412 protein-coding genes, 6 pseudogenes, 1 riboswitch and 1 other annotated feature (2 of these 420 running past the window's edge) are annotated in these 461373 nt (G+C 51.5%); of the genes and pseudogenes, 110 read left to right on the top strand and 308 right to left on the bottom strand.

The genetic code is table 11. The features are described from left to right. From R70723_RS15905 to R70723_RS15895, 3 genes are all read right to left on the bottom strand, one after another. Positions 1–386, bottom strand: partial view of a GyrI-like domain-containing protein gene (locus R70723_RS15905; RefSeq protein ID WP_052421333.1) — the 5' portion only. Its footprint begins 196 nt before the window's first position; only the first 386 of its 582 coding nucleotides appear in the window; it begins with the start codon at positions 384–386; its stop codon lies off the left edge, out of view. A gap of 199 nt (positions 387–585) precedes the next feature. After that, positions 586–1674, bottom strand: a complete 1089-nt coding sequence (gene tnpB / locus R70723_RS15900) for an IS200/IS605 family element RNA-guided endonuclease TnpB (RefSeq protein ID WP_197071781.1) — start codon at positions 1672–1674, stop codon at positions 586–588. An 86-nt stretch (positions 1675–1760) separates the two neighbouring features. Next, positions 1761–1991 carry a MerR family DNA-binding transcriptional regulator gene (locus R70723_RS15895; protein WP_231574733.1) on the bottom strand — a complete coding sequence of 77 codons (231 nt, stop codon included), beginning with the start codon at positions 1989–1991 and terminating at the stop codon, positions 1761–1763. 192 nt (positions 1992–2183) lie between these two features. On the opposite strand from R70723_RS15895, the gene R70723_RS15890 reads away from it, so the two are divergent. Next, on the top strand, positions 2184–2702 hold the full coding sequence (locus tag R70723_RS15890) for a GNAT family N-acetyltransferase (RefSeq protein ID WP_039873348.1): 519 nt from the start codon (positions 2184–2186) through the stop codon (positions 2700–2702). Positions 2703–2823: 121 nt separating this feature from the next. Here R70723_RS15890 and R70723_RS33430 read toward each other — a convergent pair whose 3' ends face one another. Both R70723_RS33430 and R70723_RS15885 read right to left on the bottom strand, forming a co-directional pair. Further along, complete coding sequence (locus tag R70723_RS33430) at positions 2824–2970, bottom strand: lmo0937 family membrane protein (RefSeq protein ID WP_144027092.1); 147 nt, start codon at positions 2968–2970, stop codon at positions 2824–2826. A gap of 113 nt (positions 2971–3083) precedes the next feature. Next, positions 3084–4892 carry a methyl-accepting chemotaxis protein gene (locus R70723_RS15885; protein ID WP_039873345.1) on the bottom strand — a complete coding sequence of 603 codons (1809 nt, stop codon included), beginning with the start codon at positions 4890–4892 and terminating at the stop codon, positions 3084–3086. Positions 4893–5089: 197 nt separating this feature from the next. Between R70723_RS15885 and R70723_RS15880 the strand changes: the two genes are divergently transcribed. After that, complete coding sequence (locus R70723_RS15880; protein ID WP_039873344.1) at positions 5090–6808, top strand: glycoside hydrolase family 13 protein; 1719 nt, start codon at positions 5090–5092, stop codon at positions 6806–6808. A gap of 17 nt (positions 6809–6825) precedes the next feature. Here R70723_RS15880 and R70723_RS15875 read toward each other — a convergent pair whose 3' ends face one another. From R70723_RS15875 to R70723_RS15860, 4 genes are all read right to left on the bottom strand, one after another. Further along, positions 6826–7536, bottom strand: a complete 711-nt coding sequence (locus tag R70723_RS15875; RefSeq protein ID WP_039873342.1) for a transglutaminase-like domain-containing protein — start codon at positions 7534–7536, stop codon at positions 6826–6828. 30 nt (positions 7537–7566) lie between these two features. Then, entirely contained in the window at positions 7567–8331 is a 765-nt protein-coding gene (locus R70723_RS32100) for a helix-turn-helix domain-containing protein (protein WP_052421332.1), read from the bottom strand. A 105-nt stretch (positions 8332–8436) separates the two neighbouring features. Continuing rightward, complete coding sequence (locus R70723_RS15865; RefSeq protein WP_039873341.1) at positions 8437–9294, bottom strand: aldo/keto reductase; 858 nt, start codon at positions 9292–9294, stop codon at positions 8437–8439. 12 nt (positions 9295–9306) lie between these two features. Next, positions 9307–10287 carry an aldo/keto reductase gene (locus tag R70723_RS15860; RefSeq protein ID WP_039873338.1) on the bottom strand — a complete coding sequence of 327 codons (981 nt, stop codon included), beginning with the start codon at positions 10285–10287 and terminating at the stop codon, positions 9307–9309. 178 nt (positions 10288–10465) lie between these two features. On the opposite strand from R70723_RS15860, the gene R70723_RS15855 reads away from it, so the two are divergent. The 3 genes from R70723_RS15855 to R70723_RS15845 all read left to right on the top strand — a co-directional run bounded on the left by R70723_RS15855 (position 10466) and on the right by R70723_RS15845 (position 13512). Next, positions 10466–11398 carry an AraC family transcriptional regulator gene (locus R70723_RS15855; protein WP_039873336.1) on the top strand — a complete coding sequence of 311 codons (933 nt, stop codon included), beginning with the start codon at positions 10466–10468 and terminating at the stop codon, positions 11396–11398. Between the two features lie 16 nt (positions 11399–11414). Continuing rightward, a complete protein-coding gene (locus R70723_RS15850; RefSeq protein WP_039873333.1) occupies positions 11415–12311 on the top strand; it encodes a LysR family transcriptional regulator in 897 nt (298 codons plus the stop codon). A gap of 73 nt (positions 12312–12384) precedes the next feature. Then, positions 12385–13512 carry an MFS transporter gene (locus R70723_RS15845; RefSeq protein ID WP_039873330.1) on the top strand — a complete coding sequence of 376 codons (1128 nt, stop codon included), beginning with the start codon at positions 12385–12387 and terminating at the stop codon, positions 13510–13512. A gap of 3 nt (positions 13513–13515) precedes the next feature. Here the strand turns inward: R70723_RS15845 and R70723_RS15840 are convergent, their stop codons facing one another. From R70723_RS15840 to R70723_RS15830, 3 genes are all read right to left on the bottom strand, one after another. Beyond that, positions 13516–14235, bottom strand: coding sequence for a gamma-glutamyl-gamma-aminobutyrate hydrolase family protein (locus R70723_RS15840; RefSeq protein ID WP_039873328.1), 720 nt, complete (start codon positions 14233–14235; stop codon positions 13516–13518). A 294-nt stretch (positions 14236–14529) separates the two neighbouring features. Beyond that, positions 14530–15162, bottom strand: a complete 633-nt coding sequence (locus R70723_RS15835; protein ID WP_039873327.1) for a serine/threonine-protein kinase — start codon at positions 15160–15162, stop codon at positions 14530–14532. 70 nt (positions 15163–15232) lie between these two features. Beyond that, positions 15233–16144, bottom strand: coding sequence for a glycerophosphodiester phosphodiesterase (locus tag R70723_RS15830; protein WP_052421331.1), 912 nt, complete (start codon positions 16142–16144; stop codon positions 15233–15235). Between the two features lie 243 nt (positions 16145–16387). On the opposite strand from R70723_RS15830, the gene R70723_RS15825 reads away from it, so the two are divergent. Both R70723_RS15825 and R70723_RS15820 read left to right on the top strand, forming a co-directional pair. After that, complete coding sequence (locus R70723_RS15825; RefSeq protein ID WP_039873325.1) at positions 16388–17566, top strand: serine hydrolase domain-containing protein; 1179 nt, start codon at positions 16388–16390, stop codon at positions 17564–17566. A gap of 608 nt (positions 17567–18174) precedes the next feature. Next, on the top strand, positions 18175–19350 hold the full coding sequence (locus tag R70723_RS15820) for a serine hydrolase domain-containing protein (RefSeq protein WP_039873323.1): 1176 nt from the start codon (positions 18175–18177) through the stop codon (positions 19348–19350). Positions 19351–19465: 115 nt separating this feature from the next. Here R70723_RS15820 and R70723_RS15815 read toward each other — a convergent pair whose 3' ends face one another. From R70723_RS15815 to zwf, 17 genes are all read right to left on the bottom strand, one after another. Next, positions 19466–19924, bottom strand: a complete 459-nt coding sequence (locus R70723_RS15815; RefSeq protein ID WP_372238248.1) for a MarR family winged helix-turn-helix transcriptional regulator — start codon at positions 19922–19924, stop codon at positions 19466–19468. 188 nt (positions 19925–20112) lie between these two features. Beyond that, complete coding sequence (locus R70723_RS15810; protein ID WP_039873322.1) at positions 20113–20814, bottom strand: SDR family NAD(P)-dependent oxidoreductase; 702 nt, start codon at positions 20812–20814, stop codon at positions 20113–20115. A 191-nt stretch (positions 20815–21005) separates the two neighbouring features. Continuing rightward, on the bottom strand, positions 21006–27335 hold the full coding sequence (locus R70723_RS34260) for an S-layer homology domain-containing protein (protein ID WP_039873320.1): 6330 nt from the start codon (positions 27333–27335) through the stop codon (positions 21006–21008). 18 nt (positions 27336–27353) lie between these two features. Beyond that, the gene (locus R70723_RS15800; protein WP_047171139.1) at positions 27354–28232 is read right to left on the bottom strand and encodes a carbohydrate ABC transporter permease; all 879 of its coding nucleotides are present in this window, start codon (positions 28230–28232) and stop codon (positions 27354–27356) included. Then, positions 28229–29209, bottom strand: a complete 981-nt coding sequence (locus tag R70723_RS15795) for a carbohydrate ABC transporter permease (RefSeq protein ID WP_052421330.1) — start codon at positions 29207–29209, stop codon at positions 28229–28231. Before R70723_RS15795 ends, R70723_RS15800 begins: the two co-directional genes overlap by 4 nt. Before the next feature lie 39 nt (positions 29210–29248). Beyond that, a complete protein-coding gene (locus R70723_RS15790; protein ID WP_039873318.1) occupies positions 29249–30670 on the bottom strand; it encodes an extracellular solute-binding protein in 1422 nt (473 codons plus the stop codon). A gap of 133 nt (positions 30671–30803) precedes the next feature. Beyond that, a complete protein-coding gene (locus tag R70723_RS15785) occupies positions 30804–33224 on the bottom strand; it encodes a hypothetical protein (RefSeq protein ID WP_052421329.1) in 2421 nt (806 codons plus the stop codon). A gap of 171 nt (positions 33225–33395) precedes the next feature. After that, positions 33396–34448, bottom strand: coding sequence for a LacI family DNA-binding transcriptional regulator (locus R70723_RS15780; RefSeq protein WP_039873315.1), 1053 nt, complete (start codon positions 34446–34448; stop codon positions 33396–33398). Between the two features lie 130 nt (positions 34449–34578). Further along, on the bottom strand, positions 34579–35094 hold the full coding sequence (locus R70723_RS15775; RefSeq protein WP_039873311.1) for a spermidine/spermine N(1)-acetyltransferase: 516 nt from the start codon (positions 35092–35094) through the stop codon (positions 34579–34581). A 25-nt stretch (positions 35095–35119) separates the two neighbouring features. Next, the gene (locus tag R70723_RS15770) at positions 35120–35572 is read right to left on the bottom strand and encodes a MarR family winged helix-turn-helix transcriptional regulator (RefSeq protein WP_039873310.1); all 453 of its coding nucleotides are present in this window, start codon (positions 35570–35572) and stop codon (positions 35120–35122) included. A 152-nt stretch (positions 35573–35724) separates the two neighbouring features. Next, complete coding sequence (locus R70723_RS15765) at positions 35725–36336, bottom strand: sugar O-acetyltransferase (protein WP_039873309.1); 612 nt, start codon at positions 36334–36336, stop codon at positions 35725–35727. Between the two features lie 23 nt (positions 36337–36359). Continuing rightward, the gene (locus R70723_RS15760; RefSeq protein ID WP_039873306.1) at positions 36360–37577 is read right to left on the bottom strand and encodes an MFS transporter; all 1218 of its coding nucleotides are present in this window, start codon (positions 37575–37577) and stop codon (positions 36360–36362) included. Between the two features lie 50 nt (positions 37578–37627). Continuing rightward, entirely contained in the window at positions 37628–38008 is a 381-nt protein-coding gene (locus tag R70723_RS15755; RefSeq protein WP_039873305.1) for a VOC family protein, read from the bottom strand. Between the two features lie 85 nt (positions 38009–38093). After that, positions 38094–39095, bottom strand: coding sequence for an ROK family transcriptional regulator (locus R70723_RS15750; protein ID WP_039873303.1), 1002 nt, complete (start codon positions 39093–39095; stop codon positions 38094–38096). Positions 39096–39214: 119 nt separating this feature from the next. Then, on the bottom strand, positions 39215–40633 hold the full coding sequence (gndA, locus tag R70723_RS15745) for an NADP-dependent phosphogluconate dehydrogenase (protein ID WP_039873302.1): 1419 nt from the start codon (positions 40631–40633) through the stop codon (positions 39215–39217). A 33-nt stretch (positions 40634–40666) separates the two neighbouring features. After that, entirely contained in the window at positions 40667–41335 is a 669-nt protein-coding gene (gene fsa / locus R70723_RS15740) for a fructose-6-phosphate aldolase (RefSeq protein WP_039873301.1), read from the bottom strand. A 66-nt stretch (positions 41336–41401) separates the two neighbouring features. After that, positions 41402–42913: a glucose-6-phosphate dehydrogenase gene (gene zwf, locus R70723_RS15735; protein ID WP_039873300.1), complete on the bottom strand. Its 1512-nt coding sequence runs from the start codon at positions 42911–42913 to the stop codon at positions 41402–41404. Positions 42914–43018: 105 nt separating this feature from the next. On the opposite strand from zwf, the gene R70723_RS15730 reads away from it, so the two are divergent. Then, positions 43019–43903 carry a LysR family transcriptional regulator gene (locus R70723_RS15730; RefSeq protein WP_039873298.1) on the top strand — a complete coding sequence of 295 codons (885 nt, stop codon included), beginning with the start codon at positions 43019–43021 and terminating at the stop codon, positions 43901–43903. Between the two features lie 101 nt (positions 43904–44004). Here R70723_RS15730 and R70723_RS15725 read toward each other — a convergent pair whose 3' ends face one another. The 4 genes from R70723_RS15725 to R70723_RS15715 all read right to left on the bottom strand — a co-directional run bounded on the left by R70723_RS15725 (position 44005) and on the right by R70723_RS15715 (position 48233). Next, a complete protein-coding gene (locus R70723_RS15725; RefSeq protein WP_039873297.1) occupies positions 44005–45045 on the bottom strand; it encodes a dienelactone hydrolase family protein in 1041 nt (346 codons plus the stop codon). A 102-nt stretch (positions 45046–45147) separates the two neighbouring features. Next, a complete protein-coding gene (locus R70723_RS33755; protein WP_179088060.1) occupies positions 45148–45315 on the bottom strand; it encodes a hypothetical protein in 168 nt (55 codons plus the stop codon). 77 nt (positions 45316–45392) lie between these two features. Beyond that, entirely contained in the window at positions 45393–47018 is a 1626-nt protein-coding gene (locus R70723_RS15720; protein ID WP_039873295.1) for a glycoside hydrolase family 43 protein, read from the bottom strand. 57 nt (positions 47019–47075) lie between these two features. Next, positions 47076–48233, bottom strand: coding sequence for a glycoside hydrolase family 88 protein (locus tag R70723_RS15715; protein ID WP_039873292.1), 1158 nt, complete (start codon positions 48231–48233; stop codon positions 47076–47078). Between the two features lie 216 nt (positions 48234–48449). On the opposite strand from R70723_RS15715, the gene R70723_RS15710 reads away from it, so the two are divergent. After that, positions 48450–48866 (top strand): GNAT family N-acetyltransferase, encoded by a 417-nt coding sequence (locus tag R70723_RS15710; protein WP_039873290.1) that lies wholly within the window; start codon positions 48450–48452, stop codon positions 48864–48866. Positions 48867–49166: 300 nt separating this feature from the next. Here the strand turns inward: R70723_RS15710 and R70723_RS15705 are convergent. Continuing rightward, positions 49167–50531: pseudogene (locus R70723_RS15705) on the bottom strand (IS1182 family transposase); the annotation flags it as partial. 63 nt (positions 50532–50594) lie between these two features. Between R70723_RS15705 and R70723_RS15700 the strand changes: the two are divergent. After that, positions 50595–50969 carry a hypothetical protein gene (locus R70723_RS15700; protein WP_039873288.1) on the top strand — a complete coding sequence of 125 codons (375 nt, stop codon included), beginning with the start codon at positions 50595–50597 and terminating at the stop codon, positions 50967–50969. Positions 50970–51280: 311 nt separating this feature from the next. On the opposite strand, the gene aldA is transcribed toward R70723_RS15700, so the two are convergent. Further along, complete coding sequence (gene aldA, locus R70723_RS15695) at positions 51281–52726, bottom strand: aldehyde dehydrogenase (RefSeq protein ID WP_256704619.1); 1446 nt, start codon at positions 52724–52726, stop codon at positions 51281–51283. Between the two features lie 166 nt (positions 52727–52892). Here aldA and R70723_RS15690 point away from each other — a divergent pair, with 166 nt between their 5' ends. From R70723_RS15690 to R70723_RS15670, 5 genes are all read left to right on the top strand, one after another. Then, positions 52893–53645: a (Fe-S)-binding protein gene (locus R70723_RS15690; protein WP_039873287.1), complete on the top strand. Its 753-nt coding sequence runs from the start codon at positions 52893–52895 to the stop codon at positions 53643–53645. Next, positions 53642–55069, top strand: coding sequence for a LutB/LldF family L-lactate oxidation iron-sulfur protein (locus R70723_RS15685; RefSeq protein WP_039873285.1), 1428 nt, complete (start codon positions 53642–53644; stop codon positions 55067–55069). The genes R70723_RS15690 and R70723_RS15685 overlap by 4 nt, the downstream gene beginning before the upstream one ends. Next, positions 55066–55749, top strand: a complete 684-nt coding sequence (locus R70723_RS15680) for a LutC/YkgG family protein (RefSeq protein WP_039873283.1) — start codon at positions 55066–55068, stop codon at positions 55747–55749. The genes R70723_RS15685 and R70723_RS15680 overlap by 4 nt, the downstream gene beginning before the upstream one ends. A 428-nt stretch (positions 55750–56177) precedes the next feature. Continuing rightward, complete coding sequence (locus R70723_RS15675; protein ID WP_039873282.1) at positions 56178–57494, top strand: hemolysin family protein; 1317 nt, start codon at positions 56178–56180, stop codon at positions 57492–57494. 52 nt (positions 57495–57546) lie between these two features. Beyond that, positions 57547–58608 carry a hemolysin family protein gene (locus R70723_RS15670; protein ID WP_039873281.1) on the top strand — a complete coding sequence of 354 codons (1062 nt, stop codon included), beginning with the start codon at positions 57547–57549 and terminating at the stop codon, positions 58606–58608. A gap of 54 nt (positions 58609–58662) precedes the next feature. On the opposite strand, the gene R70723_RS32095 is transcribed toward R70723_RS15670, so the two are convergent. From R70723_RS32095 to R70723_RS15645, 5 genes are all read right to left on the bottom strand, one after another. Then, complete coding sequence (locus tag R70723_RS32095) at positions 58663–60945, bottom strand: putative bifunctional diguanylate cyclase/phosphodiesterase (RefSeq protein WP_179088061.1); 2283 nt, start codon at positions 60943–60945, stop codon at positions 58663–58665. A gap of 233 nt (positions 60946–61178) precedes the next feature. Further along, positions 61179–61958, bottom strand: a complete 780-nt coding sequence (locus R70723_RS15660) for a DUF817 domain-containing protein (RefSeq protein ID WP_047171138.1) — start codon at positions 61956–61958, stop codon at positions 61179–61181. Positions 61959–62102: 144 nt separating this feature from the next. Next, positions 62103–63254 (bottom strand): NAD(P)/FAD-dependent oxidoreductase, encoded by a 1152-nt coding sequence (locus R70723_RS15655; protein ID WP_039873279.1) that lies wholly within the window; start codon positions 63252–63254, stop codon positions 62103–62105. After that, positions 63251–63976: a methyltransferase domain-containing protein gene (locus R70723_RS15650; protein WP_039873278.1), complete on the bottom strand. Its 726-nt coding sequence runs from the start codon at positions 63974–63976 to the stop codon at positions 63251–63253. Before R70723_RS15650 ends, R70723_RS15655 begins: the two co-directional genes overlap by 4 nt. Next, the gene (locus R70723_RS15645; RefSeq protein ID WP_039873277.1) at positions 63963–65120 is read right to left on the bottom strand and encodes a type III polyketide synthase; all 1158 of its coding nucleotides are present in this window, start codon (positions 65118–65120) and stop codon (positions 63963–63965) included. Before R70723_RS15645 ends, R70723_RS15650 begins: the two co-directional genes overlap by 14 nt. Positions 65121–65312: 192 nt before the next feature. Here R70723_RS15645 and R70723_RS15640 point away from each other — a divergent pair, with 192 nt between their 5' ends. Continuing rightward, positions 65313–66515, top strand: a complete 1203-nt coding sequence (locus R70723_RS15640; protein WP_039873276.1) for an MFS transporter — start codon at positions 65313–65315, stop codon at positions 66513–66515. Beyond that, positions 66508–67158 carry a TetR/AcrR family transcriptional regulator gene (locus tag R70723_RS15635; protein ID WP_039873275.1) on the top strand — a complete coding sequence of 217 codons (651 nt, stop codon included), beginning with the start codon at positions 66508–66510 and terminating at the stop codon, positions 67156–67158. Before R70723_RS15640 ends, R70723_RS15635 begins: the two co-directional genes overlap by 8 nt. An 88-nt stretch (positions 67159–67246) precedes the next feature. Here R70723_RS15635 and R70723_RS33420 read toward each other — a convergent pair whose 3' ends face one another. Beyond that, complete coding sequence (locus R70723_RS33420) at positions 67247–67414, bottom strand: hypothetical protein (RefSeq protein ID WP_156123820.1); 168 nt, start codon at positions 67412–67414, stop codon at positions 67247–67249. A gap of 143 nt (positions 67415–67557) precedes the next feature. Between R70723_RS33420 and R70723_RS15630 the strand changes: the two genes are divergently transcribed. From R70723_RS15630 to R70723_RS15615, 4 genes are all read left to right on the top strand, one after another. After that, the gene (locus tag R70723_RS15630) at positions 67558–68232 is read left to right on the top strand and encodes a response regulator transcription factor (protein ID WP_039873273.1); all 675 of its coding nucleotides are present in this window, start codon (positions 67558–67560) and stop codon (positions 68230–68232) included. Further along, positions 68229–69290, top strand: coding sequence for a sensor histidine kinase (locus R70723_RS15625; protein WP_231574893.1), 1062 nt, complete (start codon positions 68229–68231; stop codon positions 69288–69290). The genes R70723_RS15630 and R70723_RS15625 overlap by 4 nt, the downstream gene beginning before the upstream one ends. Before the next feature lie 146 nt (positions 69291–69436). Beyond that, positions 69437–71188 carry an ABC transporter ATP-binding protein gene (locus R70723_RS15620; protein WP_039873272.1) on the top strand — a complete coding sequence of 584 codons (1752 nt, stop codon included), beginning with the start codon at positions 69437–69439 and terminating at the stop codon, positions 71186–71188. Next, positions 71188–72948, top strand: coding sequence for an ABC transporter ATP-binding protein (locus R70723_RS15615; protein ID WP_039873271.1), 1761 nt, complete (start codon positions 71188–71190; stop codon positions 72946–72948). Before R70723_RS15620 ends, R70723_RS15615 begins: the two co-directional genes overlap by 1 nt. 58 nt (positions 72949–73006) lie before the next feature. On the opposite strand, the gene cls is transcribed toward R70723_RS15615, so the two are convergent. The 4 genes from cls to R70723_RS15595 form a co-directional block, all read right to left on the bottom strand. Beyond that, positions 73007–74449: a cardiolipin synthase gene (gene cls / locus R70723_RS15610; protein ID WP_039873269.1), complete on the bottom strand. Its 1443-nt coding sequence runs from the start codon at positions 74447–74449 to the stop codon at positions 73007–73009. Positions 74450–74638: 189 nt separating this feature from the next. Further along, positions 74639–75709, bottom strand: a complete 1071-nt coding sequence (locus tag R70723_RS15605) for a glycosyltransferase family 4 protein (RefSeq protein WP_039873268.1) — start codon at positions 75707–75709, stop codon at positions 74639–74641. Then, on the bottom strand, positions 75706–76944 hold the full coding sequence (locus tag R70723_RS15600; protein ID WP_039873266.1) for a glycosyltransferase family 2 protein: 1239 nt from the start codon (positions 76942–76944) through the stop codon (positions 75706–75708). The genes R70723_RS15605 and R70723_RS15600 overlap by 4 nt, the downstream gene beginning before the upstream one ends. Before the next feature lie 149 nt (positions 76945–77093). Beyond that, positions 77094–77474 carry a hypothetical protein gene (locus tag R70723_RS15595; RefSeq protein ID WP_231574892.1) on the bottom strand — a complete coding sequence of 127 codons (381 nt, stop codon included), beginning with the start codon at positions 77472–77474 and terminating at the stop codon, positions 77094–77096. A 171-nt stretch (positions 77475–77645) separates the two neighbouring features. On the opposite strand from R70723_RS15595, the gene R70723_RS15590 reads away from it, so the two are divergent. Then, positions 77646–78890: a sialidase family protein gene (locus R70723_RS15590; protein WP_039873262.1), complete on the top strand. Its 1245-nt coding sequence runs from the start codon at positions 77646–77648 to the stop codon at positions 78888–78890. A 56-nt stretch (positions 78891–78946) separates the two neighbouring features. Here the strand turns inward: R70723_RS15590 and R70723_RS15585 are convergent, their stop codons facing one another. From R70723_RS15585 to R70723_RS15535, 11 genes are all read right to left on the bottom strand, one after another. Beyond that, positions 78947–79873 (bottom strand): metal ABC transporter substrate-binding protein, encoded by a 927-nt coding sequence (locus R70723_RS15585; protein ID WP_039873260.1) that lies wholly within the window; start codon positions 79871–79873, stop codon positions 78947–78949. After that, the gene (locus tag R70723_RS15580) at positions 79870–80712 is read right to left on the bottom strand and encodes a metal ABC transporter permease (RefSeq protein ID WP_039873258.1); all 843 of its coding nucleotides are present in this window, start codon (positions 80710–80712) and stop codon (positions 79870–79872) included. The genes R70723_RS15585 and R70723_RS15580 overlap by 4 nt, the downstream gene beginning before the upstream one ends. Next, positions 80705–81448, bottom strand: coding sequence for a metal ABC transporter ATP-binding protein (locus R70723_RS15575; protein WP_197071811.1), 744 nt, complete (start codon positions 81446–81448; stop codon positions 80705–80707). The genes R70723_RS15580 and R70723_RS15575 overlap by 8 nt, the downstream gene beginning before the upstream one ends. Before the next feature lie 315 nt (positions 81449–81763). Continuing rightward, on the bottom strand, positions 81764–82804 hold the full coding sequence (locus R70723_RS15570; protein WP_039873256.1) for an NAD(P)-dependent alcohol dehydrogenase: 1041 nt from the start codon (positions 82802–82804) through the stop codon (positions 81764–81766). Between the two features lie 28 nt (positions 82805–82832). Further along, a complete protein-coding gene (locus tag R70723_RS15565) occupies positions 82833–83831 on the bottom strand; it encodes a sugar ABC transporter substrate-binding protein (RefSeq protein WP_039873254.1) in 999 nt (332 codons plus the stop codon). Between the two features lie 51 nt (positions 83832–83882). Beyond that, positions 83883–84908 carry an ABC transporter permease gene (locus R70723_RS15560; protein ID WP_039873253.1) on the bottom strand — a complete coding sequence of 342 codons (1026 nt, stop codon included), beginning with the start codon at positions 84906–84908 and terminating at the stop codon, positions 83883–83885. A 14-nt stretch (positions 84909–84922) separates the two neighbouring features. Continuing rightward, complete coding sequence (locus tag R70723_RS15555; RefSeq protein WP_039873251.1) at positions 84923–86422, bottom strand: sugar ABC transporter ATP-binding protein; 1500 nt, start codon at positions 86420–86422, stop codon at positions 84923–84925. Positions 86423–86718: 296 nt separating this feature from the next. Then, positions 86719–87846, bottom strand: a complete 1128-nt coding sequence (locus R70723_RS15550; RefSeq protein WP_039873250.1) for an ROK family transcriptional regulator — start codon at positions 87844–87846, stop codon at positions 86719–86721. 445 nt (positions 87847–88291) lie between these two features. Continuing rightward, a complete protein-coding gene (locus R70723_RS15545) occupies positions 88292–90547 on the bottom strand; it encodes an ATP-binding cassette domain-containing protein (RefSeq protein ID WP_039873247.1) in 2256 nt (751 codons plus the stop codon). Positions 90548–90628: 81 nt separating this feature from the next. Then, positions 90629–91174, bottom strand: a complete 546-nt coding sequence (locus tag R70723_RS15540) for a GNAT family N-acetyltransferase (RefSeq protein ID WP_039873245.1) — start codon at positions 91172–91174, stop codon at positions 90629–90631. A 40-nt stretch (positions 91175–91214) separates the two neighbouring features. Next, a complete protein-coding gene (locus R70723_RS15535) occupies positions 91215–92096 on the bottom strand; it encodes a LysR family transcriptional regulator (RefSeq protein WP_039873243.1) in 882 nt (293 codons plus the stop codon). A 112-nt stretch (positions 92097–92208) separates the two neighbouring features. Here R70723_RS15535 and R70723_RS15530 point away from each other — a divergent pair, with 112 nt between their 5' ends. Continuing rightward, on the top strand, positions 92209–93585 hold the full coding sequence (locus tag R70723_RS15530; RefSeq protein ID WP_039873242.1) for an MFS transporter: 1377 nt from the start codon (positions 92209–92211) through the stop codon (positions 93583–93585). On the opposite strand, the gene R70723_RS15525 is transcribed toward R70723_RS15530, so the two are convergent. Next, positions 93521–94444, bottom strand: a complete 924-nt coding sequence (locus R70723_RS15525) for a LysR family transcriptional regulator (protein WP_039873240.1) — start codon at positions 94442–94444, stop codon at positions 93521–93523. The two genes, R70723_RS15530 and R70723_RS15525, sit on opposite strands and share 65 nt — an antisense overlap. Positions 94445–94577: 133 nt before the next feature. On the opposite strand from R70723_RS15525, the gene R70723_RS15520 reads away from it, so the two are divergent. After that, the gene (locus tag R70723_RS15520; RefSeq protein WP_039873239.1) at positions 94578–95909 is read left to right on the top strand and encodes a uracil/xanthine transporter; all 1332 of its coding nucleotides are present in this window, start codon (positions 94578–94580) and stop codon (positions 95907–95909) included. A 2-nt stretch (positions 95910–95911) separates the two neighbouring features. Here R70723_RS15520 and bshB2 read toward each other — a convergent pair whose 3' ends face one another. The 6 genes from bshB2 to R70723_RS15490 form a co-directional block, all read right to left on the bottom strand. Continuing rightward, positions 95912–96589: a bacillithiol biosynthesis deacetylase BshB2 gene (bshB2, locus tag R70723_RS15515; protein WP_039878822.1), complete on the bottom strand. Its 678-nt coding sequence runs from the start codon at positions 96587–96589 to the stop codon at positions 95912–95914. Positions 96590–96612: 23 nt separating this feature from the next. Continuing rightward, positions 96613–96957: a YojF family protein gene (locus tag R70723_RS15510; RefSeq protein WP_039873238.1), complete on the bottom strand. Its 345-nt coding sequence runs from the start codon at positions 96955–96957 to the stop codon at positions 96613–96615. Positions 96958–97007: 50 nt separating this feature from the next. Next, a complete protein-coding gene (locus R70723_RS15505; protein WP_039873236.1) occupies positions 97008–97316 on the bottom strand; it encodes a hypothetical protein in 309 nt (102 codons plus the stop codon). Between the two features lie 185 nt (positions 97317–97501). Continuing rightward, positions 97502–98245 carry an amino acid ABC transporter ATP-binding protein gene (locus R70723_RS15500; protein ID WP_039873235.1) on the bottom strand — a complete coding sequence of 248 codons (744 nt, stop codon included), beginning with the start codon at positions 98243–98245 and terminating at the stop codon, positions 97502–97504. Between the two features lie 15 nt (positions 98246–98260). After that, on the bottom strand, positions 98261–98920 hold the full coding sequence (locus tag R70723_RS15495; protein WP_039873234.1) for an amino acid ABC transporter permease: 660 nt from the start codon (positions 98918–98920) through the stop codon (positions 98261–98263). A 28-nt stretch (positions 98921–98948) separates the two neighbouring features. Next, positions 98949–99719 carry an amino acid ABC transporter substrate-binding protein gene (locus R70723_RS15490; RefSeq protein ID WP_039873233.1) on the bottom strand — a complete coding sequence of 257 codons (771 nt, stop codon included), beginning with the start codon at positions 99717–99719 and terminating at the stop codon, positions 98949–98951. Positions 99720–99990: 271 nt separating this feature from the next. Here R70723_RS15490 and R70723_RS15485 point away from each other — a divergent pair, with 271 nt between their 5' ends. Further along, a complete protein-coding gene (locus tag R70723_RS15485) occupies positions 99991–100704 on the top strand; it encodes a YwiC-like family protein (protein ID WP_039873232.1) in 714 nt (237 codons plus the stop codon). Between the two features lie 88 nt (positions 100705–100792). On the opposite strand, the gene ilvB is transcribed toward R70723_RS15485, so the two are convergent. Then, positions 100793–102469 (bottom strand): biosynthetic-type acetolactate synthase large subunit, encoded by a 1677-nt coding sequence (ilvB, locus tag R70723_RS15480; RefSeq protein WP_039873228.1) that lies wholly within the window; start codon positions 102467–102469, stop codon positions 100793–100795. 96 nt (positions 102470–102565) lie between these two features. On the opposite strand from ilvB, the gene R70723_RS15475 reads away from it, so the two are divergent. Further along, positions 102566–102805: a hypothetical protein gene (locus R70723_RS15475; RefSeq protein WP_039873226.1), complete on the top strand. Its 240-nt coding sequence runs from the start codon at positions 102566–102568 to the stop codon at positions 102803–102805. A 16-nt stretch (positions 102806–102821) separates the two neighbouring features. Here the strand turns inward: R70723_RS15475 and moaA are convergent, their stop codons facing one another. From moaA to R70723_RS15420, 11 genes are all read right to left on the bottom strand, one after another. Further along, positions 102822–103838 carry a GTP 3',8-cyclase MoaA gene (gene moaA, locus R70723_RS15470; protein ID WP_039878820.1) on the bottom strand — a complete coding sequence of 339 codons (1017 nt, stop codon included), beginning with the start codon at positions 103836–103838 and terminating at the stop codon, positions 102822–102824. 26 nt (positions 103839–103864) lie between these two features. Beyond that, positions 103865–105118, bottom strand: a complete 1254-nt coding sequence (locus tag R70723_RS15465) for a molybdopterin molybdotransferase MoeA (RefSeq protein WP_039873223.1) — start codon at positions 105116–105118, stop codon at positions 103865–103867. 42 nt (positions 105119–105160) lie between these two features. Next, entirely contained in the window at positions 105161–106651 is a 1491-nt protein-coding gene (locus tag R70723_RS15460) for an MFS transporter (RefSeq protein ID WP_039873222.1), read from the bottom strand. Between the two features lie 256 nt (positions 106652–106907). After that, positions 106908–107435, bottom strand: coding sequence for a hemerythrin domain-containing protein (locus R70723_RS15455; protein WP_039873221.1), 528 nt, complete (start codon positions 107433–107435; stop codon positions 106908–106910). Between the two features lie 23 nt (positions 107436–107458). Continuing rightward, on the bottom strand, positions 107459–108106 hold the full coding sequence (locus R70723_RS15450) for a response regulator transcription factor (RefSeq protein WP_039873220.1): 648 nt from the start codon (positions 108104–108106) through the stop codon (positions 107459–107461). Between the two features lie 8 nt (positions 108107–108114). Continuing rightward, positions 108115–109146 carry a sensor histidine kinase gene (locus R70723_RS15445; RefSeq protein ID WP_047171431.1) on the bottom strand — a complete coding sequence of 344 codons (1032 nt, stop codon included), beginning with the start codon at positions 109144–109146 and terminating at the stop codon, positions 108115–108117. Positions 109147–109178: 32 nt separating this feature from the next. Further along, positions 109179–109637 carry a GAF domain-containing protein gene (locus R70723_RS15440; protein ID WP_039873217.1) on the bottom strand — a complete coding sequence of 153 codons (459 nt, stop codon included), beginning with the start codon at positions 109635–109637 and terminating at the stop codon, positions 109179–109181. Between the two features lie 47 nt (positions 109638–109684). After that, positions 109685–110371: a respiratory nitrate reductase subunit gamma gene (gene narI / locus R70723_RS15435; protein WP_039873216.1), complete on the bottom strand. Its 687-nt coding sequence runs from the start codon at positions 110369–110371 to the stop codon at positions 109685–109687. Continuing rightward, positions 110368–110934, bottom strand: a complete 567-nt coding sequence (narJ, locus tag R70723_RS15430; RefSeq protein WP_039873215.1) for a nitrate reductase molybdenum cofactor assembly chaperone — start codon at positions 110932–110934, stop codon at positions 110368–110370. Before narJ ends, narI begins: the two co-directional genes overlap by 4 nt. Beyond that, positions 110927–112498, bottom strand: a complete 1572-nt coding sequence (narH, locus tag R70723_RS15425; protein ID WP_039873214.1) for a nitrate reductase subunit beta — start codon at positions 112496–112498, stop codon at positions 110927–110929. The genes narJ and narH overlap by 8 nt, the downstream gene beginning before the upstream one ends. Then, positions 112488–116162, bottom strand: coding sequence for a nitrate reductase subunit alpha (locus tag R70723_RS15420; RefSeq protein ID WP_039873212.1), 3675 nt, complete (start codon positions 116160–116162; stop codon positions 112488–112490). Before R70723_RS15420 ends, narH begins: the two co-directional genes overlap by 11 nt. A gap of 307 nt (positions 116163–116469) precedes the next feature. On the opposite strand from R70723_RS15420, the gene R70723_RS15415 reads away from it, so the two are divergent. Then, positions 116470–116889, top strand: coding sequence for a hemerythrin domain-containing protein (locus R70723_RS15415; RefSeq protein ID WP_039873210.1), 420 nt, complete (start codon positions 116470–116472; stop codon positions 116887–116889). Here R70723_RS15415 and R70723_RS15410 read toward each other — a convergent pair. After that, entirely contained in the window at positions 116837–117331 is a 495-nt protein-coding gene (locus tag R70723_RS15410; RefSeq protein ID WP_047171137.1) for an RrF2 family transcriptional regulator, read from the bottom strand. The genes R70723_RS15415 and R70723_RS15410 overlap by 53 nt on opposite strands. A 153-nt stretch (positions 117332–117484) precedes the next feature. On the opposite strand from R70723_RS15410, the gene hmpA reads away from it, so the two are divergent. Next, entirely contained in the window at positions 117485–118666 is a 1182-nt protein-coding gene (hmpA, locus tag R70723_RS15405; RefSeq protein ID WP_039878817.1) for an NO-inducible flavohemoprotein, read from the top strand. A gap of 99 nt (positions 118667–118765) precedes the next feature. Then, positions 118766–119302, top strand: a complete 537-nt coding sequence (locus R70723_RS15400) for a flavin reductase family protein (protein WP_039873208.1) — start codon at positions 118766–118768, stop codon at positions 119300–119302. Positions 119303–119371: 69 nt separating this feature from the next. On the opposite strand, the gene R70723_RS15395 is transcribed toward R70723_RS15400, so the two are convergent. The 3 genes from R70723_RS15395 to R70723_RS15385 form a co-directional block, all read right to left on the bottom strand. Next, positions 119372–120994 (bottom strand): glycoside hydrolase family 5 protein, encoded by a 1623-nt coding sequence (locus R70723_RS15395; RefSeq protein ID WP_039873206.1) that lies wholly within the window; start codon positions 120992–120994, stop codon positions 119372–119374. Positions 120995–121054: 60 nt separating this feature from the next. Continuing rightward, complete coding sequence (locus R70723_RS15390; RefSeq protein ID WP_039873204.1) at positions 121055–121708, bottom strand: hypothetical protein; 654 nt, start codon at positions 121706–121708, stop codon at positions 121055–121057. A 193-nt stretch (positions 121709–121901) separates the two neighbouring features. After that, positions 121902–123659 (bottom strand): methyl-accepting chemotaxis protein, encoded by a 1758-nt coding sequence (locus tag R70723_RS15385; protein WP_039873203.1) that lies wholly within the window; start codon positions 123657–123659, stop codon positions 121902–121904. Between the two features lie 228 nt (positions 123660–123887). Here R70723_RS15385 and R70723_RS15380 point away from each other — a divergent pair, with 228 nt between their 5' ends. Further along, the gene (locus R70723_RS15380; protein ID WP_039873202.1) at positions 123888–125078 is read left to right on the top strand and encodes an ROK family protein; all 1191 of its coding nucleotides are present in this window, start codon (positions 123888–123890) and stop codon (positions 125076–125078) included. 98 nt (positions 125079–125176) lie between these two features. On the opposite strand, the gene R70723_RS15375 is transcribed toward R70723_RS15380, so the two are convergent. From R70723_RS15375 to R70723_RS15360, 4 genes are all read right to left on the bottom strand, one after another. Further along, on the bottom strand, positions 125177–126070 hold the full coding sequence (locus R70723_RS15375; protein WP_039873200.1) for a hypothetical protein: 894 nt from the start codon (positions 126068–126070) through the stop codon (positions 125177–125179). A gap of 89 nt (positions 126071–126159) precedes the next feature. Then, entirely contained in the window at positions 126160–128961 is a 2802-nt protein-coding gene (locus tag R70723_RS15370) for a DUF8487 domain-containing protein (RefSeq protein ID WP_231574925.1), read from the bottom strand. 166 nt (positions 128962–129127) lie between these two features. Next, complete coding sequence (locus tag R70723_RS15365; RefSeq protein WP_039873195.1) at positions 129128–130120, bottom strand: Gfo/Idh/MocA family protein; 993 nt, start codon at positions 130118–130120, stop codon at positions 129128–129130. Between the two features lies 1 nt (position 130121). After that, complete coding sequence (locus R70723_RS15360) at positions 130122–131141, bottom strand: Gfo/Idh/MocA family oxidoreductase (protein ID WP_039873194.1); 1020 nt, start codon at positions 131139–131141, stop codon at positions 130122–130124. A 145-nt stretch (positions 131142–131286) separates the two neighbouring features. Between R70723_RS15360 and R70723_RS15355 the strand changes: the two genes are divergently transcribed. Then, positions 131287–132150, top strand: a complete 864-nt coding sequence (locus tag R70723_RS15355) for a MurR/RpiR family transcriptional regulator (RefSeq protein WP_039873192.1) — start codon at positions 131287–131289, stop codon at positions 132148–132150. A gap of 149 nt (positions 132151–132299) precedes the next feature. On the opposite strand, the gene R70723_RS15350 is transcribed toward R70723_RS15355, so the two are convergent. Further along, positions 132300–133442 (bottom strand): PQQ-dependent sugar dehydrogenase, encoded by a 1143-nt coding sequence (locus R70723_RS15350; protein WP_039873190.1) that lies wholly within the window; start codon positions 133440–133442, stop codon positions 132300–132302. Between the two features lie 114 nt (positions 133443–133556). Then, positions 133557–133916 (bottom strand): MmcQ/YjbR family DNA-binding protein, encoded by a 360-nt coding sequence (locus tag R70723_RS15345; RefSeq protein WP_039873186.1) that lies wholly within the window; start codon positions 133914–133916, stop codon positions 133557–133559. A gap of 136 nt (positions 133917–134052) precedes the next feature. Here R70723_RS15345 and R70723_RS15340 point away from each other — a divergent pair, with 136 nt between their 5' ends. Together R70723_RS15340 and R70723_RS15335 are read left to right on the top strand one after the other, a co-directional pair. After that, positions 134053–135714, top strand: a complete 1662-nt coding sequence (locus R70723_RS15340) for a ribonuclease J (RefSeq protein WP_039873184.1) — start codon at positions 134053–134055, stop codon at positions 135712–135714. A 125-nt stretch (positions 135715–135839) separates the two neighbouring features. Continuing rightward, positions 135840–136454, top strand: coding sequence for a LysE family transporter (locus R70723_RS15335; RefSeq protein ID WP_039873182.1), 615 nt, complete (start codon positions 135840–135842; stop codon positions 136452–136454). Here the strand turns inward: R70723_RS15335 and R70723_RS15330 are convergent. The 6 genes from R70723_RS15330 to R70723_RS15310 form a co-directional block, all read right to left on the bottom strand. After that, positions 136451–137896, bottom strand: coding sequence for an amino acid permease (locus R70723_RS15330; protein WP_039873181.1), 1446 nt, complete (start codon positions 137894–137896; stop codon positions 136451–136453). The two genes, R70723_RS15335 and R70723_RS15330, sit on opposite strands and share 4 nt — an antisense overlap. A gap of 85 nt (positions 137897–137981) precedes the next feature. Beyond that, positions 137982–138158 (bottom strand): DUF2188 domain-containing protein, encoded by a 177-nt coding sequence (locus R70723_RS32960; protein ID WP_076418418.1) that lies wholly within the window; start codon positions 138156–138158, stop codon positions 137982–137984. A gap of 486 nt (positions 138159–138644) precedes the next feature. Next, positions 138645–139130: a nitroreductase family protein gene (locus tag R70723_RS15325; RefSeq protein ID WP_039873180.1), complete on the bottom strand. Its 486-nt coding sequence runs from the start codon at positions 139128–139130 to the stop codon at positions 138645–138647. A gap of 28 nt (positions 139131–139158) precedes the next feature. Continuing rightward, positions 139159–140289: an NAD(P)/FAD-dependent oxidoreductase gene (locus R70723_RS15320; RefSeq protein WP_039873178.1), complete on the bottom strand. Its 1131-nt coding sequence runs from the start codon at positions 140287–140289 to the stop codon at positions 139159–139161. Positions 140290–140335: 46 nt separating this feature from the next. Further along, positions 140336–141205 (bottom strand): amidohydrolase family protein, encoded by an 870-nt coding sequence (locus tag R70723_RS15315; RefSeq protein WP_039873177.1) that lies wholly within the window; start codon positions 141203–141205, stop codon positions 140336–140338. Between the two features lie 20 nt (positions 141206–141225). After that, positions 141226–144351, bottom strand: a complete 3126-nt coding sequence (locus tag R70723_RS15310; RefSeq protein WP_039873171.1) for a GNAT family N-acetyltransferase — start codon at positions 144349–144351, stop codon at positions 141226–141228. Positions 144352–144560: 209 nt separating this feature from the next. On the opposite strand from R70723_RS15310, the gene R70723_RS15305 reads away from it, so the two are divergent. Both R70723_RS15305 and R70723_RS15300 read left to right on the top strand, forming a co-directional pair. Beyond that, the gene (locus tag R70723_RS15305) at positions 144561–146522 is read left to right on the top strand and encodes an AraC family transcriptional regulator (protein WP_039873169.1); all 1962 of its coding nucleotides are present in this window, start codon (positions 144561–144563) and stop codon (positions 146520–146522) included. Between the two features lie 198 nt (positions 146523–146720). Further along, positions 146721–146823: riboswitch (purine riboswitch) on the top strand. 108 nt (positions 146824–146931) lie between these two features. Beyond that, positions 146932–147978, top strand: a complete 1047-nt coding sequence (locus R70723_RS15300; protein WP_047171136.1) for an aromatic ring-hydroxylating oxygenase subunit alpha — start codon at positions 146932–146934, stop codon at positions 147976–147978. Between the two features lie 95 nt (positions 147979–148073). On the opposite strand, the gene R70723_RS15295 is transcribed toward R70723_RS15300, so the two are convergent. From R70723_RS15295 to R70723_RS15260, 9 genes and pseudogenes are all read right to left on the bottom strand, one after another. Next, entirely contained in the window at positions 148074–149360 is a 1287-nt protein-coding gene (locus R70723_RS15295) for a cellulase-like family protein (RefSeq protein ID WP_039873168.1), read from the bottom strand. A 143-nt stretch (positions 149361–149503) separates the two neighbouring features. Further along, positions 149504–149995: pseudogene (locus R70723_RS15290) on the bottom strand (HAD hydrolase family protein); the annotation flags it as partial. Positions 149996–150161: 166 nt separating this feature from the next. Further along, positions 150162–151643, bottom strand: coding sequence for an Lsa family ABC-F type ribosomal protection protein (locus R70723_RS15285; RefSeq protein WP_039873167.1), 1482 nt, complete (start codon positions 151641–151643; stop codon positions 150162–150164). A gap of 300 nt (positions 151644–151943) precedes the next feature. Beyond that, positions 151944–152513 carry a hypothetical protein gene (locus tag R70723_RS15280; RefSeq protein WP_144027090.1) on the bottom strand — a complete coding sequence of 190 codons (570 nt, stop codon included), beginning with the start codon at positions 152511–152513 and terminating at the stop codon, positions 151944–151946. A gap of 170 nt (positions 152514–152683) precedes the next feature. Next, positions 152684–152851 carry a hypothetical protein gene (locus R70723_RS33415; protein WP_156123819.1) on the bottom strand — a complete coding sequence of 56 codons (168 nt, stop codon included), beginning with the start codon at positions 152849–152851 and terminating at the stop codon, positions 152684–152686. Positions 152852–153034: 183 nt separating this feature from the next. Then, entirely contained in the window at positions 153035–153754 is a 720-nt protein-coding gene (locus tag R70723_RS15275) for a response regulator (RefSeq protein ID WP_039873163.1), read from the bottom strand. After that, the gene (locus R70723_RS15270; protein ID WP_047171135.1) at positions 153747–156428 is read right to left on the bottom strand and encodes a sensor histidine kinase; all 2682 of its coding nucleotides are present in this window, start codon (positions 156426–156428) and stop codon (positions 153747–153749) included. Before R70723_RS15270 ends, R70723_RS15275 begins: the two co-directional genes overlap by 8 nt. A 170-nt stretch (positions 156429–156598) precedes the next feature. Beyond that, positions 156599–157420 carry a methyl-accepting chemotaxis protein gene (locus tag R70723_RS34255; RefSeq protein ID WP_039873159.1) on the bottom strand — a complete coding sequence of 274 codons (822 nt, stop codon included), beginning with the start codon at positions 157418–157420 and terminating at the stop codon, positions 156599–156601. Between the two features lie 103 nt (positions 157421–157523). Next, positions 157524–158723 (bottom strand): MFS transporter, encoded by a 1200-nt coding sequence (locus tag R70723_RS15260; RefSeq protein WP_039873157.1) that lies wholly within the window; start codon positions 158721–158723, stop codon positions 157524–157526. 261 nt (positions 158724–158984) lie between these two features. On the opposite strand from R70723_RS15260, the gene R70723_RS15255 reads away from it, so the two are divergent. Then, positions 158985–159842: a helix-turn-helix transcriptional regulator gene (locus R70723_RS15255; protein WP_039873155.1), complete on the top strand. Its 858-nt coding sequence runs from the start codon at positions 158985–158987 to the stop codon at positions 159840–159842. A 138-nt stretch (positions 159843–159980) separates the two neighbouring features. On the opposite strand, the gene R70723_RS32955 is transcribed toward R70723_RS15255, so the two are convergent. Continuing rightward, a complete protein-coding gene (locus tag R70723_RS32955; protein WP_052421327.1) occupies positions 159981–161660 on the bottom strand; it encodes a polysaccharide deacetylase family protein in 1680 nt (559 codons plus the stop codon). Positions 161661–161946: 286 nt separating this feature from the next. Here R70723_RS32955 and R70723_RS32950 point away from each other — a divergent pair. Continuing rightward, positions 161947–162465, top strand: a pseudogene (locus R70723_RS32950) (C40 family peptidase); the annotation flags it as partial. A gap of 268 nt (positions 162466–162733) precedes the next feature. Here R70723_RS32950 and R70723_RS15240 read toward each other — a convergent pair. Next, complete coding sequence (locus R70723_RS15240) at positions 162734–164197, bottom strand: DUF4179 domain-containing protein (protein ID WP_039873153.1); 1464 nt, start codon at positions 164195–164197, stop codon at positions 162734–162736. Between the two features lie 13 nt (positions 164198–164210). After that, positions 164211–164723 (bottom strand): sigma-70 family RNA polymerase sigma factor, encoded by a 513-nt coding sequence (locus R70723_RS15235; protein ID WP_372238250.1) that lies wholly within the window; start codon positions 164721–164723, stop codon positions 164211–164213. Between the two features lie 196 nt (positions 164724–164919). Here R70723_RS15235 and R70723_RS15230 point away from each other — a divergent pair, with 196 nt between their 5' ends. After that, positions 164920–165441 carry a hypothetical protein gene (locus R70723_RS15230; RefSeq protein WP_039873151.1) on the top strand — a complete coding sequence of 174 codons (522 nt, stop codon included), beginning with the start codon at positions 164920–164922 and terminating at the stop codon, positions 165439–165441. An 18-nt stretch (positions 165442–165459) separates the two neighbouring features. On the opposite strand, the gene R70723_RS15225 is transcribed toward R70723_RS15230, so the two are convergent. The 13 genes from R70723_RS15225 to R70723_RS15165 all read right to left on the bottom strand — a co-directional run bounded on the left by R70723_RS15225 (position 165460) and on the right by R70723_RS15165 (position 182960). Further along, the gene (locus R70723_RS15225) at positions 165460–165702 is read right to left on the bottom strand and encodes a hypothetical protein (RefSeq protein WP_156123817.1); all 243 of its coding nucleotides are present in this window, start codon (positions 165700–165702) and stop codon (positions 165460–165462) included. Positions 165703–165781: 79 nt separating this feature from the next. Further along, entirely contained in the window at positions 165782–167065 is a 1284-nt protein-coding gene (gene hydF / locus R70723_RS15220) for a [FeFe] hydrogenase H-cluster maturation GTPase HydF (protein ID WP_039873148.1), read from the bottom strand. A gap of 1 nt (position 167066) precedes the next feature. Continuing rightward, complete coding sequence (locus R70723_RS15215; protein ID WP_039873146.1) at positions 167067–168485, bottom strand: aspartate ammonia-lyase; 1419 nt, start codon at positions 168483–168485, stop codon at positions 167067–167069. Between the two features lie 13 nt (positions 168486–168498). Continuing rightward, on the bottom strand, positions 168499–169698 hold the full coding sequence (hydF, locus tag R70723_RS15210; protein WP_039873144.1) for a [FeFe] hydrogenase H-cluster maturation GTPase HydF: 1200 nt from the start codon (positions 169696–169698) through the stop codon (positions 168499–168501). A 24-nt stretch (positions 169699–169722) separates the two neighbouring features. Continuing rightward, complete coding sequence (hydG, locus tag R70723_RS15205; RefSeq protein WP_039873140.1) at positions 169723–171156, bottom strand: [FeFe] hydrogenase H-cluster radical SAM maturase HydG; 1434 nt, start codon at positions 171154–171156, stop codon at positions 169723–169725. A 20-nt stretch (positions 171157–171176) separates the two neighbouring features. Next, positions 171177–172922, bottom strand: coding sequence for an NADH-dependent [FeFe] hydrogenase, group A6 (locus R70723_RS15200; protein ID WP_231574923.1), 1746 nt, complete (start codon positions 172920–172922; stop codon positions 171177–171179). Positions 172923–172930: 8 nt separating this feature from the next. After that, positions 172931–174808: an NADH-quinone oxidoreductase subunit NuoF gene (gene nuoF / locus R70723_RS15195; protein WP_081957389.1), complete on the bottom strand. Its 1878-nt coding sequence runs from the start codon at positions 174806–174808 to the stop codon at positions 172931–172933. 40 nt (positions 174809–174848) lie between these two features. Next, positions 174849–175349 carry an NADH-quinone oxidoreductase subunit NuoE gene (gene nuoE / locus R70723_RS15190; RefSeq protein ID WP_081957388.1) on the bottom strand — a complete coding sequence of 167 codons (501 nt, stop codon included), beginning with the start codon at positions 175347–175349 and terminating at the stop codon, positions 174849–174851. Between the two features lie 25 nt (positions 175350–175374). Next, positions 175375–177675: a thiamine pyrophosphate-dependent enzyme gene (locus R70723_RS15185; RefSeq protein ID WP_039873138.1), complete on the bottom strand. Its 2301-nt coding sequence runs from the start codon at positions 177673–177675 to the stop codon at positions 175375–175377. Between the two features lie 22 nt (positions 177676–177697). Beyond that, positions 177698–178690: a 2-oxoacid:acceptor oxidoreductase family protein gene (locus tag R70723_RS15180; protein WP_039873135.1), complete on the bottom strand. Its 993-nt coding sequence runs from the start codon at positions 178688–178690 to the stop codon at positions 177698–177700. A 313-nt stretch (positions 178691–179003) separates the two neighbouring features. Then, positions 179004–180053 (bottom strand): [FeFe] hydrogenase H-cluster radical SAM maturase HydE, encoded by a 1050-nt coding sequence (gene hydE / locus R70723_RS15175; RefSeq protein WP_039873134.1) that lies wholly within the window; start codon positions 180051–180053, stop codon positions 179004–179006. 344 nt (positions 180054–180397) lie between these two features. Further along, positions 180398–181297 (bottom strand): fumarylacetoacetate hydrolase family protein, encoded by a 900-nt coding sequence (locus R70723_RS15170; protein WP_039873133.1) that lies wholly within the window; start codon positions 181295–181297, stop codon positions 180398–180400. Positions 181298–181370: 73 nt separating this feature from the next. Next, positions 181371–182960, bottom strand: a complete 1590-nt coding sequence (locus R70723_RS15165; RefSeq protein ID WP_047171133.1) for a peptide ABC transporter substrate-binding protein — start codon at positions 182958–182960, stop codon at positions 181371–181373. Positions 182961–183173: 213 nt separating this feature from the next. Between R70723_RS15165 and R70723_RS15160 the strand changes: the two genes are divergently transcribed. Next, positions 183174–184943 (top strand): cache domain-containing sensor histidine kinase, encoded by a 1770-nt coding sequence (locus tag R70723_RS15160; RefSeq protein ID WP_039873131.1) that lies wholly within the window; start codon positions 183174–183176, stop codon positions 184941–184943. Continuing rightward, on the top strand, positions 184933–186783 hold the full coding sequence (locus R70723_RS34250) for a response regulator (protein ID WP_039873129.1): 1851 nt from the start codon (positions 184933–184935) through the stop codon (positions 186781–186783). Before R70723_RS15160 ends, R70723_RS34250 begins: the two co-directional genes overlap by 11 nt. A 633-nt stretch (positions 186784–187416) precedes the next feature. Here the strand turns inward: R70723_RS34250 and R70723_RS15150 are convergent. From R70723_RS15150 to R70723_RS15105, 10 genes are all read right to left on the bottom strand, one after another. Then, positions 187417–188970 carry a hypothetical protein gene (locus R70723_RS15150; protein ID WP_039873128.1) on the bottom strand — a complete coding sequence of 518 codons (1554 nt, stop codon included), beginning with the start codon at positions 188968–188970 and terminating at the stop codon, positions 187417–187419. 78 nt (positions 188971–189048) lie between these two features. After that, the gene (locus tag R70723_RS15145) at positions 189049–191781 is read right to left on the bottom strand and encodes an FAD-dependent oxidoreductase (protein WP_039873127.1); all 2733 of its coding nucleotides are present in this window, start codon (positions 191779–191781) and stop codon (positions 189049–189051) included. 19 nt (positions 191782–191800) lie between these two features. Next, the gene (locus R70723_RS15140) at positions 191801–192637 is read right to left on the bottom strand and encodes a carbohydrate ABC transporter permease (protein WP_039873125.1); all 837 of its coding nucleotides are present in this window, start codon (positions 192635–192637) and stop codon (positions 191801–191803) included. A 4-nt stretch (positions 192638–192641) separates the two neighbouring features. Next, positions 192642–193625 carry a carbohydrate ABC transporter permease gene (locus tag R70723_RS15135; RefSeq protein WP_052421326.1) on the bottom strand — a complete coding sequence of 328 codons (984 nt, stop codon included), beginning with the start codon at positions 193623–193625 and terminating at the stop codon, positions 192642–192644. Positions 193626–193679: 54 nt separating this feature from the next. Beyond that, positions 193680–195200, bottom strand: a complete 1521-nt coding sequence (locus R70723_RS15130) for an ABC transporter substrate-binding protein (protein ID WP_039873124.1) — start codon at positions 195198–195200, stop codon at positions 193680–193682. A gap of 193 nt (positions 195201–195393) precedes the next feature. Further along, positions 195394–198576 (bottom strand): alpha-mannosidase, encoded by a 3183-nt coding sequence (locus R70723_RS15125; protein WP_179088118.1) that lies wholly within the window; start codon positions 198574–198576, stop codon positions 195394–195396. 42 nt (positions 198577–198618) lie between these two features. Further along, complete coding sequence (locus tag R70723_RS15120) at positions 198619–201765, bottom strand: alpha-mannosidase (protein WP_039873120.1); 3147 nt, start codon at positions 201763–201765, stop codon at positions 198619–198621. A 378-nt stretch (positions 201766–202143) separates the two neighbouring features. Next, positions 202144–203250: a LacI family DNA-binding transcriptional regulator gene (locus R70723_RS15115; protein ID WP_039873119.1), complete on the bottom strand. Its 1107-nt coding sequence runs from the start codon at positions 203248–203250 to the stop codon at positions 202144–202146. Positions 203251–203549: 299 nt separating this feature from the next. After that, complete coding sequence (locus tag R70723_RS31600) at positions 203550–205814, bottom strand: amylo-alpha-1,6-glucosidase (protein WP_052421325.1); 2265 nt, start codon at positions 205812–205814, stop codon at positions 203550–203552. Positions 205815–205851: 37 nt separating this feature from the next. Next, the gene (locus tag R70723_RS15105; RefSeq protein ID WP_047171132.1) at positions 205852–207708 is read right to left on the bottom strand and encodes a glycoside hydrolase family 13 protein; all 1857 of its coding nucleotides are present in this window, start codon (positions 207706–207708) and stop codon (positions 205852–205854) included. Positions 207709–207887: 179 nt separating this feature from the next. On the opposite strand from R70723_RS15105, the gene R70723_RS15100 reads away from it, so the two are divergent. Together R70723_RS15100 and R70723_RS15095 are read left to right on the top strand one after the other, a co-directional pair. After that, positions 207888–208940: an ArsR/SmtB family transcription factor gene (locus tag R70723_RS15100; protein ID WP_039873118.1), complete on the top strand. Its 1053-nt coding sequence runs from the start codon at positions 207888–207890 to the stop codon at positions 208938–208940. A 151-nt stretch (positions 208941–209091) separates the two neighbouring features. Continuing rightward, complete coding sequence (locus tag R70723_RS15095; protein WP_039873117.1) at positions 209092–210813, top strand: ABC transporter ATP-binding protein; 1722 nt, start codon at positions 209092–209094, stop codon at positions 210811–210813. Positions 210814–210903: 90 nt separating this feature from the next. On the opposite strand, the gene R70723_RS15090 is transcribed toward R70723_RS15095, so the two are convergent. Genes R70723_RS15090 through R70723_RS15080 form a run of 3 tightly spaced genes read right to left on the bottom strand, consistent with a single transcriptional unit; the run spans position 210904 to position 214122 of the window. Further along, positions 210904–211470, bottom strand: a complete 567-nt coding sequence (locus R70723_RS15090) for a 5' nucleotidase, NT5C type (protein ID WP_039873116.1) — start codon at positions 211468–211470, stop codon at positions 210904–210906. A 21-nt stretch (positions 211471–211491) separates the two neighbouring features. Then, a complete protein-coding gene (locus tag R70723_RS15085) occupies positions 211492–213612 on the bottom strand; it encodes a PEP-utilizing enzyme (protein ID WP_039873114.1) in 2121 nt (706 codons plus the stop codon). Between the two features lie 24 nt (positions 213613–213636). Next, entirely contained in the window at positions 213637–214122 is a 486-nt protein-coding gene (locus tag R70723_RS15080) for a GNAT family N-acetyltransferase (RefSeq protein ID WP_039873113.1), read from the bottom strand. 128 nt (positions 214123–214250) lie between these two features. Between R70723_RS15080 and R70723_RS15075 the strand changes: the two genes are divergently transcribed. The 4 genes from R70723_RS15075 to R70723_RS15060 all read left to right on the top strand — a co-directional run bounded on the left by R70723_RS15075 (position 214251) and on the right by R70723_RS15060 (position 217396). Then, positions 214251–214847 carry a P-loop nucleotide/nucleoside kinase family protein gene (locus tag R70723_RS15075; RefSeq protein ID WP_039873112.1) on the top strand — a complete coding sequence of 199 codons (597 nt, stop codon included), beginning with the start codon at positions 214251–214253 and terminating at the stop codon, positions 214845–214847. A gap of 93 nt (positions 214848–214940) precedes the next feature. Then, on the top strand, positions 214941–216116 hold the full coding sequence (locus tag R70723_RS15070; RefSeq protein ID WP_039873110.1) for a glycosyltransferase family 61 protein: 1176 nt from the start codon (positions 214941–214943) through the stop codon (positions 216114–216116). 124 nt (positions 216117–216240) lie between these two features. Then, positions 216241–216879, top strand: coding sequence for a nitroreductase family protein (locus tag R70723_RS15065; RefSeq protein WP_039873108.1), 639 nt, complete (start codon positions 216241–216243; stop codon positions 216877–216879). A gap of 91 nt (positions 216880–216970) precedes the next feature. Continuing rightward, positions 216971–217396 (top strand): MarR family winged helix-turn-helix transcriptional regulator, encoded by a 426-nt coding sequence (locus R70723_RS15060; protein ID WP_039873106.1) that lies wholly within the window; start codon positions 216971–216973, stop codon positions 217394–217396. Here the strand turns inward: R70723_RS15060 and R70723_RS15055 are convergent, their stop codons facing one another. The 4 genes and pseudogenes from R70723_RS15055 to R70723_RS15040 all read right to left on the bottom strand — a co-directional run bounded on the left by R70723_RS15055 (position 217397) and on the right by R70723_RS15040 (position 222486). Continuing rightward, positions 217397–219064, bottom strand: coding sequence for a DUF6138 family protein (locus R70723_RS15055; protein ID WP_039873103.1), 1668 nt, complete (start codon positions 219062–219064; stop codon positions 217397–217399). A gap of 193 nt (positions 219065–219257) precedes the next feature. Continuing rightward, positions 219258–220345: pseudogene (gene tnpB, locus R70723_RS31595) on the bottom strand (IS200/IS605 family element RNA-guided endonuclease TnpB). Between the two features lie 554 nt (positions 220346–220899). Then, a complete protein-coding gene (locus R70723_RS15045; RefSeq protein WP_039873102.1) occupies positions 220900–221451 on the bottom strand; it encodes a GNAT family N-acetyltransferase in 552 nt (183 codons plus the stop codon). Positions 221452–221562: 111 nt separating this feature from the next. Next, a complete protein-coding gene (locus R70723_RS15040; protein WP_039873100.1) occupies positions 221563–222486 on the bottom strand; it encodes an NAD(P)/FAD-dependent oxidoreductase in 924 nt (307 codons plus the stop codon). A gap of 157 nt (positions 222487–222643) precedes the next feature. Here R70723_RS15040 and R70723_RS15035 point away from each other — a divergent pair, with 157 nt between their 5' ends. Then, positions 222644–222868: a DUF6199 family natural product biosynthesis protein gene (locus tag R70723_RS15035; protein ID WP_039873097.1), complete on the top strand. Its 225-nt coding sequence runs from the start codon at positions 222644–222646 to the stop codon at positions 222866–222868. A gap of 58 nt (positions 222869–222926) precedes the next feature. On the opposite strand, the gene R70723_RS15030 is transcribed toward R70723_RS15035, so the two are convergent. Then, entirely contained in the window at positions 222927–223751 is an 825-nt protein-coding gene (locus R70723_RS15030) for an AraC family transcriptional regulator (protein WP_039873096.1), read from the bottom strand. 108 nt (positions 223752–223859) lie between these two features. Between R70723_RS15030 and R70723_RS15025 the strand changes: the two genes are divergently transcribed. Both R70723_RS15025 and R70723_RS15020 read left to right on the top strand, forming a co-directional pair. Next, entirely contained in the window at positions 223860–226970 is a 3111-nt protein-coding gene (locus R70723_RS15025) for a beta-galactosidase, LacZ type (protein WP_039873094.1), read from the top strand. Positions 226971–227272: 302 nt separating this feature from the next. Next, a complete protein-coding gene (locus R70723_RS15020) occupies positions 227273–227725 on the top strand; it encodes an acetylglutamate kinase (protein WP_231574921.1) in 453 nt (150 codons plus the stop codon). A 54-nt stretch (positions 227726–227779) separates the two neighbouring features. Here R70723_RS15020 and R70723_RS15015 read toward each other — a convergent pair whose 3' ends face one another. Then, positions 227780–229561 (bottom strand): SgrR family transcriptional regulator, encoded by a 1782-nt coding sequence (locus tag R70723_RS15015; RefSeq protein WP_039873090.1) that lies wholly within the window; start codon positions 229559–229561, stop codon positions 227780–227782. 109 nt (positions 229562–229670) lie between these two features. On the opposite strand from R70723_RS15015, the gene R70723_RS15010 reads away from it, so the two are divergent. Then, positions 229671–230918 carry an MFS transporter gene (locus tag R70723_RS15010; RefSeq protein ID WP_039873089.1) on the top strand — a complete coding sequence of 416 codons (1248 nt, stop codon included), beginning with the start codon at positions 229671–229673 and terminating at the stop codon, positions 230916–230918. 104 nt (positions 230919–231022) lie between these two features. On the opposite strand, the gene R70723_RS15005 is transcribed toward R70723_RS15010, so the two are convergent. After that, the gene (locus tag R70723_RS15005; RefSeq protein ID WP_231574920.1) at positions 231023–231436 is read right to left on the bottom strand and encodes a VanZ family protein; all 414 of its coding nucleotides are present in this window, start codon (positions 231434–231436) and stop codon (positions 231023–231025) included. Between the two features lie 156 nt (positions 231437–231592). Between R70723_RS15005 and R70723_RS15000 the strand changes: the two genes are divergently transcribed. The 3 genes from R70723_RS15000 to R70723_RS14990 all read left to right on the top strand — a co-directional run bounded on the left by R70723_RS15000 (position 231593) and on the right by R70723_RS14990 (position 232956). Next, complete coding sequence (locus tag R70723_RS15000) at positions 231593–231841, top strand: P-loop NTPase family protein (protein ID WP_039873088.1); 249 nt, start codon at positions 231593–231595, stop codon at positions 231839–231841. Between the two features lie 102 nt (positions 231842–231943). Then, positions 231944–232390, top strand: coding sequence for a hypothetical protein (locus tag R70723_RS14995; protein ID WP_156123816.1), 447 nt, complete (start codon positions 231944–231946; stop codon positions 232388–232390). Then, positions 232390–232956 (top strand): P-loop nucleotide/nucleoside kinase family protein, encoded by a 567-nt coding sequence (locus R70723_RS14990; protein ID WP_047171131.1) that lies wholly within the window; start codon positions 232390–232392, stop codon positions 232954–232956. Before R70723_RS14995 ends, R70723_RS14990 begins: the two co-directional genes overlap by 1 nt. Before the next feature lie 76 nt (positions 232957–233032). Here R70723_RS14990 and R70723_RS14985 read toward each other — a convergent pair whose 3' ends face one another. The 5 genes from R70723_RS14985 to R70723_RS14960 all read right to left on the bottom strand — a co-directional run bounded on the left by R70723_RS14985 (position 233033) and on the right by R70723_RS14960 (position 236941). Beyond that, positions 233033–233617 carry a hypothetical protein gene (locus R70723_RS14985; protein ID WP_039873085.1) on the bottom strand — a complete coding sequence of 195 codons (585 nt, stop codon included), beginning with the start codon at positions 233615–233617 and terminating at the stop codon, positions 233033–233035. A 740-nt stretch (positions 233618–234357) separates the two neighbouring features. Beyond that, positions 234358–234954, bottom strand: coding sequence for a DUF2441 domain-containing protein (locus R70723_RS14975; RefSeq protein ID WP_039873079.1), 597 nt, complete (start codon positions 234952–234954; stop codon positions 234358–234360). A 46-nt stretch (positions 234955–235000) separates the two neighbouring features. Then, entirely contained in the window at positions 235001–235519 is a 519-nt protein-coding gene (locus R70723_RS14970) for a GNAT family N-acetyltransferase (protein ID WP_039873076.1), read from the bottom strand. A 130-nt stretch (positions 235520–235649) separates the two neighbouring features. Beyond that, a complete protein-coding gene (locus R70723_RS14965) occupies positions 235650–236057 on the bottom strand; it encodes a cupin domain-containing protein (protein WP_039873074.1) in 408 nt (135 codons plus the stop codon). Between the two features lie 14 nt (positions 236058–236071). Beyond that, on the bottom strand, positions 236072–236941 hold the full coding sequence (locus R70723_RS14960; RefSeq protein ID WP_039873071.1) for an aldo/keto reductase: 870 nt from the start codon (positions 236939–236941) through the stop codon (positions 236072–236074). 216 nt (positions 236942–237157) lie between these two features. Between R70723_RS14960 and R70723_RS14955 the strand changes: the two genes are divergently transcribed. Further along, positions 237158–237703, top strand: coding sequence for a TetR/AcrR family transcriptional regulator (locus R70723_RS14955; RefSeq protein ID WP_039873069.1), 546 nt, complete (start codon positions 237158–237160; stop codon positions 237701–237703). A 117-nt stretch (positions 237704–237820) separates the two neighbouring features. Here the strand turns inward: R70723_RS14955 and arsC are convergent, their stop codons facing one another. The 3 genes from arsC to R70723_RS14940 all read right to left on the bottom strand — a co-directional run bounded on the left by arsC (position 237821) and on the right by R70723_RS14940 (position 239993). Next, positions 237821–238240 (bottom strand): arsenate reductase (thioredoxin), encoded by a 420-nt coding sequence (gene arsC / locus R70723_RS14950; RefSeq protein ID WP_039873068.1) that lies wholly within the window; start codon positions 238238–238240, stop codon positions 237821–237823. Positions 238241–238261: 21 nt separating this feature from the next. After that, a complete protein-coding gene (locus tag R70723_RS14945; RefSeq protein WP_039873066.1) occupies positions 238262–239551 on the bottom strand; it encodes an arsenical efflux pump membrane protein ArsB in 1290 nt (429 codons plus the stop codon). Between the two features lie 115 nt (positions 239552–239666). Then, positions 239667–239993, bottom strand: coding sequence for an ArsR/SmtB family transcription factor (locus R70723_RS14940; protein ID WP_039873064.1), 327 nt, complete (start codon positions 239991–239993; stop codon positions 239667–239669). Positions 239994–240128: 135 nt separating this feature from the next. On the opposite strand from R70723_RS14940, the gene R70723_RS14935 reads away from it, so the two are divergent. Together R70723_RS14935 and R70723_RS31590 are read left to right on the top strand one after the other, a co-directional pair. Next, positions 240129–240578, top strand: a complete 450-nt coding sequence (locus R70723_RS14935) for a MarR family winged helix-turn-helix transcriptional regulator (RefSeq protein ID WP_039873063.1) — start codon at positions 240129–240131, stop codon at positions 240576–240578. A gap of 57 nt (positions 240579–240635) precedes the next feature. Then, positions 240636–241440, top strand: a pseudogene (locus R70723_RS31590) (arsenite methyltransferase). A 72-nt stretch (positions 241441–241512) separates the two neighbouring features. Here the strand turns inward: R70723_RS31590 and R70723_RS14925 are convergent. Further along, positions 241513–242673: a cation:proton antiporter gene (locus tag R70723_RS14925; protein WP_039873062.1), complete on the bottom strand. Its 1161-nt coding sequence runs from the start codon at positions 242671–242673 to the stop codon at positions 241513–241515. A gap of 297 nt (positions 242674–242970) precedes the next feature. Next, a complete protein-coding gene (locus tag R70723_RS14920) occupies positions 242971–244977 on the bottom strand; it encodes a sedoheptulokinase (protein ID WP_052421323.1) in 2007 nt (668 codons plus the stop codon). 149 nt (positions 244978–245126) lie between these two features. Here R70723_RS14920 and R70723_RS14915 point away from each other — a divergent pair, with 149 nt between their 5' ends. Then, positions 245127–245885, top strand: a complete 759-nt coding sequence (locus R70723_RS14915; protein WP_039873060.1) for an SDR family oxidoreductase — start codon at positions 245127–245129, stop codon at positions 245883–245885. 94 nt (positions 245886–245979) lie between these two features. Here R70723_RS14915 and R70723_RS14910 read toward each other — a convergent pair whose 3' ends face one another. From R70723_RS14910 to nirB, 5 genes are all read right to left on the bottom strand, one after another. Further along, complete coding sequence (locus R70723_RS14910) at positions 245980–246312, bottom strand: iron-sulfur cluster biosynthesis family protein (protein ID WP_039873059.1); 333 nt, start codon at positions 246310–246312, stop codon at positions 245980–245982. Between the two features lie 129 nt (positions 246313–246441). Next, positions 246442–247212, bottom strand: a complete 771-nt coding sequence (gene cobA, locus R70723_RS14905; RefSeq protein WP_039873057.1) for a uroporphyrinogen-III C-methyltransferase — start codon at positions 247210–247212, stop codon at positions 246442–246444. After that, positions 247209–248084, bottom strand: a complete 876-nt coding sequence (locus R70723_RS14900; protein WP_039873056.1) for a formate/nitrite transporter family protein — start codon at positions 248082–248084, stop codon at positions 247209–247211. The genes cobA and R70723_RS14900 overlap by 4 nt, the downstream gene beginning before the upstream one ends. Before the next feature lie 31 nt (positions 248085–248115). Continuing rightward, on the bottom strand, positions 248116–248427 hold the full coding sequence (gene nirD / locus R70723_RS14895) for a nitrite reductase small subunit NirD (RefSeq protein WP_039878791.1): 312 nt from the start codon (positions 248425–248427) through the stop codon (positions 248116–248118). A gap of 19 nt (positions 248428–248446) precedes the next feature. Further along, entirely contained in the window at positions 248447–250879 is a 2433-nt protein-coding gene (gene nirB / locus R70723_RS14890) for a nitrite reductase large subunit NirB (protein ID WP_039873055.1), read from the bottom strand. Positions 250880–251221: 342 nt separating this feature from the next. Between nirB and R70723_RS14885 the strand changes: the two genes are divergently transcribed. Together R70723_RS14885 and R70723_RS14880 are read left to right on the top strand one after the other, a co-directional pair. Next, a complete protein-coding gene (locus tag R70723_RS14885; RefSeq protein WP_039873053.1) occupies positions 251222–251818 on the top strand; it encodes an ANTAR domain-containing response regulator in 597 nt (198 codons plus the stop codon). A gap of 12 nt (positions 251819–251830) precedes the next feature. Next, on the top strand, positions 251831–252886 hold the full coding sequence (locus R70723_RS14880) for an anthranilate phosphoribosyltransferase (protein WP_039873052.1): 1056 nt from the start codon (positions 251831–251833) through the stop codon (positions 252884–252886). 429 nt (positions 252887–253315) lie between these two features. On the opposite strand, the gene R70723_RS14875 is transcribed toward R70723_RS14880, so the two are convergent. The 4 genes from R70723_RS14875 to R70723_RS14860 form a co-directional block, all read right to left on the bottom strand. After that, on the bottom strand, positions 253316–253819 hold the full coding sequence (locus tag R70723_RS14875; protein WP_039873051.1) for a DMT family transporter: 504 nt from the start codon (positions 253817–253819) through the stop codon (positions 253316–253318). Positions 253820–253844: 25 nt separating this feature from the next. After that, a complete protein-coding gene (locus tag R70723_RS14870; protein WP_039873050.1) occupies positions 253845–254270 on the bottom strand; it encodes a DMT family transporter in 426 nt (141 codons plus the stop codon). 165 nt (positions 254271–254435) lie between these two features. Further along, a complete protein-coding gene (locus R70723_RS14865; RefSeq protein ID WP_039873048.1) occupies positions 254436–254837 on the bottom strand; it encodes an NUDIX hydrolase in 402 nt (133 codons plus the stop codon). Positions 254838–254940: 103 nt separating this feature from the next. Continuing rightward, entirely contained in the window at positions 254941–256905 is a 1965-nt protein-coding gene (locus tag R70723_RS14860; RefSeq protein WP_039873047.1) for an elongation factor G, read from the bottom strand. A 144-nt stretch (positions 256906–257049) separates the two neighbouring features. Here R70723_RS14860 and R70723_RS14855 point away from each other — a divergent pair, with 144 nt between their 5' ends. Beyond that, positions 257050–258084, top strand: coding sequence for a hypothetical protein (locus tag R70723_RS14855; RefSeq protein ID WP_039873046.1), 1035 nt, complete (start codon positions 257050–257052; stop codon positions 258082–258084). Between the two features lie 150 nt (positions 258085–258234). On the opposite strand, the gene R70723_RS14850 is transcribed toward R70723_RS14855, so the two are convergent. From R70723_RS14850 to R70723_RS14815, 8 genes are all read right to left on the bottom strand, one after another. Next, positions 258235–258414 carry a hypothetical protein gene (locus R70723_RS14850; RefSeq protein ID WP_039873045.1) on the bottom strand — a complete coding sequence of 60 codons (180 nt, stop codon included), beginning with the start codon at positions 258412–258414 and terminating at the stop codon, positions 258235–258237. 90 nt (positions 258415–258504) lie between these two features. Beyond that, positions 258505–259314 (bottom strand): GNAT family N-acetyltransferase, encoded by an 810-nt coding sequence (locus R70723_RS14845; RefSeq protein ID WP_039873044.1) that lies wholly within the window; start codon positions 259312–259314, stop codon positions 258505–258507. A gap of 43 nt (positions 259315–259357) precedes the next feature. Continuing rightward, positions 259358–259576 carry a hypothetical protein gene (locus R70723_RS14840; RefSeq protein WP_039873043.1) on the bottom strand — a complete coding sequence of 73 codons (219 nt, stop codon included), beginning with the start codon at positions 259574–259576 and terminating at the stop codon, positions 259358–259360. Between the two features lie 60 nt (positions 259577–259636). Next, positions 259637–260197, bottom strand: coding sequence for a YdcF family protein (locus R70723_RS14835; RefSeq protein WP_039873042.1), 561 nt, complete (start codon positions 260195–260197; stop codon positions 259637–259639). 139 nt (positions 260198–260336) lie between these two features. Next, positions 260337–261617 carry a sensor histidine kinase gene (locus R70723_RS14830; RefSeq protein WP_052421322.1) on the bottom strand — a complete coding sequence of 427 codons (1281 nt, stop codon included), beginning with the start codon at positions 261615–261617 and terminating at the stop codon, positions 260337–260339. Then, a complete protein-coding gene (locus R70723_RS14825; protein ID WP_039873040.1) occupies positions 261604–262290 on the bottom strand; it encodes a response regulator transcription factor in 687 nt (228 codons plus the stop codon). The genes R70723_RS14830 and R70723_RS14825 overlap by 14 nt, the downstream gene beginning before the upstream one ends. 61 nt (positions 262291–262351) lie before the next feature. After that, on the bottom strand, positions 262352–263128 hold the full coding sequence (locus R70723_RS14820) for an ABC transporter ATP-binding protein (RefSeq protein WP_039873039.1): 777 nt from the start codon (positions 263126–263128) through the stop codon (positions 262352–262354). A 16-nt stretch (positions 263129–263144) separates the two neighbouring features. Beyond that, complete coding sequence (locus R70723_RS14815; RefSeq protein WP_039873038.1) at positions 263145–265496, bottom strand: ABC transporter permease; 2352 nt, start codon at positions 265494–265496, stop codon at positions 263145–263147. An 84-nt stretch (positions 265497–265580) separates the two neighbouring features. Here R70723_RS14815 and R70723_RS14810 point away from each other — a divergent pair, with 84 nt between their 5' ends. After that, positions 265581–266105, top strand: coding sequence for a YfiT family bacillithiol transferase (locus tag R70723_RS14810; RefSeq protein WP_039873037.1), 525 nt, complete (start codon positions 265581–265583; stop codon positions 266103–266105). A gap of 84 nt (positions 266106–266189) precedes the next feature. On the opposite strand, the gene R70723_RS14805 is transcribed toward R70723_RS14810, so the two are convergent. The 8 genes from R70723_RS14805 to R70723_RS14770 form a co-directional block, all read right to left on the bottom strand. Beyond that, positions 266190–267359 (bottom strand): alanyl-tRNA editing protein, encoded by a 1170-nt coding sequence (locus R70723_RS14805; RefSeq protein ID WP_039873036.1) that lies wholly within the window; start codon positions 267357–267359, stop codon positions 266190–266192. Beyond that, positions 267352–267810, bottom strand: coding sequence for a GNAT family N-acetyltransferase (locus tag R70723_RS14800; protein ID WP_039873035.1), 459 nt, complete (start codon positions 267808–267810; stop codon positions 267352–267354). The genes R70723_RS14805 and R70723_RS14800 overlap by 8 nt, the downstream gene beginning before the upstream one ends. A gap of 23 nt (positions 267811–267833) precedes the next feature. Further along, the gene (locus R70723_RS14795) at positions 267834–268598 is read right to left on the bottom strand and encodes a TSUP family transporter (RefSeq protein WP_039873033.1); all 765 of its coding nucleotides are present in this window, start codon (positions 268596–268598) and stop codon (positions 267834–267836) included. 32 nt (positions 268599–268630) lie between these two features. Then, the gene (locus R70723_RS14790; RefSeq protein ID WP_039873031.1) at positions 268631–269065 is read right to left on the bottom strand and encodes an NUDIX hydrolase; all 435 of its coding nucleotides are present in this window, start codon (positions 269063–269065) and stop codon (positions 268631–268633) included. An 84-nt stretch (positions 269066–269149) separates the two neighbouring features. Then, positions 269150–269329 (bottom strand): hypothetical protein, encoded by a 180-nt coding sequence (locus tag R70723_RS14785; protein WP_039873030.1) that lies wholly within the window; start codon positions 269327–269329, stop codon positions 269150–269152. A gap of 59 nt (positions 269330–269388) precedes the next feature. Further along, the gene (locus R70723_RS14780; RefSeq protein ID WP_039873029.1) at positions 269389–270105 is read right to left on the bottom strand and encodes a YebC/PmpR family DNA-binding transcriptional regulator; all 717 of its coding nucleotides are present in this window, start codon (positions 270103–270105) and stop codon (positions 269389–269391) included. 92 nt (positions 270106–270197) lie between these two features. Next, a complete protein-coding gene (gene lysS / locus R70723_RS14775) occupies positions 270198–271757 on the bottom strand; it encodes a lysine--tRNA ligase (protein ID WP_039873027.1) in 1560 nt (519 codons plus the stop codon). 61 nt (positions 271758–271818) lie between these two features. Further along, positions 271819–272087: a binding site (T-box leader), on the bottom strand. 70 nt (positions 272088–272157) lie between these two features. After that, the gene (locus tag R70723_RS14770; protein ID WP_039873026.1) at positions 272158–272514 is read right to left on the bottom strand and encodes a hypothetical protein; all 357 of its coding nucleotides are present in this window, start codon (positions 272512–272514) and stop codon (positions 272158–272160) included. Between the two features lie 153 nt (positions 272515–272667). On the opposite strand from R70723_RS14770, the gene R70723_RS14765 reads away from it, so the two are divergent. After that, entirely contained in the window at positions 272668–273405 is a 738-nt protein-coding gene (locus R70723_RS14765) for a thermonuclease family protein (RefSeq protein WP_052421321.1), read from the top strand. A 379-nt stretch (positions 273406–273784) separates the two neighbouring features. Here R70723_RS14765 and R70723_RS14760 read toward each other — a convergent pair whose 3' ends face one another. The 4 genes from R70723_RS14760 to R70723_RS32085 form a co-directional block, all read right to left on the bottom strand. Then, the gene (locus tag R70723_RS14760; protein WP_039873025.1) at positions 273785–274903 is read right to left on the bottom strand and encodes a 5-methyltetrahydropteroyltriglutamate--homocysteine S-methyltransferase; all 1119 of its coding nucleotides are present in this window, start codon (positions 274901–274903) and stop codon (positions 273785–273787) included. Positions 274904–274918: 15 nt separating this feature from the next. Continuing rightward, positions 274919–275851: a LysR family transcriptional regulator gene (locus tag R70723_RS14755; RefSeq protein ID WP_039873024.1), complete on the bottom strand. Its 933-nt coding sequence runs from the start codon at positions 275849–275851 to the stop codon at positions 274919–274921. Positions 275852–275936: 85 nt separating this feature from the next. Further along, positions 275937–277082, bottom strand: coding sequence for a phosphodiester glycosidase family protein (locus R70723_RS14750; protein WP_039873023.1), 1146 nt, complete (start codon positions 277080–277082; stop codon positions 275937–275939). A gap of 178 nt (positions 277083–277260) precedes the next feature. After that, on the bottom strand, positions 277261–278835 hold the full coding sequence (locus R70723_RS32085) for a TPM domain-containing protein (protein WP_052421320.1): 1575 nt from the start codon (positions 278833–278835) through the stop codon (positions 277261–277263). A 206-nt stretch (positions 278836–279041) separates the two neighbouring features. Here R70723_RS32085 and R70723_RS33410 point away from each other — a divergent pair, with 206 nt between their 5' ends. Then, on the top strand, positions 279042–279206 hold the full coding sequence (locus R70723_RS33410; protein ID WP_156123815.1) for a hypothetical protein: 165 nt from the start codon (positions 279042–279044) through the stop codon (positions 279204–279206). Positions 279207–279296: 90 nt separating this feature from the next. Here R70723_RS33410 and R70723_RS14740 read toward each other — a convergent pair whose 3' ends face one another. From R70723_RS14740 to R70723_RS14715, 6 genes are all read right to left on the bottom strand, one after another. After that, entirely contained in the window at positions 279297–283778 is a 4482-nt protein-coding gene (locus R70723_RS14740; protein ID WP_039873022.1) for a coiled-coil domain-containing protein, read from the bottom strand. Next, positions 283765–284523 (bottom strand): DUF6063 family protein, encoded by a 759-nt coding sequence (locus tag R70723_RS14735; RefSeq protein WP_039873021.1) that lies wholly within the window; start codon positions 284521–284523, stop codon positions 283765–283767. The genes R70723_RS14740 and R70723_RS14735 overlap by 14 nt, the downstream gene beginning before the upstream one ends. A gap of 11 nt (positions 284524–284534) precedes the next feature. After that, positions 284535–286043 (bottom strand): hypothetical protein, encoded by a 1509-nt coding sequence (locus tag R70723_RS14730; RefSeq protein WP_039873020.1) that lies wholly within the window; start codon positions 286041–286043, stop codon positions 284535–284537. A gap of 246 nt (positions 286044–286289) precedes the next feature. Next, positions 286290–286886, bottom strand: coding sequence for a GNAT family N-acetyltransferase (locus R70723_RS14725; RefSeq protein WP_144026922.1), 597 nt, complete (start codon positions 286884–286886; stop codon positions 286290–286292). Between the two features lie 186 nt (positions 286887–287072). Continuing rightward, the gene (thrS, locus tag R70723_RS14720; RefSeq protein ID WP_039873019.1) at positions 287073–288986 is read right to left on the bottom strand and encodes a threonine--tRNA ligase; all 1914 of its coding nucleotides are present in this window, start codon (positions 288984–288986) and stop codon (positions 287073–287075) included. Between the two features lie 439 nt (positions 288987–289425). Beyond that, positions 289426–290100: an HAD family hydrolase gene (locus tag R70723_RS14715; protein WP_039873018.1), complete on the bottom strand. Its 675-nt coding sequence runs from the start codon at positions 290098–290100 to the stop codon at positions 289426–289428. Between the two features lie 146 nt (positions 290101–290246). On the opposite strand from R70723_RS14715, the gene R70723_RS14710 reads away from it, so the two are divergent. Continuing rightward, the gene (locus R70723_RS14710) at positions 290247–290732 is read left to right on the top strand and encodes a DUF6803 family protein (RefSeq protein WP_039873017.1); all 486 of its coding nucleotides are present in this window, start codon (positions 290247–290249) and stop codon (positions 290730–290732) included. A 93-nt stretch (positions 290733–290825) separates the two neighbouring features. Here the strand turns inward: R70723_RS14710 and R70723_RS14705 are convergent, their stop codons facing one another. Next, positions 290826–292238: a sensor histidine kinase gene (locus tag R70723_RS14705; protein ID WP_039873016.1), complete on the bottom strand. Its 1413-nt coding sequence runs from the start codon at positions 292236–292238 to the stop codon at positions 290826–290828. Further along, positions 292235–292978 (bottom strand): response regulator transcription factor, encoded by a 744-nt coding sequence (locus tag R70723_RS14700; RefSeq protein ID WP_047171130.1) that lies wholly within the window; start codon positions 292976–292978, stop codon positions 292235–292237. The genes R70723_RS14705 and R70723_RS14700 overlap by 4 nt, the downstream gene beginning before the upstream one ends. A gap of 341 nt (positions 292979–293319) precedes the next feature. Between R70723_RS14700 and R70723_RS14695 the strand changes: the two genes are divergently transcribed. After that, positions 293320–293766, top strand: a complete 447-nt coding sequence (locus tag R70723_RS14695; RefSeq protein ID WP_039873015.1) for a GNAT family N-acetyltransferase — start codon at positions 293320–293322, stop codon at positions 293764–293766. Positions 293767–293839: 73 nt separating this feature from the next. On the opposite strand, the gene R70723_RS14690 is transcribed toward R70723_RS14695, so the two are convergent. From R70723_RS14690 to R70723_RS14660, 7 genes are all read right to left on the bottom strand, one after another. Continuing rightward, entirely contained in the window at positions 293840–294265 is a 426-nt protein-coding gene (locus R70723_RS14690) for a MaoC family dehydratase (protein WP_039873014.1), read from the bottom strand. A 76-nt stretch (positions 294266–294341) separates the two neighbouring features. After that, positions 294342–295700 carry a glycoside hydrolase family 64 protein gene (locus R70723_RS14685; protein ID WP_039873013.1) on the bottom strand — a complete coding sequence of 453 codons (1359 nt, stop codon included), beginning with the start codon at positions 295698–295700 and terminating at the stop codon, positions 294342–294344. Between the two features lie 239 nt (positions 295701–295939). Next, positions 295940–296452 carry a peptide-methionine (S)-S-oxide reductase MsrA gene (gene msrA, locus R70723_RS14680; protein ID WP_039873012.1) on the bottom strand — a complete coding sequence of 171 codons (513 nt, stop codon included), beginning with the start codon at positions 296450–296452 and terminating at the stop codon, positions 295940–295942. An 80-nt stretch (positions 296453–296532) separates the two neighbouring features. Beyond that, a complete protein-coding gene (locus tag R70723_RS14675) occupies positions 296533–297567 on the bottom strand; it encodes a Gfo/Idh/MocA family protein (RefSeq protein ID WP_039873011.1) in 1035 nt (344 codons plus the stop codon). A gap of 43 nt (positions 297568–297610) precedes the next feature. Beyond that, positions 297611–298699 (bottom strand): Gfo/Idh/MocA family protein, encoded by a 1089-nt coding sequence (locus R70723_RS14670; protein WP_039873010.1) that lies wholly within the window; start codon positions 298697–298699, stop codon positions 297611–297613. Positions 298700–298717: 18 nt separating this feature from the next. Continuing rightward, the gene (locus tag R70723_RS14665; protein ID WP_039873009.1) at positions 298718–299482 is read right to left on the bottom strand and encodes a sugar phosphate isomerase/epimerase family protein; all 765 of its coding nucleotides are present in this window, start codon (positions 299480–299482) and stop codon (positions 298718–298720) included. A 26-nt stretch (positions 299483–299508) separates the two neighbouring features. Continuing rightward, positions 299509–300672: a Gfo/Idh/MocA family protein gene (locus tag R70723_RS14660; protein WP_039873007.1), complete on the bottom strand. Its 1164-nt coding sequence runs from the start codon at positions 300670–300672 to the stop codon at positions 299509–299511. 378 nt (positions 300673–301050) lie between these two features. Here R70723_RS14660 and R70723_RS14655 point away from each other — a divergent pair, with 378 nt between their 5' ends. Further along, complete coding sequence (locus tag R70723_RS14655; protein ID WP_231574890.1) at positions 301051–301986, top strand: helix-turn-helix domain-containing protein; 936 nt, start codon at positions 301051–301053, stop codon at positions 301984–301986. 37 nt (positions 301987–302023) lie between these two features. Here the strand turns inward: R70723_RS14655 and R70723_RS14650 are convergent, their stop codons facing one another. Further along, a complete protein-coding gene (locus R70723_RS14650; RefSeq protein WP_081957383.1) occupies positions 302024–303130 on the bottom strand; it encodes a YeiH family protein in 1107 nt (368 codons plus the stop codon). A 174-nt stretch (positions 303131–303304) separates the two neighbouring features. On the opposite strand from R70723_RS14650, the gene R70723_RS14645 reads away from it, so the two are divergent. Beyond that, positions 303305–304192 (top strand): LysR family transcriptional regulator, encoded by an 888-nt coding sequence (locus R70723_RS14645; protein ID WP_039873006.1) that lies wholly within the window; start codon positions 303305–303307, stop codon positions 304190–304192. A 42-nt stretch (positions 304193–304234) separates the two neighbouring features. On the opposite strand, the gene R70723_RS14640 is transcribed toward R70723_RS14645, so the two are convergent. The 14 genes and pseudogenes from R70723_RS14640 to R70723_RS14575 form a co-directional block, all read right to left on the bottom strand. Continuing rightward, complete coding sequence (locus R70723_RS14640; RefSeq protein WP_039873005.1) at positions 304235–304942, bottom strand: ABC transporter ATP-binding protein; 708 nt, start codon at positions 304940–304942, stop codon at positions 304235–304237. Beyond that, complete coding sequence (locus tag R70723_RS14635; protein WP_039873003.1) at positions 304939–306057, bottom strand: ABC transporter permease; 1119 nt, start codon at positions 306055–306057, stop codon at positions 304939–304941. The genes R70723_RS14640 and R70723_RS14635 overlap by 4 nt, the downstream gene beginning before the upstream one ends. A gap of 69 nt (positions 306058–306126) precedes the next feature. After that, positions 306127–307503: a sensor histidine kinase gene (locus tag R70723_RS14630; protein WP_039873002.1), complete on the bottom strand. Its 1377-nt coding sequence runs from the start codon at positions 307501–307503 to the stop codon at positions 306127–306129. Beyond that, positions 307500–308177, bottom strand: a complete 678-nt coding sequence (locus R70723_RS14625) for a response regulator transcription factor (protein ID WP_039873001.1) — start codon at positions 308175–308177, stop codon at positions 307500–307502. The genes R70723_RS14630 and R70723_RS14625 overlap by 4 nt, the downstream gene beginning before the upstream one ends. A gap of 77 nt (positions 308178–308254) precedes the next feature. Further along, on the bottom strand, positions 308255–309070 hold the full coding sequence (locus R70723_RS14620) for an SDR family oxidoreductase (RefSeq protein WP_039873000.1): 816 nt from the start codon (positions 309068–309070) through the stop codon (positions 308255–308257). Between the two features lie 112 nt (positions 309071–309182). Then, positions 309183–309632, bottom strand: a complete 450-nt coding sequence (locus R70723_RS14615) for a MarR family winged helix-turn-helix transcriptional regulator (RefSeq protein WP_039872999.1) — start codon at positions 309630–309632, stop codon at positions 309183–309185. 77 nt (positions 309633–309709) lie between these two features. Continuing rightward, entirely contained in the window at positions 309710–309949 is a 240-nt protein-coding gene (locus R70723_RS14610) for a DUF3977 family protein (RefSeq protein ID WP_039872998.1), read from the bottom strand. 84 nt (positions 309950–310033) lie between these two features. Continuing rightward, complete coding sequence (locus R70723_RS14605; RefSeq protein ID WP_039872997.1) at positions 310034–311224, bottom strand: metallophosphoesterase; 1191 nt, start codon at positions 311222–311224, stop codon at positions 310034–310036. Between the two features lie 172 nt (positions 311225–311396). Continuing rightward, positions 311397–311807 (bottom strand): bacteriohemerythrin, encoded by a 411-nt coding sequence (locus R70723_RS14600; protein ID WP_052421319.1) that lies wholly within the window; start codon positions 311805–311807, stop codon positions 311397–311399. 87 nt (positions 311808–311894) lie between these two features. Further along, positions 311895–312461: pseudogene (locus tag R70723_RS14595) on the bottom strand (TIGR02452 family protein); the annotation flags it as partial. Further along, complete coding sequence (locus R70723_RS14590) at positions 312461–312937, bottom strand: riboflavin biosynthesis intermediates N-glycosidase (RefSeq protein WP_039872996.1); 477 nt, start codon at positions 312935–312937, stop codon at positions 312461–312463. The gene R70723_RS14590 and the pseudogene R70723_RS14595, both read right to left, overlap by 1 nt. A 28-nt stretch (positions 312938–312965) precedes the next feature. Next, entirely contained in the window at positions 312966–313865 is a 900-nt protein-coding gene (locus tag R70723_RS14585) for an NUDIX hydrolase (protein ID WP_039872995.1), read from the bottom strand. A 194-nt stretch (positions 313866–314059) separates the two neighbouring features. Continuing rightward, on the bottom strand, positions 314060–314923 hold the full coding sequence (locus R70723_RS14580) for a cation diffusion facilitator family transporter (protein ID WP_039872994.1): 864 nt from the start codon (positions 314921–314923) through the stop codon (positions 314060–314062). A gap of 347 nt (positions 314924–315270) precedes the next feature. Then, entirely contained in the window at positions 315271–315774 is a 504-nt protein-coding gene (locus R70723_RS14575; protein ID WP_039872993.1) for a ferritin, read from the bottom strand. A 117-nt stretch (positions 315775–315891) separates the two neighbouring features. Here R70723_RS14575 and nagZ point away from each other — a divergent pair, with 117 nt between their 5' ends. Next, a complete protein-coding gene (nagZ, locus tag R70723_RS14570) occupies positions 315892–317190 on the top strand; it encodes a beta-N-acetylhexosaminidase (protein WP_039872992.1) in 1299 nt (432 codons plus the stop codon). 66 nt (positions 317191–317256) lie between these two features. Here the strand turns inward: nagZ and R70723_RS14565 are convergent, their stop codons facing one another. From R70723_RS14565 to R70723_RS14545, 5 genes are all read right to left on the bottom strand, one after another. Further along, entirely contained in the window at positions 317257–318354 is a 1098-nt protein-coding gene (locus R70723_RS14565; protein ID WP_179087986.1) for an efflux RND transporter periplasmic adaptor subunit, read from the bottom strand. A gap of 43 nt (positions 318355–318397) precedes the next feature. Then, positions 318398–319774 carry an ABC transporter permease gene (locus R70723_RS14560; RefSeq protein ID WP_039872990.1) on the bottom strand — a complete coding sequence of 459 codons (1377 nt, stop codon included), beginning with the start codon at positions 319772–319774 and terminating at the stop codon, positions 318398–318400. Continuing rightward, positions 319771–320484, bottom strand: a complete 714-nt coding sequence (locus R70723_RS14555; RefSeq protein ID WP_039872989.1) for an ABC transporter ATP-binding protein — start codon at positions 320482–320484, stop codon at positions 319771–319773. Before R70723_RS14555 ends, R70723_RS14560 begins: the two co-directional genes overlap by 4 nt. 34 nt (positions 320485–320518) lie before the next feature. Next, positions 320519–323095 (bottom strand): hypothetical protein, encoded by a 2577-nt coding sequence (locus R70723_RS14550; RefSeq protein WP_047171129.1) that lies wholly within the window; start codon positions 323093–323095, stop codon positions 320519–320521. 181 nt (positions 323096–323276) lie between these two features. After that, complete coding sequence (locus R70723_RS14545; protein ID WP_039872988.1) at positions 323277–324110, bottom strand: AraC family transcriptional regulator; 834 nt, start codon at positions 324108–324110, stop codon at positions 323277–323279. 144 nt (positions 324111–324254) lie between these two features. Between R70723_RS14545 and R70723_RS14540 the strand changes: the two genes are divergently transcribed. From R70723_RS14540 to R70723_RS14530, 3 genes are all read left to right on the top strand, one after another. Beyond that, complete coding sequence (locus R70723_RS14540) at positions 324255–326309, top strand: beta-galactosidase (RefSeq protein WP_039872987.1); 2055 nt, start codon at positions 324255–324257, stop codon at positions 326307–326309. Positions 326310–326543: 234 nt separating this feature from the next. Further along, complete coding sequence (locus tag R70723_RS14535; RefSeq protein ID WP_039872986.1) at positions 326544–327281, top strand: AzlC family ABC transporter permease; 738 nt, start codon at positions 326544–326546, stop codon at positions 327279–327281. Further along, complete coding sequence (locus R70723_RS14530; RefSeq protein WP_039872985.1) at positions 327272–327598, top strand: AzlD domain-containing protein; 327 nt, start codon at positions 327272–327274, stop codon at positions 327596–327598. Before R70723_RS14535 ends, R70723_RS14530 begins: the two co-directional genes overlap by 10 nt. A 45-nt stretch (positions 327599–327643) precedes the next feature. Here R70723_RS14530 and R70723_RS14525 read toward each other — a convergent pair whose 3' ends face one another. From R70723_RS14525 to R70723_RS14495, 7 genes are all read right to left on the bottom strand, one after another. After that, the gene (locus R70723_RS14525) at positions 327644–328981 is read right to left on the bottom strand and encodes a ZIP family metal transporter (protein WP_039872984.1); all 1338 of its coding nucleotides are present in this window, start codon (positions 328979–328981) and stop codon (positions 327644–327646) included. After that, on the bottom strand, positions 328978–330060 hold the full coding sequence (locus R70723_RS14520; RefSeq protein ID WP_039872983.1) for a DUF58 domain-containing protein: 1083 nt from the start codon (positions 330058–330060) through the stop codon (positions 328978–328980). Before R70723_RS14520 ends, R70723_RS14525 begins: the two co-directional genes overlap by 4 nt. A 3-nt stretch (positions 330061–330063) precedes the next feature. Then, complete coding sequence (locus tag R70723_RS14515; protein ID WP_047171128.1) at positions 330064–331041, bottom strand: AAA family ATPase; 978 nt, start codon at positions 331039–331041, stop codon at positions 330064–330066. Positions 331042–331135: 94 nt separating this feature from the next. After that, a complete protein-coding gene (locus R70723_RS14510; RefSeq protein WP_039872982.1) occupies positions 331136–332227 on the bottom strand; it encodes a GerAB/ArcD/ProY family transporter in 1092 nt (363 codons plus the stop codon). 22 nt (positions 332228–332249) lie between these two features. Continuing rightward, complete coding sequence (locus tag R70723_RS14505) at positions 332250–333410, bottom strand: Ger(x)C family spore germination protein (RefSeq protein WP_039872981.1); 1161 nt, start codon at positions 333408–333410, stop codon at positions 332250–332252. Further along, positions 333407–334855 carry a spore germination protein gene (locus tag R70723_RS14500; RefSeq protein WP_039872980.1) on the bottom strand — a complete coding sequence of 483 codons (1449 nt, stop codon included), beginning with the start codon at positions 334853–334855 and terminating at the stop codon, positions 333407–333409. Before R70723_RS14500 ends, R70723_RS14505 begins: the two co-directional genes overlap by 4 nt. 128 nt (positions 334856–334983) lie before the next feature. Then, positions 334984–335844: a DUF421 domain-containing protein gene (locus tag R70723_RS14495; protein WP_039872979.1), complete on the bottom strand. Its 861-nt coding sequence runs from the start codon at positions 335842–335844 to the stop codon at positions 334984–334986. A 182-nt stretch (positions 335845–336026) separates the two neighbouring features. Between R70723_RS14495 and R70723_RS14490 the strand changes: the two genes are divergently transcribed. Further along, positions 336027–336233, top strand: coding sequence for a DUF1657 domain-containing protein (locus R70723_RS14490; protein ID WP_039872978.1), 207 nt, complete (start codon positions 336027–336029; stop codon positions 336231–336233). 78 nt (positions 336234–336311) lie between these two features. On the opposite strand, the gene R70723_RS14485 is transcribed toward R70723_RS14490, so the two are convergent. Next, complete coding sequence (locus tag R70723_RS14485) at positions 336312–337385, bottom strand: Gfo/Idh/MocA family protein (protein ID WP_039872977.1); 1074 nt, start codon at positions 337383–337385, stop codon at positions 336312–336314. A gap of 16 nt (positions 337386–337401) precedes the next feature. Continuing rightward, positions 337402–338289 (bottom strand): sugar phosphate isomerase/epimerase family protein, encoded by an 888-nt coding sequence (locus R70723_RS14480; RefSeq protein WP_039872976.1) that lies wholly within the window; start codon positions 338287–338289, stop codon positions 337402–337404. Between the two features lie 124 nt (positions 338290–338413). Here R70723_RS14480 and R70723_RS14475 point away from each other — a divergent pair, with 124 nt between their 5' ends. Beyond that, complete coding sequence (locus tag R70723_RS14475; RefSeq protein WP_039872975.1) at positions 338414–339301, top strand: helix-turn-helix domain-containing protein; 888 nt, start codon at positions 338414–338416, stop codon at positions 339299–339301. 64 nt (positions 339302–339365) lie between these two features. Here R70723_RS14475 and R70723_RS14470 read toward each other — a convergent pair whose 3' ends face one another. The 4 genes from R70723_RS14470 to R70723_RS14455 all read right to left on the bottom strand — a co-directional run bounded on the left by R70723_RS14470 (position 339366) and on the right by R70723_RS14455 (position 343940). After that, complete coding sequence (locus R70723_RS14470; protein WP_039872974.1) at positions 339366–340163, bottom strand: DUF3221 domain-containing protein; 798 nt, start codon at positions 340161–340163, stop codon at positions 339366–339368. Positions 340164–340244: 81 nt separating this feature from the next. Further along, positions 340245–341408 carry a Gfo/Idh/MocA family protein gene (locus R70723_RS14465; protein ID WP_179087987.1) on the bottom strand — a complete coding sequence of 388 codons (1164 nt, stop codon included), beginning with the start codon at positions 341406–341408 and terminating at the stop codon, positions 340245–340247. A gap of 114 nt (positions 341409–341522) precedes the next feature. Continuing rightward, complete coding sequence (locus R70723_RS14460; protein WP_039872972.1) at positions 341523–343040, bottom strand: YcdB/YcdC domain-containing protein; 1518 nt, start codon at positions 343038–343040, stop codon at positions 341523–341525. A 33-nt stretch (positions 343041–343073) separates the two neighbouring features. Continuing rightward, positions 343074–343940 carry a LysR family transcriptional regulator gene (locus tag R70723_RS14455; protein ID WP_039878772.1) on the bottom strand — a complete coding sequence of 289 codons (867 nt, stop codon included), beginning with the start codon at positions 343938–343940 and terminating at the stop codon, positions 343074–343076. A gap of 125 nt (positions 343941–344065) precedes the next feature. Here R70723_RS14455 and R70723_RS14450 point away from each other — a divergent pair, with 125 nt between their 5' ends. Then, positions 344066–344968: a DMT family transporter gene (locus R70723_RS14450; protein ID WP_039872971.1), complete on the top strand. Its 903-nt coding sequence runs from the start codon at positions 344066–344068 to the stop codon at positions 344966–344968. Positions 344969–345037: 69 nt separating this feature from the next. On the opposite strand, the gene R70723_RS14445 is transcribed toward R70723_RS14450, so the two are convergent. Next, positions 345038–345805 carry a stalk domain-containing protein gene (locus tag R70723_RS14445; protein ID WP_039872970.1) on the bottom strand — a complete coding sequence of 256 codons (768 nt, stop codon included), beginning with the start codon at positions 345803–345805 and terminating at the stop codon, positions 345038–345040. A gap of 240 nt (positions 345806–346045) precedes the next feature. On the opposite strand from R70723_RS14445, the gene R70723_RS14440 reads away from it, so the two are divergent. Then, positions 346046–347053, top strand: coding sequence for an ABC transporter substrate-binding protein (locus R70723_RS14440; protein ID WP_039872968.1), 1008 nt, complete (start codon positions 346046–346048; stop codon positions 347051–347053). Between the two features lie 31 nt (positions 347054–347084). On the opposite strand, the gene R70723_RS14435 is transcribed toward R70723_RS14440, so the two are convergent. The 5 genes from R70723_RS14435 to R70723_RS14415 form a co-directional block, all read right to left on the bottom strand. Continuing rightward, positions 347085–347855, bottom strand: coding sequence for a M15 family metallopeptidase (locus tag R70723_RS14435; protein WP_197071805.1), 771 nt, complete (start codon positions 347853–347855; stop codon positions 347085–347087). After that, positions 347855–349114 (bottom strand): FtsW/RodA/SpoVE family cell cycle protein, encoded by a 1260-nt coding sequence (locus R70723_RS14430; protein WP_039872967.1) that lies wholly within the window; start codon positions 349112–349114, stop codon positions 347855–347857. Before R70723_RS14430 ends, R70723_RS14435 begins: the two co-directional genes overlap by 1 nt. Before the next feature lie 62 nt (positions 349115–349176). Further along, positions 349177–349515 (bottom strand): PadR family transcriptional regulator, encoded by a 339-nt coding sequence (locus tag R70723_RS14425; protein ID WP_039872965.1) that lies wholly within the window; start codon positions 349513–349515, stop codon positions 349177–349179. A 132-nt stretch (positions 349516–349647) separates the two neighbouring features. Further along, complete coding sequence (locus tag R70723_RS14420) at positions 349648–351102, bottom strand: DHA2 family efflux MFS transporter permease subunit (RefSeq protein ID WP_039878770.1); 1455 nt, start codon at positions 351100–351102, stop codon at positions 349648–349650. Positions 351103–351167: 65 nt separating this feature from the next. Next, positions 351168–351737, bottom strand: coding sequence for a TetR/AcrR family transcriptional regulator (locus R70723_RS14415; RefSeq protein ID WP_039872964.1), 570 nt, complete (start codon positions 351735–351737; stop codon positions 351168–351170). A gap of 206 nt (positions 351738–351943) precedes the next feature. On the opposite strand from R70723_RS14415, the gene R70723_RS14410 reads away from it, so the two are divergent. Beyond that, on the top strand, positions 351944–352387 hold the full coding sequence (locus R70723_RS14410; RefSeq protein ID WP_039872962.1) for a DUF4395 domain-containing protein: 444 nt from the start codon (positions 351944–351946) through the stop codon (positions 352385–352387). A 26-nt stretch (positions 352388–352413) separates the two neighbouring features. On the opposite strand, the gene R70723_RS14405 is transcribed toward R70723_RS14410, so the two are convergent. The 7 genes from R70723_RS14405 to R70723_RS14375 form a co-directional block, all read right to left on the bottom strand. Beyond that, on the bottom strand, positions 352414–352752 hold the full coding sequence (locus R70723_RS14405; RefSeq protein ID WP_039872961.1) for a DUF6054 family protein: 339 nt from the start codon (positions 352750–352752) through the stop codon (positions 352414–352416). A gap of 49 nt (positions 352753–352801) precedes the next feature. Then, a complete protein-coding gene (locus R70723_RS14400) occupies positions 352802–353338 on the bottom strand; it encodes a hypothetical protein (RefSeq protein ID WP_039872959.1) in 537 nt (178 codons plus the stop codon). 101 nt (positions 353339–353439) lie between these two features. Next, positions 353440–354423 carry an ROK family protein gene (locus R70723_RS14395; RefSeq protein ID WP_039872957.1) on the bottom strand — a complete coding sequence of 328 codons (984 nt, stop codon included), beginning with the start codon at positions 354421–354423 and terminating at the stop codon, positions 353440–353442. A 189-nt stretch (positions 354424–354612) separates the two neighbouring features. Further along, positions 354613–355398: an ABC transporter permease gene (locus tag R70723_RS14390; RefSeq protein ID WP_039872956.1), complete on the bottom strand. Its 786-nt coding sequence runs from the start codon at positions 355396–355398 to the stop codon at positions 354613–354615. 4 nt (positions 355399–355402) lie between these two features. Further along, entirely contained in the window at positions 355403–356197 is a 795-nt protein-coding gene (locus R70723_RS14385) for an ABC transporter permease (RefSeq protein ID WP_039878769.1), read from the bottom strand. 43 nt (positions 356198–356240) lie between these two features. Next, positions 356241–357296 carry an ABC transporter ATP-binding protein gene (locus R70723_RS14380; protein WP_039872955.1) on the bottom strand — a complete coding sequence of 352 codons (1056 nt, stop codon included), beginning with the start codon at positions 357294–357296 and terminating at the stop codon, positions 356241–356243. A 75-nt stretch (positions 357297–357371) separates the two neighbouring features. Further along, positions 357372–358154, bottom strand: coding sequence for a GTP cyclohydrolase II (locus R70723_RS14375; protein WP_039872954.1), 783 nt, complete (start codon positions 358152–358154; stop codon positions 357372–357374). Between the two features lie 162 nt (positions 358155–358316). Between R70723_RS14375 and R70723_RS14370 the strand changes: the two genes are divergently transcribed. Continuing rightward, complete coding sequence (locus tag R70723_RS14370) at positions 358317–358643, top strand: catDE operon transcriptional regulator CatR (protein ID WP_039872953.1); 327 nt, start codon at positions 358317–358319, stop codon at positions 358641–358643. Positions 358644–358740: 97 nt separating this feature from the next. Here R70723_RS14370 and R70723_RS14365 read toward each other — a convergent pair whose 3' ends face one another. The 10 genes from R70723_RS14365 to R70723_RS14320 all read right to left on the bottom strand — a co-directional run bounded on the left by R70723_RS14365 (position 358741) and on the right by R70723_RS14320 (position 369342). After that, positions 358741–359625, bottom strand: coding sequence for an ABC transporter permease (locus tag R70723_RS14365; protein ID WP_039872952.1), 885 nt, complete (start codon positions 359623–359625; stop codon positions 358741–358743). Next, complete coding sequence (locus R70723_RS14360) at positions 359622–360602, bottom strand: ABC transporter ATP-binding protein (protein ID WP_039872951.1); 981 nt, start codon at positions 360600–360602, stop codon at positions 359622–359624. The genes R70723_RS14365 and R70723_RS14360 overlap by 4 nt, the downstream gene beginning before the upstream one ends. Next, complete coding sequence (locus R70723_RS14355) at positions 360599–361729, bottom strand: hypothetical protein (RefSeq protein WP_039872949.1); 1131 nt, start codon at positions 361727–361729, stop codon at positions 360599–360601. The genes R70723_RS14360 and R70723_RS14355 overlap by 4 nt, the downstream gene beginning before the upstream one ends. A gap of 39 nt (positions 361730–361768) precedes the next feature. Further along, a complete protein-coding gene (locus R70723_RS14350; protein WP_039872948.1) occupies positions 361769–362290 on the bottom strand; it encodes a sigma-70 family RNA polymerase sigma factor in 522 nt (173 codons plus the stop codon). Between the two features lie 223 nt (positions 362291–362513). Continuing rightward, positions 362514–362828, bottom strand: coding sequence for a hypothetical protein (locus R70723_RS14345; RefSeq protein WP_039872947.1), 315 nt, complete (start codon positions 362826–362828; stop codon positions 362514–362516). Positions 362829–362963: 135 nt separating this feature from the next. Beyond that, the gene (gene nagE, locus R70723_RS14340; protein WP_039872946.1) at positions 362964–364418 is read right to left on the bottom strand and encodes an N-acetylglucosamine-specific PTS transporter subunit IIBC; all 1455 of its coding nucleotides are present in this window, start codon (positions 364416–364418) and stop codon (positions 362964–362966) included. A 47-nt stretch (positions 364419–364465) separates the two neighbouring features. Then, the gene (locus R70723_RS14335) at positions 364466–364972 is read right to left on the bottom strand and encodes a PTS sugar transporter subunit IIA (protein ID WP_047171127.1); all 507 of its coding nucleotides are present in this window, start codon (positions 364970–364972) and stop codon (positions 364466–364468) included. Between the two features lie 22 nt (positions 364973–364994). After that, the gene (locus tag R70723_RS14330; RefSeq protein ID WP_039872945.1) at positions 364995–365861 is read right to left on the bottom strand and encodes a PRD domain-containing protein; all 867 of its coding nucleotides are present in this window, start codon (positions 365859–365861) and stop codon (positions 364995–364997) included. 205 nt (positions 365862–366066) lie between these two features. Further along, positions 366067–368829, bottom strand: a complete 2763-nt coding sequence (locus tag R70723_RS14325; RefSeq protein WP_231574887.1) for a CHASE3 domain-containing protein — start codon at positions 368827–368829, stop codon at positions 366067–366069. Positions 368830–368958: 129 nt separating this feature from the next. After that, the gene (locus R70723_RS14320) at positions 368959–369342 is read right to left on the bottom strand and encodes a DivIVA domain-containing protein (protein WP_039872944.1); all 384 of its coding nucleotides are present in this window, start codon (positions 369340–369342) and stop codon (positions 368959–368961) included. Positions 369343–369530: 188 nt separating this feature from the next. On the opposite strand from R70723_RS14320, the gene R70723_RS14315 reads away from it, so the two are divergent. Further along, positions 369531–370094 carry a TraR/DksA C4-type zinc finger protein gene (locus R70723_RS14315; protein ID WP_039872943.1) on the top strand — a complete coding sequence of 188 codons (564 nt, stop codon included), beginning with the start codon at positions 369531–369533 and terminating at the stop codon, positions 370092–370094. A gap of 28 nt (positions 370095–370122) precedes the next feature. On the opposite strand, the gene R70723_RS14310 is transcribed toward R70723_RS14315, so the two are convergent. The 23 genes from R70723_RS14310 to R70723_RS14205 all read right to left on the bottom strand — a co-directional run bounded on the left by R70723_RS14310 (position 370123) and on the right by R70723_RS14205 (position 394170). Next, complete coding sequence (locus R70723_RS14310) at positions 370123–370482, bottom strand: replication termination protein (RefSeq protein ID WP_039872942.1); 360 nt, start codon at positions 370480–370482, stop codon at positions 370123–370125. 380 nt (positions 370483–370862) lie between these two features. Next, positions 370863–371522, bottom strand: a complete 660-nt coding sequence (locus R70723_RS14305; RefSeq protein WP_076418248.1) for a general stress protein — start codon at positions 371520–371522, stop codon at positions 370863–370865. Between the two features lie 93 nt (positions 371523–371615). After that, a complete protein-coding gene (gene hrpB, locus R70723_RS14300; RefSeq protein ID WP_039872941.1) occupies positions 371616–374111 on the bottom strand; it encodes an ATP-dependent helicase HrpB in 2496 nt (831 codons plus the stop codon). 63 nt (positions 374112–374174) lie between these two features. Then, positions 374175–375017 carry a methyltransferase domain-containing protein gene (locus R70723_RS14295; RefSeq protein WP_047171126.1) on the bottom strand — a complete coding sequence of 281 codons (843 nt, stop codon included), beginning with the start codon at positions 375015–375017 and terminating at the stop codon, positions 374175–374177. 29 nt (positions 375018–375046) lie between these two features. Beyond that, positions 375047–375439, bottom strand: a complete 393-nt coding sequence (locus R70723_RS14290) for a DnaJ family domain-containing protein (RefSeq protein ID WP_039872940.1) — start codon at positions 375437–375439, stop codon at positions 375047–375049. 23 nt (positions 375440–375462) lie between these two features. Then, positions 375463–375807 (bottom strand): DUF1801 domain-containing protein, encoded by a 345-nt coding sequence (locus R70723_RS14285; protein ID WP_039872939.1) that lies wholly within the window; start codon positions 375805–375807, stop codon positions 375463–375465. A 178-nt stretch (positions 375808–375985) separates the two neighbouring features. Continuing rightward, positions 375986–376795, bottom strand: a complete 810-nt coding sequence (locus R70723_RS14280) for an SDR family oxidoreductase (RefSeq protein WP_039872938.1) — start codon at positions 376793–376795, stop codon at positions 375986–375988. A gap of 277 nt (positions 376796–377072) precedes the next feature. Further along, the gene (locus R70723_RS14275; protein WP_039872937.1) at positions 377073–377309 is read right to left on the bottom strand and encodes a hypothetical protein; all 237 of its coding nucleotides are present in this window, start codon (positions 377307–377309) and stop codon (positions 377073–377075) included. Positions 377310–377314: 5 nt separating this feature from the next. Continuing rightward, a complete protein-coding gene (locus R70723_RS14270) occupies positions 377315–378181 on the bottom strand; it encodes a transglutaminase family protein (RefSeq protein ID WP_039872936.1) in 867 nt (288 codons plus the stop codon). Continuing rightward, positions 378178–379131 carry an alpha-E domain-containing protein gene (locus tag R70723_RS14265; protein WP_039872935.1) on the bottom strand — a complete coding sequence of 318 codons (954 nt, stop codon included), beginning with the start codon at positions 379129–379131 and terminating at the stop codon, positions 378178–378180. The genes R70723_RS14270 and R70723_RS14265 overlap by 4 nt, the downstream gene beginning before the upstream one ends. A gap of 71 nt (positions 379132–379202) precedes the next feature. Next, a complete protein-coding gene (locus R70723_RS14260; RefSeq protein WP_039872934.1) occupies positions 379203–380666 on the bottom strand; it encodes a circularly permuted type 2 ATP-grasp protein in 1464 nt (487 codons plus the stop codon). Positions 380667–381084: 418 nt separating this feature from the next. After that, the gene (gene ftsY, locus R70723_RS14255) at positions 381085–382089 is read right to left on the bottom strand and encodes a signal recognition particle-docking protein FtsY (protein ID WP_039872933.1); all 1005 of its coding nucleotides are present in this window, start codon (positions 382087–382089) and stop codon (positions 381085–381087) included. 27 nt (positions 382090–382116) lie between these two features. After that, positions 382117–385686, bottom strand: a complete 3570-nt coding sequence (smc, locus tag R70723_RS14250; protein WP_039872932.1) for a chromosome segregation protein SMC — start codon at positions 385684–385686, stop codon at positions 382117–382119. Positions 385687–385914: 228 nt separating this feature from the next. Next, positions 385915–386619 carry a ribonuclease III gene (gene rnc / locus R70723_RS14245; RefSeq protein ID WP_039872931.1) on the bottom strand — a complete coding sequence of 235 codons (705 nt, stop codon included), beginning with the start codon at positions 386617–386619 and terminating at the stop codon, positions 385915–385917. 15 nt (positions 386620–386634) lie between these two features. Continuing rightward, positions 386635–387873, bottom strand: a complete 1239-nt coding sequence (gene fabF, locus R70723_RS14240) for a beta-ketoacyl-ACP synthase II (protein ID WP_076418250.1) — start codon at positions 387871–387873, stop codon at positions 386635–386637. Between the two features lie 214 nt (positions 387874–388087). Beyond that, positions 388088–388321, bottom strand: a complete 234-nt coding sequence (locus R70723_RS14235; protein WP_019911228.1) for an acyl carrier protein — start codon at positions 388319–388321, stop codon at positions 388088–388090. A 122-nt stretch (positions 388322–388443) separates the two neighbouring features. Then, positions 388444–389193 carry a 3-oxoacyl-[acyl-carrier-protein] reductase gene (fabG, locus tag R70723_RS14230; RefSeq protein ID WP_039872929.1) on the bottom strand — a complete coding sequence of 250 codons (750 nt, stop codon included), beginning with the start codon at positions 389191–389193 and terminating at the stop codon, positions 388444–388446. Positions 389194–389238: 45 nt separating this feature from the next. After that, the gene (fabD, locus tag R70723_RS14225; protein ID WP_039872928.1) at positions 389239–390162 is read right to left on the bottom strand and encodes an ACP S-malonyltransferase; all 924 of its coding nucleotides are present in this window, start codon (positions 390160–390162) and stop codon (positions 389239–389241) included. A gap of 69 nt (positions 390163–390231) precedes the next feature. Next, positions 390232–391221 carry a beta-ketoacyl-ACP synthase III gene (locus tag R70723_RS14220; protein ID WP_039878762.1) on the bottom strand — a complete coding sequence of 330 codons (990 nt, stop codon included), beginning with the start codon at positions 391219–391221 and terminating at the stop codon, positions 390232–390234. A gap of 8 nt (positions 391222–391229) precedes the next feature. Next, positions 391230–392219 (bottom strand): phosphate acyltransferase PlsX, encoded by a 990-nt coding sequence (gene plsX / locus R70723_RS14215; protein ID WP_039872927.1) that lies wholly within the window; start codon positions 392217–392219, stop codon positions 391230–391232. Further along, entirely contained in the window at positions 392203–392799 is a 597-nt protein-coding gene (gene fapR, locus R70723_RS14210) for a transcription factor FapR (protein WP_039872926.1), read from the bottom strand. Before fapR ends, plsX begins: the two co-directional genes overlap by 17 nt. A gap of 622 nt (positions 392800–393421) precedes the next feature. Further along, positions 393422–393595: a 50S ribosomal protein L32 gene (gene rpmF / locus R70723_RS32945; protein WP_026263995.1), complete on the bottom strand. Its 174-nt coding sequence runs from the start codon at positions 393593–393595 to the stop codon at positions 393422–393424. A gap of 53 nt (positions 393596–393648) precedes the next feature. After that, positions 393649–394170, bottom strand: a complete 522-nt coding sequence (locus tag R70723_RS14205) for a YceD family protein (protein WP_039872925.1) — start codon at positions 394168–394170, stop codon at positions 393649–393651. A gap of 150 nt (positions 394171–394320) precedes the next feature. On the opposite strand from R70723_RS14205, the gene R70723_RS14200 reads away from it, so the two are divergent. Then, on the top strand, positions 394321–395559 hold the full coding sequence (locus tag R70723_RS14200) for a nucleotidyltransferase (protein ID WP_039872924.1): 1239 nt from the start codon (positions 394321–394323) through the stop codon (positions 395557–395559). On the opposite strand, the gene R70723_RS14195 is transcribed toward R70723_RS14200, so the two are convergent. Beyond that, positions 395537–396586 carry a SepM family pheromone-processing serine protease gene (locus tag R70723_RS14195; RefSeq protein WP_039872922.1) on the bottom strand — a complete coding sequence of 350 codons (1050 nt, stop codon included), beginning with the start codon at positions 396584–396586 and terminating at the stop codon, positions 395537–395539. The two genes, R70723_RS14200 and R70723_RS14195, sit on opposite strands and share 23 nt — an antisense overlap. Positions 396587–396740: 154 nt before the next feature. Here R70723_RS14195 and R70723_RS14190 point away from each other — a divergent pair, with 154 nt between their 5' ends. After that, positions 396741–397970, top strand: coding sequence for a nucleoside recognition domain-containing protein (locus R70723_RS14190; RefSeq protein WP_047171125.1), 1230 nt, complete (start codon positions 396741–396743; stop codon positions 397968–397970). Here R70723_RS14190 and coaD read toward each other — a convergent pair. Both coaD and rsmD read right to left on the bottom strand, forming a co-directional pair. Continuing rightward, the gene (coaD, locus tag R70723_RS14185; RefSeq protein WP_039872921.1) at positions 397951–398460 is read right to left on the bottom strand and encodes a pantetheine-phosphate adenylyltransferase; all 510 of its coding nucleotides are present in this window, start codon (positions 398458–398460) and stop codon (positions 397951–397953) included. The two genes, R70723_RS14190 and coaD, sit on opposite strands and share 20 nt — an antisense overlap. Then, a complete protein-coding gene (rsmD, locus tag R70723_RS14180) occupies positions 398444–399091 on the bottom strand; it encodes a 16S rRNA (guanine(966)-N(2))-methyltransferase RsmD (RefSeq protein ID WP_076418276.1) in 648 nt (215 codons plus the stop codon). The genes coaD and rsmD overlap by 17 nt, the downstream gene beginning before the upstream one ends. Positions 399092–399486: 395 nt before the next feature. On the opposite strand from rsmD, the gene R70723_RS14175 reads away from it, so the two are divergent. After that, positions 399487–400212 (top strand): DUF2569 domain-containing protein, encoded by a 726-nt coding sequence (locus R70723_RS14175; protein WP_039872919.1) that lies wholly within the window; start codon positions 399487–399489, stop codon positions 400210–400212. Between the two features lie 24 nt (positions 400213–400236). Here R70723_RS14175 and R70723_RS14170 read toward each other — a convergent pair whose 3' ends face one another. The 9 genes from R70723_RS14170 to R70723_RS14140 all read right to left on the bottom strand — a co-directional run bounded on the left by R70723_RS14170 (position 400237) and on the right by R70723_RS14140 (position 405882). Further along, positions 400237–400623 carry a LytTR family transcriptional regulator DNA-binding domain-containing protein gene (locus R70723_RS14170; RefSeq protein ID WP_231574919.1) on the bottom strand — a complete coding sequence of 129 codons (387 nt, stop codon included), beginning with the start codon at positions 400621–400623 and terminating at the stop codon, positions 400237–400239. A 26-nt stretch (positions 400624–400649) separates the two neighbouring features. Beyond that, on the bottom strand, positions 400650–400784 hold the full coding sequence (locus tag R70723_RS32935; RefSeq protein WP_081957381.1) for a cyclic lactone autoinducer peptide: 135 nt from the start codon (positions 400782–400784) through the stop codon (positions 400650–400652). Continuing rightward, positions 400753–401313 (bottom strand): accessory gene regulator B family protein, encoded by a 561-nt coding sequence (locus R70723_RS14165; RefSeq protein ID WP_039872915.1) that lies wholly within the window; start codon positions 401311–401313, stop codon positions 400753–400755. The genes R70723_RS32935 and R70723_RS14165 overlap by 32 nt, the downstream gene beginning before the upstream one ends. Next, entirely contained in the window at positions 401306–401878 is a 573-nt protein-coding gene (locus R70723_RS14160) for a hypothetical protein (RefSeq protein ID WP_156123814.1), read from the bottom strand. The genes R70723_RS14165 and R70723_RS14160 overlap by 8 nt, the downstream gene beginning before the upstream one ends. A gap of 166 nt (positions 401879–402044) precedes the next feature. Beyond that, positions 402045–403751 carry an alpha/beta fold hydrolase gene (locus R70723_RS32930; protein WP_081957379.1) on the bottom strand — a complete coding sequence of 569 codons (1707 nt, stop codon included), beginning with the start codon at positions 403749–403751 and terminating at the stop codon, positions 402045–402047. Positions 403752–403968: 217 nt separating this feature from the next. After that, a complete protein-coding gene (locus R70723_RS33750; RefSeq protein ID WP_197071804.1) occupies positions 403969–404103 on the bottom strand; it encodes a sporulation protein YjcZ in 135 nt (44 codons plus the stop codon). Positions 404104–404249: 146 nt separating this feature from the next. Continuing rightward, positions 404250–404672, bottom strand: coding sequence for a hypothetical protein (locus R70723_RS14150; protein ID WP_039872912.1), 423 nt, complete (start codon positions 404670–404672; stop codon positions 404250–404252). Positions 404673–404797: 125 nt separating this feature from the next. Continuing rightward, on the bottom strand, positions 404798–405079 hold the full coding sequence (locus R70723_RS14145) for a holin (protein ID WP_039878758.1): 282 nt from the start codon (positions 405077–405079) through the stop codon (positions 404798–404800). A gap of 5 nt (positions 405080–405084) precedes the next feature. After that, on the bottom strand, positions 405085–405882 hold the full coding sequence (locus tag R70723_RS14140; protein ID WP_039872910.1) for a glycoside hydrolase family 73 protein: 798 nt from the start codon (positions 405880–405882) through the stop codon (positions 405085–405087). Between the two features lie 218 nt (positions 405883–406100). On the opposite strand from R70723_RS14140, the gene R70723_RS34245 reads away from it, so the two are divergent. Continuing rightward, on the top strand, positions 406101–406226 hold the full coding sequence (locus tag R70723_RS34245; protein WP_256704551.1) for a hypothetical protein: 126 nt from the start codon (positions 406101–406103) through the stop codon (positions 406224–406226). Positions 406227–406329: 103 nt separating this feature from the next. Here the strand turns inward: R70723_RS34245 and R70723_RS14135 are convergent, their stop codons facing one another. Together R70723_RS14135 and R70723_RS14130 are read right to left on the bottom strand one after the other, a co-directional pair. Next, positions 406330–407961, bottom strand: a complete 1632-nt coding sequence (locus R70723_RS14135; RefSeq protein WP_039872909.1) for a sensor domain-containing diguanylate cyclase — start codon at positions 407959–407961, stop codon at positions 406330–406332. 163 nt (positions 407962–408124) lie between these two features. Further along, positions 408125–408730: a pentapeptide repeat-containing protein gene (locus tag R70723_RS14130; RefSeq protein WP_039872908.1), complete on the bottom strand. Its 606-nt coding sequence runs from the start codon at positions 408728–408730 to the stop codon at positions 408125–408127. A gap of 124 nt (positions 408731–408854) precedes the next feature. Here R70723_RS14130 and R70723_RS14125 point away from each other — a divergent pair, with 124 nt between their 5' ends. After that, positions 408855–409232, top strand: coding sequence for a PilZ domain-containing protein (locus R70723_RS14125; protein ID WP_231574886.1), 378 nt, complete (start codon positions 408855–408857; stop codon positions 409230–409232). Between the two features lie 66 nt (positions 409233–409298). Here R70723_RS14125 and R70723_RS14120 read toward each other — a convergent pair whose 3' ends face one another. The 5 genes from R70723_RS14120 to R70723_RS14100 are packed head-to-tail and all read right to left on the bottom strand — an operon-like array spanning position 409299 to position 412820. Continuing rightward, a complete protein-coding gene (locus tag R70723_RS14120) occupies positions 409299–410030 on the bottom strand; it encodes a hypothetical protein (RefSeq protein ID WP_039872905.1) in 732 nt (243 codons plus the stop codon). After that, positions 410024–410725 carry an ABC transporter ATP-binding protein gene (locus R70723_RS14115; protein ID WP_039872904.1) on the bottom strand — a complete coding sequence of 234 codons (702 nt, stop codon included), beginning with the start codon at positions 410723–410725 and terminating at the stop codon, positions 410024–410026. The genes R70723_RS14120 and R70723_RS14115 overlap by 7 nt, the downstream gene beginning before the upstream one ends. Before the next feature lies 1 nt (position 410726). Next, entirely contained in the window at positions 410727–411107 is a 381-nt protein-coding gene (locus R70723_RS14110; RefSeq protein ID WP_039872902.1) for a GntR family transcriptional regulator, read from the bottom strand. Further along, positions 411107–411856 carry an ABC transporter permease gene (locus tag R70723_RS14105; RefSeq protein ID WP_039872901.1) on the bottom strand — a complete coding sequence of 250 codons (750 nt, stop codon included), beginning with the start codon at positions 411854–411856 and terminating at the stop codon, positions 411107–411109. The genes R70723_RS14110 and R70723_RS14105 overlap by 1 nt, the downstream gene beginning before the upstream one ends. Further along, positions 411849–412820, bottom strand: a complete 972-nt coding sequence (locus R70723_RS14100; protein ID WP_039872900.1) for an ABC transporter ATP-binding protein — start codon at positions 412818–412820, stop codon at positions 411849–411851. Before R70723_RS14100 ends, R70723_RS14105 begins: the two co-directional genes overlap by 8 nt. Before the next feature lie 243 nt (positions 412821–413063). Here R70723_RS14100 and R70723_RS14095 point away from each other — a divergent pair, with 243 nt between their 5' ends. Further along, the gene (locus R70723_RS14095; protein WP_039872899.1) at positions 413064–413435 is read left to right on the top strand and encodes a hypothetical protein; all 372 of its coding nucleotides are present in this window, start codon (positions 413064–413066) and stop codon (positions 413433–413435) included. 143 nt (positions 413436–413578) lie between these two features. Further along, positions 413579–414949: a cryptochrome/photolyase family protein gene (locus tag R70723_RS14090; protein WP_039872897.1), complete on the top strand. Its 1371-nt coding sequence runs from the start codon at positions 413579–413581 to the stop codon at positions 414947–414949. A 362-nt stretch (positions 414950–415311) separates the two neighbouring features. On the opposite strand, the gene R70723_RS14085 is transcribed toward R70723_RS14090, so the two are convergent. Further along, positions 415312–416328, bottom strand: a complete 1017-nt coding sequence (locus R70723_RS14085; RefSeq protein ID WP_039872896.1) for a phosphotransferase enzyme family protein — start codon at positions 416326–416328, stop codon at positions 415312–415314. Between the two features lie 238 nt (positions 416329–416566). Between R70723_RS14085 and R70723_RS14080 the strand changes: the two genes are divergently transcribed. The 4 genes from R70723_RS14080 (at position 416567) to R70723_RS32080 (ending at position 419033) form a co-directional block, all read left to right on the top strand. Then, positions 416567–417091 carry a hypothetical protein gene (locus R70723_RS14080; protein ID WP_039872894.1) on the top strand — a complete coding sequence of 175 codons (525 nt, stop codon included), beginning with the start codon at positions 416567–416569 and terminating at the stop codon, positions 417089–417091. A gap of 119 nt (positions 417092–417210) precedes the next feature. Beyond that, the gene (locus R70723_RS14075) at positions 417211–418110 is read left to right on the top strand and encodes a sulfurtransferase (RefSeq protein ID WP_039872893.1); all 900 of its coding nucleotides are present in this window, start codon (positions 417211–417213) and stop codon (positions 418108–418110) included. A 36-nt stretch (positions 418111–418146) separates the two neighbouring features. After that, positions 418147–418314 (top strand): helix-turn-helix transcriptional regulator, encoded by a 168-nt coding sequence (locus R70723_RS34395; RefSeq protein ID WP_144026934.1) that lies wholly within the window; start codon positions 418147–418149, stop codon positions 418312–418314. Positions 418315–418382: 68 nt separating this feature from the next. Then, on the top strand, positions 418383–419033 hold the full coding sequence (locus R70723_RS32080) for a class I SAM-dependent methyltransferase (RefSeq protein WP_052421315.1): 651 nt from the start codon (positions 418383–418385) through the stop codon (positions 419031–419033). A gap of 57 nt (positions 419034–419090) precedes the next feature. Here R70723_RS32080 and R70723_RS14065 read toward each other — a convergent pair whose 3' ends face one another. Beyond that, positions 419091–420239, bottom strand: a complete 1149-nt coding sequence (locus R70723_RS14065) for an alpha/beta hydrolase (RefSeq protein WP_039872892.1) — start codon at positions 420237–420239, stop codon at positions 419091–419093. 265 nt (positions 420240–420504) lie between these two features. Here R70723_RS14065 and R70723_RS14060 point away from each other — a divergent pair, with 265 nt between their 5' ends. Together R70723_RS14060 and R70723_RS14055 are read left to right on the top strand one after the other, a co-directional pair. After that, positions 420505–421791, top strand: a complete 1287-nt coding sequence (locus R70723_RS14060; protein WP_039872891.1) for a hypothetical protein — start codon at positions 420505–420507, stop codon at positions 421789–421791. A gap of 142 nt (positions 421792–421933) precedes the next feature. Beyond that, positions 421934–423994: a methyl-accepting chemotaxis protein gene (locus tag R70723_RS14055; RefSeq protein WP_039872890.1), complete on the top strand. Its 2061-nt coding sequence runs from the start codon at positions 421934–421936 to the stop codon at positions 423992–423994. Between the two features lie 99 nt (positions 423995–424093). On the opposite strand, the gene R70723_RS14050 is transcribed toward R70723_RS14055, so the two are convergent. Beyond that, complete coding sequence (locus R70723_RS14050) at positions 424094–425998, bottom strand: serine hydrolase domain-containing protein (protein WP_052421314.1); 1905 nt, start codon at positions 425996–425998, stop codon at positions 424094–424096. A 267-nt stretch (positions 425999–426265) separates the two neighbouring features. Here R70723_RS14050 and R70723_RS14045 point away from each other — a divergent pair, with 267 nt between their 5' ends. Further along, positions 426266–426478: a hypothetical protein gene (locus R70723_RS14045; protein WP_039872889.1), complete on the top strand. Its 213-nt coding sequence runs from the start codon at positions 426266–426268 to the stop codon at positions 426476–426478. On the opposite strand, the gene R70723_RS14040 is transcribed toward R70723_RS14045, so the two are convergent. Further along, entirely contained in the window at positions 426479–427333 is an 855-nt protein-coding gene (locus tag R70723_RS14040; protein ID WP_039872888.1) for a CPBP family intramembrane glutamic endopeptidase, read from the bottom strand. It abuts the gene before it with no gap. Between the two features lie 200 nt (positions 427334–427533). On the opposite strand from R70723_RS14040, the gene R70723_RS14035 reads away from it, so the two are divergent. Both R70723_RS14035 and secA2 read left to right on the top strand, forming a co-directional pair. Next, the gene (locus R70723_RS14035) at positions 427534–427740 is read left to right on the top strand and encodes a helix-turn-helix transcriptional regulator (RefSeq protein WP_039872887.1); all 207 of its coding nucleotides are present in this window, start codon (positions 427534–427536) and stop codon (positions 427738–427740) included. 57 nt (positions 427741–427797) lie between these two features. Next, the gene (gene secA2, locus R70723_RS14030) at positions 427798–430086 is read left to right on the top strand and encodes an accessory Sec system translocase SecA2 (RefSeq protein WP_039872886.1); all 2289 of its coding nucleotides are present in this window, start codon (positions 427798–427800) and stop codon (positions 430084–430086) included. A gap of 37 nt (positions 430087–430123) precedes the next feature. Here the strand turns inward: secA2 and R70723_RS14025 are convergent, their stop codons facing one another. Beyond that, entirely contained in the window at positions 430124–431260 is a 1137-nt protein-coding gene (locus R70723_RS14025) for an amidohydrolase family protein (RefSeq protein WP_052421313.1), read from the bottom strand. Between the two features lie 228 nt (positions 431261–431488). Between R70723_RS14025 and R70723_RS14020 the strand changes: the two genes are divergently transcribed. From R70723_RS14020 to R70723_RS14005, 5 genes are all read left to right on the top strand, one after another. Beyond that, complete coding sequence (locus tag R70723_RS14020) at positions 431489–433066, top strand: alkaline phosphatase (protein ID WP_305954243.1); 1578 nt, start codon at positions 431489–431491, stop codon at positions 433064–433066. A gap of 193 nt (positions 433067–433259) precedes the next feature. Next, positions 433260–433754 (top strand): hypothetical protein, encoded by a 495-nt coding sequence (locus tag R70723_RS34000; RefSeq protein ID WP_231574885.1) that lies wholly within the window; start codon positions 433260–433262, stop codon positions 433752–433754. Then, entirely contained in the window at positions 433751–434278 is a 528-nt protein-coding gene (locus tag R70723_RS33995; protein WP_231574884.1) for an ABC transporter substrate-binding protein, read from the top strand. The genes R70723_RS34000 and R70723_RS33995 overlap by 4 nt, the downstream gene beginning before the upstream one ends. Further along, positions 434253–435014 carry an ABC transporter permease gene (locus R70723_RS14010; protein ID WP_039872884.1) on the top strand — a complete coding sequence of 254 codons (762 nt, stop codon included), beginning with the start codon at positions 434253–434255 and terminating at the stop codon, positions 435012–435014. The genes R70723_RS33995 and R70723_RS14010 overlap by 26 nt, the downstream gene beginning before the upstream one ends. Before the next feature lie 11 nt (positions 435015–435025). Continuing rightward, complete coding sequence (locus R70723_RS14005; RefSeq protein WP_039872881.1) at positions 435026–435736, top strand: ABC transporter ATP-binding protein; 711 nt, start codon at positions 435026–435028, stop codon at positions 435734–435736. Positions 435737–435813: 77 nt separating this feature from the next. On the opposite strand, the gene R70723_RS14000 is transcribed toward R70723_RS14005, so the two are convergent. After that, complete coding sequence (locus R70723_RS14000; RefSeq protein ID WP_039872879.1) at positions 435814–437790, bottom strand: methyl-accepting chemotaxis protein; 1977 nt, start codon at positions 437788–437790, stop codon at positions 435814–435816. 206 nt (positions 437791–437996) lie between these two features. On the opposite strand from R70723_RS14000, the gene R70723_RS13995 reads away from it, so the two are divergent. Then, on the top strand, positions 437997–438761 hold the full coding sequence (locus R70723_RS13995) for a DUF975 family protein (protein ID WP_039872877.1): 765 nt from the start codon (positions 437997–437999) through the stop codon (positions 438759–438761). Positions 438762–438812: 51 nt separating this feature from the next. Here the strand turns inward: R70723_RS13995 and R70723_RS13990 are convergent, their stop codons facing one another. Then, a complete protein-coding gene (locus R70723_RS13990; RefSeq protein WP_039872875.1) occupies positions 438813–439916 on the bottom strand; it encodes a metallophosphoesterase in 1104 nt (367 codons plus the stop codon). A 181-nt stretch (positions 439917–440097) separates the two neighbouring features. On the opposite strand from R70723_RS13990, the gene R70723_RS13985 reads away from it, so the two are divergent. Next, a complete protein-coding gene (locus R70723_RS13985) occupies positions 440098–441345 on the top strand; it encodes an MFS transporter (RefSeq protein WP_039872874.1) in 1248 nt (415 codons plus the stop codon). Positions 441346–441473: 128 nt separating this feature from the next. On the opposite strand, the gene mnhG is transcribed toward R70723_RS13985, so the two are convergent. The 7 genes from mnhG to R70723_RS13950 all read right to left on the bottom strand — a co-directional run bounded on the left by mnhG (position 441474) and on the right by R70723_RS13950 (position 447968). Continuing rightward, the gene (mnhG, locus tag R70723_RS13980; protein ID WP_039872873.1) at positions 441474–441854 is read right to left on the bottom strand and encodes a monovalent cation/H(+) antiporter subunit G; all 381 of its coding nucleotides are present in this window, start codon (positions 441852–441854) and stop codon (positions 441474–441476) included. Continuing rightward, on the bottom strand, positions 441829–442122 hold the full coding sequence (locus tag R70723_RS13975) for a Na(+)/H(+) antiporter subunit F1 (protein WP_039872871.1): 294 nt from the start codon (positions 442120–442122) through the stop codon (positions 441829–441831). Before R70723_RS13975 ends, mnhG begins: the two co-directional genes overlap by 26 nt. Next, positions 442119–442598, bottom strand: a complete 480-nt coding sequence (locus R70723_RS13970) for a Na+/H+ antiporter subunit E (RefSeq protein WP_039872869.1) — start codon at positions 442596–442598, stop codon at positions 442119–442121. The genes R70723_RS13975 and R70723_RS13970 overlap by 4 nt, the downstream gene beginning before the upstream one ends. Before the next feature lie 6 nt (positions 442599–442604). Next, positions 442605–444089, bottom strand: coding sequence for a Na+/H+ antiporter subunit D (locus tag R70723_RS13965; RefSeq protein ID WP_039872867.1), 1485 nt, complete (start codon positions 444087–444089; stop codon positions 442605–442607). After that, positions 444086–444421 (bottom strand): Na(+)/H(+) antiporter subunit C, encoded by a 336-nt coding sequence (locus R70723_RS13960; RefSeq protein WP_039872865.1) that lies wholly within the window; start codon positions 444419–444421, stop codon positions 444086–444088. The genes R70723_RS13965 and R70723_RS13960 overlap by 4 nt, the downstream gene beginning before the upstream one ends. Further along, the gene (locus tag R70723_RS13955) at positions 444421–447291 is read right to left on the bottom strand and encodes a Na+/H+ antiporter subunit A (RefSeq protein ID WP_039872863.1); all 2871 of its coding nucleotides are present in this window, start codon (positions 447289–447291) and stop codon (positions 444421–444423) included. Before R70723_RS13955 ends, R70723_RS13960 begins: the two co-directional genes overlap by 1 nt. Before the next feature lie 68 nt (positions 447292–447359). Then, on the bottom strand, positions 447360–447968 hold the full coding sequence (locus tag R70723_RS13950; RefSeq protein ID WP_039872862.1) for an adenine nucleotide alpha hydrolase family protein: 609 nt from the start codon (positions 447966–447968) through the stop codon (positions 447360–447362). A gap of 191 nt (positions 447969–448159) precedes the next feature. Here R70723_RS13950 and R70723_RS13945 point away from each other — a divergent pair, with 191 nt between their 5' ends. After that, a complete protein-coding gene (locus R70723_RS13945; protein ID WP_039872861.1) occupies positions 448160–448714 on the top strand; it encodes a DUF1697 domain-containing protein in 555 nt (184 codons plus the stop codon). Positions 448715–448787: 73 nt separating this feature from the next. On the opposite strand, the gene R70723_RS13940 is transcribed toward R70723_RS13945, so the two are convergent. Beyond that, entirely contained in the window at positions 448788–449717 is a 930-nt protein-coding gene (locus tag R70723_RS13940) for a dihydrodipicolinate synthase family protein (protein WP_076418256.1), read from the bottom strand. A gap of 182 nt (positions 449718–449899) precedes the next feature. Between R70723_RS13940 and R70723_RS13935 the strand changes: the two genes are divergently transcribed. Further along, positions 449900–450724, top strand: a complete 825-nt coding sequence (locus R70723_RS13935) for an AraC family transcriptional regulator (protein WP_039872860.1) — start codon at positions 449900–449902, stop codon at positions 450722–450724. A gap of 98 nt (positions 450725–450822) precedes the next feature. Continuing rightward, a complete protein-coding gene (locus R70723_RS13930; protein WP_039872858.1) occupies positions 450823–451191 on the top strand; it encodes a hypothetical protein in 369 nt (122 codons plus the stop codon). Positions 451192–451234: 43 nt separating this feature from the next. Here the strand turns inward: R70723_RS13930 and R70723_RS32075 are convergent, their stop codons facing one another. The 5 genes from R70723_RS32075 to R70723_RS13905 form a co-directional block, all read right to left on the bottom strand. Then, positions 451235–453388 (bottom strand): M56 family metallopeptidase, encoded by a 2154-nt coding sequence (locus tag R70723_RS32075; RefSeq protein WP_052421312.1) that lies wholly within the window; start codon positions 453386–453388, stop codon positions 451235–451237. A gap of 2 nt (positions 453389–453390) precedes the next feature. Continuing rightward, positions 453391–453753, bottom strand: a complete 363-nt coding sequence (locus R70723_RS13920; RefSeq protein WP_039872857.1) for a BlaI/MecI/CopY family transcriptional regulator — start codon at positions 453751–453753, stop codon at positions 453391–453393. Positions 453754–453978: 225 nt separating this feature from the next. Next, on the bottom strand, positions 453979–454620 hold the full coding sequence (locus R70723_RS13915; protein ID WP_039872856.1) for an ABC-2 transporter permease: 642 nt from the start codon (positions 454618–454620) through the stop codon (positions 453979–453981). Then, a complete protein-coding gene (locus R70723_RS13910) occupies positions 454621–455484 on the bottom strand; it encodes an ABC transporter ATP-binding protein (RefSeq protein WP_039872855.1) in 864 nt (287 codons plus the stop codon). It abuts the gene before it with no gap. After that, a complete protein-coding gene (locus R70723_RS13905; RefSeq protein ID WP_039872853.1) occupies positions 455481–455861 on the bottom strand; it encodes a GntR family transcriptional regulator in 381 nt (126 codons plus the stop codon). Before R70723_RS13905 ends, R70723_RS13910 begins: the two co-directional genes overlap by 4 nt. Positions 455862–456101: 240 nt before the next feature. On the opposite strand from R70723_RS13905, the gene nikA reads away from it, so the two are divergent. The 6 genes from nikA to R70723_RS13875 form a co-directional block, all read left to right on the top strand. Further along, positions 456102–457610: a nickel ABC transporter substrate-binding protein gene (nikA, locus tag R70723_RS13900; RefSeq protein WP_039878747.1), complete on the top strand. Its 1509-nt coding sequence runs from the start codon at positions 456102–456104 to the stop codon at positions 457608–457610. Then, positions 457610–458551 carry a nickel ABC transporter permease gene (nikB, locus tag R70723_RS13895; protein WP_039872851.1) on the top strand — a complete coding sequence of 314 codons (942 nt, stop codon included), beginning with the start codon at positions 457610–457612 and terminating at the stop codon, positions 458549–458551. Before nikA ends, nikB begins: the two co-directional genes overlap by 1 nt. Position 458552: 1 nt before the next feature. Further along, on the top strand, positions 458553–459401 hold the full coding sequence (nikC, locus tag R70723_RS13890; protein ID WP_039872850.1) for a nickel transporter permease: 849 nt from the start codon (positions 458553–458555) through the stop codon (positions 459399–459401). Continuing rightward, the gene (locus tag R70723_RS13885; protein WP_039872848.1) at positions 459401–460192 is read left to right on the top strand and encodes an ATP-binding cassette domain-containing protein; all 792 of its coding nucleotides are present in this window, start codon (positions 459401–459403) and stop codon (positions 460190–460192) included. The genes nikC and R70723_RS13885 overlap by 1 nt, the downstream gene beginning before the upstream one ends. Further along, complete coding sequence (locus tag R70723_RS13880; RefSeq protein WP_039872847.1) at positions 460189–460956, top strand: ABC transporter ATP-binding protein; 768 nt, start codon at positions 460189–460191, stop codon at positions 460954–460956. The genes R70723_RS13885 and R70723_RS13880 overlap by 4 nt, the downstream gene beginning before the upstream one ends. 76 nt (positions 460957–461032) lie before the next feature. Continuing rightward, positions 461033–461373, top strand: partial view of an alpha/beta fold hydrolase gene (locus R70723_RS13875; protein ID WP_052421311.1) — the 5' portion only. Its footprint extends 529 nt past the window's final position; 341 of the gene's 870 nt are visible here — the first part of the coding sequence; its start codon is at positions 461033–461035; its stop codon lies off the right edge, out of view.

Genomic DNA, 461373 nt, shown 5'->3' with positions numbered 1-461373 from the left:
TGCCGGGGAATTGTTTTTACAATCTGATCTGGCAGGGATGGCTTATCCGCATCGATGAACAGGAATATGGCATCATACTGATCGAAGCGGTGTTCGGCGAGACCCGTGAGCGATAGCATTAACCCGACTTGTCCCAGGAAAACGCTGGATTTGAGCGCGCTGCTGTTCTCTAGCTGCCTGATCAACATCTCCAGATTATCACTATTATGGATTCGCTGCTTGAGCATGATAATTGTCCGCTCAGGGAACTCAACCGGCCGTATTTTGAAAATATCCTCTTTCTTCGCAGCATCTTCAATCTGGTGAATCCGCTGCTCTAATTTCCGGTGAATCTGCTCAAATTCTCTGATTTTTTCTTCGGTTCGGGTCCTCTGTTCCTTTAACATGGTTAAAATATCATCCAGGTTTCGGTTATGTACAAAATCCCTGATATCCTTTAAAGGAATATTCAGTGCTTTTAATTGAATTCTCCCCCACTTAGCTAACGCTTGAAGTGGCGGATTCTTGCGAACAGAAGAGTAACCTCTTCTTATTTAGCAAGCGATTCCTGCGTTCCCGCAGTTCTATCATTTGGATAGGTGGCGGTTAAACCGCTACTTGTGCAATATTATGAGCGGCGTTTTCATCACGGTCATGAAGCGTACCGCAAACGGTACACGTCCATTCCCGAACCGCAAGATTCTTTACTTCCGGGTGAATCGTGCCACACACGTGACACCGCTGACTGGTCGGTTCGAACGTATCAGCGATCCGAAGGGTTCGTCCATACCAAAGGGCTTTGTACGTCAGTTGCCGTACCCACTCCCCCCAAGACGCATCCGCGATGGATTTTGAAAGCTTGGGATTCTGAATCATATTCGCGACACGCAGATGTTCGATACTAATCGTTTGGTTTTCACGGATCAGTTTCGTTGTCAGTTGGTGGAGAAAATCATTTCGTTTATTCGCAATACGTTCGTGAATGCGAGCGACATGCTGCTTCGCTTTCTTCCAGTTGGAGCCGCCCGGAGTACGCCGAGCCATCCGCCGCTGCCAAAGCGCCAGCTTTTTCTCATATTGGCGGTAAAAGCGGGGGTTGGCATACCGTTCACCATTTGAGCTTACAGCATACTCTTTCAAACCCAGATCGATTCCGATATGTGCGTCCACTTGCGGCAGTGGGTTCTTTTCAACTTCGCAGCCAAGCGAAACGAAAAATTTCCCACTGGCGTTTTGACGCACGGTAGCGGACAATATCCGGCCTTCCAGCTTCCGGGAGTTTGCAAAACGCATCCAGCCGAGTTTTGGGAGCTTCAAGCGACTCCCCTCAATGGCGATATTCCCGTTCGTGAATTTGGTCGTGTAACTTTGAACCGGATGCTTCCGGCTCTTAAAGCGTGGCGCTTGATTTTGCTTTTTGAAAAAGCGATCAAAGCTATCCGCCACATGACGGGCAGCCGACTGCAAAGCGATGCTATCGACTTCTTTCAGCCAGTCGTATTGCGCTTTTAGTACAGGGAGTTTTGTCGCACAAGCGTGATAGGACAAGCCTTTTCCCGTTTCCGCATAGCTTTGATTCCAAGTGTCCAAAAAGGTATTGAACACAAAGCGGCAGCAGCCAAACATACGCCTTATGAGTTGCTGTTGTTCCGGTGTGGGGTAGATCCGGTATTTATAGGCTTGATGTATCAGCATGTGCGACACCTCATTTTTGGTAATATTATTCATATTATAGCACATACGTTCGGGTTTAGGTCAAATACCGCTGATTCATCCCCACCCTATCGAGGGTGGAGTATTCTCAGCTTTTTTAGATAAAGAATCGTATTCAGGCTCTCAAACTGCTCTATAGAGTAGTAACGGTATCCTGTGTGCACATCCACAGATGCCGGTGTGAACAGGCCAATTTCATCATAATAGCGCAGCGTCCGGATATCGATTTGAAAGAGCTTAGCCATTTCCCCGATTAAAAACATGCTGTTCATGGTTGTAAGCAGGTTCTTTCCTTCCATTTATTATAAAAAATTCATATTCCAAACCTTGTTCGTGCCCTTCCAAGTAAGTGTAACAAAAGGTTCATGACCATTTTAATACTATGCATCTTATCATCCTGCCGTTTTAAAAAACAACCTGCGACTAGAACAGCTTAGCTGTATAGTAGAATTTATGATACATTACCAATTAATGTTTAGGAGACCTGCCTTATGAAAATACGGGAAGCGTCTATTAACGATGCCGAAGAAATAGCTGCTGTGCATGTTGAAAGCTGGAAAACAACGTATACAGGCATTATACCGGAATCATACCTGGCTGCTCTCTCCGTCCAAAGCCGTGCTAAGAACTGGGTACAGGTATTTGAAAATCAGCGTGCAGATGAAATTGTATATATCGCGGAGGACTTAAAAGGGAAAATGGTTGGATTTGCCCATGGCGGCCATAATCGTAATGAGGAATATCAGTACGGGGGAGAACTGTATGCATTGTATGTGTTACAGGAACATCAGCAACTGGGTATTGGCAAGCTGCTCTTTAACTCGATGACCAGGCATTTGGAAAGCAACGGCTGCTCATCGATGATGCTTTGGGTGCTAAGGGATAACCCGGCTCTTGCCTTTTACACCCGGCAGGGCGGCCGGCAAATCGGCCAAAAGAATATCGTCATAGGAACAAATGATTTAATTGAATTTGCTATGGGGTGGAATTTTGCAGCAGACACTATCTAGCTGCTTTGATGCTTTGTATCTACCGTACTAACAGTTAATGCTGTCCTTCATTGCATACAAAAAACCACAGCCCCGGCTTACCCGGCGGCTGTGGTTCTATTCGGCAAATAATGTGTACTGGCTAACCCCGTGACCGTCCGCGGAACAGGTTGACGAGGAAAAGGATCACGGCAACAAAGAGCAACAGGTGAATAAGATTACCGACAACATCAAAGATAAAGCCGAACAGCCATGCAATAACTACTAGTGCGATTAAGCCCCATAGCATAAGAGGTACCACCTTTCTCCTGAGGAGGTATTTGTCTCTTTTTTACCCGTATCGAAGGAGACTTAAACGGTGACCAAAAACTGGTATTACACTTTAACTGTGTGCAGGAGGAGCTATAATCTGAAGGAATCCACCGATTTCCGGAGCTCCGTGACGACCTGCTCCAGATTATCCGAGGACTGGACTACGCCTGACAGGATTTTCTTTTGCCCGGCAGCCTCGTCATTAACCGAGCCTACCCTATGTGAAACCGATTCGGCTGCGCCTGTCAGCTCGCCCATGGTCGCCGCAACCTCCTCAGAAGAAGCCGACAGCTGCTCGGTCACAGCGGAAGCTTCATGCAGCTGGCTTGTTATAGAGCCAATCGATAAGATTATCTCCTGAAATACCGTGTGTACCTCTCCTGCCCCGGCGTTTCCTGTTTTAAGCTCTTCAGTGGTCCGGTGCATCAGTTCCGATGCTTGTGTAATATCTTTGACTGTCTTCTGCAAGATCCCGCTTACCTCCTCAGCAGCCTGTCTGGAATGATCGGATAAGCGTCTCATTTCCGTGGCAACCACCAGAAATCCGCGTCCATGCTCTCCTACCCTTGCGGCTTCAATAGAGGCATTAAGCGACAGCAGGTTGGCGTCCCGTGCGAACCCCGTTATGCTTGTCACAATTTGATTCATATGTATGGTCTTGCTGTTTAGTGAGGAGATAACCGCTTCTAATGTTGAAATTACCTTTGCGAGATCAGACATCTGATCCGTCAAAGAAGTGATCGACTCCAGGCCATGTGCGGCGGAAGACTGCATGACAGAGGAATTATCAGCAATATGAGTTGCGGTAGCGGCAATCCGGTTGACCCCCAGCGCCATTTCTTCCACTGCGCGGCTCGTCTCAATAATGCCTGTTAACTGGCTTTTCACATGAAAGGACATCCCCTCCATATTCCCAACCACATTATCCGTTTGTGCAGATGCAGTCTGTGATCCAAGCAGCACCGCCTGCATAGCCTGCTCTGTGACGGATGCACTCGCTGCAATGTTGGAGATCAGCTGTCTTAGATCACTGATGGTTGTATCAACCGAACGGGACAGCCGGCCGAGATCGTCCTTTGGATAGCTGGCAGAAGGCACTGCGGTCAGATCTCCCTGGGTCACGTTCGAAAGCTTGATATTAACGCTTCGCAGTGTGGTGACAATATGCCGGATCGTCAGCCCTGCGAGAATTAATGTGGCAGCCTCAACCAGGAGCAGCATCACGAAGCCGAAGCGTTCTTTACGCAGTGCCTCGTTTTTGGCTGCAGTAATGCTTACCTTAGAGTAGTTTTCTAACGAGGAGGTTATCCTGGCAATCGCAGCGCCTATTTCGGACAACTGGGCATCAAGGACTTCTTCTGCCGGGGCAGCTGCAGCAGGCTGTGTGATATCGGCAGACCAGCTTTGCAGACGGGCGGACAGATCGGCGAACAGCATATTCAGTGTTGTATCAGTATCCCTGTACAGGATGCTGTCCAGCACACCAAGCTGCTTCAGCTCAGATTTGGCAATATCAATTTTATTAATAATTGCCCCTGTTGCCGCAGCCGTTACTTCTGTTCCTGAGGCGCCTCCGGTAAAACTGAATTTTTTGTGCTCGAGCACGATATGCTGCAGATTTTTGTCCGCACCAAACAGTTCGGCAGCTGAACGTATGGTTACACTGTACAGAACAGTAGTTATATTGTTTATATCGCGTTTTCCGGTCTCAACCATGTAAATCATCGCTACGGCAAAGGAGATCAGGCTGATGGAAATCATAAGATACAGCTTGAGCCTGACCGACAGATCCCGCCACAGATTAAATCCGGTTAACACCCACTTTTTTATCAAAGCCTCCTCTTGTCCCCTTTCGGGAAAAGCAGTCTCTCCACCCGCCGCGTTCTCTACGTTACTCATGTGCTACCCTCTTTCTGGTTGTATGATCTTTACAATTGAAGCTGAAACAAACAAATATGTACGGTTTGAAGCAATTTTCATAGATTTATTCTACCTGTGTTCAATGATAAATCGCTGATAGACCTCATAAAATTTGAAGTTTTTAGCCGCTTATTTCGGGTAATGTACTACGAGAAAGATAGTGAAAGGAGCTGCTTATGAACAAGACCTACTGGAAAGAAAGCGTAGTATACGAAGTCTACCTGCGCAGCTTCAAAGACAGCAACGGCGACGGGATTGGAGACTTAAACGGCCTGATCTCACAGGCGGACTACTTCTCCGAGCTTGGAATCGATACCATCTGGCTGTCTCCTGTCTATCTGTCCCCGGATGTGGACAATGGCTATGACATTAAGGATTATCTGGCGATTCAGCCTGAATACGGAACGATGGCGGATTGGGAACGGCTGCTTAAGGAGCTGCACGGCCGGAGCATCCGGCTGATCATGGATCTGGTGCTTAACCATACCTCGGATGAGCATCCCTGGTTCATAGATGCACGGTCCTCCAGGGACAGCAAATACCGGGATTACTATATTTGGCGCCCGGCTGCTGAAGACGGTGGTCCACCCAACAACTGGACGTCCTATCTCGGCAAGCCTGCCTGGACCTTCGACGAAGGCAGCGGTGAATATTATCTGCATTTATACAACGCCAGGCAGCCTGATTTGAACTGGGACAATCCTCAGCTCCGGGCCGAAATGCATAAGATCATGACCTTTTGGCTGAATAAGGGCATTGACGGCTTCCGTATGGATGCAATTAATTCGATCTCTAAGGATCAGCGGTTTCCGGATACGGACAAGACCAAGCTGCAGGCAAACGGTGAGCCCTATACCAAAAATGGTCCGCACATCCATGAATTCCTGCGGGAAATGAATGATAAGGTATTCTCGAAATATAAGATATTCACTGCAGGTGAAACCTCCAAGGTCAATGAAGACGATGTGCTGATGTACACCAGGCCGGAGCGGCGGGAGCTGAGCATGGTCCTATCGGCGGAGGCCTCCAAGCTGGCTGATTGCGAGGAGGATCAGTGGCAGAGCAAGGAGTGGGATCTGGATGACCTGCGTGAGGTAATGATTATGTGGCAAAAGGATGTCGGTGAACCGGGAGGCTGGTTCGGGCTGTATCTCAGTAACCATGATCAGCCCCGGATGGTGGCGACCTTTGGGGATCAGGGCAAATACCGGGTGGAATCGGCCAAGATGCTGGCCATTCTGCTGCATACGTTAAAGGGCACCCCGTTCATTCTTCAGGGTGAAGAGCTTGGCATGACCAATCATCCCGGACTGCGCCGCATAGAGGATTTCAACGACCAGCAGTCACACTCGTATTATGATGTAATGGTTAAAGAACGGGGTGAACCGGAGGAGCTTATTATGGAGCGCATCCGCCGCAAATCACGGGATCACGCCCGTACCCCGATGCAGTGGGACAGCAGCCCGAACGCCGGCTTTACTTCCGGACAGCCATGGCTGCCGGTGCATCCGGATTATGAGGAGGTTAATCTGCTTCAACAGAAAAACGATCCGGATTCGGTATTCCAATTCTACAAAAAGCTGATCCGTCTGCGTAAGGACCATCCGGTAATGGTATATGGTGAGTTCGACCTCATGCTAAAGGAGCATCAGCAGATCTTTGCCTATTCCCGCCATGATGAGGATGAGGAGTGGCTGATTCTGCTCAACTTCACAGCTGAAGAGGCGCATTGGGAGCTTCCGGAGGAAGAAGCCGAGCGGCTGGAAGGCGCAGACTTTCTGTTCGGTAACTATCCGGATGAGGCTGAGCCGAAATGCCACCGGCAAGGCTCCCTTAAGCCTTATGAAGGGCTGGTGTACCGGAGATATCAGGAGAAAAAGCCACTCATCCAATGAGTGGCTTTTTCTGCAATTCATGATTCGGCCTTAGCTTGCCGTATCTTCTGGACATTGCGGTTCATCAGATGACGGACAATATGTACAAATACAGCCTCACGCAGCGGGCCCAGCTCCTGCCGGTGCACCGCGAAGAATTCGTCGGGACTGTCAAATATTCCGAAATCCTGAACGATACCTTCCTTTTGAATATACGTATCGTTTTCATCCCAGTATATTGAGGGGTTGAGCAGGTTATCAGTGGCAGCGCCGTAGCCGCAAAACCCTTCCGGGCAGTCTGCGAATTTTTCCTGAAGCTTGCTTAAATAAGGAACGTCAAGGATAAAGCCCTCGATATTTAGCCACATGTCCTTATACCTGACTTCAACCCAGCTATGGACGATTTCCTGCGGGGAGAGCCGGTAATACCAGCCCTTCATCGCCCCCTTTTGCAGCTCCTTATGAATGGTGAATCCATGCATCCGGCACGGAATTCCAACGGCTCTGAGCAGAGCCATGAATAGAATCCCTTTAGTATTGCATTGCCCGTAGCCGTCTCTTAAAATTTCAGAAGCCGCAATAGCATCTGCACGGTTATAGCCGAACTGAATTTCGTCACGGACGTAGTTATAGATTTGCAGTATTTGCTCCTTGACCGGAAGCTGCAGCCAGCCTTGCTCATGAATCAGCTGCTTAATCTGCGGATGCGAGTAATTCAATAATGCTGTCTCCGACAAGTGTACAGTCATGGTTTAACACCTCCTGTACTTATTGTACGGTTAGTGCAGGCAGGAAACTTTCAAAAAAACGCTATCCCTGCGGATTTCCCTCGCCGACATTCCCAGCATCCGTTTGCTTGTCGCGGCAAAGTGTGAAGGACTGTCAAAGCCTGCTTCCATCGCTGCTTCCGTAATTGGAGCTCCGTTAAAAATCAAATAAACTGCTTTTTGCAGCTTATGCAGCACGATATATCCGCTCAGGGAAGTTCCCGTATTCTCCTTAAACAGATGGGACAGCCTGCTGCCCGAAAGTCCCAGCTGATTGGCGAACTCACCAACAGAATGCTCAGAATCACGGCAATCCCTAATGAGTGTAATCAAATCCTGGATTCTTGTGTCCGATATACCTGTCTGCACATTGTCCAGCCCGAACAGTTTCATTAGCTGCCGGAAAAAGAGGCTGTAGCTGCTGCTGTCTGTGATTCCTGTGCATTGCTCCTGAACAAATCTGCTTATCTTCTCCACCAACTCAGGCGGGAGCAGACAGTAACCGCAGCCGTCAATCTGCTGCCTGAAACCGGCTGCTATATCCGAGGTTCCGTCGATCAGCAGCAGCATTAGCGGTGTCCCCGTTCCATTCAAACGATGTAAGACGTTCGAATCCATCGCAATTCCGTTACAGTGAATCGTCCTTCCGTCCAGAGCAATGTCGAGTTCGCCCCGAAGCGCTATGGTTACCTGTACAAAGGAATGCGCATGTTCATCCGCATCAATGGTGTCCGACAGGACGAGCAGGTGATGTTCTGCCCCGTATATATTCATCATCTTCTGTATCTCCCCAATCCGCTTTCCCCTTATCTGATCCGGTACCATTATAGCAAGAAACACAAAGAGCCTGCACCCGGCAGGCTCTTCTACAATTGTCTGTTCTTATTCCAGACCTTTTTTACCGTAATCCGTCATAAATTCTACCGTTTGCGGATCTGCGTGGGAGAAAAACGCACTTTCCCCTGTATCGAGAGCCGCAATTGTATCCATATCTGAGGCAGTCAGTTCAAAATCGAACACATTGATATTCTGCACCATCCGGTCCTTGCTGACGGTCTTTGGAATAACAACAATGCCGCGCTGGATCAGATAACGAAGAGCAACCTGGGCTACGGATTTGTTATATTGATCACCGACCTCCTGAAGGGTGGCGTTGGTGAAGAAGTTGTTCCTGCCTTCGGCAAACGGACCCCAGGACTCGATCTGTGTGTTGTATTTTTTCATAATCTCATGGGCTGCTGTCTGCTGATGGAAGACATGGGTCTCCACCTGGTTGACGGCCGGAACGACTTCGCTGAATTTCACCAGATCGATGTATCTGTCCGGATAGAAATTACTTACGCCGATGGCTCTGATCTTACCTGCCTTGTAGAGCTCCTCCATCGCCCGGTAGGTTCCGTAATAATCGTTAAACGGCTGATGGATCAGCACCAGATCGAGGTAGTCGAGCTGCAGCTTGCGCATGGATTCCTCAATAGATGCTTTGGCACGTTTATAGCCGGCGTTGGAGATCCAGACCTTGGTGGTGATGAAGAACTCTTCCCTCGCTACTCCGCTTTTCTTGATTGCGTGTCCGACAGCCTCTTCATTGCGGTATGCCTGTGCCGTATCTATCGAGCGGTAACCGGCGCTGATCGCGTCCGATACACATCTTTCGCATTCCTCAGCATCCGGGATCTGATATACCCCGTATCCCAGTACCGGCATTTGAACGCCATTATTAAGTGTTACATATTCCATTCTAATTCCTCCTTATTGGGCTCCGACTACGCGGTGCGGTACATATAATTCCTCGAGAAAAGCAACCTCATCTGCAGTTAATGCTACGGATAGCGCTCCCACAGCATCTTCAAGCTGTGCCAGCTTGGTTGCCCCGATTATCGGAGCAGCTACTGTGTCCTTCTGCAGCAGCCAGGCAAGGGCAATATGAATACGCGGTACGCCGCGTTTTTCGGCAAGTGCAGCTACCCGCTCGATAATCAGCCTGTCAGCCTCAGCAGACGCATCGTATTTGGATTTCTGGATGTGATCTGTTTCTGAGCGCAGCGTGGTTTCGGACCAGTCGCGGATGAGTCTTCCGGATGCCAGCGGACTGTACGGCGTTGAAGCTATTTGCTGATCCTTAAGGAGCGGCAGCATTTCTCTTTCCTCTTCCCGGTAGATCAGATTCAGGTGATTCTGCATGGACACAAAGCGGGTCCAGCCATTCTTCTCTGCGGTATGCTGCGCCTTCTGGAACTGCCAGGCATACATGGCTGACGCACCGATATAGCGGGCTTTGCCGGACTTCACTATATCATGCAGCGCCCCCATGGTCTCTTCGATCGGCGTATCGTAATCCCAGCGGTGAATGATGTACAGATCGACATAATCGGTTCCGAGCCGTTTCAGGCTTTTGTCTATTTCACTCAAAATAGCTTTCCGGGACAAGCCCCCGCCGTTAGGACCCTTGTGCATACGTCCCCAGACCTTGGTAGCCAGCACGATCTCGTCCCGGTCTGCATAATCCTTGAGCGCCCGCCCGGTGAACTCCTCACTGGTGCCGTTCGCATAAATGTTGGCTGTATCAAAAAAGTTAATCCCCAGCTCCAGCGCCCGCTTGATGATTTCACGGCTGCGTTCCTCATTCAGCACCCACTGGTGCCATTCCGGCAGCGCCTCCCCAAAGCTCATGCAGCCCAGACAGATCCGTGAGACATCCAGACCGGTATTCCCGAATTTAACATATTCCATTCTGTGTTCCTCCCATTCTGTTGTCATGTAGCTCATACTCGTCTTACTTATTATGCCGGATTTTCACTAATAACCGTTATCCCGATCGTACTGAATGCTTGCCTATTTCTGTCACGGAGCTTACTATAGGAATTCATAAGGTTTAGAATCGAGTACTACAAAAGGGAGGGATAGCGTTATGCCAGCTGGCAGCATGAAGCAGCAAATAGAGCTCGCAGAGCTCATTCAGCGCTTTACACCGAGGGACGGCGTGTTTGAGACAGCGGTACCCAATTTATTTGTTATCCGGTATTCGGAGGTATCTGAGCCTGCGTACCGGGTGTATAAGCCGTCTTTTTGCATGATTGCCCAAGGGGTTAAGGAGGTATTCCTGGCAGGGGAGCGATTTGAATACGGCTCAGCTGATTATCTGGTCGCTTCCATGAATCTGCCTGTCGTCGGCCAGGTGATCAGAGCAGCAGCGGACAGGCCTTATCTCAGCTTCAAACTGGAGTTTAGCTATGAACAGATTCTGGAGGTCATGAACGGGGCAAATGTACGGATTGTGCCGAACGAGAACGCGAAGCGTGCCTTATTTGTCGGCCAGACTGAGCCTTCCCTGATGAACGCGACCCTAAGACTGATAGAATTACTGGACAGGCCGGATGATATCCACTTTCTTGCGCCTTTATTCATAAAAGAAATCCTGTATACCCTGCTAAAAGGTCCCTATGGTGCCGCACTCGGACAAATTGCCATGGAGGGCAGCCATTCATACCGGATTAGAGAGGCGATTGATCAGCTTACCGAACGTTATGACCAGTCCATTCGCGTGGAACAGCTTGCCGAAGCAGCAAGCATGAGCCTGTCCACCTTCCACCGTAACTTTAAGGAGGTGACCGGCATGAGCCCTATCCAGTTTCAGAAGCAGCTCAGGCTGCAGGAAGCGCGCCGTATTCTATTGTCGGAGTCGGCTGAGGCCGCCGAGGTTGCGTTCCGGGTCGGCTACGAGAGTGCTTCCCAGTTCAGCCGTGAATATGCCCGGATGTTCGGCTCGCCGCCGCGCTCCGATGTCAAGCAATTGAAGGAAATGTATGATCCCGCCAGAAGCATTGTTTTTCTGGGCGATTGAGAGGATGGCGTCGTAGATGGATGAAAAGGATTGGCGCATACTGGACGTTTTGGGCACTGAACGTAATATTACGAGGACCGCGGAGCAGATTTATCTCTCGCAGCCTACTCTGACCCACCGCCTGCAGCAGCTGGAAAAGGAGCTTGGCATCAGCCTGTTCGTCTACCGGGGACGGCGGGGGATCGAGTTCACGGAGCAGGGTGAAACGATGGTAGCCTATGCCCGGGAAATGCTGGAGCGGCTGTCCGATGTCAAAAGCAGGCTGGTCAGCCAGCGCGGTGATCTAAGCGGCACGCTACGGCTTGGCGTCTCCCGGTCCGTGGCGCTGTATCGCCTTCCGGCGGTGCTCCGGCAATTTTCAGAGGCCTATCCGCTGATTGAATATGATATTACTACCGCGATCAGCCAGGATTTGCTTGGTTCAGTAGCTACACAGAAGGAGCAGATCGGGATTATCCGGGGCATACCCCACTGGCTGGAGCAAAAAGAGATGCTTGAACAGGAGCAGGTATGTATTCTGTCAGCGGTGCCGGTAGCTGTGGAGGAGCTTCCGCAGCTGCGCCGGATTACCTTTACAACGGACCCTTCCTTAAGCAGGATCATCGATGGCTGGTGGAAGCAGCAGTTCAGTAAGCCGGCCAATGTACTGATGCATGTGGACAATGCAGAAATTGCCAAACGGATGGTGCAAAACGGACTGGGCTACGCCATTGTTCCGTCCATCGTCCTGACTGAGGATGACAATCAGCTGTACCGGACCGCATTAACCGGAGCAGACAGCGAAGCCGTTACCTGGTCCACCTGGTTATTATACAGGGAGGAGCTGCTGGACATCCCGGCAGTTTCAGCCTTTGTTCAGTTTGTGCAGCAGCATTACCGGGCTTCCATACCCTCTCTCTATGATAATCCATAGAAAAATACGATTTTTCCGCTTCTGCGCCTGCAGCTACAATGAAGAAAAAGCTCAGACAGAAGGGTAGCCGCGTATGTTTATTAATGTCATGATTCTAGGTATCGCTTTTCAGCTCATTCTTAACTTAACCAGACCTGCAGTGCCCTTGTTCGCTTCCTCTCTGGGGGCATCCACGCTCGAGATAGGTGTTTTGACCGCCTGCTATGCTTTCCTCCCCATGTTTTTCTCTATTTCCGCAGGCAAAATGGCCGACCGTTTCGGCGACCGCCTCCCGGTTCTGGCCGGAATGACGGGATTAGGCCTATCCATGGCCCTGCCCTGGTGTTTTCCTTCCCTCTGGGCGCTTTATGCGTCCCAGCTGATTACAGGCTTCTCCAGTATTTTTATTGCTATTTCCCTGCAAAATGTACTCGGGCACGCCGCTCCTGAAGGCAAGCGCAACGATTATTACGGCTGGTTCAGCACCGCTAATTCCCTTGGCGCCCTGCTCGGTCCGGTGACCGCCGGCTATCTTATCAGTCACCTGTCCTATCCGGCGGTTTTTGCCGCAGCCTTCTTTGTTTTTCTGATTACTTTTGTATTTGCATGGAAGCTCTCCTCCGGCAAGCCTACTGCTGCCGCCGTAAAAACCGGACTGGCGGACTCCCTGGGCCTGCTTAAGCTCCCCGCCCTCCGCAGGGCGCTGATCGGCAATGCGCTCGCACTGTACTCCAGAGAAATCTTTGCCGCCTATTTCCCGCTGTATGCGGTAAGTAAAGGCATTTCTGTAACCGGGATCGGCTGGATTCTCTCGATTCAGGGATTGTCCATGGTGCTGGTCCGCCTGTTCATGCCCTGGCTGCAGCGTAAGCATTCAAATGATGCCATCCTGATAGGCTCGATTGCCGCATCCGGGACAGCGTTTTTGCTGGTCTCCTTAACTGTTAATCCTGTGTGGCTTGGAGTCTGGAGTGTACTGATGGGACTCGGCCTGGGCTGCGGGCAGCCTATTTCCATGTCGGTTGCGTATCAGTCTTCCCCTGCTTCGAGAACGGGTGAGGTACTGGGGCTGCGTCTATTAATCAACAGAGTCTCACAGTTCACAGCTCCGCTGCTGTTCGGGATGATTGGGGCGTCGCTGGGACTGATTACCGTCTTTTATGCCAGCAGCTTCTTTTTACTGGGCGGAACCCTGCTGATCAAGCCGCCGAAGAAGGAATGAAGGCTAATGTGCAGGAATACAAGCATTTACAAATGCCGAAAAAAGCTTTCTGCTGTTGCTGTCTGTCCCGTAACTGAATTCCGGATGCCACTGAACAGCGAGAATAAATCTTTTGTCCGGAAGAGATACTGCTTCAACCATGCCGTCCTCCGCTGCTGCCGCAGCAGTCAAGCCCGCAGGCAGTGCTTTGATCCCCTGGTGATGATAGCTGTTAACGTCTATTTGAGCTGTCTGCAATATGTGGTGGAGCAAAGTACCTGTATGGATATGTACAGAATGGGACGGCTCGGCATAAGGCGGCTTCTGCTTATGGCTGACCGTAATGTCTGTATTCATCTGCAATGGAATATCCTGATACAGGGTTCCGCCGCACAGAACGTTAAACAATTGTAATCCGCGGCAGATTCCAAAGGCGGGCTTGTCCAGTTCAATTACTTGGTCAAACAGCAGCTGCTCCATTCTGTCGCGTTCATCACACCATTCCCCGCAGACCGCTTCTGCTTTTTCCCCATATAATTCTGGATTGATATCATGCCCGCCGGTAAACAGAAAGCCATCAAACCTGCCGGCCAGAGCAGGTATAATATCCTCATCCGTTGTAAGAGGCAGCATCACAGGGATTCCGCCTTCGTTCTCGATTGCCTTCATGTAAGCCGGGAGCATCCAGTAGCTCTCTTTACCGGAGTCGTATAATGGCAGGACGCCTATCATTGGTTTGTTCATTGCTGCACCTCCTTCATTGATTGTCGTTTATTATAATCGGAGGCGTCGGATATTACCAGAGTGTAACTATCATCAGATGTGAGGTACGCGAGGCTCTGGACTTTTTCCTGTCATTTTGATGTGATGGAGTGTGATTGTTTGGTGTTCCACTGTAGTTTGCGGGTGCGAATATATATTTTTTTGTACTAATGTGAATTTTTCATATGATGAAATGATCATCGTTGGCCCTTCAGCTTAAACGCAAAAAAAGCACGGAGCCCCTTAAGGTTCCATGCTTCCTGCCTGTTATTTCATTCAGCTCTTCTTTTTGCGCCATTTGTAGGCTTTACGGACGAGCTCTAATAATGCTTTGGGAACCGGAAATACCCATCGTGAGGCAATAGGCTTGTATAGCCGGTAGTACGCTTTTTTGAAATCCTCCCACATGCTGCAGTCTTCCTGCTTCAAAAAATCAGACACGTCGACTATCAGGCCGCGGCCGTCCTTGACCATCACATTTTTGGCATGGACATCATGCGGGTGGAGACCGCGGGAACGGGCATAATCCAGTGCGATGTCAATATCGCGGATGGCCTGCTCAGTAATCAGTATTCCCTGCTTCATTGAGTCGTAAAACGTAACGCCGCGCAGCCGGTCCAGGATAAGAAAGGTATTTCCGATATAATAGCACCGTGCATATGCCGGATGCTGTCCCAGCAGCTTGTAAACCTCTGCTTCCTCCTCCAGGCCGGGTCTGCCCGGGGCATAGATTTTCACCGCATAAGCTTCATAACCGGGATGGCAAAAAACAGCGGCATAATTGCCGCAGCCCAGCAGCCTCCAGGGATACGGTACATTGCTGACTTTTACAGGCTCCTGCGGATCAATACTCTCAATAGCAGCTTTTAACATTAAATCATCGGTAATCAGTTCCGTCAGCTTCTCCATACCCAGCTTCTCCCTGCAGCCCTTCAGGCTTGTGTTACTATCAATATATCATATGTTCAAAAGAATAAGCCTACCATTGCCCGTTTTCCCTGTTGGTATCAATGACCTCCTTGAAACGGTCCGGGTAATTCGTATAGACTCCATCCACGCCCCACAGATAGGCTTTATTCATGTTGACCTGGTAATTAACCGTATACGGCATCACTTTAAGCCCGGCATTCTTAACCTGAGCCACATAAGCCGCTCCGATTCCCTGAAAGTTAGGGCTGATTCCGACGGCATAGGTTTTCACATTCTCCAGATAAGATGCAGGTGCCCCTGTTGCGGTATAGTCATTCCATACAAGCTGGTACAGCGGGATGTCAGGGTTGATCGCATGAAGCTTGCGCAGACTGGCACTGCTGAAGGAATGGACAGACACTGCATCCTCCAGGTTATATTTTAGGACAGCTTCATTTAGCAAGGTCTCGATCTGGCTGTTCGCGGTGGGCTGCTTAATTTCGATCATGTAACGGGTCTTGTCCCCGAATGTCTCGAACACCTCATCCAGCGTGGGGATGGTGACACCCGCATATTGCTCCCTTGCAAACATCGGATAGGCTTCATTAAACCAGGTTCCCGCATCCAGCTGCTTGATCTGCTCCAGGGTCAAATTTCTCACATATCCCCTGCTGTTTGTAGTCCGGTTCACTGTCTCATCATGGATCACGACCGGTATCCCATCCTTGGTTAGATGAATGTCCAGCTCTACATAATCTGCCTTCATCTCTATTGCCAGCTCAATTGCCGGCATGGTGTTCTCCGGGGCATACCCCATAGCACCACGGTGAGCAATCGTAACGACCTTATCCGGAGGATCGATGATCTCCTTGACCTTTACCTGGATCCATGGGAAATAGGCATACAATGCTGAAAACAAAAAAACAAACATTAAAACATGTACGCCAATAAAATAAGCCTTATGCCTAAAAAAGTTTTTCATTCATCTACCCTCTTTTTTCTGATCCTTAACAGCATAAATAATATATTAACATGCCGTACGGGTTTATCGTTATCTTTTCATTGGCGGCAGAGGTATTTTTTATTATATTCCAGGCTGAACCTTATGCGAATCAAAAAATAGGCAGACTCTCTTTGAGGCCCGTCACAGCAAAACTACTATACAAGCTTCATAAAAGCGCTTAATATACTCATAGAAAACGATGATAAAGGAGACAGACAACCCATGCTGGATTCAAGCACTACCGGACTTCTTACAAAAACGCTCAGCGCCAGTATTGCAAACAAAGAAATCGCAGGCGCTAACTTTATGGTGATCAAAAATGGCGAGGAAGTTTTCTATCTTGAGGACGGGCTGGCTGATGTAGAAAATGGACGCTCTATTGCCCGGGATTCCATCTTCAGGCTGTACTCGATGAGCAAGCCGGTAACAGCCGCAGCCGTTATGCTGCTGCTGGAACGTGGAGAAATAGATCTGTTTGATCCTGTAAGCCGTTACATACCTGGATTCCGCAATCAGCTGGTAGAAAAAGACGGCGGTCTGGCGGCTCCGGAACGCGAAGTTAACCTCAATGACCTGCTCAACATGACATCGGGACTTGTGTACGGCGGACCCGGTCCGGCCGGACAATATACAGAAACGCTGATTCAGGAGCTGGGCAGCCGGCTGCACGGAGCCAATCCGATGACCACAATGGAATTTGCAGACAGACTGGGCCAGGGTCCACTCGCCTTTGAGCCGGGATCATCCTGGCAATACGGAACCTCAGGCGATGTACTCGGAGCGGTTGTAGAGGCCGTAAGCGGTAAGCGGTACGGGGAATTTCTGCAGGAGGAAATTTTCGGGCCGCTGGGCATGAAGGATACCGGGTTCTGGCTGACGGAAGAAGAGCAACGAACCCGGCTGGCTAAAACGTATCAGGATGACGAAAATGGCGGATTAAAGCTCTACGCCGACAGCCACCTCGGAATTAATCACCAGTTTGACCGTAAGCCGGCGTTTGAATCCGGCGGAGCCGGACTTGTCTCCACGATCGGCGATTCGGCCAAGTTCACCACCATGCTTCTGAACAACGGAAGCCTCAACGGTGTACAGCTGCTCAAACCAAGAACCGTACAATATATGACCTCGGCGGGATTAACGCCTCCGCAGCAGAAGGGCTTTGCCCTGTGGCAATCCCTCTGCGGGCACAGCTACGGCAACCAGATGCGCATTATGACCGAGCCCGGGCAGGCCGGACATATCGGCAGCAAGGGCGAATACGGCTGGGACGGCTGGCTTGGCGCCTACTTCATGAACAGCCCGCAGGATGGGCTGACGATACTGTTTATGGTCCAGAAAAAAGACGCCGGCACCCTCCCTGTTACCCGAAAGCTGCGGAATATTGTGTTTAGCAGTTTGTAGGGACTGTGATATATGAAAACGGCAGTCATAGACTTTTTTGAAAAGTCTTGTCTGCCGTTTTTTTATAAAATCAATATTAGCGAGACTCCGGTGAATGTCTGAACTTCCTACCGCAAGGCGGACGCTGTCACTCCTACAGTTCCAAACATCTCCTCCGCCCCCTTTCCTTATAAGATATTTTCAAGTTCACTCTATATAGAATGAGCCGAGCCGAAATAACTGTACTTTCTGCAACTAAACCCGACGAATTGGCTCCGCTGCAGGTTTTAACTGCAGTCTGTACACTTATATTTGCTAAAAACGCCCGAAACCGGCTTTTTCGAGGAAAATAGATGTACAGAATACCATTATTTTCTTATAATGATTCATTTCCACTGTTTTAATTGTACAAAGTACACTTAACCTGATATGACCCTGAACCCACTGACTGAGGTTAGCGTTAGGCAGGGGCGCTCAATCCGCTGCCCGCCGCGTGTGACAATGATTTCCTAGTCGTAAAATAGTTATTATTTTCCTTATCTGTCTACAAGCACATGTACCATCACTAAACAAGCTTCATATAGTGCTTAATATACTCATAGAAATCTACTAAAGGGAGACAGACCACTATGCTCGATTCTGGCACAACCGCACTGCTGACCAAAACGCTCAGCACCAGTATTGAAAATAACGAGATTGCCGGTGCTAACTTTATGGTTATTAAAAACGGCAAAGAAGTATTTTATCATGCGGACGGCCTGGCAGATATAGAAATGAGACGTCCTATTGCCCGGGATACCATCTTCAGGCTGTACTCGATGAGCAAGCCGGTAACAGCTGCAGCCGTTATGCTGCTGCTGGAACGTGGAGAAATAGATCTGTTCGATCCTGTAAGCCGTTACATACCCGGATTCCTTCAGCAAAAAGTAGTTAAGGAAGGCGGACTGACATCTCCAGTACGAGAAGCCAACCTCCATGATCTGCTCAACATGACATCAGGACTTGTGTATGGCGGACCCGGTCCAGCCGGACAATATACAGAAACGCTGATTCAGGAGCTGGGCAGCCGGCTGCACGGAGCCAATCCGATGACCACTATGGAATTTACAGACAGACTGGGCCAGGGTCCACTCGCCTTTGAGCCGGGATCGTCCTGGCAATATGGAACCTCTAGCGATGTACTCGGGGCGGTTGTGGAAGCAGTAAGCGGTAAGCGTTACGGGGAATTTCTGCAGACGGAAATATTCGGGCCGCTCGGCATGACCGATACCAGGTTCTGGCTGACTGATGAGCAGCGAAGCCGGCTCGCCAGAACCTATCAAGACAACGGGGAAGGCGGACTCAAGCGATATGCTGACAGTCCCTTGGGAGTTAATCACCACTTTGACCGTGATCCGGCATTTGAATCCGGCGGAGCCGGACTTGCCTCTACGATCGATGACGCGGCCAAATTCACCACCATGCTGTTGAACAACGGGAGTATTGACGGGTACCAGCTGCTCAAACCAAAAACCGTGCAATATATGACTTCTCCTGGCTTAACGCCCCCACAGCAAAAGGGCTTCGCCTTGTGGCACCTTCGCTGCGGTCACAGCTATGGCAATCTGATGCGCATTATGACCGAGCCCGGTCAGGCCGGAAACATCGGCAGCAAAGGTGAATACGGCTGGCAAGGCTGGCTTGGCACTTATTTCGCGAACAGCCCACAGGATGCGCTGACGATACTGTTTATGGTCCAGAAAAAAGACGCCGGCACCCTTCCCATCACCCGTAAGCTGCGGAATATTGTGTTTAGCAGTTTGTAGAGATGGACATATAAAGCATTTGTAGTCTGTAGTAGAAGTTGAGCGGATAAACAAATAAAACCGCTAAAATAGCGGCTCCGCAATGGTTTATTAAGAAATTGTGATTTACCATCACTCAAACATTTTCCTTCATACGTTCAACATTATTGTTCAGTTGTATTAAGATTTTTCTTAAAGCTGTAAGATCTGTATGACTAATATCATTTAACAGCTCCTTGGCAAAATACTCCTTTTCCTTTTGCGAAGATTCAATTAGTTCTTTTCCGTAATCAGTTAATTGTACTAAGATTATACGGTTGTCCCCATCTTTTTTTCTTCGGGCTACGATCTTATTGTCTTCAAGCTGTTTGAGATGTCTGGCGACTGCCGCCTTGTCAAGGGTCACTTTCTTTTGTAAGTCACCCTGGCTGATTTCAATCTCTTGATATATTAATGCGAGTATTTCAAAGCGAGATTGGCTGATGCTGATATAAGCATCAAATGTAGTATTTATGGCGTTGTTTACACGGTACATTTCGTATAACAACTTCGACTCCTGTGACCAATCCTTGCTCAAAACCATCACATCTTTCATATTTATATTTTTCTGCCAAGTGCTTGCAATGTACTAGACAATATACAACTTAATTTCTTTTTTTACAAGTAACATGCACTGTAACACTGCAAGTACTTGCTTACTTTTCGTTTTAACCGTCTCGCTCCCATCTTAAACCTAAAGGCCCTCTCCCCAAGTGGAAAGAGGGCCTTTCTATACATTTTTCGTCAATATACTGACAGTGTACCGTCATAATTTATCACTTGTCCATTGTGGTTCTCACCATCCAAAACAAAGTCAACAATTAATTCCGCTGCTTGAACAGTTGTTTTGACAAAATCCCCTGTCATATGTCCGTTCAAATCCGTTGAAACCGCACCGGGCATTACTGCAAAAATTTCCACCGGTATATTCTCCTTCTCAAAACTCATCCCCCATGATTTAGTCATAACATTTAGTGGAGCCTTTGAGGTTGTATAAGAGAATGCATTAAAGTATGGTAACGGCTCAATAGGTATACTAATATTTATTATAATACCTTTATTCGCAATTAAGGTCGGAAGCAAGCCTTTCGAGAGCGCAAAAGGACCGATAAAATTAACTTCATAAGTACTTTGAAGCTCTTCAACCGTAAATTCCCAACCCACTTTGTGCATATCACCTGGAATACCGGCATTATTCACCAGGAGCGATAATTCTGCAAAATTTCGCGTAATTTCTCCCACTGCATTATTAATACTGTTCAAATCAGCTACGTCTAACAGCAGCAAATGTGCATCACCGAAGGCTCGAAGAGCAGCTACTGCATTATCTCCCCGCTCCTGATCGCGCGCACCTACTAACACACGATACCCTTCCTCTAACAATTTTTTTGCAATTTCATATCCGATCCCTTTGTTCGCACCAGTTACTAATGCTGTTTTGGTCATCAGTGATTCTCCTTTATTTGCGGGCTTTTTTTGCTTCAGCGCTTCGCGCTCCACCTTTTGTTGATATATCAACGTTGATGTATCAACAGTTTATGTTAATATTGTTTTTATGACAAGTCTTTTCTAGTTGATTGCAAAAAAACAGCCTGCTGAGGGATTCTCAACAGGCTGCTTCTCGTTAAAAATCGATGCTACTCTGCTTGCCACAGCAGCCGATAAATCACAGCTGCCGCCTGTGCGCGTGTAGCCTTACCTTGCGGATCAAAGCGGCCGTCCGGCAAGCCGTTGATCAGGCCTGCACTGCGTACGGCTTCCACAGCCTGCAGAGCATCCGCCTGAAGATGCTTCGTATCGGTAAACGAAGCTGAAAGAGCACCTGCATCAGCAGTTAACGGAACCTTCAACAGATTCGCAAGCCGGTAGATCATTACAGCCATTTCCTGGCGGGTGATCTGGTCATTGGCCCCAAAGCTGCCGTCTCCTTTGCCGTTCACGATTCCCAGCTTCTGTGCGCTGGTCACAGCTTCATTGTACCAGGCATCCCTGCTAACATCCCTGAATGTAGAAACTGCCGTCTCATCCAGCAGATCAAACGCATTCATCAGAATCTTAATAAACTCCCCGCGTGTCACATTGGCACCAGGCTTAAAGGTCCCTTCTTCCGTTCCGGAGATAGCCCCTCTCGCTGCAAGAGCTTCAATGCCCTCGGCAGCCCAGCCTGCATTAACCAAATCATTAAATGCAATTTTTGAGCTGTGTACAGTATAGGTTCCATTCTGCTTCATGCTGATTTCCAGCAATCCCGAAGCTGTATTGTATTTGCCTCCGGCAATAGCTTTGGTTGTTCCATCTTCCTGTAAGCTGAAGGCTACTATTTGATGTGCCTTATCCCCCGCTTTTAACGAATATGGCAGTGCCAGGCGGATACCTTGGTCCTGCATCACTTCTGGCGGAACAGCCTTGCCGTCAATACTTAGTGTGATCGTGTTATGTGCGTCTGAGCTGTTTCCGGCTTGAACCAGCAGTGTCAGACTGCTGCCTGCGGATGCCTTCCAGAAGCTCTGCGGAAGGATTACGACAGCTGAACCGGTGTCCACCTTTACTCTAGTAACCGCAGCAGCTTCTGCCAGTGCCTTAACTGGCAGCTCTATAGACACTTGCTTAGCAGCAGCCCCGCCTAAATTCAATAATACAGTCAGCGTACTATCTGTAAGCTCCTTCACGGCAGCTTCGATCTCGCCCGCAGTCACCTTAACAGCAGCCTTGCCATCCGCCGCTGCGGAAGGCTGCAGCCGGATAGTGCCCTTATCCACCGCAGGTGCCGCACTCGGCGACGGTTTAGGACTGGCGGTGTTAGTGCTCGTACCACCAGGGATAGCTACTGCCGGTGTAGCTGTTGGCGCTGGCGTCGGAGATGGTGTTGGTGTTGGAGTCGGCGTAGCTGTCGGCTCAGGCAGCAGCTGCAGTTCGGTAATAGCTGACTTCAGCCTGCCCAAAGCCTCATCTATCTCCGCCTGGACTGCAGTCCCGCTCTCCAGCAGTGTTACGGCATTACTTACAGCTACAGCAAGCAAGCTCCAGCTGGCTTCGGTATACAGCTCCTGCTTCAATGCTTTTACCGCAGTAAGCTGTTCTTCAAGCTGCACGGTGTTGACCGGAGCCTGAACTGCTGTCAGCGCCAGCGTATAAATTGACGTTGTAACCCGATCTGTACCTGTTACTTTTACCTTATAGCCGGTTTTCAGATCCGTTGCCAAGGTACTCAGGTCGCTTTCATAGACCGCAAAGGTAACTCCGGCCCGCACGGTTAATCCCTCTTTCAGCTGATCAAGCGTCGTCGTTTCAGGCACAACAATTTCTTTGGCCACCTGATCCAGTGAGCCTCCTGGAACCGTAATGCCGCTTATAGCTGCGCCGTGATCAGGCACTGGTGTCAGCGCTTCATATGCATTTTTGAGTGCTTTGTATGCCGAGTCAATATCCCCTTCGGTCGAAGCATCATTACCGTATACGGCTTGGGCCGCTGTAAGGGCGGCTACCAGCGCCTCCCACTGCGCTGCAGTCCCGTCGTAATTCTCTTCATTTACCGCCGGATCGGCAGCTGTATCGATTGCAGTCTTGAGACGTGACTTGTCGTATTTAACATAGATCCGGCAGCTTGCCCGCAAATCACTGCTTTCAAGCTTGCCAAAGATAACAAAATCCGTCGCAATTGTCAGCTTGTTCTCCGGGATTTCGTCCCAGACCACATCCACTTGCCCTTTGGTGTTGTCTGCATAAGTTACAGTCACTTTGCCTGGCAGAACCGGCATAACATTGACGGTAGTACTGACAGAGACCGGTTCAATCGCCGTGATGGCTCCATGATCAGCGGGCAATGGCTCCTCTCCGCCTGCTTTTGCGGAAATCGCCCGCCACTCCTTAAGCCCTGTGAACGAGCCGCCCTGCTTATCCATGGTCAGCCGCAGTCTGTCGGTTGTGATTTCATCAAAGGTTACTTCATTAAATGCGTTTTTGGCCATTTTCTTCCCGCTCAGACCGCTCACCGGCTTGAACGCACCAGCCGTACTGTCCCAATATTCGAAGCGGTAGTCGGACGGCACCATTACACCGCCTCCGTCATCGAAGAAGTATAGCGAGCTGCCGGACAGGGTTACCGGACGCTGCCAGGTGTACTGAACCCAATGGCTGTTACCCGGCCCTCCCCAGTTCCCGTACTGGGTTTCAACAGCCTTATCATTAAGGTTATTGGAGTTTCGCGGAATAAAACCGTCATTAACGGCATAGACCGACTCCCAGGCGGAAGTATAGGATGCGCTTGGCACAGCCAGCAGTGCGGCATTTCGATAGCGCAGACTATTAATAGCTGTCCGCAGCCGGCCTGTCATGTCCTGAATTTCCTGCAGGCTGTACTCTGCAGAAGCAAGCAGCGCTTTCGCATCAGTCAGGACCGTTTGCAGCTGCTGCCAGGATTCAGGCGTATAGTCATCCTGATTGCGCACAAGCGGGCCGAGCGGTGTATTTTTGGACGCAAATTGCGAGATCATTGCTGACAGATCTGCTGTCGCCACAAATACCGTGACCGGCACTTCGATTGTAGTCGCCAGTTCCCCGTCACTGACAGTCAGCTCGTATTTGAACTCTCCGGTTGCCTTAAACTTCGCCTTCAGGACGGCCTGATCCAGCACCGGTGCTTCAACTGCGCCTTCACCGGAGATCAGCTTCCACTCATAAGTGAGCTTGCCGCTTGGCATGCCGTCATCCTGAATGACTGGTACAAGGGTCAGCGGCGCATCCTGCTCTACCTTGACCGGTGTCTCCAGAATAACCTTCGGAGCACGGTTGGCCGCAGGCGTTACAGTCAGATTATTGTTGTAAATCTGAATTTCTTTAATACCGGTTGAGTAACCGGAAGCATGAGTGAAGCTTAGCCGGAGGGCTGTTGTTTCCACCGCCTTAAACTCAACATTATTGTAGTTATCGGCAACATAATCCGGATACCGGAACTGTCCCTCTACGGGTCTCCAGGTCGTCCCATCCTTATCCAAGTACTCCACACCGAACGTTTGAGGCGCACTATAGCCGTTAGGACGGCGGTCATTGTAGAAGTAAACCTTTACATTGTCTACCGTCTTACTGCTACCCAGATCAAAGGTTACGGTGTCTGACGGATTCGGGGAGCTGCCGAACAGCGCCGTATTGGAGGTATGCGTGATGGAGGCAATGGTCGAGCCGTCAGCGAGCTTTTTCACATCAGAACCGCTTCTGATATAACTTGCCTCAATCCTGGTGTCTGCTGCAAGCGCGAGGTTATCGCCGTTATGAACGACATCAACGCCCGCTTTATTGAACATGTCTACCGCTTTAGCATTAGCGGCGAGGGTTGTCTCATCAGCTGATGCCAGTGTGACTGCACTGCCTTTTTCAAACAGAATTTTAGTATTCGTGTTATCCCCGACTGCACCCGGAACATCCCCTTCCGGTTTGGTTACTTTGCCGGTAGCTGTATCAAACAGGATATGTGACATCTCATTAGTGGTCAGCACGCGCTCACCGTTAATGAACAGGGAGTAACCAACGGGAATACCTTCGTAGTAAGGCTTGCTGTCACTGTATTTGGCCGGGTCCTGCCAGACAATTGTCAGGTCGGCATCATGGTAGCGCACATTGTCTACTGCAAAGTGATCATAATCCACATTGACCGGCCACAGCTCGATAATATCATCGGTTCGCGGCTGCAGCCCGGCCATGTCCTCCAGCACGGTGTAATTCATCATGCCCAGCGTATCGTGGTGAATCCAGGCACGCACCATTTTGCCGCTCGGGTTCGGAGGGGTTTCCGGGGTCCAAGGGGTGCCGAAGAAATAATCCTCCAGCCAGAAGAATTCATTGGAATCCAGATGGTCTGTATTGCCCGGCTCGACGGTATGCAGCCAAGCGCCCCAGTCAAACAATGTTTTATAAGTGCTGCTGTCAATATTATTAACCGGATAATAGCGCAGGGAGGCGCGGATTGTATTGATATAATTGCCGAAATTGCACCAGGCGAACTGGTCTGTGCCGAAGGCGCTGGTCTCCCCTTTTTTGAACGCTTCCACACGCTTCATGATGCTGTTCTGGTCGGCCGTGAAGAACGGGAAGATCGGATAGTAATCAGGATCGGCATAATCATAGAGCTGGGTCAGATATTTGGGATCATAGCCGCTTTCGCCTGCTTTTGGCACTACACCGAAGTTGAAGACGAACATATTATTGTCACGCCACGGGTTGAATACATCGCTGCTGCCTTCCATTTTTTTGTGTAAAAAGCTGCCCTCTCCGTTCGTATCCGCAATACCGTCGCCGTCAAAATCACTTTCGTCATACCACATCCCCGTCAGCACGGCCTGCTGGATTTTACCGGCAATCTCCTTCATCTGTGCAGCCTTTGCAGTATCTCCGAGCTGCTCGTACATCTGCTGCGCAGCCACTGCGTTGGCATAGGCTGTTGCCGATCCGTCCAGACGGGCATAATTGCCGCTGCCTTTCCAGTGCATGGAGACGGTATCGCCGTCATTGCCGGTAATCGGGCCGTGATTGTAATAGACAAGATTCGGATCATTGCCTTTAAAATGCGCCAGTGTGCCGGTCACATCATTCGCCGAAAAATCAGCAAACTTCTTCAGCACCTTATCGCCGCCGCCGTAGATTTTATAAGCCTCCCAGCCGACCTGCGACGAGTTCTGCATCATATCCCAGGTCCAGATGTTAGGCCGCCCGGGGTTGTTCTTATAGTTGGCGTTCTCGGAATATTCGCCCTGTGCCAGCCAGGTACCATAAGCATAGGACGGATCACGCAGCCACTTCAGATCCTGCATCGCCCAAGGCACGCTGACTGTGATGCCGTTGTTATAGCCAAGCACGCCTTCCATGTTCATCGGAAACTGCCAGTCATTTCCCGGAATGTTGGCCTCGAGCAGATTAAAGCGGTTACACCACCAGCGGTAGTAAAGCACTTTTTTCACATTTTCATCCGGTATGTCGATATAAGGGATGTTCTGGGCCCACCACTCATTGTACTGCGTGACCTGATCGGCAAAAGCCTGGTCATTACTAGCTTCCCTAAACGCGGCATACTGTGTTGTGGAGGCGGGAATCTCTTCGGCCAGCCAGCCCATTACCACCTTCTCATCCACAGAGCCGCCTGCCGGAACAGTAATTTCTTTAACCAGCTCGCTGCCGGCGGCACTCATTCCCTCCCCGCTGAGATGCACATCGACATAAGACATAGCTTCCACATACTGCTCGCCGGCTCGTCCAACCATTAAAGGGGCAGCAACCCGGTTACCGATTAATTCATTGCCTTCCGCTTTGCTGACAAAAGGGGATTTCACCGTCATTTTGACCGTAACCGGCTGGCTGCCCTTATTGGTCAGCTTCAGAAGGGTTACAGCGCTGTTGTACGCGGATATGAATTTACGCTGATTGATCTCCAGTCCGCCGCTGCTGTAGGTCTGATCACCGTGGCTGGGATAATTTTTACGCTTGCTTTTGTCCTCGGATAACCCGCCTGTTGAGAGTGAAATGCTGTACATGGTGTCTTTGTTCAGCGTATCCGCATAATGCACTGTACCGACAAATCCCAGCTTCGAATTATCCTGGGTCTTCATATAGAGCGCACTGCCGCGGCTGTAAAGCGTGTTCGCTCCCCCGTCGTCACCGCCATCGTCCGGAATAACACCTGTATTAACCAGTAAGGAATCCAGCCACGGCAAATCCTTGTTGTCCTGAGCGAACTTGGCAAAATCAAAATCCTCAATCGCCTGCATCATCTGCCCGATCGTCTCCCGGCTGAAATCCACCGGCTGTGCGGTGATCTGGTTGCCTTGCTTCCACTGGGCTTCACCGTAATCCGTTCCTACCCCTTCATGCACAAAATCCGTTGTATAATTCGCCGATGCCGGGACAATTCCCGCGTTCAGGGTAACGGCTGTACATAAAGCTGCTACCCACATTTTGCGTGACCACTTCTTCTTTGCCATAGTTGCTTAGTCTCCTCTCTAACCTTTAATCCCTGTCAACGTAATACCTTCCACAAAATATTTGTTGCCGATCAGGAAAAACACCAGGCAGGGAGCGGTAACGACCAATGCAAGGGCCATGACCTGCTCGTAGTTGGGAATCCGCATACCATTAACAATGTAAAGACCCATAGGCAGCGTATAATCTGCTTCCGTCTTCAGATAAATCATCGTGTAGAAAAACTCGTTCCAGCAGTTGATGAAGCTAAACAGTGCGACCACGATCATCGCCGGACGGATCAGCGGGAGCATAATTCTGGAGTAGATGCGGAAATGGCCGGCACCGTCGATTTTGGCTGCTTCACTTAATTCCACAGGAATTGTCATGAAAAATTGCCGCAGCAGGAATACAAAGTAGGCATTACCGCCGGCACAGAAAAAGGCCGGTATAATCAGTGCGGGCTTGCCGGCCAGCCCAAGCGAGGTGTAGAGCGAAAACTGCGGCAGCAGCGTAACGGCGCTTGGCAGCATCATGCTGCTGATGACCAGCACGAACCACATCCCGCGCAGCGGAAATCTCAGCTTGGCAAAGGCGTAACCGGCAAAGCTGGTTGTCAGCACAGTACCGATGACATAAGGGACAACAATGGATACCGAGTTCCAGAGCTGACGCAGGAATTGAATCCGCTCAAGGCCCAGCCGGAAGTTATCGATTCCGGGCTCCTTGGGGAAGAACACAGGCGGACGGGCCAGAATCTCTGTATGGCTGACAAAAGCGCCGCGCAGCAGCCAATAGAGCGGAAATGCAAAGACTATGCCAAGCAGGCAGGAGAGCGCTATTAAAGCCAGGTGGATGGCTTTGCTCTTGCTTTTGGCCCGCTTGATGCTGGAATATTTCAAGGCTGTAGCCGTTGTCATGGTCTCACCTTCCTCCTTTTGCCCATGGAATCGTCACGCTTCAATGCACCCTGGAAGTAGAACAGTACAATGGTAATCACCAGCGTAATCAGGAAGACGATCCAGGCTTCGGCTGAAGCCAGCCCGCGCATGCCGACCTGCACAAAGGAATGGTCATAGATCATGACGTTAATGAAATAGGTCATCCGGTCAGGTGCTCCGTTTCTGGACAGCACCACACTCTGGGTATAGATCTGAATGGAGGTCATCATGCACATGATCAGCTGGAAGAACAGCACCGGCTTGATCGTCGGATAAGTAACCTTCAGGAACTTGTGCCAGGCATTCCCCCCGTCCATCTCGATTGCCTCCAGCAGCTCGCCGGGAACATCCTGCAGGGTGGCGATGAAGACCACGATGGTCCCGCCGCAGGTCCACAGGCTCATAATGAACAAGGTACTAAAAATCTGTACCGGGTCTGTAAGAAACTCTATGGGTGCTATACCCAGCTGCAGCAGAATCCAGTTGACAAGTCCGCCTTTGGCCTGATTTTGCAGCAGCATCTGCCAGACAATGGTTGTCGCCAGCATCGGCACCACGGATGGCAGAAAGAAAACCGCCCGCAGCATATTCCTGCCAATGAACCTGCGGTTCAGCAGCAGCGCAACGATCAGGCAAAATACAATAACGAGCACCACATTCACAAAAGCGTAAACGAGGGTTACCGTTATGGATTTTTTAAACTCGGAGCTGGGGTTGCTGAAGATATAGATGTAGTTATCCAGTCCGATCCATTCCATGATCTGACTACCGCTCATAATCGTTATTTTATGAAAACTGTAAATGAAGCTGGCCAGCATCGGGTACAAGGTCAATACGAGGAAACCGATGATGGCAGGCGCAGCGAACAAATAACCGGCAACGGCTTCCTTGACGGCACCTTTGGCCTGCTTCGGGACAGGGACGGGTGCCGGACTGGTTTTGCTTTCTGGGTTCATCTGTACAGCCCTCTTTTCAAATAAAGAGAATAATAAGTGCTAGGAGACTTTGCCGCTTTCCCACAGAGACTTGATGACAGGCATGATGGAATCGTAGATTTCCTTTACGCTTTTGCTGCCGGACAGGGCCTGGTCGATTGACTTCTCGTATTCCGTGTTCATCTTGAGATAGGCAGGAACGTAATAAGCAGGCCATTGTACGATAGAATCCTTGGTGGTGCTGTAGCTGAGAATAGTTTCTTTGGCGCTTACCGGAAGCTCAGAGCTCCATTTATCAACCAGTGCAGCATCGGTATACCAGTCTGCCTGATTCGGCAGCCATGCCCCGCTTTGCAGCAGCTCCAGGCTGTTCTCCGGATTAACCATATAAGCGTAGAACTTTTTGGCTTCTTCTATGTTCTTGGAGGTGTTGTATACGACAAGCGGAGCGCCGGCATTCATTGTTACCGCTTTCTTCATTTTCGGCAGTACGCCGACACCGATGTCTTCGTTCCCCTTGATATTGGCCAGGTCCCAGGAGCCGCTGACTGCCATAGCATATCCGCCGCTGAGTGCATCAACCGCCGAACCAATTCCTGTACTCCAGGTGTAAGTGAACGGGGAGGCTACCTTATCCTTATTGACGAGGTCAGCCAGCTTCTGAATGCCTTCTGCACTTTCCGCGGAATCCCACTGAAATTCCTTCCCGTCCGGGGATACGATACCGCCGCCGTTCGCATTTGCCGCCCAGAAATGATGAAATTCTCGCCCGGCGGTGAAGCCCAGCCCGTAATTCTCGGTCAGGTCTGCATTAAACCCTTCCTCAGCAGCTGTTTTGCCTTTGGAATCCTTGGTCAGCTTTTTGGCATTCGCTACAAAAGTATCCCAATCCCACGCCTCCTCCACCTTTGTTGGCGGATAGGCAACTCCTGCTTCATCAAACTTGGACTTGCTGTAAAAAAGCAGCTCCAGCTGATTAGACAGGCCCACACCGATTACCTTTTGCTCAGGAGAATGAATGGTTATGGCAGACAGCTTCTCAGGAATGCTTCCGTCCGTCAAAAGATCTGAAATATCGGCCAGAATGCCCATTTCATTATATTTCTGGATATCCCCTTCCCCCATGTAGCTGATGTCAGGCAGCTCGCCGGATTGCAGCCGGGTCTGGATAAAGGTGTCAAAGGTACCGTCCGCCGGCAGCACCTGCGCGTTAATCTTGATTCCGGTATCGGCTGTATATTTCTCTGTCGCCGCTTCAACCAGCTTTTTCTGTACATCATCCCCCCAATACAGCAGCTCCAGTGTGATGTCCTTTGCGGCGGTCTCGTTGTTATCTCCGGTGTTTGCCGGTGCTTTGGTGCCCTCCGCCGCCTTGTTTGTACCGCCCTGCTGGTTGTCCGAATTGCCTGTGCAGCCTGTCAGCGCTGTAAGTGCCATTGTCACTGCCATGGACAGCATCAGCGTACGCTTGCCAACCTTCATCTTCTATTCCTCCTTTGGATAGAGCTATATAATTTAAGATAAACGAGTTTAATCGTTTAACTTAAAAACTGGATTTATGCAGCAGAGCGTCATAAGCGTGCGCTGCTGCAGTTAGGCAAGCCAAACTCTTCTGCTAAACAGTGAATTGCCCCTGTATAAGCCGGATACTCGGCTGCAGCGTGCCTTCAGGCGCACGGAATTCCAGGTTATCCTCCAGCATCATGTATCTGGAAGGATAGGCCGCATAGCTGGTAATCATAAGATCTTCCTGCTCCCCGGTAATGAACCCATTGATGCATTTCAGCCGGCCGCTGCTGTCCCGGTACAGGTATGCCGTGGTTCCAAAGCCAAGCAGATAGGCTGCCAGCTCTTCTCCCATATCCCAGTCATCGCCTGACACATCTGCGAACAGGGCAGCAAACAGCGGATCACTGGCACCTACAAACACCGACTGTCCGAAACGGTTCCGCGACAGCTCCGGCATATTCAGGTTCGGAGCAGCAACGCTATAGGTTGAGGCGGCTTCGCCGGGTGCCAGGCGGCGCGGAGTTGACCGCACGTTCCAGTCGTAGCAGTTGAACACAGCCATTGTAGCGCGGTAAGCTGCCTCAAGGTAGGCTGGATCTCCCAAATGCTCATAAGTCACCAGCGCAGATGAAGCTACCAGCCCGCCCCACAAGGAATGAATCATAGGAGACAGGGCTTCCCACCAGCGGTCGGGATTCTGCAGCCGGTAATCGTTGCTGAAGCCGATATTGGCAAGAATCAGCTGGCCGTAGCGCGCAGCTTCCGCCGTATTCCCCAGCCGGCATAAAGCCTGGCAGGTCGGGCCAAAACCTGCATTATCATAAAAATGCTCTGTAACCGCCCCGCTGTAATGCCGTACGCCTATGTTCATGGTACGGCCGAAGGACTCCCACAGACGCTGCAGCCGGGAATGCCAGGCTGTCAGGCCAGCTGCCTGCAGAGCGGAGATCAGTTCCTCAATATAGAGGATAAACACACCGTTTAACCGGGATTCATCCTTCTCACGGCTGCCGGGATGAGCTTCCGGATCGAGCCGCATGCACATCACCTCAGCCGCCCACTGCAGATAGGTCTGAGCTGAATGCAGCTCTAGTAGCTCATCGTCCATCTGGGACAGCAAATAGAATACATGTGCGATATAGTCAAAGTCATAGATCCTGTAAAAGTCTCCATACAACGCCCGCGGCCGAGAGAAATCACCCTCCTCGAACCAATGGAAGCGCATGTCCAGAGCGGCAGCTTTTTCAGCAATGGCTACTTGTCCGGGCACCGGGTCCGTCATCATGTTATTCATCAGCAGAAAGGCAAGCTTTCCCAGGGATTCGCCCTGATTGGACAGCGGCCGGAAGGCGTGGGGACGTTCTGCCGCGTCTGCGCCTGCATAGCTGTTCACGCACAGCCACTCCGCCCGTTTCCCCAGCAGCTTGCTTACCGGCTCCAGTACGTTCCATACCAGAATATCGCTGCGGCCGTCTTCAAGCACCAGCTCCAGCTTATGCTCACCCGGAACATAGCGTCTGAAGGCTACCTTATAACGGGTTCCATTACTATCGGCGGCTATCAGCTGCAGCTCTGCTGAGACATCTTCCAGCAAAATATCTTCTGAATGCCCGGGCGCACTGTAAAGGCGGAGCTCCTTAGCAGCAAGGCCATCCGGTATATGTAGTGACGCCTGAAACGCTCCTCCGGCAGGCAGCACGGGCGTGTAGCTCCAGTGCGGATGTCCAAGTCCTTCACCCTGGCGGTAGAAATCCTCCATGTCATTAAACGGCTGGAAGGTATACTTCCATTCCTTCAGCTCTCCCGGAGCGAGACATAGCTGCTTGTATTCATCACCGTAGATCCAGTCTGCTGCCGCTGAACCACTCATGGATGTCCCGTCTTCAACAAGGGACAGCCGGTGGTAGAGCAATCCGTCAAGAGACGGTGAAACCTGCTCAAGAAAGCGGTTACTATAACGGCAGTAAGAACCAGCTGCCACAGTTCTTCCGTCCATACCGTAGATTCCCAGATGCGGACCTTCATTGCTGCGCCTAACTGCGGCGAACTTGGCGAAATCTCCGCCCAAATGCGGATAGACTGCGCACGATTCACGCATGTTACGCAGAACATTATCATCCCGGAACATGACATAAGCCAATGAGAACCAGAGATGGAGCCCTTCAATTTGCGTTGTCGCGGCGGAGGTATTCCTTAGCTGGACCGCCCAGTGCAGCTGTTCATCTTCCAGAGTATATACCATGCTAAGCTTAATGCTTCCAGTATTACATTCTACAACAGCCTGCCCGGAACCTTCTTGACTTACGCTTGGGGTATAGCTGCTGCTGTGCAGCGTCTTCCCGCCCAGCTTCAGCTCCCACTCACCGAACAGCTTATCTTCGTCCTCCTCGTATCCCGCCTGCTGCAGATACTGCGGGTTAATGACCCAGTTCATACCATACGGGTCATCCTGCAGGACAAGAGACTCCACTGCTCCCCGTCTGTTTAGAGATATTTTATATTTTTCATTGCCCAGTACAGCAGTCACGCCATCACCTCTTTCATATCCTGATACCAATTTAAACGTTTAAATTGAGTAGCAAAAGAAATGATGTGAAACCACATCTGTATTCAAAAGATAAGAAATTGCGGAATTCGCATATCACTCATCCTTCGCGCAGAACCGGATACCGTCCTCTTCAGGACGGCGCTGCCGTTTCTAGCTGTGTTTCACATCACTGTGCAGGTCTTTCACGGAGCCGCGCTCAATCAGCTGGCATTCAGGCATCTTCAGCTGCTGAACCGGATCTCCCTTGATCATCTGGTACAGCGATTCCATTGCCTGAAAGCCCATCTCATGCAGCGGCAGTCCCATCGTAGTAATACTCGGCTGGAGATAATCGCTGAATTCGCGGTTGTCGAAGCCGATGACCGAGAGCTCTCCGGGTATACTGACGCCGCGTTCGCCCGCCATCTGCAGTACACCGACGACCATAACATCATTCATCGACAGGATCGCCGTCGGCGGCTCAGGCAGCTCAAGCAGCTCACCGGTCAGCCGGTAGCCTGATTCGCGCTCCCAGTCCCCCATTTTGATTAGCATGGGATCAAACGGCAGTTCAAATTCAGTGACAGCCCGGTAATATCCCTTCAGCCGGTGTCTGGACGGAATAGAGTCCATGAGACCGCTGATTATCGCGATGCGTCTGTGTCCCTTGCTGACCAGATAAGCCATCGCTTCATAGGAAGCCTGTTCATCATTAAACTGGATGGATAAGTTGTCTTGCGTATAGCCGTAGGTATACACAATGGGCTTGCCTTCAACATCAATCAGTCCGGTCAAATCGCGGGTGTGTACCCCGATGTAAATGATTCCGTCCACTTGTTTGCGGAGCAGCTCGGAGACGGCATTCTCGGCATACTTGCGGTAAACCTCCGTATCGCCGAAATTACGGCCAATCCGTTTATCCAGCCGGAGATTGACGAGCAGAATTTGCAGATCGTGCCGGTCTCCGTAATCATTGATACCGTCGATAATCTCCGGGGCATTGAACACCGTGATATCCTCGGCAATGACCCCGATTGTATTCGTCCGGTTGCGTTTCAGGCTCTTGGCAATATCATTGGGCTTATAATTCAGTTCTTCTATGGCCTCCGTTACCCTCCGGTGAGTCTCAGGACGCACATTCCGGGTTCCGTTGAGCACATAGGAGACAGTAGCAATGGAAACATTGGCCTTGAGTGCAATGTCTTTGATGCTGGTTTTCCTCATAGGCTTCTCCTGTCTAAGCATCCGAACCATCGTCCATTAGCAATTTAAACGTTTAGATTTCATATGACTCCTAAAACTTACCATAACATTTGCGTTTCCGCAAGCCTTTTCATTACAGTAATTCCGGCTTTTACAGCATTTTTTCCATAATCAGATCTGTCTGTGCTTCATCGCCCATCTGGAAGATATGCGTTCCGGTCCGGACAAACCCCATTTTCTCATAAAAGCCGATCGCCGGCCCGTTATTCTCCCAAACGCCGAGCCAGACCCGGAATTTATTATGCTGAGCTGCATTAACCAGTGCATGGTTTATCAAGTGCTTGCCCAGCCCTTTTCCATGATACCTGCTGCTGATATAGATCCGCTCAATTTCGAGTGTGTCAGCTCCTGTTTCTTCGGACTGGGCCTCGTTTATATTCAGCTTCAGATAACCAGCCGCCTCGCCGTTTACCAGGACAAAAAAGAATTCCGAACCCGTGCGGGTCAGCTCCTCCTCCAGTTTTCCGTCACTAAAGGCCTTTTCCAGATAGTCCTGCATAACTTCAGGGGAATTCTGATCTTTAAAAGTGTCGTTAAAGGTTTCGATACTAAGGGCTTGAAGTTCCTTTAAATCTGCCAGGCTGCATTGTCTTATCGTTATTTCCATTTCGTTGCTAGCTCCTTTTATACAATCAATATTCGCGTTTATTGCCCTTCTTTACGGATTCCCAGTCCATCTCCACATTTTTTCTGACCCGCTGTAAAAGCTGAAACAAGACATCTGTCTCCGTCTCGGATAATCCCGCCAAAGCAACGTTGTCCGAATGCGAGTGTTCCCTAAGAATAAAAGGAAAAACCTGTTCACCCTTGGCAGTGGGAAACAGCAGGTTGATCTTCCTGTTATGCGGATCATCCCTCTTTTCGACCAGTCCGTTCCGCTCCAGCTTCTGAATTGCCCGGGCTGCCGTTGTACGGTCAACCTTGAGAATTTCTGCTACCTTCTCCTGGATGATACCCGGATGCTCACAGATACGGACAAGGTAAAGGTATTGCCCCTTCGTCAGATCAAATTCTTTAAATTCTATATTGCTGATCGAATCCAGGGCTCTGGCAATCATCCCGATTTCACGCAGAATCTCCTTCATGGCTGTAGCTCCAATCCTTTTTAATACTATTTATAATATCTTTTATTTGTTGTAAATACAACAATTGAGCATACAAAAAAGTGCATCCGCCCGTCAGCCTGCCGCCAACAATACAGATGCACTTCAGTGTAGCCTTAAAATTCGACTTATACTTACCGGTAATCCTCGACATCAAACTCTCTGTCCTTGAAATAATATTTCCGGTCATCCTCTGTAATCTCACGAATGACCCGGCAAGGATTCCCTGCTGCAATTACATTGTCAGGAATATCCTTCGTTACCACACTGCCTGCCCCGATTACTGCATTGCTGCCTATAGTAACACCGGGAGTCACGACCACATTTCCGCCGATCCAGACGTTGTCACCAATTGTGATGGCAATGCCATACTCATAACCGGAGTTCCGTGAATCCGGGTGAATCGGGTGGCCCGCTGTATAGAGAGATACATTAGGCGCAAACATTACATTGTTGCCGATCTTAACCCTACCGACATCCAGAATGGTACAGTTGAAATTGGCATAGAAATGGTCGCCCGCTTCAATATTCAGGCCATAATCGCAATAAAACGGCGGCTCGATGTGTACACTTTTGCCTGCCTTTCCCAGAATGCTGCGGATAAGCTCCTCCTGCTCCACCTGTTCATCCGGCCGGAGTTGATTAAATTTCTGGACCTTCAGTTTGTTCCGGGTCCGTTCTTCCGTCAGACCATCCAGCCATGCTTTATACGGCAGTCCGGCCAGCATACGTTCCTTTTGATTCATAGCTTCTCAGCTTCCTCTCCATATTAAATTCCGGTCCGCTTGGCACGGATTACCCGGTTAACATTTTCGGCACTCATAAACATCAGGCCCAGGAACAGCAGAACCGTAAACGGGAAAATGGCTACGGTAGTCTTAGCGGCAATAAAGCCGAATAACGGCGGCAGCAGCGTCGTTCCTGTATAGGCTACAGCCATCTGATAGCCCATCAGCCGTGTAGAATTTTCCTTGCCAAAGCGTGCGGGTGTCTCATGCAGCAGCCCCGGGTAAATCGGAGCCAGCCCGAGACCGATCAGAATCAGGCCGACCAGCAGAAAGGCATCCGGCAGCGGCAGCAGCAAAATCACTCCTCCCGCCAGGGCAACAAGCTGTCCTGAACGGATCAGCAGCTTGTTGCTCACCTTCAGGGTAATGAAGCCGGAAATCAGCCGCCCGACAGTAATCCCTCCATAATACATGGAGATCCATGCCGCAGCAGTCTGTGCATCCAGCTCATGAGCTCCTACCAGGAAGCTGGCTCCCCATAACCCGACGGTCATCTCCACCCCGCAATAGAACAGAAAAGCGATCAGGGTCGTTTTTACCCCTTTAAATCCAAACACATTGGTCTTGGCGGATGCACCACCGGCACCCGGATCAGCACCGTAAGGCTCCGCTTCCGTATCATCGCCCGCCTTGTTCTGCTCATGGACAGCTGCTATCTTGGACCATAGCGGCAGTGTTACGAGTAAAATAACAACCAGCGCAAACTGGATTACCGCAACCGCTGCATAACCGCCGCGCCAGGAGCCCTGATCCGCCATATAGAAGGACATAATAATAGGCCCCATTGTTGCCCCTACACCCCAGAAGCAGTGCAGCCAGTTCATGTGATGCGCCTTATAGTGGGCTGCTACATAGTTGTTGAGCGCCGCATCAACCGAGCCTGCCCCGAGCCCCAAAGGAATAGCCAGCAGCAGCAGCCACATTAGTGAAGGTGCCGCTGAGAAGCCGAGCAGCGCCGCTGCCGTCATAAAGCAGCTGATTAATGTGACTTTACCGGTGCCCAGCCATTCAATCATCTTCCCGCTGGCCAGACTGGATACTATGGTGCCGGCGGCGATAATCATGGCGATAAGCCCCGCAGAATCTAATGATGCATTCAATTCAGGCTGCATGACCGGCCACGCTGAGCCAAGCAGAGAATCAGGAAGACCCAGGCTGATAAAGGCCAGATAAATAATGACAAGAAACCAGGTTGCCATACCATCCCTCTTTTAACTTATAAATTTAGAATAAAGGCAGCTGCTGCCTGTTATACCGTAATTTCGATCTGATTATCCTCAAATCCGAGAACGCAGCTCTCATAATAGCCATCTCCTGTCGTACGGGGACCGCTCAGAACGGTATAGCCGGCTTCCTTCAGCTCCTCTGTTAAAGCGTCAACCCTGGCTGTGCTCCCAACGCTGAACGCCAGATGGATGAGCCCTGTGCGCTTCAGCCCCTTTGCCTGCTCCATATCAGGCCTGTTCATAATTTCAAGGCGTGCACCGCCCTCGAAGGTTAAAAAGTAGGTCCGTAAGCCGGTGACTGGATTATGATACAATTCCCCGGGTATAGCCTGAAAAAAGGTAACAAAAAACTGCTTCGCTGATTCCAGATTGTGGACATACATGGCCACATGCTCAATTCTCATTTCTCTGCTCCCTCCATTATTACAACTACTTTATAAAGTATCTTTATTTAATATGCGCTACCATCCGGTATTTGTCAATACATTACTAGAATTGAACCGCTTCCGGATCAAGCCTTTGCAAGGTTAGTCTGCGCATCCCGGCTTCGTAATCGGCCTGAAAGGTATTGCTCAGAATCACTTCGGGATCATGAGGCATCGGTTCCCGGGCCTGATAGCTTTTCCAGAAATCAAGCCATTGTTCAGCAGCTGTTATCTCCTGGTAGACCACGATTTGATCCGGGGCAAGAACGGCGTTCACACTCTGGATAATCCGGCTGGCCGCCTCCAGCAGCACTTCCTCTCTCCTTTCAGCATACCAGTCAATCCGGTGAGGCAGGAATTTAATTTCCCCAGCCATGCCGTTTTTGCCTCTGATGATAGTACCGTTCAGATATATGCCCATCCCGGGCGGATACTTCTTCGGGAAGTAGATCCCCGTTATACTTTGCCCGTCTGCTTCTCCCCGGGTAGCCTGGTAGCCGAACACTGCAGCGTTAACATCATTCTCCACTATAACCGGCAGCTGAAACTGTTGCTCCAGCTCTTCAATCAAAGCGGCCCCTTCCAGCTCCTGGTGGCTGGCCACGACAATTCTGCCGTTAACGATCTGCCCTGGAATGCCCATGCCGATTACTTTTACCTGCGGGCAGGCAATAAGAAAGCTGCTGATGATCTCAGCAAAATACTGCTGTTCAAAGGCAGGCAGCACATATTCCTGCTGACTGACAGTCCGGTTCTCCAGATTGATAACTGCTGCAGAAGCGACACGCTGCCCCTGATTCTCCTTCAAATAAATAACCAGCGCCTGGCTGTGATCATAGTTGAACCGGTAGGTGAGGGCCGGCCGGCCTCCGCCGGATGCTATTGTCTGATCCTCAATCATTTCGTCTGATTCCACCAGCTCCTTAACGAGCGAGTTAACCGTTACCACACTAAGCTTCGTCAGCGCGGCCAGCTGCGGCTTGGTTGCAGTCCCTGCACGCTTCATCACCTGGCGCACATTATTCAAATTGATTTCCTTCATCAGATTGGCATTTGCGTTCTTCATAATAACCTCTCTCCTGCCTGTGGTAACACGATCATAGCATAGTTGCATATCTAAAGTCTCGATCCCTTCAAAAGGAAAAAGCCCGGGTTGAGAGACCCGGACTTCTTACAACGATCAGATTATTCGCCCTGGCTCATCCACTGGAAATGGAAGCTGCCCGGCTTGTCAACACGTTCAAAGGTATGTGCACCGAAGTAATCACGCTGTGCCTGCAGCAGGTTGGCCGGGAGTCTTTCGGAACGGTAGCTGTCGTAATAAGCCAGTCCGGACGCAAAGGCCGGAACCGGAATACCCCGTTTTACCGCAAGAGCTACTACGTCTCTCCATGCGTCCTGATAGTTATGGACAACATTGCTGAAATATTCATCCAGGAACAGGTTCTTCAGCTCAGGATCACGGTCATAGGCATCCTTGATATTCTGCAGGAAGCCGGCACGGATGATGCAGCCGCCGCGGAAGATCATAGCGATGCTGCCGTAGTTCAGGCTCCAGTTGTATTCGTCCGAGGCTACGCGCATCTGGGCAAAGCCCTGGGCGTAGGAGGCGATTTTGCTGGCATACAGCGCTTTGCGGACTGCTTCAATAAATTCCTTGGCATCCCCGTCAAAGCTCTTGACTTCAGGTCCCTGCAGACGCTTGCTGGCTGCAACACGCTCTTCCTTCATTGCAGACAGGAAGCGTGCAAAGACGGACTCCGTGATGATGGACAGCGGCACGCCGAGATCCAGTGCGTTCTGGCTGGTCCATTTGCCTGTGCCCTTCTGGCCGGCGGAATCAAGGATCACATCAACCATCGGCTTACCGGTTTCCGGATCTGCCTTAGCAAAAATGTCAGCTGTAATCTCGATCAGGTAGCTGCTCAGCTCGCCGCGGTTCCATTCGGCAAAGATCTCATGCAGCTCTGCAGTATCAAGCCCCAGCACATCCTTCAGCAGCTGGTAAGCTTCGCCGATCAGCTGCATATCGCCATACTCGATGCCGTTGTGGACCATTTTGACATAGTGGCCGGCACCGTCCGGTCCGATGTAGGTCGAGCACGGGTCGCCGTCCACTTTTGCGGAGATAGCTGTCAGAATCGGTTCAACCAGCTCATAGGCATCCTGCTGGCCGCCCGGCATAATCGCCGGCCCTTTCAGTGCACCCTCTTCGCCGCCGGATACACCGGCACCGATGAAGCGGAAGCCCTGAGCCTGCAGCTCCTTGTTGCGGCGCTGTGTGTCCGGGAAGAATGCATTCCCGCCGTCAATCAGAATGTCGCCCGGCGACAGAAACGGAACCAGCTGCTGAATCGTATCATCAGTCGGCTTGCCGGCTTTGACCATAATCATGATTTTTCGCGGCAGCTCCAGCGATTGCACGAACTCCTCAATGCTGTAGGCACCGACGAAGTTTTTGCCTGCTGCTTCAGCCAGCAGCTCATCTGTTTTCTCACTCGAACGGTTATATACGGCTACCGAAAAGCCCTTGCTTTCCATATTCATTGCCAGGTTCTTGCCCATAACGGCTAAACCGACTACTCCGATCTGCTGTTTACCCATCTTTAATAGACCTCCCTTTCGTGTTCCGGATTATTAAACCTGCGGAGCCTTTTTCCAGTCAGCAGCGAACTTCTCCAGACCCTGATCTGTCAGCGGGTGCTTGGAGATTTGCTCAATTACGCTGAACGGAATAGTGGCAATATGCGCACCAGCCATGGCTACACGGGTAACGTGGTCCGGATGACGGACGGAAGCAGCGATAATCTGGGCATCCAGCTTGTGAATGCGGAACAGCTCGGCGACTTTTACGATCAGCTGAACGCCATCCTCAGAGATATCATCAAGACGGCCGAGGAACGGCGATACATAAGTGGCACCGGCACGGGCAGCCAGCAGCGCCTGGTTCACCGTGAAGATCAGGGTTACGTTGGTTTTTACGCCTTTTTGAGTCAGGTAACGGCAGGCTTCAAGTCCTGCAAGGGTCATCGGAAGCTTGATCGTAATATTTTTATCATAATTGTTGATCTTGATCAGCTCATCGGCTTCGGCAATCATCTGCTCTGCAGTTACAGCGTCAGGCGTTACTTCAGCTGATACGGATTCCACTTCAGGTACAGTCTGGAGAATTTCGGCAATGCGGTCTTCAAATTTCACGCCCTCTTTGGCAACGAGCGACGGATTGGTGGTAACCCCGGACAGGACTCCGATTTTGTACGCTTTTTTGATATCTTCTACATTAGCTGTGTCGATGAAAAATTTCATTGTGGTAACCTCCAGTTTTTAGTTGAACTATAAAATACTTCAAGTTCATTTTCATCAATATTTGATTTAAAAATTTGAAGCATCCGGCAGAGCAATCTCGCTTTCTGCGTCAACAGGGGCATCCAGCCACCAGTGATGTCCGTCCTGCGCCAGCAGCTGGTCCGACTCAGCCGGTCCGTGTGAACCTGCGGCATAGGAATATAACGGCACGGAATTGCCGGCAAAAGCGTTCAGGATCGGCTGTACCCATTTCCAGGACAGCTCTACCTCATTCCAGTGGGCAAAGAACGACGGGTCCCCGTTCAGCGCATCATGGATCAGGTTCTCATATGCCTCCGGCACCTCGATGGAGCTGGTATGGAAGTCGATATGCACGGCCTTGAACTTGCCTTTGTTCCGCGGATCTCTGGCCTTGAGCTGCAAAGTAATGCCTTCATTCGGGCTGATCTCGAACACCAGCAGATTAGGAATATCATCCTCTTCTACGGTTGAGCTTTGCTTCAGCGGCTCTTTGAATTCGATGACGATCCGCGTCGACTTCTCCTTCATGCGCTTGCCTGTCCGGATATAGAAGGGAACGCCCTTCCAGAACGGATCATCAATCTGCAGTCTGGCGGCGATAAACGTATCATTCATCGATCCTGCGGAAATCCCCGGTTCAGAACGGTAGCCGGGAACCGGTATGCCTTTAATTGCACCTGCGGTATATTGGCCCCGGATAACACTGGCCTCTATATTGTCTTCATCCAGCGGCTCGAGGGCTTCCATTACCTCTTTTTTCTTGAAGCGTACCTCGTCAGCAGAGCTGTCCTTCGGCAGGCGGATTGCGAGCATCATCAGCAGCTGCAGCATATGGTTCTGGAACATGTCGCGCAGCGCGCCAACGTGGTCATAATACCCGGCTCTCTCCTCAACTCCGACGGTTTCAGCAGCCGTAATCTGTACATTGGCAATATAGCGGTTGTTCCAGAGTGCATGCAGCACCGGGTTGGTCTGCTGGAATACGTCCAGCTCCTGTACCATCGGCTTGCCCAGGTAATGGTCAATCCGGTAAATCTCTTCCTCGGTAAAAGCTTTGCTGAGCGTCAGATTCAGCTCCTGCGCAGACTGCAGATCATGCCCGAAGGGCTTCTCGATGACAAGCCGTTTCCAGCCTTTCGCTGCTCCGAGGCCGCTGGCCTCAATGTTCAGGGCAATCGGCTCAAAAAACTCCGGCCCCACCGACAAGTAAAACATCCGGTTAGGAGTACTGCCCATGCCTGTCTCCAGCTGCTCTACCCGGTTAAGCAGCTTCACATAATCTTCGGTGTGCCCGACATCCAGCACATTATATCGGAAGGCCTGGAGGAAGCTGCGTACGGACGCTGTGTCCTTCACCTCACGCCGGGAGAAATCCCGGAGCGAACGCTCCACCATGGCCTGGTAAGCTTCATCAGCAACTTCTCTTCTGCCGAGTCCAATTACAGCGAAGGAATCATGCAGCTTGCGGTCGAGAAACAGGTTGTAGAGTGCAGGATATATTTTTCTACGGGCCAGATCTCCTGTCGCTCCGAATAAAACAAATGTGGTCGCCTCCATCTCGATTCTCCTTCTGCTATGGTTTATCTTTCCTTGTTACACTATAATACAAATACGAGCTATACAAGTAATTAATATATTGTACAGGAGCTATAGACTGTGTCTATGAACAATTTCGAATTATACAAGGTTTTTTATTGGGCTGCCAAAACCGGAAGCCTCTCTCAGGCTGCCAAAGTGCTGTTTATCACCCAACCGAGCGTCAGCCATGCCATCAAGCAACTCGAGGACAGCTTTGGCCTTACCCTGTTCAACCGCAATTCCAAGGGCGTTACCCTTACACCGGAGGGAGCCGCACTCTACTCCTACATTGAGCAGTCGCATATCCTCATCACCCAGGCGGAGAAGAAGATGACCGAGCTCAAAAATCTCGATAACGGCGAGCTGCGGATCGGCGGCAGTGATTCCCTGTTTAAGCACTACCTGCTGCCCTTTATTGAAACCTTCCACCAGCATTACCCCGGCATCCGGCTGCATCTGATCCACGGAACCACCCCGGAAGTCATCTCTTATCTAAAAGAGGGCCAGGTCGATCTGGGCGTCGTCCGCATTCCGATTGCCGATCCCCAGCTTGAGGTGTGGCAGGGGCTCCAGCTGCAGGACTGCTTTGTCGCCGGCAGCAGCCACTATCCGGAGCTGAATGATAAGGTGCTTACCATTGAAGAGCTGCTGCGCCATCCCATCATTCTCTTTTCCCGCAGAAGCCGTGCCCGTGCGGCGGTAAGCGACCTGTTCCGGGGCTACGGCTATGAGCTGAAGCCGGAAATCGAGGTCGGCAGCGTCGGTCTGCTGATCGAATTTGCCCGCAAAGGGCTCGGTATCTCGTTCGTAACCCGCGAGTTTGTCTCCAAGGAACTGGAGGAAGGCTCGCTGTTCGAGATTAAGCTGGATGTCCAGCTGCCCCCGGCACAGGTCGGCATCATGACCATGCGCAACATGCCGCTGACCACGGCGGCGAGCAAGTTTATTGAGATTACGGGGACGGTGTGAGACGTAAGGGCTGCTTACGGTATTAAAAAAGACTCAGCTCGAATTGGCTGAGTCTTTTTTGTGATTTCATGTGGGATGAAGCTGTGGGGCGACTCCAATAGCTAACCCTGATTTACAGCCTCATTGGTCAGCATCCGGTAAAGCCACGGCACGGAGAGCTTTCCGTAAATCTCATGGCTGCCGGGATGAAGATCATACGACAGCCGGGACGCGGCATCCCGGGCCGAGTATATTTGCTCCAGGCTGGTGATGGCAGAATGCACGTGCTGCACAGGGAAGATCGGATCATGGACGCCCGATTCAATGAACAGGGCTCTGGGGGCGATTAAACCAACCAGCTCCGGCTTCTCGGCAGCCTGTAAGATCCCGGGCAAATAATTATCAATGCAGTGATGCATAGCCAGTATGCTGCCGGCAAAGGTGTTCGTCCAGCCGCACAGCACAGCCGCTTTGATCCGTTCATCCAGCGCGGCGGCATAGGCGGCAATCAGACTGCCTCCGGAGAAGCCGAATATCCCGATCCGGGAAGAATCACTATCCTTCCGCATAGAGAGATAATCAACTGCCCGCATCGCTTCATAGACTCTCATTCCGGCAAGCGTCCTGCCGAATAACATTAGCTGTGAAACCAGGGTGCTGCAGGAGCTTGGACTGGAACCGTTCTTCATCTCCTCTGCGACCCGGCGCACCCCAAAGCCCAGGATCTCAGGGATCACGACGATCATCCCCTGCTTAACCAGCTGGACAGCAAACCGGTTGTGTATACCCGGCTCCTCTAATTCCCTGTAATCCGAATTCAGTCCGGCGGCATCCAGCTGTCCGTTGCCATGTCCGTGGCAGGCCAATACTGCCGGCCACGGCCCGCTGCCAGTCTTGGGAACCAGCACGATAACGGGCACATGAAGAGCTTCCTCAGTAGAATAAGAAATACGCTCCAGAATAAAATCTTTGTATGCAATACGCTCCAGCAGCACAGGATTAAGTGGAGCTGAAGCCTCCGGGAACTCTCCCAGTGCCTGTTTCAGTCTGCCCATCAGCCATTCCCGCTGTTCGTCCCGTGTCAGGCATAAATCCCTGTTGTTTCTCACCGCTTCTGTCCGTTGATACAAGGCCTTTATATAAGCATCCGTCGTAAAATCCATTCACATTCTCATCCTCTATCAGCTGTCCTTATGCTGCCCGGTCACGGTCTTGACGCAGCTAATATTCCATAATATCCTGCTTAAGCGTGTTACTTCCTTCTATTATATAGGATTCCGTGTATCCTCCCGCAGCGCATGGAATCTGATTCCGTCGACGGTAAGCCGCTCCACATTCCGGATATCCATGAAGGTGGTCCGGCTCCAGTCGGGATAGTAATTCTCTGCAGCTGCCTCCGGATGCAGTCCCGCCGCCGGACCCATGGCATTCATCAATGGCCTGCTGGATTGCACGGGTATCCACCGTTACCCCGTCGCCAGCGGCGCCGTACCGCTTCACATCAAAAATATCAGTCATGGCCGTTAGCAGCGCCTGCCTGCACCCTGTTATAGTACTCAAAATAATCAAAATCGGCGGGCTGGCGGAAGCCGGTTAAATCCTGGCAGCAGATGCCGGCAAATGACCCGGTGAACCAGCCCTCCTGGCAGGCTTCGTCAGACAAAGTACTTGCATCAAGCACTGGACCGATAACCTCATATCCGTCTTCACCATCTACAGAATAGGAGAACTGAAGCTTGTCATAATCGACCTCAGCCCGCAGCAGAATCCGCTTTGCGTTATCCGGCAGCGGTACATATCCGGCAGGCTCCAAATAGCTGTTGTTGACGGCGGAGAGAATGCTGATGCACCGTCCCAGGTCCTCATGATGCGTGACATGGAGATAGTAATAGTTCTGGGTATCATAGATCAGGATCAGGCCGGCCATCTGCTTGAAGCTGGAGGGCTCGAATTCAAGCGCTGCCGCTGCCGTGAAACGATGCTCCTCCCAGCGTCTGGCAATCAGGCTCTGCCGGAACTTCGAGCCAAGTCCTTCGCGGCCGTACAGCCGCAGATAACCGGGCCGTTCGCTCAGGGAATAGAAGGTAGCGTCAAGCGGAACCCGCAGGGACTGAAAGCTGATATCCAGCTCAGCACCGTCAAAATGATCCCTTGCCGGCTTCACCGGGAACGGGTGCAGCGGCAGGTCAGGAGCTTCTACCTCGGTATCAGGCAGTACCGAGCCGTTCGCCAGGCGCAGCCAGCCGTCTTCGGTCCACTCTACCTTTTGCAGCGCCGTTTCACGCCCGAGTGTATATTTCCGCTCTCCTTTTTCCGTACGGTTCTCTAAGGGACGGCCGCATAAATGCACCATGTACCACTCCCCGTTCGGGGTTTCGACCAGATCACCGTGGCCCGCCTTCTGCAGCGGAAGATCGGGATTGTCCCTGGAGGTCATCAGGGAATTGCCCTTGTAAGCCTCGTAGGGCCCGAACAGCTCTCTGGCTCTCAGCATGCTCTGGCCGTGGCCTTCCCCTGTTCCGGTATCCGCAGCGAACAGGTAATAATAGCCTCCCCGCTTATAAATATGCGGACCCTCCAGATAGGTATCCTGGCTCGCATAGATTGTTACAACCTCACCAATCATTTTCTGCTCCTCAGCAGAATACTCCTGGATGACAAGATGCCCTCTATAGCGTTTCGTTACCCGGTGATCGGTTACCATGCTTACGATGTACTTACGGCCGTCCTCATCATGAAACAGCGACGGATCGAACCCGTAGCTGTTCAGGTAGACCGGCTCAGACCACTCCCCGCGGATATCCGCCGTGGTAACCAGATAATTGGGTGTGTCGTACATTTTGACATAAAAGGAATTCACTACAGTGTAAATGAGATAGAACGTGCCGTTATCATAAGTCAGGCATGGTGCCCAGATACCCTGGGAAGCGCCGATGCCGCGTAGGTCCAGCTGGGAGACCCGGTTAAGCGGACGGGTAATCAGCTCCCAGTTGACCAGATCCCGGGAATGATGAATCTGCACACCCGGGAACCATTCAAAGGTGGAGGTGGCGATATAATAATCATCCCCGACCCGCAGGATGGACGGATCGGGATTGAAGCCCCGCAGGACCGGATTCTTGATCATGTGGCTCATAGTATAGATATCCTCACTTTGCATTTAGAGTCGGGTCAGCCCGCTTTGTCTGCTTTTCTACCACAAATACAGGTCATTCCCCTTCAGCTTGAACATAGCTTCCATGAAATAATAGTCCCCGTAAATAATCGCATGATGATGCTGGTTGCGCGGCTTGTGATAAGCCTCAGATCCTCTTTGAATGATGCAGTCATTCTCGTCCGACCAGTCGGAACGTTCATCAAGTGCCCGCAGCAGCTTAAGCGCAGCATTCAGGTACAGCTCACGCTCCAGCTCTCCTACAGCCTTGGCAATCTCAATCAATCCGCAGGCGGCAATGGCCGCAGCCGTATCATCCTCAAGCTTAGGCTCGGCCGGCTGGCGGAAATCGAGCGGAATGACACCGTCCTCCGGGATATTAGCCATGAAATAATGGGCAATCCGCTTAGCGGTCTGGAGATATTCCTCTTTGCCGGTATGGATATAGCTCATCATGAAGCCATACAGCGCCCAGGTCTGTCCTCTTGTCCAGGAGGAGCCGTCCGCATAGCCCTGACCGCCAAATGTACGTACTACACCGCCGTTAAAAGGATCGAACTCGACAATATGGTGTACGGAGCCGTCCGGCCGCACGAAGGTAGACATGACCGTGTCGGCATGCCGCATGGCAATTTGTTTAAACCGCGGATCTCCCGTCTCCTCGGTCGCCCAGTACAGCAGCGGAATGTTGAACATGCAGTCGATGATGGCCCAGCCTCTGGTATCGCCCTCGTCCAGGTCATTCCAGGCACGGATGAAGCCCCCTGCCAGATTAAACCGGCCGGCCAGCAGATTGGCGGCATGCAGCGCTCTTTTGCGGGAATCCGGATTCTTGGTCACCTTGTAGCTGGCAACACTGGTAGGCAGCCACATGAAGCCCACATCATGATGCAGACCGTAGAAGTCCTGAAAACACTTATCCAGCAGCTCCTCGGATCTATTTGCGATTTCCTTGTATTTGTCATTGCCGGTCTCATGGTACATCAGCCACAGCATGCCGCCCCAGAAGCCGTTCGTCCACCAGCAGATGCCATCGGCATCGAAGCCGCTTACATTTTGTGTCGCCTTGTCATCATGCGTTCCGTTAACGGTGGTATAAGGAATTTTGTGTTTTGATTTTTCACTGACGGTATCCAGCTTGGCTGTGATTTTCCCGATTACGGAATCCACCCAAATGCGCTCTTTACTTTGTAGCATGTCTCTTTTCCTACTTTCTCTGTTTAGTATGCGGATTTGACTTCATTGTAGGATACCTGTGCCGGGATTGGTATGCGACTTTTTCAGGTTTTCCCGCTTTTTTTTAAGGACTTTTATGGTGGACAGGTGCGAAAGCATATGTACTGTGAGTAGCGAACCGGGTAGCTAACAGAGCGGTTATGATGTGTTATAGTTAGGCAGAAGGAGTGAGCACACTTGAACATTGTAGAATTGGATGCAGTACACAATCAGCGGGAAATAACGAGGTTACTGGAAGAGCACCGCCATGGTGCGGATAGCAGCATTCCAGCCTATGAGCGGACAATGCTCTCCCTTGCGGCTTACGAAAATGATAGCTTTATGGGCGGGGTAACAGGAGATGTGGCCTGGAACATTCTAAATGTGCACCTGCTGGCAGTCGATCCTGCCTGCAGAGGGACTGGTCTAGGGGCTGCCCTGCTCGCAGAAATTGAAAACCGTGCCCGGCAGCTCGGCTGCAAAGTAAGTGAGCTCACCACTATGAGCTGGCAGGCGCCGCATTTCTATCAGAAGCAGGGCTATGAGATTTTCGGCGAGATCAAGGATTGCCCGAATGAGGGGCATACGAAGTATTATCTGAAGAAGCGGCTTTAAGGACCGTTTCTTGGGGGATTTACTGCTGCTCGGAGGAGAGCCGCTGCGGGTCAGACTGGGATTGAGTGAATCAAAGGGAGTTTTCCCCTTTGATTCACTCCGAGCCGCTGCTTTTGGCTTCACCAAAGGGACTTTTCCCTTTGATTTCATCCGAGTAGCCGCTTTTGGCTTCACCAAAGGGATTTTTCAGACTGTTGAGAAAGTCTCCTTTTAAGCTGCAAAAACCGTACATCTACTTGAAACATAGCCAAATGGAGGAATGTGACTGTTAGTTCTGCACCAAAAGAGAGAATTAGCTTGCTTTTGGGCTAAATGCCTGGCTATCTTCTTCAAATTTTGGGCAACTGCAGTCATTAGTGCCTGTTCTTGTACTTTATCTCTGCCCCGCATCCGGCATCGGCGGTATCCATGCAGATTTTTGGCATCAGCAAAGCTACGCTCCACGGTTTGAGCGCGGTATTTGTAGAGCTTTTCGCCTTCGGCGCTGTTCTTATTTCGGCTCACCTGCTCTTTGTAGCTCTCCCACACATGCCGCCGGATGACGCGCTGGCAACTTTGGTTTTCGGTGCAATAGGGCAGTCGTGGACAAGCGCTGCAATACGTTTTAGGGGAGGCATACTCTTCATAACCATTACGGCTGGTGGTCCGGTACGTTAACAACTGTCCTTCAGGACACACATAGACTTCTTTTTCCGAGTCAAAAACAAACTCTTTTTTGGAAATAAAACCGGGTTTAGACGGGCCTTTCCGCTCTGCAATCACGGTCATCCAGGACGACGTTTGTTTACAAATATGCGGCACCATATACCCGGAATCCAGGGCGATTGCCTCCAGCGTGTCTGCAAATCCAAACGTCTCCAGCTGCCGGTTCAAACGCTCCATATAGACGGTCGCATCATTCACATTTCCTGCAGTCACATGGACATCGGTAATCATATTACATTTGTGGTCAACGGTACGGTGGTCCAAGTAGAAAAAGCCCTCCGGTTTGCCTTTACGCTTCAATAAGCCGCACTCCGGGTCCGTCACACTCCGTTTTTGCTTCTTTAATTCCGCCTCCTCAGTCCCCTTCGACTGAGGAGGTAGAGGCTTTTTTCCATGATTCTTCCGGCTCTCTGTGACCGCCTGTTCGAGCTCCTGCAGGTAGGATTGCGGCGACTCTTTTAGAACCTCAAGCGTGTAGCGATTATTACTGGCATTGGCTTGGATATGGGTAGAATCGGTAATCAGCAGACGGCCGGCAATCATGTGGTGGGAGATCGCTAGACGTACGACTTCATCAAAAATATCCTGGAAAACAGAAGTACCCTCAAACCGGTTATTCCGGTTCCAGCTAATGGTAGAGTGGTCGGGAACCCGGTCGGTCAGGGACAGCCCTAAAAACCAGCGGTAGGCCAGGTTTACATGAATCTCTTTTTCTAGCTGGCGTTCCGAGCGAATGCCGAACAAGTAGCCAATTAACATCATTTTAAATAAACGGATGGCTGGAATAGAGGGCCTTCCCATACTGGAACCATAAAATGGACGAACCGTTTCAGTAATAAATGAAAAATCCACGTACTTATCGATTTGACGCAGAAGGTGATCGGAAGGGACCAATTGGTCTAGACAAACCAATTCCATTTGAGAACTGCCGCTATTGCCATGATCTTTTTCGTTGAGCATTAGGACACCGCGCTTTCCACCAGAGTTACCTATATTATACCAAATTAACGCGGTGTCGTGTGAATGTATGGTTTTTCAACAGTCTGGATTTTTCCCTTTGATTTCGCAGATAAGCTTACCGCGAGCGAAATCAAGGGCATTTTTGCCTTTGATTTGGCCAATTCGCCTGCTGCGAGCGAAATCAAGGGCCTTTTTGCCTTTGATTTCGCCGATTCGCCTGCTGCGAGCGAAATCAAGGGCCTTTCTGCCTTTGATTTCGCCAATTCGCCTGCTACAGGCGGAATCAAGAGCCTTTTTGCCTTTGATTTCGCCAATTCGCCTGCTGCGGGCAGAATCAAGGGCCTTTTTCCCTTTGATTTGGCCGATTCGCTCACCGTGAGCGGAATCAAGGGCCTTTTTGCCTTTGATTTGTTTCATCCCTTCGCCTGCTCTGGTTGAAGGGATGATAGTTACTTTTCCATCAATTCTACAAATTATCCACTCCCCACTATTTACCACATGCTATCTACTATTACTATCTTCTATCTTCTATTTACTCCCTACTATCTATTCCCACTATCTACTCTATCCCCTTACCTTTGTCTGAACGAAAATAGGCCCCCGGAAAACCCAGGGACCTGTAGCTAAAATAAGATTAGTGCATACCATTCTGTTGCAGTATCCATCCTGCATAAATCATCCATTACTCACACATCAACGATTGTACATCCCTAACTGTGCATCACTTACTATTCCTCATTCAACGTACATCAGTTAACCGACTTATCATACTGCAGGTACACAACCTGAGTCTGCAGATACTCATTCAGGCCGTGCTTGCCGTCAGCGCCGCCGATACCGGATTTGCGCCAGCCGGCGTGGAAGCCCTGCATCGCTTCAAAGTTCTCGCGGTTGATGTAGGTTTCCCCGTATTTTAGCCGCTTGATCACCTTCATCGCCACGTTCAGGTTCTGCGTATAGAGCGACGAGGTCAAGCCGAATTCGCTGTCATTCGCCAGCTCAATCGCTTCATCCAGTGTCGCGAATGTAACAATCGGAATAACCGGACCAAAAATCTCATCCTGCACAATTTCCATCTTGTTAGTAGCATCAGCAATGACCGTCGGCTCAAAGAAGCTGCCGGTGCCTTCGACCTTTTTGCCGCCGAGCAGAACCTTCGCGCCTTCTTCGACAGCCCGGTCCACCTTCTGCTGCACGGAATCCTGGGCGGCCTTGTTGATCAGCGGCCCCATCTGGATGCCGGTATCAACTAACGGATTGCCGTACTTCACAGCCTTCATGGCCTCAACCAGCCGTGAGGTGAATTCATCTTTGATTGATTCATGCACATACACACGCTCGGCACAGTTACATACCTGGCCTGTATTGATGACGCGGGAATCAACGATCGCTTTTACCGCCAGCTCCAGATCCGCATCAGCCATTACAATCGCCGGCGCTTTGCCGCCTAGCTCAAGGCTGACCTTGATAATATTTTCGGCTGCGGCTTCCATTACCTTTTGCCCGGCCGGAACGCTGCCTGTCAGGCTGACCATGCCCACCTTCGGGTTGCTGGCCAGCTCGTTGCCGACCTCGCCGCCTCTGCCTGTCACCAGGTTATATACACCCTTTGGCAGACCGACTTTATCTACAATTTTGGTAAAAGCTATAGCATTATTAGGTGACTCCACACTCGGCTTAACTACAATCGTATTACCGGTAATCAGCGCCGGTGCCATTTTTCTGGCAATCAGGAAGAAAGGGAAATTCCAGGGCAGAATCCCTGTAGTTACCCCGATGGCCCGTTTGAACACAAAAATATTCTCGTTATCGCGGTCGCTCTGGACAATCTCACCCTCGTAGCGGCGTGCCCATTCAGCCATATAATCCAGATAGTCTGCCGTAAAATTCACTTCCACTGTGGACAATTCCAGCGTCTTGCCTACTTCCTCGGAAATAAGCCTGGCAATGCTGTCCGCCTCAGCCCGGATTCCGTCCGCGATGGCGTGCAGATATCTTCCTCTTTCTACCGCAGGGGTTTCTTCCCAGGCTGACTGTGCTGCATCAGCAGCATCGATAGCACGCACGACGTCATTTTTGGTCGCTTTGGGTACCTGTGAAATAACTTCATCGGTTGACGGGTTGGTAACATCCATCCACTCTTGGGTTTCTGATTCGGTAAATTGGCCGTTGATATACATCAAATGCTTTTCCACTTGTACTCCCCCTCAAGATAAATTATTCCATCACTTCCTCTCCAGTGTAAACGCTAACAACATTTTATGTCAACAACATACACATTTTATATGTGTTTTTATGTTGTTTTTCATTGACTTCTTGAGTTAAGCTATAAATACCAACGTCGTGATTGGAGGAACAGGAATGAAAGTAAGCATCTTTTCGACTTGTTTAGTAGACCTAATGACCCCCGCAGCGGGAAAAGCAATGGTTGAAGTCCTTGAAAGGCTTGGCTGTGAGCTTGATTTTCCGGCTTCGCAGGTCTGCTGCGGCCAGCCCACGTATAACAGCGGGTATCTGGAGGATTCCAAGCTGGCTATGAAAAATATGATGCTCGCCTTTGAGCATTCAGATTATGTCGTCGGCCCCTCCGGCTCCTGCATTGCCATGTTCCATGAGTACCCGAAGATTTTTAAAGGAGATCCGGACTGGGAATTGAAAGCGGTTGCCTTAAAAGAAAAATCGTACGAATTCACCCAATTCATCGTCAGAGTCCTGGGGATTACGGATGTAGGAGCAAGGCTTGAGGGTACGGCAACCTATCACCGTTCCTGCCATATGACCAGACTGCTTGGTGAAAAGGAAACACCGTACCAGCTGCTTGAGCAGGTCCGCGGACTGCAGCTTGAGCCGCTGAAGAACAGCGACAACTGCTGCGGCTTTGGCGGAACCTTTTCGGTGAAAATGCCGGACATCTCCAGCCAGATGGTGGATGAAAAATGCGAAAGTGTAATGGAGACAGGGGCAGATATTCTCATTAGCGCAGACATGGGCTGCCTGCTGAACATCGGCGGCCGGCTGTCCCGCAAAGGGGTCCCTATCAAAATCATGCATATTGCTGAGGTATTGAACCATACCGGCGAACCAGCCGCAGCCAAAGGAGGCCTCTCCTCATGAGCCTGAAGACTGATAAAAGGGAATTCGGCGAACGGACGGCGGACGGGATCGGTAATGCTTTTATGCGCAGTGCCGTAAGCTCCGCACAGGACAGCCTTAAGACCAGACGGCTTACTGCCGCTACCGCTCTCGGGGACTGGGAGGCCTGGAGGCTTGTCGGCAAGACCATCCGCCAGCATACCCTGAAGAACCTGGATTTCTATCTGAACCAGCTGGCAGATAACATTGAGGCCAAAGGCGGTCATATCTATTTTGCCGCAACCAAGGAAGAGGCCAGCAGCTATATCCGGGACGTTGTCGTCTCGAAGCAGGCCCGAAAAATCGTCAAATCAAAGTCTATGGTCACTGAGGAAATTGAAATGAACAAGGTGCTGCTCGAAGCCGGCTGTGACCTGATCGAGACCGATCTTGGCGAATATATATTGCAGATCGATGACTGGGACCCGCCTTCACATATCGTGGCACCCGCCCTTCATAAAGACCGAAACCAGATTAAGCGGGTATTCACAGAAAAGCTTGGTTATACAGGAGATGAAAGCCCGGAGAAGCTGGCCCGTCACGCCCGTACAGTTCTGCGCCAGAAATTTCTGGAGGCGGATGTCGGGATAACCGGCTGCAATTTTGCCGTAGCCAATATGGGGGCAATCAATCTGGTAACCAATGAAGGCAACGGTGATCTGACTGCCGCTATTCCCAAGACCCAGATCGCTGTTATGGGGATGGAGCGGATTGTACCGACCATGGAGGAAATGGAGGTGCTGGACAATCTGCTGTGCCGGAGCGCTGTCGGGCAAAAGCTGACCAGCTATATCACCGTTATGGGGCCCAAGGCAGCGGGAGAAAGCGACGGACCTGATGAATTCCATCTCGTGGTCGTCGATAACGGCCGGTCCGAGATTCTGGGAAGCGAATTCAACGAAGCCTTACAATGCATCCGCTGCGGTGCCTGCCTGAACGTCTGCCCGGTCTACCGGCATATCGGCGGGCATGCTTACGGCTCCATCTATCCCGGCCCGATCGGTGCGGTCATTACACCGCTGCTTGGCGGATATGATGATTATAAGGAGCTGCCCTACGCCTCCAGCCTGTGCGGAGCCTGCACAGATGTCTGTCCGGTCAAAATCCCGCTGCACGAGCAGCTCATTATGCACCGGCAAAATATCGTGAAGGAGAAGCGGACCGGCGCTGCCGACCGCTTCCAGATGAAAGCGGCAAGCCGGCTGCTCTCCTCCCCTTCCATGTTCGGCAAGGTGCTTCGGCTAGCCAATCCGGGCAGCCGGATGATGAGCAAACACGGCAGAATCGTCCGGGGACCTGGCCTGATCCAGGGCTGGGTTGGCGTACGCGATCTGAATCAGCCAGTCAAGCAAGCGGACAGCTTCCGTACTTGGATGAAGGAACGTCAGGGAGGTACAAAACAATGACTGCCATAAATAAAAACAGCAACAGGGAATCCTTTCTGAACCGGGTGGCTTCCAGTCTCGGCCGGGAGCGCGCATACGACGTTAAGCGTCCGGATATTAAGGGTATGATTCCCGACAGCTATGGAACTCTTACCAGTGACGATCTGATAGATATGCTGAAGGAGCAGTGCTTCTTCATCCACACCCAGCTTATTGAATCTACACCGGAGCTTCTGCAGAAGACGCTTGATGATCTGATCGCAGCCAACGGCGGCGGACCGGTAATGACCTCGGGAGACCCGCGGTTTAACCGCTATGAACTCAGCTTTCCGGACTCATCTGTATGGACTGAAGCCTCCGGCCGTGAGGGCAATATCAGCCGCGCCGAAGCAGCCAATACAGCCATTATTTTTGCCGACTATGTACTTGCCGAGTCAGGCACCGTCGTTATTGAGAGCAGGCCTGATCAGGGGCGCTCGCTGCATTTTTTACCTGAGCATTATATTGCCGTTATTGAAAAGGAACGTATTGTACTGCGGTCTACACAGGCTGCCGCTGACCTGAACCGCCGCATTGAGGCAGGCGAGCCGGTCGGCTCATCCATCAACTTTATCTCCGGGCCTTCCAATTCCGCGGATATTGAAATGAAGCTCGTAGTCGGCGTTCACGGTCCGTTAAGAGCTACTTATGTTCTTATTTAGCTTTTTTAATACGTTCGCAGACGATTAGTATGAACTTTCTGTGACGGTCAAATCCAGCTTTTAGATTCCCCGGCCCGGATCCTTCACCTTTCCTGATTTATTGCTGCTTCCGGCGGTTATAAATCAGGAAATCCTCATTATACATGTTATCAATATAGTCTCTCCCGCTTCAGTAAATTTCATAAATACAGTTACTTTACAACCCGAACCATGACGTGCAACTGGATGGTTGGGGTTGAATTATGCTATACTCATTCGTATATCTTATGGAGGGGGGCGAACAATAATGGGAAGGCGATATTGCAAATGGATTGTGCTCCTACATTGATCCGCTTCTACGGCTGTATGAGTAACCCGGCCCTTACGTTTGATTCACAAATACGTCCTTAATTCAACTTGGAGGTGAATCCCTCTTTTGAGGGAAAGGATTGGATTTAATAACCTTAACTAACCTAATTATCCTTGCAATATTAATTGTAATGACGGCTTTTTTTGTAGCTTCGGAATTTGCAGCCGTAAAAATGCGGATGTCACGGATTGAACAGCTGATTGATGAAGGCAACAAAAAAGCAGTTTTAGCTAAAAAAGTGGTCGGCGACCTCGACTACTACCTGTCAGCCTGCCAGCTCGGTATCACTGTAACAGCCCTGGGGCTTGGTGCAATCGGTAAACCGGCGGTTGAGCGCATCCTTTACCCTGTTTTTGATTATTTAGATGTATCCGAAGCTTCGGCTTCTGTAGCGTCTTATGCAATTGCCTTTATATTTGTAACCTTCCTGCATGTGGTTGTCGGAGAGATGGCACCCAAAACACTGGCTATTCAATTTTCTGAAAAGCTTACGCTTCTCCTCTCCCCGCCTCTTTACTGGTTCGGTAAAATCATGCACCCGTTTATCGTGGCGCTGAACGGAACCTCCCGGGTCATTCTGCGCATGTTCGGCGTCAAGCCTGCCGGCCATGAGGAGCATTATTCGGAAGAAGAGCTGCGGATCATTATGGCCCAGAGCTTTGAAGGCGGCGAAATCAATGAACAAAAGCTGGAGTATCTTGAGAATGTATTTTCCTTCGATGAGCGTATAGCCAAGGATATCATGATTCCGAGAACCGGCATGGTAGCGCTGGAATATGACATGTCTACTGAAGATATTATCAGCATTCTCGACACCAATAACTATACCCGTTATCCGGTTATTGAGACCGGGAACAAGGACAGAGTGCTTGGTGTGGTCAATGTGAAAAAGATGCTTCCGCATATTATTGCCGGCCGCGAGCCTCACCTGAAGGAATTCGTCCGCAGCCTCCCTACTGTAGCCTCGGTAACGCCGATCAAGGAAGCGATGCTGAAGATGCAGCAGGAGCAGATGCATATGGCTCTGGTCATTGACGAATACGGCGGTACTGCCGGAATTCTTACGCTGGAGGATATTCTGGAGGAGCTGGTCGGAGAGATCCGCGATGAATTCGATGCTGACGAGGTGTCGGAAATTCAGCGGATTGATGAACAGACCTATGTCATCAGCGGCCGTGTGCTGCTGGAGGATATCGAGGAGCAGTTCGGCTTTACGTTTGAGGACAGCGAGGAAATTGACACCATCGGAGGCTGGATTCAGTTCCGTGAAGGCACATCTGTTGAAGCGGGATATGAATTCAAGGCCGGAGGACAAAGCTGGACGATCATGGAAATGGATAATTTCCAGATCAAGCAGGTCATTCTCCACTACAAACAGCCGCAGGTACAGCATTAAGAATGTCTTATCTATTACTTTGGAGGTGAATCCCTCACGCTGAGGGAAAACTTTGGACGGAGTTATAACGATAAATTTAATTATGGTTGCGATTTTCATCGGTCTTACCGCTTTTTTTGTCGGAGCCGAGTTTGCGATTCTAAAAGTACGTATGTCACGTATCGACCAGTTAATTAGTGAAGGCAACAAAAAAGCAATAACCGCCAAAAAGGTGGCACATGATCTCGACTACTATTTGTCCGCCTGCCAGCTCGGTATAACCATTACCGCACTGGTGCTCGGGGCGCTGGGTGAGCCGACGGTTGAACGGATTCTGCATCCGCTGTTTGACCAGATGGGCGTCCCGGCGGCATTGTCTACCCTGCTGTCTTACCTGATTGCATTGTCGATCATCACCTTTTTGCATGTGGTTATCGGAGAGCTTGCACCTAAAACCCTTGCCATCCAGTATGCCGAGAAAATGACGCTGCTGCTGGCTCCCCCGTTGTTCTGGTTCGGTAAAATCACGTATCCGTTCATTACAGCTCTTAACGGCTCCGCCCGGCTGCTGCTTCGTATCTTCGGAGTGAAGCCTGCCGGCCATGAAACGGTCCATTCCGAGGAAGAGCTGAAATGGATTGTTGATCAGAGCTATGAAAGCGGCGAAATTAACAAAACGGAACTGGTCTACCTGAACAACATCTTTGCCTTCGATGAGCGGACGCTGGGTGAAATTATTGTACCGGTATCCAACGTGGTTACACTGCAGGCTGGCATGTCTGTTGAGCAGCTGATCGAGGTGCTTGGCGTACATGATTATACCCGTTATCCTGTAATTGCTGCCGATGGAAGCGGACGGTACAGCGGATATGTGAACACCAAGGAGATGCTGACCAGCATCGCCGCCGGCAGAGCAACTAACTGGCAATCCTATATCCACGATATTCCGAAGTTCCCAGCCACTAAGAACCTGCGGGATGTGCTGCTGAGAATGCAGCAGACCCGGGTTCATATGGCTGCTGTAACGGACGCAGCCGGCGCCATTACCGGTATTGTGACGATGGAGGATCTGCTGGAGGAAATCGTCGGTGATATCCGGGATGAGAGCCTTAATGTAAGTCCATCTTTGAATTAAACTCTTTGATAAATAACAGTATTACGCGGCCTGCACTTTACGTGCAGGCCTTTTTTATGCCTGAATGAGGTCTTCGCTAAGAGTATCCGTAATCTGCCCGGCAGGCATCGGGCGTCCGCAGAGATAGCCCTGAACCTTATGACAACCCAGCGCCTTCAGCAGTGACAGCTGTTCCGGGGTTTCCACACCTTCGGCAATGACCTGCATATCCAGGCGGCCGGATAATTCGATCATCGTCTGAATCACAGCAGCATCCTTAGGCTGGGTTGTAATATTCTGGACGAGTGAACGGTCGATCTTGATGTAACCGAACGGGAAACGGTTCAGCATATTCAAGGAGGAATAGCCTGTTCCGAAATCATCAATAGCCAGCACAACCCCCAGCTCGACCAGCTCCTCACATATTTCCAGCGATTTCTGCGGATCAAATATGGCTGTGCTTTCGGTTATCTCAAGGCAGATATTGTGCGCAGGAAGCTTATAATGCTTCAGCAGCTTGTCTATATTCGCGGCAAATAGCGGTTCCTTGAGCTGATGCGCAGACAGGTTAACGGACACTTTGATGCCGGTATGCCCCTGATCAATCCACAGCCTCGCCTGCCGGAAGGCATCGTTCAGCACCCAGTCACCGATTGCAGTAATCATCCCCGTCTCTTCCGCTATAGGAATGAATTGTGCCGGTGAAACGGCGCCAAGCTCCGGAGAGCTCCAGCGCAGCAATGCCTCAACGCCCATGATTTTATTTGTACGGATATCAACCTGCGGCTGGTAATGCAGTGAGAACTCATTGTTTGTAAGCGCTGATCCCAGCCCGTTCACCAGTGAGAGGTTGCGTTCGGCCATTGCTTTCAGCTCAGGCGTATATTTGCTGTACTGGTTGCGGCCGGCCTGCTTCGCTGCGTACATGGCAGTATCCGAGTTGCTAAGCAGCAGCCCGCCGGTACTCCCGTCATCAGGTGCGATGCTGATCCCGATTGAAGCGGACAAGGTGTAGGATTTGCCGAGGACATTATTTGGCTGCTGCAGCGCGGACAAAAGCACTTTTGCAAAGCTAAAGGCCTCACCTGTATCAGCAACCGGCATCGTAACCGCAAATTCATCTCCGCCCAGCCGGGCTACAACCGATGTCTGCGGCAAAGCCTCTTCAAGCTGTTTCCCCACATGCTGAAGCAGCATATCTCCGGCGGCATGGCCGAGTGTGTCATTTATCCACTTAAACTGATCAAGATCCAGCAGCAGGACAGCGACCGGCCCGCCCCTGTCTTCCATTTCGCTAAGTACAGCCTCCAATTTCTCCATGAAAAACAGCCGGTTACCTAGGCCTGTCAGATTATCCTGATAGGCTAGCTTCTGGAGCCTGAGCTCCGTATGCTTCTTATCTGTTATTTCACGTGTAACCAGATAGCAGAATAATTGTCCGTTAATTTCCAGATAATCGCTGTCGAACTCAACAAACATCTGCTCTCCGGCGTAATTAATCATCTCCATCTCCGCATGCATGGGGGTCTGCGATGCAAAGGACTTATCGAACACTTCCTTTAATCTCGCCTTGTGCTCCTGCGGAAGAAATCTCATCACGTTTATCCGCTCTTGTGGCTCAAGCAGCATAATGCCGAACATGGTCCGGAACGCGCTATTCATTTCCACCGCGATTCCCTTGTCGTTAATCAGGGCGATCCCCTGTTTAGAAAGCGCAAACAGCAATTCGTACCGCCGTCCGGGGGAAGCAAGAAAATCAAACCGGACAACAGCATACCGGATAAAAAATCCCCAGATCATGATACAGTAAGCCGGAAGTGTATCGTAAGGAAGCTCACCGAGCAGGCTGCCAGGGCTGAATGCGTCACTAATGGCTGAGACAACCGCCCAGAACAGAGCCCAGAGCAGGCTGAACAGCAGCCCTTTTTTGATCCACTCCATACGCTGAAGCTCTTTAGGCTGCCATTTTCTACGCGCCCCCTGCCGGGTTCCGCTCCCGATGAACAGAAGCATCAACATAAAGGTATATCCTGTAATGACAAAGATGGCAGCCAGAAGCTCAGGCGCAAGCTGCTCATGCCGCCAGTATGGACCCGGACTTATCGTTACAAGGCTTTCAGGTGCACTGCTGACCACCGGCAGAATGCCCAGCAGCGGCATTAAGCAGAGCATATGCTTAAGCTTCCTTTGAATTGAAACCTTACTGATTGAATACAGCATATAGATGCTCAGCATCATTGTAATAAAGACACTGATATATTTCACATACACCAATACATAAACAGCATCTTCCAGGTCAACCATGTTGGCAAAGAAGCCTCCAAGAAAAAACATGCTGAACGAGATCATCAGCAGCATACATAGGCGGTTCATCCTGTTCCGGGGGTTTTTCAGATAAATTTCGAATCCGAGGACGAACAGAAACAGAAACGGGACAAATAATAATATAATTTGCAGTGTCATTTCGTTGATATATCCGCTCCATTCTGGCATTAGTCAGAAGTAATCTTGGTTAGGACTATATCGGCATACCACTCAAATCTGGTAATAGGAAGTTATGTATATCTACATAAAGGGACAGCTATCAAAAGTCAGCTGCCCCTTCCTGCCTTCACATGCTTAAGCTGAGCAACGATAATGACACTGATAATAACCAGCAGAAACCAGGAGCTGATTTTGCCGAAGCCGACCATCTGCCACGCCTGATGCTGATCCGGATACTTCCAGGCATTAAAGAACGTTGCGATGTTCTCGGCCAGCCAGATAAAAAAGCCCACGATTACAAACGCCAGTGTCAGCGGCATCCGGTATGTAACATTCCGCACACGGTAGATGATCCAGGTCCGCCAGAACACGAGGAGCACCAGCCCTTTAAGCCACCAGCGGAAATCCGGAATAAAATGATGGGTAAAAAAGTTCAGGTAAATGGCTCCGCCCAAGAGTCCTGCCGGGACGATGCCCGGCCAGCCGGTCATATCCATCTTCAGCCTGCGCCAGATCTGGCACATGAAGCTTGCCACACTGGCATACATAAATCCGCTGTACAGCGGCACACCGAATATTTTACTGAAGCCCGGTTCAGGGTATGCCCAGGAGCCCATACTGACCTTGTAGATCTCCAGAAGCAGGCCGATGATATGAAAGACACAGATAACCTTAATCTCATCCAGTGTTTCCAGTCCGCTGCGGTACATCAGGTATTGGACGGCAAGCAGAATGAGCAGAATGGCATCATAGCGGTGGATGAACGGAAGGTCTATAATACCGGAAAGCGCCAGGGTCCCGAATATAGCCACCGGGAAAATACAGCTCATCGCCTGATGGTACCCGAAGTGCAGCAGCTGTGTAATGGAATTCCTGATTTTAAACACCTCTCTTGAATATGGTTGTCAGTATCTTATCACGATATTTATCGATATTCAATAAATTAGTATTTATTATTAATATATTATTATTGCTAATACATTATGACAGCAAAAAAAGCCGCCTCGAAGGCGGCTTCCGGCAGCAGACTATTAACGGGTCATTCCGGTTTCCGGAAGTCTCGTTGCTTTGACAACATATCTGGCCAGTCCCGGGAAGATCCGGGCCAGTCCGGGGTACAGCCTGTTGGTTCTGGCAAAAGCCAGCCGTTGAATCCTCCGCGCCTGTCTAAGCAGCCGGGTGAAGGTCATTTCCGCTTCCGCCGAATATCCGGTCTGCCACTCCTCATAGCTGATCATTCCCTTGAGGTAACGGTCGGTCCAGCCTGAGCAGATCAGCGCAGAACGCAGGGCAATAGACATCCCGTCCCCGCAGAGCGGCGGGATCATCAGCATGGCATCGCCGATATGCGGGAATTCCGACCAGGGCTCAGGCGTATCCGATAAGCGGACTGGGGCGATGGATACCTGGGTGCCCGGCACTGCAGTTCCCTCTGCGAGCCTCACGGCCAGCCGGGGATTGCCGCCGGCGGCCGTCTGCAGTATCTCCTGCACAGATTTACCGCTGCCCTGGACAGAATCCAGAGTCAGCAGTGCCGCAACATTTACCTTCCCCTCTTCAATCGGCGATATCCCGATATAGCCGCCTTCACAGAAGTACAGCTCCACCTGCCTCGGGATTGTTATACCCCTGTAGTGGGATTTGATCCCGATATATACGGTATCATCTCTTGTATCTTCTGCAGCCGGGGCTATGCCGCGCGGCTTCTTGGTTCCGTAGGCACCGATGACAGCACGGGCCTGGTAGGAGACCTTGCTGTCCCCCTGCCGTGTATCTACTTCGTAATTGTTATTGTCCAGCTTACGGATACCGGTAATTACCGCTTTGGTTACAATTTCAGCTCCGGCCGATTGTGCCTTCTCATGAAGAATCCGGTCAAGCTCATACCGGCTAATTCCTGTAGCATTTCCCGGCAGCGGTGCCCCGATCTCCCCGCCGTGGGGCAGGATTATGCGTGCCCGGTCCATCACTCCCGGAGCCGGCGTACGGCTTGTGAGGTTGATGCCGAGCACCTCCAGCATTTCCTGTGTCTCCGGGGACATGAATTCCCCGCAGGTTTTGTGTCTGGGGAATTCATGCCGGTCCAGCAGGATTGTACGGTGCCCCAGGCGGGCCAGCTGAAGGGCACTGCTGCTCCCGGCTATGCCCGCGCCGGCTACAATTACATCTGCCTGCTTCATCATCGGCTGCTCACCTGCTTAGGGATCACCACTGAATAACGGAACAGCGGCTTCCAGGTATAGGTCATCGCTTCGGCCTGAAGCTTATGCTTCAGCTCCTGCCAATCCTTGTCCGTAAACCCTTTAGCCACGGATAATGGCCCGTCATGCCGGATATACCGGTTACGGGAAATCATCCGGGTCGTTAGCCACACTGCCGTATAGGATACCGGATGACGGTGGATATCATTAATCACCACACCATACCTTGAGGCCCTCCGCATGTGCGCCACCATGTCCACCAGCTGCTGGCCGTCAAAATGATGGACAAACTGCGAGCCTGTCACAATATCGGCTGAGGCATCGGCTAGCTCCTGCAGATCGGCCCGCATTACGCTAACCCTCGGCTCATGTCTGAACAGACGCCTTGCTTCTGCGCAGGCCTCCTCTGTCATATCAACCAGTGTAATAGCAAGCTCAATTCCTCTCCGGTCTGCCCATTCCAGCAGCTTGACATTTACATCACCGGAGCCTGCGCCTACATCAAGAATACTCAGCTTCCGCGGCTGCCCGATGGCCTGCCAGAGCTGTTCTACCCCGTCCCTGGTGGGGCCGGGAGCTGCAAAAATCCGGTTCAGCCGCCGCAGATGCTTTAATGCTTCACTAAGCTCCTCACCGCCCATGGAGAAGTCATCCATCAGCTCATCCTCTTTGGCCCGGACCGACAATGTCCTAAAAAACGGCATGGCCTGCCTCCTGGTAGGACGGTGAGTAAGCCGGGACATAGGTGAAGGACATGAGCTCGGCGGTCAGGCCCGGACCAAAGGCCATTGCAACGCCTTGCTTCGCTGGTTCATTACGGGCTTCCATGTCCCGGCGCATCGATTCAAGCACAAAGAGAATGGTCACCGAGGACAGATTGCCGGCTGTCCGCAGAATTTCCCGGCTGTAGCGCGTCTGTTCATCACTTAGCTTCATTACCTCCTGTACGGAGTCAACGATCCCCCGTCCGCCCGGGTGTATGGCCCACAGCTCCGGAAGCGGGCTGTCTCCCATCAGCAGCCCAAGCTCGGCTTCAAGATGGGTTCCCAGCAGCTTAGGAATCCGCGGGGATAAGTAGAGGTCAAAGCCGGTGTTCCCTACCTCCCAGGTCATATCCTCAGCAGAATCCGGCAGCAGCACCGAATACCCTTTGCCCAGGCTGAGGCAATGCTTGTGGTTGGCCTCTGGCTCACCGATGACACAGGCACCGGAAGCATCTCCGAAAAAGGAGGCTGCAAACAAGGCTTCCCGTTCCTTTACCGGCTGAAAATGCAGCGTACACAGCTCCACGCAAACAACGAGCACTCTGGAGCCGGGAGCACCAAGAACGACATCACGGGCCATTTGAATCGCTTTCAATCCGGCAGCACAGCCCTGGAATATTAACGGAAGCCGGTTCACCCGCGGTGACAGGCCAAGCTCTTTAATCAGCATCACATCCAGGCCGGGCAGGTATTGCCCGGTACAGCTGACAGTAATCAGGTGGGTAATCCCGCCGGGAGCCTGTCCTGCATCCAGCAGTGATCTTTTGGCCGCCTCCAGAGCCAGCGGAGGTGCTTCCTGCTGATATTTTTTCATCCGTTCTTCCGTTGTGGGTATATCCGTCCGGTCTCCGGAAGGCAGATAACGGCAGGTATCCGCTGTCCCGAGATAGCTGTCATCAACGGTATAACGGTTCTCGACTCCGCAGGCTTTAAAGACTCTTCTGGCGAACCGGGCCAGCTCCGGCTTGTCCTGCAGCGACGAGGCAATCAGCTCGGCTACATCAGCCTGTGCTATCGAGTACAGCGGCAGGGCTGTACCCATTCCGAGAATTGCTGCTCCGGTGTTACTGTTCAGTTGTGTCATTATTCAGCCTCCGTTAATGGATTTGGGATTGCGTTAGCGTTTGAATTAACAATGTTTACCCTTATCAGGCGGTTTATAATCCGGAATTGCCCTGCCGGCCAAATTCGGGCTTGTAAGTTCCCGGAATATCGCTTATTATGGTTTACACTGTGTTAATATTATCACCGTGTAAACAATGAAGGAGGCATCAACATGCGCAGTTTATCTAAATCTGCCAATTTCCCGTTATTTATCTTAATGCTGAATCTTTTTATCGCTTTGCTAGGACAGGGGATGGTTATCCCCATACTACCTGAATACCTGAAGCTGTTTAATGCAGCCGGGGCTGCTGCCGGTTATCTCATTGCTGCTTTCGGGGCAGCCCAGTTCATATTCTCGCCGATAGGCGGTCAGCTTGCAGACCGTCTGGGCCGGAAGCCGATGCTGATAGCCGGTCTGCTGCTGACTGTCATATCCGACCTCATGTTCGCAGTCGGAGATAGCTTAGCCGTTCTGTACATTGCCCGGTTCATCGGCGGGATCGGAGTCGGAATCATGGTGCCGGCCAATATGGCTTACGTTGCCGATATTACTACTCCGGATACGCGGGCCAAGGGCATGGGCTATCTGGGGGCAGCGATGAATCTGGGAATGGTGCTTGGTCCCGGGCTGGGCGGTCTAATCGCAGAGCTGGGTATCCGGGTCCCTTATTTTTTTGCCGGAGGACTGGGATTTATCGCAATGCTGCTGTGCTTCTTCATGCCTGAAACACTGCCGAAGGCAGCACGCACAGCCGCTAAGCCGCGCGGCCAGGGAGAATCCTTTTTCAGCATGATCCGCAATTCCTTCCGCACCTCCTATTTCCAGTACCTGCTGCTAATCTTAATCATTACCTTTGGCCTGATGAATTATGAAACCGTGTATGCCCTTTTTGTGGAACAGAAGTATGGCTATGATGCAGCGCAGATCTCAGTGCTGATTACGGTCGGTGCGGTGATCGGGATTATTGTTCAGATATGGCTGCTGGACCGCTTTATTAAAAAGCTCGGTGAAATGAAGCTTATCCGCATCTCTCTACTGATGACCGCTGCCGCCCTCCTGCTTATGCTGTTTAAGGTGAATCTGGGGTATCTGCTTGCAGTCTCAGGTATGTTCTTTGCATTCAATGCCTTTTTACGCCCGACCTTAAGCACGATTATCGCCAACTCTGCCGGTGACCGCCAGGGCTATGCAGCAGGACTGAACACCACTTATACAAGCATAGGCAGCATACTGGGGCCGGTTATTGCGGGTCAGCTGTTTGACTGGCATATCCATATGCCTTATATTTTAGGCGCGGCCATTCTTGCTTCGGCCCTCCTGTTAACTGCTCATGCCCAACATAACAAACCGGAACGGACGGCTGCCCATGACTGAAACCTGGCACAACAATCTCAAAACCAGAAACCGTGAGGACCTAATCGCTGCCGCGAAGGAGCTTTTTATTAAAGAAAGCTTTCTCAGAGTAAATGTCAAAGAAATATGCAGTCTCGCGGGGATAAGCCGGGTCACCTTTTATAAGCATTTTCAGACGATCGACGAGCTGGTCTTTGAGGTGCAGATGGAAATTCTCGGGGACATGACCGGATACATCAAAAAAGCCCCTGAAGCCGGAATGACCGGCAAACAGATGCTTGTCTCCATGCTAACCGCCTGGATTGAATATGCTGCCGCTAATCCGGGCTACATCCGGTTCATTCTGCTGTTTGACCTGCATTATGAGGCTTATGGAACCGGAACCGCACTTAAATCGCAGTATGAAGCGTTTATCGGCCGGGAGAAGGAGCAGCATTTTTTATTAAACGCACTGGAGACCGGAGTTAAGGATCAATCCCTGCTGCCGGACCCGGAGCTGCTGGAGACTGCCCATTTTATCTTTACCTCCATGATGGCCCTGCTGCAGAAGATGTGTATGACTGTGGGAGACGGGAGCCGCACTGCTCCGCAGGATATCCGGGTTGCCAGCCGCTTTGCGGAGCTGCTGGTTGCCCACTTGAGCGCCGGTGCAAAGGCTGAATAGCCAGCCGTACTTCATGAGCGGATAAAAAAACAGCTGCAAGTCCGGATTTGCTTTCCTTTCCGGTCTGCAGCTGTTTTGCTTAATACTCCTAATACATCCGTTCTTCGCCGGTCACCGGATTTTTGAACGCGGATTCAACGTCGCTGTTCGTAAGCTCGTCAGCAAATTCTGTTTCCCGCTTGCCGGTTGGAATGGCCGGATCTACCTTATTGGGATTATCCTTGGTCACCGGTGTTGCCTTCGTCTGTTTACCCATCTTATACACAGCTCCTTTGCATCTTTTGCCCTAATAGGGTACTCGCCTTCAGGATTTTTATGCAGCAGCTTGTTCAACCCAAAATAAAGATGATACGATGGCACTGATGATTCATTAGTTCAACCTGAAAGCGGAGTGAGATTATGATCAGCATACTTGTGGTGGAAGATGATAAGCATGTCAGAAGACTGCTTGAGGCTGTATTAAAGCGCGAGGGCTATAATGTCTGGACCGCTGAGGACGGGTATAAGGCACTTGATATTCTTGAAATGCAGCATATTGACCTGATTATTCTCGATATTATGATGCCCAATATGGACGGCTATGAATTTGCGGCAGAGGTCCGGGCGGCGAACAGCCAGATCCCGATTCTAATGGCGACCGCCAAGCATCTTCCGGAGGACAAGAAGAAGGGCTTCCGGCTGGGAACCGACGATTATATGACCAAGCCGGTCGATACAGAGGAAATGCTGCTGCGGATACAGGCGCTGCTGCGCCGTTCACAGATTGCCACTGCCCGCAAGCTCACGTTCGGCAAGGTGGTGCTGGATTATGAGGCGCTGACGGTGACCCGGGAGGAGGAGCGCCAGACTCTGCCGCAAAAGGAATTCTACCTGCTCTACAAGCTGCTGTCCTATCCCGACCGGATCTTCACACGCATCCAGCTGATGGATGAAATCTGGGGTATGGACAATGAGAGCGCAGATACGACAGTCAATGTGCATATTAACAGGCTGCGGAAGCGGTTTGAAGCGTATCCCGAGTTTGAGCTCATATCGGTGCGCGGTCTCGGCTATAAGGCGGTGAAGAAGGCTTGAGCAGAATTGGCAGTAAAATAGGCACACGTCTGGGCAGCAGGCTCAGTCTGCCGCTTCTCTTCTCCTTTGCAGTCTTTCTGATCTTTCTGGTCACGGTGATTGTCACAGGACTCCTGTTCTATCTTGCCGATGTTTTTGGGCTGATCAATGAGAAGATTATCATGGACGGCACTCTTGTCCCCTTATTGATACTGATTTCCTGCATTATAATCGGCACAGCCATATCCGCGGTGAGCAGCCGCAAAATGGTCAAATCCATCCGTACCTTTATTGATGCTACAGACCGGCTGGCCGGCGGAGACTTTTCCATGCGGCTGCAGCTTACAAGCCCGCCGGAATTCCGCATTCTCTCCGAGAATTTTAACCGGATGGCCGAGGAGCTGGGCGGAATCGAGATTCTGCGGACGGATTTCGTGAACAACTTCTCGCATGAATTCAAAACCCCGATTGTCTCGATCAAGGGCTTTGCCGAAATGCTCAAGTATGACGACTTGTCCAGGCAGGAGCGCGATGAGTATCTGGATATCGTCATTGAGGAGTCAGCCAGGCTTGCTTCCCTGGCGTCGAACGTCCTGGAGCTGTCCAAGATCGAGACCCAGACTATTCTGACCGACAAAAAAAGCTTCAACGCCGGGGAGCAGCTCCGCCAGTGTGTGCTGCTGCTTGCGGCAAAGTTCGAGAAAAAGCAGCTTGCCCTGAACCTGGATCTTCATGATTATCAGCTTGAAGGCAATAAAGAGCTGCTGAACCAGGTCTGGCTGAACCTGCTCGACAATGCCATCAAATTCACACCCGAAGGCGGAGAAATAGCAATAAGCATGAAGAAGACGAATGGCCGTATCGTTTTTGTCATCAGTGACAACGGGCCAGGGATTTCCCCGGAGGCTCTTCCTAGGGTCTTCGATAAATTCTATCAGCAAGATACCTCCCACTCCACTGCAGGCAACGGGCTCGGCTTAACGATCGTCAGCAAGATCGTTCACCTGCACGCCGGAACCATTACCTGCGAGAGCCCTGCATCCCTGGGAACGGTCTTTACTGTAACCTTGCCTGCCTGACCTCACATAAGCCCTGAAACGACCTTTTGGTTGGTTCAGGGCTTTTTGTTGGATCGGGCAGTTTCTGCTTGTTTTCAGAAAAGTTAACGTTCAGTTTATCTTCCTCAGCTATGCTAATAGCAACATCACATAAAGGAGTCACGCTTATGATTAAACTGCTTAAGAACCTTGAAGCAAAGGAATGGGGCCTGTTCGTAATCAGCGTCCTCTTCATTGTCGCCCAGGTATGGCTCGATCTGGAGCTGCCCGATTATATGAGCGACATCACCCGGCTGATTCAGACCCCCGGAAGTGAGATGTCCGAGATTGCCGCCACCGGCGGCTGGATGCTACTCTGTGCGTTGGGCAGTCTTGCCACTTCCATTGTCGTAGCCGGGATTGCGGCAAAAATTGCCGCCAATTTCTCAGCCAGAGTCCGTTCCAAATTGTTCAACAAGGTTCAATCCTTCTCGATGGAGGAAATCAACAGCTTCTCAACCGCAAGTCTGATCACCCGTTCAACCAATGACATTACCCAGGTGCAGATGCTGATTGTTATCGGCCTGCAGCTGCTGATCAAGGCTCCGCTGCTGGCCGTATGGGCGATCCTCAAGATCACCGGCAAGAGCTGGGAGTGGTCGCTGGCCACAGGCGCTGCCGTCGGCGTGTTAATTGTTATTGTCGGTATTTGTGTCGTGCTGGTGCTGCCGAAATTCCAGAAGCTGCAGGTGCTGACAGATAATCTGAACCGGGTGGCCCGGGAGAATCTTACCGGACTGCGTGTCATCCGTGCCTATAATGCCGAGAAATACCAGGAGGACAAATTCGGAGCAGCCAACAATGAGCTGACCCGGACGAACCTGTTCGCCAACAATGTATTATCCGCCATGATGCCGAGCATTACGCTGATTATGAGCGGCCTTAGCCTGGCGATATACTGGATCGGTGCGGTCATGATTCAAAATGCCGGTGCCGGCGCCAAAATGGGCCTTTTCTCTGACATGATTGTCTTCTCCTCCTACGCCATGCAGGTCGTAATGGCCTTCATGATGCTGATCATTATCTTTATTCTCATGCCACGTGCACATGTTTCCGCCAAGCGGATTAACGAGGTGCTGGATACTAAGCCAAGCCTGACTGACGGTTCGCTCACCGCCTCCCCTTCCTGGCATGCAGGTGAAGTGGAATTCCGGAATGTCAGCTTCAAATACCCGGATGCCGAGGAATATGTGCTGAAGAACATCAGCTTTACCGCCAAAAAAGGTGAAACCGTAGCGTTTATCGGATCAACCGGCTGCGGCAAGAGTACCGTCGTTAACCTGATTCCCCGCTTCTATGATGCCTCTTCCGGTGAAATTCTTGTCGGCGGCGTTAATGTAAATCAATATGAGCAGAGCGCCCTGCGTAATAAAATGGGTTATGTCTCACAAAAAGCCGTCCTGTTCGGCGGTACCGTTACTTCAAATATTGCCTTCGGCGATAACGGCCGTGACCTGAATTCCGATGTAGTCGATGCGGTCTATACTTCACAGGCTGCCGATTTCGTCGAGAAAATGGATGGCAGCTACGATGCGCACATTGCCCAGGGCGGAACCAACCTGTCCGGCGGCCAGAAGCAGCGGCTGTCCATAGCGCGGGCCATCGCCCGCCGTCCGGAGATTCTGATCTTTGACGACTCCTTCTCGGCGCTTGACTACAAGACAGACCGCAAGCTGCGCAGTGAGCTGAAGAAGGAATCACGCGGCACCACGATGCTGATTGTCGCACAGCGGATTGGCACCATTAAGGATGCTGACAAGATCATCGTCCTTGAAGCCGGAGAAATCGCCGGTATGGGGACCCATGATGAACTGATGGAATCCTGCAGCATTTATCAGGAAATTGCTTATTCACAGCTGTCGAAGGAGGAGCTTGCCTAATGAAAAAGAAACCAGACCAGCCGAGCACCTGGGGCCGGCTGCTCCAATATTGCCGTTCGCATATTCCTGTCATTCTGATCGCGGTTATCAGCGCTGCCGCGGGTACGATTCTTACCCTGCTCGGGCCGGATCAGCTCTCTGAGCTGACGGATCTGATCACTGCAGGTATCGTAACAGGCATCGATCTGGATGCTGTAGCATCAATCGGGTTTTTCCTGATTTTTATATACGCGCTCAGCGCCGTTCTGTCCCTGGGACAAGGGCTTATCATGTCAATGGTTACCCAAAAGGTATCCAAGAGCCTGAGAAAAGACCTGTCTCACAAAATGAACCGTCTGCCGATCTCCTATTATAACAAGTCTACGACCGGAGATATTCTGTCCCGGGTTACCAATGACGTGGATACAATCGGTCAGGCGCTGAACCAGAGTGTCGGCACACTGGTTACTGCTATCGCCCTGTTCGTCGGCTCGATGGTCATGATGTTCAAAACGAATGTGCTTATGACCCTTACCGCGATTGCCGCTACTGTGATCGGCTTTGGCCTGATGGCGGTCATCATGAAGAAATCACAGAAATATTTCCAGAGCCAGCAGGAATTCCTCGGGAAAATCAACGGGCATGTCGAGGAGGTCTATACCGGCCATACTGTAGTAAAGGCCTACAACGGTGAGGCGCAGATGCGCGGAACCTTTGATTCCCTGAATCAGTCACTGAAGCAGAGCGCCTTCAAAGCGCAGTTCCTTTCCGGCCTGATGATGCCGCTGATGACCTTTATCGGAAATCTCGGGTATGTGGCTGTCTGTGTCGTCGGCGCTGTCCTGGCGATCAACGGCTCGATCTCCTTCGGTGTGATTGTCGCCTTCATTATGTATGTCCGGTTCTTCACCCAGCCGCTGGCGCAAATGGCCCAGGCCGCACAGAATCTGCAGGCAGCCTCTGCTGCCAGCAAACGCGTATTTGAATTTCTGGATGCCAAGGAAATGGATAATGAGGATCACAAGGACACCAGACTCACCGCTGCTGACGGTCATGTAGTGTTTGAGCATGTGCAGTTCGCTTATGAGGAAACGGATAAGCTGGTAATCAAGGACTTCTCCGCCGAGGTGCAGCCGGGCCAGAAGATTGCCATAGTAGGACCGACCGGTGCCGGTAAAACCACGCTTATTAACCTGCTGATCCGCTTCAATGAGCTGAAGGGCGGGGAAATCTACATCGACGGCACTCCGGTCAGCAGCTTGACCAGAGAGAACATTCACGATCTCTTCTGCATGGTGCTGCAGGATACCTGGATGTTTGAAGGCACGGTAAGAGAAAATCTCATCTATAACAAAACAGGCGTGACCGATGCTGAAATGGAAGAGGCCTGCCGCTCTGTCGGCCTGCATCATTTCATTCAGACATTGAGCAAGGGCTATGATACTGTATTGAATGACAAGGTTAATCTCTCCGCAGGCCAGAAGCAGCAGCTGACGATCGCCCGGGCAATGCTTAAGGATGCCCCGATGCTTATTCTCGATGAGGCAACCAGCTCCGTGGATACGCGGACTGAGCTGCTGATCCAGCAGGCGATGGATCAGCTGATGGAAGGCAGAACCTCATTCGTCATTGCCCACAGGCTCTCGACCATTAAGAATGCGGATGTCATTCTTGTACTGAAGGACGGCGATATCCTGGAGAGCGGCAATCATCATGAGCTGCTTGCCAAGAACGGCTTCTATGCCGAGCTGTACAACAGCCAGTTTGAACAGGCCTCTTAAAGGTTAGCTGTACGCAAATTTAAAGGGTGTCCCGTCGCGGGACACCCTTTTGCAATGCTTATAAAATTGGAGACAGCAGCCTGGCAACCGCCTCTTTGAATTTCAGCAGCTTCGGCCGGGCTTCATACCGGTCCAGCGTCAGCTCGGTGCAGGACATGCTGTCGTTAAGAAACAGCTCGTGTAGCTCGCCGGCAATGCCTTCATCGCATACAAGCGCATTCACCTCAAAATTCAGGCGGAAGCTGCGGGTATCGATATTCGTAGTGCCGACTGAGGCGATTTCCTGGTCAACGACAATGGTTTTGGCATGCATGAAGCCCTTCTCATACTGGAGGATTTTGACTCCATAGGGCAGGAGCTCGCCGGCATGCGACAGTGTAGCCGGATAGACGAACATGTGGTCAGGCTTGTTCGGGATCATAATCCGCACATCCACCCCGGAGAGCAGCGCTATTTTGCAGGCATCCATGAAGCTGGCGTCGGGTATAAAGTACGGCGTCTGAATATAGACACTTTTCTTGGCCGATGCGATCAGCTTCAGATACATATTCTTCAGGTGCTCTGTCTGGGAATTGGGCCCGCTGGAGATGATCTGCACCACACTGCTGCCAGTGTGCTTCTCCATCGGGAGAGGGAGCTGCTCGGACTCCTCTTCGCCCCTGGGGGCGGCCTTGTTCCAGTCCAGCAGGAACCTGCCAAGAATCTGATTCACCGCGCTGCCCTTCATCCGGAAATGCGTATCGCGCCAGTAGCCCATTTTTTTGTCCAGACCAAGGTATTCATCACCGACATTAAAGCCGCCGATATAGGCGATTTCTCCGTCAATAATACACAGCTTGCGGTGATTGCGGTTGTTAATCCGCAGATTGATCAGCCGGAACAGGGACGGGAAGAATACCTCGACCTTGCCGCCATGCTCAATCAGGTCCTTGAAAAAGGCGCGTGAGGTCTGCCGTGAGCCGATCTCATCATAGAGCAGCCTTACCTTAACCCCTGCTTTTGCTTTGGCGGTCAGCTCGTCCCGCAGCCTGCGGCCCAGGTTGTCCGGCTGAATAATATAGTACTGTACGTTGATTTCCTTCGTCGCATTACGGATATCCTCGAACATCGCATTGAATTTAGCTTCGCCGTCATCGAAGATTTCAATTTCATTGTCGGACGTAATCAGCGCGTTGGAGGAGCGCAGGTTCATTTTGAGCAGATCCGCATACTTGGCGGTCAGCCCTCCCTGATAATCAACGGTCATCACCTGCTCATCAATGGCGGACTGCAGGTAGATCCGTTCTTCCGCGGTGAGCTCATAAAAGTTCCGCTTCTTAAGCTGTCTTCCGAAAAACACATAGAAGATAAAGCCGCCTACCGGGATAAAAAACAGGACCATGAGCCAGGCCCAGGTGGACCCGATATCCCTGCGCTCGATAAAAACGACCACTCCGGCCAACAGGATATTAAGTAGTGTAATAATAGAAACGATTAGTGTGAAAATGCTGCTCCAGTCCATTGTGTTAAGAGCCCCTTTCTGCTGCATATGATGCCCTGTCTTGTCCGGTATATTAAATTGTAGATATCCTTGCGGCTCCGGTCAATAACATTCTGTGATAGCTATTAATAACCAAACAACCCCCTGCTCTAAGCATCAGCCTGGAGGGGGGCGAAATTTATGTCTTTATATTTAGGATTTCCAGGGAATCTATCTCCTGGACAGCGTGGAATACATCTGCAAAAACCGGGTGACATACAGCTCCGGGTTCAGGTTGCGGCGGATATGCTGCTCGCCATTTCTGCGGATCGATGCCCTCAAGGGCTGGTCAAACATTAGGGAGGCTGCAGCCGTAGCGGCCTCAGAAACCTGGCCAAGCCTGTATATTTTCCCGGTCTGATTATGAATAACCAGCCTGCGGATTCCATCTGAGTCGGTTGACAGCACCGGGCAGCGGCACAGCATGGCTTCCGCAACCGCATAGCCGAAGCCTTCAAGCATCGAAGTCGAGCACAGCAGCCCCCCGGAGTCACCGATGATGCTCATGTAATCAGCCATATGCTCATGCGCAACATTGGAGTACAGGATTAGCCGGGAGGCCAGACCCGTCTCGGCGACAAATTGCTCAAATGCGGCTTTTTCCTCCGGATCGAACAGCGTATCGTCCTGGAACATCCATAGATACAGCAGCGGCTGAACCTTCAGCAGCTGAAGGCCAATCCGCAGAAACTCTCTCCAGTTCTTATTGGCCTGCAATCGTCCTACCCACGCCAGCACGGGGTATTTCCTTGCAGGATAAGCTGTATACTCGAAATTAGCAAGTCCGACAGGATCATCGAAGCAGTAATGCGGCATATCCGGCAGATGCTCCCGCAGCAGCTGGCGCAAATGGGCTGTCTCCGGATACAGCAGGGCATCGGTATACAGCCTGATTCTCCCCGAGAAATCAGCGATAACGGCTCTAGCTTCCTCGATCTGTCCTAGACCCTGCAATTCAAAGACGAGCAGGCCGGTATAACCGTGCCGGCGGATTCTAGCGGCCAGCTCAATATCTGTGCAAACGACAATCAGATCAAAAGCCTGGGCTGCCAGCAGATTCGCAAGCGCTTCATCACTGCGGATGATATGGACGGGAATGTTACGGATGTTCTTCTGTCCTTCACCCGGATGGGTATAGAGCAGATGACATTCTATCCCCCGCGCAGCCAACGCTTCACAGCGTACCCTGTTTAAGGTCTCCATTCCCCCGCTGGGATTGTAGAATGTGAATAAAATCTTCATCGCAATCCCTCATTTCCCGCAGGATTCTGCCGCATAGTCAGCTGATACAGCTCCACCAGCGCTTCCGTCTTGAACAGCTCATTGGTCAGCGACTGCTTCACTGATGGGACCCCCCTGCTGCGGTAACCGATTCTGGAATGATCCGGCGTATAGTAGTTGGAGATGGAGGTTTCCGTATTTTTAATTAGACCTGCCATCAGGTACTCAATATCCATATAAGATATAAACAGCTCCGGGCCGAACAGCAGTACATAGGGCGTACTAACCCCCAGCAGCGTCCGGTATAAGGCATGCTGAACCGAGGCGCCCGGCATCCAGGCAAATTCGGTTATAGGATGGCTTATACCAGCTAATCCTGCCGAGGCCTGATTATCCGGGGACACATCGATAATCCGGAAAATATAATTACTGAACGTCTGCTCATATATATTCTCGAGTGCATAATCATGATGCGGATCAGGCGCCTGTACGGCGTACAGTATGGTAAGGGCAGGAGGAATCCCGCGGCGGCAGCGGGCCTGCAGCCGGGTAAGGTGAAAGGTATATCTCCAATTGCGGTGATTCTCTTTGGTGGTTAACTGGGCAGATACGCTGTGCGAGGACCGAACCCGGTAATCCATCAGCTCCACCGGCAGGAACCGGATGTCGCAGTGCTCCTCCAGCCGCAGCCAGTAATCGTAATCCTCCACGGGCTGCATTCGATAGCCGCCTGCTAGTCGTGCCGGCTCTGCCTTATACATGAATGAAACACCGATGATTGAAGAATCGAGCAGCTTAGCCTTGGGCTGTCCCTGATACTGCCGCAGTGCTGCCAGCTTATGCTCATCGTCCAGCTGGATTCCCTCATTATCAATGCTCCGGAACGAGCTGTAGACAAGCCCGAGCTCAGGCGGGCCCTTAACAAGTGCTGTCCGCAGCACCTCCAGAAAAGCGGGATCATACACATTGTCACTCGAAACCCAGGTCAAATAGCGGATTTCCGGATCTCCGAGCAGAACATCAAACCCGGTATTCAGCGCGTGAGCCACTCCTGCATTAACCGGATAAGAGATAATTAATACCCGCGGGTCGCCGGCATAAATACGGTTAACCAGCGGCTCCATTTCCGGTGCCCCGTCTATGACAATGACCAGCCGGAACCTGCTGAAGGTCTGCTTCAAAACGGATTCCAGCGCCAGCCGCAGGAACTCCGGATTCTGGATATATACCGGCATGACAACTCCAACATCCGCCAAGCCTTCCGCCCCCTTTTTGAACAGCTTTGTTATTAGTTTATTGCGGAATCGGCGGATTGCCTGTGTGAATCGCCCTGGGCATGCCAAAAAAGCGGAACCGTCTGGACTTCAGAACAGTATCCGCTGAAAGTGATCTTTACGAGGCTATGCTAGATCGGCAGCGAGAATGCAGGAATTTCCGTAAACTCCGACTGCAGCACCCGTTGCTCAATAACCAGATTTCCTGATTCGTCGAGACCGTAGGAAGAGAAGGCAACCACCGATAAGGGATCGGTATTGTCAATCTGCACCTCATAAGCAACGTTACCGGCGATAAAAAATTCTCTGATGTCGGCAGAAAATGCAGGCACGGTATAGCTGGAGACATAGATCGGGGTCAATGTAAGGGTTGACATCGGGACCGCAAAGATCTCGACGACAACTGTAGCCGCCGCACTGCTAAGATTACGTGAGCTGACGGCAATAAAGCTGGCCGCTGTTCCAGTTACCCGGGTATTTGTGATAATTCCTGATGAATAAGGCATCTTCATTCACTCCCTTCCTGTTTTCTATCATTCTATTCCTGCTGGCGGCCGCTGATTGAGTCAGAAGACATGAAGGCTTTCGCGGGATTTTATCCGGCTGTTCAAATGCACACTCTAAATCTGCGGATGACCATACTATGTAACAAGAGAATAAAACGCATAGAAAGGAGTGCTCGCTTGACGAACTTTAACTTTGCGGTCACCTCGGGGGTATTTGCAAAATTCGAGCCGGCGATTGCCGTCAATCTGCTGCTTCCCCAGGTAATGGTTGCCGTTGCGGTTGATACGACATCAGGAACTCCCCAGACCGGAGTATACCGTTCACTTGACGGCGGGGCTAACTGGACAGCATCCACTCTGCCGCTGCCCCCGGGGTTCACCGGAGCTGAAGCGCCTTATGTCGCTTACGGTTTCCCCAATACCTTTGTAGTAACAGCCCACGTATTCCCGGGTGCCTCGGACGGTACATCAGTCATCTATACCTCGACCGATAATGGAGTGACCTTCAGCCCCCCTGTCATTGTCAACAGGGGATTTGGAACCTACATTAATAATGATGAGACAAATGTTATCATTGATGTCGGCCAGTCCAGCCCTTATCTGGGCAATATCTATGTCACTTATAATCATCAGTTTAATGTGGCTAACGGAGGGAACTCTACCGCATTCCTCAGCCGCTCCCAGGATGGGGGAACGACCTGGAACCAGCCGATACTATTGTCCAGTGATGCGGATCAGGTGGAACGCCCCGATGTAGCTGTAGATCTTGTCGGCAATGTCTATGCCGCCTGGATTACGGTAAACCCGACTTTCCGGTTTGTCATCAGAGTCTCACGGGATGGAGCGACAACCTTTGCCCCTCCGGTTCTGGTCTCTCCTATTGTTCCGGTGCCGACCGTGCTGCCCGTTCCAGGCTACGCTTTCCGGGTGCTGACTTTCGCCAACGTATCGACAGACCGTTCTGTCGGCCAATTCAGAGGACGTGTCTATGCCGTCTGGCAGGATTTCCGGCAGGGATATTCCGACATCCTGATGTCCTTCTCCGACTCTAATGGAACGAACTGGTCCAGTCCGGTCAGCATCACTGGCGCACCTGCAGGCTCACAGAACTTCTTTCCGGCGATTGATGTTGATCCTCTGCTCGGTGTAGTGAATATTATTTACTACAGTAATCAGGTCAACGGCTTCCTGCTTGATGTATTCGTAGCCCGCTCGATCAACGGCGGCCAGACCTTCACCAATACCAGAATCACCAACACCTCCTTTAATCCGAATGGTGTAAGTCCGACCCCTGTACCGCTCATCGGCGATTACATCGACATTATGTCAGTCCCGCCCGGCGGATATATTGGAATCTGGGCCGATACCAATACAGGATCACTGAACATTACAGCCGGCTATTCGAACATTGTGATCACATGAGACATAACAACAAGACCGCGCATTCCTTCGCGCGGTCTTGAATATTTTAATAGCATTTATTGCCCGGACAAGCCTTCAACCACCTTATCGATATTCCACTTCATCATGCCCAGGTAGGTATCCCCTTCTTCACCCTCCTTGGCAACTGAATCCGTAAAGATCTTGGAGTGAACCGGCACTCCCGTTTCGGCAGAAATGGTCTCCATTGTTTTCGGATTGACACTTGTCTCCAGGAACAGTGCAGGAATGCTGTTATCCTCGATAATTCCGATAATGCGGTTCATTTGCTCAGGGGTTCCCTGGCTGTCGGTATTGATCTCCCAGATAAAAGCCGATTCTAGCCCATAGGCCTGTGAAAAGTACTTAAACGCGCCTTCACTCGTCACCAGTATCCGTTTATCCTGAGGAATCTGCTGCACCGCATCCTTTGCATACTGGTCCAGCTCGTTCAGCTCTTTAACGTAGGCCTCCTGATTGCTGAGATAGTAATCTTCGTTATCCGGGTCGGCTGCTATCAGCTGTTTGGTAATGACATCGGCATAGAGAATGCCGTTCTGGAGATTCAGCCAGGCATGCGGGTCAACCTGCGATTCCTTACCCTTTTCCGTCAGATAAATCGGAGTCACAGCATCGGTCAGAGCAAACGCGGCATCTGTTTTATCCGTTACCTCGAGCAGATCCTGGAACCAGCCCTTGCCTGTCTCCAGATTCAAGCCGTTATAGAAGATCAGATCTGCACCCGAGACCTTGCTGGTGTCAGCAGGCAGCGGATCGTACATATGCGGATCTGTTCCTACGGGTACCAGGCTGTATACCTCGGCTTTATCGCCGGCAATATTCCTTGCCATGTCCGCGATGATAGAATAGGTCGCTACAATCTGCAGCTTATCCCCGTCCCCACCTCCGCTGGTGTTATTAGTATTAGAGCAGGCGGCAAGCAGCAGAAGCAGCAGGGACAGCGGAAGCAGCAGCATTTTTTTCATTGAGTCTTCAATCCTTTCCTCAGGAAATTGTTTTTAGGCGATAAAATAAAGGAAATCACGAACAGTGCCATTCCGGTCAGAACAATCGTGGCGCTTGTCGGCAGGTTATATCGGAAGCTGATGATTACACCGGCAATCCCGGATACCGCCCCGGCAGATGAAGCCAGCAGAATCATGTGAAACAGCGTCTTCGTCCATAAATACGAGGTGGCCGCCGGTATGACCAGCATTGCAATAACCAGCACAATACCGACCTGAGATAAGGAGGATACCGTAACGACAGAGAGCAGCGTCATCAGCAGATAATGATAAAAGCCTGTTTTCAGACCATAGGCCTTGGCGACCACCGGATCAAACGAGCTGATCAGCAGCTCCTTGTACAGCAAGGTAATAATTGCGATAACGGCCAGCATGATGATAAAGGATTGGGTCAGCTCCGATTGCGGAACGGCCAGAATATTGCCGAACAGAATGTGAGTCAGATCCAGGCCGCTTCTTGCAAAGGTAATCAGGACAATGCCGAGTGCAAAAAAGGAGCTGAGAATAATGCCGATGGAGGTATCGCTTTTGATGCTGCTGCGGCTGGTTATAAATTGAATCAGAATGGCTGCCAGCAGTCCGAACAGCGATGCTCCGAGCAGAATATTGATGCCCAGAATATACGATAGCGCTACACCGGGAAGAACAGCATGTGATAAGGCGTCGCCCATCAGCGACATTTTGCGGAGTACGATAAAGCTGCCCAGCACCCCCGACACAACGCCCAGAATCACCGCCGACAAGCCGGCATTAAGCGCATAGACCGGAATATCGAGCCAAGCTGACAAAGCGTTAATCATCTGCGCCACCCCCAGCCCCTCTGATCATCACATTGCCAAGTGAAGAGCCGTATGCACTGCGGATATTTTCAGTGGTAAAGGTATCTTTCACATCACCGAAGGCAATGAGCTTCTTATTAAGAATGATAATTTTGTCAAAATAGTCCTCGACCTCGTGGAGGTCATGATGCACAACGAGCACCGTCTTTCCCTCTTCACGCAGCTGCTTCAGCAGCTTGACGATGATGGTCTCACTGACCAGATCAATGCCGACAAACGGCTCATCCAGAAAAAAGAGCTCCGCCTGCTGGGCGAGTGCCCTGGCAATAAAGACCCGCTGCAGCTGGCCGCCTGACAAATTGCTGATCTGCCTGTTCGCAAGATCACTGATGTCGACCATAGCCATGCACCGCTCAGCCGTCTCCTGCTCCTTTTTACCGGGCCGCCGGAACAGCTTCAGTCCAGGGTAGGTTCCTGTCAAAACCGTATTGCGTACCGTGATCGGGAACGACAGGTCAATGTCATTCTTTTGGGGTACATAGGCAATTCGCCGCTTCCAGCCGGATATGTCCGTTCCATTAATGTTTACAGATCCGCTCCGTTTTTTGACGACCTCCAGCAGCGCCTTGATAAAGGTTGATTTACCAGCGCCGTTCGGCCCGATGATGCCGACAGAATAACCTAGGGGGATATTCAAATCGATGTTCTCCAGCACCGGATTGCCGAAATAATCCACGTTCAAATTGTTGATTTCGATCACACTATCGTCTCCCGTCTCCACAAAGGGCTTGTTTTGAAGTATTTTTATACCAGCCCTGCTCCAGTATGTTCTCTTGGACAACTATTTTTGTAAAGGTTAACTTTCTTTCTTAGTACAATTTTTGTTTCCCTGATGAAACTTTTATTCTTAGGTACAATATATTTAACCCAGAGAAAAATGTCAATATTATTTTATTTTTTTCTAAATAATCTCCATAAAGGGCAAGCACATAATCCTGCCTCAGCACAAAAAGCCCAGACCGTCATTTGGACGGCTGAGCCTTCAGATCATGGAACGGTCAGATGTGCAGGGTTACCCCATTTTGATGACTGCCTTAACAACCTCTTCCTTGTTATCGATGACAAAATCAAACGCCTTTTGAGACTCTTCAAAGCTGAATTCGTGTGTAACGATGCCTTTGACATCGATTTTGCCGCCTGAAATCGCCCCGATTGCGGCCGGATACAGGTTGCGGTAACGGAATACCGACTTAATATCCGCCTCCTTGAACATAATCTGCATAAAATCAAAGTCTATGATATCCTTGGCCGCAAGACCTACAAGTACTATGCTGCCGCCCCGTTTAACCAGATAAGGCGTTTGTTTTACCGTATGCTCACTACCGGCCGTTTCGATCACTTTATCCATACCTGCTCCATCTGTCAGTGCAGCGATTACCTGGAGCACATCCTCCTCTCTTGCATTGATAACCTGTGTGGCACCCAGGCGCTTAGCCGCTTCCAGCCGCTTCTCTATAATGTCCACCACGACGATATCCGTAGCCCCAAAGGCTTTGCAGGCCAGCAGTGTGACAAGCCCGATACAGCCTGCGCCCAGAATTACGACACGGTCACCAAGCCGGATGCCGCCTTGCGCCGCAGCATGCAATCCCACAGAAAGCGGTTCAACCAGTGCTCCTTCTTCCGATGACACGTTGTCCGGCAGCTTGAACGCCATATTTTCCGGGAATGCGATATAATCCATCAGACAGCCATGGTAAGGCGGGGTTGCCAGGAATTTGACATCAGGACAAAGATTATATTTACCGCTCTTGCAGAACTCGCATTGGCCGCAGGTAATTCCCGGCTCCAGCGCTACCCGGTCTCCGACCTTGAGCTGCTTCACCCCGGAGCCAAGCTCAACCACCCTGCCGGCGCATTCATGACCCAGGATAAAATCCCCCCCGACCACAAAATCTCCAATCCGGCCATGCTCCAGATAATGCACATCCGAGCCGCAAATGCCCACATACTCCAGCTTAACGATAACCTCGCCATCAGATGGCACCGGCAGCTCTATTTCTCTCATTTCCATTTTCTTGAGTTCGGTCATATAAAATGCTCTGTTCTTCATTATGGTTTCTCCTCCCGTAATTAGCCTGTTACTTCAGCGCTTCGGCTTTCTCAAGCAATGCGATATATTCGTCTACGTTATCTTTGGTAATAAGCGGGTTGCCGATATCTGTATCCACCTGCTTTTCCGCTCCGGTCAGCAGCTTGCTGCTCGTATCCAGCAGCTTCTCGGCCAGTTCAAAAGCGTTCTGCAGGCAGGTCGAGGTCATTTTGCCTTCCTTAATCAGCTGGAAAGCCTCGAGGGTTCCATCCACCCCATAGGCCAGCATACCATCAAATTTGCTATTGTCCTTCACTGCTTCGATCGCGCCTGCCGCCATGTTGTCGTTCATGGAGATTACCGCATCGATCTTGTCGTTCGCCTGCACCCAGTCCTCCATATATTTCATCGCTTCGTCCTTGTTCCAATTGGCTATCTGCTCACCTACGATCTGTACATCGGGACGTTTGTCAAAAAACTCCTTCTGCCAGCTCTCTCTGCGCTTGTCGGCATGAAAGTTGCCGGAGGGTCCGTTCAGAACGACAACCTTGGCATTTTGCGGGATCTGGTCCAGTGCGGCGCGGGCATTTACGCCTGCTTGCTCGTACGGATCGGCGTCCACAGAGGAAGCGCCTTCAATTCCGGTAATCCTCGCGTTCTTTGTGATTGCGAATTTGCCGTCTTTGATTACTTTTTCAACATAAGGCCGCTGTGCTTCACCGTTGTTCGGCTGCACGATAACCAGGTCAAATTTATTGGTAATAGCATTCTCGATCATGGAATTTTCCTTGTCATCATTAGCCTGGCCGTCGAAGATCTCCAGCTTGATGTCCGGATACTTCTTCGCTTCCTCCTTCACCGCATTGGCCAGCCAGGCAGCGAACGAATCGGACTGGGCACGAGCGATATAAGCAATTTTATAGACCTTATCACCGCTGTTTGCCTTTTCTCCGCCGTTCGCAGAGTTTGCCTTATCCGAATTTCCGCAGCCTGCCAGCATTCCCGTTACAAGCAGCATTGAAACCATAGTTAATAGAGTTTTTTTCATATGTCTTCCCCTTTTATTTATTTTAAACAGCATCGCTGTTTAATCCGGTAATCATTTATGGCTTTCTGTAATGCCCTTCCCCTTCCTGCGGATGCCCTTATCTTCGATCCGGCCCAGTGTGCTTTTGGTTCTGCGGTTTTTGGAATGGATATCATAGATAACCGCCAGGGCGATGATGGCGCCGCGGATAATCTGCTGCATATAGGAGTCAACATTGGTCAGGTTCATGATGTTATCGAGGAAGCCGACGATAAAGGCCCCGGCCAGTGTGCCGCCCGCCGAACCGATGCCCCCGGAGAAGCTGGTGCCCCCGATGATCGCTGCGGTCAGCGCTGTGAACTCATAATTGATTGCGCCGTTGGGAAGCCCTGCGTTGACCCGGGACATAAAGAGAATGCCGGCCATGCCTACAAAAATCCCGTTGATGATAAAGGCGGTATATTTGACCTTGTGCACGTTAATTCCTGAGGCTACTGCGGCTTCTTCATTGCCGCCCACGGCGAAAAGCGAACGCCCGAATTTGGTATGCCGCAGGATATACCAGGTAATAACCGCGAAGATAATCAGGAAGATAACGGGAATCGGGACAAAGCCGATGGAGCCTTGGCCTAGTACAGTGAAATCGCCCAGCTGAAGAATGTTCTGGCCTTTTGTAAAGAGGAGTGCTACCCCGCGGGCCATAGTCAGCATAGCAAGCGTAGCGATAAAGGGAGGTGTCTTGAAGGTGCTGACCATAACGGCATTGAGGATGTTGCAGACGATACCGGTCATTATGCCGGTAATGATAGCAACTGTGAACGAACCGGTAGCTTTATAGGCAGATACTGCAAAAACACCGGAAAGCGCCAGTACGGAGCCCTGTGATAAATCAAGCATCCCGCTGATAATCAGCAGCGTCTGGCCGAAGGCCAGAATGGTTGTAACCGCAAGCTGCGTGGAGATATTGGTCAGATTATTAACCGATAAAAAGTTCGGATTAGCAAAAGAACAGACAATAAACAAGGCCAGCAGCACCAGATAAATGCTGTACGTTTTTTTAAAGGTGCTCCAGAATTGGCTCCAATTGATCTCTTTCAATTTCCTTCACCTCATTAAGATGTAGTTGTTCCGGTGGCATACTTCATAATCTGCTCCTGGGTGAACTCCTGTCTGCTGAGCTCCCCGGTTATCGTCCCTTTGGCCATTACGTAGATCCGGTCGCACATGCCGATTAACTCAGGCAGCTCGGAGGAAACCATGATAACCACTTTGCCTTCCTTCACCAGCTCAGTCATCAGCTTGTAAATTTCGTATTTGGCTCCTACGTCGATGCCGCGTGTGGGTTCATCCAGAATCAGTACGTCGGGATTGAGCAGCATCCATTTGGCGAGCACCACCTTCTGCTGGTTGCCCCCGCTGAGCGATGCAATGACAGTCTCCATGGACGGTGTCTTCACCCGCATTTTGCTGAACATTTCTGACACTAGCGCATGCTCGTTCTTTCGTTGATAGCGGAAGCGGAAGAACACCTTTTGCAGCGAAGATAATGTGGTATTCTCTCTGACCGGCCGCATCGGAATGATCCCGTACCGCCGCCTGTCCTCGGATAACATGACCATGCCGTTTCTGATGCTCTGCTCAACACTGCGGATATTAATCTTTTGACCCTTCATGTACACCTGTCCGGAAAGAATTGGATCAAGCCCGAACAGTGAGCGCATAACCTCGGTCCTGCCTGCTCCGACCAATCCGGCGAAGCCGACCATTTCCCCTTTTCGCACATAGAAGCTGACATCCTTATATCCTCCGGCACCGCACAGCTTCTCGACCTTCAGCAGTGTATCACCGATCTCCACAGCTTCCTTCGGGTATGTATTCGTAAGCTTGCGTCCCACCATGAGCGAAATGACCGTCTCAATGTCCAGCTCATCCTTGGGGTGGCTCTCGACAACGGTTCCGTCGCGAAATACCGTGATTTCATCAGCAATCTGAAAGATTTCGTCCAGCTTGTGAGAGATGTAAATGATGCAGACGCCGCGGGCCTTAAGCTCCCTGATCTTGATGAACAGCTTCTCTACTTCCTCGTGGGTAATCGCGGAGGTCGGCTCATCCATAATAATGATGTCAGACTTATACGAGATCGCTTTCATAATCTCCAGCATCTGAATGTCCGATACGGTCAGGTCCTTGAGTAACGTCGTGGGTGAATACGGCAAATTCTCCGCCTTCAGCAGCTCCGTGGTCCGCCGTCTGACCTCCTTCCAGTCCACGTTACCGAACCTTTTGCCTGGAAGATTTCCCAGAAACAGATTCTCCTCGACCGTCATTTCAGGCACAACATTCAATTCCTGAAAAATCATCGAGATACCCAGGCTGCGCGCCTGAATGGGATTGCCAATCTTGACGGGCTGCCCGTCTATGAAGATCTGCCCGCCGTCCGGCTGGTGAATGCCGTTGATGATTTTCATCAGGGTGGATTTGCCCGCGCCGTTCTCGCCGCAGAGCACATGCACCGATCCTTTTTTCACCGTAAAATCGATCTTGTCTAATGCCTTGACCCCCGGAAAGGACTTTTCAATCTGCGACACCCTAAGCTTAATCTCTTGTTCCATTCCCTTCCCTCCATTGTTGAGATACATGTTGAGATGCATGTTGAGATACGGTCTTCATTTACCTCTATCTTTATTAATACACTTTTATAAAACATCCTAAAGAAGATTATAATCAGAATTGCTTTGAAGTCAACAGAATATCAAAATAATTTGTAAGCGGATTCAAATCATCTTCAAAATAGACACAAAAAAGCCCCAACCGCAGCGGACCGTACCTTTCTTCCGGCACCCTTCCGCTATCGTCAGGACTTCTATCAGTATAACCTGTGTTATAGACAATGCTCATTTACGTCATATCAGATGCTGTCGATAAACCCGGCAACAAGCTCCAGTGCAGCGCCTACCGCTGTAGCCTCCAGCTTGTATTTGCAGACCCGCAGGTAGGAGCCATCTGCTTCAAAGGTGTTCTTAAGCGCAACAAGCTCCTGCAGGCTATCGATGTATTCTTCCATGTACGCACCGGCATAACCGCCCAGAATGACATCGCAATCGTAGAGCATCCGCAGATTGTTGATCGCCACAACCAAATAGACAAGGTATTCCTCCCAAAGCTTTTTCTGCGGCTCATGACCGGTGCGCAGCAGCCGGAAAAATTCAGAGATACTACCCTGTGTGCTGTCTGACAGAATTTTGGCCGAGCAATAGGCATCGACGCAGCCCTTCTGCCCGCAGTAGCAGGTATGCCCGCCTGGAACAATCGTCATATGCCCGAATTCACCGCTGCGGTGATTCTGGCCGGCATAAATCTGGTTATCGACAATGATCGAGCCGCCGACACTGTTGTTCAGCGAGAGGTAGACGACATTATTGAGATCCTGCTCTCCCCATAATTCGGCGAAGCCCGCTGCATTGGCATCGTTGCTCAATACGCATTCGTAAGGAATATGCTCCGCAAACTGACGGACATTTCCGCCTTTGAAGTCTATGACTGTAGCGTAGCTGACCGTCTGGCGGCCAGCCTCAAGTATGGCCGGAAGGGCAATGCCGACACCGAGGATTGTGCCGGGTTCAATGCCGCACTCTGCCACAAATTCCTCCACCAGCCTGCCCACTCCCTGAAAGTACGTTCCGGTATTGGCAAAAGGATACTGGTGACGGACATTCCTCACGATCCTCCCGCTCAGATCAATGGCAACCATTCCGACATGGTTCCGGGTCACATCCAGCCCGATGCTGTATTTAGCCGTGCTGTTGCAGGCCATGGCCTTTGCCTTCCGTCCTCCGGTGGATTCAAACAACCCAGTCTCAATGATCAGCTCACGCTCCTGCAGCTCTTTGAGATTCTGGGTAACCGTCGGAAGACTCAGGTTCACTGCCGAGGCAATTTCCTGAATGGAGGTCGAAGGATTATAATACAGGTAACGGTATATGGCGTTCCGGTTTATTTTTTTTACATCCATGCTATTCAAGCGTTGTGCTGCCATATAACAAATCCTCCGACTTTTATAAATGTATTTCTGTTATGTGCTGTAATTATCATAATACATGTTCATCCGGATTTGCAATGATCTGGAGAGTATTTTGTGAATATTTTCACTATATGTATTGGAAAATTCCTCTTCAATCGGATTAAGTGGAACATCGGCAGCTAATTCTCTGATAATCCCCGCTTTTGCGAAGTTAGTGGTAAAAAGGACACTTAATTCTACCCAAATAAGGTCCAGAGGCGGAAATGGCCAGAAATAGATGTCTTTTTTACACCTAATAGGTGTATCGGCCCGAATTTGCCGAAATTAGATGACGAAAATTCAGCTATTTCTATCAAGAACAGAGCAGATATTAACAATGTTATGCCTCCGCCTGCGCAAAACAGCCCCACCCGAGCCGCCAACAGAAACAGACGGTTCAGGTGGGGCTATCCAGTCTATCTTAATTCAAGTACTTGCCGGTAATAGATTCTGCCGCTTCCCTGATCCGGTCAGGCGTACCTTCGAACACGACCTGCCCGCCCCGGCTGCCGCCGTCCGGTCCCATATCAATGATCCAGTCGGCCTGGCTGATGACCTCCAGATTATGCTCGATGACAATCACGGTGTTGCCTGCGTCTACAAGCCGGTCCATAATCTCCAGCAAATGGCCGATGTCAGACATATGCAGCCCGGTCGTCGGCTCGTCCATTACATAGATGCTGCCCTGCTTGTGCAGCTCGCTGGCCAGCTTGATCCGCTGGCATTCCCCGCCTGACAGGGTGCTGAGCGGCTGGCCGAGTGTAATATAGGACAGTCCGACATCGCTCAGCGCCTGCAGCTTGCGCCGGACCTCCTTGAGCTCGAAGAATTCCAGTGCCTGCTCCACAGTCATCTCAAGCACCTCGGCAATCGATTTGCCGTTCAGCTTGTAAGCAAGCACCTCCTCCTTGAAGCGTCTCCCGCCGCATACCTCACACGGAAGCTTTATCGTATCCAGGATAGCCATATCGGCATAGACCACACCAAGCCCCTGGCAGTTCTCGCAGGCTCCTTTGGAGTTGAAGCTGAATAAGCCGGGGCTGACCTTGTTAGCAGCGGCAAAAGCCTTGCGCACATCATCCATGATGCCAGTGTAGGTAGCCGGATTTGAGCGGGTGGATACGCCGATCGCTGACTGGTCGATTACGATGGCCTCCGGATGGCTGCTGAGAAAGACATCATTAATCAGTGTACTTTTGCCTGAACCGGCTACCCCGGTCACGACGGTCAGAATCCCTGCCGGAATGTCCACGGAGACATTCTGCAAATTATGCAAGGACGCAGCCTTGACCGGCAATTTACCGCCAGCCTGCCTGTGCTTCTGCTTCAATTGCAGCGGACGCTTCAGATGCGTGCCTGTTAACGTGCCTGATTCCAGCAGCCCTTCGTAGCTGCCTTCATAGACAATGCTGCCGCCGCGGCTTCCGGCATGAGGTCCGACATCTACGATATGATCGGCCACCTTGATGACATCGGGATCATGCTCAACGACAATTACCGTATTGCCCTTATCGCGCAGCTTCTGCAGCAGCTCGTTCAGACGGTGCACATCACGGGGATGCAGGCCGACGCTCGGCTCGTCAAAGATATAAGTTACATCCACAAGGCTTCCGCTTAGGTGCTTCACCATCTTAACCCGCTGGGACTCCCCGCCGGAGAGAGTATCCGTCTCACGGTCCAGCGTCAAATAATCAAGCCCGATATCCACCAGATGCTGCAGCCGCTCGGCCAGCGATTTGACGGCCGGCGCTGCGGCCGGATCACTAATCTCCCGGATGGTACGGATCAGCCCGCCAACCTCCATTGAAGACAGCTCGGCGATGTTGTAGCCGTTGATCCGGCAGCCCAGTGCCGCCTGGCTCAGTCTTGCCCCGTGGCAGCTTGGACACGGTCCCTCGGTAATGAACGGGGCTACCATTTTCTGCGTGCGCTCGGATTTCATTTTGACATCCTGCCTGATGTATTTGCCTGCAAACTTTTCTATAACGCCTTCAACGGTGATATTCGTGGCTTTGCCTGCGAAATCCATCTTAACCTTTCTGGCTTTGGCATACAGCAGCTGGTCCAGCTCAGCTTCCGAATAGTCACTCAGCCGCTTGTCGAGATCGAAATCCCCGGCCTGGACGATCATATTCCATTCCCAGCCGCCCACCGAATAATCCGGCAGCAGAATAGCGCCTTCATTAAGTGACTTCCCCAGATCCAGCGCCTTGTCCATATCGACGCCAAGCCGGCGGCCGATGCCGCTGCATTCAGGGCACATCCCCTGCGGATCATTGAAGGAGAACATATTCGACCCTCCGATATGCGGCTGTCCCACCCGCGAGAACAGCAGACGCAGTATCGGAGATATATCAGTAATTGTCCCCATCGTGGAATGAGAGCCTCCGCCCAGCCGCTTCTGGTCAACAATGACGGCCATACTCAGATTCTCGATAGCATCTGTATCCGGCTGCGGAAATTTGGGCAGAAAGGTGCGCACGAACATGCTGAAGTTCTCATTCAGCAGCCGCGAGGATTCAGCAGCAATCGTATCAAATACAATCGAGGACTTGCCTGAGCCGGAGACACCTGTAAAAATAGTAATCTTCCGCTTAGGGATGCGCAATGAAACATTTTTGAGGTTATTTTCCCTCGCACCTGATATAACGATGTACTCCTGGTTTGACCCGCTCATGTTAAGCATCCCTCCGGTTGGTGTTAGTTAAAGCTGACATAGCTATTGTACCATTTACGGCCAACAGAAATCCTGTCAGATTTAATCGGCGGGATTCAGAATAGCGAGCACCTGATGATCCTCCCACGCGCCGTTAATTCTTACATTGCGGATGGCGAGGCCTTCCTTGTGGAAGCCGGCCTTTTCCAGCACACGGATTGAACCGGGGTTTTTGGGCGAGGCCTCGCCTGTAATCCGGTGAAACTTCAGCTCCTCAAAGGCATATTGCACGACTATTTTAACCGCTTCGGTCATGTAGCCCCGGCCGTTATACTCCTGATCCAGACTGTAGCCGATCATACAGCTCTGAAGTGCGCCTCTTACTACAAAAGACAGCCCGACGCTGCCGATAACCCGGCCGTCATTCCGGAGGCATACCACAAAATCATACCTCCGGTCTGTTTCCCGGTCTGACCTGCTGTTTGCAATCAGCTGACGCTGATATTCCTCTGTATAGAACTCATCTATGGCATTAGGTGAATACTGCTCAAAAAATGCCCGGTTACGCTTATAAATGTCAGTTAACACGGCAGCATCCGCCTCCTGGGGAAAACGGACGTAAATTCGCTGATCCGCTGTATTGTCCACAGCCTGCACCACCCTGCTTAATAGTCTATTTGATTGGATCTTATTTCTTCTGTAATCCGGCAAAATATTCAATTACAACCTCACGGAAATCGCAGGCTGCCGGCGAAAGATAACGTCCCTTATGCCACAGCAGAGCAATTTCTCGCACCAGCTTACTGTTATCCACCTGCAGATAGCTGACCGCTCCGCGTGTATCCCTGGCCGTTCCGGGAATAAAGGCAATGCCGATTTCAGCTTCCACCAGCTGGATCAGCCTGGAGGGCTCATCCCCCTCATACACATAATGGGGTGTAAATCCCTCTGAACGGCATATGGAATCAGCCAGATCACGGGTACCGTAACCCTTTTTGACTCCCACAAACCATTCATCCTTCAGCTCCGCCAGGCCAATAACAGACCGCCCTGCCAGCCGGTGCCCTTTCGGTACTGCAACCAGAAGCGGGTCATTATGTACAATCCGCGTCTCAATCTCCTCCGCTTCAAAGGACGGCGAGGACAGACAGAAGTCTGCTTCTCCCCTCAGCAGGCACTCAGTCATCTCTCTGGTTGTCAGCATTTGTACATGAAAATGGATGTCCGGCCGCTTTTGACGGAAGGCCCGCAGAATCTGAGGAAGAGCACTTGCTGCTGTTACTGCGAGTTCAAGTGTAGCGGGCTCCTGGCCCGCAAGGTATTGCAGCTCCTGCCTGCCCTGGGTTAACTCAAATAAGGCGCGCTCCGCACGCAGCAGAAATCTGCTGCCATAATCGTTCAGCTTCAGCCGTCTGCCGTTCCGGTCGAAGAGCGGAACACCCAGATCCTCCTCCAGCCGGGCAATCGTTCTGCTCAATGAGGATTGCGTAACATGCAGAGTCTGCGCAGCCTCTGTTACATGCTCCAGCCGGGCTACCGTTACAAAATATTGCAGTTGCAGAAGCTCCATAGCGCCTCCCTTCATTCCTTATAGTCAATGAAATCATAACATAAAATGCATTGGAGTAAATATCTGATTTCCTTTACGATAGCATTACTTTCATAATAAGGAGGAGGCAGACATGAAAAACCGTAACAGGTGGTTATTAATAGCGGTAGGGTTGGGGGTCCTGCTGAATCCGTTGAATTCATCCATGGTATCTATTGCATTAGCCAGGCTTCAGGTGGTTTACCAGCTTGATTATACCGCTGTATCGTGGGTTGTTTTTGCCTTTTACATTGCCAGCAGTATCGCACAGCCGGTGATGGGTAAAGCCAGCGATCTGTTCGGCCGGCGGCGCATTTTTCTTGCCGGGCTGGCGGTTGCCTTTGCGGCCTCCATGCTTGCTCCCTTCTCGCCGGGGTTTGGCTGGCTGATTGTTGTCCGGATTATCCAGTCCATCGGGACAAGCATGATGATCGCTGTTGGAATGGCCATTGTACGGATTCATATTAAGGAGAATCAGGCTGCTGCCCTGTCTGTATTATCCGTCTTTTTATCTGGGGCAGCGGCATTCGGACCTTTTATCGGGGGCGTTATTATCGGGTGGTGGGATTGGGAAGCAGTCTTCTGGGTCAATATTCCCTTTACAGCCGCCGGCTTTGCACTGGCCTGGAGGTATATTCCTGAGGATCACCCGGATGAGTCAGCGCTCAAAGGCATCCCGCTCACTAAATGGCTGGAGCTCATGGACGCCAAGGGGATCATATTGTTTGCAGCCGGACTGACCTCCCTGCTTCTTGGTGTGCTGTCCTTTAAATCAACCGGAGCCGCCGCGTTATGGCAAATCCTTACGGCGCTGGGCGGACTCGCACTGCTTACCGTATTTGTAATACATGAGCTGAGATCGGCTTCACCTTTCATTCCGATACGCACCTTTGTCCTATATCCGGCAATGACCAGGGTTAATATAGAGTATATGCTGGTCAATGTGCTGTTCTATGCACTGTTCTTCGGCCTGCCCTCGTATCTGCAGACGGTACGTGAGGTGAGTGTCTTTCAGACAGGCCTTCTGATGCTTAGTCTGGGCCTGTGCTCGCTCGCAGCCGCTCCCTTTGCAGGGCGCTGGGTAGACCGCTCCGGGCCGGGACCGGCTCTCATGCTGTCAGCGCTACTGTTGACGTTCGGTTCTCTATGGCTGGTAATGATGAACACAGGCTCACCTGTTGCCAGCGTATGTATAGCACTGGCTGCATTCGGTCTAAGCAATGGGCTAAGCGGTGTCAGCCTGCAGGCCGCCCTGTTTCAAAGCTCTCCCAAGGAAATCATCGGTGTTGCTTCCGGTGTGTTCAATACATCAAGATATTTCGGGACCATCCTCTCCTCTCTGCTGACAGGCGTTATTATGGGGGATCAGCTCAGTACCGGCGGCTTGCGGCGGCTGGCTCTTGCACTTACAGCCATTTCCCTTCTGCTGCTGGCTCTGAACCGGAAGCGCCTGCGCGCAGCGTTGCGATAAAGTTAACAGCTGCCTTGCCCAGGAACGGCTGCTTCAGCCAGATTACGGCTGAGCTGGATACGGCATGCAGATCATCAATCCGCGAATAGCGGATGCTCCGTCCGGTATGTCTGCTTAAAGAGGTTTCCGGCAAAATCGAAGCACCAAACCCGGTGGCTACCAGCCCGATAAGCATTCCGATGTCTGAGCATTCTCCAATAATGCGCGGGGACAGCCCCCGGAGCCGGAAATGCTCCAGGATCAGGTTATAGAGACCAAGGCCTTCTGTACTTGGAAGGAGCAGCGGGTACCCGGCAATGTATTCATAAGATACCCTTTCCTCAGTAACGGTCATCGTACCTGGAACGGCATCACCTGTAACAAAGTAGAGGGGCTCATCACCAAGCATCAGGCAGTCAAAATCCTCCAGGTCAATCGGCAGACGGACAATAGCCAGATCGAGCGTTTTGTCACGAACCAGCTGAATCAGCGTATTCGTTTCATTTTGCTGGATTTTGAACGTTACCTTCGGGTATTTTTCCCGGAACAGGCTAAGCGCACCCGGCAGACGGGAATCGGACAAGGTATTCACTCCAATGGACAGCTTGCCGCGGATTCCCTGCCCGCTTTCACGGGTCTCAGCCTTCGCTTCATCCATCAGCCGGGTTATCGTCAGGGCATGCTCATACAGCGTCCTGCCGGAAGCTGTCAGCTCCAGCTGACGGCCGTTGCGGTGAAACAGCTGCACGCCAAGCTCCGTCTCCATCAGCTTCAGCTGCTGGCTCAGCGGAGGCTGGGACATATGAAGCTTCAGTGCTGCAGAGGTGACCTGCCGTTCCTCCGCAAGGGCAATAAAATACCGCAGCTGTCTGATATCCATAGGCTCAACTCCTTAATATAGGCAAAAGTATATGCATTTCATATACTTTTGCTACATTTATAATATTATTCATATAGCTCACTCCATGATACCATGCTTATGTAACCTTACGCAGAAAGCTGGTAAAGAAATCATGCAATGGAGCAAGTACAAAGACCACTTGAGCTTACTGCCCGCAGGCGTGCAGTGGCTATTCTTTTTGTTCACCAATACAGTGCTTGTCCCTCTGTCAGTGGGCCATGCGCTGGGAATGACTGCCGGCGACATTACCGCTTCCATGCAGCGTTCCTTTATTTTGACCGGACTTTTATGTATCGTTCAAGCCTTGTGGGGGCACCGTTACGCCTTGATGGACGGTCCGGCAGGCATTTGGTGGGGGCTGGTGCTCGGAATCATCTCCTCTGCACCTGCAATGGGCATGAATCCGGCTTCTGTCGCAGCAAGCCTGACCGGGGGATTTCTGCTGGCAGGAATGATCGGAAGTCTGCTGGCTGTACTCGGCTTCCTGAAGCTGCTGCAGCGCCTGTTCACACCGGTCGTAATGGGCATCTATCTGCTGCTGCTTACCTTTCAGCTGGCCAATACGTTTTTTAAAGGCATGATCGGCTACAGCGCCGGCGGCAAATGGGATTTGCAGCTTGCCGGACTGTCGCTCGTCATCATCCTGTTTGTTTCCTTTATCCATTTGAAGGCTAAGGGCAAGCTCAGCCAGTTCTCCCTGCTACTAGGCATCATCGCCGGCTGGATTGCCTACGTCATCTGTTTCGGCAGCTCCGCAAGCATGGGAACGGCTTCAGCAGAAAGCACTGCAGTCTGGCAATGGATGCCCTGGGGCAGGCCGGCCTTTGAGCCGGGCATCGTCATGGTCGGCCTGCTTGCCGGGCTTGTCAACATGACCAATACATTAACCAGCCTGCTGGCCGCAGATAAGCTGTACCAGCAGCAGGCTGCAGAGAAGCAGTATATCCGCTCGCTGCTGTTCACCAATCTGTTTTCGGTTGCCGGTGCCTGCTTCGGACTGATTCCGTTCGGCACATTCGCTTCCTCTATCGGATTTCTGGAGAATACGAAGGTGCTGCGCCGGTCAGCTCTGATTACCGGCGCTGCCCTGCTTATGCTGGTCGGCCTCATTCCTGCCTTGAGCAGCTGGCTGGCGCTACTTCCGATGTCTGTCGGCAGCGCAGTGCTGTTCGTCGCCTACCTGCAGATGTTCGGCACGGCACTGAATACCCTGGGCCGCACTTCACTTAATTCCAAAACCATCTACCGGGTCGCCCTTCCGGTATTGACCGGAATCGGAATTATGAACATACCCGCAGCAGCCTTTGCCGACTTCCCTCCGCTGCTGACTCCGGTCGCCTCCAACGGTCTGGTCGTTGGCGTCATTATGGCAATAGTCATGGAGAACCTTGTTCCATGGAACCAGTTTGAGCCCGCCGCTTCCAGCCTGCCTCTGTCCAAATAGGCTTAACTAAACCGGTAAGTCCAAAACTGCTCAGTGCCGTAACGGCTGATGATTTCTTCCTGGGTCAGAACCCGGCTGCCCACAAGCTCCGCTGCCTGGAATTGAGAACGGTGAGCCTGAATGGAAGCCATCTTAGGAACCAGGAACGCGGTAACGTCTACCGTTACATCTGCTCTCCCGATCATCTGCTCATGATTACTGGAGAATGCGCTGCATAGCACAACCGGCCGTTCTTCCTCCGGAAGCTGCCCGATGGTCCGGACAACAGCTGCCCCGGTTGCATCATGATCGGGATGCACGCTGTAGCCGGGGTAGAAGGTGATCACCAGCTCCGGCTTCAATTCCTGCAGCAGTCCCAGAATAGCTCCATCCAGCAGCTCCTGGTCCTCAAATTCGATCATCTTGTCATGGAAGCCAAGCATTCTAAGATCCTGAATGCCGATCGCCCGGCATGAGGCTTCCAGCTCCAGCTTACGGATGCCCGGCAGAGTAACCCGGTTCGCGAAGGGCGGGATGCCCATATTCCGGCCCATTTCACCCAGAGTCAGGCAGGCAAAGGTAACCTGTGTGCCTTCGGCTATGTATTTGGCCAACGTTCCTGCAGCAACAAAGGACTCATCATCCGGATGCGGGAGCACGGCCAGAATACGCCGGATACCCCCCGTTTGTTTGGTACTCATGATAGTCTGTTCCTCCATTTTCATCAGAATGCCTCCAGACTCAGCTGCAGTGCGACCACCAGCTTGCCCTGGCTGTCATGCCCGGCGAGAATAAGGCGCTGTGTATCCTGCTCATCTATATGGGTAAGCCCTTCGGCATAAATCCAGCCTAGCTCCGTCTTCAATCCGACCCGGTACGGTCCGGTTCCTGAGATGGAACCCTGAGTATAACGGATAACAGCATTGCTGATAAAAGCGGAAGCCGGATGGCGGCTGCTGTCCAGATGATTGGCATAGGCGCCAGAAGTAAGCTCAAGATGAAGAAATAAATCCCGGCCGGATAATTCATTTATCCGTGACTGTATATGTTGTGGTTGTATCAGCTGCATAGTTATACTCCTTCATTAGTAATTAATCGACGGTTACTGTACTTCAATTGCTAACCTTCTATAATATCTGCCTGAAGATCAGTGGCAATCTCAATCATTAAAGGAACGACCGCCTCTGCGGATACTGCCACATAGAGATCTCCGGAATACAGCCGGAAAGGAATTTCTGCTTCGCCGTACTGCCACATGAAGAAGTCTCCCTCAATGGTCATGATGCTCTCCGGCCCTTTAACACTAAAAGTCTGCGAATATGCAAAATCAGCCCTGCGGGCGAAATACGCTTTGCATTCCTCCAGGGTGATTGCCTCTGCTGCAGTATCCTCCTGCATCGAACGGGTAATACGAAAACGCTGATTCATGATTAGCCTCCAAAAAAGCAAAATAGGTGCAGCGGAGCTGTTAGGGTTGCCTGTCTTCCTCCGTGCCCCGAAATCATATTTTCTCACTCTCCGTCTCTGCTGTCAAAACAATGCATGCTCATTCATACAGAAAATAACAAAAAGTGCATAGCATAAGCTACGCACTCTCCTCTATCTGAGCCTTTTCACTCCTGATTCAAAAAGGTCCGGGTCCGCTCAAGCCTCGGGCTGCCGAAAATCTGCTCCGGTGTTCCGGATTCAGCGATCTCCCCGTTATCCATGAAGAATACCCGGTCCGCCACATCGCGGGCAAAGCTCATCTCATGGGTCACGATGATCATCGTCATGTTCTCCTCGGCCAGCTGGCGGATTACCCGCAGCACCTCGCCTGTAAGCTCAGGGTCGAGCGCCGAGGTCGGCTCATCAAACAGCAGAATGTCCGGGCTCAGCATCAGCGCTCTGGCAATCGCCACCCGCTGCTTCTGCCCGCCGGACAGCATGGACGGATATACATCCGCCTTGTCGGCGAGTCCTACCTTGGTCAGCAGCTCCATACTTCTGGCGGCTATGGCCTGGCTGCTCTCCCGCTTCAGCGTTCTGGGAGCCAGCTCCAGATTTCCCCGTACCGTCAGATGCGGGAACAGGTTGAAATGCTGGAACACCATGCCCATTGTCGCGGTGATGTCCCTGATGGCTGCCGTACCGGCGTATTTGCCGTTCTCGGCCAGCGTTTTACCGTGAATAAAGATGCTTCCGCCGGTGATCTCCTCTAGATGCACAAGACTGCGCAGCATGGTGCTTTTACCGGAGCCGGAAGGACCGATTACAGCAACAACCTCGCCGGGATTGACCTCAAAGGTAATCTGCTTCAGCACATCCAGGCTGCCGAAGGATTTCTGTAGTTTTTTCACTTCAATAATACTGCTCATAATCGGACAGCCCTTCTACTCAAATTTGAAACGTTTCTCAAGCAGCTTGAAGAACAGCGTCAGCACGAGAGTCATCAGCAAATAGATGATGCCTGCTACAACAAACGGAGTCACTGTAAAATCGCGGTTTACTGCAGTCTTGGCATAATTCAGCAGCTCCGGTACAGCTACAGCATAGAGCAGTGCCGTGTCCTTTACCAGCGTAATCGACTCATTCGCCACCGCCGGCAGGGCAACCCGGAACATCTGGGCCAGAATAACCTTACGCAGGGTCTGCCATTTGCTGAGTCCGAGCACCTTGGCAGCCTCATGCTGTCCCTTATCGATGGATAACAGGCCGCCGCGGAATATTTCAGCAAAGTAGGCTCCATAGTTCAGAATAAAGCCCAGACAGGCTGCGGCAAAACGGTCCATGACCAGGTATTCTCCGATGACCGGGATCTGCGGCAGTCCAAAGCAGAAGAACAGCAGCTGCAGCAGCAGCGGAGTGCCGCGCATAACGTAAATGTAAGTGTGGGCCAGCCAGGCCAGAGGCTTAACACGGCTTTTGGCCATCAGTGTGACCAGCATCCCCAGCGGGATGGACAGGACGATGACGATCAGGAACAGCAGCACCGTTGTGCGTGCCCCCTCCAGCATCGGCCCGGCAATCTGGATAATGTAATCGATACTCATGTCTGCAACCGACTCCTAAGGAAGCTATCTAGTTCAATACTTTATTTTCGCCAAACCATTTAGTAGAAATTTCGGCAGCCGTGCCGTCACTGCTCAGCTCATCAAGCGCCTTCTGCAGCTCATCCAGCAAAGCCTGATTGTCCTTCTTGATTCCGATACCGTACTGCTCAGGAGCGAGAGACTCGTCAAGCAGCTTGTATGTATTCTGCTCAATGGACATATAGTATCTGGCTACTACTTCATCAATAACTACACCGTCAAGGCGGCCCGATTTCAGGTCAGTCAGCGCAAGGACATTATCCGGGAACTCGGAAACACCGGCAACCTCGGCTTTAACCGGGCTGGCATCGAGTGCGTCAGCTGCGGACGACAGGCTCTGCAGCCCGAGTTCCTTGCCGGCAAGATCCGCAAGTGCTGTCAGCGTGGAATCGGCAAGCACAACTACCACCTGGCTGTTTTCCAGGTAGGGTCTGGTGAACAGCACCTTTTCCTTACGCTCATCAGTAATCGTGTATCCGTTCCAGATCATATCAATACGTCCGCTGTTCAGCTCCGATTCCTTGGCTGACCAGTCGATCGGCTGGAAGGTAACCTCTTTGCCCATTTTTTCGGCAGCAGCCTTGGCATAGTCAATATCGAAGCCGACAATTTCATTGTTCTCATCACGGAAGCCCATCGGCGCGAACTTATCATCAATTCCGATGACCAGCTTGTTATCATCTTTCCCCGAGCCGGAGCAGCCTGCCAGCACCGCTATAATCATTACCGTTAAAAGAATCCATAGTCCCTTGCGTCTCATCTCTCTAATCCCCCTAGTAAAATTAAAATGTCCACACGCGCTTTAGTTCGTTAACACGTTATCAGGGTATCATAATAACATACGATGTGAATTGCGTCGATAAAGGAGTGATCGGCTTCTCTGTCAATGGATAAATTGCAAACAATTATATACTGCAAAATGCAGCTGTGTTTCCGGTCACTATAGCACTGTCATGACAGGAGTTATAATAAATTGAGGCTGATTGTACTCAGCCCTGTCATAACAGCTTCCCTTAGGAGGAGATATTTAAATGAGGAAGTATATCCCTAACCAGCACGGAGCCTGGGCCATGCTGATCCTTCCTTTTCTGTTTGGAGTTGCATCATCTGCAGGAAAAGCCATACATATTCCGTTGTTCATCTGCTGGCTGCTGATTTATCTGTTCAGCTTCCCGCTGCTGCAGGGGGTCAAGACCGGTAAATTCCAGCGTTATGCCAAGCCGCTCAAGCTGTACGGGCTTCTGCTGATCCCGTTTGTTGCCTATCTGGTTATCGCCGAGCCTGAGCTGATCTGGTTTGTACTCCCGCTGCTGCCGCTCTTTGCGGTCAATCTCTATTTTGCCAAAACAAAAAATGAACGCGCCCTCGTTAACGACATCTCAGCGATCATAGCCTTTTCCCTGATCATTTATCCGGTCTTCTATGTCGGTCAGGGAGAGAGCTGGCGGACCGCCACAGAGCTGTTCCTCTTGTCCGCCCTATACTTCACCGGCACTGCCTTGTATGTTAAAACAATCATCCGGGAACGGAACAATGTCCGCTATTATTATGTATCCGTTGCTTATCATCTGCTGGTTGCAGCGGCAGGCCTGCTGCTGTTCCCCTCGCTGTTTGTGCCTCTGCTTGTTCTGCTGCTCCGGGCTGCCATTCTGCCGAAGACAGGGATTACAGCCAAACGTACCGGGATAACCGAGATTGGTTTTTCGGCCATGCTGTACGCAGCCGTGCTGGTTTTTTATTTCTAGAGTCTGCAGGCGAACAATAAAAAGGATGCTTTTCTATCGGCGTTTCGATAGCAAAGCATCCTTTTTTTGTAATGCAGGAGTTTCATGTCTATTCCACAATCATATCCTGATTGCTTGAGCCCGGCGGTACGATCGGATACACATTCGTCTCCTCGGTTATATCGAATTCCATAATCACAAGGCCTTCCGTATGAAGCGCGAGATCGATCATCTGCTCAGCCTCATCCAGTGAACGCGCACTGAAGCCATGAGCCCCGAACGACTTGGCAAGGGCAACGAAGTCCGGTGAGCTGATCCGTACCGAGGAGTAGCGCTTGCCGAGGAACAGCTGCTGCCACTGTCTCACCATGCCGAGATAGCCGTTTTTGAAGATGGCGATTTTGACATTCAGATTCAGATCAACAGCGGTCATCATTTCCTGCATATTCATCTGAATGCTTCCGTCTCCGGTGATACAGATCACCGGACGGTCCGGATAAGCAACCGCAGCACCGATGGCAGCCGGCAGGCCATACCCCATTGTGCCCAGCCCGCCGGAGGTCAGGAACGAACGCGGCCGGGAAAATTGATAATGGGTTGCAGTCCATATCTGATGCTGGCCTACATCTGTAGCGATAATGGCATCTCCGTCAGAGGCATTCTGCAGGCAGGCGATCACTTCCTGCGGGGCCAGCTTCTGCTCCTTCTTGCGTTTCACTTTTGCCGAACGGCTGCGCCAGTCCTGAATCTGCCGCTCCCATTCCTGCCTGTCTGCTGTATGTACATTACCCGTCAGCCGTTCCAGCATTTCACCACAGGAGCCGGTAATGGCAAGGTCGATCTGAATGTTCTTGTTCAGCTCGGAGGTATCGATATCCACCTGGATTTTGTAGGAATCCGGTGAAAAGGCCTTGCGGTTGCCGGTGACACGGTCACTGAACCGGACGCCGAGGCACAGCACCACATCAGCGCTCTGCAAGGCGCGGTTCGCAGCTACACTGCCGTGCATCCCGACCATGCCCAGATGCAGCGGATGCCCTGACGGAAAGGCGCCGAGACCCATCAGGGTACTGGCTACAGGCAAATGGTACTGCTCGGCAAACGCCTTGATTAGCGCAGGCGTATTATCAGTCATGCAGCCCCCGCCGATGAGAATAAGCGGACGCTGTGCGCTGCTTAGCTCCTCCGCCGCCAGCCGGACATCAGCCTGAAGAATGGAATGGTCCGGCTGATAACCGCGGATATAAGGCAGGTTCATCGTTTCCGCAGTATAACAGCTGTCCGGCACCTCCGCATTCATCACATTCTTGGGCAGGTCAATCAGAACCGGGCCGGGCCGTCCTGTTGCCGCTACATAAAAGGCTTCATGTATAATCCTCGGCAGATCTGCGATTTCCCTTACAATATAATTATGTTTGGTGATCGGCATCGTCATCCCGTAAATATCCACTTCCTGAAAGCTGTCCAGGCCGATAAGCTCTGTTGACACCTGCCCGGTAAAGACAATCAGCGGAACAGAATCCATGAACGCCGTAGCAATACCGGTCACGGCATTAGTGGCCCCCGGCCCGCTTGTAACCAGCGCAACACCAGTGAGTCCTGTGGCCCGGGCATAACCATCTGCGGCATGTACAGCCGCCTGCTCGTGCCGGACCAGAACATGCTGTATCCTGTCACAATCATATAACGCATCATACAAGGGCAGTACGGCTCCGCCCGGGTATCCGAATATCGTCTCCACATCTTTTTCGATCAGCATCTGAATCAGCAGCTGGGCTCCGTTCATAGGTACAATTCGTCTCCTGTCTAATGAATATGTTTTACGGATAACAGATTATGGGTAACATGTTGTGATAGATTATACCTGAGAGGATGATCTCCATTGGCAAAAGATACCGAACAGCAGGTCCATCTCACACGTGAAGAACGCGAGCAAATCGGCCGCAGAACAAACGCCGGCTTTGCCAGGGTAGAGCGGGCGGCAGTGGATGAAGGCACAGAAGCCATTCCGACCGGCTCAATCGGCCAGCCGCTCACTGAGGAAGAAATCCGCCGCCGGGTAGGCTCGGGAAATTTCGAGTCAGCCAAAAACGATCTCCAGTCCGGCTCCATTAACAGCTGATTCTCCTGCCTGCAGCCTAGCCTCCGATATAGGACATGCCGATCTTCGTCCGGCTGCGGGCAGTCTGCTCTGTCCGTTCATCGGAGTAACGGTCGCTCCGCTGCTCCCACACCGTCCGGATCGCCTTCAGCAGGCTGTAGTCATCTGCTCCGCTGCGGAGCATAGCTCTAAGGTCCAGACCGGTGGAAGCGAACAGACAGGTGTAGAATTTCCCGTCGGAAGACAATCTGGCCCGCGTACAGGAAGAGCAGAATGATTCTGAGACAGAAGTAATAAAGCCGACCTCTGCCCCGCTGTCCTTGTAACGGTAACGTTCAGCAACTTCACCGAAGTAACTATGTCCAAGCGCCTCCATTTCAAAGCTGCTTTGGAGGCGCTCCAGTATTTCCTTTTTGGTGACCACCTTCTTGAAGCTCCAGCCGTTGTCATTGCCGACATCCATGAATTCAATGAAGCGCAGGGTAATCTGCTTTTCCTTGAAATAACGGGCCATCGGTTCAATCTGCGATTCATTGACACCCCGCTGCACTACCATATTCACCTTAACCTCGAACCCGGTATTTACCGCATGCTCGATGTTCTTCAGAATAACGCCGGATTTCAACCCCCGCCCGTTCATTTGCCCGAACAGTTCAGGATCCAGTGCATCGAGGCTGACATTAAGCCTGCGCAGTCCTGCAGCATATAACGGCTCTGCCTGCTGGCCCAGCAATACTCCGTTAGTGGTTAGACCCATATCCTTCACCCCGTCCATAGCACGCAGCCCTTCAACGAGTACAGGCAGCTCACGCCGCAGGAGCGGTTCGCCGCCGGTCAGGCGGATTTTGGTCACACCCAGGGAGATGAACAGGTTGGTCAGCCGGCTGATTTCATCAAAGGTCAGCAGCTCACCGGCCGGTAGAAACGCATAATCATCGCCGAACAGCTCTTTGGGCATGCAGTAGGAGCACCTGAAATTGCACCGGTCTGTTACGGAAATCCGCAGATCGCGGATCGGACGGCGCAATTGATCCTGTACGGGTAATGTTCTCATCTGTCTGGTTCTCCTTTCCTGCAGGCTTACAGCAGCCATTCCTCTGTTCCTTCTTCAACGCCAAGCAGCAGCACGTCCACAGCAGTGCCCGCAGTATAGCCCCTCGTCCCTCCCGGCAGCACAATCAGGGAATTCCCCCGTGCGATTGAGGATACGGCATTGGATTTATTGAATCCGGCAGGCCGGACCGAAAAGCCGTCATACACCGCCCGGATAAACCGCGTGAACGGATTGGCCTTCGAGAAATCCTCGGCAAGCACCGCCTTGGTATACGGCAGATATACCTTTTCCGCCCCGGTCATTTGCAGCAGAGCAGGCCGCACAAACAGCTCAAAGCCGGTAAAGCAGGCTGAAGGATTGCCGGACAGCCCGAACAGGCATTTGCCGCCCGAGACTGCAACCGTTGTTACGCTGCCCGGACGCATCGCGACCTTGTTGAACAGCACCTCTGCCCCGATACGGGCATAGATTTCAGGCAGGTAATCATAATCACCGACGGAAACCCCGCCTGTAGTAATAAGGCAATCGGTTTCCGAGAGCGCCCGCCCGACTGTCAGCAGGCTTTCCTCCAGCTGATCTGCTGCAGTCTCATACATTCTGAACGGAAGGCCCATCCGGGCCAGCTGGGCGGCGATCATCGGACCGTTGCTGTTGCGGATTTTGCCGGGCTCCAGCGGAGAAGCGACGTCCAGCAGCTCTGTTCCTGTGGACAGGATACCGACAACCGGACGCCTGGCCACCTTAACCTGCGAGTATCCAAACGTGGCCAGCAGCGCAATCGTGCCGGGCTGGATGAAGCTGCCTGCCGGGATAATCTGTTCACCTGCCTGCATATCCTCACCCTGCAGGGACAGATTCTCACCGGCTGCAAAGGCTTTTCGGATCGTAAAGCCCAGCGGACCTGCTTCAGCCGTCTGCTCGAACATGACTACCGCATCCGCACCTGCCGGAAGCGCCGCTCCCGTCATCAGCCGGACCGCCTCATAAGCGCCGACCGTAACACCAGACACCTGGCCTGCACCGATGTGATCCACCACATTGAATTGTACACGGCTGCCGCCGGATGCTTCAGCAGAATCAGCCGACCGGATGGCGTATCCGTCATACGGTGAGCGCGTGAAATGCGGCACATCATGAGTCGCGGTCAGCGGCTCCGCAAGGATGCGGCCATAGCTTTCGGCAAGCGGTACACTTTCCGTGCCGGTGCGGCCGGCTTTTGCAATCACTCTGGCTACTGCTTCTGCTACGCTGACCGGATTTCTTGTCTTCTCCACCTTCATCTGCTCCTAACCTCGCTTATACTGGAACCCGGCTGCCGCCGGTTATTTATTCGTAATATCGCTGAATGTGCCTACGTACCGCACATCCTCACCAGTCTCATCCTTCACCGCGCTGATATTGAGCCATTGCAGATACTCCTGGCCGTTCTTGCGCTTATTCCAGATCTCGCCCTGCCACATGCCCTTCTCCCTGATCTCATTCCACATAAGACTGTAGAAATCCTTGGATTGGCGGCCTGATTTCAGGATGCTTGGCTGCTTGCCGAGCACTTCACCTTCCGCAAAGCCTGTAAGCCTTGTAAAGGCAGGGTTTACTGACTTGATCTGGCCCGAGACATCTGTAACCATTATGCCTTGGCCTGTTGAATTGAACACTTCTGAGGTAAGTGCGAGCTTGTCTTGAAAATACAGCCACACCACCAGCACCAGACTGGCCAGCGCAACCTGGGATAGCAGCATAAAGCCGATTGAATATTGCCCGGTTGCCGCATAAATAATGGACAGCATAATCGGCGGGAAGAAGCCGCCCAGTCCACCCATCATCGACACGATCCCGTTGGCAATCCCGGCCTGCTTGTTAAAGTACAGCGGAACCAGCTTGAAGATGACCCCGTTACCGATCCCTGCACTCACTGCAATCGCCAGACACCCTACGGTGTAGAGCCCCATGGAAGGCATAAAGGCCAAGACAATCGCAGCAACAGTATAAATGCTGAATGTGCCGATAAGCAGGAACAGCGGCTGGAACTTATCGGCCAGCCATCCGCCAACCGGTCGGAAGAAGGTAGCTACAGCAATGAATCCTGCAGTACGCATCCCGGCGTCTACCTTCTCCAGTCCAAAGCTGGATACCAGGAAGCCCGGCAGATAGATGGTAAACGCCACAAAGGAACCAAATGTAATGAAGTAAAACAGTGAGAACAGCCACAGCTTTTCATTCCTGGCTACTCCCTTGATCTGTTCGATAATCGGTGTCTTCATCTTAGGCTCATGCCGGTCCCCGAAGAAGAAGTTCAGGGCGATGAAGATGAGCAGCAGAATTAGATACAGCTTCACTGCAGGTCCCCAGCCGATCTCTGCAGCAATGATCGGAGCAGAAAAAGTCGTGACTGCTGTTCCAAGGTTACCGATCCCGTAGATCCCGTTCACCAGACCGTGCTTATCCTTGGTGTAATATTTGGGCAGTGAGGTTACCCCTACCGAGAATACAGCGCCTCCTATACCAAGGAACGTTCCGCCGATAATCAGATGCGCCATCGTGGTCGCTTCACTGATAAAGTAGACCGGGAACAGCAGCAGAATAAAGCTGCACATAAAGATGATCCGTGCCCCGAAAATGTTGGCATAGTAGCCCAGCGGTATCCGCAGGATTGAGCCGAGCACCACCGGTATAGCGGTGACCATGGCCAGCTTGCCGGACGGGATGCTGATGTCCTCGGAAATAAAGGGCATGAGGGAAGAGATAATTACCCATACCATAAATCCGGTAACCAGGTTTAGTGTTTGAAGCGGCAACTGCATTTTTTTAATCATTCATTTTCACCTTTTTCGCCAATTATTCTCCTGATTGTCTATGTGAATATTTCCTGTACTCATTGTATCTGCCGATCCCCCGGCTCAGATATAGGGGAGTCCCCTGTCCCTGACAGGGTAAACCCTGAAAATATAATAAGGCGGGTTCCCCGTGGCGTCCTGCCGCTAAAACTGCTCACAAATTAAGGGATTACTCGCATCTGAAACTTTAAAAGCAAAATAAAAACAGCTGCTCCGGTCAGGAACAGCTGTCAGCTCATGTGATCATTGTATTCAGTTTACCGGACAGCCGCTCCCGGTCACGGGGGCTCAGCAGGGTCTCGGCCATCGGGAACACTACCGTCTCCTCTTTGACAAAATGGACGGTCAGCACCTCGAATGCCTCACCGGCATCCCTGGCAGCAGCGCGAAGCTCTTCTACTGAGCTCAGCTGTGCCTCACCGCCGGTGTGATGGAGAAAATGCCCTATGTAACCGTCGATCTCCCGGTGCTCCTCCTGAATGCCGACGAGCGGCCCCTGCTCAAAGCCGATGTACTGGCCCAGCAGCGGGAAGAAATGCTCCTCTTCCTTAGCGGTATGCTTGTTAAGCGGAATCATAAAATCCATAATTGCCCTGCGCAGCTCTTGAAGCCTCGCTTTGCCTTCATCCAGACTGATGTCGTCCTGCTCGAACCAGAGCACGGCAGTATGCCATTCTCCCATCAGATATGATAAATAGCGGTGCTCATTCTCAAGAATGCGCATGGCAGGTGTCGAAAACTTTAAGCCTGCACTTTGAGACATGCGGCTCCACCTCCATCCGCCGGTCAGAAATCCAGCATTTTTTTACGCAACGCATATTCAACCAGCTCCGGCCGGCTCTTCAGGTTCAGCTTTTCCATAATCTTCGCCTTATGCGCTTCCACCGTCTTCACGGAAATATACAGCTTCTCGGCAATTTCCTTGTTTCCGTAGCCTTTGGCAATCAGCGGCAGAATCTCCAGCTCCCGCTTGGATAGCAGCTCGAACAGATCCTCCGTTGTCACGGTTTTATCCTTCTTGATGAACTCGCGGACGAGCGAGGTCGCCATCTTGGGGTGAATATAGGTGCCGCCCTCATATATGGTCCGGATGGCCAGCAGCAGCTCCTCGTCCGGAGCGCTTTTGAGCACATAGCCGGATGCCCCGTTCTTCAGCACGTGGAACAGATATTCCTCGTCATCATGCATCGTCAGGATCAGGATTCTGGTATCGGGATAATCCTCCTTAATCTTACCGGTAGCAATCAGTCCGCTCTCGCCCGGAGGCATGCTCAGATCCATAATCAGAATGTCCGGCCGGTGCTTGGCAACCAGCGTATAAGCCTCCCTGCCGTCCGCCGCCGTTCCGATTACTTCAATATCGTCCTGAAAATTAAGAATCATGGCGAACCCGCTGCGGACGATGGCATGGTCGTCAGCAATAACGATCTTCATTCAGCAGCTCATTCCTTCCCTTGTATCTTTCCTGCAGGAACCATCAGCAGAATCCTTGTGCCTCTGCCCTTTTGTGATTCCACACTGAACGTTCCGCCTACCAGCTCTGCGCGTTCCTGCATGCCGAAGAGGCCAAGACCGGTTCCCGCCGGCTCGTCACCCGGATGAAAGCCGATCCCGTGGTCCTCAACCTGGAGCCGGATGAAGCCGTCTCGCTCAGACAGTGTAACCTTAACCGTATCGACCTGGGCATACTTGAGCGCATTCAGCACGGCCTCCTGGCATACCCGGTAGACTACAGTCTCAAGCTCACTGCTGTACCGCTTCTCGCACAGACGGGATTCGAAATCAATGACAAGGCCATAGCTCTGCTCCATCCGCTTGAAGTGGGAACGGAAGGCTGCCTCCAGCCCGAAATCATCGAGCGCCGCCGGCCGCAGCTCTACTGAGAGATTACGGATATCACTAAGCAGCCGGGTCATGGATACCTCGGTCTGCTTCACCTTCCGCAGCAGCTGCTCGTCATCCGTCATATATTTAAGCACCCGCAGGTCAATGACCGCACTCATCAGCTCCTGGGCTACACTGTCATGCAGCTCGCGGGAGATCCGCTTGCGCTCATTCTCCTGGGCCTCGATAACATGCTTCATCATTTTGTTCTGGTAGAACTTCTCCTGGGTTTTGAACTGCCGGGTCAGATCCCGCAGCATGAAGACCCGGATTCCCTGCTCGGCATCAATCGTATGAAAGGTAGCCGCATAGGGGACGATTCCCTTATCCCTTGTCTCCAGATATACCTGATAGGAGGTGAAGTTATCCGTATCCGGCGTATTAAAATAGCAGTTCAGACAGGTGCGCAGCTCCGTCTCACTTGTATAACCCCGGCAGGTTCCGCATAGTGCCAGGGGATTTCCCTGATACAGCTGGGCCAGAATATCCTGGTCAATAATCTGTTCTGCCGCCGGATTCATCGCAAGCATCTTGCCGTCCCGGTCAAAAAAGAACATCGCCTCGGTGCTATTCTCAAACAGCCTGCTCATGAGCCCATTCGTCAGATCTTTTCCGGGTGTAATCAACTCAGCAACAATTCCTTCCCGTTCAAGTCTCCAATGCCCCTGCGCGCGGTAGCTTCCAGAGCCTGCACCATCTCAAGGGTAACCTGCCGCTCCCCTCTGAAGCCCCCTAGCAGCACACCGGCTACTCTGGCATCGCTCCAAATGGGTACAGCAGCAATACTGCTTAAATTCTCCATTTTGGTGATTGGATAAGTAAATAAGGAATCAGGCTGTACGTCTTTCTCTACAGAAGGCAGCAGAAACGGTTTACCGGTCTTGAACACGATTCCGGCAATCCCCCTGCCTGATTGCAGGACAATCCGCTTGTAACGTTCATTCGTGTTCCCGGAGGCGTATTTCCAGCGGATCACATAATCATATTCTGCCGGTTCGGCAAGCGCCAGTGATATGAAGTCATAACCAAGTGCCTTGCGGATCTCGTCAAGCTCCCCCTGGTAATCCACCTTGCTATTCATCGTTTCCACTCCTATTGAACAGGGAAAGAAAATCCGGCTTCTTTCCTTTAATTCGTTTTATTTCTTCTGTATAGAATATAACTTCTGCCTATATAATTCAACGGAACACTCCAGACATGGACCAGCCGGGTAAACGGCCAGAAGGCAAAGATAGCAAAGCCGGACAGGATATGCAGCTTGAACGAGAACGGCACATCTGTCATTAGTGCAGGATCAGGACGGAACATAAACAGCCCGCGGAACCAGACGGAAATGGTATCCCGGTAGTCGAATTCCGGCTGTACAGCATTAGTCACAATAGTGGAGTACATTCCCATGAACACTATAAATAGAAGCAGCGAGTTGACAATCAGATCAGATGCAGAGCTGAGCCTCCGTACATTCTTGATTGTAAAACGCCGGGCTGTAAGAATCAGCATACCGGCCAGTGTAGCAAAACCAAAGATCCCGCCGATATACACAGCTCCGATATGGTACATGTGATCACTCACCCCAACGGCCTCGAGCCATGACTTCGGAACGGCAAGACCGCCGATATGGCCGAGAATAACCGGCATAATCCCGAGGTGGAACAGGATGCTGCCGAACTTCAGCTGCTTTTTCTCAATAAATTCACTGGATTTGGCCGTCCAGTTGAACTGGTCCTTGCGGTACCTGAAGATATGTCCGAATATAAAGACCACCAGACACATATAAGGGAAAATGACCCATAGAAACTGACCGTACATATTCATTGGCTCAGGGCCTCCTGTTCAGCACAAGCTTTAAATGTTACGCGCAGCCCCTTCACCAGATGGAAATAGGGACTGTTGTTTTTCTCAAGCGCCTTGAGCAGATGGAACGTGCCGTCCTCCAGGATCGCTATCAGCATCCGGAAGTTCTCCGGTGCATCCGGATTGTCCAGCCATTCTGCGGCATACAGGAACTCGCACATCAGCGGCAGGAAATCGGGCAGCTCCCCTTCCGGCATCTCCAGTCCGAACATTTCATAGAGCAGCTTCAGCTTAGCCAGCATCTGTCCCCGTTCCTTGGCATCCTCAAACTTGAAATAAGTCATATACAAAGCGCAGTCCTTCTGAAAATCAAAGGTAGCCGCATAGCTCTCCTGAATCTCCTCCAGGCTGTAGTTCTGCATCAGTGTCCAGTACGTATGCACATGGGCATAGCCGGGATGATCCTGGCTGAACGCCTCCTCCAGAAAAGCCGGATGAAAATCCAGCTTCTCTGGATACATGAGCTGCAGGGCGAAATATCCGAAGGATTCCTTATAGCTGTACAATTTGGTCAGATCAATCACGCCAGATCCCCCCGTAGAAATTCTCCTCATACATATCTTTGCCGGTCTTCAGGCTCTCGCCGATGGAGCTGGCAGCGCCGCAGCCGTCGCAGCCGGAGCCTGCGCCCATGTCGCCCATTCCGTTGCCGTAGCCCGCAGAACCCTGGGCACGGTAAGGATTCATATGCTGCTCTTTGTGTGAGGTCGGGATAACAAACCGGTCCTCATATTTGGCAATCGCCAGCAGCCGGTACATTTCCTCTGTCTGCTGTGCAGTCATGCCGACACGGTCCAGACGGCTAAGATCAAATTCCTGGCCTGACGACTGGGCGCGCATGTACGAGCGCATCATCGCCATCCGCTGCAGGGCTTCTTTTACCGTTTCCGTATCGCCTGCAGTCAGCATATTAGCCAGATATTGAATCGGCGTGCGCATTTCTTCAATCGCCGGGAAAATCATATCCGGGTTCTTCAGTGAATCCTTGCCTTCAAAATAGTTCATAATCGGACTAAGCGGCGGTACATACCACACCATCGGCAGCGTCCGGTATTCCGGATGCAGCGGGAAGGCCAGCTTGTGCTCGATCGCCAGCTTGTATACCGGTGAATTCTGGGCAGCTTCCAGCCAGTCCTCGGAAATGCCGTCTTTTCTGGCCTGGGCAATCACTTCCGGATCATGCGGATTCATGAACAGGTCGCATTGCGCCTTGTACAGATCCTGCTCATTAGGCGTTGAAGCCGCATCAAGCACCTTATCAGCGTCATAGAGCAGCACGCCCAGATAGCGGATACGTCCGGTACAGGTCTCGGAGCATACAGTCGGCAGGCCCGCTTCTACACGGGGGAAGCAGAAGGTGCATTTCTCGGCCTTATTAGTCTGCCAGTTGAAGTATACCTTCTTATAAGGGCAGCCGGTCATGCAGTATCTCCAGCCGCGGCAGGCCTCCTGGTCAACGAGCACAATGCCGTCCTCATCCCGTTTGTACATTGCTCCTGAAGGACAGGAAGCGACGCAGCTCGGATTCAGACAATGCTCACAGAGGCGGGGCAGGTAGATCATGAACGACTTCTCGAAATTGAACTTGATCTCTTCCTCAATCTTCTGGATGTTCGGGTCGAGCGGACCGGTGACATGTGCCCCGGCCAGATCGTCCTCCCAGTTCGGGCCCCACTCCAGGTCCATCTTTTCGCCGGTTACAGCCGAATGCGCCCGTGCTACAGGGGAGTGCTTCTGTTCCCCCGCGTTAGTCAGATGCTCGTAGTTATAGGTCCATGGCTCATAGTAATCCTTCATTTCCGGCATATCCGGGTTATAAAAGATTTTACCGAGCGCGATCTTGGACAGCTTGTTGCCGGATTTCAGCTCCAGCTTGCCTTTGCGCAGCTGCCAGCCGCCTTTATAGAGCTCCTGGTCTTCCCAGCGCTTCGGATAGCCGATCCCCGGCTTTGTTTCCACGTTGTTGAACCACATATATTCCGCACCCTTGCGGTTCGTCCAGGTCGTTTTACAGGTGACGCTGCAGGTATGACAGCCGATGCATTTATCCAGATTCATTACCATTGCAACTTGCGCTTTAATTTTCAAGCCAGTTAACCTCCTTCATTTTGCGTACGGCTACGTAGACATCCCGCTGGTTGCCGATCGGACCATAGTAGTTGAAGCCGTAGCTGAGCTGAGCGTATCCGCCGACCATCTGGGTAGGCTTCAGATGAATCCGGGTAGGCGCATTATGGCTTCCGCCTCGGGTATCGGTAATTTCCGACCCCGGCACTTGAATATGCTTGTCCTGGGCGTGGTACATGAACATGGTGCCTCTCGGCATCCGGTGGCTGACTACCGCCCGTGCTGTAACCACACCGTTGCGGTTATATACTTCCAGCCAGGCATTATCCTCAATGTCGTGGGCTGCCGCATCCTCGTTATTAATCCATACCGTCGGTCCTCCGCGGAACAGGGTCAGCATATGCTGGTTATCCTGATAAGTGGAGTGAATGTTCCATTTACCATGCGGTGTCAAATATCTCAGCACCAGTGAATCCTGGCCGCCCTTGATTGCCTTGTCGCGCGGTCCGAAAACCATAGGCGGCAGTGTCGGCTTAAATACAGGCAGGGATTCCCCGTATTGCAGGAAAATCTCATGATCAATGTAGAAATGCTGTCTTCCGGTCAGCGTACGGAACGGCACGAGGCGTTCGATATTCGTGGTGAACGGAGAATACCGGCGGCCCTGCTTGTTCGAGCCGCTGAATACCGGCGTCGGAATGACTTCACGCGGCTGTGCAGTGATGCTCTGGAAGGTAATCTTCTCCGCTGCACGGTCTGCTGAAATATCCTTCAGCGGTACCCCGTGATCCTTCTCAGCCGATTCGTAGGCCTTCTGGGATACACGGCCGTTAGTTGCCGAGGAGAGATGCAGAATCGTATCTGCCGCCTGGCGGGCTGTCTGCAGCTTAGGCAGGCCGTTTTTGATCGATTCATCAAAATAAACGCCGCTAAGCTTCTTTAATTCCTCATATTCCTCGGCAACAGAGAAGCTGACGCCGTGCGCGCCGGCTTTTCCGACTGCCAGATTGGGTCCAAGCGAAATATATTTATCGTGAATTTTGGTATAGTCACGTTCCACAATACTCAGGTTAGGCATCGTTTTGCCCGGAATGGCCTCCACTTCACCCTTAGCCCAGTCTTTGACCAGACCCATCGGCTGGGAGATTTCACTGATTGAGTCATGTCCGAGTGGTGAAGCAACGATGTCTTTGTATACGCCCGGCAGATGGGTTTTCGCCATTTCGGAGAAGACCTCGGACAGCTGGCGGTAAATATCCCAGTCCGAACGCGATTCCCACAGCGGATTGACCGCCGGGTTGAACGGGTGGACGAACGGATGCATGTCAGTGGACGAAAGATCCGTTTTCTCGTACCAAGTAGCCGCCGGCAGCACAATGTCTGCATAAAGCGGAGTTGTGGTCATCCGGAAGTCCATCGCAACCATCAGATCCAGCTTGCCTTCCACATCCTCACGCCAGATGATTTCCTCCGGCTTTTGCTCTTCATTAGGTTCAGCGAGCAGTCCGTCCGAAGCGCCCAGTAGATGCTTCATGAAGTACTCCTGGCCTTTGGCGGAGCTTGAGATCAGATTGGAGCGCCAGATAAAGAGCGAACGCGGGAAGTTCTCCGGTGCGCCCGGGTCCTCCACCGCAAAGCGGGTTTTCCGCGTTTTGATCTCCTCCAGCGCATGTCCGATGATCTCACTGTTGGATTTCTTGCCTTCCCGTGCCGCTTCTTCCGCGAACAGCAGGCTGTTCTTGTTGAACTGCGGGAAGGACGGCAGCCAGCCTAGACGTGCAGCCAGAACGTTGTAATCCGCCGGATGCTGGTAAGCAAGCTCGCCGCCGGTCGGAGATTTCAGCGAATCCGTGCCGCTTTCTTCATACCGCCACTGCTCGGTGGCAAAGTAGAAGAACGAGGTCGCATTCTGCTGGCGTGCCGGACCCTGCCAGTCTTTGGCGAAAGCTACAGTGGACCAGCCTTCGATCGGACGGCATTTCTCCTGGCCGACATAATGCGCCCAGCCGCCGCCGTTAACGCCTTGCGAAGCAGTCAGAACCACCAGGTTCAGGATGGAACGGTAGATCGTATCACTGTTGAACCAGTGGTTAATCCCTGCCCCCATGATAATCATCGAGCGTCCGCCTGTATCTATTGCATTCTGCGCGAACTCGCGGGCGATCTGCACCACGACGCTGGCCTTCACCGTCGTAATCTTCTCCTGCCATGCCGGAGTATAATGCGAAGCTTCGTCGTCATAGCCTTTGGCGTTAAGCGGACTGTCGGTGCGGGCAATCCCGTACTGGCTAAGCATCAGATCGTAGACAGTAGCTACATAACGCTCCGTTCCGTCAGCCAGCTGCAGTTTGCGGGCCGGGATCACACGACGGAACGTGCCGTTGCCGGAGTTGTCAAAGAACGGGAATACAATTTCTGTCCATTCTTCGCCATGGCCTTCAATGCTGAGCGCCGGCTCTACCTTGCTGCCGTCTTCATTCTCAAGAATCAGGTTCCACTTCTTGCCTTCCTCCCAGCGCTGGCCCATCGTGCCGTTAGGGACCATCACATGACCGGCGGCCTCATCGTAGATGACCGGCTTCCAGTCAGAGTGCGGCGTGCTGTCCCCGAGGTCGCTGGCCCGCAGGAAACGTCCGCCCTTCCAGGCATCCTCATGCGGATCAAGCAGAATCAGGAAAGGCATATCTGTATATTGCTTGGCATAGTTCAGGAACATCGGCTCCTGCCGCTCCTGGTAGAATTCACTCAGAATAACATGGGTCATGGCCTGGGCCACCGCAGCATCCGTTCCCGGATTCGGTGCCAGCCAGTTGTCGGCAAATTTCACATTCTCCGCAAGGTCAGGCGCTACAGAGACGACCTTGGTTCCCTTATAGCGGACCTCAGTCATAAAGTGTGCATCCGGTGTCCGTGTCAGCGGGACATTCGAGCCCCACATGATCAGATAGCCGGAATTGTACCAGTCCGAGGATTCCGGTACATCGGTCTGCTCGCCCCAGATTTGCGGGGAAGCCGGAGGCAGATCGGCATACCAGTCATAGAAGCTCAGCATCTGGCCGCCGAGCAGCGAGATAAAGCGGGCGCCGGAAGCATAGCTGACCATCGACATGGCCGGAATCGGCGTAAAGCCGGCAATCCGGTCCGGTCCATACTTGCGGATCGTGTAAATCAGCTGTGCTGAGATCAAATGCAGCACATCGTCCCAATTAACGCGGATATGTCCGCCTTTGCCGCGCGCTTTTTTATACTGGCTGGCTTTCTCCGGATCTTCCACAATGCTGGCCCAGGCATCAATATAGTTGCCGTGCTCCTGCAGAGCCGCCTGCCACAGCCGCCACAGCTTGCCGCGTACATAAGGATATTTCACACGCAGCGGGCTGTACTCATACCACGAGAAGGTCGCTCCGCGCGGACAGCCGCGCGGTTCAAACTCCGGCATGTCCGGTCCGCAGGAAGGATAGTCGATCTGCTGGTTCTCCCAGGTGATGATTCCGTTCTTCACAAATACCTTCCAGCTGCAGGAGCCGGTACAGTTTACGCCGTGTGTAGTGCGGACGACTTTGTCGTGCGACCAGCGCTGACGGTACATATTTTCCCAGTCTCTATTTTTCTCCTCAAGAATGGACCATTTTCCGGAATAGCTCTCGATCGGTTTAAAAAAGTTAAGGCCGAATTTCTTCTTCATCGGTTACGAACACTCCTTTGCGAATGAAGCGAATCTAGTCAATCATTCAATTAATACCATTATGGATCTGTAGGCCGGCAGTTCCCATTAGGGAAACACCTATTGCGCCGCGGGAATTCCCTTGATCTGCCGAAACGGCAAATACGCCTCTCCCAAAACCGGGAAAAGCGCCGCTGCAAGCCTGTTTCTTCACTGCGGGAGGTCCCCATAGGGAGTTCCCTCTTTGTTGTACGGGGAATACCTTACCGGGGATTTCACTACCAGCTGATATGCTATACTGATCAAAAATACTGAAAGGATGAACGACATGGGAGGACCTTCATTACGCCAGCAGCATGCCCATCATGCCATTCATGAGGGCGGCCTGTCCGGTGCTATAAGTAAAACTGAGGAAGTAGAGGAGCTGCTTGAGGCAAAAGAATATGAGGTAGCCCGCCAGGCGGCTGAGCACCTGCTTGAATACTGGGAGACACGGATTCTCAGCCATGCCGATGCGGAGGAGGACGGCTTCTATCAGGAAATGGAAACGAAGCAGCCTGACCTGAAGGATGCTGTTATCCGGCTTGCCCGTGATCATGAATTAATGCGGATTATTGTGAGGGACACCAAAGCCCTGCTGGCCCGGGAAGGGCTCACCCCGGAGGTGCTCCGCCAGCTTCACGCCCTGCTGGTTGTTAATGCTGTTCATAGCCGGGATGAGGAGCGTCTGCTGTTCGGGGAGGCATAAGCTGATCCGGCTGTGCCAGAAGAGCCCGTAAATCATCTTTATTAATAAGTAAATCCTGCAATGTATATTGGTCCAGCACCTGAAGGTAGGCGTTGAGCGCCTTACCCAGCACGCCTTTAAGCCCGCACACCGGGGAGATCGGACAATTTCCGCCTGAAGGCTGGAAGCATTCGACGAGATACAGATCGTCTTCCATCCGCCGGACGACCTCCCCGATGTTAATGCGGCCGGGTGTCTTCGCCAGACGTATACCGCCTCCCCTCCCCCTTACCGTTTCGATATAACCCGCCTTACCCAGCTCATGGGAAACCTTCATCAGATGATTCTTCGAGATTTGATACGCATCCGAAATGCCCTGAACCGTTGACAGCGCCTCCCGCTCCTTCGCTCCAAGATACAAAAGAATCCGCAAAGAGTAATCCGTATATAAAGTCAGTCTCATGTTAAACCTCCGAATCGCATGCTTAGTAAGTGATATTTGTTACAAATAATATTAATAAAATTGTCTATTTTGTTAAAGTGGTATTTAAAATATATCTTTTAATTTAAATTCAGTATATATTAATTCTGGATGAATTGAGAGGGGATGAACATTATTTTATCACAACACACACGTGACATTGTTAAGTCGACAGCGCCGGTACTGGCAGAACACGGAACAACCATCACAACCGTCTTTTACCGGAATTTGTTCGAAGCCCACCCGGAATTGTTAAACGTCTTCAACCACGCTAACCAGGCACAGGGCCGTCAGCAGGCCGCACTTGCGAATGCAGTGTATGCTGCAGCCGTACACATCGACAATCTGGAGAACATTCTGCCTGCGGTAGTCCAGATCGCCCACAAGCATGTCAGTCTCGGCATCAAGCCGGAGCATTATCCGATTGTCGGTGAATTTTTGCTGAAAGCGATCAAGGAAGTGCTTGGCGATGCCGCCACACCTGAGATTCTGCAGGCCTGGGAAGAAGCTTACGGCGTTATCGCCGGCGCTTTTATCGGTGTCGAGGATAACATGTACAAAGAAGCCCGCGAGCAGGAAAACGGCTGGAATTTCTTCAAACCGTTCAAGGTTGCCCGTAAAGTCCAGGAGAGCGGCAATATTACCTCCTTTTATCTGAAGCCAGCGGACGGCTCCAATGTTCCGGATTACAAGCCAGGCCAGTACATTTCTGTGCGTGTGCTAATTCCAGGCGAGAAGTATACGATGATACGTCAGTACAGTCTGTCCCAGGCCCCTAAAGCGGATGAATTCCGCATTTCCGTAAAACGCGAGGAAGCAAACGATCCAAATGGGGTTGTGTCCGTCTATCTGCACAATCAGGTCAACGAAGGCGATACGGTCGAGGTCAGCGCTCCTGCCGGTGAATTCATGCTCGATGTCTCCAAAACCACACCTGTAGCGTTCATCTCCGGCGGCGTAGGCATTACCCCGATGATGAGTATGTTCGAAACGGTTGCCAGTGTAACTCCGGACCGTCCGGTTGTTTTCCTGCACTCTGCGCGCAATGAATCACTCGCCGCCTTCCGCCAGGATGTTGAGAAATACGCAGCCGCCATGAGCAACGCCAAGACCAAAACCTTCCTGTCCGGCGGACCTGACGGTGTAATTACAGGCGAAATCCTGAAAAGCTATGTGGATGTTACCGGCGATGCCTATGTATGCGGACCCGTTCCATTCATGGAAGCCATGATCCGCGGGCTGATTGCGCTTGGAATGAAGGAAGAGCAGATTCATTACGAGTTCTTTGGTCCGGCCCTGCAATTGCAGAACAGCTAGACCTGTGCGTCTGGTCACCCCTGCTCCTTTCCGGCTTGCGCTATCCTTTGATGTAGAAGCCGCTCTATAGCGGTATACATATTCAGGAGGATTGCACAAATGGAAAAGGTAGCTGTTGATTATGAGAAAATGTACTACGGGTTCCCGGTTATCCTGATCAGCTTTTATGATGCGGACGGTAAGCCCAATGTGACGCCTATCTCCTCTTCCTATTCACTTAAGGACATGATGATGCTGGGCTTCAGCAGCAAGGGGTATGCGGTGAACCAGATTAAGGCGGTGCGGGATTTCGTTATCAATATTCCGGGCCGTTCGCTGATGGACGCGATTACCTACTGCGGCGCGCATTCCGGACAGGAGCTCAGCAAATTTGACCACGTGGATCTGACGCATGAGCAGGCACACACGGTCAATGCACCGGTTATCCGGGAATGCCCGGTTGCCATTGAATGCACAATGATTGATGTCATTGAGCATGACCAGTTCAAGGGGATTACCAACATTCTGGCCAAGATTCAGGGCCGTTATGTCGCCGGTAATGTGCTGAATGAGGAAGGCGGACTGCAGGCCTCGGAGCTCGACAACATTCTCTATTTCGGAGACGGCCGTCAAAAAAGCTTCCGTTTCATGCAATAATACAATGTAACATTCCAGCGCACAGCAGCGCTTCCCCTGATGACGGAGAAGCGCTGCTTGTTTATTGTTTCATTTAAAAAGAATCCGGTCCAGCCGCACAGCTCCTGCTCTGACCTCAACCTTTATCTTTGAGCTTCCGGCAGCCGCTAACCCTACCGCCTGTATGGTCTGCTTATTCTCCCCTGGCTGAAGTGTCAATGAAGCTATTTCCCGCTCATCCTGAAAAAAAGCTACAGCCGCAGGCTCCTTACAGCTATAGATAAAGGAGACGCTGCTCTCTTCCCGGGTATCGTTGATTGTATAGACGGCGAATTCTCCGCCTTCAAGCTCAAGAGCGAACCGGTCCCACAATACGTCGAAGAAGAAACGTTTAGTCAAATCCCCCCGCCCTATTTCCTCGACAATCTGCATCCCGGTCCCTGTCCGGTATTTAAAAGGGTTTCCTTCCATTCGCAGCCCGCTGAAAGACTGGCCTTTGCCCGGCAGCTCATCAAAATCGGTTGCCCGGACCGTACACCCCGGCGTTCTGAACACTGCATAGGTCACATCGGCATTATACCGGCAGCTTTCAACCCGGATATGCTCAAGATACCGATCCAGAATGGCTTGGGCTTGCTCATAACCGGGATGGGCACCGCCTCGGGTATAGTCCATCAGCAGATTCCAGTCTTCCGGCAGATGAACGGAATATGGCGAGCTGGTGTTGTCCATCTTTTTCCACGGCCACAGGTTGTAGCCGATATTCAGTTCCGCAGCCAGCGGATAGATGGCGGTATACCACTCGTTCAGATTCTCACCGCTCTCACCCAGCCATAGCGGCGCATTCAATCTCTCAGACACTTCAAGGAATTCTGTGAAAGAGCTGAGATCCGGGTAGCAGGCATAGCGGTGAAAATGAATGATCATATTATCATCATATTTTTTGTGGAAAATACTTGTGTCTGTCGCCCAGTGATGCCCTTCGATAGACAGCATGTGCCTGTCATCCACAGCCCGGATGGCTGCAACCGCCTCTTCGTAAAACTGGACCAGCTTAGGAACCAGATAGTCAAAATCCTGTCCGGCAGACGGCGTCTTAATCGGTTCATTCAGCAGGTCATAGCCGCCGACAATCCAGCGGTCCCTGTACCGCTTCGCCAGCTGTGTCCATAGCGCAATCCCTTTATTCCAGCTGTCTTCATCTGTGAACAGCCTCGGCACATCATCGACTGAGTCGTCGATATTCGCGCCGGTCTGGCCGCCCGGAGCGCCGTGCAGGTCCAGAAAAGCATACAGCTTATATTCCTCACACCAGTCCAGGCAGCGGTCAATAAGCCGGAATCCCTCCTCTTTCCAGGTAATTCCGGGCTCATCCTCCATCAAAATACGCCAGTTGAACGGAATACGCACAGAATTATAACCCTGCTCAGCCATCAGCCGGATATCCTCTCTGGCAATGTAGCTGTTGCGGAAGGCCGCCCAGAACTGCTCAGCGTACTTAGTTCCCGCCAGTTCACGGATAACAGCCTCAATCCGCGCAGGACGGTCAAACCGGCTGTTGCCGTCAGTAGTCCACATATAGCCTTCAGGAAGCAGCCAGTTGCCAAGCCCCCAGCCGGTGAGAAGCACCTCTTCGCCCTTGCCGTTCACGACCGTCCTGCCCTCTGCCCTAAGAAATCCGGTGACTCTGGAGCTGCTCATCTTCTCATTCATCTGTCCGATCGTCCTCCTGCAGCATTATATGAAGCGGTTACAATAAGTCTTACATGTGATTCAGCCTTCTATGTAATAGGCGAATACGGTCTCAACCGGCTTGAAATACAAATAGCCGTCGTCCTCCCAGGGCTGGAAATGCTGATCCATGCGGGAGTCTTCCCATGGTACCGGGGTTCCTTTGGTGTTCAGCCTTCCCGGAACTACAGGCTCTTCCACTACTGACGGAAATTCCTGATAGCCGAACAGCAGATTCTCATGCATCGCGATGATATCGTATTTATTGCCGTGGAACGCCCGCTCCTCCTGCAGCTGGTAATGATAATAGATATAACTGGCAACCTTTTCGCGCTTCAGATGGGCAACTCTGCCCCCGCGCCGCTCAACTGCCGCCTTACGCAGCCAATGCTCATAGCCGGCCGGTTCATTAAAGTGAAAGACATCAATCATTTCAATCCACTTCCGGGGAGACGCTTCCCCCTCCCAGTCAATCAGATAGGATCCGGCGGTGCCAGCCACCAAGGCAGGCTCTATCTCTGTTCCGGTGCATTCATAATAGAGAAACACGTTATTCTCCCAGGAAAATGCCGCAGCCGTCATCAGCCTGCCATCCTCAACCAGCTGTCTGGCTGCTGAATCATTCTGCAAGGCTGCCAGGCCGTCCGCCGCTTGACCCTCTTTCCATATTCCCCGGTACATTTTGCGAGAGATCATAAATGGAATCCACTCCTGTTATTATTATCGGCAATGATAGGTTTGCCGTTTCCCAAACTTTACTATAACATGTTCAGCCTGAAGTGAATACCGGACTGGACGCACACAAACGCGCCGGGCAGGTATATAAAAAACGGCTGCGCCCTCCTGTTACGGAAGGCTGCAGCCGTTCTGCTATAGTTTGATTCCGGCTTTACACCCGGACCTGGCGGATTGCATCCCGCATATCATTTGTATTTGCACTGATCACCATGGAAGCATCATATACCTCTCTGATCTTCTCGAGCTGCAGGTCGGTCAGCTCACGGATCTGCCGGGTCTGCTCCGACACCCCTCCGGCAATCATCGCCATGCTGCCTACTGCAGCGGCAACCTCCTCTGAGCCCGCAGACAGCTGCTCGGCTGTAGCAGAGACGTCAATAATCTGCTCCGCCACTTCGCGGAATGCGGCAGAGGCCTGAAGCAGCGCTTCCTCCGCCCCGGCTGACATATGTACACCTTCCGTCACTTCCCTGGAAGCCCCCTCCATCCTGGTACCGATACCTGAAGAGGCATTGCCTATCTGGGTCAGCAGGTCCGCAACACGCTCCACTGCAGCCGAGGAGCCCTCCGCCAGCTTGCGCACTTCTCCGGCAACAACCGTAAATCCGCGCCCGTGCTCTCCGGCCCTGGCAGCCTCAATGGATGCATTAAGCGCCAGCAGCTTGGTCTGGTCAGCGAACTGCCGGATGGCAAGGAGCGCGCCTTCAATCTCTGCTGCATAGCCCTGAAGCTGTGTGGCCATATCCAGCGTCTCATGCGTCGATTCAGCAATGGACTTCATCTGCCGGTTCATCTCTGATACCGCCGTCTGTGAGACGTTCACCTTATCCAGCGCTTCGACGGCAGAACCGGATACAGAAGCAGCCGAAGAGGATATCCTGGCAATGCCTTGCGCCATTTCATCCATTGCCAGTGCACTGCTCTGTGCACCCTCCGTCTGCGTGCTTGCTCCGGCGAATATATCTCCGATTTTTCCGTTGACCGTCTCACTCATCCGCAGCACATCGTCTGCATTTCTGCTGAAGGTCTCCGAGGTACCGTACAGGTAATCCGAGGCTGTGGACACGTTAAACACCATGCCCTTTACCCGTGTGTTCAGTTCTTCAGACATCTTGAGCATTGCCTGATAGGCCGTACCGATTTCATCCCGGGAGGTAACGGGCCGGCCGTGCAGAATCCGGGAGGCTTCGGCCAGATCACCGGCAGCCATCGATTCTGCGCCTGCCGTTATCGTATGCAGCGGGCGCAGCGACCGGGTCACGAACCAGGCGAGAACGGCCAGCGCAGTCAGGGATACAGCCAGAATAATACCGTATAGCGGAAGACTCTGGAGCAGCACATCCCCGGTTAAAGTGCTGAGGACAGACACATCTGTATCGATCCCCAGTGCGCCGATCAGCTCACCCTGATCATTTTTGACCGGAACAAAGGCTGAGATATAATCCCCGTATTCCGGATTTTTGATCAGCTCTGAGCTGGCATTCTCTCCGGCCTGTACAGCCTCAACCGCAGATGCAGGCATATCGGTCTGCTCATTGATCGGTGAGGCCAGCGGGTCTCCTTCCGGCCTGCCGTCAATCATGAGCAGCGGCTGGCCGGCTTCATCAATCCTGACAAAATATACATAACGGGCCCCGATGGATTCACGGAACTGGTCCAGCTCGTTGCGCAGTGACCAGTAGAGCTCTGTCTCCTGCGGATCTGCCAGAAAGTCACTGTACCTTCCGGTATTGAGCTGAGAAGCATAACTGCCGGCAATGCTCATGTTGTAGCTGCTGATGGTCCCTTGAACGGCAGACCCGGTGTTCGCCCGTTGAATAGCGATATTACCGGCTGTAATACACAGAATAACGGCTGCTGTGACACAGAGAATCCGGGCAATCAGACTTGTACGGATAAAAGCAAGCATGGAGACTTTCCTTTCGCGCAGCGCAAATGCGTATTATATAGTAGGGAATAGCAGTGTTTGCAATGACAAATGTCCCTCTACCGGAAAATTTCGACAACTTTTCTGAAAATCCTTTTTTTCAACAATCAAATTTTGCAGCTTTAGGATGATTGACTAGAAAAAACGGATGTCCCCGGCTATACTTGAAATAACCCGACTATCCGACTTGGAAATGGAGAATGTATACATATGATTACACATGCTGCTCCTTCAATCAAAAAACAGGTATATGAGCGGATCTTCGAGCACGGTACCGTTTCGAAGGCCGATCTGCTGCAGCATTTCGCGGTAGCCAGCAGCAGCCTAACCCGGCTTCTCGAAGACATGATCGCACAGGGGCTGATCATCGTCTCCGGTTTTGGCAGCTCTACCGGCGGAAGAAAGCCGATTCTGTTCCAGACTAATCCTAAGCACCGCTATCTGCTGGGGCTTGAAATATCCAGATTGTACTCCAAGCTTGGGCTGTACGATCTTCATCTGAAGACGCTGTCGCTGACACGCTGGGAGATGGATGCACAAATGACGCCAGGGCGGCTGGTGGAGCTCGTCGGAGAGGCTGCCGGTGAGTTTCTGGACAGGGAGGGGATTACAGCGGATCAGCTTCTGGGTATCGGTGTCGGTGCCGTTGGCCCGCTGGACCAGAAAAACGGCGTTATCCTTGAACCCGAGCTGTTCCCCTCTCCTGCCTGGAAGAACGTTCCGGTATGTGAGCTGCTTACTGCACGCCTGGGCATTCCGGCCAGACTCGACAACGGGGCAAATACAGCTCTGCTCGGTGAGCACTGGGCCTTTCGCGAGCAGAAGGTGGAGCATGCGCTCTATGTCCATGCCGGTGTTAACATCCGTTCCGGCCTGATGTCCGGCGGCCAAATAATCCGCGGTGCTGTTGATACTGAGGGTGCTGTCGGACAAATGATCATCCGTACGGAAGGTCCGCGGCTGCGCGGCAAAGGAAACTACGGTGCGCTGGAGGCGTACGTATCCATTCCCTCACTTGAGGAGCGTATCCGCAGCCAGCTTGCCGGAGGCCGCAGCAGCCTGCTCTCAGACCTGGCTCCTGAACGTCTTACGTTCCCTGCACTGGCTGAGGCGCTCGCGCAGGGCGATATGCTCGTTAAGGAACAGTTCACTGAAACGGCGCACTATCTGGGCATCGGGCTGGCCAATCTGATTAATACCTTCCATCCGGAATATGTCATTCTCGGCGGTCCGCTGGTCAATGCCGATCCGCTGGTATTCAGCACAGCTGTAGAAGTGGCTCAAAAGAATACCTACCGTTATCCGGAATACAGTCCCGTATTTACGCAAGGCGCGCTCAGGGATGAAGCTGTGGCGACCGGAGCAGCAATCATGCTGCTTCACGAATGGCAATTGAATTAACATGCTTATGCTCGCTATACAGAGCAACAGCCAGTACCGGATCTTAGATTCGGCACTGGCTGTTCTTCGTTTATACCGGTTATTCACCGGATTCATCGCTATTTAGTAAGCTTCTGCCGGATGAGCACAGCAAGCTCTTCTGCTGTATCCCATACCAGCGGACGGATGTCCTGCAGCTGGACATCGAGCTGTGCCGCACTGCTGCTGTGCACAGTCCAGATTACCGGAATATCCAGCCCCAGCGCATAGCCGGCGGCAAAATAGACACCGGCAGGCCGTCCGGTCAGGTCCGCAACAATCAGCCTGCTCTCTGCAAGCTGTCCCAGCGTATACTGTCCGCTCTCCGGACGGGCCGGATGCCTGAGAATCTCCGGCAGATAACCATACTGGCCGATTACAGGCAGCAGATTATCCTGCCACAGGCTGTATTGCTCCTCATCTCCGCCAAGCAGCACACAGCAGGGCTTCAGCTTCTTCCCGCCTGCACTTGCAGCGGCTTCATTCCAGCCCTGCTGTGTAAGCTGAAAATTCATCCCCTCGCGGATAAGCAGCTGTTCAGTAGCAAGCTTGTCTATGATATAGACCAATTCCTGCAGATTAGGGGAATAGGTCAGGTTATAGCTGGACGACAGCGGATGAATCATAACCGGATGACCGGGAGCATCCGAGTGCCTGTATAGAAACTGCAGCAGCCGGCTCCCCTTATCCTCGATGGTCACAGGAGTTTTGGGGCTGCCTGCTATTGGCTCCAGGTCACCGGCCGACAGATAAACCGCCTCGCCGCAGTCTGTCTTCTCCCTGATGTAAGCCGATATGATGTGCAGCAAATCCCGCTTGGCGGGATGCGGCAGCGCATTAATTACCTCATAGCTGTCCATATGCAGATCATAATGCCCGCCCGGCGAGCAGGAGCAGCCCAGATAGCGGTCGTATTCCCCTTCCCGTTCGATCGGAACAATCGCATCACAGAACAAGCAGTGTTTTTTACTCATAAAGCCTATCACCTCGTATCCATTGCTGTCCTCTACCATAACATTATTTTTACGGCAGGGGACTGGTAAATGGCACCAGGCCGGACTATCTATTGAATAATCCGCTGCAGCTCCTCTATTGTTGACACATATTCAGGATTAAATTCCTCAGAGCCCATATAGCTGGTCAGGCTGGACAGGAACTGTCTGCCTTCTGGAGTTTCTGCAGCTTTATCGGCATCAAGCGGGCAGATTAACAGCTTCCCTGCACCCGCGCGGCATTCCAGCAGGAAGCCTAGCTTGTGATTGCGTTCGAAATTGTCGATCGTCTGGACAACCGGACTCCAGCTTTGATCCGTGCCGTCCAGTATCAGTGATTTCGAATGCTCGATGATGCTCCACCAAGGGTAGGTGGAATGCTCTTCACTCGGAAAGCTGCGGAGCACGGGATGACTGTTATCAATCAGCAGACCCATCGTGCCGACCGGCACCGGCCGGTTCATGCTCTCAGAGATCGAGCGGAACATCGGGTAGCACCAGAAATCGGTACTATAAAAGCCTTGGATAGCATTATTCAGAGAATCGGGATCAGGCATCAGCAGTACATTTTCGCCCTGCTCCAGCAGCGCCTGCGCATGAGCGCCCAGCTCCTTAAATACATGAACACTGTCCAGCCCGGTACTGTCCAGCTCAGGATAAATCCACAGGTCATAGCTCTTATGGATGTCCGTACCGGCAAGCTGCAGGCTCAGCTTAACGGCTGTCATTGCAGCAACAGCAGGCAGCACGAAATCAACCATACCCATTTGATAATAATTGGCTTCGCCCGCGCTATCCGCTACAATAGTGCCGCTTCCCACAATCCCGTTGTCTCCGCCAAGCTCCCAGTTCAGCTCCAGACTGTCCGGCGCGGCGCCGCGGAACCAGCTCAGTTCAATATCCGCATGGAACAGCTCTCCGCTCATATAGTTGAATTTCGGGAATCTGGCCAGCAGGACTGCATCATTGCAGAAGGTCCGCCATTCCTCCGCCGTGATCATCCCTTTGGAGTCCATAAAAGCATCCAGAATACCGACCAGCGCGGTGCCCTGTCCGCTGAAATCCTGCAGATCCAGCAGCTGGAAGCCGGCAAGCCGTCTGGTCCGGAAGGCTGCCTCCAGCTCTTCCTTGTAGCAGGCTGCAGCAAGCTTCCCTGAGGCTGCAAAGTATTTGGCCGCAAGATGGCCAAGTCCGTTCTTCTCCAGCCGCTCCCGGAAAATTTCAAAGTTCTTGGCCTTAAGCGGCCCGCTGTATTTAGCGATCTCCTCAAAATCCGGGAAGGTCGCATATTGGCCGATCTCATGCGAGATAACCGGAATGTTCGGAATCCATTCACCTGAGGCATCGTCCGCCTGTACAGTTTTGGCTTCGGTGCCGTATTGGATCTGGATCTCGCCGCCGGTTCCTGCGGCTTCGTCAGCGTCCTTCGCCTGTACCGGCGGAACAAACTGGTCGTCGTAATCCTTCATAGTACCCGGAACAGCGGTCTGGACATGACCCAGCGGCGCATCACACATTGCATACGAGCCTCTGAACAACCGGCTTCTGGAGAACCGCACTCCGCAGAAAAAGTCCTCATGCTCCAGAATTTCCGGCACCCACTGGTGATTATTTGAGCCCTGTGTGTAAAGCGGTCTGCTGTCAAAGGTTTTATATTCCTTAAGAATGGAGTCGATCTTGGCTCTGCTGCCCCACAGCTCATTGCCCAGAGACATCATCACAAAGGACGGATGGTTGCCGAACGCCTGCAGTATGGCATAGCCCTCGCTCACCAGATAATCCTGCTCAGCCTGATTGTGGTTATCGTCAGACGGCTCCGTAATGGTACCCCAGAACGGCAGCTCAGGCTCCATGTAGATTCCGAGCAGGTCTGCTGCCGTAAAGGCCGCTTCCGGCGGACAGCAGGTGTGGAACCGGTAATGGTTGATTCCATAGGATTTGGAAATCCCGAGAATTCTCACCCATTCCTCCACATCGGTCGGCGCAAAGCCGGTCAGCGGAAAAATCAGGCCGTCATGCTTGCCGCGCAGAAAGGTCTTCTGTCCGTTGATGGCAAATTTATCGCCAGCCGCCTTGAACTCCCGCAAGCCGAAGATCAGCTCGTTACGGTCCTCCGGAGCGCTATCCCCGCTGTTCAATGTAAGATTCACCTTGTAGAGATTCGGCGCAAACTCACTCCAGAGCAGCGCATCTGCTCCCAGGCTATATTCAAAGCTGAATGCTCCCGGTTCGAAGGTGTAGGACTTGCTGACCGCTGAATGCACGGCTCCCCCAGCTCCGTTAAAGCTTGCAGCAGATACATTCAGCTCAGCTTCAGCGCTTCCATTAAGCATGGCTGTAATCCGGACTGAACGGTTAGCTACATCAGGGGTAAGACGGATATCACTTAAATAAGACTCCCCGAAAAATTGCAGCTCCAGCCGCCCGGTAATGCCATTCCAGTTCGTCTGGGTATCCTCTGAGGTTAAATGCCCGCCTTTGGTGGGATAGCCTGTGTTGCTGACGCAGACAGTCACGGTATGACTGCCAGCCGCCAGCTTGCCCAGATCATAGATATGGGCGGTGTTCAGGCTGTTCCGGCTGCCGATTTCCGTACCGTCCAGATAAAGCGTTGTCATCCGGGTCCGCTCCAAATACAGCCTGCAGCTTTTGCCCGCCAGCTCCTCCGGTATTTCAATTTCCCTGGAGAACCAGGCTTGACCCTCGAACAGATATTCATCCGTCAGGGCGCTGATCAGCGTCTTCTCATTCTTCGGACCCTTACGCGCATATGAGGTCGTTCCCGGTAAATCAATGGTGTCTGAGAACGGCAATACCAGCCCTTGCTTGTCTGCATCCAGCTGCAGCTTCCACTTACCTTCAAGATTGATCATTGTATACAAGAATCCCACTCCTAATCATAAATAGTCCTGCGTATCATTATAGACCCTCATATACATGTTATCAATTTATATAATAATAACAATAACAAATCTAACAATATTCCCAGCCGGAATATGCAGCAAAAAAACCGTACGGATGCCCGCACGGCTTACTTCTCTATTTGTGCTGATCTGATCCAAACACCAGGCCTGCCGACAGCTTCGCCTGCTCCACAACCTGCATCACCCTGCGGCTGTGCTCCAGCATCCGGTTAGCAGAAGCCCTGTCATTACCCTGGATCATCGCTTCAAACGCCATAAATTCATCATACATCCGGTGCTCATGGTTTTTCCGGCTTACCTTGACCGGCTGCTGCCTGTTCGCAGCATATTCAAAGCCGTCCACACTGTTCGCCGAACCCGAAAGGTGGATATACCCGTCTGTACCCTGGATGTTTACTGCATTACGTGCGGTGCTGTCCTTAGCTCCTATACAGACACATTTGAATTCGCCGTAATCTAGCAGCAGGACTCCTGAGGTATCAATCCCGCGGTCCATATTGGCGGAGTATTGAACCTTTTTCGGGCTGCCGAAGCAGCCGACCACGAAGTGTATATTGTAAATATTAATATCCATCAGCGCTCCGCCGGACATGCCCGGGTTAAACGCCGGCAGCACCTCTCCAGCCCGGAAGGCATCGTATCTTGAGGAATATTGGGAGTAATTGCATTCTACTATTTTGACCGTACCCAGCTTGGGCAGATATTCCTTCATTAACAGGTAGCTGCCCAGGTATTGGTTGGAGATCGCTTCAAGCAGAATCAGCCCGCTGCGCAGGGCAAGCTGCTCAAGCTCCAGAAATTCTTCCAGATTGGAGGTAAACGGCTTTTCACAGATCACATGCTTGCCATTCAGCAGTGCTTCTTTAGCATAGGTGTAATGAAGATGGTTCGGGAGTCCAATATAGACAGTGTCCACCCCGTCATCCGCCAGCATACCGCTATAGCTGTGATAGATCCGTGAGATACCGTGTTTCTTTTGCAGCGCTAATAATTTGTCCTCATGCTCCGGCTTCGAGCAAATGGCCTCCAGCCTGATCCCGGGTATATCCTGCACAAAACTGAGCAGATCCAGAACGATATTCCCCGCTCCTGCAATTCCAAGCTTCATCTCAGCTGCACCCCTCAATCCCCTGCTCAAGCAGCTCCATGACGGCAATGGTTTCATCATCAGAGATTGACTTTTCAGCGCCGCCTACAATCGTCTCATAAATATCATCATAGAGCCGGGCGTAATCGCCTTTTGCCGACACTACTTTTTCCTCGTGATAATGGCCCTCATCATCCAGATAGGTCAGCGTTCCATAATGCTCCGGCGTATCTAACCCGAAGTCGTCATGCCCTTTTGGCAGATAAAACTGCTTCAGATGCTCCTCCTGGCGGTCAATCGTCTGCTTGACGAACACTCCCTTCTTACCGTACACAACAAAGCTCGGACGCGGCTTGAGACGGAAAAAGCTCGATTTGACCGAAACCTTAAGCGAGGAGTAGTAGAAATCCAGATCGAAATAATCATTCATTCTGCCTGTGCCGAGCAGCTGCCGTACATCATACTGCACCCGGTCCGGTGTTCCGAAGGCTGAAACGACCTGATCTACCGTGTGAACGCCATGCCCGTATAAGAAGCTGCTGTATTTGGAGAAACTGGTAACCGACTCCGGCGTCTGCGGGCGATAGTAGTCGTAATTCATCTCAACTTCAAGGAGCTCACCCAGCTTGCCGGACTCCATAACCTGCTTCGCAGTAAGAAAATCGGAATCATACCGCCGGTTCTGGTAACACTGGATAACCAGCTTCTTGTCACGGGCATACTCAAAAATAGACCTCGCATCCTCTGCACTCATCATGAACGGCTTCTCGACCAGCACATGCTTGCCGTGGTCCAGCGCCATTTTGGCATATTCGTAGTGCGTATCCAGATGTGTACATACAACGATTAATTGAATGTCCGGATCGTTCATCACTGCAGCCAGATCATCTGTATACAGCACGCCGGGAACCTTGTCCCACTCGGCTTTGTGCGGATTGCGGGCATATATGGTTTTTACCTTCAGGTGATCCCGGTTCAGGGCAAAGGGCAGATGATAGCGGTTGGTGCTTTTTCCGTTGCCAATGTAGCCGATGGTTAGCATGTTGATTCCCCCTGGGTTCTTTTTCGTTTATTATAAAGGAACTTGTACAGGTGTGGAGCTTCTGCGGTCAAAGCGGTACAAACGACCAAAATGGTGCATCCAGCCCGTCCAGAAATGAACAAAATGTTTAATGAGGTGATCTTTGTTGAAGCTGCTGAAGCAATTATCGGACATGCCGGATTTTACACCCAATGAACAGAGCATCGCTGCCTATATCCTGTTGCACAAGGAAAATATGCTGCAGCTAACCATTCAGGAGCTTGCAAAAGCCACCTATACCTCCCACTCGGCGATCACCCGCCTGACACACAAGCTCGGCTTATCCGGATTCAAGGCGTTCAGCCTGAAGCTTGCCCGTGAATTTCAGCAGGAGAATCAGCTTCCGTCCACGGTCGATCCCAATTATCCCTTTGGCCATGAGGAACCGCCGCTCCAGGTAGCCGGGGAAATCGCCGATTTAATGAAGGAGACCATCAGCAAAACCTTTGCGTATATGGAGGATGCCGTGCTGGCGCAGACAGCAGAAATGCTGGATCAGGCGAAGCGGATTTTTATATATGCGCTGGGGGATTCACAGATCCGGGCCAGAAGCCTGCAGAATAAGCTGATCAAAATCAATAAATACGTTGTGATTGCCACCGAGCTGTACGAATGGGCCTATCACACGGTTAACCTGACGGAGGAGGATTGTGCGGTTTTTTTAACCTATCACGGGAATTCACCGATTTATTTAAAAGCAGCCAGGCATCTCGCCGGGCAGAATATTCCCATTATCACCATTACCGCCTCTGATCAAAGTGAGCTGGCGAAGCTCAGCACAGCCTGTATATATGTGCCCGGAGATGAGGTAAAGCATGCGAAGATCGGCACCTTTTCCTCGCAGATGGCCTTTGAATATGTACTAAATGTGATCTACTCCTGCATCTATAAGCTCTCCTATGATCAGCACAAGGCGTCTGCTGACAGGTCACTCAAAGACAGCTATATAAGCGGGATGATGGAGGAATAGGCTCGATGTTCGTTAAAGGAGTGCAGCTTATGTTATATTCAAAAAGAAACCAAGGCCATGAAATGACCTTGGTTTTTCGGGCTATCTGAACAGCCGGGCGGCTGTTATTTAAGTACAGCGCACATACCCCGAGCAGCTCAGCCAGCCACTCACAATGCCGGCAGCGGCACGCGGTACAGCTTATCATCCCCGTCCTGCGGATTGCCCCGCCCGTCGGTATTGTTGCTGACAAAATAGAGCATATCACCGTCAATCATCACGTCGCGGATCCGGCCGTATCCGGTTATGGCCTCACGCTCCTCACCCGTTTCGAGGTCGAACGCCAGAATGGCGGTTCCTCTCAACGCCGCTGTGTACAATACACCCTCTGAGTAAGCCATCCCGGATGGCGCCCATGTATGGTCACTGCCTGAGGTAAATAGCGGAGTGACCATGCCTTCGCGCGCTTCATCGCCCTCTATCACAGGCCAGCCATAATTCAGCCCGGCCTCTATCTCATTCACCTCGTCATGGCTGCTTTGGCCATGCTCACTTGCATACAGCACGCCGTCTCCGGTCCAGACAAGTCCCTGGGCATTTCTGTGCCCATAGCTGTAGACATACGAATCCGTAAATGGATTATCCTCCGGCACCGAACCGTCGGTATTCAGCCGCAGGATTTTGCCGCCTAATGAACCGGTGTCCTGAGCAATATCCCTGTCGCCGGCATCGCCTGCTGTGGCATACAGCTTGCCGTCCGGTCCAAGGGCAAGTCTCCCCCCGTGATGGACTGAGCCGCTTGGAAGCTTATCGAGCAGTAGCTCCTCCTCGTTCCAGATTCCATTATCATGTCTAAGCGTCACAATCCGGTTGAACTGTCCCGAGCTGTCGGTATAGGTGTAATAGGCATACGCCAGTCCCGAGCCGGCAAAATCCGGATCAAGCACCAGTCCAAGCAGCCCCGCCTCAGAGGCGGTCGCGAGCTCCTTAGCCAGCTGCACCTCCTGCCGGTCAACGGTCCCGTCTTCTATTTTCACAATAGTTCCCGGCCGTTCAGTCAAATACAGGATATCACCCGCTTTGGCAATAGACCACGGCACTTGAAGATTTGCGGCTACTACCTCCGGTTCGGCAACTGCTGCGTCAGAAGCTTCCGCCGTTTCAGGTACAGCTGTCTCCACAGGCTGCGCAGAGGGCTGCTGACCGTGACCCGCCGGCTGGGTCTGTGATGATAGCAGCGGCTCGTCTGCTGCAGACGAACATCCGGCTGTCATCAGGACTGCCAGCAAAGATAAAGCATAGCTTTTTTTCATTAGAATGCACCTCGGCTCTCTTGTTGTTGGACCTCCTGTCATCCGCCTTCTGTATATGTACATATACACGAATACGGATAGCCTCACTCAGCACCCGGGCAGAGGCCCCAGCCATTATTGCTGTTCCTGCAGCAGATCCCGCTGGCTTCTTGGAAGCTTGCTGACCACAAGACTATACGAATGGTCGATCATATCATAAATCTCAGCCAGTGACAGGGAGCCGTCCACAATGACGGTATTCCAGTGCTTTTTGTTCATATGATAGCCCGGCTTGACAGATTCAAGCTGCTCCCGCAGATTCCCGGCAATGACCGGGTCGCACTTCAGATTGATCCGGCACGCATCCTCAGCCCCCTCATAAATAAACGCAAACATTTTACCGCCCACCTTATAAACCTCCGGTTCCGGACCGAAGGGATACTCCTTGACCGCCCCGTGCTTGCCCTGGCAATAAGCCATAATGCTCTTTTTCATCTAAACACCTCTTCTGCAGCTGCATTGTAATACTATTCATTATAAGAACTAATGTTCTGAACAGCAATCTTTACGGATAGTTATTCATTCTCTTAAACATAATACTAATAAACAATCATCAGGGAGGTCTAAGTTAATGCCAGAAAACCGGCTATGGATAGGCGCATTGGGCGGTGTAACGGAGATCGGCAAGAATATGTATTTTCTGCAATACGGTGAGGATATCGTTGTAATTGACTGTGGCTCCAAATTTCCGGACGAGAGCCTGCTTGGCATAGACCTGATCATTCCGGACATCTCTTACCTGCTGGCCAATGCTGACAAGGTAAAAGCACTGGTCGTTACCCACGGTCACGAGGATCATATCGGCGGCATTCCTTACCTGCTAAAGCAGCTGAATCTACCGCTCTATGCCACCAGCCTCACGCTGGGGCTGATTGAAAGTAAGCTTAAGGAGCACGGCTTGCTTCGCCAGGCGGACTTACACCGGATTGACTCGGAATCCGTCATCACCTTCGGTTCTATCGTAACCAGCTTTTTCAAGACCAATCACAGCATTCCTGACTGCCTCGGTGTCGTATTTGATACCCCTGAGGGTACGGTCGTGCATACCGGTGACTTCAAATTTGATATGACCCCGGTTAACCGCCAATATCCGGACATACATAGAATGGCTGATATCGGCAAAAAAGGTGTCCGGTTTCTGCTGTCCGAGAGCACCAATGCTGAACGGCCCGGGTTCACTCCGTCTGAGAGGCTGGTCGGGAAGCACCTTGAAGAGGCCTTTCAAAAAGCGGACCGAAGAATCTTCATCTCAACCTTTGCCTCTAATGTCCACCGCCTGCAGCAGATCGTGGATGCCGCTGATCTGACCGGGCGCAAGCTTGCGCTGCTGGGCCGCAGTATGGTTAACGTAGTAGCTGTGTCACAGGAGCTGGGCTATTTGAATATTCCGGAGGGAATGCTGGTTGAAACAGCCGAAGCAGCCAAGCTGCCGCCACACGAGGTTGCTGTTCTGTGCACAGGCAGCCAGGGCGAGCCGATGGCGGCATTATCCCGGCTGGCCAATTCCAGTAACCGGCAGATGGAGATCAGCGCCGGAGACACCGTCCTGCTCGCTGCCAATCCTATCCCCGGCAATGAACGTAATGTATCCAGAATCATTGATAACCTGTACATTCTGGGTGCCAAAGTCATCTACGGATCACGCAGTGAGCTTCATGTATCCGGGCACGGCAGCCAGGAGGAGCTGAAGCTCATGCTGACCCTGATGAAGCCCGAGTACTTCATCCCGATTCACGGGGAATACCGGATGCTGCACCATCACCGGCTGCTGGCTGAGGCTGTAGGCGTAGACGGGGACAAAATCTTCCTGTTGAAAAACGGGGAGCTGGTCGAATCCAAAAACGGCACCGTCAGACAAGCCGGAAGGGTTCCTGCCGGACAGATTTATGTGGACGGGCTCGGTATCGGCGATATCGGTAATGTGGTGCTGCGGGACCGCCGTCAGCTGTCCGCGGATGGGATACTGATTACAGTCATTACGATTAGCCAATCAGAGGGTCGGCTGCTGAATGAGCCGGATACGATTTCCCGCGGGTTCATTTATGTCCGCAATTCAGAAAAGCTTATGGAGGAGATCAATCAGCTTGTCACAGCAACTCTTGATAAATTGAACCTGGCCGACCTTGGCCAGTGGAGCATCATCAAACAAACCCTAAAAGAGGCGCTGGGCAAATTCCTGTATGAGAAAACCAAACGCCGCCCGATGATTCTGCCGATTATTATTGAAGTGTAGTAAAAGATAAGGCCCGCGTAAATACCTGCGCGGGCCTTTAAAATTGATTGTCCTACCTCCTCCACTATCCGAATAGGCTAGTACTAGTAAAGGAGGAGGACAACATTCATTCATTTGTCTCGTATATGCTGCTTGGCTTATCCCTTTCCGCACCCATCGGACCGATAAATGCAGCCCAGCTGGATAAAGGTCTGCGCGGGGGATTTCTGCACGCCTGGACACTCGGGCTCGGCGCTGTCAGTGCAGACATCATTTATATGCTGCTCGTCTATTTCGGCATGATTCATCTGCTGGATGCGCCGTTTGTCAAAGCATTTTTGTGGCTGTTCGGCTTTTTTGTCCTTGTCTACACGGGGATTGACGGCATCAGGAACTCAGGCGATGCGGCAACCGCCGGTTTAAGGGGCAGCAGCGATACTTCGCTGTTCAGATCCTTCCTGTCCGGCTTCCTGATGTCCCTGTTTAATCCGCTCTCCATTCTGTTCTGGCTCGGCATTTACGGTTCTGTGCTGGCCAAAGCAGCCAGCGAATTCCCTATGCAGCAGTTGCTTATATACAGCGGTGGTATCGTACTGGGCATCCTGCTGTGGGATTTTTCGATGGCCGCCGCATCCAGCATGTTCCGCAGACTGCTAACCACCCGTGTACTGCGGGCCATTTCTGTATTATCCGGCCTGTCGCTAATCGGTTTCGGCTTGTATTTCGGAGTACAGGCTGCCCGGCTGCTGTTCTTCCACTAGACCTTGCTTTTACGCAGCCGGATTCCTTTAATCCGGAATTCAGAGCCCGGGAGGCTGTTATGGCCGGCAATTTCAACATCCTGGTGTTCTGTCTCCTCCTTCTCAGAGGAGGCCTCATGCTTGCGCTTCACCCGCTGGACAATGAAGTCACTAAGTGCAATTAACGCTACAATCAGCAGGCTGATGTAAAAACCCGGACGGCTGACTTTATGAAAAAGGGTACCCGCAACCGCAGCAGCGATCAGAACAAGTCCGCTCCAGCGCTTCAGTCCGCTTAGCTTGCCTGCTTTAAGCAGTTTTCCCGAGGACAGCAGAATCCATGACCAGTTATAGAGGATCATGAGCCCGGCGGCCGTTGTGATGTATTCATATACCCTGTCAGGAAGCCACAGCGACATTATAATCGCTCCGGTTAATCCGGCGGCAATCAGGCAAAGGGCGAGAAACGGATATTTATCCTTCCACTTCTTGGCGAACATCCGGGGGGCATCCCCTTCCTGCGACAGTGTAATCATCATTGAAGTAATCGCATACAGCGATGCTGTCATCGTCGAGAAGCCGGCAATGATCAGCACGCCATTGAACAGGTGCGGCACAAAAGCCAGCCGGTCGCTGCTCAGCGCCAGCATAAACGGGCTTTCTTTCGGATTAAAAGCGCTTAAGGGAACCATAATGACGGCAAGGCCGATGGACAGTACATATACCGTCGCAAGCGAGATCAGCATTACCTTACCGGCTTTAGGTGCTTCTTCGGGGTTCTCCAGCCTGTTCGCCATAATGCCCAGCACTTCTATCCCCCCATAAGCATAGAAGGCAAAAATAAAGGCCGACCACAGGCCGATGCCTCCCGCAGGAAGCCAGCCCTTAAAGCCGTTAGGCATATCGGGCGTATACTTGGCGCCGCCGATCCAGCCGGCCAGAAATGCTGCTGCCAGCACGAGAAACATCAGGATCGCTGACACCTTGATTACAGCCAGCACATTTTCCACCCGGTCAAACCCCTTGTTTCCAAAAAAGACGATGATCAAACTGAGCACGGCATAGCCCGCTGCAAAGGTCCACATCGGAACTGCCGGAAACCAGAACCGTGAGAAAATCGACAGCGCTGTAAGCTGGCTGCCCATGATTAACAGCTCGGAAAACCAGTATACCCATCCGCTGCCGAAGCCGGCCCAGTTCCCGAAAGCTTTTTTGGCATAGGACCGGAAGGAGCCCTGTTCTGGATGCTGTGCAGTCATCTGGGCCAGCGCATCAAAAACTACATAAGTACCGGCAGCCGCCAGCAAGTACACAAGCAGTACAGATGGACCTCCAATGGAAATAGCCAGTCCTGAGCCGAGAAAATAACCTGTGCCGATTGTGCCGGCAACGCCCAATAAGCTTAGCTGCCACCATTTCAGCTTCTTTTCCTGTGCATCACTATTACCCGAAGCTTTACTCATGAATACCGTCCTCATCCTCTTTAGAATTTGAGCATTCCTCAATTTCTAGCGTTCCCGCTGAGGCGCATATTCATGAACCCAATTATTATCCTTTACTTTGAATCTTCAGCTCCGTTTGGGCTTTCTTTGCTTCCTGACGGCCGGCCTGCTCGGCCTCCTCCTTGATGCGGTGATGGCTGAGCTTCGCGCCGCCGGTCTGATTATCCCAGCCTCCGTCAGGATTCGGTGTTGTATGGATGTTCCCTTTACGCTGGTCTGCCACTTGAAATCCTCCTCAGCTGTTAAGTCTGCCATTCATTAACCGCAGCATCGGCTCTGAATCAGCCCTAAACCGGTAGTTCGGTCTGTTACTGTATCTTTGAGTATTTTATTGAAAACAACGGGATTTTTACCGTTATTATTGCATTTCTAGCTATTTTCCGGGCTAGTAACGGGATTTATACCGTTGTTTTTGCTTACACGTCTTCTTTTCAGCTCAACAACGGGATTTTTACCGTTATTTTTGTGTTTCTAGTTATTTTACAGTCTAGTAACGGGACTTATACCGTTGTTTCATTGACGAGACTTATCATGATCGTCTCGCATGTTTACAATTTCGATAAGCAGTCTCTTTCTCCCCTTATCTTCTTTATACCCCCTAGTCTCCAATTCGTTCATCCCTCCTATTTTTCTCAAGTTATCCTATGTAACTATTCAGTTTGTATATCTCCGTCAACAAAAAAGCCGCGCATGAGCGCGGCCAATCTTTCTATGGACGTGTGGTAATTTTGGCGGATACAGGCGTTCTCGGCTTGAGCGGCGGTATTTCAGCCGGATAACCGACTCCAAAGACGCCGATCACATCATAATCCTCCGGCACATCAAGAATACTCCGGTTATGAGGAAGTGCGCCTAACGAAGCCCAATATGCGCCTGCTCCGGCTTCATGTGCAGCCAGCAAAAAATTCTGGGCAAAACAGGAAACCGCCATTACGTTCTCATCACGCTCAAACGGGGTTGCCGCACCCTTAGACAACAGCGCAAGAACAACCGGCGCACCGCCGAAGTCTGTCTTATGCTTCAGCTCCGCTCTTGTTTCGGCTCCAACCAACACAATCTCCCACGGCTCATTCATCCGGTGGTTGGGTGCATAGCTTGCAGCCTCAAGCCAGGATAGCAGGTCTGCCTCGCTAACAGGTTCCGGCTTAAACTGCTTCACACTTCTCCGGGTTTTGATGATATCCACGATACTCATTGCTGAATCGCCCTCCTTGTTGTTTATACTAACCCATTTGCTCTATGGCTTTACCCAAATCATAATCCTGCAGCTCTATGTCCGGTTTAAGTCCCAGTGCCAGCTTCGCCAGCTGGCTTCCGATAAACGGCCCCATCGTTAAGCCTGAGGCTCCGAGCCCGTTGGCAGCAAGCAGGCCTTCCCAGCCCGGCACTGCACCGATCACGGGAAGAAAGCCGGGGGTAAACGGCCGAAAGCCCACCCTCACCTCATGAACTGTACTGTCTGCAAGGCCAGGGGCCAGCTCCAGCCCTTTGTTAAGGACCTCCTGCATCCCGCCGGCTGTTACGCGCGGATCATAGCCTTCAATATCGTTCTCGTGTGTAGCTCCGATAACGATTTGGCCTCCGTCAAAGGACAGAAGGTACTGATCCGTAGGCGGAATAACTACAGGCCAGGACCCTGTATCCACTTGGTCCGCTACCCTTACATGCATGATCTGGCCCTTCTGATAGCTTACCTTAAGCCTAATACCGAGCGGCAGCATCAGCGGAGCCGCCCACGCACCGGCACAGACAATTACAGTATCTGCGGCGAAAATCTCCCCGTCAACCACCGCGCCGGTGACCCGGTTTCCGGTAAATTGCAGCGCCGCATCCCCGTTCAGCAGCCGGGCTCCGCTGCGCCGGGCAGACCGCAGGAGCGCATCACGCAGCGCCCGGCCGTCTACCCGCGCAGCTCCGCTGACCTGCAGGGAATGATAGCCTTCAGCCAGCAGCGGAACCTGTGCCTGTGTTTCGCTCCCGGAAAGCTGCTTCAATTCGCCAATCTCCGGCGCATCCTCCAGCCGCTTTCTTGCCCGCTCCTCCTGCTGCTTGAGTTTGTCCGTGTCCATATGGACACTGAGCGCACCGACCCGGGCATATCCGGTCTCGGTTTCCCCCTCCTGCTCAAGCTCTCTGATCAGCCCCGGGTAAAAACGTGCTCCCGCTTTGGCCAGCCGGTACCACGCCTGATTACGCCGCTGCGACAGCCAGGGACAGATGATCCCGGCAGCGGCATCCGTAGCCTGCCCCCTGTCCTTGCGGTCGATAATCAGCACCTCTGCCCCGAGCTTAGCCAGCTGATAGGCGGTTGAAGCACCCAGAATACCTGCTCCGATAATGATGACCTTCTTCATGATGATTTCCTCTCTTAACAGGCATGCATGGCTGCAGATGCCGGAATTATTTCAGATTGCCGATCAGCTGCTCCAGCTTAGGGAACACCCTCAAGGCATTGTTGTAAAAGACATCCTCCCAGTGTGCCTCCGGGATCAGGTGCTTCACAAATTTAATGTACGCCTCCAGCGGCACAAGCGGCCAGTCGGTACCGAACACCAGCCGGTCATACTTCTCGGCGAATACAATCGCCCGCCGGAAATGATCAGTATAGGTCTGCTCGGTCAGCAGCCGGTCTACCTTGGCGGAGTCACCAACAATCCAGCCGGACAGATCGGTATACAGGTTCGGATTTTTTTCCAGCAGCGCTGCAGTATCCATTACCCAGGGATCACCCAGATGACATAACATAAAGGTGATGTCCCGGTGCTTCAGGAACGTCTCTTCCATTGACAGCGGGTGTGAATATTTTAACAGCCCTCTGTCTGAATACGTAAGTCCGCCATGAATGACAACAGGCATCTGATACTCAGCCGCCAGCCTGTATACCGGAGCATAAATCTCATCACCGACATTAAAATGATAGTAGCCGGCATAGAGCTTAATCCCTACCACATGCTCTTCGCGCAGCGACTGCTCCAGCGCTTCCAGCTGTCCCTCCAGCTGCAGCGTCAGCGGATTAATACCGACACAGGTGTAGAGATTAGCGGGAAGCCGGCCGTTCAGATCCAGCAGCATCGGATTGGAAGCCTCATTATCAGGGAAAGCTCCCGGCACCGTCTCCGTAACGCCCATTCCCACACCTGCTATTACGCCGGAGCGCCGGAATTCCTCCAGCAGCCCCTTTTCCGAATAATCAATATGCGCCAGCTCCTGTGCCGTTTCGTGAAAAGACGCAATATTGGAATAATGAACATGCGCATCAATGATTTTCATGGATAAGTCCTTTCTTGAAGCTACAGATTAAATTTGATGTTTAACAGGTCCCGGAAGGCCTCTTCCGGTATATCCAGATCAGAGAGTATATAAAACTGCGGTGTGCTGAATAATGTATCCCCGTCTCTCATGAACAGCTTTTCAGTTATAAAAGAGGAGATAACATGCGTATTAACCAGCAGCTCTGGTGCTGCCTTATCGGGACTGGAAGCCTGGCTCATCCGCTGCTTCCGCTCATCAGAGCTGAATTGAATGAAGCCGCTCGAGCTTTTTGTTTCATTTTGAACTCTCCCGGCCTTGTAAGTGATGGTTTCACCGGCCGCATTCTTCACCGTCCCCCTGCTGCTCTTCAGCAGGTTTCCGGTTTTATAAAAACCTAAGGTGTGCAATGTCAGGGGTTGAAGCGGTGCCCCTGTATTCTGCACGATTTGAACCACAGAAGCAAGCACCGGTACACCCGGGAGCAGCAGAAAATAATGATTTAGTGTAAGCCCTTGGAACTTACGGTTATGAGTAATCTTGATGCTCATCCGGATACCAGACCAGTCATTGCCCTTGCTGTCAGTCAACCCGGCAAAAGCAGCTTCCCTCGGTTCCTCCTGAAGACTGAGCCGTGACAGACCCTCAACTCCGGTAAAAATACCGCCGGTCCAGGGATTCCACCAGGATTTAGGCTGCGGCTGCGGATAAGAGGAATCCAGCCATTCCTCGCCTTGAACCTGCAGGGAATACAGTGCAGGCGCAAAGCTGCTGTTAGCCTGAATCTGTAGGACCCCGTTATCTGCTGTGAGCACCTCACCGTGCTCTGTCTGTCTGCTATTCAGCCTGACTTCCTCACCGTTAACCGGAAATACCAGATAGCTCTCCGAAGACTCAACGGTTTCCATATCAAGGTGCACCTGAAGCAGATCGGCTTGTACATTTGCTGCAGGAGTGAATGTAAGGCCGGCCTCCGCCAGCTGCTGCTCTGCAGTAATCACCAGACTCTGCTTGACAGAGCTGTCAAGCGCAGAAGCAAGAGTGATCTCGCCTTCCAGAAAGCTCATCTTCTGTTCAAGCAGCGTCAGCTCAGATGGTCCGCTAAGGAACGGATTGCCTCCGTTCAGGCTAAGCTCCAGTTGCCGGATCGTACCCTGCTGACCGGAACGGGAACAGCTGCGTAGCTGGGCAAAGGCCCGGAAATCCTGCCAGCTGCTCCATGTCCCCATAGCAACCCGCAGGGGACCGGTCTGAATGCTGCCGCCGGAAGGAAGGCTGCCCAGCTGATGCTCAACCGCATAGAGCCAGTTGTCCCGCAGCAGCCGCCGCTCTTCCGGCCAGGTAATGCCGCGCGTTACTGAACCATCAGCTGCATAGAGCCAGTTTTCGGTCAGGCTCTGGACATCCCAGTAGTCCGGACTTGCAGCATCAGCGCCATGCTTCAGATCAATATATTGTCCGCGGTAAGGAAGCACGGCTCCTTCCAGACTGAATCCGAAGCTTTCCTTAAGATACAGCGGCTCTTCAAGGTCAGCCGGTCCGGCATTCCGGATCTGGTGCCTCCGCTCAACAATGCCGTTCTTATACAGTCTTACCAGCATCGTTAACAGCAGGCCTTCATGCGGCGCATCAAGCCGGTAACGGGCTTCCATAACGATAGCTTCCCCATCCATGTAATGGAGGACCTGCTCAGCAGTTAGCTGCTTGAATTCATTTGTATACGGCTGCCCGAACTTCGGAAACAGCAGGCTGGCTGCCTTACTCTTATCTTCAAAAAGCTCTATCCTATTGCCGTCTTTGTCCAGCCTCACGGAGTACCGGCCGCTGCTGATTATCCATCCTTTTTCCGTCTTGCCGCCAAAGGCGGAATAAACACCGGCCAGAACAGCGCTGAGCTCCTGCTCAATAACCGCAGGCTCCCTGTTGTCTGCAGAGGCAGTGATGTCTACTTTATGATTCCAGATCCCATATTCTTTAAGAACTGCAGGGACCGATATCGTTTTGCGTCCTTTAGCCGGAACTGTGATCTGTACATCAGGCTTGCTGAAGGCCAGAATAGAGTCCTCCGGAAGAGTGAAGGTGAACTGTGTGTCTGCAGCGTACTCATTCTCTGCAGTTATATCCAGCTCAAAGCTTTCACCGGTGTACAGCACAGACCGTTCCGGCAGAGCGATCCTTAGCTTAACCGGATATTTCGGCTCAATTCCCAGCTTGAATACCGCAGGCAAGCCGTTGATCAGCAGCTCCGCCTCGATAACCGGATGTGTCTGGTACGGATTCTGCTCCTCCTCTACCGGATGAAGGAAGAATTGCCCTTCGATCTTTTCCGTTGCTTCAACGCACCGTGTCTCCTCCAGCTCAAAGCTGATTTTCGGATTGCTGATCCCTTTGATCTGCAGGGTAAGCGGCTTGCCGCTTTTGTTCACAGCCTCATAGATTACAGGATAGCTGCTGCCAAAGGGAAGCTGATGCTGTAGCGGAATGGAGGCCTGAATACGGTAATCCGCTGTTTCAATCAGGCGCAAGCCGCGGCCGGTGCGCTCATATTCCATTTTCAGCTTAAGATCAGACCTCTGCCATTTATATGTAAAATAGTCAAACCCGTTCTCATTACGGCCATCCGGCGAAACGGATATTTCACGTACACTGTCCGTATACCAGTCAAGCTGCTCGAAGAACGGCTTTACCGCACCGGTCTGCAGAACAGACGGGATAAAGTTCATCAGATGGGTGGAATCATCCCGTTTCTCCCAGAAAAACCCGCTTTTCTTATACGCAGGCACTGCTTTTGTATTCCCTGGCCAGGTGTAGAGGTCAAGCCGGGGCCAGCCGAGGGAGATCGTCTCCTCAAGTGCACGGAGGACAAGCCGTTTGCCGACTTTGTGCCCGTGATAATCAGGCCGTACATTCAAAAGCGGAATATACAGCGCTCCCGAGTCTTCCTTGTAGTGGGAAAAGCTGCAGTAACCGATAACCTCGCCGCCGGCGACGGCAAGAAAGAGTTTCAGATGGGTCCCGTTCTCGTGCTCTTCAATGACACTTTGTTCTGTCTGGTAGGAGTTGTCGCCTCCCCAGCTTTCATAGCTTCTGTTCCACATCTCGGCGATGGATTTGGCATGTCTCGAGGGTTCATATTCTTCAATTACGACTTCCGGGGCTTGCAGCATGTACAGTTGTACCTCCTTAGATGGCATTGGAATTCTTACTTTTCGGGTAATTCATGGATAATCCTGGTTAATGCCATTCAAGTATAAACCATTTACATAGATTGGACTAAGGATAATTCGATTAAAAAAGATTTTGGCAGCCCCCCGTTGTCACTGATAATCATTATCAGCTATACTCACTATACGAAGCAAGGGGGCTGAACAAATTAATGAATTTGAAGGAGCATATTTTACTCTGGACGCATGCAGCGGTAGAGATTATAGATATCCGGCATAATACATACAGTCACGGGGAGCAAGCTCTCCGGTACCGGCTGCCTTGCAGTGCTTTTATATGTACTGTCCGCGGGAAAGCAGTAATGGTAATGGATGGCATCCGCCATGAACTAAACGAAGGAGCCATGCTCCACGGGGGCAAGGGGACAACCTTTGAGCTGGCCCCGCCCTCGGAGCTGGTCGAATATTATTTAATCCTTTACAGAGCCAGGCTTGCCCTCCCTGCCCGCAAACATCTGCTGTCTGTCATGAACCGGGACAACCCGTTCGAGCTCCAGTACATATGCAGTCCGGACGCTCCGCTCCCTTTAATCGAAAAGCTTAGGCTGATGCATGAGCACTGGCTAAAGGGCGGCAGACTGGAGCAGCTGCATGTAAAATCAACGCTGTATCAATGGGTGTACGAGCTGCTTAGACAGCTGCACGCCCAGCAGATCCAGCCGCTGAAGCCGGATGTGCTGGGGACAGCAATCCGGTATATGGAGAATAACATCAGCCTGCCTCTCAGCCTGGACAAGCTGGCCGAAACCGCAGGCAGCAGTCCGCGCAGCTTGTCCAGACTGTTCCGGATGCGGCTGCACACCAGCCCCAACCAGTATTTAATCAGTATGCGCATGGAAAAGGCCCGTGAGCTGCTGCTCCGCACCGAGGCCAGCCTGCAGGATATTGCCGCTGCCATCGGTCATCCGGATGCCTATTATTTCGGGAGGATGTTCAAAAAGCATTACGGAATATCACCGGTAAGGTACAAAAATTCAATAAAAGCAGCTGCTGACTGGCCGGAAATGACATCGGGCGCGTCCGGTTTTGACATTGTCCGTACGTCTTCACTTGGTTATAGTGTTGATAATCATTATCAATACAAATCAGAAGGAGCGTCGTTCATGTCTAAATCTGCAAGACCGTCATTACTCATCACCTTACTGCTATGCTTTAGCATTGTACTTAGTGCCTGCGCGGCAGGAAACACCAATACAGCTTCCGGCAGTAACACCACGTCCCCGTCACCTTCAGCAAGCGCCGCCCCTGCGGCCACTGATACTCCCTCAGCCGAGGCACAGACCCGCACCATCACTACGGTCAAAGGAGATATTGAGGTTCCTGCTGATCCGCAGCGAGTTGTGGTTCTATATCTTCTGGGCGATGTGCTGGCCCTCGGGGTGAAGCCGGTCGGCGTATCCGATGTATCAGAGGGTGCCGCCTTTGAAGAGGAGCTGAGTGATGTACAGAAGCTCGGAACCTGGTTTGAGGCCAGCCCGGAGGCTATTTTATCGCTTGATCCGGACCTGATCATCGTGCCTTCAGACGAAACCTATGAGGTTCTAAAAGACATCGCCCCTACTGTACTGGTTCCATACGAGACCATGTCTGCTGAAGAGCGGGTTGCCTTTATCGGAGAAGCATTGGGCAAGGAAGAGCAGGCGAAGACCCTGTTCGATGAGTTCCACGCCAAGGTTGAAGAAGGTAAACAGAAGCTGCAGGAAGCCGGAATTCTTGACCGTACCGTATCTATCATGGAGGGCGGCAGCAAACGAAGCATGGCTGTTGTAACAAGCAAGCAGTTCGGGCGCGGTTCGCAGGTTATCTATGAGTATCTGGGCATGAAGGCTCCGGCAATCATCCAGGAGAAGGTTGAGACATCCACGGAGGCCGTAGGTGAGGATGTATCCTTCGAGGTGCTTGCTGACTATAGCGGGGATTATATGTTCCGCTCTTCCTATGAGGGTATGGCTGATCTAACCCAGGACCCGGTCTGGAACAGCATTCCTGCGGTAAAAGCAGGCCGGTTAATCAACATTGACTTCGGCTTATCCTATTACAGTGATATCTATTCGCTGAATGCGCAGCTCGATTATATTGTAGAGAGCCTGCTTGCTGCACCACGGGTTGACTAAACGCATACCCAATGCAAAGTGCCCCGGATTTTTCTGATTAGCTTATCCAGCAGGAAAGCTGACAGTTAAGATCCGCGGGCATTTTTTTCGTTAATAAATCAGTGCCAATTATTAAATAAAGTGAATATCATGTTATTATTTTTAACATTGACAAAATTAACTCTGCTGATTTATTATGATTTATATGATAAATGTCATATTAAATAACATTATTCATCTTGTATAAGCCCATTAATTGGAGTGGGCGTCTCGACCAGGCAACCGTAAATTGCCCCAGGCTACAAGAGGATGCATGAGCTGTTAGAGCTGTATTCTGACTCCCTGAATACGGATCTCTATTGCACTGCGCCTCTTCCGCCTGGGGTTTATTGCATCATCCATACCTTCATTTCAAAGGAGAGAGCCTCACATGACAAAAACCAACGCGCTTGCCGAATTCCAGATGCAGCTTCCCCGTGACTGTACGTTTACCCCAAGTGACTGGCAGGTCCTCTCCCAATACTGGTACCCGGTAGCCATTGCCAATGAAATCAAGGATAAGCCGGTATCCGTGAAGCTGCTTGACGTCAAGCTGGTCTGCTACCGCAGCCACGGCAAGGTTGTTATTGCCCGTGACCTGTGCTTCCACCGCGGAGCTCCGCTCAGTCTGGGCTGGGTCGAAAATGAGGAAATCGTCTGCCCGTATCACGGGTTCCGCTATAACTGCGAAGGTGCCTGCACCTCTGTTCCGGCGCACCCGAATGCCAAGATATCCCCGAAGCTCAAGCTGATCATGTATCCTGCTGTCGAGCGCTACGGGTTAATCTGGACCTCGCTGGCCGGCACAGATGAGCAGCTTCCTGAATTCCCCGGCTGGGATGACCCTGATTTTATTAATATTTTGCCGCCGAGCTTTGACATTGCGGGTTCTTCCGGCCGCCAGATGGAAGGCTTCCTGGATGTTTCCCATTTCGCCTACGTCCATTCCGACTCGTTCGCCGATCCCGACAACACCGAGGTTCCGCAATACAAGGTCAGACGGGAGGGCGATGAGCTGTTTGCCGATTATTGGAGCACTGTCAGCAACTACGGCAAGGGCCAGGAGAATCCGGCGCCGGAAGGCTTCATGTGGCTGCGGGCCTTCCGCGTATTTCCTCCCTTCGCCGCCTCGCTCACGGTACATTTCCCTGAGGACGGGAAGCTGATGATCCTGAACTGTGCCTCACCGGTATCTGCCCGTTATACACGGCTGTTCTGCCCGATCTCACGGAACTTTGACAAGACTGTGCCCGTTGAGGATACGATAAAATTCAATCTGCAGATTTTCTCGGAGGACCGTGAGATGGTTGAAGCACAGACACCGGAGGATCTGCCGCTGGATCTGACCGCAGAAGCCCATATTCCGGCTGACCGGACCTCAATTGCGTACAGACAGCTGTTGACTGAGCTCGGCCTGGGCCGGAACTATACTTCCTAACACACAAATAAGCTTGACGCGATTTAAAAAGGGCGGCTGCACGTGTTCATCCATTCATGAACATGCGCAGCCGCCCTATATTTTTAACGTCTAACTTAGCTTTCCATAATATAGCGGTTCCATTTCTGCTGCCAGGCGATATCGTCCCAGAACGGATGATGCGGCGCACAGTTGGAGCAGAGGGTCATTCCCCAGAAGCCGAGCGCCATCCCTTTGCGGATTGCATATTCGGCGATGAATTTGCCCACAGGCCCTTCCTCGAAGCCGGCCATAAGCGGCGTGTATCCGACATACCCTTCTCCAATCACCAGCGGCAGGCCTGCTTGTCCCGCCCACTCGTGAATCTCATCAAAGGCCTTGTCTGCCTTCTGCAGCATAGCAATCTTGTGCGCTCCGTATCTGTCATACAGGAACAGATCCCATTTGTCCGGATCGGCCCAGTCATGCAGATAGATCAGCCGCATTCCAACCGGATTGCCCTCCATCCGCCATTCCTGTCCTTCAGGCAAGGTCCATTCTTCAAACGGCGGAGCATCCTCGCGTAACAGCGACTGGACAAACGCCCCCGGGAAAGGAATGCTGTGATCATCCAGTCCGGCGGTCAGCATGAGCTCATTCAGCACACCTTTGATATACAGATGATAGTGGCCGACCTGCATATTGCGGGCGACATAAGCCTTAGGATATTCTTCATTTACAGTGTAGCTTGCAGTCATCAGTGTATCAGGGTGACTGTCACGCAGGTACTCTACCGCTTCCTCAATGTATGGCTGCATAATTCTCAGGTTAGCCGGTACATTCTCGAATGCGATGCCCTGGGCAGCTCCAACAGCAGTCAGCTGTCCGAACTCCACCTCGTTATGCAGCTCCGCGTATACAATCTGTTTGCCGTAACCGGCTTCTTTTACATAATGGATCAGCTGGCTCATTGATTTGGCAATCGCCATGAACCGGTCCTCAGGTGCAATTGCCGCCAGCTCATCGCGCAGCTGCGGATGGGCCAGAAAGCTCGGGCTCTGCTGATATTCCCACGAGGACAGCATAATGTAGCAGTCATGCGCTTCCGCCTGCTTAAACAGCTCAAGCAGATGGGCGTGTCCGTCAAGCTCGGCTCCGCCGAGGCAGTTATACCATCTGGTGCGCTGGCCAACCTTGCCCAGACTGCCGAACTTCAGCGGGCCGGGCCGCGGTCCGTCAGCGGTAAACAGCAGGAACGGCATAGCACAGATGCGAATGGTGTTGTAGCCCCGCTCCACCGCTTCCGCGAACCGTGCCGCCAGATCATGATAAGGCTCCCCGGGTAGCGTCATGGTATACCAGGAGAAATCCCACATGGTGATTGTAAGCTTAGCTGGAAGCTGATTATCCGGATTATAGGTCATATACGAATCCTTCCCTACTGCGAAATTGAATCACAGGGATGCCTTCCCGGTGATTATCCAGTAGAAGTCTACAGGATATCTGTAGAGCTGACAATTAAGGATAACCGGATTGTGATGGACAATATTCTTATTCACTCCAGAAATCAAGCGCTAATTAATCCGTATTTTATAAAGCTGTGATACAGTCCATCCTCTTCAACCGTCCCCGTAATATCGTCGGCAATCTGCTTTAGCCCCGGCCTGGCATTGCCCATTGCGTCATTCATTCCATCCCCGATAGCCAGACTGTCCTCTTGTTTAAGCTGGAGATGCTCCAGCAGATCAGCTATGGCAACCGCTTTATGAATACCAGGTATCATCAGCTCACCGCTGCCTTCACCAAAGAGGGGAACGGTACACCGGATAACCTCAAATTTTCCCATAAACCGCTGGCTGATCTGTTCGAAGGGCATGTCACTCTCGAGAAAACACACCTTATTTACGTCATCCTTAACTAAATCAGACTCGCCGTAAGTAAGGCCGGTTATGAACGGATGCGGTGTCAGCTCCATTTTCGCTCTGGCTGCAGGGTCATTTTCAATATCGCCATAAATCCGCCGTTCCAGATGAGCTTTCAGATTCCGGCTTCCATATACCATTATCATCAACTAATGTCCCATCAACATCTATAAAAACAATTTTCCGCTTATTTGGCAGCATCTGCATTCCATCTCCTTGTACTCGTCTAACTGCACTTTAAATGGTGTAACGGGTTACAGGTCAAGTGCTATTTTACAGGAGACGGGTTTTATGCAAAACGAATCAGAGCTCTATAACTTTAGTCGCAATATTCCTGCAGAACTCCCGGTCATGCTCCACAAACAGCAGCGTCGGCGCTGACTCAAGCAGCAGCTCTTCGATCTGCATCCGGGAATAAATATCTATGAAATTTAGCGGCTCATCCCAAACATAAAGGTGCGCCTGCTCACTGAGGCTCCGGGCTATCAGCACTTTTTTCTTCTGGCCTCCGCTGAAGGACGCCATATCCTTCTCAAACTGGACCCTGGAAAAATCAAGCTTGCGCAGAATCGCCTTAAACAAGCTTTCATCGACCTCATGCTTTCGGGCGTATTCAGTTAAGCTGCCTTGCAGATACGAGGTGTCCTGGGAGACATAAGAGATTTTCAGCTGGCTGCCGATGCGGAGTGTACCCGTGTAGTCACTAATTTCACCGGTAAGCAGCTTGAGCACAGTGGATTTGCCAGAGCCGTTTTTGCCGGAGACAGCGATCCGCTCCCCCTGTTCAATCGAAAAGCTGATGCCGCTGCACACCGTCCGCTCCCCGTATGAGACCGAGACCTGATCGAGCTCAGCGAGCTGATTTTTGTGATAGGGAAGCTGTGTGATTTTTAGGCTGTCCGAGGTTTCAATGTTCTTTAGCAGCTTCGATTTATCTTCTATTGCGCCCTGCTGGCGCTGTTCAATCGATTTGGAGCGCTTCATCATTTTGGCTGCCTTATGCCCGACGTAGCCCTTATCCAGCTTGGAGCCGGAGTTACGGGTGCCGTTTTTGCTTTTTTCCACCTCATCCGACCAGCCGCTGGTTCGTCTCGCCGCATCGGATAATCGCCTGATATCTGATTTCAGCTTGTCGTTCTCCGCCAGCTCATAGGCATCCTGACGCTGTTTATTGTCCCACCAGTCGGAGAAGCTGCCCTTTTGAATCTCAATTCCGGTTTTGTTGATGGACAGAATATGATCCACACAGTTATCCAGAAAAGCGCGGTCATGGGATACGAGGATAAAGCCTTTTTTACTTTTGAGATAATGGCTTACCAGCTGTCTTGCCTCCATATCGAGATGGTTGGTAGGCTCATCAATCAGCAGAAACCGGTCTTCCTTCAGAAAAAGCGCGGCCAGCAGCACTTTGGTCTGCTCCCCGTTAGAGAGTGTTTCAAATGGGCGGTACAGCACATCGTCTGCTTCCAGCTGCAGTAAAGAAAGCTCCCGGGCAAACTGCCACTGCTCCGCATCCGGACAGATCTCATCGAATATATCCATCGTCAAATACTCCGGGTGCTCTACAGGAAACGGGAAGTAGTCAAAGCCAACCTTAGCGGAAATGGTTCCGCTGTATTCGTATTTGCCGAGCAGCAGATTCAAAAAGGTCGTCTTCCCTCTTCCGTTTCGGCCGGTGAAGCCAAGCTTCCAGTCCGTATCCAGCTGAAAGCTCACCTGCTCAAAAATATTATCGTAGCTGCCGTCATAGGCAAAAGTCAGATTAGTCACATTAATCAAAGACATATAATAACCTCCTGTACAAATAAAATGAGCTGCAAGAAGGCCAGCTTCTCACAGCTCAAATAAATACAGCTAACCCGTCCTCAAGGAAAAAGGCGGCTCAGGCTATTATTATGAGTGAGAGGATAAAGGACCTTCCTGCATATAAAGCATAAAACACGCAAAGCAAAAGACGCCCCGCGGAACACTGTTTTATCGTTTTATATAAGCGCAAGAAAATCCTACATTATCCTGTCAGCTCCTGTCATAAGTAGAGTCTTCATTATTATACACATTATTTGGGTTTAAAAACAGGTGTGAATCTTAATTAATAAAATTACTGGTGTCTCCACCGGCATTTAAATAAGCGTTAATTACATTCAACATGGCCTGTTTCTGTCGTTTACTTAATTCGATGTCTCCGCTGTAGCTTAAGCCACTTAATCTTACAATTGCTTTTTCAGCTTTTGCCATTGCCATTATCATTTTATAATCATCAAAAAAAACAGATGTATCATAGAATTCTTGTGCATAATAAAGATTGCTGCTGCTTTGAATTACAAGATCAACACGGCTCTCGAATAACTCATCATCAGCCCTTATCTTAAGCCATTTGGGGTTTAACGGTACAGTACCCGTATAATTAATTACAAACCGCAGATTTCTTACGTCGCCATTCCGATTAGAGAAATATACGAAGACATCATTATTATTCTTGTTCTTGTTTTCAATCGTTGTCTGTGCATAATAGAACGAAATACCTTCTACTTCGTCCCGTTCTTCGATTAAACCAGACAGTGCCTTTTCAACTTCTTCCGGTGATTTAGTGGGTTGTGGCTCTGTATTGTTCTCATTGGTAGGCGTACAAGCGGTTAATCCAGCAATAATAACCATTATACATAGCATTTTTTTGAGCATTTTAATTTAACAGGGCTCCAATCTTTGCATTAATCTCTTTAAGTTGCTTGATGAGATCAACCAGTTCAGTTTGTTTTCCCTTATAATACCATACAATAGGAAAGAGAGAAGGTTTGATATATGTCTTAATTCCATAGAACAAAAATCTAATTCCGCTTAAAAGCCCTTACCACTTCCTCAGCTTTACGGACTGCCTCATCATCCTCTGCTATAACCGGCCTTTGCAGTTCACGGAAATCATAGTATTTCTTTGCGGAAGTCAGCAGAACCAGAACCATCGCGGCTCCCCCGGCTGTTTGCAACACATCAATCATCTTAAGCTCCCCTTCAGTGTTTGTTCGGTGAATTTCATACTCTCAGCGTACTACTTCAGCCGTTAGTTCCGGATTAGAGTTTGCGCAGAACAATTTGGATTGCATTAAAAAATGCCTGCGAAAGCATACAGCAAAAAACCATACTCAAAAGAGTATGGCCTGGTTGATCCGCTGTTAGTCCTGTTATTGCGTTAGCTTGCTCTCTTCCCCGCTCTGCAGCATCCGGTAGCCGACCCCGATATGGGTCTGAATGATCTTGGACTGCACGGGAGGCTTTTCAATTTTTTTGCGCAGGGTAGCCATAAATACGCGCAGTGCAGGCACATCGTACGTCAGACTGCCCCAGATTTCCCGTAAAATATAATTATGGGTCAGTACCTTCCCCGCGTTTTTGGCAAGCAGACAGAGCAGCTTGTATTCGATCGGGGTCAGGTGGATTTCTTCCTCGCCCATATACACGCAGCCGGCAGCATAGTCAATCCGGAGATTCCCGTTGATGAAAACGGACGAATCCTTCTGCAGCTTCTCACTGTCATAGCGGATACGGCGCAGGCTGACCCGCAGCCGGGCCAGCAGCTCCTCCACACTGAACGGCTTCGTGAGATAATCATCTGCCCCGGCATCCAGCGCATCAATCTTATCCCGGTCCTCGCTGCGGGCGCTGACCACAATAATCGGGAGATTCGACCAGGCCCGTACCTTGCGGATAATCTCCACTCCATCCATATCAGGCAGTCCTAAATCCAGAATCATCAGGTCCGGCTGGCTGGATACCGCCTCCAGAATCGACGCTTCTCCGGTCTCCGCCGTGTGGTATTTATAGCCCTGTGTCTCAAGGGTCGTTGTGATCAGCTTGCGGATCGGCTTATCATCCTCTACAACCAGAATCAAAGGTTTATTCAAGTACGTTCACCTCTTCAGCCTGCAGGGTGAAGGTAAATACCGCCCCCTGCGGATTATTATCCATAACCTCTATCGTTCCTCCGTGGGCATGCACAATGGATTTGCACAGGGAGAGTCCCAGCCCTAACCCGCGGCGGCCGTCCCCCCGCAGATTATCCGCTGTATAGAACATTTCGAACAGCTTGGCCTTCGCCTCTTCTGAAATGCCCGGACCGTCGTCGGCTACGCTAACCCTTACCGCCTGCTGCTCCCGGCGCGCAGATAGGATGATCCTTGAGCCGGTCTGGGTATATTTGATTGCATTATCCACCAGATTAATCAGCACCTGTATGATTAGCCGTGAATCCATCCGGGCCATCAGCAGCTCATCCTCTAGCCTTACCTGAATGTTATGCTCCACACTGCTGCGGTTCACATGAAGCAGCGCTTCGGTGATCACCTCGTCCAGCAGCTCTGCCTGAAAATTAAGGTTCAGACTGCCGTTGTCGATCCGGGTGATCGAGAGCAGATTCTCGACCAGGTTGATCAGCCACATTGAATCATCATAAATGTCAGTGTACAGCCCCTTTAGCTGCGCCTCACTCAGCACATTGGAGTTAGCCATCAGTATCCCGGCATTTCCGGAGATGCTGGTCAGCGGAGTGCGCAGATCATGCGAGATCCCCCGCAGGAGATTGGCTCGAAGCTGCTCCTGTCTGATCTGGATGGAAATTTCCTTTTGCGTGTTACTTAGCTGCTCTTTTTCGAGGGCAAGTGCACATTCACCAAGCATCGCAATCATCAGGCTTTTCTCAAAAATCCCGAGCGGCTCTTCCTGATCCATAACGACGGCAGCTACAGCGAACACGGTCTCACCGGCCCGTACCGCATGATACAGGCAGCTGGCAGCAGAAAAAGTATCCGTTGTCGCACCGGCGCGCTTATTATTTTTGTATACCCAGTCGGCAACCGCCCATTCGTTCGTACCTGTATACCTGGACGGGTCTACAACAGCTTCCGGCTTTGGGTAAACCAGAGGCCCGGCCAGCCCCTCCGTCCCGGCAGGATAAAAAATCACAGTCCGGTCCACCAGCTTGACCATCTGGACTGCCGTTTCATTAATAATGGCCTCTGCGTCCTCAGCCTGCTGTAAAATCCGGCTCGTTTCCAGCAGCACCTCGGTCCGGTAAGCCTTTTGCGCATTCTGGCGGGCCTGTTCCTTAATACGCGTTGTCAGCGTACTGCTGATGAAAGAGGCTGTCAGCATGACAAGAAACGTTACCGGATAACCGGAGTCAGCCGCCACCAAGGAGTAGTAGGGCTCCGTAAAAAGATAATTAAAGACAAGAACACTGAGAACTGAGTTTACTGCGCTGTACAGCCTTCCGCTGGTAACGATGGCATTAAGCAGAACGCCAAGTATGTACACAATAATCATATTCGCTTCACGAAACCCTAAATATTGAAACCATAATCCGATCAGCGTACATACTGCCAATATCCCAAGCGTCTTGAGCGCATCCGGCAGCGAAAAGCGCTGCGGCCTGACATAGAAGGATGAACGGTTGTAGCGCGCAGGCTGGTTGTCCGGAATGATATGTATGTCGATGTTCGGGGCCAGCTCTGTCAGCTTGTCTATGAGATTGCCTTTGGTGATCCATCTTTTTTTGCCGCTGCGGGAGCGGCCGATTACAATCTTGGTTACCCGGCTGGAAACCGCGTACTCTGCGATTTGTCCCGGAACATCATCTCCGTATACAGTAGCCGGCTGGGCCCCGAGCTGCTCGGCAAGCCGCAGATTGTCACGGAGCTCCGCCTTGCTTTTGGCCGTCAGTTCCTTGCTCTTAGGTGTCTCAACATATAATGCCGTAAAGGGCCCGCGGAATGCCTCTGCCATTCTGGCCGCCGTGCGGATAACCTTTTTGCTGGAGGCGGCAGAGGACAGGCAGACAAGAATGTGATCTGCTGTCGGATACGTATCTTCGCCTGATCTGCTGCCGGACTCACGGGTAATCCGCCCCTGCTGGTCTGCAGTATAACGCAGGGCGATTTCCCGCAGGGCAATCAGCTTTGTTCTGACAAAAACCGGAGGATAACCCGAAGGTTCACCCGGCTCCTGCAGCCCTTCTGCAGCCAGCTTCCCCTTGCTCAGCCGTTCCAGCAGATCGTCAGGCGGAATGTCGACAAGCTCAATCTGGTCCGCTCCGTCAAACACACTGTCCGGAATCCGCTCATGAACGGATATACCGGTAATGGCAGTAACCACATCGTGCAGGCTTTCGATATGCTGCACATTGATAGTTGTATATACATTTATTCCGGCGCGCAGAAGCTCCTCGATATCCTGGTACCGTTTTTTGTGACGGCAGCCTGCAGCGTTAAGATGTGCAAGCTCATCCACCAGAATCAGCTGAGGCTGCCTGCGGAGCGCCTGATCCAGATTGAACTCACGGTCACGGTGACTAGGTGCATTGGAGCGGAGCTCCAGCACTGGCAGCTGTTCAAGCCCGTTCAACAGGACTGCCGTTTCCGGACGTCCGTGCGTCTCAATGAATCCGGCAACGACGTCAGCGCCATCCCTTTGCTCGTCATGCGCGGCATTCAGCATGGCGCTGGTTTTGCCGACGCCTTCGGCATATCCGAAGAAAATTTTCAATTTGCCGCGTTTTTTGGATTGCACGCTATGATGTGCCATGTTACGTCCCTTTCCGCAAATATGGTTGCTGTTAGCTAGTATAGCATGTGCAAAATCAGCATAGTATTACAACTTCGGTCCCCGCATTAAGATTGCATTAAGATTATACGCACAAAAAAAGATGCTCCACAACAGCTGCTTACAGCCCTGGAACATCTTTAGTATTCTTCTTATTGAATAATCGAGGAGATGAACTGCGTCATTTCTCCACTGGTTTCATTCAGCCGTTCGATGACCTCACTGAACTGGGTGACCAGCTCAGCCTGTGCTGCCGACGATGCGGCAATCGCTTCAATCTCCTGCTCCATCTGGCGGATAGAGCGCTGAACTAATGCCAATGAATCCTCGATCGTCTTGGTGGCTTCCTTGGTATTGACCGACAGCTTGCGGACTTCCGAAGCAACGACTCCAAAGCCTGCGCCCTGCTCTCCTACCCTGGCCGCTTCAATCGCTGCATTCAGCCCCAGCAGATTGGTCTGCTCAGAGATTTCCCTGATGAAACCGGCTACCTTGTTGACCTGCTTGGACTCTTCAACCGTTTGCCGTGAATTGTCGAGGATCTGGGCTGTTGTTGCCGATAATTCTTCTGACTGGGCGGCCACATTCTGCACCATGTCCATCAGCTGGCCGCTGATCAGATTGATATTCTCGGTCAGCTGCTCCATTTTGTCCTCATTTTCCAAGGTATAGGCAATTGCAAAGGCGCCGATGATCTCACCTTCCGCACCATAGACCGGAATAGCGGAGGAGATAACCGTTGCACCATAGAGCTCTGGGGATAAGCGGTTAGTCGTAGCACGGCCTGCAAGCGCATTGCCGAGTGACGGATCATCCGGCGGAACAGGGCTGCCCTTCGTCAGGCCAAAGTCCAGCACCTTGCTCGGTGCATAGTAATGAAAAATCTCTCTGTCTGTAATGCCAATCATAATATCCTGGGCATGAATCTGTTTGAACATCGGTGCTGCTAATACAAGTGCGGTAAGGTTATCCATGGTTCGCTCCTAAAAGTGTATATTCTGTGTCTACCTATTATGTTATCGACACTTAGGAGGGTATTTTCAAGAGAACACCCTGTAAACTTGTGAACCATTGTCTCTACGCTGCCGCAGCATGAGCTTTACGCTCGGCTGACCTTTGCTTCAGGCGGTAGCTTACTGCAGTTACCGCAAAAGCGGCAAGCGCAATGCCTGCAGCCGTCCAGGACAAGGCAGCCAGACCGCTCGTACCCACCACCACCCCGCCAAGGGCTGATCCGCCGGCGATGCCGGTGTTGGCCGCGACCGGATTCAGCGAAGCAGCGAAGTCCCGCGAGCCTGGAGAATGCTCAACAGCCAGCTCGATCAGATACAGCTGTGCCGTAACATTCAGGATATTGGATACACATGCACTTAGAATCAGAAAGACAAGTCCGAGAACCGGAACAGGCGCCGCGAAGAAAAAGAGCACATAGATCGCTGCCTGCACCAGAAACACAATTCTTAGTCTGCCGAGTGCATTACCGGAAGCGACAAGCCCTCCCAGCCATGTGCTGAAAATGGTAGCAAGCCCGTAAGCGAGCAGCACCCAGCTTACCGATGCTGCAGATATTTTCATTACCTGATCCATAAGCGGTCTGATATAAGTGTAGATGCTGAAGACAGCTCCGGTCCCGAATACCGGAATCAGAAAGGCCAGAATGATACGTCTGTTAGCCAGCAGACTGAGCTGATCCTTCAGCGAGGCCTTGGTGTTAGTCAGATTCGACGGAATAACAATAAGGTTAAGGACGAAAGCGGCAACGCCCATCACCGCCGTCAGAATAAATGCCGCCTGCCACTCAAAATGCTGGCCTACAAAGGTGCCGATCGGCACGCCCAGCACATTCGCTATACCAAACCCGCCCAGAATATAAGAGACAGATTTCCCCTGCTTGGCCGGAGTAACGACTTCACTGACCGCCGAGAGGGACAATGATATCGCCAGACCGCACAGCACCGCAGTTGCTATCCTTGTAAATAACATCAGTCCATAGGTGCCGGATGCGGCACTGAACAGGTTAAACATAACAATCAGGGCTATTGCGGCCAGAATAGTCTGCTTCTTCGGCAGCCGGCTGACCAGTGTCATTAATACGGGTGTCCCCAGGGCATAGGCGATAGCAAAGCCGGATACCAGGCTCCCGGCAACCGCTAAGGTAATCTGCAGCGAAGCGGCAATTTCAGACAGCAGGCCGACGATGATGTATTCTGTAGTTCCAAGCAGAAAGGCCATAAAGGTAAAAGAGAATACCAGGCCGCGTTCATTTACTTTTTTCATAGTGCCCCCCGGATGCTGTTCAGATTCATTTAATCCTCACGCAAAAATGTTATATATATTGCTCCACGCTTTCAACGCAGACTCCGTCCCATTTGTTTCCGCTTTCACGGTATATGGATGATCCTAGAGCTACCAGCGCTTTTTTATCCCGAGCTTTATTGTACAAACGAACCGTTGCCGGAACAATAAACGTTATTGTTGTCTTTCCCCAAAAGATGATATATCTTGTCATTACAAATACTAATGAAAGCAGGATACGGTATGGACGATAACGCTGGCTTGCTGATGAACATGAACACCGGAGCTTTTAACAGCGAGCTGATCTATGCAGGGAGGATGAGTGCCAATCCGGAATGGAAGTTTGCGCTGCACAAGCATGAGGATTTGCATGAGGTGATATATATCGAGGACGGTGCCGGCTCCTATGTAATTGACGGTAAAGCCTATACAGCGCAAAAAGGCGATGTGCTCATCTATAACCGGGGTACGCTGCACCAAGAGCAGTCCCATCCTGATCAGCCGCTGTCTACCTACTACTTCAATTTCCGGTTTCTTCACCCGGTAGACGGGCTGCGGGATTGGGTAGTTCCGCCCGGCTGGGAGCCGGTAATCCGCGCCAATCATTATACAGGGCAGCTGGCTATGCTGATTCAGGTTCTCTACAGTGAATTTTCACTGCGTAACAAAGGCTATGAGCGGATCTCCCAGCATTTGCTTGAGACCATTCTGCTGTTGCTGGAACGGATGATTCTTTTGCAGAACCGTACTGCCAAGGAAGAGAAGGCTTCGCTCGCCAATCAAATCAAGGTTTATCTGGACACCCATTACCGGCGCAAGCTGACTCTTACCGAGCTGGCTCAGCTTTTTCACATCGACTCCTATTACCTGGTACATATGTACAAAAATAATTTCGGCATCTCTCCCATCAGCTATTTAATTCAGCGCAGAATGGGCGAAGCTATGCGTCTGATGGCTGTGACCGACAAAAAGATCTGGGAAATCGCCAAAATGGTCGGATACGACAATGCCAACTACTTCTCCATCCTGTTCACCCGGGTCATCGGCATCTCTCCCCGTAAGTTCCGGGAAAGCAATCAGCGGGATAGGTTTGAGGACTGATGGAAGTTTGCAGCTGCTTTATTATGTTATGATTTACATTTAATTCTTCAAAACTATGATTGCTTAGGCGCAAGTTAAAAAGTCCGGATTATAATTTATCCGGACTTTCTTTAAATTAGCTATTTAAAAGGTAATATTTCACTCAATCTTTTTAGCAAATTCGCTAATCGATATTTTTCCATAAATACCTATTCGTTTAATTTGGTAATTATCATCAGAATCATCAGTATTTATATATTTACCATCATCAGTAGTAACCGCATATTGATATTGATGCCCACTATTCTTAATGATACTAATTACATTTGAATTATAACCCCCTACCGGAAACGCCATTACATTAACAGGTTTATTCGTTATAGAATAGATTTTTTGTGCTGACGTAATGTATTCAACATTTTGATCAATATCTGTTCTCCGTAAATCAACATGATTATACGTATGATTTTGGAAAGAAATAATCCCACTATCACTCATATTTTTCATTTGACTAACAGTTAAATAGTTGGGGTGCGGATTATCAATATATGAACCGATCATAAAAATAGTTGCTTTTGGGGTGAACGAGCTTGTTTGGAGTTCCTGAAGTACTTGATATGCTTGTATATTGTTCGAATATCCATCATCAAATGTTACAACGATTGGTTTTTCATAGTTTTCATATGAAGCTAATTGATCAAAAGATAACATTGTAAATCCGTTATCTTTAAGATACTTCATTTGTTGTTGAAAGTCTTCCTTTGAAACAGCACCTGTCTGGGGATCAGCAATTTCATGGTACATTAGAACTGGTACTTTTTTTGAATGTACATTAATTTTAGTTTGACCTAAAAATAGATCAGATTCATTTTTTATTTTACCGTAAACATTTACATAATAGACTCCATCACGGTTATTAAAATCTGATAAATTGATTTCGGCATCCCATCTGTTATGTAACTCATCGAATCTCATTCCAAACCATTTAGCAGCGCCAACCCCATCCTCCTCTTTCCAAACAGCCAAATAAGCACTTGTTAAATCTGGATTTAGTTTATACGTATAAACAGGAAATGATTTTTCACTAGTTTCACTGCTAGTGGTTACAGGATTTACGTTGACTTTAACGTTTGAAACCAACGTGCTTGAATCATCTGCATTAGTTTTGAATACATTTATTTGATACTCACCTACTTCATAATCAAAGTTTTGAATATCGATATTACTCACGTACTGTTCGTTTGAATCATGTGTCATTGCATACCATTTTGCTGTGTTAATACCATCTTCACTTCTCCAAACAGCATAAAACATTCCTTTAAAATCATTTGTATTTCGTGCATACAAGTTAAAGTTAGAATTCGCTATATTGGTTTCACTTGTTGTAACATCTAAATAGTTAACCTTTAGTTCACCAAGAAAATGCTCTGACCTAGTACTAGTCTGCCCTTGATAATTTGTGATCCCATTTTGGTAAACAGTGATGTTGTATTCCCCGATTTCATTATTAAAATCATTAAAATATACTTTAGCAGACCAACGATTAATATTATTAAGATCCTTTTGCATCGTGTACCATTTTGCCGATGCGGGTCCCTCTGATGTTTTATAAACAGCAAAATAAGGACCGTTGTCATTAGAACTATCTGCTTTATGCCAACCCATATACCAAAGGTCACTAGCTGATACTTCAAAATAGCTTTTTGTAGTGTTGATACTATCGACAGTCAATTTCCCATTACTTGTAGTAGTATTTACTTGAGCTAAAGCTTGGAATGAAAACAAATTCAGATAAAAAATAAGCAGTATTAGGAATGAGACGAACATTTTTTTAAACATTTTAGCTCCTTTCAAAACTCATATTATTTATCATTTACAGAAATACTTGCTTAAATTCGCTTTGCCCCCTCCTCAGTACACTTGTTGTCATTCGCCTCTCGTTATTAACACACACTAATTCTTATGTCAAGAACAATTAGTTTAAAATTTTGTCATCATTTCTTAATAAAGTCCTGTAAAGCCTTGCGGACACTGGAAAAGCACATTTGCTAGTAAATGCTGTTATTTTTAGATGTGTTAGAGTGGGTTCAGAAGATTACCAGTCAAAATACACAGGAGGTAACTTATGAATACAACTAACCGTACTAAACGTATCCGCAGCCTGGTCATTGGTGTAAGTCTAGGTACTGCCCTGCTTACTGCCGGAACAGGCTTCATTGATACTAATAACAAGGCTTACGCCGCTACCGCTAATAGCAATGTAAGTACAACAAATTCGAGTTCCAGCCTTGCTGAACAGATTATTGCTACCGGCATGAAATATAAAGGCGTCCGCTATGAATACGGTGCAGAGGCAGGGAATACGAGCAGCTTTGACTGTTCCTCGTTCACCCAGTATATCTTTGGACAGCACGGCGTTACCCTGTCCCGCTCCTCCAAGCAGCAATCAACAGACGGGACTTCTATATCCAGAAGCCAGCTGCAGCCGGGGGATTTAGTTTTCTTCTACTCGCCGATTCATCATGTTGCCGTTTATATCGGTGACGGCAAAATCCTGCACACCTATGGAGAAGGCGGTGTAACCGTGACTGATCTGGATAGCGGCTGGTGGGATGAGCATTATACTAGTGCGCGCCGTGTACTGCCTGCTGATGGACAAGACTCCGGTAAAACCGGGTCCGGCTCAACGGACAGCACTGACAGCGGATCTGCTGCAGATACGGCATCTGACACTGCAGCAGACACCTCATCAGATTCAGCTTCTTCCGGCGATTCTTCGCAGGACCAGACGTCAGGCTTTGACTGGAGCTGGTTCAGCAACTTCCGTTAAGCCGTCTGGCTTGACTATTTATGTTAATGTAAACAAGCCGATTCTGTTTTTAGCAGATCGGCTTGTTTTGGGTTTGCTTTTATCAAGTTCCCTTTTGTACGGGAGTAAGCTCCACCGACTGCGTATCCAACACCGGATTCCAGTAGCGCTCTATTTCTACAGTTATCGGCTGCGGATAATCGCTAGCCTGCAAGCCGAAGTTGTAATCATATTCCTCATCAAATTCAGTAGCTCCCCGTGCTACCGATTGTGTAAAGACCCCTTCGCCTCCCGGCCTCGTATACACTTTCCCGTCTGCATCTGTATAATTTTCTGCCAGCCGCATCATAAAGCTGTCCTGTGTCTCAATGTTTTCCCGCTTATTCCGGAAAACAATCACACCCGGTTTTGCTGATTCACCCGCATTTTTTATCGAAAATCCGTCTGGCGCTTCTACAATCTGCTGCTTTTTCAGATCAACAACAAGCTTCATCTGATCTCTTTCAACCGCCGCAATCCCGAAGGTTTTCAGAGACAGGCTGTCCAGAGCTTTATAATCTTTACTGGTGTATACAAGTGTAAAATGGGACGGGTCCTTCCAGAGCTCTGAATTGTCAGCTGTGATAACAGTTGGATAATAGGATTTTATGATCTTATCTCCGCTTTTGCCGATCAATACTGGATTAATTAGTCCATTAACCTGTTTAGCATTACGCTCATCCGCCTCCAAATCCACATAAGTGCTTAGAGGAGTAAACAGCACCTCGTTCACTTTAAGCTTTTGTCCGGCTACGCTCAGATCCTGCTTGGCCGTCCAGGTCTGGTTGCGGTCCTTAAGCATATCCGTATCCAGTTTAAAGGGGACCTCCAGGCTTGTGCGGTATTTGTTGCTGCTGGAGCTTAAAGCTATATCCGAAGTTTGGGTCAGGACGATATTATATTTTACCTCTTCCGCATACTCCATATCAGGTGAAAGATTATTGAAATAGACAAAGTACAGGGTCTGTCCGGCTTGAATCTGGCTGTTTGTACCCAGCATCTCCAGCTTGGCACCGATGTCTGCCGCTTCAATGGTTCCGAACTCCAGCCCAAAATCAGCATGGATTACAGTCTGATCTGTGTTATTCTGCACACTGTAAATAATAAATACCTGCCGCCCGTCACTTACAGTGTTCTTGATTTCCACCTTGAATCCAGCTTTTTCCACTCCTTTATTGACCGGCTGCAGCAGATTTTGATTCAGTGCATTCAGTAGGGTCTTATCTCTGATCATTGAAGCATCGAACGGATAAGAAGCTGTCCCGGGGTTAGCCGGACTTGCAGTGTGGACCGTATACTCCACAGCTTCATCAGGTGTCTTCAAAAAAGTAAACAATAGCACAACAACAGCGGTAGCGGCCATCGTGACCTTTAGACCTGACATCAACCGTTTTCTCCGGGAATGCTGCTTACCTTTACGAATGCCGGTCTGCATCGCCTGATAAATCTTCATCTCCGGCATAGCCTCCGTCTGCTGCTTCACTTCACCCGCATTCTGCTGCAGAAGCTGATCTTCTAATTCTTTCATTGTTTCGCCTCCTTTATTTCTGCAGATAGGCACGCATGTGCTTCAGTCCGTCGCGGAGCCAGGTTTTGACCGTGCCCTCGGGCTTCTTCAGCACCTCTGCGATTTGCGCTACTGTCATGTCCTGGTAATACTTAAGTACGATGGCATGCCGGTATTTCGGCTTGAGCCGGTGTATTGCCCGTTCCAGGTCAATCCGCTCGTTGCTCTGCATCTCCTGTGCCGCCTGCTCCTCAGGCTTCTCTGCCGGAACAACCCGCTTTTTGCGCCTCAGCTCGTCCATACAGCAGTTGATGGTAATCCGGATCAGCCAGGGTGTGAAGGACTGCCCGTCCTTTAGTTTTTTCCGCTTGATCCATGCACGGCACGATGCCTCCTGCACCACTTCCAGCGCGTCCGCTTCATTCCGCATATAACTGTAGGCAATGGCATACAATTTGCGGTGCTCGACATACAGCCTTTTAAAAAAAGCCTCTTCATCTAATAAGGCAATATCCGCCGGACGGATCTCATGCATGGTATGCTCCATCATATTTTTCTCCCCCTCTCTTCCAGGAATAAAGCTTCTATATAGGGCCCCTATATTGTGTATCTATATGTAAGACGCCGTGCGCGTACAAAACGATTGATTTCAGTAAACTTTTTCAGCATATTTATCTATGATAAGCTTACATTGGCGTTATAAGCTATTTAAATACAAGTTCTTTTCTGTAGACGGAGGGATTATGCGTACTAAAAAGATGCTATGGATTACGGCCACCTTACTGATTGCAGTGATTGTTATTAGCTGTTTCCTGATCAGGCCGCAAGTGCTGGCCCGTTCTACTGATCTCTCATCGGAGTCTGTCGGGGGCGTAAAGGTGAGGGATAACATCAATAGCAGTTCTTTTTCAGACAAGTATCAGCAGCCGCTGGACAAACAAAATAATGAATTGTACGACTACTATGAGTGGGCAGGCGGATTAAGGACAGCTTCTATTAATAACGGTTCACAAAAGGGGACCATCCTGCGGCTAATCATCTCCGGGCCAGATAACCCTCTGCAGACTGCCAAAGGCATACATATCGGTGACTCCAAAGAAAAAGTGCTGGCGCTCTACGGGGAAACATACTACAAATCGGGTGAGCAAGGCGCAGATATCATCGGCTACCTTGACCGCGAGCATCAGCTGACCCTGGAGTTCTGGTGTGTGAGCAGCAGCGGCGAGGTGGCGGAAATCCGGCTGGATGATGCTGGAGTCAGGTGAGTTAGATAGCGGGCGTCGTTAAAAAGAGTGCCCGGATATAGGCAGGTTTGGGTGGGGCATCAAGCCGCTCCGGCCGAAATCAAAGGCACTTTTGACTCTCATTTCGCGCATTGAGCCGTTTTCGGCGAAATCAAAGGCATTTTTGACTCTCATTTCGCGCATTGAGCCGTTTTCGGCGAAATCAAAGGCACTTTTGCCTCTCATTTCGCGCATCAAGCCGCTTCGGCCGAAATCAAGGCACTTTTGCCGTGGTCGCCCCACCTTGAGCCTCAACAAACAAGACCAGCCCCGGATTAGGAGGCTGGTCTTACTGTTTAGATAATGAGCGGCGGGGTAGCGATCACTTTTCAGCGGTAAGTGTTCTGGCCGCCGCGCTCTCCTCCTCCCAGGCAAGCCGGGCCAGCGGAAACGGGGAGATCGCCCGTTCCAGTATCCCCTGGACATGGGCAATGGCTACTCCATAATTGACAATCGGCACTCCGCCCGCTGCTGCCTGCTCCATCCGCCACAGCATCTGCCGGCGGTTGATCATACAGCCGCCGCAATGGACAATGAGTGCATAGTCCTGCACATTGTCGGGAAAGCTCATTCCATTCGCATGATGGAACTCAAGCGTCCGGCCGGTCGCCTGCCTGATCCAGCGGGGCAGCTTGACGCTGCCGATGTCATCCGGCTGGGTATGGTGGGTGCACGGCTCGGCAATCAGCACCTTGTCACCGTCCCGTAGCCGGTCAATGGCCCTGGCGCCCCGGACCAGCTCCTCCAGATTGCCCTTATGACGGGCAAACAGGATCGAGAATGAGGTAAGAGGAACATCGGGCGGCGTATCAGCGGCTGCCTTCAGAAACACCTGGGAATCGGTCACAACCATCCGCGGCTTACGCCCGAGGCTTTCCAGTGTGAGCTTCAGCTCATGCTCTTTAGTAACAACAGCTATGGCATCGCTCTCCAGAATGTCGCGGATGGTCTGCTGCTGGGGCAGGATCAGCCGGCCCTTTGGTGCTGCCTTATCAATGGGTGTAACCAGGACAACCAAATCTCCCGGCGAGAGCAGGTCGCCAATGATGCGGAATTTGTCCTCCTCAGCAGGCACGGCTGCAGACAGTACCTGTCTAAGCGGATTTATTCCCTTCTGTGCAGCAGCCGATACAGGCATGAACCGGAATCCGAACTGCTCCCGGTATAGATCAGCCTGCACAGCAGTATCCCGGTCTGCATTTTCAACCACAAGCAAATCCGTTTTATTTATCACCCCGATGACCGGAATATTCCGGCTCTTAAGCAAGCCGGCGATCCGCTCATCATACTCTGTTGCTCCTTCAAGTGCGTCAATCACAAGCAGAGCCACATCGGTTTTGTACAGCACTTCCATCGTTTTCTTCATCCGCTGCTCGCCCAGCTCACCTTCATCGTCCAGCCCGGCGGTATCAATCAGCACCACCGGTCCGAGCGGAAGCAGCTCCATCGATTTGTAGACCGGATCGGTTGTGGTGCCTTGGACCGGCGATACAACAGAGACCTCCTGCCTGGCCAGCACGTTGATGAGGCTGGATTTGCCGGCGTTGCGCCTGCCGAATACGGCAATATGCAGCCGGCTTGCCCGCGGAGATTCGTTCAGGCTCACTTCATTCACTCCTTCTCCCTGGCACACCGGGCATGGTGAGCTGATCCGGATGTAATATTCGATCAATCTGTTCCCCGGAGAGCAACCCGCTGTCCAGCATTGCCTGACGGATGGACTTCCCTCCCTCCCTGGCCTGCATGGCAATCTCTGCACTCCGTTCATAGCCGATATGACCCACAAAAGCAGCGGCAAGTGCAGTGGAATGCTCCAGCAGTTCCCCGCAGCGATCAGCACAGACACGGATTCCGGTTACACAGCGCTCGGTAAACAAGCGGACTGCCTGATCCAGCAGCTCCAGGGAATCCAGCAGCGCATCTGCGATCAGCGGCATGAAAGCATTAAGCTCCAGCTGCCCGCTCCCGGCAGCCAGTGTAACCGCTGAATCGTTAGCAATCACCCGCATCGCCGTTGTACCCAGCATTTCAGCCATCACCGGGTTGACTTTGCCGGGCATAATGGAGGATCCGGCTTGCACCGCCGGCAGCATCAGCTCACCGAAGCCGCCTGCCGGTCCGCTTGCCAGCAGGCGCAGATCGCCTGAGATTTTGAGCAGATTCACTGCAGCTGCCTTGAGCAGCCCGGATACCTCCACGAACACATCCATATTCTGTGTTGGGTCCATCGGATATTCGCTGCGGGCCAGCCCGTATCCGGTCAGCTCCTGCAGTTGTCCCGTGATATAAAAGGTATACCGGAGCGGCGCATTGATCCCGGTGCCGATTGCCGTTCCGCCTATATTAATCTCCCTGAGCCTTTCCTCAGCCTTGTACAGCCGCCAGCGGTCGCGCTGGATCGCTTTGGCATATGCACCGAAGCTCAGTCCCGCAGTCATCGGAACGGCATCCATCAGCTCCGTCCGGCCCAGCTTCAGCACTCCGGCAAACTCCAGCTCCTTGCCCTGCAAGGCTTCCTGTAAAAGAGCGAAAGCTTCACTTACCCTGCGGACCAGACCGACCGCGGCAATCCGCAGCGCTGTCGGATACACATCATTGGTGGACTGGCTGCGGTTGACATGGTCAAGCGGGTGAACCCTGCCATAATCACCGCGACTCCCGCCCAGCAGCTCAATCGCCCGGTTCGCCAATACTTCATTAACATTCATATTGGTGGATGTCCCCGCTCCGCCCTGCAGTGCATCCACTATGAATTGGCCGGCAAGTCCCCCTGCGTGAATCTCATCACAAGCCTGCACAATCGCTATAGCGATCTCAGGCGGATAGCTGCTCAGCTTCAGGTGCGTTAATGCTGCCGCTTTTTTTACCGTTACCAGTGCTTTGATTAGTTGAGGGTTAACCTTCCGGCCGCTCACCGCAAAATTCTCCAGAGCCCGGGCTGTATGGATCCCGTAATAGGCAGACACCGGTACCTCCATTGTTCCAAGCGCATCCTGTTCAAGGCGGAATCCGCTGCCTGTATCCACACCAGATCTCCCCTTATGAATTAACGTGCATAATCTCCAGCACACGCGGCAGGATACCTTTGAAGTAAGCAAAGGCAATGCCGTAATTCGTGATCGGCACCCCCTGGGCCCCGGAGTCCGTCAGCCGGTTCATCAGCTGCTTGCGGTTGAAAATACAGCCGCCGCAATGTACGACCAGCTTATAGCCTGACAGATTTGCCGGGAAATCAGGACCAACGCTTGCTGTGATCTCAAGACCGCCGCCGGCAATCTCCTGCAGCTTTCTTTTTACCAGCTCACGGTCAATTTCACCGTTATGCGGATGATGGATGCAGGCTTCGGACAGCAGTACCTTATCTCCTGGCTGCAGTGTTGCAATAGCCTCTGCCCCTTTTACGAAGGTGGTGAGATCACCCTTAAACCGGGCCATCAGGATCGCGAAGGTGGTCAGCGGCACATTGGCAGGCAGTACCTCGTTCACACTGTCATATACCTGGGAGTCGGTAATGACCAGATCCGGCATTCCCTTCAGATTCATTAGCAACGTAGGCAGCTCAACCTCTGTAACCGACAGGGCCATCACATGATGATCGAGCAAATCCCGCAAAATCTGCTGCTGGGAAGCAACCAGCCTGTATTTGGGTGCCGGAATCGTATCCGGCATGACCATTACGACCACTTCCCCCGGATGGACCAGATCACCAAGAATGGTGGGACGTTCAAATTCGGCAGGGGCATATTCACGGATCGCATGACGCAGACTGCCAAAGTTGATGTTTCTGCGCGAGCTTACTTTGACGAAGGGGATGTTCAGCTCGCTTTTCAACTGATCTAGATCCACATAATGATCATCCACCTTGGCTATAACGCCGATCACCGGAATGTTGCGCTTGGCAAGCTCCCGGTACCATTCCTTCTCCAGCTTGTAATCATCCTCTTCACCGGAGAAAATCAGGAGACTGAGGTCGGTCAGATCCATAACCTCGCGGGTCTTCTGAACCCGGAAGGGGCCTGTATCCTTATCCCCATCGATGCCTGCCGTATCGATAATGATGACGGAGCCGATTTTGGGCAGCTCATAAGCCTGAAACACCGGCTCTGACGTTGTACCCGGCTGATCGCCGACAACCTGATAGGGGATGCCGGTCAGCGCATTGATCAGACTGGACTTCCCGGAGTTGCGCCGGCCGAAGACTGCGATGTGCATCTTGCCCGGCTGCGGTGTGGTTTGCATGGCCAATCTCTCCTTATGCTTCTATTAAAAGCGCAGATCCCGTTCACCGTTCTCCAGCCGCTGCAGCCGTTCACGGGTGATTTTCCGTGCTGCTTCCTTCGGAATGTCATCAAGCCCCTTGCGGATAATTTCTTCTCCCAGCGCCCGTGTCTCTGCATCGGCATAATCAAGCAAATATTCCTTAAAGGTCAAAAGCGAGTTCGGCTGGCAGACATTATGGATCTGCCCCGATTTGGCCAGCCGCATAAACCGGTCGCCCGTCCGCCCCTCCCGGTAGCAGGCTGTACAATAGCTGGGAACATAGCCGTCCCTGCACAGCCCGCGGATAATCTCCTCCGGTGAACGGTGGTCGCCCACCTCGAATTGCGGCTTTTCTTTTGACGCCCCCGCTGTACCCTGCTTCGCCTCCATATATCCGCCGACCCCGGTGCTCGATCCGGCACTGACCTGGGAAATTCCGAGCTGGATAACCTCATCCCGGAACGACGGCTCCTCCCTGGTAGATAAAATCATGCCCGCATAGGGCACCGCCAGCCGCAGAACGGCAACCAGCTGCTTGAACTCCTCATCCTTAACCAGATAAGGATACATTTCCAGACTTACATTGGCTGCTTCCCTCAGACGCGGTACTGAAACGGTATGCGGCCCTACGCCGAACCGTTCTTCCAGGTGCTCGGCATGCATCAGCATAGCGACCGTATCGTATTTGTAGTCATACAGTCCGTACAATACGCCTACACCAACATCATCAATACCGCCGAGCTGTGCCCGGTCCATCGCTGTTGTGTGCCAGTCATAGTCATGCTTCGGCCCGTTCTTGTGCAGCGCAGCATAAGTCGGCCTGTGATAGGTCTCCTGAAAAAGAATATAAGTCCCAATCTCCGCATCCCGCAGCTTCTGGTAATCCTCGACTGTAGTTGCCGCAATATTGATATTAACCCGGCGGATACTGCCGTTGTTGACCTTGACGGAATACACCGTTTTAATGGAATCGGTTACATAATCAATATCACAATGGACGGGATCTTCACCCGCTTCAATGACCAGACGCTTATGCCCCAGCTCCTGCAGCACACGCACCTCAGCTGCAAGCTCATCCCTGTTCAGCTTCCGGCGTACAAAATCCTGGTTGGAGTGCTTATACCCGCAGTATTCGCAGTTATTGACACAGTAGTTGCTAATATACAGCGGCGCAAACAGGACGATGCGGTTGCCGTAGATTTTCTCCTTAATGACCTTCGCTGACTTGTAAATGTCCTGCAAAATTTCCTCATCCCTGACCTCCAGCAGCACTGCCGCTTCCCGGTGGCTTAACCCCTTGCAGGCTCTTGCTTTATCCAAAATAGACTGGACTACGCTCCTGTTCCCGGCCGTCCGCACCGCTTCCTGCAGGCTGGCTGTAATCTCCGCGTCGTCGATGAAGTCCGCCGGTTCCCAATCCTTGCGCAAATGAGCCATCCTCCTTAGCATATAATTGCTCAGTATTTCGTCCGCACCGTATAATGCGTGTGCAGCAGCTCATGGGCCAGATGGCTGTTCGGCTCGCCGAGGAACTCAGCGTACAGCTGCTTGATGAACGGATTGTGATGGGATTTGCGGACAGTCTGGGCTTCATCCTCGGAATAAATCGCTTTGGCGCGCAGCGCTTTGACATCCAGCCGGCTGCTGTCCGCCGCGTTTAGAATCGGCTGGCCTCCGCCTGTAATACAGCCGCCGGCGCAGGCCATGACTTCCATGAAGTCATAACTCTTTTCTCCGCGCTGCATAGCTTCCATTAACTTGCGGGCATTGCCGAGCCCGTGGACAACAGCTGTCCTAATCTTGCGGCCGTCCGGCAGCTCGACCGTATTCTCCTTAATGCCATCCATCCCGCGTACAGCGATGTACTCAATAGAGTCGAGCGTCTGTCCGGAGACCAGCTCAAAGACGGTACGCAATGCCGCTTCGGATACTCCTCCTGTCGCCCCGAAGATGGTACCGGCTCCAGAGCCTACACCGAGCGGGTTATCAAACTCCTCATCCTTCAGATTTACAAAGTCAAGCCCAGCCTCCTTAATCATCGCAGCCAGCTCACGGGTCGTGAGCACCCAGTCCACATCCTGCATTTCATGATTAGACAGCTCCTCACGTGCACCTTCGAACTTCTTGGCCGTACAGGGCATGATCGATACAACGGTGATCTTCTGCGGATTTATTCCAAGCTTGCCGGCAAAATAAGATTTAACCATTGCCCCTTCCATCTCATGCGGCGACTTGCAGGTGGACAGGTTATCCAGCATATCAGGGAAGTTATGCTCCATGAACTTCACCCAGCCAGGACAACAGGAGGTCATCAAAGGGAGATTCTGTCCGCTAGACAGTCGGGAAAGCAGTTCGGTGCCCTCCTCCATAATGGTCAGATCCGCCCCGAAAACGGTGTCAAATACCTTATCGAAGCCGAGCCGGCGCAGCGCGGCAACCATCTTGCCGGTTGTGCGGGTACCGACCGGCAGGCCGAACTCTTCGCCAAGGGCTACCCTGACAGCCGGGGCCGTCTGCACAACGACATACTGGTCCGGGTCAGCGATGGCATCCCATACATCGCGGATACTCTCATGCTCGGTCAAAGCACCGACCGGACAGGCCATAATACACTGGCCGCAGTTGACACAGGTTGACTCTGCCAGCGGACGGCCGAAGGCTGTAGAGATTACGGTGTCAAAGCCCCGCTTGGCAAAACCGATAGCGCCAACGGTCTGCACAGTACCGCAGGCGCCGACACAACGCCCGCAGAGGATGCATTTGGAGGCATCCCGTACAATTGCCGGAGACGAATAATCCTTTTCCCTGCTCGAATGCTCACCGGTATATGTCACTTTGCGGATGTTAAGCGAATTTGATACACTCTGCAGCTCGCAATTGCCGCCCCGTGAGCAGCTCAGACATTCCCGGTCATGATCGGAGAGCAGCAGCTCTACCGAGGTTCTCCTGGCATCGCGGACCTTTTTCGTATTCGTCTGGATCTTCATGCCTTCCTCGGCGATCAGCGTACAGGAGGCGATAAGCCGCGGGCCGACCTCGACCACACAGACACGGCAGCTGGAGGAATGATTAACTCCCTGCAGGTAACAAAGGGAAGGGATATTTATACCTTGATCCCGGGCGGCTTCCAGCACTGTGGTGCCTTTGACGATTTCCGTCTCGATCCCGTCGATCATGATTTTGACCGTGTTCAAGCTGATCACTCCTATCGTCAGACTATCGCTACCGCCTTGAACTTGCATACATCGAAGCAGACGCCGCACTTAATGCAGGCCGCCTTATCGATCACATACGGCTCCTTCATCTTGCCGGAAATCGCGTCGCTCGGGCATTTCCGGGCACATAGGCTGCAGCCGCGGCACAGCCCGGCATCAATCTCATAGGAGATCAGCGCTTTGCAAACACCTGCCGGGCATTTGCTGTCCGTTATATGAGCGAGATATTCCTCACGGAAATATTTTAAAGTCGACAGAACCGGGTTCGGAGCCGTCTGCCCGAGTGCACACAGGGATGCATTCTTGATCTGCAGGGACAGCTGCTCCATATGTTCTAGATCCTCCAGCGTGCCTTTGCCGGAAGTGACCTTATCCAGCATCTCCAGCAGCCGCTTCGTTCCGATCCGGCACGGGGTACATTTGCCGCACGATTCATCTCTGGTGAAATCCAGGTAGAACCTTGCAACATCGACCATGCAGGTATCCTCATCCATGATGATCATCCCGCCTGAGCCCATCATCGAGCCAAGGCTGGTCAGCGTATCAAAATCAATCGTGCAGTCCAGATGCTCCTCAGTCAGACACCCGCCGGACGGGCCGCCGGTCTGGACAGCCTTGAATTTTTTGCCGCCGGGAATGCCGCCGCCAATCTCAAAGATAACCTCCCGCAGCGTAATACCCATCGGGACCTCAACCAGACCGGTATTCACCACCTTGCCTCCAAGCGCGAACACTTTCGTGCCTTTGGACTTCTCTGTTCCGATTGCGGCGTACCACTCTGCCCCGTTCAGAATAATTTGGCCGATGTTGGCCAGCGTCTCCACATTGTTGATAATGGTCGGCTGGCCCCACAGCCCTTCAACAGCCGGAAACGGCGGCTTGGGCGTCGGCATCCCCCGGTGTCCTTCAATCGAGTGAATCAGCGCGGTTTCTTCCCCGCAGACAAATGCGCCTGCACCCAGACGCACCTCAATGTTAAAAGCAAACCCCGTCCCGAAAATATCATCGCCCAGCAGTCCATATTCCCTGGCCTGATCCAGTGCTTTCGAGAACCGCTGAACAGCAATCGGATATTCTGCCCGCACATAGATGAATCCCTGGTTCGCCCCTATGGCATATCCGGCTATCGCCATCGCCTCAATAACGGAATGCGGATTGCCTTCCAGAATCGAACGGTCCATGAACGCCCCCGGATCGCCCTCATCGGCATTGCAGATGACATATTTCTGCGGCTTGTTCTGCCGGGCTGCGAACTCCCACTTTAGTCCGGTCAGGAAGCCGCCGCCGCCCCGGCCGCGAAGGCCGGATCTTTTTACGGTGTCAATGACCTGCTCAGCGCTCATCGTTGTAAGCACTTGGGCAAGCGCACGGTACCCGTCACTGGCAATATACTCATCTATCACTTCAGGGTCGATCACACCGCAGTTGTGCAGCGCGATCCGTACCTGTTTTTTGTAGAAATCCGTTTCTTCAAAATTCAGCAGCTCATCGCCCTGGCGGGTCTTCTCATAAATCTTCTTGTCATACGGCTTGCCGTTGACCAGATGCTGCTCGACCAGCGCCGGAATATCCTTGATCTCCACCCTGCTGTAAAAAATCCCCTCAGGATAGACAATTACAACCGGACCCAGCTCACACAGCCCAAAGCAGCCGGTGCGTACGATCTCTACCTGAGTCTGGATGCCGCGGCCGGCGACTTCATGCTCCAGTGCAGCGATGATTTTATTGGAATCCGACGATGTGCAGCCTGTGCCCCCGCATACCATCACTGACCTGAACGAAACCGATTCTCCTGATGCCCCGCTAATCCTCCGGTTATCCAGCCGTCCCTGGGTAAGCGTGCGGATGGCATCAAGATCCGTTAACAGCTTCATGCCGATACCTCCCGTTAACTATTTGCGTGTACTGCGGGAACTAGTTATATTCCTTAAGCATTTTAGGCACGGCGTTCGGCGTAAGGCGTCCATGCACCTTTTCCCCGATGGTCAGTACAGGGGCCAGCCCGCAGGCTCCCAGGCAGCGCGTCGCTTCCAGCGTAAATTTATCGTCCTCTGTCGTTCCCTGAACCGGAACCTTCAGCTCTGTGCTGAGCCGGTCCAGAATGCCCTGAGCCCCCTTAATGTAGCAGGCGGTGCCCATGCAGACATGGATAACATGCTCCCCCTTTGGGGTAAGCGAAAAGAAATGATAGAACGACGCAACACCGTAAATTTCGCTCATGGGCAAATCAAGCTCTGCCGACACCACCTGTAGCACAGGCTCAGGCAAAAACCCGTATACATCCTGAACCTCATGCAATACAGGGATCAATGCGCCTTTCATTTGCTTAAACTGGTCAATGGCCAGCTTGATCTGCTCCAGCTTCCGGTCGGCTTCGGCAATCGTACTGTTGCTGCAAGGTTGATGTTGTTCCACTCAGACGGCTCCCTTCCATCCCGATTTAGAGCAGCTCATGCTCATGTCTAAGCTTCAGGCGGCTCCAGCGGCGTTCAATTTCCTTCTCAAAATCCTGCAGCAGCTCCGCGTCCTTCACCAGATGCTTCGTTTTGCCCATACGCTTCAGCCAGTCTACCGCAGGAATACGTTTGCCTTTGTCCTCCGGATTATAGGTGATGCGGGTGATGCCCTGTTCAATCTCATACAGCGGGAAAAAGCAGGAATCCACCGCCGCCCTCACCAGCTCATTGCCCTGATCATCCGGCGTTTTCCAGTTGAGCGGACAGGCGCAGAGTATTTTTCCGTATGCGGTTCCGGTGTTGTTGGCGTACCACTGGGCCTTGGCCGCTTTTTGCAGCAGATCCTGGGGATTGCTCTCCGCTCCGGTGAACACATAAGGAATGTTGCAGGCGGCGAGAATTTGGGCGGTATCCTTGTGATGGCCTTTTTTGCCTTTTTGGGCTACGCCGACGCCTGACGTACTGGTCATGTGCCCCACAGGGGTGCTGTAGGACAGCTGCGAGCCGGTATTCATATAGCCTTCGTTGTCATATTCCAGAATGATCATTTTATGATTACGCAGCGCTGCACCTACGGTTGCCCCCATCCCGATATCCATGCCGCCGTCCCCGGAGACCATGACAAAGGTGACATCATCCGCAACCTGGATCTCTCCGCGCCGTTTCAGTTCATAGAACGCATCCACCATACCGGCCAGCGTTGCTGCCCCGTTCTGGAACAGATTGTGCACGAAGGTCTGCTTATGCGAGGAATACGGGTAGCTTGCAGTCACCACATAAGCGCAGCCGGTCTGGAAGAGCACAACCATATCCCCTTCGATGCCTTTAAAAAAGAGCTCCAGCGCCGACAGCGCACCACAGCCGGGACAAGCGCCATGTCCGGGAGCGAGCCGGTGCGGCTTCACGGTCAATTGCCGGAGTGGCGGCAGCTTCACCTTGAGCAGTCCGGTTGCTTCATTCTGTGTGACCTGAATCAGACCTGTTTTGTAAGCATTGCCGTGAAGCGGCTCCATTACGGGGGTGAGAGCATCCTTTTCTTCGCCCGGATAGTAGCCGTAGTAGTCAAAAGGCTTCTCTGCATAGCCCTTTGCGGCCGCATCGATTGCCAGCCCGAAAAAGGCTGCTGCATCATCGGCATAAAAATCCTTGCCGCCCAGACCAAAGATCCGGGAGAGGACAATCGTGCTGTTATCGGGATCAGCCTGCAGCGCCGAACGGATTTCATGGGTGAGATTTCCGCCTTGGGCGCCGTAGGAATCGGCACGTTCACCCACAAGCAGCGCTTTGACGTTCTTAAGTGCGCCGCGCAGCTGTTCTGCCGGGAACGGGCGGATGATGTTCGGCCGGATCAGCCCGGCCTTAATGCCTTGGGCACGCAGCTGGTCCACGGTATCTTTGGCTGTCTCACCGGCGGAGTTAAGCAGAAATAAAGCGTATTCAGCATCCTCCATCCGGTACAGATCGAGCACCTTATATTCCCGGCCGGAGAGCAACGCATAGTCTCTGGCAACCTCACTGTACACCCCGCCCGCTTTCTCCAGGGCTTCAGACAGCTGATAGTGGTTGTTCAGCAGATCATCCCCGCCCATATGGGCACCTATAGTGACTGGACGGGCCGGGTCAGACACATTCGGATAGCTATGATTCCTATGATTCGGGTTCGGCCCGACAAAGCCCTGAACGACACTATTGTTCTTAAAATATTTGACCTTGCGCTTCTGATGCGAGGTGAAAAATCCGTCATACGCGACCATTACCGGCAGCCTCACCTCTGAATGCTCCGCTATTTTCAGCGCCATAATGTTCATGTCATAGACCGCCTGCGGTGTGCTTGCCGTCAGAATAACCCAGCCTGTGTTCAAGCCGTAATAGAGGTCTGAGTGATCGCCGCGGATATCCAGCGGACCGCTAACCGCACGGGTTACAAGGTTCAGCACCATCGGAAACCGGGTTCCCGACTGGGTGGGCAGCTGCTCCAGCATGTACAGGAAGCCTTGGGAGCTGGTTGCGTTTATCACCCGCGCGCCTGCCATTGCAGCCCCATAGCAGATTCCCGCCGAGCCATGCTCACCGTCTGCGGCAACGAGCTGAATATCATGCTGGCCGCGTGCTTTCATCTGGTCAAGATATTGGGCAACCTCGGTCGAGGGGGTAATCGGAAAGTAGCCCATTATATGATAGTTAATTTGCGCAGCAGCGGTTGCCGCCATTTCATTGCCGGATTCGAAGCAGGTGACCTGCTCAGCCGGCAATGCTCCGGATAATTGATTTTCACTAACAGCCATTGGTGAGTTCCTCCCTCTTCAATTAACAGAACACTTGGGCAACACGGTGCTGCTCGGCATATCCCGGCTCTTCACGCAGGCTGGTCAGCGCATCGGTCGGGCAGGCTTCTATACATTTCAGGCAGCCCTTGCAGTACTGGTAGTCGATGCCCTTCAATACCTGCTGCATCCGCCCGCGTTTATCGGCTTCCGCTTCCCACACGAAGCAGTAATCCGGGCAGACATTATCGCAGGCTGCGCAGCTGATGCATGTATCTGCATGGAACTCCGGCAAAAGTCCGGCACGTGAGCCGCTCAGATCCTTTAATATGCTGTTGCCTTGTGCCGTAATTACGCCGCCGGGCACCTGTGTTTTATATCCAAGCAGCGATTGCACCCGCTTAAAGGGCTTGATCTGTGAGCCCTCCGGTACGTCATAGGTCATGAACTGTACCTCATTGTAGCCCCGGTCGAACGTGCGGAGGTTGGGCTCCACGAGCAGCGGATACTTCTTCTCAAACGTCCGCCGGATAACGGTGCGCATCGCTTCAGGATCAAGAAAATCACAGATGCGGAACATCGCACCTAGCATCGCTGTGTTAATCTTGGTCTTCTCCTCTACGGCAATGCCCATCGCATCAATCAGCGCCACGGTACCGGATTCAACGCCAAGACTGGCCCGCACCTCATCGAAGCCGCGGGTGGTATTGACCAGAATGACCCCATCCGGCTGCAGTCCGCTGGCGACATTCACAATCTTGTACAGCGCTTCATGAAAAACGGCGATCAGATGCGGCTGCTCAATCGGACTATGATCCCTGATCTCCATTTCCGGATCACAGAACCGGACAAAGGTTTTGACGGGTGAGCCTTTTTTCTCCGAGCCGTAGGACGAAAAGTTCGCGGCATTGAAGCCCAGCTCCAGCGCTCCGGTCTCGGCCAGCATTTTGCCGGCCAGGTTGGCGCCAAGCCCGCCGATGGACTCCAGGCGGATTTCATAGAAGCCGAGTGCATTTTTCTTGGTCAGGGTAGACAACGGGTTTCCTCCTTCAGTGTGACGGTAAGCTCATATTTCAAATTTAGAATGAAATGGTCATATATTTTGGGATTGACCGTGACTCCAGAGAATGTTTGGACTTCCAGCCGCTGTTGTCTGCAGATTTCTTGATTAGAACCGCTTTACGCGGTAGAAATCCGCAGACAGCATATGCTTCCGTAGCGAGCTTTTCTGCGAAAAGCTTTCAGACGGTCGCTCCCGCTCCTCCAGTTCCAAAATTCCCCTCCGCCACTCTTCCCTTAATATAAGTTTTCAAATTCATTCTATATAGTGAAAATATTCACTTACTGTTTTATAGTTGTGCCTTATAGCTGCAATGATCCCCCCGGCTAAACTCCATCCGGTAGCCGGAGACGGCGATCCGCATTTCAAGGCAGCTGCGGCAATGCTCCGGTTCATCGCCCATGCAGATTTTTTGCTCATACAGGGCGTATTTGCTGCGGATCTGCAGCGGTGACAGGATAGGCATGACGACATTTGCCCCTGCCTGGAGCGCTTTTTCCCGGCCGGACGGGTCCAGTGTTCCCATTGCAGTAGTTGCAGGCATTAGGGCATCCGGCACCATAAGTCTAGCCATCGCGATCATCACCAGCGTATCTTCCACCGTCCCGCCTGCCGCTCCGTTTAGCGGTGTAGCACTATGCGGGATAAACGGGCCTATGCCGATCATCTCGGGCTGGAATGCTTTTAGAAACAACAGATCCTCAGCAAGATGCCGGTGTGTCTGGCCGGGAAGACCGACCATGAAGCCCGCCCCCACCTGATAGCCGATCTCCCGGAGGATGTGCAGGCAGTCCATGCGGTTATCGAACGACATGCCCGGATGCAGGGATTCGTACAGGGTGCGCGATGCAGTCTCGTGGCGCAGCAGATAGCGGTCCGCTCCGGCATTATATAATGCGCGGTAAAAGGTTTCACTCTGTTCACCGACTGACAGGGTGATAGCAGCATCCGGGAAACGCCGCTTCAGCCTTCCGACAATGGAGGTCATTATCTGCTCAGAATAATGGATATCCTCCCCGCTCTGCAGGACAAAAGAACGGTAACCAAGCTCATAGCCTTCCGCAGCACACTCGATAATTTCTTCCTCCGTGAGCCGGTAACGCTCTGCACTGGAATTGGACCTGCGCAGTCCGCAATACAGGCAATCCTGCCTGCAAAAGCTGGAGAACTCAATCAATCCACGCGAGTAAACGCTTACACCATATTGCTGCTTACGGACCTCTGATGCCCGGCAGTACAGCTGCTGTTTCCATTCAGGAGTAAGATTCCCGAGAAACCAGACGATTTCTTCTTCAGTCAGCTCATGCTGCTCTGATAATTTGTTAAGCAAAACTTCCATAGTTCGGTGGCCACCGTCCCTTGCGGCAGGCTAAATCCCTAGCGTTCTCTGCGCCTCAACATTTGCTAAAAAAGTTTACTTCGGTAAGAATACTTTAGACTATGCCGCACCTGAATTTTAAATGCCGGGTTTTGGCTGCCGCTTATGAGCTTTTTGGGAATTGTTGAAAAGTTTATGCATATCGGGTATGCCGACAGGGTTTGTCGGAGAAGTGTCATTCTCAGTCCAATTGAGAATCAAATCCTGTTTCTTCTACTTAAATGTAAGCATCCTCCAATAATCAAATGGAAAAAGACCGTAGCCTCTGCTGTAACACAGAGATCACGGTCTTGTTTGTTATAAACCTAAAGTGCCGTCATTGTATTGGTCAGCCTGCCCAGCTTCTCAATCTCAACCGTCACAACATCACCAGCCTGCAGATACACCTGCTTCTCCGTCGGATAACCGAGGACTACTCCTTCCGGTGTGCCGGTTAATATAATGTCCCCCGGCTCCAGCGTCATATGCTGTGAAGCGAAGCTGATGATTTCATCACAATGGAAAATCATATCCGATGTGTTGGACGCTTGCCGCACCTCACCGTTAACGTAGCAGGAAATGCTCAGCGCATTGGGCTCACGCACCTCATCCGCTGTGACCAGATACGGCCCCACAGGAGCAAACTTGTCACAGGTTTTGCCAAGCAGCCATTGCTGGGTCCGGAACTGCAAATCACGCGCTGACAGATCATTCGCACAGCAATAGCCAAAGACGTAATCCAGAGCCTCCTCTTTGCTGATGTTGCTGGCTGTACGGCCGATAACAATGGCCAGCTCTGCCTCATAATCTACTTGCTGCGACACTGCGGGTAAAGGAACATCCTCCAGATGCCCGGCCAATGCATTGCTGAATTTGCTGAACAAAATCGGAGTCTGCGGGATCGCCGAACCCGTCTCTTCTGCATGCTTGCGGTAGTTGAGGCCGACGCAGAGGATTTTGCCCGGACGGTTCACTGCCGGTCCGAAAGTAAGCCCATTTTCATCAAGCAGCAAATGGCTGTTGTCCGGTTTTCCGGTAACGAAATCTGTAAGAGTAAGCAGCTTATCGAGAACTGTGTCTCCTCCTGAAATGGCCTGGTGGATATCCAGGTCCGCTAATTCCGTCTGACCGCTGGCTGCAGCTGCACCGGCAACGTCTATAATCCCTGCATCCGTATGTATCCCCAGCCGGTAACCGCCGTTCCGTACGTAATTAAGCAGCTTCATCGTAATCTCTCCTTTTTTAGTAGTCGAATACTCTTAATTCTATCAGCATAGCATCACTATTTGGACGGCAGGTCTAATTAAAGTATCCCCTGGTGAAATTTATTGTTCTATCAAAGTTAACGTACACACCGTTAAGATTAGGTTTATGCAGAACATGCGTGAAATTATAAAATAGCGGGAGCAAAACCATTTCATCCATTAGGAGCTTTTCTGCCTTGCCGTACAGTGCCATCCGTTCCTGCACTTTATCCGTATGCCGGGCCTGCTGCACGTAAGCGTCGTATTGTTTATTGTGCCAGCTTGTATTATTTTCCGGACTTGCCGATGTAAGGAACTCCATGAAATTAGCCGGATCGTTAAAATCAGCACTCCATCCGCCCCGGGCCACCGTATAATTACCGCTATAACGGTTCGCCAGCTGGTCCTCCCAGGTCAGCAGCTCGATTTCGGCTTCGACACCAAGATTCTTGATCCAGCTGCTGATGACAATCATAGCCACCTGAGTATGATCATAGCCTTCATTGAGGCTAATCTTGAAGCTTGGGAGCTTCGTAAGCCCCTCTTCTTTAAGTCCTTCCTGCAGCAATCTTTTGGCCTGCGCAATATCCTCGCTGATGTAGCCTTCATCACTAATCTCCGAGCGGTAATCCAGCTTCGCTCCCCGCACACCGTATGGAATTAAACCATAGGCGGGAATGCCGCCGAATAGTTCACGGTCTAACGCCATAGCAAGTGCTTTACGGATTTTCAGATTATGAAATGGGGCTTTATTGGGGTTAAACTGATAATAAAAGGTGCCCCCCAGCGGAAAAGCCTTAAGTGCTTTTGCCGATTCCTGATCAAGCGCACTGTATTGGATGGATTCCGTTCCGCCTGCCCAGTCCACCTCATTATTCAGATAAGCCTCAGTCGTTGATTCGGTTCCAGACTTGGGTGTAAGCAGCTGCACCTCGGTAAGACGGATGTCTTTGGCCAGGTAATATGCTGTATTTTTGCTGAGCGTTATGGCACTGCCGGTCCATTGCTTCAGCTTGAACGGTCCGTTCGTAACCATTGTTTTCATGCTCCGGCCCCACTCGCTATCCTTTTTAACAGTCTGCGCAGGAACAGGCATATACACATCGTCAGCCAGCAGCTGGGTAAAATAAGCAGTTTTTTCCGACAGCGTCACCTGCAGGGTAGAGTCATTCAGCGCTTTTATACCCACCTTTGAAGCGTCCTTAACCTTGCCTTCGTGGTAGGCCTGGGCTCCGGCAATGGAATACATTCTGAAAGCCCGGGAGCTAAAGGTGGCCGGTGCCAGTGCCCGTTTCCACGCATATTCAAAATCTGCTGCCTTTACAGCCTGCCCGTTGCTCCATTTCACACCGGATCGCAGGGTAAAGGTATAGATTTTACCGTCTGCAGATATCTTCCACGACTTAGCCATAGCCGGAACGGCCTGACCTCTCTCATCCAGCCGGACCAGCCCCTCAAACAAGCCTCTAACAATTGATGATGTTCCCCCGTCAATCGTAGTTGCCGGATCCAGCGAAAACGGTATGACACTAAGCCCTACCCGCAGCACCTGCTTCGCCTGAACAGCGGATGCCATCCCCCCGTCAGCACCGGATAATCCGGTAAGTATAGCCAACACCATTATAAACTTCATCAGCCTCTTCATTCATGCTCCCCCAGCGTTACAATATTAATAGACTAATAGATGATACCATGAACTAGAACGGATGCATGTCGTAATTTGTCTAAGTCTGGTAGCATATCCTACACAGCTACAAAAAGGTGGAGAAATCTATCCACTTTCCACCGCACATTGACACCGGCGAAAACGGGTCGTTAAACTGGACCTACAGGTCAAAAATGCGGAGGAACGCCGGCTATGAGAAAGCTGCTGCTTTTTATGCACAAAATCCGCTTCAAAATGTTCGTGATCATCCTCGCCTGCATGCTGACGGTTGCGCTGTCGATCAGCCTGATCGCCTACCGGTATATTACAGACCTGCTGACCGAAAAACAGATGAGCCAGATGAAATCCTATTCTGACCGTCAATCTGAGCAGCTGGAACGGATTCTTTCGGACATCAAAGCTCCGCTCGGCCAGCTGGCCGGTAAGCTGTCGGAAACAGACCAGTCGCGTGAAGGCGTAACCCGTGTTCTGCGCATGTATCAGTATTCCGTGTATCCTTTTTCAAGAGGCATGTATTTCATTGCCCCCGATCATTCGATTTATGAAACGGTGCAGACCACCGTGCTGCCGGAACCCTTTATGGAAAAGCTGTTTAACGGCGCCCGGACCAGCTGGACCTCTCTGCAGACCGCCGGACCTTACCAGTCGGAGAATAAAGGCCTTGTCCTAACCATGGCCGTAACCGTTTACAGGGGGATGGATATTCAGGGTATCCTGGCGGCGGATATTGATCTGTTGGCCCTTAATGAGCTGATTGCCGGCATGAATCCCTCCCCTACTACCTCTATTTTACTGTTCAATCCGGAAATCCAGCCAATTCTCAGCTCTGTTAAGGTACGGCAGGATGAATACAGCGGGCTTTTTCCCCAGATTCAAAATTACCTACAGCAGGATGCCGGGGGCTTCCACCCGCTTTATGCGGAGAACGGCGGAGAATTCGTGGCTCTGTTCGGCAGCCCCAACTCGCAGGATTGGCGTCTGGCCAGCTTTGTCGGCAAGCAGGATATTCTCGCACCGGTCACTCAGCTGAGGGCTTATGCTATCTATCTTGTATTATTTTTTATCCTGCTGTCGCTAGTTATCTCCTTCTTTCTTGCCCGATATATCGACGGTCCGATCTCAGGCCTGATTCTGCAGATGCGCCGCATCCAGAAGGGCAATCTGGGGCTGCGTGTCCAGTTAAAGCGCAAGGATGAATTCCGTACCCTCGCCGATTCCTTTAATGTGATGCTGGACCATATCGGAGAGCTGATCGACGACAAGCTGAGGATTGAAAAGATGAAAAAGCAATACGAGTTCCGTGCGCTGCAGGCCCAGATTAACCCGCATTTTCTCTACAATACGCTCAATTCCATCAATGCCCTGGTCGACCTGAAGCGGACGGATGAAATCGCCAAGGTGCTGCATGCGCTCGTTAATCTGCTGGATTATTCGATGGGCAAAGGTGAGGCGCTGACCAGTCTGCGCAATGAGCTGCAGGGACTGAGGCATTATGTGTTTTTGCAGCAAATCCGCTATCAGAACAAGTTTGAGGTTCATTTTAACGTTGATGATGAGCTTCTGGACTATAGCCTATTAAAGCTGACGCTGCAGCCGATAGTGGAAAACGCGATTTTTCACGGAATAAAAGAGAAACGGCGCGGTGACGGGCAAATCATTGTCGGCGGAAAGCAGATAAACTCCCGGCTCGTGCAGCTGTATGTAGCGGATAATGGTACCGGTATCGCTCCGGACCGTCTTGCCGGCCTGCTGGATCCTTCCAACTCTGATTCTGATTCCGATTCCGATGCTGACGCAGGGCTTCCCCGCTATTCATCGATGGGACTGCGCAATGTCCATGAACGTCTGCAGCTGCAGTTCGGCGATGCTTACGGCCTTAAGATTGAAAGCACGGAGGGAGCCGGCACGACAATCATCATTTCATTCCCGGCAGTGAAAGGAGCACCCGCAGATGGGCACTAATTCGGTGGTACTGGATAAAATACGCTGTATCGTTGTGGATGACGAAGCGCTGATCCGCGAACGGTTCCGTTATGCTTTTCCGCTGGAGGAGCATGGGTTTGAGATCGTTGGCGAGGCTGAGGATGGTGAGGAAGCGCTGGAGCTGTGCAGACAGCTTAGTCCTGACATTGTTATTACGGATGTCGTGATGCCCCGGATGAACGGGCTGGAGCTGACGGAGGAGCTGAAGCGGCTGATGCCGCGGGTTAAGGTGATTATTTTGTCGAGCTTCCAGGAATTTGAATTCGCCCGTAAGGCGGTTATGCTTGGGGCGCTGGGCTATTTGCTGAAGGTAACCTCGGGTTACCAGGAGCTGCTGGAGATTCTCGGCCAGGCCCGCAATGAAATTGAAGCCGACCGGGAGAAAATGCTGCTCTCCATTGAGGAGCGCAAGCATCTGCAGGACAGCCAGCCGCTGCTGCGCAAGCAGCTTATTCTCGATATCCGCTCCGGCGCCGTGCAGTCCCCCTCCAAGCTGAACAGCACCTGTGATTTTGTGAATTGGCACCGGCCGGAGGCGGTATTCATGTTGGGGATGGTCAGCATCGACCGTTATAGCGCATTGTCACAGACGTTTCATCCCAAGGACCTCTCCCTGTTCAAGTACGTGATGATGCGAATTATTGAGGAGCTGGCAGACAGTAAGCTCTGCTGCAATGTTTTTGACTGGGACCGGCAGAGCATCGGGCTGTGGATTCAGCTGTCTGAGGCCTGCTCTGATCAGGAGGAGCTTCTGTTATTCTATGAACATATTTTGCATCACGCGAGAAAATATTTGCCGTTCACTGTTTCCGTGCGCATAAGCTCTGAGCACCGTATGGCTGCCGGTCCGCAGGCCTGGCCGGCATCGTTCGGTTCAGCCTTTGGCGAGCTAGAGGAGCTGAAGGCTGAGTTGTTCTATCACGGGCATGGCGGGTTGCATGTTTATGGTGCGGGTGCTGGGGGTGGGGCTGGCGTTGGATTGGGTGGTGGGGCTGGAACTGGGGCTGGCGTTGGACATGGAGTTGAATCAGGTGGTGGCGCTAGAACCGGGACTGATGCAAGAGCAGGCGTAGGATCAGGTGGTGGTGCTGGGAACGGGGCTGGAGATGGAGAAGAAACGGGTCAGCAGACTTTGCCGGGGGATGCACAAACTGCTGAAGGACATACTCACGGCTCCGCTTTGCCTGAGCTTCCCGACCCTGTAGAGCAGCTTGCCGGCTGGAGTGATCCGTCTCAGCTTCAGCGGCTGGTGCATGATGTATACATCCGGCCGGTTGTGCGGATGAAAGTCCGGCCTAATGAGCTGCTTGGCTGGATTGAGGAGCTGGCTGAACGCTGGACTATGGCGGACGCGTATTCACGCAGCCGTTTTCACTCGGAGCTTGGCGATGTCGAAACTGTCTTTGACACTGAAGAGTTTCTCGTCCGCCTGTTCATGTGGAAGCAGAATTCCAGCCGCCTGTCCTTCGATCAGCCGGTGCAGCGCAGTGAGATCCAGAAAGCGCTGGACTACGTCGCCAGACATTACCGGGAGCCTGTCAGTGTAGCCGATATCAGCGATTACACCGCCATCAGCCCTAACTATTTCAGCCACCTGTTCAAAGCCCAGACCGGCATCAACTTCTCCGATTACGTGACCCGCTTCCGGATTGAGAAGTCCAAACAATTGCTGCGCGAGACGGATAAGCAGGTTGGCGAAATCGCCGAACAGGTCGGCATTCCCGACTACAAATACTTCGCCCGGATCTTCCGCAGGCTGGCCGGCAAAACCCCCAGCCAATACCGGGAGGAAGAAGGCTTCCGCACGGGTAAAGCCTAGGGGTACAGATAAAAAGGAGTACTCCGCTGTGTGTTCGGGAGTACTCCTTTTTGACGTTGCTAAGGTATTTGCCCGTAGCGGCTCATTGGGCCGAATCAAAGGCATTTTTGCCCTTCTTTTTGCTCGCATCAGCCTCATCCGGACAAATCAAGGGCATTTTTCCCCTTCATTTGCTCGCATCATCCACATCTGGCATTTTTGCCTTTCATTTGACCGCGTCAGCCCCATCCGGCCAAATCAAGGGCATTTTTGCCTTTCATTTGCCCGCGTCAGCCACATTGGGCCGAATCAGAGGCATTTTTGCCTTTCATTTGAGCGTGGACGCCACATCTGGCCAAATCAAAGGCATTTTTGCCCTTCTTTTTGCTCGCATCAGCCTCATCCGGACAAATCAAGGGCATTTTTCCCCTTCATTTGCTCGCATCATCCACATCTGGCATTTTTGCCTTTCATTTGACCGCGTCAGCCCCATCCGGCCAAATCAAGGGCATTTTTGCCTTTCATTTGCCCGCGTCAGCCACATTGGGCCGAATCAGAGGCATTTTTACCTTTCATTTGAGCGTGGACGCCACATCCGGCCAAATCAAAGGCATTTTTGCCCTTCATATGCCCGCACTTCGCCCCTATATTCGCCTAAAGTGCATCAGCCGCAACAATCAGCTCGAAGACAGAGCCGGCGGCGAACAGCGTGCCGGCCTTTGGCTTGAAGGTCACCGAAGTTACGGCTGCGCTGCTCTTCCAGCGGCCGCCATACAAGGCAATACGGCTGCCGCATGTGCCGGCGAGCGACAGGATATGCTTATGCCGGTCAGTCTCCGCATGCCGGATAATGGAAAGTGTTCCGAAGCCGTATTGGCCGGCCTCTGCTCCTGCGCCTGTAATGACGCCGATCTCATTGTCTGTCAGCAGAGCGGTCTCATTATCACCCTCGTCTTTAACTTCTCCATAAGCGGATGCCCGGCGGATCGCATAATTGGCGGCCGACGTATCACCGTTCAGCTCAACCAGGAGGCCGTCTTCCTTCGCTCCGGAATTACTTCTCGCCACAACAACCGCACGCAGCCCGACAGCTCCTGCAGGAACCTGAAGAGTGACCGAAGCTTCTCCCGATGCAGAGACTACATGCCGGGCTGCCGGTGACTCTGCTTTATAGGCGCTGATGATAGAGCCGGGCAAATAATAATGTCCGCCCATTCCCGGAAAGTAGTGGAGCCGGGTTAATGCAGCCGTATTCCTTCTCCGCCCGTTTTCCTGGCTGACCGGATAAAAAATATCCTCATACGCAGCATGCTGGCTCATCCACGGCTTATGAAAATCCGTGCTGCGGTATTCCGGATACATCACCACCAGATTGCCAAAAGAATCCGCCGGAGCCGCAGCTGCCGTAGACCAGCCGACCCGTTTCTCTTCAAAGTACTCATCAATAACCTTCGGATTCGCAATCCCTTCCCCCCCTAAACGATGGAGCGGGTAATTGGCAGCCGTAGTATCATTATTGAGCTCCTGATAGACCCGGTCGCCTTGACGGGTAGACAGATCATGGCTGGACCGCAGATACATCAGCAGGATCAGATGATTGGCATCCGTTGGCAAAGTGCCAAAGGTAAATTTCCGGGTCTGCGCATCCGGCAGACGGTCTGCCGCCAGAAGTGCTTCATTGACTGCATACAGGGTGATGATTGAGCCTGCAGCCCACTGGTTAACCCCGCCGGGCACATTTTGCCATGGACGCAGAGTGATAGAGTCTATTGCTGCCGTATTCTCCCAGGCTCCGGCATGACGCTGCAGTCTGGTCTCCAGAGAAGAACCCATACTCTGCCACAGCTTCAGATTGTCTGTACGGAAAGCAAACGGAAACAGCAGATAACCGCCGCCAAACCCTGCCGCTGAAGGGGGAATATCCACACCTTGCGCAACATTCGTATTCGTTGTACTGGTTGTGGTAACCGCAGAACCTGTGGCCGCAAACTCTCTGCGGTTATAGTGAGCAGCAGTATCCCCATTTAGAATGACCTCGCAGAATCTGCGCTCGGTGTATGTCTGAGCAGCGTTAACCTCAACAATCAGATGACGTGTGCCGGCAGGCACAAGAGCGGACAGAGAGCTGAACGTAATATCGGTTCCCGGTGTACCTTCCACCTGGATTTCGGCAATGCGTGTAAGCGGCAGTGAGGATAGAATACTCATAAATAATCGCTCCTTTAGATATGAATTAGATATTCTATGAACTTAAGCCTAATAATCTAGTAATCCAGAAAATCCGGCCTATCCAATTACAGCATCGTCAAGACCCGCAGAAATCTGCCTGGCAATCCAGAAATTCTCTTCCGGTTCTGTGCCAGAAGTTCCCGGAGCAGCACACAATCCTTCCGGCCACGGCTCATCCGCAATATAGGCGAGCGCAGCACTATCAGGTATCACTCCAAGATTCCGAAGCTTCTCTACTGCAGGCAGCACAAGCAGTTCCCCGGTGTCTCCCTCTTCAGCAGCTTCAAGGGGCCAGCGGATATCCAGATAAACCTCGTCCGGATAATAACTAGGCCGTATCCGCAAGGCCAACACGTTACCGTTATGACTCCACTCCATCCACCTGCAGTCTGCCGTTTCTCCCAATGACCCGGAGCCTATCAAAACCGCAGTCAGTGTACCTGGAACGGCCTGCCCCATAACTCCCGCCCGATCAGCCTGCCCAATAATTCTGCCAGCGGCGACCAGTCCTCTGCCGTTCTTATAGGCAATCTCAACTAGACTCCGCCCTTCTGCATTCTGCTCCTCCAGACAACGTGCCTCATACAGAACGCTTACCCCGGCATTCTGCAAAAGCCGGTCTGCCGCCAGCTGCACCAATACAGGCTCCAGCTGCTCTCCGTTCCACGCTCCTTCTTGTCGCAGCAGATCAATCAGCTCGTATGCGCCTCCGCCAGCAGACTCGTCAAGCCCTTTAAAATAGGTCACTCTAGACCTCGTAACCTCAGTCATCAAAGCACTTCCGTCAGCGATCAGCACCACTCTCCTGCCTTGACGGCCCAACGCTGCCGCACAGATAACCTCTGCGGTCCCGGCACCAATCACCGCTATATCAAACTCACCAAGAAATGGAGCAGCCTCTTCTTTATCCGGCATACCCACCTCGCTCCAGGGAAGAAGCCGGGCAGCCGCATTGCGGACATACCCCCGCGGATCAGCCGCCGCAGAAGCCGCCCACCCAGTGACCCCTCCTTGCTCCCCGGTCAAACTTGCCAATAGCGCTGCCGCTCTGAGTTCCAGGCTCCAGCCGAGCGACTCCGGCCGGTCCCCGTGCATCCGGTAATCCATTCCAAGTTCACCGGATGATAACCACATCTGAACAGCACCGGCAGCTTCAGCACGTTCCCCGGCGCTCAGCACCGGACAAACAGCAGACAAGTAATCCAGCAGAAAGGTGCTGTGAACCGCACCCGGCTGCTCTTTAAGTGCAGCCGCGGCCTGACTCACTCCAGCGGTGCTTTTCAGCATACGCAGCAGTACAAATGAGGCAATCCAGAACGGTACGCATTTGGGATGATTGCTGAGTTTATTCTTATCCCTGGTAGCAATGCGTTCCATTAGGTATGGAACGGCTTCTTCTCTTTCCAGCATAGCCAGTGTGATAGCAGCACAGAATCTAGCCTCCGGTGTGCCTTCATAAAGCTTGCTTTCCAGCAAAACAGCGACCTGGCGTTCCTGTTCAGCTTCAGCTGAACTGCCCAGCAGCCAGACTGCCTTCCACCGCTCGTCCGTCCCGAAATAATGGGCAAGCTGTTCGGCATGCGAAGCGGCGTTCTCTTTCCCCAACTCTACACCTGCCAGCCCACCGCGCTTGAAGCGAAGATTCCGGCCATGGGTCCGCTGCAGCTCCTCCCCCTCCAGCACACTCCGTTCCACCAGCCGTTTCTGCAACCCGGAACGGTCCAGCTCACGCGGTGCAGAGCCGGTACGGATACTCATAGCAGCAGCAACGCCGGCTGCCTCGCCTACCTTGTGCATATCCTTTTGCATCCGCACACCCATTCCAACATCCCGGTCTACAGACAGGGCGCGCCCGGCCACCAGCAGATTTCCGATGCCGGCAGGCAAAAGTGCCCCGTATGGAATGTCGCACCACAGGCCTTTGACGAACAAGCCCATGACCGCAATCCACAGCTGGCTGAATTCACTTTCATTCCCTGTATCAAAGCCGTGATTATCCAAATGGGAATAGCTGCGGCAGATCACCTCCGGTGAAGGCCGGTCTTCAATATAATCCTCCAGGGTTATTGTTACGTCTCCCTCAATCAGGCCGCCTTCCCGGACCCCGAGCATGGACGAGACCGCAAAATAATGCGCACCCTCTGCATACCCTTCCCTAACCCATTCACGGCCGCGGATAAAAGCCCGCGACACATCCCATGGATCGTACGGATCTACCCATCCGGCATCCAGATTGTCATACCCGATCTCACCGTCCAGCACTCTGCGCGGAATGAAGGAATAATTGTGATACACGCCGTCCAGCCCGCGGCCATACCTCAGCCTGCCGCCGGCCATACGGACGAGATGGGCATTCCCGGTGCTGTCGATAGTCACCCCGGCACTAATTTCCAATCGGCCTGCCGGAGTCAGAGCCCGGACACCCGCTACTTTTTCCCCCTCTTTAATGACCTCATACACCACAGAGTCCAAATAGAACATAATTCCCTTTTCCCGGCAAAGGGCGGCAAGCACCACCCGCTTGGCATCTGGATGAAAGCCCTTGGTTTTACCTCCGAATTTTGCAGCAGCTTCAGCGGTCCGGCGGTCTATCTCCTCCTGCAGCCCTCCCGGAGAACCATAATAGTATCGGTGGATACCGCCGCGGGTAGCCACTCCGCCCAGTGCAGTATCATTTTCAACCAGGATGACCTTCGCGCCTTCCTCTGCGGCCGCAATAGCTGCCACACAGCCTGCTGTTCCGCCTCCTACAATAAGAACCTCCGTCCGGACGGATTTTGACTGGCCCATGCTTACACCTCCTGTCTGATTAGCCTTTAATGGAACCGGCCAGACCTTCGATGAAATACCGCTGCAGGAACAGGAATACGATGATGATCGGCACCACCGACATAACCGCCCCCGCCGCCAGCCCGGTCCAGTCCACACTGTTCGTTCCAAAGAAGTTGTACATCCCGACTCCCAGCGTCCGCAGTGACGGCTTGCTCAAAGTGAACGTCAGCGGAACAAAAAACGCATTCCACGCTCCGATAAAGCTGAAGATCGTTACCGTGCCGAGAATTGGCTTGGACAGCGGAAGCATAATGCTGAAGAACATCCGGAAATAACCAGCCCCGTCAATCGTTGCGGACTCCTCCATCTCTTTGGGCAGCGAGGCAAAATAGCCGACGAACAGCAGGATGGATACGATTTTGGACGGACCCGATTCAGCCAGGATCACCCCCATCAGCGTATTATTGAAGCCCAGTCCGACGATCAGCTCGAACAACGGAAGAATGGTGAAGCCTTTGGGCAGGAACATCGAGATGACCAGCATGGTCATGATCAGCTTTTTACCGGGCATGCTGCCTCTTCCCAGTGCATAACCCGCCATTGAGGTAATTACAAGCACGAGCAGGACAACCGAAGCGGTAACAATGACCGAATTGAAGAAGTATTGGTAAAAGTTAGCCAGATCCCACGCCCTTACAAAATTGTCGAGCGTCGGCTCCTTGGGGATGATGTTAATGCCGCCCAGGAACATTTCACTCTGCGATTTGAAGGAAGAGGAGATAATCCAGATGAACGGATAACTCCAGATTAGCGTGAAGGCAAGCAGCAGGACCTGGGCCGGCAGCTGTCTCAGAAATCGGTTTAGGCGGTACATGTGCTTAGGCTCCTTTCGTGCCGGATTTGCGGGCAGCTTTACCGGTCAGCGCCTGAATGACGACGACAACTAGAACGGCCAGACTGAACAGGATGCCTGCTGCCGAGGCGAAGCCGTAACGGGATGAGCCGCTTTCGGGCTCGAATGCATAACGGAAAATGTAAGTCTGTACCACATCGGTCGCTTTTACCGGCCCGCCTTCAGTCATTGTTCGGACCAGATCAAACGGATCAAGGTTGTTGATAAAAGTGAGCAGTGTTATGACAAGGCCAATCGGCGCCAGCATCGGAATGGTAATCCGGAAAAAGCTCTGCACTTTGCTTGCCCCGTCGATTTTGGCTGCCTCATAAAGCTCACCCGGAATCGTCTGCAGCCCCGCAAGCCAGTAGATCATGGGCGTACCGAAGCTTTTCCAGACAGAAACGGCCAGCAGTGTCGGCAGCGCAAGTGTAGTAGATCCCAGGAAGTTGATCGGCTCTTTGACCAGCCCTATGCCCAGCAGCATTTCATTAATCGCACCGCCCAGCGGGTTCAGCAGAATCGAGAAAATAACACCGATAACCGCTGTAGTAGAGATAACCGGCACGAACAGCAGCAGCCTGTATACATTTCTCCCCGCAAGAAACTGGTTGTTGAGAATGACCGCAACGATCAGCGCCAGCGGCATCTGGATCAGCACATGCGTCAGGGCGAACAGGAACGTGTTCATAAAAGCGCTCCAGAAGCCCGGGTCGGATGCGACCTCCCTGAAGTTGCCGAGCCCGATAAAGTCTGTCGGCCAGCCGATGCCGTCCCAGTTAAAGAACGAATAATACCAGCTTGCAATCATCGGCCATAAGGTAAAAGCGGCAAAGAACACCAGCATCGGCAGCACGAACAGGTAATGGTAGCGGTGCTTCTTGATCTGTTTGAACAGCTCCGCTCTTTTGGAGAGCGGAGCCTTGCCGGCGGAAGCAGGAATACTCTGCTGCGGTGTGCCGTAACCCATCGTGAATTCACTCCTGTCTGTTTCTGTATGGTTTCCGGGTATACAGATTAGCGTCTACTCGATAATATAATTTTCCATCGGATTCCAATCCGGGTATTTCAGGTCTTCTCTGCTAAAATCAATGCCGCCATCGTTCGCAATCTTGATCTGCTCATCGATGACCTTATTGGCCTTCGCATCATAATCCTCTGCCAGCGCTACCGGATCTTCATTGCTGACCACCGCCTTCAGGAATACCTCCTGAATCTTCGGCTTCGGCATAGCATCGCTGATGCTCTTCGAGAACTGGTCATAGTTCTGGTTATTCGTATTGACAGCCGGAGCCATCCGGATCGTCTCATCCATTACCTTCACTATCTGCTCCATATCCGCTGACATCGCAATGCCTTCCATTGCTGCCGGCATCAGCACGAGTTCTTTTGCATATTCGTAATTGGCCCGCTCAAACTCTACCGACCCGAGGAAATCCAGCACCTTCCAGGCACCTTCCTTCGACTTCGACTGTGAGCTCATCGCATAACGAGGCTCGGCAATCGTCGGCGTATCCCGGTATCCGCTCCGTCCGGCATCCGGTACAGGTGCAGCTGCAATGCCCATGTCCATGCCCTCATTCAGCTTCCGGATTTCCTCGGCCTGCCACGCTGCCCCGATGAACATCGCCACGCGTCCGGCTGCGAACTGCTGGTGCATCTGCGCGGTATCCCAGTTTTCCCAGCCCGGCGCTACAATTTTCTGCGCGTTCAGCTGCCGCAGGATTTCCACAACAGGTGTCGCCGATATCGACGAGAACTGTCCGGTTTTCAGGTTGATGATCGTGTTGCCCTCGTACCCGATTACTCCGCCTTCAAGCCCGGAGCCGAGGCCCGACACACTAAGTCCAAACACCGCCGGCGCTTTACCCATCATGGCGAAGCCGTATACCTGGCCTTTTCCTTCTTTTGTAATCTTGGTCGCTGCTGCGACGAATTCGCTATGCGTCTTAGGCGGCTCGCTGTAGCCGTACTGCTCCAGTATGGTCTTGTTGTAATACAGCGGTCTTACCTTGTCGAAGCGCGGGTCGCGGACCGGAATCCCGACAACCTCCCCGTTCACCCGGGTCTGGCTGGTCCGGCTGAAGGCCCCTTCCGGGAAGCGGGCCACAAACGCATCATCGATATAGCTGTCCAGCGGCTCTACCCATTTATTGTCATACACCGTTCTCGCCTGCGGCTGACCGCCTTCAATGAAGAAGATATCCGGGCCTTCATTGGCCGCAAAAGACAGCTGCAGCGCATTGTTATACTGCTCCGTCGGATTGGCAATAACCGTCACCTTGACCTCTGGATTCGCTTTCATAAAAATGTCCATTTGTTCCTTGTAAAAGGCTTCATCTCCCGGTCTGGCCGAAACAATCGAGAAATTCACCTTCTGCACTTCAGCGGCTGTAGCCGCAGGCGCCGTTGTAGCCGCCGAACCGGAAGGCGGTGTTGTTGCATCGCCGCTTCCGGCATTGTTATTGCCGCCGCAGCCGGCCAAAATTCCGGTAAGGGCAAACACCGCAGTCAGAGATCCGATCAGTGAACGTTTTCTTGTCACTTGCATGCACTCCCCTTTGTTTAGGATCGATCATCGCTGGAACCTGTTCCTCTAGCTTACAGTGTTATTGTAGCAAGCGCTCACAAATTAACGTATCCCATGCATCTACGATCCGGGTGGAAATATCTATCCGCTTTATTCCGGCAAAAGAAAAGACAGTATCCCCTTTTACGGAAATACTGCCTTCTATCTGTTATAAATGCTGTCTACCGGCTGTTACCTTTAGCGTAACCACCTCATAAGGGGTAACCGCACGTGAAAGTGTACCGGTGTTGACCGCCGGCTGCGGCTCACCTGCTTCTTTTTCCATTAAATCCGTTTCCATAATGCTAAACTGTGAACTCAGGCTTAATTCCGCCTGCCCGCGGCCGCCGCCGGATTCATACAGACGAATTATGGCTCCGCTTGCGTCCTCTGAGATTTTAATGGCATCAACTACAGTATGTTGGCCGGTTACGTTGAGCAGTGACGCTGCAGCAGGCAGAATTCCGCCATGTGCAGATGCCCAAGCGGCATGGATTGGCTGATTCAGCAGCTGGCCTTCTTTTACAACCTCAGCTTCTCTCCATCCGCCTGCATGCGGGTACAGGGAATACGTGAATTCGTGCACCCCGATGTCTGCGGTTGTGTCGGGCCAGCGCGGAGAACGGAGCAAGGACAGCCGCATTACATTGCCTTTAATATCATAGCCGTATTTGCAGTCGTTCAGCAGGCTGATCCCGTAACCGCCCTCAGACAGATCCGCCCAGCGGTGTCCGCATACCTCGAATTGCGCCTGCTCCCAGCTTGTATTGTTATGGGTCGGCCGCTCTACACTGCCAAACGGGATTTCATAGACTGCCTTGGTACTGCGGATATCCACCGGAAAAGCAGCCTTCAGCAGCTTATGCTCCTCCCGCCAATCCACCCTGGTCTCGAAGTCTACACGCCGGGAATGGCGGTGAAAAATGATATGCTGCTCAATCAGCGAATCATTCAGCTGCCAGGAGAAGCGCAGAATATCCCGGGTCTGCCCTTGATGCAGCACTTCACTGGTGAGCAGAGCGGCTTCCCCTGCCGGCTGCCCGGCAAAATGCGGATCAATATCCCATGCATCCCAGACTGTCGGGCGATCGTGGAACAGCTGCAGATGATTGGCCGCAGCTCCCGGAGCAACCAGCTCCCTGCCAGCTTCCTTGTCGAACCACGAAACAATCCGGCCTCCTGCATCAAATACAAGACGGTAGTACTCCGTTTCCCAGTGGTCCAATGTTTTCCCTTGCGAGTGCCCCGGTACTGATTCAGCCAGCGGCAGGATAACTGCCGGAGGATTCTTCTCAGCACCGTCTATATCCCGAAGCCAAACAGTGGTGTATCCCAGCGCAGGTACCTCACCTGCCGATATCACAAGCTCCACTTTATCACCGGTCTGCAGCAGATCAAAGGGCAGCGGATTGCCACCGCCGTCATACGGGCGTTTATTCAGAAGCTCCGCATTGCCGGTCAGCACAGCAGTATCCTTGCGGCTCCAGGACAGGCTGTTGAACAGAATCAGCGGTGTTCCCTGCCCCCGCGTATCCATAGCAGCCGCCAGCGTATCCACCGCCTTGGTCCGGCTTAATTCTCCAAGATCAAAAATCTCCCTGTAATGCTCCTCGGATTTAACATACACCTCCGGAATGGAAGTGCCGGGAATAATATCATGGAACTGGTTCAGCAGCAGCAGCTCCCAGCCCTCCTTCAGCTCACCGTGCTGCAGCTCCGCACATGCTTCAAGCTGCGCTGCTCCTGACAGGTAGGACAGGGCATTCCAGATTTCAGCTTCACGGTACAGCGCCTCCGCCTTACGGTTCCAGCGCTTGTTCTTTCCGTGCGTCGTGTACGTTCCCCTGTGCAGCTCCAGATACATATCACCTGACCAGACCGGCAGCCCGGGAGCGGCATCGCGGACACCGTCAAAGAACTCGTGTGCTGTACTGAACCGGCTTGACGGCAGGCCCGGCAATGCTGCGGAACGCTCGATAACCTCCAGCATCTCCCGGGTCACACCGCCTCCGCCGTCCCCGTATCCGTAGAGCAGCATCTGCCCGGAGTGCGCTTTTTTCTGGCGGAAGCTGTCCCAGTGCTCGCCTACATCGGCAGGCAGCGTATTTTCATTAAGCCCGTGATTCAGAAACGACAGTATTTTCGTCCCGTCAATCCCCTCCCAGTAGAACAGGTCATGAGGGAAGACGTTAGTGTCGTTCCAGTTCATTTTACTGGTCATAAAATAATCCACGCCGGATTTTCTGAGAAGCTGCGGCAGTGAAGCACAGTAGCCGAAGGTGTCCGGCAGCCACTCCACCCGCGGGCTTTTGCCAAATTCCTGCTCATAAAAAGCGCGCCCGTACAGCAGCTGGCGGACCAGTGATTCTCCTGAAGGGATATTCAGATCCGGCTCGATCCACATTCCGCCTACCAGCTCCCAGCGCCCGTCCGCTATACGCTTTTTGATCTGCTCATACAGGTCCGGAAAATGCTGCTTGGCATAGGCATACAGCTGCGGCTGGCTCTGCGAATAGCGGTATTCCCCGTAGTGCTCCATTAGCGTGATCACGGTCGAGAAGGTCCGGCCGGTCTTGCGCACCGTCTCCTTCAGCGGCCAGAGCCAGGCGAGATCGATATGCGACTGCCCGACCATGTGCATGATACCAGCGGTTTCGGGCTCCCTATTTCCGGCGGCAGCCTGCAGTCTTTTCCGCAGCTGTCTCTCTGCCTGGACCAGACATTCTTCATCTGCCGCCGCTGTAGCTCCAATGTTCAGAATAGCCTCTTCCAGCGCACGCTCCAGAGCCAGCCGCTCGGTTGACCGCTCCGCCATGCGTTTCATTGCATCAAAACACACTGTTACAGTAAAATACAGCCCTTCTGCCGCTCTGCTGACCGTCACCAGCCTGGCTTCTTCAAAACGGACCGGAGCGGCATCATTATCCTTCTGGCCGTTTAACGGATCTGCCGGTATCGGCGGGACATGGTACAGCTCAATATTCAGCTTAAGCTCGCCACTGGCGGCGAGTGTTCCGGACAGTGGAACAAAGCTCCTGTTTTTGTCGAGCCCGTGGTAAGGCTTACCATGGATGGACAGCAGCCCTTCCCCTCCGGCCTTAAACACGATACCTACCGTTTCCTCAGCCCAGCCAGCAGGCACAGTCACCGTTGTCTCCAGAAACAGTGTTTCCCTCACTTCGCTCTGCAGGCGGCCCGGTGATACTGTCTCCCTCGTCTGGTCAAACTGATACTCGCCTTCTTCAACATAACGGGCCCTTTGCAGCAACCACTCCCTGATTTCAAGGCTCTCCTTATACCGGCGCAGCTGAAGCTCGTTCAGCAGCCGTTCCGTCCTTCTTGCCAGCGGCACAGCCATCCCTCCCCTTCATCCATATGAATGTGACAGATCTATTCAAAAAAAGGTAACCAGCAGGGTATGAATTTCATAAGGCTTGAACTCCAGCTCTATTTCACCGCCGGAAGTCACTTCACCGGCAGGACGTTCCATGAGATCGCATAGCTGCCAGGATAAGACGGAGTAGCTACTGCTCAATCTGACTTTACGCCGTCCGCCGAAGTATTCATGCAGCCGGATTACACAGCTGTCCCCTTGCTCTGACAATTTGACGGCATCGACGGCGATTCCTGCAGCGTCCGTGCGGAACAGCGGCTTGCCGGTTTCTCCGTTGAAGCTTCCCTGTACAGCCCGCAAAGGATTATTAAGCATCCAGGCTTCCTCCGCCGTGTGTCCGCTGATCCAGTCTCCCTGATGCGGCAGCAGGCTGTAGGTGAACCGGTGCTCACCCTGATCGGCCTGCCAGTCCGGAGCCGTTGCCGATTTGATCAGCGACAGGCGCATAACATGATCCTTAATGTCATAGCCGTATTTACAGTCATTGAGCAGGCTCACACCGTAGCCCGTTTCCGACAGATCGGCCCACTGATGTCCCACACTCTCAAAGCGGGCATAATCCCAGCTTGTATTCCAGTGGGTAGGACGCTTAACGTTACCGTACTGGATATCGTAGGTGGCTTCAGTCGAGCGGACGGCAACGGGAAAAGCAACCTTAAGCAGCTGATGCTGCTCGTGCCAGTCAACCAGCGTCTCAAAATCAATCCGGCGGCTTCCGGCATACACCTTAACCTTTTGGATGACAGTGGAATCCATATAACGCCAAGAGAATTGCAGCACTGCAGCCAGCGGACCGGAGCTTAGCAGCTCTGCCGAGACAAGTCCGGTTATTTCACGCTTCTTCTCCTGGTAAAAGAGATCAATGTCCCAGGCATCGTACATCTTCGGCTTATCCTCAAATACCTGCAGCACATTTCCGCACTCCCCTGGCGCAAGCACCTCACGGTCCGCATCGCGGTCAAACAAGCGGCTTAGCTGCCCGTAAGCATTCCATTCCATAATGTAATGCGGGGTGGTGAGCCTGGAGTTTTCCCAGCCAAAAGGCTCCGGTTGTTCAACAGCTTCAGCTGTCCCGGCAGTGCGGGCACTTATGACGGCTGCTGCAAGCATCGGCACCTCCGGGGCTTCAATCAGCCATTCCCCGTCTAATCGCTGGGTACGAAGCAGGGAGCCCTTTTCATCCCGCCATTCTTTAATTTCTGTATCCTGGGCATCAACAGTCAGTAGGCCGGAACGGTCAAAAAATGCTCCGTTAAAGATAGTATAGTGCGCTTCTCCTCCTGCTGCAGCCGGAACCGTTAAGCCTCCCGCCGCCCTCACCGCCGATTCCAGTCCGATCCGCTCTGCTTCCGCATATTCCTCACGTGAGTCCTCATACACCTCACGGATCGATGAGCCAGGGATGATGTCATGGAACTGGTTACGCAGGATAATAATCCAGCCATTGTACAGCTCCTGTGCCGGATACCTGCTGAAGCTGCCGGATTCGGCAGCCAGCAGCACCTGCAGCCACTCGGCCTCCCGGTAGAGCAGCTCCAGCCTGCGGTTCATTTTTTTATTATAAGCCTGACTGGTGTAGGTTCCCCTGTGATACTCAAGGTATAGCTCCCCGTCCCACGTATGGACATACTGGTCACTGCTGCGGATGGTCTCGTTCAGGCGTTCAAAATATTCATCCGCCCGGCCAGGCTGCACATTCGGCACTCCCGGTATGGCATCCAGACGGCGCCGCATTTCCAGATGCTCACGGTTCACTCCCCCACCGCCGTCTCCATATCCATAGGCAAGCAGCAGCTCGCGGTTCAGATTCTTGTCCCGGTATGAATCCCAAATGCCCTGGACGGCGAACGGTTCCATTAATCCGTTATAGGTATAGTACCAGGCGCTTGATTCAGGCCCTTCCGGTGTAGTGATAAAGTGGGCAAGCACCTCGCTGCCGTCGATGCCCCTCCACTGGAACGTGTCGTGCGGCATACGGTTAAACTGGCTCCAGCTGATTTTGGTTGTCATAAAAGTATCTATACCAGACTTCCGCAAAATCTGCGGCAGCGCCCAGCTGTAGCCGAACACATCCGGCAGCCATAGATACTTGCATTCTACGCCGAATTCTTCCCGGAAAAAGGCCGTTCCGTACAAAAGCTGCCGTACCAGCGACTCCCCGCTCGTCAGATTGCAGTCTGCCTCCAGCCACATCGCTCCCCCGGCTTCCCAGCGTCCTTCCTTCACCCGGCTGGAAATTTCAGTATACAGCTCCGGGTAGTCCTGCTTGATGTATGCATACAGCTGGGGCTGTGTCTGCAGAAAAACATACTCCGGAAACTGCTTCATCAGCCTCAGCACAGTTGAAAAGGAACGCGCCGCCTTCTCCCGCGTATGAGTCAGCCGCCACAGCCAGGCTACGTCGATATGGGTATGACCGATCGCGGTTACCGTTACGGGATGCTTTTGTTTCATGGCTGCCAGCGATGCTGCCAGCTGCTCATCGGCCTCCCTGACAGAGTTATAAAAAGCATCACTGCCCGGTCTCGACCAGTCCAGCACGCGGAACGCCCGGTTCAGCGCCATCTGCAGCTCCTGCTTCAGCGGATCGCTGCCGCCCAGCGACTGATAGACCGCCAGCACTGCACGGCCGGTGTAATACAGGCTGTCAGCGGCTTCATCCAGGCAGGCCAGCTCTGCCTTCCTGATCCGGTGCTCCTGCGGCACCGGAAACCCTCCGCCTTCCAGTCCCGACCATAACCGGAAGGACAGGCTTACCGCCGTCCCTGCGGCTTCCGGCTCCAGAAAAACCTCCTGGTGATTGGAATCCACACCCTGATACGGCTTACCGTTCAGGAACAGCAGGGATTCAAACCCGCTGTTGTTCCCGCTGCCCGTGCGGCCAAAATCAAACAGGCCAACAATCCGCCGGCCCTGCCAATGTGCAGGCACCTCTACTATTGTGTGCAGCCACAGGTACATGTCCCGTCCTGTCCAGTAATCACCTACACGGTAAGTTTCCCCTTGTTCAAATTCAGGCGGATACACGCCGTTGGCGCCTTCCTTATCTTCAATTCCCAGCCATTCCGTAAGTTCAAAAGTGTCCCGATAACGGTAACGGTCCAATTCGGCTACACGTGCGCCCAGCTTCTCATCCGTCCAAAACATATTCATCCTCCTCCAGGGTATAACACGTGTTATATGTTAAAAAAGAGATGGCTGTTCCTGTTAAGGTTACGCCATTGTTATAGCGGTCCTGGCCGGGAGGCCGGACTGCGCCTATCCTTCTTTTTGCACAGAACCTTCTATAAGTGCCACTATTCGTTTAATTACAATCCAGCATGCGCTTTCATCAATGCTTGAAACAGAGAGGCTGCAACGCTAGAACCTCCGCTTCGCTTTATGCAGCTTAGTTCCTGTAATGGTTGCAGCTAAATCCCTGTTATTCCCCCCTGCCACTTAAAGGAGGGGTACTGTGACACGTTTTCCGTTTTCCGTTAGTTACTTAAGCCGAGGTAAGTGACCTACACATGCGCGGTTAATGACCTACGCGCTCTCACCCGGCTTCAAAACCGCCGGCAGCCACAGCTTAGCCGGTTCGCCGGCTTCCTGTTCCATTTGCTTCAAGAGGCAGCGCACCGCTTCCTGACCCATGCCGACATAAGGAATTTCCACACAGCTTAAGGTTGGTACGCTCAGGCTGTCTCCCTGAATCGTATTATCAGCAGCCATTATCCGGAGTGAGTCTCCAATCGCCAGCCCCAGTGCATGAGCTGCACGGTAGATGTCCGGTACAGCGCTTGACCAGTTTAGCAGCAGCGGCGGCAGTATGGTCTGATCACCTTCTGTCTGTTCTTTCGACCTGTCCGTACACAGCCCCGTAGCGCCTGAGCTCTGCTGCACCAGCTCTGATAACAAATTCAGCCAGCCCGCGGTGCCTTCCTGTTCATCCAGCCGGTGAACGACCGGCTTCAGCCCGTACGAGCTACACCATTCCTTGTACGCATTGCGGCGGTTCTGCTCCGCCCAGTTGCTCCGTTTACTTGCAGCACCGTGAAACACCTCTAAATATACCGGAGCTGATACTTTCTCCCCCGACATGTTATCACGGCATAAATAGTCCAGCGCGGTCAGTACACTCCCCCGGTAATCTGCCAGTATGGAGTATACGCCTTCCGTTTCGGCATACCCTTCTACAGATACGTAAGGGACGCCGGCTTCTTGCACCTTGGCGGCCCAATTCTCACTACGGTAACTAGTTTCATCCAGAGTAATAATGCCGTCGATCTTCCGCTGATGGTACAGATCCAGCAGCGCCCTTCTGGCATCTCCCGACTTCCTCTCCCCTGGCGAGCAGAGCAGGATGTGATAGCCTCTCGCTTCGCATTCCCGCTGCATCCCTTCAAGCAGCCGCATGAACAGCGGATGCCGGGTGTCCCCGAAGGCGGCGAGCGTCATGCTGCGCCCGGTTTTCATGCTGCGGGCCTGGGCATCCACATGGTAATTCAGCTCTGCTATGGCATGCAGCACAGCCTCCCGGGTCTGGGCACTGACCCCGATTCCCGGCGTATCATTCAGCACAGCGGATACCACACTGCGGGATACGCCCGCTAGCCTGGCAACGTCATGGCTGGTCACTCTTTTTTTACCCATATTCTGCACCTCGGCAAAAGTATAACACGTGTTATTAAATGTGCAAAGACCTTTTTAGGAGGCTGCAGGTATATTCAAGGCGGGCTGCGGCGCCTGTTGGCCGGGTGCGGAGATGGAATGGAAGGGATTTTTCCCTTTCATTCCACTCTCTCGCCCCAAAAAGGGCTCCACCAAAGGGATTTTTCCCTTTGATGGAGCCCTATCACCTCAAGGTGCTAACATCCTGCTTCGTCGGCGCACCACACGGTTACCAGCTCTAATCCCGCCGCACCAGCAGGCGTGCTAAAGCTAATACCATTTTACTCTTCTGACTCTCCGTCCACCGCACCAGTCTCCCGCTCCATCACCGGATGCTCCGATAACGCCAGCGGCTCGGCAAACTGTACCCCGCCAATCATCTGGTCACTTTGCCGCTGCTGCTCAGCTCTGTCAGCAGATTTGCCTGCTGCCCAGTGTCCCATCCGCTCACCGCTTCCATTCTCCAGCAGTTCAGCCGTCAGCCGGTCCCCGCTAATGCGGATGCGCAGCTCAGTACTGTCCGGGACCGGAATTTCAACCGGCTCAAACGCCGGGAAATCAACGATAGCCGACAGCGTTACTCCTGTAAAACGGTAAACATACAGCTGCTCACCGCCGGCGGAGGAATAATCGCCCTCTATCAGTCCCTCTCCCGTTTTTACCCGGAACCGCACATCCGTCAGTTCCTGCGGCATACGCGGGGCGAGCACAATCTTACCCGTAATCATATCCGGGCGGATGCCCAGGAAATACTGATACCAGACCCGCAGCTGCTCAGCATTCGACCAGGCTTGCAGATAAGCGCCGGTCAGCTTGGCCCGGTCAGCTCCTTCATTCGGGTATGCATCCAGATTTTCGCTCAGTCCGCCCACTACGCCAAGCTCCAGTGCCTGCCGGTTCATGTTCCTGAACAGCCCGTAGGCCGTCTCTTCCTGCCCGGCTTCGATCATCCGCTGCATGGCAATTCCGTTCAGCCAGGTCCATACCGTGCCGTTATGGTAAGCCTCGTCCTTGTGATAGTGCTCCGTCAGATGGAACGGGTGAAAGAACGGATGCCGCCTGTCCAGGGATGCAGTGCCCCATGGATAAACCAGCTCCTCCCAGGCTGCGCGGACTGCTTTATTCTTGAATTCCCGGTCATCGAACAGGTCAAAGGCAAACAGCTGGTTCGGACGCAGCGAGAACTCCGGAGCACCGTCCGCAGCAAGCCTGTCTGCCAGATAGGGGTAAGCCGGATCACGGAAATCGGCGTCAAAATGCTCTTTTAAAGCGTCAGCCAGACTGCACCATCGCCCCGCCTTCTCCCGGTCACCCATATACTCGGCAAAATAAACACCCGCCCGCAGCTGGCCATACCATAACGCCTGTATATCATTGGCCCGTGTATCACGCGGGGAATACGACTTAAGCTCTGCATCCCGCGCATCCATCCAGGTCTCATTATCATCATGCGTCAGGTAACCCTTGTCATCCACCCAATGACGGATGGAGCCCTCGATACTGCTGCATACCGCCGGGTACAGCTGCCTGATGATGCCGGTATCCCCGGAGTATTTAACATAATCCTGCAGCTGGATAATGAACCTGGGCGTACCGTCTGTGGTGTGATAATCGATATTTTCAGGAGCCAGTATATTCGGAACCCTGCCGTAATATTTCGACGATTCATCCGTATTCTGGTATTCCGCAAAAGACAGCAGAATCTGCTTCGCCGTCTCAAACTGGCCGCTGACCAGCACCGCTCCCGGCATCGCGATGAACTGGTCCCGTCCCCAATATTCATTGAACCACGGCAGTCCGGCATAGATGCCTTCCCCCTGCTGCCTCGTTACCAGCTGATCCATGGTCAGGCTGATCCAGTTCAGCGCAAGCTTCAGCTCCTCGTTACTGCTGTCCAGATACACATTATTTTGCAGAAAATCGTCCATCCGGCGTATACGATCAGCCTTCAGCGAAGCCGCCTGCCGCTCGGTATCCTCAATCAGCCGCGCAGCTTCTTCAGCCGTTGCGGCGGCAGAAATAAAGAATCCGCCTGCTGCACCGTTGGTCTGGAAGACTCCCTTCTCCATCATTAACGGCCCGTTGCCCATGGCACGCAGAGCAATAATCCAGTCCCCTTCCATCGCCTTGAAGTAAGCCGTATCTTTAGTAAGCTCCAGGAACTCCAGTTCCTTGCCTTTTAAAGAAATGCCGATGCTGGCGCCACCCCCTGTCTGTCCGACCTCAAGTACATTCCGGTAGTCGTACAGCCACAGCTCTTCCGTAATGCTCCCGTGGCTACGAACCAGTGAATAAGGACTGACCTGGACCTCAGCCAGCTCATTATCCAGCTCCTGACAGTTAGCATAAAGCGTATATCCGCCAAAAATCCGGTTCTTCGCCACATTCATCCCTTCAAAATAAGCATGCTCAGGATGATCATTCACATGGGTCTGCGTGTAATAAAAACAGGCCTCTTTATTGGTAAAGGAAACCGCGCGGTTGGCCTCACGACTTACTGAAATCTTCATTTGCTCCAAAGAATCGGATACATACCCGTCTGTCATTTTCTCAAAATCCTCCTGATCCATTAATTTCAGTTCGTTAGCAGCTCTCCGCCAGCAGCAGGAAGGAGTACGGCTGAAGCGTAATCTCCATACCCGTTTCCAGCTCCTGATTATTATACAAATCTATTAATTTCCGGTTACGCAGCTGCTCAGGCAGCGGTACAGCCGCAGCATTAGCAGCGTTATGAAGCAGCACGTATAGTGCTTTATCTGCGCCGGCTTTTTTATAAATCAATGTTTCTTCATGCCCCTCTGCGGACAGCCATTCCAGGTCAATCTCTCTAAACTGCGGATGCTCCCGCCGGAGCGAGATCAGCCTGCGGACCGTCTCATACAGATTCTGATTCTGCTCCTCCGGCTTCCACGGCATACACTGCCGGTTATGATGCTCATCGCCGCCAACGCCTACCTCACCGCCATAATAAATGCTCGGCGAGCCGCCGTAAGTGAGCAGGAAGACATAAGTCAGCTTGACGAGCTCCGGGTTATCTCCGCAAAGATGCAGAATCCGCGCCGTATCGTGGCTGTCGAGCAGATTGAACATGTTCAGGGCCACATGCTTGGGATAGCTGACCAGCAGCTGGTTGATGGCATACCTGAAATCCTCGGCACTGTATTTTTCCTCCTGAAGCATTCTTGTACCGAAGAAGCGGGTAACCGGCCACGTGAACTCATAGTTCATCACCGCATCGAACTGGTCGCCCTGCAGCCAGGGATTCGAATAAAGCCAGTTTTCCCCGAGAATGTAGATGTCACTGCGGATGCTTTTCAGCCTTTTGCGGAACACCCGCCAGAAATCATGGGATACCTCGTTGGCTACATCCAGCCGCCAGCCGTCGATATTATAGCGTTCCGTCCAGTAGACTGCCGCACTAATCAGGTATTCGCGCGCAGCGGGATTTCCCGTGTTCCACTTGGGCATCATTTCGGTGTAGGCAAATGTCCGGTAATTCAGGTGCTCCCCGAAATAATAGCCTTCCCTCGCAGCCAGCTCCGTGTCCGGTATAATCTCCTTGTCCCCATCCAGTATATAAAAATAGTCATAGTATGGCGAGTGACGCCCATGCTTCAGCACATCCTGCCAGAACGGGTGCTCATAGCCGCAATGATTAAAAACCGCATCCAGCATGACCCGGATCCCCCGATTGTGCGCTTCCTCCACCAGCTTGCCCAGGATTTCGTTATCGCCAAAGACAGGATCAATATTAAAATAATCCCTGGTATCGTATTTATGAGAGCTGGGCGAATCAAATATAGGGGTAAAATAAATCCCGGTGCAGCCCAGCCCCTGGATATAATCCAGCTTTTCGGTGACACCCTGCAGGTTGCCGCCGAATATTTTACCGTTACCGTCAAGCTGATCGCTGCCCCATTCCAGAATATGGTCCGAGTGCCCGGCTGAGCTGCTGCGGTTGAACCGGTCCGGGAAAATCTGATACCACACGGTATCCTTTACCCATTCGGGTGCCACATACAGATCCTCTTCAAGGATGTAGGGATAATTATAATAGTTCGTGTAATCCTTAGGCGGTGCCCAGTCCCGGGCAAGCGGAGTAACCCGCTGACAGCCGGCAAAGCAGCAGGCCTCCCCGTCATCCAGCACAAAGCCGTACTTGATTCTTCTCCAGTTAAAGCCGGTCAGCTCGGCAAACCAGCAGTCGTGGTAACGGGTGACATATTCCTTTTTCATCTCTACCCGCTGCATCTGGTCAACAGCAAATTCATAGACATGCGAATCCCGCGATACCGGCTTCCAGTTAAAAGGGTCCATCGCCAGCACAGTGATCGACTTCAGATCATCTCTTTTTGTTTTCACGCGGATATGCAAGGTTTCAGCATCAGAGGCATAGGATAAAGGGCTCTTGGGTTCATGTATAAAACAGGCCAAATCCACAGCAGCACACTCCTCAAGGTTTATTAACTTATACGTTTAAGTGATGTAAGTATATCGTCTCCGCCGAAGCTCTGTCAATTGCCTTTCCCTGAGTAAAAGTGCCGCCGGCTTGCCAATACAATTCTACCAAAATATAATAAATTAGATGATCACCAAACTTTTTAGCTGACGGAGGCCTTATGAATCTGGAGATACATGAACAGCTTGACCCGGTTTTTGAAACGATGGGACTGTTGTACTTAAGCTTTCAACCCGAATCCTATTGGCAAAAGAGTATCGGGGAACTCGATGCATTCGGGCTGGATGGAGAAGCCTTCTACAACAAGCACCTGAAAATCATTGAAAAATACACCAGTGTCTTCAAAGGACACCGGATCATGAATAAGCAGGCAGAATTCTTTTTCAATGACGAGGACAGTGTGTTCTTCTCACTCCTGCATGAGCTGCTGAGTCAAAATCAAGAGTGGCTCACTTCCCTGGAGACGATCTCCGAGAAGGCTTTGCAGGATACCATATTAAAGGCAGTGAATGAGATGGAGACGATGCAAAATCATTCTTTTAGTGAATCCGCACCAGCCTCCTTCCACTCACTTGATGAGATTATTGGCTTTCTTAACGAAAGTCCGCTGAAGGAAGCCGTTAAATGGAAGCTGATGACTCTGCTGCAGCATCCGCACCGGCACCTGCTCACTCTCACAGAAGCAGTATCGGCGAATCTTCCGGCATATGAAAAGGCCTGCCAAGCGGTAGAAAAGCCATTAAGCAAGCTGTTAGCCACTTACACTCAAGCCTTTGGCAGACAACAGGACGAACATTATATTAAAGTTGTTAAGCTGTTAAGTGAAAAAGAAGTCATCGTGTATCCCTCCCTTATTATGCCGCTGGCACTGATTTTGCTGTCTAGAAGATGTTATTACGGCTTGTTAATGCATCTGATGCCTAACGCCAGTAAGAATCAGGAGGATTCCAGGGAGCTGATGCTGCTGCGCATGAAGGCGCTTGCCGACAACAGTAAATTACAGATCCTAGCTTCCCTTAAGGTTAACCCGAAGTATAATCTGGAGATTGCCGATCAGCTGGGACTTACGGCGGCAACCATTTCTCATCATATGAATGTACTGCTTGCGTGCAAGATGGTGCGCGTGGAAAAGAATAACGGCAGAGTCTATTACCATCTGGATTCAGATAATCTTCTGGAGCTGATCACTGATCTGCAGGAATTTCTTTTATAACTTTTTCTTAGCTTCCCGCAAAAAATACTGTGGGGAGCTTTTTTACAGCATTTAGTTTGATGTTCATCTTATTTGTTTGACTTTTATTGAATTTATATGTTATCTTCATCTTACAAATTATATCTCAATCTAATTATGGAGATGATGAAAAGTGAAACATGCCTTAGCCCGGAACAAGCTGCTTCTCTCTGTCACGCTGTTATTCAGTATTGTTGCTGCCGCTGCCGGGGTACTGATTGCTCTTATTCTGCAGAAGGTAATAGATGCTGCGCTTCAGGGGGATATGCAGCTTTTCCAGCGGATTTTGTTTCTGTCGGCTGCCTATCTGCTGGGGCTCTGCCTGGTCAGCTTCGTATATTCCCTGTGCAGCAAGGCTCTGATCCGCAATGTTACCATATCGGTCAGGGAGAGGATTTTCCGCGGTGTACTTCATAAAAGAACAGCTGATTTCCAAGCGGCCAATTCCGCTGATTACCTGTCGGCGCTGACCAATGACGTCAAATTGATTGAAGAAAATGCCCTTCAGCCACTCCTCAGCACGTTCCAAAATGCCATTATTTTTACTGCCTCCCTGCTTGTTCTGCTCTCGATAAGTCCGCTGATTACGCTCGTTCTGGTCATAGGCATGATTCTGATGTTTCTGGTGCCCTCCCTGTTCGGTAAGCTGCTGCAAAGCAGGCTAAATGCCGTATCCGTCCAGATGTCCCGGTTCACCGCATACGCTAAGGATCTCTTGGCAGGCTTTGAAGTGATCCGTTCCTTTGGACTTAAAAAGCAAACCGAGCAGGGCTTTCAGCAGGCCAACCGTACGGCCGCCAATGTCAGGTTTACAGCAGACCGGCTGTTCGCCGCCAACGAGAGTATCTCTGAAGCACTTGCTATGCTCAGCCAGTTTTCGGTAATGTTTGTAGCTGCTTACCTGATCATTACCGGGAACCTCTCTGCGGGAAGTCTGGTTGCACTGGTTCAGCTGAGCGGCGGACTGGTCGGCCCTGTGCTTGTCATTATGCAGAACATTCCAAGGATTACTAGCGTTAAGCCCATTCTTGAACGCTTTGAGGCGCTGGCCGGTGAGAACAATGTACCATCAGACGCCGGGCAGCAGGAGCCAACAATATTCAAACATGCATTGGAGGTGTGCCGGCTTCAGTTTGCTTATCAGCAGGAGCAGCCTGTCCTCCGAGATATCCATTTCACCTTTCGAAAAGGAAAAAAATACGCCCTGCTCGGACCCAGCGGCTGCGGAAAATCAACATTCATCAAGCTGCTTAGCGGATATTATGATGATTACGAAGGCTCCATTTCACTGGATGGAAGGGAGGTCCGCACGCAGGATAACGAAGCCTTACTTCAGCTAACCTCTATGATTCATCAGAATGTATATCTGTTTGATTCAGATATTAAGCACAACATCTGTCTAGGCGAGGATTTCCCGGAACCCGTGCTGGAAGCAGCGCTCCGCGGCAGCAGCCTGTACGCCTATGTGCAGCAGCTGGGAGAAGGACTCTCTACCGCAGTCGGGGAAAATGGCACCCAGCTCTCAGGCGGACAACGCCAGCGGGTGGCGGTTGCCCGGGCGCTGATCCGCAGCAAGCCGGTCCTGATTCTGGATGAAGCTACCTCAGCTGTAGACAATAGAGCCGCCCATGAGATTGAGAGCAGCCTGTTAGCCATGCCTGACCTTACTCTGATCACCATCACTCATAACATTAATGAGGAGCTGCTGGAGCAGTATGATGAAATCCTGTATATGGAGGATGGAAGGATTGCCGAAGCCGGAAGCTTCAGGGAATTACAGGAACGCGGAGGCGCCTTCCGCCGTTTTGCTCAAAGGACAGAAACGGTTTTACAGCCGCAGCTGGTGAACGGCTAATTTACTGGCGATGACCAAAACGCCTCCGTGCACAGCTGCCGTCAAGTGACGGGCAGTGTGCCGGAGGCGTCCTTTTTTTCAAAAGCTTAATTACGATTGATTAGTCTGCAGGATCTCATCAATCCGCTCCTTCGCACCCTTCCAGGAGGTCATCAGCGGAAACGCATATTCCTCACGCGCTCTGAGATTCCACGGATGCGGGATGCACAGCACCTTCTTGCCCTCCTGCACAGCAGGCAGCAGATTATGCGGACCGTCGTCAATCAGCAGATCGAAGTTGATCAGATGCTTCCGCTTGCAGGTGAAGAAGTTCTCGGCGGGGATGTACGGCATATGCTTTTGCAGCCAATTCCATTTTTCGGCCACAGTTTTGGGGACAGCTGCAGTAACGATAATGACATCGTAAGCATTGTGCAGCTTCTCCATCTCTTCCACCACATGCTCATCGAACAGCTCAAGCTCCTCATACAGCCCCGGCCGCCCGAAAAAGATATCCAGCGTGCTGTCCGGATGACGCAGATGGTCTGTGTTCCAGTCGATCATATCCTCATAGTGGAGGAGGTGGGTCGGAAATTCATTGTTATTATGATAAATGGCCCGTTTAACGAGATGGCAGATGGTATCGTCCATATCAACGGCGATGATCGGTTTCTTCATAGTTGTCTCCTATCCTGCTCTCTATTTATTAAGTTTATGGATTACACCCTGGTCAGCATCGACGATGACCTCATCACCGGTATTGAGCCAATCTAATGCCCCTGCTGCCTGGACAATCGCCGGAATTCCCGTTTCCCTGGCAAATATCGCACCATGAGAGAGAAAGCCGCCAACCTCGGTAACTATCGCAGCACACGAGATGATGGAATAAGTAAGATTCGGCGTTAACACGGGAGCTACAATGATTGCATCGTGCGGGATATGCTGATAAGCCTCACGGTCCAGCGGATTCCTTACTTTATACACTTTTCCCTGAATCAGCCCCCGGGAAACTCCCACGCCCCGCAGACAGTTTCCCGCCTCCGCTTCTTCCGCTTTGGCTGAAGCAAAATTCAGTTCCGGCCTGATCTGTCTGGCTGCTTCAAAGGCCTCTCTTCTAATGGCAATGTCTGATTGTAACGTACCGGAAGCTGCTCCGGAGAGCATACTTGCAATTTCTGCGGCATTCAGGAAAAAGATACTGCCTGCCTCTTTAAGAGCTCCATTAGCGACAAAGCGCCTTTCCATTTCTACCAGAGCTTTTCTAACGGCAGCAGCGCCTTTTTGCAGTAAGTAATCATCGTCCTCAGTCCGCAGGATATATAAACGGTACGCCTGCAGCAGCTGCCGGAATGCGCTCTTTTCTGCCGTATCCATTTGCTGTTCAAGCTCTGCTGCTGCAGATTCCCGGCTGAGAGGGCGCTGTACCTTTTCCCGGCCGTTCAGCTTTACAGATTCTGCACGGATTCTTGCCAATAAATCACCGGCACTTTCGGCCAATGTATTCAGATGTAAAGCCAGCGGATGCGGTAGCTCATAACCGTATTTATGTATAAAAGCATTAAATTTCTCTCCCCATGGATGTGGTGCTCCCGTCAGCACTGCAGCGGACAGCTCATTAAAATCGGGATAGCTGCCGGCAGCACAGATCAGCTGGTGGAGCTCAGCATTTTTTTGATAGGTTAATGTATTTAACCCTTCCGTCAGGGATGACAAAACGAGCTGAACATCAGCGTTATCACCGATATACCGGCTGATTATTTCTTTCAGCTTCTCACCGGTAACCCGGCGCTCTTTAAGCCAGCCTCTATCCAGATAGGCAGCTACATAAGCCCTGTTCTGCTTAATCCGTTCCGCTGCCAGCTCCCACAGCTCCTGCAGAGTATAGACTGTCAGATCCTCCTGCAGCTGCCGGTCGAATTCAGGCTCAAAGCGGCTACGGAGTGTCTGCCAATCAGGTGAAGACAACGCAGCTGTATCGGCAGCCGGAGCCTGCTTTAATCTGACATAAGGATAGTGACGGACAAAGCGGGTATCCCAGTAAGGCATCTGAAAAAATCCTCCGGGATCAAGCTCCCTCACCAGCGGGGTTACCGGCTCCGTGCACTGATCCAGCAAAAACCAGCCCTCATCCAGTCCGGCAGAATCATCACAGGAGTCAGGTATTGCAGTTACCGGCCTGACCTGAAGCCAATAGAGTACACCGTCTTTGATGCAAAATTCCATGTCTACATGGTGCTTGAATAATACTGCCGCAGTGGCAGCATCAGACTTAAGCTGATGAAGCAGCTTTTCCGGTACATCCGTTGGCTTGCTCCAGCTTCCATTGCTATAAGTATATAACGGATTCAGGCAGCCGCCTGCAAGCTGTTCGCCTCTGCCTTGGACAAGCTCAATATGTAAGTTTTCTTCTCCTGTCAGCGGATTGCAGGTAAACAAAATTCCGGCATAATCCGGCTCAATAAACCGTTGGAGGATGACCGGAACGCCACCTTCATGAACCTCAACTGCAGCGTCAGGAAGCTCGTCAGGATGAGCAATCCTTCTGGTCCGGTATTTACCGGCCTGTGCTCCGGTTATTCCATCTTCATCGGCTGCCGAAGAGCGGACCGCCCAGCCGTCAGCAGACGGCAACAGCTGCATCAATTGCTGCGTCAGCTCAGTGAGCCTGCGATTTAATTCAGCTTCATCACAAGCAAAATAATCCTTCGGAAGAACCACAGCAGCCGGCACATTAAAGGTATTGGAAATTAACAATGAAAGATTATACGCCTTCATTCCTGCTTCGCGCGGATCAGGAAGTTGAGCATTTAATAATATCATCAATTATCCTCCTAATAATGATTTCTAAGAGAAGCAGAATAAATCCTTGATATACCAGGCATCGCAGGCAAAATGCTCAGAGCCGCCAAACGGCTCTTTCAGCGCTGTGAAGCCGTGCTTGTTATAAAAGCGGTTCGCTGCGCCCATCGTCTGCAGGGTTTCCAGATAACATTGCTTATAGTGCTGTCCGGCAAAAGCAAGCGCAGTCTGCAATAGCTCAGCCGCGATTCCGGTGCCTCTCGTTGCGCTGATAAGATACATTTTTTGCAGCTCACAGACCTGCTCCGACCCGGCAAAGGGAGCGATTCCGCAGCCTCCCAGAACAGTACCGCTTTCTTCTACGATCCAGTATGCCCGGTTATCCGCCTCGTTGTAGTAGCTGTAGAGATCCCGCATGCTCTCGTCAGCCCAGGCCAGCCCCTCCCGGTTGCCTCCGAATTCAATCAGGCATTCCCTGATGACCTGTTCGATCGCACTGTTGTCTGAGGGTTGAATAGGTCTTATGTTCATCTGCACACTGCCTCCAAAGTAATTCTCTATTTTCTTTTGTCTATTATACATGAAATCTGCATAGTGAACTTAACCTGCAAAAAATGCTAGGATATATACAGTCTGACTTACTTAAAGGAGTGTCTTTCTTGAACAAACTTGTGTTTTTCCTCGGACCGGGCGGCGCAGGCAAAACGACCTTAGCTAAGGCAGTAGCTGCCCGCCGCAAAGCAGCAGTTATGGATATGGATATACTATTAAGGCCTGCGGCTACCGCCATCCTGACCATGCACGGACTTGACCCGGATGACCGCGATTCTGATGAGTATAAACGCTTATGCCGCGATTTGGGCTACCGGATTACGATGGATGCCGCGCTTGATAACATCGGCCTGTCCGCTGATATTTATGTGGTTGGTCCCTTTACCAAGGAAGCCGCCGACCCGGAATGGATCGGAGCTGAGCTGCGCCGGATCGGCAGAACACTGCAGGAGGTTGATGTAAAAGTAGTGCTAGTCACACTGGCGGACGAAGCGCTGTTCCGCGAGCGGATTACCGGCCGGAACTCCCCGCTGGACGGCTGGAAATTCCGGAACTGGGAGCAGTTCCGCACCGCCTTCAGCCCCCGTACAGTCGCCTGGCCGCTGCCGGAAGCAAGTGTAACGGTCATTGACAATTCGAGTCCTGAGCTGGAAGTGACTGTGGGCAAAGTAGAGCAGTTTATCTACGGGAATGAGCCTGGATGAACTCAGTGCCGCCTATTTTTTTCGTCTTCGTGCCCGTTAAGCCGAGGCCGCATAAAATAGCTTCAAGATTATAAGGGGATGGCGGGATGAATAATGGAAGAAATGAGCGGAAAGGCTAAACCGGCAGACACAAATCTATGTGCATCCGGTTTTTACCAGGACGCATGGGAATGGGAGGCTTCGGCTTCCTCCGGAGACGAGCTCAGGCTTACCTCTTTCGATTTTGGCGAAACCGCTGAATACGAGGCCCCCAAAACGGTTGAAACGGAATTTCACCCGTACTTAAAATCCTATTCCCTTCAACCTGAAGGCGGTTATATTGCATACATTCCGGATGGGCGTGTCTGGGGACCCTCCGGTTCTATCCTGACACCTGAAGATAAGCTGATCTACGACCTTTCTCAGGAATACGATGGACAACTAAACAGAATGCTGACAGCCGAGGAACACCCGGCTTTGCACCGCCAGAAGGCCCGGGAGCATTACAACCTTCAGGGGACGGCTGCCGCGTTGACTTTTTGCGGGAGTCATAATTATTTTCATTGGTTATATGATGTGCTGCCGCGTCTGGGTATGCTTAGAATTCTAAATTGCCCTTTTCAAACCCTGATTATGAACCCGAATCCTTATGGAACTTTCGTAGAGGAGACGTTAACTATGTTTGGCGTAGCGGAATCGTCCGTAATCCGTACCGGCGGTGACCGGCAAATTCAGGCCGAGCTGCTGGTGGTGCCTTCCCTGATGATGAATTCCCATTACCCGCCCTGGGCCACTGCTACCCTACGGAGGTTCATGCTGCCCGGACGGGACACCACACTCAATTCTCCGGGCCGCATTTTTATCTCCCGGTGTAAGGCCTCTTCCCGCCGGATCACAAATGAGAATGAAGTAATCCGTTATTTAGAGTCATACGGCTTCGTACCAGTTCGTCTGGAGGATTGGACCGTAGCCCAGCAAATTCAGCTGTTTGCTTCTGCCGAAGCAATTGTCTCGCCGCATGGTGCCGGCTTGTCCAATCTTGCTTTCTGCATGAAGGGAACCGTTGTTGTCGAAATTTTTCATAGACAGCATGTAGTGCCTACTTACTGGATGATCAGCAACCACAACAAACTTGATTACTATATGATGTACGGGCAGGCTGACGAGACGGTACAGGACCGTTTTTCGGGCTTTGCGGACTTCTCGGTGGATCTGAATCTGCTGAAGCAAACGCTGGGTTTAGCCGGGATAGACCAGCAACATGTGTCATTCGAAAAAACCATTCAATAGCGCAGATGTAATATCATTCCTGTTGCATTCGCAACGCATCTGAAATATATTGAATGTATAAATAGTTGACCCCTCAATTATTGACGGATCAAATAAAAATATAAACCTCAAGGAGAGAACCAGCATGAAAGAATTCCAGCAAACCAATGATTTCAATGAGATTGTTTATGGACGCCGTTCCATCAAAACCTATGATCCCTCTGTGAAAATCAGCAGAGAAGAAATGTCAGAAATTCTGAAGGAAGCCAGCACAGCTCCTTCGTCTATCAATATGCAGCCATGGCGCTTCCTGGTGATTGACAGTGAAGAAGGCAAGCAAAAGCTCGCTCCCCTCTCGCGTTTCAATAAGGACAAAGTTCTTCAGGCCTCTGCTGTCATTGCAGTCTTTGGAGACATGAACAATTTCGATTACTCAGAAGAAATTTATAGCAAAGCGGTTGAACTCGGCTATATGCCGCAAGATGTTAAAGAATATCAGCTGAATGCCTTTAAGCCGCTGTATTCGCAGATTAGCGATCAGGATATGCGCGATATTATTCTGCTCGATGCCGGCCTGGTGTCCATGCAGCTGATGCTGGTTGCGCGTGCGCACGGGTATGATACGAATCCGATCGGCGGCTATGAGAAGGACCAGATCGCTGAAGCTTTCGGTATGGACAAAGAGCGCTATCTGCCGGTTATGCTGCTGACCATCGGTAAGGCTGCCAGTGAGGGCTTCAATTCTTACCGTCTGCCAGTTGACCAAACAACGGTTTGGGCTTAAGGTAAACATTATCTGCTTACTTGAATAGCTATTGCAGAAGACGGAGAACAGCTCCGTCTTCTTTTAACATTACATCAAGGAGGGAAACATCATGAATTGTTCAATGGAACAAGAAGCTGTATTGTACCTGCTCAAAAAAATGAGTAACGAGCTCAGCCCGAAGTTCGAGCGCTGCACCGGCATCGGCTCTTCCAGGTACGATCTGCTGTATCAGCTATATCTCGCGGATGAAGTAACCCAGAGTGATCTGCAAAAGGCCATTCACATCGACAGCGCTGCAATTACCCGTCACCTAAAGCAGCTCGAGGCGGAAGGCATGGTGACCAGAAGACGCAATCCGGTAGATCAGCGGGTGACTTTTGTGCGGCTGACTGAGGAATGCCGGAGCCTTATTGTAAACTTTAACAAGGAACGGACCCAATTTATCCAGCAGCTGCTTAACGGCTTCAGTGAACAGGAGACGAATCTGCTGACAGACATGCTCACCAGGCTGCATTACAATCTGAAGGATCTTTAGTTAACCGCGTTTGGCGGCTTGCATCAGCTCTTCAAGATTCTGCTTCTTCTCCCCTTCAGCCTTCTCAGCAAGCTTCTTCAGCTTATCCTTACCGCCCCAAATCAGGTATACAAGATGCTCCGCCTGGTAGTACTGGAGGCTGCGGACCTGACTCAGCAGCAGTCTGAGCAGCTGTTCATCCTCAATCTCTTTCATCATCTTTAGCTTTAATGAATCCGTACTATACAGCATACACGTCACGAGTGTAGGAAGAGTCTCCATGTTAATGCCGTAATGCCCATACAATGCTGCTGTGAACCCATTCTGGACCGACTGATGTTCAATGTCTATCTTCTCCATGTACTCTCTGACCAACGGGAAATATGCACTGTCTGTGAGACCAAGCCCAAAGACCGCATAGCTGCCCGGCATGCAGCATTTCTCCCCTTCCGTATCCGAATACCATTCGAAGGTTTCCATGGCAGCCCTGGCGTACTCTTCCAGCAACGGGTGGACCTCCGGATATTCAAGCGCATTCGCAAAAAAACGGTGTGTACCCGATTTGGCCAGTCCCTTGAGCGGCAGCCAGCGCTTAACTGCGGATTTCAGCTTAATCTGATAGCTATTTGGAAAACCCTGTTCAAGCAGCTTGATCAGAAACCGGAGCGCCTGACCGTAGCTCTCCCCTGACTCCTGCTTCATATGGATACTTACCTCAGCAAACACATCATTAACTGTACATTCCACCCGTTCATTCCTCAGTCTGGTAATATCCACAGGCAGCACACCGCTGCCCTCGCGGATCAGCTGTTCAGCCCGGGTGCTGCCGAGGGCAGTCAGGCAATTCAGGAAGGTGAGCCCCGTACTTCTGCTGTAAGAAGGCTCATATCTTAGGATGTTTACTGCACCATAGATCACCAGCTTCACGGCTTCTTGTCCGCTCCCGCTCTCCTCCAGCACGGCACCGCTCTTCTTCTTATATTCTTTCTGCCATTCGCTGCCGGTGAGCTCAAAGTATCTTGGCAGCCACTGCTCCTCAACCCAATTTTTTAGGGCCACGGTCAGTGTATTGCGGTGCTCTGCAAGATGCTTGCTTCCCTTATTCAGCTCTTGTATCCGCTCATACAGACCAATGATTCTGCCGGAATCCAAGACGGGATACAATTCTTCATCCAGCAGATGCCGGGCCAAGAAAAACGTTTCTAACGGTTTGGTCGGATATTTGCCGGCTTCGAGCTTGCTGGAGATATAGGAGCTGATCCGCTCCAGCAGCAGCTGCTTCTTCGCCTCGTCCATATATTTGAGAATAGGCACTTTGACAGTGCCGCCGCTTACTACTTGGAAGTTTCCTTCAAAATCAAACCGGTAGTCCAGTACTGCCGGAGGGAGTGCCTTTAATTTATGCTGCATATAGTGAGCCAGCTCAGGAACGATCTGCTCCCGCACCTGCTCCTCTGTAAGCCCGCCGTTGGTGCTCAGCCTGCTTTTGCCCGGCATAGATAAATCCAGCGGGTAATCCGTCACATCCACTCTGCCACCCTCATATTTAAGGAGCGCGTACCCGTGAACTCCCGCCTGAAGCGTTGTGCGTTTTATAATCTTCTCAGCGTCCTTATCGTTGATATATGCAATCCACTTGTCTATTTCCTGCTTCATTTCTTCAATAACGGGTTCCAGTGAATCATCCATAGCATTTCCTGCTCCTTTACACAGCAATATCGGTAGTGAGTTTTCGAGCCTACTCTATTAATAATTACATTGAATTCTCCTCCACTTAGCTAGCGCTTGAAGTGGCGGATTCTTGCGAACAGAAGAGTAACCTCTTCTTATTTAGCAAGCGATTCCTGCGTTCCCGCAGTTCTATCATTTGGATAGGTGGCGGTTAAACCGCTACTTGTGCAATATTATGAGCGGCGTTTTCATCACGGTCATGAAGCGTACCGCAAGCGTTGCACGTCCATTCCCGAACCGCAAGATTCTTTACTTCCGGGTGGATCGTGCCACACACGTGACACTGCTGACTGGTCGGTTCGAACGTATCGGCGATCCGAAGGGTTCGTCCATACCAAAGGGCTTTGTACGTCAGTTGCCGTACCCACTCCCCCCAAGACGCATCCGCGATGGATTTTGAAAGCTTGGGATTCTGAATCATATTCGCGACACGCAGATGTTCGATACTAATCGTTTGGTTTTCACGGATCAGTTTCGTTGTCAGTTGGTGGAGAAAATCATTTCGTTTATTCGCAATACGTTCGTGAATGCGAGCGACATGCTGCTTCGCTTTCTTCCAGTTGGAGCCGCCCGGAGTACGCCGAGCCATCCGCCGCTGCCAAAGCGCCAGCTTTTTCTCATATTGGCGGTAAAAGCGGGGATTGGCATACCGTTCACCATTCGAGCTTACAGCATACTCTTTCAAACCCAGATCGATTCCGATATGTGCGTCCACTTGCGGCAGTGGGTTCTTTTCAACTTCGCAACCAAGCGAAACGAAAAATTTCCCGCTGGCGTTTTGACGCACGGTAGCAGACAATATCCGGCTCCCAGCTTCCGGGAGTTTGCAAAACGCATCCAGCCGAGTTTTGGGAGCTTCAAGCGACTCCCCTCAATGGCGATATTCCCGTTCGTGAATTTGGTCGTGTAACTTTGAACCGGATGCTTCCGGCTCTTAAAGCGTGGCACTTGATTTTGCTTTTTGAAAAAGCGATCAAAGCTATCCGCCACATGACGGGCAGCCGACTGCAAAGCGATGCTATCGACTTCTTTCAGCCAGTCGTATTGTGCTTTTAGTGCAGGGAGTTTTGTCGCATAAGCGTGATAGGACAAGCCTTTTCCCGTTTCCGCATAGCTTTGATTCCAAGTGTCCAAAAAGGTATTGAACACAAAGCGGCAGCAGCCAAACATACGCCTTATGAGTTGCTGTTGTTCCGGTGTGGGGTAGATCCGGTATTTATAGGCTTGATGTATCAGCATGTGCGACACCTCATTTTTGGTAATATTATTCATATTATAGCACATGTGTTCGGGTTTAGGTCCAAATACCGCAGATTCATCCCCACCCTATCGAGGGTGGAGTATTCTCAGCTTTTTTAGATAAATAGTACAGTAACCTTACATACTGTTCAAATTTGCTCCAAAAAAGGAATGGCCAGCTCTGCTATCCGCTGAAAGCCTATCTGGTTAGCTGGTTACTCTGGCTGATGCAGAGTGAAGCTGTTTATCTATATAGATTAAACTAATAATATTGCTGTTTTGGAATTGCATGTGACTCCAGAGAATGTTTGGACTTCCAGCCGCTGCCCTTCTGCAGATTTCTTGATTTATACCGTTTTTAACGGTTGAAATCCGCAGACTGCCTATGCTTCCGGAGCTAGCTTTTCTACGAAAAGCTTTTAGGCGGTCGCTACCGCTCCTCCAGTTCCAAAATTCCCCTCCGCCACTTTTCCCTTAACGTAAATTCCTAAGTTCAATCTATATAGAGTGAAAAGTCAAAGAGCAGCCCCCGGCTGCTCTTCTTTTAATGACAATCATATAGTTCCTTTTACGATTCCGTAGTAATGCTTATCATCATATTCTCCAGTATCGCTATAATAGTAACTTTCTTTATGTGTACCTTCAAACTGCATGTGAGCTTTCTGCATCACCTTTCCAGATACCTCATTCTGCCCGCGGTGATATGCCTGCAGCCGGTGCAGTGGAGTATGGGAAAAGGTATACTGTATTACTGCTATTAAAGCCTCAGTGGCATACCCTGTATTCTGATACGGCCGGCCGATACAGTATTCGATTTCTGCAAGACGATGGTCCGTGTCAACCTGACAAAAGGCGATTTGTCCAATACATTCCTCATGTTCTTTAAGTATGATTGCCCACCGGTAAAAATCATTTCTATTATAGGACAACACCCATTGGTGCAGTAACTCTTCTACTAAAGCTATACTACTATAAACAGGTTCACCGTAATTGCTTTGGACATCTATGTCATTGATCCAGTTAGCATGCATACTCGGGGCATCTTCCATTTTAAATGGTCTTAGCTTTAACCTTACAGTATCTATGGTTTCAGTTGCCGCCCGCAATGAATTCCCTCCATCAGCACATGATTATTCTGAAGATACCTTCAGTTTACCGGCAGATTATAAAAGCGGCCATACACTAAACTGCACTATATTTAGATTTCCATGTTTGCACTATTCCACAGACACACTCGCATCCCAGGCCTCCCCGTTCAGCTCACCGTTAATCATAATAGCGGTCAGTGCGCCGGAAGCAGCTGCGGCAATGGCCTGATACTTCTCAGAGGCGGCATCACCGGCAGAGAAAACCCCGGGAATGTTTGTTTTTCCATAATCATCTATCACTACACTGCCCACTTCATTCATCTCACAGCCTAAGGCCTGAGGGAGATCCGAGCCCCTTGTCAGCTTGGGAGCGAAGAATATACCCTCGCACGGCAGCCGCGTTCCATCCGCCAAAATAACCTGCCGCACCATTCCCTCTTCCGATTCTATCGTTTCTATTGCTGCTTCATGCACCAGCACTCCATGCTGCGCCAGCTCCCCGCGTTCTTCACCAGACAGCTCCGCCGGCCCGTTGGTACAAATGCTGTAATCCTTCGTCCAGCCGGAGATTACTTTAGCCAAATGTAGCGCATGGGCTCCAGTTACGATAAGGACAAGCTTCTTGTCCCGCAGCTCCCAGCCGTCACAATACGGGCAGACAAAGGCGCTTTTGCCATAGACCTCAGCGAGTCCGTCAACGGACAGCGGAAGATCTTTTTTTCCAACAGCAAAAAGCAGCTTCTTACCAAGATACACAGCTCCTGAAGCCGTTGTAATTTCAAAAGCCCCATCCTTCCCTGTAACGGCAGAAGCAGTATCACTGACACGGCTCACTGACGGATAAGCAGCCAGCTCCTCATGCGCCGCCTTTCGGAACTCACGCGGACTGGCTCCGTCTCTTGTAAGAAAGCCGTGCGTTTCGCGGGTAACGATATTTCTCGGCTGCAGATCGTCAATCACAATAACAGATTTCCGTGCCCTCCCCAGAACCAATGCTGCATTTAGACCCGCCGGACCTCCGCCGATAATTACCACATCTGCTTTTTTGTTCATTTATACCACCCTTTCCGGAGTTATAATGTCCGTTATTATAAAAAGCTATCCCGGACTCTTTATATCTACGATAACCGCAACAGGTATTTAAAGCAAGTCTTTTTCTTGCACCGTAGTGTATAATTTATCCGTATAACCGTTGAAAGGAGCTGATGATATGGCACTTGGAATAATATTGCTTATCCTTGGTATTGGATCGATCGTATTTGGCTTATATATCCGCAAGCACCCTGACTATGCCTGGAAAATGAGTGAAGCCTGGAAGGTACAAGGGGATTCCGAGCCCAGCAGCAGTTATATCAGTCTTATGACCTTCAGGGGGGCTGTAGGCATCTGGATCGGAGCATTTTTCATAATATTTGGCCTGCTTCAGTTTCTCTAACCTGCCAAGGCACGCTCTGCTGTCCACCCCGGACTATGCGGAACGTGCCTTTTTCCTATCACCCTTTATCCAGCCCGTGCAGCTGCTTGAACTGCTCCGGCTGCATCCCCGTCAAACGCTTGAATACTGCGCAGAAGTAACTTGCATTCTCGAAGCCGGTCAGCTGGGCAATCTCATACAGCTTTTTCTCCCGCTGCTGGAACATCAGCTGCTTACTGCGGTTAATGCGCTGCTTGTTAATATAGGTCACCGGCCGGTCATGAACCGTCCGCTGGAACAGCCGGCACAGGTATTGCGGGGAAACTGAAATCACCTCGGCCAGCTCCTTAAGGGGCAATGCCCGGTGCAGCTGCAGCTCAATATGCTCAAGCACCGGCTTGATCCGCACTAGCTCATCCTCCTCGCTGGCAGGCGGAAGATTCCGCTTCAGGTCGAGCAGCATCGCATACAGCAGCTTGGAACGCTCCAGATTGTTGTCCAGATCATTGGCATCCGGCAGCTTAAGCAGCTCATGAAACGGAGCCAGCAGCTCTGCATCCCTTAATTTGCGCACTCCTGTCTCCCGGATACCTGCATAAGAGAGCATACCTCCCGCCTCTCTCCCGTTAAAAGATATCCATGCCAGCTCCCATTCCCGGCTGATTGGCGTGTAGGAATGAGGAACATCCGGGAAAGTGAAGAATATCTCGCCGGGTCCGACCACATACCGCTTATCTCCGACTGCCAGCTCCCCTTTGCCGCTCAGCACCTGATGCAGCTGGTAATCGGGAAATCCGGCAGAACGGGCCGTTTCTTCCTGATGCTCCCAGTATCCAATCGTTGTAGCGTACAGCGGCAGCTGAAGCGTATCATCCACCGCGCAGAACACCATCATGCTCTCCATCGTTATCCACCTGTTTCATATTTTATTATTAGACACTAATATCCTTTTATATCATATAGTCTTTTGGCGTTCTATAATATGAATATAACAATACAAGGAGATGTTAATGTGCGCAAGAAGCTAGACTATCAACCACCAGCCAACGGTTATCCCGAATGGAATAACAATCCCGAAATCTTCCAGCTGAACCGCCTGCCGGCTCATGCCTCTATGATCTCCTATACGACTGTAGAGCAGGCACTTCAAGGCGAATTTGCGGCATCACCTAACTATCATTCCCTTAACGGCAGCTGGAAGTTTGCTTTTGCAGAGACTCCGGAGCAGCGCATTAAGGATTTCTATACCTTGGAATATGATAACAGCAGCTGGGCTGAGATTCCTGTGCCTTCCCACTGGCAGTTCCAGGGCTATGACTACCCTCAATATACCAATGTCCGTTACCCGTGGGCCGTTTCCGAGCCTGACTTGAAGCCGCCGTTTGCACCTACCAAGTACAATCCGGTCGGCTCTTACACTCGTACGTTTACAATGCCTGAAGGCTGGGCAGGACAGCCAGTATTCATCAGCTTCCAAGGGGTGGAAGCCGCTTTCTATGTATGGGTGAACGGTGAGCTGGTCGGCTACGGCGAAGACACCTTTACTCCATCGGAATATGATCTTACCCCTTATCTGCGGGAAGGTGAGAACAAGCTCGCTGTAGAAGTCTACCGCTGGTGTGATGCAAGCTGGCTGGAGGATCAGGATTTCTGGCGGCTGAGCGGGATTTTCCGCGATGTCTACTTGTATACTACTCCTCAGGTTCATCTTACTGACTTTTCTGTAGTAACAGAGCTTGACGCAGCATTCACAGATGCCGAGCTGAAGGTGAAGCTCCAGCTGGAGAATTATTTTAACAGCGAAGCTAGTCCTTATTCGGTTGAAGTACAGCTCTATGACGCACAAAAGCAGCCGCTTTGGGAGCAGCCGCTGTCTGCCGCTGTTACTTTTAACGGATCAGATGTTCAGGAGATCCAGCTAAGCCGGCATATCGTAAGCCCTGAGAAATGGAGTGCCGAGAAGCCTAACCTGTACACTGCAGTCATCAGCGTTATCGACGATCAGCAGCGTGTGCTGGAGCTGGTCAGCAGCAGAGTCGGCTTCCGTACCTTTGAAATTACAGACGGCCTGATGAAAATCAACGGCAAGCGCATCGTCATGAAGGGCACCAACCGCCATGAATTCTCCTGTGACACCGGACGCGCCCTCTCCAAAGAGGATATGATCCGTGATATCCACCTGATGAAATCCCATAATATCAACTCTGTGCGTACCTCCCACTATCCGAACCAGTCCATCTGGTATGAGCTGTGTGATGAATACGGCTTATATGTAATCGATGAGACCAATCTGGAGACCCACGGCTCCTGGAAATACGGGCAGGAAGAGCTGGTAGAAACGAACGTTCCGGCAAGCAGACCGGAATGGCGGGCTAATGTTATCGACCGTTGTAATGCCATGATGCAGCGTGACAAAAATCATCCGTCTGTTATCATCTGGTCACTGGGCAATGAGTCCTTCGGCGGTGACAATTTCATTGCTATGCATGACTACCTGAGAGAAGCAGATCCGACCCGTCCGGTGCATTATGAGGGGATTTTCCACTACAGACCTTCTGAGGCAGCCAGTGACATCGAATCTACGATGTACATCCGTCCGCATGAAGTTGAGCACTATGCCAAAAACAATCCGAAAAAGCCTTACATTCTCTGCGAGTACAGCCATGCAATGGGTAACTCCTGCGGCGGGCTGCACCTTTACACAGAGCTGTTCGATCAATTCGACATCATCCAGGGCGGATTCATCTGGGACTGGGTGGATCAGGCGATCCGGACCAAAACGGCTGACGGAGTCGAGTATCTGGCCTACGGTGGTGATTTCGGCGAAACACCGCATGACGGCAACTTTAGCGGAAACGGACTGCTGTTCGCTGACCGTGCGGTAACCCCGAAATTGCTTGAGGTTAAAAAATGCTATCAGTACATCAAGCTGACTGCCCTTGATCTGCAAAAAGGCAGCTTCCAGATCAAGAACAACTACCTCTTCAGCGATCTGAGTGAATATCAGCTGCAGTGGAATGTATCCCTGAACGGTGAAACGGCTCAGCAAGGCACTCTGCAGGTAGCGGCAGCACCGGGTGAAACCATTGAAGTATCCGTTCCTTATGAAGCCAGCGATCTGCTGAACGATAAGGAAGCTGTATTGACCCTCTCCTTCACACAGGCTGAAGCTACAGCCTGGTCAGAAGCAGGTCATGAAATTGCCTGGGAGCAGTTCGTCCTGGTGCCATGGATTGCCTCCAGCCGGACAAATGCCGGCGGGTCCCTGCAGGTGACTGAGCAGGATGATAACGTTACGGTATCCGGAGAAGCCTTCTCTGTCTCCTTTAATACAACAAGCGGAGAGCTTTACTCCTATGTAACTAACGGCAAGGAGCAGCTTCTGCAGCCGGCCAGAACTAATTTCTGGAGAGCGGTGACCGACAACGATCTGGGTAACGGCCTCGACAAACGCAGTGCTGTCTGGAAAGAAGCTTCAAGCAGTCAAAGCCTGATCAGCTTCAGCTTCGAGGCTCAGGACAACCGCTGCACCATCTCTGCAGACTACGTGCTGTTCACTGGCCCGGATTCCATTCTGCGCGTGAAATACGATGTCCGCAGTGACGGCTCTGTAGAAATCAGCCAGGAGCTGAACCCGGGCAGCAGCAGCCTGCCTGAGCTTCCGGAATTCGGTATGATGTTTGTGCTGGACGGCGGACTTGATACGATTTCCTGGTACGGCCGCGGCCCGCATGAGAACCATTGGGACCGTAACACCAGTGCAGCTGTCGGCAGCTATAGCGGCAAGGTGAGTGACCAGTTCACCCCTTATCTGCGTCCGCAGGAATCCGGCAACAAAACCGATGTCAGATTCGCTTCACTGACTAACGGTGCAGACGGCAAGGGCTTCAAGATTGATGCTCCTTCCCTGTTCGAGCTTAACGCTATGCCTTGGACCCCGGATGAGCTTGAAGCAAGCGATCACGTCTATAAGCTGCCTGCCTCAGATAAAACCGTACTGCGTGTGAACTACAAGCAGATGGGTATCGGCGGCGATGACAGCTGGGGAGCACCGATTCACAAGGAATTCATGCTACCGGCTAACCGGCCATACTTCTTCCGGTTTACGATTGCACCTAAATAAGCTGTATCGTTAGTTAGCGGGGAGCCTGCATTATGCAGGCTCTCCTTTTTGCTGTCCGCGCAGCGCCGCAGCTTAGAACCAAATAGGCGGATGTACCATAGGATAGGGTATTAATGTTCGAGGGGGATTTTTTGATGCATGCTTACGGGGGCTTCAGCCCTTATGCCGCTGCTAATGCTCACGGCAATTCGCACTGTTTTCCGTCTTATTACGGTCCTCAGCTTGTCTGCCTGACCCATGCCCAGGTCGCTTTCAAGAACCTGACACGCACCCTGTGGGAGCAGCATGTCGCCTGGACCCGCATGGCCATAACCAGCCTTGTATTCGGATTACCTGATACAGACTTTGTAGTTGCCAGACTGCTGCAGAATCCGGTGGATATGGGCAATTCGATACGTCCTTTTTACGGGGATGCTGCTGCTAATACGTACAGTGCGCTGATCAAGGAGCATCTGGTAATCGCCGCTGACCTGATCAAAGCAGCCAAAGCAGGAGATTCAGCAGCCGCAGCTGCTGCGGAAAAACGCTGGTATGCAAATGCTGACCACATTATGGATTTCCTCACTCAGCTGAACCCCTATTTTCCCAAAGAGCAATTCCGGAAAATGTTCTATGAGCACCTTGCAATGACCAAAGAGGAAGCTGTGACGATGCTGAATAAAGATTATACTGCCAGCATCCGGCTGTACGACCGGATTGAACAGGAAGCGTTGATGATGGCGGATATCCTCTGGAGATATCTGTACGTGTGCTGATGCACCCTAAGCAAAAACCTCCCGGAATCGTATTCCAGGGAGGTTTTTCCGGTATTATTTTACCCAGACATCCTTATAGTTGATCTTTCCCCAGGCATTTAGGGCTATGCCGTTAAGAGAGCTGTCGTAGCCGACCTCCTGGACACTGTGGTATACAAACAGCACATTCAGCTGCCGCTTCAGCTCCTCCTCAACTGCTCTAAGCACAATCAGCTGCTTGTCTTCGCCGGTTTCAGCCAAAGCATCTGCGAGCATGGCATCCATTGCAGCCCTGAGCGAACTCTGCAGATGATTGCGGATATACCCGTGTTTAGAGCGGTACATTTCTATTAAGGTGATCACTGGCTGATCTCCCAGTACTTCTCCGGCATAGATCATATCCGCCTGGAGGATCACTTCTGCCTGTGACAGCTCCCGGATCGGCAGGACAGTCAGTTCGATATGCACCCCTATTTGGCTGCATGCCTTCATAATCCAGCGGGCATCCTCCTCATTACTATAATATTCATAGGTATAGAGCTGCAGCGCTTCTCCGCTATAGGAGGATTGTTCAATGCATTTTCTTGCTGCTGCTATTGATATACCGCTGCCGTAACCAGCATCATAATAGCTTGGATCAAATCCTGATGAGGGCTTAGTTCTTCTTCCTTTCAGCGCCCGGATCATTTGCTCACGGCTAAGAGCCAGATGTATAGCCTTACGCAGACTATAATCCTGAAGAATGCCTAGCTTAGAGAGGTTGAAGGTAAGCACTGTGCTGCCCGCTTCCAGCTGATTCAATGTTTGTTCGGCTTCCCCCTTATCCATCGCTTCAAAATACAGCAGCTGCGGTTGTCCGGAGGGCTGTGTATGCCGCAGCTCCTCCTCATAATCAGGCCAGACCCACATTTCAACGGCATCCAAAAAAGGCCGGCCGGCAAAATAATGCTCATTGGCGTCCATGATCAGCATTGACTCTGTATTGCTCCGCATACTGAACGGTCCGGTGCCCACCGGCAGCCGGGCAAAGTTACGTCTGGCCTCCAGCTGCTCCAGATCATCCGGCACAATCGAGAATCGTTCTGATGCAATAAAATGGGCAAAAAGCGCATTGCTGTTCCGCAGCTCAAAGCTGACAGTGTACGAACTGGTTACCTCTACAGACTGTAGACTGTTAATCAGCCAATCCTCTCCGTTCCACTGCCGGATCCTGTCAAAGGTATACTGTACATCCTCCGCCTTAAACGCTTTGCCGTGATGAAACAGCACCCCTTTCCGCAGATAAAAGGTCCAGCGTTTGAATGCTTCATCATGCTCCCATTGATGAGCCAGTCCAGGCTTCAGCTCGTTGCCGGACCGATCATATCGTGTCAGGGTATCGAACAGCTGGCTGATTATATGCGCCTCTGTACGCCGCACTACCTTCATTGGGTCCAAATCCGGGACAGGCCTGTAAAACGGATAGCGCAAAATATCCTGCTCACTCCGCTCCTTCTGCACACCGAACCTGTTCCCCAGCCATGTATGAAATTCAGCATGCACCGACTCCCGCCCACTCGCCTGTATACATGCAAAGGCTTCACTTAGCTGCCCTTTTTGACTTAAGCTTTGCGCCCTCGCCAGAATCAGCTCCTCTTTATTGCGCAGCAAGGCCATCTGTGAGGAATTGCCTCTCCCCAGCCCGGATTTCCAGTTAATGAAGTGCTGCTCTTTAAGCTTTTGGATCAGAAGCTGCGCATTACGGCGGGTGCAGTCAAAGACTAATGCAAGCTCATCTATCGTAACCGGAAACCATTCGCCGTCAGCTTGTGCAGGAAAACGGTCTTTCAGCTGCAGATAATATTCCTCTATATCCAAATCTGCTCCTCCTCTAAAAGGCGAAAGGGTGGAATTTATGTTTCTATTTTTGTTCCACTTTTGTAACAGTATAATTTGAGGCAACCCGTTTAGTAAAGAGGAGTGAGTAATGAATATGATCAATCCAACCATTCAGACAGAACCGGTAGCCCCCTCAATCTGGCGTAGCCCGGCCTTTATGATTCTGCTTGGCGCCGGGGCCGTTATGGCCTTGGGAAACAAAATTTACGAGCTTGCGCTCCCCCTGATTCTCTACGACTTCACTAAATCCTCCGTAATTATGTCCGCGATGCGCGGGATTGAGTTTCTGCCGAACCTGCTGCTGGCGATGTTCATCGGTGTAATCGTCGACAGGGTACATAAGAAAAGATGGTCTTTAACCGCCATTCTGCTGCAGATTGTTATTCTTGCTGTGTTGTATCTTGCGATTGAAAACGGGTACCAGGCTGCGCCTATGTTTTATGTGGCCGGCTTTATGCTAATGACGTTCGGCTATGCCTATTCCAATGCCCGGGTAGCTATGGTCAAGCATTCCCTTCCCCAGGCGTTATTAACGCCTGCGAATGCCTCCTATAATTTCGTCACAACCTTTATCAGCATTGCCGGTCCGGTATTGAGCGGATTTCTGCTGATGCTGCCGAAAATGCATGAAGCCCTGCTGCTTACTGCAGTTGCATTCAGTCTGGCGTTCGTAACCTTAAGCTTTATCAGAACCAATGAGCCTGTACGAGCTGCGGCCGGCAGCAGAGAGGGCTTCTGGAAGGAGCTGCGGGCAGGCTGGACCGAGCTGCGCAGCAACCGCCTGCTGCTGTCGATGAGCATTGCCGTGGTATTCCTGAACAGTACATCGGGTATGGTGGATACCACTATTATTTTCTTCGCCAAGGATGAACTAATGCTGAGCAACCTTGAGCTGGGTATTGTATTCTCAGCTGCAGGGCTCGGCGGACTGGCCGGAAGCCTGCTGATTGTTAAATTGCGGACTCTGTTTCCGGTTGGGCGCTTAATCACGCTGTCATGCTTATTTACCGGCCTGACAAGCATCCTGTTCTATATGTCGCATTCCGTATATCTGCTCGCCGGAGGCCTGTTCCTCTACGGCTGCTTCGAGACCATTAGTACAGTCAGCATCTGGACGTTCCGCCAGGAGACAACACCTTACCATCTTATTGGCCGGGTAAGCGGCATTACCGGTTCCATCTTTAAGCTGGGTATGCCGTTTGCGATCGTAGCCTCCGGCTGGATCTCAGAGCTGTCAGGCCCGCGTACCGTGTTCCTGATCACCATTGCAGCTAATCTGCTGATTTTCTGCGGCTGCCTGTTGAGTCCCCTGTGGAGACAGCGCGAATCCAGTTAAAAAGGATGCGTAAAAACGGCGTCCATTCTGCTTCTTAGAATGGACGCCGTCTTATTTTCACAAATTATTCTGCTGTGGGTCGCGGGCCGAAATAAGCTTAATATTCACCTGCGTCTGCCCTCTAATCCGGCGGTCTTGGTCAACCTTTTGAATGCGGCAATAACAATCATTCCGGCGACGATACCCGCGGAGTCATTGACCATATCGTATATTCTCCCGTCCCGCCCGAAATAGAGCTGGAAAATTTCAGTGGATACAGCGAACACTATAGACCAAACAATACTTTTTATGTAGCTTTTATTAATCCGGTAGAGCAGCATTCCGAAGATTGCAAACCCTACAAAGTGGCCAATTTTGCGGGTGATAAAGAGTTTAGTATACCTTATATCCATCTGGAGCAGGTTGTAAAAATCCGGATCCGGGGTCAAGTTAAAATAAGGCATTACCCCTTTACTCCAAAAGCTTGAATCAGCGGCACAGGTGAAAATGAACAGGACAATACCCCAAAGAAACAGCATTACAACTTTCATAGTAATCCTACTTTCTGATGCGTGTTAGAACAGATATAGTAGCTATTATAGCCTTCTGCGGGCAGCAGAAGCAATTTTAAAGGCTTTTTGCATAATCCCAGATAAGCTCTTCGCGTTATCTCAGGCAAGCTGCTCTACATCCATATGAAGTGGCAGGTTTCCGCCGGGGCTTTTGAACATAGAGTTACAGCTTGGCTTAATCAGATCAACGCTGCGGCCGAAACACCACCGCTAATCGTTAATGTTGGGCATGGGTTTTTTGAGCTGAATTGCGATAACCCGTTACTGGAGGCTTTAAACCGTGCTAATGTGCAAAAGCATCTGGTCATTCTCTGGATGACTGAGCTCACCGATTATGACCGGTTCCGGGACGAGTACGCAGCCTATATGTAGCTATGCTGATTTTGACTTAAACCGTTCTTGCCATAGTATTCTGCACCACCCTCCTTTATCATTTCAGATATGAGGCCTTAATTCAAATTGAAAGGTGCGTGTATGATGAATTACGGCAGTACAGCCTGTGCACTGGAATATGCGGGGCGGGGAGCTATTAGTGAATGGGTTCAGCTATTTCTGAGGAATGACGGGAAAAACGTGGTGTTTGCTGACGGATTGCTGCTTGAACCAAGATATTACGCGGGACCCGTCCAGACCGACATTTCGTTGTTCGGAATCGAGGAAGGTGCCCCTTCCTATGTGAAGGGAGCTGATGAGATCGAATATTTTTTCCAGGTGGTTGAAGGGATGAAACGAATTTGGGCAGATTGGGATTTCCCTCCGCTCATTGTCAACTATTGCGGCGGCAGGTTCGAGATCAATGACGGACGACACCGGAATGTAGCTTTACACCAGATGGGCATTAAGCTTGCACCTGATATATTTTGGACCAGCTCTGAGGAAGATCGCGACTATATCTTGGAGTACATAAGGAGATGTTCATAATGGATCATAAACTGCCGTTGTTTATTGTTACCGGAGCAAGCGGAACAGGTAAGACAACCGTGATGCATGAGTTAAGAACATTGATGCCTGAATTCGACGTGCTCAGCACGGACCATGATAATTTCGGGTCCACCGCAGCAAAGCTTGAATATCAGGACAGATATAATTTGCTGCTGCATTTTGCGAATGCGGTAGCCAAATCCGGGAGAGGCACCATTATCTGCGGGACGTTCATGACCTGGGATGCCGAGAAATGTGATACCTATGGCAGCTTCAGTGAGCTCTGCTTCATTAACCTGCATTGTGATGACTGCACCCGCAACGCCCGGCTTCGCAGCCGTGAGGATCATGCCATGTGGACGGATGATATGCTGAGGCAGCATGAGGATTTTGCACGGTGGCTCCTCGACCATGCGGAGACCGATTACAATCCGCCGATGCCGGTTATCGATACCTCCAAGACCCCGCCCAATCAGGTGGCTGAACAAATTAGAGAGTATGTCCTGTCCAGGTGGAATAAGCGGACCCGCAAAACTCCGGATGAGGGCAATATACCGTTTGAATAAAAAAAGAAACAGCGGCAGCCAGGGAGTGAATCTATTCTCCTGGACTGTCGCTGTTTTTATGAGCTAGGGTTCGTTGTTAGGATTGCTGTGCAGCTGTATCAGCCGGATACCACTTCAGTTTAATTGGATCTATAATATTTTGTACTGGATATTTGTATTCGTATAGCAGTTCACCATTATAATTAAATGCCTGTGGAGATAGCCTATCGAGTTGAAAAGCTTCATCCCACGAAAACGTCAGGGGTTCTCCTATTCGAGCTTCTTTCTTTGCTCTATTACCTTCGGGCCCCGCTTCAATATAAGAAACTTCCGGGTCATTTATCAAAACGCTTAAAACTGTTGCCTGTTGTCCTGGATCCCCCTGCGAAACCCCGCCTATTGTTTGTACCGGATCATCTGAATTGTAATGGTAAACAGACAACCTTGAAGACCACATAAGACCGAGTGTCTTTGTACTGATTGCGGATACCGGTTTTTCAGGCGAATCAAAAATATAAACGCTCCCCCAGCTATAATCTACCGTATCTAACAATACTGAGTCTTTTGGTACAAAGGAGTTTGCCCTGGCCGCGCTCAATCCTGTTAACCTGTAACCACCTATATAACTGACGAATAACAATATGATGATTATGAAAATTGAGGTTTGTACTTTGGACTTCATTTTACCGTTACCCCCTTTCTACAATAGTACGTGAGTGGTTTGGTCGTGTTTCCATAAATCACCTATTCGCAGTGAGAGCACTTTGTAAACGGTCAGAACCGTAACGCAGCACCACAACACCGGAGCCGAAAGTTAGTGTCCCTTTCAACTTCAGCTTTAACCGGAACCGGTAACGGTTGTTCCCCAGTAATTGAGAACCATGTCCGGCAACGATCGGCTGTTGTTTAGCTCAAAATGTTTAATAAAAAGTTCATATTGCGCCTTACGTTCGGACTGTAAACCGCAATTACTTTTATAACCTCACGTGGAGACAATCTATCGCCTCTCCTTCTACTCAGTGCTGCACTTGTCCTGTTTCGTAGTTAATGGCACAGCATAATGATGCGCCGGGCTAAAATAACTGCACTTTCTGCAATTAAAGCTGGCTAATTAGCTCCGCTGCAGGTTTTAACTGCACTCTATACATTTATTTTTGCCGAAAACGCCTGAAACCGGCCTTTTTAAGGGAGATAGTTGTACAGAATACAGTTATCTCCTCAAAACGCCTAAATTCCCCTGTTTTAATTGCACAAAGTACACTTAAAACTGATTTGACTGTGAACCGACTGAGCTGCTGCACTTCCTCCAGGACTGGTCCCTTCAGCAAAAAGGAGTTCTGCCATGACACATGCTCCAGCGTCTGCAGGAGAACACGCCCCATGTGCAGCCTCCTCAGGTTTATATTCATGCTTATCAGTTTTCTATTGCGTGTAGAATTCATCAATAATTTCTGCTACTTCAATTCGACCGTTAACCAGCAGCTCAGGAAGCTCGTTGTTTGCATTGCCTTTCCAATATTCTCTGGCCTGTTCAATTTTAAGAGAGAAGGGAGTCCCTTCTTCCTTTGGTAAAAGACCGGCATCACCTTCGAAGCATGTCCCGATTACCCTAAGCTTCACGATCTGCAAAACCCTTCGATGGTACGAATCAAATAATTCCTTCCACTTTAGCGCATCCTGGAAGCTTTTCGCAGCATATAAGCAAGACAAGCGTGAAGGATATCCCGGATACTCTTGAAGTCTTACCATTTCAACGATTACTTCCCTAATCGCTCTGATGGTTTGTCCAACATACTGTATAGCTACATCTGCATCCTCTTTATCCAGCTTTAATCCGTCATTAGTAAGATGACTCTCTAAGATTTGAATAAAGTCTTCACCCTTGGAATTTAGCTGTTCCTTCTCAAAAAAGAAATGATATAGCGTGTTTTTTTGATTTTGGTCAAAGCTGATTACTTGCCCTAAGCTCATCTTCTTCCTGGTTACAAGGTGATAAGCATAGAATTCTCTTTCTTGCATATCCTGCCCCCTCACATCAGCAGCCTAATTTATGACTGAACTACCTTCAAATCGTTTCAGCTCCAATAAGAATTTCCTTCTCCATGACAAAATCATCCATGACGAATCCATTTCCAATATCCGAAACTTGCTCCCGCACGGTCCGGAACCCTTTTTTCTCATAGACCGCAATGCTGGAGCTGTTATGACGATTGACCGTTAGCCAAATATGGCTTAGGCTGTGGTCCTGGCACAGCTGCTCCAGGAATCCCATTGCCTGGCTGGCATAGCCGCGGCCCCTGTATTCCTTTCCAATATAAAACTTGCTTAAGAAGAGCTTCCCCTCCTCTTGTCTGGCCGAAAAATACCCCACTGCCGAGTCACGGTTATGTACCAGGTAATATCCATAGCCCTGCTGATGGATCTGCTCCGTAATCGCTTGAACCGACTGGAATCTCCCGATCATGTAATCAATCTGCTCCATTGTAATAATAGAAACATAATACTCTCGCCATATTTCTGCCGCTAACCGGGCCACCTCGGCGGTTTCTTCCACAGTTTCCACGCGTGTAAACATAAGACTCATAACATATTCCTGCCCTTCCTGGATCTGTCGCTTCGTTCTATTATTTAGAATATCACATCATTAGGTACATCAACAAAGACAGCCGATCATAAGACCGGCTGCCTTTACAATACTCTGGAATTGTTATAGCTTACAGTTTGTTATATTGCTCCTCTGAGACCGGCTCCAGCCATTCAGGTGTACCGGCAGTGATGGCTATGTGCTCAAACCAGCTGTCCTTCGTTGCCCCGTGCCAGTGTTTTACACCATCGCGGGTAACGATAACATCGCCTGATTTTAGCAGCTGTGCCGCTTGCCCTTCCTCCTGATACCAGCCTTCGCCGCCGGTTACAAGCAGCAGCTGATACCCGTTTCTATGAATATGCCAGTTGTTCCGGCAGCCCGGTTCAAAGGTCACGTTCCCTACCCCAACATTTATTTCAGGATCGGCAACCAGCATTTTGAGATAGCTTTGTCCGATAAAATATTTTGCAAATGCCTCATTCTTCTCGCCGACAGGGAAAATCACACCGTTTGCGACCTCTTCATGCTTTGCCATTTTGTACCCTCCGATTAATTCAGTTTATTTTTGTCCCCAAATACCGGGAAGAAGCTGTGCTCACCATAATGCTGGATGGTCTCAACTTTTTTCAGAGTCTCCATGTCTGCATCCCTGATAACAAAATCAAGCTCGGCATTGATTCGCATATGCTCCGGGTTCGCCGTCTTAGGAATGACTGCAAGACCAAGCTGGATATCATACCGCAGGCTGAGCTGGGCTGCAGATACTTCATACTTCTCTGCGATTTGTCTAACCTCTGGATGATCAAGGATAGCCCCGTGTGCAATCGGTGAGTAGGCCTCGACCAGGATGTCATTGTTCTGGCAGAACTCAATCAACTTAAATGGAGTATTGCTCACATGAGCCAGTATTTGATTGACCATCGGTTTGATCTCACAGCTCTCAAGAATATTCTCTATATCATCCTGCAGAAAGTTAGAAAGCCCGATGGCCTTCACCTTGCCTGCCTTATACGTATCTTCCATGGCTCTCCATGCTTCTTTGTTTTCCGTAAAATAACGCTTCTCCCCGCGGAATTCATTCCAGGGCTGCGGACTATGGATAATCAGAAGATCGATGTAATCCAGCCCTATTTTTGCTAAGGATTCATTAATGGATTGCGTAACAGCATCATAGCTTTTGGCTTCTGCCGCAACCTTTGTCGTGATAAAAAGCTCATCCCTGGAGACCCCGCTGGACCTTACTCCTTCGCCTATGCCGGCTTCATTCATATAGGCCTGTGCAGTATCGATATGGCGATAGCCGATGGAGACCGCATCGCGCACGGCCTGAGCGGCCTGCTGATCATCAAGAAGCCAGGTGCCCAAGCCCAGCTTTGGAATTTCTATATCATTTGCTAATTTAAATGCTTCAGTAAACATAGTTATATCCCCTTTATGATATATTTTCCACTCTGTTTAAGGGTTTGCCTCCTTCGGGTGCCCCTTAATAATTAAACGATACTGTTCGTCTATTCGACATATGTATATAATAAAATAATCTCAATTGTATTCAATCGTTAATATCCGCTGATTCGTCGATTACTCGACAGTTCGGGTAAAAGTGTCAATCATTTAAAGGAAGCTGGTGTACCCGCAATGACCAAAGTTGATAGAAGAATCCTGAAATCACAAGAAGCTATAAAAAAAGCAGTCATAGAGCTGATGTCTGAAAAAAGCTTTGATGCCATAACCATCCAGGATATTTCCGATAAGGCGAACGTCCACCGTGCAACGGTTTATCTTCATTATCAGGACAAGTTTGATTTGCTAAACAGGCTCATCCAAGAGCATATTGCTGCTATGCGGGAGATTACTGACTGGGCTTGTGAAATAGATTGGAGAACCGCAACTCAGGCATTTTTCGAATACTTTGAACAGAACTACCTGTTCTTTTCGACGATGCTGGCGAGTAAAGGTGCCCCTTCCTTCCGCACTCAGTTTCTGCAGTTTATTATTGAAGAGTTCAAGGAAGAAATTGATCTTGCCGGGGAGAAGAATCGGGAGCTATCAGAAGCAGCTATCCTGCAATACATGGGAAATGCATATGTAGGTGTGGTTGAGTGGTGGATTACAAACGGAATGCCTATTCCGCCTGCCGAAATGGCTAAGCAAGCGGGGATTTTGCTGGAAAGAACGGTGTAAATGAATGCTGCTCTGAATGGATAGCGGAAATAGAGAGCTATTAATGTAAAACAGCACCTGATTAATGTAGCAAAAAGCAGCCTGTCACACTGGACGGCTGCTTTTGTTATTTTTGAACTATTTTCCGGTTTCAGCGAATTGCTTGATGCGTTCGCCTACCTGATCACGAACCCGCTGGAAGACCGCCCACTTCTCTTCTTCTGTTCCTTGCGTTTTCGCCGGATCATCGAAGCCCCAATGCTCACGTTTCACTTGAGGCGGGGTAACGGGGCATTTATCCGCAGCATCGCCACACAAGGTAATGACCAGATCGGAGCTGTTCAGCAGCTGCGGATCAATAATATCAGACGTTTGACCAGAGATATCTATACCTGCTTCGCTCATTGCCTTAACAGCTTTCGGGTTCAACCCGTGAGCTTCTATACCGGCGCTGTATACGTTCCATTCATCACCTAAGTATTTCTTAGCCCATCCTTCCGCCATCTGGCTCCGGCAGGAGTTTCCTGTGCACAAAAAGTAAATCGTCTTCTTATTCATGAGTCGCATTCTCCTTTGAGTTTAAAATAAGGTCAATGTTATATATAGACCAAGCAGTGTGATGCACAGCGTAGGGAGCGTCAAAATAATACCTGTTTTGAAGTACGTGCCCCAGGATATCTTCACTCCTTTAGCGGAAAGTACATGCAGCCACAGCAAGGTAGCCAGTGAACCAATCGGTGTTATCTTCGGTCCTAAGTCAGAACCTATGACATTCGCGTATATCAAAGCTTCCTTAATCAGTCCCGAGGTCTGTGTGGCATCAATAGCTAGTGCATCAATCATTACGGTAGGCATGTTATTCATAACAGACGAGATGACTGCGGAAATGAAGCCCATCCCCATCGTTGCTGCGAATAGCCCTTGATCCGCAATGGCCTGAATGATGTCAGCTAATGCATTCGTGAGTCCGGCGTTTCTCAGACCGTACACGACAACATACATGCCGATCGAAAAGAAAACAATGGCCCAAGGTGCCCCCTTCACCACTTCCAGTGTGGGTACAGCAGGACTTTTCCTTGCCATGAGCAGGAAAAAGATTGCGATGATACCCGCCACTACAGATACCGGAATGTTCAGGAACTCACTGACAAAGTATCCTGCAAGCAGAACCGCAAGTACAAACCATGACAGCTTGAACATCTGCTTGTCTTTAATAGCCTCTTCAGGTTTTTTCAGCCGGGAGCCATCAAAGCTTCTGGGAATGCTTTTGCGGAAGAATAGATACAACACAAGAATACTTGCCCCTAAGGCAAAAAGGGTGGGGATTAACATCCGTCCGGCATATTCCATAAAAGTAAGTCCGAAAAAATCAGCTGATACGATATTTACCAGATTGCTTACAACCAGCGGCAAAGACGTAGTATCTGCTATAAACCCGCTGGCAATGATGAAAGGAAAAACCTTTTTCTCATCGAATTTCAGCGCTCGAACCATTGCCAGCACGATTGGTGTTAGAATAAGTGCTGCTCCATCGTTAGCAAAAAATGCTGCTACTACAGCGCCAAGAATGATGACATAGATAAACATCCGGGTTCCATTCCCTCTGGCTGCCTTGGCCATATGTAAAGCTGCCCATTCAAAGAAGCCGATTTTATCGAGGATCAGGGAGATCAGGATGATCGCAACAAAGGCTAATGTGGCATTCCATACAATCAGTGTAACATCCAGAACATCATTAAAGCTGACTACGCCGGCAAGTAAAGCAAGTAGTGCTCCGCCGATGGCAGACCAACCAATGGACAGATTTTTAGGCTGCCATATGACAAAAACCAATGTGACTATAAAGATAAGACTTGCCAGAGCTACCAGATAAACTCCCCCATTTTAAGTCAAAATCCAAGCATCAGCACACTCCCCTAAAGAGTTAAGTTAAATCTCAGGCATCATTATATAATTATATGCTTATATATTCAACAACAAAATGTTATTCACAGCAAACAGCATTAGAGGACTTATTCATTTTTAATAAAAGAGTATTTGCCTCTGGAGTCAAATTTAAAATCGCTTTAACATGGGGCTTGTCCTCAATATTTAAAGAATAATACACCCACTGACCCTTTTTCTGCTCCTTTACCAGCCCGCTGCTCTTTAGTTTGCGCAGATGCTGACTAACGGCTGGCTGTGAAATATCAAAGAGATCCACGAATTCACATACACACCATTCCCGCTCTTTTAGCAGTGTAAGAATCGTTAGACGTGTCTTATCTCCAAGGAGCTTTAAATCTTCTGCAAGATCATTTAATGTATCCAAATTTAAAATCTCCTCTCTTCGTATATAAGACTATACTTATATTCTAAAGCCTTGATGACGTATTATCAACCGAGTAAATTAAATATTTGCATTTTGCAATCAATTACAGTATAACTAGTGCAAGAGGTGAACATAATGGAAACTCCACGTGAACTGTTCCAAATCATGACCCGGCGTTTAGGACTACTCAATAAGGACTGCTGCAGTGTGGGGGGGTGTAATCTTTCCGCAGCCCAAAGCCACCTGATATATGAGATAGACCGGAGCCATAATCCTTCCATGCAACAAGTCGCTGAAACACTTGGCACTGATATTACAACCTTCAGCAGACAAATCCAGTCTTTGGTCAAAATGAACCTGGTTAAAAAGACACCTGATCCCACTGACCGGAGAATTTATAACCTCTCACTTACTCCTGAAGGGAAAATGACGGCCACAACTATTGATCAACAAATGAATGAGTACCTGAATGAAGCCTTCACACATATGAGTGAGTTTGAGGTGGAAACATTACTGCGGTCCATAAAGCTTTTTAACGAAGCCATGGGGAAATCCAGCAATTGCTGTGCACCTGTAAAAGGGTGATTTCTCTTCATTTATACTTGCATTTTGCAAATTATTTTAGCTAAGGAGTGCATAATCATGACCAAACTTACTAATGATCAGATCCGTCAAAAAGTACGGGGGCATTACCACAAAGTTGCTGTAAAAAAGACCGAAGCTCCCTTCCTGCTGCACACCAGCTGACAGCGGCTGCTGTGACCCCCCGGCTGATTTCAATGCCATATCTGCTAAGCTGGGTTATTCCAGCAGTGAGCTCGCTGCCGTTCCTGAGGGTGCAAATTTAGGGCTTGGCTGCGGGAATCCTCAGGCTATTGCCGAACTGCAGCCGGGTGAATACGTTCTCGACCTTGGAAGCGGTGGAGGATTCGACTGCTTCCTAGCATCCCGGCAGGTAGGTGATCAAGGCCATGTTATCGGAGTGGATATGACACCTGAGATGATCAGCCGTGCAAGAGATAATGCGGATAAAGGCAGGTTCAACAATACGGAATTCAGACTGGGCGAAATTGAGTATCTCCCCGTCGCTGACAATTCGATAAACGTAATTATCTCTAACTGCGTGATTAACCTCTCATCTGACAAACAGCAAGTATTCCGTGAGACCTATCGTGTCCTTCAGCCCGGCGGCCGTCTGGCTATATCTGATATTGTAACAACAGCAGAGCTGCCCCCTGAAATAAAAAATGATTTGGACGAATTATATTCTGGTTGTATCTCTGGAGCCTCTTCCATTGCTGATGTGGAGCTGATGCTTCGGGAAAGCGGCTTTTATGAAATCAGTATTGAGCCAAAGGACGAATCCAGAACATTCATCAAAGACTGGGTCCCCGGTGCGGACGTTGACCAATACATCGTTTCTGCTGTAATTAAAGCGAGAAAATAATCTTAATAAAACCCGTAACTCCGGCCAGTGAATGCATTGAGCCGGAGTCTTCTATAAATCTGGAGTTTTATGCTATACACCATTTCTGTCAGCAGCAGTACTAAAAACAATCTTTAGTAGAGGCGGAGCAATGAGCGTAGTAAGGATGATCGTTATAATAACAGTCGTAAAATATTCAGGAAGCAGCAATCCCGACTGCATACCCGTTGCAGCAATGATTAATGCAACCTCACCTCTGGATACCATTCCTGAACCTATAGCAATCGAAGAACGGCCGTTGAACCCAGTTAACCTAGCTCCCGCAGCACCACCCAAAAGTTTCGTCAATACAGCCACAATCGTCAGAACAACCAGAAGTCCTATTTGCTTCCCTACTCCATCGAAAGATACGTTTAATCCGATGCTTACAAAGAAAACAGGGACAAAAATGGAGTATGACAAGGCCTCTACTTTATTCTCTATATCATGCTTATAAGTCGTTTGTGAAATCGCCAGCCCCGCTGCAAAAGCTCCGATAATTCCGGCAATCCCCATTTTTTCTCCAAAATAAGCAAAAGCAAAACAAAAAACCAATGCAATACTGATCAACGGTTCAGTAACCTTTAGCCGGGATAATAACTTTAACGTTCTCGGAATCACCAACCAACCAGCAAGGAAGACACCAGCAAAAAACATAAGTTTTTTTCCAAGCAGCAGCCCGATTGATATATCCCCTCCAGTACCTGTCCCATAGAAGCTAGTAAGAACAGCAAGAAGAACAACCACTAGCACATCATCAACTACTGCTGCTCCTAATATAGTGGTGCCTTCCCTTGAATCAAGCCTGTTCATTTCCTTTAACACTTGGACAGTGATGCTCACAGAAGTTGCACTTAGCAGTACTCCCAGGAATAAAGAATGGGATGCAGATAATCCGAACAGTTCACCCGCTCCAAATCCGCCAGCTAACGGTAATATAATACCGCCTACAGCAACAGCAAATGCAGATTTCCAGTTCTTCTTCAGCTGGTCCAGATCCGTTTCAAGCCCGGCCATAAACATTAACAGCAGAACACCGATTTCAGCAAAAATATGGATGAACTCACCATCATGTATCCATCCTAAAATGGCGGGCCCTAAAATAATTCCAATAATCAATTCACCAAGAACAGACGGTTGTCCAAAACGGACTGCGATATGACCGGCTAATTTGGTACCTGACAAAATAAGAACAAGATATAGTACAAACTCCATTAAACAACCTCACTTTATATTAAATGGTGTTTGATTCGAATCAACAAAATAACCTTAACACAGATCACATCGCAATAAAATATCGATTTTAAGAGCTCCCGCAGTCTCTATAACCCACTCAAAACGCCTCATTAATCCCTAGCCACACAAATACCATTCACTTCTCTTAAAACAAAGATCAGGAGGGTATTCCCTCATTGCCTCTTAACGTTATTCTTCATTTACTTTAATTTACCAGCCCGTTACTTTAACAAAAACAGCCAGTCGCAGGACTGGCTGTCTTTGTTATTAATCGCATCATCCATTTTGTATTAATTCTGTATATGGCCGGACAGCCGGAAAAACAGAAAGCGACTCAAAATACAAATACCGTTGCTCATCCTCATAAATATCCGGTGGGAGTGACTGATACTCCTCTGTCAGCAGGTCTGCTTCAGTTAATGTGCCGGATCGCCAGAGCGTAAACCCAAGCTCAGGAACAGTATACAGCGTGTTATCTTCCGTGTTTTTGCGCGCGTACGGCAAGGTCAGATCAAGCCTGGCGGTGAGCTCTGCAGCAGGTGTACGAAACAAATCTTCCGACATATATATGCAATACCCGTGTTCCCATGGATTAGCAATTTCTATAAAGTCAGCAAGTCCATCCCGGCCGTAATCCGCTCTAAAATATACCGGAAAATCTGCCCCGGCCCGCTCCAGCTCACTCTGTGTCATTCCCAGATACAGCGGCCCGATCGACACCCCCGGCTGTAGCATGATCCGGTAAGGGGTAGCTCCCTCTTCGTCCTGTATGTCCTCAGGATCTGCTGAATAATTTACTTTTAACGTGCTGTATTGCTTATTATTTACGGGCTCTTCCGGCTGTACGGAAAGACCGTAGATACCCATAATCCGCTGTCTGTCAGCTTCCGGCACACTTTGCACCGGCTCCTCCGGCTGAGCCAGTCCAATAAATGGACCGGCTTCACGGAAGCTGCCAATGCTGCCGCTGCCTACTGCAGCACATAGTGCCGCCCCGACTGCCGCTTCCTCAAGGGACAGGCTGAATGCAAACGGCAGCCCGAAGGCCAGGCTCACCTTCTCACATAACGTATCGTTAAGCCTGAGCGCATTGCCAGAGCCAATAATGGAGCTGTATGATAAATTGCCCGCCTGGGTTAAAGTCTCATAAAAGGCATACAGCTCATTCACCATTCCCTGAAGGAATCCATGGGCCAGATTAGCCGGAGTGAAATTATCAAGCGTAATCCGGCCGACACTGCCTCGTATTTCGGGATGAACACGGGAGCCAAGAAACTGCGTGTTCACCTTTAAACCTTGTGCAGCAGGGTCACCGCTTTTGAGCAGCAGCTCCATCAGGCTGTACATCTCCCCCGGCTCCTCCCCGGTGTAACTGCGGATCACCTCCCGGTAAAAGCCCTCCAGCAGCGCATACGATCTCCCGCCGCTGAGTGCCGCCCCGACAGCCAGTCTCCCTCCGCCCGGAAACGGCCGGAGCTCTATCCCGGGAATGGTATACTCTCCTTCCGGGAACAGTGCGGACAGCTGGCTGCCGGTGCCGATGTTGACCAGCACCGACCGCTCCGGAAATGGCACGCTCCCCAGGAAGCTGGCCTGATTATCTCCTAGTGAGCTATACACCGGGATCCCGCCCGGAGTATGTCCGGCAAGCGTGCCGGACGGGACGATCCTAGGCAGCATTCCCGGATCTATCCCCGCCCGTTCAATGGCTGCATAATCGAAATCCTCCGTTAAAAAGCTATAGCACCCGATCGCTGCAGCCTGCGTAGCATCCGTAACTGGAGTTGTGCTGTCCGTCAGCCGGAGGGCAACATAATCGGCAATGGTGCAAAAGCTGACAGCTGTGTCAGGAACCAGCCCGTGCTGTAGATTGTAGTAATGAGTAGCAAGCCCGTAGCCGGAGGGAACAGTATAGCCTGTCAGAGCACTAAGCATACCGGCACAGGATAAGCCGTCCGCACCAAGAAGTCCCGCCCTGCCATCCTGCCAGGTATACAGCGGGCTCACATGCCGTCCGCTATTATCTGTATAGACAATGCCGTGCATCTGGCCGGTAAGGCCGATCCCCAGGACATTCTCTTCGGTCTGTATGAGTTCCTCCAGAATACGCCCGGCACATTCGAAGATGACCTCAGCATCCTGCAGCCTTTCCCATTCCTGATGCCGTCCTGGAACCTCCGTATTGCACTCTTCTGTAATACTGCACAGCACCATTTTGTGCTCAAGGGAATACACCAGCCCTGTAATGGACGTAGTTCCGATATCCAGTCCGATAAACTTCATCCGCGTTCCTCTTCTCCTCAAATGTAACTCTAGTATATACAACACATCCGGCACGATTCAATTTTCCCGATTGCTGCTGCATATTTCTGCCGAAATAATCTATACTAAACGATTGATGCGCAGAATAAAAGATATGGAGGCTAATAAGCATGAGACTTCAAGACAAAGTTGCTGTTGTAACCGGAGCAGCCTCAGGAATGGGCAAGGCGATTACTATTCTATATGCAAGTGAAGGCGCAAAGGTCGTAGTATCAGATATTAATGAGGCTGCGGCTCAGGGAACTGCCGGGGAGATTAAGTCCGCAGGCGGCGAAGCCATTGCCGTGAAGACCAATGTTGCTGATGAAGCAGACATCCAAGCCTTAATAGATACCACAGTCAGCACCTATGGTACCGTGGACATTCTGGTGAACAACGCCGGAATTATGGACAATTTCGAGCCCGCAGGTGACATAAAGGATGATCAGTGGGAGCGGATTTTTGCTGTTAATACCACTTCGGTCATGCGTGCCACCCGCAAGGTGCTGCCTGTTTTCCTGGAAAAGAAAGCCGGAGTGATCATCAACATCGCATCAGCAGGCGGGCTATTCGGAGCCCGTGCAGGCGCTTCATATACGGCCACCAAACACGCAGTCGTCGGCTTCACCAAAAACACCGGGTTCATGTATGCCAAGGAAGGCATCCGCTGCAACGCCATCGCGCCAGGAGGAGTTGAAACGAATATCGGCTCGACCATGACGCACATTAACGAATTTGGAATGGGCCGCATCCAAGCAGGTCTGGCGCTTAATCCGCGCAACGGCAAGCCGGAGGAAATCGCAGGGCTGGCCCTGTTCCTGGCATCCGATGAAGCCAGCTTTGTGAATGCTGCAGTCGTTACTGCCGACGGCGGATGGACGGCTTATTGAGCTTTATTAAGTTGCGGCGGTATAAAAGCAAAACTCATTGCAGCAAAAAACAGCAGCTCCTCTTCAATTGAGGGCTGCTGTTTTTATGTTTCTTTTATTGTACCGCTTGCTGACGCGTATCCCGTAATCTGACATTGCTGCCGAACAGTGTGGAATCACTGGTCACCTTGTAAGAAGGATAGTTCTCCTCCGCCTGAATCCGCATAACCTTATCGAATAGCGATTCCTGCTGGCGGTCAACGATAAAGGTGAACGGCTCCTGCTCATAAACAATGTCAGTGGCGTTCGGCCCGTCTACGATCTGGACGACGAGAACACCATTACAGCCGCAATCCTCGGTGTCATAAAATAGCTTAAAGGCGCCGGGCTGTCCGGCAAGACTTGCCTGCAGCCGCTCAGTAGTAAGTGCATCCAGTTGAACCTGCATAGGTGATTACCTCCTTGGTGCTGTGGAAAATGTATATAGAGTATATCACAAAGCACATATACATTCTTTTAAAACAAGTATAGTCCTGCTGCAGCTCCATAACGTGTGACCACACTCACTTCTGTGAGCTCAGCCAGTCCGGTAACGGGCTGCATGCTGCTGCAGACTGAATACCTGTTCCCTTATATTAACCACTTCACCGATGATAATCATCGCCGGATTGCTGATCTTCATCACAGCTGCAAGCTTAGTAATGTTAGCCAGTGTTCCTGTAACGGTCCGTTCGTCGGCCGTTGTACCTTTTTCAATCAGGGCTACCGGAGTCTGCGCATCCTTGCCGTGTCTGATTAGCTGCTCCGTGATTTCAGCCAGCTGGCTCATCCCCATGTAGACGGCCAAGGTATCGGCACTGTGAGCCAGAAGATCCCAGCGGACAGGCTGGGCAGCATCATTGCAGCGGCTTCCGGTGACAACAGCGAACGAAGTAGCTACCCCGCGGTGAGTCAGCGGAATGCCGGCGGAGGCAGCTGCGCCGACCGCTGAGGTGATCCCGGGAATGACCTCAAAGGGAATCCCGGCGTCTGCGGCAGCAAGAAGCTCTTCTCCTCCTCTGCCAAAGACGAAGGGATCTCCGCCCTTCAGGCGGACCACCCGGTTTCCTGCGGCTGCATGCATAATCATCAGCCGCTCGATAGACTCCTGCGGCATGGAATGCTGGCCGGGCGCTTTGCCGCAATAAATGCGCAGCGCTTTTTCCGGTGCATATTCCAGCAGCTCCTCATTCACCAGCCGGTCATACAGAACAACGTCCGCCGCCTGGATACGGCGCATAGCCTTTACAGTGATCAGCTCCGGATCACCAGGACCAGCACCGACAATAGAGATGTGTCCTTGTTTCATAGGCTTTTATCCAGTGTTGCTGTCTTGGCAATCGCGCCTTCACCATGACCGGACGGCACGGTAGCTGCCGGCACGGAGCGGCTGGCACGGAAGCCGTTTTGGGCGAGATAGATCAGCAGGCCGGTGAACAGCACCCCGCCAACCAGATTGCCGAGCAGTACAGGTATACCGTTCCAGATCCACCAGTCGGCGAAGCTGACGTTCGCGCCAAGCATCATTCCGGCCGGAATGACGAACATATTGACCACCGTATGCTCGAAGCCCTGGGCAAAGAAGGTCAGGATCGGCAGCCACATCGCGGTTATTTTGCCGGCAGTGGATTTGGAGGTCATCGCCAGCACTGCACCGAGGGTTACCATCCAGTTACAGAGGATCGCCTTGATGAAGGCCAGGCCCATGCCGTCTGCGCCCATGCTTTTATAAGCCGTCGTCTTAGCTTCACTTGTTGAGATAAGCGTCTGGATCATCGGATTCGACATATCCGTACCCATCTTGGTAATAGTAAGTCCATACAGCGCAGCATAAACTGCGCAGCCGATCAGATGCCCGATGATAACCCAGAAGAAATTGTTAAGCATCCGTGCCGAATTCGTTTTTTTCTCCAGAACCGCCAGAGGGATCAGGGCGAAGCTGCCGGTAACCAGCTCGAAGCCGAGCAGAATAATCATCACAAAGCCTACAGGAAATAAAAGCGCGCCGATCATAGGAAGCTGCGTCTGCGCCGCTGCAGTATAGGCAAGAGTGGTCGCACAGGCAAGGATTGCCCCGCCGAGGCCGCCGCGTACAATCAGCTGCATAATGGACAGCTCTGCTTTTGTTTTTCCGGCTTCAATCATGGAAGACAGCACTTCATTCGGTTTCACATAATCCATAACGGTTCCCCCTGTATAATATCATTCTTTTTCAGATCGTCAGATAAATCTGTCCGCTGTCCGGGTCCACTTCCACTTCATAGGTCCTTACATGTCCAGTATCGGGAGCCATAACAGCTCCGCTATGCAGATCGATCCGGGAATCATGGAGCGGACAATGGACCTTTGAGCCGCACACCATGCCTTCCGATAAGAGACCGCCTTTATGAGGGCATTTATTTTCAACAGCAAGAACTTCCCCGCTTGTTAGACGAAAGAGTGCGATTTCAGTGCCCGCCATATGCAGCTTGCGTGAGCCTTTAATATCGATATCCTTTACATTGCCTACCAGCACTTTGGTCATTGTCATGGATAGGACCTCCTTATACCGTTTCAGGTTCTGTGATCGGGGTGAAGTTTTTGCGCAGCTCCGGCTCATTGACGATCTGCTTCCACGGGTCGGTGGTCAGGGCCAGCGTTGCTTCAATCCGTTCCTTGAGCGCAAGCCGCTCCTCACGGTTTTCCAGCGCCTGCTTGATGCTCTCCAGACCGACACGCTCGACCCATGTTGATGTCCGCTCGTTCCAGACCGCATTCTCGCGGTAATATTGCAGGAAAGCACTTGCCCATTCCAGCACCTCGTCATCGGTTTTCACTACACAGAGCAGATCCGTTGCCCGGACATGCACCCCGCCGTTGCCGCCGACATGCAGCTCCCAGCCTCCGTCAATCGCCACGACGCCAAAATCCTTGATCGTCGCTTCCGCACAGTTCCGCGGGCAGCCGGATACAGCCAGCTTTACCTTGGATGGTGCGTTCAGCCGCTCAAAAGCTTTTTCCAGCCGGATTCCCATCCCGATCGCATCCTGGGTACCAAAGCGGCAGAAGGTCGAGCCGACACAGGTCTTAACTGTACGCAGCGTCTTGCCGTAAGCATGGCCCGAAGGCATATCCAGCTCCTCCCACATCTTCGGCAGATCCTCTTTTTTGACACCCAGCAGGTCCAGTCTCTGGCCTCCGGTAAACTTCACCATCGGAACATCAAATTTAACGGCAACCTCAGCAATCTTGATCAGATCGGCCGGGGTCGTAATCCCTCCATAGATGCGCGGCACAACGGAATAGGTTCCATCCTTCTGGATGTTGGCGTGATAGCGTTCGTTCGTGAACCGGGACTCTTTTTCATCGATATATTCCTCCGGCCACAGCATCCCCAGATAGTAGTTCAGGGAAGGACGGCATTTGGTGCAGCCCTCCTCGTTGTTCCAGTCCAGCACATGCATAACTTCCTTGACGGTCATCAGCTTCATCCGTTTGATCTCGGCCACAATCTCGTCGCGCCCCAGAGTTGTACAGCCGCAGATGCCTTCCTTTACCTTGACGGCCTTATCTCCGGCGTACAGCTGGAGCAGACCTTCGACCATCGGCTTACAGCCGCCGCAGGAGGCAGAAGCCTTCGTACAGGCTTTAATATCACCGACACTGGTGCAGCCGCCGGACTGGATCGCCTCGGCAATCGCTCCTTTGGAGACCCCGTTACAGCCGCAGATAATCTCATCATCGGCCATTGCTTCAAGGCGGTTATTCCCTTTGGTCGAACCCAGTGCATCAGCGGAGATGCCGAGCAGCAGCTCTTTTTCCTTGCCTTTGATATTCTCACCATTCTTGATGATTGAGAACAGCGGCGCACCGTCGCTTGTATCCCCGAACAAAACCGCGCCCACCAGCTTATCTTCCTTAATAACCAGCTTCTTATAGACGCCTTCAATCTCATCCTGATAGCGCAGTGACCGGGTACCAGGCTGTTCAATAAACTGGCCTGCCGAGAACACGTCAACCCCGGATACCTTCAGCTTGGTTGACGTAACGGAACCGGCGTAGCCTTCGGTCTGTGCTCCGGCCAGTCTTTTGGCAAGAACGGCTCCCTGCTCATACAGCGGGGCGACCAGCCCGTAGGCGATTCCGCGGTGCTCTGCACATTCCCCGACTGCATAAATGCCGGGAATATTGGTCTCCATGTAATCATTTACGATGATTCCGCGGTTCACCCCGATGCCGCTTCCCCGGGCCAGCTCCACATTCGGCTTGATGCCGACAGCCATGACGATTAAGTCCGTCTCAGCTGTCTCGCCGTCTGCGAACAGCAGGCCTTTGGCTCTTTTTTTGCCGAGAATGGCCTCAGACTGCTTCTTCAGCAGGAACTTCATGCCTTGCGCTTCGAGCTCCTTCTGCAGCATGACCGAAGCGGCTTCGTCCAATTGGCGTTCCATTATATATTCGTTGATGTGAACAACCGATACTTCCATTCCCAGATGCAGCAGCCCCCGCGCCGCCTCCAGACCCAGCAGTCCGCCGCCGATGACCAACGCTTTGCGATGGGTTTTGGCTGTCTCCTGCATAATCTGCGTGTCCTTGATATCGCGGAAGGCAATGACGCCCTCTTTATCCGCTCCGGGCAGCGGCAGCATAAACGGGTTGGACCCGGTTGCCAGGATTAGCTCGTCGTAGCCGGCTTCCACTCCCTTGTCGGTTTTCACTTTGCGGTTCACCGTATCAATAGAAGTTACCGTATGTCCGGTATAGAGCCGGATGCCGTTACTGCGGTACCATTCAAGGTCGTTGATAATGATATCGTTCAGATCCGCCCCGCCCGCCAGGACAGAGGACAACATGATCCGGTTGTAGTTGGGATGTGGCTCAGCACCGAAAATCGTAATTTCGTAAGCCTCCGGTGCAAGCTTGAGCAAATGCTCGATCGCCCTGACCCCCGCCATTCCGTTTCCGACTAACACCAGTTTTTTGCGTACAGCTGACATATGTCTCTCTCCTCTCTATGTGAACAACAGAAATCAACAGAAATAGCCCGCTTCACTCCGCCCGGAAACATAATATTCCCGTTGCGATAAAAGTGAAAGCAGGCGCCGTTGCCGCTTCAACCGGATACACCGTTGTATCCGTAGATTTGATGAATTTGTTAAACCGACTATACTACAGATCATTCCAAAACGTCAACAATTATGACATATAAATTTTGAATAATTTAATTCATCGACAAAACAGCCATTTCCGTGTTATATATTATTACATATAGTTTAAAGGACAGTATGCAAATTCAGGAAGAATCAGATCATGAAGATCCTATAAAGGAGCGTCTGGCTATGCATTCCCTGCTCTTGATTCAGAACGGCAGAACAGAGAACGACACAGAGGCGCGCTCCGAACACAGTCCAGGGCGTATTCTTGAAGCTTGCGGGTACGTGACCTGGACAGCAGCCAGTGAGGAGCAGGCTTCTATTATGATACAGGATGCCGATGCCACCCTCTTATGTATGCCGATAACCGAAATTGATGGCTGGAGAAAAAAGCTGCTCCGGCACAAAACCGCCCCGCTCCTCTGGTGGTGCACTCAAGCTACCGCTAATCTGTCTGTCTCCGCCTGCGGCGACAATATCATTGTAGACGGTATCCTCTCCCCTTACATGCACGAGCAGGAAATCCACTGGATTCTTCATTTCAGCTCCAGGCAATGCTTCGAGCGCCAGCAATGGCACAAGGAGAAGGAGCAGCTGCTCGCACGGATCGAGGAACGTAAATGGATCGACATGGCCAAGGGCATTCTGTCCAAAGCCAAAAACATCAGTGAATCCGAAGCTTACGACCTTCTGCGCAAGCAGGCTATGAATGAACGCAAACGGATGGTGGATGTAGCCACCTCGATCGTCAAGGTCTACCAGCTGCTCCAGGATCAAACTTAAGGAGAATCCGATATGATCAACCTGTTAAAAGAAGTAGCCAGAGGCAAGCGCGGCGCCCGCGATTTGAGCTATGACGAAGCGCTGGCGGCAGCTGAGGCGATTCTCTGCCAGACAGCCTCCCCTGTGCAGATCGGCGCTTTTCTGATCGCCGAGCGGATTAAGCTGGAGAGTATTGAGGAGCTGGAGGCTTTTGTAGCGGTATGCCGCAAGTATGCACGCCGTGAGCCTGTGCAGCAGGGACTGGACTGCGCCGGACCGTATGACGGCCGGAGGAACTCCTTCATTGCTACCTTCCCGACAGCATTTCTGCTGGCTGCGGCCGGTGTTCCTGTTACATTGCACGGGGCTGCACCGCTTCCGCCGAAATGGGGAATTACGCTGCAGAATATTATTGAGGCATCAGGTGTCCGCATTGCCGGGCTCTCACAGGACGAGGCTGTTGCAGCAGCGAGGGAGAGCGGTGTGCTGTTCGCACAGGCGGATCAGTGGTGTCCGCCGCTTGGAGCATTGCGGGCGTTAAGAGAGGATATCGGGATGCGGACGATTCTGAATACCGCTGAGAAGCTGATCGACTACTCCTGCTCTCCGTATATTGTGTTTGGTATCTACCATAATACCGTCTTCGACCGGATTTCCCGGCTGATCATCAAGCTTGGTTACCAAAAAGGCCTGGTTGTCCAGGGCGTTGAAGGGTCAGAGGATCTGTTCATCGACCGCCCAAACCGTGTGTATACAGTAGCTGACGGGCAGGCGCAGCTCGACATTATTGACCCCGAGCTGCTGGGGCTGGAGACGGAGGTGCCGGAGCTGGACTGGACGCCGGAGCTTCAGCTGCGCACCGCCGAAGCGGTGCTGCAGGGCGGCGGCCATATGGCCTTCTACAACCAGACCCTGCTGAACGGCGGGGCCCGGCTGCACCTGGCCGGTAAAGCCGGTTCGCTGGAGGAAGGTGTATACACCTGCAAGCATCTGCTCGACAACGGCAGAGCCTGGGCGGTGTATGAGCAGTGGCGGAGTGCGCTGCTTGGCAGCAAAGCGCCGTTTGTGGGCCGGGTCGGCCAGGTGTAGGCCGGCTTTTGGCGGGCGGCTGGGGTGGGAAGGGCTGCCGTTCGCACGCCGAAGGCTTAATCAAAGGGATTTTTCCCTTTGACGAGCCGCCGTTCGCACGCCGACGGCCTCTTCAAAGGGATTTTTCCCTTTGACGGGCCTCCTTTCGCGCGCCGACAGCCTAATCAAAGGGATTTTTCCCTTTGACGGGCCCACTTTCGCACGCCGACAGCTTAATCAAAGGGATTTTTCCCTTTGACGGGCCTCCTTTCGCGTGCCGACGGCCTATTCAAAGGGATTTCTCCCTTTACTCAACTGACTCTCCCCCGCCTTCTAGCCAACTTTCCCACCTCGTCCCCCTACATTTCCAGCCTCCCCCTTCCACAGCTTTCCAACTAACAAGCTAACCAAAAGGCCGGAGCTCCCATCCCTGGGAGCTCCGGCCTCTATTTATTTCGTACCCAGCGCAGTCTGACGCGCCTTATCCGCCGCAGCAGTTTCCTGCCCGCCCTTCTCTCCTCTTCCGCCAAGCTTAAAGACGAGAATCCCGCCGACGATAACCAGAACGCCAAGCAGCTGGTTGAAGCTAAACGGAACCTTTTCCAGACCCATCCAGCCCAGGGAATCCCATAACAGCGCGAAGCCAAGCTGTGAGGTCAGCACAATCGAAATTGCAAAGGTTGCTCCCAGCAGCTTCGTGGCCTGCACCAGACAGATTACCACGCCGACGCCGATCACTCCGCTGAACCAGTACCACGGCTGCATATGCTGGAGTGTAAACATCCCTGTCCCCTGAGTAATCAGCCCCATAACCAGTGAAGCGATAAAGCCCATACCGAGTACCAGCGTCGTTGTAGACCAGGAGCCTGTATGCTCATTCACTTTAATGTTAAAAATATTCTGCAGGCCCACAAGCGCCCCGGCCACCAGTGCCAATATAATCCCGATTATCATAAAATGTTATCTCCTTCGCTGTGCATTAAAGTTTAAGAATCAGCACGCCGGCAATCATCATCCCGATGCCGATGAACTGCGGCAGGCGCATTTTTTGCTTCACTACCCCGAACCAGCCGTTGCTGTCGATCATAAAGGTCATGAACAGCTGGGCGATCAGCAGCGCAGATATAGTCAGCGTAACCCCGATATGCTGAATAGCAGTAACCTCACTGAAAATAATAAAAGCTGCCAGTGCGCCTCCGGTCAGGTACAGCGGATTTACTTTTTTGAAGCCCTGCTTCTTACCGTCGCGAACAAACAGCAGAATAGCCAAAGCCATAATAAAACCGGTTAATTGTGTTATAGTTGCTGCCTGCCATGTGCCAATGTCCTGGCTGATCCTTGCGTTGGCAACCCCCTGCAGCGTAATGCACGCCCCGCCTATAAAAGCAAAAATAATCCCCTTCATGTCTTCTCTCTCCTCTATGTGATCTCTGACTTAATTAAATGACATCCGGCGTTATCCGTGAAGGACATATGTCCTAAAATATAATTTCCCCTTAGCATTGCACCAAAAAGCCCGCTTCAACCTCAACCAATGAGGCTAAAACGGGCTAGAAATACACAAACTACATTAGTCTAACAGCTTCAGCTCATGCAGACGGTCAAAAATCAGTTTGCTGACCGCCGACACCCGTTCTCTGTCTGCAAACGTAAGCCAGGCCAGCTCAGCAATTTCCGCTGCCGGTGCAAGTGTGCCGTTATAATCTGCTGTAAGACAGGTCATCTGGACCTGTACACCAGCTTCTTTACCGTGTGCCGCAGCTGCAAATGTGCCAAAATGTCTAATGCTCTCCAGAACAATCTGTACGGTTAATTCCTCTTCAATTTCGCGGATCAGCGTTTCGTTGTCCGTCTCGCCCGCTTCCCTTTTGCCTCCGGGGAAATAATAGGTGTCTTTACCGTGAGAACGTGCTCCCAGCACCTTCCCGTCTACAACATGAATCCAGGCAATCTTGTCTATCACTGTGGTCATCATTATCCTCCTTGAAATTCTGGCCTTCGCTTTTATTTATTAAAAGCGATCTCTGCTGCTCCTTAAAGGACATATGTCCTACACTGTCATCTCCGTAAATGTCTCAGTGCTCCAGCTTGACATGCATATGACCGGCCGCCTCGTTCCAGGGAACCGGATAGGCCTGCCCTTTGGAGCAAAAGATTGAAGCCGACTGATACGCCGGATCGGCATTTTTATCATACTGCTTCATGCTGATGATATGTCCGGTCTGATGGCAGATCTGGTACCCGCCGGCCCGCAGAGACAAGGCTCCTTTGCCTTGGGTCATGGAAGCCAGCCTGATCGGATAATTCATGAAGGTGGCAACCGGCACCGTTCCGGTAAGGATGGCTGTTTCACCATTTATCTCCGGTGCAGCAAAGCTGCCGCTGGCCTGCTGAATATCCGACATTACCTTGCCTACATGATCTGAATGAATTCGGATTTTAAAATCATAAAACGGCTCCAGCAGCACATTCTCCGCCTGCTCCAGACCCTGACGTAATGCGCGTAAGGCCGCCTCCCGGAAATCACCGCCTGAGGTATGCTTGTTATGCGCTCTGCCGCTCAGCAGCGTAATCTGCACATCGGTCAATGGTGAGCCTGTCAGCAGGCCGTGATGCCCTTTTTCCAGAAGCACCTGAACGATATTGTTCTGATAGCCCACAGCCAGATGATCAGGATGGCACTTATTATGTACGGTTACACCGCTCCCGCGTTCACCCGGCTCAAGCTTCAAATGGACCTCGGCATAATGGCCGAGCGGCTCAAAATGCCCGCAGCCATAGACTACGTTACTAATCGTCTCCATATACATAATCTCCGGGTCACCAAAAGTAACCGGAATGCGGAACCGCTCACGGAGCACCTGCTCCAGCACCTCCAGCTGGATCTGCCCCATAACCTGGATCTGCAGCTCCTGTAGCGTTTCATCCCAGCTTACATTCAACGACGGGTCTTCTGCCCCAAGCTGCTGAAACGCCTGCAGCACTTCCTTCAGATGAACCGGCGGTTCGAAGCAGACTTTGGATTTAAGGGCGGGAACGAGTCCGCTGCTTACCGTATCCTTAAGCTCTCCGACACCTTCGCCCGGTCCGGCAGCTGTTAAGCCGGTAACCGCAAATAATTCACCTGCGGCCCCCCAGTCGGCCGATACCGTCTTCGCCCCGTTAATCCGGCGGATTCCGGTGATCCGCTCTGAAATCCGTTTTTGCTCCAGGCCATAGGTCAATTCTTCCCGTGCTTTTAGCACACCCTGCAGCGCTTTAATATAAGTAATTCTTGTACCTTTTTCATCGTAGCGGACTTTATAGACCCTTCCGGCAAAAGGCAGACGGTGATCATACTCCGTTACAGCAAGTGTATCCAGATTGTTCAGGAAGCTGCCGATCCCTTCATCCAGCAGGGCGGAGCCGGCCATACACGGAAAAATCTTTCCCTGCCTCACCAGCTTAACCAGCGCATCCGTCCAGGCAGGCTCGTCCAAGCTTCCATCCAGATAGGCTTCAAACAGTGACTCATCCCGTTCCGCCAAAAAAGCACGCAGCTCCTCACCCACAGCACCAGCAGCAAGCCCAGGCAGCATAACAGCATCACCGCTTAGCAGCTGACGGATCTCACCTAGCACACGCTGCGGATCTGCACCGGTCCGGTCTGTTTTGTTGATAAAAAAGAACGTAGGGACGCAGTGTGAACGCAGCAGCTGCCATACAGTCTCCGTATGACCCTCCACTCCTTCTACTGCGCTAACAATTACAACGGCATAATCCAGAATTTGCAGCACCCGCTCCATCTCCGCTGAAAAATCGACGTGCCCGGGCGTATCCAGCAAAAAGTAGTGTGAACCGCCGTAGCTGAATTCCGCCTGGTCAGCGAATACGGTGATGCCGCGCGCTTTTTCAATCTCATGGGTATCCAGAAAAGTATCCTTATGATCCACCCTTCCCCTGCTGCGGATCGTTTCTGTATGGTAGAGCAGCTGCTCGGCGAAGGTCGTCTTTCCGGCATCGACGTGGGCAAGCAGACCGATTGTTATATTCTTTGTCATTCTTGCTGCTAGTACACCTCCAATTAAAACTTCAAAATAAAAAATTAATTAACCAAAGGATATAAAAATTCACACTTAGCTTAATATATTCTACTTAAACTGTTAAGATTATATAGTAAAAATAATGGTTGGGAGGCTTTTTAAATGTATGAATACGGTCTTATTGTTGCTACAAAAAGTCGTACGTTACCCTCACTAAATAGTTTTTATCTGGAATACGAGAATGAAGATTCAGAAAATATTGAAGGTGGCTATGACACTAAGTCCGAACGCTATTTTTGGATAAATCATAAACAACTAAATGAATTCATATCTAAAATGGGAGAAAGCAACTTCTTTTCTTTACATCGTGTTTTTCTAAGTTATTACGAAGCATTCAATAAGCTAAGAGATTTTTGGAACTTTGGGATTCCCCAGCAAATATTCGACAAAGAGGATACATTGTTAATTAGCGATATAGAAACTATGTTAAAGTCTAATAATATCTATATTAATGATTCAAAGATTTTAAAATATGCAAATTATATATCTAATGATGGAGTCAAAAAATATATCGAGACAAATCCTTTCCAAGAATATTTATGGTCCATACAAATGAGTGAACTCTTAGAATCTTATAATATATCTCCCTTTGATAGAGTGAAAATAGCAGAAAAGAGCATTTTGAAGTCGAGCTATATATTTAAAGGAGCCATCGTCAAGAAGGAAATCAGCGTAGTATTATATGAGTGGGCTAACATAAATAGTTTTGTTCAATCTGATTTTATTAAAAGACTGAGTAATATTTTAGAAGTAATAATTAATGATGTATATAGAAATACAGAAGAATATACTGAAAAATCTAAAAACCAGAAGGTAAATCAACTTGTTTATTCAATTATTCGTCAAGTAGATAAAGGGTCCTGGAGAAAATACTTTTTCGGTATATTCAATGCTTCGGATTTATTAGGTGCCTACTCCCGGCATAGTAGCAATGAAATTGCCGGTATTACAGGTGTAAATACACTAGTAGATATTGATTTAAGAACGACGATTGATAAATGGAAGAACAATCATACACTACCCAATGATGAACAATTTTTAAATATGTTTAAACTTTGGTATTTCACTACCTCGTTCCTAATTATTAATTGGTTACGCCTTCCACATTTTAGTAACGACGAAACTAATCAAATATAGTGTTCGCCCTTTCGTTACGCAGGTTGTGAGCGTTTTCGTTTGAAATAAGTTCTACTATGTACCTCATACAAAAACACACGGCAAACCATCCCTTCTCATTATGGGCGGTTTGCCGTGTATGATCAATCCTATGTGAATGAATCTGCTTAACTATCCCTGTCCGGACCGGTTACGGCCCTCCTGATAGACGGCCAGTGCCCAGACCAGCACAAACAAAGGAATAAAAATAAACCAGGGAAGCGTTACCGTGTCACCGATTACAAACGAAATCAGAAGCAGTACAGCTATGACTATAATGGAATATAGCACACCCCGTCCAAAAGTTCTCATTTTCCCGCCTCCACTTCATTCAGGTTATACCCAATATTACCCATACTGGTGGAAATCACTCTAAAAGATAGAAGTTATGTACTTTTTCTGTTATTTTTGCAATTTGAAAGTATAGACCGGGTACTGCTCTGCCGGGAGAAAACCCAGCTTTAAAGCGAGACGATTCGAGGCCAGATTGTCCTGTGTTGTCTCCCATAAAGGAAGCATGTTCTGATCAAGATAATATCCGATCAAAGCCGCAGCCGCCTGAGTCCCGTGTCCCTTGTTCCGCTCAGCTGTTTCGTATGTATCTGCATCAATAAAATATTCATTGCCTACTGTAAAGCCGTTATTTCTGCAAAACGAAACGGTTTGTCCTCCAACATTCACCGACGCTCCAACCGTTTTCTTATCCATAAAATGATGATCCGCACCCAGCGACAGAATGTCGCTCCCGGCTACAATCGGATACTCAACAATTTCAATCTCAAACTCACCTTGATCCGCCTGAAGGAGCTCCTCTAAGCTTCTAAACGGACCAATCTGCAGCTCATAGACGGTTTCAAAAAGCTTATCCGCTCTTACACCCGGGAGCCCGGAAAGAAACAGCCTATTCCAAGCTTCCGAGTCATCGGCATAAATCTCAAACCAGCCAACCCCCCTTCTGATACAATCCGGTATAACCGTATTTTGCAAAAACAGTCTAATCAGCGCTATGTTCCGTTCAGCACCCGCATCTCCAGCCGCATACATCCATCTGCCAGTGGGCCACACAATTGCCAACTCCGGTTTATCCGGCCAATCTACAAACACACGTCCCGGATAATGTCCCCGCAAGACTGATAACGCAGGAATGTGCTGTTTTTTCCGGTTAAAAAAGGACTCTGCCGCCTTAAACTCCTCAGCAAATATTTCCTCCATTATACACCTCCAAGGTTCCTGCATTGACTATCAATAAAAGCCTTCACAACCTTCTTTTCTGAAACCAGAAATACAACAGAACACCCGCCGCCAATAAAACAATAACTGCAACTGCAGCAATTAATATTGGATGATGGATGGTGAAGCCGAAGTCACCTTGAAACAGATTGTCTTTTGAAGGATCGGGTTCAACAGAAAGACCATATTTATCTATTAACTCTGCTTTTTTGTCCTCCGTCAGATTATTTACTGCATTTCCCACATCCAACTTCCTTTCATAATTTGCACTTGTCAGCTGTTATAAAGACAGTTCATATTATTATTAAACATTTGCCCCGGTACGGTATATTGCGGTTTTAAAATATTTCCCGACCTTCTCCAGCTCATTCATAACGCGGGTTATGTTTTCTTCATTCGTGAACCAGTTGTCTTTTGTGATCCCTGTCTTATCCACTACCGGACTTACATAGAATATAGTCTCCTTAGGAAAAATAAATTGATAGCTTAAAAGCGCCCTTCGCGCATGATAGTTTTTACAGACCAGAACCACTTTTTCAGGGTGAATTCCCCGCCGATGTAGAACCTCCAAAGATAGACGGGCATTTTCAAAGGTATGTGTTGCTTTATCCTCTTTGAGTATTGCTTCTGGAGGAACACCTGACGTCATGCCCACGTTTCGCAGGAATTCCCACTCCGTTGTCTCTACATGGGAAGTGGCACCCCCAGAAGGTAAAATCAATGGGGCAATTCCCTCATGGTATAACAACGCCGCTTGCTTCATTAGCTGAGGATGACTTCCTCCCGGAATTAGTATAACGTCGGATTGTCCCAGCTCTGTTTCAAAAAACATAAAATCTGTAATGCTATCAAAAGGAAAAGGCATGTAAACCTCCTTGGTCCATAGCCAGTTAATTTAATACTTATTCGTTAAAAGTATCCTTATTTCCTTCAATTTAAATAGAGCAGCCCCCGGACATGCAAGCTGCTCCTCATACCATTATGTATCTTAATCATTCACCTACTCAATACCGAAGCACCAGCACAAACCGCATCCCCTCATCATAAGCCTCGCCATAAATGTCCCCGTCCATTTTGCGCATAAGCTGGCGGCAGATGAACAGGCCCAGGCCATTGCCCTGCCTGCCGGCGCTGTTCGAGCCGCGCCAAAAGCTGGCGAAGATATGCGGCAGCTCGGTAGCCGGAACAGGCTTGCCGGTGTTCTCAATGATGATCAGCTGGCGGTAATCCTCTTCCCGGAAGCTGATTCTGATCAGGGAACCGTCGCCGTACTTGATCGCGTTCTCCAGCAGGTTGTCCATAACCTCCAGCAGCTTGTCCGGATCACCTAGCAGCAGCTTGTCTTCAGGTACAGCCACTTCAAATGGAATTTTCAGCAAAGCAAGGCGTTCCTTATAATGCTCCACCACCCGCCTGATCCATTCTTTCAGGTAAAATTCCGCTACGTGCACCTCTGTCTCCTGCAAGGAGGATACGGATGCGGCGATGATGCTGCTGATCATCTCCTCAATCTGTGCAGCCTTTTGGCCGATCAGACCGGCGGATGCCCTGCGCTTATCTTCGTTGTCGTAGAGTCCCTCCGCCAGCGCACTGGAGTATAGCTTAATCGCCGCGACCGGTGTTTTGAGCTCATGAGACAGGGAGGCAATCAGGGTCTGGCGGTCTTTTTCCAGCCGCAGGTTGGTCTGCTTCTGCCGGTCCAGTGTCTCGCGCAGCAGATTAAGGCCCCAAATAAACCTGCCGAAAAACCGGCTTTTGCTCTCCTTCATATCCTGGGTCAGCTTGCCTTTGGACAATGCATAAGGAAGCTCCTCGATCGTATGGAACGGCCTGATGATCTGCCTGCGGATGTACAGCAGCAGGCTGGATATGGCCGCAAGCACTGCACCAAGCAGCATTACCGTCAGCAGCAGCAGCGGCGAACGGCTTGTGCCGGATACATACTCCAGCCTCAAATAACCCGCAGGCTCCTCCCCATGGAAAATAGGCTTAACCGTATACTCAGCATTGTTCTGCACACCTGTACCGTCAAAAAATCTTCGCACGGCCTCCGGCTCCGCATTCCACTCCAGCCAGGCAGCATTGCGCACATGAGTGTATTCCTCCAGCTTAAGTTCATCCGGCTCACGTCCGTCACTGATCTCACGGGTAATCCGGTTAACCTCAATCCGGTATGTTTTATCTCCTAAATCGCCTGCAAGCCTGAAGCCATAGGCGGCAAACAGGGCAATCACTGCAATTCCGATACTTATCGTCCAGAGAATCAGCCGGTCAAACCGCTTCATACTTGTAGCCCACTCCCCACACCGTTACGATCCGTTTCGGCTGCTTCGGATTAAGCTCAATCTTTTCGCGCAGCTTGTTAATATGTACAGTAAGGGTTGACGGCTCACTGAAGCTGTCCGCACCCCACACCTGCTGGAACAGCCACTCCTTGCGCAGCGCCTTGCCCCGGTTATTCAGCAGCAGCACCAGCAGCTCATATTCCTTCATCGTCACGGACACCGGAGCTTCGGAGAGAAACACCTGCATGGACGAGCGGTTGACCAGCAGGTTGCCGTCCGTCAGCAGCTGCCTGTTGTCATTCATCTCATAGCTCCGGCGCATATGCGCTTTTACCTTGGCAATCAGCAGCTGAATGGTAAACGGCTTTTCCAGATAATCGTCCGCCCCCAGCTCCAGCCCGATAATCTTGTTGTCATCCCCGTGCCGGGCACTCATGATCAGAATCGGCAGATTGAATTTTTCCCTGGCCAGCCTGCACACAGCAAAGCCGTCAATCCCGGGCAGCATAATATCGAGCAGCAGCAGCTTTACCGCCTGGCTGTCCAGGAGCTCCAGTCCTTCTTCGGCACTGGAAGCAGAAGCTACAGAGTAGCCCTCCGCCTCCAGAAAATCCCGTATAACCGCAGACAGCTCCAGATTATCCTCAATGACCAAAATATCAGCCAATGCCATCCCTCCTGTATCCTTCACTTTATAGGGCAGGGCGGCAATCAGCCTTTATCACTTCCACCGCCTACCAGCCCTGTTCCATCAGCCACTCATTCAGCCGGCGCTCCCGTTCCCTGATACCCTCCGCCTCAGCGGATTTGCCAAGCTTCAGCTCGCCCTGGATGTTGCCGTCCACCATATAGAGCACCTTATCGGTCTGTGCAGCTACCTTCACATCATGGGTAACGATCATGATCGTCGTACCTTCCCTGTTGATCCGGCACAGCTCCTCCATCACTTCCTTGGCGGCTTTGGAGTTCAGGGCTCCGGTCGGCTCATCGGCGAACAGCATTCTGGGAGCGTTGATCAAGGCCCGGCAGATACAGGCCCGCTGCAGCTGTCCGCCCGACACCTCGGCAATATCATGTCCGGCTATTTCGATGATCCCCAGCTTCCGCATCAGCTTGTCGGCATATTCGTTGATATCACTGCGGCTGCGGGAATCCCCTTTGCCCTTAATCGCCTGATAACCCGATAATATGATATTATCATAGACCGACAGATTCCCTAGCATATACATTTGCTGAAAAATAAAACCCATCTCATGCAGCCTGACCTCTGCCATCTCATTCTGCGAGAGCACGGACAGCTTCTTCCGGTTAAACAGCACCTCTCCCGCCGTGAGACGGTCCATCCCGCTAACCGTATAGAGCAGTGTAGATTTGCCGGAACCCGACGGGCCCATAATAGACACAAACTCCCCTTCATGCAATGTGAAATTGATATTCCGCAGCACGTTATGCTGGCTTTTGTTCACAATATAGGTCTTGCACAGATTCGTAACCTCAAGCACAGTACTCATCCTTCATTCCCCCTGATTATTCTTTATTCATATTCCAGACATGAATTCTTTTGATTTGTCCGCAGCTCGTATATACCGCTATTACAACAACAGCGAGAATGATCAGCGGATACAGCACGTAAACCTGCAGCGGCATAATCTGAAAGTGAAGCTCGGTAAGCCCAAACATCCGGAAGACGAAGCCAAACAGCCGTTCTCCGAGAATATTGGCTCCCAGCACCCCTATAATCAGCGAGCCTGTCAGGAGAATCATAATCCGCAGCACCTGCCACAGCCGGATCAGCCCGTCTGTAAAGCCAAGGCTTTTCATAACCGCAATGCCCTGAATCTCCTTGCTGATAAGCAGTCGCACAAACAAGCTGGTAATAAAAAAGATAATCAGACACACAATGACCGTCAGCAGGCTGATGACGCTTTTCAATTGTCCGACGAAGCCGCCTATAATTTCAGCCAGCATTTCATCGGCAGTCTTTATTTCATACTTACTGAACACCTGCTTCATCTCTGCGGTGATTGCAGCTTTATCCTTGTCTGCTGCATGAATCATGCCGGTTATCATATAGGACATTGTCATTTGCGGATTAAATTGTTCAGCCAGCCGTACCATGTAGCCTTCATTAGAGATAGCCTGAAAAATCCCGGTAATCAGAAACGAATGCTGCTGCCCGTCTATTTCGAATGTAATATAATCCCCAAGCCCTTTATCATAGACCTCAGACATAATGCTGGTAATCGCAATCTCATTGGCCAGCTTAGGAGCAGATCCCTGCAAGAACTCCAGCTCTGACATAGGCTCGTTTTTGGTTCCGGTAATACTTCTGTTACTCTCACCGTCTTCTGAGATGTACTTAGTCAAAATCGTATACTCCAGTGAGAGCTTCACATCAAACTGCCGCTCCTTAAACTCCTGTTCAACCCTCACCAGTTCCCCGCGGATCTCATCCAGCGGCTTTTCAGCAACAACCGATTTGGTATAGAAATCAGCTTCCGTTGTCCCCAGATAGCTAATAAATTTCGGCGTTAGGATCGTATTGGTCAGATTTATTGGAATGATGATAATGGCTGTGCTTAATATAAAGGTAAGGATTAGCGTGGTATAGCTTTTTAGCCGGCTCAGAATATCACTCAGCGCCAGAAAGAGCATCGGATGAAGCCGCTTGCTGCGGTGAAGATGAATGCTGCGGGAAGGCTGGAACCTTTCTCCGGTATGCCCCTGTCTGATCGCGTCGATAGCTGAGGCTTTATTGATTGTACGCATGCACAAGAGGCAGAACAGCAGGGTCAGCAAAATAACGGCAATAGCACTGGTTATAGAAATCACTATGTTGGCTATGCCCCCGGGCAGGATAATATATTCTGAGGTTTTGCGGGACATCAGAGCGGTCAGCGGAAAACTGGCCAATAACCCAAAGGTTCCGCCTGTAACAGCAAGCCCTAAATATTTAGCCAGATAAAGCCTTTTGACCGGCCCGTTCTTGAAGCCAATGGCTTTCATTACGCCTATCTCCCTGTATTCATCCTGCAGCGTGGATACAATCGTAAATCTAAGCGTCATAAAGGCAATGAAGATCAGAAACAGGCTGATCACAAATAGCATGGCGGAAATAATCTGGTCTGTCATGTATGACATCCGCACCACACCTTTGTCAATCTGAACGTTAGCGGCCAGATCTTGTTTAGCAAAAGCTGCCGTAACCGCCGCAGACTCGACTCCTGCAGCAGCCACAAAACTGTACTGCACCATCACCGCCTCTTCTGGCAACGCATCTTTAATGTCTGCAAAATCCTGCTGAGAGATGACCAGCCGCTTCAGCCCCAGCAGATCGGCGCCCATGTAGGCATCCTTAAAGATGTGCGTAAGCTTAAAGATTTTGGAGATGCCGTCAAAATCAATCCTGATGCTGTCACCTAGCTCCATCCCGGTTGCATTTTTGATGCTTACCGGTATGCCGATTTCGCCCTCCTTTAATGTAAAACGCTGGTCCTCATGATCATAAATAAGATTCACCTTGTCAGGAACCGTTGCCAGTGTAAGCACTAGGCTGCTCGAAAAGCCTTTGCGGCCTGCGGGCAGTGAAACCTCCCGGCTGGTCACCCCAATCTGCAGCTCCTCGACTACTTCTGCAATAATAGACTGGCCGGCGGACCAGTCACTGATCTTCTGCCTGTTCTCCGGAGTGTCGGGAATAGTGACATTATGGTCTGCTACCCTGCTCTTGTCGATGAAATACCCGATGGCTGATGTGGTGGTATACGTCAGGTTCGTTCCGCTGGCAATTAGGGCTGTAGCCAGTGTGATTAACACGAGCAGTACGAGGTTCATCGTTTTTTTGCGGCGCAGATCCTTTTTCAGAATGTTCAGAAACACTTTTCGTTCCCCTTTCTCATATCCTCTGAAGTGATTATAATGGGGAAGTTATTAAATAATCCTTAACTGGGGGGGATTTTGACTATGGAGACGAATTTGAGATACCCGATTGGCCCGTTTGAGCATGCCGGTGAGATTACCGCTGGTGTTACCACCGCGTGGATCAAGGAAATTGAAGAATTACCGGGACAATTGCGGGAGGCCGTAAAAGAGTTGAACAATGAACAGCTGGATACCGCCTATCGTCCGGGCGGATGGTCGGTGCGGCAGGTTGTCCACCATATTGCAGATAGTCACATGAATGCTTATGTACGCTTTAAACTGGCGCTTACTGAGAACCAGCCGGTAATTAAGCCCTATGACGAGGCAGAATGGGCCGGGCTGCCGGATTATGCTTTGCCGGTTGAGCCATCCCTTTTGCTCATCGAAAATCTGCATCAGCGCTGGGTTACCGTTTTGCATGAACTGACTCCTGCCGATCTGGAAAAGACCTTTATCCATCCGGAATCCGGCGTAGTTTCATTAGGCAGAAACATCGGCATTTATGCCTGGCACGGCAAGCATCATCTTGCCCATATTACCTCGCTGTACAGCCGCCTGGGCTGGTAAAACAATCCCAATACAACTAAAAAACCTGCCAAGGAAAATGGATAAGCCATTCAGACCATCCCTTCCTAGGACAGGTTTTGTGTATTACTGCTGTTTTACAAATTCATAAAACGCCAGGGCTTGCCCATAGTCCGTAAAGCCGGCCTGGGCCAGCTTGTCGCTGCCGCCGCCTTTGCCGCCGAAGCCGCTGAGGTGCTCCTTAAAGAACGCTCCGCAGGACAGCCCGGCATTTCCGCTCTGGGCGAACACCAGCTTATTCTCAGCCGCTGACAGCAGCAGGACCGGCAGATCGGTCAAGGCAGTCAGCTTAGCAGCGAGGCTCTGCAGATCCTTAAGTGATTTCTGTTCATAAGTCTGCGCGATGATCCGGCTGCCTTCCTCCTGTGCCGCCAGCAGCTCATTTGCTGCATAGCCGTCATTCAGCTCTTTTAGCGCTGTAAGCTCGGCCTGAAGCTGCTTTTGCTCCTGCTCCATTTTTTCAATCCGGTCCATAATCTCGTCCTTGCCGGTATTGAATTTGGCGGACAAGGCGCTCAGAATACGCACATTATCATTGAACTCGGCCAGTGCGCGGCCGCCGCATTTAAACGTCACCCGGATGTTACCCTTCTGCTTGTCCGCTCTCAGCAGCTTGATCATTCCGATCGCTCCGGTTGAAGGGACGTGAGTGCCGCCGCATGCATTATATTCAATGCCCTCGATCTCCACGATCCGGATATTCTCGGTTACTGTAGGCTGCTTCACCAGCGGCAGGCGGGCAAGCTCTTCCCCGCTCACGAAATAGCTGGTGATGCTGCGGTTCAGAACAATCTGCCGGTTAACCTCAGCCTCCACCTCCAGCATCCGGGCCGGTGACAGCTCTGTCAGCTCAACATCGATCGTCGCATAATCGGTTCCGAGGTGGAAGCTTACCGTCACCGCTTCGCACAGCTCACGGAACACTGCTGACAGCAGATGCTGGCCGCTGTGCTGCTGCATGTGATCGAATCTGCGCTCCCAGTCGATTGTACAGCTGACTTCAGCGCCTCCCGGAAGGCTGGCCACTTTGTGGAACACTTCGCCCTCTTCAAGTATGACATCCAGCACCGGAATGCCGCCGATGGTTCCGGTATCGCACGGCTGCCCGCCACCATGCGGATAGAAGGCTGTCTGCTCCAGAACGAGATACAGCCCGTCTTCTTTTTCCTCAATCCGGCTGACCCTTGTCTCCCAATCCTGTATATAAGCTGATTCATAATATAATTTATCAGTCATTAGTCTGCTTCGCTCCATTTCTGTCTACAGCTCCGGCTTCGGCTGGTCCGAAGAACCGCTCCATAATGATATAGTCTTTACCGCCCTTATTGAACGACTTCCCGGTTACAGCAAGTCCAAACTTTTGATAGAAAGCGGCTTTATTGCTCCGTGCATTGCAAAAGATTCTCCGGACTCCGCGCGACTCCGCCTCCTCCAGCACATGCTGCAGCAGCCTGCTGCCGTAGCCTCTGCCCTGCTCTGCTTCCAGAGTGGCGAACTTGCGGAACTGTGCTTCATCGCCTTCAATAAATAAAGACACTGCGGAGATTAGCCGCTCCTGCTCAAGCAGCCCGTAATGCTCTCCCGCATCGTCATCGTCCAGCTTCACATAATCCAGCTCACGCTCCGGCCACATCACCTCATGCCTCAATTGCCATGCCTGTTCCTTAGAAATGAGCCTGATATCCATACTTCCACCTCGATTACGTCTGTTTAATGCATCGTATCCCAGATCTGCTTGCCGATCAAGATTACCGTTACCGCAATGAACAGCGGGCGGATATACCCGGCCCCCTTGCGGATCGCGAATTTGGAACCGATTAATGCCCCGGCAACCATAGGCACGCCCAGCAGCAGGCCGTATGAATAGCTGACCGAGCCCAGTGCAATGAACGTAAGCAGACTTGAGATATTGCTGGCGAAATTCAGCACCTTGGCATTGCCGGCTGCTGTCACGAACTCAAAGCCCAGCATCAGAAAGGCAAAGATCAGGAACGATCCTGTGCCCGGTCCGAAAAAACCGTCATAAAACCCGATGATCAGGGCGACCAGCATGCCGGTCAGCCGTGTTTTGCGGCTGCTGCCGGAGAAGGTGGACACATCGCCCCACGATTTTTTGAACAAGGTGTAGACCGTAATCACCACCAGCATCACGATGACCAGCGGCTTCAGAAACTCCGACGGCACCTGCCGGACAGTAAAAGAGCCAGCGACTGCCCCGGCGATAGAGAAGGGTATTAACAGTCTGATAAGCTGAAAGTTAATTTTACCTGATTTTATAAATGAGACCGTACTGGTAAAAGAGCACATGGTGCCTGCCAGCTTGTTCGTTCCAAGCAGCAGATGCAGCGGTATACCCGCCGACAGCAGCGCCGGAATCGAGATCAGCCCTCCGCCGCCCACTACAGAATCAATAAATCCGGCCAGAAAGCCGCACACCACCAAAACAATGATCATTCCTGTACTAATATGCTCCATCCCCGGCCTCCTGCTATGTATACTGTCAGTATCTAATCCCAGCCATGCTCCATAAACCAATCCCCGCGGCCGAATGTATCCATAGCTTTTTTCATGAATGGAAGGGTATTATCCGGGAGACTGTCCGCGTCAAACCAGCTGAGATCATCACATTTATCCGGCTCCATATTGCTCACTTCTCCCGACCACTCCTCAGCGCGGAAGAAAAAATCAATCCGTTCCCCGCCCGGGGTCCTGATATGCATCGTCCCCAGCATGTGCAGCTGTGCCGGGTCAATCCGGACACCCGTTTCCTCCCGCGCTTCGCGGATCGCTGCCATCTGCAGTGTCTCCCCGCCGTCCAGCTTTCCGCCCGGAAAACCGTAATAACCGTCCATATGTCCTGTATTACAGCGTCTAAGCAGCAGCACCTGGCCGTCCTTGACCAGCATGATATGCACAACACTGAGCAACCGGAAGTCCGGCATTTGAATCTCTCCCTTCTCCTGGAATAAAAAAAGAGCAGCAGGATCATCTCCTGCCGCTCCCTAAAACCCGTCTTGATGCAGACGTCACTTATAAGAATTCTGTTCATTCTTCTTATAAGTTGTCTTGTCATCGCTAAGGGACTCCTTGCGGATGTCGAGCTTCTTCTGCTCCATCTGCTGTGCCTGCTGGCTGGTTACTGCCGCATGGTCCAGCTCATCCACAGTGTTCATCAGGTTCTTATCCGGTTTGGCGTGATCTGTCACTGTTATGCCTCCTAAGGTTACTTATGGTTACACCTTATTATGGCAACCGGCAGCCCTGATTATTCGGAGTCAACGTTGTGATAAACCTGCTGTACATCGTCGAGCTCTTCCAGTGCGTCGATCAGCTTCTCGAACTGTGCTTCTGCATCTTCCGGGATCTCCACATAGTTCTGCGGAAGCATGGTAAGCTCGGCTACGGTGAATTCAGTAATACCGGCCCCGCGAAGCGTCTCCTGTACAGCATGGAACTGGTCAGGCTCAGCGTATACGATGACCGCCTCGTCCTCTTCCAGCACATCGCGTACATCAACATCGGCTTCAATCAGCAGCTCCATTACTTCTTCAGCGGATTTACCCTCCAGGCCGATAACAGCTGTCGGATCAAACATATACGTTACGGACCCGCTGACACCCATGTTGCCGCCGTTTTTGCTGAATGCAGAACGGACAAGCGGAGCCGTGCGGTTCACGTTATTGGTCAATGCATCGATGATAATCATTGAGCCGCTTGGTCCGAAGCCTTCATAACGCAGCTCCACATAGCTTTCGTCGCCGCTGCCTTTAGCTTTTTCCAGGGCGCGGTCGATAATGGCCTTCGGTACATTATAAGTTTTGGCGCGTTCCAGAACGACCTTAAGCGCACGGTTCGATTCCGGGTCCGGCTCGCCTTTCTTCGCTGCTACATAAATCTCAACGCCGAATTTGGCGTAGACCTTACTTGTATTGGCATCCTTGGATGCCTTCTTCTCTTTAATATTATTCCATTTACGGCCCATAGTGTTCGACTCACTTTCCAACATAAGTTATAAACAGTCCGTTATATTATACCTCTCTTGGGACGATCCCGTAAAGGGCATAGGAGCTCTGTTTAGAAGTCCAGCAGCGCCAGCACGCGCTCTTTGCCCAGTGCCTGAACGAGTACAGGAACCCTCGGACCCTCCGGCTGCTGCAGAATCAGCTGATAAAGGATGGAAAACAGTGCCTTTTGATTGCTCCTCATCGTCTTTTTGTCAGCATCGTGACAAATAGCGTAAACCTGCTGCATAAACTCCGTTTCATCGGAAAATCCGGTACGGAGCAAGCTGCAGAATGCTATTACCCGCTCCTGCTCGGCAGGTTCAAGCGATTGATACAACACCCGGTCCGGACTGGTGTTAGCCGTAACCAGCTTATGCGGAGCATAATGTCTGATCCAGTGCTCGGCCCGTTCTGCGGTTTGCCGGAATAATTCGGCTTGACCGGCATGTCCGCCATCCTGATCCAGCAGCCTTTGCAGCAGCCCGCTGTCCCAGTTGATCAGCGGCAGCAGGGCCGCAGCCTGGCTGAAGCCCGGCGCTTTCAGCTCTGCAGGATTTCTCCGGGCCAGCTCGAGAGCCGCACGCAGGTCTTCACTTTCCAGCTGCCCTGCGGCATAAGCTTTACAATAGCGCTCGAATTCCGTGTAATTCCGCAGCACATCCTCATCCAGGCCGATACTGAAGGCAGCATCCGGCTGGTATTTGGCGAACATGAACAGGATCGGCTCCGGCCCGTATACCTTCAGCAGGTCCTCCGGCGTATAGTTATGCCCGGACGAGCTGGACATTTTGGCATGGCTGCCCTTGATGCTGATGAACTCATAGGGAACGTAATACGGCGGCTGGTTTCCGAATATCCGCTCCGCGATGACCTTGGCTACATTATAGCTCCCCGTCTCGGACGAATGATCGCGGCCGCCCGGCTCGAACACAACCTGCTCCATCCCCCAGCGCATCGGCCAGTCTATTTTCCAGTGCAGCTTGATGTTTGAGGCCTGGGGAACGTGCAGCGTGTTGTAGCAGCCGCATTTGCAGCTGTAGATGATGTCCTCCGACTCCCCGTCAAAAGCGTGGACGCTGGTCGAATCTTTTCCGCAGCGCTCGCAATAGACCTGAATCGGGTAAAAGGCTGCCCGGTCCTCCTCTGTGGCTTTGCCTGTTTTGAACATCATCAGGATATCGTAAATTTCCCCTCTGCTGCGCAGGGCATGGAGTATGGCCTGATTATATCTGCCCGACTGATACTCACGGCTCTGATAGATAAATTCAGGCAGGATGCCAAAAGCGCTCAGCGCTTGTTCAAACTCCTGCTCGTAGTGCTCAGCATAAGAAGCATGGCTGCCGCATGGACATGGGACCTTGGTGTAGGGCAATCCGATATACTGCTCATATGAAGCGTCCAGCTGCGCGGGAACCTTGCGGAACCGGTCGAAATCATCCCACGAAAAAATAAAGCGGACCTCCTTCCCGGCTTTCTGCAGCGCCTGAGTGACGAAGGAAGTGGTGACAATTTCGCGGAAATTGCCGATATGAACCGAGCCCGACGGGCTTATGCCCGAGGCGCATACAAAGGTCTGGCGCTCAGGATGACTGCTGATCAGGTCGTTTGCGATTTTTTGTGCCCAATGCATGTTAATAATCTCCTCTGCTCTTTAATAAAAAACAAAAAAGCCCCCGCCTCAAGATTGTCATCTTGAGGACGGGAGCTGTCATAAGCACCGTGGTACCACCTCTGTTCGCGGACATGTTGCCAGGACCGCCTCTTCGGGTACGGCCATCACGCTTATACCCTAGCTCTGTAACGGGAGCTCCCGTCATACCATCCTTGGGCGCTCTAAACACCCAATTCCGTATGCAGCTCAGAGACTTTATTCGTCAGGCACATTGCTGCTCCATTTCACCGGGCTGGAGCTCTCTGGGAGCAACGTTTGCTTAACTACTCTTCTCTTCATCGCTTTTCTTATTCGATTAAACCTATTTAAACATGATTTGCTGTGATTTTTCAAGCTTAAATTTCGGCTGCATATCAAGCTACAACTCAATGAAAAAGATTTTGAATACGCCTAAGTAACGCTTCTTCGCTGTGATATCGCCAATAAAGGTGCTGCTGTCCTGAATGTCCGGCAGACTGAAAACGGAAAAGATTATGTAATTATCCCGCTCTGAAATGTTCTCCACCAGCGGCCGGACTACAGCCTGATTAAGGCTTTCTGGCAGCGACGCGCCAAGTATTTCCTTCAGGTCTTCCACAGCATATTCCGCAAAATCCTCAATGGACGGATTAAGCAGCGCAAGCACCCCTGCCAAAATCACAAGCAAAATAAACAAATTTCTGATTCTTCCCGGCTTGGCCCGGCGCTCAACCTGCTGATCAAAATATGGGTCCATATCATCCCTCCTTCTGTAACCATAATTCATTTGGGTATATATGTAAATGATGTTTGTACTGGGTTCAGCGCAGCTGAATGCTACAGGCAGGTATTCAATGCCGCTATTTTCTGCTACACTGGCTTCACTATTGTTATTGAGGAGCTCTGACGGATGTTATCAAATGAAGCTTTTACAGCAGTATTATTTCTATTACTAACCATACTGGCAGTCATCGTCTGGGTGATCAGCTTCATCAAACCGTCGATGCTTAGCCGCAGAAATGCTTCCTCCGGGAAATCCCGCAAGCGTGTTAAAAAATTCTCTCTGCTTGCAGTGGCTGTAAGTTTAATTCTTACTATTGTTACTGCACCGGGAACCACGCTGCTTGAAAAGGCTACTTCATTACAGAATTTTTTTATATTTAGAGACTTCAAAGTGATTGGCACATTCATATACACTTCAAAAACAATGGACGCTGAAGTTACCTCTGTCATTGACGGCGACACCTTCCGAATCCGGACCAATGAAGGTAGTACTGAAAAAGTACGCATGCTGCTGATTGATACCCCGGAAATTGGAGAACAGCCAGAGCCCTATGCTCTGGAAGCGCGTGAATACACGAAGGAGCTCCTTTCAGGACAAACCGTACAACTTGAATTTGACGAATCGGAGCGTGATCAATACGGCAGATTGCTCGCCTACGTATATGTGGATAATCGGATGGTTAATGAGCTGCTGCTGGAGAAGGGGCTGGCCAGAGTGGCTGTTTTCCCGCCGGACACCAGGTATGTTGATGCTTTCAGGGAAATTGAAACGAAGGCTCGTGAAACCGGGCTCCGGGTTTGGAGCATCGACAACTATGTGACTAACAGGGGATTTAATGCCGATGCGGCGACAACTAAGCAGTAGAATGGTTGACGGGCTGGCCGCTGCTGAGTAACCTCCATTCAACAAATCCATACTCACAGGATAACTGCACATTATACAACTAAAATGCCTGTTTTTCCCCGGATTACGCGTATAAGTGTATTCTGTGCAACTAAAAATCAGCAAAATGCTCATTTTGGTTATTTCCGGCAGGAATAGTTGCACAAACTACAGCTAAACGCTGCAGCCGCAGAGTTTCGTGCTTTTTAAGTGTACAGAGTGCAGCTATTCCTCGCAGCAGAGCTTCCAACAAAAGCGAGCTTAACCCGGTACCGGCAAAATATCAAACAGGGATGTCCCTCCGCCGCTCAGGCAGACCGGAACATCCCTATTTTCCCTGTCCTAATTTACTTCAGCGGTTCTACACCCACACTTCATTCGCGGTCTCAATTACGAGCCGGATTTTGTCCCACTGCTCTTCCTCGGTAAGAATATTTCCTTCCTCCGACGAGGCAAAGCCGCATTGCGGGCTGAGACACAGCTTGTCGATATCCACATATTCGGCAGCTTCGGCGATCCGCAGCTTCAGCTGTTCTTTATTCTCCAGACCGCCATGCTTTGTAGTGACAAGGCCGAGCACCACAAACTGGTCTTTGATGAACCGCAGCGGCGCGAAGTCACCGGAACGCTCGTTATCGTATTCGAGGAAAAAAGCATCCACCCGGGCCCCGCCGAACAGCACCTCCGCAACAGGCTCATAGCCTCCGGCCGCGAACCATGTTGAACGCAGGTTGCCGCGGCACACATGCAGCGCAATCGTCATGTCCCCGGGCTTGTCAGCGATACTTTCGTTAATCAGCCGTACATAGTCACGGGCCAGCTGATCCGGATCAACGCCTCTGCTCCGCAGATGTGCCCGGTGCCTCCCGCTCGACAGGGTCCCCCAGGTCGTATCATCCAGCTGCAGATAACGGCAGCCCGCATCATAAAATGCCTGTATAGCTGAACGGTACACCGCAATAATATCCTGAAACAGCTGATCCCGGTCAGGATAGATCTCATTTCCGTTATAATCCTGCACAAAGTGGAACAGGGACGGGGCAGGAATCGTCATTTTAGCCATAGTATCGCCGGACATCTGTTGCAGCTTCATGTAATCAGCTAACATCGGGTGATTGCCAAAAGATATTTTCCCCGTAATCTTAAAGCTCTCCGCCCGCTGTGTGTTTTCCTTAGCCGAGCCGCTTCCCTGGTTAAGAATAATTTTCTGGGTGCCCGTTATCCCGAGGAAGAAATCCAGATGCCACCAGGAGCGGCGGAATTCGCCGTCGGTAACAGCCTTAAGTCCCAGAGCCTTTTCCTGCCCCAGTAAATCAGCAATCTCTCTGTCCTCAACCTCCTGGAGCTGTGCAGCAGTTATCTCTCCCAGATCATACAGGCTGCGTGCGGTCTTGATCCCCTCAGTGCGCAAAAAGCTGCCAACAATATCATAGCGAAAGGGCGGGGCGTTTCGGGCGGTACCGGTAATTGGACTGATCATAGTGCCCTCCTGCTGTTATAGTAAGAATTGATTCATGTCAAAATAACTGCTGGCCACCAGATCATTCAGCAGATCGATATAGGCGGACATTATCTCACTCGGCCTGCGGTCCTTATGGGCAATCCAGCCGACAGTAAAAACCTCATTGCTCTCAAACGGGATCGTCACCATTCCATCACCGTTCAGGTCGGAAGCCATAATACCGGTCCCGATGGTATAAGAATCACTGCCCAGCAGCAGGTTCGTAAGCGTTGCGCGGTCTGTTACTTTGATATTTTTCTCAATCTGGGTGAAGCTGAGCATCTCCTCAGAGAAATGCAATGAATTGTTGTCCCCCTGCTCAAAGGTAATATACGGGAACGGCAAAATATCCTCCAGCACAATCGTCTCTTTGGCAGCGAGCGGATGGGCAGCTCTTACATAGACATGCGGGTTGGTATTGAACAGCGGCGTAAATTTGAGGTTTCCGTCACTGAACAGCTTGTTCATTACCTTATAATTGCTCTCGTTGATATACAAAATGCCTAACTCGCTGCGCAGCGTGCGCACGTCTTCAATAATGTCGAAGGTTTGTGTTTCCCTCAGACTGAAATTGTACTCGGCCAGCTTCCGTTCCTTTATCAGGTGCGCAAAGGCATCCACAACAAAGGCATAATGCTGGGTGGACACGGAAAAATAAACCGGACTGCGCTTTTTCCCCGTATACCGGTTCTCCATGAACTCGGTCTGCTCGATAATCTGCCGGGCATAGCCCAGAAACTCTACACCTTCGGCTGAAATGCTGATTCCCCGGTTAGTCCGTTCAAAAATAGTAATGCCCAGCTCGTTCTCCAGCTCTTTAATCGCATTGGATAGACTGGGCTGCGACACAAAAAGCCGTTTGGCCGCTTCGTTCATCGAGCCGCTGTTTGCAATTTCAATGGCATAGCGGAGCTGCTGCAATGTCAAACCTGTTCCTCCTCTTACCCAAGGCTGCTGCCCTCTGCGTATCTGGCTTATAACTAGTAGAATACCTTTAATTCAGGTCCGGTGTCTACCGGGGCCGTTTTTTAGCGGCATCGATCTGTGAGGGATCAAGCCCTTCCCAGATATTATCGATCTTCACCTGCTCCGGATGCTCGAACACCAGAAAGGCTGTCGGCAAATAGCGTTCGCCGTATTGCGAGGACGGTTTGTTGACGATCTCATTGTCCTTCACCAGCACTGTGGATGAGCCGCCGTCCAGGTTGGCCGCAATCACTGCGCCATGCTTGAGCATAATCTGCTGGACATCATACAGATTGGCACCGATGCTGTAGCCCGGCTGTCTGCCGTCGATTACCACAAACAGCAGCGCGCCGTCAGCACGCTGGCCCATGGCCGTTCTCGGGGCGATGCCCCAGCCTTCGGCCGCATTTTTGATCAGCCCTTTACCGTTCACGATAATCCGCGGCTGAAACGAAACAGCCTCCTGGACTCCGAGCTTGCCCAGCTCTTCCAGCGAATAGTTTCCGGCAATCATTTTGCCCTGTTTGTCGATCCCCACAATCTGTGTGGACGTCTTTCCGCCAAGCCCGTTATAAAAAAGCTTTCCCTGGGAAATCACCAGCCCGATCGGCTTAAATCCGTTGCCCTTCCATTCCGGATCTGCGAAGCCTCCGCCGTTCACTCCGGCAATGGCTCCCGTACGAGCTACCATACTGGATACCTTTTCACCCGAGCCCGCTTTATCCGGAATGCCCAGACGGACTTTGGTAGGATCGTTGACGGTCATGACATAACCCGAATAGCCCGATCCGCTAACCTGTTCAATCTCCACCAGCGGCTTCTCATCCTTCACCTCTGCAGCTTCAGCAGCAGCTTCAGTCACAGGAGCAGTAATGGTATGGGTATCTACCTCGTCCCCCATATGAATAAAGCGCTGGTTATATTCAGCCACCCTGTTCTTCAGTTCTTCCTCGCCGATAATATATTTAGCCATGTAACGGTGCTGTGTTGTAATTAAAGTATCTGCTATCAGATAGCGGAAGTTTAGGGCTGAGGGTGCAAAATAGAGCCACCCCATTCCGATGGTCAGCAGCAGCAGGCAGAACATAAATCCTCTGGCCAGTTTACGCAGAAAGCTTACTTTCCTGCGTTTCTTTTTGACAGCTTTCTTCTTCTGGGCGCCTTGGCGCCGGGGCGATGCTGAAGTACTCACTTCTGGATTCCTCCTTGGTCTTGCCTATCAAACAAAATGTGGCAGTCTCGTATTCTCCCATGATAGACGATCTTCTGAAAGTAAAGGTTTCAGTATTTTCATATAAAAAACCATAATTTGTAACAAAAAGAAAGCCCCCTTGTTAAGAGAGCTTCCAAAACAGGATTTTATCTTCTGATTAGCCGTGTCTGCCGACTCCGCCTCCGCTGCTCGCATTGCCACCGCCACCGGATGATCCTCTGCTTGAAGAGCTTGAAGAGGAGGTAGAGCTTGATGAGGAGGAGGAGCTGGAAGACCTTCCTTCGTTACCGCTTCGTGAAGAATGCCGTCCGCTTCCGCCACCGCTGCTGTAGCCTCCGCCGCCATGATTACTTGCGCTGCCGGAATTGCGTCCTGTGCCGCCTCCGCTGCTTGACCCGCCGCCTCCGTGATTAGTGTCCCAGAAGCTTTTCCCGCTGTGTGCCGGTTCTGGTCTGCGGGATGAGGCAAAGCTGCGGCGAGGCCGGTGGCGACGGTTGTACCAGCGGCTGCCAAAGCCGTATCCCGGCTGCCCGTGCCATGTCCCGTAGCGGCGGATATTACGCTGGCTGTACGGATTAATCGGCACACCGTAGCGGGCAATATGACTGTTCCGGCGTGAGGCAGCCAGGCTGATCAGGCCAGCAATGCCCAGGAAAATGCCTATTACCGCAAAGCCTTTGCCTCTGGAAATGGGCTCCGTGACCGTTACGGGGGCTTCACCGGACTCTGGAGCTTTAGCTGTATCCGTAACAGCTCCTGAAACTCCGGCGGCTACTGTACCAGATGCTTCCTGAGGTGCTATGGCTGCCGGACTATAATCCGCTCTGGCCAAAAAGAAGCTGAACATTTCATTTGCCGCTGCTGTAACTCCTGCCGCATATTTTTTTGCTGCAAATTGAGGCTCTAACGCATTGTTCAGTATCTCTCCGATCACTTCATTCGTCAGAGTAGTATCTACCTCTTTGCCTTGCAGCACATGATAATTGTCGCCTTCAATATCGAGCACCAGCATGACATCCCTGGGACCTGCACCTACCGAGGCGTACTTGGCGTAGGTATAATCCTGCAGCGTTTTGCTGCCGGAATTTTTAACCGTTACGAAATAAATGCCGCTGCCGGTCGTTGTTTTGTAGCGGTTGCTGGACTGGTTAAGATAAAGTCTGGTAACCTGCGGAAGCACACCGGCATTGTCGGCTACAAAATTCCGCGTGCCGAGCGGCTCCGTCCAGACCCCGCCCAGGCTTTCAATCAATGCACCGTAGGTTTTGCGGGCTCCGGCTGTATATTCCTTCCGGGCAAAATCCGGCTCCAGTGACTCGGCGAGAATCTGCGACAGCGTACTGTCGGGGAGTGAGCTTTTTAAGCCGTCACCCTGCAGCACCCAGTAATCATCGTCCTTAACAGAGAGCAGCAGCAGCACACCGTTATCCTTATCTGCCTCACCGATTCCCCAGCTGTTAAACAGCGTCTTCGCGTACTCCTCCATTGCAGCTCCGCCGGTGGATTCTACCGTAACCAGCACCACCTGCGCTCCCGTCTCCTGATGCAGCTTAACGCCGTAGTTGACCATATAATTCTCTGCTTTCAGGTCAATAACCCCGGCAAAGTCATTCACATAAAAAGCATCCGTATGCTCCGGCACCGCCGGCTTGGCCCAGCTTACCTCCGGCTGCAGCAGCATAACACTGAGCAGCATCGCAACCAGCGTAACTATGATCCCTTTGTGCTTCATATAAATCCCCCTGCTTGTCTGTTCTAGTTTTAATATCGGCTTTGCTAGCGGTCATTGTTAAAATTTTCTATAGGGCTGTTGAATTCTGCGAGACTATCTGCTACTAATTATATGCTGTATTCTATTACTCATTACTAATATTAATCATAATAAGAATAAATATAGTAGGTAATAGCCGGGATACTACTTTAGGCTATTAGGAGGCCGTGAGGGCCAGAATCAAAGGCATTTTTGCCTTTGATTTGCCTCATTCAGCCCCGCGGGCCGGATTCAAAGGCACTTTTGCCTTTGATTTGGCTCATTTAGCGGCGCAGGCCGGAATCAAAGGCACTTTTGCCTTTGATTTCGCACATTCAGCTGCGCGCGCCTGAATCAAAGGCACTTTTGCCTTTGATTTGCCTCACCCTAACTCAAAACAAACCCGCCCGGCATCTGCCAGACGGGTCCTTTTTAAGCTAAAACTAGAATAATGACGCCGGGATCATTTTACGTCCGCCTTTTATCAGCGTTGACTCAAGCATTTCACCTTTGTCTCCGCCGAAATACAGCTGCCAATATACGCCGAACCGCACACTGACATCATTCTTTACCAGCTCCGGCGGCGTCACGATCAGCCACTGGAACCTTAGAGCCTTAGAAATCTCAAAGACGGGATCAAGCACGTTGTTGGACACCATCTCCCCGAACGGGTTGTCATAGAGGAAGACGGTCCAGCCCTTGTTCTCACGGTTAACCCGCTTATGGGTCATGATCATCATCGCCACAAGCAGCTGTACCGACTGGCGCTGACCGCCGCTGCCGACTGCTTCGTCAAGTGCACCGCGGTTGATGACTTCCCAATCGGAATAGTGGAACTCCTCAGGTGCCGCATACAGGAAATAATTCTCCGTTACTGGCTTGTATACCTGAAGCACAGGGAAGCGGTTCTGCATAGCAGCGTACACGAGTTTACCGTCATTGATCAGCTCCTTAACCGCTGCCGCCGGCACCTGCTCGATCTTCGGATATTTCTCCAGCAGACTGCTGATGCAGCGGTTGAAATAGTCGCTGACCAGCGGCTCAATGTCATCTGTCGTCTTGGGCACGGTAATATGCTTATAATTCAGCTTCACCAGCGGAAAAGCATGACCGTTCTCGTTGTGAATAATCATCCGCCGCTCCATGCGCTTGAGTATATCCGTAATCTGTACGACCCGCTTGGCCGCACGTCCGACCCACAGCTTGCGTGAGAGCTCCATGCTCTCCTTATCGCTGCGGATGCTCTCAATCTGATCGCGCGAGCTCTGCAGCATTGAATCCAGCACCTGCCCTGCAATAAAGAAGTCCTCCCAGTGAACGGTGTTCAGCCGCTCCTGGATTTTGGTCTCCAGCTCATTGCTCCAGCCGCACTTGGCCAGCTTGCCGCTCAAGTTGTTTTTCTCTTCTTTTACTTTACGGGTAAGCTCAGCCCTCTGTGCACGGCTTTCTTTACTCTGCAGCAGCCAGTCAGCAACCATATGCTCACAGCTTTCGCGCACCTGAAGCTGTACTTCCTCCGGTATATCACGGAGCTGAACGCGGCCCTCCACATGAGTGTCCAGAATCTGTCTCTGATTGCCCAGCATTTGGAGCCGTTGATCCACAGCAGTGAGCCGTTGTTTACATAGGCTTAACTGCCGCTCATTCTCACGGGCATCCTCCGTAATCTCCTGCTCTTTGACAGAGAGTACGTCAGTCCATAATTCCACAGGCCGTTCATGTTTCTCTTTGATAGACTTTTCGGTTTTGCGCAGATCCTTCTGCAGATTCTCAAGAATCGTCTGGCAGCGGATGTAGGATTCGCGTACGCTCTGGTAATCCTCCTCGAGATATACCGTCTCATTCTTCTGCCGCGCCCGGGCTGCCGTTATTGCTTCAGGTGTATCCTGCGGCTCAGGCGCTTTTTGCCAGTCACGGTCGACCTGATAGACAGCAGCTTCAAGCTCTCTCAGCTGTTCACCTGCACGCTTAATGTTACCCTGCCGTGTGCGGATTTCCAGCTCATTATGAGTCAGAGATTGCTGCAGGCTCTCCACTGTACTAAGCAGCTGCAGCATTGTATTCTGTGCATCAGGGTTCAGCTCTTCCTCTTCCAGAATTTCAATTTGACGGTCATTCGGGAAAACAAGCTCCGGGAACCAGCTCTGCAGCCTTGGGAACAGCGAATAGCGGGTGTCACCGATCCACTGCTCCCGCAGCAGTGCCGCATTCTCCATCTCCGTCTTTAGCTGAACCAGTCCCTGGTCTTTTACTGAGATTTCCTTAACCAGCGCCTGTCTGCGGTCCACCGCTCTCTGCTTATCCTTGTAATCCTGCTCCTGCTTCCGGGTCCGTTCTTCCCACAGCCGCAGGGCCTGGGCTCTTTGCTCCAGTCCGGTCTTCTCCTGCTCGTATTCATTAAGCTCCTTCTGAATAGAAGCAAGCAGCTCTTCATTATCACTGATCTCTGTCTTTAGACCGGCAACCGCTGTATCCAGCTCTTTCACAACCAGCTCCAGCTCAAGAAGCTTGGCTTTCAAGCTTACCGTATGCTCGCCCTGGAACAGCCGCTCAAACTCCTGACGGGCTGTTTTCAGCTTGGACAGATAATTTTCCGCGTCCTGAAGCTCTTCCTCCTGCTCCTTTAGCCGGGAGGCGATTCCCCGCTTCCAGTCGTTGAACTGCTCCGGCTGCAGAACCATCTGCGGCCCCTGATTCGCCAGCAGGAGGAACGGCTCCACGGCTGCTGCTCCTCCCATTTCCTCGCGGATAAAGACCGGCACAGCCGATTTAAGGATCACATTCTTCAATGCATCCTCCGGGATTTTGTCCGCTTCGCGCTGTGTAACAATCAGACCGTATGGGAGCAGCGGATGACGTCCAAGCTCTTCCTCTCGCTGCAGATAACTAAGGTCATTCAGGTAGGAGCTCCCGGACATGGAGCTGATCTTGAGACCATCCAGCCTGTCCTTGACGGTAAGCACATCTGCATTAGGCAGCCAATAGGGTTCCTGCTGCAGCTCTACGTCCAGCTGCTGGTGATAATACTCTCTGCGCAGACGCTTGGTCTGCTGCTCTGTATCATCCAATCTGCGGATGAACCGCTCCTGAATCAGGGCTTTTGCTTCAAACAGCGCGGTTGCCCCCAGCACCTGATGCTCTTCGTACAGCTCAAGCAGCACAACAAGCTGTGACCACAGCTGCGATTCCCGGCCCATTTGCGCTTCCAGCTGATTATGCAGCCCGCCCGTTTGGCGCCGTTCAGCGGCCAGCTTAGCCTGAAGCTCCGCCAGGTTCGTGCGCAGGCTAAGCTTACGCGCTTCCCCCTGACTACGCAGAGCAGTGCGTTCCGCAATTGAATCCGTTATAGTATTGGCGGCCAGCAGTGTCCGCTGCAGCGCAGGCCCAGGCGCACTTGCAGCTTCCTGTCCATGCCGGGAAGCGAACACGCCTGCTTCCTCGGTGAACTGACGAATGGAGCCGGTAAGCTCATTAATCCGGCTTTCCAGTCCGCCCAGCTCCAGAACATAGCTCTCCCGTTCTTTACGCAGCCCTGCTTCTTCAGCTGAAAGTCCCTGCTGGCGTCCTGCGAAGCCGGAAAGCTGCTGCTGCCACAGCCGGTAGACCTGATCCCACTGCAGGCGCAGCTCCTCCTTGGCACTCTGGATAACCTCCTGGCGCTCCTTCATTTCAAGCGAGCCTTCGATCGCTTCAATTTCCTTCTGCCATTGGGCGACTTCACGCTTATGCACCTGGCGTTTGGCCAGATATTGCGCTACTTCCAGGCGTTTCTCCTGCTCTTTGGACTCATCAAGCCGTGAACGCGCCCGCCCCTGATTATCGCTGATGGCCTTGAACTCTTCCTGCTTCTGATCATGCTCCTCTTTGCCGCGCAGATAGCTGAGGTTATCCGCCTCAAAGCGCAGCTGCCGCGCCTCAGACTGCAGCCGGACCAGCTCGTCTGCTTGTCTTCCCCGGTTGTCTTCGGCTGATCTTAGCTCGTCATAAATGACCGTATAAATCTGCCGGCCGAGCAGCTCCGTCTCCTGAAAGCTCCGCTCCGCTTCTGCACCCTGCTTGACCAGCTCATGCAGCGGAGCAGCAAGCGCCGTGAACTCGGCAAAAGCCTTCTCCCGCTGCTCCAGCATCGGAAGCCGCTGGGCAACCGTTGCCGTATCGGTGAACATCCGCTGAAGTGAACCATCCTCCTCGCGTGCCCCGTCATTCAGGCTGGAGCCGATCTCCGGTATAATAAGCTTTTCGAACAGATTGTGGTTCGTAAAGGCATCATTTTTCTGAAAATAGCCCTTGATTCCGCCCTCTTCACCGTTAATCTTCTTCATATTGCGCCATTCGCCGATGTGGATATCCCGTCCGGCCAGGAACGCATAATATTTCTTCAGCTCCGCTTGGCTGCTTCCATAGTATATGATCTCGTTGCGCCGTTCCCGTACAAACTGCTGAATCGCCTCAAAGCTTGCCGGACCGCCCTCCTCAGCATTGTAGAGAGGCAGCGTAGATAACGTAATATCCGCATGCTCATCGTATTCGGTCAGTGTATACAGCAGATAATCGACCTTGATCTCAAGCTGATCCGCCGAGCTATGCGCTGTCATGGCAATCCCGGTGGTAATGTATTCATCACGGTTACCGGAGTCCAGCTTCCATTCAATCGCGACGTGGAAGGTATACGGCTTCAGCTGTTTTTTGTGATTATGGAAAAAAGCCTCAACCTGATTCTCATTGTCCTTCCCCCATGAAGTCTTCGGAATCAGCAGCTGAAAAATCGACTGGAGCAGCACCCCTTTTCCCCCGCCGTTCATCAGGGTAATCAGGGTATTCGCCGGTCCTTCTTCGTTGCACAGGTCAAGCACCATATCATCGTATTTCTTGAGCATTTTCTCATATTTCAGTCCGGCGATCCGGATCCGTTCAATGCGCGGCATGGGCGTCCCCCTCCTTCTCCGCCAGTGTGCTGCCGATGAGCGCCTTCAGCTCTTTGTAGCGTTCTACATCGTGATACAGGTAGCGCATCCGCTCATACAGTTCCTCCCGCGGGAAAATCCGTTTTTCATTCTCCGAAATGAACACCAGATGCTCGTCCTCCAGCAGCTTCATCCCTTCATGGATCAGCCCGATCCGGGAATTGGAGCCTCTGGACAGCGTGTCAGTATCCTCCTGGCTTTTGGTCTGCATATACAGGCTGGCCCACACCTTGTACATCGCCTGAATATCGAGCCGCCACTGCTTGCTGAACCTGCCCTCTTCATCCATTTCATACCAGGCCTTCAAAACAGCCGACACCTGATCAGCCAGCTGAATATAAGACATACTATCCTGCCCGGGTTTAAAATGCTGCTCATCCTGATCCATTTCAGCCAAAAACACAAGGATGATGACGTTGATGATATGTAAATGCGTCTTGCGCTCAATCCGTGAATATTTACTCTTCAGCTGGGTGAAGTTGGACGCAAAGCCCGACCCTAACGGATTAACCAGCAGATGCAGGCGGTGACCGGTGTTCATGATCCGGCAGCCTCCTTCTTTGGCCAGATATTGCAACGCATCATAAGCGCCAGTGTCCTGCAGACACTCTGCAGCAGCCGGATCATCCAGCGAAATGACTTTCCGACGCAGCAGGTCAAAGAACAGCCGTGACGCCTGCTGCAGTTGTTCCAATGTATAACTCATGTTCGGACCACTCATCTTTCCTCTATAATAATAGTGTATGGACTCATCTCAAGCCCCGGCCATCTGACTGCCGGCTGCTGCCCGGTACCGGTAATTTTTGTTCTTAGCACCTTGCCCCGCAAAACCTCAAGTTCAGGGTGACTGTCCAGCAGATATTGAATAAGCCTCTGGCATTCGTCCGTTCCGGCAGGACTCTCTGCACCTGACTCCTGTACCTTCACTTCAGCATGGAAAAACTGCGCCCATAAATCAACCGCATTCGGGTTATTCGTCCAGCCAAGCTTTTCTTCTTCAGTAAAAGCCTCTACAGTAAAGGTGAACCTGCCCTCGGCTGCAAGCCCCGCAAATACGGGGTGCCACAGCCCGGCAATCTCCGGCCAGGGTATCGTTTTTGGAATATAGGTCTCTTCCGGTTCTTCCCCGGCATCCTCCGGCTCCTCCAGCCATTCTTCCGGCAAAAATCCGGTCTCCTGCTCCTCCCATGCCCAGGCAAGCGGATAAATGAAGTCCTGCTGAGGTGCGAACAAGCCGCCTACAAGCAGCTCAAGACTGTCCCCGGAGGGAAGCCCGTCACTTTTTACCCATTCCTCCCATACATTGGTCCGGAAGTTAAAGCCGACCGCCCCCCAGAACAGCTCAGGGAAGTTCAGCCGCAGATTCGTTTCCGCTTCAAAAATGCCCAGCACCACCTCGGCCAGCTCATCATGCACCTTCCGCGACAGCTCCACCCGTTCAGACAGCAGCCGGAGCTCGTTGAAATCGATCAGATCCTTTTCATCATTGGCCAGTCGCGCCAGCGAGCGGTGAATGCTATCAAAGTGCCTGCGTTCCTCGTCAAACTGCTGGTGAATCTCCTCCAGCCGCTGATGGCGCATCACGCCGTATTCGCTGAACATATGCTTCGGATTACGGCGCAGAGCGTTGCGGTATTCCTGCTGCTGCTGGGTCATTTTGCGCACCCGGGAGATCAGCTCGTTCACATCCTGCAGCGCCCGCGTAACCCGGCCATGCTTGATGTGCATCTGAATCTCCAGCAGCTTGATGCTGATCTGGAACTCCTCAATAATCTCATGGCTCATGAAGATCAGCTCCATCGCATGCTCGGAAAGCCGGTAGATTGTGGTTCCACTCTCTTCCCAGCTGCTGCGTGTGGCATCCTCATCCACGGTAAAATATTTATATTTCTGCATGGTCATCTGCTGCGTGTGATCATCGTAATATACCGCCTCAAAATCACCGCCGTTGCCGCTCCACAGCAATCCGTCCACCAGCCGTTCCACCGATTCTGCGGTTCCCAGCCCGGTGATCTTAAAGCGCTCCAGCGAGCTCCAGGCCAGACCGACAATATCCTCCTTGGACCGCTGCTCGTTCGATTCCAGCTCCAGATAATAGACCTGAAGGAGCACACTGAGCGCGATCATCTCCTTGTACGGCTGTAGCTCACCGAGATTCATGCCCGCACCAAGGCTCCACAGCGGATTAAGCCGCTTGTTCCGTTCCCCAAAATCTGACCAGTTCATAATGTATAAGCCAACCCCGCCATCAGTTCGAAATTTAAGACAAAATAACATAACCCATATCAGCCCCTGATAGGGAAATATGGGTTAGCAATCACAGATAACTAACATTTTCCTTACGAATATATGTTTCTATTATAGCAATGAAATAAAGAGTTGGCTATGATCCTTGTGGAGGATTCCGCTATAACGTTAAAAAGGACTCCGCTGGAAGCAGAGCCCGTTGCTATCAACACTGGATTAATAGCTTTAGATATATTTCTCCTGCAAAAGATACCGTAAATTCGCCTTTACCCCCGACCACTCCTCATCAATGATGCTGTACAGCACATTATCGACAACATTGCCATCGGAGCTGATCCGGTGCTTGCGGAGGATACCTTCTTTTGTGGCACCTATGCGTTCGATCGCTCTTTGTGACCTCAGGTTACCGCAGACAATTGTAAAATTCACCCGGATCAGTCCAAGCTCCTCGAAGCAGTGCTGCAGCAGCAGTGCCTTTCCTTCTGTATTTACCGGTGTTCTCCAGTATTCAGGGGCGATCCAGGTACAGCCGATTTCCGCGTTGCGGTGGGCATGGTCAATATGCATAATCCGCGAGGTCCCGGCAATTCGTCCGGTAGAACGGTCCAGCATAACAAACGGCAGATCGTGACCCCTGTCTTTGTTCGTAAGCGCCGTATCGATAAGCTGCTCTATCTGTGCGGCGGAGGTGATTTTTCTCCAGGTAAATTCCCAGATTTGCGGGTTGCTTAGAATTGCTGTAAGCTCCGCCGTATGCGCTGCCTCCATGGGAACCATTTGAATGTACGTACCGTTTAATGGTCTGATGTTCTCCGAGATCACACAATTGCCTCCTAAAATGCGGATGAGTTCAAAGCACGCTGCACAACTAAACGCCGATCTCCTCTTAAAAGATCAGCTACCCCTAGATTGTAAACGATCCGCCTGTCCTCTGTCTGTATGGTTTTGATAAAAAAACAGCCCCGTTTGTGTAAAAACGGAGCTGCTGCATATTAATGAAGAAACTTTTTATTTCCGCCCGGCAATCTCAGCGGCAATCAGCCGGGCCAGCTCATCTATGCTCATCGGACCGGCATCTCCGCCGTCCCGCTTCCGCACAGAGATTGTGCCGGAATTACGCTCATTGTCACCAAGCACGAGCATATAAGGCACCTTTTCCAGCTGGGCTTCCCGGATCTTCAGGCCTAGCTTCTCATTACGCACATCCGCCTCAACCCGGATTCCGGCAGCGGCCAGCGCCTGCTTCACCTCGAAGGCATAGTCCGCATGATTCACCGATACTGGAAGCAGCTTCACCTGGACCGGAGACAGCCATACCGGAAAAGCGCCGCTGAAATGCTCTGTCAGAATCCCGATAAAACGGTCGATCGACCCGTATACCGCGCGGTGAATGACTACCGGACGGTGCTTCTGGCCGTCTTCGCCGACATAAGTCAGGTCGAATTTTTGCGGCATCTGGAAATCCAGCTGCACTGTGCCGCACTGCCAGCTCCGTTTTAGCGCGTCGAGGATGTGGAAGTCAATCTTCGGCCCGTAAAAAGCGCCGTCTCCCGCATTGATCCGGTACGGCAGGCCGCGGTTTTGCAGCACCTTTTCCAGCGCAGCCTCCGCCTGATCCCAGAGTGACTCCTCACCCATATAATCCGCCGGACGAGTGGACAGCTCCACCTTGTATTCAAAGCCAAACACATTATAAATATGGTCGATTAAGTCCAGCACCTGCCCGATTTCTGCTTCGATTTGCTCCGGCAGCACGAACAGGTGGGCATCATCCTGGCAAAAAGTGCGGACACGCATCATCCCGTTCAGCGAGCCGGAGGACTCGTTGCGGTGCACCTGCCCGAATTCAGCCAGTCGGATCGGCAGCTCCCGGTACGAGTGCAGGTTATTTTTGAAGATCAGCATATGCCCGGGACAGTTCATCGGCTTCAGTGCAAACTTTGCTTCGTCCGCCTGAGTGAAATACATATCGTCCTTGTAGTGGTCATAGTGTCCGGATTGCTCCCACAGCCGGTTGTTCATCATCAGCGGTGTACGGACCTCACTGTAATCCCGCTCGCGCTGCAGTCCGCGGCTGAAATCCTCCAGCTCTGTGCGGATAATCATCCCTTTAGGCAGATAGAATGGCATGCCCGGTGATTCCTCGGAGAACATGAACAGCTCCAGTTCCTTGCCGAGCTTGCGGTGATCCCGTTTCTTGGCTTCCTCGAGCATATGCAGATGCTCATCGAGCTGGGCTTTTTTCAGGAAAGCCACACCATAAATCCGCTGCAGCATCTTATTATTCGAATCTCCGCGCCAGTAGGCTCCGGCCACGCTCATGAGCTTGAACACCTTGATTTGGCCAGTTGAAGCCAGATGCGGCCCCCGGCACAGATCGGAGAATTCCCCCTGATCATAAATACTGATGACAGCGTCCTCCGGCAGATCACGGATCAGCTCCAGCTTAAGCGGCTCCTCCAGGTCTGCGAACAGGCTAACCGCCTCATCGCGGCTGACTTCCCGGCGGACAATAGGCAGATTTTCCTTAACAATGGCATTCATTTCCCGCTCAATTGCTGCCAGATCCTCGACCGACAACGGCTGCTCGATATCCACATCGTAGTAGAACCCGTCTTCTATGACCGGACCGATGCCCAGCTTCACCTTTGTGCCGCCGTATATGCGTTTAATGGCCTGTGCCATCAGATGTGCAGTGCTGTGCCGGTGTACGTCATGACCTTCTTTGCTGTCCAGTGTCACAATCTCAACCCGGCAGTCTTTTTCAAGACGATGATGCAGGTCTACCAGCTTGCCGTCTACTTTTCCTGCTACTGCATTTTTCTTCAGGCTGGAACTTATCGATTCCGCTACTGCACTAATATCAGTGTTATACGAATACCCCTTTATTTGTCCATCCGGCAGTGTTACTTTGATCTCCATGATTATAGCCTCCGTCACTTCAAGGTAATTGAACATTTGAACGCAAAAAAACGCATCTCTCCCGAAAAGGGACGAGTGCGCTTAAGCTCGTGGTTCCACCCTAGTTTGACCTGCACTGTAACAACCCCCTGCTGTCAGGCGGAAGCTAAGTCGCATAATCCTCATGGTATCCGGTATCGGGGATAAGTCGGTGGCATTTACAGCCGCCCTGACAGCAGGGAGGGTTCAGTGCCACGGCTGCAAAGGGGTAACATCCGGCCGGTCTCTGTAAGAAGCTCTCACCACTCACTTCTCTCTCTGGTCAGTCCTTGGAGGATATCCTGTCTTTGGTCAATGCCTTGGTTATGATGTTGCTTGATGTTGATGGTTACATATTACTCAATGACAATCTTAAAAGTCAAGAGCCAATGTGAAAAACAATTCAACCGCCCGGTTAAGGTTAACCAGCAGCTGCTACACTGATCCGTGTAACAATCTGTCCGATTTCCTCAACGGTTGCTGCTATATAATCCGCGCCGCTGGCGGACAATTCCGATTCCGAACCATAGCCGATCAGTACGCCGATGGAGGCTACACCACAGGCTTTTGCCCCGATAATATCATGCTCCCGGTCGCCGATCATTACTGCCTCCCCAGGTGTTATTCCACCCTGCTCCAGCACATACCGGATCACCTCGGCCTTTTTGGAGCGGGTACCATCCAGATTGCTGCCGGCTACATGACGGAAATACCTCTCCAGCCCGTAATGCCTGATAATCTGTTCTGCGAACACGGTAGGCTTAGACGTAGCCACATACAAGGTGTATCCCTTGGCTCGCAGAGCCTCCAGCAGCCCGGGAATCCCCGGAATGACAGCATTCTCGAACATCCCCACTGTACTGTAGCGTTCACGGTAATGCACCACGGCCTGTGCTGCATCCTCCGCGGGTAAGCCCTGAATCTGCACAAAAGAATCATAGAGCGGCGGCCCGATATACGGCAGCAGCAGGTCCAGGTGCTCCACCGTTATTCCGAACTTGTTCAGTGCATATTCCACACACCGGGTAATCCCCTCTTTCGGATCAGTCAGTGTACCGTCCAAATCAAATAAAATATGCTTCAGCTCTCCATTCATCTTGCAGCTCCTCCCGCAATATGTATTGTTATTCACCGGTGCCTAACCGCACAGCTTGTTCCATCATACCCCTGTTTCTACATACTTTCCACACACTTATCTATTACTATTTCAGAGTAAGTTATTTTGCTATTGGAGGATGTAACATGACAATGACACACTACATGTCGCTGCTGGCGGACAATCAGCCATGGAACCTGATACTTTTTATGGCGATTCCCGTTATTTTTGCAGAGACGATTACAGTCACCGAGTTCTTTATTCTTTTCACCAAAAAACTTAACGGACCGCTGAGAGCCTTCAACCGGGTATGCAGTATACTCGCCGGCTTCTATTTTACCGGTATCTTTCTGTATTTGTTCCCTACGGCGTTTATACCGCTAACAGTGAACGGTGAATGGCATACCTGGGTCGACGTTGTTGCCGTAGGCTTTTACCTGAGCGGCGTACTGTTCCTGCTGCCGCTGGCGCTGCTCGATCTCGGCCTGATCGCCCGTAAACGTCCGGAAGAAGAGAAGCTGAAGCTGCATTTCCTGCTGGTCAGCGGTTTTCTGGTGGTTGCGCATATTGCGATGATCTTCGGAATGATTAATCCGGAAATAATGGGCGGGATGGCCGGGATGAATCACTAATAACGATAAAGAAGCAGAGCGTCCGTGTACTGGGCAGGCTCTGCTTTTTTATACTGTATATGGATAGGCTAATCAACAACATGTGTATTAAGCTTAAAAGGCTGCGCCGGTATCTGCCTCTTTCGTGCTACTGAATACAAGCTCGCACCTCGTGCCTTCTCCCGGCTTGCTGGTTATTTTAACAGCCCCTCCCAGTAACCCCGCCAGCTTGTGCACAATGGACAAACCAAGTCCGGTTCCCCCGTACTGCCGCGAGCGTGACTTCTCAACCCGGTAGAACCGCTCAAATATAAAAGGCAGCTCCTCCTCAGGAATGCCAATCCCTGTATCCTCCACAGTGAACCTTACTTGAGCCTCAGTGTACTGCAGCAGGACCCGGACTTCTCCCTCATCAGTGTAACGCACAGCATTTTCAAGCAGGTTCATTACAATCTGTTCCAGCCGCTTCGCATCTCCGGGTATAGGAACCGCCTCTCCGCTTATGTTAAAAAGGAGCCTGATTCCTTTATCTCTGGCTGTAAGCTCCAGCTTACGAACCGCTTGTCCGGTTATCCCGGAAAAATCCACCAGCTCGATATGAAGCGGAATCTGACCCTCTTCCATTTTGGCCAGCTCGAACAAATCATCCACCAGATGCTGGATCCGGTGCGCCTCCTGATCAATGATATCCAAATACAGCTTTTGCTCCTCCATAGTCTCGTACAGCCCTTCTTTCAGGACCTTGGCATAGCCCTGCAGATAGGTGACCGGTGTGCGCAATTCATGCGATATGTTGGCAAGAAACTCCTGACGGGTATCCCTGAACCGCTGCAGATCTACAGCCAGATCATTGATTGCTCCAGCCAAAGTCCCGATTTCATCATTACTGCTGATCATCAACCTCGTCTCCAGCTCCCCCGCCGCTATTTTTCGGGTAGCCTTCTGCATTTGGATCAGGGGACGTGATAATATCCTTGCAATAATCAGCGTAATCAGCAGCGCCAGCGCAAAGGCAATGATACCCGAGAGCAGCAAAATATCACGTACATCCGCCAGGGACTGCTCCATACTCTCCGTAGAAGACATGACATAGAGTGCCGAAGCAATGCCGTTTCCTTCTTCAATCGGCTGTGCTGTAATGAAATAACGATGACCGCCGGGATCAGTGTACACAAAGCTCAGGTCCCTGCCGGCAAAAATCTGGTCAAGATCTCCGGCATGAATAAACGAACGGTCAGCAGAGTCATGTACGCCTGAGTGCAGCTTTACAGCGCCGTCTCGGGAAATATTAAAGATACTAACATCTGTAAACTCGGCAAAAGACCCCATCATCGGCTCATTGGCCGTATCACCTGATTCAGCCATGGCTGTGAAATGGGATGCCAGCTCTTCGGCTTCTGTCCGCATTTCCCTGTAATAAAAGCTGCTGAACATCTTGTCGATGATCACACCGAGTGAGAGAAGAACCACCAGAAAGACAGACATAATCGCCATGCCAAGCTTGAAGCCAATCCGGTTGCCGCTCATTCTGTATGCTCCGGAGCCTGAAATTTATAGCCAAGCCCCCATACCGTCTGCACCGGATTATAGCGGAGCCCTGCCTTCTGCAGCTTCTCCCGGATATTCTTGACATGAGTATCCACTACCCGGGTTTCGCCGCCGTATTCATTTCCCCACAGCTGCTCAACAAGCTCTTCTCTGGTGTATACGCGCTGTCCTCCGCGCGCAAGTGTGGCCAGCAGATCGAATTCCTTCAGGGTAAATACAATCTTCTCCCCCATAATCTCCACCTCGCGGGAATCAGGATAAATTCTCAGCCCAGAAAAGGCAAGAATCTCCTTCTGCGGCAGGGCTTGACGTGTAAGCGACGAACGCCGCAGCAGGGATTGAATCCGGGCCAGCAGCTCCTCCGGCTCAAACGGCTTGGACAGATAATCATCTGCACCGATTCCCAGGCCGAGCACTTTATCCCTTGTCTCTGAACGTGCCGTAAGCATAATAATAGGCACATCACTGTGCGCCCGGACCGCCTTGCAGACCTGCCAGCCGTCCATATCAGGCATCATAACATCCAGCAGCACTAAACCGAACGGCTGTTGAGCGATCTTCAACAACGCCTCATGTCCTGTGGCTGCCTCCTCTGTAGCAAAGCCCTCCCTGCGCAAATAAATCCGCAGCAGATTCCGCATATTCCATTCATCGTCAACGATCAGCACCTGTGGCTTCGTCAAGCTAATCACCCTTTGGGATTGTATTAAGCTACACATTTCTTTTAATTATACTTAATAAAAGCACAAGCCGGCAGCGTAACTGCTGCCAGCTTTATAAATGCTTTAAAGGTCGGAGTACAGATTTTCACCGGAAGCGGCGGAGATCTCCAGCATATCGTCAATTTAGCCTATAATTGTGTGGAAAGAATGTGGAGATGAAATAAATTCAAAAGGAGGTTTCAGATAAAAAGCGAATTACCTATACAAGAGGTTTATTTATCGAGAGGAGTGGTGTGGTATGAAAAATATCCGGTTTAAAATTATTGTTTTGAGGAAGATCACACAGTAATCGCAGAGGTAGCATTCCTCTGCGAATTTTAAATTCGGGAGGAAAGTCGATGAACATTGAATTAAAACCGTTAACAGCTGATAACTGGTATGCATGCACCAAGCTTAAAGTTAGACCCGAGCAGATGAACGTCTTTCCCGCACCTGTGGTTTATTGGATCGCAGAATCGAAGTATGCTGAAGATTTTGAACTGCGTGCTATTTATTCGGATGAGATTTTGGTCGGATTCCTCGTGTTTTGTATCACTCCCGATCAGGACGGGAACTGCTGGATTCCCGCTGTCATGATCGGCGAACAACATCAGGGCAAAGGTTTTGGCAAAGCGGCAATGCTCGCTTTGATTCAATTGATGAGCAAGTCCAATTGTACCAGGATCATGATAGGACACCGGCCGGACAATCTGGCTGCAGGCAGGCTGTACGAATCTCTCGGATTTAAAAAAGCCAGTGAAGAAGTGATAGACGGTGAAATCATACGTCTGCTACTGATAGATTAATATGTTTTAGTACAAAAACGGCAGCCCGGATTCTAAAGATCCGGACTGTCGTTTTACGATTTTAGATATTCATCTACTTCCGCACCAGCACCGTCAGCTCACCCTCAAACACCTTTGTCTCCGTCTGATTGAACGTTGACAGCTTTACCGTCACAAGTCCTGTATCATTCTTCTTTTCGGCCAAATCTATTACTTCCACAATGCAATATAATTCATCTCCCGGCAGCACGGGCTTGATAAACCGGATGTTATTCATCGCTGTCCCGGCTACAATATCCTCACCATAGCTGCCGGTTTCGACCCAGAGCTTGAAGGAAACGGCCAGGGTCTGAATGCCCGATGCGATGATTCCGCCGAATCTCCCCTGCTTCGCCCGTTCCTCGTCCAGATGCATATACTGCGGATCAAATTCGGCGGCAAAGCTTTTTACATTCTCAGGAGTTATGCTTAATGATTTCGTTCTAAAGGTCTGGCCGGCACTAAATTCATGAAACTTCATTCTTCCACCTCTTGGTTGTCTGTGTATGTAACTATATTAGATCAAGGTGATAGAATGAATCAAGAGAGTCGCAGGCTTACCAGGCTACGCGGATAATCAGCCCTTTGGGATTGCCGATCTCCAGGTATGCCGCCTGGCCGTTGACATCATCGTACGGGAAGCCGTAAGCCAGGCCGTTAATGCTGTGATCATGCCAGAATTTCGCATAATAGTTGGCTGGAGCCGCATTATAGTAATTCGCTACGTTGTTCCAGTTGCTGGTGGTATAGACATGGCGGTTGATCGCAGCAGCGGTAGCGGCATCAGTGAGGGCACCGTCACAGCGGAGAATGTCCTGGGTGCTGTAGCTGGAATATCCGGCAAAATAATTGGCGTTCGCGCCACCGGCTGCAAAAGACCCGTAAATCGGCGCTACAATCCGGTATGGAGCCTGCAGGGTAGCAAGCGGTTTAAAGGCCGCCGGCACTTCATTTTGATATTTCGTAAAGATTCCAGCCCGTGTCTCCGACTCCAGTTCACCGACAGTCTGGTCGAAGGAGCCGCTCATATTGACCAGCCGGTGCTGGATCGGGAATCCAAAGGCATCCACGCGGGTAGTGTTGCCATGGTAGCCGGTTGCATCAACGGTAAACTCTATGAAATCAAAGTAGATATTGCGGTTCGGATCAGTCGGATTGTTGATATCCGGACCGGCAAAGCCGTCATCATAGGTTTTGATATAGAGCGGGGTGCCGACACTGAGGAACATCCGTCCGGAGGTGATTTTCGGCAGATTGACCCAGGAGGCCTGGCTGACGGTGTGATAAATATTGGCATAATTAACCCCATTTTTGGTCAGGTGCCCGGAAGCATCATTAAGCGCATTAGAAATGGGCAGCAGATTGCCGCTAAGATCGAGATAGCTCCACTTGCCATTGGCCGGATTAATGCCGATGACTCCCCAGTAAATCTGGCTGTCGGGGTAAGCGCCGCCCGTTCCGTTCATCACTTTGAGTGACATGGAACCGTTCGGGGCAGTGGGTATGGAGGATGCAGCTATGGAGTAAATGGAGTTCGAAGAAGCGGGCGGTGTGGTTGGTGTGGTGCCTGAGGCCGTCCAGGTAAACCAGCCTGTATCGTATGCCGGAGTGCCATTGTTGTATGTGAAAAAATAGCTGACTGCGGTACCGGCGGACACACCGGTTACAGCCTGCTCATAGCGGGCGGTGCTGCTGTTATACGTCATCCGGTAATTAAGCTGTGTGCCGTTGTTGACCTTGTAGTGAACATCTGCCCATGAGGTACTGACACTTGATTTGAACCAGATCGTTGCCGTCGTTCCCGAGAGGCTGACCCCTTGGGTGTAGTCGGCTGCAGCAGCTTTGGAACCGAACATCGGCAGGCAGGAAAGCAGGAGCACAAGCGCGAGCGTTAGCATGGACCATTTTTTTCTCATCGCAATTTCCTCCATTTAATGGTTTAAAATCAATCACGCACCAGTTATGGTTGCGTTTTCAACACTGATTATAAGCTTGGTCAGGCCTGTTTTATAGGCGCAGATTTTCGGTTTTAGCACCCAAAATTTGGGGTGAAACGTTTTTGTTCCGCTTGCTGTCTGACGGTTTGCTGCAAAAAAACCAAAAAGCCTTATTTCTCCAGCAGTCAGGAGAAATAAGGCTTCGCAGTATCAGAACATTACCAGTGCTTTGAAATAAACGTATCACGTCCGGACTGCTCGCGGTCCTCTTTATAGTGCTTGGGATTCTTTTTATGATAATCCTGATGATATTCTTCAGCCCGGTAGAAGACCGGCGCCGGCAATATTTCAGTTACGACCGGTCCCTCAAATCTCCCGCTTAACGCAACCTGCTCCTTGGAGGCCTCTGCCGCCTGACGCTGGCTGTCGTTATAGTAGAATACAGCTGTCCGGTACTGGCTTCCCCGGTCCTGAAACTGCCCGCCGTCATCCGTAGGATCAATCTGCGGCCAGAACAGCTCCAGCAGACGCTCGTACGGGAAAAGCTGCGGATCAAAGGTAATCTGTACAACCTCATAATGTCCGGTTATTCCTGTCTTAACCTGCTCGTAGGTCGGATTCTCCACCGTACCTCCGGCATAGCCTGATACGATTCCGTGAATGCCCGGCAGCTCCTCAAACGGAGTAACCATGCACCAGAAGCAGCCCCCTGCAAACATTGCCTGTTCCATTCTTACATTCCCTCTCCCTATCTCTCATCTGCGGATCATAAAAGCGCATGTTATGAAGATAAGGCTATTTTCCCGCAAAGTCAATTTGAGCGAAGAGTACCGGCAGGGACAGGAGCTGTTTCGCCGCCTGATGAACGGTAAATAGCTGCAATAACCTCCAGTGCCTTGATTCCTTCCCGTCCGTCTAGCCAGAACTTGCGCTTATCATTAAGATACCTGTAGAAATCTTGGATCAGCCATTGATGGCCTGTGCCCCAGTAAGATTTGCCGCCGTTCGTAACGGTACCGGGTTCACACAGCAGCTGTTCGCGGCCGTCCTTCCACAGGTATAGACAATCGCGACGCTGCAGCAGTGTCCCCCGTTCGAATACCAGCTCCAGCTCAACAGGCGAGTTCACCGGATAAGCATTTGTACCATAGAAAAGCCCTCTGACCCCATCGGCAAAAGTAATACAGGCATGTGCGCTGTCTTCAACCTCGATCACGTCATCCAGCACATCTGTGCTCACCTTGCCTTTGACGGATGCAATTTCGCCGCCGAACCACTGCAGCAGATCCAGTGTATGAATAGTCTGGTTGATCAGCACCCCGCCGCCTTCGGTAGCCCATTTGCCGCGCCAGCCGCTTTCTGTGTAATACTGCTCACTCCGGTGCCAGGTCACTACCGCCTTCATGCAGACCAGCTGTCCAAGCTCTCCGCTGTCTATAATTCGCCTGATCCTCTGTGAGGGTTCATTATAACGGTTCTGGAATACAACGCCTAACTGTCCTTTACTCCGGTCAGCTGCTTCAATGATCCTACGGGCAGAGGGCACATCTGTTGCGAGCGGTTTTTCGGTCAGGACATGCTTGCCGGCATTCAGACAGTCGATCGCCATCTGCGCATGCAGAAAATGAGGTGTACACAAATGAACGACATCAATATCCTTCCGCTCCAAAAGCTCATGATAGTCCGGCACCGTCCCGCAGCCGTATAATGTGCCAAAGGCTGAAGCCTGCCCGGCATCAGGATCCGCTGCCGCGACCAGCCTTGCCCATTCCATTGAAGCAATTGCATTGGCATGAAGCGGAGCTATTGCCCCGCAGCCTATAATTGCTGCTCCGAATGCAGTCATGATAACACCATCCGTTCTTTTTCACATCTAGTTGATTAGCCGCCTATTTCAGTGTTTCCGGGGTAAGGTTTAGTGCTGAGGCCTGGGCAATCAGGCACAGCTCCGCAGCCTTGAATACATGCTCCTGGGTCATTGCGTGTTCAGTCCGGTGCAGGCAGTCCAGAATCAGCTCACCGAAGAACGGATAGCCTACTTTACCCGATACCTGCTCATAATGCTCTCCCTCGCCGTCGACCCAATACACATGATCTGATCCGGTGGACCGCCCGATATCAATATACTTGCGGAGCTCGATGTACCCTTCCGTGCCAAGAATAACGGTCCGGCCGTCTCCCCAGGTTCCCAGCCCCTCAGGCGTAAACCAGTCTACCCGGAAATATTGGGTAGCCCCGTTATCCCCGGCCAGCGTAACATCGCCGAAATCCTCCAGCTCCGGGTACTCCGGATTGTTATAGTTAGCAACCTTGCTGTGCAGAATCTTCGCATCGCTGCAGCCGGCATAATACAAAAACTGCTCAATCTGATGACTGCCGATATCGCAGATAATGCCGCCGTATTTATCGCGCTGAAAGAACCAGTCCGGCCGGCTCGGTGCATTCAGGCGGTGCGGCCCGGTACCCATGACCTGGATTACACGGCCGATTGCCCCCTGCTTCACCAGCTGTCCGGCGTAGACTGCGCTCTCCACATGCAGACGCTCGCTGAAGTAGGTCATGTATTTACGGTCAGTCTTCCGGACCTGCTCCTTTGCTGCAGCAAGCTGGTCCAGCGAGGTGAACGGCGCTTTATCCGTAAAATAATCTTTGCCGTACTCCATGACCCTGATTCCCAAAGCAGCACGTTCAGAGGGAACCGCCGCTGCTGCAACAAGCCTGACCTCCGGGTCCTCAAGGATTTCTTCTGCACTGCCTGCCGCTTTAACCCCCGGATAGGTATTGATAAAAGCCTTAACCTTAGCTTCATCCGGATCATATACCCACTTGAGCTCAGCACCTGCCTCTATCAGCCCGTTGCACATGCCGTATATATGTCCGTGATCCAGCGCAATAGCGGCAAATGTAAATTCACCTGGCTGTACTACCGGACGCGCTTCGTTTTTTGGTGCGTACATCATTCCGTCCTTGCGGTTCATTCTCTGATCCCCTCCCGGCTACAAGAGCTTTTTCAAATAGTTCAGGCTGATGGCAAGACTTTCGAACGGATCACGGCGGCAGACGTCCTGTTCAACCACATACCATTCCACACTGGTCTCACGGCAGGCTTCGATGATGTCCGGGTAGTTCATGTTCCCTTCGCCGATTTCAGCAAAAGCCGCCTTCCGTTCAACAATTGCCATATCCTTGAGATGGACAACCTGCATTCTTCCCTCTACCTTGCGTACCCAGCTGACCGGACTTCCTCCGCCAGCCTGGACCCAATACAGATCGAGCTCGAAGCCGACAGCATCCGCATCACTTTCACTCAATAGCACCTCCATGCCGGTTGTGCCGTCAAAGCGTTCAAATTCAAAATCATGATTATGGTAAATGAACTGCAGGCCGTGCTTCTCCTTCAGTGTACGGGCAATTTCCGAGGCTTGGCTGACAAAGCTGCGGTAGCCCTCCCGGCTGGTCTGATACTCGGCAGGAAGTGATCCCAGCCCGATGTATTTGCAGTTCCACAGCTTATGTTCTGCAGCAAGCGCTTCCAGATCATTCACCAGCCGGCTCCAGGGAACATGGGTCGCGCAGATGGCTAGCCCTGCTTCGTCGGCATATTCTTTAACCAGCTGCGGATCAATCGGCCCGATGCCTGAGATTTGAACCGCCTTATAGCCGATTTCTTTTAGCTTCTGAAAGGATTCTCTCAAGCCTTCCGGCGTTTTGGTAAATTCACGGAGTGTGTACATTTGTGCGGCAATGGAAGATAAGTTCATATTACAGTATCGCTCCTTATTGTAGTTTAGTGGGTTCCTGATACATCCAGCGCTTTCCCCTGGCTTGTTTCCTTCTTAAAGGTGGAGCTTCTAACTTTCTCCATCAGGTGTTCATGGAACAGCTCCGCATTAATCGGCAGCTCCACCCAGTTGTCTGTCCAGGCGGATAAATACATCGCGTTAGACAGCGTCAAGCCGCGTATGCCCTCTTCACCCGGAGCAATCAAAGGCTCGTCGTCCAGAATTGCATTTGTGAAGTTGCGCAGAATGCCCTGATGGCCGCCCCCGCTACCTTTATCCACCGGGATTTCACATTTCCAGCATTCCGGCTGGCCGAATCCCCCGGTATAGGTCGCATTGAACTCAGGCTCCGGTGTGCGCAGCCGCCAGAAGGTCAGCTTGCCGTCTTCGACAACGATTTTTCCGTTATCCCCGGTAATTTCAAAACGGTTGGTTCCCGGAGCCTCTCCTGTCGTTGTGATGAACAGGCCGGTCGCACCGTTCTCGTATTCTACATAAGCCGTTACGTCGTCCTCTACCTCAATGTCGCGGTACTTGCCGAACTGGCAGAAGGCCCGTACCCGCTTCGGCATCATCCCGGTTGTCCACTGCCACAGGTCCAGCTGATGCGGGTCCTGGTTCAGCAACACGCCTCCGCCTTCACCGGCCCAGGTCGCGCGCCAGCCGCCGGAATTGTAATAGCTCTGCGAACGGTACCAGTCTGTAATAATCCAGTTGGTGCGGCGGATCTCGCCAAGCTCACCGGATGTAATCAGATCTTTTAGCTTCTGGTACAGCGGGTTCGTCCGCTGATTGTACATAATGCCGAATTTACGGTCGCTCTGTGCGGCGGCATCGTTCATTTCCTGCACGGCCTTGGTAAACACGCCTGCCGGCTTTTCAATCAGCACGTGTAAATTATGCTTCAGCGCCTCAATCGCAAGCGGCGGATGGTCATAATGCGGCGTGGAGATCAGTACTGCATCCACACTTCCTGATTTGAAAAGCTCCTCACTTGTGCCAAACCGCAGAACATGCTCAGGCAGCTGCTCCGCCGCCCACTCCAGCCGCTCCGGGCTGATATCGCAGACAGCTGTCAATTCAGCGCCTTTCACCTCATTCAACAGACTGAAGGCATGAGACCTGCCCATATTGCCTACCCCAATAATGCCAAAACGAACCTTATCCATCTGATCGATCACTCCTGTAAATGTTTATGAAATGAGAATAACCCTAATCCCGGTTCAAGAACATGAGCGGAATTAAGGTGTTTTTGTAAATTATTAAGATGTAATGTACAAATGTAAGCGGTATAATGGATTATGAATCAGCTTTGAACAATAGATCCGCTACTTGGCGTTGTCCACAGACTCCAGGGAATGTTTGGACTTCCGGCCGCTGTTGTCTGCAGATTTCTTGATTATAACCGCTGTTCGCGGTGGAAATCCGCAGACAAAGGCGGTCGCTAACGCTCCTACAGTTCCAAACTTCCCCTCCGCTGCTTCCGCCTTCTGCTTATATAATTGTTAAACCCAAATTCAAAATCCATTAAGGAGGGGAAAGCAGAAATGAACGCTTCCGGCATGATGAACGGAAAGCTGAGTGAAAGAATAAAAGATAAGCAAAACAACAACCCTGCCCCTGCATTGAACGGAAATAGGAACAGCCGGCTAAACGGCACGCATACAGGAAATCTGACGGGACGGCTGCTGCAGAACCTGACGGTGAGAGTGACTCACGCCCAGCTAAGCAGCAAATATCCGGGCTGGGACCGCAGCAATGAGACCCCCTCCTTTAACCGGCTGTATTTCATAGACAGCGGAGAAGGTAAAGTGATCATTAACGGGGAGACTCATTATCCGCATGCCGGTCATTTGATGATTATGCCAGCCGGGACAACACAGACCTCCGTAACCTATCCGCATAATTCCTATGTCCGCTATTATTGTCATTTTGACGCGCAGATCGGGGAATGGCCTTTGTTTCACAATGCAGGCAAGCTTTATATTTGTGAGGTTGCTGATCCCGCTGCGGTCCGGGCGATCTTTAATGAGCTGATTGATCTGTTCCAGGATGACAGCTTCCTGTCCACATTGCGCAGGCAGGCCAGTCTGCTGCAGCTGCTCGCTATTTGCCTTGAGGGCGGCGGGTATGCCAACTTTCTGGACGATGTAGCGCATACGGGGGATCACGGCAAGCTGGCCAGCGTCCTCGGATATATCGAAGAGCATCTTCATGAGCCTATGGAGGTGGAGGAGCTGGCCGCGCTTGTGCATCTGCATCCCAATTATTTTATTCCCTATTTCAAAAAGTTCATGGGGATGCCTCCAATGCATTATGTGCAGTACAAACGGATGGAGCTGGCCAAACGGCAGCTGTCCGGCTCCACATTCAGCATCGGCGATATTGCCGAGCAGGTCGGCATGGATCTGGCTCACTTCTCCAAAGTGTTCAAGAAGAATACGGGCGTGTCGCCGTCGGCCTACCGCAGCAGTACAAGGTAGCCTGCAATTGATAAGTTCCATCAGAAGAGCGGGCTAGTTAGGTTAAACCCATAAGCTGAATAAGACCGTATCCAAGCAGGGAAAGCAGCAGGGACCCGGCTAACCCGGCCGCGAAAGGCTTACCGCCTAAACGGCCAAAGGTCTTTAGATCAATGCCAAGACCCAGGCCGGCCATCGCCATTGCAAGCAGCAGATAAGCCAGAACCAGCAAATCAGCAGTGGCCTTCTCCGGAAGAATACCCAAGGTATTCACGCCGCTCATCAGCAGAAAGCCTCCGATAAACCAGGGTACCTGGAGCTTATTTTGCTTGCCGTGTGTTTCTTCTCTATCAAGTATCACTTTTTTGCCTTGGTTTTTTTCGCTTTTAGAGTGCTGACGGCGGTTATCCCATAAGCCTAATCCCAGTGCAACCGGCGCAAGCATGGCTACCCGGGTCAGCTTGACGATAACCGCCAGATCAGCTGCCTGCTGTCCAACCGGTGCAGATGCTGCAATGACATGTGCGACCTCGTGAAGCGTTGCTCCGGCAAAAATGCCATACCCTGATTCGCTCAGCCCGAGGAGCGGATAAGCCGAAATGTAGACGATTGTAAAAATTGTCCCCAATATCGCTACCGTCGCGGCACTCACGGCCGTTTCATTATCGGTAGCTTTAATCTGCGGGGAGACTGCCGCTACGGCGGCTGCTCCGCAGATGGCTGTACCGCAGGCAGTCAGGATACCGAGCCTCCGGTCCATTTTAATGGCTCTGCATATCAGGTATACCGTGATGAGCGTAAATCCTATATTTATGACAGCCAAGGCGAGCACCTTTGGGCCGGCCTGGACGATATCATGCAGATTCAATCTTAGACCCAGCAGGATAATGCCGGCTCTTAGCCCTTTTTTGGAGATAAGCTGAATGCCTGCGTTTGCTTTTTCCGGTACGCCCGCTGCGGCGCGGAAGATGATTCCCAGCAATATGGCCAGTACAAGCTGGCCCATCATATTCAGAACAGGCAGCTGTGCCAGGTATTTGGCCGCTACCGCCAATATTACCACTATCAGCAGACCGCTACTGAAGCTGCGGAATCTCTTTATATACCCTTGAAGTTTCTTTTCCGGTCCAAGCTTAGTCACATGCTGAAAGAACTGGATGTGCATCTCTTTCACTCCCCGTCCGCCGTATCTGTCGCGGCTGCTCTGCCTTAACTATACGGAGGAGCTGATGGAATGTGAAATACCGGTTTGTTATTTCAATCATTACAAATACTTATTATTAACTGAAGCAGTATGCTATTATGAGGGCATATAGCTTATCTAAAATGAGGGATTCTTATGATCGTTGATGCACTGCGGGTATTTGTTACCGTTGCCGAGCAGCGGCATTTCTCCAGGGCCGGAGAGCTGCTGAACCTGTCACAGCCCGGAGTCAGCCTGCACATCCGCAACCTGGAGAATGAGCTGGGCAGCAAGCTGCTGCACCGCTCCCCAAAGGCGGTCCGGCTTACAGAGGCTGGCGCCGTGCTGTTTAAGCATGCGAAGCAAATTCTCGCGCATTATGAGGAAGCCGCACAGGAAATCCGGCTGCTTAGAGATGAGGTCACGGGCAGCCTTAATCTTGGGGCAAGCTTTACAATAGGGGAATACATTTTACCAGGAAGACTGGCCGATTATGCAGGGCAGTATCCGCAGGTCGATCTGCAGGTTACGATTGGCAATACCGAGGAGATTATTGCGGCTGTGAAGTCAAACCGGATAGACATTGGTTTCATAGAAGGTGAAACCAGCGATTCTGAGCTGGATATTATCCCCTATATGAAGGATGAGATGATCGTTGCGGCAGCAAAAGGACACCCGCTCACCGCAGCACTCGCTGTAGATAATGAGATGCTGCAGGATCAAGTCTGGGTGCTGCGGGAGCCCGGTTCTGGTACGCGTGCTTACAGCGATCATTTTCTGCAGGAAGCGCAGCTCTCTGCCAGACGCTCCTATGTGTTTAACAGCAGCCAGGGAGTAAAGGAGGCTGTTGCCGCCGGTCTAGGAATCACACTGCTGTCCCGCTGGATTGTACGTAAAGAGCTTGCCGGCGGAGAGATCAGCGAGCTCAGAATCCGGCAGAGGCTGCCGGAAAGGGAATTTCTGATTATCCGCCGGAAAGAGGAGCAGATAGGAATGGCTAGCCGGGTATTCCTGGAGAAGCTGCTTACAGCCGAAAAAGCCTGATTCCCTTCTATTCAGCGGAATCAGGCTTATCATTATAAAAGCTTATACTCTAACGGTTTCAGCTCCTTTATTCTGGTGCTCCACCAGTTTTCCGGCCTCCAGATGAAGCACCCGGTCACACCATTCCAGCATCCGCTCATCATGGGTTACCATGACTGCGGCCTTGCCTTCGCTGCGCACCTCGTCGGCGATCATCCGGACAACCTCCTTACCGCGCTCGAAATCCAGGCTGGCCGTAGGCTCATCGGCAAACAGAATAGCCGGCTTGTTCATCCAGGCCCGCGCAATAGCCACCCGCTGCTTCTCGCCCCCGGACAGCTTCTCGGGATATTGGCCGCGGCGTTCCCAGATTCCCAGCCGCTTCATCAGGCCGGCAGCCCGTTCCTTGGACTCCTTAGTTCCCAGCTTCGCCAGCCTGGCTACATACAGCAGCTGCTCCTCCACCTTTAGATAAGGCAGCAGCTGAGCACTCTGGAACATGAAGCCGATCTTTTGCAGCCGCAGATCTGTCAGCTCCCGCTTATCTTTGTTAGTCAATGCTTCTCCGTCAATCCAGATTTCACCGCTGGTCGGTGTTAAAAGCGCTCCGGCTGCCGAAAGGAAGGTGCTCTTGCCTGAACCGGACGGCCCCAGCACAGCGACGAACTCCCCGGCGTTCACTGTAAGGTCCAGCTGGTTAAGCACTGACATTGTCCGGCCGCCATCCCCGTACGTCTTGGTAACCTGCTTCATCATCAGCATTGCACTCATGCTCCAGCCCTCCCTATCGCTTCCAAAGCGTCCACTTTAGCCACTTTCACTACAGAGATTAATGCACCCAGCAGCGACATGCCGATAAACAATACACTGGTCAAAAGAATGGTCGAACGCTCCAGCTGAAACGGCATCGTATCCGGCAGTCCCATATTCATGCCAAAGGTCAGCAGCAGACTGACAGCCAGGCTCGCCGCAGAAAGAATCAGCACCTGGCCTACTACACTCCAGGCAAGGTAGGACATTTGGGTGCCCATCGCTTTCAGGATGCCGAACTGGCTCGTCTTCTGGATCGTGATCACGTAGAAGAAGACGGCCAGCACAAACGCTGCGATAACAAATAGGAAAGCGATCATCATGAGCAGGGAGTTCTGTTCAGAAGCGTAGCCCGGAATGCTCGAAATGGCCTGCTTTTGCGTAATCACTTCAACGTGATCCAGCTTGCCCGCGACCTCAGCAGCCTGTGCAGAAGACGCCTTCAGTGCGATTACATTGTAAGGGGCTGGCAGCTGATCTGACCCTTCCTGTACCGTGCCACCTTTCATGACTTGCCAGTCCGATTCCGTAATGTAGATGACCGGCATATGACTGTAGGAGCTTTCTTCAACGGTGCCTGCCACCTTAAAGCTCATCCCTGAGGCCTGGTCAACGATGGTGCTCCCGACCGCAATCCCGGATTTCTCCAGCTTTGAGTCTACAATGACACTTCCCTGAGAAGCATTGGTTAAGGCTTCACCCTGCACCACCTCAGGTGCCAGCATCCCGTCCATATCGACCGCAAAAAAGGTGATATCCGCTTTTACCTCTGCAGCCTCAGCCGTAACCGTGCTTGTCTGTACAGCCAGCGTTGCAGCATTGCCGGTGCCGACAACGGATATAGCTGCAGCCAGCTCCGTTTCATTTAACTGCGAACGTCTAAAGGCATGCTCCGCATCATCCTGGACTGCAAAATAGCCCGCCGGCATATTTTCCACAGCAGAAATATTAGCATAGGCCAGCCCGCGGGCCAGTCCGGTCACGAACAGCACCAGGAACGAAACCAGCAGCATGATCACCATAATAAGGCTGTATCTTGCCTTGGAGTGCCTCATTTCCCTTAATGCCAAAAACATACTACCACTCCTTCATCTCTGTATGGCAACAGTGTAAAGGTTGAAAATGAACGGAGTATGAATAAACGATTACAGATGCGGCAGTGTGACCGTAAAAGAAGTGCCCTCCCCCACGGTGCTGGCAGCCTCAATGGTCCCGTTATGCGCCATGACAATCTTTTGGGCGATGGAAAGACCCAGACCGCTGCTGTTGCTGCCTGCAGTACGCGCTTTATCAACCTTATAGAACCGGTCAAAAATCATCGGCAGCTCATCAGCAGAAATACCTTCACCGGTGTCCGCTACCGTAACGGTACAGCTGCCATCGGCTGCTGAAGCTGACAGGGAGATTGTCCCCCCGGCCGGTGTATATTTGATTGCGTTTGATACGAGATTCATCCACACCTGATGAAGCAGATTCGCGTCTGCCATAACGGTAATCTCCTCAGCATGCAGACGGACCGCCAGTTCCTTTTCGGTTAGCCGCCATTCCATCGTCTGGATGACCTGGCGGAGCTGGGCCCGCAGATCGACCCGTTCCCTCTGCAGCGCGTTCTCATCATAATCCAGCGTAGACAGTGTCAGGAGCTGCTTACTCAGCATGGACAGCCGCCGGCTTTCCTGGTCAATGATGGAGAGATACTCCAGTCGCTGGCTGTCCGGCAATGCGGAATCCTTAAGGGCATGGGCAAAGCCCTGAATGGAGGTGAGGGGTGACTCGATCTCATGCGAGACATTGGCAACGAATTCCTGGCGTGCCCGGTTCGTCCGCTCCAGCTCCCGGCTCATGAGCATGAAATGGGAGGCCAGCTGGCCGAGCTCATCGCGCCGTCTTGTATTCAGCCTGATATCGTATCTGCCCTTGGAGATACGCTGTGTGGCAGCGGTAAGCCTGGTAATGGGTTTAACCACATGCAGCACGGCAACCACCACAAACCATAGACTGAACAGAATGCTGAACCCGATCAGCATGGCAAAAAACAGCCTTAGCTCGCCGAACTGCACCTGCGCATCCGGCCGCATGAACAGCGCATAGGTCTGTCCGTCCAGCTGAACCGGAACGCCGACCGAATTACTGAGCTGATTATCAAAAAATCCGGTAATAAACGCACTGCCCGGAAAATCAGCAACCCCGTGATAGATTGTGCCGTCCAGCACCAGCTGCAGCTTGTCTGCAGGGAGATCATTTTTCCGGAAAGGCAATCCGTAGAACCGCTCCTCCCCGGCCCCGTTAGTGAGATACAGCTTGTAACCGAGCGATGCCGTACTCAGCAGATACTCCCCGGCGCTGTCCGGATGATCCTGGATGAACTGCTGCATCCCAATGGCCATTTTAGTAAGCTTGGCGTCGTTTTGCGGTTTGATGCGGGCCTGATAATACAGATTGGACACCAGGAAGCCAAGCACGCTGCTCATGACAATCATCGAACAGAACAGCAGGCACATTCTTATATACATTGATTTCATGCATTCACCATTTCCACTTTATAGCCTATTCCGCGCACGGTTCTGATCAGAAAATCATTCTGGTAATCCGCGAACCGCTGGCGCAGCCGCTTGATATGCACATCCACCGTCCGCTCATCCCCCTCATAGTCCGCACCCCACACCAGCTCAATCAGCTCACTGCGCGAAAATAATCTTCCCGGATACTGGGCCAGCTGGGCCAGCAGCTCGAATTCTTTTACCGGCAGCAGCAATACATCATTTCCGTCACTGATTTCATAATTCTTGCGGTCAATGACGAGCGAGTTAAGACGAATCCGGTCATCCGATGCCACCGAATACCGGCGGAACAAGGCCTTCATCCTGAATAACAGCTCCTCAGGCTCGAACGGCTTCGTCACATAATCATCCGTCCCGTGCAGATAACCCTGCTCCTTATCGCTTAGCTGCTGGCGCGCTGTTAACAGAATAACCGGTATATCATAGGTCTCCCGTATATGTTGGCACAGCTCCAGCCCGTCCATCTGCGGCATCATCACATCCACCACCGCCAGATCGACCGTATGCTCCTTCAGCAGCCCGAGCGCCTCCCGCCCGTCCCCCGCTTCAACAACAAGATAGCCCTCCCGGGTCAGTACATGCCGCAGCAGGGTACGGATATTCAGATCATCGTCGGCAACCAGGATTTTTTTCATTGTCGTCCACTCCCGTTATCAAATCTAGCTGTTCTATATGGTAGCAACAATACTTGAGGATGACAAATTAACAATATCTAAGCCTGCTGACACCTTATAAAAGGTGCAACACTCTCCTTCAGCGAAGCAGCAGGCCGCCCCATCCCTCTCTCCAGATCAGCCGAGGTTGAAGCGGTGTTAATTGCTGACAGCCAGTTATAAATCCAATGCTGTATCCCGGGCTTTTCCCGGTGAATAACGGGCTTTCCGGATAACTCGGTCAGTGCTTGGGCCAGATCTGCGAATGTCCAGGCGTGCGGGGCAGTTAATTCGTAGCTTGTATTCTCATGTCCGTCATTTGCCGTAATTTCCGCTGCGGCCACAGCCAGATCGCTGCGCGTGACGGCGTTAAACCGCCAATTCCCCGGTGGTGTGTTCAGCACACCGCTGCTGACCGCTTCGTTCAAACCGATGACACTCACAAAATCCATGTAAAGCGCGTTTCTGAGGAAAGTATATTTCATCCCGCTATCCAGAATTGCCTGTTCAGTGAGCGTATGAATATTGTCTGGACTACCCTGGTGTGAAAAGGCAAAGCCAGTATAGAGAATATGCTCCACACCTGCTCTCCCGGCTGCTTCGATAACCCGCTTGTGCTGTAGAAGCCTGACGGCATCCTCCTGATGCGGGCTGGATATGAAGAGCAGGCGTGAAATGCCTGCAAATGACGTTTCCAGCGACTCCGGAAGATCATAATCCGTGTGACGGATCTCGATGTCTGACTGCCGGAGCCTGGCAGCTTTACTTAAATTTCGTACACCGGCAACTAAGCTACCGGCAGGCAGCTTTTGCAGCAAATGATCAATAATCAAACCTCCAAGCTGACCGGTTGCTCCTGTAATCATGATTCGCATAGTGATACTCCCTTTCTTTATATGAGTCAGAGTCATTATAGTTAAGTCCTTAACTATACGGACAGGGAAACACATTTACCTCTTTCGCTTCGATAAGCCTATTTACTGTGAACTAAGGACGGTTCAGCTTCCCAAGCAAACGCATCAGCTGACACAACTCCTCCCCGTCCAGCCGGCTCATCACTTCGGCAACAGCCTGCCGGTTCTCCGGCAAGTGCTTAAGCAGCAGCGTCTGCCCTTGTTCCGTAATGGAAATTACAGTCTTCCGGCCATCCTCGGCGTGACCCGCCCGGGTAATATACTTTTCCTTTTCCAGCGGTGACAGTAGCAGGCTGATATTGGCCTTGCTCACGCCGATCCTTTCAGCCAGCGCCGAAGGCAGAATACTGCCGCCATGCTTGGCTATTTCGACCAGAATCCGGATCCTCGCCCCGTTTAATCCATGCAGCTGCCAATATTTTTCCGATACCGCTACAGCACTTGCAGTAGTCTCCACCAGCGTGAAAAAAGCTTCCGTTGTCAGCGGCTGCTCCAGCACCAGCTTGTGTAAATCATCCTTCATTACAGTTCAGCTCCATTTAGTTAATAGCTTAACTACTATAATGTACCTTTTCCATCTGCCGCTGTCAAAGAATATGATTACAGGTAGCTGCTGAAGCCCAGGATGAGCTTGAAGGCTTTCCGGCTCTTACGGGTTCTTTTGAAGCCCGATCGGATATCAAACACATATACGGTGTGCCCCATCCAGCATCTTATGTATACTGAATGCAGCTTAAGCGGCCTTACGATTCCTCGCTGCTCATACTCGCTGCCATCCGCCAGCTCCGTTTCAGTGCGCACCAGCCAGCGGTTTCCCAGGCCAATCTCAACATATTTCATGAGCTTCCCTCCGAATAGTAAGAGCCCCCTGCTCAGCTGCAGAGAATGCAGGCAGGAGGCGAATAACATCCAATCAAATAGCGCTTAGGCCAGCACAGTCTTCGCAGACAGCGGTTCTCCGTTAAAGCTCCTGCTGCCTTCCGGCAGCACCTCCAGCCTGATCAGCTCAGAGCGGCTGGCCAGCCGGATCGGCGGTCCCCAGGTCCCGTATCCCGAGGAAACGACGACATGCAGCTTCTCTTTGAGCAGGTAGCCCCAGTCCAGCTCGAACAGGCGTCTCGTAATGAAGTGGTTAGGTGCGATCTGGCCGCGGTGAGTGTGCCCTGACAGCAGAACATCCACTCCTGCCTTGGCAGCCATATCAAATCCGGTAGGCTGATGATCCATCATCAGAATAGGCCGGGAATGATCAAGCCCTTCGAGCAGCGCAGCGACACTTTTTCTGCCGCCTTCCATCGACTCAGCCGTTTTGTCCTTACGCCCGGCAATATATACCCCTCCGGTCTCAACAACCTCATCCTGCAGCACCTTGATGCCAATCTCGGCCATTACCCGGGTATATTGCGGGATCGAGCCGCCATAATATTCATGGTTGCCGAGGACGGCATACACGCCGTACCGTGCTTTCAGCTGCTTCAGCTGTTCACTCATCCTGTTGCGGATAAAAGGCTCAATGCTGTCATCCAGCACATCACCAGCCAGCAGGACGATATCCGGGTTCATCCGGTTGATTTCAGCTACCATTTTGCGCAGATGGCGGTTGCCCACGATATTCCCCAGATGCAGGTCGGATGCTACAGCCACCGTAAGCGGGCTGCTCGTTCCGGTTGATTTATCAATCCGGATCGGATGGGAGCGAACAATGGTACTCCACGCATTACGTGAGCCCCAGATCAGGAATACGGCAAGCAGCAGCACCAGCGTCGCCCCTGCCTCAGCCGTAAACAGACTGCGGTTGACACCCGTCAGTCCCAGTATCCAATAGAGTAAATCGGTCAGCGGCAGCATAATAACGGCAAACTCCATACAGGCGAGATAATAAGAGCCGACTACCTTGAACAATCTGGCGGCAGGCTTCAAGCTCTTCGGCCACGGCACCATTCCGATCATATATGCAAAAGCAATGACCATGAACACCGTCCAGTACAAGCCTGCAGAAAGACCCGGCACAAATTCCTCCAGCAGAACCCGCAGATGATACCCGATATAAAAATTAACTAGTCCCAGCACCAGCAGCATTACCGTTCCTGACAGCAGCATGCGCAGGTTTTTCATGATCCCACTCCTTTAGCTTAAAGCCTATCTTAATGCTCTAGTTCAAATCATATCACAAAGTATTTGGCGGGTATAAATTCTGCACAGCACCTTCGCTAAATACCGGTTTAACCAGCAGCCTTATTTTACAAAAAAAGATGCCTTGCGGCATCCTCGCACCATCCTTATGTAGTTACACCGCTCTGCCTTTGTTAGCGATACAGTCGCCGATCAGCTGGTCGCATTTGCTGATATGCTGAAGCAGCCAGTCAGTCAGAGTACGGTTCAGCTTAATGGTCGATAGTACCGATACTCCCTTGGTCTTAACCGTCTCTTCCAGCTCAAGTACTGTCTTAACAAATTCAGCATGCGTCTTCTGGTGCTCCGCCAGCTCAGGAAAATCAATGTCCTTCATCAGCTGCTCTTCACTGCTGAAATGCTCCAGCGTATACTCTTTAAGGAATCTCAGTGTTTCTTCAATTTGTTCCTTGCCCTTCTGATTGGTGCACGCGTCAAAAAACTCGTTCAGCTTCACAAGCAGCTGCCTGTGCTGGCAATCAATTTGCTCCACACCGATGTCATACGATTCCTTCCAGTTGATCATAGCTCACCTTGCCCTTTTCCATTTTTTCCAATAGACAAATACAACCTTTATTTTCACCTTTTCCTCAGACATGTTCTGTGAACAACATCACAACAGTTTCTGCCGGAAGGCATTTAATGTAGCCTGTCCCGGAGAACGGTCTAGAACCGCAAATACGATGCTGTCAAAAAGCGCCTGATAATCTTCCTCCGCCAGCACCTGCCGGAAGAATCCGGCAACCTCAGCCGGATCGTTGCGGAATACACCGCAGCCGAATGCTCCAAGCACAATAGTCCGGTGTCCCTGCTCTGCAGCGACTGCAAGAATATACCGGATCCGCTCCAGCATCACGCCGGCAATCAGAGGTGCCTCCTGGGGGTCCCGTTCCCTGACTACACCCGCATTAACGGCCGGGGCAGTAATCATCGACACTGTATAAGGCTCCTCCAGCAGAAGGTCACGGCTGTCCCGGAATACGGGAACACCCGGAGAGTGGATCATGTAGTGCGAATATAAGCAGGTTCTGCGTCCGCGGTTATAGTCGTACATTTCCTTCATTTGCGAAATACTTGGATATAGGGCAGAAGCACGCGCCAGACTTTCCTCCTGCGCCTGGCTGCCGCCCAGGAAGCCGCCGCCGGGGTTTTTGGCCGAGGCAAAGTTCAGGCATACAATTACCCCTTGATCAGATCCTCGCGCAGTGTGGTCAGAACCTCTCCGAGCCAGTTCGAACCACGCCATGTGCTTCTGCTGCGGATCGCCGGATCATCCTCCGTTAAGCCTACACCCCAGATCCGGTCTGTCGGACTCGCTTCCACAAGCGTAGTCCCTTGAGTATCAAGCAGCTGCTGCAGCAGCTCTTCGTTCTGTATAAATTTCTCTTTATTCCCTTCGTAGACAATGTCTTTACAATGCAGCTCCCATTTACTCTGTTCGAAGCCCTTTACCTGTCTGCCTAATTCCTTTTGCTCTCTGGGGATACGGGCCAGCAGAATCCTCCGGCTCCGCTCCTCGTCCCCGAATAACCGGGCTTTACAATACATCATGTACTGCTCCGCACTATTGAAATGGTTATCACCTACTGTAAATGAGCACGGAAACCACTGTGAGAAGGGCGAATGACTTTTATAAAAATAGGTGAACTGTTCCATCACGCATAGCACCTCTATTCTGTTCTGCTTATTCTTTATTGGTATTATACCGGTACAGCCTGGACGGCCGGTGTCCGGCATCTTTCGTGTATTCATCCGTTTCTGTCACACTGTCGGCGATTTTTCTCCGGAACGCTGCAGCCAACAGCTCCTTGCCGAGTATGATTTCGTACACCCGCTGCAGCTCGGATAGAGTGAATAACGGCGGCATCAGATTAAAAATAATATCTGTATACTCCACCTTGCCGCGCAGGCGTTCAATGGCGTACTGCACCATCAGCAGGTGATCAAAAGCGAGCCCTTCACTCTCCATAATCTCACTGTGAGCTTTACGGACATGCCCGTGTACTGTCTCCGTGTGCTTAACCACACCAGCTAGCCTTGTCTGGCCATTGTGCAGCGTAATACGGAACAGCCTCTGCAGCCTGTAGCCCTGCTCCAGCTCCGTGCGGTTCGTTTCGATTAACTGGTGCGACACCTCGAACCAGGCAGCATCTGCAGCATCATCACCCGCCTGCACATTCAGCGTTGTCCGGTCAACCAGTGCCATATAAGAGCAGCTGATGACACGCATGCGCGGATCGCGGCCTACATCTCCCCAGGTATAGAGCTGTTCCATATAGATATTATCGATATTCGTCTCCGTATAAAGCTCTCTTCTGGCCGCATCCTCAATGCTCTCATCCACTGAAACAAAGCCTCCCGGCAATGCCCACTGTCCCAGGTACGGATGCTGTCCCCGCTTAATCAGCAGAAGCTGCAATGACTTCTCCGGCAGCTTGCGGTAGTTATCCTGCTCCTGCTCCATCACGGTAAAAATTAGCATGTCAACAGTCACGGACGGGCGCTCATATACTCCGGCATCATAGCTTTGCAGAAACTGCTCTTCCGTCAGCCCCTGGGCATCGGTTATCGGTTGCTTGTTCATATAACGCTCCTTATCTGATAATTTATATCAGGCTTTAACTTATTACTACTTTGTTATTAACATATTGATATTATATACATACCGCCTATGTTGAAGTCAAGCACAAATGGGTTAAATATGGATAGACAACAAGAAAAAAGCCTGATTGCTCAGGCTTTCCGCTCATACTGCTCTACCTATATACAATTCACATTTCACACCGGCTCAATATGCACCAGCACATTTGACACCCTATATTGTCCCTTAAGCTGATCCTCGATCTCTTCGGTTATATCATGGCTCTGCACCACGTTCAGGCTGGGTTTGACAAGCACCGTCGTATCGACCAGCACATTGTTGCCGTGCACCCTCGCTTTAATATCCTTGATGGATTCCACACCGGCAATTCCCGCGACCGTCTGCTTCATCAGCTCCAGCTGTCCGGCGTCAAAGCCGTCTGTCAGGTCATGGGTGGCCTTGCTGAAAATGTCCCAGGCTGTTTTACAGATCAGCAGGCCGACAATAACTGCGGTTACCGGATCAAGCCAGGGCAGGCCGAATTGCGATCCAATGATCCCGGTAAAAGCCCCTATGCTGACGAGCGCATCCGACCGGTTATCCTGTGCCACTGCCTGCATAGCATTGCTGTTCAGCCTGCGGGCCAGCCTGATGTTATACCTGTATACGATTAACATTACCGCTGCGCTGCCTGCAGCCGTCCAGGCGGCTATCAGGTCAGGTGTCTCCAGCACCGGCTGAATGAACTTGTTCACACCCTGATACAGAACTTGAAACCCTACAGCAACCATGATGAATGAGGCAATCAGTGCGGCAACCGTCTCTGCCCTGAAATGCCCGTAGCTGTGATTGGAATCCGGAGGCCTTCTCGATATTTTCAGACCGATCAGAATAGCAATGGATGCAATAATGTCGGTGCTGTTGTTAAGTCCGTCGGCAAGCAGCGCCTGGGAGCCGGAGAAGGTCCCGGTCAGCAGCTTGACTGCAGATAACACTATGTACGCCAGCAGGCTGAGCCAGGCTCCTTTTTCACTTTGTTTGATGTCGCTGTAGTTTTCCAAAACAAAAGAACCTCCAAAACAATTAGTATTGTTCCATACTACACGCTGGCATCCGGGTGGGTCTAGAGAAACAGTGTTGCCGGGCGGCGTAATAGTTAACCCTCCTAAATAGAGTTGGGCAGCCGGAAGTGTGTTGCTGTATGCAATATAGTTTGCATCCGTTCAACTTTCATGCCATAACCTGTCAGTGCGAACATAACTTTGACCTGAAATGTAACTTTTTTCATTTTATTGAGTCTATAAAGAGTGAGAATTTTCCAGTGTATACATTCCGCTAGCTTATTCAAAAGAAAAAGACACGGGTATTATCTCCCTAAGGGATAATCTCCGTGTCTGTCTATGCCTGATTATTCAGCCGGCGGTGTAAAGGAGCGGGCTGCAAACTCTGCATCCAGCATATAGAAAGCATTGCTGTCCGTCTCAATCCGTCTGAGCTTGGCGATAATATTGCTGAACAGCGCCTCTTCCTCCACCTGCTCATCAATAAACCATTTAAGGAAATAGATTGTAGCATGCTCCCGCGCATCCAGCGCCAGATCGGCCAGGTGATAGAATTTCTTGGTATTCTGCTGTTCATGGGCATAAGCGTGCTCAAATGCATTCAGCATGGAAGTATACGTGTTATTCGGCTCCGGCAGTGCAGCAAGTGTGGCGCGGTAATCACGGTCATTGAGGAATCTGTAAATCTTCATTGCATGAAACCGTTCCTCCTCAGCCTGTACCAGGAAAAAGTTAGCGAAGCCGTCAAGGCTTTCACCGGAACAATACGCTGCCATTGCCAGATAGACATGAGCGGAATAAAACTCGAAGTTCATCTGTTCATTGAGTGTCTTCATTAAATCTTCCTTCATGAATACGCCACCTCATCCTTATAAAATTAGTAGACCTTTAAATCTATGTACCGCTTAATCTCATACATCTTATCATCATGGCAGGTTAATCTGCAAATGAGAGGAAGGACATCTGAAATGATTCACATCCGACGGAAAGGCATAATCATTACCACTCTATTCTATACGCTGCTTACCATTGGCTGCAGCAACAGCAGCCCTACAGCAGCTGAAACTTCACTGCCTGCAACACCTTCACCGTCTGCACCGCAAGTCACGCCTGACATCACTTTACCGCCGTCAGCCTCACCCACTTCCGGATCAGATACCGGCAATAATGATAGTATAGACAAGCTAATTGCCGGAATGACGCTTGAGCAGAAGATCGGACAAATGCTGCTGGCCGGTATCGACGGCGGGGCACCGGACAGTGAAGCCAAACGGATGATTGCTGAAGATCAGATCGGCGGAATCATTCTGTACAAGGACAATATAAGCAGCCTAAAGAGCATGGTCAGCCTGATTAACGGCCTCAAGGAGAGCAACAGCAGCAATGCAGTGCCGCTGTTCATGAGCGTTGATCAGGAGGGTGGCAAGGTAAGCCGGATGCCGAAGGAATATGCAGCAATACCAGCGAACAGCACGATCGGAGCAGCCGCTGATCCGCAGAATGCGCACAAGCTGGGCAGCCTGCTTGCAAGACAAGTGCTGTCTGCCGGCTTTAATATGAACTTTGCCCCTGTGCTAGACATCAACAGCAACCCTGACAACCCGGTTATCGGGGACCGCTCCTTCGGGAATACCGCTGAGCTTGTAACCCGGCTCGGTATTGCCGAAATGCAGGGAATCGCCGGGGAAGGCGTAATTCCGGTTATCAAGCATTTTCCCGGTCACGGAGACACTTCCGTTGACTCTCATCTTGAGCTGCCTGTCGTGAATAAAAGCGCCGCCCAGCTTGCCCAGCTGGAATGGCTGCCGTTCCAGGCAGCAGTCAAGGAAGGTGCAGATGCTGTAATGATTGCCCATATTCTGTATCCGCAGCTTGATCCGGATAAGCCTGCATCTCTATCTGCAGAGATTATCAGCGGGCTGCTCCGCAAGCAGATGGGCTTCAGCGGAGTAGTTATTACTGACGATATGACAATGGGGGCCATCACTGATCACTATACACTGCCGGCGGCAGCGGTAGATACCGTGCTTGCAGGCAGCGACATATTGCTGATTGCCCATGGCTATGCTAACGAGCAAAAGGTGCGGGCAGCCCTTCTGGACAGTGTGCATAGCGGAGTCATCTCCGAAGCACGGATTGATCAGAGCGTCGGGCGGATTCTGGAGCTGAAGGAAAAGTACCGGCTTAGTGACAAGCCGGTTGCCGTGCCTGACCTGACGGAGCTGAACCAGGATATAAAGTCATGGCGCGGAACACTGGGACAATGAAGTCTGTTCGAAGGTAAAAAGGGAGCCCCGGCATCTGCCGGAGCTCCCTTTTTCTTGGGGTGCATGCTATTGAAGAACGACTGTATCTCCCGCCTTCAGGCCGGTCAGAACCTCAGTTTTATCAGAGGTTTCCAGCCCGATTGTAATTTCCTGGCGCTCATAGACCCCGTCCCCTTTATCCAGCATGACAAAGGCCTGCTCCCCTTCGTGGATAACAGCCATACTGGAAACGACCACCGCATTCTCCCTGCGCAGGGTTTCAATATCCCCGCTCAGGCTAAGTCCGCCGATCAGACGCTCGTCCGGCTGCAGTGAAATTACCACCTCGAATTGCGGGATTTGACTGGCTGAATTTTGCCCGGTAGTGTTGGTCGCAAATTTCGAAACCTCGGTTACTTCACCGCTCAGGATCAGATCCTTCATCGCCGTCATTTTAACGTTAACCTTCATCCCCTGCTTGATTTTGAAGATATCCTGCTCACCGACAGAGGCGATGAATTCCAGCTTGTTAAGGTCGACAATTTTGCCGATATACTGGTTATCAGATACTGTCTGGGGACGTTCAGTACTGCTGTCATACAGGAAAATCCCTGTTGCCGGTGCATGATAGACTGCGGTGTTCAGCTTGGATTTTTTATCTGCAAGATCCTTCTGCTGGATTTGTGCATTCACCTGGTTCAGCTCATCATTCAGCCTTGCCGCCTCTTCGGCTGCCAGCGCCTTCAGACGCTCTGCCTCTGTGCCGATCGGAGCCGCATTCTCATCCTCCTGCTGGCTGACAAAGGCATTAAGCTCAGCTTCCAGCTCAGCCTTGCGGATTGCTGCTTCAGTCTGGGCAATCTCATTCTTAAGCGTAGACTGGTCCAGCGTAAAGAGCACATCCCCCTTCTTCACCTGTCCGCCGTTCTCCACCTTCCAGCCGGTTACCTTAGAAGCAAAGGGTGCATAGACGAGTGTTTCTTCCTGATATTGTGATCTTCCTTTAACCTGGACGGTGCTCGTCATGGTCTCCTCGGTCACGGGAAAGCTGATCACCTGAGGCGGCTCCATCACAATTTCGGGCTCTTTATCCTTAAACATTTTTCCATAGAGCATATACCCTGCGCCTATAATGATTACCGCGATGATAATCCATTTCAGGCTGCACTTTATTATCCTTTTCATTCCCCTGCTTCCTTTCAGCTTGAAATACAAAATCGGTCAGGCGTTAATCCCTTTTAATGGCTGTAAGCGCATCGGTTCTGGAGGCACTGATCGCCGGATAAATACCGGACAGTACACCAGTCATAATCGCAAAAGCCAGTCCGACCGGAATGGTCGTTAACGGGATAACAAAGTTCAGGCTGTCACCTGCTGTACCTACGAGCTTATTCAGCCCCATGATAATCAGATAGGAGAAAAGCACTCCCAGCATTCCCCCAAGCAGGCCCAGCAGAGCTGCCTCCGTAATGAACATATTGCGGATCTGTCCCATGTTGGCGCCAAGCACCTTCATGATGCCGATCTGACGTCTGCGCTGATGCGTGGACATGGTCATGGCCACAATGATTGAGATAGAAGCAATAATCAGGATGAATACCCCTATGCCGAGCGCAGCCATTTTGATCATATCGAACTGCTCTTTGAGCATCTCCTGCTGATACAGATTGTCCATGGCGTTCAGATTCAGCTTCTGGATCATGGCTTCAACCGATTTGATATTATCTGTACTGTCAACCTTGACTGTAACGCTTTTGTAGCTGTTCTCCTCCACGTTCGGAGTCATGCCGTTATTATTACCAAAGGATAATTGCTGTGTCAGCTGCGCCGCCGTCTCAAGCGATACATACATAATCTTCTCGTACGAGGCGCGCAGATCATCGGTTCCTTCCGCTGTAGCCAGAATACCGCCAACCTGCAGTGCTGAGCTGAGCTTGATGTTCCCCTCCGTTGTGGAGTAATCAGTGGCCTGCAGCTGCACCTGCTGCCTGTATATCTCGGAAGGAAGGGTGGACATTTTGTTATATTGATCCATCAGATCAGAGCTGAACGGATCGGCTCCCATCTGCTCATACAGCTTCTGCCGGGTCTCGTTGTCTATCAGTCCGAGGGTGGCACCATAATTCAGCACAACCATTCCCGGCAGATCTGTAACACCGCCCTGCTTGAATTTAAAGCCGAACTCGCCTAACATCCGCAGGTCTGTTGCTTTGACCTGAATATCGGCAATTTTATTATCGACGGTAAGCATCTGCATATAACCGGCATCCTCAAAAGGTGCAGCGGCTACGACATGATTCAGGCTCTTGATAATCTCCAGCTTCTGGGCTGTAAGCTTGCCCGGATCAAGGTTCTCATTAGTTTCTGCTGAGCCGCCGCCTCCTCCGCGTGAGGGAATGCCCCCGCCGGGAGTAACGGTGATCTCGTCCATTTTAAAATTCCGGTTAACCTCATCGGTTACATAGGTCTGGGCGGATTGTCCGATGCTGAGCGCCACGATAATGGCTGCACAGCCGATCGAAATCCCTGTCATACACAGCCCGGTAACGACCTTGCGCCGTTTCACCTGATCCCAGGCCATCCGGGAAATATCCCTGATCTTCATCCGGCGCCTCCTTCCGCAGCTTCCGCATCCGCTGCCGGCTGCTGATTGTTGATCAGATAGCCGTCACGCAGGGAGAAGGTGCGCTGCATCTGCTCCGCCACCTCCAGTTCGTGTGTAACAACAATAAAGGTTGTCTTCAGGGACTGGTTCAGCTTCAGCAGAATTGCAATAATCTCTTCCTCTGTCCGGGTATCCAGATTCCCGGTTGGCTCATCCGCAAAGATAACGGACGGCTCGGTAATCAGTGAACGGGCGATACTGACCCGCTGCTGCTGACCTCCTGACAGCTGTGACGGGAACAGATCCGCCTTGTCGGGAATACCGACCTGCTCCAGCAGCGCCAGCGCTTTTTGCTTGCGGACCGAGGGTGAGACAGACTGGAATACTAGCGGCAGCTCCACATTTTCACGCACCGTAAGGCTTGTAATCAGCTCGTATGCCTGAAAGATAAAGCCGATGTGCTTACGGCGGAATTCCGCCAGCTTATTCTCGCCCATCTGGACGATGTCATGGTCGGCAATGTAGATATGGCCTTCCGTCGGCTTCATCAGTCCGGCCATCAGGTTCAGCATGGTGGATTTACCTGAGCCGGAGCTGCCGAGCAGCGCGACCATCTCTCCTTTGTTAACAGTAAAACTGATGTCGTGCAGAACCGTGGTCCATTCATTGCCGGTTTTGAACGAATGCTTGATATTTTCAACTCGCAACATGGATGCTGCTCCTTTGTGGACTTAGAATAGAACGTTATTTACCGGTATCTTTCTCCTCATTATCAGGCTTCGGCAGCGAAATAAAGCGCATGGTAAAGGTCTGGCCGCCCAGCTCCTGGCGTTCACCCTGGAACTCATCATAGAAGGTCAATCTATAGGTACCGCCGTTTATCTGTTTGTAAAGATTATTTGAGAAGGACAATGTGTAGCTGTGATTGATTCCCTCTGTCAGATCCGTACCGATCGCCAGCACCCTGTCCTGGGATTGGCCGAATGGATCTGTAACCCGCAGCACCAGCTTATGCTCCGACTCTCCGGCGTCATAGAAGTTTTCCCGCTTCAGGTTGTAAGTAATATTCAAAGCTACCGTATCGCTGGCTTCCACATGGCTTGCATCCGAGGTAACCACGTTTAAAGTGTACGGATACAGGGCGATGTTTTGAATATTTGAAGCTGGGACTAGAGCTTTTGGAGTAAGCGGAAGTGAAGCTACATTAATAAATCCCGTGGCTTCCTCGCTGCCCTCACTAAGCTTGCCGCCCGTCACGCCTGATCCCAGATACAAGGAGACATCAGCAGTGCCTGCAGGTTTGGGGAGCTTAGCCCATAAGGTAACCAGCTGCTTGCCGCCCGGTATGGCCAGACTGTCCGGCTGGTTCACCTTGGCTTCATAAAATTGTCCGTCCGATGTTTTAAAGTACGCCTGCAGACGGGCCATCTTACTCTGCCGTTTCTCGGCGCTGGTCATCAGAACTTCGGTGTAGAGGATATTATAATTGCTGCCTTCATAGACGGTCGTTCTGTTCTCCTGTACTGCAGCATTTTTGCCTTTACCTGTAATGGTGTAGCTGTCTCCGCGCTGGAGCTGGCTCACGCTGCTTATAAAGCTGGTTGTGCTGAAGTCGAGGAACGGAATGCTTTCGGTTTCCGACTTGACGCTCAGATTTACCCGCACATCATTAAACTCATCGGTATATGGAATTTTGGTAATCAGCGAGATATCAGCAGATTTGCCGGGAGCAAGCACCGAATCCTCTTTATCCATCAGCAGATCCGTCGTTGCTGACAGATTTCCGCTATCAAGCTTCAGCGCGCCCTTAAGCTCAGGAATCGTCAGATTAACGGATTGGTTATTGGTGATTCTCACCTTGGCCAATACAATGTCATCATCCTTCCAGGGATAACGCTGCAGGGACTGCAGGCTGTAGGCGAAGGATCCGTACTGGTTCGTGGCTCCGTATTCCTGGCCGCTGTACACATCTGCCCGGAGCGTATATGGAATGGTGAAATAAGCAACCGGGAACACCAGCTTTGCCGTGGCTCCGCCTGCATCACCGGCACCTGAAGCTCCAGTATCCGAGCCGGAAGCAGCGGTAACAGCCTCAATCATTTGCAGCTGCAGCGTAGACTGCTCCACCTGCAGCGGGATTTCCACTGTCAGCGGCACGACCTTGTTCTCCATGGGCTTCAGGGTAAGACCGCTTAAGCCTTTGGCATTAACCGGGAATGCAGTACCCTTGGCTGACTTCACAGCCAGTTCATAGGCCGGAAGCGTTACGGCTGTATTGCCTGTGTTTTTGAGCTGCAGCTGAAAAGACCAGACTGCCTTATCATCCTCTGCAAATACAGAGGTGCCGGTGAGCTTTGTGTCGACTGTGTTGTTGTTTACGACGATTTTTTTGACGGCACCGCTGGCTACTACCAGATTAGGAGTGCTTGCCGCCGGAAGCTTAAATGAAGACTTGGGAAGCTCCAGCTTCAGTGCCTCATCCTTTTGTGTAAATTGCAGCTTCATATTGCTTGTATTCAGATAGGACGGGATTTCAGTCAGATAGTAGATGCTCTTCTTTTCCTGCGGCTGAATCTTATAGCCGGTCTGGGAGCTGCTTAGTGCAAGCTCGAACGCTGTTCCGCTGGCTGTTACCAGATAAGCCGTGTACCCCGGATCGCCAAGCACCTTGCCGCCCTTGTTCGTAATGTTAATGCTTGCCTTGGCATATACTTTGCCGCCGTATTTGTACAGCTCCAGCGACCCCGCACTTGCTGTCACCGGGATGTCATTCATCTTCGTAGTCAGACTTTTGCCTGATACCACCGTTGTGCTGTAGGCAGCCGGTATGGCAAAGGAACCGGCATGCTTCAGGTATCCCTTGCTTTTGGCATCCCATACATACATGGCGATCTTGACGCCCGAAAGGGACTTGGTCTGTCCGATATTCACATAATATGTAATACTCATGCTATTCTTGGCAGCAATCTTTTTCTTCGTTGCGTCTGCGGTTACCGGATTGCCTGGGATGACCGAGCCTCCTGGTGTGACGACGCGCGAAAAGTAACGCTGCAGGTTCACTGTCGCGCTGCTGTTGTTGGTAATCTTCAGGGTGTAAGCCAGTATGTTACCGCCGGATTGCGGCCAGATGTTGACGTCTTCAATGGCTGCGGTTACTCCTGCCGCCATTGTAACCGGACTTATTTTGACCGCTGCCGCGGCCGGTGCAGAAGCTTGTACACCTGCAGCCTGAGCAGCAGGTACCGCCAGGCCCCCGGCTGCCTGGACAAGGGCAAGGCTGCTCAAGAGCAAGACGGCCGTTTTTTTTCTGAACTCTCTCATTGATATCCTCCCAGAAATATTTGCTAAGGTTATTATAGTAGCTAACAGGCAGGGATTTGTATCCAATTTGTAACTGTTCCCGCTGTGTTGTAACCTTTTCCCCCTAAATACGCCAAAAACGGCACAATGGTTGCTGTTTTCCGCACAGGCTTTGTTAACTTTATCTTCCCTGCTAACCGGTTTATGAGCGGAAAGAGCGGCGGTACTGGCTTGGAGGCAGGCCTTCTGCCCCTCTAAACACCTTGATAAAATAGCTGGATTGCTGAAAGCCGCTTTGCAGGGCAATCTGCTCTACCGGCAGCTCTGTTGAGACCAGCAGCAGCTTGGCCTTGGCCAGACGGCATTCGCTTAAATAGCGGTTGGGTGTCTTCCCCATGGTGGAGCGGAACAGCCGCAGAAAATGATAGCTGCTGTATCCTGCCAGCCTCGACATGCTCTCAAGCGTCCAGGGCCGCTCACATTCGTTATGGATCAGATCAGCCGTGCGGCGGATCGAATGGCGGATTTCCAGCGGGACCGAGCCGTGCAGCGGTTCGGAATTCTGCAGCAGAGTTACCAGAATTTCATACAAAACAGCTGACAGCCGCGGCTCGCTCCTGGTCTCATAGGCTGCACTGAGGCTGTACACCTCCTCGAACAGCTGATCAAGGCCGGCATTCAGATCAAAGGTGAAGAAATACCCCCGTGACTGGTCTGCCTCCTCCAGCAAAGGCAAAGATACCGAGGTGCTGAAGTGAACCCAGCGGATCTCCCACGGGTGCATGGGGTCCGAGCCATACTGTTGATAGGCTCCCGGGGAATAGAGGAAGCCGCTGCCTTTTCCCATTGGAATCCTTACCCCGTCCTGAAACACGTATCCGGAGCCGTCAAAAACCAGATGCAGATTGTAGCTGCTGAGCATCCCCTCACTCCTGCGGACCGCATGCTGCGGGAACCCGCTGTAATGTCCGATAAAATCCGGATAACAGACATAATGGGCATAGGCCGGAGCCGGGAGCACCCGTTGCTTCATCATTACATTACCTCTTTCCGCCTCTTAACCCCGGGCACGCAATATAATCATATAATAGCAATATTATGTTATATAAGATACCTCACTGCTGCTATTACAATAGATTTATATCTTTTATAAAGCATCTTTTTACATTTGGAGGTTAACATGAAGAAACCCGTTGCTGATCAGAAGTTTGAGCTGGGCGTCTGTTATTACCCGGAGCACTGGCCGGAGGAAATGTGGGCTGATGATTACCGCCGCATGGTGGAGACCGGATTCACAATAGTCCGGATGGGCGAATTTGCCTGGTCCATCTTTGAGCCTGAGGAAGGCCTCTTTCAGTTCGGGCTGTTCGACCGGGCCATTGACCTGGCGCACAGCCATGGGCTTAAGGTCATTCTGGGAACGCCGACGGCCACCCCGCCGGCCTGGCTTACCCATAAATATCCTGAGGTGCTGAACGTAAGCCAGGAGGGCGTAACCCTCCAGCACGGCATGCGGCGGCATTATAATTACAGCAGTCCCAAATACCGTGAGCTGTGTGCACGGATCGTAACTGAAATGGCTGAGCGTTATGCCAATCATCCGGGTGTTGCCGGCTGGCAGATTGATAATGAGTTGAATTGCGAAATAAATGTATTCTACTCTGAGAGCGATCATATCTCCTTCCGTGAATGGCTGAAGCAGAAATACGGTACGCTGGATAAGCTGAATGAAGCCTGGGGGGCCATATTCTGGAATCAGAGCTATTCAGACTGGTCACAGGTCTATCTGCCGCGTCCAACGCCTGTTCCGAAGCAGCCCAACCCGCATCAGGCGCTGGATGAGAAGCGCTTTATATCCGATAATACGATTTCCTTCTCCAAAATACAGGCCGATATTCTCCGCAGTAAGGCTCCGGAGCAATGGGTGACAACCAACGGCCTGTTCGGCCATCTTGACAGCCATGAGCTGCACGATGAGCAGCTGGATTTCTTCAGCTACGATTCTTATCCGCAGTTCTCCAGCATCCATTCCGATCCGGATGAGCAGAATCCGCTTGCTGACCGCAGCTGGAGCCTGTCCCTGTCGGTTATTCGTTCGATCAGCCCGAACTACTGCATTATGGAACAGCAGTCCGGCCCGGGCGGCTGGGTTAACCGTATGGATATGCCTTCACCCAAACCCGGTCAGATGCGTCTCTGGACTTACCAGTCCATTGCCCACGGTGCAGATATGGTGCTCTACTTCCGCTGGCGGACAGCCACCATGGGCAACGAAATTTACTGGCACGGTATTAACGACTATCACAACCTGCCGAACCGCCGGGTCCGTGAAGCCGCTGCTATCGGCAAGGAGCTCTCTGCAGCAGGCAGCACCATCATCGGCACGAAGGCCCAGGCCTCAATAGCCATTGTGCGTGATTACGATAATGAGTGGGACGGCGAATATGATATCTGGCACGGGCCGTTCATGTGGCAGAGCAATAAAGAGTGGTTTAAGGCCTTGCAGCATAAGCATATCCCTACTGATGTAGTGTACATGCGCAGCAAGACCACCGCTAAGGAGCTGTCCCGTTATAAGGTGCTCGTCTATCCGCATCCGGCCATCATGACTGATGAAACGGCAGCTGTGCTGGATGAATATGTACAACAGGGCGGCAAGCTCATCTTCGGCTGCCGGACCGGGTACAAGGATTCCCGTGGGCAGTGTTATATGCGGGCATTCCCGGGAGCTGCCAAGGAGCTGTGCGGAATTACCGTTGAAGAATTCACTATGGTCAAAGGCAGACGTCTCCCGACAACGATCAAATGGGCCCAGGGCAGCGAAGAGCTGACCGGTGCTGATTCGTTCAATGACATTCTGCATGTGGAGGCCGATACTGTAGAGGTCATGGGCACCTACGCCAGTGATTATTATGCCGGTAAGCCTGCGGTTACCCGGAACAAACGCGGACTGGGTGAGGTATGGTACTACGGAGCGGTATTTAATGAGGAATCGGCACTGCGCATCATCGGCAGCCTGGAGCTGGTCTCCCCTGCTGCCGAATGGCTGGAGCTTCCGTCTGAGGTAGAGCTCCAGATCCGCAGCAGCGAGTCTGCCAGTCTGACCTTCCTGCTCAACTACAACGAGCTGCCTGTCGAAATTCTGCTCAAGGAGCCGCGCACCGATCTGCTGACAGGACAAACACTGAGCGGTACATTTATTATGGATGGCTTCGGTGTACTGGTGCTGCAATAGAATCAGATGAAAAAATCCGTAAATCGGCAATTCACTGAAGCAGTCAGGCAGCATCGCATTTAAAAAAGGTCCCGACCGCATGACTATCATGCGGCGGGACCTTTTCTGTTCCGGCTGCCGGCGGAAGGAGCATGAAGATTTCCCTTGCCAAGCTGCAGAAAGTATATGATATTAAGATAATGCGTTTTTCCTGCAATACGTTAAATCAAGTCAGCCCGAAAGGAGGCCGTAATCATGAAATCCGAATCCGTACCGGCGGAGCTTAATGCTCGCGCAGCCGTCAGCGGGGAAAGCTTTCTGCAGGGGGTGAAGGATTGTATCCCGACCCTGCTCGGCTACCTGAGCATCGGCTTTGCGGCCGGTGTTGTCGAGAAAACCGCCGGCCTCTCACTGGCCGAAATCGCCTTGATCTCGACTATACTGTATGCGGGGTCGGCGCAGTTTATAGCCGCCGGGATGATCGCAGCCGGCAGCACGGCGACCAGCATCATTATTACGATTCTGCTGGTGAACCTCCGCCACCTGCTGCTGAGCGCAGCTCTCTCCCCGTATTTCCGCCATCTTACACCGCTGCGCAACCTGCTTATCGGCACACTGCTGACAGATGAGACCTTTGGTGTGGCGATTCAGAGAAGCGCAAACAGGAAGGCCATCAGCGAGAAATGGATGCACGGCCTTAATATTACAGCCTACCTGAACTGGATTATTGCCAATCTGGCCGGTGCTGTACTCGGTCAATGGATAAGCAGTCCGGAAGAATGGGGGCTGGACTTTGCCCTGCCGGCCATGTTCATCGGACTTCTGGTGCTTACACTGATCAGCAGAAGCAAATATGCGCTGGACATTACGGTCGGCCTTATTGCCATGGCTGTTGCTGTGGGCCTGTCCATCCTGTGGTCCCCCAGCATCGGCGTTATTGCTGCTGCGGTAATAGCCTCAACGATAGGAGCTGTAATGGAAAAATGGAAGTAAGGCTGGATATCTTTCTGATTATTCTCGGAGCCGCATTAGTCACCTTTATCCCGCGGGTGCTGCCGCTCATGCTGCTAAGCCGGATTACCATTCCCGAATGGGGAATGCGCTGGCTGAACTACATGCCTATCGCTGTAATGTCCGCACTCATCGCCCAGGAGCTGTTCATTGACGGCGGGCGGTTCTCGGCGCTCTCCACCAATGTAGAGCTGATCGCCGCCCTCCCCACCTTCTGGGTTGCCGTCAAAACCCGCAGCCTGCTGGGGACCGTCATTACCGGTGTGTTGTCTCTAATGCTGCTGCGGCTGTTATTCTGACAGCCAGCAGCAGCCTGCAGCAGTAAGCCAGCTTGGCTTGTCAGCTCATAGCTTCAGCTGTTTCTTCAGCTGCTCCAGCTGCCCAGGCTCCTTGTCTGAACCGGCTGTCTGGCTATATCTCGCTTCATTGTACAGCCGCAGCAGCTCTGCAGGTGAAGCCTCGCTGCCGCTGCGCTCCCCTTTGCGGCTCTGCTTCCTGCCTCCCGACCATTCCGCTATATCTTCGCCGGTCTCCATGGGAGTCAGGTGGGCTTTGACCTCGTATCCCTCAGACGCCTTGGCCGTCAGCCAGTGCCGGTACAGCCAGCGCACCCGCTCACGGCTGCCCTCTGCAGCCTCCCAGCGGTCACTCCTGCTTCCGCTCTTCAGCCGTTTGCGCCAGTACTCACGGAAATTCTGCACTGTCTTCTCCCAGGCAAATATGCTCACCTCTTCGTCCTGATACGCAGTCTGCTCCTGCTTGTTCTCCCTGCGCAGGATAGACAGCAGGGCATCAACCGCCCGGCGGAAAATACCGCTGCTGTTCCTGTACAGCCAGCGCAGCCCGAAGTAGAGTCCTGCGGCTACTGCAACGGCCGCAAGCCCATAAAAGAGCACATCCAGTATCACTGCCAGCAAGCCGGGCTCTTTGATTTCCGTCTGTAAAAACTCCTGTGTTGTCGGCGTCCCCTGCCCTCTGATCGGGGTCTCCTCTGAGCGGGACAGCAGGCTCGAAAGAAAGCCGATAATGGTGTAGACGGCGCCTAAAGCCAGGATTGCTATTGCTTTAGCAGCACCGGAAGCCAGCAGCACTACAGCGATAAGAAATAACAGCATGTACATCCAGTTATACCGCCGCATTCCTGCGGGCAGCCGTCTGGTTCCTGCGGCGAAGGTGTTATAGCGTATAAAGCTGGTATTGGTAAATAGAAGGGCAAGTACAAGGCACAGGCTGCCGCAGCAGGTCAGCAGAGTCAAAGTATGCTGAAGCTCGGGAATCCGTGCAAATATAATAACCGCCGCAAAATATACCATGAGGCCGATCGCATAGGTTTTCAGCCCATGCTCGCGGTTAACCGCATCCATTCCCAGATAGGCGAACAAGGCACCCGCAGCCATAAAGGGAATCACATCAGGCTCCATTCCCCCAATCAGATACCCTGCCGCTGCTCCCAGGGGCAGGGAAGCCAGAATCTGCATCCATCTGCGTCTGATCACATGCCGCAGCAGCACGCCTGCCAGAGATAACACAGGCAGAATAGAATACCATGGCAGTGAAGCCTGCTCAGATTGCAAATACACCTGCAGAAAGACCCAGAGCGGGAGAAACAGCAAACCCTCTATCAGACAGGCTACCCACAATCTTAAGGAAGCATTAAACGTCTCTCCTAACCTGCTGCTCATGCGCCCATCCCCCCTTCACCGGGAATATCCAGCCAGGCAACGCCATTGCCGAGCAGCCGCAGCTCCTCTGCCGCAAGCTCCAGCTCTGCTCCCCGGTGGCAGCTGATAATCAGATAATCATTGTCAGACGGGCTGCTCTCGGCTTCAAGCTCCAGCAGCCGAGACATCGGAAGGGTCCGGTCCAGCTCCAGCCTGGCCAGCAGGCCCAGCATTTCCAGCAGGCTTCCCGTCGGACCGGCATTTACGGGATCATTCTGTCCGTCCAGCCTTCCGTTTGACATCAGCCCGACCTCAAGACCGTGTCCGGCCGCATACTCTGCTACGGTTGCCGCATAGCGGATACCCAGCTCAATGCGTTCCTTATCTGTAATATTGCGCCACATCGCATCGCTGATCTCCACATTCAGGCAGATGATCAGCCTGGCATCGGCGGTATGATCCTTTTGATGCACCTGCATCCGGCCGGTCCGGGCGGTAGCCTTCCAGTTCATCCCGCCGAGCGAGTCTCCCGGCCTGTACTCCCGGGTACCGGCTGTCAGAAACGGATCCTCCACGATCCAGCGCTTGACCGGCAGCTCGCCGAGCCAGCTGTGCACAGGCAAAGGCAGCTCATAGACATCCAGCATCGCCGGATATACCAGCAGCTCCAGCTGCAGCGGAAACATCTTGCTCCGGCGGCTCATACCGAAGAAGTCTCCGGTTGTCATCGTTACCGATTCCAGCCGGAACAGGCCGCGCTGCTCACACCGGATCTGATGCCGGCGCTTAATATGCCGGTAGGACCGCAGATAGAATAGGCTGATATGGTTCTGGTATATTTCACCGCTGCTGACCCCCAGATTCTCCTGGAGGCCGAACTCCAGTCCCCGGGCAATGCTGGATTCAAGGCGCAGCCAGGGGAGCGGCAGCAGCTTGCGGTTGGCAATCTCCTCTACCATCTCTATCTGCTCGCCCTGATAGACAGCGGATGCCGAGAAATAACGGGTATAGCTGAGGTTCTTGAGTGCATTGCGCTGGTAGATTACAGAAACAAGCACCAGCAGCAGCAGCGTGCTCATAATTAGCCAGGGAAGGGACACGGGCTACTCCCCCCTTCCGCCTCTGGTTGCAGAAACAGGCTCAGCCGGAACCTCCACTTCACGCAGGATCTGCTGCACTGCTTCCGCAGCCTGCCCCTCCCGCGAGCCGGCACCGCGGTGAAGGACCAGCCGGTGCGCCAGCACCGGTCCCGCTACAGCCTTGATATCATCAGGAATGACATAATTCCTGCCCTGGATCAGGGCATAGCCCTGTGAGGCGCGCAGCAGCGCAAAGCCTGCCCGCGGACTGGCACCAAGCTTGACCGCAGGGGCCGTACGGGTAGCTTCTACGATCCGCATCAGATAAGCCAGCAGATCATCGCTGATATTGACTTCAGCGGTCAGCCGCTGGGCCTCCTGGATCTGCCGGGCATCCGCCACAGCGCCGGTGTCCTCCAGCGGATTGTTCAGGCGGAACCGCTGCAGAATCTGTACGCCTTCCTCAAAAGCGGGATAACCCGTCGTTATCCGCAGCAGAAACCGGTCCAGCTGAGCCTCCGGCAGCGGGAAGGTTCCCTGGCTGTCGACCGGATTCTGTGTCGCGATAACCAGAAACGGCGCATCCAGGCCATGGGTTACACCGTCAATGGTAATCTGGCGCTCCTCCATACACTCCAGCAGGCTGGATTGCGTCCGCGGAGTCGCACGGTTAATCTCGTCTGCCAGCAGAATGCTGGCAAATACCGGTCCCGGCCGGAATTCAAAATCCCCGGTCTTCTGGTTGTAGTAATTGATGCCGCTCAAATCAGAGGGCAATAAATCCGGGGTGAACTGGATCCGCTTGAACGGGCAGTCCAGGGAACGGGCCAGAGTTTTTGCCAGGAGGGTTTTTCCTGTGCCCGGCACATCCTCCAGCAGCACGTGGCCATTTGCCAGCAGCGCTGTAAGCAGCAGGTCAACACCGGCTTCTTTTCCTACGATAACCTTTGAGAGATTGCTGCGGATTGAGCCGATTAGCCTGCCAGCCTCTTGAATATTCATGAAGCATTCCACCATCCTATCGTCTATAAGGTATGTACTAAAGCTTAATCATACCAGAAAGCGCATCCAATTTATAATACATAAGTCGCAGCTATCAGCTGGCGGGCTTATGTATTCTGGATTTGATGAACGCAGCCATAGTGTAATAGACGGGAATGCACTCCACAACCAGCCAGACGCCTACCGCACTGTATGAGCTGAAATCATTGTAGTATCTGGAGATGTTGAGAGAATAGAGAAAGGCTATGAGCACTGAACACAGGGTAAGGAACGGAATCATAAGCTTCTTCCCCTTCTGTTTTGTCAGATACAGGGCGCATTTGCTGGCCACATAGATCATGAAAGAGCTGTGGATGAACATGGAAGCGGACCAGATGCCGATCAGAATAGGGTCCAGATTCCCCATTATGTCGTCATGCGACGAACTGCGCACCATATCAAGGTAAGGATACTGCAGATCTTTTCCCAGATGCGGCCCGAAATTCATCATAGTGAGCGCCCACCCGGCCAGCACAAGCACAGTTAAGACCAGTTCGGCCAGCAGAAGCTTTTTCAGCATATTGGTATTTATTTTAAGCTCAGGCGCGACAAACAGAAACACAACCCACTCCGAAAACCAGGAGCTGACTGCAAAGGAGCTCTTAATGGTGGTACCCGGGTCAAAGTAGTGGATAAATGCTGGAAGCATCTGAAAATTAGCATTGGGTAAAAACAGATAGAGCGAAAAGAATGTGGTGACGATCAGCAGCAGAAAAACACCGTCAGCCATGTAGACTATCGTAGTTAATCCCTTGGCCGCTGTATATGCAATGACTATGCCGATTACCAGTTGGATAAAGAGCGGAGGAGTGCCGCGCATATAGTTCGATCCGAAGAACAGCACAAAATTTTCTATATCGTAAGAAGCATAGTACACACACCAGCCCAAGAGTAAAAACACCAGGATGCTGTGCATCCACTTGCCCATGTACTGCCCCCCGAATTGAAGCCAGGACTGGCCGGGCTTAAGCTTCCCTACATGAATCATAAAAAACAGAAGCACGAGCGATAAGGCACTGCCAATCAAAACCGATATCCAGCCCTGGTATCCTGCGTCTGTAACGATGATAGGGATCAGAAAAATGGAGGTTTGGGAATTGAAATAGACCAGGCCGAAACGGAACATTTGCCAGTTAGTAGTACGCATAGGTCCTCCTTTACCTGATCCATTATTTGCTTGCCCCAAAATCTACAATGCGTATATCAGTCGTCACGATGATCTCCGCCCTGTCAGCATAATAATCACTCCAGCGTTCTTTTAACTTCTTCCATTCCCTGGGATGGTTCCATTCGAGCAGCATTCCAAGCTGTAGTACATCTGCTCCTGCCTCCCGGGTATGCTCTAATGCTTCCTTCACTTCTGAAGTAATCCGCTCCTCAAGCTTGCGCCGGATCAGGTTGCTGTGATCCACCGCCTCGTCTGTATTATTGTCATCAAATAGAGTGATGCTGGCCTTTCCCTTTAATCTGATATGGAACACAGGCCCGTCTGCTGTAATCCGTACCTTTCTGGATACAGTGTCACTATAGAAAAGAGCGCTGGCCTTTCCTTTGCTTTCCTGCTCGTTCCACATTACAGTGTACATAGGAAGCGTTACGTGCCCGGACAGGTCTCCGGCTGCCCAGGAAAGCGCTCTGCTCTCATCGCTGTTTAGGGTTCCCGTCATTTTCGTGCCGTTGAAGAGCATTACACCCTGTACACCTGCCCATTTTACCGGCTCCCCCTGTTCCTTCTCATCCTTGTTTACGCCAAAGGAAAGATGGTTCATGGCATATCCCATATTATTGGACTCCGCCAGCAGACAATCACGGACGGTAGTAGCGTAAGTCAGGTTCAGCTCGGAAAAGTTCCTCAGCACCTGGGACGGCAGCTGCTCAAAGATTGCGGATAATCCGGCTATCTCCTTAGCCTTGCCCGGAGCCGCCATGATGTAGCTTCCCATTGGAATCTCCGGCTGCCGCTTACACCATTCAAGCAGTTCATGGATACCATTTGCCGCATACTCTTTGCCGATGACAATCGCCTTAATATGTGAAATTTCCAGACGGCGGGACAGATCCTTTTGAATCAGAATAATAGCATCCGTAATGGAGTGAGCCGTTTTGGTTACAGTGGAATAGCTTTTTCCCTGGGCCGTTCCGGGTTGTGTACCGGATGCCAGACGGTTGGGAAGCGGGGTGCTGATGGATAATTCAACCGTTCCCGGCTCAGGTCCGGCGTCAATATACATGCCGAAAATAAACGTCAGCTCATCCAGCTCAAGCTTGGACCAGCAGCCGGTCAGGCTAAACAGCAGCAGCAGGGCCATCCCCAGCCTCAGCAGCTTCATTTCGATCTTTGCCTCCTGTCATTTGTACTGCCTGTAAAAGAGGTGCTCCGCTTAGTCATGAACGGATTAGGCACACGCAGCAGGGTATCCTTCCAGTCCTCCAGAATCAGCGGGGCCAACGGCTGCATGTAAGGGGTGCCGAATGATTTCAGATGAACCAGATGCCCGTAAATGATAAAGACAGCAACGATAACCCCCAGCAGTCCCATAGTGCCTCCAAGCACCAGCAGCACAAACCGCAGCAGCCGGAAGGTCAGCCCCAGCTCCAAATGCGGAATGATGTACGACGCAATCCCGGTAATCGAAACAACAATGACCATCGGTGCAGACACTATTCCTGCCTGCACCGCTGCCTGGCCGATGACGATACCCCCAATAATGGAAACCGTCTGCCCGACAGGCTTTGGAATCCGGGTACCTGCTTCCCTCAGCGCTTCAAAGGTCAGCTCCATAATCAGCGCTTCTGTAAGGGCGGAGAAGGGGATATTTTCGCGCGCGGCCGCAATAGTCAGCAGCAGATCAGACGGAATAATCTGTGAATGAAACGTGGTTACCGCTATGTAAAAGGCCGGAAGCACCAAGGCAATGATTGAGAATAAAAACCGGACCAGCCGGATCCAGCTGCCTGCGTAAAAGCTCTGATAGTAATCCTCAGACGACTGCAGCAGCGACATAAAGGTCACCGGGGTCAACAATGCGGAGGGCGTACCATCCTGCAAAATACCGACACGGCCTTCCATCAGGGAGGCCGCTACAGAATCGGGACGCTCCGTATATTGGAATACTGGAAACGGCGAGAATTTGCCCTGTTTGATATGTTCAGCGATGTAGCTGATGCCTAGTACGCCGTCCATATTCAGATTAACCAGCACCTCCTCTATTTCAGCGAGGATTTCCGGCTTGTAGAGGCCTTCAATATAGACAAGATACACGTCGGTCTTTGTGTATTTTCCGAGGGAGAAATGCTTGGTCTTAAGGTCCGCATGCTTGATCTTGTGGCGCAGGAGCGACAGATTGGTTGCCACATCCTCAATAAAGGCTTCCTGGGGACCGATAACGACCAGCTCATTCTGTGACTCGGAGACCGCTCTTTTCTGATAATGGGCGATTTCAAAATAATACAGGAACGGCATACCTTCTATGCAGAGCACCGCATTGCCGCTTACTGCCAGCTCCACCGCCCGGTCGATTTCATATACCTTGATATAAGGAATGGCAAAGGCTGACCCGTGATCCAGGCGCTTCAGAAAGCCCGGCCAGTCCGGCTCTCCGTTGGCCTCCGATTTCAGCGGGGATGCAACAAACTCCTGCAGGCTCAGGGTGTCCACAATGGACGGGATATAGATCAGCATGCAGGCCTGCCCGTGAATATTGATCGACTGGTATACAGCGTCGCTGCAGCCCTGCAGCTGCTCTTTAATGGCATCCAGCACGCTTGCCGCCATTACTTTCGCCCCCCTCCGGAGTTAATGGTGAATCTGACTTAGTTTGCCAAGGCAGGCTGGAAATATACACCGGACTCTGCTGCGGGCACAGCATAAAGAACCGGCATCACTGCCGGTCCTCTGGTCAATCAGCTTTGTATAAACGGCTTTAGCTCCTTAATCAGCCGCAGCAGCTTTGCCGAGCATTCCTCGTACATCTGCTTCGCCTCCGGATTAACAGTGGAGAGGCTGAACAGCTCCAGATCCGCTTCGCATTTTTTCAGGAGTGCATAGAGCTGGGGCTTTTCCTGCGGCTGTGGCACCTGCATCTTGTCAGCATATAAATCGACCGTCAGCTCCCCGTAGGAATCCACCTGCCCGAGAAAAACATTCTCCACCGTCAGCCCCAGCTTTTCCAGCTGCATATTCAGCCAGCCCCGGGTCAGCTTCAGGTCATCCAGAGGCTCGTCCAGTATTTCGCCGTCCATAATGACTGCCTGCGTCTCCTTCTCCGGAGCTACCTTAATCCCCAGATGCTTGGGGGTCAGCGGCTGATTCTCTCTTGTGAGCAGAACATTAATGGCACCGTCCGACTCCATGATGGCAAACTCCACATCCGCCACCGTAAAAACATCCTTTTTCCGCAGCCCCTCAAGCAGCTCATCCGTCGTTAGCTTCTCCTTACGCAGATTATCCTCCAGAATTTTGCCGTCCTTAATCAGTACGGTTGATTTGAAGTCGATGAAATCACGGGCTTTCTTGCTCTTGATCTGCAGAATTTCAATCCCGAACGAAAAAGCCACCCATACAAACAGGGCCAGGAACCCCAGATGCCATGTGCTATCCGTATCCAGTGAGATGTAAGCTGCCAGATTCCCGATCGTAATTCCGGTTATGTACTCGAAGAAAGAGAGCTGTGAGACCTGTCTTTTTCCAAGCACCTTTATCAAAAAGAACAAGACTACAACAGCGAATACGGTACGTACAATGACCTCCAGCCAGTCCGGCATGCAGATTCCCCCTTGTTGTTTCAAGCTGCTTTCGGTATATCTGTTATTCATTATTTGTCAAAAGAGGGCAGATTTACTCGCCGCCTGCTTGAAATTACCTGAATTCCCCCTGCTTTCCCCGCCTATACTAGCTGATAGCAAGCTGTAAACCAAAGATTGTGAAACGAGGAGGGAACAAGTAAATGACTGTTGCATCACAAGTGAAAACCTGCCTGTCCTCGCTTAAAAGCGCCCAGGCCAGCCTTGAGCAGTTCGCCATGGAGACCCAGAACCAGGAAGCCAAAACCCTGTTTACCAATGCCGCTGAACAGACTCAGCAGATTGTGGATCAGGTTGAAGGCCGGGTAGCCCAGCTGGAGAAGGAAGAGCCGCAGTACAGGGGCTTCTAGCTTTATCGGGGATAAAAAAGAGGCCGTTTCCGCTGCAGGCTTATGCAGCGTACGGCCTCTTTGCTTTTTGGGTACCGCCTAGATTCGTGCTTCCTGAGTTGACCCCAGACCGGAAGTATTCAGCAGACTGGCAATCTCCAGCTTGCGTCCCGTTCTGGCACTCTCCAGTGCACCGAACACCATAGCCATACTATACAGATTATCCCGGCAGTCTGTTTCAGCAGGACGCCGCTCTATGAGCGACTGGAACATTTCGCGGAGGCAGCCGTGATGGAAGGTCTCCTCCATTGGAAACTCAGCCGCTTCTATCCGCTCAAATTCCCGCAGGAACTGTTCCGTATTTCCGCTGCCCCGGACCACCTCGGCATAAGGCATTTCAGTGCCGTCCCAAAGGATTGCTCCCCGCTCACCCTGCACCCGCCAGGAGGACTCCCAGGAGGTAGGTGCCCCTTCGGCACACCAGGAGCCCTGATAGCAGAATACGGAGCCGTCCGACATTTCAAAAATGCATACCGCCGCAGCATTGCCGGCATACCACGAGCCTGGAGGATTGAGCTCCTGGCAGTATACGCTGACCGGATCGGCTCCACTGATAAACCGCGCCTGATCGAAGGTATGAATCGCCATATCCAGCAGCAGCGGGCTGTCCATGGCATCACGGAAGCCGCCGAAATGCGGCGCCAGGAAAAAGCTTGCTCCCACGTATCCAATCCGGCCGATCGCCCCGTCTTCAACCAGCTTACGCAGTGAGCGGATTCGCGGGTCATAGCGGCGGTTCTGCATCACTGCATGTGAGCGGCCGGTCCGTCCTGCTGTCTCGACAATCCTGGTGCACTGCTCAAGCGATTCAGCCAGCGGCTTCTCGCTGAATACGCTGCAGCCGAGCTCAAGCGCAGCAGTAGCAATATTATAATGGCTTGAGGGAATAGTCACGTCGAATACCAGATTTGCCCCGGTCTCCAGAATGGCCTGTTTAATATCCGTAAACGAAGCTGCAGCAAGACTATGCTTGCCAGCCATTGCTTCAGCAGCCTCGATCCGGATATCAACCAGAGCCACAATTTCTGTATCTGCCCGCTTCACGGCATAGCTGATCCATTCATTTGCCATGGCTCCGCAGCCGGCCACAGCCACACGATATTGTGCTGTCACGATGTTGTAACCTCCCTTAGACCGGATTAGGGACAAAGCTGCCGCCCCGGCACGTTTTCAGATAGTTCAGCGCATGAACCTGCCCTGTCATTTCCAGCTGATCGCGATATACAGGATCATGCCAGCCCTCAATATCAATGGTACCTTTATAGCCAGCTTGGCGCAGTATGCTGATTACATCCGTCCAGTTGGTATCCCCGAAGCCCGGCGTCCGGTGCCACACATAGTCTTTAGGACCGTGAATGCCGTACTCCTTCACAATGTCCCAGGCAATCGTCGCATCCTTGCCGTGTACATGAAAAATTTTATCCGTCCATTTACGCAGCTGCGGAATCGGATCAATCAGCTGCACCATCTGATGGCAGGGCTCCCACTCCAGTCCGATATTGTCAGCAGGAACGGCATTGAACATCTTTTCCCAGGCGGTTGGATTATGTGCAATATTCCAGTCGCCGGTCTTCCAGCTGCCGTCCATGGAGCAGTTCTCAAAGGCGATTCTGACACCTTTGTCTGCCGCCCGTTTGGTCAGCTCGCCGAAGACTTCAGCAAATTTCGGCAAAGATTCATCTATGGACAAGCCGGTCAGCCGTCCGGTGAAACCGTTTACGATATCGGTCCCGAATAAATGGGCATGATCGATCAGCCGTTCCCAGCTGGCGAGCGTGTCCGCATTATCCCCGGTGCCGGTTAAGGGATTGCCAAACACCCCGATTGCCGAAATAACAAACCGGTGCTCCTCAGCCAGCTCCCGCACCCTGGCTGCCGTGTCAGCCAGATCCGTCTTGCCTGTAGTCTGCCAGAAGGTCAGGCTATACGATTCAAAGCCATGTCCCGCAATTTGCGGAATCACTCTTACTGCATCTCCGCCTCCGATCAGCGTACCGATTCTCAATGTATCTTCCATCTTGTCTACCACTCCAATATTGGTTTATAGTTAATTGAATAAACCAAGTATAAGGCTCCTTTTAAGCAAAATCTCTCCTTATCTTGTGCTAATATAGCTGAATCTTGTGGGAGTTGATACCGGCGTGTCCTATCCGAAAGAGCTCAAGGAATATCCCCAGCTTGAAGAGAAAACCTATCCCTTCCGCGTATTCTTCAACGAATGCAGGGATGCCAGGCCGGAGCAGAATATTCTGTTTCTGCACTGGCATGAGCATTTTGAAATCATTGTCATGCAAAAGGGCAGCGCTATCTTTCATGTGGACAGCAAACCATACCCTGCTGCACCGGGCGATGTGCTGGTCGTCCCTTCCGGCGGCCTTCATGTCGGCTACAGCCTCACTGGCGGGGATATAGCCTTTGTCTCCGTTGTGTTCCATGCCTCACTATTCAAGGACAGGAACCTGGATTCCCAGCATGAGCAGTTTGTGGCACCCTATTTAGAGAACAGGTACCAGTTCCCTGTTAAGCCGGCGGAGAATCTTTCTGCCTGCGCCGCTTACTATCCCCTGCTAGAATCAGTGATTAATGAAGTGCAGCTTAAGGGTCCTGCTTTTCAGCTTGTGGTGAAGAACCAGCTGCATTTGTTCTTTACGCTGCTGGCCCGCTCCTTTCCCCCGCAGCAGCTTGAAGGAAGACAGCAGAGTGAGCGGTATTCGGTTAACCGGGAGCGCTTTAAGCCGCTGCTGGAGTATCTGGACAGCCATTATGACGAGAAGATCAGCATTGATTTTGCGGCAAAATTCGTTAATCTCAATCCCTACCATTTCTGCAAAACCTTCAAAAAGCTGACCGGACGTACCTTTATCGATTACGTTAACCTGTGCAGGGTCAATGAAGCTGAGCGTCTGCTGCTGGAGACGGATGCAACCATAACTGAAATTGCCGGCAGGGTGGGCTGTGACAATCCCAACTACTTTACAAAGCTGTACAAGCAATATAAAGGGGTCACTCCATCAGCAGCAAGAAAGTAATACCCCTCCCGCGCAAAAAGAGCACTCTTCAGCTTTTGTGAAGGGTGCTCTTGCTTATTTAGTGCTACTCCAGCAATTCAATCCTCCGGACGGTAGCCTGGGCCGGCAGCGATTCCAGAACCGTTCCCGTCCCCCAGATGTGGACCTGCTGTCCTTTCTTCAGTCCTGAAAATTCGATTCTCTGTCCTGCGGCATCATATAGCTCTGAACGGTCATTGAAGGAGAACCAGTAGGTCGGATTCTCTTTTCCCGGCTCCAGGATCAGAATACTGTCTACAGGCCCGGACTTCATTTCAACAATGGTTCCGGTTACACTCGGCTCCCCCAGCTCCTGAACCTCAAAGCGCAGCATGCCGGGATCGATCAGCTGGTTCAGCGTCTCTTCTGCATTTTTCAGGTAATCGTCCGGTACGGTGATGCCAAGCTTGTTCTGCTTGACGTCAATCCAGGAACCGTAAAGATTAAGCTGCTTGTGCATGTCCTTGTCTGCCAGCAGCTGCTGGGCTGCTTCAAGCTCACCGGCAGAATATTTCACATCGTGCAGACTATAGCTGTCCTTAGTGAATTCGCCGGCAAAACGATCCTCAAGCCCGCTATTCAATCCCACGATGTTGACATGCACCTTGTTGTCTTCCAGATAAATATCCCCGTTGAGTATGCTTTCATCTGCCAGGAAGTGCTGAATCTTCTCCGGATCAGCCGCAGTAATTCCGGCAGAAGGAACTACTGCCCCTTGTACCGGCGCAGGAGAAGCGCTTGCTGCGGGTTCAGCCTTACCGGTTACATCCCCGGCATCTCCGCAGCCTGCAAGCAGCAGGCTGAAGAGGCCGAGGCTGATTGCTGCTGTTTTCCATTTGAACATATTCAGCCTCCTTTCCATAAGTTTCTACTTTTCTAAACGCGCAGAAGCAGGGAAAGGTTGCTGGTTATGACAGGCAGAGGTCTACATCTCCGTTATCTGAACCCAGCGCCGCTCCTCAATGGAACGCTCCACCGCTTCCAGTACAGCCTGGCACTTCACACCATCGTTAAAATTAGGCTCAGGCTGACGGTCCTCGGCAATAGCGGAGGACAGCTCCAGCATTTCATGGATGAACGTATGCTCGAAGCCGATTGTATGTCCAGGCGGCCACCAGGCCTCCGCATAATCATGCGCCGGATCTGTAGCAAGCACACGCCGGAAGCCCTGCACATCCTCAGCATCGGAGGTCAGATAGACTTCCAGCTCGTTCATCCGCTCAAAGTCGAATTTTACACTGCCCAGGCTGCCGTTGATTTCAAAAGCATTCGTCGAACGGTGTCCTGCAGCAAACCTTGTTGCCTCAAAGCTCCCGATAGCCCCGCCGGTGAAACGGGCCAGAAACAGCGTCGCATCATCTACAGTGACAGGACCTCTCGGCGCATCCTTGCCTGCTCTTGCGCTAAGTCCGGTCATCTCCGAGGCCAGCGGACGCTCCTTGACGAAGGTTTCGCTCATGCCGATTACCTCCTGGACATTCCCGACCAGGAAATGGGCCAGATCGATCAGATGGGCACCCAGATCACCGTGTGAACCCGAGCCCGCGACCTCCTTCTGCAGCCTCCAGACAAGCGGAAATTCAGGATCCAGAATCCAGTCCTGCAGAAACCAGGCGCGGAAATGATAGATTTGCCCGAGCCTCCCGCTATCAATCAGCCGCTTTGCCAGCCGCACCGCCGGGGAGAAGCGGTAATTGAAGCCGATCATATGCTTAACCCCGGCTGCGTCGGCTGCTTCCAGCATTTCACGCGAATCTGCCAGATTCAGCGCGAGCGGCTTTTCGCAGAAAATATGCTTGCCCGCCTTCGCAGCCGCCAGTGCGATTTCCTTATGGACGTTGCTTGGCGCATTGATATCTATAAGGTCAATATCTTCTCTTGAGACCAGCTCCTGCCAGTCCGTTACACTCTCAGACCAGCCCAGCTGGCCGGCCGCCGCGGATACCGCCTCTTCATTACGGCCGCAGATCACTGCCATCTCCGGCTTCAGCGCCTGCGGAAAAAACATCGGCAGACTGCGGTATGCATTACTGTGTGCCTTACCCATAAACTTGTACCCGATCATTCCAATGCGAAGCTGTTTCATCATACTCCTCCTTGAATGAATTCGCTTTCATGTAAAACTTCTATTATTGTACCATAAACATTCTGATTCTATGGAATTCACCTTGCATCTCCGGAATTCTCCCCCTCCGCTCCATCCCTAAACAAGGGCTCCGGTGAGGGCATCAACATATCGTTGTTTCTGTATACCGGCAGCCTGTGATCCATCTTTATCCTGAAGAGCACTGAGTCCATAAATCAGCCGGTAACAGAACTGATTATTGTCCAGGTCAGTCATCCTTTGCCATTTGAGCTCGAGCTCAAGGGAGTTTTTACAGGCCTCCAGGGCTTCATCCGGACTGAGCTCCGGGTGCAGACTCACTTGCTTCAGCTGCTGTAGCATTAAGCCTGAAGTCCCTTTATAATGACTAACTTGCCCGGTTGATGTGTTTACATTGACCATAACCAGTTCTCCCTGAGCAGGTGTATCTCCCCTGTAAACAGGCAAACAGAATAATTCACTGCTGCGCTCTTCACTGTGATCGGCATCTGCCGGTTCCTCCAGCCGCAGCCAGGCCGCATATTCAGGAAACACACTGCCCAGAAACCGCTCTGCCTTTTGCCAGCATTCCTTGCGGCCCAGGCTTCCGGACTGCGGTTGCCTGCCCGTTTCATAACGGTGAAACCGCAGAAGCATTCCCGTCGTCTTTTCAATCTCCAGCCTGTACGGCGCTTTCCGCTGTTTAACTGTTTCTGCCCATTTATTATTTAAGTAATTGTGCAAAGAGAGCGTTGTAGATTCTGGGCCGGCTGGCTTCATGCTTATTAGATTATAGGTTAAATACAGACACTCATCATCCTCTGTTTTATCAAGCACAAGTTCATTTGGGGCAATTCCAAGCAGATTTTCCCATTCAGAAATATTAAGGAGCGCGTTAGATTCAGATTTAACTCTTGTATTCTCACTGTTACCCGGAATCAGCGGATAGCTTGGCGGTAAGGCGTAATGCTCAGCTCCGTATAGATCCTCGCCGGTCACCGCATCGATCAGCCACATCCCGGACAACAGCTGATAAACGAGCCGGAATTCTGCCTCCATGTCTCCGCTTTGCGCTGGAATGGCAGCGATCTGGAGCTCCATCCGGCTTTGGTCCAGTATCTGATCCATTATTAAATGCTGCTGCAGAATCCTTGACGGCCATTCCGGAAGCGGAGCAACTCTACGGTGGTACCTGTAACGGATATTTTCCATTTGCTGATCCAGAACAATCTCACAGCCGGTATACGGCAGCGGCAGGCCGCCTGCTTCTTCTCTGTAGGCAAACCTGTAGCCTGTGCTATGAAGTGTCTCAATCCAAGAATAATGATCCGCTTCCCGCACATAATGAGCCACGAAGCCGTCTGCCATTTCCCTGGCAAGTTCTGGGCTGCTTACAGCTGCCTGGCTCAGAAACCCCTTGCAGAAAAGGGTCTTTACATCCGCGTTGACAAGAGCACCGGTAGCCAAATCCAGCCCGATTTCAACTGCTGTCTCCGGACTCTCAGGGTCCTCCCAGACAAAAGTCCGGTTCACAGGCTGTCCGGCAGGTGTATCATCCTCCGCAACCAGCCTGTAATGGCCGGGAATAGCGAACATTTCCATAGCTTTTGCACGCAGTATATCTTTATTAATAGTCATTTCAGCCTCCCTATTACGAATTCTGTCCGTACATTATTTCAGCCACTCCTGTACATGCTTCAAAAACCGCCGTGTAGCAGGTGAAGCGTCCTTCAGCGAATGTACAGCTATCCCCAGCGAACGGAAGCTCCGCTCCTCCAGCTCAAGCATGGCTACGTTGTGATTCTGGCGGGTGATAATCATCTCCGGCAAAATGCTGATGCCCAGCCCGTTTTCCACCATCGCAATAATCGCCGAATCATCCCCTGCTGTAAATTTTATATTCGCTTTTATTCCCGCCTTGTCCAGTACACGCCGGGCGTCATAATCTGAGCCGGGCTTCTGGATAATGAAATCCTCATGGGCAATCTGAGCAAGCGGCATATACGGTGCTCCGGATAATGGATGTTCCCTGGAAAGAACTGCAAGCATCCTGTCCTGCTTCAGCGGAAACACCTCGAATTTATCGCGTGTCGGCAGGGAGATAAAGCCGCAGTCAACAATGCCTGCATCAATCCACTGCTCAATTTCGTAATACCCGCCATCCATTAGCTTAAATTCAATATACGGGTACTCCCTGCGGAATTCCTTGATCATCCCGGGCAGCCAGTGTACCGATACACTGGTAAAGGTACCAATAGTTATCGTACCGGTCTCCAGCCCGTGAATATCAGCCACCTGCTGCTTCAGCTGCTCATTCCACTTAAGGATTTCCCGCATCGCCGGCACCACCTGCTCCCCGTTAACCGTCAGCCTGACTCCTGAACGGCTCCTCACCAGCAGAGTAAAACCGAATTCATTCTCCAGACTGCTGATCGTGTGGCTGATTCCCGATTGGGTAAAGCCCAGTGCCTCTGCTGCTCGTGTTAAACTGCCCAGCTCCACGACAGTCAAGAACACCTCATATTTTGTAAGACTCAATTTATCAGCTCCTGCAGTTACATGAATTATCCTCATGTATTCCATGATAAACATTCAGTTACCTTATGTATTTGGCAGTATTATACTATAATCACATGATAAGAAAAAGGATGCTGATGATACGAATGAAGCCGCTTAAGGCCGAGCTGCTGCTCTTAATGGTAACGCTGTTTTGGGGCTCCTCCTACATTTTTATGAAAATGGGTCTTGGTTCCCTGGGAGAATTTAACCTGATCGCCCTGCGCTTCGGTCTCGCCTTTGTACTTGCGGCTGCACTATTCCATAAAAGGCTGCGCAGCATCAATCTCCGTACATTACAATACGGGGCTCTGCTGGGTGCCCTGCTGTTTGGCGTGTTCACCTGCATTACCTTCGGACTGCAAACGACCACAACCTCGAACGCCGGTTTTCTGGTTGCGCTGACCGTTGTGTTTGTGCCGCTGCTTGAGGTCCTGGTCTTCCGCAAAAAGGTCGCCCCGCCGCAGGTTTTCGGCACTGCACTCGCAATCGCAGGCATCGGGCTGCTCACGCTTAATACCTCACTGAGTATACAGCCCGGCGATTTCCTCTGCATTCTGGCAGCCCTCTTCTATGCCGTGCAGATTCTTGTCACGTCTAAAGCGGTCAAAAGCTGCGACTCACTGAATATCGGTATCCTGCAGCTTGGCTTCGCCGGAGGCTATGCGCTGGTTTTCTCAATTATTTTTGAGACACCTGCATTTCCCTCCTCGATGCCCGGCTGGATCGCCATTCTGGCCCTTGGCATTCTCTGCAGCGCCTGCGGTTTCATCCTTCAGCCTGTTGCCCAGAAGTTCACTACTCCGACCCGAACCGGACTGATCTTCTCCCTGGAGCCGGTATTCGCAGCTTTCTTCGGCTACTGGTTCGCGGGGGAGCAGCTGTCGATGCAGGGGTATGCCGGTGCTGCGCTGGTAATGCTGGGTATTGTCGCATCTGAGTTGCTTGGCAAAATGCCCGCAGTTCACCATCCGCTGCGCAGCTTCAGGAAGCGCAGGGCCGATTTATAGACGGATACACAAACAGCCCCGGCATGAAGCCACCGGGGCTGTTTTGTTAGCTATCCAGATAAGAATTAATTAATGCGGATTCGCCTGAGCCTTCTCAGCCGCCGCAGGCGCAAGCTTCAGCGCAGTCAATTTACCGGTATTATCGACAATCAGCGTCAATACTGCTTCTGATGATGAAAATGCCAAGGTGCTCTCAATAATGAAGGCATCGTCCTTCCAGGTGCTCACTGCAGATTTTACTCCCATATAATTTCCCGCGGTGCCCGCCACCTGCTCCCAGCTCTGGCGGATCAGAGGCAGGTCAGCAGTCTGGCTGCCGCCGCTGATATATCTTTTCTGCAGCTCCTCATACTGTCCTGTCGCGAGCAATGTGGTTACCGCTCCCGCCGTTACCTCAGGCGAATAAATCTCTGCCAGATTACTTAACGGATTATAACCGGCAACCAGTCCAAGAGAGGTTAGAAAAGACAGCGGTACATACAGCCTACCCTGTCTAGTCTCAATCGTGCCTTCATATGCTACCTTTTGCTTGTCGGCCAGAATAATTTCCTTGTTGCCCAGCCGGAATTCAATTATTTCTGCTGCACGGCTGAGCTGAACCGTACCCGTACTGCCTTTATAGGTGATTTTGTATTTCAGCGCCTCAGCAACCTCACGCAAGGGTACCAATACATTTGTACCGTTCTTGTAAGTAGACGAATCTGCCAGCTGCACGGCTTGTCCGTTAACAACAACACTCAGGCCTGCGGCTGCTTTTGCCTCATTTACTGTCCATATCCCTGTTCCTGCTGCCAATAACAGAATACTAAGGATAACAGCTGCGACTTTGCTCTTCATCCCGATCACACCTCTCCTGTATTAGAATTATTATGCACGCTGACTGCAGGGAATAGTCTTATAGTTAACAATAACCGATTTGCTGCCAGTAATAACCTGTTTTATGTAAAACAAGCTCTGATTGGCATAAAGATTATATTCTTTAGGGACAAGTGTCTTGTGCAAAGAAAACAGATATGGTAAATTCATATCCAGCAATAGTGATAATGATTATCATTATTAAATAGAGAGGGGTTTAACATGTTCACATTAAAAAGTTACCTATCATTGCTTTGCAGCACGATTCTCCTCGTTCTTGTGCTGGCTGCCTGCGGCAGCAGCGCCAATAACAGTGCCGGGAATGCTGAGGCATCCGCTACTGCAACTCCGGCACAGACTGCTGAACCGGCCGCTGCTGCCACAGCGCAAGCCTCTGCTGCTGGCGATTCCCGGAGCTTTACAGATGCAAAAGGCCGTCAGACTGACATTCCGGTTCATCCGCAGCGGATTGTCTATATCGGCAGTGATCCCGGCGATCTGCTCGCCCTGGGCATAAAGCCCATCGGAGCCAGTCTCAGTGTTATCGGGACACAGGTAGCCTACCCGGACCTGCTCAAAGGCATTGAGGATGTCGGGTATCCCCCGTCACTTGAAAAAATTGTAGCCCTTGATCCTGACCTCATTCTGTTTAATGACTGGGATGAATCAGGAATCGAATCGGCAGCCGCAATTGCCCCTACGGTTGTAATCGGGGAAGGCGGCACCTATGAGCGCCTTAAGATGATTGCTACTGTACTGGGTATGGAGAGCGTAGCAGATCTAAAGATTGCAGAATATGAAGCAAAAGCTGCGGATGTCAAAGATCAGCTCAAGCTGGACCCCGGCTCCGGTGACACGGCTACAATCTATCTGCAGCTCGGTAAGACGCTTTATGTGATGGGTCATCAGGGGATTTCAGTGTCGCTGTACGATATGCTGGGCTTCAAACCCGCCTCTAAAGTTCAGGAGATGATTGACAAGGACGAGCGGTTCGCAGAAATATCCGCCGAGGTTCTGGCTGAATATGCCGGTGACGAGGTGTTTGTGCTCGGTGATGAGACGGCGGAAACCTCCGCCGCCGTGCAGGAATTAATGGAAGGGCCGATCTGGAAGACCATCCCTGCGGTGAAGAATGGCCATGTGTACGTTACTGACAGCAAATGGAACTTTGATGATCTGATAACCCGGACCCGTCTGCTCGAGGAGCTTCCAGTATTAATGTCCAGATAGTATCTCTGCTGCTCTTATATTAAGATAAGTTCTACTCTACATTAAAATCAAAATATTTGGCCGGATAAGGCTCATTGATCAGCGTAAAATGCCACCATTCCTTGGCATACGGCTTAAAGCCCTGCTTGACCATCGCATCCTTCAGGATTTTACGGTTCTGGTGCTGGGCGGTGCTGACCAGGGTAGTATTATAGTAAGAAATTTCACCGAAAAAATCATACGGGCTGCCCATATCGACAAGGGTGCCCGTTTTTTTGTCGGCCAGCGTCAGATCGACCGTACTTCCCCGGGAATGCCCTGATTTCTTCGAAATAAATCCAAGCTGAAACAGGTTCTGCTTATCGAGCTCCGGATAATAGAGCTGCTTATTGATAATATCCGAAGCATCCCGGGACCACGCAACAAACCGGTTAACAGCCTTTTGCGGACGGTAGGCATCGTAGATTCTCAGAATATATCCTTTGGCTGACAAATCCTCACTCACCTTTTTCAGGGCGGTTGCCGCTTTGGAGGTCGCGATTGCCAGGGGTGCCTTATACCCGCTGACGGGTGCACCTGTAAAATTATATTTGCCATAGTATCTGATCTGATACTGAGCTTCCGGGATCACTTCATCGAGGTAGACGAATCCGGATGGCAGTTTATTCTTCTTCATCACGTTGTTGATCGCCGGTTTCCATGCTGTATCCTGGCCGGTTGCGGCCTGTGCGGCAGCTTGGTAGTCCGTATACAGGACTGCACCGCCGCAGATCAGCATGACTGCTGCCAGTAACCAGCCTCGTGCTGGCCTTGTCTCCCTCATTAAGCGGCTGCTCCCCTTTCATTCTCCTGTGCAGGTATAATATCCTTCCGCCGGTAAATGCCCATAAGCAGACCCAGCACGGCAAATTCTATCAGTACATGATTACCGTAATTCAGAAAAGGAAACGGAAGGCTTGTCAGCACCATTTTACCACTTATTATACTCAAACCATAGGCAATCCTTAGCGCCAGCATCAACGATAAAACCAGAATTACGGCCCGTCCATACGGCTCCCTTACTGCCTTGAAGGCGGAGAACAGCCGGATAAAAAACCACACAGCTGCTGCAATTAGCAGTAAGCCTCCACTCCAGCCAAAGCAATTAATCAGATAGGCCGGCAGCATATCGGTATAGAGATACGGAAGACTCTCCAGCCTCGCTCCGAACCCGTGCCCGCGCCAGCCCGCTGCTGCAAACGTTTCATTTAGTACCTTATACACATACCCGCTGCCGTCAGGATCAAGCGTATGATTAAACGCTCCGGTGATCCGCTGCCGGATTTGCTGATTATTCCAGACGTATGCTGTACCGGAGATCAGGATCAGTCCGCCTGCAATAATAGAACGAAGCCAGGCTCCGGTAATCCAGGTGTAAAGCACAAGTGCACAGATTAGATAAGTTAATAGCTCAGGCCATACTCCCGCCCACCAAAAGGCACATACTGGAATGAACAGTACTGTGAGATCAATCCATACTCCTCTTAGCTTATTTATGTTCACAGCTGTTTTAGTTTGTGATAAAATTCCGGCAAGTCCAATCAGCAGTATGTAAGGACTGTAAGATATGAAATCAATTGCGAAGCCTCCCTTGGCCAGAAAATACCTGCTGCCTCCAGCCGAAAAGCCATACAGCACACTATATACTATTCCGGCAATTGCACCTCCATACAGCCACCACACTCCTCTTTGCAGCTTGCGGAAATCAATGAAGTACATTCCACACATAATCAGACAGCCCAGCAGCAGATAGATCATCTGATTCCTGACAAGATTGAAATCAGGTTGCGGTAATGCACCGGCCGCTTCCACAGAACTTAATCCAGTCAGGCTAATTGCGGAAAATATTAGTAAAGCACTAATCAGACTCCACGGCGTTTTGGGCCGGTGAATTTTGTGTAAACCTTTACCGAGCGTTTGGGGATCACCCATTTGGCGGATGGCTTCAGATATAGCCTGTTCTTCGGACATTCCCTTGCTTTGCTTTTCTTCGATCAGATCCTCAAGATGCCCTGCCAATTCCCGGCGGATGTCCGCGTGCATCTCCTTTGCTTTAATTTCTCTGCATACCTCATGCAGAAAATTCTCCCGATTATCCTGCTGCTTCAGCTTACTCCCCCTCCTTCCCCCAACACCCCATCTACTGCTCCTTTAAATAAGTGCCACTCTGCTTTTTTCTCCGCCAGCTTCTGCCTTCCTGCATCAAGAATCCGGTAATACTTGCGGCTGCGCCCCTCTACCTCCTCCCAGTACGCTTCCACCCAGCGCTCGCTCTCCATGGCATGCAGGATCGGATACAGCGTCCCTTCCTTTAGCTCAAATACTCCCTGTGACCGCCGCTCCAATTCTTTAATTAATTCATAGCCGTAATGCGGCTTGTCCTGCAGCAGGGTCAAAACCAATGTTCCTGTGCTGCCCTTCAGCATCTCCTTGCCCACCTTCATTCCTCTCACTCCCTACGCTGGCTATACCTCGTAAATCTATGTATAACATACATGATCCTCCGGTTAAAGTCCAGTATATGTAAAAAAGGCATACCCGCAATGCGGATATGCCTCTCAATGGATAATATTAGATTAGTGCATCGGTGCCTGTGATTTATGCTGTATCACTACACGTTTGATGAAGAAGGCAACGATCAGGCCGATCACAGCCATCACCATTCCGAATACAAAGGCATTCTGTACCCCGTGGGTAAAGGCAGCCAGACCATTCAGCGGGTTGGTAGCGTCGGTTACAGTTTCCATGTAGCTTTTCGTACCGGAAGTCATGATGCTGACAGCAAGTGCAGTACCGATCGCGCCGGCAACCTGCTGCAGTGTGTTCATGATTGCCGTACCGTGGGGATAGTATTCCAGCGGCAGCTGATTGATGCCGTTTGTCTGTGCAGGCATCATGATCATCGAAATCCCGATCATCAGCGCGCTGTGCAGAACAATTACGAAAATCACAGTCGAAGTAGTGGTAATGCTGGAGAAGAACCACAGCGATACTGCTACTACTACCAGACCCGGAATAACAAGCCATTTTGGACCATATTTATCGAACAAACGGCCCATAATCGGTGACATCAGACCATTGATAATACCGCCCGGCAAGAGCAGGAGACCTGCTTTGAACGCCGAGTAGCCCTGACCCTGCTGAAGATACATCGGAAGAATCAGCATGGAGGAGAGAATGATCATCATACAGATAAAGATCATCAATACAGCTACTGTAAACATCGGATATTTAAAAGCACGCAGGTTAATCATCGGCTGCTTCATAGTCAGCTGGCGGATGACGAACAGCACAAGGGCAATCACGCCGACGGCAATCGCAGCAATAACCTTAGTGCTTCCCCAGCCGCCTTCTTCACCGGCGCTGCTGAAGCCAAATACGATACCGCCGAAACCGGCGGAGGACAGAATAATGGACAGTACATCAATCTTCGGCTTGGTAACCTCAGAGACGTTCTGCATGAAGAGAATTCCGCTGATCAGGGACATTACAAGGAACGGAAGCGACAGCCAGAAGATCCAGTGCCAGGTCAGGTTGGAGATCAGCAGACCGGCAATTGTAGGGCCGATCGCAGGTGCAACCATGATGACGAGACCGATGAGTCCCATCGCTCCTCCTCTTTTTTCAGGCGGAATAATGACCAGGATCGTATTGAACATCAGTGGCAGCAGTAGTGCCGTACCCATCGCTTGCACCACACGTGCAAGAAGCAGGATTTCAAAAGACGGTGCCATCGCGGCAATAAAGGTTCCCACGATCGAGAAGCTTACCGCAGCTACAAACAGCTGTCTCGTTGTAAACCATTGCAGCAGCATACCGGAAATTGGAACCAGGATGCCCAGTGTCAGCAGATAGGCGGTTGTCAGCCATTGTGCCGTTGATGCTGTAATCTGCAGAATATTCATTAAGTCTGACAGCGCGACATTCAGCGCCGTTTCACTGAACATGCCGATGAAGCCGGCGAGCAGTAAGGAAACAAGAATCGGGATGGTTTTAAATTTCTTTACCTCTGGTTGTTGCTTGCCTTGCATTGTTGCTTCCACTCTTGTATCCTCCTGATTTGTGTAATTTCTCTTTCTCTCTGTCTTTCTGTTTGTTAACCCAGTATGGCCGGAATAACCTGTACCGCGGCAAGCAGCGGCTGTGTGCTTTTGTAAGTCAGGGCCTGAAGCAGCGCACCTTCGTACAGCGAAACGATAACAGAAGCCTTGTCAGAGGCAAGCTGTGCATCAACGCCTTCTTTCAGCAGACTGTGCATGATAACATCCTGCCAGTCCTTAAAGACTGCCTGACAGGCTGAGCGCAGCTCGTCACTGACACAGGAGGTTTCAACGGCGACCCAGAAGCTGAACGGAACGAAGCCTTCAAATGAGGTTTCCTCCGCCTTTCTGGCCACTTCCAGTATGAAATCCTGTATCATGGCGGTTGTACTCGACTGTGTCTCTGCATAATGACTAAGCAGCTGGGCAACAAATTCACTTGTCCGGCTGATACAGGTCAAAGCCAGCTCCTCTTTGCCGCGGGGAAAGTAATAATAAAGCGATCCCTTGGGTGAGTCACTGTCTTTAATAATCTGATTCAGGCCGGTCGCGTGATAGCCTTGTGTAAAAAACAATTTTGAAGCGGTATCCACAATCGCCTCACGCGTATTGTGCTTGTTCGACAAGCTCAACACTTCCTTTACCTTTTATAACAATCGGTCTATATAATAAAACCACAATATTTAATAATATGTCAACAGTAAAATAATTCAATTTTAAGATTTAACACTGCTTTTACATACCTTCCGCTTGTTCTTGAATGTTTTTTATTGCCAGCCAATAGGAGATCCAGTATAATTTTATTATTCCAATCTGAAAGGTGTGTTATTGAGTGGCAGAACGTCTCAAGCCGAAGAATATTCCCAGACCCTTAGTCAAAACCAATCAGGCCTTTATTGTGGTCACTGTACTGCTCTCCTGGTTAACAGGGGCTCATTGGATTCTGGCATTGCCTTTGGCAGCCGGTATTTCCGGACTTGTGTTCGGCTATAATCCGGTCATCAAGCTGGCTGGACTATTTCTCCGCCAAGAGCGCTCCTCCTATCTTCAGGAAGACTGGGATCAGCAGCAGTTCAATCAGAGCATAGCGGTCTTCTGCCTGGCGGCAGGGCTTATCAGTTACCTTGCTGGCTGGACAATTGCAGCCGTCATCTTTACAACTCTTGTAGCCACTGCCGCAACAGTCGCCCTTTTTGGCTTTTGCATCGGCTGCTTTATCCATTATCAATGGAAAATGTATACGTATAGACGCAAGCAGGCAGCATCGCACGAATGAACCGTGCCCATGCTGCCTGTTTTTTGTTATTCAATTGTATATTCAGACAGAATCTTGGCGACGGATGAAGCGAAGCTTCGACCTGCGCCCCAGTCTACTTTAAAGATCATACTATTCGAGCTTCCTGCTGAGATCAGCCGGATGTTACATACTCCCTGCAGATTATCCGCAATAATCACCATTGCCGCCTGATTACCGGAACGGAGAAAATAACGTTCATATACGAGCGTTCCAATCATCCGGCCTTCACCAACGTTGTTCAGCTCTTCGTGCAGCAGCTCCGCCCCCGTACCCATACCATCCTTTATCAGAGCCATAGCAACAGCCGGGTTTACTTTTACATTAAATTGAAATTTATCCGCCACTTCTGATCACTCTCCCCAAAAGTAATCTGGTTATGGACTGCCCGGCACGCTACTCCTCCCGCACTGCCCCGGTAACATCCCAGCGGTGGCTGTATTTCGCAAGCCGCGGGTGAGCCTGCTGCGGCTCTGCCGACACAATCAGGCGCAGCTTGACAATCCACTCCTCAAAAGAAGAATACGAGGCAAACTGATTGGCTGTTTCAGGTGTCAGATACAAAAAATACGGCGGCGGATACACATCGCTGATATGGCGGAGTGCCGTATCGAGCGGAGTGTATTTTTTCCGTTTGCCTTCTAGCGTCTCGATGGTGATAAATTTTCGGCCCTGGTCTCTTTTCCATTCATGCAGCCGGTCTTCACGCTTGTAGTAGGATTGAACCGGCTCTTTGCTCATCCGTCTCACCGTTTCCTCATGCAGCGGATACAGCACCAGCTTGGCAAATTTACGTTCTAACGCTGTGTGAGCCGCCATTTCAAGCTCCTGGTCTGTAATATGCTCAAACGAATCGTAGAAAATCAAAGTCCCTTTGCGTTCTCTGGCCGGCGGCTCATAGCCGTAAGGCACATGCTGAATGTCCCGTTTCATGGTTACCCTCCTGCATATTCGTTGCCTATAGCATAACATGCCGGGCCCTTGATTCAAAAAAGGACAGTTCCAAAATTCCCCTCCGGCACTTTATCTAAATGCTATCTGTTTGAAACCTGATTACCCATCCGCTGCTGCGCATACGCCGCAGCACCTAAAGTACCCGCCCGGCTGCCCAGCTCTGCCTGTACAATTTCACAGCTGCCGCCGGACAGTTTCAAGGCATGAGTATTCACGGTATTCCTAACAGTGCTAAGCAGCCGGTCCCCGGCCGCAGCCATACCGCCGCCGATGATAATTCGCTCCGGGTTGAGCAGATTAATCACATTAGCCAGCCCGAAGCCCAGCAGCTCGCCCGTCTCATGCATAACCTCTACAGCCAGCGGGTCATGAAGGTCATACGCCTCAGACATCATTTTAGCCGTAATAGCCGTTTCGTCACCGCTCGTCCACTCCTGGATGATACTGTCTCTGCCGGCCGTCAGCTTTTCCTTGAAGGTATTCACCATGCCCACAGCGGAGACGTAGCGCCCCAGACAGCCTGAGCTGCCGCAGCGGCAGGGCCGCCCTTGTCTGTACATGTTCATATGCCCGATTTCACCGGCGCTGAACGTTGTGCCATACAGCACCTTGCCGTCATGGACGATGCCGGAACCAAGGCCTGTCCCCAGCGTCAGCAGCACCAGATTGCTGCAATCCCGTCCGGCTCCATGCAGCCACTCCCCGTACAGGTTCACCCGCACATCATTATCGATAAAGACAGGAAAGCTGTAATGCTGCTTCATTTCATTTACTATATGTACCTGCTCCCAGCCGGGGAAGTTCGGGGAGAAGACGGACAGACCTTCATACGGGTCCAGCAGACCCGGTATCCCCATGCCCATACAGGCAATCTCCTGGAGAGGAATGCCTTTCTCGATGATCAGCATATTCACTGCCAGCCTGATTCTTTCAAGGACATGACCCGGCCCGTTTGCCGCTTCTGTCAGGATAGATACTTCCCTGACCGCTATAAACTCCGCATCGTACAGACCGGCCTTGATATTGGTTCCGCCCAAATCAACACCTATGATATAACTGCTCATCTCTGCTCAACCCGCCTTTTATCAAAAATAATGATCTATCCAGCACACTCTTTATTATGGGCATTAACAGGAGCAGCGGTTAGTATTATTATCGCATCCGGGTAGTATTATTTGATGGTGTTAGCAGACTTGTACACGCAAAAACAGACGGATGATCGCTCACCCGCCTGCTAACTTTACTTGTGTATTTTAGGAGCCGGCGCCTTTATACCGTCTGACCCCATAATTCCAGCTTAAAAGCCCGATAGTGAGGAACACAGCCCCGACAACCGGTGTCAGAATAGCCATCCCTCTCATCTCATCCCGCTGCAGGAACAGGGCTGCCGGATAGATACCCACAAAAGCAAACGGGATAATCCACGTAAGCAGCACCTGAATGGCCCGGTTATAGATCGTTACCGGATAACGCCCGTAGTTCTGGATATTGTACATCAGAGGAAGAATACCGGTCGGTGCATCGGAATAGAACGACAAGGATGTCAGAGCCGTATAAATCCCGGTATATATCGCGACCGCACTAAGCGTAAGCACAAGCAGCGCCGGAATGGTCCACCACTCAAACGGCAGGCCCAGATTTGCCCCGCTGATCGCCATAATGACCAGTCCAATGAAGGAGCCGATCAGGGACGGCGGATCTACATTTTCCAGAAGAATCTGAAACAGGTTATGTGCCGGACGGGTCAGAACACGGTCCATTTCGCCTTTGACGATGTAGCGCTCACTGAAGTTCCACATATTCACGAAGCAGCTGAATACACCGTAAGGGACCATAAAGAAGCCGTAGACAAACACCACTTCATTCTGATTCCATCCGCCCAGACTTTCCGTGTGCATAAAAATAACCATGATAAAGATAAAGTTCGTAGCCTGGAACAGCAGATCCGAGATAACCTCTACCCAGAAATCAGCGCGGTAGGTTAAACGGGTTTTCATGTAATTTTTGAGATATTCCCATAACAAGCCTAAATGATACATCTGTTTAGCCCCCCTGCACGAACAGCCGCTTACGCGCCGCATGATAAAGCCAGACAATCGGAATCAGCAGCACCAGGAACCAGAAGACCTGGATGCCCAGCACATTCCAAATGCCTACCCCTTGAACGCGGCCCGTAAAGACGGAGCCCGGAAGGTATGTAATCGCCTGAAACGGCAATACATTCAGCACAGACGACAGCCAGCCCGGAAACAGGCTGATCGGAACAATCAAGCCGGAGAACAGGTCAACAATAACCCGCTTCATCCGCATAACACCTTCATTATTTTCCACAAAAAAAGCGCTCAGCCCGGTGATTACATTAATCTGCGAACTGATCAGGAAGCTGAAAAAGAGCATAACCAGGAACCCTGCCCACGCGGCCGGCTCTGTTGGAAGCTGCACAGGAAACAGCAGGATTGCAACGATCATCCCCGGAATCATCAGCATCAGGAAGCGGAACAGGCCTTCGCCAAGACCCTGCATCATTTTGACCAGCACATAGTTATACGGTCGGATGAACTGGATCGCAATGCTCCCGTCACGGATGTCTGATGAAATTTCCCGGTCCAGATTGTTAAAATAAAAGGCTCGCGCCATCCAGGAAACGGCAACATAGGTCGTCATCTGCGCGCTGGTAAAGCCGCCTAAGGATTCTCCTCCGCCGTAAATAGCCTTCCAGGTAAAATAATTGACTCCGATATTCAGGGTATAAATAAGGATACCTGAGTAATAGTTAACGCGGTAAGCAAGCATGGTCAAAAACCGGATGCGGATAAAATCGAAATAAGCGCCGAGCAGCAGCAGCCTGCCGTTCTCCTGCGGACCGCCAGCCTGTAGAGATTTAGACATGCGCCGCCTCTTTCTCTTCCTGCAGTGCCGCTATCTTGTCCTCCGGTTTGTCTGCAGAGCCGGACTGATAGATGCTTCGTACAATCTCATCCGTATTGGTCTCGATGATTTTGATGTCGGTAATATCCGCCTGCCCCACCACACGGGCCAGCACATCGGACACATTCAGCTCCAGCGGAATCCACACATTGGCACCCAGCTCGTTCTCGGCGGTCCATGTAACAGGCATTCCATCGGTCCACTGTACAAGCTGGGCCAGTTTAGTAGACGTGCCGAACTGGAACTGCACCTCACGTCCGGTTCCCCAGCGCTGCTTCAGTTCCTCAAGTCCGCCGTCATAAATAATCCGCCCGTCGTCCAGCATGATCACCCGTGAGCAAAGAGCTTCAATGTCCTGCAAATCATGGGTTGTCAGCAGAATCGTTGTGCCGTGCTCGCGGTTCATATCCTTGAGAAAATCGCGGATTTCCGATTTCACGACGATATCCAGACCAATGGTCGGCTCGTCCAGAAACAGGATGGACGGGTTATGCAGCAGCGCCGCTACCAGCTCACAGCGCATCCGCTGGCCGAGACTCAACTTGCGGACCGGACGGTTCAGCAACTCCTGCAGCTCCAGGCGCTCAACGAGCTCGTCCAGCCGCTTTTTGAAATCATGCTCGGAGACTCTGTACACCTTGCGCAGCAGCTGAAAGGACTCGATAACGCCGATGTCCCACCACAGCTGACTGCGCTGGCCGAATACAACCCCGATGTTCTGTACGAACTTTTCCCGCTCCATATAGGGGACGAAGCCACCTACAGAGACATTGCCGGAAGTCGGAACAAGAATTCCCGTAAGCATCTTGATCGTTGTTGATTTGCCCGCCCCGTTCTCCCCGATGTAGCCGCAGATTTCGCCTTCGGGTATGGTGAAGGAAATATCCTTTACCGCAGTAACTTCTGAATACTGCCGTTTAAACAAATCAGCGAAGGCCCCTTTGAGGCCCTCGCGGTTTTTTTGGACTTTGAAGGTTTTGCGCAAGTCCTGCACTTCAATTGCGTTCATAGAGTACCTCGCTAAGCTATAAGTTGGGTTCAGTTCTCCATTATAATGTACAGAGCGGAAAAGAACTACCCCTCATTATTTAGCCACTCTGCCGTCAAAAAAATCAGCGGTCTTCACAGCCTCGAGATGGCCGGAACGGGCAACCTTGGTCCGCAGATATTTTTCGTTAAATACAGACACATCACCCCACAGCGGAATCCGCTTCCCGGTATTCATTCCGGCAGCCTTCAGCGCTTCAAGCTTTTTCGGATTATTTGTAATCAGGGTGACCGGCTTGCTGCGCAGGTGCTGGAGCACGCTGATGGCGTCGCTGTAGTCTCTGGAATCATCTACAAAGCCCAGCTCAAGGTTAGCCTCTACTGTATCATAGCCCTCTTCCTGCAGAATGTAGGCCATCGCCTTGCTGAACAGCCCGATACCTCTGCCTTCATGGTTGGCCAGATAGAACAGCGCCCCTGAACCATGCTGCGATATCATCTTCATCGACTGTCGCAGCTGGAAGCCGCAGTCGCAGCGCTTGCTGCCGAAGATATCTCCGGTATGGCAGATACTGTGCATCCGGATCAGAGCCTCGTCCGATTCTTCAAAATCACCATAGACCAGCACACTGGACTGCTGCGCATCAGCCAGCTTCAGTGAAGACAGCCGGGAAATCAGCAGCTCTGTGGCTTCCTTCGTATCGCCCTGCTGTAAATCTTCGTCAGCCGCATTAAGCCAGCTGTACCACTTAAAGGTAACTGTTTCTCCGTCCAGATTGACGGGAAGGGTAATCGGTCCGACCAGAATGTTTGTATTGTCATTGTTAGTAATCCACTTGATTTTATTCTGCAATATAGAAATGATATCCGGTTTAATCATGAGTGCACCGTCCTAAATTTTAATAATTAAAATTCTCTTTAGTAACTATTTGTAAGTTAGTTTATCATTGTAATATAAGTTCGTCAAGTTATAATATATATTTAAATATTTATAATTACTTATTGTAAGTTTATGATATAATGAATGCAGAGGTGAACAAAAATGAATGACTTTGAGATGTGTCCCCGCTTTGAAAAAGCAGTAGATGTGCTCAGCAAACGCTGGGTTGCACTGATTGTATTTGTACTGATGCAGGGCCCCCGGCGGTTTGGTGAAATCGAAGGCTGCCTGTCGAATCTCAGCGGCAAGGTATTATCCGACCGGCTAAAGGAAATGGAGAACGAAGGCATTATTCAGCGGACTGTATATCCTGAAATGCCGGTGCGTATTGAGTATTCCCTGACCGCCAAAGGCACTGCCCTCGCTCCTATTCTGGGTGAGATCAGCAGCTGGTCCTCCGAATGGATTGAGCTTGGAGTGAAGCAGTGAGCCGCGCCCAGCAAGCAAATAAGCGCCCTTTTTGAACCGGATTCCGGCTCAAAAGGGCGCTTATTTGTATATTCATGCCAGTTAAGGCCGGACATTCTTATAAATCCCTCCGCTGAAAGCGCAAAAGTCCGGCGATCAGTGCGGCAAGGGTGTATCCGACGGTATAGATAATGAAGGTATCCGACGGACCCGTCCCCCCGCTAAGCATACTAAAGCCGCCGCTTGTTAAATCTACCATACCGCTGAGTTCCTTGATGCTAAGCAGTTCTGTTGTCATTCTGCGCTGTAAGCTGTCTGCAGGCATAGCCATAGAGATGAGCCCGGTCAAATTATTAAGCATGGCCAATCCGTCAGGCTCAAGCCTTAGGGACCCGCTGAGCTTATTCAGCATGCCCCCTAGCCAGCCTGCACCATAAAGCATCGTCATGAAGACACCATTGCCAAGTGCAGAAAAAATGCCTGAACCCAGCATTGTAAGGCTGACCAATAACGGAACGACAGACACAAACAGCAGAAAGGCTGCGATCAGCGCCTCAGGGTCCTGCGGAATTGCCGCATGGAACCGTGTAATCAGCAGGATTGCAATGAACAGCATACCTGCATAGATAACCCCAAGCGATACATATCCAAGCCAGCGGCCAACGTACCATTTCCAGCGCGGCAGCGGACGTGGCAGCATCGCCTGCATAATTCCTTGCTCCGCCTCTCCGGATACAGCTGCAAAGGAACTGAATATAGCCAGAAAAGCAATGACAAAGGAACCGAAGAAAAAGCCGAGCATCAGGATAAAAGCCCCGTTTGTAAACCGGGCAATCATGGTGCTGAAGCTGTTCACTCCGTTCCCGGCCAAAACATCGTTTTTACCTATCGTCTGTGCCACAAACCAGAAAGCCAACAGGAATACGACAGTCATGAGCAGGGTTAGCAGCATTACTTTTTTACGGAGCAATTCCTTCCAGGTCATGCCGGCAATGATCCTCATTCCTTCTCCCCCCTGTGACTGAGGCCTGATACCGCATCCATAAACCAGCCTTCAAGACGTTCCCTTTTGCGAGTTGCTTCATATAAAATCATTCCCTGCTCAATAATCAGCGCATTCAGCCAGCCGGCCTGCTCCTCATTATCCAGCTCTGCTTCCAGCCAGACAACACTGTTGTCCTCCGGTAATGCAGCCGAATCTGCAGCCTCCTGCTTCGCCGTTTCATGAAGCTGAAAGCCTGTCTGCTCATTCAGCCAGGATAACAAAAAAGGCGAGCAGCCCCCGACTTTAAAAAGCCATGTGCTTCGCTTACTGAGCAAATCTGATGCTGTACCATGACGCAGGATTACACCATCATTCAGCAGTGCTATCCTGTCACAGAGTGCCTCTACATCTCCTAGAAGATGTGAGTTGAGAAAAATCGTAACCCCCTGCGCCTTCAGCCGCTCCAGAATGCCGCGCACCTCTGCCCGTCCTACCGGATCAAGTGCTGACGAAGGCTCATCCAGAAAAACAAGCTGCGGCTTATTTATCAGCGCACAGGCCAAGCCAAGCCGCTGCTGCATTCCCTTGGAATAATGCTTGACGCGGTCCTTGCCGCGATGTCCAAGCCCGACCTCCTCCAGCAGCTCGGGTATTCTCCGCCTGGCAGCCGCCTTATCCATCCGGCACAATCTTGCATGCAGCTCCAGCACCTCTACGCCTGTCAGCCATTCCTGATACCGGTACAGCTCCGGTAAATAGCCGATGCATGCTTTTGCCTCCATGGACCCGATCCTGTGCCCGAAAATACTCGCTTGTCCGCTTGTAGGAGAAATGAGGCCTACCAGCATTTTCACAAAGGTGCTTTTACCGGCCCCGTTGGGACCGAGGAAGCCGAAGGCTTCCCCTTTTCCCACAGTTATGGTTACATCCCGGCAGCCGCGTCCATTCCCGTACTCTTTGGACAATAACTGCGTGTCAATTGCCGTTTCCCTCATTCAGTAATCAGCTCCTGCAGCTTAGCGATAAATTCATCTTTATCCGGGTATACGCTGCCGCCGGATAGTTCAAACATCTGTCCCTCATGAACCCAGGTTGCATTAAAAACAGGCCCTTGGCTATAATCATGCTGCTGCAGAATTACTGATGTATCAGCTACCGTTATCTCCTTAGCGAAATCCCCTTTAATCAGCGGCATTGGAATTTCACCGGCGAGTACCCGGCTATGCTGCAGGCTCGTCTTCCAGTGATCAGGCAGAACCGGTAAATTCAGTACAGCCTGCAGTGCTTCGTCCACCTCAATCGACGGGTCCACAGCAATACTCGGGGTATTCATCTGGGACAGGCTGGCCCACTTGCCGTCTGCTGTGGACAGATCATAAATTACAGTCTCAGGCAGATGAAGGGTGATAGGCTTGCCGTCAACCGATTCTGGCAGGAGCTGTTCTGCTCCCAGCCGCTTGAGTGCGTCATTGAGCGCATCTACCTTGAGCGTCATTGTTGCATCACGGGATTCCGTCACTTGAACAGAATGAATGCCTTCCTGCATAGCCGAACTTATAGCAGGATACCCGACAACAGACTGCAGCTCATCCACTAAAATCTTATTATGGAAGGTGCCGTAAGAAGTCGTAAAGCTGCCGAACTTGTTCTCAGCTTCACTTACCGTTCCCCCTTCATTAATCTGATAGAACAGTTCGCGAATATCGCTTTCATTTATAACTGTAACCTCCTGCATCCTGAACTGATTGAGGATCGCCGCCATTGCCGTATTTCCGACAGGGGTAGCCAGAACCACAGCAATAAGAGTAGCTGCGGCAGCGGATGCAGCCCATTTACGGCTGCGGGTCATCCGCTTTTTGCGGCGGGAAGAAGCTTTTGACGTCTTGCCAGCTGCTGTAGCCGGAGCCGGACGGTCCGGCAGTCCGCCGGTATCAGCAAAGACAGAGCTGCTTATTCCCCGGCCGGCTTCTACGTCTTCAGCTTTGTATGGCCCGGCCTGGCCCCAGCTGTCCCATACCGGATTCACCGGTTCTTCAGCCAGCAGCTTCTGCATTTTCGACCAGGCTGCATCTGCAGATTCTGATCCGGATTTATTGGAATTCTTGATCTCAGGGTTCGTCATTTTTATTCCTCCTAGATAATAGCTTGTTTGCCCATATCCTTATTCCGTCTGGGGCAGTGCGTCTGCCGCCTGCTGCTTCAGCTTTTGGGTGGCCCGGCTCAAAAGAGTACCGACGACCGGCGGCCTCACTCCCAGCTTCCCGGCAATTTCCGCATAGCTGTAGCCTGAGTAGCGTAGCAGTAGTGCCTGGCGGTCCCGGTCCGGCAGCTCGTCAAGCCACTGGCGGACATCCTCCTGCTCCAGCTTGCTGAGCACCGCTTCCTCGCCTGACGGCGGCGCGGTTTCTGTATCATAGAAAATCTCCTGCCGGGCCTGCAGCAGCCTCTCTCTTGCTTTTTTGTTCAGATAATCGTAGCCGGTCCGGGTAAGCACCCTATGCAGCCATGCACCAAGCGCCTGCGGATCATCCGGCGGGTTACGGTACAGCTTAAGAAAAACCTCCTGCGCCAGATCATCTGCTGCGGTATCATCACGGACCAGAGCAGCCAGCTTACGCCGTACTGCCGGATAATGCTCATAGAACACTTGTTTAAACTTATCTGTTGATTCCGGAATATCCATTGTTGTATTTCCTCCTTATCAGCTGCAGCTATAAGTAAGACGGTAGCCGGGACAATTTTATATCACTAATCACAAAAATATTTTATCAGTATTGATCAGCAACGCAAAAAAGCAGCCTCCTAAACATTAGGAAGCCGCCTCAGAAGAGCCATCAAACTGCACATGATCATGTAAAGTATCCCCATAAATGCAATCTGCAAGGTCTGAATATATATATACAGGTTTATCTGATCTTGATATAACGTCCCTGAATCTGCTTGGCCAGTGTAATCCGCTCCAGCTTCAGCTCCCAGATTTGTTCCTTCAACCGGTAGCTGTCCCCCGCAGTCTCATTCTCCTTAAGCTTGTCAAACAGCTCCAGCAGCTTAAGATTAATATCATCAAACCGGCTCCACAGCTCATGTACATTCTCTTCTGCAGCATCTGACTCACGCACTGTACTAATATTCTTTAAATGCTCTATGATGTCAGCCTGCCACTGTCCATCGTTAATTGCCTTGGCGTAATTTAGCAGATCCAGATAATCATCGACTGACATGGTTACCGACTCCTTAATCCTTTTATACCAAGTATTATACTCGGTATTATAGATATTGCAAGTGCTGAACCAAAAAAACAGGGCCGGATTAAGAATCCGCCCTGCTCTAATGCTTTTTAATGACCGTTTAAGCTCTTACATCAGCTTTTTAATATCATCCTTAATCTGCTCGGATTGCGGACCGAAGACAATTTGTACTGCACCCTGCCCGAGCCGCATAACTCCGGAAGCCCCAAGCTGCTTAAGTGCGGCATCCTTAACTGCCTTGTCATCAGCCACATTCAGCCGCAGCCGGGTGATACAGGCATCAATTGAACGGATGTTGGACGGCCCGCCGATGTTCTCCAGAATTTTCGCGGCTCTGGACGATGCGGATACATTGCCTTTTCCAGCTGCAATGACCTGTCGATCATCTTCTATATCATCTTCGCGCCCCGGTGTCTTAAGGTTGAACTTCACGATAATGAAGCGGAATAACACATAATAGAGTACAAAGAAGGCAAGCCCTACAGGAATCAGAATCCAGGCATTGGTGGACTGCTTCATATTGACCAGATAATCGATCAGACCGGCGGAGAAGCCGAAACCGAGCTTCACATCGAGCACATACATCAGAAGTCCGGCAAGACCGGTCAATACAGCATGCACAACATACAGCACTGGTGCAACGAACATGAACGAGAATTCAAGCGGCTCGGTAATCCCTGTAAGGAAGGATGCGATTGCCGAACCGATAAAGATGGAAGCAACCAATTTACGCTTATCCGGCTTGGCTGTATGAATGAAGGCTAAAGCCGCACCCGGAAGGGCGAACATCATAATCGGGAAAAAGCCTGTCATAAACATTCCGGCTGTTTTATCTCCGGCAAAGAAGCGGGTAAGGTCACCGTGTACGATTTCACCGGCTGCATTGGTAAAGTCACCGATCTGGAACCAGGCAATTGTGTTAATGACATGATGCAATCCGATAGGAATCAGCAGCCGGTTTGCAGTACCGAAGACAAAAGCACCAAGTGCTCCGAGGCTGACTACCCAGTTACCGAAATCACTGATGACATCCTGGACCGGACTCCAGATCATTCCGATGAACACAGCAAGCACCATCATGGAAGCCGCAGTAATAATCGGTACAAACCGCTTGCCTGCGAAGAAGCCGAGCCAGTCAGGCATTTTGACATTATGGTATTTCTTATACAGGAACGCTGCCCAGGCACCGGCAAAAATCCCGCCCAGCACGCCCATGTTCAATACGACATCATCATTAATGAAGGAGAACTGCAGAGGGACAATAGCCAGCACCTTGGTAAGGACCATATAGGCAATCAATGCCGATAGTGCAGCTACAGCATCACCGGCAAAGCCGATTGCAACCCCGATTGCAAAGATGAGCGCCAGATTCCCGAAGATTGCACCCGCACCGGCGTTCAGGAAGGGGGCTACATACTGGTTCAGAAACCCTCCGACCACACTGCCAAACGGCAGATCCTTTTCATAATTTATCAGCCCGAACCCCTGCAGAATCGCAGCCGCCGGCATGGTAGCAACCGGAAGCATCAAAGACTTGCCTAACTTTTGTAGAAAAGCCAACATAATACCATCATCCCCTTAGATCATAGTTGGTACTGCTCTATATACCGTTACTGTACTGCTACTTTCAGGATCAGGTCTTTCCCTGCTGTAACCTGACCGTACAGGCACTCTACTGCCGGCGGTGTCTCCGCCATGCTGGTCACAATCACCGGAGAAATCGTTGCAAGTCCGGCTGCACGTATCGCTTCAAGATCAAACTCGATTAACAATTGTCCGGCTTTTACATTGTCGCCCGCAGCAGTATGGCTCTGAAAGCCGCTGCCCTTCAGGCTGACTGTATCAATGCCGATATGTAGCAGCAACTGCAGCCCGGAAGCGTGTTCAATAATCAGTGCATGGCCGGATTTCACGATATGGGCAATCTTTCCGTCAAAAGGTGCAAACAGCTTGCCTTCTGCAGGCTCAATCGCAATCCCGGTGCCCATATGTCCGCCTGCAAAGGTATCATCCGGCACCTGACCCAGGTCAACTGCCTGCCCGCTTAACGGGGCGTTAATTTCTATGAACTGCACAGTACGCTGCTCTTCTTTTTTGGATTTCCATCTGGAGAACATCCGCACCACTCCTCTCATGCTGCTATTTGTTTTTGTCTATGGTCTGAAACAGCCGGTGCAAATGCATTGCCAGGAAGCACAGCTCCTCTTCCGGAACCTGAACCTCCAGCCTGTTCTGGATTACCTTGCCCAGCTTCTGAGCCAGCTTGTATTCCGCTTTGTATTCCTTCTTGATATGCTTTACAAAGGGATTGTCAATTAGTGAGCCCTGCAGAATACGTTCCAGTGAGAACCGAAGGTGGATCATCAGCCGCACATGATTCATGCTGCCGTGCTCAAAGGTGATTTTCTGCTCCGTCCGGATCTGCTCCAGCAGCTCATTGACCATATTCGATACCTTCACCAGCTGTCCGACCGGTACATTACTTACCGCTGAGTAGACATGATAAGTCAGAAAGCCGACTTCATCCTCCGGAATCTGTACATTGAATTCGGCACTGATTTTATCCGCTGCCCTGAAAGCGATCTCAAATTCCTTGGGGAACGTCATTTTAGTTTCCTGCAAAAAGGGATTGATGATATCCATACCGCTGCGCAGACGGTAGATGGTAAATTGGATGTGGCTCGGGAGCGCCAAATAGATTTTGTCGTTTAACTTGCCGGGAAACTGATTGGTGATATCTCCGATGATCTCATCCGTAATCTTCATTACTTTTGGATCGATATCTTCAAGTAAAATCTGATACTGGCTCCATTCCTCCCTGTCTTCCAGGCGGAACAGCTTTTCAATCCGTTGATCACCCGCATCAATTACTCCGGTGTCCTTCACAGCAAAGCCGATGCCTTTGCCGATAATGACATACTCCTTGCCGTTTTTGCTTCCCTGAACCATCACAACATTGTTTCCGATCACCCGCAGCACTTGAAACTGTTCGATTTCCCGCGACAAGTTCTCCCTCCTTCCCTTAAGCTTCAGAAATTTGGCAACAAAAAAAGCCAAGAACCGTCTCATATAAAAATGAAGACAATCCTTGGCTCATGCCCTTAATAGGTAACACGCCGTTTGTTATAAATGATCATTTATGAGCCTATCATAAATCATAGCTAAATTTTCGTCAATGGTAATTTTAGAAAAGTCAAGTTTTGCCCGGCTGCTACCTGAGCGGCGGTCCGATCAGCCTGCACATCCGTGTAACGACATCCTGAAGCACCACTGGTTTGCTGATAAAATCACTGGCCCCGGCAGCAAGACACTTCTCCCTGTCTTCCTTCATGGTTTTCGCCGATACGGCGATAATCGGGAGCTCCCGCAGCAGCAGCTCCTCACGGATAATGGAAAGGGTGTCATAGCCGTCCAGGTTCGGCATCATGATATCCAGCAGTACGATATCAAGCTCAGGCTGTTCCCGGACAATCTGCAGGCACTCATAGCCGTTCTGGGCTGTAAGAATGTTCATTCCATAAGGGACAAACCCGCTCTCAAGCGCATAGATATTGCGCAGATCATCATCTACGATCAGCACGGTCCGGCCATGCAGCTTTTCATATTCCTTTTGGAACAGCATACTGTCATTGAGAGCCTGCTCCTCCAGATAGTCTGGCGGTTCATTCCGCTCTATTGTGGCCGCCGCCGGATACCATGATCCAAGCGGGATCTGGGCAAGATCCGACTCCTCCTGCAGATACGGGAGATACAAGGTAAAGGTGCTTCCCTTCCCTTCTTGGCTCTCCAGGGTGATATAACCGCCCAGCAGCTTGGCCAGCTGAAGAGAAATCGATAAGCCGAGTCCTGTTCCGCCGAATTTACGCGCCGTAGTGCCATCAGCCTGCCTGAAGGCTTCAAAGATGAGCTCACGGTTAGCTTCTGAGATCCCGATCCCGCTGTCGGTGACGGCAAAGGCCAGCATCTGCTCAGGAGCAGTTCCCGGCTCAGCGGGCTGATAATCAGTACAGCTGATCTCTACGCGGACAAATCCTTCCTCAGTGAACTTAAAGGCGTTCGATAACAAATTACGCAGAATCTGGTGCAGCCGCAGCTCATCTGTGAAGAACAGATCAGGCACATTATCACCTAGACGGATTGAAAAATCCAGGTGCTGCTGTTCGGCCGTCTTATCAAAATATCCGGTAAGCAGCGCCGGAAGCTCAGTAAGATTGACCGCATCCATCTCTACCAGCATTTTACCGGCTTCTACTTTGGAGAGATCCAGGATATCGTTAATCATCGTCAGCAGCTCGCTGCCGGAGGAATGGATAACAGAAGCATACTCAAGCTCTTCCCCGGTAAGGGTATTGTTGCGGTTCTCAACCAGCAGCTGTGAAAGGATCAGCATACTGTTAAGCGGAGTCCGCAGCTCATGGGACATGTTGGCGAGAAATTCGCTTTTGTAGCGTGAGCTCAGCTCCAGCTGCTTGTTGTATTTATCCAGCTCCACTGCCGCATTTTCAGCTACCGATTTCTGATTCTCCAGCTCCCTGTTCAGATCCATCAGTTCACTGGTATGGTTCTGCAGCTCTTCTGTCTGCACCTGCAGCTCTTCAGACTGAACCTGAAGCTCCTCGGACTGGACCTGAAGCTCTTCATTCAATGCCTGGGAGTCCTGATACAATGACTGTATTTCCATACGTGTGATAAGGGAATTAAGGGATACCCCCAATGCCTTGAGCAGCTCGTACAATAATTCCACATGATGGGCCGGCCATTTCGTTAAAGAGGCAAATTCAACCACCGCCAGTGTCTTGTTCTCAAAAACAACCGGGGCAATGACCGCAAATTTTGGCGCAGTCCGTCCTAGTGCGGAATTGATGCTGATATAATCCTCCGGCAGATCTCCCGTAAACATTACCACCCTGTCCAAGGCGCACTGTCCTACAAGCCCTTCACCAAGACGGATGCTTACCGCCCCGTAAGGTGTCTCGGCATCTATGCTCCCGGCGTAGGAGTACATCCGTTTGTAGACGTCCCTGTTGCTCTCTTCCTCATTATCCAGGGTATAAATCGCCCCGTACTGGATTTCAAAGGTGGTTGCCAGCTTGTTCATAAAGGTCCTGCTCATAACAGAAAGGTCCGTAGTTTCCTGCAAAATAATAGAGGTTGATGCAAGCTGCTCCGCACACCACTGATCCACCTGCACCTTGTCGAGCAGGCCGTTGGTCGCTTCACCGAGATCAAAGACCTCATCCATCGTTTTGACCTTGATCCGCTCGGACATATTCCCGCCGTTAGCAATGCTGTTGATCGCTTGAATCACATGCTGCAGCGGCTTCACAATGCTCACCGATAGCAGATAGGTAATGAGCAGCGCCAATAGGGCAACCATTGCCCACAAGATATACATCGTAGTAATCAGCTTCTGATTGCTGTCCTTAAGCTTGTCAATACGATTGTTCGTCAGCTGGCGCTCGTTATCCCGGAAATAATCCGACTGGGCGCGGATGGAATCCACCACCGCTTTACCGGAGTCATTCTGAAAATACAGTGCGACCTCATCATCCCGGCCGCGCTGCTTCAGCTGAACAACATAATTTCCCGCTTCAGCAATCCATTTTTCAATATCCTGTTTGATGCTTTCGAGATTTTCGAGCTGATACGGATTATCTGTTATAAGAGCTTTGAGCTTGGAGTAATTCACAGCCCACTCGGACAGTCCGGTGTTATACGGCTCCAGATAGCTTGAATCTCCCGTGAGCGAGAAGCCTCTTTGTCCGGTTTCCATATCGAGTACGTTTTTTTCAATACGGTATGTAAGCTCGTGTACTTCAATATCATGATCGCTTAAATAGACTGTTTCCTTCTCCAGGTCGGTAATTCTGCTGGAGACGATAACAAGAAACAAACCCAGCATAACTAGAATTACGGCATAGCCAAGCGCAATTCTACCGCGTATTTTCAAGCTCTTAGGCTGCTTAATAAGCACGGATACAACCTCCATCTGGCCGGATATAGTGGACTCTATATACATGTATGAATGAAAACAGCGTCAAACAAGTCCTTTGCCTGCTGACGCTAGTATGAAAGAACAGGCATTACCGTAGGAGCCTGTTCTTTAGATATATTTTTCCGTGCGGGGTATTCTGTCCTTCAGCTGGCGCAGGTTGCCCTCCATTCTGACCACAATCTCTTCAAGCTCCAGCGGATCGATCCCCCGGATTACCGGTGCCGGGGCAGCAGCCGTCTTCGCCTGCTCTTTCAGATCACGCAGCTCCAGCTGCTGCTCCTGCCATTTATCCATCAAATCAGCTATGGTTGCGTAGAAGCGTTCATAATCCTTGATTACACTATCCAGAAAAGTGTCCACCTCTTCAGCATCATATCCGCGAAGCTTCATGCTGAATTCCTTCTCATGTATCGTGAGTGCATCAAGTGTAATTCCAAGCTGGCTGAACAGCTTTCTTTGTTTATCTAGTCTGCGTTTCATATGTTCGTCCATTGTTGTGACCTCCAAGCGTTGTCTATGTTCTGTTGGCAGTAATCATTATATCAGGCTGAAAGCGGTCTGAAAATATCACTAAAGTTGCAGTTTCTGGTTGCACAATCCCTCTGATTGCCTGTCCGGTGAATAGGGTAAGGATGATTACGGCAATAAAACCACTCTCTATGCAGAAAGGAAGATGAACGATGAGCCACTTAACCGATGCACAGCTTGATTCACTCAAGGCATCCCTGGAGGAGCGCAGACAGGAGCTGGAGCAGCATTTTACAGATAATGGTGAAGAAAACAGCCTGCTTGGCGACTCGCTCCGGGAATCTACCGGTGAGCTTTCCACCGTCGATAACCACCCTGCAGATTCAGGCACCGAAACCTTTGAACGAAGCCGGGATCTCGGGATCAACAACGCGCTCAGAGATGAGCTGAACGATATTGAAGCCGCCCTGCAGCGGATGGAAGACGGTACCTACGGAATTTGTGTAATCAGTAAAGAAGAAATTCCGTATGAGCGGCTTGAGGCGATCCCCTTTACACCTTATGCGGTTAATCATGTGCCGGAACGCCAGCCTGCGGATGAACGCCCCGTTGAAGAAGAGGTCATGACCCCTCCGCCTGCCGGGGCCGGACAGGGCCGGCAGGAGCACAGCGGCCGGTTCGATGACGCCGATGCCTGGGATTCCGTTGAGGATTACGGGAGCGCGAGCTCTCCGGTCACACCGCCGGGCCAGGACAAGGAAGAACAGGATTCCTGAGCTGAAGCTGGAAATCTATAAATAGAAGCTAGTAATTATCTGCGACCGCTTTGTTTAGGATACCTAGGCAGCGGTCCAGATCTGTTTTTACCTGTTTTTTGTACAGCCTGGCCTTTTCTTCCCCGTCTGCAGTAAAGTGATACAGGACAATCTCCTGGAAGTCGACCTTTGGATCATTCCCCTTAAGCTGCTTGGTCCGGTACAGGATTCCCTGCTGTACAAGCTCATGCAGAGCACGATATACCTCACTCTGGGGCGGGGAATACCCGTGGGCTTTGAAATCCCTCCGCAGGTCCTCCAGCATCTGATAGCCGTACCCCTTATGCTGTTCTACCAATGTAATCAGGTACACCTTGATAAAAGCCCGCTGGGCAATCATGAATGCCATTGTATCCCTCCTGATGATTATCCATATGACTCTAGTATAATGCCTGTTTACCATATTTCACAATCTGAATCCGGCGCTGCACTGATCTGTGCCCTGTCCGCCCTCCTTTTTCGTCTTTTGGTGGTTTAAGGGAGCAGAATGGGCGGGATATTTGCTGTGTATCTGGGGAGCTGGATTTTATGGCTTTATTATTGTGAATTTTTCATATGTTTAAATATTGTAAATTGAGGCATATTTCCGCTTGTATGCCTGATTTACATTTCAGCAGCACAAAAAAGACTGCATCCCCGGCTGTTGAGGCCGGAAATGCAGTCTTGAAGCTGTGTTGTATTTGGTTATGCACAGGTCAGTTAGCGTTGTTTCGAATGACTTGACATTAATTATAAACGGTCACGGTTGTAAAGATCCGGGTCGCGGTCGGCATTCATCGATCCCCGGTTCCCCCTCGTGTTCCCTACTGTCGTGTCTTCCAGAGTAAGGTCAGGGTTAGCGGTTCCTCTGTCTGCCAGTCTGTCTCCGGCTGTATCGGCATTATAAAGGGTGTCGTAACGGCTGGCGTTCAAGGAACGGTTGCCGCGGAAGACATCATGAATGGAATTTCCTCTTCCGTTGTCATCGACCAGGACAAGGATTTTCCCGTTGTCGACGTAACCCTCATACTCGCGCGCCTCTTCCTCCGGAATACCAAGTCCGATCAGGCCGCCGACCAGGCCCCCTGCGCCTGCACCGATAGCCGCTCCGGTCAGCGTAGCTACGATAGGCCCTGCAGCGAGAATAGGTCCGATACCCGGTATAGCCAAGGCACCTATTCCGGCAAGCAGCCCGGCCACCCCGCCGACTACACCGCCCGTTGCCGCCCCGGTTGCCACACCTTCCGGCGCCATCGTTCCTGTATCTTCAGAAATGCTCTGTAATTCATCACGGTCTCTGGTAATAATGGAGATTTCGTCGTTGCTGATCCCCCGGTTCTGCAGATCCTCAATTGCTCTGGTCGCTTCTTGTTCCGTATCAAAGATTCCTACGATTTTTTTGGTAGTCACTTGAAGCCCTCCTTCGTAATTGTCGTTCGCAGTATTATTACCCCAATAACGTTCTGTCAAACAGGGCGGGGCAGGAGGATCGTCTGCTAGTGATTATTTATTGCCGGGCCGTGTCCGGCTTGTGGGTATGGCCTGCAGCGGATCATCCGGCCAGTAATGCTTCGGATAACGTCCCTTCAGATCCTTCTTCACCTCAAAATAGGTAGACCGCCAGAAGCTGCCCAGATCTGCCGTCACCTGCATCGGCCGTCTGGCCGGTGACAGCAAATGCAGCAGCACGGGGACCTTGCCCATCCCGATCCGCGGCGTATCCGCCTGTCCGAACATTTCCTGCAGCCTTACCGCCAGGACGGGGGCTCCGGTATTCCCGTAGTCAAGCGGCACCCGCGACCCGCTCGGCACCGTGAGATGCGTCGGTGCTTCACGGTCCAGCGTCTGACGGCTGTTCCAGTCCAGCATGCCCTCCAGCGCCCTGGCCAGCGGCAGCCGCTGCAGCTCGCGCAGATTGCGTATACCCTGCAGATAAGGGCGAAGCCAGCTGTCCAGCGTACCCAGCAGAGCCTCCTCCGATACATCCGGCCAGTCACTGCGGACCGCCTGCATGAAGGCCATCCGCTGACGCAGCTGAACCGTGTTTTTCTCCCAGGGCAGGATATCCAGTCCTTCCGCAGCAATGACGGACAGCAGCACATCCTCAATCTCGTCAGAGGACGGACGTTCGTGTGTCGTCTCCTTCAGTACCAGTGCACCGAACATCGTCCGGCGGGAGGCCTTGACGCTGCCGCTGTCCTTATCCCAATAGACACCCCGTTCCTCGGTGAGGCCGTCTGCATGGTGCTGCAGCAGCGCTGCTTCAGCAAGCTCCGCAGCGAGCAGAATCCGGCCCTGCCCGGCGCGGTCATCCACGCCGGCGGCAACGATGTAAGGCGAGCGGGCCAGCGGCTGCCCCTCGCGCATGGCCGCCCCCCGGCCGCCGGAGAGCAGAAACGCGCCTTCGCCGCGTTTCTGCCCCACCCGGTCGGGGTAGGCAAACGACAGCAGCAGGCCGGTGGCGCCGCTGTCCTGCGGCACTGCCTCCGGCGCCAGCTGCAGCTGCGCCAGGAGACTGCGGCTCTCGCGCTGCACCGCGCGCAAGACCGCCGGGTCCGCGCTCCCGCTGCTGCCGGAGCGCTCAAACGCAAGCAGCGCCTCCACGCGGAGCGTGATGTCGCTGCCCTGATCCGCGGGACCCTTGAACAGGTCCCGCTCCTGCAGCAGCGCCGCCAGCCGGCAGGCGAGCGGCGCTTCGCCAAGCGCCGCCGCGCGCAGCAGCATATGCGCGGCGCGCGGGTGTGCGCCAAGCGCGGCCATGCTGCGGCCGTGCGGCGTTATGGCGCCGCCGGCGTCAAGCGCGCCGAGCTGGCGCAGCAGCGCCGTGCCCTGCGCGTAAGGCGCAGCAGGCGGCGGGTCCAGCCAGGGCAGCGCGGCGGGGTCGCGCACGCCCCACAGCGCCAGCTCCAGGGCGAGCTGCGCCAGGTCGGCCTCCAGCATTTCCGGCACGTTATCGTCCGGAAGCCGCGCGTGCTCCTCACTGCTCCAGAGCCTGTAGCAGACGCCGGGTGCCGTCCGGCCTGCCCGGCCGCGCCGCTGGTCAGCCGATGCCTTGGATACAGGCACCGTTGTAAGCCGCGGCATGCCGGTCCGCGGCGAGAACACCTGCGTACGCCGGAGCCCGGTATCAATCACCGTACGTACGCCTTCAATCGTCAAGCTGGTCTCGGCGATTGAGGTCGCCAGCACAACCTTGCGCTCGCCGGGCACTGCGGCAGCTACAGCAGCATCCTGCATCGCCTGCGGGAGCTGTCCGTACAGCGGCCGGATTACGGTGCCTGACGGCAGGCTACCGCTCTCCAGCTCGCGCTGCGTCCGCCGGATCTCCCGCTCTCCCGGGAGAAATACCAGGCAATCTCCCGGCTGCTCCGCCAGCGCGCGGCGAACAGCCTGGGCCGCGGACTGTTCAAGCAAGGCATTATTCCCTGAGGGGGCATAGATGGTTTCAACCGGGAAGGTCCGTCCCGGACAATTCACCACCGCAGCCCCGCCAAGCAGGGCGGATACCCGCTCAGCATCCAGTGTAGCGGACATAATCAGAATCCGCAGATCATCGCGCAGTACAGACTGCGCCTCAAGCACGAGGGCCAGCCCCAGATCGGCGTGCAGGCTCCGCTCATGGAATTCGTCAAAAATCACCAGCCCGACACCGCTTAGCTCCGGGTCACTTTGCAGCATCCGTGTCAGAACACCCTCAGTAACCACGGTAATCCGAGTCTGCCTGCTTACCTTGCTGTCCATCCGCATCCGGTAGCCGACCGTCTGTCCTACCTGCTCACCCAGGCAAGCTGCCATATAGACAGCGGCTGAGCGTGCCGCCAGCCTTCTTGGCTCCAGCATCAGTATCGTTTTACCTGTCATCCACGGCTCGTCCAGAAAGGCCGGCGGTGTCCCCGTCGTTTTCCCCGCACCGGGCTCGGCAATCAGCACAGCGGCTGTGCTGCTGCTGAGTATTTTTTTCAGGTCAGGAAGCACCTGCATTATCGGAAGCTGTTTCATCGTTGTCTCCATTACTGTTACTGTTTATAGTTCACTTTATCTTGAACGATGCCGCCCCGGATTTCAAGCCTCAGACTCAGAATGGCCGGGTTTGCGGCCGCAGGCCATCAGAAAGGTCATCATCGCATAGGCCTCAGGTGAGCTGTTAATCGCCTCTGATAACCTGCTGAGCTGCTCAAATTCTTCTGTGCTGAGCATACCGTTCTTATAAAAAGGTGTATACCGGTTAATGTTAAACTGCTGCCTGAAGCCTTCAATGCCGTGCAGATCACTATGCTGGACGACGGCATCCATATCCACATCGCAAAAGCCGGATTCCGTAAGCAGCCGCGGCAGCGTCCTTCCGACATACCGGTTGCCGCCTTTGGCCGCCTGATGGGCAGCCAGCTTACGTATTACGGCAGGCAGTACCGCACTGTCCGGATTAACCGCTCCGAATATGCCGTCATCTATATCGATTATGACCAGCCTGCCGCCCGGTTTAAGCACTCTGTAAATTTCCCTCGCCGCATCCAGCGGGTTATGTAAATGAAGGAACAGCAGTCTCGCTATCACAAAATCGTATGTATTGTCCGCCAGCCCGGTCTCATAGACCGAGCCATGAACGAATTCCAGCCGGGATGCAGGAGGAGGGACAATCCGCCGCTCTGCTTCATCCAGTAAGGTTTTATCATATTCCAGTGCGGTTACTTCACAATCCGGAAGACTGTGGACCAACTGCTCGGTTATAAATCCCGGGCCGCTGCCCACTTCAAGCACACGCATGCCGTTTTGCAAGCCGTACCACTGCAGATTACGGAACTCCTTGTCCCATCCCATGACCGCCTGAGCCTTTAACCGCTCAACCTCTGTCTGAAAGCCTGCAGGCACATTTCCGATGCTGTAGGTAGATTTACGCTCTAGCATTAGCTTAGCCACCTCCGTTTGATATCATTTTATATCTCCCCGCCTGCCAGCCGCCGGTGGATTTCATCTCCGTATTCCGTGAAGACACTGCTGCTCTCAAGCCCCCGTTCCCGCAAAAGCTGCTGCAGCCGCATTCTTTTTACACTTAATCTGGATTCCAGCGACTTCTGCTCAGCAGGATCTGAATTTCCGCTGTTCATGCAGGCCGCAATTAGTTCCTCCAGGGAGACGCATTCCGCACGCAGAGTCAGCTCTTCCGGCACAAGCCCCGCATTCTTCATAATCTTGAACGACATCCGCAGCTCCTCCGGTACACCGGACAAATCCTCCAGCTCCAGCGGCTTGCCGTGTCCCGGCAAATCTGCAAATTCACCGTTTCTCATTGCCTCCTGAATCCGTTGCTCCGCGAGCCATGACAGCAATGTTCTTCCCCCTTCCCTTAACCTTACAGTTCGGCAGAAGCCTGCTTCAGCAGGTCTGTGAACAGCTCGTAATTAACGCTTTTCCCCTCCAGCAGCTTTGCTGTAACCCGCTCCGGCTTTCCGGGCTCAAATACTCCCTCAGGCACCTCAAGTCCAGCCGCATTAAAAATCGTAAAGGTCACCCAGCCCTTCGCAGTAGTAATAACCGCAGCATACTTGCCGTTTTTGAGAAAATGCGGCTTCCCGTACTGTATCCGCTCCTGCACATCCGGTATTGCGTCATGAACAAGCTGACGAAGTGCATTGCAGATCTCAATCTGCCAAGGCTGCTTGACGCTGTTGATAAAATCTGTAACTTCCTGATTCATACAATCACCTTTTTCTGCTAAAATATGCTGTTGATTACTGTAGTGTATGCACAGATTTTACCATAATCCGTTTACATTACAACCCTGCACACAGCAAACAGCCCTGCCCTGTCTTATAGACAAGGAGCAAGGCTGTTATATCTTTCTAGTAACGCTTTGTTACCTGAAGCTTTCAGTATTAGCTTAGCAGCGACTCCGCACCGTCTATTACGATTTGAGCGCCGGTAATATGAATCGATTCATCGGATGCGAGGAAGGAGACAAGATCAGCGACATTCTCCGGCTTACCCGGTCCGTCTGCCAGCGGCTGAGCCCCTTCGGGGAACTCAATCGGGATGACAATTTCCTCGACATCCTCGTTAAACTCTGTAGATTCATCAATATTGGTGGAGATGGCCCCCGGACAGATTACGTTTACGCGGATTTTGAACTTCGCCAGCTCCAGCGCCGCCATTTTGGCAAAAGCAACCTGTCCCGCTTTGGTCGTGCTGTACGGTGACCAGCCAAAGCTCGTGAACCGGGTGTTCCCGTTAATGGAGCTTGTGATAATAATACTTCCCTTACCCTTTTCCTTGAGATGCGGGATGGTATATTTGAGCGTCAGGAACGTGCCTGTCAGGTTCACGTTGATCGTATTCTGCCAATCGCTGAGGCTCAGCTCCTCGATCGGCCCTACTACCCCGTTAATGCCCGCATTGGCAAACACAATATCGAGGCTGCCAAAATGCTCAATCGTCCTGCGCACCGCCTCCTCCATCCGCTCAGCATCAGAGGTATCGACATCAATAGCCAGTGCGCAATCCTTACGCAGCTTGTTCAGCTTCTGCTCCAGCACCGAGGTGCGTTCATTTACCAGATCAAAAAGAGCTACATTAGCGCCCTCCCGCGCCATCTGGATCGCTGCCGCTCGGCCGATCCCGGAGCCCGCACCTGTAATAATCGCTGTTTTACCGACAAAGCGCTGTTTTTTCGCTATATTTGGGCTCATATGTACACTCTCCTTCCACATTGTCCATTTTCGTGACTCTGCTTCAAGATTACCCAAATGCCCCTCGATTATAATCACCCTTGTGCAAATTTTGCGCAAGTTTTGTGCAAACGTACTAAGGAAGGCACTAAATGTTGGTTCATTGCCCTTTTCTTATTTCGTCCAATCCGCCGACTTCGGCTAAATCAGAGGCATTTGTGTCCTTCATTTCGTCCAATTGGCTGACTTTAGCCAAATCAGAGGCATTTGTGCTCTTCATTTCCTCCAATTGGCCGACTCAGGCGAAATCAGAGGCATTTGTGCCCTTCATTTCGTCCAATTGGCCGACTTTGGCGAAATCAGAGGCATTCGTGCTCTTCATTTCGTCCAATTGGCCGACTGCGGCGAAATCAGAGGCATTCGTGCCCTTCATTTCATCCAATCCGCCGACTTTGGCGAAATCAAAGGCATTTGTGCCCTTCATTTCGTCCATTTCGCCGACTCCGGCGAAATCAGAACCAGCCGCTCCTCCCAATCCCCTCAGTTCTCCAGCTTGCGCACATCCACCTTTACGCTCAGTGTTCCTGCTCCGCCGCGGTATACGCCTTTTACCGGTACGATATCCTTGTAATCCCGGCCGTGGCCCAGCTTGATATAACGCCAGTTCACTTCCGCATTATTGGTCGGATCGAAGCCCAGCCAGCCTGTTCCGGGAATATGCGTTTCGACCCAGGCATGTGAAGCCTGCTCGAAATCGGCGTTGCCGCCCTGCAGATCACCGACGAAATGATATCCGCTGACGTACCGCGAAGGAAGGCCGACACTCCTGCAGACGGCGATCATCAGATGAGCATAATCCTGACAGACGCCGCGCTTGAGCTTGAGCGCTTTTTTGACCGTAGTATTCACACTCGTCGCTTCAGGGTCATAGGTAAACTGCTCATAGATCGTGGAGGACAGCTTTTTGGTCCAGGCGTACATATCATCCGCTTCCTCAAAAGGGTGCAGCGACGCGAACTCAACCAGCTCAGGCGTAACCTCCGTATACCGGGTGGGCAGAATAAATTCAATATAACGATTCTGAAACTTATCATCATTCAGCAGCTTAACCTGATCTTCAAGCGGGATATGCGGAAGGTCCGCACCCTGCGCTTTGTCCAGTGTCACTACGGTCGCTTTGGTATGAATCACCATCTCTGTATGCGGCTTATTCACCGAATAGGCATGCACCCGGTTGCCGAAAAAATCCTCATACGTGAGCAGATTCGCCGCAGGAGTCACCTCCACCTCATGATGATAGCAGGACTGACGGTAGTTGGTGCGCGGAGTCAGCCTGATTTCATTGACACTGTCCGTAACCGGCTCGGGATAGGAATAGGTGGTTGTGTGGTTGATTTGGATCTTCATACATAAGCTCCTTCGCGGCGAAAAAAGGCGCCCTCCATCGTCTTCCCTAAGCGCTGGCAGGAGACCATCAGGGAATGAAGCACATCATCGACGAGATCGCCGGACATCTCTTCTTTTTCCATGTAGTCAAGTTCAGCCTTAATCTTGCCTGCCTGACGGATAACCTTCTCATGCCCCGAGCCCTTCTCCGAGGAATCCAGCTCCAGTCTGGCCAGATGCTCCTCCAGCTTGTGGAACGAGAAGCGCACCGAGCGCGGAAAACGTGCATTCACGATCAGGAACTCCAGGATGCACTCCGGTGACATATCATCAGCATAATAACGGCGGAAGGACTGATAGCCGCTCACTGATTTCAGCACAGCCTGCAGCTGGGTATAAATAGTGCTGTTCTCCTTCGATTTGCATGATACGGTAACAGCCTGCAGAATCCTCGTCGTGTTCTCAGCGCGTTCCAGAAACCGCCCGCTTTCAATAAAATGCCACTCATTGCCCCGCAGCATAACGGACTGCTCTGCACCAAGGAACATGGCTGCACGCTCTTTAACCTGCTGGTAGAACTGATGCGGGCCGCTCATAATATCAGCTACAGACTGCTCACCGAGCCAGAGATTAAAGCCGTTAACAATGTCCCATAGCTCGCTTGGCAGATGCTGGCGCAGTGTACGCAGGTTATTCCGCGCCTGGTGCACACAGGAGAACAGGGAATTAGAGTTGCCTAGATCCAGCGTTATGAAAGATAGCACATCCTGCTCACAAAAGCTCTCAAACTGCTTAAGGTACTCATTTCTGACGCCTAACGCATCAATCAGCCTTGACCATTTATGGCCCTCTGACTGAAAATCCTCTTCCTGCTGAATATGATAATGGACATCAATCAGCCTCGCATGATTCTCCGCCCGTTCAATGTAACGTCCGATCCAAAACAAAGCTTCCGCGTTGCGATTCAGCATCGTCACCACTCCTCCGCTTCCACATATTGATGCTGCACTTTGTTCCTGTTAACCGGCTAAAGCCGCCGGCTTCAGGCCATAACCCAAGTATCCTTTACTCCGCCTCCCTGGGAGGAGTTCACGACCAAAGAGTTTTCCTTCATCGCCACCCGGGTCAGGCCGCCTGGTATGACATGCGGCTTGCGGTCCGCCCCCATGAGCACAAACGCCCGCAGATCGATATGACGCGGCACCATCGATGCACCTGACAGCACTGGTGCCCGTGACAGGGACATGATCGGCTGGGCGATATAACGGGCCGGGTCAGCAAGAATTTTCAGACGGAAATCTATCAGCTCATCCTTGGTTGCTTCACTCCCGATAAGCATGCCGTAACCGCCGGAGAGTGAGGTTTCTTTGACTACCATCTCGGACAGGTTATCCAGCACATACTGGCGCTCTTGAGGCCGTGACAGCAGATAGGTCGGCACATTGCCCAGAATCGGCTCCTCGTTCAGATAATAACGGATCATATCCGGAACATAGACATACATGGCTTTATCATCGGCAACCCCAGTGCCCGGAGCGTTGGCAATTGCGATATTGCCTGCCCGGTAGGCATTCATCAGCCCGGCTACACCCAGCAGCGAATTCGGCTGGAATGCCAGCGGATCGATATAATCATCATCCAGACGGCGGTACAGCACATCGACTCTGCGCAAGCTGTTCATTTCCTTTAAATAAATTTTGTGATCCCGGGCAACAAGGTCGCGCCCCTCAACCAGATGGATGCCCATCTGCTGGGCCAGAAAAGCATGCTCATAATAAGCCGAATTATATTCGCCCGGCGTAAGCAGCGCGATTACCGGATCTTTGGTTCTCGACGGCGACAGGCTGCGCAGCACAGACAGAAAACGGTTCAAGCTGTGGTCAACATCCCGTATAGAGCTGGCGAACGCCAGTTCGGGAAATAGCTGGTTCATCAGTGATCTGCCTTTAAAAAGATAAGAGAAGCCTGACGGCGTGCGCAGATTATCCTCAAGCACATAATACTCGCCGTCATGATGACGGATCAGATCGATGCCCGAGGTCGTCACATAAGCCCCGCCAGGCACCCTCAGGCCCGCCATTTCCGGACGGAAGTATACATTGCTGATGATCATCCGCCGCGGGACAATTCCATCCTTTACAATGTACTGCTCATGATAGATGTCATGAATGAATAAATTAAGTGCAGTTATCCGCTGGATAATTCCTGCCTCAAGCCGTTCCCACTCACCCTTCGGGATAATCCGCGGAATCATATCAAAGGGAATCGTCCGCTCCATCGGCTGATCCTGGGCCGGATTGTACAGTGTGAACGTAATTCCCTCTTCCATCATGCGACGCTGCATTAATCTCTGCTTGGCATGCAGCTCTTCGGGGCTCATCCCGTTAAACATGCGGCTCACATGCTTGTAATGAGGCCGGATACTCCGTTCATCGGCATACATTTCATCATAAAAATGCTCCAGCGGATACGGAGAGATACCGGGCAAAGGATCTAATTTGGACATGAGCCCGACTCCTTTCGGATGTTCAAATGTGTTATGTTTGTTTACAAATTAATTAAAATTTATAGATTTAATCCCGAAAAACTTTAATTCTACTCTCATAATACGTAAATGATAATCTTGATGTCAATATATATAACAGCAAAATGGAGTTTATGAACCATTCCGCATACTTGGAATCGCTTCCTTTCTCCTGAGCGTATTTTCCGGGTGCTGTAATGTTGAGGATACAATGAATTGTATGCGGGAGAGCTGACAAGCAGTACTATTATGAATTTTTCATGTATTGAAATTGTTATGTGTTTAGATTATTCACAGATCCGTTTAAACGGACTGCCGCTTCCCATACAAAAGAACCCGTCCACCAGCCAAAGCCGGTAAACGGGTCCTATCAGAGTGAATCCTGATTCTCTCAGATTTATTATTCTTTATCCTCTTCCGGCTCAGCCTCTTCCTCGCTGATCAACCCGGCAAACAAGGCATGTACAAACTGGGTGGAGTCAAAGGCCTGCAGATCCTCCATCTTCTCCCCAAGCCCGACCAGCTTCACCGGCAGGTTCATCTCCTGGCGGATCGCCACGACAATACCACCCTTGGCTGTGCCGTCCAGCTTGGTCAGGACCAGACCGGTGACGCCGCTTTTTTCACCAAACAGCTTAGCCTGGCTCAGCGCATTCTGCCCGGTTGTCGCGTCAAGCACCATTAGAACTTCATGGGGAGCACTTGGAATTTCACGCTGGATGACCCGGAAAATCTTGTTCAGCTCTTCCATCAGATTCGATTTGTTCTGCAGACGGCCGGCCGTATCGCAGATCAGCACATCGACATTCCGCTGCTTTGCGGCCTGCACGGCATCGAACATAACAGCTGCCGGGTCAGAGCCCGCCTGCTGCTTAATCACGTCAACTCCGGCCCGCTGGCCCCACACCTCAAGCTGCTCTATAGCCCCGGCACGGAAGGTATCGCCTGCAGCCAGAAGCACTTTCTTGCCCTCTTGCTTGTAACGGTGTGCCAGCTTGCCGATCGTTGTCGTCTTGCCGACTCCGTTAACACCGACAAACAGGATTACAGTAATGCCGTCCGGGTTCTCCTTCAGGCTGTTGTCATCATCACCGCGCAGCAGCTCCATCAGCTTGCGGGAGAGAATCGGCTGAAGCTCCGCTGCATCCTCAATCCGCTTCTGCTTCACTTCAGCACGCAGCTCTTCCACAAGGGTCATTACCGTGTTAACGCCCACGTCTGCACCGATCAGAATCTCTTCAAGCTCCTCGTAGAACTCCTCATCGATCTTTTTGCGGCGGATAATCAGGTCAGAGACCTTCTCAACGAAGCCCTTGCGCGTTTTCTCCAGCCCGTCGCGGAAGCTTTTGGTTACACTTTCCGTTTTGCCGGAAATGGTTTCTTTCAGTTTCTTAAAAAAGCTCATTATGGTCCCCCTCTATTTTCAAAAAAATTACGCAATTATCGCTTCCTCATCCTCCAGCTTCACGGAGACGAGCTTAGATACGCCGCCCTCCTCCATAGTGACGCCGTAGAGCACATCAGCTTCCTCCATCGTGCCCTTGCGGTGGGTTACGACGATGAACTGGGTCTGCTCCGAGAATTCGCGCAGGTACTGGGCGAACCGGACAACGTTGGCTTCATCCAGCGCTGCCTCGACCTCATCCAGCACGCAGAACGGAACCGGCTTCACCTGCAGGATGGCAAACAGCAGTGCCATAGCGGTCAAAGCACGCTCCCCGCCGGAGAGCAGCTGCAGGTTCTGCAGCTTTTTACCGGGCGGCTGGGCTACAATGTCAATCCCTGTCTCCAGCATATTCTCCGGATTCAGCAGCTGCAGATCTGCCCGTCCGCCTCCGAACAGCTTCGAGAACACCGTCCCGAACTCCCGGCGGATTGCATCAAAGGTCATCTTGAAGCGTTTGGACATTTCCTCTTCCATTTCATGAATGACATGATACAGGGTGGTCTTGGCTTCCACCAGGTCATCCTTCTGGCTGCTGAGGAAGGTATAGCGTTCATGCACACGCTGATATTCCTCGATCGCACCCAGGCTGACTTCACCGAGTGCCGAAATACTGCGCTTCAGCCGCTGAACCTCCATCTGGGCTGCCGGAACATCCTCCGGCACCGGATAGCGCTGCTTCGCCAGCTCATAGCTCAGCTCATAATCCTCACTCAGCTTGCGCAGAATATTGTCTAGCTCCACATCGAGCCTTCCGACCGAGACCTCGGTTGTGCGGAGCTTGTCCTCCACGGCCCGGAGTGCCTGCCGCTGATCCTTGGTCTCGCCTTCAGCCAGCTCCAGCTTGCGGGTCAGGGCAGCACGGTCTGCACGGGCCAGGTCAAGCGCTGCCGCACTCTCATCCCGTTTCAGCCGGTAGCTGTTCAGATTCTCCTGCTGCTTCACCGCTTCACGGACATTCTCCTCCAGATCCTGCTCAATCGTCATAAGCAGGCTGCGGCTCTGCTTCAGCTCTCTATCCTGTGAGCCGGCATCCTGACGCATCCGGCGCAGCTGTTCCTCGAGCGAGAAAATCTCCTGATCCAGCTTACCCTCTGCGACCTTCATACCCGTCAGTTTGCCCTGAAGCTCCTCCTTGGCGGACTCGCTCGCTTTACGCTCTGACTCCGCATTGCGGATCGCTTCATGGGCAGCCTTTTCTTCCTGCTCAAGGCGGGCAAGCTCAGCTACAGCCTGTATACGGCTTTCCTCCAGCCCCTTCACCTCTGCCTCAAAGCCGCTTCGCTCCGCACCGGCACCTTCAACCTGCTCCTGCACATGGCGCAGCTCCTGCTCCAGCTGCTTCAGATCTCCGGCAACACGCTGCTCCTCAAGACGCTTCTCATCTCCGTCATGACGCAGCTGCTCCAGCTTGCGCGAGGCATTCTCCTGCTCTTCCCTGAGCCGGCCGATGCCCTGCTTCAGCTTGGCGATCTGCCGCTCGCTTTCTTCAATCTCGCTGAACAGCTGGTCCAGCTGGCGTTTGCGGCTCAGCAGACTGTTATTTTTCTTATGCTGGCTGCCCCCGGTCATTGAACCGCCGGCGTTCACAACATCACCTTCAAGCGTTACAACCCGGTAGCGGTACTGGCATCTGGCAGCAATCTTGTTAGCCTGCTCCAGATTCTCGGCAATAACTACGTTGCCCAGGAGGCTGCCGACAATGCTGCTGTACTTGTCATCAAAGCCCACAAGCTCAGAGCCGATCCCGACAAAACCGTCAGCTCCCTCAACCATGCTGCGGTCGCTTCCGGTAATCTGGCGCGGACGGATAACATCCAGCGGCAGAAAGGTTGCCCGGCCCAGTTGACGCTGCTTCAGAAAGGCTATAGCCTGACGGGATACAGCTTCATTATCCATTACGACATGCTGCAGTGAAGCGCCCAGCGCCGTTTCAACAGCCATTTCCAGACGCTCAGGCACGGATATCAGCTCAGCGACAGCACCGTGCACACCGCTCAGCTGGCCTTTGCGGGCTCCCTTTAGCACTTCCTTAACCCCGAGCATAAAGCCGTCGAAGTCGTCCTGCATCTCCTTCATCGTCTCATGCCTGGACACCTGTGCTTCACGCTTCTGCTCCCACTTGCGGAGTCCGGCCTGTGTCTCTTCAATCAGCTTATGCCGTTTGTTAGTCTGCTCACTTTCGGTAATATAGCTGTTCCGAAGATTACCAATTTCTTTGCCGAGTGCGGCAATCCGATCCTTCAGTGTCTTTTGGGATACGGACAGCTCCTCCAGCCGGGCGGTCCATTTGCCGCTTTCCTCAGCGCTCCGGCTCATCCGCCGCTCCAGGCCCTCTTTCTGCTGGTCCGCATAACGGATTTCATTCCGGGCCTGGGCCATCATATTCATCAATTCAAGCAAAGAGCTCTTCAGCTGCTCTTCCTTGCTCTGGCTGATCCCGCCGGCAACTCCCTCCAGCCTTGTCTCCTCAGCAGCGAGTTCTCCGCGTAAATGCTCCAGTGCCTGACGCGCCTGCTCCAGCTTCAGCTCCAGCTCAGCCAGCTCACGCTGACGGTCTGAAGAACGTTCTCCAACAGTGCCCAGAGTAGCCAGCAGCTGCTCCCGGTTCGCCTCCAGGTTCTTTTTACGCTCCTTAAGCACCTCACCGTAGCCTTCGCTTTTTTCATAGGCTTCACTGTAGCGCAGCAGCTGCTCCTGCAGCCTCTCTACCTGTTCCTCCAGCGCCCGCAGCTCAGCCCGTCCGCTTTCCAGCTTGGCATCGTGGGCGGATACAACGGTCGACAGCTCCAGCTGTTCCTTGCCCAGCACCTCAAGCCGCGCATTGCCTTCCTTCCAGGCGGTATGAATCCCCTCGATCTGATGAACATAGACCGATATTTCCAGCTGCTTGAGCTGCTCCCGCAGCTCTTTATAACGGATAGCCTTCTCGGACTGCTCCTTCAGCGGGCCAATCTGATCCTCAAGCTCGCTGAGCAGGTCATGGATGCGCAGCAAATTCTGCTCCGTTTCATCCAGCTTGCGTCCGGCGTCCTTTTTGCGTGATTTATATTTAACAATTCCTGAGGCCTCTTCAAAAATCCCGCGCCGGTCCTCGGAGCGGGTGCTGAGAATCTCTTCGATCCGTCCCTGTCCGATAATAGAGTACGCCTCACGTCCAATTCCGGTATCCATGAACAGCTCTGTGATGTCCTTCAGCCGGCAGGATTGTTTGTTAATGAGATACTCACTCTCACCGCTGCGGTGCACCCTCCGGGTTACTGTCACTTCACTGAAATCCAGCGGCAGCACATGATCCTCATTATCCAGAGTGAGTGAAACCTCGCCATAGTTCACCGCTTTACGCGCATCACTTCCGGCAAAGATAATATCCTCCATCTTGCCGCCGCGCAGCGACTTGGCGCTCTGTTCACCAAGCACCCAGCGGATCCCGTCGGAAATATTGCTTTTGCCGCTGCCGTTAGGCCCTACTACAGCCGTAATACCGCGTACAAATTCCATTTCCGTTTTGTCGGCAAAAGATTTAAAGCCAGCCAATTCGATCCGTTTCAAAAACATAACTCGCCTATCACCTCTGAACTATTATATCATAGCCGTTCCTAAATAACCCCACAAAGTGACGCCAATACATGGACGCTAACCAGGTACTTTGCGGGGACCCCATAAATGAAAAAGAGCAGCAAAGGTCTGACCTCCGCCATATCGCCGGCATTCAGACCATTGCTGCTCTCCTCCGCTAACTGCCTCGGGTAGCCTAACCTTGTTTGATTACAATTATTGCAATATTCAAGCGCCGTCTTCCTTCAGCCGCAAAAGCGCTGCTGCTGCAGCCTGCTGCTCCGCTTCTTTCTTGGAACGGCCGTTGCCTCTGCCCAGCGACTGGCTGGCCATAAACACCTCAGATACAAATTCGCGCTCATGCGCCGGTCCCCGCTCTTCAATAATCCGGTATTCCAGTGTACCTAATCCGTGGTGCTGGATCAGCTCCTGAAGCTCAGTCTTGAAATCGCTCATCTGCATTTGCAGCTTGCCGTCCGTCTCCACAAGCGGGAATACGTGATTATCCAGAAAGCGGCGTACGGTCTCCAGCCCCTGATCGAGATAAAGCGCTCCCACGAAGGATTCGAACACATCAGCCAGCAGGGCCGGGCGGGTTCGACCGCCCGTAAGCTCTTCCCCTTTGCCCAGCAATACAAACCGCCCGAAGCCGAGGCTTTCGGCAAACTTGACCAGTGAAGGCTCACATACAATTGCTGCTCTCAGCTTGGTCAGCTCTCCCTCAGGCCTGTCCGGCAGCAGGTTGTACAAATATTCAGAAACCGTCAGCTCCAGCACGGCATCGCCCAGAAATTCCAGACGCTCATTATCCTGATGCTGGTTGAACCGGTGTTCATTCACATAAGATGCATGGGTAAAGGCCTGCTTCAGAAGTACAGGATCGTGAAATTGGATTTGAAGTTGGCTCTGTAACTGCTTCAGGTCTCCTTTCACTGCACTGTTCTCCCCTTACTGTTTATATTTTTTGAGAATAACGGTAGCGTTATGTCCCCCAAATCCGAATGAGTTGGACATCACAACGTTAAGCTCGGCTTCACGCGGTACGTTCGGAACATAATCCAGATCACATTCCGGGTCCTGGTTATCCAGGTTAATCGTAGGCGCAATCCTGTTCTTCTGCAGGGAAAGACCGCAGATGATCGCCTCAACGCCGCCGGCTGCACCAAGCAAATGCCCTGTCATCGACTTTGTCGAGCTGATAGCCACCTTATAAGCATGGTCTCCAAGCGCCTTCTTAACGGCAGTCGTTTCCGATTTGTCGCCTGCAGGTGTGGAGGTTCCGTGCGCGTTGATATAATCGATATCCTCCGGGTTAATTCCGGCATCACGGATTGCCATCTTCATGCAGCGTGCTGCACCGTCAGGATCCGGATCGGTCATGTGATGCGCATCCGCACTCAGGCCGTAGCCGATAACCTCAGCATAGATCTTCGCACCGCGCTTCTCCGCATGCTCAAGTGATTCGAGAATAAGGATACCTGCGCCCTCACCCATAACGAAACCGTCACGGTCAACATCAAACGGGCGGCTGGCCTTCTCAGGCTCGTCATTACGCGTGGACATTGCTCTCATTGCACAGAAGCCTGCCATGCCTGTCGGACGGATTGTCGCTTCCGAACCGCCGCAGATCATTGCATCCGCATCGCCGCGCTGGATCAGACGGAAGGATTCTCCAATGGAGTGGCTTCCTGTCGCGCATGCCGTAACTGTAGTAGTGTTAGGTCCTTTGGCGCCGAGGTTAATCGACAGCTGGCCGGAGCCCATATTGGCAATCATCATCGGGATAAAGAACGGGCTCACGCGCTTTGGCCCTTTTTCGAGCAGCAGGTTGTGATTGTCCTCCCATGTTCCCAGTCCCCCGATGCCGGAGCCGACAGATACGCCGATCCGTTCTGCATCAATATCCTCACCGATCTTAAGTCCGCTGTCCTTCAGCGCTTCCTCACCGGCGGCTACCGCAAACTGCACGAAACGGTCCATCTTGCGGGCTTCCTTGCGGCCGAAACGCTCTTCCGCATCAAAATCCTTAACCGAAGCTGCTATTTTCGTTGTATAATCACTGACATCAAAGGCATCCACTGTAGAAACTCCGGATTTGCCGCTCATCAGGCTCTCCCAGAAGGTCTCCAGATCCTTACCCAGGGACGTTATTACGCCCATACCTGTAACAACCACTCTATGACTCAAACGCAATCACCCCATCTGTAGGCTGTATACTTCATTGTTATGAAGCTGTGCTCTCTAACGCTCTATATAAACTTCAGTCCCGCCAAGGCATCCTGCCTGCGGTTCTGTAATTTTCCCCGTATTATGGCGGCCAAGGGCCTGCTGTAATGCTGTATACGTGTAAAATGAGGAGAAGTCCCGCCCCCACGGGGACGGGACCCTCAATCATATGACTCTAGGTATGAGATTGTATGTACTTCACAACTTCACCCACGGTCGTAATCTTCTCTGCATCTTCATCAGAGATTTCCATATCGAATTCATCTTCCAATTCCATAACCAATTCTACTACATCAAGAGAATCAGCACCCAAATCATCTTTGAAAGACGCTTCTAATGTTACCTCTGCTTCATCGGCACCTAAGCGGTCGATGACAATGCGTTTTACACGCTCCAATACATCGGACATCCGGTTCACCTCCTCTTTTGGTATTATACGAGATATGAAGTCAAAATACCATAGAGCATAAAAAACGCTTTCCGGCAGCCTCTTCCCGTTCCCTCCATAGCTGTTCAAAGCTTGCTTTAGCCTTACATGTACATGCCGCCGTCCACATGAAGTGTCTGGCCTGTCATATAAGCTGCCCCTTGCGAGGCCAAAAATACAGCCGTGTTAGCAATGTCCTCCGGCCGCCCGAGCTGGGCAAGGGGAATCCCCTTCACCAGCTCGCTGCGGACTTCATCGGACAGCTCACGGGTCATGTCGGTATCAATGAACCCCGGTGCAATGCAATTCACCGTAATTCCGCGGGAAGCAAGCTCCCTTGCCGCTGATTTGGTCATTCCGATTACCCCCGCCTTAGCGGCGGTATAGTTAATCTGACCCGGATTGCCTGTCACGCCCACTACGGAGGAAATGTTAATAATCCGGCCGTAGCGCTGCTTCATCATCGGACGTGTAACGGCCTTGAGGCAGTTGAACACGCCTTTGAGATTGGTCTCGATAACCTGATCAAACTCCTCTTCCTTCATGCGCATAATCAGATTATCCCGCGTAATTCCGGCATTGTTAACCAGAATGTCGATTCTGCCCCAGGTGTTGATAACCTCCTTGACGAGGTTCTCCGCCTGCTCGCTGCTGCCGACATTCCCCTTGAGGGCAATGCCCTCAGAGCCCAGCTCGGCAATACGCGCAACTGTCTCCTGGGCTGCGGCTTCACTGCCGGAATAATTAACGGCTACCTTCACGCCGTGCCCGGCAAGAGCAAGCGCAATGCTGCGGCCGATTCCGCGCGAGCCGCCGGTAACCAGGGCCGTCTGGCCTTGTAATGCTGAGAACATTGTATATCCCCTTTCTATCATATGACCGGTAATATCACCAGGCAGCTACAGCTCTCCCTGAACACTTTCCAGGCTGTTAATGCTGACTACCTTGACTGTTTTATCGATTTTACGGATCAGCCCGGCCAGTACGCTGCCGGAGCCGATTTCAACAAAGGTATCCACGCCGGCTGCAATCAGCCATTCCACACTGTCCTGCCAGAGTACAGGTGAATATACCTGCTGCACAAGCAGCTCCCGGATTTGTTCGGGATCATTTACAGGCTGGGCAGTGACATTAACAACCACCGGTACCGCCGGAGTGTTAAAGGTTACATGCGCAAGCTCGGCTGCCAGCCGTTCAGCAGCCTCCTTCATCATCGACGAATGGAACGGTCCGCTGACCTCCAGCGGAATTGCCCGCTTGCCGCCGGCTTCCTTAACCCGCGCAACTACCGCTGCAACGCCTTCCTGTGAGCCTGAGACTACAATCTGGCCGGGGCAGTTGACGTTAGCCAGCTCTACGATGCTGCCGGTTTCCGAAATGCTGCGGCACAAATCAGCAAGCGCCCCGCGCTCTGCGCCCAGCACAGCTGCCATGGCGCCTTGTCCGCCCGGCACTGCTTCCTCCATAAAACGTCCGCGCAGCCGGACCAGCTGCACAGCATCCTCATAGGAGAGAACGCCTGCGGCTACAAGCGCGCTGTATTCACCAAGACTGTGGCCGGCAACATAATCCGGCTTAATGCCTTTATCGCTAAGTGCTGTAAGATAGGCAACACTTGTTGTTACAAGGGCAGGCTGGGTGTTCACCGTCTGCTTAAGCTCGTTGTCCGGACCTTCAAACACAAGCTTGCTCAGGTCAAAGCCGAGCACCTTGTCACCTTGTTCAAACACGGCACGGCTCTGCGGCAGTGCGTCATAAATATCCTTACCCATCCCGACAGCCTGCGCACCCTGGCCGGGGAAGACAAATGCAATTTTACCCATCGTACAAACTCCTTCAAGTTCCCTTACATCGGTGTGTTATCCGTCCGATACACGGGCTTCATTATTCGTTTACCAGATCAGTACGGAAGCGCCCCAGGTAAGCCCGCCGCCAAAGCCGACCATAAGTACCGTGTCGCCTTCCTTCATCCGGCCTTCCTCTGCCGCTTCCACCAGTGCCAGCGGAATGGAGGCTGCTGAAGTGTTAGCGTAGCGGTCTACATTAATCACGCATTTTTCTTCCGGCAGATCAAGACGCTGCATCGCTGACTGGATGATCCGGATGTTCGCCTGATGCGGTACAAACAGATCGATGTTTTCCTTGGTGAGTCCTGCCTTGGTAAGCACACGTTCAGTCGCCGTACCCATTACCCGCACAGCAAATTTAAATACCTCACGGCCGTTCATATAGATGAAATGCTTCTTGTCTTCAATGGTCTGGCTGGATGCGGGGAGGCGCGAGCCGCCCGCTTCAAGCTTCAGCAGGCTGCCGCCCGCTCCCTCTGCACCCAGGTCGAATGACTGGAATCCGCGGCCTTCCGGAACTTCGCCTAAAATCACGGCGCCTGCCCCGTCTCCGAACAGCACACAGGTGTTGCGGTCCGTATAGTCAGTGATACGGGAAAGCGTGTCCGCTCCGATAACCAGCGCATTGTTATACATGCCGGTTTTAATGAAGCTTGTCGCTGTTGCCAGGCTGTAGACAAAGCCCGAGCATGCAGCAGACAGGTCAAAAGCCGCAGCACCCTTCGCACCCAGCTTATCCTGCAGGATGCAGGCAGTGGAAGGGAACGAGGTGTCCGGTGTAATGGTAGCAACAATAATAAGATCCAGCTCTTCCGCCTTCATTCCGGCGGATGCCAGCGCCTTCAGGGCAGCCTCATAGGCCAGATCCGAGGTCGCCTCGTGCGGCGCCGCAATATGCCGTTCACGGATGCCAGTACGGCTGACAATCCATTCATCATTGGTTTCTACGATCTTTTCGAGATCGCTGTTAGTCAATATTTGCTCAGGCACATACTTTCCTGTACCGATAATCCCTACCGAACGCATCTGATTCATATCGTCACTCACTTCCCGCTAATTTCCTTGGATATGCCGGGCACAAGCCCTGCCTGCAGCGCTATCCGCGCCTGTCTGACCGCATTCTTGACCGCATTGCCGTCCGAAGAGCCGTGGCCCTTCACGACCAGGCCGCTGAGGCCCAGCAGCGGCGCACCGCCGTGCTCCTTGTAATCCATTTTACCTTTGAGGCTTCTAAGCTCAGGCATTAGAATTGCTGCACCGAGCTTGGTTTTGAGGGATTTGCTGAACTGCTCCTTAAGCAGGGAGAACATGGCCCCTGCCGTCCCCTCCAGCGTCTTAAGCAGGATATTCCCGGCAAAGCCGTCGCAGACAAGCACATCGCAGGCGCCTGTCAGCACATCGCGTGCCTCCACATTGCCGACAAAATGAATGCCCGGCAGTGCCTCCAGCAGCGGATAAGCTTCCTTAGTCAGCTCATTGCCCTTGCCGGGCTCTGTTCCGACATTCAATAGACCTACCCTCGGCTTCGCAATCCCGTGCACCTTGCTGCGGTAGATACTGCCCATCAGCGCATACTGCGCCAGATGCTGAGGCTTCGCATCCATGTTCGCTCCCAGGTCTAATGCCAGCACACCGACATCATCCAGGGTTGGAATCATCGGAGCCAGCGCAGGACGTTCGATACCGTTCATTCTTCCCACAACCAGCAGCCCGGTAGTCATCAGGGCTCCTGTGTTTCCCGAAGAAATCATGGCATCGGCTTCGCCCTCACGCACCATCCGTCCGGCTACGACCATCGATGAATCCTTTTTGCGGCGGACCGCCTTCACTGGCTCCTCATCGGAGCTGATTACTTCCCCCGCATGACGCACCGTCAGATTAGACGGCTTATCCTTCAGAAGCGGTGCAAGCCTGGCTTCGTCGCCGACCAGCACCAGCCGGGTATCGCTCCATTCTGCGGCCGCAGCTAACGCACCTTCCACATTACATTCAGGTGCATTATCCCCGCCCATCGCATCAATGGCGATCAGCATTGCGGTTTCCCCCTTCGCTGTATTCTTCAACTGCAGACCGGTACACTACAAAATGGCCCTGAAACACCTGTTCCTCACCGACATACGTAAACACATCCACTTCGGCCTTGCCGCCCCGGCCGGCCAGTGAACGCACCTGCGCCTTGGCAATACATTTCTCCCCGAGCCGGACCATCCGCACAAACCGGATATCGGCGGAAGCCGTCAGGGCGATCTCGTCATTGATAACCGCCACCGCCAGTGAATTGGCCTGGGCGAACACATAATGTCCGCGGGCAATGCCGTTCCGCGAGAAGACATGCTCCTCACGGATTTCGAATATGGAAATACCGCTCTTGTCCAGCTGCAGATCGACAATATCCCCGATGATTTCATCCGGCGGCAGTGAACGCACCTGATCATAGGAATGTTCTGCCATCTGCTTCATCCGTTCACGCAGCTCCGGGATTCCCAGCTCCAGCCTGTCCAGCCGGATAGTCTGGATGCTCACCTTGAGTTGCCGGGTCAGTTCACGGTCAGTCACAAAGGGATTTCCGTCTATTATGTGAAGCAGCTTCTGCTGGCGCTCTTTCTTGGACATCCGCTCTATGGCGGCTCACCTCCTGGCACATGCTCGGGCGTGAAACGGCTGCACCCTCTGCCATAGCAGGGTTAGCGCTCCAACGGAAATATAAGGATGATATCCGGCGATATGCCTGTAGTATTCTTATATCTGATCAAAGCATCCGGCCACGGAAAGGCCGCTGTCATCATAGCTGCTATGGTTAAAATTTCATTTAGAACCTGGTACTAATATGTAGTATAAAGCATCTACCGGTAAAAATAAAGCATTGACATGAAAGTTACGTCAATGCCGCTTTCACAGGCCGGCAGATTTGCTGCTTTCAGGAAATTTCACGCACAGCTAACGGACCGAGCAGCCCTTATTGTGGATTACCCCACCTGTTAAAGCAAGCTATCGGACACCAGCGCCCTTATCTACTGAGTTCTGCCTAAATCACGGCCTCAAGAGAGGGGATAAGAGCAATACGGTCCGTTAGATAGAAAAACACCTTCTTTTCGTGAAAATAAAGGCGCTAATGTCTGTTAGTATAGTTTGCGGAGAACGAATGTCAGTTGGCCTTAAACCTCTAACACCCGCAGTTCTGCCCACAAAAAAATAGCACCCCACCCTAAGATGAAGTGCTATCTCTTATCACAAACTATTGTTTGATGATTTCTCTAGCTTTGTAAGTTCCGCAAACTTTGCATACGTGGTGAGCCAGTTTCAGCTCTCCGCATTGTTCACATTTCACCATACCCGGTACTGCCAATTTGAAGTGAGTGCGACGTTTGTCGCGGCGAGTCTTGGACGTTCTGCGTTGTGGTACTGCCATGATTATCAACCTCCTGATTTTGTTGTTGACCCGGTGTAACCCGGGATTTGTTCTTAGTCATCTTGCTTGGTAAAGAATCCTTTCAACGCAGCAAGCCGGGGATCGACTACTGTGTTGTCGCAACTGCAGGTGCCTTCGTTCAAATTTTGTCCACATGTCTGACAAAGACCAAGACAGTCTGCCTTGCACAATACCGAATCCGGTATGTGCAGTACGAAGTTTTCTTCCGCGTAAGGAACAAGATCCACAATCTCGTCCTGGGCGTAGATGAGTTCTTCATCTTCGTCTTCTGGAAGAAGCGGCTGCTTAAGCCATTTGAAAGTCTCAGCAAAAGGAATGTTCAATTTGCTGTTAACCTCGCTGAGGCAACGTGCACATAACATGTCCACATTCCCTTCCAATGTTCCCACCACGTTCACACTATCGGTTCCCGCGGGCAGCGCTTTAAGGTCCACTGTAAGCGGTGCAACAGAAAGTATATCCTTCCGCCCTTTGACAAGCTCGCTGACATCCAGTGTTTCGTGGAGGTGCAGAGGCTCGTCGGCATTAGCCAATTTGCGAAAGTGAATCTTCATATTCATCACTCCAAACAAACAAAAATTATTATACCTAGAATTACCGAAGTTTGTCAACCATTTTTCCTTTATATTGTTTCGATAACCGGGACAACTTATGATATAACTATTAGCCCAATATATCAAATACGATTTGGAGTGACATAAGCAGTGACTACTGTCGGCATAATCGCTGAATATAATCCTTTACATAACGGCCATGTCCACCATTTTAATGAGGCCAAAAGACTGTCCGGTGCGGACACCTCCATCGTCGTGATGAGCGGGCCGTTCACCCAGCGCGGCGAGCCAGCGGCGGTGAGCAAGCAGGCCCGTACGGAGATGGCGCTGCATATGGGCGCCGACCTCGTGCTTGAGCTGCCGGTCGGCTATGCCCTGCAGCCGGCGGAATGGTTCGCCTTCGGAGCGGTTTCACTGCTGGAGGCGACCGGAGCCGTCGACAGCCTGTGCTTCGGCTCCGAAGCAGGCAGTTTAAGCATGCTGCTCGGGCTGGCGGAGTTCCTGGCCGATGAGAGCAGCGAGCTGCAGGAGGAGCTCCGCCGCCGCCTGGCGCTCGGAGCGAGCTTCCCGGCCGCCTTCAGCGCGGCTGCGGCGGCCGTCTGGTCCGGGACTCCCGGCGGGCACGGGAGTCCGTCCCAGGCCGAGGCGCTGCTGCGGCAGCCCAACAACAGCCTCGGCCTGCACTACCTGATCGCGCTGCGCCGGCTCGGCAGCGCGATCAGGCCCCTCACCGCGCCGCGCACCGGCGCGGGGTTCCACGACCCGCTGCAGCGCGGGTCGTCCATTGCCAGCGCCACGGCGATCCGCCGGCTGCTGCTGGAGGGCGGCTCTCCGGCGGCATACATGCCGGAATATAGCATATCCATTCTGGAGCGGGAGCATGCGGCAGGCAGGGGTCCGGTAAGCCTGGAGGACTTCCGCAGCCAGCTGCGCCACGTCCTCATCACCCGGACCGCAGAGGAGCTGCGGATGCTCCAGGATATGAATGAAGGGCTGGAGAACCGGCTGCTCAAAGTGTTACCGCAGCTGGACCAGTTCACCGCAGGCGGACTCCTGGAGGCGCTAAAAAGCAAGCGATACACGCACACCCGCCTGCAGCGCCTGCTGGTACACAGCTTACTGAACCACAGCAAGGCAGAGCTGTCCCCGGCCGAATTGGCCAAAGGCCCCGGGTACATCCGGGTGCTCGGCTTCCGCGAGAGCGGACGCAGGCTGCTCAAAACAATGAAGCAGACTGCCGCATGGCCCGTGGTAATCTCCCCGGCACAGCTCAGCCATCCCGGCCTTGAGCGTGATCTCCGGGCAGCGGCCGCTTACGCCGGTGCATTCGCAAATCCCCAGCGCAGCGAGCTGTACGCGGATTATCTTATGCCGCCGGTGATGCTGTAGCCGCCAGCTTCTCCATATAATCCAGCGCCTCGTCCAGTGTAGATACAGGCACCAGCTTCATGGCGGTGCCTATCTGGTCTGCCTTTGCTTTGGCTTCTCCATAGTTTTTGACAGGCACAAAAAACACCTCTGCCCCCTCGCGGTCCGCAGCGACAATCTTATGCTTAACCCCGCCGATGGCTCCAACCGTTCCTTCAGCAGTAATAGTCCCCGTACCGGCTATCCGGTGGCCTGCGGTCAGATCGCCAGGAGTCAGCTGATTATAGATTTCCATCGTAAACATCAGCCCTGCTGACGGTCCGCCGACATCCGTGTCAGTGAAGCTGACTCCTTTACCGGGGATTTGGGGCTCAATCTTCTGGACCGCTCCGATTACAACGCCGAAGCCGGGCTTAACGCCTCCATTATCTGCATCCTTTACCTCAACTAACTTCACCTGCTCTGTAATTTCCTTGCCGCCGCGCTGCAGAACAGCCTCTACCCGGTCTCCAATCTTCCTGGAGGACAGCAGTGCCGACAAGGCCTGCGGATCAGGAATATGCTGGCCTTCCACCGTGATGATCCGGTCCCCGGGCTGGAACTGTCCGGCATTACTTGTATCAGGGACGGAGAATACGTACAAATAATCCACAACATCCTTATAAGGAATATCTGCCGCATGATACGCAGCCTGAACTGCGAACGACTGCGAGCTGTTCATATAATAGACCTGCTCCGCCGCATATTCCTGCTCTGTTTTGTCACCAAGCCGCGCTTCCTTCAGCACAACCTCACTGTTGGCATTGAAGACGGAGGCGATCAGCAGGGCCACATTCGCATAGCTGGCTGACACGGTCGTCATCATGAACGTGCCCTTTTCATCCTTGTCGGCATTCTCCACCCTGATCATCGGCGCAACCTCAGAGGCTCTCCCCGGCTGGTACACAATATAAGGTGTATTCATAAAAACGGTAACGTAAAGTATCACCACAAAAGTAAACAGGTAGGCGAATGACCGGATTCCTACCCGGCGTTTCTGTTGCCTCAATGCGATTCCCTTCTTTCCTGGGGCTCTGTAACGGATACAGGCGGCGTGCTCACTGCTGCGCCAGCTCCTGCTGTGGCATGATGGTTGTCTGCTGTGCATAAATTGATAACAGCCCGCAAGCCTTGTCTTAACCTATGAAGAGGTGATGCCTAAAATGAATAACGTAAAAATACGGAGAATAACATCAGCTTCCGCACCTTTTCTGTCCGGAGCAGCCGCCATTCTGCTGGCGGCTGCCATCATAGCTGCACCAGAATCCTCATTTGCAGCTTCGCTGCAGGGTCTCAAGCTCTGGTGGACGCTGGTTTTCCCGGCGCTTTTGCCCTTCCTGATCCTCTCAGAAATGCTGACCGCCTCGGGCTTCGTGCACGGCTTCGGTGTACTGCTGGGTCCGCTGATGACCAGGGTGTTCCGGCTGCCCGGAGCGGCGGGCTGGACGCTCGCCCTCGGCATGGCCGCCGGGTTCCCGGCAGGTGCCGGCGGCGTGCAGCAGCTTCATAAGCAGGGCGGCATTCCGGACAAGGACGCCGGCAGGCTTGCCTCGCTGGCCCATTTTGCAAGCCCCGTAACAGTAATTATAGTTGTCGGGGCCGCCTTTCTGCACAGCCCGGCTGCCGGATACATCCTGCTTGCCATTCATTGGCTGTCCGGACTGGCCGCCGGCCTCACGTCAGCGCTGTTCTCGGCCAGAGGCGGGAAGCCTGACGGCGCTGTAAAGCCTCTTCCTGTTACACCGGCTTCGCTGCCGGCACGGGTCCGGCGGGCCGTCACGGCAGCCCGCGAACAGGACGGCCGCAGCTTCGGCAGACTCCTCGGCGAATCCGTGTCCAACGCAGTACAGAGCCTGATGGTTATCGGCGGATATATGATTATGTTCTCTGTTGTCATCAGCATTATTTCTGCCCGGCTTCCGCAGCTGCCGCCGGTCTTGACAGCCGGCATACTTGAGGTCCATCTGGGTGCCAATGCGGTGGCCTCCGAGGTTACAGAGCCGTTCGCTTTTGACGCAGCGGGTATAACCAGCCTTGCACTGCTGTCTGCACTGCTCGGCTGGAGCGGAATCTGCGGGCAGCTTCAGGCGCTGACCGCGCTGAAACAGGCCAGAGCCCGGTTTCTGCCGTATGCTGCCGGAAGACTGCTGCACGGGTTATACGCCTTTGGCCTGACCTTTATAATGTGGCAGCCGCTGCGGCATGCTGCTGCAGCTGTCCTGCCGGCAATCAGCAGCACAGAGCCGGCTGGCCCGGAGGGTGCGGCCGTTCTGCCGGCAGCGTGGAATATGGTGCCGCAGCTGCTGAGCCTGCAAGCCGTAGTCATGCTGCTGCTTGTTCTGTTATCCGGATTAACCGCGATCCTTACCTGGCTCAGGCGTCCAGCTGGCTGAATTTAAGCTTCATCGCCTGTTCAACCTCCGGGGTAACGAATTCTGAAACATTCCCGCCAAAATGCGCCAGCTCCTTCACTACACTCGAACTGAGGTACGAATATTTAGGATTGGTCATCATGAAGATGGTTTCCACCTCAGGGTCGAGGCTGTGATTGATTGAGGCGGTCTGCAGCTCATACTCGAAGTCGGTTACCGTGCGTATTCCGCGCACAATGACCTGGGCGTTTTTTTGGCGCAGATAATTCACCAGAAGATCACGGAAGCTGTCTATCTCCACGTTCGGAAGATCCGCCGTTGCCTGCCGCAGCAGCTCAGTGCGCTCTTCTACGGTGAACATCGGCTTTTTGCTGAGATTATTGAGCACGGTAACAATCAGTCGGTCGAACTGTTTCGCAGCGCGCCGGATAATATCGATATGCCCCATCGTGACCGGATCAAAGCTCCCCGGATAGATGGCGACACGTTCTTTTCTAATTTGCAGACTCATCGTTATCCTCCTCGCTGCTCACGCCGGCTTCCTCTGAAGCAGTTTCATACTGATAAATGGAGATTGCCGTCTCCCCGTATATAGCCTGCCGTGTCCGGAAGAACCCCGGAATCTCCTCGGGATAGGCGTAGCTTGACTCATGCTCCAGTACAATCACCGCATCAGAATTCAGTAATCCTTTGCCAGCCAGCGTCAGCATCAGTTCATCCCCGTGCTTCAGCCGGTATGGCGGGTCCAGGAACACAAGATCGAAGGCCCGTCCCCGTTTCTCGAGCGCACCAAGCGCTCTTCCTGCATCGTTGCGGTACACCTCCGCCTTATCCTCCAGCCTGGCAGCCTTCAGATTTGCACGGACCGTGTCGATGCTTTTCTGCTCCATGTCCACAAACACGGCCTGCTCCATCCCTCTGCTCAGCGCTTCAATCCCCAGACCGCCGGTCCCAGCGAACAAATCCAGCGCAATCCCGCCGTCAAAATAAGGGCCGATCATGCTGAACAGCGCTTCCTTCACCTTGTCGGTCGTTGGACGCGTCCCGTTACCCGGAACACTCTTCAAGGGTCTCCCCTTGGCACTTCCCGATACAACTCTCACCGATTCACCTGCTCTATGTCTCTGTTTGTTATGCCTTATAGGGCATAAGTCCAAGCCTATAGTACCACAATTATCAGGGTAAATAAAAAGGTTGTCTATCTATGTCAGTTTTGAGCGAAGCCCAAAATGTTTCAGCATCTGTGTATAGAACCATTCATTTCCGGACATCATGTAATTATCGACATCACAAAATGTCGTAGACAACCGCGGAGCAGGCTTACGTTTCCCCATAAGCTCTTCGTCCGGTTTCTCCTCTCCCATGAAAGGAGCCCTAGAAATAGGGCTCCGATTTTTTGTGTACATACTCCTTCATACAACCTTTAGCTAAATATGAGATTTATGTTATTTCATAACATCCACCTGTAATGTAATCTTAAATCTGCAGACTACCAGCAAATACTGCATCCGATGCAGACCTGATGTGGGTGAATATAGTGGCAGGCGTGTTTTCTATTACAGGTTTGTTTTTCAGCTTTGTTTTTTATTATTTGGCTCTGATCCGGTATGATTTCGGGTTCATGGGCATGTTGTTGAATGGAGTAATCTTTGCCTTTTGCTTCGGCCTGGTGGGCCGCTCCTTTGATAAGGTCCGCAGACAGCTCCGCTCCGACAGGGCAGAGTATGGGCAGTCGGGACATAGAGAGGCTGCAGCGGCAGCCGAATCAGCTCCTTATACATATCCTCAGAAAAAAAGACCGTACGGCTTCGGCGGCTGGCTAATTTTATTTGCACTGGGAATGGCCAGCCAATTCGTACTGCATATCCTGAACTGTTACGACACCTATGTAACGCTCACAATGGCAGACTTCCGCAGTCTCGCTGATCCTTCTAATGAATACTACAGCGCTCTATGGATGCCTACCTTATATTTTGAAACAATTATAGAAGTGTTAATTATCATTTTATTAATGGTCATGGCATTCATGTGCATCAAACGCAGAAAGCAGTTCAAACAGCTTGCTGTAGCTATTATTATAATTTCCGCCGTATTCACTTACATCGACCTTGCATTAGTCCTGCACATAACCGGTGGCTTTGCCGATGAGGTGTTTGAAGGCACGAACGTCTATGAAGGTGTTTTACAATCGACCATCTACGCAATTGTATGGCTGCCATATTTTTTCCTGTCGAAACGGGTCAAGAATACATACACCAGCTGAGCATTCCCCGGCATAAAAAAAGAACTACCAAAGCGGCAGCTCAATAAAAGTTATATTCGGCTGCGAAAGTTTGACGTCTTTGACGACCTCCTTGTAGCCCTTTTCGGACAGGAAGCACTTCTGCTCTATGCCCTTGCGGTTTTCGCCGAAGTAGGCGACGTGGAAGGTTTTGTCCAGCTGAATGATATTTTTGACATTGATCAGAGTGTTGCGGTCTGCAAGAACAAAGTTGTAGCCGGAGCTCTTCAGGGTGGTCACCCAGTATTTCAAGGTTCCGACCGTATAAAACACATCATCCTTTGTGTGGACAACAATTCTGTACAGGCTGCGTTCAAACTCCATGTAGGTGATCTCCGTGATTTCAAGGGCGGACAGGCCCGAATTCCCCTTGGCATCACGGGTTACAGACATACTGCTCAATAAAACCAGCTCCAATACTATTTCAGTAATTCTTCCGGAATCTCCGGCTGGTGGATGTAAAGTACGCTCGGCACAGCCTCTGCTATAAAAGCAGCAACGGCAAACAGGACTGAAGCCAGCTTATAGACGGCTCTGCGCTGAAATGTTCTCATGCTTCGTGCTCCCCTTTCTCCAGGCAAGGATTAGGCTGATGGACTGGGCCGCAAAAGCGGCGGCAATAACCGGAGACGCAATGATGAAATTAAACGATACCAGCGCAGCGGCGATGAATTTGAGTTTTGGCCAGTGCCGTCTCGGGATTCTGGTCTGCCGGTCAATTCCTATAGGTGCAAGCAGCAGGACAAGCAGCAGGCTCAGCACGTTCATGAACTGGACGCAGAGCTGCCCGGATTGCACATAGGATAAACCAGTAAATAATGCTGATGTAAAGGCCACACAGGCCATACCTGACTTCAAATGCACACCGCCGGAAACCTGCCGCAGCAGCGCAAAGCTGATCAGGATCAGTACGGCTTCTCCCGTACGTCCGGTAGCCAGTGAAAGCAGCAGCGTAAAGCTGATTACACCTGCAATATTCAAGAGTACTGCCAGAGCAAACTTAAGAACAGCATACGATGCCGGATGATCAGGGACAATATGTTTGATTCGGGCCGCAAGCCATCCTGCCGTTCGTTCAAGCATCCTCTTGCTCCTTTTTGGTGGAGTAGTACAGCAGGAAGGCTGACATCAAGATGAAGAACACAATATTAAACAGAAGATTATTATAGAAAAGAACAACCGAGATCGCCAGCAAAAAAGCAATGATTAATGCAGTAAGAACAACATCCTCCAGCTTAAGCCTGAGCTTATCCAGATCAAACGTGAAGCCTTTGCCTTTGCGGTACAGCAGCCAGAAGCCTGCCACAACCACAATGGCGGTCGCTGTCTGCAGCAGATACCCATTGGACAGGCTTTCATTAACGGCAGTAAGAGATCCAAACAGAAGAAAGACCAGTGCCGTCTGAACCGCCGCAAAAATAACATACCCGGAAACCGTCGCTATAACGGACAGAATAACCGGCATCCGTACAACAGCAGCAAAAAATAAAATAAACACAATAATGGTAATCAGCGGTGAAATATTATCCATGTTCAGCTCATTGCGCACCAGATAGCTTTGAAGATTATTGAGCAGGATGACAAACATCGCCGGCCAGATATGCCCTTTCCATTTAAACCGGAATAAACACATGATTAAGTAATACAAAGCTAACCCTTCAACCGCTGAAAAAAACATGAAGCCTGCAACTTCCCACAACAACACATACACCGCCCGGCCTGAAAATCAATTAGTAAGAATTTTAACTCTATAATATAACTTTAGTCCTATATCCGTATAGATGAATTTGTAATTTTTTTTCTAAAAGCTGTAACTATTTCTGCTTATTGATCCACCCGCCAATATCCGAAATGACCTGCTCATCCACAACCCCCGGCACCTTATATTCATCCGTTGTTCCGGCACCTGCCCCGTCATAATTCACAAAGAAATGATTCAGACCCGGATACAGCTTGAACTCAGCCGACGGATTATTACCGAGCACCTCTTTCCACAGCTGATAGTCCTTATCCGCATATACCTGAAAATCATCTGCCCCCTGGAGCACGAGCACCGGCTTGGTCAGCTTGCTGGCAAGCCCGGCTGTATCCTGCTGCTGCATTTCCAGCAGATAACCGGCCGGCATTCCAAACACCGGAGGTGCCTGCTTGGCCTGCGCTGCGGTCATGGATGCCAGCGCCTTGGCCTTTTGAGCCTCAGCATCAATAAGTGCAGCAGACTGGGCTTTAAGCGGATCACTTTCACTCATTGAATGGATCAACGCCATGTTCTGGTCATAGACGATCTCCCAAAGCTTGCGCGGCGAGCCTGCCAGCAGAATCAGTCCGGCAAAATCGCCGCCCTCAGCATCGATCCGCGGGGCCAGCATCCCGCCCAGGCTATGTCCGGCAATGTATACCTGATCCGGATTCAAGCGTCCGTCCAATCTGAGCAGATCGGCCGCCAGTACAGCATCTTCTACGGTTTCTTCTTTCACGGTCAGGCTGGCCGCCTTGTCACCGGCATACTGTTGTCCATAGGTAAATGTCCGTTTGTCATAACGGAGTACCGCTATCCCCTGGCGGGCAAGTCCCCAGGCAAGATCACGGAAGGCCTTGTAGCCAAGGGCTGTTTCATCCCGGTCAGTAGAGCCGGAGCCGTGCACCAGCACCACTGAAGGCAGCGGCCCTGATGAATGCTCCGGTAAAGTCAATACACCTTCCAGCGGATAAGCTGTTCCGGCGCCAACTATAGTCTCCTCCTCAATGAGTCCGGCAGGAAGCTCAAGCTCAACCGCTGTTGATGCAGGTCCGAACAGGATACCGGCGAGACGTCCGGAGCTGTCCACCTTCAGGCTCATGGTCAGCCGAGCTTCTGCAAACACAAGCGGTGCCTGAATTACGGTAAATTCGCCTTCCTGTGCTGCTTTAACAGAATCCAGCCTGACAAAAGAGCCGTAACTCCCTGTGAGCATCTCCCAAACTGACTGCAGCTTGAATACCGGAAGCGCCAGCTGGACTTCCTTGCTGAAGGTCTGCTGCCACAGCTCCATATATTTGCCTCCGCCAAGCATTCCTGCAACCTGCTCAGCATACTTGTCCGGAGTAGCAACAGCAGCCTGAGCGGAACCCACATTATAGGACGTAACCAGCCCTAACACTCTGAAAAAGGATACCGGAACATAGATACGGTTGTTTTTCAGTTCCGGCTGAACGGAAATATCCTGTGCAGCCTCACCATCCACATATACTGTTGTCTCAGCAAGCTTTATCAGATAAGTATGATTATTGCCTTTCAGCTCCAGACTGTTTTGCGCCTTTATGTACTTGACTGCATAGCCGAAAGCTTCACCCAGGGGACGAACCGGAACCATGATCTCTGAACCCCGCATGAAGGTGTCCATACCCTCCGAAAGACTGAACGGCTCATTATTAAGTGCAATGCCTGCCGGATTAATAGCTCCATATGCTGGCGGCGCTACTCCTCCTGCCCCAAGCAACAGCAGACCGCAGACTGAAATCAGCACAGCTTTTTTTCTCATAAATAACCTCTCCCTGCTTTGGATTTATTCTTGTAATACGTTTAACTGCCAATTATCGTTCGCTTGATTTAAAAAATTGTTTATAAGTTAAAGCTCCTTGGTCAGACGCAGCACATCCTCCAGCCATTTTCCTCCAGTATACCCTAACTTCACCTGCCCGCCGCAACAAAAAAAAGCATGCTCCCGCTTTAGCGGGAACATGCCTCAGGGACCCCCATTAGATGAAGCAGGCACTCAAGATAATAACAAGCAGGATATAAAGAACCAGAATCGCACCAGTAGATGTCCAGGGACCTACAGGACCTACATTAGCGCCGCCAACATTACCGCCGTATCCGCAATCTGCACCCATTGAGATAACCTCCTTCAAAATGATGACTACAGGATAGAGTATGTAACGAGGCTCATGACAGATTGGGCAGAACGGACTTTTTTTGGGAACCAGCCTGTATACATCCCGCCATACCGGATAAGCATGGCAGGATGCGCAGCCAGCAGTTAGTCAGAAACCAGTATTCCGTCAAAGCTCTCCGGCCCTACGCGTACTGTACCAAGCAGGTTGGAAGAAACGAATGCGGTATAAGTCAGCTGCGGTGTCACCGGAGGATTAAAGTCAGCAGCTGAAAAAGTGATAACCTGCGGAGCCAGCAGACTCAGACTGAAGGTAGAAGTGGCAGAGTAAACAACCGGATCGGTGGACAGAGTCCCTCTGACGATTCTGATAGTTATTCCAACAAGAGCCAGCGGAAGCTGAACGGAGATCGTTCCTTTCAGCAGTACACGGGGATTCGTCGTAACCCCCTCAGACAGCAGGCCGATCTGACCGAACAGCTGCGGTGTATTGATGAGCAGGATCGGAATGGCGATAGAGTTCGCTGTACTGGCGTTCTGGGATGTTCTGGCATCAAGATATGTTCCCATATTGAGCACCTCCTTTAACTCGGGTATATTCCATCATATTAGCGTCAGGCTGCAATGGTATGGTCATATTTCCGGCAGGCAAATGCATAAACTTACTTCCCGGTGCCGCCCGCAGTACCGTTCCTTTATTTGTCCTTTGTCATCCCGTCCCGCCTGTTAAATGCCAGCTCAAACAGCCCGGTAGCCGACAATCCGGCCAGCCCCCCGGCCCATAGCCGGAGAACAAGCGTCATGTCCGTGAACGGGTAGGAGACTGCGCCTACAAGAAGACCAATTACCAGGCCGACTGCCGGGATAGCCTGCTTAGGAAGATTGATGCTGTTCTTTACCAGCTGAACAAGCGCCATAACAAACACAGCGAGCACAGAGGCGAAAGCGAGTACATTGCTAAGTGCCTCGTTTACCATCATATTCACCTCCCGGTCACCAGCAGCCCGGCCCTGTTAAGCACGGTCAGCAGACGGTAGAAGTCATAGCTTCCGCCTGTCGGTGTATCAAGCAGACCTGCAGCAACAGCCGCATTGACCGCCGGCTCTGCCCAGGCCGGGACATTCATCACTGCCCGTCCTTCAATAGCGGTTAGCCGGTCAGCGGCATTTTTGATGGCCTGGCCCTGCTCCTGCACACCGGTCTTGAGTGTATCCCGGCTTACTGTAAGTGCGGCAAGTAATACACGCAGATCCTTAAGTTCTGCCTCCAGGCTGGCAAGCTTCTGTCTGTCTTCAGCCGACATCTCATCATCCTCCTTGATTTCATCATATTGGTACAGATTGTAGGTATCCATTATGTGAATCAGCTTAGCTGAATAGTTCGGGTCAGTGGCATAACCCGCAGCAGCTATTTCCCGGGCAGCTGCCCGCCCGTCCACGCCGATCACCCTGCTGTATAGATTGCGGTTCCAGGAGACGCCGCCGGCGATTAGCGCAGAATGGTCTGCTACCGACTCCCCCCAGTTGTTATAAGCGCGGAAAGCTGCGGTAACCTGCACCGGCTTACCGTTCAGGTATTCCGTCGTCCGGACAGCAACGCTTCCGGCCGGCCCGCTGCCTTTAATCCCGAACAGGTTATTGGCCTTTTCTGTTAACCCGCTGTTGCCCCAGCCGGATTCCAGAGCTGCCTGGGCTATGGTCAGCGAAGCGGCAATATGGCTGCGCTGCATATCTGCTACCGCATAAGGAACAATTCTTGCGATAAACTCGGCACTCGTCATGCTCTCACATCCTTTCCTTATATTAAATGCGCACGCTGCAAAAAAAGCTTGTGCTTATCCCTAACGCTCAGCAAGCGTAATATATTGAAATTAATGTTTATTTCTTAAGGTTTAGTATTATATTCTAAATTTTTTTGACAAGTCTTGTTAAAAAGTGATTTCCGGCGTAGTATGTAGTTTATAGTAAAATTTAACTACTAAAGGGGGTCTAACAGACTATGCCTTCCTATTATTTTAAAGAGGTATGGACACCTCTGAAATGGATTGGAATCAAATTCTTCCATGACGATGAGGAGAATCTATGGATTAAATGGTGGTCCAACCCGCGTAAAAGGCTGCGCTAAATGCCATACATACCTTTTGCACATATAAAAAAGCTCTTTTGAGCCGCAGCGCAATTAGAACGCTGCAGGCCAAAAGAGCTATTTTTACTGGAGACGCAGCAGGTTAGCTCGCTGCCTCAAAGGTAATCCGGTTTTTCCCGCTGCGCTTGGAGATATAGAGCGCTTCATCGGCCAGACGCATCGTATCGTCAGGCTCACCGGCATCCGGCGACCACACGGCTGCCCCCACGCTGCAGCCGACATGAAGGCTTTCGCCTCCAATCAGAAACGGCTGATTAAGCTTCTTGATGATGCGTGTAGCCACGACCTCAGCCTCCTGCATCGGCTTGCCTGCCGAAGTGTGCAGAACGACAACGAATTCATCCCCGCCGAGCCGGGCTACAATCTCATGGTCACGGGTAGATTCCAGCAGCCTCCCCGCAACCTGCTGGAGAAGAACATCGCCTGTGGCATGCCCGAAGGTATCATTCACCTTCTTAAAGCCGTCCAGATCAAGATAGAGGATGCTGAGCGTAGTCTGGTTCTGCTTAGCCTTGCTGACCGCATGGGCCATGAATTCATTGAGGGCTGTGCGGTTAGGCAGCCCGGTCAGGGAATCATGCATGGCCTTATCAGACATATAGCTGAGCTTACTCTCCGTTTTGGTCAGGTTATCAACCAGATTTTGCAGGGATGCGGCGAGCACCGCCACATCCTTAATTCTGGCCGAGGTTGGAATCTCCACGCTGGCGCCGGAGCTGAGCAAATCCGCTGTACGGGAGATGTCATTCAGCGGCCGGGAGATCCAGCCGGCCAGGAGCCAGCCGATAATTCCGAAGACCACTGCTGCCGCCAGACCGCATAGAATAATGAACCGTTCAAATTGATGAACCGAAGCGAAGGCAATTTCCGCCGGCTGCCGGATAATGACCGTCCAGCCAAGACCGGGATAATTAAGGTATCCGTCACCATAGGCATATCCTGTAAGGTAATCCTCACTGTCCCCGGTCCGTTCTACTATCCAGGAGCTTTCGCCCTCCCGTGCTTTTTGCAGCGCCGGATCAGACAGCCTTGTCCCGATCAGACTGTCCGGGCCCAGAAGCACGGTGTCATCCTTGCGGCTGACTACCAGCACCTCGACCTCCTCCAGCCGCTCCTTAAGCGGAGCAACGATTGACTCCTCGACTTCACGGGACCATTCCCAGCTGAGATGCGCAGCCAGTACACCCGTCGTTTGATTCTGCTTGTTATAGACAGGAACACTGATATCAACAAACTGCAGCTCCTCACCGCCGGGATTAGGCAGCAGCTTGGACAGCAGTACAGCATCGTGGACATCCCCCAGGAACAGGCCCTTGATTCCTTCCTGAAAGACAGGTCTCTGGCTGATATTCTGGCCGGCCAGAATATTGTCTGTCGATGACAGTACATTGCCCTCAGTATCCAGGAAGCCCACCCATGTGAATACGGGCAGGCTGCTCTTCAGCTGATTCAGCAGGCCGCTGATTTCTGTCTTGTCATACGGCTCCTGAAAAGCATTAAGCTTGCTTAGCACCTGTACCTCACCGGAGCGCGACCACATGAAATGATCCAGCTTCTCAGCCATCTGATAGGCTTCCACGGCCAGCGAGCCGCCAATACTGCGCTCTACAGACCTGGTAGCTTGACTGCCGGCGATCCAGATAAGCAGGGCGGTAAGGAGAATAATAATGACGGCGAAGGCGCCTGAAAAAAAAGTCCGCAGGTTAAATGACATAGACATGTCCCCTTGTCGAAATGAGTCGTTAATTATATATCGGATAGAACCGGTGTGACAGTAAGTGTGCTATTATGTATTTTCCTGATTAAAATGCATCACAAAAAAAGCAGCCGTTCTCTCCTTCAAGAGCGGGGCTGCTGACCTATTCCGCTTGGCCTTCTCAATCCACCTTAGCCCCCAAGGATCGGGCCAGCAGCACCGCCTGCTCAACATCGATCCGCACGCCCTTGAGATCCAGGCTCTTAAGATCAATGCCCTCCAGCTTGGCATCCCGCAGATCCGCTCCCGCAAGCTTGCACTGGCTCAGCCGCACCCGGCTCAGGTCAGCGCCGCGCAAATCGCTTTTCTGCAGATTACAGCCCAGCATATCCGCCTCCGTGAACCGGATGCCCCTCAGGTCCTGGCGTGTCAGATTGACGTGCCGCAGGTTCGTATAGGACCAGTCCCCGCCGTCCAGCGTTATCCCGTCCATGGAAGCATTGGCGAAATCGGAGCCTGTCATTTTGCAGTCCACAAACCGGGCAACAAACAGATTGGCTCCCGTAAATTTGCAGTTTGTAAAAGCTGCTCCCTTATGCAGCGAGGCATTCAGCTGTGCCCCCGAAAAATCACAATCAATGAATCTGCAGCCGCTAGAGGTCATTTCCTCCATCGATGCCCCCCTGAACGTGCAGCGTTCAAAGGTACAGCCGTTCAGCTCCCCGTCCCGCAAAGTAGCATAATCAAATTTATGCTCCAGGAAGCTTTCATTGTCATACTGATACATGATCCGTACGCCCCTTTTGATTCTGTTAAGAAAACTTTAGAAAGAATCTTTTAAAAATAGCACTATAGTAGATTGTTCTCATTCTGCCATTCCGCTATAATAGCAAAAAAACAGGCGGAGGTAAATGATGGACGACTCCAGCAGAAAAGAACCATTCCGATATGTGATGAACCAGCCGATTCAGTGCTGGCTTGAGGTTCCGGCAGGAAATACCGGTCCGGGCGCCGGCAAATTAACCGAAGGTGTGCTGCTGGATCTCAGCCGCTCCGGCTGTAAGGTACGCACTTCGCTGAACCTCCGCTTCACTTCCGGCGATACCAAGCTGATCATTCATTTCCGGCTGGCTGACGAGAATCTGCAGTTTGAAGGCAGTGTGCGCTGGGGCTGGATGTTCGGCATCGGGCAGTTTCAATATGGCGTCCGGCTTGAGCTAAGCGAGGCTGAGGATGAGCAGCTGGCACGTGAGCTGGAGCTGTGGACGAACAGGCTTAAGGCTCTGTAAGGTTAGTATGCAGATAAGAGAGCAGAGCTGTTATCAGCCCTGCTCTCTTTTCCGTTCCTGTTATCATTAAATCTCTGTTTTTTTCTGAATAAGCTTGGTCATCACATAGATTAGCAGCACTGCAATACCGGCTTCAAAGACAAGGGGCCACAGGCTGGAACCTGCATAAAGCATTTCAAGCCCGCCCGGAATATCCGAAGCTTTTACAATTTCAAAACGGAAAGCATTATCTATGCCAATAAAATAATTGCTGAACAGCCGCTCCTCGAGATAACCTACCGCACTTTGCAGACCAAACAAGATGACAAGGGTAACCCATATCTTTTTTCTAAACGGAATACTTCTGGCCACTGTACTGGCAAACATGATCATAAGCAGAACGAATCCGGCTGACCAGGTGCATTGCAGTGCACTGCGCGCCGATACAGACCAGAAATTCGCCGGCAGTAAATCAGCTGAATAAAACAGGATATACAGGCCGAGATGCATCAGCCCGATGATCAGCAGGCAGACAAGCAGCAGCCAATACAGCAATAGCGGAGAAAGCACCGTGTACAGGGCTTTTACCGGTAGCAGCTGCCGCTGATAGGATTTGAGATTACGGTTATAGCTGAACGCTGTGAAGAACAGAAAGACTACACCGATGGAGAAATAGGCAACCAGGTGTGCGGATACAGTGTCATTAACCGAAGAATCCGAAGATAACCAGACCCCGATATGAAACAGCACCATAATTACGAGTGCCGCCAAGATCCGGTCACGGCTGCGCCGGAAATCATAACGAATCAGCTTCAGCATTCCGCATACACCTCTTTAAACAGCTCATCTATGCTTTTGCCGCGCTGCATACGCAGCTCCTCAACCTCACTGTGCAAGACCATTTCTCCCTTTTTTATAAAAATCACCTCATCAAAAATCCGCTCAATATCTGACACCAGGTGGGTCGAAATCAGAATCGTGCTGTCTTCCTCATAAAACTCCATCAGAGCATTAAGGATTCGGGTCCTGGCTACCGGGTCAACGCCGCCGATCGGTTCATCCAGCATATACAGTCTGGCTTTGCGGGAAAGGGCAAGGGTCAGCTGCAGGCGCTCATTCATGCCTTTGGACAGGGAGGTTACCCGATCCTTTTCATTGAGCTTCATGAAGTCCAGCATCCGGCGTGCTTTAGCCTGGTCAAAGTCCGGGTAGAAATCCGCCATGAACCTCAGTGCATCGCCTACCTTCATCCATTTCTCTGTCAGCGGCCGGTCCGGCATGAAGGAGACTAAACCTTTGGTTTCTTCGCCAACCGGAAGCCCGAGCACGGAAATGCTGCCTGCGCCCGGCCGGGCAAGTCCGGCAATCAGCTTCATCAGTGTGCTTTTTCCGCTGCCGTTGCTGCCGAGCAGTCCGACGATTTTACCTGCACCGAGCTCAAAGGATACCTGATTCAGCGCCTGCTTAGAGCCGTAATTTTTGGATACCTGTTGTATCTGCAGTATGCTGTCCACCTTACATCCCCCTGCTTTCTTTTGCAGCAATATTGTCAGCCACGGCCTTTACAATCTCTTCACTCTGGAAGCCTAGCTCCTGCATGCCGCGGACGAACCGGTCAAGAATGTCCTGGGCCATCTCCCGTTTAATCTTCATAATCGTCTCTTCCCTCCCGGTTACATATCTGCCCATGCCCCGCCGTGTCTCCACAATCTCTTCACGCTCCAGTTCCTGAAAGGTTCTTTGCACCGTGTTCGGATTAATCTGCAGTTCAGCGGCAAGCTCACGCACAGAGGGGATTTTGTCGCCGGGCTTCAGCTTGCCTGTGATGATCTCGCCTTTGAGGTAGTTCATGATCTGCAGATATATCGGCTGGTTATTGTCAAATTCAATCGTCATCAAGCAACGTCCCTTCGTCTGAACACCATAAAGCCTGCCAGCAGAAAGACTGCCATGTAGACCGCCAGCATGAGAACAGAGAAGCCAAGCGTCATGCCGGGCAGCGGCGGCTGCTGTCCGCTTCCATAGACAGACAAATCAAGATTCGGGAACAGAAAATATTTATAGAAATCGCGGTAAATCACAACTTTGTCCATCATGACCGCGAACATCGAGAGGCCGATGGTAACACCTGTGGAATTGGTCAGTACTCCAACCATAAAGACAAAGGTTACATACACCATTGTATATACGTAGCCGTACAGCAATGACTGCAGAATTCCAGCTATACCCGTATCCCCGCCGCCTGCTTGAAACCACAGCATACCTGAGATGACAATTGCAGCCGCAGTGACAGCTGTCAGACTGAGGGCGTACAGCAGAACCGTTACATATTTGGAGGCCAAAATGGCTGTGCGGCTGCGGGCGCGGATCAGCAGAAACTTCACTGTACCCTGGCTATGCTCCTTGCTGACGATCCCCGCTGTTCCAATGATTGCGAGTATGGCAATGACCTGGCCCATTCCGGTTGGCAGCAGCATCTCTTTGATGAACGCTGCAGCAGAGGGGAACGCGTCTGCCGAAAAAGAATGGCTAATATATGCGATTACCGCCGGGAACAGCGCAATGATCAGATAGGGGATGAAAAAGGAACGCTTTTTGAACATTTTCAGCCATTCGTTGAGTACCAGCAGATTAAATTTACGCAATGCGGTTTCCTCCCGTCCAGTTCAGGAAATCTTCCTCGAGACTTTGCTTATGCTCTGTTATGCGGTATATGCCGACCTTGGCTGCACCAAGCGCAGCAACCAGCTCCGGCACCTTATGGTCATACAGCCTGACATTCAGCTCGGAGTGTAGTTCATCCGTACCTGTAAGCTGCACTCCAGCTTCTGCCTGTATTACGGCCTGTGCGGCCGCAATGTTATCGACCCGCATAGTAAGCGCCACTTCACCTTCAGTATGTGCCTCTGCTCCCAGCCGGGTAGCTCTTACAAGCGTGCCGTTCTGAATCACAACCGCACGGTGGCAAATCTGCTCAATTTCGCCCAGCATATGGCTAGAGATCAGAATCGAAATCCCCTCTACTTCAGCAATCTTCCGCATATAATCGCGCATCTCACGGATGCCTGCCGGATCGAGGCCGTTGGTCGGCTCATCCAGAATAAGCAGCTTCGGTGAATGCAGCAGTGCCTGGGCAATGCCCAGCCGCTGACGCATGCCCAGTGAATAAGCCTTTACCTTCTTGTTCATCGCTTCCTGGAGCCCCACCAGCTCCACCACCTCATTAATCCGCGATTCAGAGATACCGTCACTCATCCGCACATATTGCAGCAGATTATCTAGCCCGGTCATATGGGCATAAAATTCCGGGTTCTCGATAATGGCTCCAATATGGGCAATGGCCTGTTTAAAATCATTACGGATGCTGTGTCCGTGGACCAGCACATCTCCTTCCGTCATTTTGATTAATCCGGTCATCATGCGGATCGTTGTTGTTTTGCCGGCACCGTTGGGTCCGAGCAGCCCGACAATCTCCCCCCGTCCGATCTCAAAAGACAGCTGATTCACAATCGCCTTCCCTTTGATCATCTTTGTAACCTTGTTCATCAGCAGAACCGGTACGCCGCATGTTGCCGCTGCCTGCTCCTGATTAGCATCTATCCGCTCCATAATATCCTCCCTCTATCGCTTAAAGATCCCTTTTGCTGATTAATGTGTCGGTGTGTTAGTTACATAGTACACTAGATCATCAGCGAAGTAAAGCCTGCAAATGAAGTCTGAGCAGACTTGGCTTCTGCTCCTCTCCGCCATTTCACCTAATTGGCCGCCCTGTAGTCTATCAACCACACCAATAAGCCGGCGGTACATAGAATAGAATTGCATCAACAGACGATAACCTTAGGAGGAATGACAATGAAGCCAAACGTTCATATTTCCCAAACCTATCCCCGGCTGAGAGTCTATGAGGAAGAGAACTATCTGGGCCGCAGAAGAACTTACACAGGCAATCTTGGCATCCGCAATACGGACAATATTCTTGACGGTATCGAGAGCCTGCGTTTCTTCTCCACCAGCAGCAACGCCACACTAGTTCTGTTCAGCAGAACAAGATTCAGAGGCAGCTTCCTTGTCATCCGCGGCAACCGCAACATCCGTGACCTGGATGATTACATCCGCGGCAATGACGTGGAATCGCTCATCTCGACCAATCAGCGGCTGACTCTGCAGCAGATCCGTGATATCCGCAGAACTGGTGACCTGCCCTCCGGCTACCGGTTAATTTAAACAGATCCACAAGCTGGGGCAGATCGCGCAGAAGTTGCGCTGATCTGCCTCTTGTTCATTCTTGAGATCGTGGTTTAATAGATAATAAACCTTGTTCATATAATAATGTTCATCTCCTTAGTATTGGAAAGGAAGCTGCCTCTATGATTCTATTCATTCACCGCAAGGATCTGCGTACCTGTGATCTCCCGGCCTTTGATCTTATTCAGGCTGCCGGGGACCGTTCGCTGCACGTGCTGATCCTTGAGCCTTTTTTACTGCGCAACGGACGGCATCTTGAACACAGCGGAATCAACTTCCTTACCCATGTAGCCAGATTAAAGGAAGAATATGCGCGGGAAGGCAAGCTGCTACATATTCTGTATGGCCAGCCTGATGCTATCGTTACCAGGCTGGCGCAGGTCCATCCGGTAGAGCTCGTGCTGACACATACCGACTACACCCCCTATGCGCTAAAAAGAGACACTCTGCTCAGTGAGACTGCAGAGCGTCTTGGTATCCGGCTGCTCTCCTGTCAGGACAGCATGCTATGTGACCTGAATGATTTCATGGAGTGGAGCGGCCGGAATGAGCCGTTTAAGGTGTTTACTCCCTTTTACAGACGCTGGCGAAGCTTTCTCGCCGAACGTTTCCGCCCTCCTTACACAGCTTCCCTGCAGCAGCTGGATACAGCCGCAATAGACGAGGAGACTGCCCGGGAATTCAGTTTACCCGTAGAGATTGTCCGGCAGCTTGATTTGCTGACCCTCTCAGCCCGCAGCATAAGCCCTGACCTTATACTGGATGATTTTTTTGAGGACGGGCTGCAGCAGTATACACAGACACGTGACAAATACGCCCTCCAGGGGACAAGCATGGTAAGCAGGCATCTGAATACCGGAGCTGTTTCGGTGCGGACCGTCTATAGCCGGCTGACTGAGGACGGCAGGAGCGGTGAGGACTGGCTCAGGCAGCTGGCCTGGAGGGATTTCTATCTGTATCAGGCCCGGCTGGACCCAGATTTTTTCAGCTATGAAAAGGTATATGACCTGTCGCTGCTCAGCACAGACCACTTTGCAGCCTGGTCAAGCGGCACTACCGGCATACCCATCATCGACGCGGCTATGCGCCAGCTGAATGAGACCGGCTGGATGCCGAACCGCCTGCGGATGATTACCGCCATGTTCCTGACCAAAAACCTGGGCTGCCCGTTCATCTACGGGGAACGCTATTTCCGGCTGAAGCTGAAGGATTATGATAATGTGCTGAACCGCGGCGGCTGGCTGTGGAGCTCCTCGCTGGGATATGATGCCTCCCCTTATTTCAGGGTAATGAACCCGGTCACGCAGTCGCAGACTCATGATCCGGACGGCACCTACATCCGCACCTGGATACCGGAGCTGTCCAAGCTGTCTGACAAAGAGATTCACCTGCCCCGCCCGGAGGCAATTGTCGATCTAAAGCGCTCACGGGCGCTTGCGATTGAAATCTATAAGGAGATATTAAGAAGCAAGCAGGCTGTAAACAGCGGCTGAGATGATTGTGAGGGTTAGTTAGTGAGCATGCGGAGGCATAGACGGTGAGCGTGCCGGGGCTTAAACTAGCATAAATATAGACAGCTGCAGCATTAATGCGCCTGAAGAAGCTTTTTTCAGGGATTAATGCTGCAGCTGTTTTGATGAGAACGGTGCTTGTTGGATATAAGTGTACTCCGTACAATTAAAACCACGGATTTCCGGTGGATTACGCCTTTAGCTGCACTCTGTACACTTAAAAGTCTGCTAAAAGCCGGATTTAGCGATTTGGGGCAGTTTTAGCTGTACCAAGTGCAGCTATTTGCAGCCGGGGTTGATTTCGCCTGCTTTTAGTTGCACAAAATACAGCTATCCCGTCTAATTTACTCCGTGCTTCCAGCCCGTTCCTGCTCCTCCCGCAAAATATCCAGGATACCCGCCGTGCCCGCAGACAGCTGAATCAGATCAGCAGCCAGCATTCTCGTCTGCTCCTGCAATACCTCCGCCCCATCCGTTCCTTCCAGATAACGGGAAGCAAAATGCAGAAATACATCCACCTTGCGCAGCAGCATCAGGACTGGAATGGCTGTCAGCTCTTCATCAGTTAGCGTCACGCTGCGGCTGAAGCCCAGGCAGAATTCACGGACAATCCGCTGCTCTTCCGGAAGTCCCAGCAGACCCGACAGGATTACCGCAGCGTCCATCGCGCGCAGATCATATGTACAGAATTCAAAATCCAGCAGCGCCGCTACCCGACTGTGATCCTCCGTATCTACCAGCAGATTAGAGGCGTTGAGATCACCGTGGACCAGCTGATGCGGCAGCGTTTCCAGTTCTTTTAGCGAGTCTGCAATATTGACATAGGCCTGATACAGACGGTTTAGCTCCGCCTTCAGTTCTCCCAGCGCCTCTGGAGGGTTGTAGCATAACTCCCGTACCGTCTCCTCTGTACAAAGCGGATAGGCCTGACGCAGCTCATAATATGGACGGTAAACCGGCTGCAGAACCGGATCAATTCCGGCTAATACAGTTGACAGCTGACCAGCTGCCGCGCCAAAAGATTCATAGTAACCGCTATCCTGCTCAGCCGGCGAATCCCCCTCCATATAACGGAACAGGCAGGCGTATTTACCGCCCCGCTCCTCAAGCTGCACCAGTGTGGCTCCATCCACCGTCCGGACCGGCAGCGGTGTGCCAAACGGTAATGACAGCTTACTCAGCTCCAGCAGCACAGCATGCTCGAATTCGATTTTCCCCCTGTCACGGTGTGTATCATATATGCGCAGAACGCCCTTCCGGCCGCTTCCGTTCACAATATAGGTTGTATTATTCCAGCCACCGCTGCGCTTCTCCAGGGCTCCGCGCCACTCCGGCCAGACCTTGCTTACTATAGTTTCCACAGGACAAAAGCCTCTCTCTCATAAATTTCGATAATCTATTTCAAAAGTAATACTAAAGTTGTCACCCGTATGTGTCAAACCGCTTCGCCAAATAGGGCTGACATCCATACTTTTTAAGGTAAGAGCTTTATTTTGCTTATTTCACCTGTTTCTCCACATGATATTATTATCTAACCTCTAAAATTGGAGAGTTGCTTTTTTTGAAATACTACATTGCGATGAGATTGGACTGATAGCAATGACATACAGAAAATGGTCATTCCTTCTCGGCCTTGTGCTGATAACGATGATGGGATACAGCATTAAAAGCAATAACATGGAACACAAGACTGACGAACAAACTGCCGCCGCTTATATTCAAGCTCTCGGTTATACGATTGTAACCCATGAAGGTGAGGCCGCCAAATATACACTGAAGCAGGAAATGCTTGAGAATCTGGATTATATGCAGCTCTGGGGGGTTCAGAAGCAGGAACCTGACGCCTATTTTGGAAAAGAGATTATCACCTATCAATTTCTTGTAAAGGATCACCCCTTGGAACAGCAGTACAGTCCGGACAATTACAGAATTTCTGCGGCCGTCATGCTTGTTAACAGCAAGGTCATAGGCGGAACTTCGGGTCCGTTAAGCAAAATAAAGAATTTCGTCATGGTGGGTGGAGCGTATTCAATAGAAGGAAAAACCCTGACAGAAATAAAAGAAATGAGTTATCCGGAGTGGCTGGAGCACTGGAAGAAAAAGTATGGCAAGCTAACGGAGTAAACAATGTATTCTAATACGAAGGGACACCTTAATAATCGTTTAAGGACAGGTATGCGTCTCTGTATTTTATCCGCTATAATAATGCCATACATATCACAGTGCAAAGGATGGGATTTATAATGGACGCAACTATATCCAAACGCTGGCTGCTGGCCAGATTGTATGACCCGGAGCAGACGATCGTGGATTGCCGGTTCACACTGGGCAAGCCGCAGGCCGGGCGGGAAAGCTATGAGCAGGAGCATATCCCGGGAGCGGTCTATCTAGACCTTGAGCTGGACTTGTCCAGCCCGGTCACAGAGCACGGCGGACGCCATCCGCTGCCCGACCCGCAAGTGTTAGCAGCACGCCTCTCAAAGCTGGGAATCAGCAATGATACACGCATTGTTGCCTATGATGATGAAAGCGGCATGAACGCGGCCCGTCTCTGGTGGCTGCTGCGCTACCTTGGACATGAGCAGGCCTTTATTCTGGAGGACAGCTTCAGTACCTGGAAAGCGGAGAAATATCCGGTGACGGATCACCAGCCTGTACGGGTACCGAGTACCTTCACTGCAAATGTGCAGCCGCAGATGCTGGCTGATGTTAACGTGGTCCGGAAGGTGTTAGAAAAGACAGTTACGGCTAAGGCTGACACGGTGGACGGTGACTCCCCGGCTCCCCACTCCGCCCTGCCTGTCCTGATCGACTCGCGCGCCAATGACCGCTACCACGGACAAAATGAGACCTTGGACAAAATAGCAGGCCATATCCCCGGCGCACTTAATTACTTCTGGAAAAACACCCAGAACGCTGACGGCAGCTACAAGAGCGCCGAAGAACTGCAGGAGCATTTTGCCGGATTGGACAAGGACCGTGAGATCATCGTCTATTGCGGCTCCGGTGTAACCGCCTGTCCGAATGTGCTGGCGCTGGAAAAGGCCGGATTCAAGAAGGTGCGGCTGTATGCGGGAAGCTGGAGTGACTGGATTAGCTATACGGAGAATGCGGTTGTCACTGTTGACGAAGAAAAGGCTTAAGAGGAACAACAGTATAAGCCTTGGAGTACATCGCTCATGCAGCGGTGTACATACATCACTTATAACATGTGCGAGCAGCTTTCCATAGAACTCATTTCTGCCAGACTCTCCTTTTCACCGTATCACTTCCATAGAGTTTTCCACTATCTTACTGGTATTGCCATCATGGAGTATGATTTTGAGATATGTCATAATTGGAAGTAGGACGGGAGCTTGAATTATCTATAATCAAATAAACATCTATATATCTGTAAAAAGGAAGGCGGGATGCAGTGATCAATAACAAGGATGAGCATGCTCTGAACGCTTACGATGAAGTTTGCAAGTGGGAAAGGACAGAAGCCGTTAAGCTCTTAAGTCAATGTGGGCTTGAGCCAGGAATGACCGTTATGGATATTGGATGCGGGTATGGGCACTATACGATACCGGCAGCGATTGCCGCGGGAACAAATGGAAGCGTAATCGCTATAGAAAAATTGAAGAAGATCATTAAGCATGCCGAGAAACGTTTAGACGAAGCGGGTATAGAGAATGTTGAACTGATGAATACAAATCATCAAGGCTTACCAGATACCGTACAAAACCAGATTGACTTCCTGCTGATGTACGACGTCATTCACCATTCGCCAAGGAGTGAAATGCTCGAAACTGCAGCTCAATGCTTGAAGCAGGGGGGTATTCTTTCATTCCTCGCGTTTAAAGATCTCAGTGGATATAAGCCGTCCTTATTTGAGGAAATGTTAAAGGAAGTTATCCACGATATAGAAGCTGCCGGGTTTACGCTGAAGAGTGAAATACCCTTTGGTGGCGTGCACTTTGATCATTTTCACAGCAGCTATCATTGGAAAAGATACGGTGAGGTCCGTCTGGCATCCCTTGAGCGAGGCACTGTGTATAATTTCATGAAGACTAAGCAGCCTTAATTGCATGAAGAAGCCCGCGTCCGACGCGGGCTCTCTGGCTTGACAAGTTCAATCTATCTAGCGTTCATTATCTATCTCATACAACTGGGTGATACCTAGATATGTCACTTCCACACGCAAGTTTTCCTCCTTCAAGAAGGTCACTTTCCCTGATGGCTCCACCTGTCCTGCCCCGGTATTCAGCACCTTATATGAAGCTTCGGAGGATACAGAATACTCCATCCCATTATCCATAGTGACTACCGGATTGAGGCGGAGATATGATTCTCCCATCCATGAGATTGACAAATAGTCGCTAACTTCCAGCTTGACCGCTTGACCGGGTGCCTTCCCTGCGAACATGATAAGTGGACTATGTACCCGTCTGGACCAGGAAATCTCGTCATGTGTACCAATAGGATCCATCAGAAAAAATAAATCCTGTCCATAGCTAAATCCCTTCGATAAAAGTAACTCTACCAGTGGATCAATTAACATCTCTTCCTCAGCGCCCATGTCCAGCCAAATCTTCACATCCGGCTTTCCGGTTTCTTGTGTCCACTCTTCATACGCTTGTCCGTTAGCTACCCATGTGGAGACGGACAACGCACCGATCATCGAGAAAGTCTCGGGATGGTGATAACCCATCCAGAACGCCTGCACTCCGCCAAATGACGATCCCATAATCATACGATGGTCTCTGTCCGGGATCGTTCTGTATGTTGAATCCGCAAAGGGGATAACGGTGTCAAGAAAAAAGCGGGTAAATTCCTCCGCCCCCGCTCCATCCGAAGGAACAGTATCATTAGGGAAAGGGATATACTCATTCCCACGGTCTGAGTCTTCTCCTGCATCGACTGCAATTACAATAACCTTCTCCATCTTGCCGTCGTTAACAAGCTGGTCTACTTTCTTGTCAACCAGCCACTCTTTATTAAAAGAACTGGTGCCGGTATTGAACACATTCCGCCCGTCGTTCATATACACTACAGGATAACGCTCTTCACTGGTTTCATAACCAGGCGGCAGGTAAACGAAGATTCTCCGTTCCCCGAGCTTCTCAATGCTGACTGTACCTTGGTTCTCAACAGGAGCAGCATTTTCGTTCACGGTTGACGAAGGCTGAACAGAGGTCGGCTCCTGTTTGTCAGCACAACCTGTAAGCGTTAACATTAATAATATGGCAAATCCCAAGCCACTAAACTTATAAATCCTGTTTTGGAGCATCTGATTTCCTCCGCTTAATAGTTTAAACGCTTTTATTAATTACAGAGTGAATCTTTAATACATAGTCTCCACATTTATATTCCTGCTTCTCGCCCTGTAACTGATAACACTATTATAGCAGGAGTATATATAGTGGAAAACTATTCCATAGAATTTCATTTTTTTGGTAAGCGATCTCGTTTTTTCTGACATTCCTTTCCTTGTCCATTCCGGTTCTGAACGATTACAATGAGAGGACACTACATAGAAAAAGAGGTATAGGAGCATGAGTACAAAACGATTCAAATGTTTTACAGCAGTGCTGGCAATTCTGCTTACAGCGCAGCTGCTGGCGCCGGGCAGAGCCTCCGCAGCTTACAAAACCCAGCAGCTACCGGAGCCGGAATGGAGCTACAAGCTGCCAGAGGGCTACACCACCTTTAACACCTACGACAGTTTACAGAGCAAGAACCGTGTGTTTTTCCAGCTGCGCAAGAAAGTGGCTGTTTCAGCATCCAAAACCAAGTCCACCCTCTTAACCTACGCAGCCGCAGACCGCAAAACGGGCACTGCCAACTGGGTCTATGACTACTATGATATTGCCAATGACCAAATTTTCAGCGGATCGAACCCTTACTACAGCAAGGATGGCAACAGCTATTTCTATAAAAGGAACGACAACGGAACAAAAGTCCTCCTCTCCGCAGTCAATGAGAACGGCAAGCTGAAATGGACCAAAACGTTCAATACTACGTTCGAACTGGTTGTGCTGGATACCGGAAATCTTCTGCTGTATTACACCACCTATAACTATTCAAGCAAGACCTCTACCCGCCATTTCGAGGAGTTCAGCAGTGACGGGAAGCAGGTCCGGAAGCTGGCGGTAACCAAGGGAGCATTAATTACGGGGACACTGGAGATTCTCCCCAACGGCTATATTGTGCACAGTCCCGACCAGTCCATCGTGAATGTCTACCGGAGTCTGGATTCTCTCAAAACGCCTTTCATCAAATACACAGCCCCTAAAGAAATGGTTGACGTCAATATGGGGGTACAGCCCTTCAGCGGCGGGTCCGTATTAGTCTCCTTATACAGCAAGACTGACTACAAACTAATCGGATTCGGTGCGGACGGCAAAAGGAATTGGGTACACACACTTAACCCTAAAGACCGTGTCCTCGGCATTACCGGCAATAACTATCTGGTCCAGAGCAACAATGCCGTGTACCGGCTGTACAGCAAAGATAACCAGCTGCTCGGCAAGCAGCAAATCGGCGAGCTTGGTGATACCGGCTGGAATTCCCGCATAACGCCTTCGGGCGAAATTACTGTAGAGAAGCAGTACCAGTGGCAGGAGCGTCCGGCAGTAATTGACCCGGAGACTTTTGAAGGGGATGTAGCCAGAGAAGATTTCTACGTGCTTGATCCGGGGAATTTGCAGATTAAATACCATCTCTCCACACTGTGGACCGACTATAACGCCGGACATCAATACATCTACGCCGGAAAAGGCGAGCTTTATCTGTCAGACTCTTGGTTCAAGAATACTTTGACCAAATACATTTTGAAATAGTGCCTGGTGCCTATACTCTTATGCAAAACCGGTTTGGAGCGCTGCTCCAAACCGGTTTTTTCATAAACCTAAAAGATTATCGCCCAAATTCCGACATATTATTCAAGAGCTTATGCTCAAATAACCATTCGGGGGATGACTTATGTCACAGCTAATCAAAAAACGGCCATTCCGATCTTCGAGTATTGCAAACACCTTGGCCCTCGTCCTGCTAGTCATTATCGTTGTCGTCTTCTCGATTCTGGGTACCTTCTTCTATTCGAATACCAAAAGCATTCTGGTAGACCAGCAGGAGTCTATCCTTATGACCAAAACTCAGGGCATTGTCAGCCAGTTTGACGCCTTGTTTAAGGAAAAAGGCTCACTCGTCAAACAAATGTCCACGAATGATCTTTTTAGGCAATATATTGAAAGCACAACACCAGACCAGGTGACCACCTCACCTCTTGCTGCTGACACCATTGCGACCTTGGCGGAAATTGTAAAGGCTGAGCCTTCCTTTGCTGATGCCTGGGTTGCCGGATTATCCGGGAAGGGCTATTTTCTGCAAAATGACGGTGTCGCCTCCAAGTCTGATTTTGATATCCGTTCACGTCCCTACTTCAAGCCGGCATCCGAAGCCGACGGCCTGTATTATTCTGAGCCATACGCTGACGTCAACACCGGTACTTTGCTGATGGGCATCTTTTATCCGATTAAAAATGCCAGCAGCCAACTGATCGGTTTTATTGCCGCAGATATTGCGTTTGATGACATCCCGGCCATCATGCAAAGCTACTCCCTGGGAAGCACCGGTTATTCCATGCTGGCCACCCGGTCCGGCGATCTCCTGTATCACCCCGACAAAGACAAAATCCTGAAGGAAAAGATTAATGAGAGCCCGGGTGACCTCGGCTTAACAGGCCAAAAAATGATTAATGGCGAGACCGGCGTGGAGCTGATAAATGATAATGGGGAACACCGTTATATCGGTTACGCTACGAGTAAGGATACAGGCTGGTCTGTCGGGCTTACCATTACTCAGCAAGAGGCGCTCAGTGAATTGAAATCCTTTACCCGGAGCACAATCGCCGGTTTTTCAGCAGCTGCCCTTCTGCTGGTGCTGATCAGCTACATCACACTCCGCTACCTGCTAAGATCCATACCAAGGCTGCTGACTACCATCAAACGGATTGAAGACGGGGATTTGACGGTTCAGTTCAAGGAGCATTCGGACAACGAAATCGGGCAAATTGCCCAAGGCATCTCCAGCATGGTCCAGAAAATTCAAGGTATGATTCAAGTGATCAGCAATACTACCCAGGTGCTGGCCCAGTCTTCCCATAACCTGCAAAATATTTCTGCGGGCACAGCAGTAACCATGAATGAAACGGCGACAGCCATCAATGAGATTGCTAACGCCACAAACTACCAGTCAACGGAATCAGAAAGCATACTGCGGAAAACCGGTGCACTGTCGGATCAGATTAACGAAATCACAAGTGACGCGCAGGCTGTTGAATCCATGGCGCAAATTTCTGTGCAGCTGAGCGAATCCGGTCTTGCCCTGGTAGAGCAGCTGTCCAAATCTGCGGAAGACAATCATAAGTCTACACAGGCAGTGTCGTCTATCATTGAGGCTATCGATACAAGCCGGCACGAGATTACGGGTATTGTAGGCACCGTTAACCAGATCGCCACCCAGACCAACCTTTTGGCGCTGAATGCTTCTATAGAGGCTGCACGTGCAGGTGAGCATGGCCGGGGATTTGCAGTGGTGGCCGGAGAAGTGCGGAAGCTCGCTGAACAAACGGCATTGGCAACTCAGGAAATCTACAAAAAAGTCAGCGCCATTGAAGAAAAAACAATCATCTCCGTAGAACATACTAATAATGGCCTGAAGATTGCCGAGGAAAATGCCAGGTCCGTAGAGAATGCCAAGCAGGTCTTCTTTGACCTGAACAAAGATTTAGAGGAATTGAAGCTGCGGATGATTCAGATCAGCAATAACACCTCCATTATCCATACACACAAGGATGACATTTTGCAGGCAATTGAGATTATCTCTTCTACAACCGAGGAGAATTCCGCCTCCACACAGGAGGTTAGTGCCAATACGCAGGAGCAGCTCAGCAGCATCGAGCAGGTCGCAGAATTATCCAGACAATTAAGCCAAATCTCTCAAAGGCTCGAGGAAGAGTTAAAGCAGTTTAAGGTTGAGTAACCAGGTACCTTAGGATACAGTCCGCAAAGTCCAATCTGATCGAAACAAATAGCCTGCGCTCAGCGCAGGCTATTTGTTTGGGGATTGCCGTAAACTTGCTTAACTATAGAATTGCCAGAAAACCAGCAGCCCTGCCAGTACGGCAATCATTACGATGGGTAGAATGGCTGCCCGCTTATCACGGACGGTTAATGCAGAACGTTTAGAAGTCCAGGATATTAGCAGTGCCGCAACCAATAGCACCGCCAGTCCGGTCAGGACGTAGTTTATTACAATCTGCGGATAGACTTCGGAATATGCACGCTCATTATTGCTGAGCATCCGCAAAGCCAGAATCAGGTTATTCGCCACAATGCCTGTACCTGTCAGGGTAAGGCCCGTTACCAGTCTGCGGCTGCCGGCTCCTGTTACGGTGCGTATGCCGGCTCTGCGTTTTTTTATAATCGCCAGCACTAGCAATACAAACGGGGAGACAATGAAATAGACGACAGCCAGCACTGCAAGTACGGCATTTAAAATAAGTACAGGCATTGTTTTGCCGGCCGGCAGCGGTAAATAATCGGAGGTGTAAACGGAGATTGCCTCCACCTTGCCATCTTCCATCTTAGCATACAGCATCGGCCAGACATCAAGTGCCGAATCTCCGCTCACCTTCTGGTAAAGGTACGGCTCAACCTGCTTATAGCTTCCGGTCATGCCAGCAAGAGATACCTGAAGCTGATTCTCACCCTGCGGCTTTAGCTTCATCAGTGTCAGATAAGGAAATAAATTCATGAAGCCATTACCCGGACGCCGCGCTGCCATGAATTCACCCTGCACCTCTGAGGTATCAGGCAGATCTACAGCCTCTGTCAGCTCGCGCATACCTACTATCTCTTTGGTCAGGCCATGCACGATGTTCGATTCACCGGCCTGATTGGTCATAATGATAACTGCAAACCGCTCTTCTGGCACAAGCTGCAGGTTCGTGGCAAAAGCAATCGTATTCCCGCCATGCCCCAGCGTCCGCTGCGTTCCGGGAAATTCCCAGAAGCCATGGGCAATGCCCGGCATCCCTTCGGCTGCAGAATAGCTCCGAGCCAGCAGGGTATTCAGCGTCCCCGACTTCTCAAACAAAGGGGATGGTTCTCCAGCCTCCGGCATAAAGGCCATTGCGAACCTGGCAAGATCCTCTGCAGTCCCGTTATTGCCGCCGTTAGGATACATAGACATATAATTCCATGATCCTTGCGTGAAGGAGCCCTCTTCTTCATAGAAATATCCCTTAGCCTTATGCTCAAGCAGCTCGGGGCGGTCCTCCACAACAGAATAGGCAATCGAATGCTTCATGCCCAGCGGATCAAAAATATGCTGCTGCACATATTCATGATAGGGCTGGCCGCTGATCAGCTCTACAATATAGGCCGCCAGTGAATTCCCATAGTTCGAGTAAGCCACTACCTCGCCGGGTCTGAAAATCTGTGCCGGCTGGGCAAGCCGCAGCCCCGCTTCCAGTGACTGCACCTCCTCAGGGGACTGATAGGCCATATCGAACATATACTCTTCAAAACCGGCATTATGGTTCATCAGATTGAGCATCGTAATCGGCTCGCCGTATTTCAGCCTGGTCAGAAAATCCGGGGGCAAATAGCTGCGGATATCCTGATTCAGATCAAGCTTTCCTTGTTCAGTCAGCTGCATCACTGAAGTCCAGACTGCCAGCTTGCTGATGGAGCCCCACTCCATCACCGTATCCGGGGAGACCGGGATCTGCTGCTCTACATCGGCGAAGCCGTAACCCTTGGACAGAACGACCTGACCATCCTTAACCATCACAACGGATGCTCCTACAGTCTGCTGTCCTATGTACTCTTTTACATAATTGTCGACAAAAGCTTCCAGACCAGACAGCGGAATGCCGGAAGGCGTTGCTCCCCCTCCTGTTTTTTCAGCTGCAAATACTGTCATACTGCCGGATAATAGCAGTAGGACCGAGAATACAAGTATAATTCCTCTTCTTAACAATGAAACCTCTCCTTGTTGTCGGTTAAATTCCTGCAGTCCACCCTATTCTACCACAAAAGACGTATCTGCCAGCATACCGGAGCATTTGGCTGTACTTTTACGGAGAGGTCCGCTGAGGTCTTCTGTTCCTGTCTCTGCTGTACTCACCCCTCCTTAAGACGGCTGACACAAATTGGGCGTGTTCAGGCTTTCCTGTATAATGATAAACATTACGCCGGGTGTAACGTTAAATCTACGAATCACCTGAACCGGAAAGGATGAAGTGCATTGAGTTATACGGAACTGCTGGAGCGAAAAAGTGAGCTTTTGAAGAAAACAGTCGAAAACTGGGTGTTAAAAGAAAACCGTGACGGGCTTAACCGTCAGGAGGCTCATATCTACCGTAATATGCTGAAGGAATTCCATCAGAATGAATATGAATTGAATGCAGTACGCGATGAGGAAGCAGTCAAGCGTCAGGAAGCCGGATCTACGGAGTAATCAGTCTATCAGATAAATTCCGGCCGGACTGGACTTCCGGATCCTTATCCTGCGAATGATCAGTCCGGCCCCTACATATAACACACTCGTCAGAATTCCCGCTACCGGTGAGATGATCCATTCTTTTCCGGCAGCAATAGCTATGTATCCATCAATGACTAAAGGATTAATCAGCGCATCCTCCACCGAATGCATGATAACACAAGGCCAAATCGATCCCGCCACTCTAAAAAGCTCAACAAACAAAACGGACCAGCACATCATATTTACAATGGCAAATGCGGCAAAAGTAAGCTTATCAACGGGCAAGATACTATACATATCAGAGGCCGGCAGAAAAACAAGATAATACGGCATATGCCAGGCTCCCCATATAAATCCGGCAATTCCATAGATCAGCCAATCCTTAAGCTGCAGTTGTATAAGCTTTGAGGTCAAGTAGCCGCGCCACACCGCTTCTTCAAATATATTTTTGATAAATTGACCAAACAGCAAGCCCAGAAACACGCCTGCAAAAGAAGGCTTCACCCGAAAGCCGGACAAGTCGATCCAATCCGCTAAGCTGCCTGCCAACAGAACAATCGCAGTCACCACAGGAAAAATAAACATGGCAGCCACATACCACTTAAGCTTACCTTTTAGCCGAGGACGAAATCCGGCATCCTTCCAGCCGTCTCCCCCAAAGATGCGCAATACTAGCACTGTCACCAGCGGAATAACGAGCCAAAAGCCCATACCAAGCGTATCCCCTTCAGGCTGTTCCTTTAGCAAGCCATCCAGCAGCACACCGCTCCATCCGCTGGCTAATACCACTAAGCTGAAAATGATAAGATTGCGTTTTGTTTTTAAAATCATATTAGTCTCCTAAACGTTTATGGCATCCTCTTAGTATTATACTTCAAATAGTACTTCTACCACTATTTATTTACATATCTAGGAGTATCTCTTCATCCAAAAATGTCTAATAAACCTTCCAAAATGCAATACATCATTTACATTTATCAAGATAAGGGTTACAATGTTGCCCAATACATTATATGGAAGGGATTAGTCGTATGCTTGTTAACAACGTCCGCGAACTCAGGGCACGCTTCAGATGGTCACAGCAGGATCTGGCAGATGCCATAGGAGCCACACGCCAGACCGTAGGTCTCATTGAAAAAGGGGATTACTCCCCTTCCGTTACGCTTGCTCTCAAAATCGCCGCCGCCTTCCATCTGAATGTCGAAGATGTATTTAATTTGAAAGAAGATGCTGAATAAGCCGCTAACCCGGAATGTGAAATCAATCGACTTTCAATCGAGAGGGGATTTAACGCAATGAACATAGCCGGCCGACTACTCCGTTCCTTTAAAGACTATGATAACCAGGGTAAACTGAAGGGCCTTGAGCAGAGAGCAGAGCTAATCAGAGCCAGAAATCTAGCAGGCTGGGAGGATGGACAGCTTCAGAAGGAATCTGTCCGGCTGCGGACAGCAGCGAGGTCAGGCACAGCTCTGGACGAGCTGCTGGTCGATGCATATTCTTTGGTCTGTGAGGCGGCGAAGCGGACCCTCGGATTACAGCCTTACAAGGTCCAGATTATGGCCGCTATTGCCCTGCACGAGCGTTACCTGATCGAACAGCATACCGGCGAAGGCAAAACGTTGTCTGCTGTTATGCCTGCTTATCTCAATGCACTCACCGGGGATGGCGTTCATGTGCTGACTTTTAATGATTATCTGGCCAGCCGGGACGCGGAGTGGATGGGTCCGGTCTATCGTTTCCTTGGGTTATCGGTAAGTGCGGTTCAAGCAGGCATGAGTCTGCCTCTGAAACGGGAAGCGTACGCCAGCGATATAACCTATGTTACGGCAAAAGAAGCGGGATTCGATTATTTGCGTGATTCCATCGTCCTGAACGAAGCCGACACCGTACATCGCCCCTTCCATTATGTCATCGTAGATGAAGCAGACTCACTGCTGCTGGACGAAGCGCGGGTGCCGTTGGTCATCAGCGGCGATACAAGTACTTCAACTAACGAGGACCTGCGGTTCTCAGAAGTGGCCCGGCAGCTCCAAGCGGCTGAGCATTACGACTTTGACGACTTTAAGCGTAATGTCTATCTGAATGAAGCAGGCGCTGTACAGGCGGAGCTGCTGCTGGGATGCGGCAATCTGTATGACAGCCATAACAGCCATTTGTTAACGTCTCTGAATTGTGCGCTGCATGTGGAAGCACTGATGAATAGAGATATCGATTACATCGTCCGGAACGGTAAAATTGAGCTGATTGAGGAATACACCGGGCGTGTGGCGGAGAACCGGTATTTGCCGGAAGGACTGCAGGCTGCGCTTGTTGCCAAAGAAGGACTTACAGCCTTAGCCGGCGGTAAAATCCTAGGAACGATCACCGTCCAGCACTTCATCAGCCTGTATCCGAAGCTTTGCGGCATGACGGCAACAGCCCGCGCCTCTGCCATGGAATTCGAAAAGACCTATAGCCTGCAGGTTGTGCAAATCCCGCCGAACCGTTCTAACATTCGGGTTGACCATCCGTACCGGATTTATACCGATAAAGAAGCCAAGCTTCATGCGCTTGTGAAGGACATTTCCGCAGTCCATGCCACAGGGCGCCCAATTCTCATAGGGACCTCAAGCGTCGAGGAATCAGACCAGCTCGCGGAGGCGCTGACAGCTGCCGGGGTGCCATGCCATGTTCTGAATGCTAAGAATGATGCAGAGGAAGCCGGGATTATCGCCAAAGCCGGTGTGCTCGGTGCCGTGACCGTATCCACGAATATGGCAGGACGCGGTGTCGATATCCGGCTCGGCGGCGGTGATCCCGGTCAGGCTGAAGCTGTGGCCAAGCTGGGAGGACTTTATGTAATCGGTACACATGTGAACGAAAGTGTGCGGATCGATAACCAGCTGCGCGGGCGTTCCGGGCGCCAGGGCGACCCGGGGTCCTCTGTATTTTTTGTTAGCCTGGAGGATGAGCTGATGCTGCGTTTCGGCAGCTATACAGCAGAGCTAATGCCCCGGCAGGACGAAGCCCTTGATGATCCGGGACTACGCAGCAGAATCACACATATCCAGCGCGTTATTATGGGCCAGAACTTCGAAATCCATCAGGAGCTGAATGGTTATTCCGATATGGTAGAGGACCAGCGGCGGATTTTGTACAATGAACGGCTGGATATTCTGCAAGGCAGGCAGGAGCTGAGTCCTTCAGAGCAGCGGGTCCGGCTCTTTTATATCGACGAGTTCTGGGCTGACCATCTGGCCTACATCTCATACCTCCGCGAGAGCATCCATCTGGAGAGCCTGGCCAGCCGCAATCCAATCGACGCGTTTCATGAACAGATCAGCCAGGCCTACGAGCAGCTTCATGCCAAAATCGATAGCGCAGCAAAGGATATGCTGTCAAGGCTTAAAGGCTCTAATGATCCGGCGGATTGGGAAAAGCTCGGGCTGATGAGTCCGCCCTCCACCCGGACTTATATTATCAATGACCAGTACATCCAGGATAAGCGGAGCTCATGGACCGCCGCTACCGTACTGTCCTATTGGCTCCGCAAGCCTTTAAGATGGATGTTGTCTCCGGTTATAAAGCTGCCCAAGTATTGAGCCGGCCCGGTTTTTATTCATAAAAGCTGCTCTGCTATCATCCCTTACCAGCCTGAGCAAGTATTTTTCCTGCTTCCAGCTTGCTCAGGTTGTCCCCGTATGACTTGCCGGTGCTTTTCTCCAATTCACTAACCGCTTTCAGCTGCGTCTCTGTTGCTGGTTGCGCATGTATCAGGCCCATGAGGTTATCCCGGGCGATCATTTGCGCGGTCTCAGGATCACCCAGCAGGTCCAGCATGCGGTACATTGCCTCAATGGCTCTCACCTCTCCGCCCTCCAGTCCATATCCGGAATCCGTGCTGAGCATGAAGCGGTCCGGATATTTGTGAATGACAGGGATAAAGCGTTCCGGCTGCAGCCCCCCTTCAGGATTATAGACAGAGAAGCCGGCAAAAAAATCTGCGTAAAGGTTCGGGTATCGGCCCATCAGTCGGTCAATCTCTTCAGGCGTATTGTAGGCATTTATATGAGCAAAAATGAAGATGGTGTCCGGGTGCTCACTCAAGGCCTGCTCCAGCTTGGCAACAGGCTCACCGTTTGGCGGATCGATATGCAAAAGAATCGGAGCTTTATATTCTGCAATCAGGTCATAAATCTCCGGAAAATAGCCATCCATTGGAGAGTCCGCTTTCCATTCTACATGGGCAAGCGCCGGGGAATAGGTTGACGCAGCTGCAATCTCTCCCAATCCGAAATATCCTTGCTCCAGGTTATCTTTGATAACCTTAAGACACTCCGGATCATGAAGATCAAAGCCGGAAAAATAAGGTATGTAGAGATCGGGATTGCTCTGATAGGCGTGCCAGCTGTAGGAATCCGTCAAAACTGCACTTCGTTCGGAAACATCTCCAAAAAGAACTACGTTTCTCATTTTGTATTTCGCCCAGCTTTCCTCCATTCTTTGAAACTGCTTACCCGATGCATCATGATTATGTGCGTCAACCAGCCCAAGATTCCCGTATGTATCCACTAACTGAGCAAGGTCAGGCTGCTCCATTGACCTTTGTCCGGCCGTATTCTCTGGTGTAACCGCAGGTTCAGCCGCCACGCTTTCGGTAGTAGGTGACGCTTCTGTTGCTGCCGGAGAGCCAGCCTGCCCAGCCGTACAGCCTGTTGCAGCTAGCACCATACAACAAGCCGATACCGCGGCTACAAATGATTTATAATACCCCATTGGACCACAACCTCCCATTTATATAACTACTTTCTATATTACTCCAATTAAATCGTAATATTTACACTTTTTTAACGCTATGAATACGTTCTCTTATCATTTCATGGTTACACTGAGTCCTGTACACCAAATTTTACATACGATAAGGAGGATCTATTCATGTTAAACCGCTTTAACACCCGTGCTGTCAAAATGATGCTCGCTGTCACGACAATTGCTGCTGCTACTATGGGCGGCAGCAGTGCGGCATGGGCTGTAGAAGGTACTGCCGATTCTGTTTCTTCTATTAAAAACGTAATTATCCTGATCCCTGACGGCATGGCTAACGACGCTACTGCTCTGGCCCGCTGGTATAAGGGCTCGGCTCTGACTCTCGACTCCATGGCCAGCGGCATGGTCCGCACGCATTCCGCAGATGCGCCGATCGCCGATTCAGCACCTGCAGGAACTGCCTTTGCTACAGGCCATAAATCACATACAGGTTATGTTGGCGTGCTGCCGGATAAAGCGACTATGCCGGGACTGCAGCCTATCGCACCGGGAGATGCCAAGAAGCCGGTGGCTTCCATTCTGGAGGCATCCAGGCTGGCTGGCAAGGCGACCGGCATTATCGCCACCTCCGAAATCATGCATGCAACACCGGCTGACTTCTCGGCTCATTATCCGGACCGCAAAAACTATGATGCCCTCAGCAAGCAACAGGTCTACAACGGGATGGACGTTGTTCTCGGCGGAGGAAGCAGCTATCTGGAGCCTGCGGGACGCAAGGACGGCGAGAATCTTCTCTCTTCTATTAAAGCACTCGGATATGATTATGTAACAACTCCGGCTGCGATGAAGGCTTCAACCTCCGGCAAGCTGTGGGGGATGTTTGCCCCGGCCGGCATGTCCTACGACATGGACCGTGACCCTGCAAAGCAGCCGAGCCTCGCCGAGATGACGGCAAAAGCAATTGAGGTTCTGTCCAAGGACGAAGACGGCTTCTTCCTGATGGTGGAGGGCAGTAAGGTAGACTGGGCCGCGCACGCCAATGACCCGATCGGTATTATCAGCGATGTGCTGGCCTTCGATGCTGCAGTCAAAACGGCTGTTGATTTTGCCAAAAAAGATACACAAACTGTTGTTGTCGCTGTTACGGATCACCAGAACGGCGGACTTACAATCGGAAATGCAGCAACTTCAGGCACCTATGATAAAGAGCCATTATCCGCCTTCATCGGACCATTGAAAAAAGCCAAGCTAACAGGCGAAGGACTGGAATCCAAGCTGAATGCGAACCGCACCAATATTAAAGCCGTGATGCAGCAATATTTTGGCATTACTGATCTGACCACCGAGGAAGTTGCTGCAATTAAAGACGCCAGCCCCGGCAGCCTGAACTATACCGTTGGACCGATGATCAGCAAGCGTTCCGGCATCGGCTGGACCACCGGCGGCCATACTGGCGGAGATGTTGTGCTTTATACCTACGCTCCGAACAATGACCGTCCCTTCGGTGTCATCGACAACACGGATGTTGCCAAATATATGGCCCGTGTGCTCAATCTTGACCTCGACAGCGTGAGCAAGCAGTTGTTTGTACCTGCCAAGCAGGCCTTTGCCGCCAAGGGTGCTACGTACAAGCTGGATCTGACCGATGCCAAGAATCCAAAGATCCTCGTAACCAAAGGTACTGCTAAGCTGGAGCTGCAAATCTATAAAAACATTGCACTCCTTAACGGCCAAAAGACCGTGCTCGACGGTGTTATTGTCTACAATGGCGTTGAAGCCTTTGTACCGCAGGATGCGGTTGATCTGATTCAATAAGGAATGCCTGCGAGAGGCATTATGTTTAACACAGCTGTCCGGGATTGTTTCCGGGCGGCTTTTTTGCATTCACAATATTTCCAGTCTTCTGTTGCCATAGCAACGGAGACATAATACATACTCTGCTATACTGATACAAATGATATTGATTATCATTATCATAATAAAATAATGTTTGGAAAGGAATTAAGCCATGAACCGTAAATCTTCTTACTCTATTTTTATCAGTCTCCTGTTATGCTTATCCTTTATTTTGAGTGCCTGTGCACAGCAAAAGGAACCTGACACAGCCGATTCTTCTGCCGCACCTGCGGCTGCTCCCATAGAAGAAATGACGATTACAGTTGCCGGACCGCCGTCTCCTCCCTCCTTGCCGATACTCAGAATCATCGAATCCAAGGCGCTGGGCGAATCTGTCAGCATCCATTTTCAGGCCTGGGAATCTATCGATACGCTTACAGCTCTGGCAAACGATGAAAAAGTCAGCTTCCTTGCTCTGCCGCTGAACAATGCTGTAGTGATGTACAACAAAGGCATGGGCCTCTCTCTGATGAATATCAACACATGGTCAGTAATGGGCATGGTAACGACAGATCCTGCTGTACAGGATTGGGCTGATCTCAAAGGGACAACGCTCTATGTACCGATGAAATCCTCGCCGGTTGATATATTACACAGACCTTTTTGAAGCAGAACGGGCTTGAGCCGGGAAAAGATGTTGATCTGCAGTATACCCAACTCGCTGAGGGAGCCCAGTTACTGCTGTCCGGAAAAGCCTCCACCATTGTGAGCATCCAGCCGCAGATTACCGCCATCCAGATGAAAAATGACAAGGTACGCTCCATTGTGGATTATAAAAATGAATGGCAGCAGGTTACCGGGCTGAGCACAGATCTGCCTAACGCCGGCCTTGCCACGAAGCAGTCCGTCCTTACAAGCCAGCCTGAGCTGGTAGCCCGTTTCCAGGAGGAATATCAGAAAGCGCTGGAATGGACGCTCGATCATCCGAAAGAAGCCGGAGAGCTGGCCAATAAATACTTCAAGCTGGATGCCGCTGTAGTAGAAAAAGCAATCCCGCATATGGCTTTGGACTTTGCTTCCGCATCTGACAGCAAGGAGGTTCTGACCACTTATTACCAGACCCTGATGAACTACAGCAAGGACAGCATTGGAGGCAAGCTTCCCGATGAACAGTTCTATTATCAGCCTTAGTAAAAAAGGGGCCTCCCTGCTGGTCCTCTGTCTGCTGTGGCAGTTTGCTGCTCTCCAGATGGACCCGTTTGTCCTGCCTGGACCCCTGGAGACCATCCGTACCTTTCTGAGCTATTTGGGTGATCCGGAGTTCTATTATGCGGTTTACCGGACGCTGCTCAAGCTGCTGATCGGCATGCTCTGTGTGCTGCTGCTGGGCGGAAGCACGGGTCTGCTGATTGGACTCCGCAGAAGCGTGAAGCCCTACCTGGAACCCGTAATCGATATGATGCAGTCCATCCCGCCGATCGCCTGGCTTGGTATCGCCATCATCTGGTTCGGTCTTACGGATGTCCCTTCTATTTTCATCATTGTATTGTCTACTACGCCTGTTCTCGTTGTTAACCTGTACGAAGGCTTTATATCCATTGACAGCAAATTATTACGGATGGCCCAGGTATACCATATTCCCCGTCAGAAGGTTATCCGGCATATCATTCTGCCCTCACTCAGCAGCCACCTGAAGTCTGGAATGATTACAGCAGCCGGACTGGGTTGGAAGCTGGCTGTAATGGCCGAGCTGCTGACCTCCACCGACGGTATCGGCAGCCTGCTGTCGGATGCCAGAACAAACTTAGAGACCGGCCGGGTATTTGCCCTGGCGTTGTTCATGGCTATTTTCTGGAATGTAATCAAGCTGTGCATTATGTATCTGTTCCGCAGCAGAGTAAGTCCGCCCGCTCATTTGAACAAATAAGGATGGGTCTTATGCTTATAACAATGCAAGATGTATCCAAAAGCTATTCCGGAGTACCTGTCCTTGAGAAAATCAACCTTTGCCTGCAGCCGTCAAAAATAATATGTCTGCTCGGTCCGTCAGGTGCCGGTAAATCAACACTGCTAAATATCCTGTCACAGACAGAAGCTGCCGATTCCGGCACGGTAACAGCCAGCTCCGGGCTGAGGCTGTCTTATGTTTTTCAGGAGGATTGCTTACTGCCGTGGTCTACGGTGAGTGAGAATATTGGCTTTGTACGGGATGATGAAGCTGGCACTGCCCAGGCGGAGATCTGCAGCTTTTTGGATGAGGTCGGCCTTTCCGCCTACAAGGATCATTATCCGCATCAGCTGTCCGGCGGGATGCGCCAGCGCTGCTCGATTGCCCGGGCCTTTTATCATGGAGGCAATGTGCTGCTGATGGATGAGCCGTTTCATTCCCTGGACTATCATCTGCGGTTTGATCTGGTGCGCAAGCTGATTATGCTGTGGGAGCACAGGCAATGCGCCATCGTATTTGTAACTCACGACATCGATGAAGCCCTTCTGCTGGGCGATGAAATTCTGATTCTGTCCAGGCATCCCGGGCGAATTGCACAACGGCTTGAGATTAATACTCCGCAGCGCAGCCGGTCCCTGAAGGATCAGGAGCTGATGATGCTCAGAGCTGATATTCTGGATCAGCTGTTAGATGTGCAATAAATTTACCCTCCGCCTATTAAACAGCAAAAGCAGCTGAGTCCGTTAACCGGCTACAGCTGCTTTTGTTGTTTGCTTTTCTATAATTGCGTTTTGAATTTATTTATTTCCTCAAGCAGCTGCTCCGCATTTTCGGTCAGCTCCTTGGCTGTGCCTGATATATTACTGATGGTTGCCGATTGTTCCATAGTAGACGAAGCAGCCTCTTCTGTAGATGCAGCGCTCTGCTCGGCTACAGCTGCCAGACCTGTAATCACATCGGATACCTGGCTTGAACCGGATTTCAGCTCGGTCATGCCATCTGTTATGAAGCTTAGTTTGGCAATGATGTGTTCAACCGATTCACGGATACGGTCAAACGATTCTGCAGTCTCTTCCATAGAGCTCAGCTGGGACTCACTATTTACCCGGAGCTGGTCCAGCTCGTCGGCACTTTGCTGCCCTGCCTCGTTCAGCTCCTTCAGCAGCTGGTCAATCCCGGTAACGGAATGGGAGGACTGCTCGGCCAGCTTGCGGACTTCGCCGGCAACTACAGCGAATCCCCTGCCGTGCTCTCCGGCCCGTGCTGCCTCGATGGAGGCATTTAACGCAAGCAGATTGGTTTGTGCTGCAATGGCCTGAATGCTTCCGGTGATGGATGAAATCTCACTGATCTTGCCCAGCAGCAGCCCGTTGGCGGCTTCCACGCGCCCGGTGTTCTGCTTCCCGGCCTGCACCAGATTGTTCTGGCGGGAAATAGCGCCAATACCGCTCTCCATTGCCTGGTTAACATCCATAACGTTATTTGAAGCGTGTCTCGCCTCATCGACAATCTGGTCAATAACCTCGTTGATATCCGAGACCATTTCAGCGCCAGCCTGGATGGATTCTGCCTGCTCGGATGCCCCTTTTGCGATATCATCAATGACCGCTGAAATTTGTCCGGCAATCTCATTACTGCCCAGAGCATCCTTATACATATTGCGGGAGGAGCCCTGGACTGCCTGGGCCGATTGATTCACCTGGGCAATCAGATTCCGCAGTGAAGCTGCCATTGCGTTAAAAGAATATCCGAGCTGGGCGATTTCATCCCTGCCCTTTACTGCTACCCGGACCGTCAGATCGCCTGCGGCAAGCTGCTCGGCACTTTTTTTCATATTCAGCAGCGGCTTCAATGCTTTTAGCGCAAACAAATAGGCTGCAGCAGCCAAGGCAAGGCTGAACAGGATCACTAAAATAATCAGAAGCTTACGCGTATTCACAAGCTCGGCAAATACCTCTTTTTCAGAGACGGAGGTTCCTACTACCCAGCCTGTGCTCGGGATTTTTTCGTAATAGATTAACTGATTGTTATTGTTGTATACATACTCTGTATGTCCTGAAGGCTGCCTGAGCATTTGCTCTACAAGCTCTGAGTACCCCGGCTGTTCAGCCAGCGGCTTATTCAGCAGCTCCTGCTCCGGGTGGGAGAGAACGACTCCTGTACGGTCCAGCAGAAAGGTAAAGCCGTTCGCCGTCTCAACGGAGCTAATCCGCTGCTTAATCGAATCAAGGGAAATATTCTCTGCCATTGCACCTTTGAACGCGCCAGCCTGATCATGAAGCGGAACCCCTATGTATATGGACTGAATTCCGGCTTTTGTTGTATAAGCATCGCTGATGGTCAGCTTGTCCGCTTCCTTAACAGCCAGATACCAGGGACGCTGCCGCGCATCAAACGAGGCGTCTGGTATAAATCCTGCTCCATCCATATAGGTCCCGTCCTCCAGGCCAAAATAAATGGTTGCGATATCTTCTTTGTTCTCCGGCAGCTGAAAGGCCTGCAAATGCTCCATGCCGATTTCATCGAGCGGAACAGTCTGCTCAATGACCATGCCGAGGGTTTCGATTACTTTAGCATTGATCTGCGCCCAGCCGTCAATTTCAGCAACAGCCTTTTGGACGGTGCCCTTCAGCTGTTCATCAATAGAATCATGTGTCTGCTTCTGGATCAGAAACAATGAAAAGTAGCTTAGCGGCACCGCCAGAATAATACAGATGGATGTTACAAGGATGATCACTTTCGTCTTCAGATTCACGTACATTCCCCTTTTGATATCTTTTTCGTCACATAATATATCGGTTTCTCTGACTATTTCATTACATTTTCATCTCTTTTTCATTAGAAGAATATTTAATTAGATTAACGCCGGCTGTATTTTGTCATTTAGGTTTGTAATAAAGCATAACTTATGTTATCAATTGTAAGACGAAGAATATTATACATACAAAGTGAGGTTTTATTATGTGGGAACGTGCAGATTTAAAACGAAGGGCCAAGAATGTCCTCAGGACCTCGTATTGGAAGGCTTTTGTCGTAAGCTTACTCCTGATTGTGCTTGGAGAAGGCTCCGGTATACCCAGCGCCAGCAATAATCTGAGATCATCCTCAAGCCGCGTAGAATGGCAAAACAGCAGTTACAGCATCGATTGGGGGGTTCTCGGCCCCATCCTGTTTGTCGCGCTGTTCATCATCATTATCATTGTTGTTATCGGCTTCGCCTTTGGCATCCTGCTCGGCTCTCCCCTGATAGTCGGCTCACAGCGGTATTTCAAGCGCTCTGCCGAAGGTGAGGTCAGCATGCGGAACGTCGGTTATGCCTTCCATAAGGACCGGTACTGGGCTATTGTAGGAGCGATGCTCTGGAGAAACTTTTTGCTCTTCTTATGGTTCCTGCTCCTGATCATTCCGGGAATAATAAAATCCTACTCATACAGCCAGGTTCCCTTCATCCTGGCGGACAATCCGCATATCGGATACAGCCGCGCAGTGGACTTAAGCAGACAAATGACACGCGGACATAAGTTCCGTATGTTTGTGCTTGATTTGAGCTTCCTTGGCTGGATTCTGCTCGGGTTACTGGCATTTGGAATCGGCATCCTGTTCGTGCAGCCCTATATCAATGCGACAAAAGCCGAGCTGTACCTGGATCTGCGCCATGATGCGGTTGCTGTCGGACTGACAACGGAGTATGAGCTGAATTTGGCCGAAACGCCTTACTTCAAATGAGATAACAGCCATAACATAAAAAAAGGAGACAGCTCACGCTGCTCCTTTTTTTTATTCTGCAAACTTAACATGTATAGACACAACCTCAGACCGTGACCCGATTCGGATCGGAGGACCCCAGAAGCCGTATCCCGAGGATACAATGGAGTGCATCTGCCCTTTCTGCAGATAACCCCAGTCATTTTCAAAAATGCGAGAGGTAATCAGGTTGGCCGGTGCAATCTGCCCGCGGTGAGTATGGCCGGACAGCATCAGATCAACGCCCTGCCCCTCTGCAATGTCCAGCTCGACCGGCTGATGCTCCAGCATGACTACCGGCTGTGACCGGTCGATTCCCCGGGTCAGAGCAGCAAGGTCTGCCCGCTCATCATCACTGTAATCCTTCCGTCCGACTAGCGTCAGCCAGTCTCCAACCTGTACTGCCTCGTCATAGAGCACCTGCATCCCGCTCTCCTCGAGCAGACTGATCAGCTCCTCTATCTCCCCGTTGAACCGGTCGTGATTCCCCAGCGAGGCATAGACTCCCAGCGGAGCATTGATCTCCGAAAGAATATCACCTATCCCCTTGTTCTTATACGGCACGATATCATCATCTATAATATCACCGGGCAGCAGCACGATATCCGGCTTCAGCGCGTTAATCTCTTTAACCATCCGCTTGGCATGTCCTGCTCCGGACAGATAGCCAAAATGCATGTCAGACGCCATTACAATATGCAGCTCCCCGTTCTCCGGGCCCGGCTTGTCAATTACGATATCGTAAGAGCGGGTTACCGGATTAAAGGCGTTAAAGCTCCCGAACCCGATCAAGACTACAAGCAGCAGTAAAGTGATAATGCCCGACCATTTCTGGACGGCATGACGCGGCAGACGTGAGAGCTTGGTCAGCCAGACAATAAGGTGGATAACCGGCAGAAGAAGAACCGACAAGCTGAACAGGGCCAGCCAATAGCTGCCGATTACACTTAACACCGCTGAGCCCGCTACTACTCTGGATAGAATGAGTGAGCTGGCCAGAAAGACTAGCAAAAGGATATAGACCAGGCGGAATCTGGCTGATACGACGGGCTTAATCCAGCTCCAGCCGCTCCAGCCGATGTAGAACACGATTGCAGCGTACAAAAGGACGAATACGATTCCGAGAATTATAAACATGTTAACCACCTTACTTGTTGGAATGACGACAGCTTTACCCATCTTATCAAGTCTACCGTAACTTCAAGCCCCGCTGCAACTTCAGCATTTCTTCGAGAGCCCCGTTGTTGACATTATTCTATAATTATCATTTAATAGTTTGGACCTTACTATCTCTTACTACTATCCGGAGGACTTCTTCATGTCAAAAACGATTTTTCCGCGGCTGCAGGGAAACAGCCGGGGCTGCCTGACCTTTGAGCCTTTTTTCCTGATCCCGTTCAGCATGTTCTCCACCTACGCTACCTTGTATATGTATGAGCTTGGACTGACAGAGCTGAACATCGGCTGGATCACAACCATCGGACTGATTGTGCAGGTATTCTCTTCCCTGCTGAGCGGATATTTAACCGACCGCATGGGCCGCAAACGGGCCATCCTGTATTTTGATTTGCTCAGCTGGAGTCTGGCTACCTTACTGTGGGCTTTTTCACAAAACCTGTGGTTTTTTGTGGCCGCAGCCATTATCAACGGCTTCCAGCGTGTGCCGCATATTGCCTTTTACTGCCTCATTGTAGAGGACACCAAGCCGTCAGACCGGACTTATGTATTTACCCTGCTGCAGATCATCGGGGTGATCGGAGGGCTGTTCGCCCCGCTCGGCGGCCTGCTGGTGAACCAATACGGCATGGTCACAGGCATGCGGATTATGTATGTAATCGCCTTTCTATTCATGACCTTTCAGTTTGTCGGCCGGCATCTGACAACACGTGAGACTGAGGCAGGGATCCGAAAACGTCAGGAGACCCGTGAACTGGGACTTAGAGAGAGCATGGTCGAATATGGCGGCGCTTTCCGGGAGCTCGGTACCGACCGTAACCTGCTGCTTATCTTTGGTGTGTACATCCTGTTCAACTTCCAGGCAACACTGAAGACGACTTATCTCTCGCTCTATATGGCGGACTATTTACGGCTTGACAGCGGCATCATCTCGCTGTTCCCGGCTGTATCCTCAATCATTATGCTGGTGACGCTCTGGCTGCTTATGCCCAAAATCCCGGATCAGGCTGCCCACCGTGCGATGATGGCCGGCTTCGGACTTTCTGCAGTATCGAATGTCATGCTGGTGCTCTATCCTTCCTCCAGCCTGCTGTGGATCGGGCTCAGCACCATTCTGGCGGCTGTAGGCCTGATGATCAGTTCGCCTTATCTGGAGGCTGCTGTTCAAAACGCCATTGACGATGACAAGCGGGCCAAGGTATTCTCCATGCTGTCTGTGCTGATCCTGTTATTCACCGCACCTGCAGGCATCATTGGCGGCTGGGCTTACAAGCTCGACCCGCGGATTCCCCTGTGGCTCGTCACAGCAGCGTTTATCGTTTCCTACATGATGCTGCACCTATATCTGAAACGCACCAGCCGCAGAGACAATACGCCGCAGTCTGTATAGCGATCTCCCGGCAAGCAGCATGAAGCTGGTTCAGTGTTTTACAAGAAACTCCGGAACATATTCACAAAAAAACAGGGATGCTTCTCAGCCATTCATGGCCTGAAGACATCCCTGTTTCTATCCGTTAGCTAAGCAGTGGGATCGGATTTGACTCTTTCCTTCTCCAGCACATCTTTCAGATCATCCTGGATACGCTTGTTCCAGAGCGGCACCCCAGTCCGGTAAGCGGCCCGCCCTGTCAGATGGGCCGACAACGGAGAAGTCATGAATACGAACACAATTCCCAGCAGCAGCTTCGCGCTGATAAAATCGAGAAAAACAGCAAAGTAGAGAAATGCGCCGCTAAGCACACACAAGACTCCGAGCGTAGCACTTTTGGCAGCGGCATGTGATCTCAGATAGACATCAGGCAGCCGGATCAGCCCAAACGAGCTCACCGCACTAAGCAGCGCCCCTGTCAGAATTAGCAGTGCAAATATCAGTTCAACCGCGGTCTTGATCATCTCCATGCTCAAACACCACTCTCCTTTCAATATATCTGGCAAAGGCCATCGTCCCGATAAAAGAAAGAATGCCGATCAGCAGAATATATTCGATAAAGGATTGAGTCTTAAAGAGCACCGACAGCACCGCAACCATCGCCAGCAGATTAATACCTATGGTATCCAGTGCGGCAACCCGGTCCGGCAGTGACGGCCCTTTAACCAGCCTCCAGGCACAGATGCCGATTGAGATAACCATAATCGAAACCGACAGCATGAGTATAGTGTGAATCATGAGCGGGACACCTCCAGTATGGCACGTTCGAACGTGTTGCGGATGTTGTCTCTAAACTGCTCGGCATCCTTAATATCCATTGCATGAATATACAGGGTCCGGTTATCCTTGGACACCTCCAGCACTACCGAGCCCGGCGTCAGGCAGAGGAGTGTAATGAGTACGGCAACCTCCCAGTCCGACTTCAGCTCTGTAGTGTACATCAGGATGGCCGGACGGATATCAAGATTCGGCCTCAGCACCGCTTTTACCACGATATAACTGGATACGACCAGCTCCCGCAAGAGCAGGACTGCCAGCTTAATAATGGCCCAGCCTTTGCCGAGATACAGCCGTCCGTCGAAGAACCGCCGCAGCCCGAACAGAACGAGAATGCCGAGTACATAGCCGATGATGAAGCCGGAAGCTGTCCAGTCATTATTCAGGAACATCCACAGAAACGCTATCATGAAATTCAATAATATTTGAAAAGCCATCTGCATCTACTCCTTCATGCTCATGACAGCGTTAATGTATTGTGCCGGATCAGCCAGCACGGCACCAGCCTGCATTACAAATCCGTTCACCGTCTCGGCACCGACACCCATCAGAATTACGAGTATAAACAGCACGGCAGCCGGTGCCATCATCGCCTTATAGCGCAGGGGATGAATCTCGTCTTCGCTCCGCTCACCGCCCCAGAACACTTCCTGGAACACCTTAATCAGCGAGTACAGGACAACAAAGCTGGACGCAAGCGCGATCAGGGCCAGGGCTACATGCGCTTCGCCGAAGCCGCTGCGCACCATCATAACCTTTCCTGCAAAGCCGCTAAGCGGCGGCACGCCTACCAGAGCCAGCGTCAGGATAAAGAACATCCATCCGGTCCACGGGTATCTGCGGATCAATCCGCCCATCTGCTTCAGCTGTTCTGTTCCCGAGGCTGCAAGAATCATGCCGCCCAGGAAGAACAGCAATGCCTTGGCAATCATGTCATGCATCAGATAGAACACAACCCCGTTTAGAGAATCCTGGGTCAGGACAGATATACCAAAAGCAAGGAAGCCTACGCTGATAATAATATTATAGTTGAATATCCGGCTTAGATCGCTGTAGGCCAGCGCTCCAACCGCTCCGAGAATCATCGTTGCCCCGGCCATCCAGCCCATCAGGGAATGCGTCAGACCCGTATCATGAATAAAGATCAGTGTGAAGGTGCGTGTGATGGCGTAGAGCCCAACTTTGGTCAGCAAAGCTCCGAACAAGGCCCTCACCGCGAGCGGAGGCGCACTGTAGGAATCAGGAAGCCAGAAGAACAGCAGCAGTCCTGCTTTGAGCGAGAACACCAGGAGCAGCAGCACGGCAATAACATTCATCACACCGCCCTGCCCCGCTTCAGCTACCCGCATGGCCAGATGAGCCATATTCAGCGTGCCTGTTGCTGCATAAAGATAAGCAATCGCAGCTACAAACAAGCTGGACGAGAGCACATTGACCAGAATGTATTTTAACGTTTCACGCAGCTGGACTCTCGTGCCTCCCAGCACAATCATGGAGTATGAAGCGACCAACAGCACCTCGAAGCATACGAACAGGTTAAACAGGTCACCCGTAAGAAAAGATCCGGAAACGCCGGTTAGCAGGAAATGGAAGAATACATAATAGTAAAAGCGCTCCCGCTCTTCCCCGATGCTGGCAAAGGAAAAGAACAGGCAGGCCGCCCCGACTATGGAAGTCGTCAGGACAAGCAGTGCTGCAAACATGTCAGCTACAAAGACGATCCCGTAAGGCGGCATCCAGCCCCCCATGTACAGCGTCTGAATGCCTTCCGTATGAACCTGGTAGACAATTAAGGCAGCAACAGCAATATTGATAAATCCGCTGACAGCACTGATTATGCGCTGCAGGCCGATTCTATCCTTCAGAAAAATAAGGATAACCGCCGTCAAGGCCGGAATCAGCAGAGGCATTACAAGCAGATTGTTCATTCTCTCTCCCCCCTGCTTCCTTCCACATCATCCATGCCCGCCGAGCGGTAAGCCCGGTAAGCCAGAACGATGAAGAATGCGGATACCCCGAAGCTGATAACAATCGAAGTAAGGATAAGCGCCTGAGGCAAAGGATCGACATAGGCATCGGCATTCTCGCCAAGCAGCGGAGAAGCGCCTGTCTTCAGGCCGGCCATGGTCAGCAGCAGCAGATGGACACCGTGAGTAATCAGCGTAGTGCCAAGCAGGATGCGGAGCAGGCTTTTGGAGAGGACAAGATACACACCTACTGTAAACAGGACACCGATCGCCAGGGCAATAAGGAGTTCCATCAGTTATCCCTCCCGATCGTAAAGATAATATTCATGGTGACACCGATGACAGACAGGTATACACCCAAATCGAACAGCATCGCCGTAGTCAGCTCCGTCTTGCCCATCACCGGCAGCTCGAAATAAGCAAAGGCCTGGCTGAGGAAAGGCACATCAAAGAAAAAGGAGCCTATCCCGGTAAGGAATGCCATCAGAATGCCTACCCCGATTAAAATACGGTAATTGACAGGCAGCACCTTTTCCACGAAATCCATACCGAATGCAATAGCCAGCAGCACAAGCGCCGCTGCGGCCATCAGGGCTCCGATAAAGCCTCCGCCCGGATTGTTATGCCCGGCAAAGAACAGATACAGCGAGAAGGTTATGATGATTACAAAAGCCACCTTGGCTACCGACTGGAGCAGCACATCGTTACTGCGGGAGTAACGCGGCTTCTCATCGTCGAACATGCTTTTTATGGCAGCAGGCTTATTGTCCGGCTCAACCTTCAGCTTGATCATGGAATAGATCGCCAGTGAGGCCAGACCCAGCACCGTGATTTCAAACATGGTATCGAATCCGCGGAAATCTACAAGCAGCACGTTGACGATATTTTTACCGCCGCCCAGCTTATAGCTGTTCTCGGTATAAAAGCTTGAGATCGATTCGAACGGGCTGCTGTCAAGAGCCGCCAGTGCCACCATGGTCATGGTCGCCCCGAAGCCGATGGAAATGATCAGCTTAGGAAGCTTCAGCCGGAATTTGACCTTCTCACGGCCCAGTCTAGGCAGATGGCGGAAGCACAGCAGGAACAGGGTTACCGATACTACTTCAACAATCATCTGGGTCAGCGCCAGATCAGGGGCCCGGAACAGGACAAAGAGTAAAGTTACCATGTAGCCTACCATACCCGTGAGCAGAATCGCCGACACTCTCGATTTGGCAAAAGGTATAGCTACTGCACCTGTCAGCATAACGAGCACCGCAACAACCTCAAAGAAGGAAATCGGCGCATATTGGCCTTGCCCTAGCGTGATACCGTCTGTATACAGCAAAGCGCCGCCTACAATTACAATGATCAATGTGAAAATATACATCAGATAGTGGCGCATGGAGCCTGTCATATAGAGACTGGTAATGGAACGTGAAGACCGTTCAACCAGCCGGATGCTGCCGTCATAGACCTGGTTCAGCGTAACGCCTCTGCCCCTGCCCCACTCTCTGTCAACAAGACTGAGACGGCCGTAAACCCGGTACACAACAATACCGAGAACAATAACGCCGAGCGTCATCCATACTTCAGTGTTAAACCCATGCCAGAAATAGATATTTACGTAAAAAGGCGAGCTTGCTGCGATCTGCGGATGAATTGCGTTCATTCCCGGTACAATGAGCGTCTTAGACAGCATGTTGGGGAATAATCCGGTCACAACCGCCAGCAGTGCCAGCAGGATTGGTGACAGCAGCAGGCCGAATGGCGCCTCATGCGGTTTTTTATCCAGCTTCTCCGGCTGAAATTTGCCAAAGAAGGTATGGAAGACCATAATCATGCTATAAGCAAAGGTAAATATGCTCGCAATCCAGGCTACCACCGGAACAATGGTAAACAGCGATTGCGCACTCAGAATATCAAGCTCCCTGATATTCAGAACGGCAGTAAAGAACATCTCCTTGCTTAGGAAGCCGGCGAACGGCGGAAGGCCAGCCATCGAGAAGCTGCCGATCAGCGCAACGGTAAAGGTTACAGGCATCAGTGAGACCAGCCCGCCCAGCTTGCGCAGGTCACGTGTATTCGTCTCATGGTCGACAATTCCGACAACCATGAACAGTGAGCCTTTGAAAATGGCATGATTAAATAAATGAAATAATGCTGCCGTTGTTGCGGCGGTAAAGTATACAGCCTCTTCACCCGTATAGAATGAAGCTGCTGATCCCATTCCCAGTAGTCCCATAATCAGTCCAAGCTGACTGATTGTAGAATAGGCTAATAGAGCCTTCAGGTCCGTCTGCTTCATCGCCTGGATCGATCCATAGATCAAGGTGATCAGGCCGACACCCGACACAATCCAAAACCACTCATATTGCCCCGCAAACACCGGACTGAAACGTGCGACCAGATAAAGGCCGGCTTTGACCATGGTTGCCGAGTGCAGATAGGCACTGACCGGAGTCGGTGCTTCCATTGCATCCGGCAGCCAGATGTGAAACGGAAACTGGGCTGATTTGGTGAAGGCGCCCAGCAGAATCAGAAGCATCGCAGGAATAAACAGTGCCTGCCCGCTGATGTCACCAGCCTGGCTCCAGATCTCACGGATACTGAAGGTGCCGGTCATGACGTACAGCATCAGGAAGCCGGCGAACATCGCCAGACCGCCAAAGACCGTAATCAGCATGGACTTCAGTGCGCCGTAACGTGACTTCTGTCTGCGGTGCCAAAAAGCAATCAGCAGGAAGGAGGATACGCTGGTCAGCTCCCAGAAGCCGTACAGCACCATCAGATTATCGGACAATACAACGCCCAGCATAGCTCCCATAAATAACATCAGATAGACATAGAACGGGGTCAGCTCTTCTTTGCGTTTGTCCAGATAATAGATCGAATAGATAATAACCAGCGCACCCATTCCTGTAATTAACAATGTGAACAGTAAGCTTAAACCATCCAGGTGGAACACCAGATCAATGCCAAGGGACGGAATCCATGATACAGTCTCGTACCCGGAATCTCCTCCCTTGATGACCGGTATGCGGGTCAAGAAATAAACGAATAACGCCAGCGGGCCTGCAAGCACCAGCCACCCTCTGTGGAGCCGGGGCAGCTTCCCGCGTAGAAGCGCTATCATTAGGGCCAGCAGAAACGGAACAAGAACGGTTATATGAAGCAAAGGCAAGCCTCCTTTTCCACCCAGTATTTGTTAAGTTGTGAACATTGGAACTTACTCCCAGAGGACAAGACCGGCTACAGCGGGTCTGTCAAAATCCCCTCGCAGATATGCAAGTATCTCGCTTTACCATCTTGCTCAATTTTGAACAAGCCATTCTCGAATTCGGTGTGCAGCTCGTGGAAAAATTTACCCTTGATGTAATCGGTCCCTTCCGGCTCATCACTAAGCTGGTATACGCCGCCATTCTGCACCAGGTAGGAGATAACACCCTCCTCATGGGTTTCCTCAAGGCCTGCACGCATCCGCTGTACAGCTACGACATGCAGATCCATCATCTTCATCTTGCTGATCAGCTCATTGACAAAGTTGCGCTTGGTCAGCTCCTGCCACAGCGTCTGCGCGGACTGTCCGATAATTATCTGGGTTACTTCCTTTTCTTCAGCTGCTTCGACAATAACATCAGTTGTCTTGCGGCCTCTCCGTTTACGGATCATGAATTCAGCTCCGGCTTCCTCAGCCAGACGTTTCCAGACAGCCATAAACATTTCCTTGCTCTGATTGTATTCATCAGTGTCGGAACTATCGACGTTGAGCACGTAAAGCGGTGCCCCGATTAGCTCAGACAGGTGGACACCACGCCGGATTAAACGCTCTCCGTGCGGACCGTAATGAACACATACCATAATCTTTTCCTTGTGAATGACCTTCGCCCTCCTGTTTGAAATGGGTTAGAAATACAAAAGGAGCCTACTGGCGTAAGGCCCCTTTCTGTTGTTCTTAACCCTTAAATGTTATATTTAAAGTATATCGATTAAGATACTGTTTGTAAAGTTTACGGACATGAAAAAGACGAACAACGAAGGCGGGAAACCCTATGATCTATGTTGCCTTACTGCGCGGAATTAATGTAGGCGGGAATAATATTATCAGCATGAAGCTGCTTAAGCAGACGTTTGAGCAGGCCGGGATGACCTCGGTAACCACCTATATTAATTCGGGAAACATTATTTTTGCTGCCGGTGATCATCCCCAGGAGGCTCTGCCGGAGCTGCTTGAACAAGCCATTCTGAAAGATTTCAGCCTGGACATTAAAGTTTTACTCCGGAGCTTGGAGCAGATGCGCACCGTTATTGCTGCGCTGCCGGATGCCTGGAGCAACGATGACACGCTGAAAAGTGATGTTATGTTTCTGTGGGAGGAGGCGGATGCAGAAGCCGTCCTGGAGGAGCTGCCGCTGAAGCCGGGGATCGGCACACTCCTGTACGTTCCAGGCGCAGTATTGTACTCCGTAGAACGCGGAAATGTCACCAAAAGCGGAATGGCCAAGCTGATCGGCACCAGGGTATACAAGCTCATGACCGTCCGCAATGTGAATACTACCCGTAAGATTTACCAGCTTATGCTGGCGGCGGAAGCGCAGCTGGCATAAATAAGCCAGAGCCTGGCGGCAGCTGCCGGCTCTGGCCGATCGGGGTACAGCTCAGGCTGTCTGCCTCAGCACGCTACCTGTCTGCAAGGAAGGTTTGCCGGAACAGGCGGCTAAGCTTCAGGAACTGATCAACCTCCAGCCGGTGAACCGGTTTGAGCTCATCACTGCTTCTCGCCCTTGAATGAAGAGTCAGCTTAAGGCCCTCCTGCTGCAGCAGATATTTGGCATTGACCGGATAGTGGCGCCCCTCAAATAAATGGAGCGGCCCGAGAAGGGTCTGCAGCTGCTCCGCACGCTCCTCCTCCTGCTGCCACCTGCGGGCAATCCATACATATAAATCAAGATGGAAGTTGGTTAATATTCCGCTGTAGCCGTGTGCCCCTGCCTGTAATGATCCCAGGTAGGAGGTGCCGTTAGCATTATAGATCTTGAGCGGCGTCCCCTGAACAGCGTCAACCTTCTGTCTGATCTGCTCCAGATCACAGCTTGTCTCCTTAAGGAAGAAGAAACGCCCGGTTTGTGCGCACCATTGCAGCAGCTCCGGAGTCAGCAGCCGGTGGTAAGGAACCGGACATTCGTACAGGCCCAGCTTTACATCCGGCAGCCTTTCCATAATGGCCAGAAGGTTGCTTTTCCATACCTCAACATCGTCCTCAGGTCCGGCAATCCGGCTGGTTACAAGAACAACTGCGTCGACTCCGGTCTTGGCCATTGCCGACAGCTCAGTGAGCTGCTCCTCCAGATCATCTGAATTGTGTCCGGAAGCCACTACCGGAACTCTCCCGGCTGTCTTTTCAACTACAAAGCGGGCCAGTGCTATTCTCTCTTCGAGCGACAGAAAGAGCATTTCACTGGACAGGCATACTGCGAATAAACCGTGGACTCCCTTGTCCAGATACCATTCAATCAGCTCCTCCAATGCTGCATAGTCTATCTCATTCTCCTCCGTAAACGGAGTAAGCATAACCGGCCATACACCGTCCGGCAGTAAATGATTATCCAATACAAGTGCCTCCTCACAGCTGGCAATTCCCTTTCTCAGGGATGGCAGCCTCCTGGTATAATAGCTAGAAGTCTACTTCTAGTATAGGCTTGTAAGCGTTACATCTGAATGTCATAATAACGCCGATTCATGGCATCATGTCATCATGCATATCGTGCGGAGAGAGTGAAGGTGCTGCTGAAATGGATATTGTGCAATACCAGTTTTCTAATTTTTCCAACATTCATAACGTCGATCTGAAATTATACTATTGCGGAACGGAGAAATGCCTGTCAGGTCATGAGGTGGGCCCGATGGTCCGTGATTATTACAAAATTCATTACATCCACAGCGGAAAAGGAGAGTTCCGGACCGGCGGTAAGTCATACAGCCTGGAGAAAGGACAGGGGTTTCTGATCAGTCCGGAGAATCTGTCCTATTACTGTGCTGACCCTGAAGACCCCTGGACCTATTCCTGGGTTGCCTTCAATGGCATGCAGGTGGAATACTATCTCAAACGGTCGCAATTATCGGATGAACAGCCTGTATTCAGCTCTGGCCGTGACGAATATATTCAAGCCTGCTTTCTGGAAATGTTCAAGGCGACAGAGCATACGCTGACCGATGAGCTCCGGCTGCTGGGTGCGCTCTATTCTTTCCTGTCTGTCATACTGGACCCGGCGTCTGTGCCGGCCGGCTCTACCGGAGCCAAAGGCCACTATGTGGAGCAGACGATTGCCTTCATTGAGCAGGAATACGCAACGGATCTGACAGTCGGCCAGCTGGCTGAACGGCTTAGAATTAACCGCAAATATCTGTCTAAAGTCTTCAAGGATGCTACAGGTGTAACGCCGCAGCAGTACGTTATTCTGTACAGGATGAACCGGGCCGGCGAGCTTATCCGCAAGTCTGCCCTTTCCATCAGTGAAATTGCCTGCAGCGTCGGCTATAAAGACCAGTTCCAGTTCTCCCGCATGTTCAAAAAAGTAATGGGGGCTGCCCCCCGCGATTACCGGAATTCCTGCTGAATGGACGTGTGTGCACTGCAGAACCGCCGGCTGCTGCATATGCTGGATGATGACATGCCGGAAGGATCAGGCATCAGTCTAACAAGGAGGAATGCATCATGCCAGCTATCAAACGTTCTGCCGTTTATCCCAGATTAACGGTATACAGTCAAGAGAATTTCCGCGGACGCCGCCGTATTTACCGGGGAAATCTCGGCTTTGCTGATGTGGACACAGTCCTCACGGGGATTGAAAGCCTGCGCTTCTTCTCGCTGAATCCGGGTGCAACGCTTGTGCTGTTTGACCGCTCCTCATTCCGGGACAATTTCGTCATTCTGCGCGGAAACCGCAGCATCCGTGAGCTTGACGATATTCTGCGCCGCGGGGATGTTGAATCGCTGATCTCAACCAATCAGAGGCTGACAGCGGCGCAGGTCCGTGCCATCCAGCGTAAAGGAACCCTGCCGGCAGGCTACAGGCTGCTATGAGCATAAAGGCCGCACCTTATAATAAAGGTGCGGCCTTCTTTTTTTATGGCAGATAGCGCTCCGCTATCCGGATCACCTTGCCGTCCTGTGTTGTAACGGTGCACAGCATTCCGAAGTCGGCCATTAAGTCCAGCCGCTCTACAAATTCCGTCTTGCTGACTGTCTTTGGCGTTGCGCCATCCATTACAGCAAACTCCGCCTGTTCAGACAGCTCCAGGGGGTCCTTGATAGCAAGCTTATTAAGGACATAGAAGCCTCCCGGCATATCTTGCTCCGGATCAATACCCAGCCTCCGCAGCCGGGCAGGATCATCATTATCTGTAAGCCATTCGGCATTATCAAATTTAAATCCGGGCTCCGTGAGCGTCATGCCGCTGACATAGCCAAGCAGCTCACTTACGGGTGATATAGTGAAATCGGCTGCTGTTGCGGGAATCTGCAGGCCAATCTTCTCCTTGGCAAGATTCCAGCCAAGCTCCTCCTGCACGAAGCTGGCTGCGACCGTCTGAGGGTCCAGCAGGTCAGCCGCCTTTTGCCCTTGGTCTGCCTCTGCCTGCAGCCCGGCAAAATACTCCGCTGAAGGGAGGGCTGTATCCGGAGTCTCGTAATACTCATAGCCGTTGCCGTCTTTCCAGCGCTCAACAACCCAGATGCCGGAATTGCCCTGGACAGCCGGCTGGGACAGCAGCAGGTGGGCTGTTGTTCCGTCCGACATCACAAACTTTGCAATTGCATGATTACCGCTGTACGTTTCATGGTCCAGCACCCCTTTACCCTCGAAATAAGCCTGCAGGCCCGTTTCCCGTCCGGCCGGAATGCCCAGATCATACGCTCCGGTCCAGATTACCCCCTCGTAACGCGGTGTATTTCCTTCATAGGCGAACACAAGCACCGGCTTGCCCATTGAGCTATCCTCGGTAATTTTGCCGTCAATCTCGTTCATTCCGCCGGCCAGAGGCAGCCTGCTGATATCCTCCGGCTCCAGCCGGTATTCCAGCCGCCACAGCTCAAGCGGCTCAGGCAGCAGCCCCTCTACCCGGCCCGCCTGCTCGAACACAGTCATCTCGCTGTCAACAATGACAGCCCCGCTTATCCGGTTCTCTATCCCGGCTATCTGCTCGGTAATATATTGCTTGGCATAATCTGCTTCGGTCATCCTGTGTGACCGCAGATTTCCCGTTAATCCGGCAATAGCAACAGTTATAATGACTAACGCAACGGCGGAGATAACCACCAGGAAGGATGGCTTCCGGTAATTCAGGACATTCCTGATCCGCCCTTTTGTGCTGTTCTCCCCAAAAGCAAGCGGAGTCCGTCCGGGAAATGCCCGGCCGGTGGACAGTGCAAGCAGCGAGGTGGAATATTCCTTCTTAATGCTGCTGCCCAGCTCCCGGATCACCGCCTCATCACAGGATTTCTCCATATCCTCATCCATGAGGCGGACAGCCAGCCAGACCAGCGGATTGAACCAGTGCAGGCAGAGTGCGGCAAAAGCAGCCAGCTTCGCCAAATGGTCAAGTCTCCTGATATGGACCTGCTCATGCCGGAGGATATATCCCCGCTCATGCCCTCCAAGCCCGGATGGCAATATGATCCGGGGTCTTATAACTCCGAATACAAACGGCGTTTGGGCTCTGCTCCACTCATAGATGCGGCCGCCCTCATGCCGCGCCCCTTTTAATTGTCTGTTAAGCCGGATGGCGGAGAATAGTCCCGCGGACAGCATAACCGCTGCCCCGCCGAGCCAGATGTATACTGCTGCTGTCTTCCAGCGATCTGCCGCTGAAGGTTGTACTGCTGTATCAGGCGTTGAACCAGCTGTTCCGGTGACTGCAGAAGTATTCAGCATATCCTGGCCGTCTGCCCCTGCTGTGATACCTCCGGTATCATTGTTTCCTGTATGGGCTGCAGCTCCGGCAGTTTCCTGCCCCGTATCTGTAAGGGGCTGTACTTCGGTCTGCAAGCCGGAGGCTGTCTGCAGAGTGCCCGTCCCTGACTCAGGCAGCAGTGCCGGAATCAGACTATATGGAGTTTCAAAGGTCAGCGGACAGAGCAGACGGAACAACACCGCGAACCAAAGAACATACGAGAGCACTTTCGGAGCCTTGCGAAGCAGCAGCCTGGCAACCAGCACAAGCAGGATGACATAGCTGGCAGTTATACTCATCTGCAGAACGGTTTGAAAAAAGGCCGGCATGCCTATTCCTCCTCTTTCTCATTAATCAGCTTCAGCAGCTCGTCAATCTCCTTGTCCTCCAGCTTGCGGCTGCGGGTAAAGGCCGCAAGAAAACGGGGCAGTGAGCCCCCGAACGTCTCTTCCACGAACCGCTTGCTCTGCTCGGCATGAAATTCCTCCTTGCTGATCAGGGATACCACCGTGCCCTCTCCGTTATGGAACATCCCCTTACCCTCCAGCCGCTTCAGCATGGTATAGGTAGTGGACTTCTTCCAGCCCAGCTCTGCTTCGCACAGCTTCACCAGCTCCCCGGAGGGCAGCGGCTCCCCCTTCCAGATCAGCTCTGCCAATCTGGCCTCTGTTTCCGTCAGCTTTACTGCTTTCAATATATTCAGCTCCTCATGGTTTACAATCCGTAGACCTCCTGTTTTTACCAGTTTACAACCTGTAGACCGATTTGTCGATACATCAGCACACAAAAAAACAGCGGGATTACCCGCTGTCACACCTTTTCCACCTGTTATTTCTCAAGCATACCCGGGAATTCGTCCAGCAGCATGCCGCTAGTCAGCATATCGTCATAGTTCCACATGTTTTGTCACCACGGCAGGCTAGAACTCCTTACTCTGCTGAATCCGCACAGACACCAGATAAGATACCGCAAACATTACTAATGACAGCATCAGGAAGCCTGTGCCAACCTCACTGCCGTTAAAGTTAACGCTTTTCCCGGTAAAATTCATTAGTGCCCATACACCGATCCGCAAGCCTACTGATATCCCTGCTGACAGAAACAGCATCATTTCATTTTTTTCCACACCAAATTTCAGGATAGCCGGAAAGCAGAGCGAAATAGTAGAGATCGAAAGAGACAAGCCAAAGGTATAACCGTTCCACAGCTGGGCAAATCCGGCAGGGTCAGCCGCTTTTAACATGTTAAGTACCGGAGTACAGAGGCTGACTCCAATTCCCATAACGATCAGCATGATAAAAGAAAGATATTTGGCATGGATAACCGTACTGCGTCTGACCGGAAGGGTAATCTCCATTCTGTTCCAGTTAGCCGCCTCATCCACCTGCTGCGAAGCGCCAATGCTCACCGAAAACACCATAATCTGCCCGGCTATCACTGCATTAAGAGCTGTAATATCACTGGCAAACAGAGATACAAGCAGCAGACATAACGATATGCCCAGAGACACCTTTAAGTTGCTTTGCATGGAATAGTAATTGTTTAAGAGCAAGCCTCTCATTTACCTCTCCCCCTTTACCAGAAACAGCAGAATCTCATCAATCGAAACGTTATCAACAACGATCCCGTCATATTTTTGCGCAAAAGCCTGGCGGTCCCCCACCAGCACATCGGTCTGAAAATCCCTTTTCCTGTAGCACAGCCGGTCCGCCGTCTCAATGCGTATGAACTGCTCCTGGCGGCAGCGGGCAATACCATAGTTGTAGATCAGCTCGTCCTTGGGGGCCGTCAATATGATTTTCCCCTGATGGATGATGGTAATGAAATCGGCGATTTTCTCCAGATCACTTGTAATGTGGGAGGACATCAGAATAGAGCGGCTCTCATCCTCCACAAACTCCTGAAACACCTCCAGTATCTCCTCCCGGGTAACCGGATCAAGCCCCGAAGTGGCTTCATCCAGAATCAGCAGCTTGGGACGGTGGGACAGCGCTGCGGCGATCGCCAGCTTCATCGACATCCCGCGTGAGAAATCCTTGAGTCTCCGGTTCATTGGCAGGCCGAACTTTCCTGTAAGCCTTATGTACTCGTCCTGATCCCATTGCCTGTAAATACCGCTCATTACCTTTGCCAGTCTAGCCGGGGTGAGGATGCCCGAGAAATTGGCCGCATCCAGCACGACTCCAATATCTTCTCGGATTCCGGTGTCCTTGTCTGTCATCGTTCTCCCCAGCAGCTTTATAGTGCCGCCGTCAATTTTAACCGTGTTCAAAATGGATTTGATGGTGGTGGTCTTACCCGCTCCGTTCTCACCGACAAAGCCCATAATCATCCCGCTGGGAATCGAGAACGAAACATTGTCCAGGCTGAAATCAGAGCCGTTATACGTTTTGGTCAGACCGTCTACTTCCAGGTTATATATCATCTGGTATCCTCCCCGTAAAAAAGATTAAGTAATTCCATCAGCTTCTCCCGCCTGATCCCGCTGCTTCGGGCAATTTCTACGGCTGTGATCAGATGCTCTTCGATTCTTTTTTGCTGCTCCTCCTGAACAAGCTCCTTATTCAGCGCAGACACGAAGCTCCCGCGCCCGACAGTCGTCTCAATAAACCCCTCGCGCTGCAAATCCTCATATGCCTTCTGAACCGTAATGACACTAACCTGAATGGACTTGGCCAATGCCCGCATGGAGGGAATGCTGTCTCCCGCCTTCAGCTCACCGCTCATAATCATGGCTTTAATCTGGGCTGTAATCTGTTCATAGATCGGCTTGTTGCGGTTATTACTGATGATAATTTCCAAACAGCTCACTCTCCTGCCGCCAAGTGTACTTATTGTACCAGTACAATATAGCTTATTCATCGGAAATTGTAAATAGTTTCAATTTTAAATTAAGCCTTGATTAATCGTAATTTTTACGATAACATATTTATTCGTAACTATTACTAATTAAGAGGGTGCATCATGAAAAAGAATACACAGCTGTCTTCACTCCGTTTTTTCTCCTCACCTAAAGCCTTCCGGCTCTGCCTAAGCCTGCCAATGCTCATTATATTAACTCTTTTAAGCGCCTGTTCAGAGGCTTCACAGAATACAGCGAACCAGGACGCGGATAAAAAGCATATTCATTTCCTTTACAACTTCTCCACCCGCTCACTAGATCCGCATATTGATTCCAGCTATGTCCCGCTGCGCGCCGGCATTACCGAAACGCTGGTGAAGCTGGATGAAGAGCAGCTGAAGGTAGTTCCTTGGCTGGCTGAATCGTGGGAGGGTGACGACGGTGTGAACTGGGTCATTAACCTGCGTGAAGGGATCACCTTCCACAACGGCAAGGCAATGGACGGTCCTGCTGTAAAAGCTTCCCTGGAGCGGGCTATGAACGAGAACGTAGCCATCCGTAATGCGCTAAATATCGGACAGATTGAGGTAGAAGGCAATCAGCTGCAGATCACTACAACCCGGCCCTTTCCGGAGTTCATCAGCGAGCTGGTTAACCCTAACGTGTCCGTCATTGATGTAACAGAAGGCGATTTTAACACAAAGCTTACCGGAACCGGCCCGTTCAGGCTCACCTCCTTCGCCCCTGGCAGCAAGCTGGAGCTGGAGCGCTATGATGCCTACTGGGACGGAGCTTCCAAGCTAGATTTCGTCACCTTCTCGTTCAATGAGGATGCCAATGCCCGTACGCTTGCCCTGCAGTCGGGCCAGGTGGATATCGTCTACCGCCCTGAAGTAGAAAGCCTGGAAGTGCTGCGCGCCCAAGAGGGCATTGAAGTGGAGGCTACCTCAACCTTCCGCGTACATCAGATGACGATGAACATGGAACGTACCAGCATGCAGGATGTCCGGATCCGCCGGGCGGTAGACGCACTGATTAACCGTCAGCAAATTGTAGACACCATCCTGCTGGGCTACGGAGAAGCGGCCAAAGGTCCTTTCCTGCCTTCCCTGCCGTTCGCCCCTTCCTTTGAGCCGGGTCCAAGCGGTGAAGCTGCAGCGGTCCAATATCTGAATGAAGCTGGCTATACGCAGCAGGACGGAATCATGCAAAAGAACGGTGAGCCGCTTCAGCTTGTATTGCTTACATACAGCGCCCGCGCTGACCTGCCGTTGATCGCCCAGGTGTTCCAGTCTGACGCCAAGCGGATCGGAATACAGGTTGAAATCCGCCAGATTGATACGCCCGAGGATTATATGGCCTCGAACCGGGATTGGGATCTGGCTACCTACAGCAATCTGACCGCACCCCGCGGAGATGCCGGCTATTATCTGAATGCCACCTATCACCCGGATGGAGCACTGAACTTCAGCGGTGCCGAACAGCCGGAGCTGACTGCCATTATTGATAAGCTTAACCAGACAGTAGGCGCTGATGAGCGTGCTGCACTCGCAGAACAGGCGGCGGCTTATGTGCATGAGCAGATGATCAATTCCTTTATCCTGCATCCGTCAACCATTGTCGCTTACAACAAGGATAAGGTTACGAACTGGGTGACTACCCGGAGCGAGTACTACATGATTACAAATAAACTGGATGTCACGAAATAATGCTGCGGCTTATCACCCGCAAGTTTCTTGAAGTCGTCCTGTTTCTGTTGTTCATAACCTTTATCAGCTTTCTGTTCATCCGGCTTGCTCCCGGAGATCCCGCACTGACCATATTGAACGTGGATGAGCTGTCGGTCAGCCAGGAGCAGATTGAGGCGCTGCGTGAGGAAATGGGCTTTAATGATCCGCTTATCGTCCAGTATGGACAATGGCTGGCCAAGTTTCTGAAGCTGGATTTCGGCAATTCCTATGCTACCGGCGAGCCTGCCGTAAGGCTGATTGCTTCAAGCCTGCCGACGACTCTCGAGCTGACGCTGGGCTCACTCGCCGTCATGCTGGCCGTAGCATTACCGCTGGCCTCCCTGTCTGCACTTTACCGGGACAGCTGGCTGGATAAGCTCAGCCGCACCCTGTCGGTGATCGGAGCCGCTGTGCCCAGCTTCTGGCTGGGGCTGATCCTGATTGACCTGTTCGCCGTCCAGCTGGGCTGGCTTCCAACGATGGGACGGGGCGGCCTCCCGTCCATGGTTCTGCCTTCGCTGACCCTCGGCCTGGCTATATCAAGTGTCTATCTCCGGCTGCTCCGCTCAAGTCTCTTGGACTCGCTTAGTGAGGAATTTATAATTTCCGGGAGAGCGCGCGGCATTCCGGAGTGGCGGATCTTCTGGGCCTATGCCTTCCGCCACAGCCTGCCGCCGGTTGTTACGGTATTTGGAGTAAGCATCGGAAGCCTGATCGGCGGCGTTGTCGTCATCGAGGTGCTGTTCGCTTATCCGGGTATCGGCAAATTAGTAGTGGATTCTATCCGCCAGCGTGATTATCCGGTTATCCAGGGCTACATTCTGGTAATGGCCGTTACTGTATTTGCGGTCAATACTGGAGTAGATTTGCTTAACCGTTATTTGAAGCCTGAAGTCAGATTAAAGGGAAGGAGAATGTAGCATGATCCGCTTGTTTAGGCAGTCCGGGAACGGCCTGAGAAAAAAAGTCCAGCTTGGCACAGCGTCCCTAACCGCCATTCTCCTTCTGTTTATTTACATCTATACCGCCTTTGTTCTCCGCCATGACTCCACCCTGACTGACCTGAGTATCCGCCTGCAGGGATCAAGCCTGACTCATCCGCTGGGCACAGATCATCTGGGCCGCGATGTGCTGACCAGGCTTGTGCTCGGCGGACAGCAGACCGTCGGCTATAGCCTGCTTGCCCTGGCAGCCGCACTGTTCATCGGTACGGCGGCTGGCATGCTTGCCGGCTTTAAGGGCGGCTGGCTGGACCGTGTATTCATGCGCATTGCCGACGGCTTCCTGGCTTTTCCCGATATGATCGTCGTTATTGTGCTCAGCGGCCTGCTTGGTCCCGGTCTGCACAGCATGATTATTGCTATTGTCATGGTAAAATGGGTCAGCTATGCCCGGGTAGTGCGCACTACCGTCATGACCGAATCCCGGCAGGATTATATGCTGGCTGCGCAGATTAACGGATTGTCTCCGGCAAAAATGCTGGGCCGTCATCTGCTGCCGCATGTTGCCGGCCAGGTGCTTGTCCTGGCCAGCCTTGACCTCGGCAAGGTGATTCTCCTGATCTCCTCCCTATCCTATATCGGGCTTGGCGTACAGCCGCCGACTCCGGAATGGGGCTCGATGCTTAATGATTCGCGCCCCTACTTTCAGCTTGCACCGCAGCTGATGCTCTATCCAGGCCTCGCCATTGTGCTGCTGGTGCTGTCCGTAAATATGCTGGGCGATTATCTGAGAGACCATTTTGATGTCAAAAAGGAGGTTCGGGCTTAATGCTGCAATTTGATCAGATTACTATACGCACCTCTTCCCGCACACTGGTCGACAGTGTATCCCTGAACGTCCAGCCTGGTGAATGGCATGCACTGGTCGGCCAAAGCGGTAGCGGTAAAAGCCTGCTCTCCCGCAGCGCCGGCCAGCTGCTCCCGCCCGGACTGTCTGCGGAAGGCAGCATCACACTTGGGGGCACAGAGCTGCTCGGGCTGAAGCGCAGTGCTCTCCGTAAGCTGTTAGGCCGCCGGATGTCCTACATTTTCCAGGACTATCAGGCTGCCTTCGCCCCATTCCGTACCATTGGACAGCATTTCAGGGAAGCCGTCGCCACGCACGACAAGGAGCATCTTAAGGAAGCCGCAATCCGCACTTCAGCCGCTCTCGAATCGGTCGGTCTGGACGGCAGTCTGGCAGCGCGCTATCCGTTTCAGCTGAGCGGCGGCCAGCTGCAGCGTGCCTCCATTGCTCTGGCCCTGCTGTTCTCGCCTGATGTACTGGTCGCAGATGAAGTAACTACAGCCCTGGACAGTGTCAGCGGTCATCAGGTAATGGGCCTGCTGAACCGGCTGAGGCTGGAAACCGGCTGCTCCATCCTCTTCATCACGCATGACTGGCGGCATGTCAGACGCTATACTGACCGGATCGCCGTTATGAAAGAAGGCAAAATTGTCGAATCAGGGGGGACACACCGGATCCTGGACCATCCCCGGCATGAATACACCCGCCAGCTAATTGCTGCCGCACCGGTGCTCTCGCGTCTTCCGTCTGGCTTACAGGAGGCACAATCATGAATACTCCACTGCTGTCCGTAGAACAGCTGTCCAAGCATTACAGTAACGGTAAACAAGCCATCAAGGCTGCAAGCTTCCGGTTAGACCGCGGGGAGAGCCTGGGCCTGGTCGGGGAGAGCGGCTGCGGAAAAAGCACGCTGGCCCGCTGCCTGCTGCAGCTTGAGCCCATAAGCGGCGGTGCCATTGTCTTTAAAGGACAGCCCATTCAGCAGCTTAACGAGAAGCAGCTGAATCCATACCGCCGCGATATGCAGATGGTCTTCCAGAATCCCGCAGCGGCGCTGAATCCGCGGCTGCGCATCAGGGATTCCCTCCTGGACCCTTATAACCAATACAGCCGCCAGTTGCAGCACTCCTATTTCAGCTGCACCTCCCGCTCCGCTTTTGTCGCTGAGCTGCTGGAGGCGGTAGAGCTCTCTCCTTCGCTGGCGGACTGCTATCCTCATGAGCTGAGCGGCGGGCAGAAGCAGCGGGTAACGATAGCAAGGGCTATAAGCATTGAACCCGCCCTGATTGTACTCGATGAGCCTACGGCCAGCCTGGACGTCTTATCCCAGGGCGCCATCCTTACTCTGCTGGAGCAGCTGCAGCGTGATCTGAAGCTGGCTTATCTGTTCATTTCCCATGATCTGGCTGCGGTCAGCCGGATGTGCAGCAGGCTGCTCGTTATGCGTGAGGGAGAGTTTGTCGACAGCTTTACCAGGCAGGAGATGTTTGCGGAGGACAGGCATCCTTACACAAAGGAGCTTATTTCTATTTTTTAATTCCTTGTCCGTTCAGTTCTGGTCGTTTACAATGAAATCAATTGATAATGATTCTTAATTGACTGGAGAGATGAACATGTCCGGTACCAAGGCGCATACATTCGGCAGCAGCCATTACATAGAGACCCCAGACGGCCGCAAGCTTCATTACATGGAACAAGGAACCGGTCCGGTGACCGTCGTCTTCGAATCAGGCATGGGCATGTCCCGCTCATGCTGGGGACTGGTACAGCCCCCGGCCGCAGGACATGCCCGTGCTGTTGTCTACGACCGGGCTGGCAGCGGCCGGAGCGAGCCGGACCCTGCTCCCCGGACGCTTGCGAGAATAACCGGGGACCTGCTCTTCCTGCTCGGAGAGCTTGGCAGCGGCCCCTTCCTTCTGGTCGGCCACAGCTGGGGCGGTCCTATTGTACGCAA

The organism is Paenibacillus sp. FSL R7-0273 (assembly GCF_000758625.1).
Taxonomy (GTDB): domain Bacteria; phylum Bacillota; class Bacilli; order Paenibacillales; family Paenibacillaceae; genus Paenibacillus_AQ.
Note: the sequence above shows the minus strand (reverse complement) of the source record. Positions and strands in the feature narration are given on the sequence as shown.

What these genes read in the sequence shown, in the direction of transcription:
- R70723_RS33430 (WP_144027092.1), bottom strand. Translation starts at nt 2,970, where the DNA reads ATGCTATGGGGCTTAATCGCACTAGTAGTTATTGCATGGCTGTTCGGC.
- R70723_RS14315 (WP_039872943.1), top strand. Translation starts at nt 369,531, where the DNA reads ATGAGCCACTTAACCGATGCACAGCTTGATTCACTCAAGGCATCCCTG.
- zwf (WP_039873300.1), bottom strand. Translation starts at nt 42,913, where the DNA reads ATGGAGGCGACCACATTTGTTTTATTCGGAGCGACAGGAGATCTGGCC.
- R70723_RS14110 (WP_039872902.1), bottom strand. Translation starts at nt 411,107, where the DNA reads ATGACGATTGAATTTGACAATAACCAGCCGATATATCTGCAGATCATG.
- R70723_RS13915 (WP_039872856.1), bottom strand. Translation starts at nt 454,620, where the DNA reads ATGAGAGGCTTGCTCTTAAACAATTACTATTCCATGCAAAGCAACTTA.
- R70723_RS14655 (WP_231574890.1), top strand. Translation starts at nt 301,051, where the DNA reads ATGAACGCTTCCGGCATGATGAACGGAAAGCTGAGTGAAAGAATAAAA.
- R70723_RS15545 (WP_039873247.1), bottom strand. Translation starts at nt 90,547, where the DNA reads ATGAGCGGGTCAAACCAGGAGTACATCGTTATATCAGGTGCGAGGGAA.
- R70723_RS14695 (WP_039873015.1), top strand. Translation starts at nt 293,320, where the DNA reads ATGAACATTGAATTAAAACCGTTAACAGCTGATAACTGGTATGCATGC.
- R70723_RS14910 (WP_039873059.1), bottom strand. Translation starts at nt 246,312, where the DNA reads ATGCAGGTTCAACTGGATGCACTTACTACTGAGCGGCTGCAGGCAAGT.
- arsC (WP_039873068.1), bottom strand. Translation starts at nt 238,240, where the DNA reads ATGAATAAGAAGACGATTTACTTTTTGTGCACAGGAAACTCCTGCCGG.
- R70723_RS14365 (WP_039872952.1), bottom strand. Translation starts at nt 359,625, where the DNA reads ATGAGGATCATTGCCGGCATGACCTGGAAGGAATTGCTCCGTAAAAAA.
- R70723_RS14010 (WP_039872884.1), top strand. Translation starts at nt 434,253, where the DNA reads ATGAACAGTTCTATTATCAGCCTTAGTAAAAAAGGGGCCTCCCTGCTG.
- R70723_RS32095 (WP_179088061.1), bottom strand. Translation starts at nt 60,945, where the DNA reads ATGCTGCTGATGATCTCGTTCAGCATGTTTTTTCTTGGAGGCTTCTTT.
- fapR (WP_039872926.1), bottom strand. Translation starts at nt 392,799, where the DNA reads ATGTCCAAGAAAGAGCGCCAGCAGAAGCTGCTTCACATAATAGACGGA.
- R70723_RS13880 (WP_039872847.1), top strand. Translation starts at nt 460,189, where the DNA reads ATGAATACTCCACTGCTGTCCGTAGAACAGCTGTCCAAGCATTACAGT.
- R70723_RS14585 (WP_039872995.1), bottom strand. Translation starts at nt 313,865, where the DNA reads ATGAACAAGCAACCGATAACCGATGCCCAGGGGCTGACGGAAGAGCAG.
- R70723_RS15415 (WP_039873210.1), top strand. Translation starts at nt 116,470, where the DNA reads ATGGGAGGACCTTCATTACGCCAGCAGCATGCCCATCATGCCATTCAT.
- R70723_RS14080 (WP_039872894.1), top strand. Translation starts at nt 416,567, where the DNA reads ATGACATACAGAAAATGGTCATTCCTTCTCGGCCTTGTGCTGATAACG.
- R70723_RS15440 (WP_039873217.1), bottom strand. Translation starts at nt 109,637, where the DNA reads ATGAATAGCAAGGTGGATTACCAGGGGGAGCTTGACGAGATCCGCAAG.
- R70723_RS15230 (WP_039873151.1), top strand. Translation starts at nt 164,920, where the DNA reads ATGCGTACTAAAAAGATGCTATGGATTACGGCCACCTTACTGATTGCA.
- R70723_RS34245 (WP_256704551.1), top strand. Translation starts at nt 406,101, where the DNA reads ATGCCTTCCTATTATTTTAAAGAGGTATGGACACCTCTGAAATGGATT.
- R70723_RS15500 (WP_039873235.1), bottom strand. Translation starts at nt 98,245, where the DNA reads ATGAGCAGTATTATTGAAGTGAAAAAACTACAGAAATCCTTCGGCAGC.
- R70723_RS14515 (WP_047171128.1), bottom strand. Translation starts at nt 331,041, where the DNA reads ATGAATATTCAAGAGGCTGGCAGGCTAATCGGCTCAATCCGCAGCAAT.
- R70723_RS14395 (WP_039872957.1), bottom strand. Translation starts at nt 354,423, where the DNA reads ATGAGCAGTTATATCATAGGTGTTGATTTGGGCGGAACCAATATCAAG.
- R70723_RS14730 (WP_039873020.1), bottom strand. Translation starts at nt 286,043, where the DNA reads ATGAACTGGTCAGATTTTGGGGAACGGAACAAGCGGCTTAATCCGCTG.
- R70723_RS15040 (WP_039873100.1), bottom strand. Translation starts at nt 222,486, where the DNA reads ATGAACAAAAAAGCAGATGTGGTAATTATCGGCGGAGGTCCGGCGGGT.
- R70723_RS15645 (WP_039873277.1), bottom strand. Translation starts at nt 65,120, where the DNA reads ATGACACAACTGAACAGTAACACCGGAGCAGCAATTCTCGGAATGGGT.
- R70723_RS14705 (WP_039873016.1), bottom strand. Translation starts at nt 292,238, where the DNA reads ATGAGCGGCAACCGGATTGGCTTCAAGCTTGGCATGGCGATTATGTCT.
- R70723_RS15635 (WP_039873275.1), top strand. Translation starts at nt 66,508, where the DNA reads ATGACTGAAACCTGGCACAACAATCTCAAAACCAGAAACCGTGAGGAC.
- R70723_RS14490 (WP_039872978.1), top strand. Translation starts at nt 336,027, where the DNA reads ATGACTGTTGCATCACAAGTGAAAACCTGCCTGTCCTCGCTTAAAAGC.
- R70723_RS15165 (WP_047171133.1), bottom strand. Translation starts at nt 182,960, where the DNA reads ATGAAGAGGCTGATGAAGTTTATAATGGTGTTGGCTATACTTACCGGA.
- R70723_RS14555 (WP_039872989.1), bottom strand. Translation starts at nt 320,484, where the DNA reads ATGTTGCGAGTTGAAAATATCAAGCATTCGTTCAAAACCGGCAATGAA.
- R70723_RS14925 (WP_039873062.1), bottom strand. Translation starts at nt 242,673, where the DNA reads ATGGAGTTTGTACTATATCTTGTTCTTATTTTGTCAGGTACCAAATTA.
- R70723_RS15240 (WP_039873153.1), bottom strand. Translation starts at nt 164,197, where the DNA reads ATGAAAGAATTAGAAGATCAGCTTCTGCAGCAGAATGCGGGTGAAGTG.
- R70723_RS15840 (WP_039873328.1), bottom strand. Translation starts at nt 14,235, where the DNA reads ATGAACAAACCAATGATAGGCGTCCTGCCATTATACGACTCCGGTAAA.
- R70723_RS14575 (WP_039872993.1), bottom strand. Translation starts at nt 315,774, where the DNA reads ATGAAGGAAGATTTAATGAAGACACTCAATGAACAGATGAACTTCGAG.
- R70723_RS15370 (WP_231574925.1), bottom strand. Translation starts at nt 128,961, where the DNA reads ATGATCAATCTTGAAGGTAAGTGGAAGCTGCAGCTGGATGCAGACAAG.
- R70723_RS15775 (WP_039873311.1), bottom strand. Translation starts at nt 35,094, where the DNA reads ATGGAAATAACGATAAGACAATGCAGCCTGGCAGATTTAAAGGAACTT.
- R70723_RS14420 (WP_039878770.1), bottom strand. Translation starts at nt 351,102, where the DNA reads ATGCAAGGCAAGCAACAACCAGAGGTAAAGAAATTTAAAACCATCCCG.
- R70723_RS15385 (WP_039873203.1), bottom strand. Translation starts at nt 123,659, where the DNA reads ATGCTTGCTTTTATCCGTACAAGTCTGATTGCCCGGATTCTCTGTGTC.
- R70723_RS14760 (WP_039873025.1), bottom strand. Translation starts at nt 274,903, where the DNA reads ATGATCAGTCCAATTACCGGTACCGCCCGAAACGCCCCGCCCTTTCGC.
- R70723_RS15615 (WP_039873271.1), top strand. Translation starts at nt 71,188, where the DNA reads ATGAAAAAGAAACCAGACCAGCCGAGCACCTGGGGCCGGCTGCTCCAA.
- R70723_RS15750 (WP_039873303.1), bottom strand. Translation starts at nt 39,095, where the DNA reads ATGAAGAACGCAAATGCCAATCTGATGAAGGAAATCAATTTGAATAAT.
- R70723_RS13970 (WP_039872869.1), bottom strand. Translation starts at nt 442,598, where the DNA reads ATGGCTTTTCAAATATTATTGAATTTCATGATAGCGTTTCTGTGGATG.
- R70723_RS14355 (WP_039872949.1), bottom strand. Translation starts at nt 361,729, where the DNA reads ATGACGAACCCTGAGATCAAGAATTCCAATAAATCCGGATCAGAATCT.
- R70723_RS14685 (WP_039873013.1), bottom strand. Translation starts at nt 295,700, where the DNA reads ATGAGAAAAAAATGGTCCATGCTAACGCTCGCGCTTGTGCTCCTGCTT.
- R70723_RS14470 (WP_039872974.1), bottom strand. Translation starts at nt 340,163, where the DNA reads ATGTTCAAATGGAAAACAGCAGCAATCAGCCTCGGCCTCTTCAGCCTG.
- R70723_RS14295 (WP_047171126.1), bottom strand. Translation starts at nt 375,017, where the DNA reads ATGCTAGAGCGTAAATCTACCTACAGCATCGGAAATGTGCCTGCAGGC.
- R70723_RS14370 (WP_039872953.1), top strand. Translation starts at nt 358,317, where the DNA reads ATGAATGACTTTGAGATGTGTCCCCGCTTTGAAAAAGCAGTAGATGTG.
- R70723_RS15725 (WP_039873297.1), bottom strand. Translation starts at nt 45,045, where the DNA reads ATGGATTTTACGACGGATGCTTATATAAAGGCCTTGTATCAACGGACA.
- R70723_RS15715 (WP_039873292.1), bottom strand. Translation starts at nt 48,233, where the DNA reads ATGCTACAAAGTAAAGAGCGCATTTGGGTGGATTCCGTAATCGGGAAA.
- R70723_RS15145 (WP_039873127.1), bottom strand. Translation starts at nt 191,781, where the DNA reads ATGGGCCAGTCAAAATCCGTCCGGACGGAGGTTCTTATTGTAGGAGGC.
- R70723_RS14360 (WP_039872951.1), bottom strand. Translation starts at nt 360,602, where the DNA reads ATGAGGGAAACGGCAATTGACACGCAGTTATTGTCCAAAGAGTACGGG.
- R70723_RS14465 (WP_179087987.1), bottom strand. Translation starts at nt 341,408, where the DNA reads ATGATGAAACAGCTTCGCATTGGAATGATCGGGTACAAGTTTATGGGT.
- R70723_RS14220 (WP_039878762.1), bottom strand. Translation starts at nt 391,221, where the DNA reads ATGAATCAGATGCGTTCGGTAGGGATTATCGGTACAGGAAAGTATGTG.
- R70723_RS15640 (WP_039873276.1), top strand. Translation starts at nt 65,313, where the DNA reads ATGCGCAGTTTATCTAAATCTGCCAATTTCCCGTTATTTATCTTAATG.
- R70723_RS15460 (WP_039873222.1), bottom strand. Translation starts at nt 106,651, where the DNA reads ATGATTAAAAAAATGCAGTTGCCGCTTCAAACACTAAACCTGGTTACC.
- R70723_RS33415 (WP_156123819.1), bottom strand. Translation starts at nt 152,851, where the DNA reads ATGATTGATGTGTTGCAAACAGCCGGGGGAGCCGCGATGGTTCTGGTT.
- R70723_RS14495 (WP_039872979.1), bottom strand. Translation starts at nt 335,844, where the DNA reads ATGCCGGACTGGCTGGAGGTCATTGTACGTACCGTATTCGCTGTTGTA.
- R70723_RS14715 (WP_039873018.1), bottom strand. Translation starts at nt 290,100, where the DNA reads ATGAATGGAGAGCTGAAGCATATTTTATTTGATTTGGACGGTACACTG.
- R70723_RS15030 (WP_039873096.1), bottom strand. Translation starts at nt 223,751, where the DNA reads ATGGAGAGCATGATGGTGTTCTGCGCGGTGGATGATACGCTTCAGCTG.
- R70723_RS15700 (WP_039873288.1), top strand. Translation starts at nt 50,595, where the DNA reads ATGTATGGTTTTTCAACAGTCTGGATTTTTCCCTTTGATTTCGCAGAT.
- R70723_RS14885 (WP_039873053.1), top strand. Translation starts at nt 251,222, where the DNA reads ATGCATTCCCTGCTCTTGATTCAGAACGGCAGAACAGAGAACGACACA.
- R70723_RS14545 (WP_039872988.1), bottom strand. Translation starts at nt 324,110, where the DNA reads ATGATGAAGCAACGGGTGCTCCCGGCTCCGGCCTATGCCCATTATGTC.
- R70723_RS13960 (WP_039872865.1), bottom strand. Translation starts at nt 444,421, where the DNA reads ATGGAACTCCTTATTGCCCTGGCGATCGGTGTCCTGTTTACAGTAGGT.
- R70723_RS14005 (WP_039872881.1), top strand. Translation starts at nt 435,026, where the DNA reads ATGCTTATAACAATGCAAGATGTATCCAAAAGCTATTCCGGAGTACCT.
- R70723_RS15685 (WP_039873285.1), top strand. Translation starts at nt 53,642, where the DNA reads ATGAGCCTGAAGACTGATAAAAGGGAATTCGGCGAACGGACGGCGGAC.
- R70723_RS14565 (WP_179087986.1), bottom strand. Translation starts at nt 318,354, where the DNA reads ATGAAAAGGATAATAAAGTGCAGCCTGAAATGGATTATCATCGCGGTA.
- R70723_RS14060 (WP_039872891.1), top strand. Translation starts at nt 420,505, where the DNA reads ATGAGTACAAAACGATTCAAATGTTTTACAGCAGTGCTGGCAATTCTG.
- R70723_RS14765 (WP_052421321.1), top strand. Translation starts at nt 272,668, where the DNA reads ATGTTATCAAATGAAGCTTTTACAGCAGTATTATTTCTATTACTAACC.
- R70723_RS14320 (WP_039872944.1), bottom strand. Translation starts at nt 369,342, where the DNA reads ATGGACGAACATATGAAACGCAGACTAGATAAACAAAGAAAGCTGTTC.
- R70723_RS13930 (WP_039872858.1), top strand. Translation starts at nt 450,823, where the DNA reads ATGCCAGCTATCAAACGTTCTGCCGTTTATCCCAGATTAACGGTATAC.
- nagE (WP_039872946.1), bottom strand. Translation starts at nt 364,418, where the DNA reads ATGTTGGCTTTTCTACAAAAGTTAGGCAAGTCTTTGATGCTTCCGGTT.
- R70723_RS15810 (WP_039873322.1), bottom strand. Translation starts at nt 20,814, where the DNA reads ATGACCAAAACAGCATTAGTAACTGGTGCGAACAAAGGGATCGGATAT.
- R70723_RS14965 (WP_039873074.1), bottom strand. Translation starts at nt 236,057, where the DNA reads ATGGCAAAGCATGAAGAGGTCGCAAACGGTGTGATTTTCCCTGTCGGC.
- R70723_RS15115 (WP_039873119.1), bottom strand. Translation starts at nt 203,250, where the DNA reads ATGGGTAAAAAAAGAGTGACCAGCCATGACGTTGCCAGGCTAGCGGGC.
- R70723_RS14170 (WP_231574919.1), bottom strand. Translation starts at nt 400,623, where the DNA reads ATGTCTGTAACCCGTGATGCCAAGGGGAATTCGGGCCTGTCCGCCCTT.
- R70723_RS15150 (WP_039873128.1), bottom strand. Translation starts at nt 188,970, where the DNA reads ATGAGTATTCTATCCTCACTGCCGCTTACACGCATTGCCGAAATCCAG.
- thrS (WP_039873019.1), bottom strand. Translation starts at nt 288,986, where the DNA reads ATGGAGATCAAAGTAACACTGCCGGATGGACAAATAAAGGGGTATTCG.
- R70723_RS15620 (WP_039873272.1), top strand. Translation starts at nt 69,437, where the DNA reads ATGATTAAACTGCTTAAGAACCTTGAAGCAAAGGAATGGGGCCTGTTC.
- R70723_RS15535 (WP_039873243.1), bottom strand. Translation starts at nt 92,096, where the DNA reads ATGGAGCTTCTGCAACTGCAATATTTTGTAACGGTAGCCCGGCTGGAG.
- R70723_RS14535 (WP_039872986.1), top strand. Translation starts at nt 326,544, where the DNA reads ATGAAATCCGAATCCGTACCGGCGGAGCTTAATGCTCGCGCAGCCGTC.
- R70723_RS15335 (WP_039873182.1), top strand. Translation starts at nt 135,840, where the DNA reads ATGCTGCTTGGCTTATCCCTTTCCGCACCCATCGGACCGATAAATGCA.
- R70723_RS15765 (WP_039873309.1), bottom strand. Translation starts at nt 36,336, where the DNA reads ATGAATCAAAAGGAACGTATGCTGGCCGGACTGCCGTATAAAGCATGG.
- R70723_RS15865 (WP_039873341.1), bottom strand. Translation starts at nt 9,294, where the DNA reads ATGGAATATGTAACACTTAATAATGGCGTTCAAATGCCGGTACTGGGA.
- R70723_RS15005 (WP_231574920.1), bottom strand. Translation starts at nt 231,436, where the DNA reads ATGCTGTTTCTTTGGGGTATTGTCCTGTTCATTTTCACCTGTGCCGCT.
- R70723_RS14125 (WP_231574886.1), top strand. Translation starts at nt 408,855, where the DNA reads ATGATGGACGACTCCAGCAGAAAAGAACCATTCCGATATGTGATGAAC.
- R70723_RS14400 (WP_039872959.1), bottom strand. Translation starts at nt 353,338, where the DNA reads ATGAAACGGGACATTCAGCATGTGCCTTACGGCTATGAGCCGCCGGCC.
- R70723_RS15465 (WP_039873223.1), bottom strand. Translation starts at nt 105,118, where the DNA reads ATGAAGGTGGAGAAGACAAGAAATCCGGTCAGCGTAGCAGAAGCAGTA.
- R70723_RS15305 (WP_039873169.1), top strand. Translation starts at nt 144,561, where the DNA reads ATGAATTTGAAGGAGCATATTTTACTCTGGACGCATGCAGCGGTAGAG.
- R70723_RS15860 (WP_039873338.1), bottom strand. Translation starts at nt 10,287, where the DNA reads ATGGAATATGTTAAATTCGGGAATACCGGTCTGGATGTCTCACGGATC.
- R70723_RS15455 (WP_039873221.1), bottom strand. Translation starts at nt 107,435, where the DNA reads ATGTCTCAAAGTGCAGGCTTAAAGTTTTCGACACCTGCCATGCGCATT.
- R70723_RS14650 (WP_081957383.1), bottom strand. Translation starts at nt 303,130, where the DNA reads ATGCACATCCAGTTCTTTCAGCATGTGACTAAGCTTGGACCGGAAAAG.
- R70723_RS14610 (WP_039872998.1), bottom strand. Translation starts at nt 309,949, where the DNA reads ATGAAATATGTTGAGATTGGCCTGGGAAACCGCTGGCTGGTGCGCACT.
- R70723_RS15875 (WP_039873342.1), bottom strand. Translation starts at nt 7,536, where the DNA reads ATGACTGTACACTTGTCGGAGACAGCATTATTGAATTACTCGCATCCG.
- R70723_RS15835 (WP_039873327.1), bottom strand. Translation starts at nt 15,162, where the DNA reads ATGGAGAAGCTGACGGAACTGATTACCGATGATTTAATGTTAAAAGCT.
- R70723_RS15000 (WP_039873088.1), top strand. Translation starts at nt 231,593, where the DNA reads ATGAAGTGGCAGGTTTCCGCCGGGGCTTTTGAACATAGAGTTACAGCT.
- R70723_RS15690 (WP_039873287.1), top strand. Translation starts at nt 52,893, where the DNA reads ATGAAAGTAAGCATCTTTTCGACTTGTTTAGTAGACCTAATGACCCCC.
- R70723_RS14915 (WP_039873060.1), top strand. Translation starts at nt 245,127, where the DNA reads ATGAGACTTCAAGACAAAGTTGCTGTTGTAACCGGAGCAGCCTCAGGA.
- R70723_RS14770 (WP_039873026.1), bottom strand. Translation starts at nt 272,514, where the DNA reads ATGGACCCATATTTTGATCAGCAGGTTGAGCGCCGGGCCAAGCCGGGA.
- msrA (WP_039873012.1), bottom strand. Translation starts at nt 296,452, where the DNA reads ATGGAACAGGCAATGTTTGCAGGGGGCTGCTTCTGGTGCATGGTTACT.
- nirB (WP_039873055.1), bottom strand. Translation starts at nt 250,879, where the DNA reads ATGTCAGCTGTACGCAAAAAACTGGTGTTAGTCGGAAACGGAATGGCG.
- R70723_RS15450 (WP_039873220.1), bottom strand. Translation starts at nt 108,106, where the DNA reads ATGAAGATCGTTATTGCTGACGACCATGCCATCGTCCGCAGCGGGTTC.
- R70723_RS15770 (WP_039873310.1), bottom strand. Translation starts at nt 35,572, where the DNA reads ATGAAGGAGATTCTGCGTGAAATCGGGATGATTGCCAGAGCCCTGGAT.
- R70723_RS15285 (WP_039873167.1), bottom strand. Translation starts at nt 151,643, where the DNA reads ATGTCTTTGATTAATGTGACTAATCTGACTTTTGCCTATGACGGCAGC.
- R70723_RS13990 (WP_039872875.1), bottom strand. Translation starts at nt 439,916, where the DNA reads ATGTTTATAATTCTCGGAATCGTATTCGTCCTTTTGTACGCTGCAATC.
- R70723_RS15375 (WP_039873200.1), bottom strand. Translation starts at nt 126,070, where the DNA reads ATGAGTAAAAAACACTGCTTGTTCTGTGATGCGATTGTTCCGATCGAA.
- R70723_RS14985 (WP_039873085.1), bottom strand. Translation starts at nt 233,617, where the DNA reads ATGAAGTCCAAAGTACAAACCTCAATTTTCATAATCATCATATTGTTA.
- R70723_RS15555 (WP_039873251.1), bottom strand. Translation starts at nt 86,422, where the DNA reads ATGGAACAAGAGATTAAGCTTAGGGTGTCGCAGATTGAAAAGTCCTTT.
- R70723_RS15565 (WP_039873254.1), bottom strand. Translation starts at nt 83,831, where the DNA reads ATGAAAAAAACTCTATTAACTATGGTTTCAATGCTGCTTGTAACGGGA.
- R70723_RS15570 (WP_039873256.1), bottom strand. Translation starts at nt 82,804, where the DNA reads ATGAAGAACAGAGCATTTTATATGACCGAACTCAAGAAAATGGAAATG.
- R70723_RS15605 (WP_039873268.1), bottom strand. Translation starts at nt 75,709, where the DNA reads ATGAAGATTTTATTCACATTCTACAATCCCAGCGGGGGAATGGAGACC.
- R70723_RS14130 (WP_039872908.1), bottom strand. Translation starts at nt 408,730, where the DNA reads ATGTATCAGTATGACAATGAAAGCTTCCTGGAGCATAAATTTGATTAT.
- R70723_RS15420 (WP_039873212.1), bottom strand. Translation starts at nt 116,162, where the DNA reads ATGAAGAAGAAATTCGGCCTTAACTTTTTTAAACCGATCGAGAGCTAT.
- R70723_RS15185 (WP_039873138.1), bottom strand. Translation starts at nt 177,675, where the DNA reads ATGGCTGTTAGTGAAAATCAATTATCCGGAGCATTGCCGGCTGAGCAG.
- R70723_RS14990 (WP_047171131.1), top strand. Translation starts at nt 232,390, where the DNA reads ATGGATCATAAACTGCCGTTGTTTATTGTTACCGGAGCAAGCGGAACA.
- R70723_RS15510 (WP_039873238.1), bottom strand. Translation starts at nt 96,957, where the DNA reads ATGCAGCTGATACAACCACAACATATACAGTCACGGATAAATGAATTA.
- ftsY (WP_039872933.1), bottom strand. Translation starts at nt 382,089, where the DNA reads ATGAGCTTTTTTAAGAAACTGAAAGAAACCATTTCCGGCAAAACGGAA.
- R70723_RS14265 (WP_039872935.1), bottom strand. Translation starts at nt 379,131, where the DNA reads ATGCTGAATCGCAACGCGGAAGCTTTGTTTTGGATCGGACGTTACATT.
- R70723_RS15850 (WP_039873333.1), top strand. Translation starts at nt 11,415, where the DNA reads ATGGATGAAAAGGATTGGCGCATACTGGACGTTTTGGGCACTGAACGT.
- cls (WP_039873269.1), bottom strand. Translation starts at nt 74,449, where the DNA reads ATGGACTGGAGCAGCATTTTCACACTAATCGTTTCTATTATTACACTA.
- R70723_RS31600 (WP_052421325.1), bottom strand. Translation starts at nt 205,814, where the DNA reads ATGACAGACGGGTATGTATCCGATTCTTTGGAGCAAATGAAGATTTCA.
- R70723_RS14460 (WP_039872972.1), bottom strand. Translation starts at nt 343,040, where the DNA reads ATGACTATTAATAAAGATATACTGCGTGCAAAAGCTATGGAAATGTTC.
- R70723_RS15815 (WP_372238248.1), bottom strand. Translation starts at nt 19,924, where the DNA reads ATGAAAGATGTGATGGTTTTGAGCAAGGATTGGTCACAGGAGTCGAAG.
- R70723_RS14860 (WP_039873047.1), bottom strand. Translation starts at nt 256,905, where the DNA reads ATGACAAAGAATATAACAATCGGTCTGCTTGCCCACGTCGATGCCGGA.
- R70723_RS15330 (WP_039873181.1), bottom strand. Translation starts at nt 137,896, where the DNA reads ATGAGTAAAGCTTCGGGTAATAGTGATGCACAGGAAAAGAAGCTGAAA.
- R70723_RS14875 (WP_039873051.1), bottom strand. Translation starts at nt 253,819, where the DNA reads ATGATAATCGGGATTATATTGGCACTGGTGGCCGGGGCGCTTGTGGGC.
- R70723_RS15080 (WP_039873113.1), bottom strand. Translation starts at nt 214,122, where the DNA reads ATGAACATAAGACCTATTCAACCCTCAGACAACAGTGCGATCGAACAG.
- R70723_RS14335 (WP_047171127.1), bottom strand. Translation starts at nt 364,972, where the DNA reads ATGTTCTCCAGATGGAAATCCAAAAAAGAAGAGCAGCGTACTGTGCAG.
- R70723_RS14525 (WP_039872984.1), bottom strand. Translation starts at nt 328,981, where the DNA reads ATGAGCAGCAGGTTAGGAGAGACGTTTAATGCTTCCTTAAGATTGTGG.
- R70723_RS14020 (WP_305954243.1), top strand. Translation starts at nt 431,489, where the DNA reads ATGGGCGGCAGCAGTGCGGCATGGGCTGTAGAAGGTACTGCCGATTCT.
- lysS (WP_039873027.1), bottom strand. Translation starts at nt 271,757, where the DNA reads ATGCATTGGGCACAAAAAATCGCAAACGACCTGATCAGCAGTCATCCT.
- R70723_RS14260 (WP_039872934.1), bottom strand. Translation starts at nt 380,666, where the DNA reads ATGTCCAAATTAGATCCTTTGCCCGGTATCTCTCCGTATCCGCTGGAG.
- R70723_RS14205 (WP_039872925.1), bottom strand. Translation starts at nt 394,170, where the DNA reads ATGAAGATTCACTTTCGCAAATTGGCTAATGCCGACGAGCCTCTGCAC.
- coaD (WP_039872921.1), bottom strand. Translation starts at nt 398,460, where the DNA reads ATGAGTCTGCAAATTAGAAAAGAACGTGTCGCCATCTATCCGGGGAGC.
- R70723_RS15730 (WP_039873298.1), top strand. Translation starts at nt 43,019, where the DNA reads ATGAACAATTTCGAATTATACAAGGTTTTTTATTGGGCTGCCAAAACC.
- R70723_RS15400 (WP_039873208.1), top strand. Translation starts at nt 118,766, where the DNA reads ATGGAAAAGGTAGCTGTTGATTATGAGAAAATGTACTACGGGTTCCCG.
- R70723_RS15085 (WP_039873114.1), bottom strand. Translation starts at nt 213,612, where the DNA reads ATGATATTATTAAATGCTCAACTTCCTGATCCGCGCGAAGCAGGAATG.
- R70723_RS14505 (WP_039872981.1), bottom strand. Translation starts at nt 333,410, where the DNA reads ATGAAGCTGCTGAGGCTGGGGATGGCCCTGCTGCTGCTGTTTAGCCTG.
- cobA (WP_039873057.1), bottom strand. Translation starts at nt 247,212, where the DNA reads ATGAAACAAGGACACATCTCTATTGTCGGTGCTGGTCCTGGTGATCCG.
- R70723_RS14975 (WP_039873079.1), bottom strand. Translation starts at nt 234,954, where the DNA reads ATGCAAGAAAGAGAATTCTATGCTTATCACCTTGTAACCAGGAAGAAG.
- R70723_RS14605 (WP_039872997.1), bottom strand. Translation starts at nt 311,224, where the DNA reads ATGAAAAACCTGCGCATGCTGCTGTCAGGAACGGTAATGCTGCTGGTG.
- R70723_RS14560 (WP_039872990.1), bottom strand. Translation starts at nt 319,774, where the DNA reads ATGAAGATCAGGGATATTTCCCGGATGGCCTGGGATCAGGTGAAACGG.
- R70723_RS15485 (WP_039873232.1), top strand. Translation starts at nt 99,991, where the DNA reads ATGAGGAAGTATATCCCTAACCAGCACGGAGCCTGGGCCATGCTGATC.
- R70723_RS34260 (WP_039873320.1), bottom strand. Translation starts at nt 27,335, where the DNA reads ATGGCAAAGAAGAAGTGGTCACGCAAAATGTGGGTAGCAGCTTTATGT.
- R70723_RS32085 (WP_052421320.1), bottom strand. Translation starts at nt 278,835, where the DNA reads ATGAAGCACAAAGGGATCATAGTTACGCTGGTTGCGATGCTGCTCAGT.
- R70723_RS14835 (WP_039873042.1), bottom strand. Translation starts at nt 260,197, where the DNA reads ATGCCTTTTCCTTTTGATAGCATTACAGATTTTATGTTTTTTGAAACA.
- R70723_RS15845 (WP_039873330.1), top strand. Translation starts at nt 12,385, where the DNA reads ATGTTTATTAATGTCATGATTCTAGGTATCGCTTTTCAGCTCATTCTT.
- R70723_RS14165 (WP_039872915.1), bottom strand. Translation starts at nt 401,313, where the DNA reads ATGCTTGAACGAACGGCAGGATGGCTTGCGGCCCGAATCAAACATATT.
- R70723_RS15380 (WP_039873202.1), top strand. Translation starts at nt 123,888, where the DNA reads ATGATTACACATGCTGCTCCTTCAATCAAAAAACAGGTATATGAGCGG.
- R70723_RS14935 (WP_039873063.1), top strand. Translation starts at nt 240,129, where the DNA reads ATGGAAACTCCACGTGAACTGTTCCAAATCATGACCCGGCGTTTAGGA.
- R70723_RS14120 (WP_039872905.1), bottom strand. Translation starts at nt 410,030, where the DNA reads ATGCTGAAGCTGATTCGTTATGATTTCCGGCGCAGCCGTGACCGGATC.
- R70723_RS33420 (WP_156123820.1), bottom strand. Translation starts at nt 67,414, where the DNA reads ATGGGTAAACAGACGAAGGCAACACCGGTGACCAAGGATAATCCCAAT.
- R70723_RS15800 (WP_047171139.1), bottom strand. Translation starts at nt 28,232, where the DNA reads ATGACAACGGCTACAGCCTTGAAATATTCCAGCATCAAGCGGGCCAAA.
- narI (WP_039873216.1), bottom strand. Translation starts at nt 110,371, where the DNA reads ATGAATATGTACGGTCAGTTTCTATGGGTCATTTTCCCTTATATGTGT.
- R70723_RS13995 (WP_039872877.1), top strand. Translation starts at nt 437,997, where the DNA reads ATGTGGGAACGTGCAGATTTAAAACGAAGGGCCAAGAATGTCCTCAGG.
- R70723_RS14065 (WP_039872892.1), bottom strand. Translation starts at nt 420,239, where the DNA reads ATGCTCCAAAACAGGATTTATAAGTTTAGTGGCTTGGGATTTGCCATA.
- R70723_RS14615 (WP_039872999.1), bottom strand. Translation starts at nt 309,632, where the DNA reads ATGAAGGATGATTTACACAAGCTGGTGCTGGAGCAGCCGCTGACAACG.
- hydF (WP_039873144.1), bottom strand. Translation starts at nt 169,698, where the DNA reads ATGCAAACCACACCGCAGCCGGGCAAGATGCACATCGCAGTCTTCGGC.
- R70723_RS14735 (WP_039873021.1), bottom strand. Translation starts at nt 284,523, where the DNA reads ATGAGTTATACATTGGAACAACTGCAGCAGGCGTCACGGCTGTTCTTT.
- moaA (WP_039878820.1), bottom strand. Translation starts at nt 103,838, where the DNA reads ATGAGAACATTACCCGTACAGGATCAATTGCGCCGTCCGATCCGCGAT.
- R70723_RS14865 (WP_039873048.1), bottom strand. Translation starts at nt 254,837, where the DNA reads ATGACCACAGTGATAGACAAGATTGCCTGGATTCATGTTGTAGACGGG.
- R70723_RS14235 (WP_019911228.1), bottom strand. Translation starts at nt 388,321, where the DNA reads ATGTCCGATGTATTGGAGCGTGTAAAACGCATTGTCATCGACCGCTTA.
- R70723_RS14620 (WP_039873000.1), bottom strand. Translation starts at nt 309,070, where the DNA reads ATGCGAATCATGATTACAGGAGCAACCGGTCAGCTTGGAGGTTTGATT.
- R70723_RS14140 (WP_039872910.1), bottom strand. Translation starts at nt 405,882, where the DNA reads ATGACGAGTGCCGAGTTTATCGCAAGAATTGTTCCTTATGCGGTAGCA.
- nikB (WP_039872851.1), top strand. Translation starts at nt 457,610, where the DNA reads ATGCTGCGGCTTATCACCCGCAAGTTTCTTGAAGTCGTCCTGTTTCTG.
- R70723_RS15530 (WP_039873242.1), top strand. Translation starts at nt 92,209, where the DNA reads ATGAAAAACCGTAACAGGTGGTTATTAATAGCGGTAGGGTTGGGGGTC.
- R70723_RS14660 (WP_039873007.1), bottom strand. Translation starts at nt 300,672, where the DNA reads ATGGATAAGGTTCGTTTTGGCATTATTGGGGTAGGCAATATGGGCAGG.
- R70723_RS15310 (WP_039873171.1), bottom strand. Translation starts at nt 144,351, where the DNA reads ATGCTGCAAGCCCCGGAAGTCGTAATTGAAGAATATGAACCCTCGAGA.
- R70723_RS14625 (WP_039873001.1), bottom strand. Translation starts at nt 308,177, where the DNA reads ATGAAAAAAATCCTGGTTGCCGACGATGATCTGAATATCCGTACCCTG.
- secA2 (WP_039872886.1), top strand. Translation starts at nt 427,798, where the DNA reads ATGAACATAGCCGGCCGACTACTCCGTTCCTTTAAAGACTATGATAAC.
- nuoF (WP_081957389.1), bottom strand. Translation starts at nt 174,808, where the DNA reads ATGAAGCTGTTAACGGATCTTGATGCCATCCGCACGCTTACCCAGGGA.
- R70723_RS14090 (WP_039872897.1), top strand. Translation starts at nt 413,579, where the DNA reads ATGATTCTATTCATTCACCGCAAGGATCTGCGTACCTGTGATCTCCCG.
- R70723_RS14190 (WP_047171125.1), top strand. Translation starts at nt 396,741, where the DNA reads ATGAATAACGTAAAAATACGGAGAATAACATCAGCTTCCGCACCTTTT.
- R70723_RS14375 (WP_039872954.1), bottom strand. Translation starts at nt 358,154, where the DNA reads ATGATTAAACCGGATATCATTTCTATATTGCAGAATAAAATCAAGTGG.
- R70723_RS33750 (WP_197071804.1), bottom strand. Translation starts at nt 404,103, where the DNA reads ATGGGTGCAGATTGCGGATACGGCGGTAATGTTGGCGGCGCTAATGTA.
- R70723_RS14380 (WP_039872955.1), bottom strand. Translation starts at nt 357,296, where the DNA reads ATGAACGCAATTGAAGTGCAGGACTTGCGCAAAACCTTCAAAGTCCAA.
- R70723_RS14135 (WP_039872909.1), bottom strand. Translation starts at nt 407,961, where the DNA reads ATGTCATTTAACCTGCGGACTTTTTTTTCAGGCGCCTTCGCCGTCATT.
- R70723_RS15325 (WP_039873180.1), bottom strand. Translation starts at nt 139,130, where the DNA reads ATGAGTATCGTGGATATCATCAAAACCCGGAGAAGTGTGAAGCAGTTT.
- R70723_RS15320 (WP_039873178.1), bottom strand. Translation starts at nt 140,289, where the DNA reads ATGAAGAAGGTCATCATTATCGGAGCAGGTATTCTGGGTGCTTCAACC.
- R70723_RS15490 (WP_039873233.1), bottom strand. Translation starts at nt 99,719, where the DNA reads ATGAGACGCAAGGGACTATGGATTCTTTTAACGGTAATGATTATAGCG.
- R70723_RS15340 (WP_039873184.1), top strand. Translation starts at nt 134,053, where the DNA reads ATGCCAGAAAACCGGCTATGGATAGGCGCATTGGGCGGTGTAACGGAG.
- R70723_RS34250 (WP_039873129.1), top strand. Translation starts at nt 184,933, where the DNA reads ATGGGCACTAATTCGGTGGTACTGGATAAAATACGCTGTATCGTTGTG.
- R70723_RS14955 (WP_039873069.1), top strand. Translation starts at nt 237,158, where the DNA reads ATGACCAAAGTTGATAGAAGAATCCTGAAATCACAAGAAGCTATAAAA.
- R70723_RS15890 (WP_039873348.1), top strand. Translation starts at nt 2,184, where the DNA reads ATGAAAATACGGGAAGCGTCTATTAACGATGCCGAAGAAATAGCTGCT.
- R70723_RS32955 (WP_052421327.1), bottom strand. Translation starts at nt 161,660, where the DNA reads ATGTTTAAAAAAATGTTCGTCTCATTCCTAATACTGCTTATTTTTTAT.
- R70723_RS32075 (WP_052421312.1), bottom strand. Translation starts at nt 453,388, where the DNA reads ATGCCGGCCTTTTTTCAAACCGTTCTGCAGATGAGTATAACTGCCAGC.
- R70723_RS15235 (WP_372238250.1), bottom strand. Translation starts at nt 164,723, where the DNA reads ATGGAGCATACCATGCATGAGATCCGTCCGGCGGATATTGCCTTATTA.
- R70723_RS14540 (WP_039872987.1), top strand. Translation starts at nt 324,255, where the DNA reads ATGAAGAAACCCGTTGCTGATCAGAAGTTTGAGCTGGGCGTCTGTTAT.
- R70723_RS14690 (WP_039873014.1), bottom strand. Translation starts at nt 294,265, where the DNA reads ATGAAGTTTCATGAATTTAGTGCCGGCCAGACCTTTAGAACGAAATCA.
- R70723_RS14530 (WP_039872985.1), top strand. Translation starts at nt 327,272, where the DNA reads ATGGAAGTAAGGCTGGATATCTTTCTGATTATTCTCGGAGCCGCATTA.
- nagZ (WP_039872992.1), top strand. Translation starts at nt 315,892, where the DNA reads ATGATTCACATCCGACGGAAAGGCATAATCATTACCACTCTATTCTAT.
- R70723_RS14550 (WP_047171129.1), bottom strand. Translation starts at nt 323,095, where the DNA reads ATGAGAGAGTTCAGAAAAAAAACGGCCGTCTTGCTCTTGAGCAGCCTT.
- R70723_RS34395 (WP_144026934.1), top strand. Translation starts at nt 418,147, where the DNA reads ATGCAGCGGTGTACATACATCACTTATAACATGTGCGAGCAGCTTTCC.
- R70723_RS15395 (WP_039873206.1), bottom strand. Translation starts at nt 120,994, where the DNA reads ATGAATGAGAAGATGAGCAGCTCCAGAGTCACCGGATTTCTTAGGGCA.
- R70723_RS15755 (WP_039873305.1), bottom strand. Translation starts at nt 38,008, where the DNA reads ATGAGAATTGAGCATGTGGCCATGTATGTCCACAATCTGGAATCAGCG.
- R70723_RS32935 (WP_081957381.1), bottom strand. Translation starts at nt 400,784, where the DNA reads ATGAGAACATTTCAGCGCAGAGCCGTCTATAAGCTGGCTTCAGTCCTG.
- R70723_RS15630 (WP_039873273.1), top strand. Translation starts at nt 67,558, where the DNA reads ATGATCAGCATACTTGTGGTGGAAGATGATAAGCATGTCAGAAGACTG.
- R70723_RS14630 (WP_039873002.1), bottom strand. Translation starts at nt 307,503, where the DNA reads ATGAAATCAATGTATATAAGAATGTGCCTGCTGTTCTGTTCGATGATT.
- R70723_RS15135 (WP_052421326.1), bottom strand. Translation starts at nt 193,625, where the DNA reads ATGGGTTACGGCACACCGCAGCAGAGTATTCCTGCTTCCGCCGGCAAG.
- R70723_RS14855 (WP_039873046.1), top strand. Translation starts at nt 257,050, where the DNA reads ATGTATGAATACGGTCTTATTGTTGCTACAAAAAGTCGTACGTTACCC.
- R70723_RS15585 (WP_039873260.1), bottom strand. Translation starts at nt 79,873, where the DNA reads ATGAAAAAAATGCTGCTGCTTCCGCTGTCCCTGCTGCTTCTGCTGCTT.
- R70723_RS14920 (WP_052421323.1), bottom strand. Translation starts at nt 244,977, where the DNA reads ATGAAGTTTATCGGACTGGATATCGGAACTACGTCCATTACAGGGCTG.
- R70723_RS14430 (WP_039872967.1), bottom strand. Translation starts at nt 349,114, where the DNA reads ATGCACGCGGACATCCGCCGGGAATTGGCAGGGCATCTTGAGGATCTG.
- R70723_RS15390 (WP_039873204.1), bottom strand. Translation starts at nt 121,708, where the DNA reads ATGATCTCTCGCAAAATGTACCGGGGAATATGGAAAGAGGGTCAAGCG.
- R70723_RS14390 (WP_039872956.1), bottom strand. Translation starts at nt 355,398, where the DNA reads ATGTATCATTTAGGCTTGTTATGGGAATATCTCAAAAATTACATGAAA.
- R70723_RS14670 (WP_039873010.1), bottom strand. Translation starts at nt 298,699, where the DNA reads ATGAACCGCAAGGACGGAATGATGTACGCACCAAAAAACGAAGCGCGT.
- R70723_RS15650 (WP_039873278.1), bottom strand. Translation starts at nt 63,976, where the DNA reads ATGCCGTTTTTTAGGACATTGTCGGTCCGGGCCAAAGAGGATGAGCTG.
- R70723_RS15410 (WP_047171137.1), bottom strand. Translation starts at nt 117,331, where the DNA reads ATGAGACTGACTTTATATACGGATTACTCTTTGCGGATTCTTTTGTAT.
- hydG (WP_039873140.1), bottom strand. Translation starts at nt 171,156, where the DNA reads ATGGCTCATTTGCGCAAGGATTGGGAACCGGCGGACTTCATCGACGAC.
- R70723_RS14350 (WP_039872948.1), bottom strand. Translation starts at nt 362,290, where the DNA reads ATGGATATTCCGGAATCAACAGATAAGTTTAAACAAGTGTTCTATGAG.
- R70723_RS14510 (WP_039872982.1), bottom strand. Translation starts at nt 332,227, where the DNA reads ATGCGTACTACTAACTGGCAAATGTTCCGTTTCGGCCTGGTCTATTTC.
- R70723_RS15100 (WP_039873118.1), top strand. Translation starts at nt 207,888, where the DNA reads ATGAATCTGGAGATACATGAACAGCTTGACCCGGTTTTTGAAACGATG.
- R70723_RS14055 (WP_039872890.1), top strand. Translation starts at nt 421,934, where the DNA reads ATGTCACAGCTAATCAAAAAACGGCCATTCCGATCTTCGAGTATTGCA.
- R70723_RS13965 (WP_039872867.1), bottom strand. Translation starts at nt 444,089, where the DNA reads ATGAACAATCTGCTTGTAATGCCTCTGCTGATTCCGGCCTTGACGGCG.
- R70723_RS14810 (WP_039873037.1), top strand. Translation starts at nt 265,581, where the DNA reads ATGGAGACGAATTTGAGATACCCGATTGGCCCGTTTGAGCATGCCGGT.
- fsa (WP_039873301.1), bottom strand. Translation starts at nt 41,335, where the DNA reads ATGAAATTTTTCATCGACACAGCTAATGTAGAAGATATCAAAAAAGCG.
- R70723_RS13910 (WP_039872855.1), bottom strand. Translation starts at nt 455,484, where the DNA reads ATGATATATAACCTGGAAGTAGACGGTCTGACCAAAACGTATAACGGC.
- R70723_RS15880 (WP_039873344.1), top strand. Translation starts at nt 5,090, where the DNA reads ATGAACAAGACCTACTGGAAAGAAAGCGTAGTATACGAAGTCTACCTG.
- R70723_RS15070 (WP_039873110.1), top strand. Translation starts at nt 214,941, where the DNA reads ATGGAAGAAATGAGCGGAAAGGCTAAACCGGCAGACACAAATCTATGT.
- R70723_RS14880 (WP_039873052.1), top strand. Translation starts at nt 251,831, where the DNA reads ATGATCAACCTGTTAAAAGAAGTAGCCAGAGGCAAGCGCGGCGCCCGC.
- gndA (WP_039873302.1), bottom strand. Translation starts at nt 40,633, where the DNA reads ATGGGTAAACAGCAGATCGGAGTAGTCGGTTTAGCCGTTATGGGCAAG.
- R70723_RS15720 (WP_039873295.1), bottom strand. Translation starts at nt 47,018, where the DNA reads ATGAGCCACATGATCAAGAATCCGGTCCTGCGGGGCTTCAATCCCGAT.
- R70723_RS15090 (WP_039873116.1), bottom strand. Translation starts at nt 211,470, where the DNA reads ATGAAGAAACCGATCATCGCCGTTGATATGGACGATACCATCTGCCAT.
- R70723_RS13885 (WP_039872848.1), top strand. Translation starts at nt 459,401, where the DNA reads ATGCTGCAATTTGATCAGATTACTATACGCACCTCTTCCCGCACACTG.
- R70723_RS14710 (WP_039873017.1), top strand. Translation starts at nt 290,247, where the DNA reads ATGACAATGACACACTACATGTCGCTGCTGGCGGACAATCAGCCATGG.
- R70723_RS15280 (WP_144027090.1), bottom strand. Translation starts at nt 152,513, where the DNA reads ATGGTTATTATTGCTGGATTAACCGCTTGTACGCCTACCAATGAGAAC.
- ilvB (WP_039873228.1), bottom strand. Translation starts at nt 102,469, where the DNA reads ATGAACGGAGCCCAGCTGCTGATTCAGATGCTGATCGAAAAAGATGTG.
- R70723_RS15680 (WP_039873283.1), top strand. Translation starts at nt 55,066, where the DNA reads ATGACTGCCATAAATAAAAACAGCAACAGGGAATCCTTTCTGAACCGG.
- R70723_RS14870 (WP_039873050.1), bottom strand. Translation starts at nt 254,270, where the DNA reads ATGAAGGGGATTATTTTTGCTTTTATAGGCGGGGCGTGCATTACGCTG.
- R70723_RS13975 (WP_039872871.1), bottom strand. Translation starts at nt 442,122, where the DNA reads ATGATTCACACTATACTCATGCTGTCGGTTTCGATTATGGTTATCTCA.
- R70723_RS33755 (WP_179088060.1), bottom strand. Translation starts at nt 45,315, where the DNA reads ATGAATGCCATGGGTCCGGCGGCGGGACTGCATCCGGAGGCAGCTGCA.
- R70723_RS15270 (WP_047171135.1), bottom strand. Translation starts at nt 156,428, where the DNA reads ATGGCACATCATAGCGTGCAATCCAAAAAACGCGGCAAATTGAAAATT.
- R70723_RS13945 (WP_039872861.1), top strand. Translation starts at nt 448,160, where the DNA reads ATGATCTATGTTGCCTTACTGCGCGGAATTAATGTAGGCGGGAATAAT.
- R70723_RS14845 (WP_039873044.1), bottom strand. Translation starts at nt 259,314, where the DNA reads ATGGAGGAAATATTTGCTGAGGAGTTTAAGGCGGCAGAGTCCTTTTTT.
- R70723_RS14095 (WP_039872899.1), top strand. Translation starts at nt 413,064, where the DNA reads ATGAAGCCAAACGTTCATATTTCCCAAACCTATCCCCGGCTGAGAGTC.
- R70723_RS14820 (WP_039873039.1), bottom strand. Translation starts at nt 263,128, where the DNA reads ATGAGTACTGTGCTTGAGGTTACGAATCTGTGCAAGACCTATATTGTG.
- R70723_RS14805 (WP_039873036.1), bottom strand. Translation starts at nt 267,359, where the DNA reads ATGACTGATAAATTATATTATGAATCAGCTTATATACAGGATTGGGAG.
- rpmF (WP_026263995.1), bottom strand. Translation starts at nt 393,595, where the DNA reads ATGGCAGTACCACAACGCAGAACGTCCAAGACTCGCCGCGACAAACGT.
- nikC (WP_039872850.1), top strand. Translation starts at nt 458,553, where the DNA reads ATGATCCGCTTGTTTAGGCAGTCCGGGAACGGCCTGAGAAAAAAAGTC.
- R70723_RS13935 (WP_039872860.1), top strand. Translation starts at nt 449,900, where the DNA reads ATGGATATTGTGCAATACCAGTTTTCTAATTTTTCCAACATTCATAAC.
- R70723_RS15525 (WP_039873240.1), bottom strand. Translation starts at nt 94,444, where the DNA reads ATGGATATCAGACAGCTGCGGTATTTTATTGCCCTTGCGGAGGAACGG.
- hydE (WP_039873134.1), bottom strand. Translation starts at nt 180,053, where the DNA reads ATGGAAGTTTTGCTTAACAAATTATCAGAGCAGCATGAGCTGACTGAA.
- R70723_RS15505 (WP_039873236.1), bottom strand. Translation starts at nt 97,316, where the DNA reads ATGAATCAGCGTTTTCGTATTACCCGTTCGATGCAGGAGGATACTGCA.
- R70723_RS15520 (WP_039873239.1), top strand. Translation starts at nt 94,578, where the DNA reads ATGCAATGGAGCAAGTACAAAGACCACTTGAGCTTACTGCCCGCAGGC.
- nikA (WP_039878747.1), top strand. Translation starts at nt 456,102, where the DNA reads ATGCTCATTATATTAACTCTTTTAAGCGCCTGTTCAGAGGCTTCACAG.
- R70723_RS14700 (WP_047171130.1), bottom strand. Translation starts at nt 292,978, where the DNA reads ATGTGTAGCTTAATACAATCCCAAAGGGTGATTAGCTTGACGAAGCCA.
- R70723_RS14825 (WP_039873040.1), bottom strand. Translation starts at nt 262,290, where the DNA reads ATGGCATTGGCTGATATTTTGGTCATTGAGGATAATCTGGAGCTGTCT.
- nirD (WP_039878791.1), bottom strand. Translation starts at nt 248,427, where the DNA reads ATGACCAAAGTGCTGGTAGGCAATGTAAAGGATATCGATATTAAAGGC.
- fabG (WP_039872929.1), bottom strand. Translation starts at nt 389,193, where the DNA reads ATGTTCTCAGCATTACAAGGCCAGACGGCCCTGGTTACCGGCGGCTCG.
- R70723_RS15055 (WP_039873103.1), bottom strand. Translation starts at nt 219,064, where the DNA reads ATGGATGATTCACTGGAACCCGTTATTGAAGAAATGAAGCAGGAAATA.
- R70723_RS15365 (WP_039873195.1), bottom strand. Translation starts at nt 130,120, where the DNA reads ATGAAGCTTGGAATTGCAGGAGCGGGGAATATCGTTCTGGATCTGCTC.
- R70723_RS15350 (WP_039873190.1), bottom strand. Translation starts at nt 133,442, where the DNA reads ATGAAAAAAAGCTATGCTTTATCTTTGCTGGCAGTCCTGATGACAGCC.
- R70723_RS14995 (WP_156123816.1), top strand. Translation starts at nt 231,944, where the DNA reads ATGATGAATTACGGCAGTACAGCCTGTGCACTGGAATATGCGGGGCGG.
- R70723_RS14100 (WP_039872900.1), bottom strand. Translation starts at nt 412,820, where the DNA reads ATGGAGCGGATAGATGCTAATCAGGAGCAGGCAGCGGCAACATGCGGC.
- R70723_RS14280 (WP_039872938.1), bottom strand. Translation starts at nt 376,795, where the DNA reads ATGAGCCCAAATATAGCGAAAAAACAGCGCTTTGTCGGTAAAACAGCG.
- R70723_RS14640 (WP_039873005.1), bottom strand. Translation starts at nt 304,942, where the DNA reads ATGAGTGCAATGCTGATGATGAAGCAGGTTACCAAGACGTACGGGGAT.
- R70723_RS14900 (WP_039873056.1), bottom strand. Translation starts at nt 248,084, where the DNA reads ATGGATTATGTGAAACCGAATGAAGTGCTGTCTTCCATGATTGAAGCC.
- R70723_RS15170 (WP_039873133.1), bottom strand. Translation starts at nt 181,297, where the DNA reads ATGAAGCTGCTTAATTACGTACGGAACGGCGGTTACCGGCTGGGGATA.
- R70723_RS15300 (WP_047171136.1), top strand. Translation starts at nt 146,932, where the DNA reads ATGACAAAAACCAACGCGCTTGCCGAATTCCAGATGCAGCTTCCCCGT.
- R70723_RS32100 (WP_052421332.1), bottom strand. Translation starts at nt 8,331, where the DNA reads ATGATGAATATATACGGGGCAGAACATCACCTGCTCGTCCTGTCGGAC.
- R70723_RS15160 (WP_039873131.1), top strand. Translation starts at nt 183,174, where the DNA reads ATGAGAAAGCTGCTGCTTTTTATGCACAAAATCCGCTTCAAAATGTTC.
- R70723_RS14830 (WP_052421322.1), bottom strand. Translation starts at nt 261,617, where the DNA reads ATGAAGCGGTTTGACCGGCTGATTCTCTGGACGATAAGTATCGGAATT.
- R70723_RS14780 (WP_039873029.1), bottom strand. Translation starts at nt 270,105, where the DNA reads ATGGGCCGTAAATGGAATAATATTAAAGAGAAGAAGGCATCCAAGGAT.
- R70723_RS15495 (WP_039873234.1), bottom strand. Translation starts at nt 98,920, where the DNA reads ATGAGTATCGATTACATTATCCAGATTGCCGGGCCGATGCTGGAGGGG.
- R70723_RS14480 (WP_039872976.1), bottom strand. Translation starts at nt 338,289, where the DNA reads ATGGAAGATACATTGAGAATCGGTACGCTGATCGGAGGCGGAGATGCA.
- R70723_RS15580 (WP_039873258.1), bottom strand. Translation starts at nt 80,712, where the DNA reads ATGATTAACGCTTTGTCAGCTTGGCTCGATATTCCGGTCTATGCGCTT.
- R70723_RS14850 (WP_039873045.1), bottom strand. Translation starts at nt 258,414, where the DNA reads ATGAGAACTTTTGGACGGGGTGTGCTATATTCCATTATAGTCATAGCT.
- R70723_RS14150 (WP_039872912.1), bottom strand. Translation starts at nt 404,672, where the DNA reads ATGGGAACATATCTTGATGCCAGAACATCCCAGAACGCCAGTACAGCG.
- R70723_RS14440 (WP_039872968.1), top strand. Translation starts at nt 346,046, where the DNA reads ATGTTCACATTAAAAAGTTACCTATCATTGCTTTGCAGCACGATTCTC.
- fabD (WP_039872928.1), bottom strand. Translation starts at nt 390,162, where the DNA reads ATGGGTAAAATTGCATTTGTCTTCCCCGGCCAGGGTGCGCAGGCTGTC.
- R70723_RS14635 (WP_039873003.1), bottom strand. Translation starts at nt 306,057, where the DNA reads ATGTTTTTGGCATTAAGGGAAATGAGGCACTCCAAGGCAAGATACAGC.
- R70723_RS15795 (WP_052421330.1), bottom strand. Translation starts at nt 29,209, where the DNA reads ATGAACCCAGAAAGCAAAACCAGTCCGGCACCCGTCCCTGTCCCGAAG.
- bshB2 (WP_039878822.1), bottom strand. Translation starts at nt 96,589, where the DNA reads ATGAGTACCAAACAAACGGGGGGTATCCGGCGTATTCTGGCCGTGCTC.
- plsX (WP_039872927.1), bottom strand. Translation starts at nt 392,219, where the DNA reads ATGCTGATCGCCATTGATGCGATGGGCGGGGATAATGCACCTGAATGT.
- R70723_RS14310 (WP_039872942.1), bottom strand. Translation starts at nt 370,482, where the DNA reads ATGGCATTCATGATTGCCCAGCGGGCTTTTATCAAGGTGTACCTGATT.
- R70723_RS14500 (WP_039872980.1), bottom strand. Translation starts at nt 334,855, where the DNA reads ATGGCGGCAAGCGTGCTGGATGCCATTAAAGAGCAGCTGCAGGGCTGC.
- R70723_RS14600 (WP_052421319.1), bottom strand. Translation starts at nt 311,807, where the DNA reads ATGATCAACTGGAAGGAATCGTATGACATCGGTGTGGAGCAAATTGAT.
- R70723_RS15780 (WP_039873315.1), bottom strand. Translation starts at nt 34,448, where the DNA reads ATGAGGAAAACCAGCATCAAAGACATTGCACTCAAGGCCAATGTTTCC.
- R70723_RS14665 (WP_039873009.1), bottom strand. Translation starts at nt 299,482, where the DNA reads ATGAACTTATCTTCCATTGCCGCACAAATGTACACACTCCGTGAATTT.
- R70723_RS14025 (WP_052421313.1), bottom strand. Translation starts at nt 431,260, where the DNA reads ATGGGGTATTATAAATCATTTGTAGCCGCGGTATCGGCTTGTTGTATG.
- R70723_RS14795 (WP_039873033.1), bottom strand. Translation starts at nt 268,598, where the DNA reads ATGGAGCATATTAGTACAGGAATGATCATTGTTTTGGTGGTGTGCGGC.
- R70723_RS15360 (WP_039873194.1), bottom strand. Translation starts at nt 131,141, where the DNA reads ATGCTAACCATCGGCTACATTGGCAACGGAAAAAGCACCAACCGCTAT.
- R70723_RS14450 (WP_039872971.1), top strand. Translation starts at nt 344,066, where the DNA reads ATGAAGCCGCTTAAGGCCGAGCTGCTGCTCTTAATGGTAACGCTGTTT.
- R70723_RS15140 (WP_039873125.1), bottom strand. Translation starts at nt 192,637, where the DNA reads ATGTACCGCCTAAACCGATTTCTGAGACAGCTGCCGGCCCAGGTCCTG.
- R70723_RS14435 (WP_197071805.1), bottom strand. Translation starts at nt 347,855, where the DNA reads ATGAGGGAGACAAGGCCAGCACGAGGCTGGTTACTGGCAGCAGTCATG.
- R70723_RS13985 (WP_039872874.1), top strand. Translation starts at nt 440,098, where the DNA reads ATGTCAAAAACGATTTTTCCGCGGCTGCAGGGAAACAGCCGGGGCTGC.
- R70723_RS32930 (WP_081957379.1), bottom strand. Translation starts at nt 403,751, where the DNA reads ATGAGAAAAAAAGCTGTGCTGATTTCAGTCTGCGGTCTGCTGTTGCTT.
- R70723_RS15825 (WP_039873325.1), top strand. Translation starts at nt 16,388, where the DNA reads ATGCTGGATTCAAGCACTACCGGACTTCTTACAAAAACGCTCAGCGCC.
- R70723_RS15255 (WP_039873155.1), top strand. Translation starts at nt 158,985, where the DNA reads ATGGACGATAACGCTGGCTTGCTGATGAACATGAACACCGGAGCTTTT.
- R70723_RS15885 (WP_039873345.1), bottom strand. Translation starts at nt 4,892, where the DNA reads ATGAGTAACGTAGAGAACGCGGCGGGTGGAGAGACTGCTTTTCCCGAA.
- R70723_RS14145 (WP_039878758.1), bottom strand. Translation starts at nt 405,079, where the DNA reads ATGGTAAACGAGGCACTTAGCAATGTACTCGCTTTCGCCTCTGTGCTC.
- R70723_RS15595 (WP_231574892.1), bottom strand. Translation starts at nt 77,474, where the DNA reads ATGAAGATGCCTTATTCATCAGGAATTATCACAAATACCCGGGTAACT.
- R70723_RS15830 (WP_052421331.1), bottom strand. Translation starts at nt 16,144, where the DNA reads ATGAAAAACTTTTTTAGGCATAAGGCTTATTTTATTGGCGTACATGTT.
- R70723_RS34000 (WP_231574885.1), top strand. Translation starts at nt 433,260, where the DNA reads ATGAACCGTAAATCTTCTTACTCTATTTTTATCAGTCTCCTGTTATGC.
- R70723_RS14040 (WP_039872888.1), bottom strand. Translation starts at nt 427,333, where the DNA reads ATGATTTTAAAAACAAAACGCAATCTTATCATTTTCAGCTTAGTGGTA.
- smc (WP_039872932.1), bottom strand. Translation starts at nt 385,686, where the DNA reads ATGTTTTTGAAACGGATCGAATTGGCTGGCTTTAAATCTTTTGCCGAC.
- mnhG (WP_039872873.1), bottom strand. Translation starts at nt 441,854, where the DNA reads ATGGAGATGATCAAGACCGCGGTTGAACTGATATTTGCACTGCTAATT.
- R70723_RS15120 (WP_039873120.1), bottom strand. Translation starts at nt 201,765, where the DNA reads ATGTTTTGGACGGATGAGAAGCTGGGCGCACGTGTAGCCGAATTGGAC.
- R70723_RS15345 (WP_039873186.1), bottom strand. Translation starts at nt 133,916, where the DNA reads ATGAAAAAGAGCATTATGGCTTATTGCCAGGGCAAGCACGGGGCGGTC.
- R70723_RS14075 (WP_039872893.1), top strand. Translation starts at nt 417,211, where the DNA reads ATGGACGCAACTATATCCAAACGCTGGCTGCTGGCCAGATTGTATGAC.
- R70723_RS15315 (WP_039873177.1), bottom strand. Translation starts at nt 141,205, where the DNA reads ATGAAAATCATTGATGCGCATGTTCATTATTCCAATATTGCGTCTTTT.
- R70723_RS15820 (WP_039873323.1), top strand. Translation starts at nt 18,175, where the DNA reads ATGCTCGATTCTGGCACAACCGCACTGCTGACCAAAACGCTCAGCACC.
- R70723_RS14675 (WP_039873011.1), bottom strand. Translation starts at nt 297,567, where the DNA reads ATGACTGCATTCGGAGCAGCAATTATAGGCTGCGGGGCAATAGCTCCG.
- R70723_RS14035 (WP_039872887.1), top strand. Translation starts at nt 427,534, where the DNA reads ATGCTTGTTAACAACGTCCGCGAACTCAGGGCACGCTTCAGATGGTCA.
- R70723_RS34255 (WP_039873159.1), bottom strand. Translation starts at nt 157,420, where the DNA reads ATGGATAACCTTACCGCACTTGTATTAGCAGCACCGATGTTCAAACAG.
- R70723_RS15065 (WP_039873108.1), top strand. Translation starts at nt 216,241, where the DNA reads ATGAAAGAATTCCAGCAAACCAATGATTTCAATGAGATTGTTTATGGA.
- R70723_RS13950 (WP_039872862.1), bottom strand. Translation starts at nt 447,968, where the DNA reads ATGGTATGTGTTCATTACGGTCCGCACGGAGAGCGTTTAATCCGGCGT.
- R70723_RS14285 (WP_039872939.1), bottom strand. Translation starts at nt 375,807, where the DNA reads ATGAATCAGGAAGTTACAGATTTTATCAACAGCGTCAAGCAGCCTTGG.
- R70723_RS15260 (WP_039873157.1), bottom strand. Translation starts at nt 158,723, where the DNA reads ATGAAAAAAGTAAATGAACGCGGCCTGGTATTCTCTTTTACCTTTATG.
- R70723_RS14425 (WP_039872965.1), bottom strand. Translation starts at nt 349,515, where the DNA reads ATGAAGGTGGGCAAGGAGATGCTGAAGGGCAGCACAGGAACATTGGTT.
- R70723_RS14740 (WP_039873022.1), bottom strand. Translation starts at nt 283,778, where the DNA reads ATGCCGCGCATTGAACGGATCCGGATCGCCGGACTGAAATATGAGAAA.
- R70723_RS15020 (WP_231574921.1), top strand. Translation starts at nt 227,273, where the DNA reads ATGGCCATAACCAGCCTTGTATTCGGATTACCTGATACAGACTTTGTA.
- R70723_RS15855 (WP_039873336.1), top strand. Translation starts at nt 10,466, where the DNA reads ATGCCAGCTGGCAGCATGAAGCAGCAAATAGAGCTCGCAGAGCTCATT.
- R70723_RS14445 (WP_039872970.1), bottom strand. Translation starts at nt 345,805, where the DNA reads ATGAAGAGCAAAGTCGCAGCTGTTATCCTTAGTATTCTGTTATTGGCA.
- R70723_RS15550 (WP_039873250.1), bottom strand. Translation starts at nt 87,846, where the DNA reads ATGGCAGCACAACGCTTGAATAGCATGGATGTAAAAAAAATAAACCGG.
- R70723_RS15295 (WP_039873168.1), bottom strand. Translation starts at nt 149,360, where the DNA reads ATGACCTATAATCCGGATAATCAGCTTCCAGCTAAGCTTACAATCACC.
- R70723_RS15445 (WP_047171431.1), bottom strand. Translation starts at nt 109,146, where the DNA reads ATGAGCAGGCTGTTTGAGAATAGCACCGAGGCGATGTTCTTTTTTGAC.
- R70723_RS15760 (WP_039873306.1), bottom strand. Translation starts at nt 37,577, where the DNA reads ATGGCAACCTGGTTTCTTGTCATTATTTATCTGGCCTTTATCAGCCTG.
- R70723_RS15060 (WP_039873106.1), top strand. Translation starts at nt 216,971, where the DNA reads ATGAATTGTTCAATGGAACAAGAAGCTGTATTGTACCTGCTCAAAAAA.
- R70723_RS14590 (WP_039872996.1), bottom strand. Translation starts at nt 312,937, where the DNA reads ATGGAACAGTTCACCTATTTTTATAAAAGTCATTCGCCCTTCTCACAG.
- R70723_RS14970 (WP_039873076.1), bottom strand. Translation starts at nt 235,519, where the DNA reads ATGAGTCTTATGTTTACACGCGTGGAAACTGTGGAAGAAACCGCCGAG.
- R70723_RS14800 (WP_039873035.1), bottom strand. Translation starts at nt 267,810, where the DNA reads ATGGATATCAGGCTCATTTCTAAGGAACAGGCATGGCAATTGAGGCAT.
- R70723_RS14645 (WP_039873006.1), top strand. Translation starts at nt 303,305, where the DNA reads ATGATCGTTGATGCACTGCGGGTATTTGTTACCGTTGCCGAGCAGCGG.
- R70723_RS15790 (WP_039873318.1), bottom strand. Translation starts at nt 30,670, where the DNA reads ATGAAGGTTGGCAAGCGTACGCTGATGCTGTCCATGGCAGTGACAATG.
- R70723_RS15010 (WP_039873089.1), top strand. Translation starts at nt 229,671, where the DNA reads ATGAATATGATCAATCCAACCATTCAGACAGAACCGGTAGCCCCCTCA.
- R70723_RS15655 (WP_039873279.1), bottom strand. Translation starts at nt 63,254, where the DNA reads ATGATGAAGCAGGCAGATGTAATTGTAGCCGGCGCGGGCATAGCCGGG.
- R70723_RS15035 (WP_039873097.1), top strand. Translation starts at nt 222,644, where the DNA reads ATGGCACTTGGAATAATATTGCTTATCCTTGGTATTGGATCGATCGTA.
- R70723_RS14270 (WP_039872936.1), bottom strand. Translation starts at nt 378,181, where the DNA reads ATGAAGATCCAAATCAACCACACAACCACCTATTCCTATCCCGAGCCG.
- R70723_RS14960 (WP_039873071.1), bottom strand. Translation starts at nt 236,941, where the DNA reads ATGTTTACTGAAGCATTTAAATTAGCAAATGATATAGAAATTCCAAAG.
- R70723_RS14345 (WP_039872947.1), bottom strand. Translation starts at nt 362,828, where the DNA reads ATGTCAGTCGATGATTATCTGGATCTGCTAAATTACGCCAAGGCAATT.
- hrpB (WP_039872941.1), bottom strand. Translation starts at nt 374,111, where the DNA reads ATGAAACAGCTTCCGATAATGCAGGTGCTTCCTGACCTGAAAAAAATA.
- R70723_RS14790 (WP_039873031.1), bottom strand. Translation starts at nt 269,065, where the DNA reads ATGCCGGACTTCCGGTTGCTCAGTGTTGTGCATATCATGCTGGTCAAG.
- R70723_RS15895 (WP_231574733.1), bottom strand. Translation starts at nt 1,991, where the DNA reads ATGGAAGGAAAGAACCTGCTTACAACCATGAACAGCATGTTTTTAATC.
- tnpB (WP_197071781.1), bottom strand. Translation starts at nt 1,674, where the DNA reads ATGCTGATACATCAAGCCTATAAATACCGGATCTACCCCACACCGGAA.